Raw genomic sequence first — 449,166 nt, forward strand, 5'->3', positions numbered from 1 at the left:
CGGCCCATCTCTTCCGGCGCGAAGTCGCGCGTGTGGGCGATGCCGACGACGAGGCGTTTCTCGCCGTGCCCCTTTTCGGCATCGACCTGCTCGCGCGTGAACACCGTGAAGTGCGGCGACAGCACACCCTCGGTGCCGCCCGACATCACCAGCGCGACACGCGCGTGCACCGCCTCGGCCGTGCAGCCCAGGTGCGGCGCCAGGAAGTGGCACCAGGCCGTGGCCGCGAAGTCGCGCGTGTGGTCGTTGACGCAGCCGTTGCCTTCGGTCTTGCCCATCACCGCGACGATGCGGCGCGGGTCGATGTCGCCCGTGTCGATCAGCGCCTGCACGCCGCTCAAGTCGCCGGGGCCACGACAGGCGACGACGTGCACGCCGACTTTCTGGCCGCTCATGACGCGCTCCAGTCCACCTCGCCCACCGGCACCGCGGTGCGCGGCACGCCGGGCGGCGTCTCGAGGATGGCGCTGCTGTAGTGCTCGGTGTTGCGCGGCTTCGCCATCGGCATCTTCTGCGCCGTCTTCACCGAGCGGCCCCAGCCCACGGCATCGGTCACCAGCTTGCCGTCGCGCATCACGAAGCGGCCGCGCAGCAGCGTGTGCAGCGGGTAGCCCTTCACGGGGCGACCGTTCCAGGGGGAGATCTTGCTGATGCTCTGCAGCTTGTGCTGCGACAGCACGCCCGCGCGTTCCATGTCGACGAAGGCGATGTCGGCATGCGCGCCCGGGGCGATCACGCCCTTGGGACCGTAGATGCCCCAGGCCTTGGCCGGTGCGACCGCACTCCAGCGCACGTAGTCCATCAGCGAGGCGCGGCCGCGGTTCACCTCGGTGAGCATCAGCGGCATCTGCGTCTCGACGCCAGGGAAGCCGCAGTCGCAGTCCCAGATGCTCTCGCGCGTCTTTTCTTCGGGCGTGTGCGGCGCGTGGTCGGTGGCGATCATGTCGAGCGTGCCGTCCATCAGCGCGTCCCACAGCGGCTGGTTGTGGCGCGCCTCACGGATCGGCGGGTTGAGCCGCATGACGCCGCCGAGCTTCAACATGTGGTCGGTGTTGAGCAGCAGGTACTGCGGGCAGGTTTCTGCCGTCACGTCGACGCCGCGGCGCTTGGCCTCGCGCAGCAGGAAGAGCGAATCGGCCGCGCTGTGGTGCGCGATGTGCACACGCGCGCCGGTCCACTCGGCCAGCGTGAGCACGCGGCCGATGGCCTCGATCTCGGCCACGGCGGGGCGCGCCGCCAGGTGCGCCATCGCGTCGATGCGGCCGGAGCCCTGCATCTTCTTCTGGCGGCGAAACAGGATCGATGAGTTCTCCGCGTGCACCACCGTGCGGATGCCCAGCGGCGCCAGCTTCTCGAAGCCTTCGAGCAGCGCGCCGTCTGTCGGTGCCGGCAGGTTGCCGAAAGTGTTGCCGACGAAGGCCTTGAAGCTGGTCACGCCGGCATCGAGCAGTTCCTCGAGCCGGTCGACGGTGTCGTCCCCCAGCAGGCCGTGGATGCCGAAGTCGCAGTACGAGGCCTCGGCCGCCTTCTGCTTCATGCGCAGCGCCTCGAGGGTGCCGGTGGCCGGGTTGGTGTTGGGCATCTCGAAGACGGTGGTCACGCCGCCCATCGCGGCCGCGGCCGAGCCGGTCTTCCAGGTTTCCTTGTGGGGGTAGCCCGGGTCGCGGAAGTGCACGTGGCTGTCGATGGCGCCGGGCAGCAGGTACAGGCCGTCGGCGCGCATCTCTTCGCGCGCGGGCGGCATGGTGTCGTCGTGACCGACGGCGACGATGTGTTCACCGGCGATTGCCACCGAGGCTTCGATGATCTGGTCCGGCGACACGATGCGCGCGCCGCGGATGACGAGGTCGACTTCTTTCATGCGGCGCTCCTTACAGTGCGGCCCAGCCGCCGTCGACGGGGAGGTCGACACCGGTGATCTGTTTGGAAACTTCGCTCGCCATGAACAGGCAGGCGTTGGCGACATCGGTGTCGGTCGACACGCGCTTGAGCGCGTAGTCGGCGGCGTGGCGCGTCATCGCCTCTTCCAGCGTGATGCCCAGCTTCTCGGCCATGTTGGCGCACACCTTCTCGCGAAAGCGCGGGCCGTCGACCATGCCGGGCGCCACGTTGTTCACGTTGATGTTGTAGGGGCCGGCTTCGAGCGCGAAGCTCTTGGTGATGCCGCGCAGGCCCCACTTCGACGCCGAATAGGCCGTGCGCCCGGCCCGCCCGCGCAGGCCGAAGGTACCGCCCACGTTCACGACCTTGCCGCTGCGGCGCTCGATCATCGACGGCAGCACCGCGTGGATGGTGTTGAAGCAGCCGGTCATGTTGAGCTCAACGATCTCGTTGAACTCGTCGGTCGTGGTTTCCCAGCCGGTCTTGCCGATCGGGCCGGAGCCGCCGGCCACGTTGACCAGCACGTCGATGCGGCCGAAGGCCTTCAGCGCCGCCGCAGCGAGCGCCTCGGTCTGCTCGGACTTCGTGAGGTCGCAGGGCACCACGATGGCTTCGGCACCGAGTGCGCGGGCTTCGGCCGCCACGGGTTCGATGGCGGCGGTGTCACGCCCGGCGAGCACCAGCTTCGCGCCTTCGCGCGCGAAGGCCAGCGTGATCGCGGCGCCCATGCCCTTGGCCGGGCCGGTGATCAGCGTCACCTTGTCTTTGAGTTGTAGGTCCATGGAAAGTCTCTTGTAGGGATGGCGTTGGGGATCAGGGTGCGGCGGTGGTCGAAGGCCGTTCGGCGCGCGCCGGCATGAAGTTGCGGTCAAACACTTCCTTGGTCTCGGGCAGGCGCGGCAGCTGGTTGGCGTCGGCGACGATCGCGATGTTCTTCTTCAGGCGTTCCTCGTCGACGTCGCCCAGGCCGAGGCGGGCGACCTCGGGATGGCTCATGTCGTTCTTGAGCGTGGCGAGCAGCTTCTCCTTCTCGACCTCGCGCTTGAGCAGCGGCTCGCGCTTCATGACGGCGTCCATGCCGACCTCGGGGTTCGCGATGACTTCCTTGACGGCACGGTTGAGCGCCTTCACGAAGCCTTGCACCGCCTTGGGGTTCTCCTTGACGAAGCTGCGCGCGAAGAACACGGTGTTGGAATACAGGTCCATGCCATGGTCGCCGTAGCGGATGAAGCGCAGGTCCTTGGCCGGGTCCAGGCCCATGCCCTTGGCGCTGAAGCTCACGGTGGTCACGTAGCCGAAGCCGGCGTCGATCTGGCCGCGCACCAGCATCTGCTCGCGCAGGTTGGGCGCCATGTTGGTGATGGTCACCTTGCTCGCGTCGATCTTCGCGATCTTGGCGAAGGCGGGGAACAGCTTCAGCGCGCCGTCGTTCGCCGGGCCGCCGATGGTCTTGCCTTCGAGGTCCTTCGGCGTCTTGATGGGGCTGTCGCTCTTCACCACGACCGTGAAGGGCGGCGTGTTGTAGAGCATGTACACGCCCACCGGCGCGTCGGCCGGGCGCTTGGACGCCAGGTCGATCAGCGCGTTCATGTCGCCGAAGCCGGCCTGGTAGGCACCGGCCGCGACCTTGGGGATGGAGGCGGCGGAGCCTTCGCCCTGGTCGATGGTGACATCGAGGCCCTCTTCCTTGAAGTAGCCCTTGTCCTGCGCCAGGAAGAACCAGGCCTGCGCGCCTTCGTACTTCCAGTTGAGCACCATCTTGATCGGCACCTGGGCCGACGCGTTCGTGGCGGCCAGTGCCAGTGCGAGACCGCAGGCCGAGAGCAGCGGGGATGAAAGGAATTTCATGGGTCAGGACTCCTGAGGGTTGGATGGAGAAGAACGAGAGGAAGCGGATGAAGGCAACGCGCGCATCAACGAGGCCGCGCTCGCAACGAAGCCGTGCAGCAGCTCGACGATGTAGAGCACGCCCTTGGTGACATAGGCGGGAGACGGCGTGCTGCACGCGTCCTGCAGCAGCACGCAGTCGTAACCGAGGAAGGCGGCGTCCTGCAGCGTCGAGAACACGCAGCGGTCGGTGTTGATGCCGGCGAAGACCAGCGTGGTGATGCCCTGCTGGCGCAGCACGCTGTCGAGCTCGTTGTCCCAGAAGCCTGAAAGCCGGTGCTTGTGGACCGTGAGGTCGCCGGGCGCGACGGTGAGTTCGTCGATCACCTGCGCACCCCAGCTGCCCTGCACCAGCGAGGGGCCGTGGTCGATGGGTGAGGCCTCGGCGTAGCCCACGCCGTCGGCACTGCGCTTGCCCTTGAAGTGGATGGTCGGCGACAGGTTCGCCCGGTCGGCGCGGATCCCCCAGTTGAGCCACACCAGCGCGCCACCGGCTTGGCGCCAGGCCGGCAGCAACTTCTGCAGCACCGGGATCGGTCGGCGTGCCGCCTTGATGCCCAGACCCTTCTGCGCGAACCAGCCTTCGGGGTCGCAGAAGTCGTTCTGCATGTCGACCACGATCAGCGCCGTGCGGGCCAGGTCGATCTCGACGGGCTGCGGCATGGCGTCGGCGATCGTCAACGGCCGCGGCTTGCGCGCCTTGCGCACGAGGCTGACGCGCGGCGCGGTGGCACCGCCCTGCAGTTGCCAGGCGTTGTGCACCGCCGGGCCGAAGGATGCCGCGATGTCGGGCGTCGTCGGCGCCAACTTGGGGCGTGGGGAGCGCGAAGGAGCTTTCATGCCGAAAGCCACGCACCCGACGTGCCAAACAGTGCGCTGCTTTGACGCTTTATCGCGTCACGACCGTTGCCGAAATGGCACCATTGGCTGCGGCACGATCGTTGCAAGATCCACCCGCATGAACCATCTGCGCCTGCTGCGCTACGTCGACGAAGTGGCCCGCGTGGGCTCGATCCGCCAGGCGGCCGAACGGCTGCACGTCGCACCGTCGGCGGTCAACCGCCGCATCCAGGACATCGAGGAAGAACTCGGCACGCCGATCTTCGAGCGCCTGCCACGCGGCATGCGGCTGACCGCGGCGGGCGAGCTGTTCGTGCGCTACATCCGCGACCGCAGCGCTGAGCTCGACCGCGTGCGCTCCGAGATCGAGGAACTGCAGAGCCTGCGCCGCGGCACGGTCCGGCTGGTGGCCAGCCAGGCACTGGCGCCGCGCTTCCTGCCGGCGGCTATCGCGGCCTTTCGCAAGACCCATCCGCTGGTCGCCTTCGAGGCGCGCATCGGCGACCACGTGCAGGCGGCCGACGCGCTGCGCGGCCTCGAAACCGAACTGGCCATCGTCTTCAACCTCGCGCCCGAGCCGGACCTCGACCGCATGGCCGTGGTCGAGCAGAAGCTGATGGCGGTGATGCACGCGAAGCATCCGCTGGCGCACACACCGGGCCTGCGGCTGCGCCATTGCGCGGACTATCCGGTGGTGCTGCCCAACCGCGACACGGGTGGGCGCCAGTTGCTGGAGCGCTTTCTAGCGCGCAGCTCGATCCGCTTCCAGCCAATGGTGGAGAGCAACAGCTTCGAGTTCCTGCGCGGCTGCCTGGACGACCGCGCGTCGATCTCGTTCCAGATGGCGATCGGTACGGCGCTGGACGACCCGAACATCGTCGCGCGCGAGATCGAGGACCGCGGCTTTCCACGCGGCGAACTGGTGCTCGCGAACCTGCGCGGGCGCCAGTTGCCGGTGATCGCCTATGCGTTTGCCGAGTTCCTGCGCGAGCGCCTCGTGGCGCTCGGCTGAAAGCGACCGATCAGAAGCTGTGGCGAACGCCGAACTCGTAGCCCGTCACGTTGCGGCCGGCCGCGATGGTCGGGCTGGCCAGCGAAGACGACGACACGGTGAGGCCGCGCGTGGCGCGGTCGTCGTTGTCGACGCGTGCGACGGTGGCGTAGAGCTGCGTGCGCTTCGACAGGTTGTAGCCGTAGCCCAGCGCGACGCGGTTCGAGTCCGCATCGGAGATGTCCTTGCGCTTGTACATGCTGTAGGCCGCGCGGATTTCGCCGGCACCCACGGGCACGGTTGCACCGATCTCGTACAGCTCGACCTTGCGGCCGTTGCCGCGTTCCGAAGCGATCAGCAGCATCGGCTTGACGAAGCCGAAGTTGTACGACGCGCCGATGTTGGTGGCGCGGTAATCGATGTCGGCCGTCGTGGTGCCGCCGCGCACCTGGCCATAGCCCAGCGCCACGTTCAGCGGACCGGCGGCGTAGCCAATGCGGAAGCCCGCGCTGTTGCGCAGCGACTCGTTGGTGATGGCCGGGGTGTCGACCTGTTCGCCGAAGGCGTACTGCACCTGGCCGTAGATGCCGCCGAGCGTGGCCGGCAGCAGGTAGTTGATGCTGTTGCTCGCACGCTTGGGCGCGCTGCCTTCGGGCGTACCGGCGGCCGACGTGGCGCTGCCGACGAGGTTGGAACCGTTCACGCCGCCGACGCCGACGTCGCCGAAGGGGTCGAAGGTTTCGATGTTCAGGTACGCCGGCACCTTGTCGCGACCCAGGCGCAGTTCGCCGAAGGCGTTGCTCGACAGGCTCACCGTGGAGCGGCGGTCGAAGGAATAGCCGCTGCTGTTGCCGTTGTCGGCAGCGATGCCGCCTTCGAGCCAGAAGCCGGCCGCGAGACCGCCGCCGAGATCTTCCGTGCCGCGGAAGCCCAGGCGGCTGCTGGACACGCCACCACTGGAGAGGCCGGTCACGCTGTTGCCGCCGCTGGAGATGTGGGCCACGGACGTATCGAGCACACCGAAGAGGGTGACGGTGGACTGGGCGAATGCGCCCGCTGCGGCGGTCAGTGCCGCAACGGCGACGAGTGTCTTTTTCATGGAGTGGATCTCTTCAAGGATGAGGGATCACCGGCGTGACAAGGGCGTGTCGCCCGTCGCTTGCCGGCGGGCTCCGCGTCGATGCGAGGAGCCAGCGCCCATTAGAAAAACACTCTGTGACAAGCCCGGGAAGCCCGCACGCGCCCGTGGGAGATTGCGGGCCTCGATTACCGCGCGATGCTTTGTCCGTTACGACGCGCGAGGTGCATCTGGTGCAGCGTGATCTTGCGCACCTCGGCCTGGCTGGTCTCGATGTGCGCACGCAGCAGCATCGCAGCCTGGTCGCCGCGGTTAGCGCGCACGGCCTTGAGGATCTTCGCGTGCTCGTCGTAGGTGGCGTCGATGCGCGGCTGCTTGGTGAAGTCGAGCCGTCGGATGATGCGGATGCGATCGGTCACGTCGCGGTGCACGCGGGCCATCTCGGCATTGCCGGCCGCGGCCACCAGCGCGCAGTGAAAGTCCTCGTCCCACAGGCCGACCTGCACGGTGTCGCTGCTGCGCTGCGCGGCGGGCACGAGCCAGATGCCGGCCAGCGCATCGAGCATGCCGCGGTCGACATGGCGATCGGTCTCGCACAGGCGGTGCACGGCCGTCGTTTCCAACACCATGCGCAAGTCGTAGAACTGCTCGAACTGGTCGAAGTCGAAGGGCAGCACGCGCCAGCCGCTGCGGAACAGCACTTCGACGAAGCCTTCCTGCTGCAGCCGGAACAAGGCTTGCCGCACCGGCGTGCGCGACACGCCGAGACGCTCGCTGATCTCGTTCTCGGTGAAGCGGTCACCAGGGACCAACTTGAATTCGGAGATGTCGCGCTTGAGCTGCGCGTAGACCTCGTCGGCGCGCGTGCGGAACACGGCAACGTCGGGGTCGAGGGGCGAGGTGGGAGCGAGGACGGACACGGGGTCGATGTTAGCCCTTGAGCGCCGCCAGCAGCTGCGCGCTCGATGTCGTCCAGCCGACGATGGCGCCCTGCGCGCGGATCATCTCGATGGCCGCGGCCTTGAAAGCGGGGAAGTAGCTTTCGGTGCAGTCCTCGAGCAGCAGTCCGTCGTAGCCGCGGTCGTTGGCCTCGCGCATGCTGGTCTGCACGCACACCTCGGTCGTCACGCCGCCAAACAGCAGGTGCGTGATGCCGCGCGCCTGCAGCTTCTCATGCAGGCCGGTGGCGTAGAACATGCCCTTGCCCGGCTTGTCGATGACCCATTCACCGGCGATGGGTGCGAGCGCGTCGATGATCTGGTTGCCCGGCTCGCCCCTGACGAGGATGCGGCCCATCGGGCCTTCGTCGCCGATGCGCAATGTCGGGTTGCCGCGGTTCAACTTGGCAGGTGGGCAGTCCGACAGATCGGGATGGTGCGACTCGCGCGTGTGGACCACCAGGCCACCTGCCTCTCGCCATGTCTCGAGCACGATCTTCGTCGCCGGCACGATGGCTTCGAGCAGCGACACGTCGTTGCCCAGGGTCTCGCCGAAGCCACCAGGCTCGATGAAGTCGCGCTGCATGTCGATGAGGACCAGCGCGGTCTTCTGCAGGTCGAAGTCGTAGGGGAAGGGTTGGGCTTGTTCTATGCGCATGGGATGCCTTCGCCGGCTTGTTCGTTGATGTGCGGGGAGCGTCGGTGGGCGGTCTACCTTTGGGCGGCAGACGTCTCCGGTCCTTCGGACTTCGCTGCTGCTCCTCGCGTCAGGCGGGGTCCGCGCAAACTCGCTGCGCTCAAACACGCGCGGCCCTGATCCGCCTGCCGCTGCGGTGCTCGCCGGAGCCTCAACAGCCGCCCAAAGGCAGACCACCCACCAACGTGGACACGACGGTTGCGCATCTCTTTCCGGCGAGCGCAATCGTCGCGCCCACCAAGCCCGGCCCGCACCGCCTGTCGGGCGCGCACCCAAAAGAAAACGAAAGAGCAAATCAATGATGCCCCCCACCCATATGCGCCCCCAGCTCACGCCGCTCCGCCGTCGCAGCCGCCGTCTCGAACACCACCCGCCCCTCGCTCATCACGACGATGCGATCCGACAGCTCCAATAGTTCATCAAGGTCCTCGCTGATCAGCAGCACCGCCCCACCCTTCTCCCGCACCTGCACGATGCGCGAATGGATCTCCGCAACGGCCGCGAAGTCGAGGCCGAACACCGGGTTGGCGGCGATCAACACGTTGATGTCGCCCGCCAGTTCGCGCGCGAGCACGGCGCGCTGCACGTTGCCGCCCGACAGGCTGCGGATCGGCGCGCCCTCGCCCTGCGTCTTCACGCCGTATTCGGCGATCCACTCGCGCGCGCGGCTGCGCCAGGTCGGAAAGTTCAACCAACCGCCGCGTGACAACGGCGCCTGGTCGAAGTCGCGCAGCGCCATGTTCTCAGCCACGCTCAGGTCACCCACGCAGGCATTGCGCAACGGTTCTTCGGGAAGACTGCGCACCTTCAGCTCGCGGTTCTCGCTGCGGGTCGCGGCGTAGGGCTGGCCCATCACCGTGACCTGGCCCGACAGCCGCGCCCGCTGACCGACCAGCGCCTCGACCAGCTCGCGCTGGCCGTTGCCCGACACACCTGCCACGCCGAGGATTTCGCCCGCCTTCACCGACAGGCTCAGGTCGTGCACGGCCAGCGTGCCGCGATCGCCCATGGCCTGCAGGCGCTTGACGTTCAACGCGACCAGGGCATCGGCCGCCACGGCCTTCAGGGTATGCAGCGCACGGCCGGTCACTGCCGCCGCCACGGGTGCGCCGTCTTCGGCAGGCGCCGGTACGCCCTCGCCCATCATGGCCGCGGCCAGCAGCGCCGGCGTGGTGTCGGCGACCTGGCAGTGGTGCACCGCCTTGCCACGGCGCAGCACCGTCACGCTGTCGGCATAGGCCATCACCTCGCGAAACTTGTGCGTGATGATGAGCACGGTGCACAGGCCGCTCTTGGCGAAGTCGCGCACGTGGCCCAGCACCTCGTCGGCCTCCTGCGGCGTGAGCACCGAGGTCGGCTCGTCGAGGATGAGCAGGCGCGGGCGCAGGTACAACTGCTTGAGCAGTTCGAGCTTCTGCTTCTCGCCGGCCGCGAGCGACGAGGGCATCACGTCGAGGTCGAGGCTGAACGGCGTGGTCGCGAGAAAGGCTTCGAGTTCGGCGCGCGTCTTCCTCCAGTCGATCAGCGCGGGCGTCTTGCCGCCGGCCAGCAGCAGGTTCTCCGCCACCGTCATGCCGGGCGCCAGCGTGAAGTGCTGGTAGACCATGCCGATGCCGAGTGCGCGCGCGACGATCGGGTTGGCGATGTCCTGCTCGCGCCCGTCGATCAGGATGCTGCCCTCCTCCGCGCGCTGGAAGCCGGCGACGCACTTCACCAGCGTGCTCTTGCCCGCGCCGTTTTCGCCGAGCAGCGCGTGCACCGTGCCGGGCTCGACATGCATCGTCACGCTGTCCATTGCGGTGAACGCACCGAAGCGCTTGGTGAGCTGGTAGGTGTCGAGCGCGAGTGCGCCGGTGGCGGCGGGCAAGGCACCGATGGGGGTGGCGACGGCGTTCATGAGGTCGGTCCTTGCAGGAGGCTCAGGCCAGGGCGGCCAGCAGCGCCGCGGAATCGGCATGCGCGCCGAACACGCCGCCCTGCATGGTGATCATCTTGAGCGCGGCGAGGTGGTTGCCGTGGTCGGTGGCTGCCGTGCAGTCCGACAGCAGCAGGCATTCGAAGCCGCGGTCGTTGGCGTCGCGCATGGTCGTGTGCACGCACACGTCGGTCGTGATGCCCGTGAGGATCAGGTTCTCGATGCCGCGCGTGCGCAGGATGAGTTCGAGGTCGGTGGCGTAGAACGAGCCCTTTCCGGGCTTGTCGATCACGACTTCGCCGGGCAGCGGCGCCAGCGCGGGAATGATCTCCCAGCCCGGCTCGCCGCGCACCAGGATGCGCCCGCACGGCCCGTCGTCACCGATTCCCACGCCGTTCGCGCCGATCTGCCGCGAGCGCCAGCGCTTGTTGGCCGGCAGATCGGCCAGGTCGGGCCGGTGGCCTTCGCGCGTGTGGATGATGTGGAAGCCCAACTCGCGCAGGCGCGCCATCGTCTTGCGGATCGGCTCGATCGGCGCTTGCACCAGCGACAGGTCGTAACCCATCACGTCGACATAGCCGCCCTTGCCGCAGAAGTCGGTCTGCATGTCGATGACGACGAGCGCGGTGTTCTCCGGGCGCAGGTCGCCGTTGTAGGGCCATGCATAAGGCTGGGCGGAAACGGTCGTCATTGACCGGTCGCCTTGCGGTGCGAGGAGTCGGGCTGATCCGGAATGTCGGGCACGGTCATCGGCACATGCGGCACCAGCGGATGCGACTCCGGGCCCTTGTACGCGCGCAGCGGCGCGGTGAACCCGCACGAGGTGCCATCGACCACCTTCACCTGGTCGCTCCACGGCAGCTTGTACTGGCCCGACGCCATGTCCTGCATGTAGGTGTACGGAAAGTCCTGCGCACCGCCCTTCACCGCCACGTAGCCGCGGTGATAGAGCTGGTAGATGTTGTTCTCCACGCCCCAGCCCGTGCGCGCCTCGCGCACCAGGTCGGGCCGCAGTTCGCAGGTGACGATCTCGTCGACGCGACCGCCGCCTTCGACCATCACCGTGCCGTCGAAGCTGCAGAACATGCCTTCACCCATCGAGTCGAAGGTGCCGTCGCTGCCGCACATGCACACGCTCGCGGTGTAGGCCAGGTTGCAGAAGGCATTGGCCTGGTTGGTGATCTTCCAGGCGTGGCGGATCGGCGCGGTGTAGCCCGCAGTGCGGATGATGATCTCGGCGCCCTTGTACGCGGCCTCGCGCGCCATCTCGGGCAGCATGCCGTCGTGGCAGATGATGAGCGCGAGCTTGCTGCCGTTGGGGCCATCGCACACCGGGATGCCCAGGTTGCCCGGCTCCCACGGCTCGACCGGCACCCACGGATGCATCTTGCGGTAGTAGAGGCGGATGGCGCCCGTGTCGTCGATGATGAGCCCGCTGTTGTACGGGTAGCCGCCGGGGTTGGCTTCCATGATCGAGAAGCAGCCCCAAATGGTGTTGTCGATGCAGGCTTGGCGGAAGGCCGCGACCTCGGGCCCGTCGAGCGTGCACATGATCTCGGGCGAAATGTCCATCGACAGGCCGTGCAGCGAATACTCCGGGAACACGACCAGGTCCATCGTGCCCTGGTTGCGCCGCGCCTTGCCGACGAGTTCGACGATGCGCTGCGTCTGCGCCGCCAGTTCCTCCGGCGTGCGCACCACCGGCAACTGGCACTGCACCAGGCCGATGACGACGCCGTTCGCCGATTTGTTCAGACCACCGAAACCGCTCATGAAATGTTCCTCAACGTGTGGATGACAACTCGCCCGGGCTGCCGATGGCGACACTGCCCGGCTTGCAGGTGAATACCAGGATGACCAGCGTCAGCACGTAGGGCACGGTGTTGAACAGGTGGTAGCCCCAGCCGACGCCGATCGATTGCAACGCCGGGCCGATGGCACCCGCACCGCCGAAGAGAAAGGCCGCGCCCACACAGCGCAGCGGGCTCCAGCGCGCGAAGATCACCAGCGCCACGGCGATCAGGCCCTGCCCACTGGAGATGCCTTCGTTCCAGCTGCCCGGATAGAACAGCGTGAGCGACGCGCCGCCGAGCCCGGCGATGAAGCCGCCCGCCGTGGTCGCTGCGATGCGGATGCCCGAGACCGAATAGCCGAGCGCCCGCGTCGCGTTCGCCGAATCGCCCGCCATGCGCACCAGCAGGCCGGCACGCGTGCGCGCGAAGCCCCAGTACATGAGGCCCGCCAGCACGATGCCGACGGGCACCAGCGCATTGACCTGCAGCGCCGACTGCACCACCGTGTTGTCGCTCCAGAAGCCGAGCGGGATCGCTGGCAACTGCGGCGCCTGTGGCTGGATCAGCGGCTTGCCCAGGTAAAACGCAAGCCCGGTGCCCAGCAGCATCAGCGCGATGCCGGTGGCCACGTCGTTCACGCGGTCCAGCGAGCACAGCAGGCCGTGCAGCAGCGCGAGCACGGCGCCGGCGACCGCGCCGATCAGCACGCCGAGCCAGGCCGAGTCGGTGAGGTACGCACCGCCGAAGGCCGCCATGGCCGACAGCACCAGCACGCCTTCGAGGCCAAGATTGATGCGCCCCGACTTCTCGGTGAGGCATTCGCCGAGACTCACGAAGAGGAAGGGGGCGCCCACCCGCAATGCGCCGCCGACGATGCCGGCCACCAGCGCGATCCATTGGTCGGCGGTCATGCCGCCTCCTTGGTGAGCTTGGGCTGCACCGCGCGCGGCATGCGGCTCTTCAACAGCGTCTTCCAGTCAATCATGCGCAGCCCCTCGCTCGCCAGGATCAGCACGAAGGCGATGCCCTGCAGCACCAGCACAGATGCATCGGGCAGGCCGAGCCGTCGTTGCAGCAGGCTGCCCGCGGCGCCGAAGCCGCCGAACAGGATGGCCACGGGAATGATCGCGATCGGGTTGTGCCGCGCGATGAACGACACCAGGATGCCCGCGTAGCCGTAGCCCGCGATGAGCGACGCGTTGGCGTTGGTGTGCACCGCCGCCACCTCGACCGCGCCCGCCACGCCGGCGCAGGCACCGCCGACGCCGCAGGCCACCAGGATGAGTTGCGTGGCCGGCAGGCCGACCAGTTGCGCGGTGCGCGGGTTGCCGCCCACCACGCGCACCGAGAAGCCCGATGCGGTCGCGCGCAGCCACAGCCCGAGCCCGACGCACGCCACGATGCCGATCACCAGCCCCCAGTGCACATCCGACCCCGCGATGCCGCCGATGGCCAGCCCTTCGGGCAGCGAGCGCGTCGACGGCTTGTTCAGGCTGGCCGGATCGCGCAGCGGGCCTTCGACCAGGTGCTTGAAGATGCCGATGGCGATGTAGGCCAGCAGCAGGCTGCTGATGGTTTCGTTGATGCCGCGGTACTGCCGCAGCCAGCCCGCCAGCATGATCCACAGTGCCCCCGCCACCGCGCCAGCAATGCAGATGGCCACTGTGCCGACGACGTTGCCGGGCAGCGGCACCACGTAGGGCAGCGCGGCGCAGGCCAGGCCGCCGAGCACCACCGCGCCTTCGCCGCCGATGATGACCAGCCCCGCGCGCGCCGGGATGGCCACGCACAGTGCGGTGAGCATCAGCGGCGCGGCGCGCTGCAGCGTGTTCTGCCACGAGAACCAGTCGCCGAAGGCGCCCTTGAAGAGCGTGACCCACACGTCCACCGGGCTCACGCCGGCGAACCAGACGAGCAGCCCGAACACCCCCAGCGCCGCCGCGATGGCGAAGGCCGGCAGGGCGATTTCCGTCAGCGCGTTGCGCATGGCCGTGTGCTCAGATGGAACCGAGAACGCCTTCGACCAGGTAGTTCATCTTCTCGAGCTCGATGTCGGTCTGCTTGAGCGACTTGCCCGCCGGCACCATGACGGCGCCCTTGTTGTCCTTGATGCCGTTCTTGAAGATGTCGAAGGTGCCCGCGATCATCTGGGCCTTGATGCCGTCGGCCTGCTTCTTCGCGGCGTCGGTCACGGCCGGGCCGTAGGCGGACATCTTCACGTAGCCTTCCTTGAGGCCGCCGCGCAGGAAGTTGGGGTGCGGCTTGCCGGCCTGAGCGGCGTCGATGATGGTCTTGTACGCGGTGAGCCAGTTCCACTCGGCGCCCGTCAGGTAGGCCTGCGGTGCCAGCTTGGCCTGGCTCGCGTGGTAGCCGCAGACCATCTTGCCGCGCTTGGCGGCCGTCTCGACCACGACCTTCGGTCCGTCGACGTGCATCGTGAACACGTCGCAGCCCTGGTCGGCCAGGCTGTTGGTGGCTTCGGCTTCCTTCACGGGCATCGACCAGTCGCCGGTGAAGATCACGCTGCAGGTGATGCCGGGCTTGACCGAGCGCGCCCCGAGCGTGAAGGCGTTGATGTTGCGCAGCACCTGCGGAATGGGCTTGGCCGCGACGAAGGCGATCTTGTTGCTCTTGGTCATGTGCGCGGCGATCACGCCGTTCAAGTACTGGCACTCGTCGATGTAGCCGAAGAAGCTGCCGACGTTCTTCGGGTGCTTGCCTTCGGTCCACATGCCGCCGCAATGCGAGAAGCGCACGTCGGGGTTTTTCGGCGCGAGCGCCAGGATGTGCGGGTCGAAGTAGCCGAAGGACGTGGGGAACAGCAGCTTGGCGCCGTCCTGCGAAATCATGCCGGTCATGGTCTTCTGCACCGCCGCGGTCTCGGGCACGTTCTCTTCCTCGACCACTTTCACGCCGGGCATCTTCTTGATCTCGGCCGCGGCCTGCGCATGCGCCTGGTTGTAGCCATAGTCGTCGCGCGGGCCGACGTAGATCACGCCGACGGTGAGCGGCTTGGCCTGCGCGTTGGCGAGCGCGCTCCAGCCGCCCAGCGTGCCGGCGGCGCCGAGGGCGGCGATGGATTTGAGGGAGTCGCGGCGATTGATCTGGCTCATGGGTGGGCTCCGGTAGGAATGAACGGATGGGTCGTGGAGAAAAAACGAGAGCGGTGCGGCAGGCCTACTCGGCGCGCGCGCCGGTGGCCTTGGCGATGACGGCCCAGCGCTGCGAGTCGGTGCGCACGGCCTCCGACAGTGCCTTGGCCGGCAGGTACTGGATCTCGGCGCCGCGCTGCCACATCTGGCCGCGCAGGCGCGGGTCGGCGGTGGCGGCCTGCACGTCGGCCTCGACCTTGCGCACGACGGCTTCGGGCGTGCCCGCGGGCACGAAGAGGCCATACCACTGGTCGGCCGCGAAGCCCGGGTAGCCGAAGCTCGCGACGGTCGGCACGCCGGGCAGGCGCGTGGTCGGTTTGGCGCCGGTCACGGCCAGCACACGCAGCTTGCCGCCTTCGATCAGCGGCAGGGCCGACACGATGATGTCGAACATCACCTGCGTGCGCCCGGCGATCAGGTCGGGCAAGGCCTGCGCGCTTCCCCGGTAAGGCACGTGCGTGATCTTGAGCTTGGCCTCGGACAGGAACCACTCCGCCGTGAGGTGCGGCAGGGAGCCGCTGCCGTTGGACGCATAGCTCAGTTCGCCCGGGTGCGCCTTGGCATAGGCGACGAGATCGGGGAAGGTCTTGAAGGGCGAGTCGACCGGCACCACGACCACCAGCGGCGAGGTCGCGAAGCCGGCCACCGGCACCAGGTCCTTGATCGGGTCGTAGCCCAGCTTGGGATAGATGTGCGGCGCGATGGTCACGCCGGCCGGGATGCCCATCACCAGCGTGTAGCCATCGGGCGCGCTCTTGGCGCCGGCCTCGGTGCCGATGGTCGAGCCGGCGCCGACGCGGTTCTCGAAGACCACGGACTGCTTCCAGGTGGTCGACAGGGCCGTGCCCATGGCGCGCCCGGCGTAGTCGGTCGCGCCGCCTGCGGGGAACGGGATCACCATCTTCAGGGCGTGGCTCGGGTACGCGGCGGGTTGCGCCACGACGGCGGCGGCCGGCCCCATCAGCGGCGCGAGCGCAGCCGCCTTGAGCACGGCGCGGCGCGACAGTAGGTCGCGCGAGGACGAGGGGCGGGTGGAGGCGGAACGCGTCAAGGTCATCGGCTTGTTCTTTCTTGGATACAAGACGGTGTGCATAAAGCGTGCCTGCGCCGTTGGCTGGCGTACGCCCTCAGCCCAGTGCGGCGACGGGCGCCTGCACGACGCCTGCGGCCTCCAACGCAGCCGCCACGCGCAGCGCCAGGTCTTCACGCCACGGCGCGGCGATCACCTGCACGCCGATCGGCAGGCTGGCATGCGAGCCCCACACCGGAACGGCGCACACCGGCAGGCCGATGCACGAGATCGGTTGCGTGAGCACGCCCATGTTGGGGCGCACCGGCAGGCGCTGGCCGTTGAGCTCGAACCACTCGGCGCCGATGGGCGTCGCGGCACACGGCGTCGATGGGGCCAGCAGGATGTCGAAGCGCTCGAACAGCCTGGCGGCCTGCTCGGCGTAGAGGCGCCGCACGCGCTGCGCACGCGCCACCCAGGCCGCGGGAATCAGCGCGCCCGCGAGGAAGCGGTCGCGCGACAGCGGCTCGAAATCCTGTGGGCGCTGGCGCAGGTCATGCAGATGGAGTGCGGCGCCTTCGGCGTTGGTGATGAGGAAGGCGGCGGCGCGGCCGGCCTCGACCATCGGCAGCTCGCCCGTCTTGCTGGCGCCCAGCGCCTCGGCCACGCGGTCGACCGCGCTCAAGGCCTCGGGCTGGGCGCGCTCGCGGAAGTAGCCGCCGAGCACGCCGATGCGCAGGCCGCGCGTGCCGTGCGACAGCTGCGACACGGTCGGCTCGACCGCACGCTGCGCGCAGCCGGGGTCGTGCGGTGCGTGCGTTTCGGGGCCTTGCATCGCGTCGTACGCCAATGCCAAGTCGCGCACCGAACGCGCGAAGGGCCCGAGGTGGTCGAGGCTCGAGATGAAGGGGTAGGTGCCGGTGCGCGGCAGCCGGCCGAAGGTCGGCTTGAGGCCGAAGATGCCGCACAGCGAGGCCGGCACGCGGATGGAACCGTTGGTGTCGGAACCCAGTGTGAGCGGCACCTGGCCGGCCGCGACGGCCGCGCCCGAACCGCCCGACGAGCCGCCCGCGATGCGCGTCAGGTCGTGCGGGTTGTGGGCCGGGCCGACATGGCTGTTCTCGGTGGTGAAGCCGTAGGCGTACTCGTCCATGTTGAGCGCGCCGACCAGCACCGCACCGGCGCTTTCGAGCCGGCGCACCAGCGCGGCATCGCTGCGCGCGGGTGTGCTGTCGCGCTCGATCTTCGAGCCCGCCAGCGTGGGCAGGCCGGCGATGTCGAACAGGTTCTTCACCGCGAAGGGCACGCCGAGCAGCGGCAGCTCGCGGGTGCGTTGCCCGTTCGACGAGGCCAGCGACGCATCGACCTGGCCGGCACGGCGCAGCGCGCGTTCGCGCACCACGTCGGTGAAAGCGTTGACGCGGCCGTCGGTGGCGCCGATGCGGTCGAGGCTGGCCTGCACCAGCGCGATCGCGCTCACGGTGCCGCTGCGCACCGCTTCAGCCATGGCGGCTGCGTCTTTCAGGAGCAATGCATCCGCGCTCATGCGTCCTTCTCCTTCGCGCTCACCGGCACAAAGGACACCGCCGACTCCGCATGCGGCTCGAGCGGCACGGCGTCGACCACGGCCGCCATCTCGGCGGCCAGCGTGAAGAAGCGCAACACGCCGGGGCGGTAGTCAGGGCGCAGGTTCAGGTCGAGCGCGGCGGCCGCCGCGTCGACATAGGCTTCGGTCTGGGCGGGGGTCATCGCGGCTCCTTCGATGCGCGTGATCAGCGGCGCACTTCGCGCTGGAAGATCTCCAGGCTCAACTTCTTCGTCGCGACGAAGCTGGCCGAGCTGAGCGTCTCCAGCGTGCGCGGACGCGCGTCGTCGTACTTCAGGATCTCGGCGACCTTGGTCGGTCGCTTGGTCAGCAGCAGCACCTCGTCGGCCAGGTATACGGCTTCTTCCAGGTCGTGCGACACCAGCAGCATGGTGGTACCGGTCTGGATGAACACCTCCTGCAGCTTCTCGCGGATGAACAGCGTCATCTCGAAATCGAGCGCCGAGAAGGGCTCGTCGAGGAACAGCACCTCGGGGTTCGGCGCCAGCGCCCGCATGATCGATGCGGTCTGCTGCTGCCCGCCCGACAGCTCGTACGGAAAGCGTTTCAGGTCGAACTTGACATCGAAGGACGCGACCAGTTCTTCCATGCGGCGATCCACCTCGGCCTTCGACCTGCCTTCGAGCTTGAGCGGGTAGGCGATGTTGTCGATGGTGCGCATCCACGGGAACATCGCCTCACGGTAGTTCTGAAAGACGTAGCCGATCTTCGTGTCCTTGAGCGACTTGCCGTCGAACAGGATCTCGCCGCTGTCGATCGGCACCAGCCCCGCGATCATGTTGATCAGCGTCGACTTGCCGCAGCCGTTGGGCCCGAAGACCGAAACGATCTTGTGCTTGGGGATGTCGAGGTCGAAGTTCTCGTACAGCGGCCAGCCGGCGAAGTACTTCGTGAGGCCGCGGATGGTGATGTGCGTGCCGGCCGGGCCGGGCTGGAACGCGGGCTTGGGCACATCGGCGTACACCGGGCCGTTGAGAACTGCGGACATGGCGATTACCTTCCGGACCAGTGAACGATCTTGCGTTCTGCAATGAGGAACAGGATGTTGAGCGCATAGCCCAACGCACCCGCCGCGAGGATGGCCGCGTACATGCTCTTCACGTTGAGCACCTGCTGCGCGTTGATGATGCGGTTGCCCAGGCCCGCGTCGGAGCCGATGAACATCTCGGCCACGATCACGATCACCAGCGCCATCGAGACCGCCGAGCGCAAGCCTACGAACGAGGGCTGCAGGCTTTCCCAGATCAGCACGTCCTTGAAGACCTGCCAGCGCGAGGCGCCCATCACCTTCGCCGCCATCACCCGCTGCTTGCGCGCATTGATGACGCCATAGGCGCTGTTGAAGATCACGATGAGGAAGGCACCGAAGGCCGCGATGGCGACCTTGTTGATGTCCGACACGCCGAAGATCAAGAGGAACAGCGGGATGAGCGCCGACGACGGCGTGGAGCGGAAGAAGTCGATCAGGAACTCGACGCTGCGGTACACGCGCTCGTTGCTGCCCAGCAGCACGCCCAACGGCACGCCGACCACCGCCGCTATCAGGAAGGCCTGCAGCGTGCGCCCCACCGTCACCGCGAAGTCGGTGAGCAGCGGACCGCCGGCCAGGCCGGTGATCAGCGTGCTGACGGTGTCCGCTGGGGCCGGCAGCAGGATCGGCTTGATGAAGCCGAGCCGCACCACCAGGTCCCAGAGGATGAAGAGCACCACCGGCCCGATGAAGGGCAGCAGCTTGTCCCACAGCGGCGGCTTGGGCACCGCCGAGGCGGCGCCGTTCGCGGGCGGCGACCAGGGCTTGGTGGCGGCGCCAGAACTGACGCTGACAGGCGCGACGGAGGTGTCGGCCATGGTTCAGGCCTTGTACAAGAGCGCGTCCACCGGCACCTTCTTCTCGAAGATGCCCTTCTCGGTGAACAGGTCGTAGAACTTCTGGAAGTAGGCGACGTCGCTCGGCTTGAACTCGTTGTAGAGCATGTAGGACGCGAGCGGCACTTCGGCGGTGAGCGCGCCTTCGATGGCGGTATAGCCCTTCATGAACTGGCGGGCCTCGTCGGGCTTCGTGCGCACCAGCTCGACGCCGCGTGCATAGGCCGCGATGTACTTCTTGGTCAGCTCCGGGTTCTTCTTGATGAACTCGGTCGTGAGGCTGGCCGCACCGCCGTGCCATGGGGCCATCGGGTCGCCCAGGATGTACTTGGCGACCACGCCGGCTTCGATGACGCGCGTGGTGCCGTTCATGCGGCCGATGGTGCCGGTCGGCTCCAGCGTGTAGCAGGCATCGACCTGGCCCGCCACCAGCGCGGCCACGTGCTGGCCGATGGGCAGTTCGGTCACGGTGGCGCCGGTGGCGCCGGCGCGCTCGAGCATGGTCTTGCAGAGCGTCACGTTCTGGATCCCGGGGCCCGACGCGACCTTCTTGCCCTTGAGGTCGGCCACGGTCTTGAAGGGGCTGTCCTTGGCGGTGATGAACTCGTCGAGCACGAACTTGGCGTTGCTCGGGTTGGTGCAGAAGATCTTGAAGAGGCCGGGCTGCGCGATCTCGCCGATGGCGAGGTTGGCCGAGCCGGTGCCGTTCGAGCTGCCGTCGGAGCGGCCCGAGAGCATCGCTTCCATCACCTGCTGCGCGCCGGCGAACTTCAGCGGTTCGACGTCGAGGCCGGCCTCCTTGAAGTAGCCCTTGTCGACCGCCGCGAAGAAGGGCAGGCCCGCAGCCACCGGCCAGAAGCCGATGCGAATCTTCGTGGCCTGCGCCAGCACCAGCGAGGGCGCGGCGAGCGCGGCGATGCCGGCGGCACCGGCCTGCAGCACATGGCGGCGCGATGGCGTGGCGGCGACCGCCGCGAAAGACTTGTCTTGAGATCCCATGGGTCCGACTCCTGCGAAGGTTGAAGCGAAAGGTTGATGCGAAAGAAAACCGGGCGAGCTGCGCTCAGGCGAGCGCGGCTTGACGCGAGGCGATGTAGCGGCGCCAGCCGCCGTGGTGCGTGATGTCTTCGGCACCGTCGAGCGCGATCGATTCGCAGACGAAGCCCTGCACGGGGCTGCCGTCGTCCAGCGTCAGCGTGCCGATGCCCAGCGGTGCGGGAATGAGCGCGACGAAGGACCCGTAGGCGGTCGCGGGCATCTCCCACACCTCGACGATGAGCGAGGCCCCGCCGGCCGGCACGCGCACCATGCCGGGCTTGGGCGGCACGGTGCCGGGCAAGGCGTAGAGGCGGTACTGCGGGGCGGTCAGCGTCTCGCGCAGCAGCGTGGCGCCGCGCTCGGTGAGCTGGCCGTTCAGGGGCATGCCCGACAGGTGAGCGCCGACCACGGCGACCTTCACGGTGGCGGCGGGCTTGAGTACCGGCAGCGCGGTGGGTTCCGCCATGCGTGCGCCGGTCGCACCGAGCGTGAGCCCGCTCGCGTGGTGCAGCCGTTGGCCGAGCTCGGCCAGCTGGAAGTCGCTGGCACACGGGCCGATCAGCGTCAGACCGAAAGGCAGACCATCGCTGCGCAGGCAGGTCGGCACCGAGAGCGCCGCGTAGTCGAGCAGGTTGACGAAGTTGGTGTACGCGCCGAGGTGCTGGTTGAGCGCGACCGGGTCGGCCTGCATGGCCTCGATCGTGTAGTGCGTGGGCGAGGTCGGCACCACCAGGAGGTCGATGTCTTTCCACATCGGCGCGGCCTGCTGCGCCAGCGCGCGCAGCCGGGTCTGTGCGTCGACGAAATCGGCGGCGCTGTAGCTTCGGCCCTTGGCCAGGATGCTGCGCACCGGCTCGATCACGTCGTCTTCGTGCGCGTCGAAGAAGGGGCGCACCGCGGCGTAGCGCTCGGCCACCAGTGCACTGTCGTAGAGCAGCGCGGCGGCTTCGGCGAGCGGGGCGTAGTCGATCAGCACGCGCGTGGCGCCCAGTGCTTCGACCTGCGCGAGCGAACGCTCGAAGGCCGCGGCGGAATCGGCATCGCCGAAGAATTCGAGCGTCGATGGCACACCGATGCGCAGGCGCGAGGGCAATGGCGTGGTGATCGGCGTCAGCGCACGCGAATACGGGTCGTACGCGTCGTGCCCCATGGCGACGCTCAGCACGCGCGCCGCGAGTTCGACCGTGCGCGCGAAGATCGACACGCAGTCGACGCTCTGCGCCGCCGGCAGCACGCCGCGGGTGCTGATCAAGCCCTTGCTGGGCTTGAGGCCGACGATGTTGTTGAGCCCCGCGGGCACGCGGCCCGAGCCTGCCGTGTCGGTGCCGAGCGCGAAGTCGACCTCGCCCGTCGCCACCACCCGCGCCGAGCCGGAGCTGGAACCGCCCGACACATAGCGCGCGTCGAAGCTGTTGGGCACCGCGCCGTAGGGCGAGCGCGTGCCGTTCAGCCCGCAGGCGAACTGGTCGAGGTTGGTCTTGCCAACCAGCACCGCACCGGCGTCGAGCAGGCGCTGCACCACCTGGGCGTGGTTCGCCGGCTCGCGGGCGAAAGCCGGGCAGGCCGCAGTGGTCGGCAGGCCGGCCACGTCGATGTTGTCCTTGACCGCAAAGCGCAGCCCGGCCAGCGGGCCATTGGCCGCGCCGCCCGAGGCGGCAATCGGCGGGTCGATCCGCGTGATCCAGGCAGCGGCACCGGGGTCGGCAAATTGCCGGTCATCGGTCGGCTGCGAAGTCCTTGCATGCACCATCATCAAGCATCCTGTCTTGTGTACATGACGAGATGCAAGCGGCGTGCCAACGCCGGCCGGCGCTCAGAGAGCCCCGGCCGGTCGGATTCGGTGCGTCAGGAAAGGAGGGAGGGGCGCAGGCTCAGCCGCGCTTCGCCGCCCGGTACAACCCATCCACCTTGCCGATGTTGGCTTCGAGGATGCGGATGCGGTCGGTGCCGCTGGGGTGCGTCGAGAGGAAGCTCAGCCCGCCCTGGTTCTTCGAGGCGGCGGCCATCTTCTTCCAGAGCGACACCGAGGCGCGCGGGTCGTAGCCGGCCCGGGCCGCGAGTTCGAGGCCGACCAGGTCGGCGTCGGTCTCGTCGCCGCGGCTGAACTTGAGCGACAGCAGTTCCGTGCCGGCGCGCGCCGCCATGTTGCCCATCTCGCCCAGGCCGAGCAGCTGTGCCGTGATCGACAGCGCCGCGCCGGTGCCCGCGCTCTTGGCCAGGCGCGCGCGGGCGTGTTCGCGCAGGGCGTGCGCCATCTCGTGGCCCATCACCATCGCGACCTCGTCGTCGCTGAGCTTGAGCTGGTCGAGGATGCCGGTGTAGAAGGCGATCTTGCCGCCCGGCAGGCAGAAGGCGTTGATCTGCTGGCTGCCAATCAGGTTGACCTGCCATTTCCACTGCGCGGCGCGCGCGTTCCAGGGCCCGACGAAGGGGATGAGGCGCGCGGAGATGGTGCGCAGCCGCTGCAGCTGCGGGTGGCTGTCGGGCGCCAGCGCGCCCTTGGCCTTGGCCTGCTTCAGCAACTCGTCGTACTGCTGCACGCCGGCCTGCTCGATGCTGTCGGCGGGCACCAGGTTGCGCGCGACCGAGGCCTTGCCCACTTCGACCTGCGCCAACGCGGGCGTTACGGCGGCAGCCGCCGCCAAAGCCAGGAAAGTCCGGCGCGCGGGCCAGAGACCGATGGAAGATTCGCAGCGTGTGCACATGCGGGAATAATAAGCAGCCACCCCGATCGCCCGCTCAATGCCCCCATCCTCGGCTGCCGAAGCCTCCCCCCCTGCCCTGACCGAAGCGCCGCTGTCGTGGCGCGACGCACTCAAGGTGTACCTCGAGCCCGCGACGCTGCGCATGCTGGCGCTGGGCTTCTCGGCGGGCCTGCCGCTGCTGCTCGTGCTGGGCACGCTCAGCTTCCGGCTGCGCGAAGCCGGCGTGACGCGCAGCGAGATCGGCTACCTGAGCTGGGTCGGCCTGGTCTACGCCTTCAAGTGGGCGTGGGCACCGCTGGTCGACCGGCTGCCCATCCCGCTGCTCACGCGGCGCATGGGCCGCCGCCGCAGCTGGCTGCTGCTAGCGCAGGCACTGGTGATCGGCGGGCTGGTCGGCATGGCGATGGCCGACCCGCGCGGCGGGCTGGCACCACTGGTGTGGTGCGCGTTGCTGGTGGCCTTCGGCTCTGCCACGCAGGACATCGCGCTGGACGCCTTCCGCATCGAATCGGCCGAAACCCGCAAGCAGGCCGCGCTCGCCGCCGCCTACCAGACGGGCTACCGCCTGGCGATGATCTGGGCCGGCGCCGGCGTGCTGTCGATCGCCGCGTGGACCGAGATCACCGGCGCCGCCGGCTACCAGAACGCCGGCTGGAAGGCCGCCTACCTGGTGATGGCCGCCTCGATGGCGGTCGGCGTGCTCACGGTACTGCTGTCGTCGGAGCCCGCCCAGCGCGTGATGCCCCAGGCGCGCAATGCCGCCGAGTGGCTGAAGAACGTGCTGGTCGAGCCCTTCGCCGACTTCATCCGCCGCTACAAGTGGCAGGCGGTGCTGATCCTGTCGCTGATCGCCATCTACCGCATCAGCGACGTGGTGATGGGCATCATGGCCAACCCCTTCTACGTCGACATGGGCTTCAGCAAGGAAGAGGTCGCGGCGGTCAGCAAGGTGTTCGGCGTGGTGATGACGCTGGTCGGCGCCTTCGTGGGCGGCATCCTGTCGATGCGCTTCGGCGTGATGCGCGTGCTGATGCTGGGCGCGGTGCTCAGCGCCGCCAGCAACCTGCTCTTCGCCTGGCTCGCCGCCCACGGCCACGACATGACGATGCTGGTGCTCGTGGTGTCGGCCGACAACCTGGCCGGCGGCATCGCGTCGGCCGCCTTCATCGCCTACCTGTCGAGCCTGACGAACATCAGCTACTCGGCCACGCAGTACGCGCTGTTCAGCTCGCTGATGCTGCTGCTGCCCAAGTTCCTGGCGGGGTATTCGGGTGTGTTCGTCGATGCCTACGGCTACGTCCCCTTCTTCGTGGGCACGGCGCTGCTGGGCGTCCCGGTGCTGGTGCTGGTGACACTGGCGGCGCGCGGCCAGCGCTAAGCCCCTGCGATTGCGGGGTGCCGGCCGACGTGGTGGCCGGCAGACGGCTGCTAGTCTGTGGCATTGTTCGCGCTTCGCCACTTCTTTCTCACCACCGTGCCGTCCCGCATCCCCCCCCTCCAGATCAGCGCCTACACCGCGACTTCGGCCGTCGGCGTGGGCAAGGCGTCGCTGCTCGACGCCCTCGAAACCTCGCGCAGCGGCCTGCGGGCCAACGACTTCGGCGACATGCCCGCCAGCGGCGCGCGCCTCGCGACCTGGATCGGCCGCGTGGCGGGGGTCGAAGACGTGCAGCTCCCCGAATCGCTGGCCGCCTGGGACTGCCGCAACAACCGGCTGGCCTGGATGGGCCTGCAGGCCGACGGCTTCATGGACGCGGTGGCCACGGCGCGCGCCAAGTACGGGCCGTCGCGCATCGCGGTGATCCTGGGCACCTCGACGTCCAGCATCGGCGAGACCGAGGATTCGTACACGCACCTGACCGCCGACGGCCGGTTCCCGCCCGGGCAGGACCGTCCGCTGGTGCACACGCCGCACTCGCTGGGCATGTTCGTGCAGGCGGCGCTGGGGCTCGAAGGCCCGTCGGAGACGATCTCCACCGCCTGCTCGTCGAGCGGCAAGGTGTTCGCATCGGCCGAGCGGCTGATCCGCCTGGGGCTGATCGATGCGGCCGTGGTCGGCGGCGTCGACACGCTCTGCGGCAGCGTGCTGTACGGCTTCAACTCGCTGGAGCTGGTGTCGCCCAACCCTTGCAAACCCTTCGATGCCACGCGCGACGGCATCAGCCTGGGCGAGGCCGCCGGCTTCGCGCTGGTGGAACGCGCCGCGGCCACCCAAGCCGACGGGCTCTACCTGCTGGGCTACGGCGAGGCAAGCGATGCGCACCACATGTCGACGCCGCACCCGCAGGGCCTGGGCGCCGAGCGCGCGCTCGACGACGCGCTGGCCCGCGCCGGCCTCACGACCGACGCGATCGACTACATCAACATGCACGGCACGGCCAGCACGAAGAACGACGAGGTCGAAGGCGCGCTGGTCACACGGCGCTTCCCCGAAAGCACGCACGCCAGCTCGACCAAGGGCTTCACCGGCCATACGCTCGGTGCCGCCGGCATCGTCGAGGCGGCCATCAGCCTCTTGTCGCTGGAGACCGGCCTGATGCCGGGCACCGTGAACACCACGCAGCTCGACACCGACTGCGGCCCGCAGATCAAGCTCGAGCCCGCGCGCGGCGACGTGAAGGTGGCGCTGTCCAACTCCTTCGGCTTCGGCGGCAACAACTGCTCGCTGGTCTTCGGCAAGGGCGTGCAAGCATGAGCGCCGTCAAGACCCCCACGCTGTACATCGAAGGCCCGGCCTTCTGGGCGCCGACGCTGCCCGGCTGGGACATCGCCCGCGCCGCCTTCACCGGCACCGGCGCGCCGGTCGACCCGCCGGCCAAGCGGCCCGCGCCGCAGGTGCTGGCCCCGGCCGAGCGTCGGCGCGCGCCCGACACCGTGGCGCTGGCGCTCGAGGTGGCGTCCAACGCCATCGCCGCCTCGGGCCGCGATGCGAAAGACCTGCCCTGCATCTTCGCGTCGGCGCACGGCGACCTGGGCATCAACGACTACATGTGCGGTGTGCTGGCCAGCGACCCGACGGTGCTGTCGCCGATCAAGTTCCACAACTCGGTGCACAACGCCGCGGTCGGCTACTGGACGATCGGCGTGGGCTGCATGGCCGCGAGCAATTCGGTCGCGGCCTACGAAACGACCTTTGCGTCGGCGCTGCTCGAAGCCGCGGCGCAGTGCGCGGCCGACGACCAGCCGGTGCTGCTGGTGGGCTACGACATGCCCGCCGTGGGCGCGCTCGCGTCGGTCACGACCAGCCGCGGCCTGCTGGCGGTGGCGCTGGTGATCGCGCCGCAGCGCACCGAGCGCACGGTGGCCGCTTTCGACTGGTCGCTCGTGTCCGGCGCGTCGCACCCGATCGCGCCGCGCTCGGAGGCGGCGCAGGCGCTGTCCACCAACGCGATGGCCGACGCGCTGCCGCTCTTCGAATCGCTCGCCGCAGGCCGCGGCGAGGCGCTGGCGATGCCGCTGTCGGCCCGCCTGTCCCTCCAACTGCAACTCCAATTCACCCAGGGCTGAAGCCGATGACGATCGCCACGACAACGCATGAACAACAGCACGACGTGGTGATCATGGGCGGCGGCCTGGCGGGGCTGACGCTGGCGCTGCAACTCAAGAAGCGCTTCCCCGACATCGACGTGCTGGTGCTCGAACGCCGCGCCCACCCGGTGCCGCACGCGGCCCACAAGGTGGGCGAGTCGTCGGTGGAGATTGGCGCCCACTACTTCGACACGGTGCTGGGCCTGAAGCCGCACATGCACGGCGAACAGCTGCGCAAGTTCGGTTTCCGCTTCTTCTTCAGCGAAGGCCGGCGCGACATCGACCAGGTCACCGAGATCGGCGCCAGCCGCTTTCTGTCGGTGCCGAGCTACCAGATCGACCGCGGCATCTTCGAAAACTTCCTGGGCGAAGAGGCGGCGCGCCGCGGTGTGAAGTTCACCGACCATGCCATGGTGCGGCAGATCGACCTGGCCGAGGACGCACAGGGCCTGCACCGCCTGAGCTGGACGCAGGACGGGCAAACGAACGTCATCGCCGCGCGCTGGGTGGTCGATGCCTGCGGCCGTGCCGGCCTGCTCAAGCGCAAGCTGGGGCTGGCCGAGCCGAACGCGCACGAGGCCAACGCCGTGTGGTTCCGCATCGGCGACCGCATCACGCTCGACGACTGGAGCGACGACCCCGAATGGCGCGCGCGCTGCACGCCGCAGGCGCGCTGGCTGTCGACCAACCACCTGGTCGGCGCGGGCTACTGGGTGTGGCTGATCCCGCTGGCCTCGGGCTCGCATTCGGTGGGCATCGTGGCCGACCCGCGTTACCACGCGCTCGACACCATCGACAGCTTCGACAAGGCGATGGACTGGTTCGCCAAGTACCAGCCGCGCCTGTTCGACGAGCTCGACGGCAAGCGCCACCTGCTGCAGGACTTCGCCTTCTTCAAGAACTTCTCGTACGGCTGCAAGCAGGTGTTCTCGGGGCAGCGCTGGGCGCTGACCGGCGAGGCGGGGCTGTTCCTCGACCCGTTCTATTCGCCGGGCAGCGATTTCATCGCCATCGCCAACACCTACATCACCGATTTGATCGGCCACGACCGCGCCGGCCATTCGGTGGAGGCGCGGGCGCAGCTCTACGACCAGATCTACCACTCGTTCTACGAAAGCACCCTGGCGCTCTATCAGGACCAGTACGGCCTGTTCGGCGACCCCGAGGTGCTGCCCGTGAAGGTCATCTGGGACTACAGCTACTACTGGGGCGTGCTCTCGCAGATGTTCTTCCACGATCGCCTGACCGACCTGGCCCTGCTCGGCAGCCTGAAAGACGAACTACAGCACTGCCAGCGGCTGAACATCGCGGTGCAGGCGCTGCTGCGCGCCTGGTCGGATTCGAGCGAGAAGCGCAACGTGGCGCAGATGCTCGACCACGCCGCGCTGCCCTGGTTCGCCGAACTCAACCGCAGCCTGACCGACACGCTGGACGATGCGCAGTTCAGCGAACGCATCCATGCGTCGGTGGCGCTGCTGCGGCAGCTGGCCCTGGAGATCCATGCGCGTGCGCTGGCCTGCGACCCGGCGCTGGACGACCGCGACCTGAAAGCACTGCTCGCGCAGCACTGGCCTTCGAACGCCGCGGCCGACTGCAGCATGTTGTTCGACACGGTGTCTGGCCGCTCGGCGGAACCCGCTTAGCCGTTACGCCGGCGCTGCCACCGGCGACGACGGGCCGCCAGCGCCCGCCTGTTTACGTTAACTTTACGGAGCCTTCAAGCCGCCTTGGCGGCAACGATCCACCATGGCTGTCATGAGCACTCCCCAGATCCTGATGATCGAAGACGACGCCCGCCTCGCGCAGATGGTGAGCGAGTACCTGACGAAGTCGGGCTTCGGCGTGGCGCACGCGGCCGACGGCCAGGCGGGGCTCGAACAGGTGCAGCAGCACGCGCCCGACCTGGTCATCCTCGACCTGATGCTGCCGGACATCGACGGCCTGGAGGTCTGCCGCCGCATCCGCGCCCTGCCCGGCGCGCTGGCCAAGGTCTCGGTGCTGATGCTCACGGCCAAGGGCGACCCGATGGACCGCATCATCGGCCTGGAGATCGGGGCCGACGACTACCTGCCCAAACCCTTCGAGCCGCGCGAGCTGCTGGCGCGAATCCGTGCCGTGCTGCGCCGCCGCAGCGACAACACCAGCGAGGCGGCGGCCGCGACGATGATGCGCTTCGGCACGCTCGAGATCGACCGCAACGCGCGCACCGTGACCGTCGGCGGCGCGCTGGCTGACCTCACGTCCTACCAGTTCGACCTGCTCGTCGCCATGGCCGAGCGCGCCGGCCGCGTGCTCACGCGCGACCAGATCATGGAAGCCGTGCGCGGCCGCGAACTCGAAGCCTTCGACCGCTCGATCGACGTGCACATGGGCCGCATCCGCGCCGCCATCGAGGCCGACGCCAAGAACCCCAAGCGCATCCTCACCGTGCGCGGCGTGGGTTACGTCTTCGCCAAACAGCAAGACTGAAATGAGCTCCCCCCCGATGCGCCTGCGGCGCCTCCCCCTCGAGGGGGCGCACCCAGCGGCCTGGCGGAGCCAGTTCCGCGGGTGCCCTGGCTTTGGGCTGCGCCGGTTTTCTAGCTTGCGGGTCATGCGCAGCGTGGTGCGAAAACTGAGAGGCGGAGCGGAGCAATGATCCAGCTGTTCACGCGCCATCTCTACGTTCGCATCTGGCTGGCGGTGCTGGCCGGCGTAGCCGTGGTCACGTTCGCGGCCGGCTGGGCTTGGCAGATGGCCGACGAGCAGCGCACCGCACCGCTGCCGCGCGAGGTGGTGCTGCGCGACACGCAGGACCGTGTCATCGGCACCGGGACCTCGCTGCGCACCAGCCGCCCGGGCGAAGCGCTGGAATTCACCATCTCGCTGAAAGACGGTCAGGAATTCCAGATGGAGTTCGGGCCGCGGAAAGACCGCCAGGGCGGCCCGCCGCCCTGGGTGCGCCCCCAGACCGGCTTCTTCTGGCTGCTGGGCCTGGTCGGCCTGGCGACGGCCATCGGCCTGTTCCCGATCGTGCGGCGCCTGACACAGCGCCTGGAGACGCTGCAGCGGGGCGTGCAGCGCTGGGGCGACGGCGACCTGTCGGCCCGTGTGCCCGAGGACGGCCAGGACGAGGTGGCCGACCTGTCGATGCGCTTCAACGCGGCGGCAGCACGCGTCGAGACGCTGGTGCGCTCGCACAAGTCGCTGCTGGCCAACGCCTCGCACGAGCTGCGCTCGCCGCTCACGCGTATCCGCATGGGCCTCGAGCTGATGGGTGAACGGCCGAGCCCGGCCGCGCGCGACGAAATCTCGCGCAACATCGGCGAGCTCGACCAGCTGATCGACGAGATCCTGCTGTCGAGCCGGCTCGACGCCAGCGAGGCCGACGTCGGCACCATCGAGACCGTCGACCTGATTGGCCTGGCCGCGGAAGAGAGCGCGCGCGTCGACGTCGAGCTCGACCTGGCCGAGGGCACCGACAGCGCCCTGCTGCAGGTGCAGGGCGTCTCGCGCCTGCTGCGCCGCGCCATCCGCAACCTGCTGGAGAACGCCCGCCGCTACGGCGCGGGCACGATCGAGCTGCGCCTGGAAGCCGATGCGCACTGGGCGCGCGTCCGCGTCGACGACCGCGGCCCGGGCGTGCCGCCCGCCCTGCGCGAGCGCATCTTCGAGCCCTTCTACCGCCTGCCCGGTGCGAGCGAGCGCGAAGGCGGCGTGGGCCTGGGCCTGGCGCTGGTCAAGTCGATCGCCGAACGGCATGGCGGCAGCGTGCGCTGCGAAGAACGGCCCGGCGGCGGGGCGAGCTTCGTGATCGAGCTACCGCGCGATCTGCACTGACGCGGTCTTTCGCTCACCTTGGATAGCGCCAAGGATCAGCACCGTCATGAACAGCAGGAACATCGTGCCGCTGTTGTGGCCCAGGAAACCCTGGGTCAGCCCAAAGCCGATATACCCGACAGGGACCAACGCACCGATCAGCTGCAGAGGCACGATCGCAGCGGAAGAGGAGGCTGCCGCGCTCGCCTTTCTGGGCCAGAACACCAGCAGCGGTGTCAGATAGAGCGCGAGCAGCGCTGCCAACCCGAGCAGCCCGCGCTTGGCGAACACGTCGAGGAACTCGTTGTGCGCATGCGTGAACTGCAGGATGTAGGGATGCACCTCGCCAGCCTCGACCATGCGCTTCTTCTCGTCCTCGTAGCCCTGCTGCGACCAGCCGAGCAGCGGCTTTTCCAGGCCCATGCGCCAGGCGGCCTTCCAGTGCGCCAGACGCTGACCCACGGAGGATTCGGCATTGCCGGTGGTTTCGTACACCTCGACCTCTTGGCGCGCGCGGTCCAGACGCTCACCCAGCTGCCGTGCCGCCACAGAGATCAGGGTTGCGCCCAGGAGCATTGCGATCAAGCCGGAGATCAGCAGGAATCGACGGTCGAGAAAGCGCGACTTGACCAGCACCATCACCGGCACCAGCAGCGCCAGCGCCAGCCAGCCGCCGCGCGCCTGCGACAGCAACGAACCGAGCAACCCCATGGCCGCCCCGACCGACAACAGAACGGCCCACACGCCTTTGCGCTGCGGCGGCCGCCACATCATCAGGCCGACGATGCTCATCAACCCCAGCAGCAGGCTCAGATCACCGAACTGGATGGCATTGATGGAGCCTTCGGCACGCGGTAGATGCAGCCACACGATCTCGTACACCCCCCGCAGGCCGGCCAGCACGGCACCGCAGGCGATCCCGGCCCACAGCCAGGCCTGACGCGGCGGAAAGCGCAGCAGGAAGAAAAGGCACGGCAACACGAGGAGGAACTTGACCGGCTTGTCGACCGACCGCCAGCCGCCGTCGCTGCGAAGCCCATCGAGCTGCCAGATCGCGGCCATGAACAGAAAGGCGCCCACCAGTTGCCAGGCGGTCCGCAGCTCGACCGGCTTGCCCCACCACTGCGGCGTCGCGGCGAGCGCGACCACCAGCAGGAACACGGCCGCCATCGAGTAGCCGTTGGCCACGCCCACACTCAACGCGGGAAACAGAAAGGCCGCGGCCGAAGCCGCGAGGCGCCAACGTTGCTCACCCTTCATCGGCCCACCTGGGTGCTGAGATGTTCACGGTCGTAGTGCAGCGCTGCATAGCGAAAGAAGGCCTCGAGCGAGACGAAGAAACAGAAGAGGAAGCCGGCGCCACCGCACAGGAAGCCAAGCCGCAGGAAATAGAAGCGCACGAACATCGCCGTGCCGCCGGCCATGCCGCGCAGGACCCCGCCGCGCTTGCCGGCCGCCGCGCGTTTGGCCGCGCCCAGCATCGCGTACTGCGTGAGCTTCTCGAGGCTGCCGCGCACGGTCTGCCAGGAATGGTGCAGCAGCTTGCCGCGCAGCACGTGGCGCGGCGCGTCGGCGAAGGCCGGCAACAGCACCGCCTCTTCGTGCACCGCGCCCTTGAACGAGTCCAGGGTGTCGCGCCGGAACAGCCGCTCAGGCCCGCCGGCGCGGTAGGCCTTCAACTCGTGGCCGTAAGCCACCATGCGCCAGCGCACCCGCCACACGGCGGCCTCGCCCGATGCCACCGCGGCTTCGATGTGGGTACGCAGCTCGGGCGTGATGACTTCATCGGCATCCAGAAAGAAGAGATAGTCACCCGTCGCATGCGCGAGCAGGCGCGTGCGTTGCACGCCGAAGCCCTGCCAATCGGGATACGCCACGACCGTGGCGCCGGCCGCCTGGGCGCGGGCCACGGTGTCGTCGGTGCTGCCGCTGTCGACCACCAGCAACTGGTCGGCGAAGGCGGCGCTGCGCAGGCAGGCGTCGATGCGATGCGCCTCGTTCTTGGCGAGGACGCCGATGGTCAGCGTCGGTCGGGCGCAGGTCGCCTCGGGCACGCGCGCAGGCTCAGTGGCCGTGGCCGACGGTTTCGCCGGCCTTGAGCCGGTACACCGTGCCGCAATACGGGCACTTGGCCTCGCCGCTGCGCGCCACGTCGAGGTAGACCTTCGGGTGGCTGTTCCAGAGCTTCATGTCCGCCTTGGGGTTGGGGCAGAACACACCGCCTTGCGGGTTCAGGTCGGCGGCGAGCAATTCGACGGCTGCTTGGGTCGTGGCCATGATCAGACTTTCGTGAGCCAGTGGGCGTACTTGGGGTTCTTGCCGTTCACGATGTCGAAGAACGCAGACTGGATCTTTTCCGTGACCGGGCCGCGCGAGCCGCCATCACCGCGGTTGCCGATCTCGACGCGGTCGAGTTCGCGGATGGGCGTCACTTCGGCGGCGGTGCCGGTGAAGAAGGCTTCGTCGGCGATGTAGACCTCGTCGCGCGTGATGCGCTTCTGCACGAGTTCGATACCGAGGTCTTTGCAGATGTGCAGGATGGTGTTGCGGGTGATGCCGTTGAGCGCACCGGCCGACAGGTCGGGCGTGTAGACCACGCCGTCCTTCACCACGAACACGTTCTCGCCAGCGCCTTCGGAGACGAAGCCGCTCGCGTCGAGCAGCAGCGCCTCGTCGTAGCCGTCGTCCAGCGCTTCCATGTTGGCGAGGATCGAGTTGGTGTAGTTGCTCACCGCCTTGGCCTGCGTCATCGTGATGTTCACGTGGTGGCGCGTGTAGCTCGAGGTCTTCACGCGGATGCCGCGCCGCATGCCTTCTTCACCGAGGTAGGCGCCCCAGGCCCAGGCCGCGACCATGGCGTGGATCTTGTTGCCGCGCGGGCTCACGCCCAGCTTCTCGGAACCGATCCAGACCAGCGGGCGCAGGTAGCAGCTTTCCAGCTTGTTCTCGCGCACCACCTGCCTTTGCGCCTCGTTGAGCTCGTCCTTGCTGAAGGGCAGCGTCATGCGCAGGATCTTCGCGCTGTTGAACAGGCGGTCGGTGTGCTCCTGCAGGCGGAAGATCGCCGTGCCGTCGACCGTCTTGTACGCACGCACGCCCTCGAACGCGCCGCAGCCGTAGTGCAAGGTGTGCGACAGGACGTGGATCTTGGCATCGCGCCATTCGACCAGCTGGCCATCCATCCAGATCTTGCCGTCACGGTCGTCCAGCGAGGGGGGGAGCACGCTCATGTTGTTTGTCCTTCTGGGGAAAGGGCATCTCCGGGGGGAGATGTCGCAAAAGCTTTCGATTTTACGGCGGCGGGCGCGGGCGGGTTCCCGCGACAATGGCCGGCTTTGCCAATCCGTCCGTAAAGGGATTTCGTGTCCGTATTCAAGAACGTCATCGTCTACCGCATCGAAGGCGGCTGGTCGCCTTCTCTGACCGAGGCCGAAGCCGCGCTCGACAAGTTCCGCTTCGTGCCGTGCACCCCGTCGCAGGAAAAGTCCACCGGCTGGACCGAGCCGCGCGGGCAGGACCACGGCCCGCTGGTCGAATCCGTCGGCGGCCAGTGGGTGCTCGAATTCATGATCGAGGCCAAGACGCTGCCCGGCTCGGTGGTGCGGCGCAAGGTCGACGAACGCTGCGCGCAGATCGAGGCCACCACCGGCCGCAAGCCCGGCAAGAAGGAGCGGCGCGACCTGAAGGAAGACATCACGCAGGAGCTGCTGCCGATGGCCTTCACCCGGCATGCGCGCGTGGCCGTGTGGATCGACCCCCAGGAACACCGGCTGGTGATCAACGCCACCAACGCGGCGCGTGCCGACGAGGTGGTGACCAGCCTGGTGAAGTCGTTCGAGGGCTTCGCCGTGACCCAGGTCAACACCCACATCGAGCCGGCCACCGCCATGTCGGGCTGGCTGTCGAGCCAGGAGCCGCCGGCCGGCTTCACCATCGACCGCGAGTGTGAGCTCAAAGCCACCGACGAATCGAAATCGGTGGTGCGCTACGCCAAGCATGCGCTTGACATCGAGGAGGTCAAGCAGCACATCGCCGCCGGCAAGCGCCCGACGCGCCTGGCCATGACCTGGGAAGACCGTGTGTCCTTCGAGCTGAGCGAGACGATGCAGCTGCGCAAGATCGTGTTCCTCGAGGGCACCGACGACGCGAAGGACGGCAAGAAGGAAGACAACTTCGACGCCGACGTGGCGATCGCCACCGGTGAGCTCGGCGAGTTGATGCCGGCGCTGCTCGACGCACTGGGCGGCGAGGCGGCCTTCACGGCGGCGGTGGCCGATCAGCCGGCCCCGCCTGCTGCGACGGCAGCCTCGGCGACCGCCGACGCCGAAGAAGGCGCCCCGTTCTAGGCTGAAGGCGGCGCGGTGTCGGCTTCGGCCGGCGGCCGCGTCATGGTCCAGCTCTGCAGCTTGCCATTGAGGAACACGGCGTCGACATACGACTGGCCGCCATCGGTCCAGCGGTAGGTCTCGGGCTGCTGCTCCTTCGGCGTCTTGAGTTCGCCGAGCGAGCGCGTCATGGCCACGACGTGCAGCAGCGTGACGTTCGGCTTGAGCTTGGCGTTGAGCATCACCGCGCTTGCCACGTAGCCGATCGGCCGGTCGGCCGCGCGCTTGAGCACCTGCATCGTGCGGGTGAAGTGCAGCAGCAGGAACATCACGATGCCGGTGCAAGCCACGGCGACCCCGCTCCAGCCGAAGCTGCGGTACGACAGGCCGAGCAGCAGCAGGCCGGTCAGCGGAACGAAGACTTTCTGAAGATTCATGGGTGGCATTGTCGCCGTGCCTTGCGCCGCCGCTACTCGCGAACCATGTCGCGCAGCTTGCGGCGAAGGTCGCGCTCGCGCTTCTGCTCGGCGTTCCAGTCCTCCCGGATGGCCAGCGTCACCGACACCGCCATCAGCACCAGCACCAGGGAGAACGGAAGCGCGAAGACGATGGTCGCCGTCTGCACCGCCTGCAGGCCCCCGGCGAGCAGCAGGCTCAGCGCGATGGCCGCTACCAGCACGCCCCAGACGATCTTCACGCGGTTGGGCGGGTTCGGGTTGCCACCGGTGCTCATGGTGCCCAGCACCAGCGTGGCCGAATCGCCCGAGGTCACGAAGAACACGAAGACGAGCAAGGTGGCCACCACCGACATGACGGAGCCCATCGGCATCGCGTCGAACATCACGAACATGGTGGACGACACGTTCGCCGCAACGGCTTCCGCCAGCGGCACCTCGCGGAAGATCTCGAGGTGCAGTGCGGTCCCGCCGAAGACGGCGAACCACACGAAGCCCACCAGGCTCGGCGCGAGCACGGTGCCCACGAGGAACTGCCGCACCGTGCGGCCGCGCGACACGCGCGCGATGAACAGGCCCACGAAGGGCGACCACGCGAGCCACCAGGCCCAGTAGAAGATGGTCCAGTCGCCGACCCACGAGTTCTCGCGGAAGGGCGTCATGCGCAGACTCATCCGGACGAACTCGCTGATGTAGGTGCCCAGCGTGTTGGTGAGGGTGTCGACGATGGCGACCGTGGGGCCGACGCAGAACACGAAGAGCGCCAGCGCGCCGGCCACGCACAGGTTGCCGATCGACAGCCACTTCACGCCACGCTCCACGCCGGTCACGGCCGACGTGATGAACAGCGCCGTGGTGCCCACGATGATGAGCGACTGCGTGAGCGTGCCGATCGGCACGCCGAAGGCGGCGTTCAACCCGCTGTTGATCTGCGTGGCGCCCATGCCCAGCGAAGCCGCCACGCCGAAGGCGGTGGCCACCACCGCCAGCACGTTGAAGGCCGGCGACAGGCGTTGCACGATGCGCCAGGGCAGCGCCTCGGTGGCCGAACTCACCAGCGGCAGCGCCTTGCGGCGGAAGGTGAAGAAGCTGATCGCCAGCCCCACGATGCCGTAGATCGCCCAAGGGTGGAAGCCCCAGTGGAAGAAGGCGTAGCGCATGGCCGCGCCGGCCGCCTCGGGCGTGCCCGCCACGACGCCCGGCGGCGGCTTGACGTAGTGCGACACGGGCTCGGCCACGCCCCAGAAGACCAGCCCGATGCCCATGCCCGCGGCGAACAGCATCGCGAACCAGGCGCCGACGGAGAACTCCGGCTCCTCGTCTTCGTCGCCCAGCTTGAGATCGCCGTAGCGGCTCACGGCCAGGAAGAAGGCCAGCACGACGAGGCCGAGCACGACCCACAGATAGAGCCAACCGAAGGTGCGGGTGACGTCGGACAGCAGCGTGCTGAAGACGCTGTCGAGCGTGCGGGGCGAGACGAGGCCCCAGAGCACGACGGCGGCGATGATGCCGGCGGAAACGATGAGTTGCATCGAACGGATTCTCGACGATGCCGCCGAAGTTCAGTCGAGACGGCGCACGATGTCCAGCGCCTCTTCCACCCGCTCGACCGCATGGATCGTCAGCCCCTCGATCTCCTTGGCGCCCTTCTTCGGCGCATTGGCTTTGGGCACCACGGCCACGCTGAAGCCGAGCTTGGCGGCCTCCTTCAGGCGCTCCTGGCCGCGCGGCGCGGGCCGAACCTCGCCGGCCAGGCCGACTTCGCCAAAGGCGATAAAGCCCTTGGGCAGCGGCTTGCCGCGCAGGCTGGAGGTGATGGCGAGCATCACTGCCAGGTCGGCCGCGGGCTCGGTGATGCGCACGCCCCCGACCGCGTTGACGAACACGTCCTGGTCCATGCAGGCCACGCCGGCATGGCGGTGCAGCACCGCCAGCAGCATCGCGAGGCGGTCGCGGTCGAGGCCCACCGACAGGCGCCGCGGGCTCGGCCCGCCGTTGTCAACCAGCGCCTGGATCTCGACCAGCATCGGCCGCGTGCCTTCGAGCGTGACCATGACCACGCTGCCCGGCACCGGCTCGCTGTGCTGGCTCAGGAAGATCGCGCTGGGATTGCTCACGCCCTTGAGGCCGCGCTCGGTCATGGCGAACACGCCGATCTCGTTGACCGCGCCGAAGCGGTTCTTGATGGCGCGCACCAGGCGGAAGCTCGAATGCGTGTCGCCCTCGAAGTACAGCACCGTGTCGACCATGTGCTCCAGCACGCGCGGGCCGGCCAACGCGCCCTCCTTCGTGACGTGGCCGACCAGCACGATCGCGGTGCCGCTCGCCTTGGCGAAGCGCGTGAGGTGCGCCGCGCATTCGCGCACCTGCGCGACCGAGCCGGGCGCGGAGGTGAGCTGGTCGGAGTACACCGTCTGGATCGAGTCGATGACGGCGATGGCTGGCCGGTGCGCATCGAGCGTGGCGATGATCTTCTCCAGCTGGATCTCGGGCAGCACCTGCACCTGCGAGCGTTCCAGTCCGAGCCGGCGCGAGCGCAGCGCAACCTGCGCACCGCTTTCCTCGCCCGACACGTACAGCGCATTCTGCCCCTGACGCTGCAGCGCATCGACCGCCTGCAACAGCAGCGTCGACTTGCCGATGCCCGGGTCGCCGCCGATCAGCGTCACGCCGCCGGGCACGATGCCGCCGCCGAGCACGCGGTCGAGTTCGTCGATGCCGGTGGGTGTGCGGTCGACGTCGCTCGCCTCGATCTCCGACAGCACCGCCAGGTCGGCCGTGCCGCCGAGCGCGGCGAATTGCGTGCCGAAGCGGTTGTTCGCGGCGCCGCCCGCGGGCTGCGCCACTTGTTCGACGAGCGTGTTCCAGGCGTTGCAGGCGGGGCACTTGCCCAGCCACTTGGCGCTGGTGCCGCCGCACTCGGTGCAGACGTAGTTGGTTTTTTCCTTGGCCATCGCACGAGTGTAGGCAGGGCGCGCCGCCGACCATTCAATAATCCGCGCATTCATCGCAGGCCACCACTGGAGTCCCCCCACCATGCACACCCCCCTCAACACCTTCAAGAAAGCTATGCAGGACGGCCCGGCCCAGATCGGCCTGTGGGTCGGCCTGGCCGACGGCTACGCTGCCGAGCTGCTGGCCGGCGTCGGCTACGACTGGCTGCTGATCGACGGCGAGCATGCGCCCAACGACGTGCGCTCGGTGCTCGCGCAGCTGCAGGCCATCTCGAGCGCCTGGGCCGCGCTGCCGCACCGCACGCAGCCGGTGGTGCGCTTGCCGGTCGGGGAGACGGCGCTGATCAAGCAGTACCTCGACATCGGCGCGCAGACGTTGCTGATCCCGATGGTCGACACCGCCGAGCAGGCCGCGCAACTGGCGCAGGCCATGCGCTACCCGCCCGAGGGCATCCGCGGCATGGGCAGCGCGCTGGCGCGGGCCTCGCGCTGGCAGGCCCACCCGAACTACATCCACGAAGCAAACGCGCAGGCCTGCCTGCTCGTGCAGGCCGAGACGGTCGAGGCGATGAAGAACCTCGATGCCATCGCCGCCACGCCGGGTGTCGACGGCGTCTTCATCGGCCCGGCCGACCTGTCCGCGTCGATGGGCTTCCCGGGCCAGCCGAACCACCCGGACGTGCAGGCCGCCATTGCCGACGGCGTCGCGCGCATCCTCAAGGCCGGCAAGGCGCCGGGCATCCTGGCGACGACCGAGGAGCAGGCGCGCAAGTGGCTCGCCGCCGGTGCGCGCTTCGTGGCGGTGGGCGTCGACACCGTCGTGCTGACAGCGGCGGCCAAGGCGCTGCTCGCGCGCTACAAGCAGGGCGGCCACGAACCCACGGCCAACGGCTACTGAAAAAGCGCCCGAACGTGGCGTAAACGCGGGGGTGCGAGTGCCCCCGCTGCTGGAAAAATGCGGGTTCGGCCCGCGCCGGGCATCGCCGTGCGCGCGCCCCTTTTCAAACTCCGGAGACAGACCCCATGCCATTCACCCGCCGCCACCTGCTGCAGACCACCGGCGCCTCGGCCCTGCTCGCCAGCATCGGCCAGCACGCCTTTGCCCAGGCCCTGCTCGAGACCACCACCATCGTCACCGGCTTCGCGGCCGGCGGGACCTCCGACACCATCTGCCGTCGCCTGGCGCAAAAGCTGAGCCCCGAATTCGCCAAGGCTGCCGTGGTGGAGAACCGCACGGGCGCGGGCGGCCAGATCGCCATCGGCTACATCAAGGGCCGGCCGGCCGACGGCTCGGCCATCCTGCAGACGCCGACCTCGATGCTCACCATCTACCCGCACATCTACAAGAAGCTGGCGTACGACCCGCAGACCGACCTCACGCCGGTCTCGCTGGGCTGCGTGTTCGACTTCGGCTTCGCAGTCGGGCCGTCGGTGCCGGCCAGCGTGAAGAACGTGCCCGAGTTCCTGGCCTGGGCCAAGGCCAACCCGACCGGCGCGAACTTCGGTTCGCCGGCGGCCGGCTCGACGCCCCACTTCATCGGCGCGCTCCTCGGCAAGAGTGGCGGCGTGGAACTGAAGCATGCGGCCTACCGCGGCACGCAGCCAGCCATGCTCGACCTGCTGGGCGGCAACATCTCGGCCGTGTCGGGCCCCATCGGCGACATCGTGCAGCACCTGCCCAGCGGCAAGGTGCGCATCCTGGGCGTGTCGGGGGCCAAGCGCAGCCGCTTCGCGCCGGACGTGCCGACCTACGGCGAGCAGGGCATCGCCAACATGGCGCACAGCGAGTGGTTCGCCTTCTTCCTGCCGGCGAAGGCCTCGCCCGAAGTCGTCGCGCGCCTGAACACGGCCATGAAGAACGCGCTGGCTTCCAAGGACGTGATCGACGGCCTGGGCACCTTCGGGCTGGAAGCCATGTCGTCGACGCCGACGGAACTGGCCGACCTCATCAAGAAGGACACGGCGAAGTGGGGCCCGATCGTCAAGGATGTGGGCTTCACGGCGGAAGGCTAAGGCGCCGCACGCGTGACGTTCTGACGGCGCGCACTCTGGCACCATCGCGGCCATGAACCTCTGCATCTACGGCGCCGGCGCGATCGGCGGATGGATCGGCGCTGCCTTCGCGCAGGCCGACCAGCAACTCAACGTGGTGGCCCGCGGTGCCACGCTCGACGCACTGCGGCGCGACGGGCTCGTACTGCTGCGCGGCGACCAGCGCACGCAGGTGCCCGTCAACGCGGTCGACGACCCGGCCGCGCTCGGCGTGCAGGACGTGGTCGTCATCGCGGTGAAGGCGCCGTCGCTCGCCGCCGTGGCCGCGCGCATCGCGCCGTTGATCGGCCCGGACACCCTCGTGCTCACGGCCATGAACGGCGTGCCGTGGTGGTTCCTCGACGGCGGCTTCGGCGGCGCGCTGGCCGGCACGCGCTTGCAGGCGATCGACCCCGACGGCGCGATCGCAGCGGCCATCCCCGCGCGCCAGGTGGTCGGCGGCGTGGTGCATGCGAGCTGCGCGCTCGACGCGCCCGGCGTGGTGCGCCATCACTTCGGCAACGGGCTGATCCTGGGCACGCCCTCCGGCGAGGCGAGCGAGCGCGTGCACGCACTGGCCGCGCTGCTGGTGCGCGGCGGCATCGAAGCGCGTGTGTCACCGCAGATCCAGAAGGACGTCTGGTACAAGCTCTGGGGCAACATGACCGTCAACCCGATCAGCGCCCTGACGGGCATGACCACCGACCTCATCCTCGCCGACGACGAGGTGCGGGGCTTCATCTCGGCGGTGATGCTCGAAGCCAAGGAGATCGGCGCACGCATCGGCATCCCCATTGCAGAAATGCCCGAGGACCGCCATGCGGTGACACGCAAGCTGGGCGCCTTCAAGACCTCGATGCTGCAGGACGTGGAAGCCGGCCGACCGGTCGAGCTCGACGCCCTGGTGACCGTGGTGCACGAGCTTGGTCAGCGCACCGGCGTGCCGACGCCCTTTACCGCCGCCCTGCTGGGGCTGGCCCGCCTGCGAACACGCCAGCTCGGCCTGTACTGAACGGTCGCAACGCTAGCGGTGTAGCAGCATTCGCACGGCCTGCGGCAGCGAATTGACCTGCGGCATGAAGCGGTCGATGACCGCGCCCAGCAGCACGGCGCACAGCAGCGCCCCGAGCAGCGGCTTCCACGTGAGCTTGACCGCCACCGTGAGCCAGCCTTCGCGTGCCACCCGCACCGCGGCACGTGCCGAGACGTACGAGAACGCAATCTCGACCGCCACCGCGAGCAGCGCGTCCCAGCCGAAGTAGAGCAGCGCCAAGGCCCCGGCTCCCGTCACCAGCGCGATGCCGACGAGGAAGATGGCGAGCACCGGCACAACGATGACCGCCCCCTCGTCGGCACCGGCCGCCGCTTCGAGCGCGCCGCTGGCGATGTCGCCCACCGCGGAGCCATCGGCGGCCTCGGCGCAGGTCGACGGGTTCGACGTGCCGCTGATCACGTCGGGGAGGTCGATGTCGGTGCGCCCCTCGACCAGCCGCTGCGCCCACCAGCGCAGCAGGCCCAGGTAGCCGAGGTAGCCCACGCCGAGCGTCACCGCATAGCGCAACGCCAGCGAGTCGTTGCCGGCGAGCATCTGCAGCGCCGACACGGCCCACATCAGCAGCAGCGTGCAGGTGCCCAGCAAGAGGCCGTGGGTGCGCAGGCTGTGGCGACGGTGCAGGTCGCGCTCGAAAGCGCTCTCCCAGAGCCGCACCGAGCGCCAGTTGGAAAGAACCTTCATCGGCTCGGTGCGCTCAGTCGCCCAGCACCACCGTCACGCGCGGCGCGACCGCGCACATCAGCTCGTAGCCGACGGTGCCCGCGGCGCGCGCGACCTCGTCGATCGGCAGCAACGCGTCGCCGTTCGACGCGTGGCCCCACAGCGTCACCTCGCTGCCGAAGCCGACCGCGCGACCTGCGGCCTTGAGCGGCGTGAGGTCGACGGTGACCATGTCCATGCTGACGCGGCCGACCACGCGCGTGCGCATGCCGTCGACCAGCACCGGCGTGCCCGTGGGCGCGTGGCGCGGGTAGCCGTCGGCATAGCCCACCGCGGCGACGCCGATGGTCATCGGCGCCTCGGCCACGAAGCTGGATCCATAGCCGACGGTCGCGCCGGGTTGCAGGTCCTGCGTGCCGATGATGCGCGTCGACAGCGTCATGCCGGGCTGCAGCTGCCAGTGCGCGCTGTCGTGCTCCGGAAAGTCGGGCACGCCGCCGTAGAGCACGATGCCGGGACGTACCCAGTCGATGCGGGTTTCTGGCGCGTGGCGCAGAACGGCGGCGCTGTTGGCGATCGAGCGTTCGCCCGGCAGGTCCTGCGTGGCGCGGTGGAAGGCGGCCAGTGCATCCGCGATGCCGCGCGGCCCGTCGGCGTCGCTGAAATGCGTCATCAGCGAGATCTCGTCGACCTGCGGCAGCGCGTTGAGCCGGGTCCAGGCGGCGCGGTAGCGCTCGGGTGAAAAGCCCAGGCGGTTCATGCCGGAGTTCATCTTGAGGAAGACACGGTGCGGCACCTGCGTCTTGTGCGCGGCGAGCATGTCGATCTGCGCGTCGCAGTGCACCGCGTGCCAAAGGCCGAGGCGCGAGCAGAGTTCCAGGTCGCGCGCGTCGAACACCCCTTCGAGCAGCAGAATCGGCCCGCGCCAGCCGAGGGCACGCACGCGTTCGGCTTCTGCCAGGTCGAGCAGCGCGAAGCCGTCGGCGCCGCGGAACGCATCGAAGACGCGTTCGATGCCGTGGCCATACGCGTTGGCCTTGACGACGGCCCACACGCGCGACTCGAGCGCCGAGCGCCGCACGCGCTCCAGGTTGTGGCGCAGGGCACCGGCATGGATGGTGGCGAGGATGGGACGGGGCACGGAAACAGGACCTCTCGAACAGGAAGAAAGCCCTGCAAGGATGGGGGATGCCGCCGCAGGGGAAACGCCATTTTGGCACTGCACCCCCATGCTATAACCGCGCATTCGCCACCGGGGCGACGCCTTTCCTACTACCGCACCACCACATCGCCAGCCCCACACTGGCCAGCCAGCCCATCGATGAAGCGCGGTTTCTACACCATCATGTCGGCCCAGTTCTTTTCGTCACTGGCCGACAACGCGCTCTTCGTCGCGGCCGTCGAACTGATGCGGTCTTCCGGCGCCCCCGAATGGCAGCGTGCGGCGCTGGTGCCGATCTTCACGCTCTTCTACGTGGCGCTCGCCCCGCTGGTGGGCGCCTTCGCCGACGCCTACCCCAAGGGACGCGTCATGTTCATCAGCAACTTCATCAAGGTGGTGGGCTGTCTGATGATGCTCTTCGGCTCGCATCCGCTGCTGGCCTATGCCATCGTCGGCCTGGGCGCGGCCGCGTACTCCCCGGCCAAGTACGGCATCCTCACCGAGCTGCTGCCGGCGTCGCAGCTGGTCAAGGCCAACGGCTGGATCGAAGGTCTGACCATCGCGTCGATCATCCTGGGCATCGTGCTGGGCGGCCAGTTGGTGGGCCACGCGATATCGAGCCATCTGCTGGCCTGGGACATGCCCTACATCGACACCGGCATCAACACCCCGCCCGAAGCGGCGATCGGCGCGCTGATCTTCGTCTACATGCTGGCCGCCTGGTTCAACACGCGCATCCCGCACACGGGCGTCGAGATGCGCCCGCTGCGCGCCAACCCGCAGCACAGCTTCGTGCGCAACATGGTCGCGCTGCTGCCCGACTTCTGGCAATGCAACGCCCGCCTGTGGCGCGACAAGCTCGGTCAGATCTCGCTGGCGACCACCACGCTGTTCTGGGGCGCGGGCGGCAACCTGAAGTACATCGTGCTGTCCTGGGCATCGCTGGCGCTGGGCTACAACACGGCGCAGGCGTCGTCGCTGACCGGTGTGGTCGCCATCGGCACGGCCGTCGGCGCGGTGGTGGCGTCGATGAAGATGCGGCTGGACATGGCCACGCGCGTGATCCCCCTGGGCATCGGCATGGGCGTGCTCGTCATCGGCATGAACTTCATCGGCAACATCTGGGTCGCGGTGCCCTTCCTGATCCTGCTGGGCGGGCTGGGCGGCTTCCTGGTGGTGCCCATGAACGCACTGCTGCAGCATCGCGGCCACAACCTGATGGGCGCGGGGCGCTCGATTGCCGTGCAGAACTTCAACGAGCAGGCCTGCATCCTGATCCTCGGCGCGTTCTACAGCGCGTGCACCGGCCTGGGCCTGTCGGCGTACACGGCCATCACCGCCTTCGGCGTGGTGGTCGCGGGCTTCATGTGGATCATCAAGCGCTGGCACGAGAACAACCTGCGCAAGTACCCCGAAGAAGTCGAGCACCTGCTGTCGATCGCGCGCAGCGACAAGCACCACTGATGCATCACTGAGGCGCCGCCGACGGCGTGACCTTCTTCAACCACCGAGGAACGCCCATGGCATCGATCTACGACTTCACCGCGCAGGCCATCGACGGCCACGCCATCTCGCTGGCGGACTACCGTGGACGCGTGCTGCTCATCGTGAACACGGCCAGCCAGTGCGGGTTCACGCCGCAGTTCGCCGGCCTGGAGGAGCTGCACCAGCGCTATGCGGCCGATGGTTTGAGCGTCCTGGGCTTTCCGTCGAACCAGTTCGGTGGACAGGACCCGGGCAGCAACGACGAGATCGGCGCCTTCTGCACCAAGAACTACGGCGTGAGCTTTCAGATGATGCAGAAGGTCGACGTCAAGGGCAGCGAGGCCGCGCCGCTGTACCGATGGCTCGTGCAGGAAAAGCCGGGCTTGCTCGGCAGCGCCGTCATCAAGTGGAACTTCACGAAGTTCCTGATCGGCCGCGACGGGCAGGTGATCAAGCGCTATGCACCGCTCGACACGCCGGCGTCGCTGGCGAAGGACATCGAAGCGGCGCTGCGCGGCTGAGCGCGCCGCGGCCTTCAGCGCAACGGATCGAACACCGTCGTCGGCATGCCGAGCCCGCGGAAGCCACTCACCGGATCGACTTCTGCGGACTGGCCGGGTGCCATCCAGTCGGCCGCCCGCGCCAGCAGCGAACGACGGGCCGCCAACAGCACCGTGTGGCTGCGCGCGATGTGGTACCAGTCGCCGACGTCGTCCAGATCGAGCACGCCGCGCAGCCCCATGCCGACGAGAGCCGACAGCGAGTAGTCTGTCCAGGACGCGTAGCGCGTCCGCGCCGTCTGCCGCAGGCGGTTCAGGGTGCGCCAGGCCGTCTCGCGGGAGACGTAGCCCATCGTGAATCCCAGCCGCAGCAGATAGGCCACCTGCTGCACGTCCCAGGCCACGAGGTGGCAATGCTGGTCACGGATATCGCCCGGCTTCACGATGCCGGCGTGGACCGACAGGAAGACGAGCACATCGCGCAGCGACCGGTACGCCTCTGTATCGATCGGTGTGCCGGCCCGCCAGGCCTCGAAAGCCTCGGCTTCTTCCGCAGAGACCGCACCGAGCGAGCGAAGCCTGTCGTCGATCACCCGCTGGAAGTCACGTGCCGAGCAAACGTTCCAGTACCGTGCGAGGAGTTCGGGGATGCGTCGGCGTGGCAAGGTGCTCGCCAGCTGGTTGAAATTATCGTGCTCGAGGAGGGCCACGTTGGCCCCCAGCAGCAACCCGAACAGCTGGTCTTCCGAGATTTTTTCGGTAGGAACGAACGCGATGCCACGGGCCCAGCTCGCATCGCTCCAGCCCATCCGAACACCGACGATGGTGCACAGAAGCGCGAGCCAGATGGCGAGGGCGGCGATCCAAAAATCCATGCTCATCTCCCTCGGGTTTTCAACAGTTCACGCCGGCCCGTAGCAGCAGCGGGGCCTCGCGACGCGGTGTCGGGGGACATGCAGCGCCGTCACGGGTACACCACCTCTTTCGTGACCGTGACGCATCCGCCCGCAATGCGGATCAGGTAGACGTGGTGGGTCGGGCTGTAGGCAATGACGGCCGTTTGTTCGCCCAGGCGCTCCAGGGGCTGGGTGTAGCGCAGCTCTTCGAGCGCGACGTCCTGGCAGGATTTGCGCCACACGTCGACCTTGTCGTAGCTCAGGTCGCAACCGCCACGCAGCGTCGGCGAGAAGGTCGCACTCACGAGGCTCGTCGCGTCTGCGTCTTTCCGCTCGATCGTCACACCCAGCGTCGCGGCGTCCGGCGCTGCAGGGTGGGTCATGACGACCGCGGCGTGGCTGCCACCGGTGCCGGTCAGCGCCGGCCCGAAGCGGCGGGTAGCGTCGAGGCAGGTCTGCACGCCTGCGCGCCCCGCCAGGCGGGCCACCGTGCCAAGAGCAGATGCGGCGGCGTCTTGCTGTTGGGCGAGCGCCAGCGGCGCGAAGGCCATGCTCGCCACGACGACCGCCAGGCGGGCATCGCCCAGAAGTGCCCGCGCAGCGAGATGGCGCAACACGAAGGAAGGTCGCATGGGAAGGGCCGGTCCGTCTGACGACTCAGAGTACGGCCTGGACGTCCGCGCTCGCCCGTTGCGGCTCGGCCACGACGGATTCCACGCCGACAGTCAGTGCTACAGCAGCACTGGTGTCGGCGTGGAAGTACAGCGTCGGCGTGACAGCAAAGGATGGCCGTGCGCGATCGGGTCGGCGCACTGCGAGGGCGTCTGGATGTTCGATGTCGTCGGTGGTACAGGTCTTGCCCGACGGCTGGGCCGGGATGGCGGGGCGCACTGGCTCGAGGCAGGCTGCGGCGGAAGACCACACGGCGTGATCTTTCCCGCTTCCCCCCGACCCCTGCCGCATCCCGTCCATGGCATGTACCTTCGATGTTCTAAAAAAACCGCGCAACGTCTGAGCGTCTTGGCGCGCGGTAAAACCCCCTGCTGGGTTCGAATGGTGTCGACAAGCGGAGCGCCGCGGTGGCGTTAGCGAGGTTCTGCGAGATTCAGGACGCATTTCGTTCTCAAAGTGCAAACTAATGGGCAACAAAGATTAAAAATGCGCGCCGCGGAAGGTCAGCCACCCGTGCGCCGACAGGTCAGGAGGTCGACTGCACGCTGATGTCGACACGGCGGTTGGGCGCCAGACAGGCGATCAGCGCCTGTCGATTCGCCTGCGCGCACTGGACCTTCGGCGCCGTCTCGCCGACGCCCTGGACCTGGATGCCATGCGCGGGCACGCCGGCCTTCACCAGGAAATCGCGCACCGTGGCCGCACGGGCCAGCGACAGCTGCTGGTTGTAGCGGGGGGAACCCAGCCTGTCGGTGTGGCCGGTGATGTCGATGCGCTCCACGCCCTGGGCGCCACGCAGGCTGGCGGCGAGTGCGTCGAGTTCCTGCCGCCCCTGCGGCAGCAGGTCGCTCGCGGCAGCGCCGTCGAAGGCGAAGAGCGCATCGGCCGACAGCTCGACGCGCTTGGGTGCCGGCCGCGCCGCCACGCGCTCGACGGGCGCAGGCGGTGTCGGTGCCGCGGCGACCTTGAGCACATCGGCGCAATCCGTCGGCAGCCAGTGGAAGCTCTGCGCCACCACGTGCTTGTCGAAGATCGCCTTGTACTGGCAGGTCTTGACGCCAGCCGGCGTGCGGAAGTGAAAGATGTAGTCCCACTCGCGCACGGCGGCCATTCCCTCGCTGAAATGCGGGCGGCCGACGAAGTCGTAGAGCTGGTCTTTGGTCACCCCCGGCGCGATGCGGCGCAGGTTGTCGAGGTTCGGGAAGGTGCCCTCCTTGAACCAGGCGTCTTTCTGCGCCGGGAATACGACCTCGCCGGCAACGCCCTCGTCCGAGATCTGCTTGCTCAGGGGTATCGGCTCGAGTGGGTCCGTTCCGATGGAGCCGCGGCCGGCGCCTGAGCCGCAGACAGCGCCCTCGCCGTTTCCATGCGCCGCCGTTTCCTGATCGAGTGGCTGCTCATCGCCGCACTGCTGCCGCTGGCCCTGCTCTGGGTCAACGACCGCCCCGGACTGGGCGATATCAACCGACTGCTCTACGACCAGGCGCTGCGCACCGACGAACGTGCTGCGCCTGCGTCCGACATCGTGATCATCGGCATCGACGAGCGCAGCATTGCGGCGCTCGGGCCGTGGCCATGGTCGCGCACCCTCCACGCGCGGCTGCTGGAACAACTCGCCCCGCACGCGCCACGCAGCGTGATGTTCAACGTGTTCTTCGACACGCCCGGGCCGCCGGAAGACGACGCCTGGCTGGCAAGAGCGATGACGAAACTGCCCGTCTATCTGCCGATGAATTTCGGCGTCGTCCCCGGCGCCGCGGGCACCCTCTCCACCGCCTCCATCGGGTACAGCGAACCGGTCCCGCTGCTGGCCACGGCGGCCCGCGGTCTGGGCCACGTCAATGTCAACGCCGACAGCGACGACCGCGTGCGCACCTTGTTTCGCTACGAAGGCACCGCCGTGCGCCTGGCACCCTACGCCGGCGTGTTGGTGGCGTCGGGCGCGCGGGACGCGGCACCCGCCGGGCCCGCCTTCGAACCCGACGGCCGATGGACTCGGCTGTCGCGCTTCGGCTTCCGGCTGGCCGGGCCGGCGGGCAGCTATCGCACGGTGTCCTATGTGGACGTGCTCCTGGGCACGGTGCCGGCGGAATCCTTTCGCGGGAAGAATCTGCTGGTGGGCGCCGTGGAAGACTCACGGCTGGACGATCAACTGGCCGTGACGGGCATGGGTGCGCGAAGCGCCGCACTGCCCGGCGTGGAGGTGCACGCCAACGCGCTCGACGCGCTGATGCACGGCCGCACCATCGAGTTTCCCGGCATGCGGGCGGTTTGGCTCTGGATCGCCTTGCCCTCGTGGACGGCGCTGATCCTCTTTCTCGTCCTCGCGCGGCACGCCGCCATCTGCGCCCTGTTGCTCGCTGCGATCACGGCAGGCCTGGGCGTGGTCGCCTTGCAGGAAGGCCGCACCGCGCTGCCCATCGCCACACCGCTCTTCGGCATCGCGCTGGCCTATGTGTTGTGGAGCTGGCGGCGCCTGGCCGCGCTGATGCAGTTCTTCAGGCAGCGGATCGACGCGCTGAACGCCGTGCCGGCCGGCGCCTTCGAGCCGGCGCAGGTCTCCCGCGCCGTGGCCATGGACTCGCTCGAGCAGCGAACGCATTCGCTCGAACGCGCCATTGGACGCCTCGTGACGCTGCAGTCGACGCTCAGCGATAGTCTGGCGGTGATGCCAGTGGCCGTGCTGATCTGCCGCGGCGATGGTCTGATCGGTCAGAGCAACGCCGCTGCGCGTGCGCTGCTGATGCCCTTTGCCCGCGACAGCATCGCGCATGAAGGCCTGAGGGGTCAGAGCAACGCCGCTGCGCGTGCGCTGCTGATGCCCTTTGCCCGCGACAGCATCGCGCATGAAGGCCTGAGCGACACGCTCGCCGGACGCCCGTTTTTCGGCTTGTTGGCGTCTCTGCAGCGTCTGGATCTGATCGACGTCCCGCCGGCGGTGGTGGCGACGTTGCCCTCGGTGTGGCGGGAGGCTGCGACCGGCGAGTACACGACGGAGGCCGGCTCGGTCTTCCGGGCGCAGGCCGTGCGCCTCGGCGAGCACGAACCCGGACCTGCATCGGAGCGCTGGCTCGTCGTGCTGCGCGACCTCACCCGCGAACGCCAGGCCGAACGCGAACGCGCCGCGTTGTTCGCCTTCTTCTCGCACGACCTGCGCGCGCCGCAGGTGTCGATCCTGAGCCTGATCGAACTCCATGCGCCCGGCGACTCGCCCCCCGTCGCTCAGGACTTGAACGCGGCCGTCGCGCGCGAGGCGCAGCGCACGCTCGCCATGGCCGACAGCTTCATGACCATGCTCGAGGCCGACTCCACCGATTACCGCGTCATGGCCGTGTCGATCGCCGGCGTGGCGACGGAAGCGCTCGATGCCGTCTGGGCCTACGCGCAGACGCGTGGGGTCACGCTGCGCGAGCGCCTGCACGACGAAGAAGCCTTCGTGCTGGCCGACGGCGCACTGCTGATGCGTGCGCTGCGCAACCTGCTCGACAACGCCATCCGCCACAGCCCGGCGGGCAGCCAGATCGACGTCTGCATGGCCGCGCTGCCATCGGACGACGGACAGTCGTCGGAGATCCTTCTATCGATCCGCGACGAAGGCGCCGGAATGGACGGCGAAGCGCTGTCGCGGGTGCGGGAAGCAGGTCACCGCCGGACCGGCGGCGGTCGTGCGCACGGCTGGGGGCTCGGCCTTGCCGTGGTCAACACCGTCGTGTCGCGCCACGGCGGCTGGATCGACGTGACGAGCCGCCCAGGCGCCGGCACGCAGTTCATGATCGGGCTGCCGCAGTGCGCACCCGAGGCGACGGCGCCTGTTAGCGCCTAGAAACGGAAGTCGAGCGTCTTCGGTGCGCCACCGACGGTCACGGTCTGGCGCTTGCTCATGCCCTCGGTGCTTGCCTCGACCGTGTAGTTGCCGGCCGGGAGATTCACCAGGCACACCGGGCCGCCTGCGCGGAGGCTGACCGGGGCGCTGCCCGCGCCGGTCACCGTCACCGCCACGTCCGCCAGGTAGGCGCCGTCGGCGCGAGCGAACAGCAACGACAGCGGATGCGACTTCATTGCCGCGCGCATGGCCGTGGACTCGTCCACGCCGATGCCGCCGCAGGCATAGCGAACCGCGCCTTCACTGCGCATCTCGGGGACGGCGCCCTGCGCCTGCACCAGCGTGAGCGCACTGGCCCCGACGCAGGCGAGCGCGACACACGATTGAACGACCAGCAAACGGCGGGGGGACATGCGGAACTCCTCTGACTTGAACATGCGGCGAGCATGCTGCACGCATCGACCTGCGCGCGTCGGCCGATGACGGCGGCTGCTGTCCGATCAGGCCGGCGCCAAGGCCGCATCCAGCAGCTCGACCCAGTGCCGCACCGGCGTCTCGCTGCCGCTCAGCAGGTGCGTGATGCAGCCGATGTTGGCCGACACGATGGTGGTCGGCTGCAGCTGGTTCAGGTGCCCCAGCTTGCGGTCGCGCAGCGGGTAGGCCAGCTCGGGCTGCAGCACCGAATACGTGCCGGCCGAGCCGCAGCACAGGTGCGCCTCACTCCTTGCGACCTGCATGTCGAAACCCAGCGCGCGCAGGTTCACCTCGACGCCGCCGCGCAGTTTCTGGCCGTGCTGCAGCGTGCACGGCGGGTGGTAGGCGATGACGCCCGCCGGCGCCTTGACGCGCGGCTTGAGCGCGGGCACTAGGTCGGGCAGCAGCTCGCTCAGGTCGCGCGTCAGCGCGCTGATGCGTTCGGCCTTCAGCGCATAGGCCGGGTCGTCCTTGAAGAGATGGCCGTAGTCGCGCACCGTGACGCCGCAGCCGGAGGCATTCATGACGATGGCCTCCACGTCGTCGCGCTCGGCGTGCGGCCACCACGCGTCGATGTTGGCGCGCATGTGCGCCTTGCCGCCCTCGTGGTCGTTGAGGTGGAACTTCACCGCGCCGCAGCAGCCGGCTTCCGGCGCGATCACGGTCTGGATGCCCGCGGCGTCCAGCACCCGCGCCGTCGCGCTGTTGATGTTGGGCATCATCGACGGCTGCACGCAGCCCGCGAGCATCAGCACCTTGCGCGCATGGGTGCGCGTCGGCCAGGCGCCGGCGTCCTGCTTCGGCGGCACCTTGGCGCGCAGCTTCTCGGGCAAGAGGCCGCGCACCGACTGGCCGAGCTTCATTGCCGGCGCGAAGAGCGGTGAGGTCAGGCCTTCCTTCAGCAGCCAGCGCGTGGCCGACTCCATCGCCGGGCGCGGCACCTTCTCGTCGACGATCTTGCGGCCGATGTCAACCAGATGGCCGTACTGCACGCCGCTCGGGCAGGTGGTCTCGCAGTTGCGGCAGGTCAGGCAGCGGTCCAGGTGCAGCTGCGTGGCGCGCGTGGGCAGCTGGCCCTCGAGCACCTGCTTCATCAGGTAGATGCGGCCGCGCGGGCCGTCGAGCTCGTCGCCGAGCAGCTGGTAGGTCGGGCAGGTCGCGGTGCAGAAACCGCAGTGAACGCACTTGCGCAGGATGGCTTCGGCCTCGCGGCCCTCTGCCGTGCCCTGGAATTCGGGGGCGAGTTGGGTTTGCATCGTGGGTTGTCTCGTTGTGCGTCGATTGTGAGCGCCCTACGGGCCGGCCGGTGGCGCGCGTCGACCGAAGCGCCGCGCGGCAGAACCGAGCAGCAATTGCAGGTAGACCGAACGCCGCAGGTCCCGCCGGAAAGGCGGCAGCGACAGCGCCAGCAGCAACGCAGCAAGCGGTACCACCCAGACGAAGCCGATGTACTTGAAGCCGGTGGCGCCCACGATGCCGCCGACGATGAACATGCCGATCAGCCCGCCATAGAAGCGCAAGGCCGCGCGGTTGGCGCGCACCCGCTTTTCGGGAGGCGTCAGGCGATGGTTGCGATAGACGAGCCGGCCGAGCTCGAGCCCCAGATCGGTGACGTGGCCGGTCATGTGCGTGGTGCGCATCTTGCCGTGCGACATCGCCGAGCTCAGCCCGTTCTGCAGGCCCATGATGTACGACAGCAGCAGCACCGTGAGCGGCACCGCGAAGGGCGTCGGCCAGGTGAGCGTGATGGCGCCGAGCAGGCCGAAGACCAGCAGCAGCGCGGCCTCGAGCATCAGCGGCAACGCGAAGGCGCTGCGCAGACGGTGGCGCTGGGCCCAGTGCACGATCACGGCCGTGGTGGCCGCACCGACGATGAAGGCCAGCAGCGCACCGAGCGCGCCGAGCAGCAGCGCCACGTTGCCCAGCACCAGCCCGTCGGCCACCTGCGAGGCGAAGCCGGACATGTGCGAGGTGTACATGTGCACCACCAGCAAGCCTCCCGCATTCACCGCACCGGCATTGAAGGCCAGCAGCAGGCCGAAGATGCGGTCGACCGAGGCGGTCCGATGCTGGCCGGTGAGATGGAGCAGGCGGCGCATGGCGGCGGTGCGGGGCTCCGGCTAGCCGAGCGCGGGCTCGGCGCGGTACAGACGGCCGCGGTTGAAGATGCCGGCCGGGTCGAACTCGCGCTGCAGTGCCCGATGAATGCGCGCGAGCGGCGGCGTGAGCGCATCGAAGCGCGGCACCGCCGCATCATGCTGCGCCGCGCGGAACAGCGTGGCGTGGCCGCCTGCCGCTCGCGCCGCCGCACGCAGGCGCTCGCCCTCGCCGTCCGGCGCGAAGCACCAGCGCTGGCCGCCATGCCATTCGACGAGCGGCTGGCTGCCCAGCGCCAGCACCGGCGCGCTCTGCGGCACCGAGAGGCGCCAGAGCTCGTGGCCGGCCGGCGCGTCGGCGAACCACGGCAAGCGCTGGTCGCGGCAGGCGTCCCAGTCGGCCTTGACGTCGCCCTGACGTTCACCGCCCAGGTGCGCACAGGCGGCGTCGACCGCGGCCACCGCGCCGCGCAGGCGCAGGTACAGCACGCCCTCACCTGCCTCTACCCCGGCCTCGGGCACCCAGCAGCTCGCGTTGAGCGGCAGCGGCCGGCCGCCCCAGCCGTTGAGCAGTTCGAGCGCCTCGGCCTCCCCGCATTCGAAGCGCAGCGTGGCCTCGGCCGGCGGCACCGGCAACACCTTGAGGCTCACCTCGGCAATGACGCCCAGCACGCCGAGCGACCCGGCCAGCACGCGCGAGACGTCGTAGCCCGCGACGTTCTTCATCACCTGGCCACCGAAGCTGAGCAGCTCGCCGCGACCGTTGACGAGCGTCGCGCCCAGCACATAGTCGCGCACCGCACCGACGCTGGCCCGCGCCGGCCCCGAGAGGCCCGCGGCGACCATGCCGCCCACGGTCGCACCGTCGGCGAAGTGCGGTGGCTCGAAGGGCAGGCACTGGCCCTTCTCGGCCAGCACGGCTTCGAGTTCGGCCAGCGGCGTGCCGGCCTGCACCGTCACCACCAGCTCGCTCGGCTCGTAGCTCGTGATGCCCGACAGCGCCCGGGTGTCGAGCAGGTCGCCGTCGCACGGCTCGCCGTAGAAGTCCTTGGTGCCGCCGCCCCGGATGCGCAGTGGCGTGCCGGCGGCGGTGGCCGCGCGGATACGCTCCGCGATGGCGTGAAGCTGGGGGTTCATGCGGTCGATGGTACGCCGTGCGCGGGCCCACGCAGGTCGCGCATCAGTCCTCGAAGAAGTTCACCGGCAGGCCGGCCGTCGCCATGCGGGTGCTGAACACGCGGCCGGAATGCGGCAGGCGCGCGCGCTCGGCATCGCTGCGGCCCTTGGCGGCCGTGGTGACGAAGAGCGTGCGCAGGTCGGCGCCGCCGAAGCAGGGCATCGTTGGGCACTGGGCGGGCAGCGCCAGGGTGTCGACCCGCGCGCCCGACGGGTCGAAGCGCAGCAGCTGTGCGCCCTCGAACATCGCTACCCAGTAGTGGCCATCGACCGACAGGGTGGCGCCGTCGGGTCGGCCGTCGTAAGGCAGGCCGGATTCGGGCGTCCAGCCGTCCGGCTTGGCGTCGAATTGCGCGAAGACCCGTTCGCCCGACAGCGTGTTGGCGGTCGCGTCCCAGTCCCACGCCCGGACGGCATGCGACGCCGTGTCGGCCCAGTAGACCGTACGTGCGTCCGTCGAGAAGGCGAGGCCGTTGGCGGTCGTGGCCTCGTTCGCCATCTGCGTGAAGACGGGCGACTGGCCGCCACGGGCGTCGAGGCAGAACAATGCCGCATTGGCGCGGTCCTTCGCTTCGTTGATCGTGCCGGCCCAGAAGCGGCCCTGCACGTCGCACTTGCCGTCGTTGAAGCGCATGGTCCGCGTGTCGTGGTCGGCGCGCACCAGCAACTGCAGCGCGCCTCCCCACTCGCGGGCGCGGTAGATGCCGTCGCGCAGCGCCAGCACCAGGCCGCCGCTGCGCGCCGGCGCCATGCAGCCGGGCTCGCTGGGCAGCGGCCAGCGTTCGATGCGCATCGCGTGGCCCTCACCGCGGGTGCGCAGCACGGTGCGCGCGGGGATGTCCAGCCAGTAGAGCGCCTGTTCGTCCGGATGCCAGAAAGGCGATTCGCCGAGCTGGCAGGCGCTGTCGTCGAGGGGGGTCCAATTCATGGCGTTCATTGTGGCGCGCGCGGGCAAAAAAAAGCCCGCGGTGCCGAAGCACTGCGGGCTGAACATCCAAAGGAGACTCTCGCTGAAAACTCGTTCGTCTATTCATTCTTTCTTTTTCCCCTGCCAGGAACACCGCGGAACTGGCTTCGCCGGGCTGCTGGTGTTGCCCCCTGGAGGGGGAAGGGCCAGGCAATACACAGTGACACGCAGTGCGCCGGGCCCTTCGGGGGTGTTACCTGTTATAGGCGGTTTCGCCGTGAGCGGAGATGTCGAGGCCTTCGCGCTCTTCTTCTTCCGTCACACGCAGGCCCACCGTCAGGTCGGCGATCTTGAAGGCGATGAAGGACACGACGCCCGACCACACGATGGTCAGCAGCACGCCCTTCAATTGGACCCAGACCTGGGCGCCGATGCCGTTGGAGACGACCGATGCCGTGACCCAGTCACCGACCAGGCCGGGGCCACCGAGGGCTTGCGTGTTGAACACGCCGGTCAGCAGCGCGCCGACGATACCGCCGACACCGTGCACGCCGAACACGTCGAGCGAGTCGTCCGCGCCCAGCAGCTTCTTCAGGCCGTTCACGCCCCACAGGCAGGCGAAGCCGGCGATGAAGCCGATGATGATCGCGCCCATCAGGCCGACGTTGCCGGCAGCCGGGGTGATGGCCACGAGGCCGGCGACGGCACCCGATGCGGCACCCAGCATCGACGCCTTGCCGCGCATCATCGCTTCACCGATGCACCAGGCGAGCACCGCAGCGGCGGTGGCCGAGAAGGTGTTCATGAAGGCGAGCACGGCGCTGGTGCCAGCTTCGAGGGCCGAACCGGCGTTGAAGCCGAACCAACCCACCCACAGCAGCGAGGCACCGACCATCGTCAGCGTCAGCGAATGCGGCGTGAAGGCTTCCTTGCCGTAGCCAACGCGCTTGCCGATCACGTAGGCACCGACCAGGCCGGCCACAGCTGCGTTGATGTGCACGACCGTGCCGCCGGCGAAGTCGAGCGCGCCCCACTGCCAGATCAGACCGGCCTTGCTGTTCATCTCGTCCACGACACCGGCTGCGGTGTAGGCGTCCGGGCCCATCCAGAACCAGACCATGTGCGCCAGCGGCGTGTAGCTGAAGGTGAACCAGATGACCATGAACACCAGCACGCCGGAGAACTTGGCGCGTTCGGCGAAGGCACCGACGATCAGGCAGCAGGTGATGCCGGCGAAGGTCGCCTGGAAGGCAGCGAACAGCAGCTCGGGGATGTAGACGCCCTTGCTGAACGTGGCCGCCGGTGCGAAGGTGCCCGCGGCCGCGTCGAACACGCCCTTCATGAAGAGCCGGTCGAAGCCGCCGATGAAGGCATTCCCCTCGGTGAATGCGAGGCTGTAGCCGTAGATGAGCCACAGCACCACGATCATGGAGAAGGTGACCATCACCTGCATCAGCACCGACAGCATGTTCTTGCTGCGGACCAGGCCGCCGTAGAACAGCGCGAGGCCAGGGATGGTCATCATGATGACCAGCAGCGTGGACAGCATCATCCAGCTGGTGTCGCCCTTGTTGAACGACGGAGCGGCAGCGGCAGGCGCGGCAGCTTCCGCAGCGGGTGCAGCAGCAGCGGGTGCGGCGGCCGGTGCGGCAGCAGGCGTCGCGGCCGCAGGCGTCGCGGCGGAAGGCGCAGCGGCCGACGTGGCCCCGGCTTCCTGGGCGTTCGGCGTCGGGGTCTGGGCGAAACCGGTCACGCCGGCAGTGAGCACGCTCAAGCCGAGCGCGAGTGAGACAAGCAGTTTTTTCATGTCGATTGTTCTTTCGTGCCTCGATGCGAGATCAGAGAGCCTCGCGGCCGGTTTCACCGGTGCGGATGCGCACCACTTGTTCCAGGTTGTAGACAAAGATCTTGCCGTCGCCGATCTTGCCGGTGCGGGCCGCGCCCTCGACCGCCTCGATCACCCGCTCGACCAGCTCGTCGGCCACAGCCGCTTCGATCTTGACCTTCGGCAGGAAGTCGACCACGTACTCCGCGCCGCGGTAGAGCTCGGTATGGCCTTTCTGGCGACCGAAGCCCTTGACTTCCGTCACGGTGATCCCCTGGACACCGATCGTCGACAGCGCCTCGCGCACCTCGTCGAGCTTGAATGGTTTGATGATGGCTGTGACCAGCTTCATGGCGTTTCTCCTAGAGATGAAATGGATCGGCGCGGCAACATGGGCCGCGCCTTTGTTCTTTAGAGCGTCTTGCTGAGCGTGACGATGCCGCGGGCCTTGTTCACGAAGCCGTAGAAGTCCTTCTTGTTCGCGCCCTGCACACCGCCGTAGAGCGCCAGGCCGCTGCCGAAGTCGTACGACACGCCCAGCGCGTAGTCGACGTAGTTCGGGATGCCGGGGACGTTGTCTTTGATGCCGCCGTTGAAGCGCGTGTAGCCCACCGCCGCCTTCAGCGTCAGCGAGGGCGCGACTTCCTGCGCGAAGGCCAGGTTCAGGTAGCCGGTGTTGCGGCCCTTGTAGCCGGAGCCCGCGTCCTCGCCGGCCCAGGCGAAGTAATCCTTGGAGATCGTGTGCGAGTACTTCAGGGTCAGCGGGCCGAAGCTGCCGGCGCCGTAGAGCTCGGTGGTGTTGGCGCCCTTGGCACCCGGGTAGATGTAGGTCAGCGCGCCCACGTCCCAGTTCACACCGCCGGCGGCGAACTTGTAGCCGCCGTAGATGTCGCTCTCGATGCTGTTGCCCGACAGCCAGTTGACGCTGGAGTTCCAGTTGCCGACGTACCAGCCGCTCTCGCCGAAGGCGTAGTCGAAGCCGCCCTGAATGGCGGGCTTGACGGCGCGCGTGCGGCCGGTGTCCTGGTCCTGGCCGCGGAACTTGTAATTGCTCGTGAGTGCAACGTTGCCCGTGAGCTGTGCGCTCGCGAACATCGGCAGGGTGGCAAGGGCGACCACGGCCAAGGCCTGGGCAGTTTTACGGTGCATCATCGATTTGGCTCCTGTGCAGGATTTGAGATAGGGGGAAACCTGTCAAAGCAGGGAGCGTGCCAAACTGCTCGCGTTGTGAACGCATCGGCCAGCGCAACGGCCTGTCACGGCTTGAAACGTTGCCAAAATTGTTTCAAACCGTGGGCGCGCACCAATGTGTGCGTTGTCTCGGCGGACATACAAGATTGCACCGATTTGGTGAAAGGGAGAGGAATGAGTCTGTCTTTGGTGCAAAGTCGCGCCCTGCTCGGGCTCGAAGCGGCCGCTGTCACGGTCGAGGTGCATCTGGCCAACGGGCTGCCCAGCTTCACGCTGGTGGGTCTGGCCGATGTGGAAGTCAAGGAAGCCCGCGAGCGCGTCCGTTCGGCGATCCACAACGCGGGGCTGGAATTTCCGAGCAACAAGCGCATCACGGTCAACCTCGCGCCGGCTGACCTTCCCAAGGATTCCGGCCGTTTCGACCTGCCGATCGCCCTGGGCATCCTCGCTGCCAGTGGCCAGATCGACCCCGAACGCCTGGCCGGACACGAGTTTGCAGGTGAGCTCTCACTCTCCGGCCATCTCCGGCCGGTGCGTGGTGCGTTGGCGATGGCGCTCGCGCTCCACACCCGCGGCGTGGCGACGCGGTTGGTGCTGCCGGCCGACAGCGCGCAGGAGGCGGCGCTGGTGCCCGACGCCGTGGTCTATGGCGCGCAGCACCTGCTCGACGTGGTCGGGCAGTTCCTGCACCAGCCGGCTGGCTCACCCGAGGCGCCGCCGGCCGCCGGCTGGACCCGCGTCGCCGCGCGACCCGCCGCACCGCCGGCGCCCTACGCCGACCTCGCTGACGTGAAGGGCCACGCCGGCATCAAGCGCGCGCTGGAAATCGCGGCGGCCGGCCAGCATGGGCTGCTGATGGTGGGCCCGCCGGGCTCGGGCAAGTCGATGCTGGCCCAGCGCTTCGCCGGGTTGCTGCCGCCGATGACGGTCGAGGAAGCGCTGGAGAGCGCCGCCATCGCCAGCCTCGGCGGACGCTTCACGCTGGAGCGCTGGATGGTGCGGCCGACCGCATCGCCGCACCACACGGCCAGCGCCGTGGCGCTGGTCGGGGGCGGATCGCCGCCACGGCCGGGCGAGATTTCGCTGGCGCACCAAGGGGTTCTTTTTTTGGATGAGTTCCCCGAGTTCGCCCGCGCCGCCCTCGAAGCCCTGCGCGAGCCACTGGAGACCGGCACGATCACCATCTCGCGCGCGGCGCGCCGGGCCGAGTTCCCCGCGCGCTTCCAGCTCATCGCGGCCATGAACCCGTGCCCCTGCGGCCACCTCGGCTCCGCCCTCAAGGCCTGCCGCTGCACGCCCGACCAGGTGGCCCGCTACCAGGGCAAGCTGAGCGGCCCGCTGCTCGACCGCATCGACCTGCACGTGGAGGTGCCGGCGATCGCGCCGCGGCAACTGCTCGACGCCGCGCCGGGCGAATCGACCGCCGACATCCGTGCACGCGTCGTCGCGGCCCGCGAACGCGCCATCGCCCGCCAAGGCACGGCGAACCAGGCGCTGGCGGGCGCGGCGATCGACCGCCATGCGGCGCTGGAGCCGGCCGCGCTCGGCTTCCTGCACACCGCCGCCGCGCGGCTGGGCTGGTCGGCACGCAGCACGCACCGGGCCCTGAAGGTGGCGCGCACCATTGCCGACCTGGCGGCCACCGAAACCGTGCAGCAGGTGCACGTGGCCGAGGCGGTGCAGTACCGGCGCGCGCTGCGCTGAAGGGGTCGCGCCGGGTTCCCTGCCACTGTTGGCTTTTCGGCAAACACTGCGTTCGCAAAGCCACCGCGCCTGCAACGACCGGCTGCGCGACCATCGCTCCATGGCCGCGCACAGGGCGCGGCCCCTCCCTCAAACCCAGGAGAACCCATGAGCACCCCCCTCGACCGCAAGATCGCCTTCATCACCGGCGGCAACCGCGGCATCGGCTTCGAAACCGCGCGTCAGCTCGGCGCCCTCGGCATCCTGCCGGTGATCGGCGCCCGCAGCGCCGAAGCCGGCCGCGACGCCGTCGCGCAGCTGCGCGAGGCAGGCATCGAGGCCGAATCGATCGTCTTCGACGTGACCGACGACGCGGACCACCGCCGCGCCTTCGACTTCTTCCAGAAAAGGGCCGGGCGCCTCGACATCCTGGTCAACAACGCCGGCGTGTACCTCGAGGGCGAACCTGGTGGCGCGCCGCGCTACCTGCCCTCGACCGTGCCCGACAAAGTGCTGCGCGGCACCTTCGACGCGAACTTCTTCGCGCCGATCGCCGTGACGCAGGCGCTGCTGCCGCTGCTGCGCCTGGCACCGGCCGGCCGCATCGTCAACCTGTCGAGCATCCTCGGCTCGCTGACGCTGCACAGCGACCCCGCCTCGCCGATCTACGACGCCAAAGTGACCGCCTACAACGCCTCGAAGACGGCACTCAACGCGTACACGGTGCACCTGGCCTATGAACTCAAGGGCAGCAGTACCAAAGTCAATTCGGCCCACCCCGGCTGGGTGCAGACCGCCATGGGCGGCAGCAGCGCGCCGATGAACGTGGTCGACGGTGCCAAGACGAGCGTGCAGCTGGCGACGCTGCCGGCCGACGGCCCCAGCGGCGGCTTCTTCCATCTGGGCGAGCCGCTGCCCTGGTGAGAACGTTCGGGCTCAGAGCAGCCCGCGGTGCGCGAGGTTGCGCATCAGCGCGGTGATGCCGAAGCGCCAGCGGGGCGCCTGGTCGGCGTGCACCACGCGGTTGACCAGCGCGCCGAGTTCAGGCGCCGAGATGCGCACCTGATCGCCCACCACATGGGTGAAGCCCTGGCCGGGGCCGTGGCGGTCTTGCGTCGGCGCGAACATGGTGCCGAGAAAGAGCATCAGCCCGTCGGGGTAGTCGTGGTGCTGGTTGATGGCCTGGCCCACCAGGTCCAACGGATCGCGGCTGATCTTCGCGAGCGAACTCGAACCCTCCATCGTGAAGCCCTCCGGCCCCGTAACCTGCAGGCCGACCGTGATGCGCCGCACGTCGTCGATGCCGAAGCCGGCGTCGAACAGGCGGATGAAGGGGCCGATGGCGCACGAGGCGTTGTTGTCCTTGGCCTTGCCCAAGAGCAGCGCGCTGCGGCCTTCGAAGTCGCGCAGGTTCACGTCGTTGCCCAGCGCCGCGCCGAGCGTCTGGCCGCGGCTGTTGACGGCCAGCACCACCTCCGGCTCGGGGTTGTTCCACACCGAGCCCGAATGGATGCCGACGTCGGCACCCATGCCCACGGCCGCGAGCACCGGCGCCTTGGTGAAGATCTCGGCGTCGGGCCCGATGCCGACCTCCAGGTACTGGGACCACGCGCCCTGCGCGATCAGCACCTCTTTCACGCGCGCCGCCTCGGGCGAGCCGGGCACGATGTCCGCCAAGTTGTCGCCGAGCACCTCGCCGATGGCCTGGCGCGTGGCCTGGGCACGCGACGCATCGCCGCGCGCCTGCTCCTCGATCACACGCTCCAGCAGGCTGGCGACGAAGGTCACGCCGCTGGCCTTCACCGCCTGCAGGTCGCAGGGGGCGAGCAGCCAGGGTCGGGTGCTGTCGCGTGCCGTCTCGTCGCTGTTGGCCAACACCGCGTCGAGCGAGGCGATGCGATGCGCGATGCCGTCCTGCAGCGCGGCGCGCACGGCGGCCGCGGGCGCGTCGCCTTCGAGCAGCTGGCTCATGGTCGGCGCGACGCGCGACAGGTCGTGCAGGTGGTCGCCATGCACCGCCACCAGCACCGGGCCGACGTCCGGCTGCCAGAGGCGGCCGACCAGCGTGGCCTGCGCGGCATCGTGCGGAAGGGAGGAAGAGGCACTGAGGGAGAGGGGCATGGTGTTGTCTCGGCTCTGAAGTTCTGAAGGACGCATCGGCCGCGAAGGCCGTGCGCCGCAACGATAACGCGCCCGGCTGGCGCGTGCGCGCCGGAGGAATTCTGCGGGGCCTGATCTGGCGCAGCACGCCGCGCGCGATCTTGTGCGCACAATCGCAGTCTTCGCGCTCACTCGCGCCCTTGCGGCGCTGCCCGTCCCTATGCTCGGTTTCCTGCCTCCCGTCGTCCGCGGCGTCATCGCCTTCCTGCTGCTCGTCATCAACACCTTGTTCTGGTGCAGCCTGGTCTTCATCCTCGCGCTGGTGAAGCTGGTGCTGCCCTTCGCCGCCGTGCGCCGGGCCATCGACCCGGCGCTCAACGGCGTGGCCACGGCCTGGATCGCCTGCAACAGCGGCTGGATGCGCCTGACCCAGCGCACCAAGTGGGACGTGCAGGGCGTCGACGCCCTGGCTTACCGCGGCTGGTACCTGGTCAACGCCAACCACCAGTCGTGGGTCGACATCTTCGTGCTGCAGCACACCCTGAACCGGCGCATTCCGCTGCTGAAGTTCTTCCTCAAGCAGCAGCTCATCTATGTGCCGGTGATCGGCCTGGCCTGGTGGGCGCTCGACTTCCCCTTCATGGCGCGCCATTCGAAGGCCGACCTGCGCAAGAACCCCGCGCTGCGCGGCCAGGACCGCGAGACGACACGCCGCGCCTGCGAGAAGTTCGCGCTGGTGCCCACCAGCGTGATGAACTTCGCAGAGGGCACCCGCTTCACCGCCGACAAGCACAAGGCGCAGGGCTCGCCCTACCGCCACCTGCTCAAGCCCAAGTCCGGCGCGCTGGCGCTCGCGCTCGAAGCGATGGGCGCCAAGTTCCAGTCGCTGATCGACGTGACCATCGTCTACCCCGAGGGCGTGCCGAGCTTCTGGGACTTTCTCTGCGGCCGCACGACGCGCGTGATCGTTCGTGCGCGCGAAGTGGCGATCCCGACCGACTTCGCGCAGGGCGACTACGTCGCCGACTCGGTGTTCCGCGGCAAATTCCACCGATGGCTGGCGGGCATGTGGGCCGCGAAGGATGCGGAGATCGACGCGTTGATGCCGCAGCACTCCACGCCGTCCGGCGCAGTGACCCCAAAGGCTTGATCAGCGCTTGACCGTGGTTTCGGCCCGCAGCCGCGCCACATCCTTTGCCAGCGTCGGCCAAGGCGCGGCCTGCGGCGCGAAGCGGGTGCGCATGTAGCCGGCGAGCTCGGCGATCTGCACGTCGTCGAGCGCATCGCCGAAGGCCGGCATGAAGCCGATGTCCTTCGTCGCCGGCTCGCGCACGCCGTCGAGGATGGTGCGCAGCAGGTTGTCCGGCCGGTCGCTCGTGAGGTTGGTGTTGAGTGCCAGCGGCGTGTTCACGCCCAGCAGCGTCGGCCCGTCGCCGTCGTGGTGGCAGGCGGCGCAGGCGTTGTCGAACAGGCGCTGCGGCGCGCCGAGCAGCCGGCCCTTGTTGGCAGCGGCCGTCTGCACGGCTTGCGCGGCCAGCGCCTGCGGGTCGGGCACCGTCGGGTTGAAGGACGCGAGGTAGGTGCTCATCGCGCGGATGTCGTCGTCGGGCACCTGCTGCAGTTCGCGCACCACCTCGGCCATCGGTCCGCCAGCGGTGCCATTCGATGGCGCGTGGCCGTGGCGCAGGTAGCCGTAGAGCGCGTCGGCCGTCCATGGCACCGCGGCCTTGGACAGCGCCGTGAGCGCCGGCGCCTCCCAGCCGTCGACCATCGCGCCCGACAGGAAGGCGCTGCCGCCCTGCTCCGCCCCCAGCGCGTTGCGCGGCGTGTGGCAGGCGCCGCAGTGGCCCAGGCCGTTGACCAGGTAGGCGCCGCGGTTCCATTCGGCGCTCTGCGTGGCGACCGGCGTGTAGGGCGTGGGGTCATGGAACAACGCGTTCCAGCCGGCCATCAGCGGGCGCACGTTGAACGGAAATTTCAGATCCGACTTCGGCGTGGCGGACTGCACCGGCGGCAGCGCCATGAAGTACGCGTACAGCGCCTGCAGGTCGTCGTCACTGGTCCTGGCGAAGGCCGTGTATGGGAAGGCCGGGTACAGGTGATGCCCGTCACGCGACACGCCTTCGCGCATCGCGCGCTGGAAGGCGCTGAAGGACCAGCGGCCCAGGCCGGTCTCGGGGTCGGGCGTGAGGTTGGTGGTGTAGATCGTGCCGAAGGGCGTGTCCATTGCACGGCCACCGGCGTTCGGCGTGCCGCCGTCGGCGGTGTGGCAGACGGCGCAGTCGCCCATGGCGGCGAGGACGCGGCCGCGCTCGATGGTGGTGGCGCTGTAGATCGGCGTGGTGAGCGACACGGGCGCGATCGCGGAGCGCCAGCCGAGCACGCCGGTGATGACGCCGATGCCGCCGATCAGCAAGGCACTGGCCGTGGCCCACAGGCCCTTGCGCTTCGGCCAGGGCGCGTCGGCCGGCAGGCGCGACGGCTGCGCGGCCGGTGCTGCGTCGCTGTGCGGCAGATCCAAGCCCGCGCGAATGGCGCTGCCATCGGGCGGCATCAGCAGGTTCAGCGCCGCCCGCACCACTTCCGGCGTGAACGGCGGCTCGCGAAAGCGCACGCCCGTCGCATCGAAGATCGCGTTCGCGATGGCGGCCGTGCCCGGCACCGACGACGACTCGCCCGCGCCCAGCGGCGCCTCGCCCTGCCGCGGCATGTGCATCACCTCGATCACCGGCACCTGGCGGAAGTTGATGATCGGGTAACCGCCCCATTCGCGGTTCGCGACCACGCCGGACGCGGGCCGGCCGGCCATCACCTCACCGGCAGGCGCGCCGCCCGCCTGCTGCGGCGCGAAGCGGACTTCCTCCATCAGCGCGCGGCTGGTGGTCTGGATCACGTTGCCGTGGATCTGGTGCTCGACGCCCGCCGGGTTGACCATCATCCCCGCGTCATGGCCGACCACCACGCGGCGCACGTGCACCTCGCCGGTGGTGCGGTTGACCTCGACGTCGGCCACCCACGCGGCCCAGGCGGCGCCGTAGCCGGGCCACTTGCTGTGCACGTAGCGCGCGTACGCGAAGCCCTGGCCGAAGAGGATGTCACCGCCATCGCCGAGACCGCCATCGGCGTTCTCCTGCGGGCCGGTGCGCATGCGCCAGCCGGCCTTCTGCGCGGTGGCCTGCACCAGTTCGACCGCGCGCTCGTCGTTCAGATGGCGCAGCCGAAACTGCACCGGGTCGACGCCAGCGGCGGTCGCCAGTTCGTCGATGTACGACTCGTGCGCGAACGAGCTCGGCAGCGCCGACACGCCGCGCAGCCACGAGGCGCGCACGATCGGCGCCATGTCGTTGACCTTCACGCGCAGGTTCTCGACCGTGTACGGCGGGCGCGCGGTGCGGTCGCCCATCTCGTAGGCCTGCGCCACCGGCTCGACCGTGCGCGTGAGCAGCAGCGCCAGCGTAGGCGCGCCGTTCGACGGGTACGAGGTCTCGAAGTCGTAGGCGGCGATGCCACCGTCGGCGTCGAGCCCGCCGTTGACGTCCATCAACTGCGCGGCGCCTTTGGGTTCCCACGCGTGTTCCTGGTCGCGCGTGAGCTGCACGCGCACTGGCGCGCCGACCGCACGCGCCAGCAGCGCCGCATCGGCCGCCACGTCGTCGGCGCCGTTGCGGCCGTAGCAGCCGGCGGCCTCCATGCGGACGACGTCGACCTGCACATCCTGCAGGTCCATCAGCTTGGCGAGGTCGGCGCGTAAAACGTGCGGGCTCTGCGAGCCGGCCCACACGCGCAATGGAAAACCGTCGGAAGCGTCGGCCTGCCAATCGGCCAGCGCACACGATGGCCCGATCGACGCATGCATCTGATAGGGCCACACATAGGTGCGCCGCATCGGCTGCGCCGCGCGCGCGATGGCGCCGTCGACATCGCCGTCGTCGACCAGCAGTCGTTGGGTCGACGGGTTGTCGCGCAGCGCCTGCGCCACGTTCGACAGGTCGGGCATGCCGGGCCAGGCCTTCCACGTCACGCGCAGTTCGCGCATCGCCTGCTCGGCGTGCTCTTCGCGCTCGGCCACGATGCCGACGAAGTCGCGCAGCACCACCACGGCGCGGATGCCGGGGATGTGCGCGATGGAGGATTCATCGACCGATTCGAGCGTGTTGCCGATGAAGTCGCCGTGGTCCGCGCCCGCATACGGCGGCCGCACCACGCGGCCGTGCAGCATGCCGGGCACGCGCATGTCGTGCACGAAGACGAGCTCGCCCGCGAGCTTGGCCGGGATGTCGACGCGCGGCTGGCGCGTGCCGACGACACGGTAGTCGGCCGGGTGCTTCAGCGCCGTGTCGTTCGCGAGCGTGAGCACGGTGCGCTGGCCCGCGACCAGTTGCGCGTAGGTCACTTGGCGCGCCACGTCTTCGGCCACGCGCACGATGCCGTGGCGTACCTCGAGCGATGTCACCAGCGCACCGAGCCGTTCGGCCGCACGCTCCAGCAGCCAGGCGCGCGCCTGCGCCGCGGCCAGCCGCAGCGGCTGGGCGTGGATCTGGATCGATGCACTCGCGATGGTGCCGCCCTGGTTGGGCACGCGCGCGGTGTCGCCGAGCATCACGCGGACGCAGGGCATGCCGAGGTCGAGCTCCTCGGCCACGATCTGCATCAGCGCGGTCTGGATGCCGGTGCCCAGGTCGACGTGGCCGTGCAGCGCCGAGGCGCTGCCGTCGTCCCACACCGCCAGCAGGATCTCGTCGCCCTCGGCCGGGTTGCCCGACACCGCGATCGGCTGGCCCGGCGTCGGCGGCGCGGCGGGCGGGGTCGGACGGGTGACGACCAGCACGCCGTCGGCCGAAAGGAACTCGGCGCGCGTGCGCGGCGCGTCGGCGCGGCGCGAATTCGTCATGCGTCGGCCGCCAGCCGTGAGGCCGCCAGCTGCACGGCGCGAACGATCTCGACATGCGTGCCGCAGCGGCACAGGTTGCCGGACAGTTCGGCGCGGATGCGTTCTTCGCTCGGATGCGGTTCGCGCGCCAGCAACGCCGCGGCCTGCATCACCATGCCGTTGAGGCAGTAGCCGCACTGCGCAGCCTGGGCTTCCTCGAACGCGGCCTGCACCGGATGCCAGGCTGCACGCGTGCCCAACGCTTCGAGGGTGGTGATCTCCCGCCCCGCCACGCCGTGCGCCGGGATCACGCAACTGCGTGCCGCGACGCCATCGACCCACACGGTGCAGGCACCGCACTGGCCGAGCCCGCAGCCGTATTTCGGGCCGTTCAGGCCGAGCTCGTTGCGCAGCACATGGAGCAGCGTCGCCTGGCGCGTGGCATCGACGACGACGGCCTGCGCGTTGACGGTCAGCGAGAGTCCGGGCATCTCGGGATCAGAACCTCGCGCCGACGCCGCGCAGCGTCATGCGCTCAGGATGTCCGACGACTGGATGCGCTTCACGCCCTTGGCCGCCATCTGCTTCCAGGCAGCGGCGAGCGAGCCGTTGAGGTCGATGCCGCGCGTGGCGTCCTCGACCACGTAGGCCTCGAAGCCGGCCTTGCGCGCGTCCATGGCGGTCCAGGCGACGCAGAAGTCGGTGGCCAGGCCGGTGACGTACACCGTCTTGATGCCGCGTGCCTTCAGGTAGCCGGCCAGGCCGGTCACCGTCTTGTGGTCGGCTTCCTCGAAGGCCGAATAGCTGTCGACGCCCTTGTTGTAGCCCTTGCGGATGATGAGCTGCGCGGTCGGCAGCTTCAGGTCCTTGTGCAGCGACGCATCGTCGGTGCCCTGCACGCAGTGGTCGGGCCACAGCACCTGCTTGCCGTACTGGAGCGTGGTCGTCTCGAAGGGCTTCTTGCCGGGGTAGGCCGTCGCGAAAGACGCATGGCCCGGCGTGTGCCAGTCCTGCGTGACCACCACGTTCTGGAAGGCGCCGGCCAGCTTGTTGATCACCGGCACCACCTCGGCGCCGCCCTTCACCGGCAGCGTGCCGCCCTCGATGAAGCAGTTCTGCACGTCGACCACGATCAGCGCGGCGTTTGCGGCCGGCTTGCGCTGGCCCGCGGCGAAGAGCTGCGGCGACAGCGCCACGAGCCCGAGGGCCGCGCCGGCGTGAAGGATGGTTCTGCGTTGCATGTGAAGCTCCTGACGAAGTGGGGACGGACGTTGATCAAACACTCAGGTAGGCGCGGCGCACCTCGTCGTTGGCAGCCAGCTCGGCCATCGTCGCCTGGTAGCGGATCTGGCCCTTCTCGAGCACATAGGCCCGATCGGACACCAGCTCGGCGAAGTGCATGTTCTGCTCGCTCAACAAAATGCTCACGCCCTGCGCCTTGAGCTCCAGGATCATGTTGGCCATCTGCTCGACGATCACCGGCGCCACGCCTTCGGACGGCTCGTCGAGCAGCACGAGGTAGGGGTTGCCCATCAGCGTGCGCGCAACCGTCAGCATCTGCTGTTCGCCGCCGCTCATACGGCCGCCGGGCCGATTCGGCATCTCGCCGAGGTTGGGGAAGAGCTTGAACAGTCGCTCGGGCGTCCACAGCGGCGCCTCACTGCCGTCGGCCCAGCGGCGCGGCGGCTGCTTGCCGACCTCCAGGTTCTCCATGACCGTGAGATCGGTGAACACGCGGCGGTCTTCGGGCACGAAGCCCAGGCCCATCTTGGCCGCGTGATGCGGCTCGCTCTTCGAAATGTCCTGACCGAGGAAGCTCACCGCGCCCTTGCGCTTGCTCAGCATGCCGATCAGTGCCTTCAGCGTGGTCGACTTGCCAGCGCCGTTGCGGCCCATCAGCGCGACGACTTCGCCACGGCGCACTTCGAGGTCGACGTCGTAAAGAATCTGCGCGGCGCCGTACCAGGCGCACAGCGACTTGGCGCTCAGCAGTGTCTCGTGCTTGTTCATGGTCATGCGCCCACCGCCGCGTTCACTTCGGCGGCCTTCTCTGCGATCTTCTCGAAGGTCTTGCCACTACCGAAGTACACCTCCTGCACCTTCGGATGGTCGCGGATCTCCAGCGGCTTGCCCTGCGCGATGAGGCGGCCGCGCGCCAGCACGATCATGCGGTCGGCATAAGCGAAGACCACGTCCATGCTGTGCTCGGTGAAGAGCACGGCCATGCCACGCTGGATCACCAGGTCCTTGGTCAGCGCCATGAGCGAATTGCGCTCCTTCGGCGCCATGCCAGCCGTCGGCTCGTCCATCAGCAGCAGCTTGGGTTCGTTGGCCATGGCGATGGCGAGTTCGACCCGCTTCACGTCGCCGTAGGCGAGTTCGCTGCACGGCCGATCGGCCTGGGCCTTCATGCCGACCTGGTCGAGCAGCGCCAGCGCGTCGTCGCGCCGATGGTCGGCCGCGCGGCGCCACATCGAGAACAGCTTGCCGTCGTGCGAGAGCAGCGCCATCTGCACGTTCTCGACAACGGTGAGCGACGCGAAGGTCTCGGCGATCTGGAAGGTGCGGCCCACGCCCAGGCGCCAGATCTCGCGCGGCTTGCGGCCGACGAGCTCTTCGCCGTTGAGCTTGATCGAGCCCTGGTCGGCCTTGAGCTGGCCGTTGACCATGTTGAAGGTGGTCGACTTGCCGGCCCCGTTGGGGCCGATCAGCGCCAGCAGTTCGCCGGGCGCCAGGTCGAAGCTGATGCCGTCGACGGCCTTCACGCCGCCGAAGGACTTGCCCAGGTTGTTGACTTGCAGAAGGGTCATGACGTCTTCACTTCACCGAGCGCCGTCGCACTCTTCTTTTTCGAACTGCCGCGCCAGCGGTCCACCATCAGCTTGATCGAGCCTGCGATGCCCTGCGGGAACAGCAGCACCAGCAGCAGGATGATGGCGCCGAGCATCGCGCGCCAGTAGTCGGTGTTGCGCGCCACGGTGTCGTGCAGCCAGGTGAACGTGACCGCGCCCACGACCGGGCCGGCCAGCGTCTGGATGCCGCCGAGCAGCACCATCACCAGGCCATCGACCGACTTGCCGACCGCCAGCGTCTCGGGCGAGATGCTGCCCTTGGAGAACGCGAAGAGCGAGCCCGCCAGGCCGGCCATGGTGCCGGCCACCACGAAGGCGGCCCACTGCATGCGCTTGACGTCGATGCCGATGGCGTCGGCGCGCAGCACCGAGTCGCGGCCTGCGCGCAGCGCATAGCCGAAGGGCGAGAACAGCACGCGCCGCAGCCACCACACGCCCAGGCCGACGAGCCCCAGCGTGACCCAGTAGTAGGCGCGCTTGTCCGACAGCCATTCGGACGGCCACACGCCGGTCAGCCCGTTGCTGCCGCCGGTGAAGCTGTCCCACTGGTAGGTGACGGCCCAGGTGATCTGCGCGAAGGCCAGCGTGAGCATGGCCAGGTACACGCCCGACAGCCGCACCGCGAACCAGCCGTAGACGAACGCCCCGAGGGCCGCGACGGCCGGCGCGACGACCAGAGCGAGCTCCATCGGCAGGCCCATGGCGCGCACCAGCAGCGCGGCGCCGTAGGCCCCCAGGCCGAAGTACGCCGCATGGCCGAAGGAATGCATGCCGGCCGGCCCCATGATGAAGTGCAGGCTGGCGGCGAACAGCGCCGCGATCAGCAGGTCGATCAGCAGCACGATGGTGTACGGCGAACCAGCCGTGAGGATCGGCATGGCCGCCAGCACCAGCGCGAAAAGCGCGGTGCCGATGACGTAGGCGCGGCTCGGCAGGCGCAGCGGTTCTTCCTGCATGCCGACGTAGCGGCTCGGCGCCTGCGCCCGGCCCATCAGGCCCCACGGGCGCCACACCAGCACGACGGCCATCACCAGGAAGTCGACCACCAGCGTGAGCTTGGAGAACGAGACCGGGATGCCGAACACGTCGACCACGCCCAGCCAGATGCAGATCGCCTTGATCTCGGCAATGAGCAGCGCGGCCACGTACGCACCGGGCAGCGAGCCCATGCCGCCAACCACCACCACCACGAATGCGGCGCCGATGGTGTTGAGGTCCATCTCGAGCGTGGCGGGTTCGCGCGGCAGCTGCAGCGCGCCGCCCAGGCCGGCCAGCAATGCGCCCAGCGCGAACACGGCGGTGAAGAGCCACGCCTGGTTCACGCCCAGCGCGCTGACCATCTCGCGGTCTTGCGTGGCGGCGCGCACGAGCGTGCCGAAGCGGGTGCGGGTGAGCAGCAGCCACACCAGGCCGAGCACGACCGGACCGACCACGATCAGGAACAGGTCGTACGAAGGAAACTGCCGGCCGAGGATCTCGACCGAGCCCTTGAGGCCGGGCGCCCGCGGGCCCAGCAACTCGTCGGGGCCCCAGAGCCACAGCACCGCGTCCTTGATGACGAGTACCAGCGCGAAGGTGGCCAGCAGTTGAAAGAGTTCAGGCGCCTTGTAGATGCGGCGCAGCAGCACCACCTCGATCAGCGCCCCGAAGATGCCCACCGCCACTGCCGCGAGCAGCAGGGCCGGCCAGAAACCCAGGCTGCCGCCCAGCTTCTCGACCAGCGTGTAGGCGATGTAGATGCCCACCATGAAGAACGAGCCATGGGCGAAGTTCACGATGCGGGTCACGCCGAAGATCAGCGACAGACCTGCCGCCACCAGAAACAGCGACGACGCGCTCGCCAGCCCGTTGAGCAGCTGGACGATGAAACCTGAAAAGCTCATGGATCGTTCTGCCTGCTTCTGTCAGTCTGCCGCGCGCGACTTTTTCACGTCGGCGGCGGACGGCTGGTACTTGGCGTCGGCGCCGTCGAGGTAGACGTAGTCGACCATCACGCCCTTGCCGCCCTCGTTCTTGGTGCGGCCCACGAAGGCGCCCATGGTCGACTGGTGGTCTTCGGGGCGGTAGGTGATCTTGCCCAGCGGCGTGTCGACCTGCAGGCCCTTGAAGGCGGCAACCAGCTTGTCGGTGTCGGTGCTCTTGGCCTTGGCAATGCCGGCGGCGGCCGACTTGATCATGCTGTAGCCGACGATCGAGCCCAGGCGCGGGTAGTCGTTGAACTTCGCCTGGTAGGCCTTGAGGAAGGCGTCATGCGCCGGCGTCTTGATGCCGTACCAGGGGTAGCCGGTCACGATCCAGCCATTGGGCGCTTCGTCCTTCAGCGGGTCGAGGTACTCGGGCTCGCCGGTCAGCACGCTCACCACTTCGCGGTCCTTGAACAGGCCGCGGGTGTTGCCTTCGCGCACGAACTTCGACAGGTCGGCACCGAAGAGCACGTTGAAGATCGCGTCGGGCTTGGCGTCGGCCAGGGCCTGCGCCACGCTGCCGGCGTCGACCTTGCCCAGCGGCGTGGCCTGCTCGGCGACGAACTCGACGTCGGGCTGCGCGGCCTTCATCAGCGTCTTGAACGCGGCCACGGCCGACTGGCCGTATTCGTAGTTGGGGTACACGACGGCCCAGCGCTTCTTCTTCAGCTTGACGGCCTCGGGCACCAGCATCGCGGCCTGCATGTAGGTGCCGGGGCGCAGGCGGAAGGTGTACTGATTGCCGCCCTGCCAGGTCATCTTGTCGGTCAGCGGCTCGCCGCCGAGGAAGAAGAATTTCTTCTGCTTGGCGAAGTCGGTCACGGCCAGGCCGGTGTTCGACAGGAAGGTGCCGGCCAGCAGGTCGACCTTCTCGCGCGACACCAGCTCTTCGGCCACGCGCACGGCGTCGCCGGGGTTGGCGTTGTCGTCACGGGTAATGATCTCGAGCTTCTTGCCGTTCACGCCGCCCGCGGCGTTGATCTCTTCGACCGCCAGGTCCATGCCCTTCTTGTAGGGCTCGAGGAAGGCGGGCTGCGCCTTGTAGCTGTTGATCTCGCCGATCTTGATCACGCCCTGCGCATGCGCGGGAACGAGGGCGGTGGCGAGCGTGGCGACGGCGGCCGCGCTGAAGACATGACGCAATGGGTTCATGGGGAAACTCCTGGAGAGGTCGAACAGAGAAAACACAACGCGTTGGGTGCGGTCAGCGCAGACCGTCTTCACCCTTGATTTCGGAATGCTGGAGGCCGCCGATGCGCGGCAGCGGGCGGCCGCTGTCGGTCACGGCCACGGCCACGACGATTTCGTTGGCCCGCGGCGCATCGCTCACGCGGGCCTCGATGGCGTCGAAATGGCTGCGCACGAAGGCGGCGTCCTTGTGGCCCAGCGGCACGTCGATGGCGGTGCCCAGCGTGCCGCGCTTCTTGGCCGACGGCACCAGCGCGGCACCCTTCTCGACCGCCACGCGCAACGGCGCACCGAGCTTCGGATGCAGGATGGCCGCGGCGTGCTCGAGCTCGCCGGCCTCGCCGACGATGGCGGCCTTGCCGTAGCTCTGCGCCTCGCCGGGTGCGATGCCGAGTGCGGCGACGGCCTTCTGGCCGAGCAGCGCGCCCAGCTCTTCGCCGATGGCGATCAGCTCGTCGAGCGATTCGCTATAGCGGCCGGCGTAGGGGTTCTCGATGACGGCGATGGCCACGGCACGGCGCGTGGGCGGCGTGATGTCCTGGCCCATTTCCTTGCGGGTCTCGTCGACCTGGACGATGAGTTTGCGGATGTTGGCGCTCATGGTTGTTCTTTCCTTCGTCTCAGATGTTCTCGGGGCTCAGCGCAGGCCGTCCCACTTGCTGATGTCCTTGGCCAGCAGGCCGCCGACACGGGCGTGCACGCGGTAGCCGGTACTCATCGCGAGGATGAAGACGATCTCGTCGGCGGCCGGTGCACCGGGCACCCGCACCTCGATGGCGTCGAACTGGCCGCGCACGTAGCTGGCGTTGATGTTCGTCAGAGGAACGTCGAGCGCCGCACCAGGTGGCCCGACCTTCTTGGTCGACGGCACGATCGACAGTGCATTGGCCGGCTGGCCCGTTTTCTCTTCGGCCTTGCCGGCCGTGTAGGCGCTGCGGTCGCCCTTCCAGCCGAGCAGCTCGCGCATGGCGTAGCCGCCCGGCACGTGCCACAGCGCGCCGTGTTCCAGCTCGCCGGCGGCGCCGACGATCGCGCCCTTGCCGTAGGTGGCGATCTGGTTCAGCGGCACGTCCATGGCGGCGTGCAGCTTGTGCGCCATGTCGACGCCCACCGGGTCGAGCAGCGCCATCATGGGGAGGATGTCGGGCTCGTAGCGGCCCGCGAAAGGGTTGGTCATCACCACGCCGATGGCGCCACGCACCAACGGCGTTTCGGCGCGGGGGCCGAACTCGTGGTGGATGTGCTCGACATGGGTGAAGACGCGGCGGATATCGATCATGGAATGAAGCTCGCCATTCGTTAAGCAAATACTGAACCAACTGCATCGCGCGGCGTCGCCGCGGTGATGGAGCATAAGGGCTCGACAAGACGCCACTGCCCCTGGCAAACGAGCATCGCAGCCCAGGCGTTTCCGCCCTTCTGCAGGCTGCGCGCACAGGCCACGCCCGCATCGAGTGCACGGCGCACCGTGGCGGGGGCAAGGGGCGGCACGTCGACCGTCACCGGGATGTCGCCGAGGTCGCTGTCGTCCTTGCACTGGCTGGCCGGCAGGCGGCGAATCGCGGCGTCGTCTGCATCGACGGCGTTGGCAATGACGGTGGCCGCCGCGTCGGCCTGTGCGGCCGTGGCGGCGAGCACCGTCACGCTGTCGGCGATGCCGAGCGAGAAGCTGCGGCCGCGCCAGCCGCTGGTGGCGACGCCGCGTACCGGGTCGGCCGCGTCGATAGCGAACTGTCCATCGATCGTGAGCGGACCGGCATCGGCCAGGTCGAACTGCGCGATGTCTGCGAACAGGCCGACACGCGCTGAGCGCCCGGCCGCCAGGTGCAGCGCGATGTCGCCGCCGTTGTTGACCCAGGCGCGCTCGATGCCGGGGCGACGATAGAAGGCAATGATCTCGTCGGCCACCGACCCGGCCACTGCCGCCATCGGCGTGATGAAGGCCGGACGGAACGGCGCGCAGGCGTTCCACATGCGGCGTGCGATCGGGCCTTGCAACCCACAGGTCGCACCGACAGGCTGGCGCAACAGCGGCAGCTCGCCCACCAACTCCGCAAGCAGCGATTCGAAGCGCGCCCACGCTGCCGCATGCGCCGACGACACGGCCGCAACATCGCCCTCGGCCTCGATCACCAGATCGATCGGGCCGTGGTGCAGGTGCCAACGCTGGGCGTCGAGCAGATGGCGTTCGGCGTGCAAGGTTCAGCCCAGCATCGGCGGCTGGCCGAGTGGCCAGGGGTTGGCGTCATCGATGCGCACCCACTGGCGGGTGACCGGTGCGCCGTCGTCCTGCCACGCACCGCGCGCCAGCGCTTCCTGCAACGGGCACACATGGTCGACGTGGCCGCCGAGCGCGGCGTAGTCTTCGAGCCGCATGCTGAATTCGATGGGCGCGACGATGGCCGGCGTGGGCACGGTGCCGAAGCTGTTGTCGGGCATGCGCATGACGTCGACCATCACCGTGATGCCGCCGCCCGGCCACACGTAGGCGGGGGCACCGCCGCAGGTCACGTTGACCAGCGCGCGTTTGATGGCGCGCGTGAGCAGCACCGGGTTCTCGGTGACGCCCGCGCGCAGGCTGCCGCCGGCACCACCGAGGAAGAGCACGGTGCACAGCGAGGGCTCGCAGTTCTCGCCGATGCGGTCGACGATGCGCTTCACCTCTGGCGGCATTGGCTGCTCGACCGGCACCAGCGCGTCGTCGAGCACGTACCACTGCGCATGCTCGCCCGTGGTCGACGTCATCAGCAGGCGCAGGCCAGGCTTGGCCACGCCCTCTTCCCATCCCTCGATGATCGAGAGCGGGTCGGCGATGTCCGTGCCGCCCCAGCCGTTGCCGGGGTTGGCCACCTGAAAGTAGCGCCCGGGTGTCGACTTGCGGCCCAGCATCTTGATGCCCGATTCGGGCATGTCGAGGCAACGCCCCGCCTGGTGCTGCGTGAGCACGCCGGTGATGTGGTCGTCGACCACCACCACCTCGTCGGCCACGCCGGCGAACTGGCGCGCGAAGATGCCCACCGCCGCCGAGCCGCAGCCCACGCGCATGCGCTGTTCTTCCACGCCGTTGACGATGGGCGCGCGGCCGGCCTGGATGACCAGGCTGGAGCCGCCGTCGATGGTGCATTCGGCCGGCTGCTTGTTGCCGAGCTTCTGCATCAGCTCCAGCGCCATGCGGCCTTCCTTCTTGCTGCCGCCGGTCAGGTGGTGCACGCCGCCGAGCGAGAGCATCTGCGAGCCGTATTCGGCCGTGGTGACATGGCCGACCACCTCGCCCTTGTAGCGGACGTTGGCCTGCTCGGCGCCGAGGAAGCGGTCGGTGTCGATCTTCACCTTCAGGCTGCAGTAGCTGAAGATGCCTTCGGTCACGACCGTGACCATGTCGACGCCGCGCACCTTCGAGCCCACGATGAAGGGCGCGGGCTTGTAGTCGGGGTACGTGGTGGACGAGCCGACACCGGTGACGAAGACCTCGTCGGCGTGCAGCAGGTCGCCGTTCCAGTCGGCTTCCGTGCCTTCGGCGGCCGGCTCGGCGCCGTCGCGGGCGAAGGGCACCAGTGCCGGCGACGGGTTGGTCAATTCGCGGCGCAGCAGCACGACGGGGTCGACGCGCACCAGCACGCCGTCGCGGTTGGCATAGCGATCGCAGGCGCCGGTGCGGCCGTCGGAGATCTGGCAGAGCACCGGGCAGGCGTTGCACTCGACCTTGGCGGTGCTCATGCGGTCGTTGCGCGGCGGCGCCTTGCCGAAACCGGCGGCGTCGGGGATCACCGGCACGTCCATGCCCAGCAATCCATCTGTCTTGGTGTGTTCAGTCATCGTGGCGTTCTCTCAGAAAGCGTGCTGCCACCGCGTGCAACAAACATGCCGGTTTCACGCTTGTGCGCAATTTGTCATTTGTGTAGCATCCGCTCCACGTTCATGTGGTGTTCACTACATCAATGGTTGGGAATCTACCGATCCGGCCCGATGTTTGCATGGGTGTTTTCCTGGGCTCACCGGCATGGTGCATACGGTGAACGACAATTGGGCGGCCTCAGCCGGTGTCTGCTTGTCAAGGTCGCCAGCCCCGTTTGCAAGCCTTTGTCGCGCGCCATTTCGTCCACTTTTCATCGAGTCATTCATGAGTGCATTCAGCGAAGAACGCGTCCTCTCGGTCCATCATTGGACCGACCGCCTGTTCACCTTCACCACCACGCGCGACCCGGCACTGCGCTTCTCGAACGGTCACTTCACCATGATCGGCCTCAAGGTGAACGGCAAGCCGCTGCTGCGTGCGTACTCCATCGCCAGCGCCAACTACGAGGAATACCTCGAGTTCCTGAGCATCAAGGTGGACGACGGCCCGCTCACGTCCAAGCTGCAGCACATCCAGGTCGGCGACACCATCATCGTGGGCCGCAAACCCACGGGCACGCTGCTGATCGACTACACGCTGCCGGGCAAGCGCCTGTACCTGTTCGGCACGGGCACCGGCCTCGCACCGTTCATGAGCATCATCCGCGACCCGGAAACGTACGAGAAGTTCGAGAAGGTCATCCTGGTGCATGGCGTGCGCCAGGTCGACGAGCTGGCTTATCACGACCTGGTGACCCAGCATCTGCCCGAGCACGAGTTCCTGGGCGAGACGATCCAGAAGCAGTTGCTGTACTACCCGACGGTGACGCGCGAAGAGTTCCGCAACCGCGGCCGCATCACCGAGCTGGTCGAGAGCGGCAAGCTCACCGACGACCTCGGCCTGCCACCGATCAACGCCGCAGAAGACCGCGTGATGCTGTGCGGCAGCCCCGGCATGCTGGTCGACCTGAAGCACATGCTCGAAGCGCGGGGCTTCAAGGAAGGCAACACGAGCACCCCCGGCGACTTCGTCGTCGAACGCGCCTTCGCTGAGAAATGATGACCCCCCCCGTGCCGCTGCGCGGCTCCCCCCCGGGGGGGCACATCCTGCGGTCTGGCAGAGCCAGTCCCGCGGATGTCGCTGGCATGGTCCAAACACTCCTGCACTGCGCCAAGGCATGACCACCCGCAAGCCCTCCGCCAAGCCCCAGCGCAAGACGGGCGTGCGCGAGGCTGCGGCGCAGGCCACGCGCGATGCGATCCTGAAGGCGGCCACCAAGGTGTTCGCCAAGTACGGCTACGACGGCGGCAGTGTCGAGAAGATCTCGAAGGCCGCGAAGTCGTACGACCGGATGATCTACTACTACTTCGGCAGCAAGGAAGGCCTGTTCATCGCGGTGCTCGAAGGCATCTACCAGCGCATGGACGACGCCGAGGCCGCGCTCGACCTCGACACCACGCGTCCGGTCGATGCGCTCACCGCGGTCATCCGCTTCGTGCTCGGCTACTACCGCAAGAATCCCGAGTTCGTCACGCTGCTCAACACCGAGAACCTTCACAAGGGCCGGCACATCTCGAAGTCGCTGCGGGCGCGCGAGTATTCGTCGCGCGCGGTGTCCATCATCTCGGACATCCTCCAGAACGGTGCGGCACAGGGCCTGTTCCGCACCGACTTGGTGGCGCGTGATGTCTACCTGCTGATCGCAGCCACCGGCTATTTCTACACGGCCAACCGCCATACGCTCACCGCCTTCCTTGGCGAGCCGCTGGAGTTGCCGGCCGCGGTCACGCACTGGGAAGATTTCGTGATCGAAACGCTGCTGCGCACGGTGCGGGCAGACGAACCACCAGACACAACCCACGAGGAAAAAATGACCCCTATCGCTCACGTTCGTTCACGGCCCCCCAAGGGGGCGCAAGCCTCCCTTGGGGCGGCCCGGCGGGAGGCTTGACATGGCAGAAATCGCAGCCGGCGGCAAGTCGGGCAAGGTCGTCATCCAGAACATAGGTCTGCTGCTCTCGGGCGACATCGACCAACCCATCCTCGACGCCGACACCATCGTCGTGGTCGACGGCCTGATCACCGCGGTCGGCAAGTACAAGGACTGCGACGTCGAGGGCGCGAAGACCGTCATCGACTGCAAGAAGACCACCGTCGCACCGGGCCTGATCGACAGCCATGTGCACCCGGTCTTCGGCGACTGGACGCCGCGCCAGAGCCAGTTGGGCTGGATCGACTCGTCGATGAACGGCGGCGTGACCACCATGATCTCCGCAGGCGAAGTGCACCTGCCCGGCCGCCCCAAGGACATCGTCGGCCTGAAGGCGCTGGCCATCACCGCCCAGCGGGCGTACGACAACTTCCGCCCCAGCGGTGTGAAGGTGCTGGCCGGTGCGCCGGTCATCGAAAAGGGCATGGTCGAGAGCGACTTCAAGGAACTCGCCGAGGCCGGCGTGGGCCTGCTCGGCGAAGTGGGCCTGGGCACGGTGAAGGCCGGCTACGAGGCCAAGGAGATGGTGGCGTGGGCGCGCAAATACGGCATCCAGAGCACCATCCACACCGGCGGCCCCTCGGTCCCGGGCTCGGGCTACATCGACAAGGACGTGGTGCTCGAGGCCGATGCCGACGTCATCGGCCACATCAACGGCGGCCACACTTCGCTGCCCGAGGCCCATGTGTGCGAGCTGTGCGAGAAATCGACGCGCGCGATCGAGATCGTGCACAACGGCAATGAGAAGACGGCCATCGCCGCGGCCCGCGCCGCGATCGAGCTGAAGTGCCCGCACCGCGTGATCCTGGGCACCGACGGCCCGGCCGGCTCGGGCGTGCAGCCGCTGGGCATCCTGCGCATGGTGTCGTTCATCTCGGCCTTCGCCAACATCCCGGCCGAGCAGGTGTTCTGCTTCGCGACCGGCAACACGGCGCGCATCCGCAACCTGAACTGCGGCCTGATCGAAGTGGGCCGCGATGCGGACTTCGTCTTCATGGACCGCGCGCAGCATTCGCCGGCCGCCGGCCTGCTCGAGAGCGTCGCGCTGGGCGACATTCCCGGCGTGGGCATGGTGATGATCGACGGCATCGTGCGCAGCGGCCGCAGCCGCAACACGCCACCGGCGACCGAGGTGCCGGTCGTTCTCTGATCCGGCGCTATCGGCCCACGGCGTTCGGCGTCGAATAGTCGTAGCGCGGGCCGGGGCCGGGGGTGACAGGCGGGCCCAGGTCTTGCCCGCCCGTGGTGGTCACGCTGCCGGTGGGCGACGCAGGAGATGTCATCGGCAACGGCTCGCGCGGACCCGGGCCCGAAACGACTGGCGGACCAGCGTCCTGGTAGTTCGGCGCCGAGGTCATGGCGGGCGGGCGCGACGGCTCGACCCATCCACCGTAATCGGCAGGGCGCACTTCGGCGGGCGGCGGCCGCACGCGTTCTCTTGTCGCCGCCTGGCGTTGCGGCGCGGGTCGCTCGCGCGCTTCGGCGTCAGGCCGTGGTGCTGCAGGCGTCACGGTCGATGCGGGCCGGGGAGCACGCGCTGTCGGGGTTGCTGATGGCGGCGGTGCGTCCGTGGTCGCCGCGGCGGCGCGCGGCAGCGCCACAGGCGCTGGCGGGCTGATCGGCGCCGCGCTCTGGGTGGCCGGTGCCACAGGTGCCACCGCCGGCGTGTCAGCGCTGACCTGCCCTGCAGGCAGTTGCGTCGGCGCCTTGCTGCCCGTGAGCATGTACACGCTCCAGGCGATGAAACCGATCATGACGGCGAGACCCGCCATGCAGAACTTGAACCAGAAGCCGCTGTTGCTGGCCTCCGGCAGCGGCATGGGACGCGAATGCACCGTGCGTGGCGCGTCGAAGCGGCTGTCGCCGGGCACAGCACCCGAGGCCGTCACCGGCGGCGGCACCGGGGCCGTCACCGGGGGTGGCAAGGGTGCACGCGTGGGAGCACGCGTCGACGCGATCGAAGGCTCCGCACCGAGCCGCGCGGCACACGCTTCGCAGAAGCGGGCACCTGCGCGGTTGCGTTGGCCGCATTCAGGACAGGCGATGGTCGACGACTTGGGACTGGACATAGCGCTTCACTGTGCATGAAAGCGACGCCCTTGCCTGTCGGCTACCGCCGGGAGCGCGTTTCCACATGTCACCGGCGCTGCCCCTTTTGCTCAGGCCGGCGCGTAGTCGGTCGACGCCGCCAGTTCGGCCCATTCGGCGGTCTCGCGCTGCAGGCCGTCGATGTGGTCGCGGATCACCTGCAGCGTGTCGGTGCCCAGCGGCAGGCGCATCGGCGGCTTCGGCGACTCGACCAGCCGGATCACCGCCTGCGCCAGCTTCACGGGGTCGCCCGGCTGGTGGAGGCTGATGCTGCGCGCAGCGATGCGCACCTGGCCCGACGTGCCTTCGTAGTCGGCGATGAACTTGGGCGACACGGTCAGCGAATTGCCTTCGAGGAACTCGGTGCGGAAGTAGCCCGGCTCGACCGCCGTGACGTGGATGCCCAGCGGGGCCAGTTCCTTGTGCAGCGCCTGGTTGATGCCTTCGACGGCGAACTTGGTCGAGCAGTACAGCCCGAAGCCGGGTCCGGACTGATGGCCGCCCAGCGACGAGAGGTTGAGGACATGGCCGCTGCGGCGCGCGCGCATCGACGGCAGCACGGCACGCGTCACGTTCAAGAGGCCGAACACGTTGGTCTCGTAGAGCTTGCACACCTCGTCGGCCGTGGCTTCCTCCACCGCGCCGAGCAGGCCGAAGCCGGCGTTGTTCACCAGCACATCGATGCGGCCGAAGCGGGCGATGGCCGCCTCGACGGCACGCGCGGCCTGGGCCTCTTCGGTCACGTCGAGCGACACGCCGAGCAGCGCCGGGTGGTCGCCGAAGCGCTTGGCCACGTCGGCGGCGTTGCGGGCGGTCGCCACCACCGCGTCGCCGTTGGCGAGTGCGGCTTCGGCCATGCGGGCGCCGAGGCCGCGGGAGGCGCCGGTGATCATCCAGACGCGCTTGAAGTCGTTCGTTGCAGTCATGTCGGTTCCTTTGAAATCAGGGTGATGAGGGGATGCGGTGAGGGAAATGTAGGTTTTGCATCCGCATCGGAATAGCCCACTTTGGCTCGCTTCATACGCAAGACAATCGTGATAATCCGGCGATGGCCTTCAACGAACTCCGCGCGATCACCACCTTCATCCAGGCGGCGGAGCTGGGCAGCCTGCGCCAGGCCGCCGCCGCGCAGGCGATCACGCCGCAGGCGGCCAGTCAGGCGCTGGCGCAGCTCGAATCACACCTGGGTGTGCGGCTGTTCCACCGCACCACGCGACGACTGAGTCTCACGGAGGAAGGCAGCCAGTTCCTCGAGGCCGCGCAGCCCGGCCTGAACGCGCTGCAGCGCGCGTTGCGCAATGCGCGCCGAGGGCGCGAAGAGATCGCCGGGCCGCTGCGCATCGTGGCGCCGCGCGCGACCATGCTGCAGGTCCTGTGGCCAGTGCTCGAAGCCTTCTGCGCGCGGCATCCGCAAATCGAGCCCGACGTGCAGCTGGACGACCGCGTCGGCAACTGGGTCGAGGAGCGTGTCGACGTGGGCTTCCGCAGCGGCCTCGCGCCGCAGGACGGGCTGATCGCGCGCAAGCTAATGCCGGTGCAGCTCGTGGTGTGCGCCGCGCCGGCCTACATCGCGCGCTTCGGTGCGCCCCAGCGCATCGACGACCTGGCGCAGCACCACTGCAGTTGCTTTCGGCACCCGACCAGCGGCAAGCTGATGCCATGGGAGTTCAAGGTCGACGACCAAATCGTGGCGCGCGACATCGCACCCGCGCTGTGCACCAACGACGTCGACCTGGAAATCCGCGCGGTGCTGGCAGGCCAGGTGATCGGCCAGTTGATCGGTGCCACGGCGGCACCGCTGCTGCGCAGCGGGCACCTGGTGCCGTTGCTGACGCAGCACGTGACGGACCACCTCGGTCTGTACGTCTACTACGGCAGTCGGGTGGCGCAGCCGCTGCGTGTGCGCGCCTTCATCGACCTCGCGGTCGAGATGCTGACGGACAGCGCCGACTTCGTGCTGCAGCCGCACGAGTTGAAGCCGATACCGGCGCGCAAGCGCGCAGTGGTCCGCAGCAAACCGCGCTAGCCGTTCAAACGCGGCCGTCGGCCGGACGCAGCACGTTGCCCTGCAGCGTCACGGGTTTGCCAATGGGCGGCGCGGTGCGCGTTTCGACCGTGCGGAGGCGGCCATCGTCCATGCGTACGCTGACCTGGTAACTGGTCTCGGTGCGGGTGCGCTTCTCGATGGTGTGGCCGGCATAGCCACCGCCCACGGCGCCGATCACCGTGGCCGCCGTGCGTCCGCCGCCATGGCCGATCTGGTTGCCGAGCACGCCGCCCAGCACACCGCCTGCGACGGCACCGACGCCCGTGGGCGGCGCAGCGTGCTGAACGGTGCGCACGGATTCGACCCGGCCGCAGATCGCGCAGACCGGGGCTCGTGCGGGGGCCGGTGCTGCAGCGACGGTGCCATTGCCCGGTGCCGCATTCATTCCGGCGGTCGAAGGTGCGGTCGACGGCGGCTCCGTGCGACTCACGGTGTCCGGCACACGCGCCGGTGCCGGCAAGGCGGCAGAGGGCCGGTCGCCATCTTCAGGGCCGTACAGCGGTTGCGCCGGCGCAGTCGCGCTGGGCGTCCCGCCGTGATCGCTGCTGTGCTGGTAAAGCATCGTGCCGCCGAGCGCTGCGATCACGACAGCCAGTGCGCCAATGGTGCCCCACAGCACCTTGGGCGAGGTCGCGCCGCGCTGGGCTACCGGGCGGCGCTCGGGCAGCGGTTCGATATCGGTAGTGATCGGGTTCTGCATATCTGTCCTTTCGCTGAAACCTCCACGATGTTCCAGCTTAGACAGCGCAGCACCGCCGCGACTCCCGCCGTGGCTGTAAAAACCGTAACCGCGCCGACGGCCTACAGATTCGGTGCCAGAAGGCGCTCGAGCTCGCTCTCCGGCAGCCGACGGCGTGCCGCCTGATCGGCCAGCTGGTCGTGCCCGATCTTCCCGACGTTGAAGTACGTCGAGTCGGGATGGCTCAGGTGGAAGCCGCTCACGCTGGCCGCCGGCGTCATGGCCAGGCTCTCGGTCAGCGTCATGCCGATGTCGGCGCACTGCATCACCTCGAACATCTCGCGCTTCACGCTGTGGTCGGGGCAGGCCGGGTAGCCGGGCGCGGGGCGAATGCCGCGGTACTTCTCGGCAATCATGTCTTCGTTGCTCAAGGCCTCGTCCGCGGCGTAGCCCCACAGGTCGGTGCGCACGCGGTGGTGCAACGATTCGGCGAAGGCTTCGGCCAGCCGGTCGGCCAGTGCCTTGAGCATGATGGCCGAGTAGTCGTCGAGGTCGTCGACGAAGGCCTTCTCCTTCTTCTCGACGCCCAGGCCGGCGGTGACAGCGAACATCCCGACATAGTCCTTCAGCCCGCTGTCCTTCGGCGCCACGAAATCGGACAGGCATCGGCTCGGGCGCATCACGCCGTCGATCACCTGCTTTTCGGTCTGCTGGCGCATGCCGTACCAGGTCATCGCGACCTCGCTGCGCGTCTCGTCGGTGTAGAGCTCGATGTCGTCGTCGTTCACGGTGTTCGCCGGCCAGAAGCCCACGATGCCACTCGCACTGAGCCAGCGGCCTTCGATCAGGCGCTGCAGCATGCGCTTCGCGTCGGCATACACGCGCACGGCCTCGGCGCCCACGACTTCATCTTTCAGGATCGCGGGGAACGGCCCGGCCAGGTCCCAGGTCTGGAAGAACGGGCCCCAGTCGATGTACTTGGCGAGCTCGGTCAGGTCGAAGTTCTTGAACACGCGGCGGCCGATGAACTTGGGCACCGGCGGCGTGTAGTTCGTCCAGTCGATCGGCGTCTTGTTGGCGCGTGCCTTGGCCAGCGGCCACAGCGGCACCTGCTTCTTGTTGGCGTGCTGCAGGCGCACCTTGTCGTAGTCGGCGTTGAGTTCGTCGATGTACTTGGTCGCCTGGTCGCTCAGCAGGCTCTGCGCCACGCTCACGCTGCGCGACGCATCCGGCACGTAAACGACCGGGCCTTCATAGTGCGGCGCGATCTTCACGGCCGTGTGCACGCGGCTGGTGGTGGCGCCGCCGATCATCAGCGGGATCTTCTTGATGCGGAAATGGTCGTCGCGCTGCATTTCGCCGGCCACGTACTGCATCTCTTCCAGGCTCGGCGTGATGAGGCCGGAGAGGCCCACGATGTCGGCGCCCTCGACCTTGGCGCGCGCCAGGATCTCGTGGCAGGGCACCATCACACCCATGTTCACCACTTCGAAGTTGTTGCACTGGAGCACGACGGTGACGATGTTCTTGCCGATGTCGTGCACATCGCCCTTCACCGTCGCGATGATGATCTTGCCCTTGGTGCGCACGTCGCGGCCGGCCGCCTCGTCGCGCAGCTTCTCTTCCTCGATGTAGGGCAGCAGGTGTGCCACGGCCTGCTTCATCACGCGGGCCGACTTCACCACCTGCGGCAGGAACATCTTGCCGGCGCCGAACAGGTCGCCGACCACGTTCATGCCGTCCATCAACGGGCCTTCGATGACATGCAGCGGCCGGCCGCCCTTGGCGAGGATGTCCTGGTAGGCCTCTTCGGTGTCCTCGACGATGAACTCGGTGATGCCGTGCACCAGTGCGTGGCTCAGCCGGTCTCCCACGCTCACCGGCGCCTCGGGCGTGCCGCGCCAGTCGTTGCGCTTGCTCTCGTCCTTGGCGCCGCTCTTGGCGGTCTCGGCCACTTCGACCAGGCGTTCGCCAGCATCGGGGCGGCGGTTCAGGATCACGTCTTCGACGCGCTCGCGCAGCACCGGCTCGAGGTCGTCGTACACGCCGACCATGCCGGCGTTGACGATGCCCATGTCCATGCCGGCCTTGATCGCGTGGTACAGGAAGACGGTGTGGATGGCCTCGCGCACCGGGTCGTTGCCGCGGAAGCTGAAGCTCACGTTCGACACGCCGCCCGACACCTTGGCGCCGGCCAAGTTCTGCTTGATCCAGCGGGTCGCCTCGATGAAGTCGACCGCGTAGTTGTTGTGCTCTTCAATGCCGGTCGCGACCGCGAAGATATTCGGGTCGAAGATGATGTCCTCGGCGGGGAAGCCGATTTCGTCGACCAGGATGCGGTAGGCGCGCTGGCAGATCTCGACCTTGCGCTCGTAGGTGTCGGCCTGGCCCTTCTCGTCGAAGGCCATCACCACAGCGGCGGCACCGTAGCGGCGCAAGAGCTTGGCCTGGTGGCGGAACTGGTCTTCGCCTTCCTTCATGCTGATCGAATTGACGATGCCCTTGCCCTGGATGCAGCGGAGACCCGCCTCGATGACCTCCCACTTCGAGCTGTCGACCATGATCGGCACGCGCGCGATGTCGGGCTCCGACGCGATCAGGTTCAGGAAGCGGACCATCGCGGCCTTGCTGTCGAGCATGGCCTCGTCCATGTTGATGTCGATGACCTGCGCGCCGTTCTCGACCTGCTGGCGCGCCACGGCCAGGGCTTCCTCGAATTGGCCGTTGAGGATCATCCGCGCGAAGGCCTTGGAACCAGTGACGTTGGTGCGTTCGCCGATGTTGACGAACAGCGTGCCCTCGCCGATGCGCACGGGCTCGAGGCCCGACAGCTTCATCGGGGGAACGGACGTGACGGCAGAGGAAGAAGATTCGGACATGGGCTCACCTGGATTCGCGATGGTCAGGTGAGCGTCGTTGCGGGATCAGACCCGAGCCTGGCGGGGGTGCCGCTGCAACGCTCCTCGGGGTCGTCTATTTTAGTGGCCTTTGGTTGAGGTGATGGTTGTCGAGGTGCTTCGGTGTGGTGTAGGGGCGTCGGCGGGCGGCATGCCTTTGGGCGGCAGACGTCTCCGGCCCTTCGGGCTTCGCTGCTGCTCCTCGCGTCAGGCGGGGTCCGCGCAAACTCGCTTCGCTCAGACACGCGCGGCCCTGATCCGCCTGCCCCTGCGGTGCTCGCCGGAGCCTCAACAACCGCCCAAAGACATACCACCCACCGACGTGGACGCAATCGTTGTGCATCTCTCCGGCGAGCGCAGCGATCCCCAAGCCCGGCAGGCGGTGCGGGCCGGGCGATCCCCTGTGCGTCGCTGAGGAGCGCAGCCTTCCGCGGATCAGGGCTCGCGATTGTCTGAGCGCAGCGAGTTCGAGCGAGACCGCGCGAAAGGCGAGCACCGCAAGGCAGCCCGAAGGGCCGGCGCACCGGGGTCGTCCGGCTCGCACCGCCTGCCGGGCGCCCTCACCAACGCCAACGATCAAGCAGAAACCGCGTCCCCCACCCGCACCGTAGAAAACGTAAACGGCGGCAACCCCTTCAACAACCGCTGACCATACGAAGTCCTCACCAGCCGCCTGTCGTAGCAGTACACGGAAGCGCGATCTTCTTCGCTCCGAATCGCCCGCCCCACCCATTGCGCCAATCGAATGGCCGTCGCCGGCACCACCAGCTCGGTGAACGGATCGCGCCCCACCGTGCGCAGCCACTCGGCCCGCGCCTCGCCGACCGGGTCGTCCGGCGGTGCGAAGGGCAGCTTGGCGATGAAGACCGATTCGCAGAGCTTGCCCGGCAGGTCGAGCCCTTCGCCGAAGGACTGCATGCCGAAGACGATCGACGGCAGCCCCTCGGCCACGCGATGGCGGTGGGTGGCCAGCAGTTGCTGGCGCGGCATGGCGGTCTGCAGCAGCACGCGCGGCTTGAGCGCGGCGGGCAGCGCCTCGACCGCCTGGCGCAGCTGGTCGCGCGAGGTGAACAGCACCAGCGCGCCGTGCCGCACGTCCGCCAGGTCGCGCACCAGCGCCTGGACCATCTCGGCGACGTAGCCGGCCGCGTCGCGCGGGTCGGCCCGGGTTTCGACGGCGATCAGCTTGCCCTGCGCGGCGTAGTCGAAGGGGCTGGGCACCTCCAGCGTGGTCGCCGCCTCGTCGCCATGCAGGCCCGACTCGCGCAGGAAGAAATCGAAGTGGCCGCAGCTGGTGAGCGTGGCCGATGTCAGCACCGCGCCGCGCACCTTGGCCCACAGGTGGTGGCGCAGCGTCGCGCCGGGCAGCAGCGGGCTGGCGTGCGCCTGCAGCGTGGCCTGGTCGCCGTCGACCTGCAGCGTGAACCACTTGGCGGCCGGCACCGCGTCGGGCGGGGCTTCGCGCAGCAGCAGCTGGGCGGTGTCGAGCGTCTGCTCCAGCCGCGGGGCGAGCGCGCCGAGCTGGGCGTACATGGTCGACAGCTTGCGCGCCATCGCGGGTTGTTCGCGCATCTCGGTGCGCAGGGCGCTGGCGATCACGCGCAGAGCATCGAGGAAGCCCGACGCGTGGTGCGCCACCCGGCCCAGCGGGCCCTGGAGCGCTTCGGGCAAGGCGCCCAGCGGCAGGCGCGCACGCGCGGGGCCACGGCCGGGCAGGCCCGCCGGGCCGGCGACGTCGGTCTTGAGGCCGTCGCCGTACAGGTCCATCACCAGCCGCTCGGTCTCCTGCAGCGCCTGGCGCATCTGCGCGGCGTGCATCGGCACGTCGGCCACCTCGGTGACCTCGAAGCGCACGCCCACGCGCACCGCGCGCTGCGCGAGGCGCTCGACCCAGCCGTGGCGGCCCAGGTCCATGCGACAGCCGAACTGCGCGAGCGCGGTGGCCGGCAGGTGGTGCGCCTCGTCGAGCACCAGCAGGCAGTTGTCCAACTCGGGCAGCTGGCGATTGCCGATGGAGGCCAGCAACAGGTCGTGGTTGACCACCACCACCTGCGCGCCGACCAGCGTCTTGCGGCGCTCGTAGTAGACGCACTGGTTGAACGACGGGCAGTGCTTGCCGGTGCACGATGCCGCGTCGGCCGCCATGGGGAGCCAGGCATCGGCGGCGGGCGGGGTGTCGCGGGTGTCGCGGTCGCCGTCCCAGGCGCCGCTGGAGAGCGTGTGGGCGATGCCGGTGTAGAACTGGAGGCGAGCCTCCACTTCGTGCGCAGGCCGCGCGGGGTGGGAATTTGCGGCAGCGTCGTCGTCGGCGAAGAGGTCCTCTTCGCCGTCTTCGTCCTCGTCGTCCTGCTCGGCCATCATCCCGGTCAGGCGTTCCAGCTTCTGCTGGCAGACGTAGCGCCCGCGGCCCTTCGCCAAAGCGAAGCGGAAGGGTTCCGGCATCAGCTTGGCGAGCGCCGGCAGGTCCTTGTGGACCAGCTGCTCCTGCAGCGCCACGGTCGCGGTGGAGATCACGACGCGGGTGTTGCGCGCCAGGGCCAGCGCGATGGCGGGCGCGCAGTAGGCGAGCGACTTGCCGACGCCAGTGCCGGCCTGGATCACCGCGATGGCGCGCACCGGCGGGTCGGCCGGGCCGTCACCGTCATCGCTCTCGGTCTTGCCGAGGGTGGCCGCGGCCAGCGTGTCGGCGACTTGCTCGGCCATGCGCCGCTGGCCGTCGCGGCTGCGGAAACCGGCGCTGGACTGGACCACCCCGTCGAACGCCTGCAGGGCGGACGCGGCCCATTCCAAAGAAGACATGCGCCGAGTGTTGCACGGCCGCCCGACACGGGCGGTGCGTCAGGCTGGCTGGGCGGCCCCCGTCGCGGAGGCCGGCAGGCCGAAGATGGCGTCGAAAGCCCAGTTGAAGACGAAGGTGTAGACGAGGAAGAACACCACCAGACCCAGGTCCATCACCAGCGCATCCCACAAGCTCACATCCAGCCACCACGCGAAGGTCGGCACCAGGAAAGCGACGAGGCCGCCCTCGAAGCCGATGGCATGGGCGACGCGGCGCCACACGCTGCGCCCGCGCACCGCCTGGCGCGACTCCCAGCGTTCGAAAAGCCAGTTGAAGCTCAAATTCCACAACACGGCGATCGCGGACGCGATCATCGCCAGCACACCCGAATGCCCCAGCCCCTGGCCCGACATCAGCGCCAGCCCCACGCTCGCTGCGACGATGGCGATGCCTTCGTAAAGCGTGATGTAGACGACGCGGCGCTTGAGCCCTTGCATGGAAATTCCCGGAAAACAGTGAACAGACGTTGGACTTTATGTGTCAATCGCTGATATAAAAAGTCATCTTATTTCAATTCAACTGATAGATCGGGCGCATGGCCTTCTCCACCGACAACCTGCAGGTCTTTCTCGCCGTGCTCGACCACGGCTCGTTCTCCGCGGCCGCGCGCTCGCTGGGGCGCGTGCCCTCGGCCGTGAGCATGGCGATCGCGGGGCTGGAGGCCGAACTCGACCTGCCGCTGTTCGACCGCAGCGGCCGCGAGCCCAAGCCGACCGCCGCCGCCCGCTCGCTGGAGCCGCAGGCGCGCCTGCTGGCGGCCCAGTTCAAGCAACTCGAGGTGCAGGCGCTCGCCCTCACGCAGGGCCTGGAGAACCGGCTGACGCTGGCCATTGCGCCCGAACTGCTGGCAGCCCCCTGGAGCGGGGCGCTCGCAGCGCTGGCGGCCGAATACCCACTGCTCGAGGTCGAAGTGCTCGCCGCACCGCAGGCCGACGCGCTGGCGCTGCTGCACGCCGGCCGCGCGCAGTTGGCGCTGGTGTTCGAACGGCCCAGCCTCGATGGCCGCGAAGGCTTTCAGGAAGTGGCGAGCGACACGATGGTCGCCGTGATGGCGCCGGCGCACCCGGTGCTGGCCGCCGCCGGCGGACGCTTGCGCGAGGAGCATCTGCACAACACGCGGCAGATCGTGGTGGCCGGGCGCGACCTGGCGACCAGCGACCCGCGCTTCGTCTTCGGTCGTCACGTCTGGCGCACCGACAACGCGCTGGCCGCGCTGAGCCTGATCACCGCCGGCCTCGGCTGGGGCTGGCTGCCGCGCGCCTTCGCCAAGCCGCACGTGGCGGCGGGGGCGCTGCTGGAGATCCCGTTCGAGAACCTCAGCAACGGGCTGGATCTGTGGGTCGATGTGGTGTGGTCGCGCGAGCGGCCGCTGGGGCTGGGGGCGCAGCGCTTCGTGGCGCTGATTGCGAAGGACAAGTCGGCGACGGGCGCCAACTGACCGGGTGCGGCCTATTGCCTTTGCTCGCTGCCAGGCGTGAAGCCGTTGCGCGTGTTCTCGCGTCGCGACTGAATGCGCTGCTCGGGCCGGCCGCCATCCTGAGGGCGTTGAAAGTCCGGACGCCCCTGCGGGGGGCGGTGCTCCTGCTGCCGCTGGCGTTGCTGCTGCGCCTGTTGCTGCAGGCGTTGGCGTTCCTGCTGTTGCCGCTGCTGCTCCTGCTGCCGGCGCTGCTGCTCGACCCGCTGCTGCTGTTGCTGCTGCTGACGCCCGCGCTCCTCGTCGCGGCGCCATTCCTGCCGACGGTCATCGCGCCGGTCGCGGTCCGGCCGGTAGTCGTTGCCCACGGCTGGCCGGTACGGGTTCGGCCGCCATTCCGCGCGCGGCGGTGGCGGCCGCTGCCAGTTGTCGCGTGGCGGCGGGGGCCGACCGCCCCAGTAACGGCGGTCGTCGTAGAACGAGCGGTCGCGGTAGTTGTTGCCCCAGTAGTTGCCGATCGCGAAGGTCACCAGCGGGATGCCGATGGCCGCGCCGTAGCTGGCGATCGGCACGCGCCGCTGCTCGTAGGCGTAGTCGACGCTCTGCGCATAGACCCAGCCACGCAGGCCGTCGGGCATCACCACGTCGCACCAGCTGTAGCCGCTGGTGCAGCCCAGCACCTCGAAGGGCTGGCCCGCGCCGATCGTCGCGATCAGCGGATAGTCGCCCGCAGGGCCGGCCCGCAGGTTGACGGTGCTGCGTGCAAAAGCCTGCTGGGCCGAAGCCGCGACCGGCAGGATGAACGTTAGCGCTCCCACGGCGAGCCAGCGTTGAGCGATCTTGTTCATGTGGTCATCCGGTTGCTTGGTGATTTCCACGGTGGCCGGCTTCGGCTGCCTTGTCAATCAGCCACCGCCCCGCACCGGTTCGCCCGCAGGGGCAGCGCTCAGGCCGCTTCGCGGTAGAACGCCGTGCCCTGCAACGTGCGCCCCGCCAGCGGCGTGACGCTCCGGCCGATGGCGGCGATGTGGTCGGGCGTCGTGCCGCAGCAGCCGCCCACGATGTTCACCAGCCCGTCGGCCGCGAATTCGTGCAGCAGGCGCGCCGTGACGTCCGGCGTCTCGTCAAAGCCGGTGTCGCTCATCGGGTTCGGCAGGCCGGCGTTCGGGTAGCAGCTGATGAAGGTGTCTTCCGCCACGCGCGCCAGTTCCTGGATGTACGGCCGCATCAGCGCCGCACCCAGCGCGCAGTTCAGCCCGATGGCCAGCGGCCGCGCGTGGCGCACGCTGTGCCAGAAGGCGGTCACAGTCTGGCCGCTCAGGATGCGGCCCGAGGCGTCGGTCACGGTGCCGCTGATGATGAGCGGCAGACGCTCGCCCGAGGCCTCGAAGTACTCATCGACCGCGAACAGCGCGGCCTTGGCGTTGAGCGTGTCGAAGATGGTCTCGACCAGGATCACGTCGGCGCCGCCTTCGACAAGCGCTTCGGTCTGTTCGTAATACGCCGCGCGCAGCGTCTCGAAGTCGACGTTGCGGGCGCCGGGGTCGTTCACGTCGGGGCTGATGCTGGCCGTCTTGGGCGTCGGGCCGAGGGCGCCGGCGACGAAGCGGGGCTTGTCCGGCGTGCTGTACTTGTCGCAGGCGGCGCGGGCGAGCTTGGCCGACTCGACATTCATCTCGCGCGCCAGGTGGGCCATCTGGTAGTCCTCCTGCGCAACGGTCGTGGCGCCGAAGGTGTTGGTCTCGATCAGGTCGGCGCCGGCCGCAAGATACTTCTCGTGGATGTCGCGGATCACGTCGGGCCGCGTGAGCGACAACAGTTCGTTGTTGCCCTTCACGTCGCGCTGGAAGTCCTTGAAGCGCTCGCCGCGGTACTGTTCTTCCGTCAGCTTGAAGCGCTGGATCATCGTGCCCATGGCGCCGTCGAGCACAGCGATGCGTTGGGCGAGGATGCCAGGCAGGGCCTGGCCGCGGGTGTAGACGATGGGCTTCATAGCCTGCGATTGTAGGAAGTGCGCCAGCGGCGCGGCAGGCCGCATCATTTGCATGAGGTAGGCAGGAAGGTTCTCGACCTGGTGGGCTTCTCCTGTCTCATTGCCAACAAGGAGGGCTTTTCGAAACTTTTCCCAAACTACGACGGGTTTTGGCGAGGACAGTTAGAAGCATACTGAACCATGATCAAGCGGATATTTGGAATCACGATGATAGTTGCGGGGCTTTTTGTTTGCCTATTGGCCTATCACGCCATTGTTCCAGTCGTTGTTGGAGCCAGAATTAAAGCGACAATTATTGCAGTTGAGCGCGTTGAAGCCAAGTACAAGAAAAATGGAGAAAAGAGATATTCTGATCGCCCTGTTTTTCAATTTAATTATTTGGGCGAAACGATCACCGTGAGAGATAACAATAGCGTCAACGACACCGACACAATCAACTCTCAATCTCATATTTATTACAGCGCAAAATATGGGCTCAGTCGCGGTTTTTCTGTGGTTGAAGTCGTCTTGTTGGCCATGACGTTCGGCCTTCTATTTGCGGGAGTGGCAGCTCTATTTAATGCAAATAGAACTGTTTAATCTCCTTTTCTCGCAACGATTTTGTAGCGGCTGAATCTGAAGCAGGGAGCAAGACCGAGACGCCCATTGATAACGCGGGGCCGTACGAGGGCCGGTGGAACGTGGCGTTCATCGGTCGAACAGCTTCCCCGGATTCATCAACCCCATCGGGTCCAGCGCCTGCTTGATCGCACGCATTGCGCCCAGCTCGGCGGGCGTGCGACTGGCGCCGAGGTAGGGCTTCTTGTGCGTGCCGATGCCGTGCTCGGCCGACACGCTGCCGTTGAACACGGCGACCTGGTCGTACACGAGTTGCTCGACGCCATGTTCGTCGCCGCCGACGGTGCTGGCGTCCACGGAAATGTGCAGGTTGCTGTCGCCCACATGGCCGAAGAAGACCGAGACGTTGCCGGGCCAGCGCGCGTCGAGCGCGGCGCGACAGGTGTCGGCGAAGCGGCCGATCTCGGCCATCGGCAGGCTCACGTCGAAGTTGATCGGCGGGTGCATGTTGGCGGGCAGTTCGGCGGTGGCTTCGCGGATCTTCCACAGCGCACGCGCCTGGGCCTGCGACTGCGCGATGACGGCGTCGAGCGCCTCGCCGGCTTCCATCGATTCACCCAGCAGTTCTTCGATCGCCGTGCGCAGTTCGTCTTCGTCGCTGCCGGTCACGTCGACCAGCGCGGCGAACGGATGCGGCGCATCGAAGGGTTCGCGCAGCGACTGCCACTGCAGCGACGCGGCGACGAAGTCGCGCCACATCAGTTCGAAGGCCGCCACCGCGCCGGGGAAGCGCGCCTGCAGCCGGCCGAGCAGCGCCAGCGACTGCTCGAAGCTACCGACCGCGACCAGCACGGTGGCCTTGGCGCGCGGCGCCGGGTGCAGGCGCAACACGGCGCGCGTGATGACGCCGAGCGTGCCCTCGGCGCCGATGAAGAGCTGCTTGAGGTCGTAGCCCGTGTTGTTCTTGATCATCGGCCGCAGCATCGGCAGCACGGTGCCGTCGGCCAGCACCACCTCGAGCCCGAGCGCCTGCTCGCGCATCATCCCGAACTGCAGCACGCCGTTGCCGCCCGCATTGGTCGCGAGGTTGCCGCCGATGTGGCAAGAGCCGCGCGCACCGAGGTCGACGCCGAACTGCAGGCCCTGCGCGGCGGCCGCTTCCTGCACCGCCTGGAGGGTGACACCGGCTTGAACGGTGATGGTCGACGCCGCCCCATCGAGCGACTCGATGGCGGTCATGCGGTCGAGCGACAGCGCGATCGCCCCGGCGACCGGCACCGCCCCGCCGGCCATGCCGGTGAGGCCGCCCTGCGGCACGACCGGCACGCGGAATTCGCTGCATACGCGCAGCACGGCTGCAACCTGGTCGGTGCTGCGCGGCCGCACCAGCGCGACCGGCTGCACCGGGGTGACGCCGCTCCAGTCGGTGCGATGCCGCGGTGGCACGGCATCGCCGGTCTGCACGGCATCGGCGCCGGCCGCGGCGATCAGCGCGTCGATGAAGGCCGCATCAACCACGCGGCGCCTCGACGAATGCGAGCACCGCCTCGATCATCCGTCGCACATGCGGCTGCACGCCGGCCGCCACGTCGGGCAGGTAATCGAAGGGCAGCGCCTCCTGCATGTAGCTCGACTGCGTCATCTCCAGCTGCACGGCGTGCACGTTCTGCGCAGGCTGGCCGTGGTGGCGCGTGATGTAGCCGCCGGTGAAGCGGCCGTTGAGCACGCCGGTGTAGCCGGGCGCGGTCTCGGCGATGCCGAGCAGCGTCTGCGCGAGCGCCGGGTCGCAGCTGGTGCCCTTGCCAGTGCCCAGGTTCAGGTCGGGCAGCTTGCCTTCGAAGAAGCGGGGCAGCACGGAGCGGATCGAGTGCGCGTCCCACAGCGCGGCGATGCCGTGCTGCGCCTGGATACGCGCGAGCTCTTCGGTGAGCTTCGCGTGATACGGCTTCCAGACCGCATCGCGCCGCGCGGCAATCTCGTCGTCTTCCGGGACGTCGCCGGCCTCGTAGATCGGCGTGTTGTCGAAGGTATCGACCGGGCACAGGCCGGTCACGCTCTGGCCCGGATAAAGACTGGCGCCGTCCGGTGGACGGTTGAGGTCGATCACATAGCGCGAGTGCGTGGCGACGAGCACCGACGCGCCGAGTTCGTCGGCAAAGTCGTAGAGCCGCTCGAGGTGCCAGTCGGTGTCGGGCACCTGCCGCGCCTCGGCGGTGAAGCGCGCGGCGAGCGCGGGCGGCACGTGCGTGCCGACGTGCGGCATCGAGATCAACAGGGGCCGCGTGCCCTGGCGAAAGCGGAACGGGGGTTCGGTCGTTTGAAAGGTCATGGGGAGTCCTGAAGCAGTTGGCGGCGCGCGGCGACGAAGCCGGCCGACGCGCTGTCGTGAAGCAGATGGCGACCGCCCTGCACGCGCGGCTGCCCGGCCACCCACACGGCGTCGATCGCGCTGGTGCGGTGGCTGGCGAAGACGTGGGACGACAGCATGTCGGGCGCATCGAGGCCGGCGAGCGCCGGGTGCGCCGCATCGAGCACGGTGAAGTCGGCCTGCTGCCCGACGACCAAGCCACCCACGGCGCGGCCGGACGCCTGCGCGCCGCCCTGCACCGCCGCCAGCGTCATCGCGCTCGCGACGTTCGGTTGCGACGCATCGGCCGCGACGTTGCGCTGGCGCGTGGCGAGGCGCTGGCTGTACTCGAGCATCAGCAGTTCTTCCGCGGCGTTCACGCAGATGTGGCTGTCGGAGCCGACGCCCCACGCGCCACCCGCCGCGCGCCACGCGGGCAGGTCGAAGATGCCGTCGCCGAGGTTCGCCTCGGTGGTCGGGCACAGGCCGGCGACCGCGCCGCTCGCGGCGGCACGGCGGTACTCGTCGGCGTCCATGTGCGTCGCATGCACCAGGCACCAGCGCGCGTCGACCGGTGCGTGGTCGAGCAGCCAGGCGACAGGGCGCTGGCCGCTCCATGTCACGCAGTCGTCGACCTCCTGGGTCTGCTCGGCGATGTGGATGTGCACGGGTGCGGTCGGGTCGATGGCGTCGAGGCCGGCCAACGCGTCGCGCAATGCGTCGGGCGGTACGGCGCGCAGGGAATGCGGTGCGAGGCCGAGGCGTGCGCCTTGGGAATCGCACAGCGGCTTGAGCTTTTCGAGCAGGCGCAGCATCGAATCGGTCGAGCGAATGAAGCGGCGTTGCCCGTCGCTCGGCGGCTTGGCGCCGAAGCCGCTCGTCTGGTACAGCACCGGCAGCAGCGTGAGGCCGATGCCGGCACGCTGCGCCGCACGCATCAGCGCGTGCGCCAGCTCGGCATCGTCGGCATAGGGCCGGCCGTCGCCCTGGTGGTGCACGTAGTGGAATTCGCACACCGACGTGTAGCCCGCCTCCAGCATCTCGACATACAGGCCCAGCGAGATGGCTTCGAGCTGCGCCGGGTCGAGCCGCAGCGCGAAGCGGTACATCAGCGTGCGCCAGCTCCAGAAGCTGTCGCTCGCCTCGCCGCGGTATTCGGTGAGGCCGGCGATGGCGCGCTGGAAGGCGTGGGAATGGAGGTTGGGGGTGCCGGGAATGACGGGCCCTGATGTTGCTGCCGGTGCTGTCGTGTCGGGTTCGACATGGGTCAGTTGGCCTTTGTCGTTCCATTCGAGGCGGACGTTCTTAGCCCAGCCTGTGGGGAGCAGTGCGTGGCTTGCTACGGTGCTTGCTGTCATGCGCTGATCGTTGTGTGCGTAGGGCGTTGGTGGGCGCCGTGGACGCGATCGTGGTGATCTCTCCCCGGCGAGCGCAATCGGCGTGCGCCCACCAAGCCCGGCAGGCGGTGCGGGTCGGGCGGTCCCCTGTGCGCCGCTGAGGAGCGCAGCCTTTCGCGGATCAGGGCTCGCGATTGTCTGAGCGCAGCGAGTTCGAGCGAGACCCCGCGAAAGGCGAGCACCGCAAGGCAGCCCGAAGGGCCGGCGCACCGGGGTCGATCGGCCCGCACCGCCTGCCGGGCGCCCCCCGCAAGCCAAGCGACAACGATCACAGCACCACCCTCCCCTGCCGCACCACAGATCGCACCGGCCGCTGCCCCAACCAATAAGCCAACTCCGCCACTTCTCGCACATCCCACAACACGAAGTTCGCAGGCATGCCAACGCCCAGAACACCATGTGTACCCTGCAAGCCCAGCGCACGCGCCGCATGCACCGTCACCGCATCGACGGCCTCCGGCACCGTCAGCCGGAACAAGGTGCACGCCATGTTCACCATCAGCAGCAGGCTCAGCGCCGGCGAGGTCCCGGGGTTGTGGTCTGTCGACACCGCCATCGGCACACCGGCCGCACGCAGCGCGGCAATCGGCGGCACCGTCGTGTCGCGCAGGGTGTAGAACGCCCCCGGCAACAGCACGGCCACGGTGCCCGCGTCGCGCATCGCGTCGATGCCCGCCTGCGACAGGTGTTCAATGTGGTCGCACGACAGCGCACCGTAGCGAGCAGCCAATGCGGCACCGCCCATGTCCGAGAGCTGCTCGGCATGCAGCTTGACCGGCAGGCTCAGTCGCTTTGCTGCCTGGAAGACGCGCTCGGTCTCTTCCAGCGAGAAGGCGATGCGCTCGCAGAACACGTCGACTGCGTCGACCAGCCCCTCGGCTGCGAGCGCGGGCAGCATCTCGTCGCACACCACGGCGATGTAATCGCTGCTGCGGCCGGCGTACTCCGGCGGCAGCGCGTGGGCGCCAAGGAAGGTGGTGCGCACCGTCACGCCGTAGGCCTCGCCGAGCCGTCGCGCCACACGCAGTTGCTTGCGCTCGTGTTCCAGCGACAGGCCGTAGCCCGACTTGATCTCGATCGCGCAGACACCTTCGGCCAGCAGCGATTCGAGGCGCTTGCCCGCGCTCGCGAACAGTTCGTCTTCGCCCGCCTCGCGCGTGGCGCGCACGCTCGACACGATGCCACCGCCGGCCTTCGCCACTTCTTCGTAGCTCGCACCGGCCAGTCGCATCGCGAATTCGTTCGCGCGCTGGCCACCGTAGACCAGGTGCGTGTGGCAGTCGACCAGGCCCGGCGTGACGAGCGCGTCGCCGCCGTCGTGGCGTGGCAGCGCGTGGAACTCGGCCGGCACGTCGGCCTGCGGCCCCAGCCAGCGGACCATGCCCTGCGTGACCACGATGGCGGCGGCCACCGTCGGCGCGCTGGCCAGGCGCAGGCCGGTCCAGAGGCCGTCGGCCGAAGGGCAGGTGTCGAAAGTTTTCATGGGTCAGATACGCAGGTCGTCAAGGGCGGGTGCAGCGTCGGCGGGCCGCCACTGCACCACCGCCAGGCGGGCGCCGCGGCTGGCGGGCTTGACGGTCCAGGTCTGGGGCTCGTCCGCCCACCAGACACCCTGGCCGTGCTTCAGCGTGCCGCCGCCGACACGCCACTGGCCATCCAGCGCCATCAGCAGGCCGTGCGCGCTGCGCTCCAGCACCGTCAGTTCGGAGATCACGCGCAGGGTGGCATGGCCGCGGGCGCGTCGCACCATCAGGTTGAAGTCGGTCGACAGGCCGCCGAGCAGGTGGCAATCGACCGTCGCCCCACCGTCGAAGGCGAAGGGCTGGTGAGGCGCATCGAGCACATGGTCGAACGTGCTCGACTGCAGGCGCACGCCGTCGCCCTCGAGCAGCATGATCGTGCGGTCCACGCCCGGAAAGACCGAGAACGGGCCACCCATCGCGATGGTTGCGATGCTCACGCGCCAATCGAAGTCGTCCAGGCCGGCACCGGGTGGAAAGCAGACCACCTCTTGCGTCGTGCCGCCGCCGTTCTTCCACGGTGTCACCGCGAGGGCGGAGCGCGAGAAACGCTGCAGGGTCATCGAATCAATCCTCCTTGTCCCAATTTGCGCTCCCAATGTCGCAGCACGAGCGTGACAGCGCCTGTCAACAGGAAGTAAACAAGGGCAATGGCCAGATACACCTCAAGCGAGCGGTACGACACGCTGATGATCTTCTGGCCTTCGTGCATCACGTCGTGGATGGTGAGCAACGATACCAAGGCAGAGTTCTTGATCAACGCAATGAACTCGTTGCCCAGTGGGGGAATCATGCGCGCCACGGCTTGCGGCAACACGATCTGCCGCATGGCCACGGCGGGCGTCATGCCGAGCGACTGCGCCGCCAGCGTCTGGCCGCGGTCGATTGACTGGATGGCGCCGCGCACGATCTCCGACACGTACGCGCCGGAGTACACGCCCAGCCCGAGCACGCCGCACACGAAGGCCGGCAGCAGGATGCCGAAGTGCGGCAGCCCGAAGAACAGGATGAAGAGCTGCACCAACAGCGGCGTGCCGCGGATGACCGCGACGTACGCGGTGCATACGCCGTAGAGCCAGCGGCGCTTCGGGTTCAGGCGGCCGATGCCCACCAGCAGGCCGAGCACGCAGCCCAGCGCCAGCGCGCACGCGGTGATTTCGACCGTGACGAGCGCACCGCGCAGCAGGTTGGGCCAACCGGCCCAGACCGGCGTGAAGTCCAGATCCATCAACGCAGCCGGGTCACTTGGCCGCCGTGTTGCTGAACCACTTCTTCACGATGGCCGCGTAGGTGCCGTCGGCCTTCAGCTTCGCGATGGCGTCGTTCACCGCTTTGGTCAATTCGGGCGTGTCCTTGCGGATCGCCATGCCGTATTCCTCGGTGGTGAGCTGCTCGTCGAGCACCTTCAGGCCGGGGCGGGTGCGCACGTACTGGTAGGCAGCCGGCTTGCCGGTGACGGCCGCGTCGCTGCGACCGATGTCGACCAGGTTGAACATCTCCTGGTTCTTCTCGACTTCCATCAGCTGCACCTGCGGGTACTTCTCTTTCACGTAGCTGACCGACTTGGTGCCAACTTGCACGCTGACCTTCTTGCCGTTCAGGTCAGCCGGCGACTTGATCGTCGTGTTGTCGGCCTTGACCATCGCGACCAGGCCACCGGCGTAGTACGGCACGGTGAAGTCGACGACCTTCTTGCGCTCGTCGGTGATGTAGATGGCCGACACCGCCATGTCGAAGCGCTTGGACATGAGACCGGGGATCAGCCCCTTGAAGTCGATGTCGACCCATTCGACCTTGCGGCCCATGGCCTTGCCGACGGCCTCGACCAGCTCGATGTCGAATCCGGTGCGCTTGTTGTTCTCGACGAACTCCATGGGCGGGAAGGTGGCGTCGGTGCCGACGGTGAGAACGGCTTGGGCATGGGCGATGCCGGTGAAGGCGGCGGCCGATGCGAATGCGGCGATGAGGAGATGACGGCGGATCTGCATGGTGGCTTTCGTTGGGAGATGAGTTACTCGACCATCGGCAGATGAAGCCCTTGCTTCTTCGCCGTGGCGATGGCGATGTCGTAGCCCGCGTCGGCATGGCGCATCACGCCGCTCGCCGGGTCGTTCCACAACACGCGCCCGATGCGTTGCGCAGCAGCATCCGTGCCATCGCACACGATGACCATGCCGGCATGCTGCGAGTAGCCCATGCCGACGCCGCCGCCGTGGTGCAGGCTGACCCAGGTGGCGCCGCCGGCCGTGTTGAGCAGTGCGTTGAGCAACGGCCAGTCGCTGACGGCATCGGTGCCGTCCTTCATGGCTTCGGTCTCGCGGTTGGGGCTGGCGACGGAGCCGGTGTCGAGGTGGTCGCGGCCGATGACGATGGGCGCCTTCAGCTCGCCGTTCTTCACCATCTCGTTGAAGGCCAGGCCGGCCTTGTGGCGCTCGCCCAGGCCCAGCCAACAGATGCGCGCGGGCAGGCCCTGGAAGGCGATGCGCTCTCGCGCCATGTCGAGCCAGCGGTGCGTGTGCTTGTTCTCAGGGAACAGTTCCTTGATCTTCGCGTCGGTCTTGTAGATGTCCTCCGGGTCGCCCGAGAGCGCGACCCAGCGGAACGGGCCCTTGCCTTCGCAGAACAGCGGTCGGATGTACGCAGGCACGAAGCCGGGGAAGTCGAAGGCGTTCTTCACGCCTTCGTCGAACGCAACTTGCCGGATGTTGTTGCCATAGTCGACCGTGGGCACGCCCATGGCCTGGAAGTCGAGCATGGCCTGCACATGCACGACGCAGGACTTCGCGGCGGCCGCGGTGAGCGTGGCGTGCTGCGAGGCGTCCTTCATCGCGGCCTGCCATTGCGGCACCGTCCAGCCCACGGGCAGGTAGCCGTGGATCAGATCGTGCGCGGAGGTCTGGTCGGTCACGAGGTCGGGGCGGATCGCGGTGCCGGCTTTCGCGCGCTTCGCCAGCTCGGGCACGATTTCGGCGGCGTTGCCGAGCAGCGCGATCGACACGGCTTCCTTCTTCGCCGTGTGGTGCGCGATCAACGCCAATGCATCGTCGAGATCCTTCGCCTGCTTGTCGACGTAGCGCGTGCGCAGGCGGAAGTCGATGCTCGACTGATTGCATTCGATCGCCAGAACGCAGGCGCCGGCCAGCACGCCCGCCAGCGGCTGCGCACCGCCCATGCCGCCCAGGCCGGCGGTGAGGATCCACTTGCCTGCGAGATCATTGTTGTAGTGCTGGCGACCGGCTTCCACGAAGGTCTCGAAGGTGCCCTGCACGATGCCCTGTGCGCCGATGTAGATCCAGCTGCCAGCGGTCATCTGGCCGTACATGAAGAGGCCCGCACGGTCGAGCTCGTTGAACTTCTCCCACGTCGCCCACTTGGGCACGAGGTTCGAGTTGGCGATGAGCACGCGTGGTGCGTTGGCGTGCGTCTTGAACACGCCGACCGGCTTGCCCGATTGAATGAGCAGCGACTCGTCGTCTTCCAGCACCTTCAACGACTCAAGGATCTGGTCGTAGCACGCCCAGTTGCGCGCGGCGCGGCCGATGCCGCCGTACACCACCAGGTCCTGCGGGCGCTCGGCGACTTCGGCGTCGAGGTTGTTCTGCAGCATGCGGAACGGCGCTTCGGTGAGCCAGCTCTTGCACGTGAGTTCGCTGCCGCGCGGCGCGCGGATCACGCGGGTCGGGTCGTGGCGCGGGTCGGTGTTGATCTTTTCAGGGGCGTTCATGGCGCATGGGTCCTTTCAATGGCTGGGCAAGATGTTCAGCAGGGCTTCGGGCAGCGCGGCCGCGAGGGCCCAGCGCCGCATGGCCTGGATGTCGGGTGCGAGGTAGCGGTCGCTGACGAGGAAGGCGACCTGGCGTCGGATGGTGTTCAGCTCGGCTTCGACCAGCGGCGAGCTCTTCAGCACCGCGGTCGGGTCACGCTTGAGTTCGATGCCTTGCGCCGCACACATCGCTTCGATGCCGACGACCACGGCCGTGTTGTCGACCATGTCGCCGAGCCGGCGCGCCGCGAAGGTCGCCATCGACACATGGTCTTCCTGGTTGGCCGAGGTGGGCAGGCTGTCGACGCTGGCCGGGTGCGCGAGCGACTTGTTCTCCGACGCCAGCGCCGCGGCCGTCACCTGCGCGATCATGAAGCCGGAGTTGAGCCCACCGTCGCGCACGAGGAAGGGCGGCAGGCCCGACAGGCCGGTGTCGAGGAGCAGCGCGATGCGGCGCTCGGCGATCGCGCCGATCTCGGCAATGGCGAGCGCGAGGATGTCCGCCGCGAAAGCCACAGGCTCGGCGTGGAAGTTGCCGCCGGAGATCACTTCACCGGTGTCTGTGAAGACCAGCGGATTGTCCGAAGCGGCGTTGGCCTCGATGACCAGAACGCGCGCGGCGTGCGTGATGTTGTCCAGGCAGGCGCCCATCACCTGCGGGATGCAGCGCACCGAATATGGGTCCTGCACGCGGCCGCAGTCGGCGTGCGAAGGCACGATGTCGCTGCCGTCGAGCAAGGTGCGCACCGCGGCCGCCACGGCGATCTGGCCCGGCTGGCCGCGTGCGGCATGGATGCGGGCGTCGAAAGGTTTGATCGAGCCTTGAATGGCTTCGAGCGACAGCGCACCCGACATCAGCGCCGCAGCAAAGACGTTCTCGGCACCGAACAGCCCGGCCAGCGCCAGCGCGGTCGACACCTGGGTGCCGTTGAGCAGCGCCAGGCCTTCCTTCGGGCCGAGCACGAAGGGTTCGAGGCCGATGTGGCGCATCGCTTCGGCACCGTTGACGACACGGCCGTCGGCCAGCGTCGCCTCGCCTTCACCGATCAACACGCAGGCCATGTGCGCGAGTGGCGCGAGATCGCCCGAGGCGCCAACCGATCCCTTCGCCGGAATGCGCGGCAGCACGCCGGCATTGAACAGCGCGAGCAGCGCGTCGACCAGTTCGGGCCGCACGCCCGAATGCCCGCGCGCCAGGCTCACGGCCTTGGTGGCCAGCACCAGACGCACCACGGGCGCAGCGAGCGGTTCGCCCGTGCCGACGCTGTGCGAGAGCACCAGGTTGCGCTGCAGCTCCGCCAGATGGTCGTTGCCGATGCGCGTGCTCGCCAGCTTGCCGAAGCCGGTGTTGATGCCGTAGACCACCTCGTCGTTGTCGACGATGCGCTGCACGGTCGCCTGCGAAGCACGCATGCCGGCCGCGGTCGACGGGTCGAGCGACACGGTGACGCCGCCTGCATGGACGGCGCGCAGGAGCGGGAGATCGACGGCGCCCGGCGTAAGGATCCTGGCGGCAGAGGGTGCGTGGTGAAGACCGGTCATGTTGCTTGTCTATACAGGTGGTTCGGTGCGTGCGCGTGGGCGGTCAGCGGTGCGGTGGCTTCAGCCGAAGCTGGGGTTGCCGTCGGGGCGAAAGCGGCTGCCGAGGCGGTAGCGGGAAGCGGGATGCAGACAGCGCACCCAGGTGACGGGCGTGGTGCGCGTCCAGGTGCGACGCGTCAGCAGCAGGCAGGGCTCGGCGGCCGACATGGCGAGTCGCTCGGCCTGCTCGGCGCTGGGCAGCACGGCGTCGACCAGATGTTCGATCTGGTCGAACGGGACGTTGCGCACCAGGTATTCGCTGGGCGGCGTGGCTTCGAAATCCTGGTCGAGGTAGGTCGGCACCACCGCCGGATTCACGTAGCGCTCCTCGAGCTGAACCGGCGTCTCGTTCTCGAGGTGCAGGCACACGCTGTGGAACACCGACTCGCCGACATGCAGGCCGAGCCAGGCCGCCACGTCGGGCGACGCGGCGACGCGTTCGACCGCGAGCATCTGGCACCGGTAGTCGTGCCCGCGCTGGCGGATCTCGCTGGCGATGTTGGCGATCTGCAGCAGCGTCGACTGCGGCTTGTCTTCCGCGACGAAGCTGCCGACGCCCGCCACACGTGTGATGCGGCCCTGCTCGACCAGTTCGCGCAGCGCGCGGTTCACCGTCATGCGGGCCACGCCGAACTGCGCGACCAGCTCATGCTCCGAAGGCAAGCGATGCCCGGCCGGCCAGGTGCCGTCCTGGATCTTGCGAGAGATGAATTCCTTCACCTGCTCGTAGAGCGCGAGGGCCGGCAGATCGCGTTTCATCGGGCGCCGCTTTTCAGTGCTCGGCCGACGCCATCGACTCGGCGCGGATCTCTTCGGTGAGTCGCGCCTTGATCGCCATGAACTCCGGCGACGTCTTGATCGTGTAGTGCCGCGGGTGCGGGAAGTCCACCGCGATCTCGGTCTTGATGCGGCCCGGCCGCGCGCTGAACACCGCCACGCGGTTGGCCATGAAGATGGCCTCGTCGATGTCGTGCGTGACGAACAGCACCGTCTTCTGCGCGGACTCCCAGATGCCGAGCAGCAGCTCCTGCATCAGCACGCGGGTCTGGTTGTCGAGCGCGCCGAAGGGCTCGTCGAGCAGCAGCATCTTGGGGTCGTTGGCAAGCGCGCGGGCGATGGCGGTGCGCTGCTGCATGCCGCCCGAGAGCTGCTTGGGGAAGTGGTTCTCGAAGCCGCGCAGGCCCACCTTGGCGATGAAGAAGTCGCTGCGCTCTTTTTGCTGCGCTTCGCTCATGCCGCGCTCGCGCAGGCCGAAGCGGATGTTCTGTGCGATGGTGAGCCATGGGAACAGCGTGTAGCTCTGGAACACCACGCCGCGGTCGGCGCCCGGGCCTTGGATGCGCTCGCCGTCGAGCAGCACCTGGCCGGTCGTCGGAAAGTCGAGGCCGGCCACGATGCGCAGCAGCGTCGACTTGCCGCAACCCGACGGACCGAGGATGGTGACGAAGTCGTTCTCGCGGACCTCGAAGTCGATCGGCTGAAGCGCCTGCGTGCGCTGGCCCTTCGCGCCCTCAAACACGCGCGACACACCTTGAATGGAAAGCTGGTTGCGCGCCATCAGATCGTGCTCCATGCAAAGAGCTTGCGGTTGAGGGCCTTGAAGGCGAAGTCCGAGACGAGGCCGATGATGCCGATCACGATGATCCCGAAGATGATCTGGCCCGTGTTGAGCAGCGCCTGGCTGTCGGTGATCATGTGGCCGATGCCCGACGACGAGCCGATGAGTTCGGCCACGATCACGTAGGTCCAGGCCCAGCCGAGCACCAGACGCAGGGTCTCGGCGATGCCGGGCGCGGCACCGGGGATGAGCACCCGCTTGACGATGCCGCCGCTGTTGGCGCCCAGGGTGTAGGCCGCCTCGACCAGGTCCTTGCGGGCGCCACCCACGATGACTGCAACCATCAGGATGATCTGGAACACCGAGCCGATGAAGATGACCAGCAGCTTCTGCGTCTCGCCGATGCCGGCCCAGAGAATCAGCAGTGGAATGAAGGCCGACGCCGGCAGGTAGCGGCAGAACGACACGAAGGGCTCGAGGAAGGCTTCGACCGGCTTGTACGCGCCCATCGCGATGCCCAGCGGCACGGCAACGACGGTGGCGAGCACGAAGCCGCCCAGCACCCGCCACACCGTCATGCCGATGTCATGGATGAAGTTGTACTCGGTGAAGAGCAGCCAGGCTTCCTTCACCATCGTGACGGGGCTCGCCAGGAAGGTCGGCGACACGAAGCCGCCGAGGGTGAAGAAAGCCCAGACCGCGACGAACAGCACGAAGAAACCGACGCCGAGCAGCCAGCGCGCGCGCGCGCCGACCGGCTCGAGTGGTGCCATGGGGGCGAGCCAGCTCACTTGATGAAGGAGGCGTCGAAGGTGACGGCCAGGTTCTCGGGCGCCTTGCGGATCACGCCGGCTTCCAGCAGGATCTTTTCGGCGTCCTTCATGAAGGTCGTGAGTTCACCGGCGAAGAACTTCTGGTTGGCCGCCTTGTCCTGCCAGCGCAGGTAGGCCGACGACTTGGCGAACTGCTCGCCGGTCTGCTTGACGGCCGAACCCATGATCTCGTTCGACTTGACGGGGTCGTTCTTGATCATCTCCAGCGCCTCGAAGTACGAGTTGGTCAGGGCCTGCGCCGCCTTGGCGTTGGCCTTGAGCCAGGTCGGCGCGCAGCCGACCGTGTCCATCACCATCGGGTAGTCGAGCGTGGTCGCGAGGATCTTGCCGGCCGCCGGGTTGGCGCGCACGGTCGACAGGTACGGCTCGTAGGTCATCGCTGCGTCGTTCTGGCCGGCGACGAAAGCCTGCGCTGCGGCTTGCGGCGACAGCGTGGTGGTCTTCACGTCCTTGAGCGTCATGCCGTTCTTGTTGAGCATCCAGGCCAGGCCGAAGTACGGCGCCGTGCCCGGCGCGTCCACGCCGATGGTCTTGCCCTTGAGGTCGGCAAAGCTCTTGATGTCGCCGCGCACCGCGATGCCGTCGGCGCCGTAGGACTTGTCCATCTGGAAGATCTGGACGATCGGCACGCCGTTCGCGTTCCAGGCGACATGCGTCTCGACGGTGGTGGCAGCGCACTGGATGGCCTCCGCAGCCAGCGCCAGGTGACGGTCCTTCTGCGGAATCATCTTGATCTCGACGTCCAGGCCGTTCTTCTTGAAGATGCCGGCCTTGTCGGCGAGGGTGAGCGGCGCGAAGCCGGTCCAGCCGGACATGCCGAGCGCGATCTTGGTGTCCTGCGCGGAAGCCGTGGTGGCCATGCCGGCCGCGCACAGACCGGCTGCGAGCAGCGAAGTGACTTTGACAACCATCTTGACCATGGGTACTCCTGGATTCCGTTCGTGATGAAAAGCAAGGCCTGCGGGCGCCGGAGGCGCAGACCCCAGGCGGCGTGAGCCGGATTGTGGCCGCGCGCCCCAACTTGTCTATACAGGGTTATCCCCGCGCTGCTTTCAGGTGCATTCTTCGAATGCCAGTGCACCAAATTGCTGTCTATACAGGTTGCCGTCGCACGACCGATGCGCTGTTGCAAAGCGCGTGCCAGCGGCTGGTGCGGGACGATCGGGGACAATGGCCGCTTGTCCTCCGCCACCCTCCCCCACGCCCTCGAAAACCAGGGCAGCGCCGCGCCCGCCGACATCCTCCACGAGGTCTTCGGCTACGACCAGTTCCGCGGCGCGCAGGCCGCCATCGTCGACCATGTGGTCGGTGGCGGCGACGCGCTGGTGCTGATGCCCACCGGTGGTGGCAAGTCGCTCTGTTACCAGATCCCCGCCATCGCGCGGCAGCGCGCGGGGCATGGCGTGACCATCGTCGTGTCGCCGCTGATCGCGCTGATGCACGACCAGGTCGGCGCGCTGCACGAGGCTGGCGTCGACGCGGCCTTCCTCAATTCCACGCTCGACTGGCAGCAGACGCAGGACGTCGAGCGCCGCATGCTCAGCGGCGAGATCACGCTGCTGTATGCCGCGCCCGAACGGGTGAACACGCCTCGCTTCCTGCAGCAGCTCGACACGCTGAAGGAGCGCGGCAAGCTCAGCCTCTTCGCCATCGACGAGGCGCATTGCGTGAGCCAGTGGGGCCACGACTTCCGCCCCGAGTACCGCGCGCTCACCGTGCTGCACGAGCGCTACGCCGGCGTGCCGCGCATCGCGCTGACCGCCACGGCCGACGACCTGACGCGGGCCGACATCGTCGAGCGCCTTCAGCTCGAAGAAGCGCGCCAGTTCGTCAGCAGCTTCGACCGTCCGAACATCCGCTACACCATCGTCGAGAAGAAGGACGCCACCACGCAACTGCTGCGCTTCATCCAGCGCGAGCACGAAGGCGAGGCGGGCGTCGTGTACTGCCAGTCGCGCAAGCGGGTCGAAGACACCGCCGTCATGCTGCAGGACGCGGGCATCAACGCCCTGCCTTACCACGCGGGCCTGGACGCGGCCGTGCGCCAGCGCCACCAGGACCGCTTCCTGCGCGAGGAAGGCATCGTGATGTGCGCGACCATCGCCTTCGGCATGGGCATCGACAAGCCCGACGTGCGCTTCGTCGGCCACCTCGACATGCCCAAGAACATCGAGGGCTACTACCAGGAGACCGGCCGCGCCGGCCGCGACGGCCTGCCCGCCGACGCCTGGATGACCTACGGCCTGCAGGACGTGGTGAACCAGCGCCGCATGATCGACGAGAGCCCCGCCGGCGAGGAGTTCAAGCAAGTGATGCGCGGCAAGCTCGACGCGCTGCTGTCCCTGGCCGAAGCGAGCGATTGCCGGCGCGTGCGCTTGCTGGGCTACTTCGGCGAGGTCTACGCCGGGCCCGCCGCCGGGCCGCCCCAAGGCGGGCCAGCCCCCTCGGGGGGCAGCGAACCTCGCGCAGCGGGGAGCGTGGGGGCCACATGCGGCAACTGCGACAACTGCCTGAACCCGCCGCAGGTGTGGGACGGCACAGACGCCGCGCGCAAGCTGCTCAGCACCATCTACCGCGTGAACCAGCACAGCGGCATCAGCTTCGGCGCCGGGCACATCATGGACATCCTGCGCGGCAAGGCGACCGAGAAGGTCAAGCAGTTCGGGCATGAAAGCATCAGCACCTTCGGCATCGGTGCGGAGTTCAGCGAGGTGCAGCTGCGCGGCGTGCTGCGCCAATTGATCGCGACCGGCGCGCTGGCCGTCAATTCGGAAGCCTTCAACACGCTCCAGCTCACCGACGGCTCGCGCGCGGTGCTCAAGGGCGAGACCACGGTGCGCCTGCGCGAATCGGTGTCGTCGCCCGCCGATCGCAAGCCGCGGCGCGAACGGGTGGTGCGCGGCGCGCCGTCACCGGCAGCGGCCACGCTGGACGCCGAGGCGCAGAAGCGCTTCGAGGCCCTCAAGGCCTGGCGCGGCGAGGTGGCGCGCGAGCACAACCTCCCCGCCTACGTGATCTTTCACGACGCCACGCTCGCCGCCATCGCCGAGCGCTCGCCCGCCACGCTGGAAGACCTGCAGGGCATCAGCGGCATCGGCACCAAGAAGCTCGAGGCCTATGGAAGCGATGTGCTGCGCGTGTGCAGCTGACCCATCGACGGTACTGAGCTCAGCGCATCAGTTCGACAGATCGACCGGCCGCACGAGGCGGCTGGAACGCAGGGCGCTGCGGTCCAGGTACGGTGCGCCAGCCCCCTCGGTCTTCTGCAGACCGCCAGCCAGGCTCTTCGATGACGGCGTCGCCGGGCAGGTGCCGCTGCTGCGGTACTGCAGGGCAGCCGCCAGCCGCGCTTCGGCCGCGTCACCCAGCGCGTGGTCGAAGTCGTCGGCCACGGTGCAGGTCGGCGCGAGGCCGTCGCCGTAGTCGCCGAAGCCCTGCGCGTTCACGCCCTGGAACTGGATCGCGAAGTAGGTGGTGCCGCAGTTGTCTTGGGGATAGAAACCGTAGGGCTTGCCGCAGGTGGCGCCGCCGATGAGGTCGACCTTGACGCCGATGCCGCGCAGGCCGTTGACCACCGACTCGCTGGCCGAACAGGTGTCGGGGCCGGTGAGCACGGTGACGCGCGGCAGGTTCAAGCGTGGCAGGGCCTGCCCGGCAGCTACGGTCAACCCACGCCCCGTGGCATAGAACGGCAGCGTGGCCTGCGACGCGCTCAGGCCGAACGGGTTCTTCGCATTGAAGACCAGCCGCTCGAAGGCCGCACCCTGGGTGGACGCTGCCGGCGCCACCATCGTGGCCAGCTCACTCGCGACGGCAAGCAGGCCGCCGCCGTTGTAGCGCATGTCCAGCACCAGGTCGGCGATGCCCGCGGCCTGCAACTGGTTCACCGCATCGACCAGTTGGCCCTCGGCCTTCTCCACATGGTCGTTGAACTGCAGGTAGCCGACGTTGCCGGTGGGCGTGGGAATGCTGCGCACCGCCTGCACCGGCGAGCGCAGCACGCTGGCGGATGTGAGATTGGCCGTTGACGTGCTGCCGTCGGCCGCGCGCAGCTGGAAGGCATGGACCTGCCCGTTCGCCGTCGGCGCCAGCGCCGCGTTGAGGCGGTCCAAGTCGGCCTGGCTGCCGGCGTTGACCGCGTCGATGCCGTCGACGGCCAGCAAGGTCATGCCGCGCACCAGGCCAGCCTGCGCCGCCGGCGACCCGGGCTCGGTGTAGGCCACGCGAATCTGCCGCGGCGGCGTGCGGGCGAGGTAGGCGAACTCGACGCCGTAGCCCGATTCGGTGCTCTGCAGGATGGCGCGGTACTGCGCCGTGTCGTAGGTGAAGTGGAACCGGTCTTTGGCGCGGCCCGACGGCGTGAGCACGGGCGTCTTCAGGTCGGCGAAGTACGCGACCGGCGTGGCGTAGGCGGCGGGCTGCAGCGTGGTCGGCACCTCGCTGTACCAGAGGTAGGTTTCGTCGATCCAGCCGCGCACCCAGGTCTTCTCGTCGTCGAGGGTGCCGGTGCTCGACGCGGCGCAACGATCGGCCACGGTGGCCGACGGCACGATCGCCGGGGCGGTGCTGCCATCGGCGGGCGCGGGCGATGCCGTGGCGCCACCGCTGCCGCCTCCCCCACCGCCGCACCCCGCCAGCGCCAACGCCGCAGCTGCGGCCAGGATCGACAGCGCGCGAAGGGGTCGTGCGGGTAGCAAGGGAGCGCGCGTGAAATTACTGGACGAAGCCCATGCCGCGCGATTCGCGGACCTCGGGCTTGATGCGGTGCTCGGCCTCGAGCTGGTCGAGGAACTCCGCCGCGCTGAACTCGGTCGCGAGGATGTCGGTCTGCCGCTTCACCGCCGCGAAGTCGCCGGGGCACAGCTGCGGCAAACGCTGCAGCCGCCGGCGCAGCTCGGGCGTCATGAGCCCGACGTCGCCCGCCAGCGCTTCGGTCACGAACATGCGCTCGCGCTGCGCATCGGTCAGCGGCATGAACTTGATCTTGAAGGTGAAGCGCCGCAGCGCCGCCTGGTCGAGCCGGTCGAGCAGGTTGGTGGTGCACACGAAGATGCCGCCGAAGCGCTCCATGCCCTGCAGCATCTCGTTGACCTCGGTGACCTCGTAGGTGCGCTGGGCGCCGCGACGGTCCTGCAGGAAGCTGTCAGCTTCATCCAGCAGCAGCACCGCCTTCTCGGCCTCGGCTTCCTTGAACATGGCGGCCATGTTCTGTTCGGTCTCGCCCACGTACTTGCTCATCAGGTCGCTCGCCTGCTTGACGATCAGCGGGCGGCCGATGGCCTTGGCGATGTGCTCAGCCAGCGCGGTCTTGCCGGTGCCGGGGGCGCCGTAGAAGCACAGCGTGCCGTGGCCGCGCACGCGCAAGGCTTCGACGATGCGCGGGATCTCGAAACGCGTTTCGACGTTGAGCATGTCGAGGTCGTAGGTGGTGACGGCACGGCGCGCGCCGTGCTGGCGGTCGACCGTGCCCAGCGCGAGGTCGGCGTTCTTCAGCTGCCGCTCGATCAGCCCTTCGACCGAGGCGTCGTCGGTCTTGGCCAGTTGGGCGAAGCGCACCGCGGTGCGGATCTGCGCCGGCGTCAGGCCCTTGCGCTCGGCGAGCTTGGCGGTGAAGGCATCGGACACGGTCACGCCTTCGAGCGTCTTGCGCACCAGTTGCTCGCGCGCGCCGGGCGGTGGCGACTTCAGTTCGAGGTGGTAGGCGAAGCGGCGGCGGAAGGCCGGGTCGATCTGCTCGATGCGGTTGGTGACCCACAGCGTGGGCACGGCGTTCGACTCCAGGATCTGGTTGACCCAGGCCTTGCCGCTCACGCTGCCGCTGGCGGGCGAGGGCATCTGCTCGGCGCGCGACATGAACTGCGCCGCCTCGGTGCTGATGGGCGGGAACACGTCCTCGACCTCGTCGAACAGCAGCGCGGCCTGCGCGCTGCCCTTGAGGAAGACCTGCGCGATCTGCAGCGACCGGTAGCGGTCGCGGCCCGAGAGCGAATTGCCGTCGCGGTCGGCGTACTCGACCTCGAACAGCTCCAGGCCCGCAGCCTGCGCCACCACCTTCGCCAGCTCGGTCTTGCCGGTGCCGGGCGGGCCGTAGAGCAGCACGTTGACGCCGGGCTCCTTGCGCTGCACGGCGGCGCGCAGCAGCGTGATCAGCATCTGCGTGTCGTCCGCGGCGAAGGAGAAATCGTCGACGGTGAGCGCGCTCTTGGCCGACGGCCGGGTGAACACGGCCATCAGCTCGTTGTGGTCGCGGTACTCGCGCATCAGCACCGGCGGCAGCTTCTCGCTGACCTTCATCAGGTCGGCCAGGTCGGTGATGTTGTGCTCGGAGATGAGGTTCTCGACCAGGCCGATGCGTTCGAGCCGCGAGCCCGCGCGCAAGGCCTCGCCCACGTCGCTCGCGCTCACACCGGCCACTTCGGCGATGGCGGCATAGGCCTCGGGGGCGTTGTTGACCTTGAACTCGACCAGCAGCGAACGCAGGTCGCGCTGGTAGCGCGCCAGTGTGCCGTACAGCAGCAGCGCGCGCTCGGCCTTGTTGAGCTGCAGCAGGCCGGCGAGCGCCTCGATGTTCTTCTCGACCAGCGTCGACTGCTTGCGCAGCGCATGCGTGAGCCAGTCGCGCGTGACCGACAGCACCGACAGCAGGTCCTTCGGCTGGTCCTTCACGTACTCGTCGAGGTAGAAGAACAGCGTGCCTTCTTCGTACGGGCCGCGCCAAACGCCATGGCGCTCCAGCAGCGTGCGGCCGTCGAAATGCTCGACGCCCTTCCACACGTCGTTGCCGGCGCAGCGGCGGCCGAGGAATTCGCGCAGGCGCTGCAGCACGGGCATGGGCCAGACGAGATGGCGGCCAGTCAGCGACAGCAGGCCGTTCAGGTCGCGCCGCACATTGAAGCGCGGACCTTGCTTGGCGGCGAGCGTGAGCACGAAGTGCGAACACATCAGTTCGAGCACCGGTGCTTCCTTGAGTCCGGGCGACGGCAGTGCCTGCCCCCGCAAGGGCGCAGCCACTGCATCGACACCGGCACGCTTGACCATTCGACAACCTCTCGTTACGGAAATCTCAGCGCGACCATAGCGCAGAGTTTTGTGTTGTGGAAGACAGCGCATCGGGAAATCTCCCAATGTTGCAAATCCATCCCACAATGCCGGCCATGATCGGAATCCAAGACATCGAACGCGCCGCGGTGCGCCTCCAGGGCCAGCTGCTGGCGACGCCGTGCGTCGAGTCACGCACGCTGTCGGACATCGTCGGCGCCCAGGTCTTCCTCAAATTCGAGAACCTGCAGTTCACCGCCTCGTTCAAGGAGCGCGGCGCCTGCAACAAGCTGGTCGACCTGGCCGAGGCCGGGGTGCGTGGCGTGGTGGCGATGTCCGCAGGCAACCATGCGCAGGGCGTGGCGTACCACGCGCAGCGGCTGGGCATGAAGGCGGTCATCGTGATGCCGCGCTTCACGCCCGGCGTGAAGATCGAGCGCACCCGCAGCTTCGGCGCCGAGGTGGTGCTGCACGGCGACACGCTCGACGCCGCCCGCGCCCACGCCTTCGAGCTGGCCGAGCGCGACGGTCTCACCTTCGTGCATCCCTACGACGACGAAGCGATCATCGCGGGCCAGGGCACCATCGCGCTCGAAATGCTCGCCACCGTGCCGGACCTCGACACGCTGGTGATCGCGGTCGGCGGCGGTGGGCTGATCTCGGGTATGGCCGTGGCCGCGCGGGCGCTCAAGCCCGGCATCGAGATCGTCGGCGTGCAGACGTCGCGCTTCCCGGCGATGGTCAACGCGATCAAGGGCACCCACCATGCGCAGGGCAGTAATTCGATCGCCGAAGGCATCGCCGTGGGCACGCCGGGCGTGTTGACGCAGGAGATCATCAAAGCGCTGATCGACGACATGCTCCTGGTCGACGAGGGCGACATCGAGCAGGCCGTGCTGATGCTGCTCGAGATCGAGAAGACCGTGGTCGAAGGCGCTGGCGCCGTGGGGCTGGCCGCGCTGCTGCGGCACCCCGAGCGCTTTCGCGGCAAGAAGGTCGGGCTGGTTCTCTGCGGCGGCAACATCGACCCGCTGCTGCTCGCGGCCATCATCGAGCGCGGCATGGTGCGGGCGGGCCGGTTGGCCCGGCTGCGCGTGAGCGCCCGCGATGTGCCGGGCATGCTCGCCCGCATCACCACGACGGTCGCCGAAGCGGGCGCCAACATCGACGAGGTGCACCACCAGCGGGCCTTCACCATGCTGGCGGCCCAGAACGTGGAGATCGAGCTGGTGCTGCAGACACGGGGGCGCGAGCACTTGGCCGCCGTGCTGGCCGCGTTGCGTCAGGCGGGCTTCGAGGCGCAAGAACAGCAGTCGCATTGACCCTGGCCCCGGGAAGGCCCTGGGGCGGCGCCGGGGTCGGTTGGCTAAAATGGAGGCAATCTCCGGTTTGAATACAAAGGAACTACTCATGTCCACCCCCACCCCTGTTGAGCCCGGCCACGACGCCCTGGTCGAGAAAGATGCGGTCGAGTCGGTCGTGCACCTGATGCCGATCGTGCTGCCGCTGGTGGGGGGCGTGCTGATGCTGCTCCTAGCCTCCATCGCCATCTACATGGCTTGAGGGCATGAACTGACCTGCTGCGCGACCCGATCTCGCATTTGCGGTCCTCGCCGTACCTGAGTACGGCTGCGGTCCTCGACGCAAGCTCGGGCCGCTCGCGACGGTCATTTCACGCCCTCACCTGCGCCCGAAGCCCGGTCGCCCTCGCTTCCATCGACGCGGCCCAAGAGCCGCACAGAGCGAAAACGTTTTTTCCAACGGCCCTCCCGCCGGCACGAGCCCCGCTCGAAAAGACGATTTTTCAACTCCTGGAGACTTTCGATGAACGCACCCACGATGAAGGGCCTGCCCATTCAGGCGCCGAGCTATGTGAGGAATGCCAAACTGATCGCCTGGGTCGCCGAGATGGCCGCCCTGTGCAAGCCCGAGAGCGTCTACTGGTGCGACGGCAGCACCGAAGAGTACGACCGCCTCTGCCAGCAACTGGTCGACGCCGGCACCTTCAAGAAGCTCAACCCGGCCAAGCGGCCCAACTCCTTCCTGGCGAACTCCGACCCGGTCGACGTGGCCCGGGTCGAAGACCGCACCTACATCTGCTCGGCCAAGAAGGAAGACGCCGGCCCGACCAACAACTGGATGGCGCCCGCCGAGATGCGTGCGACCTTGCAGCCGCTTTTCGACGGTTGCATGAAGGGCCGCACGATGTACGTGGTGCCCTTCTCGATGGGCCCGCTGGGCTCGCCGATCGCGCACGTCGGCATCGAGCTGTCCGACAGCGCGTACGTCGCGGTCAACATGAAGATCATGACCCGCATGGGCCAAGCCGTGTACGACGTGCTGGGCAGCGACGGCGAGTTCGTGCCCTGCGTGCACACCGTCGGCGCACCGCTCGAGGCCGGCCAGAAGGACGTCGCCTGGCCCTGCAACACCACCAAGTACATCGTCCACTACCCGGAAACCCGCGAGATCTGGAGCTACGGTTCGGGCTACGGCGGCAACGCACTGCTGGGCAAGAAGTGCTTCGCGCTGCGCATCGCCTCGACCATGGGGCGTGACGAAGGCTGGCTGGCCGAGCACATGCTGATCCTGGGCGTGACCAACCCCGAAGGCAAGAAGTACCACGTGGCCGCCGCCTTCCCGAGCGCCTGCGGCAAGACCAACTTCTCGATGCTCGTGCCGCCGGCCGGCTTCGAGGGCTGGAAGGTCACGACCATCGGCGACGACATCGCCTGGATCAAGCCGCAGGCCGACGGCTCGCTGCGCGCCATCAACCCCGAAGCGGGCTACTTCGGCGTCGCGCCCGGCACCAACTACACGACCAACCCGAACTGCATGCGCAGCCTGGACAAGGACGTGATCTTCACCAACGTCGCCCTGACCGACGATGGCGACGTCTGGTGGGAAGGCATGGAGCAGGACGCGGAAGGCAAGGCGCTGCCCGCGCACCTCATCGACTGGCAGGGCAAGGACTGGACGCCGGAGAGCGCCAAGGCCGACGGGGTCGGCGGCAAGCTCAAGCCCGCCGCGCACCCGAACGCCCGCTTCACCGTCGCCGCCACCAACAACCCGGCGCTCGACGAGGCCTGGGACGACCCGAAGGGCGTGAAGATCGACGCCTTCATCTTCGGCGGCCGCCGTTCGACCACCGTGCCGCTGGTGACCGAAGCGCGCAGCTGGACCGAAGGTGTCTACATGGCCGCCACGATGGGTTCGGAAACCACCGCTGCGGCCACCGGCCAGGCCGGCGTGGTGCGCCGCGACCCGTTCGCCATGCTGCCCTTCATGGGCTACAACATGAGCGACTACTTCCAGCACTGGCTCGACCTGGGCAAGAAGCTGGAAGGCTCGGGCGCCACGTTGCCGAAGATCTACACGACCAACTGGTTCCGCAAGGGCGCCGACGGCAAGTTCGTCTGGCCGGGCTATGGCGAGAACATGCGCGTGCTCAAGTGGATGATCGACCGCATCGAAGCCAAGGCCTCGGGCACCGAGCATGTCTTCGGCGTGTCACCGCGTTATGAAGACCTCAACTGGACCGGGCTGGACTTCAGCGCCGCCCAGTTCGACACGGTCACCAGCATCGACAAAGCCGCCTGGCAGGCCGAGCTGAAGCTGCACACCGAACTGTTCGAGCAACTGGCACACCATCTGCCGAAGGAACTGCCGGAAACCAAGGCAGCCATCGAGCAGCGCCTCGCGGCCTGAACGCGCGAAGGGCGCCTCGTGCGCCCATGAAGAAAGCCGCCCGAGGGCGGCTTTTTCTTTGCGCTCAGCGCAGGGCTCAGTAGTACTTGCCGAGGTTCACGCGGCGCATGGCTTCGTACAGCGTCGGCACCTTCACATCGGCCGAGCGCTGGGCCATCATGGCGCGAGCCAGCTGGGCCGGCACGGCGGCCGGGGCGCCGGTCACCGCTTCGTGGCGGGTCACGGCGGCCTGGATGTCGTTCATGATGCGCTGGTCGTACTTGGCGTAGGCCAGGAAACGGGCGTCGGCTTGCGCGGCGTCACGGCGGCGGGCGTAGGCGGCCCAGCCGGCGGTGGCACGGACGGCCAGGGTGCGGGCGGTGTCGGCGAAGAAGGCCAGGGCGACAAACGCCACGCCCCACATCACCAGCCAGGCAGCGAGCAGGCCGCCTTCGTTGAGGTTCGACACCAGCTTGTCGGCGACGACGAGCATGGCCGACACGATGGCGGCAAGCAGCAAGGCTGCCAGGCCGCGCGAGCCGTTGAAGCCGCGCGTGCTGCGGAGGTGGTCAAAAACGGCTTCGGCGCGGGCGACGCCCGGATGAGCCGCGGGTTGTTCGACGTGGACAAAGCTGGTCATGAGAATTCCCTCCAAGGGATGAATGGCAAGAAGCCGATGGATCGAATGTTAGGGGTTACCCTAGTGTTCCGCCACTTTATCTTTCTGATGTTTATCATTCACCACGATGATGAACGTCAACTTTCGCACGCTGGATCTCAACCTGCTGCGCGTTTTCGACGAGGTGATGGCCGAGCGCAACCTGACGCGCGCCGCCCGCAACCTGTCGCTGACGCAGCCCGCGGTGAGCAACGCGCTGCGACGGCTGCGCGAGGTGCTGGGCGACGAGCTGGTGCGGCGCTCCGGCGCCGGCGTGGAGCCGACACCCCGCGCACTTGCCTTGTGGCCGACCGTGCGCGACGCCCTGCAGCAACTGCAACACACCCTGGCGCCCAATGAGTTCGATGCCGCCATCGCCGACACCACCTTCGTGCTGGCGATGGCCGATGCCACCGCGGCCGAGCTGATCCCTGGCCTCGTCCAGATCATGCAGGCCGAGGCGCCGGCGATCTCGGTGCGCGTCGTGCCGCTGACCACGCGCGACCCGCGCCAGTTGCTCGAGCGCGAGGAAGCCGACATGGCCATCGGCTACTTCCCCGCCGTGATCGCCGGGCTGACCGCGCGCGGCCAGTCCGGCGCCGCCGTGCCTTTCGAGGCGCAGCGGCTCTATGTCGGCCAATACGTGTGCGTGATGCGGCGTGGGCATCCGCTGGCGGACAAGCCGCTGACGATCGACGACTACTGCGCCGCGCGCCACCTGCTGGTGAGCTTTTCGGGCCGGCCCTACGGCTTCATCGACCAGACGCTGGCCGCGCTGGGGCGGGAGCGCCGCATCGCGGTCACGGTGAATCAGTTCTTCACGGCCGGCCGCGTGGTGGCGAATTCCGACCTGCTCACGGTCCTGCCACGGCATTTCGTGCGGGTGACCGGCATCGACGAACAGCTGGTGCTGAGCGATCTGCCGTTCGACCAGCCGCTGGTCCACGTGGACGCGGTCTGGCACCGGCGGGCGCAGCACGGGCATGCGCACGAATGGTTGCGCGCGGCGCTGGTGCGCTCGGCGGCGGCGGCGTTCGCGCGCTCGCTACTGGGGCAACCTGCCCCGGGGACGGCGATCACGCCGTGACGATGCAAGGGACGGTTCAGCGAACCACGCGCAGCCAGGCGCTGGCGGCGACGCGCAGGTCTTGCGCGTCATGGGCGTCGTGGCCGGCACGGAGGTCGGCGCTCTCCATCAGGAGCGATGCAGGGCTGGAAGGTGCTTCGTCAGCGGTAGAACGAAAGAAACTGGCGAGTTGGGCGAACAGACGGGTCATGGTGTGTGCGCGGCCTGATCCCGCGCTGGTGTTTGGACTAAGCCATAGATTAAGGGTTATCCCTATGCTTTCCACCGCAACCTTATGCGCCTTGCACATAACTACATTCGCCTAGACTGGGCGCAATGAAGCTTCAGCTGCTCTCCGACCTGCACCTGGAGTCGCACCCCCGCCTGCGCATCGCGCCCGCGCCGGGGGCGGATCTGCTGGTGCTGGCCGGCGACGTCGGCTCCTACCAGACCGGCTCCCGGCTGGAAGACACGGATTTCGGCCTCGGCCGTTTCTCCCCCCGGAACGGCTGGCCGACGCCGGTGTTCTATGTGCCCGGCAACCACGAGTACGACGCGACCGACTTCGACACCACCCACGCGCGGCTGCGCACACTGTGCGACGAGCTCGGCATCGTCTGGCTGGAGCGCGAAACCGTGGTGCACGGCGGCGTGCGCTTCGTCGGCACCACGCTGTGGGCCGATTTCGACGCGCTGGTCGCGCCGACCGATGACCTGGGCGAGCGGCTCAAGAAGCGCGGCAAGGCGATGCGCTCGGCCGATTTCTACCTGGCGAAAGCGGCTGCCAGCCGCGGCGGCCACCCATTCATGGCCGCGCAAATCCGAGAGCACGCGCTCACTTGCGAAGCGTGGCTGACCGAAGCGCTCGCCCAGCCCTTCGACGGCACGACCGTCGCCGTGACCCATTTCGCCCCCACCCTGGCCAGCGCCGACCCGCGCTACGGCCTGCGCGCCGGCACCGCCGGGTTCTGCAACAGCCTCGACCACCTGCTCCCCCAAGCCGACTTGTGGCTGCACGGCCACCTGCACTGCGCCTTCGACTACGTGAAGGACGGCTGCCGCGTGATCGCCAACCCGCTCGGCTACGCGTCGAAAGGCGAGCAGGACGGCTTCCGCCCCGACCTGCTGATCGAGGTCGCCTGATGCTCAACGGCCTGTGGCTCGGCTTCTTCATGGTCGCGGCGGTCGCCGGGCTGGCCCGCTGGCTGGTCGGCGGCGACCCGACAGTGTTCGCCGCGATGGTCGAGAGCCTGTTCGCCATGGCGAAGCTGGCGGTCGAGGTGATGGTGCTGCTCTTCGGCACGCTGACGCTGTGGCTCGGCCTGCTGCGCATCGCCGAAGCGGCCGGCCTGGTCGCGTGGCTGGCGCGGCTGCTCGGCCCGCTGTTCCGGCGCCTGATGCCCGAGGTGCCGGCCGGGCACCCGGCGCTCGGCCTGATCACCATGAACTTCGCCGCCAACGCGCTGGGGCTGGACAACGCGGCCACGCCCATCGGCCTGAAGGCCATGCGCGAGCTGCAGACGCTCAACCCGCACCCCACGGCAGCGAGCAACGCGCAGATCCTGTTCCTGGTGCTCAACGCCTCGTCGCTCACGCTGCTGCCGGTGACGATCTTCATGTATCGCGCGCAGCAGGGCGCGGCCGACCCGACGCTGGTGTTTCTGCCGATCTTGCTGGCGACCAGTGCCTCGACGTTGGTCGGCCTGCTGTCGGTGGCGATCGTGCAGCGGCTCAAGCTCTGGGACCCGGTCGTGCTGGCCTACCTGCTGCCCGGCGCGCTGCTGCTCGGCGGCTTCATGGCGCTGCTCGCGACGCTCTCGTCCGCCGCGCTGGCCGCCCTGTCGTCGCTGCTCGGCAACCTCGTGCTTTTCGGCCTCGTGATCGCCTTCCTGCTAATCGGCGCGCTGCGGCGCGTGCCGGTCTACGAACGCTTCATCGAAGGCGCCAAGGAAGGCTTTGACGTCGCGAAGAACCTGCTGCCCTATCTGGTGGCGATGCTCTGCGCCATCGGCGTGCTGCGGGCGTCAGGTGCGCTCGACATCGCGCTCGACGGCATCCGCTGGCTGGTGCTGCAGACCGGCTGGGACACGCGCTTCGTCGACGCGCTGCCCACCGCCCTGGTCAAACCCTTCTCCGGCAGCGCGGCCCGCGCGATGCTGATCGAGACCATGAAGAGCCAGGGCGTCGACAGCTTCCCGTCGCTGGTCGCCGCCACGATCCAGGGCAGCACCGAGACCACCTTCTATGTGCTCGCGGTGTACTTCGGCGCGGTCGGCATCCAGCGGGCGCGGCATGCGGTGGCCTGTGCGCTGGCGGCCGAGTTCGCGGGCGTGGTCGCGGCCATCGCGGTCTGCTACTGGTTCTTTGGATAGCCCACGCGACAGAGCGGGCGCGGCGCATCGGCCAGAATGGGCCTCCGCCTTCTTCGCATCTTCTCCCCGTGAACGTTCCCGTCCAGGCGCAGCCGCCCTCCTTCTCGGCCGACGAATTCCGTCAGGCACTCGGCATGTTCGCCACCGGCGTGACCATCGTCACGGCGCGCGCGGCCGATGGCTCCCTGGTCGGGCTCACCGCCAACTCCTTCAACTCGGTGTCGCTGAATCCCCCGCTGGTGCTGTGGAGCCTGGCGCTGAGCGCGGGCTCGATGCCGACGCTGAGCACCGGTTCGCACTACGCCGTCAACATCCTGTCTGCGAGCCAGAAAGAACTGGCCGAGCGCTTCGCGAAGAAGCGCGACGACCGGTGGCAGGACGTGGTGTTCACCGAAGGCATCGGCGGCGCGCCGGTGCTCGCGGGCGCCGCGGCCAGCTTCGAGTGCTTCAACCGCAGCCGCTACGACGAAGGCGACCACGTGATCTTCGTGGGCGAGGTAGAGCGCTGCACGCACACGCCGGGTGCATCGCCGCTGCTGTTCCACGGCGGGCGCTTCTACACCGAGCATCCGCTCTGAAAGCCGCGCGGCGCGCTACACCAGGCGACGCAGCAGCCGCATCATCCGGTCGAAGCGCGGGCCATAAGGTGGATACAGCAGCTGGCCACCGGCCCATCTCGACTGGGCGAACACCGCCTTCTCGTGCGTGAAGCGCAGGAAGCCCGCTTCGCCGTGCGACGCGCCCCAGCCGCTTTCGCCCACGCCGCCGAAGGGCAGGCGCTCGTGCGCGATGTGCATGAGCGTGTCGTTCACCGTCACGCCGCCGCTCACGGTGCCCTGCAGCACCGCATTGCGCTGCGCGCTGTCGTCGCCGAACCAGTAGAGCGCCAGGGGACGCGGGCGGGCGTTGATGAAGGCGATGGCCTCGGCCGTGGATTCGCAAAGGACGATGGGCAGCACGGGCCCGAAGATCTCCTGTTGCATCAGTGCCATGTCGGGCGTGGCGCCCAGCACCAGGCGCGGCACCACCTGCCGTGTGCCGCTGTCGCCCGAGGGCGGCGCCGCCACGGCATGCACACGCGCACCCCGGGCTTGCGCATCGGCCACCAGCGCCTCGAGGCGCGCGGCATGGCGCTCGCTCACGAGCGCGGCGTAGTCGGGGTTGCCCTCGAAGCGCGGGAACAGGCGGTTGGCCGCCTGCGTGAAGGCCTCGACGAAAGCCGCCTCCATGGTGCGCGGCAGCAGCACGTAGTCGGGCGCGATGCAGGTCTGGCCCGCGTTGAGCAACTTGCCGTGCGCGATCTTCACGGCCGCGTCCTCGACACGGCATGAAGCGTCGAGGATGCAGGGCGACTTGCCGCCCAGTTCGAGCGTGGTCGGTGTCAGGTTGGCGGCCGCCGCTGCGGCTACCTGGCGGCCCACGCTGGTCGAGCCGGTGAAGAACAGATGGTCGAAGGGCAGGCGCGAGAACGCGGCGGCCAGCGCCGCATCGCCGTTGACCACGCAGAACTCGTCGGCCGCGAAGTCGCGCGCCACGCACGCGGCCAGCAGCGCCGAGGTGCGCGGCGTGAGCTCGCTGGGTTTGAGCATCACGCGATTGCCCGCCGCCAGCGCGCTGGCGGTGGGCCCGAGCGACAGCTGCAGCGGGTAGTTCCACGGCGAGATCACGCCCACCACGCCCACCGGTTGGCGCTGCACCCAGCCGCGCGCGGGCAACAGGTAGAGCGGCGTGCGCACGCGCTGCGGACGCGACCAGCGCGCCAGATGGCGCAACGCGTCGGCGATCGTCGCGCGCAGCACCATCAGGTCGGCCACTTCGGTGAGCCGCGCCGAGCGGTTGCCGAAGTCCGCGTCGACCGCCGCCGCCAGCGCAGCGCCGTCGCGTTCGAGCAGTCGCTGCAGGCGCTGCAACCGGTCGCGGCGCAGCGCCAGCGGCACCTCGGCCTGACCGCGGGACGCGGCGCGTTGCGCATCGAACAGGGACTGGAGCGACGAGGTCATGAGCTGAGATGAGATGGATCAGGCGCGGGGCGATGCGGCGTTCGCCGGCACGGCCGCCATGATGCGCTCGGCCAGCGCGGTGATGGTCAGGCTCGGATTGACGCCGGGGTTGGCCGGCATGATCGAGCCGTCGCACACCAGCAGGTTGCGGTAGCCGAAGGCCCGGCCGTCGCGGTCGACCACGCCGGCATCGGCATCGCGTCCGATCACGGCACCGCCGAGGAGGTGCGCCGTCGTCGGGATGTTGAACAAGGCCTCGGTCGTGGTGCTCTGCGCCACACCGCCGGTGTGCGCGGCCAGCCACTGGGCGGCTTCGAAGCCTTCGGCGATGAAGGTGGGGTTGGGCTTTTCCGGGTCCTGCCGCGTCTGCAGCCTGACCTGCCCGCGCCAGTTTTTGTGCGCCACGAAGGACATCGCGTTGTCCAGCGACTGCATCACCAGCAGCAGCACGGTGCGTCGGCCCCAGCAGCGCGGCGACAGCGAGCGCACGAAGCGCCACGGATGGCGCAGCACCTGCCCCAGCAGCTTGAGCGGGCGCGTCAACCGTGTGCCGTCGCCCGTCAAGAGCGTGTGGAAGAGCCGGAGCACATCGCCCTTCTCGCCGTAGGTGACGAACTCGATGTGCGTGTCGGCGCTGACATGGATGCTGGCGCTGATCGACACGTCGCGGTGCACGGGCAGGCGGTCGTCGGGCAGCGTGACGGCGAGGATCGATTCGCTGTTGGTGCGCACCTTCTGACCGAGCCGCGCGCTGAGCTTCGGCAAGCCGCCGACCCACCGGCATTGCGCCAGCAGCCGGTTGCTGCCCAGCGCGCCCGCGGCCACCACCACGCCGCGCGCGCGCAGCACCGACACCGCACGCGCACCGCCGCCGGTCGAGCACCGCAGGTGCACCGCGTAGCCCGTGGCGCCCTCCCCGCCGTCGAGCGGCCGGATGTCGGTGACCTCGGTCTCAGCGCGCACCTGGGCCCCCGCGCGTTCGGCGAACCAGAGGTAGTTCTTGACCAGCGTGTTCTTGGCGCCGACGCGGCAGCCCATCGTGCAGCCGCCGCAGCGCGTGCAGCCGGTGCGCGCCGGGCCTTTGCCGTCGAAGTATGGGTCGGGCACGGTGACACCCTCTTCGCCGAAGAACACGGCGCAGGGCGTGCGGCGGAAGGTGTCGGCCACGCGGAAGTGCGCGCCCATCTCGCGCAGCAGTTGCTGGCCGGCGCTGTCCCAGGGCACGGTCTGCACGCCCAGCATGCGCTCGGCGGTGTCGTAATGCGGCGCCAGCTCGCGCGCCCAATCGCCGTCGGGGGCCAGGTCGGCCCAGCTCTCGTGCGCGAAGAACTCGGGCTTGGCCCGGTACAGCGTGTTGGCGTAGACCAGGCTGCCGCCGCCCACGCCGACGCCGCTGGCAACGAAGATGTCCTTGAAGACCGAGATGCGCGACGGCCCCGTCAGCCCGATGCGCGGCGCCCAGAAGGTGTTGCGCGCGTCCCAGCCATTGACCGCGAAGTCCTCGTCGCGAAAGCGCCGCCCGGTCTCCAGCACCTGCACGCGGTAGCCCTTCTGCGCGAGCCGCAGCGCCGCCACGCTGCCGCCGAAGCCTGAGCCGACGACGATCCAGTCGACGTCGTAGGTTGGCGTGTCCATGTCAGCGGGTGACGATAGGAAAGGTGCCCGGCGCCCGATCGATGAGGCCGAAGAAACTGCGCAGCGCGAGCACGCTGCCATCGATGCGCGTCTCTTTCGAGGTCAGCAGCTCGGCGGCGCCGGCCTGCCCCGTGACGAGGCGCAGGAAGAAGGGCTTGCTCAGGGTGAGCGTGGTGTCGACCGGCCCCTCGAGCGCGCCGCGCCGGTGGTGCAGCACCGCATTCTCGATCCACAGGCCGAAGCGTTCGTTGCTGTCGGGCAGCACGAGGTTGATGCGCAGTGCCACGCCGTCGGCCTTCGGGCCGTTGAGGCCGGCGGCCATGGCTTCGAGGAAACGTTCGGTGGGCGTGTGCTGCAGCATGTCGAGCAGCGCGGTGCGCGTGACGCCGCCCTTCGGCGGGCCGTGACGCAGCTCCTGCGCGCCGCTCAGGTAGAAGTTGCGCCAGGGTGCCGACTCGGCCTGGTAACCCATCTGCTCGAAGCTGCGGGCCTGCAGCTCGCGGGCCGGCTGGTTGCCGGCGTCAGCCAGCACCACGTGCTTGAGCACCTCGGCAGCCCAGCGGTCTTCGCCGCGGTCGTGCGCCTCCTGCGCGGCGGCGATGGCCCGGTCGGCACCGCCGAACAGTCGCACGTAGCGCTGCGCGGCCTCCACCGGCGGCAGGGGGTCGAGGTTGGCCGGGTGGGCATCGAACCAGCCGATGTAGTACTGGTAGACCGCACGCACGTTGTGCTTCACGGTGCCGTAGTAGCCATGCACGCTCAACTGCTGGTCGAGCGACCTCGGGAAGCGCAGCGTCTCGGCGATCTCCGGCGCGGTGAGGCCCGCGTTGATATGGCGCACCGTCTGGTCGTGGATGAAGCGGTAGGCGTCGCGCTGCGCTTTCATGAAGGCCTGGATGTTCTCCTGGCCCCACACCGGCCAGTGGTGCTGGTTGAAGAGCACGTCGGCGCCCTCGACGTGCGCCAGCGCCTGGTCGATGTGGGTCGCCCATCCCATCGCATCGCGCACCTTGGCGCCACGCAGCGTGTAGAGGTTGTGCAGGGTGTGCGACACCATCTCGGCGCCGCCGAAGGCACGCTTCTCGGGCACCGCGAAGATCAGCTCGGCCGGCGCCTCCGCGCCCGGCACGTTGTGGAACACGAAGCGCACGCCGTCGAGCGTGACCGCCTGCGTGGGCTGGTCGATCAGCAGGGTCGGCGGCAGGATGCCGATGCGGCCGAACGACACCGCCTTGCCCAGCCCCGTGTCGACCGCGCCGGTGGCACTGCGCGGCAGCAGGTTGCCGTACATGTAGCCCGCGCGCCGCGCCATTGCCGTGCCGACCAGCAGGTTTTCGCTGGTCGCCTCTTCCATGAAGCCGGCCGGCGCCACCACCGGCACCTGCCGCGCCCGCGCCTCGTCGGCCGGCAGCACACCGAGCGCGCCGCCGAAGTGATCGACGTGGCTGTGGGTGAAGACCACGGCCGACACCGGCTTGTTGCCCAGGTGCTGCCGCGCGAAGGCCATCGCTGCCTCAGCGGTTTCGCGCGAGGTGAGCGTGTCCACCACGATCCAGCCGGTGCGGCCCTCGATCAGCGTGAGGTTGGCCAGGTCGAAGCCACGCAGTTGCCAGATGCCCTCCGTCACCTTGAAGAGGCCGATCTGGTTGTTCAGGAGGGCCTGCCGCCACAGACTGGGGTTGACGGTGGCCGGCGCGGCACCGCGCACGAACTGGAAGGCGTCGAAGTCCCAGATCACGCGCCCATCGGCGGCGCGCACCTGGCCCGAGGGTGCGGCGATGAAGCCGCGGCGCGCGTCCTCGTGACCGGCCGCGTCATATAGCGCGGCGTCGCGCGCCACGGCCGCCTGCCGGGTCTGCGTGGTGGGCGATGCGCCGATGGCGGCGCCGGGCGCGACCGTGGCCGAAGGCGTGGCGGGGGGCGTGCTGCAGGCCGCGGCCGCGAGCGATGCGAGCAGGACCCATGCGGTCTTGAGGAAGGCCATCGTTGTCTCTCTTTCTTGTTCGTGATGGGTGGCGCCCCGCATGGTTTCGACAACACGACTGGAAGTCAAATGCATGAAAATCATCGTTTTGATGACTGGTACGCATCGTGATCGAAACCCGGCACCTTCGTCATTTGCTGGCCCTGGCCGAACACCGCCACTACGCGCGCGCGGCCGACGCGTTGCACCTGACCCAGCCCGCGCTCACGCGCAGCATCCAGGCGCTCGAAGCCTCGCTCGAGGCGCAGCTGTTCGACCGGGGTCGCGGCGAGGTCACGCCCACGGCCATCGGCCACTTGCTGCTCGACTACGCACGCGACTGGGCGCTGGCCGCGCAGGAAATGGTGCGCGACGTGCAGCTGGCCAAGGGTGCCGAGCTGGGCGCCCTGCGCATCGGCGCCGGGCCCTTTGCGGGCGCCTCGCTGGTCGGGGCGGCCGTGGGCCGGTTGAGCCGCCAGCACCCGCAGCTGCGGGTGGAGATCGTGATCGCGCCCTGGCAGGAGCTCCCCGAGCGCCTGCGCGCACGCGACATCGACCTCATGCTGGCCGAGCTGAGCCAGGTGCAGGGACTCGATGCCATCGAGGTCACGGCGCTGAAGCCGCATCCGCCGCTGACGGTGTGCCGCGCCGGCCATCCGCTGACGGCGCTCGCCACGCCCACGCTGGCCGAGCTGCTGGCCTACCCCTGGGCGGGGCCGCAGATGCCGCAGGCGCTGCAGCAGCGCCTGGCGCAGGCCTTGCCGCCGGCGGCGCGCCCACAGGCCGCCAGTGCCCAGCCGCTGCGCATCGTCTGCGACAGCGCCGCGGTGCTCAAGGACGTGCTGCTGCAGTCCGACGCGATCTCGATGATGCCGGCCTTCATGGTGGCGGCGCAGCTGCGCAGCGGCGAGCTGCAGGCCATCGCGGGCCTCGAGCTGGGCAGCGTCGGGCAGTTCGGCATCGCGCGCCTGCGCGGGCGCAGCCGCTCGGCGCCCGAGGGCGCGTTCATCGAGCTGCTCCTGGCACTCGATGCGCAACTGCGCGCGGAAGAAACCGTGCTGATGCAGCAGCTCGCGGCGACCGCGCGCGCGGGCCTCAGCCCCGCGCGCCGTAAGTCGCGTCGAAGCGCGACTGCAGGTAAGCCTGCGTCGTGACAGGCGCGTAGCGCGGCGATTCGCCCTCGGGCACGCACGACGGCATCGCGCTCACCAGCGCATCGGGGTTCGGGTCGACGAACAGCGCGATCGAATAGCGCTGCGCCGCCGGCTTCAAGACGCGGTGCGGCGTCGACACATACACGTCGTTGGTCCAGCGCATCAGGCAGTCACCGATGTTGCAGATGAAGGCGCCGTGCAGTGCCGGCGCATCGAGCCACGCGCCATCGCGCCGCTGCACCTGCAGGCCGGCCACGCCGTCGGTCGCGAGCAGCGTGACGTTGCCGTAGTCGGTGTGCGTGCCGGCGCCTATCTGCCCGGCCGGCACCGCCTGCGCGGGCACCGGGTAGTGCAGCAGGCGCAGCGTGGCGAGCGGGCGGTCGATCTTGTCGGCGAAGAAGTCCTCGGGCAGGGCCAGGTCCAGCGCGAAGGCCCGGTGCAGCCGCGCACCGACCGCGAGCACCGCATCGAAGTAGCGCTGCACCGTGTCGCGGAAGCCCGGCAGTTCGGGCCACACGTTGTCGGGCCGGGTCGCGCCGTCGGTCCAAATCAGGTTGAAGGCTTCCTTGTGGTCCGCCGCGGTCTTCTCGTCGAGCGCCTCGACGCCGAGGCCGACGTAGCCGCGGTTGCTGCCGAGCCGGTCAATCGACATTGCTCGCTTGACCTCGGTGGGCTGCGCGAAGAGACGCGCACTCTCGGCGAAGGTCGCGTCGATCAGCGGCACCGGCACGCCGTGGCCAGTGATGACGAAGAAGCCGACCTCGCGGCAGGCCCGGCCGATTTGCGCGGCGATCGCGCGCCGCGCGGCCGGGTCGCCGGACGCGAGCGGCGCGATGTCGATGAGGGGGATGTCGTGCATGGCTGCATTCTCCGACGCGACCACCGCGCGTGCGGCACGCCGCGCCGCGGCTTACTCGATCTTGATCCCCGCCGCCGCGATGATGCGCGCCAGGTCGCGCCGCTCGTCGGCCAGGAAGGTCGCGAACTGCGCGGGCGTCATCTTCATCGGCTTGAAGCCGGCATCGGCGAGGCGCCGCACCATGTCCGGGTCGGCCAGCACCGCCGTCATCTCGCGAGCGATGCGCTCGACGATCGCGGGGTCGGTCTTCGCCGGCACCAGCAGGCCCTGCCACGATTCGACATCCAGCGTCTTGAACTCCGCCGTCTCCGACAGGCTCGGCACGTCGGGCAGCGTGGCCCAGCGCTGGCGCGAGGTCACGCCGTAGCCGCGGACCTTGCCGTCGCGGATGAAGGCCTGCACCAGCGCCACCGGCAGCACCGCCAGGTCGATCTGCCCGCCAGCCACTTCGGTCAGCACCTGCGGCCCCGACTTGTAGGGCACGTGCACCATGTCCAGCGCGGCCTGCTGCTTGATCATCTCGGCGGTCACGTGCAGGCCGGTGCCCACGCCGTCGGTGCCGAAGTTGATCTTGCCCGGCTGGCTGCGGATGAGCTTGACCAGATCGGCCGTGGTGCGTGCCGGCAGGTCGGGCCGGCCCACCAGCACGAAGGGCGAGGCCGCGACCGGGACGACCGGCGTGAGCTCCTTCAGCGCGTCGTACTTGTAGACGTTGGGCGACACCAGCGGCGCCACGCTGACCGGGCTGTTGACGCCGAAGAGCATCGTGTAGCCGTCGGCTTTTGCGCGGATGACGCGCTGCGTCGCGATGGTGCCGGACGCGCCGACCGTGTTCTCGATCACGATGGTCTGCTTGAGCCGCTCGGCCAGCTTGGGCATGAGGAGGCGTGCGGCCACGTCGACGCTGCCGCCCGGTGAGAACGGCACGACGGCCGTGATGGGCTCGGCAGGCCAGGTCATCGGCTGCGCGAGAGCGGCCAGGGGTGTGGCCAGCAGGAAGGCGAACGCGGTGACGTGCCGGCGCGCGGAAGTCATGGAAAGCGTGGTGTTGGACATGGTGTTGCTCGATGGGAATGCGTGAATCGGGTTCGAGAGACGCGCTTCAGGCACGCAACCAAGGCAGCTGCGCCGCCTGGTAGCGCCAGGTCTGGAACACGCTGTTCAGTCGGCCGGGGCCGGTCTTGCGGGCGGCCGCATCGGGGTATTCGGCGAACCACGGCAGGATGTATTCCCACACGACTTCGCCTTCGGGGTTCACCTCGAACAGCCGGCCGGTGGCCGATTCGGTGACGTGCGTGTTGCCGTTCCACAGCCGCTGCGCGTTGCCCATGAAGGCGGTGAAAAAGGCGTTGACCATCTCGTCGGCGTACGACCAGACGACCTCGCGTGTCTTCGGGTCGATCTCGACAACGCGCGAGAACGGCACGTGGCTGCCCGTGCGGAAGTTGCCGTTGTCGAAGGCCAGGATGTGCCCATTGGGCAGCGCCATCGGCGCATGCTGGTGCGACACCACGTTCGGCGGGATGTGCAGCGTCACGTCGCCACTCGCCTTGTCGACGCCGATGATGCCGGCCGTGGTGCGCAGGCTCATCAGCACGCGGCCTTCGGCGTCGATGTCGAGGCCGTTGACCAGCGGCCAGTGGTAGCGGCCGAAGCCGGGGTGGATCGGGAAGTCTTCCGGCGCGAGGTGCTCCCACGACTTCCATTCCCACACCAGCTCGCCCGCGCGGTTCACTTCGCGGATCACGTCGCCGACCATCGTTTCGTCGGGACCGTGCGCCGTGCCACCCGGCACGCGATCGGCGAAGCCGGCCGGCACCGGCGCGCAGGCCGCGTACAGCAAGTGGCCGTTGGCCAGCCACTTGGCGTCGTGGTGATGGGCCGGGTCTTCGTAGTGCCAGACCACCTCGCCGTCGGGCGTGACCTCGGAGAAATCGCCGCCGTGCCACATCGACCAGGCCGGGTAGAGGTCGGGCGAGTTCGCGTGGTTGCCGTTGTAGCCCATGTGGCCGTTCGGCAGGATCACCGCGTGGCGGCCCGCGCGCAGCGGCATCTTCCACTGGTGGACCACCTCGCCGTCCATGCCGACGAGGTAGACGTGGCCGTCGGCCGTCTGCGGCGCGATCAGCGTGTAGCCGCCGGCCGAGGCCGCCGGGTCATAGGCGATGAGGCCGACGCCGCGGCGGCGTTGGGTGATCTGGTCGACAGTGGTGGTCAAGAGACGCTCCTGATGAAGTGGCGGGCTGCGATGGAGCGGAATCTAGGCGCTTGTTTGCGTCTGGAAAACCTGATTCTTTTGAACGACGCGTTCGCAAATTCCGTACAGTCCGTCAATGGTCGCCATTTCCCAGTCTTTCCGCTGTTTCGACGAGGTCGCGCGGCGTGGCTCCATCCGGAAGGCGGCCGAGTCGCTGCACCTCACCGCCGCCGCGGTGCACCAGCAGATCCTCAACCTCGAGGCGCAGGTCGGCACCCCGCTGTTCGACCGCTTGCCGCGCGGCATGCAGCTGACCAGCGCGGGCGAGATCATGGTGGCAGCGGTGCGCCGCAGCCAGCGCGACTTCGACAGCGCGCTGTCGCGCGTCGAAGACCTGCGCGCGCTGCGGCGCGGCCACATCAGCCTCGCGGTGTCGCACTCGTCAGCCGAGCAGCTGGTGCCCGACGTGATCGAGGTCGCGATGCAGCGCTACCCCGGCGTGACCTACAGCGTGCGCTCGGGCAGCGGCGAGAACATCCTCAAGTGGGTGGCCACCGGCGAGGCCGACATCGGCTTCTGCCTGCGCCGCAAGCCGCCCCCGGGCGTGGAAGAGGTGCGCGGCTTCGCGCAGCAGCTCGGCGTGATCACGTCGCCCGGCCATGCGCTCACCCAGCTGGGTCGCGTGCCACGGCTGCGCGACTGCCTCGACCACCCGCTGATCCTCATGACGCCCGACACCGAGCTGCGCGCGATGGTCGACCAGATCGACCACCGCGAGCACCGCAAGGCGCGGCCGCTGGTCGAAACCAGCTCGGTGGCGATGGTGCGGCGCCTGGTGCGCAGCGGCGTCGGCATCGGCTTCCTGATCCCCGAGAACGTGGTCGAAGACGTGGCCGCCGGCACGCTGGTGTGGCAGGGCCTGGCCGACACCGGCGCCTGGTCGCACGACTGCCTGTACCAGCGCAGCGGCCAGACCACGACAGTCGCGATGGGCATGTTCCTCGAATTTCTGGAAGCGCAGCTCACGGCCATCGCCAAGCGCTTCGAGGGCGCAGGCACGGCGCTGGCGGCGGCGAAGTTCGCGGTCTAGGCGGACGGCTACGATCCCAGGCCGACATCCCGCGCCAGAGACATGACCGACCGCAAGACCCACCTCGACCCCCGCGCCACCACGATCCTCGTGGCCTGCTGCGCCTTCTGGGGCCTGCAGCAGATCCTGATCAAGACGACGGTCGTCGAGGTGCCGCCGATGTGGCAGGCCACCATCCGCATGACGGGTGCGGTCGTGCTGCTGATGCTGTGGTGCCTGGCGCGCGGCGTGAAGCTGTTCGAGCGCGACGGCACGCTGGGGAGCGGCCTGCTGGTGGGCGTGCTCTTCGCGGGCGAATTTCTCTGCATCTACACCGGGCTGCAGTACACGAGCGCGTCGCGGCTCACGGTGTTCCTGTACTGCGCGCCCTTCACCGTGGCGTTGCTGCTGCCGCGCTTCGTGCCGTCCGAAAAGCTGCGCGGGGTGCAGTGGATCGGCCTGGCCCTGGCCTTCGCGGGCGTGGTCTTCGCCTTCAGCGAAAGCTTCACGCACCCGGCCGGCTCGACGCAGCTGCGCGGCGATGCGCTGGCGCTGCTGGCCGGTCTGCTGTGGGGGCTGACCACGCTGGCCCTGCGCACCACCAAGATGGCGACGGCCACCGCCGAGAAGGCGCTCTTCTATCAAATCGCCGTCACCGCGGCGGCTTCGCCCCTGATGTCGCTGCTGCTCGGCGAGCAACGCGGCTGGTCGTACTCGGGCTACGCCTGGTTCTCCATTGCGCTGCAGACCGTCATCGGCGCCTTCGCCACCTACTTGGCGTGGATGTGGCTGGTGCGGCACTACCCGGCCACGCGCATCTCGTCGTTCACCTTTCTCACGCCGCTGTTCGCCCTGGTGTTCGGCGTGGTGCTGCTGAAGGAACCGCTCACGGTGCAGCTCGTGCTGGCGCTGCTGGGGGTGGGCGTGGGGATCCTGCTGGTGAACCGGAAGGCCGGTCGGGTCGCCGCATGAACATCCCCCCAGGCTGAGCGTGCAAATCCAAGAAAATTTCTTCAATTTGCATCCATCGACGTCTCGCATGAATTCCGTTTCCCCCGCCCACCTCGCCACCTGGGCCATCGCTGCACTCGCCACCGCCGCCGTCATCCTGCGGCCCGGTCGCTGGCCGGAGGCGGTGTGGGCCGTGTCCGGCGCGCTGCTGCTGGTGGCCGCGCAACTGCTGCCGTGGCGCGAAGCGCTGCACGCGGTCGGCAAGGGGCTCGACGTGTACCTCTTCCTCGCCGGGATGATGCTGATCTCGGAACTCGCGCGGCGCGAAGGCCTGTTCGACTTTCTCGCGGCGCGGGCGGTGCGCCATGCGCGCGGCTCGGCGCCGCGGCTCTTCTTCGGCGTCTACGCCATCGGCGTGGTGGTGACGGTCTTCATGTCGAACGACGCCACCGCCGTGGTGCTCACCCCGGCCGTGTACGCGGCCGCGAAGAAGGCCGGCGCCAAGCCCCTGCCCTACCTGCTGGCCTGCGCCTTCATCGCCAACGCGGCGAGCTTCGTGCTGCCGATCTCGAACCCGGCCAACCTGGTGATCTTCGGCGCCCACCTGCCGCCGCTGGGGACGTGGATCGCGCAGTTCGCGCTGGCGTCGGTGGCGTCGATCGTCGTCACGTACGCGGTGTTGCGCTGGCTGCAGCGCGATGCGCTGGCTGCACCGATCGCACGCGACATCGAGCAGCCTGTGCTCTCCACCGGTGGCCGTTGGGCGGGCTGGGGCATCGCGATCGTCGCGGTGGTGCTGGTGGTCACGTCGGCGCTCGACGGCCCGCTCGGCGCGATGACGCTGGGCGCCAGCGCGCTGGCCTGCATCGGCGTGCTGCTGCGCGAACGCAGTGCACCCTGGCCGCTGCTGCGTGGCGTGTCGTGGAGCGTGCTGGCGCTGGTCGCCGGCCTCTTCGTGCTGGTCGAGGGGCTGGTGCATTCGGGCTTGATCCCCTTGCTGAGCCACGCGCTGCGCGACGCCGCCAACAGCGCGCCGACCGGCACCGCCATCGGCACCGGCGCGCTCGTCGCCCTGCTGTGCAACCTGATGAACAACCTGCCCGCCGGGCTCATGGCCGGTTCGGTGCTGGCGAGCGCTGATGCGTCGCCGCTCATCCGCAGCGCCGTGGCGATCGGCATCGACCTGGGGCCCAACCTGTCGCTCACCGGCTCGCTCGCCACGCTGCTCTGGCTGGTCGCGATCCGGCGCGAAGGCGAGAACGTGACGGCCTGGCAGTTCCTGCGCGTGGGCGCGCTCGCGATGCCGCTGGCGCTGGCGGCCGCGCTGGGCGCGCTGTACCTGCAGCACCGGCTCTGAGGCGTATGAACACGCTGGTCGACCTGCTCGCGTACCTGCTGATCGGCCTCGCCGTGGCGCCGCTGCTGGTGCTCGGGCTCTACGTGCTGGCCGACCGGCTGGGTCTGTGCATCGCCGAACGCCTGCTCGATGCGCTGCGGCCGCTGCTCACGCTGCAGTGGCTGGGCGGCGGCCTGCTGAACATCGTGGGCGGGCTCGCGATCGGTGCCCTGGGGGCGTGGGCCGTGGTGCACGACGGCGGGCTCGTGGGCTGGGGGGCGGGCGCGCTGCTGGTGCCCTTCGGGCTGTGACGCACGCTGCGGGGCGTGCGCGTGACGAGGGCCTTCATGGCACCGCGGGACCCGCCCTGAACGGTCGCCTCGGCTCCCACAGAATCGAGCCATGCAATTCCAGCCCATCCTCGACCAGATCAATGAAGAGATCCGCCCGCTGCTGGGCCACGCCGGCACCGTGGCCAGCTACATCCCGGCGCTGGCGCGCGTGCCGGCCACGCACTTCGGCATCGCGCTGCGCACCTGCGACGGGCAGGAGGCCTGCGCCGGCGACGCGGCCGTGCCCTTCTCGATCCAGAGCATCTCGAAGCTCTTCACGCTGACGCTCGCCATGCGGCGCATGGGCGACGCGCTGTGGGAGCGCATCGGCCGAGAGCCCTCGGGCAACCCCTTCAACTCGCTGGTGCAGCTGGAGAACGAGCACGGCAAGCCACGCAACCCCTTCATCAATGCCGGCGCCATCGCGGTGGCCGACCGGCTGCTGAGTCAGGGCGATGCGCAGCGCGACATCCTCGCGTTGATGAGCGACCTGGCGGGCGAACCCATCGGCTTCGACGAGGAGGTGGCCGCGTCGGAGGCCGCCACCGGGTACCGCAACCACGCGCTGGCCAATTTCATGAAGAGCTTCGGCAAGATCGACAACGATGTCGCGCCCGTGCTCGACGTGTACTTCCACCAGTGCGCGCTGCGCATGACCTGCCTGCAGCTGGCGCGCGCCGCGGCCTTCCTGAGCCGCGACGGCGCGCACCCGCGCCATGGGCAGCCGGCCATCTGCACCGAACGCCAGACGCGACGCCTCAACGCGCTGATGCTCACCTGCGGCACCTACGACGCGGCCGGCGACGTGGCCTTCTCGATCGGCCTGCCCTGCAAGAGCGGCGTGGGCGGCGGCATCGTGGCGGTCGTGCCCGACCACCTCACGCTGGCCGTGTGGTCGCCCGCACTCGACGCCACAGGCAATTCGCTGCTCGGCCTGAAGGCGCTGGAACTGTTCGTCACGAACACCGGGCTGTCGGTGTTCTGAAGGACGTCGCGGTTCACCAGCCGTCGGACCCCGGCGCACCCTTGAACGGCCCGACCAGCTCGGGCGTGATCCACCCCGCGTAGAAGCGCCCGGGCTGCGGCTGCACCCGGACGCCATCGACACGGCAATCGAGCGGCTGCGGGTAGAAGGCGATGTGGTCGGCCAGCGCCTCGAAGCCGGGCAGCGGCGCCGGGTACCACCAGGCCACCGCGGTCAACGGGTCGCGATCCGGCAACGCGACCGAGTCGTAGCGCGCAGCGCCTTTCCATTCGCAGAACGACTCGCCGGGCGCAGGCGCGATGCATGCCGCATCGACATCGGCGCGCGGCAGGTACCAGGTGGGCGGGCTGGCGGTCTCGAGCACGCGCAGCGCGCGACGGGTGCGTGCGATCTCGACGCCACCGTGCCGCACGACCACCTCGCGCGCATCGGCCTCGACGCGGGGCGGCCGCGGGAAATCCCACACCGACACCTGGCCCGGACCGGGTGCGACGGCGAAGGGCGGTCGCTCGTCGCCGACGTAGCGCCACAGGGAACGCGCCCAGGCGCGGCGCGCGTCGTCGTCACCGGCAGGGGGGGAAGTCATGGGCTCGGCTCCTGTGCAAGACTCGACCCATCATGACCGACATTTCCCCGACCGCCGACGAGCCCGGCATTGAACCGATCCAGACGCCCACGCTGTGGGGCGACGAGCAGTGGACCGCCCGCATCATCAAGAACGAAGACGACGACGGCTGGGCCGTCGCGATGACGCGCCATGGCGACCCGGAGCCCGCACTGGTCGGCCCGTGGACCATGGGCCGCGACAAGAAGAACCCCAAGCCGCTGGACACGCCGGCCTTCCACACGCTGGTGAAGACCGCCAACGAGGTGCTGCGCCGGCACGAGCAGCAGCTGCATGCGCAGCTCAACAAGCATGTGTTCGTGGGCCATGGCACCGAGCGCATCCGCGTGGCGCTGCGCATCGTGCCCGACGAAGACAACCCGCACGGCCTGCTCAGCGCGCAGGACGAATCGGGCACGACGCTCGGCGAGGCGCGCGTGGCGCCGACCTTCAAGCTGACGGCCACCAGCGCCGAGGCCTGGGTCGAGAACGGCTACCCTTCGAAGCCGCGATAGCCGGTGGTCACTCAGGGACTTCCCCGCCGCCGACCCGGAACATCGGCGCGATGATCGCGTCGAACAGGGAACCATCGAACGCCGACGAACCTCGCAAGAAGGCATTGCACACACCATGGGCTCGAACATGCACCTCTTTCCTCTTCCGTCCGTGATGCGCCGCTCGATGCTGGTCGCCGCCGTCGCCGCCCTCGCGGCCTGCACCACGACCACGCCGCTGCCGCCCATGGCACCGCTGCCCACCTACCCGACACCCGCACCGGCCGCCCCCCCGCCGGTTCCGACCCCAGCGCCAACGCCACCCGGCCTGCGCGACATGCCGGGCGCCACCTTCGGCGCACCAGCCGCCGGCCCGGTGATCGGCCGCTTCGACGGCAACATGAACAAGGGCATCGACATCGGCGGACGGATAGGCGACCCGATCCGCGCGGCCCGCGCCGGGCAGGTGGTGCTGGTGAGCAGCGCGCTGCCGGCCTACGGCACCATGGTCATCCTCAAGCACGACAACGACTTCATCACCGCCTATGCGCACATCAGCCGTGCCCTGGTGGCCGAGGGCGACCAGGTGGCGCGCGGCCAGCCGATCGCCGAGATGGGCCAGAGCGGCGCCGACCGCGTGAAGCTGCGCTTCGAGATCCGCAAGGCCGGCGTGGCGGTCGACCCGGAGCCCTACCTCAGCGGCCGGACCCAGTAGCGCTCAGCAGTTCCCCTTCTTGGCCTGTCCGGGCGGGCAGTGGCCGCTGTCGTCGTGGCGGTCGTGGCGGTCATGGCGGCGCTCGGCACGCCGCTCCGCGCGGCGCCAGTCGCCCTCGCGCCAGCGCCACCCGTCGTCGACCCGCACCCAGGCGCCCGGCGCATAGGCGTAGTCGGGGCGCGCGGCCTGGTAGTGGCCGCGCATCCAGCGGTAGTCCCGGCCTGTCCATTGCCAATGACCGGGCACCCACACGTGGCCTGCGCGCAGGCCGGGCATGCGCTCATGGCGCGGCGGCGGCGGCGCCCTGCGCACCACGTCGCCACCGACGTTGATGTTCACGGAAACCTGCGCGGTGGCAGGGAAGGCGGCTGCGGCCAGCACGGCGGCGAGCAGGAGGGTGGTGCTTCTCATGGGTTCCTGACGGTTCGGACAGCCCCCAGCATAGGCCATGGACGAGCACCGCGGTCAGGCGAGCACCGCGGGCCGCCACCCACGACGCCACAGCCCCTGCCAGCATGAAGACGGTCGGTGCTGCAGCAGCTCGACGTCGCCATCGACCGCTTCGAGCACGCAACCGCCGCCTTGTGCCAGTGCATGGCACTGGCCTTCATCCAGCCGGCGCACGGGCGCCACCACGGTGTCGGCCAGCCAGCGCATCGGCTCGCGCAGCACCACCGCGCCGGCCGCCACCTGCAGCATGGTGCCGGCGTCGAAGGCCACATGCGCCGCCTGGCCGCGTTGCAGCCGCAGAGTGTGGGTCGTGGTCATCGTCGAGGTCATCGGGAACTCCTTGAAGCGAGGCCTCGATGCTCCGCCGCGAGGCCGTCTTGCAACAGGCACAGGCGGCGGCGATGCGACCGGAACAGCGGGGCTGCAGCGCCCTCTGTTATGGTCACTTTCCAAGCATCTGCATCTGTTCCACGGCCCGGGCACGGGCCAGCATCGGCCCATGTCCACGACGACGACACCGCCGCTCTACCGTCAGCTCGCGACCCACTACCGGGGCGCGATCGAGGCCGGCGCGCTGCAGCCGGGCACGCGCATACCGTCGCTGCGCAGCCTGATGCGGCTGCACGACATCAGCCTGTCGACCGCGCTGCAGCTGTGCCGCACGCTCGAATCCGACGGCTGGGCCGAGGCACGCGAACGCTCCGGCTACTTCGTTCGGCAGCCGCAGCGCTTGCGCATGGCGCAGATGGACGAGCCGCTGGCCGGCCTGCGCCCCGACCCGGCGCAGTACGTGGGCATCCACGGCCAGGTGTCGGACTTCGTGGCGCGGCGGCGTGCCGCGAAGGTCAAGCTGAACCTCTCGATCGCCCGCGCGGCGCCGCAGTTCTACCCGGCCGAGGAACTGCGCGCCGCCATGACGCGCGCCCTGCGCCTGCGGCCGGACGTCGTCTCCAGCGTGCCGCCGCTGCAGGGCGATCCGCACTTCCGCACGGTGATCGCCCAGCGCGCGGTGGCCGCCGGCATGGCGATCGCACCCGACGACGTGCTGGTCACCAACGGCTGCATCGAGGCACTCAACCTCGCGCTGCGTGCGGTCGCGAAGCCCGGCGACACGATCGCGGTGGAATCGCCCACGTTCTACGGCCTGCTGCAGGTGCTCGAAAGCCTCGGCCTGCGCGCGCTGGAGATCCCGACCAGCCCGCAGACCGGCCTGTCGATCGAGGCGCTCGAGCTCGCCGTGCAGACCTACGGCGACATCCAGGCGCTGGTCGTGGTGCCGCACCTGCAGAACCCGCTGGGCAGCGTGATGCCCGATGCGCACAAGGAACGCCTGGTGACGCTGTGCGACGCCCACGGCATCGCGCTGATCGAGGACGACACCTACACCGAGCTGCTCGACGCCGAAGGCACGCCGCGCGCGCTCAAGTCGTGGGACCGCACCGGCAACGTGCTGCATTGCGCCTCGATGCACAAGATCCTCGCGCCCGGCCTGCGGCTGGGGTGGATCACCGCCGGCCGCTGGCAGGCGCGCGTGGAGATGCTCAAGTACACGCAGACGCGCAACAACGAGATCCTCTCGCAGCTCGGTGCCGGCCAGTTCATGGGCACCGGCGCCTACGACCGCCATCTGCGGCGGCTGCGCACCGCCCTGCGCGGGCAGCGCGAGCGCACGGCCGAGGCCATCGCGACCTACTTCCCCGAGGGCACGCGCATGAACCTGCCGCCGGGCGGGCTGCAGTTGTGGGTCGAGTTGCCGGACGGCTGCTCGTCGGCCGCGCTGTTCGAGGCCGCGCTGCAGGAAGGCATCGCGATCGCGCCGGGCTGGTTGTTCTCGAACAGCGCGCGCAGCGACCGCTTCCTGCGGATCAACTGCGGCTGGCCCTATGACGAAGCGCTCGACGCAGCGCTGCGGCGCCTGGGTGCGTTGGCTCGCAGGACCGGCTGATCAGCGCGCGCTGCGGCGGCGCGAGCGCGCCAGGGCGATCGATTCCGCCACGCCCCACACGAGCGCGCCGGTGAGCACGCGGCACACGTGGAACGCAGTCGTCGGCAGGTGCAGGGCAGCGCGCATGGCAGGCCTCGAAAGTGGTGGAAGAACGCCGCGACCCTACGCGCCGAACATGACGGTTTGATGGCAGGTCGGTGGCTATGCTCAGCGCGGAATCCATCTCGCACCATGCGCCCCGCCAGCCCCTCCGAACTGCCCGAACTCCTCGAATTGCAGGCCCTCGTCGACCTCGCCGGACCGGCGATGGAACGGCGCGTGCTGTGCAGTGTCGACGCCGGCGGCGAGCCCTTCGAGGTGCAGGCCTTCCTGCTCGGCAGCGAACGCAGCGACGTGCCGGCCGTCGGCTTCTTCGGCGGCGTGCACGGGCTCGAACGCATCGGCGCGCAGGTGACCATCGCCTACCTGCGCAACATCGTGACGCGGCTGCAGTGGGACACCACGCTGCAGCGGCAGCTCGAGACGCTGCGCCTGGTCTTCCTGCCCATCGTCAACCCCGGCGGCCTGTGGCTGGGCACGCGTGCCAACCCGCGCGGCGTCGACCTGATGCGCAACGCACCGGTCGATGCGCTCGGCCGCGTGCCCTGGCTGCTCGGCGGGCAGCGCCTGAGCGCAACGCTGCCCTGGTACCGCGGCGCGGAAGGCGGCGCGATGGAGGAAGAAAGCCAGGCCCTGTGCGCGCTGGTCGAGAGCGAACTGCTCAGCCGCCCGTTCAGCATCGCGCTCGACTGCCACTCCGGCTTCGGCCTGGCCGACCGCCTGTGGTTCCCTTATGCGCACACGCCCAAGCCGATGGCGCACCTGCCCGAGATGCACGCGCTGGGCGAGCTGATCGACCTGAACCTGATGCACCACCCCTACGTGCTCGAACCGCAAAGCCATCAGTACACGACGCACGGCGACCTCTGGGACCACCTCTACCTCACCGCGTGCACGCGGCCCGACACGCTCTTCCTGCCGCTCACGCTGGAGATGGGCTCGTGGCTGTGGGTGAAGAAGAACCCGCGCCAGCTCTTCTCGCGGCACGGCATCTTCAACCCCGTGATCGCACACCGGCAGCAGCGCGTGCTGCGGCGCCACCTGTGGTGGATGGACTTCATCACGCGCGCGGCCAGCAGCCACACGCAGTGGGTGCCGGTCGACGAAGCGCGGCGGCGCCACCACGCGCAGGCGCTGGCGCGCTGGTACGAGGCGGCGTGAGCACGATGGCCGACGACCTGCCCTGGGTGCTGCTGCGCGGCCTCACGCGCGAAGCCGGCCACTGGGGGCCGTTACCGGCGATGCTGCGCGAACGCCTGCCCGGCACGCGCATCCTCACGCTCGACCTGCCCGGTGCCGGTGAGCGACACGGGATGCGCAGCCCGACGTCGATCCGCGCGACGATGGAAGACTGCCGCACGCAGTTGCACGCGCTCGGTGTGACGCGCTGCCACCTGCTCGCCATGTCGCTCGGCGCGATGGTCGCGGTCGAGTGGGCGCATCGGCATCCGCAGGATGTGGCCAGCGCCGTCCTGGTCAACACCAGCCTGCGCCCCTTCAGCGCGTGGCACCAGCGCCTGCGGCCGCGCCACTACCCCGCGTTGATCGGCGTGCTGTGGCCATGGCGCGATGCGCATACGCGCGAAGCGGTGGTGCTGCGGCTGACGAGTCGGCGCCGCTTCACCGCGGCGCAGAAGATGGCGGTGGTCGACGACTGGGTCGCGCTGCGCGAACGGCACCCGGTGTCGACGGCGAACGCGCTGCGCCAGTTGCTCGCCGCGGCGCGCTACCGGGCGCCGTTGCCGGCGCCGGGGGTGCCGCTGCTGATCGTCGTCGGTGCATGCGATGGCCTCGTTGACCCGGGGTGTTCGCAACGCTTCGCGCGCGCATGGCAGCTGCCGATCCACACGCACCCCACCGCGGGCCATGACCTTGCGCTGGACGATCCGGCATGGCTGGTGGACGAAGTCATGGCGTGGCGCGAGCTGGTGGCGCCGACCCCGTGATGGCCCGCTCCAGCCCTGGCAGCGCGTGGTCCCGGTACCAGGCCATCATCTGCTGCAGTGCCGCCTGCGCTGGTGCCGACTCCTTGGCGCCGATCAGTTCAGCGGACGCTTGCGCCATCGCCACGATGATGCGTGCGAATTCCGGAACGTAGGGAAGATCGGTGCCGGTGTCGTGGCGCTCGCGGATGATCTGGTAGCGCAGCGATTCCGGAAACGTCCAGGCGCTGATCATGTACTCGAACACGGTTACGCGATTCGACCCGACATCGATGGCGATGTCACGGTGTGCTTCCTCATACCCCATGGCTTCGATCGCCTCGCACGCATCGATGGCCGTGGCCATCATCGAACGGATCACGTCCCAGTCTGTCTTCATGACCACTCCTCTTGCTGACGCTGGCTGAGGGATGTGAGCCCCTGGCTGATCCGCGCAGTCTAAGTGCGGCAGCGGCGCTCAGGCCTGCCGAAACCCCCTCAACGTCTCGATGACCCACTCGGTCGCGCCGTCGAGCGAGGCCTTGCTGCGGTGCGCGATGCCCAGGTGCCGCGTCAGCTTCGGGCTCAGCGGCAGGATCTGCACGCGCTCGCGCCAGGCGTCGTCGGTGCTGGGCGTCAGCGGCAGCATGGCCGCGCCATAACCGGCCGCCACCAGGCTTCGGATGGCGACGTCGTAGTTCAGCTCGATGCGCGCGCGCGGCGCCTGGCCGGCGTTGGCGAACCATTCGACGGCCAGCCGGTACATGTGGGTGGTGGCGTCGTTGAAGATCAGCGGCTGGGCCGCGAGCCAGGCGGGCGTGACGCGCTTGGGCGCCTTCCACTTCGGCGGCACGAAGGCCATCATCGGCTGGCTGCGCCACGCCGTGACCACCAGGTCGCGCAGCGGCGGCTGCGGCATCGCGACCAGCCCGATGTCGAGCGTGCCCTGCGCGAGGCGCGACATCGCCTCGGTGGAGCCGAGGATGCTGACCTCCACGTCGATGCCGGGATGGTTGGCCTGCAGCGTCTCGAGCACCTGCGGCAGCAGGTCGATCACCACGCCGGTCGAGGTGCCCAGCCGCACGCGGCCGATGCGGCCTTCGGCCTGCCGGCGCACTGCGTCGACGGCGTCGTCGGCATCGCGCAACAGGCGCCGGCCGCGCTCGACCAGCGCCGCGCCGGCCGGCGTGAGGGTGACGCTGCGGCTGCCGCGCACCACCAGCTGCGCGCCCAGGCGCGATTCGAGCTCGCTGATGTGCAGGCTGACGGTCGGCTGCGCAAGGTGCAACGCCTGCGCCGCCGCGGAAAAGGTGCCGAGGTCGGCGATGGCCAGCAGCGTGCGCAGCTGGTCGAGGTTCAGTTCACGCATGGAATCGAGCGAAGTTCGATCTATCAGGAAGGCTGATCGATGGCCTCAGAAATCTCAACTTCCACAATAGCACGCGCATGCAGAAGATGGCGGCTCACTTCAGCCAAGGAGCTTTCGATGACCCGCCCGCACGACGCCACCTCCTCCACCCTGCTCGCCTTGCTGCGCCGGTGGCTGGGCCGCGTGCGCGGTACGGACACCGCCTCGGCCGACGCGCTCGGCATGAGCGACCATGAACTCAACGACCTAGGCATCGGCCGCTGCGAAATCCAGGGGTGGTCTCGACGGAACGGTCCGACGGATCGCCCTGGAACCCGTGAATCAGCGTGGACGCACGCGGAGCAACGACAGCACGATGGCCTTGAGCATCTCGGCTTGCGCTTCTTCGCGGACCCCCGGGGCGCGGTCGACCACGTGGCCCTCGGCATGCAGGGTCGATGCCATGTGAAGGTCTGAAGGGCGCGGACCTCGCGTGCGAAGCGGTTCGAAGATCGAACCGCGCCCTGCAACCCGCACGTGCGCGGTGGCGTCGCCCTGCTTTCGCTTCGCGAACGAAAGTCGAACGGCCGTATGGGTACTCATCGGAATCTCTCCTGTGGTTCACTTCGCCGGCATGCACAAGCCTCGACGCCAGCACCTGTCTGAGAGCTATCGGCACGCACCCACCAAGGTTGAAGCCCTTGGAAAGAAGAATGTCAAGCCGGGTGCTCTACGCTGCGCCATGCTCCTCACGACCTCCCTCCTCCTCTTTCTCCATCTGATCGCCGTGACTTTCTGGGTCGGTGGCATGGCGGTGATGCACGTCGCGGTGCGCCCTGCCGCGGCCGCCACGCTCGAACCGCCGCAGCGCCTGCCCTTCATGGCGGCGGCGCTGTCGCGTTTCTTCGTCGGCGTGTCGATCGCGGTCGCGACCACCTTGGTCAGCGGGTTGGGCCTGGTGATGTCGGCCGGCGGCTTCGCACGTGTGCACTGGAGCGTGCACGGCATGTTCACGTTGGGGCTGGTGATGATGGCGTTGTTCCTGCACATCCGCTTCGCGCCCTACGCACGACTGCGGCGCGCCGTCGCGGCACGGGAATGGCCGGTGGCGGCGGCACAGCTGGGCAGCATCCGTACCCTGGTCGGCATCAACCTCGCGCTCGGCGTCGTGGTGTTCGCGCTCGCCATCGTCGGACGCGCCTTCTGAGCCTGCGCGTCAGCGATCGATCATCTGCTGGACTTTGGTCGCCAGCGCCGCCACGTCGAAGGGCTTGGTGATGACCTCCATGCCGTACGCGAGCAGGCCGTTGCCCACCGCAGCGTTTTCCGCGTAACCCGTGATGAACAGCACCTGAAGGCCCGGGCGCGTCACACGGCCGGCGTCGGCCACCTGCCGGCCGTTGAGCCCGCCGGGCAGCCCGACATCGGTGAGCAGCAGGTCGACGCGTTCGTCCGACTGCAGCACGTTCAAGGCCGCGAGGCCGTCGCCGACGGCGATGACGCGGTAGCCGGCCTCCTGCAGCTCCTCGGCGATGAGCTCCCGGATGGTGGCTTCGTCCTCGACGACCAGCACCACCTCGCCATCGGCCCGGTGATCGAAGGCCGGACGTGCGACGACCGCATCGAGCCCCGCCTCGCCGACATGCCGGGGCAGGTAGAGGCACATGGTCGTGCCCTTGCCGAGTTCGGAATAGATGCGCACCTGCCCCCCCGACTGCCGCACGAAGCCGTACACCATCGACAGGCCGAGCCCGGTACCCTGCCCCATCGGCTTGGTCGTGAAGAAGGGGTCGAAGGCGCGCGCCACCACCTCGGGCGACATGCCGGTGCCCGTGTCGGTCACGCAGATCGAGACGTACTGGCCGGGCGACAGCTCGCGCTCGGCCGCGGCGCGGTCGTCGAGCCACTTGTTGGCGGTCTCTATCGTCAGGCGGCCGCCGTTCGGCGTCATCGCGTCGCGTGCGTTGATGCACAGGTTCAGCACGGCGTTCTCGAGCTGCGAGGCATCGACCTTCGTCGCCCAGAGCCCACCGGCGCCGACCACTTCCACGTCGACCGATGGCCCCACCGTGCGGCGCACCATCTCCTCGATGCCGCCGACCAGACGATTGACGTCCGTCGGTTTCGGGTCGAGGGTCTGGCGGCGCGAGAAGGCCAGCAGCCGCTGCGTGAGGGAGGCCGCGCGCCGCACCGAATCCTGCGCCAGACCGATGTAGCGCACGGCGTTGTCGAACTTCTTCGCATGCAGGCGCTTCTCGAGCACCTGCAGGCTGGTGCTCATGCCGCCGAGCAGGTTGTTGAAGTCGTGCGCAATGCCGCCGGTGAGCTGGCCGATGGCTTCCATCTTCTGCGACTGGCGCAGGCGCGCTTCCACTTCCATCAGTTCGTGCGTGCGCTGCAGGACCTTCTGCTCCAGCGTTTCGTTCGCCTCGCGCAGGCGCGCCTCGCTGGCCCGTAGCGCCGCCTCGCTGCGCACGCGCTCGGTGGCGGTGCGCGTGCGGCCGGCCACTTCCCGCAGGAAGGCGACCTCCTCCGGGAGCCACGCGCGCGCGCTGCGGTCGTTGACGAAGAGCATCGCCACCAGCTGCTCCTGCTCGAGAACAGGCAGCTGGACCAGCGAGCGGACGCACAGCGCTTCGATCTCGCCCGCCGATGCGTGGGTACGCGGGTCTTCGCGCACGTCCTCGATGACGACCAGCTGCCCCTGCTTGAGATCGTCGATGAACGAGCCGTCATGCCGCAACGTCAGCACGCCGGAGATCGACGGCACCCCGGCGTCGGTCCAGTCGTGGTCGACCCTCAGTGTTTCGGCGCCGGTATCGATGTCGATCGAGACGTCGCCATAGCCGACGCGGCACACGCCCATCGTGCGGCCGATGATCTCGGCCGCCGCGAAAGCGATCGCCCGGTCGTCGTCCAGGAGCTGGAAACGATCGGTCAGCTGCGCCAGCGCCTCCCGACGCGTCTCGGCCAGCATGCGCTCGGTGACGTCGACGCCTTCGATGAAGATACCCGTCACGGTGCCGGCGGTGTCACGGATGGGCTGCAGGACGACATCGACATGGCGCTCGACGGGCGGCGTCTGCGGGTCGGCCTGCACCGCATAGCGCAGCGCATGTGCCGAGAGGGCTTCGCCGCTTCGGTACACCTGGTCGAGCAGCGCGATGAGACCTTGCGCGGCGGCATCGGGCAGCGCTTCGGCGGCGAGGCGTCCGATCACGGGGCGCTCGCCGACCAGTCGCATGTAGCGCGCGTTCGCAAGCACGAAGCGGTGCGTGGGGCCTTCCACGGTCGCCATGAAGCTGGGCGCCTGCTCGAAAAGCTGCGCCAGGCGCTGCCGCTCACCGAGCAACTGGCGCTCGAGCATCACCTTCTGGGTGGTTTCCGCGAGCAGGGCCATCACGCCGACCGACACGCCGTCCTCGTCGAGCAGCGGCGAGTAGTCGAGGTTGACCCAGAGCGGCTCGAGGACGCCGTGTCGGTCGAGCGCGAACGACTGGTCCTTGTAGCTCAGGGTACCGCCCGCGAGGCAGACCTGCATCACGTGGTCGTTGAAAGCCGTGGCCTCGGGCCAGGCCTCGCGCACAGGCATGCCCAGCAACTGCGGATGACGCGCGCCGGAGAAGGTGGCGTACCCCGCGTTGTAGACCAGGATGCCCTGTGCACCCCACAGCGTGGCGATGGGCACATCGGCGCGCAGCATCGCGCCAATGGCCACGCACCGGCTTGCGGGCCACGAGCCGATCGGCCCGAGCGGCGTGCTCGCCCAATCGAAGGCCGAAATGAGCTCGGCCATTGCGCCGCCGCCCGTCAGGAACGGGTACTTCTGGGTCGTGGCGGGTGGGGCCATGGGCGCGAGCTCCGCGAGGCGGGCGGGGGGTGGCAAACCTACGAAACTACCAGAGCCCCGTGGGCATCCGGGTCGGACGGAGGCGCGACCCGCTCAGACCACACCGGCCGCGCGCAGGGCCGCGATCTGCGCGGCGTCCACACCCCATTCGGCCAGCACCTCGTCGGTGTGCTGCCCGAGTGCCGGCGGCGCGCGGCGCAGCACCGGCGGCGTGGCCGACAGGCGCAGGGGGCTCGCCACGCCGGTGATGGCGGCGATGCCGTCGCCCGCATCGCGCGGCAGCGTCACGGCCAGACCGCGCGCCTTGACCTGTTCGTCGTCGAAGGCCTGCGCGATGGTGTTGATCGGGCCGCAGGGCACGGCCTTGTCCTCGAGCAGCGCGATCCATGCGGCCGTGCTGCGCGTGCGCGTCACGTCCTGCATCAGCGGGATCAGCACCTCGCGGTGCTTCACGCGCAGCGTGTTGGTCGCGAAGCGCTCGTCGGTGGCCCATTGCGGCTGGCCGGCCGCTTCGCAGAAACGCGCGAACTGGCCGTTGTTGCCGATGGCCAGCAGCATCGCGCCGTCCTGCGTGCGGAACTCCTGGTACGGCGCCAGACTGGGATGCGTGTTGCCCTGACGCTGTGGCACGTCGCCGGTGTTGAGAAAGGCGCTGGCCTGGTTCGCCAGGATGGCCATGCCGACGTCGAGCAGCGCCATGTCGATGTGCTGGCCTTCGCCGGTGCGGTGACGCACCTCCAGCGCGGCCAGGATGGCGGTGCTGGCGTACACGCCGGTGAACAGGTCGGTCAGCGCCACGCCCACGCGCAACGGGCCGCCACCGGCTTCCTCGTCGGGCCGGCCGGTGATGCTCATCATGCCGCTGGTGGCCTGGATCATCAGGTCGTAGCCGGCGCGCATCGCATGCGGGCCGTCATGGCCGAATCCGGTCACGCTGCAGTAGATGAGTCGCGGGTTGGCGGCCTTCAGGCTGGCGTAATCGAGCCCGTACTGCGCGAGGCCGCCGGTCTTGAAGTTCTCGACCACCACGTCGCTCTGCGCCGCCATGCGCTGCAGCAGCGCCTGGCCCTCGGGCGTGGCCATGTCGACCGTGACCGAACGCTTGTTGCGGTTGCAGGCGGTGAAGTAGGTCGACTGCGTCGTGTCGTGGCCATCCGCGTCCTTCAGGAATGGCGGGCCCCAGCCGCGCGTGTCGTCGCCGACGCCGGGCCGCTCGATCTTCACGACGTCGGCGCCCAGGTCCGCGAGGATCTGCGTGCACCACGGCCCCGCGAGCACGCGGGACAGGTCGAGCACCTTGAGGCCGGCGAGAGCGCCAGTCGCTTTATCTGTTGTCATCGGCTTGTCCAATGTGCACTTTCCCTTCGCGGGATGCCGCGGAACCGGCTTTGCCGGGCCGCTGGCATCGCCCCCTTGAGGGGGAGTCGAGCTACACGCAGTGAGCGAGGGACGGGGGTGGGTCAGTTGGCGAAGGCGGCGATGCCCGTGATCGCGCGACCCAGGATGAGCGCGTGGATGTCGTGCGTGCCTTCGTAGGTGTTCACCACTTCGAGGTTCACCAGGTGGCGCGCCACGCCGAACTCGTCGCTGATGCCGTTTCCGCCCATCATGTCGCGCGCCAGGCGGGCGATGTCCAACGCCTTGCCGCAGTTGTTGCGCTTCATGATCGAGGTGATCTCGACCGAGGCCGTGCCTTCGTCCTTCATGCGGCCCAGGCGCAGGCTACCCTGAAGGCCCAGCGCGATCTCGGTCTGCATGTCGGCCAGCTTCTTCTGGATCAGCTGGTTGGCGGCGAGCGGGCGGCCGAACTGCTTGCGGTCCATCGTGTACTGGCGGGCGCGGTGCATGCAGTCTTCGGCGGCGCCGAGTGCACCCCACGAGATGCCGTAGCGTGCGCTGTTGAGGCAGGTGAAGGGACCTTTCAGGCCCTGCACTTCGGGGAAGGCGTTCTCTTCGGGGCAGAACACGTTGTCCATGACGATTTCGCCGGTGATGCTGGCGCGCAGGCCGACCTTGCCGTGAATGGCGGGGGCGCTGAGGCCCTTCATGCCCTTCTCGAGCACGAAGCCGCGGATCGGGCCGACCGTGCCGCTCTCGCTGACTTCCTTGGCCCACACGACGAACACGTCGGCGATGGGCGAGTTGCTGATCCACATCTTGGCGCCGCTGATCGCATAGCCGCCGGCGACCTTCTTCGCACGCGTGACCATGCTGCCGGGGTCGGAGCCGTGGTCGGGTTCGGTCAGGCCGAAGCAGCCGATCCATTCGCCGGTGGCGAGCTTGGGCAGGTACTTCTGCTTCTGCGCTTCGGTGCCGAATTCGTTGATCGGCACCATCACCAGCGAGCTTTGCACGCTGGCCATCGAACGGTAGCCCGAGTCGACGCGCTCGACCTCGCGGGCGATCAGGCCGTAGGCCACGTAGTTGAGGCCGGGGCCGCCGTACTGTTCGGGGATCGTCGGGCCCAGCAGGCCGAGTTCGCCCATCTCGCGGAAGATGGCCGGGTCGGTCACGCCGGAGCGGAAGCCTTCCGTCACGCGGGGCAGCAGGCGCTCCTGGCAGTAGGCATTGGCCGCGTCGCGAATCATGCGTTCTTCGTCGGTCAGTTGCTGGTCGAGGAGGAAGGGATCGTCCCAGTGGAATTGCGCTTTGGTGGCCATGTGCTGTCTCCGGAATGAGAGGAATCGGGGGGGTGAAAAGGATCGGACGATCCTAGCCGCCGCGCGCGGACGAGGCAAACGAGCAATACTCAGCCAGATATGAGTTTCGAGAATGTCTGAGGCTTCGCATGCGACGAAAAATCCCCCCCTTGCAGGCACTGGTGTGCTTCGATGCCGCCGCCCGCCACGAGAGCTACACGCGCGCCGCGCAGGAGCTGTCGCTCACGCAGAGCGCCGTGTCGCGGCAGATCGGCGCGCTCGAGGCCTTCCTGGGCGTGGCGCTGTTCCGTCGCACGCGGCACGGCGTGGCGCTGACGCCCAGCGGCACGACGTATGCGCGCCAGACCGCGCTGCGGCTCGAATCGATGGAGCGCGACACGCTCGACGCGATGGCCGACCAGGGCAGCGGCGGCTCGCTCGCGCTGGCGGCGGTGCCCACCTTCGCCACGCGCTGGCTGCTGCCGCGCCTGCCCGGCTTCGCGCAGTTGCAGCCCGAGGCGGTGGTGCACATCGAAACCCGTACCCGCCCCTTCCTCTTCGCCGACGGCGAGTTCGATGCGGCGCTCTATGCCGGCACGCCGGCGCAGGTGGCCAACTGGGCCGGCACCCGCGCGCTGCTGCTGATGCCCGAGGACGTGGTGCCGGTCTGCAGCCCGCGCCTGCTGCCGCGCGGCAAGCCAGTGACGCCCGCCGCCATCGCGCAGATGCCGTTGCTGCAACAGAGCACCCGGCCAGACGGCTGGCGGCAATGGTTCGACGCGCAGCAAGTCGACGCGCCGCGCGCCCGCACCGGGCCGCGCTACGAGCTGTTCTCGATGCTGGCCACTGCCGCGGCGCACGGCCTGGGCGTGGCGCTGATGCCGACCATGCTGGTCGACGACGAGATCGCCCGCGGCGAGCTGGTGGTTGCCTGCGCGCGGCCCCTCTCCGGGCAACGCAACTACTACCTGGTCACGCCGGACCGCGGCGAGCCGCGCCCGCTGGTGAGCGCCTTCGCCGACTGGCTGGGTGGACAGGCGCGCCTGCGTTAGGGTCGAGGCCATGAGCTCCGCACCGACGCCCCCGATCCTCCACATCGACCGCCTGCACTTCGCCTACCCCGGCGACCCGCCGATCGCTACCGATTGGTCGGCCGGCATCGGGGCCGGCGTCACGCTGCTGCACGGCGACACGGGCAGCGGCAAGTCGACGCTGCTGCGCGTGTTGGCCGGCGCCCTGCCCGCCACCGGCGGCCGGCTGACGCTGGCCGGCGCGGCGTTGCCTGGTGCGGCCGAGGCCTACCGGCGGCAGGTTTTCTTCATCGACCCGTCCACCGACGCCTTCGACGCGATGGGCGTGCAGGAATGCGCCGCATCGCTGCGCCGGGCCGACGTGCCTTTCGACGCGGCGCGCTGGCAGGCGCTCGTCGACGGCTTCTCGCTCGGGCCGCATCTGGCGAAGAAGATGTTCATGCTGTCGACGGGCTCGAAGCGCAAGGTCTGGCTGGCCGCCGCACTCGCGTCGCATCAGCCGTTGACGCTGCTCGACGAGCCCACCGGCGGGCTGGACGCCGGCTCGATGCGATGCCTGTGGCGCACGCTCGCCGAGATCGCGCAGGAAGGCGGGCGCGCGGTCATCGTCGCCAGTGGCGAACGCGTCGACAGCGTGCCGCTGGCAGCCACGATCACGCTGCCACTGGTCCGCTGACAGGAGCCGCCCGGTCCACAATGCGTGCAGGCGCGGCGCCAGGCCGCCGCCGATGAATGCCACCTCGAGATGGCGAACGACGAGACACCACCGCATGCCCGCCACTGCGCCCGATCCGCGTCGGCCCGACGCACACCAGCCCGATTCCCGCTACGCCCTGTGGCGCCTGCTCGTCACCCTGCTCATCATGACGGTGGGCAGCAGCGGCATGTACGTGGTGTCGGTCGTCATCCCCGCCGTACAGGCCGAGTTCGGCATCGACCGCGCCCAGGCCTCGCTGCCGTACACGCTGCTGATGATCGGCTTCGGTGTCGGCGGCGTGGTGATGGGCCGGCTGGCCGACCGCTTCGGCGTGATGTGGCCGCTGCTGGGCGGTGCGGTCGCGCTCGGGCTGGGCTATGTCGCGTGCAGCCTGGCGCCGAACATCGTCGTCTTCATCGCGGCGCAGGCGGTGTTGGTGGGGCTGCTCGGCAGCTCGGCCGCGTTCGCGCCGCTGGTGGCCGATACCTCGCTCTGGTTCGTGAAGCGGCGCGGCATCGCGGTGGCGGTCTGCGCCAGCGGCAACTACCTCGCAGGCGCCGTGTGGCCGCCCATCGTGCAGCACTTTGTCGAGACGGTGGGCTGGCGCCAGGCCTACCTGGGCATGGGCGTGTTCTGCGGCGTCACCATGTTCGGGCTGGCGCTGCTCATGCGCCCGCGCCCGCCGGCCGTGGTGATGAACGCCACACCGGTCGCCGGGTCGCCGATCGCGGCCGACACCCTGCGCCCCTTCGGCCTGAGCCTGGGCACCGCGCAAGGGCTGCTGTGCGTGGCCGGCGTCGCCTGCTGCGTCGCGATGGCGATGCCGCAGGTGCACATCGTGGCCTATTGCACCGACCTCGGTTTCGGCGCGGCGCGGGGTGCCCAGATGCTGTCGCTCATGCTGGCCTGCGGCATCGTCAGCCGGCTGGTGTCGGGCGTCATCTGCGACCGCATCGGCGGGCTGCGCACGCTGATGCTGGGTGGGGCGCTGCAATGCGTGGCGCTGCTGCTGTTCCTGCCTTTCGACGGGCTGGTGCCGCTCTTCGTGGTGTCGGCGATGTTCGGCCTGTTCCAGGGCGGCATCGTGCCGTCGTACGCCATCATCGTGCGCGAACACTTCCCGCCCGCCGAGGCCGGCGTGCGCGTCGGCACGGTGCTGATGTGCACGCTGCTCGGCATGGCGCTGGGGGGCTGGATGTCGGGCAAGGTGTTCGACCTGACCGGCAGCTACCACGCGGCCTTCGTCAACGGCATCGCATGGAACTTGTTGAACCTGTCGATTGCGGCGATGCTGCTGTGGCGGGTGCGCGGGCGGCTCACCGGCGCCGCCGTGCGGACGTAGGCCGACACCGCCTTCGGGTCCACCCTCAAAGACAGGGCGCTCGCCGAGGACCACACTGCGGTGCAGACGAACGGTGGAGAGCCCCATGAAGCACTTCTGCATCGCACCCCTGCTCGTGTCCATGCTCGCAATCTGCCCGTGGCTGCAGGCCGCCGCGGCCAGTCCGTCCTCGCCGCTGGGCATGGACCCGGCCCGCATCGAGTACCTGGCCAACGACGCGCCCTTCGTCGTGTTCGACATCGCGCCGCGCAGCCTCGGCGGCGAGCCAACGCCGAGCGGCCAGGGCCACGCCGCGCTCACGTTCATCGCGACCGACCCACTGCGCCAGCTGAGCGTCGCAGTCGCCGCGCTGCCTGACCGCCCCGGCGCCCGCGAGGTCGCGGCGGTGCGCACCACCTGCGGCCCGCAGATCGCCGGCTACCACCGCTGCGCCATCCCCACCGATGTCGCGCTGATCCACCTGGATGGCGACGGCGGCAGCATCGGTCTGCGCATCGAGGCCGACGGGCCGGACGGTGAGCGCAGCGTCGTGTTGATCACGCTGCCGGTGCGGGCGCTGCGCGCTGCGGTGCCGTCCGCCGCGTTGAACGCCGTGGCGCGACGTCAGTAGCTGGCCTTCGCCGCACCGCCGCCCGCCCCGAAGCGCGCGGCCACGGCCTCGACGCCGCGCGCGAGGATCTGCAGGTCCATCGCGACGGCGACGAAGAGCGCGCCGAGGTCCAGGCATTCGCGCGCACGCGCCTCGTCGAGCAGCAGGATGCCCGGCGCCTTGCCGCAGGCACGGATACGGGCGATGGCGCCGTCGATGGCGGCGCGCACTTCCGGGTGCCCGGGGTTGCCCGGGTGGCCCATGCTGGCCGACAGGTCGGCCGGGCCGATGAAGACGCCGTCGATGCCGTCGACGTCCGCGATCTCTTCCAGATGCTCGAGCGCCTCGCGTGTCTCGACCTGCACCAGCAGGCAGAGCTCTTCGTGCGCCTGCTGCACGTAGCCCGGCACGCGGCCGTAGTTGGTGGCGCGCGTGGAGCCGCCCATGCCGCGGATGCCTTCGGGCGCATAGCGCATGGCGCGCACGGCGGCGCGGGCCTCGTCGGCGTTCTGCACGAAGGGCAGCAGCAGCGTCTGCACGCCGATGTCGAGGTAGCGCTTGATGAGCACCGTGTCGTTCCACGCGGGCCGCACGACGGCCGACGAAGGCACCGCGCCCGCCGGCACGGCCGAGGCGGCGGCCTGCAGCTGCTGCAGCATGCGCGGCACGTCGGTGGGCGAATGCTCGGTGTCGAACATGAGCCAGTCGTAGCCGGCACCGGCGACGATCTCCGAGACATAGGGGTCGGGGAGGCTGCACCAGAGCCCGATCTGCGCCCGGCCTTCGGCCAGCGCGCGCTTGAAGTGGTTGACGGGGAGCTGAGACATGCCGGGGACCATAGCCGATCCGGCGCGCCGCGTCAGTCACCGACAAGGCGTCGATATGATGGCGCGCCTCGCCTCCCTTGCCTTCCACCGCCGCCTTTCGGCGTCCTCCACATGCTGCAGAACCTGACCCCCTTCCTCATCCACTGGGCCATCACCGCGCTGTCGCTGTGGATCGCCAGCTACCTGTTCCGCGGCCTGAAGTTCGACACCACCGGCGCGCTCGTGGTGTCGGCCCTGCTGCTGGGCCTGGCCAACGCGGTGGTCAAGCCACTGCTCATCGTGCTCACGCTGCCGCTCACGCTGCTGACCTTCGGGCTCTTCCTGCTCGTCATCAACGCGCTGATGATCCTGCTCGTGTCGGCGCTGGTGCGCGGCTTCAAGGTGTCGGGCTTCTGGACCGCGTTCTTCGCGAGCATCTTCATCTCGCTGCTGAGCATCGCCATCGGCGCGCTCGTCGGCGGCAGCGACCCGGCGACGACGATCCAGATGCCGAGCGGCGGCACCTGGCTGTAGGTTCAGGTCAGGTCGCGCAGGCGGCCGAACCGCAGCCGTGCACCGGGGCCGCCGGCAACGCCTTCGGCATGCGCACCTCGCCGCTGGCGGCATCGAAGCCCACGCTGCGCAGGTGCAGCGCCAGGGCGGCGTCCATGGTCTGCGCGTGCTGGACGAACCACACGGCCAGCTCCCGCGCCATCTGGCGGATCGACTCGTTCTGGCCCTTCAGACCCTGCACCAGCCCTTCGCACATGACCTCCAGCACCACGCGGTGCTGCACGGTGTGGCAGTTGGCCGACGAGAAGCCGGTGCTGCGCATCCAGTCGTCCTCGCGGCCGAAGTGGTCCACCGTGTGGTCGACGAGCGCGCGCCATGCCGGCACCAGATGCGCATCGTCGGCGGTCTCGACGCGGGCCAGCAAGGCGACGAACTCCTGGTGCGTCTCGTCCATCTCGGGCAGTTCGAGCGACAGCGACTCGGACCATTGCAGTACGGCCATGGGGCACTCCTTGGATCGGAAAGCTCCAGGCTATCGAGGTGGGCGCTTTCGGGCCTTGACCTGCCTCAACAGTCGGCTACAACGCAACGGCCGGGGCCTCGGCACGCCGTGACGCCAACGCCACGAACCAGTCGAGGCTCGCCGGGTTGGCCATCGCCTCCTTGTTGACCACCTTCTCGATCGGCTGGCCCAGCAGCAGCTTCTTGATCGGCAGCTCCTGCTTCTTGCCCGACAGCGTGCGCGGGATCTCCGGCACCTCGAAGATGTCGTTGGGGAGGAAGCGCGGCGACAGCGAGGTCTTGATCGCGCCCTCGATCCTGGCACGCATCGCGTCGTCGAGCACGACGCCGGGGCGCAGCACGACGAAGAGCGGCATGTAGCTGTCGCGACCCAGGTACTCGAGGTCGACCACCATCGAGTCGACCACCTCGGGCAGCGCCTCGACCGCGCTGTAGATCTCGCTGGTGCCCATGCGCAGGCCCTGGCGGTTGATGGTGGCGTCGCTGCGGCCGTAGATGATGCAGCCGCCATCCTCGCCGATCTTCAGCCAGTCGCCGTGGCGCCAGACACCGGGGTAGGTGTCGAAGTAGCTCGACAGGTAGCGCGCGTTGCCTTTATCGCCCCAGAAGTAGAGCGGCATCGACGGGATCGGCTGCACGCAGACCAGTTCACCCACCTCGCCGATGACGGGCTTTCCGTCTTCGTTCCACGCTTCCACCGCATGGCCGAGCTGGCGGCACTGCATCTGGCCGGGCACCTCGGGCAGTTCGCGGTGGCCGCCGACGAAAGCGCCGCAGAAGTCGGTGCCGCCAGAGATGTTGCACCACCAGATGTCTTCGGCGCCAGCGGCGCGGAACTGTGCGGTACCCCAGCGCTGCACTTCTTCGGACAACGGCGAGCCGGTGCTGCCCAACGCCCGCACCCGCGACAGATCGCCGCTTGTGGCGGTGCTCACGCCCGCCTTCATGCAGTTCGTGAAGTAGGCCGCGCCGGCGCCGAAGAAGGTGACGCGATGCTTCGCGACGAAGCGCCACAGCACCGCCCAGTCGGGCCGGTCCTTGCTGCCCGCGGGATGCCCGTCGTAGAGCACGATGGTCGCGCCGAAGGCCAGGCCCGCCATCTGGCAGTTCCACATGACCCAGCCGGTGGAGCTGTACCAGTGGAAGCGCTCGCCGAAGTTGTTGGCGCCGTAGCTCGCGCCGATGTCGTTGTGCAGGCCGCAGGCGTACATCGTCATGATGATGCCGCCGTGCCCGTGGACGATGGGCTTGGGCAGGCCGGTGGTGCCGCTCGAATAGACGATCCAGATCGGGTGGTCGAAGGGCAGCCACTCCGGCGCGAACGCAGCCACGTCGGCGCCGTCGCGCGCGATGGCATCGGCCCAGTCGGCCTCGGCGTCGACCTGCTGCGCCGCATACGGCGTGCGCAACAGCAGCAGGGTCTCGACGCTGGGCAAGGCAGCGCGCAGTTCCTGCACGACGGCGCTGCGATCGAGCGGCTTGCCGCCGTAGTGCACGCCATCGGCGGCGATGAGCACCTTGGGCTCGATCTGCCGGAAGCGGTCGGCCACGGCGGCCGTGCCCATGTCGGGCGCGCACACGCTCCACACGGCGCCGATGCTCAGGCAGGCCAGGCAGGCGACGATGGTCTCGGGCACGTTGGGCAGGTAGGCCGCGACGCGGTCGCCGCGCTGCACGCCGAGCGCCTTGAGCGTGAGCGCGACCGAGGCGACCTGGCGGCGCAGTTCGGGCCACGACATCTCGCGCACCTCGCCGCGCTCGTTGTCGCTGACGATGGCCGCCATGCCGGCCGCATGCGCTGCATCGGCATGGCGCAGCACCTCGCGCGCGTAGTTGACCTGCGCACCGGGGAACCACACGGCGCCGGGCATCTTGCGTTCCTGGATGACCGCGCTGTGCGGCGTTGGCGACTGCATGCCGTGGTAGTCCCAGATGCTCTGCCAGAAGCCGTCCAGGTCGGTGGTGGACCAGCGCCAGAGGTCGTCGTAGTGGTCGAAGACGAGGCCGCGCGTGTCGCGCAGCCAATCTTGATAGAGGCAGAGTTGGGGAACGTTGGGAGCGGTCATGTCGCTCCCGAGCTTACGGGGCGCAGGCCTGGGGCAGCCACGGGGAATGTCCCATGAGCCGGCGCGCGCATGTCCCGCGCGCGACCCGTGGGCGCACGTTCAAGGCGCGCGCGGGCCCTTGGGCAGCGGCTTCTTGTCGTCGCCACCGAAGAGGCGCTCGACCTGCTGCCCGATGCGCGCGCCGATGGCGGTGCCCACGCCGGGCAGTACCGCTGTGCCGATGGCCGCGCCGGTGAGCGCAGCGCCGGTGAGCGACAGCGTCGGGTCGTCGAGCGTGCCGCCGACCTTGAGCGGCACACCGACCACGCCGTCGACCAGGTCGACCGCCACCTCGCCGTCGATCGCGCGGTGGTAGATGCGCGCGCTGCCGCTGGCGGTGAGCAGGCCCGAGCGCGCCTTCAGGCCGGTGTAGCTGAAGCGCATGCCGTCGTCGGTGTTCTGTGTGTCGAGGGTGCCGGTGAGTTCGTCCAGGGGGGTGCGGCCACCCCGGCTGGTGCCGGCCGTCTGGATGGCCTTGGCCAAATCGAAACGGGTGAGCGTGGCCGGCTGCACCGAGAAGCGCGTGCGCGTCGTCGCCTGGCGCCAGAGTTCGCCGAGGCTGTCGCCAGCGGCGCGCACCTCGGTCTGACCGCTGGCCTTGCCGGCCACGGGCGTGCGCCGGTCGAAGGTCTGCATCAGCAGCTCGATGTCGACGTTGCGGGGCGCCAGCTGGGCCGTCAGCAGCAGCGAGCCGTCCTTCTGCGTGGCGAGTTCGCTGACGCCGTTCCACGTGCCGCCGCCGATGTCGATCAGCGTGTTCCACCGGTCGGCATCGCCTTCGCGCTCGAGGCGCAGTCGCGCCGGCGGCGTCACGCCGTGGCGGCTGGCCTCGGCGGTGCGCGGGCGCCATTGCGGGTCGAAGTCGATGCGGCCGTCGTAGGCCAGTGCGATGTCGCTGCGGTCGACCCAGGTGAGTTCCGTGAAGCGGACCTGGTCGACCGGTATGGGCGCCAGCGTCCAGTTGCCGCCTGCGGGTGTGGACGCCACCGCTTTGCCGCGAAAGGCACGCACCGATTCGCGCGGCAGCGCGACGCCGTCGACCGAGACGCTGTCGATCTGCACTTCGCGCGAGAGCAGGGGCCGCAGCCGCGGGTTCACTTCCAGCCGGCGGACGCGGATGGGTTCTTGCTGCGCGGTCGCGACGTCTTCCAGCACCAGGCGGGCCACGGGGAACACGGTCCAGTGCAGACGGCCGACCGTCAGGCCGATGCCGGTGCGCTGCTCGAACTCGGCACTCACGCGGGCGGCGAGCTCGGCGTCGCTCGGCACCCACCACGCGACCAGCGCCGCGCCGGCGACGCCCAGGGCAACCAGCCCTGCGGCGCCCCGTACCAGCCATCGACCTGTGCGTGTCATGCTGGGAGCTTAGCCGCGGGGCCGCTCCGGCGTTGTCGGCGGTCGGCCCGAGTTGGGCGCTCGCTATAGTTTTGACCCTTTCTTCCCCCCGGAGTTTTCATGGCCATCTGGCAAAAACCGATCTCGCTCGAATTGCTCGCCGCCTCGAACGAGAAAACCGCCATCGGTCGACTCGGCATCGAGTTCACAGAGATCGGCGACGACTTCCTGCGCGGCCGCGTGCCGGTGGACGAGCGCACGGTGCAGCCCTTCGGCCTGCTGCACGGCGGCGTGTCGGTGGTGCTGGCCGAGACGCTGGGCTCCAGCGGTGCCTACTATTCGTCGCCCGAAGGCCATGGCGCCGTCGGGCTGGACATCAATGCCAACCACCTGCGTTCGGCGCGCAGCGGCTGGGTGACCGGCACCGCGCGACCGGTGCACCGCGGCCGGACCATCCAGGTCTGGCAGATCGACATGGTCAACGACGCCGGCGACCTGACCTGCGTGTCGCGCCTCACGCTGTCGATGCTGCTGCCACGCGGCTGAGCGCCGCGTCACCCCTCTTTCAACAACGAGACATTCCGATGAGCAACCTCTTCCAATGGCGCGAGGTGCAGGCCACCGACGGCGCCGTCGTCGCGCCCGACGAGCGCCTGCCCTGGCCGCAGACCGCGGCGATGGGCGTGCAGCACGTGATCGCCATGTTCGGCGCCACGGTGCTGGCGCCCATCCTGATGGGCTTCAACCCTAACATCGCCATTCTCATGAGCGGCGTGGGCACCCTGCTCTTCTTCTTCATCACCGGCGGGCGGGTGCCGAGCTACCTGGGATCGAGCTTCGCGTTCATCGGGGTGGTGATCGCGGCCAGCGGCTATTCGGGCTCGGGCCCGAACGCCAACCTGGCGGTGGCGCTGGGCGGCATCGTCGCCTGCGGCGTGCTCTACATCGCGATCGGCGCGCTGGTGCAGGCCATCGGCACCGGGTGGATCGAACGCTTCATGCCGCCGGTGGTGACCGGCGCGGTGGTGGCGGTCATCGGGTTGAACCTGGCGAATGTGCCGATCAAGAACATGCAGGCCGGCAACTTCGACGCGTGGATGCAGGCGGTGACCTTTCTGTGCGTCGGCCTGGTGGCGGTGTTCGCGCGCGGCATGGCGCAACGGCTGCTGATCCTGCTCGGGCTGATCCTCGCGACCGTCGTCTATGCACTGCTCACCAACGGTCTGGGCCTGGGCAAGCCGGTGGACCTGAGCGGCATCGCCAACGCGGCCTGGTTCGGCCTGCCGGCCTTCACGGCACCGGTGTTCACCGGCAGCGCGATGCTGCTGATCGCGCCGGTGGCGATCATCCTGGTGGCCGAGAACCTGGGCCACCTCAAGGCCGTGACCGCCATGACCGGCCGCAACCTCGACCCGCTGATCGGCCGTGCCTTCATCGCCGACGGCGTGGCAACCGTGGTGAGCGGCGCCGCCGGCGGCACGGGCGTGACGACCTACGCTGAGAACATCGGCGTGATGGCGGCCACGCGCATCTATTCGACGGCGGTGTTCGTGGTGGCCGCGGTCATCGCACTGGTGCTGGGCTTCTCGCCCAAGTTCGGCGCGCTGATCCAGGCGATCCCGCTGCCGGTGATGGGCGGCGTGAGCATTGTGGTGTTCGGGCTGATCGCGGTGGCCGGCGCGAAGATCTGGGTCGACAACAAGGTCGACTTCTCGCAGAACCGCAACCTGATCGTCGCGGCCATCACGCTGATCATCGGCACCGGCGACTTCACGCTGAAGTTCGGCCAGTTCGCGCTCGGCGGCATCGGCACCGCGACCTTCGGCGCGATCCTGCTGTGGGCGCTGCTGGGGCGGGCGCGCAACGCCTGACTCAGGCGTTGCGCGACGGGGTGCGGCGGGTTGCGGTGAGGCGCGTGAGCCAGCGCCGCAACGGCTGATCGAAGCGCCGATCGAGCACCCAGGCCAGCATGACCAGCGCGGCAGCGAACACCACGCCCGCCAACGGCGCATAGGGCGCCAGCGGCGCGGCCATGGTCCCCTGGAGCCATTCCCCCAGGGGGACATGCAGCACGTAGATCGGGTAGCTCAACAGGCCGAGCATCGAGAACAGTTTGGCCGACGACGCTTCCACGGACGCTTGCGCGCCGAGGTACACGCAGACGGGGAACACGACGAAGACGGCGAAGAGATCCACGGCGCTGCCCAGCCTGGCGAGGTTCGGCAGCAGCAGGAAGGCCACGACCACGGCGCACAACAGCCACGGGCCGGGCGTGCGTCCGCTCTGGACCAGATGCCGGCGTGCCAGGTAGAGCCGGTGCAGCCCGATGCCCAGGAAGATGCCGAACACGGCGCGCAACGCGCCACCGGCCAGCGAGCGCCCGCTCCAGGTGTAGCCGAGGTCGAGGCTGCCGTGGTACAGCGCGATCGCCGCCAGACCGGCACCGCTCGTCAGCAGCACCGCGACCAACACCCGGTGGGTGATCCAGCGATGCGTCAGCGCATACAACAGGTTGACCGCCATCTCGTAGAACAGCGACCAGCCCGGCGGGTTGATCTCGAACAGGCCGTGGCCGGCCTCGGGCATGCGCGACGGCAGGAACAGCATCATCAGCATCAACGAAGGCACCCACACCCCGGGTGACAGCGCGTCCTTCTCGATCAGCATCACGACCCCGAGTGCGGCACCCAACGCATGCAGCGGCCACAGGCGAATCCAGCGGATCAGCATGAAGCGGCCGGCCGACAACCGCCCGTCGCCGAGTGGCTGGGCGTAGGCGTGGCTGATCACAAAGCCGCTCAACACGAAAAAGAGGTCGACCGCGAGGTAGCTGTGATTGTGGGAGAGCGAAGGCGCGCCCCAGTAGGCCTCGGTGTGACGTGTGAGGACCAACAGCGCGGCGAGGCCGCGCAGGCCGTCGAGTACGGTGAACTTTTTGGAAACCATCCCTGAACCTGATTGTCCGGCGCGAGGATGCGCCGCTTGTCTGCGTTTTGCCGCGAGCATAACGTGCCAAAGAGTTGAAACGCGATGCAAGAATCTGTTGCAGAACGCGCCCGTACGCCGCCCGAAGGGCCATGCAGGCCAGGCCCAGCCGTTAGACTTCAACGCTTTTCGGACGACCTTTTCCCATGGCCGATGCTTCCGCCGCGCGCAACAAGGCGGTATTCGAATTCAAGAGCGCCACGCTGCCGCTGGTGGCGGTGATCCTCAAGACGGGGAAGCTGGACGTTCTGGCCGACGCGCTGGACGCGCAGCTGGCCGACTCGCCCGACTTCTTCGAACAGGAGCCGGTGGTGATCGACCTGTCGCAGCTGCAGGACGACGGCGACAGCGACGGCATCGACTTCACGGCCCTGCGTGCCCTGCTGGCGCGCCACCAGACGCAGCCGATCGCGGTGCGTGGCGGCAGCGACGCGCAGCACGCGGCCGCGCGGGCCGCCGGCCTGTCGGTTGCCGAGATGCCGGTTGCCCCGACGCCCACGCCGCGCGCAGCGCCCGCACCGGCCCCGGAAGCGCCGCAGATCGTGCGCGAGGTGCACGTGCCCGCGACCGGCACACTTGTCATCGACAAGCCACTGCGCTCGGGCCAGCAGGTGTATGCCCGCGGCGGCGACGTGATCGTGATGGCGGTCGTGAGCTTCGGCGCCGAGGTGATCGCCGACGGCAACATCCATGTGTATGCGCCGTTGCGCGGCAAGGCGATCGCCGGCGCGCGCGGCAACACCGAAGCCCGCATCTTCACCACCTGCATGGAAGCGCAGCTGGTGGCGATCGCCGGCATCTACCGCACCTCCGAGGTCGCGCTGCCGGCCGACATCGCGGGCAAGGCGGTCCAGATCCATCTGGACGACAAGAAGCTTCTGATGGAGCCGATCCTCTGATCGCCGCTCCGCACCCTGAACAACCGAATAACGAAGAAGGAACGGCAATGGCCAAAATTGTGGTGGTGACCTCGGGCAAGGGCGGCGTCGGCAAGACGACCACGAGCGCCAGCTTCGCGACGGGCCTGGCGCTCGCCGGCAAGAAGACGGCGGTGATCGACTTCGACGTGGGCCTGCGCAACCTCGACCTGATCATGGGCTGCGAACGCCGCGTGGTGTACGACCTGATCAACGTGATCCAGGGCGAGGCCAACCTGAGCCAGGCGCTCATCAAGGACAAGCAGTGCGACAACCTGTTCGTGCTGGCCGCCTCGCAGACGCGCGACAAGGAAGCGCTGACGCAGGAAGGCGTCGAGAAGATCCTCAAGGACCTCGCCGCGATGGACTTCGACTACATCGTCTGCGACTCGCCCGCGGGCATCGAGACCGGCGCGATGATGGCGATGTACTTCGCCGACGAGGCGCTGATCGTGACCAACCCGGAAGTCTCTTCGGTGCGCGACTCCGACCGCATCCTGGGCATGCTCAGCAGCAAGACGAAGCGCGCCAAGGACGGCGGTGATCCGATCAAGGAGCACCTGCTCATCACGCGCTACAACCCGCACCGCGTGGCCGGCGGCCAGATGCTGTCGCTGGAAGACATCCAGGACATCCTGCGCATCAAGCTGATCGGCGTGATCCCGGAATCGGAGACGGTGCTCAACGCGTCCAACCAGGGCGTGCCGGCCATCCATGACAAGGGCACCGACGTGTCCGAGGCGTACAGCGACGTGGTCGCGCGTTTCCTGGGCGAAGAGCGTCCGATGCGTTTCATCGAAGCGGAAAAGCCGGGCTTCTTCAAGCGCATCTTCGGGGGGAAGTAAGCCATGTCCTTCCTCTCCTTCCTGCTCGGCGAAAAGAAGAAGACGGCCAGCGTCGCCAAGGAGCGGCTGCAGATCATCCTCGCCCACGAGCGCTCGAGCCTCAGCGGCAAGAAGCGCCCCGACTACCTGCCCGACCTCCAGCGCGAACTGGTGGCGGTCATCTCGAAGTACGTGTCCATCAACCCGGAGGACATCAAGGTCCACCTGGAACGGCAGGACGACCTCGAGGTGCTCGACATCAAGATCGAACTGCCCGACGCGACGCCCACCCCGGCGCGCTGAGGCGCACGAACGCGAACTTTCGGCTTCGACATCGCGCGAAGCGAGGGGTTTTCCCGGCCTATATCGACACTTCGCCGCCGACCTCGCGGCGGTAGAGTGATGTCGAGAATGGGAGAAGTGCCCGCAACAAGCCGACCCGGAGCGGCAGCGGGCCGATGAACGGGCCAGGACCCTGGAGTTCGCGAATGACAGTCACCTTGAAGCCGATCGACTGGGACCCCCCCAAAGAGATCTCCGGAAGCCGCGCGAGCAAGCGCGAAGGCTTCCTCTGGCCCCACCCGCCCCAGGGCGGTTACCCGGCGGCCAAGCCGCAGACCGAGCCGCTGCCCTGCGAGATCCACAGCCTGAACGACCAGCGCGTGGCCGGGCGCATGACCTTCTTCGTGCCGGAAGAACGGGTGCTGCATGTGCAGCTGCCGCGCGCCCGCACCACCCTGGCGCTGCGCTTCGACCAGATCCGCGCGATCACGCTCACCACGCCGATCGCCCCGCTGAACCCTCCCGTGCTCGACCCGCAATCGGGTGCGCTGCGCCAGCCAGGCCAGAGCCGCTTCAAGCTGCGCTTCACCAGCGGCAGCCAGCTCGCGGGCGAGACGGTCGGCCATGTCGAGAACGGCATTGGCCTCTTCCTCTTCCCGCCGGCGAGCGACGACGGCAGCGTGCAGCGCCTGTTCATCCCGCGCAGCGCGTACGTGAAGTTCGAGCTGGACAACAGCGTCGCCGCGCCGCCGAGCGCCGCCGGCGAGCTGATGCTGTCGCGCGTGGTGACCACGCACGAGCAGCTGCTCGAAGCGATCGAACAGCAGACCCGCATGCCGATGGTGCGCATCGGCGAGGCGCTGATCTCGCTGGGGATGATCAACGCCGAGCAACTGCAGGAAGCGCTGGGGGTGCAGCAGAGCGAACGCCGCGTGCCGCTCGGCGAGTTGCTGGTGCGGCAGAACGCCGTGTCGCGCGCCGACCTGCAGGTCGCGCTGGCCCGCAAGATGGGCTATCCGCTGGTCGACCTCGACACCTTTCCGGCGGAGCCCGAAGCCCTGCGCAAGATCAGCTACAGCGCCGCCCAGCGCCTGCAGGTGATGCCGCTGCTGGTGCGCGACGGCCGCCTGATCGTCGCGCTGGACGACCCGGCCAACCGGCGCAGTGCGGTCGACGAGATCGAGTTCATCGCCCAGATGAAGGCCGTGCCGGTGCTGGCCCAGTGCCGCGACATGGAGCGCATGATGTTCGCCGCCTACGACAAGATCGGCGCGGCGTCGGCCGACGCCCGGCCGGGCAGCGTGGCGATGGCACCCATCGAGTTCGAGCCGGACAACACCAACGAGCTGCTCGAGACCCTGGAGAAGGAAGGCAAGCAGGAACGCGGCGACGACGACACGCCGATCGAGCAGTCGGACAACTCGCTGGTGCGCATGATCAACCGGATGATCCTGGAAGCCCATGGCGCCGGCGTCTCCGACATCCACATCGAGAGCTACCCCGGCCGCGAGAAGATCCGTGTGCGCTTCCGCAAGGACGGGCAACTGCGCACCTACCTCGAGCTGCCGGCCAACTACCGCAACGCGATGATCGCGCGCATCAAGATCATGTGCGACCTCGACATCAGCGAGCGCCGCAAGCCACAGGACGGCAAGATCAACTTCGCCAAGTTCTCGCCGCAGCACCGCATCGAGCTGCGCGTGGCCACCATCCCGACCAACAACGGCCTGGAAGACGTGGTGATGCGGATCCTGGCCTCGGCCAAGCCGATCGCGCTCGACCGGCTCGGCCTGTCGGAGCCGAACCTGGAGCGCCTGCGCGACGCCATCGAGCGGCCCTACGGCATGGTGCTGTGCGTGGGCCCGACCGGCTCGGGCAAGACCACCACGCTGCACTCGGCACTCAGCCACATCAACGTGCCGGAACGCAAGATCTGGACGGCCGAGGACCCGATCGAGATCACCCAGCCCGGCCTGCGCCAGGTGCAGGTGAACCCGCGCATCGACTGGACCTTCGCGAAGGCGCTGCGCGCCTTCCTGCGGGCCGACCCGGACGTGATCATGGTCGGCGAAATCCGCGACGAGGAAACCGCCAAGACCGCGGTCGAGGCGTCGCTCACGGGCCACCTGGTGCTGTCCACGCTGCACACCAACAGCGCCCCCGAGACCGTGACCCGCCTGCTCGACATGGGCATGGACCCCTTCAACTTCGCCGACTCGCTGCTCGGTGTGCTGGCCCAGCGCCTGGTGCGCCGGCTCTGCACGCAGTGCCGTACCAGCCGCGACGCCGAACCGGTCGAGGTCGAGGAGCTGCTGGGCGACTACCTGCACGCCTTCGGCGAGTCCGACCTGCCCGAGTCGCGCGATGATGTGCTGGCGCGCTGGGCATCGCAGCACGGCAAGGACGGCCGGCTGCAGATGCACACCAGCCCCGGCTGCGCCGCCTGCGACCAGACCGGCTTCAAGGGCCGCGCCGGTCTGCACGAGCTGATGATGATCTCGCGCGAGCTGCGCCACCTGATCCAGACCGGCGCACGCGCAGAGGCGCTGCAGGCCACTGCGCTGCGCGAGGGCATGCGCACGCTGCGGCAGGACGGCATCGAGAAGGTGCTGGCGGGCACGACGACCATCGACGAAGTGCGGGCGACCAGCAACGTTTGAGCCGAACGGCCACCGCAACGGATGTAGGGCTGCGCCATATGCGCAGTTTGGGTCACACGGGCGATAGGTGGTGAGCCGTCTCCGCTATGGCGCCTTTTGGGGGAGCTCCGGGCGGCTGCTTTCAGTCAATCCCGGAAGTTCGTCACGACCCTCCAGTTTTCATCATCGGCTACCGGTGTAGATCATCAAATTGATGGCGACATCCGTCTGGGTGAAGGGGATGTCGCCCGCGCCGGCCATGATGCGTCCGACCGCACCGACGACACCAGCCGTAACGCTGCCCTGAAAGCCGAACGGCGAACTGATCGCCGCGACCCAGTCGCCGGGGCTGAGCGCGGCGGCGTCGCCGATCACAGCCTCCAACAAAGCCCTGGCATCGATCTTCAGAAGACCGAAGTCGGTGCGCCTGTCGAGGCCGACCACCGTTGCCGCGAACCGGCGTCCATCGTCCAACCGGACCTGGGCCTCGTCGATGGCGGCCACCACGTGCGCGATCGTGAGAATCAAACCGTTGCTGTCGATGATCACGCCGGAAGCGAGGTCGCGGATGTGGCTGATCCGTGCGCTCGCGGCGAGGGGTCACGCGAGGCGGTCTGCAAATTCGGGATCGGGAGTGATCTCCCGTTCGATGATCTTTGGCCTCTATCGCGCCCGACACGAAGCGTGCTGATATCGACCACCGATCGGCTAAGGCTGGAGACCAGGGACGAGAACACAGGCGTGGACGCCACGGGGGGCCCAGGCGCGGCACTGGCGCCTGCGGCGCCGAATGACGCGGCGCCGATGACGGCACTGCAGATAACCTGGCCGAGATGGGCCGCGAGATGGCGCGCACCTCGATCGATCAGGAGAGCGGCCACGGGTTGAACGCCGCTCAAGTCGAATGCGGCGACAGGGTGACGGGACGCACCACGATATGCGAGTGGGCCTCGCCGCCGATGGCCGTGCCAAACGCCTGCAACTGCGCCGCATAGCTGCCCTCGTCGACTTCGCGCATGGTGACGGCCGCGCTCAGCATCGGCTCACGCCCGAGGAGCGCGCCGACCTCTACCACCGCGTTCGAGGCGCCTCGGCTTCCCATGACCGAGAGGACGGCGACGTTTGGGAGCCGGCTGCCGTGAAGCGCGAGAAAGCTGCGCATGGGGCCGGCCAGACGCAGCATCCAAATCGGCGAAACGAGCACTACGGCATCGAATTGGCCGGGCGGCGGGCCGTCGTAGCGAATCGCGGGGCGCCGTCGAAGAAGCGCGTCCAGGATGCAGCGCAGGCTGCCGAATGCGCCGCGGCGCGCGTGCGTCTCGCGGATCTCGGCGACGGGCCAGCCCTGCTGGCCGCCCAACAGGTCCGCGACCCGACGGGACGTTCCGGTGTAGGAATAGACGACCACCAAGACCTTGTTCATAGTGCGCTCCGCTGTTTGTTGCATCGATGTTCGCAACGACAGGCGCCGCGGCCCGGCGCCGCCACGTTCCAGGGGAAGGTCGGGTTGCCGTTCGCGCGATGAGGGCCTGGGTCACCCCTCAGTGGCTCGCGAAGTTCACCGCGACGCGCTAGCCTCTGGCGAGCGGGGTCTCGCTGTGGCTACAGCGATGCCGGTGCTGCCGCCCGTGGCGAGCGCGACCCGCATGCTTAGGCGTCCACCCGCAGGTCGTTGACCACCACCGAGACACCCGGCGAAGCCCACGCGGCGCCCTGCACGGCATCGCGTTCGGCCCAGGAGTGCACCGTGCCGCGCAGCGTGACCTGCGAGCCATCGACCGCGATCGAGACGTGCTTGGCTTCGCGAGCAGCCTGCCGAGAGAGCGCATCCTGAATGTTCTTCTCGATGTTGGTTGGGCTGACTTTCGGCGTGACCTTCACCATGTTCGACACGCCAGTCACGCCCACCAGGTCTCGCACGGCCCGCTCTGCGGCGCTGCGCTGGTACTCCCATTCGACATCACCCGTGAGCGTGAGCCAGCCCTTCTCGACCATGGGACGGATCTTGTCGTGAGGCACCAACGCGTTCCATTCGAGCGCGCGCTCGGCCGCCATGGCGATGTCGGCATCGGTGCGCTGATTGTCGAACGGCAGCTTCACCGTCAGCTCGATGGCCACCGCCTTGACGCCATGCACGCGCTGCACGGCCCGCTCGATGGCGTACTTCTCGGCATGGCTAGCAAGGTGGCCGGTCAGGGTCACCACGCCGTCCCTGGCAGTCACGCCTACGTCGGAGGTCTTGACTTCGGGGGTCCAATTCAGTTCGGCCTGGACATCGTCGCGCAATTGGATATCGGACTTCATGACAGCTTCCTCGGTGGTTGAATCAAAAGAGGGGCGAGCCCCCCAACCATGGCAGTGGGTTATGGCGCTCGGGGAGGGGTGTCTTGCGTTGGAGCATCTCCGGGGCGCGCCGCGCGCTTCACGGCCTCGATCGTGCGTGCCGACGCGTCCGCGACGGCCTTCGCCGCCGAGCGCATGGCGTTGTCCGCCTTGTTGAGCGCGTCGCGGGTGGCCTGTACCGCTTTCTCCGCATCCTCCTTGCTGGCCTCCGCGGCGCGGCTGACCGCTTCCTCGGACTTGGCAAGCGCCTCCATGGAGGCCTGCGCGGCCTTCTTCGTCTCTTCGTGTGCAGTTTTGGCGGCATCTTTGCTCTCATCGAGCGCCTTGCCCGCCGACGCAGCAGCCTTCTCCTCCAGTCGTCTCGCAGCTTGCGCGGCCTTCCTCGCCGCCAGACGAACACCTTCAGCCAGCGCCCTCGACACCTTGCCGGTGGACTCCTCTCCTTTTTCCGCGGCAGCCCGGGCGGCATCAGTTGCCTTGTGCGCGGCCCTTTCTGTATCCTGAGCTGCCCGTGCAGCAGCGTCCCGTGCTCGCTGCACAGAGCTTTCTGACGGGCTCTGTTGCGCGGGTGGCGACTGATCGGCGGCGAAGGCGAAAGAACTGACGACGAGGGCCGTCAACGCCGCCGTCGTACGGATCGAATGGGCATTCATGGCGTTCCTGCTGGTTGAAGCGAGCACATTGCCGATGAATTCGAGGTGATCTGCATCGGCGTTTCCGCAGAACCTTTCAGGCGACAGGCACCGTGGTTGGCAGGGCCTGTCGCGCGGTGCTCACTGGATCTTCAACAGCTTGTGGGCGATACCTTCCCGCTTGGGTAGCGTGAGGCGCAGAACGCCGTTCTCAAGCTTTGCGACCGCGTTCTTGTCGTCGACTTCGTTGGCCAGCGAGAAGCCGCGCGACACGCTGCCACAGTAGGTCTCGCGAACGATGGAGCGGCCGTGCTTCTTCTCTTCGTCCTTCTTGATCTCGGCGGCAATCGAGACGTAGCTGCCGTCGATCGATACGCGTATATCCTCCTTCTTGGCGCCGGGGATCTCGGCGGTCACGAGATATTCCTTCTCGTTCTCCGTGACGTCGACGCGGATATCGGCTGGCAGATCGGGCTCATCAATCAATTGCATCGGCCGTGCCCAGCGGCGAAGCATTTCCGGAAACAGGCTCTCGATGCGGTCCAGGCGGGACAGTGCGGTGTTCATGCAAGGCGCTCCGTGTATGAGTTGAGGAGCCTTCAATTTAGAGCGATGCTCCGGTGGCCATGTTGCGCACGATCAAGTGAAATGATCTATTTGAGGCCGCGGCGGAAGACCAGAGTGGCTCATCCGTACAGAAATAGCTGAAGCGCTCTGCGCCAGCTGTGTTGATCCGACGCAACTTCTCCGACCACCCGCCGCAGGACCACCTCTCTCATGAAGATCGCATCGCCTGCGCTTTTGAGCGGTGCCTCCGCATCGCCGCCCGCTTGGTTCTCGGAGTTTGAATCCTCGCGGCGACCGCTGCGCCGGCGCTTGACGTGCGTCAACGGTTGGGACGCGCGCCTGCGCGGCTTTTGACAAACATGGACTTGCCTAAAATTTTACTTTCAGAGCGCATCGCGCCATGTCGCGACGGTCATGGCACAGGCGAAGCTCGCCAGCAGCGCGGCTGCCACGCGAAGCGCATAGGTGTGGCCACCGGTGGCCCACGCCACCGCACAACGCGACAGCGAGTTGGCGCCGATTGCCACGAGTGCGCCGCGGACAAATTGCTCGTCGGACAGCGTGCGCGCGGCATGCAGTGACGCCAGCGATACCACGGGCGCATGGGCATCAACCAGCGCCGCCACGGCGATACCAACCTGCAGACCCGCATTGCCGAAGTGCCGCTGTACAGCCCCCACCCCGACGGCCACGACGGCCAGCGCCAAAGCCACAGCGAGCGCCTCCCGAGGTCGCAGCGCGCTTCGCTCGAGTGAAGGCGGCGCAAAAGCAATGGCTGGCTGACGAGAGAGCAGCGGCAGCAGGCCCACAGCAGTAGCCCCTAGCATTCCCGCCAATGCAATGGGCAAAAGTGTGGCAGCGGCCGTCGGCGATAGTGCGGCGCTGAGGGTCAAAGCCAGCACCCAGGTCGCAACCGCCGACAGGCCCGCGGCACTTGCCATCAAGCGGGCATGCAGTGGCTGCAGACGGGCCTGGCGTCCGAACGCCGCCACCGTTGCCGTACTAGATACAAGTCCAGAGACCAGGCCAGCACCAAGAAGACCGGCTCGAACGCCGAGCCAACGCATCGCCGCCTGCCCCGCTGCCTGCGTGGCCATGATGAGCAAGACCATGGCCGCTAGCGGCCGAGGCGAGATGCCGCCCAGCATCTCAATAGAGCCCGATGGGATCAGGGGCAGCGCGATCAGCGCGAGCGCTGCGAGCACAACGCCGTCATTCAGCTCCTGCTCGCTCAGCAGTTCCGTTGCAAACCGGTGAAGCCGGTGGCGTGCTGCCAGCAGGAGCGCCAACGCGGTTCCGCAGGCAGCGCCCAGAGAAGGATTGACTACGCACAGCACTCCGGACAGGTAGGTGGAGAACAGTGCGAGCTCTGTGGTTATGCCCGGGTCGAGGGACCGACTCTTCCAATGAGACAAGGCTGCCAGCGTTGCGGTAAGCACCGCCCCGATGGGAACAAGGCCTGAGCCAGGCAGTAGCTGCGCCATGGCGCCCGCCAGCGAGGCGATGGCAAAGGTCCTCAGGCCGGCGGCTGCACGGCGATCACCATCGCCCTTGCGGCGCTCCCGCTCAATGCCGACGATGAGCCCGACACCAAGCGCCACAGCGAGCCCGACGACCGCTGGTGTCGACGCCGGACGGATGCCGTCGGCGTCAAGGGTGCTCATCCGTCCAACGGCACGCCGCCCCCGAACCTGCACGTCCAACGGTCCCACGCATCTTGTTGCGCCAGCGAAGCGGTGTTCTGCCAGTCCATCCATTGTTTCAATACGTCGCCTTGTGTCTGCAACACCAACGACCAGAAAGCGCATTGCCAGTCCAACACGGCCGGAAGACCGCCGTAGATCTGCGCACGGTCCGATGCCTGATGGGATGCCTCGCTTTTAAATGAATTGAGATTCGAGTGCCCTGCGTCACTGCGGTCTTCGTTCATGAGAATGCTCCTGATCGATTGTGGACATGGCGTAAGGACACACGACCCAGCTCACAGGCGTCAATGAAGGATCATTGGTCGCGCCAGTCGTGCCGCGCAGACGGGGCGACACTCCGAGGTGCATAGCTCTCCGCAGCGAGTAGCCCTGGCCGCGCCAAATCACGCCAGAGTCCTTCATGAGGTGAATGCTCTTCAGTGCGCGCGCCGATTGCTGTTCGGCGCGTCACCCTGCACTGCGTTCAACGCTTTCTCCAGCTGCAGATCGCTGAGCCTATCCAGCATCTTCAATGCTGCGCGCACCAGATGGCTCTTGGTCGTCGTGCGTTGAAACGCCTTCGTTCGCGCCTTCAAGGCGGTGAGCATGTCGAGCTCCACTCGGGGGATGCTGAACTTTTTTCGGGAGATCTTCGCCTGCTTCTTTGTGTAAGCCATGGCTTGCTTCTGGGCCTCGCGTGATGGCGCAGCGACGGTTGAAGTTTTCATGAACGTACTCCGACTGTTGAGGAATTCCGGCCCCACCATGGTGTGTCCAAGCAGGAACGCGCTATTGACATGCATCAATTCCAGCGCGATCGAGTTTGCTCAATGGGCTGGTATCGATGCAACCGCGAGGCAAGCCCCAGTTGAGCGAGCACGGGGACTCTGCCTGCGCTTGCCAGAAAGTACGTTCAATCGCCAGCATGGCGGGCCAGCGTCAAGGTTTTGCCTATTGCCATCTGGCTTGACGCAGCGCAACGCGGCAACGCATCGCCCCCCTAGAGTCGGCGAAGCGATTCTCGGGCGGCGCGCCGGTCGATGAGCGACCATCTAACGTCCGACCGATGCATCGCTGCGCTTGCCGGTGGCCGGTCTCAGGCGCACCACTTGACCCGGCCATAAGGAGAACTCTGTGTACTCAAAGATCCTGGTTCCACTCGACGGTAGCAAAACAGCGCAGCGCGGCTTCGACGAGGCCCTTCGCTTGGCAAGTGCGCTCAAGAGCAGACTTCATCTTTTGCACGTGATCGACGACTTCCCGTCCATGATGGAGATGTCTGGGGTAAGCAGCTTCGAAGCAACTTTGCGAGAGTTGAGGACGTATGGGGAAAAGATGCTCGAAGAGGCCGTCACGCAGGCCTCGAATGTCGGTGTAGCGAGCCAAACGAGCCTTCGCGAGGTGGTGCAAGAGCGCATCGCCAACGTGATCGTCGATGAAGCGGTGAAGGCGGGTTGCGACCTGATCGTGATGGGAACGCACGGGCGCAGAGGCATCAGTCGCGTTGCGCTTGGAAGCGATGCAGAGAATGTGCTTCGAACGAGCCCTCTCCCCGTACTTCTGGTGCGCGGAGCCCGATAGCCTTCGCATCGTGCAATCGGGGCTGCAGCGCAATTGGCACCCAGTGTGCTGTCGACGCTGCACCGCGAATTCCAGCACCGCCGCGATGTACATACAACCGCAGATCACGGCTTCGCCTGTGGGCGTTCTCTCGCTGCGCATCAGGGCGCGCCTACGATGAAATCGTTTTTGCAACGTATCGGACGCACGCATCGCACCGATCGTTTGGATTGCGTAGCCTCACGCGTTGACATGCGCCATTGATCAGTCTCGTCGTCGAGCGCGGCGTCGTGCAGCCGATGGTGCGCACATGCTGGCGAGCGCCCTGCGGGGAGGTCTCGCGATTGAGCGTACCCATGCGCAGGCGGCCTCATGGCACGGTGGGCCATGCGGCCGATGTGCGTCGATTCAACGTGGCGAGACCGACGTGACGCAATTCGTTGTCGAGCGTGGCGTTGAGCTGTCGGGAAACAGGAGCGCTCAGCTGCGCTTTCAGCTCCGGCACGAATGGTGCCGTGGCGTCGTGACGGTTCCCAGCAATGAGAGCGGCGCCTACGCGACCAGGGTGCACATTTGGCAGGGCGTTGCGTCCGATCAACTTTTTTCGTCTGCGCAGCCACCGTGCGATGTGGAAGCGAAGCAAGTCAGCACGTGGGAATTTGAGCCTTATCAAGCGTATGGCGCAGGCGATGGGCAATGCTCTGTAGATTCTCACTCCGGGAGATAGTGCGATGAGCGAAGTCATTCTGGATCCCGCACGCTGGGAATCGGTGGAGGCCGGCGGTGCTGCCTTCATCGAAGGTTGGCTGTCATGCGAAGGCGACAGGGTCCGTGCCGGGCAGGTTATCGGTCGGGCGTTGCTGCTCGAGCAAAACGTGGACATCGAGGCGCCTCACGACGGCGTGCTCGAGGAAATCTGCGTGGCAAGGGGCGACTCTTTCGGTCGTGGCGAGGTGCTGGCTCGGATCGTCAATTTTTGAGCGCTAGCCGATGGGGCCCATCCGTATCGAGGAGGGTGGTGAATGCACGCCTCTGTATTCGCCGTTCCCGCGTCTATGACGCTCGATCAGGCGCTCAAGCGGCGGCGCAACACGCGGGCTTTCCTGCCCGATTGGTTCGCGCTGACGGCACTCGCCGCGCTGTTTTGGCCGTTTCGGCGTCGACCGCGGGCAGTACGGTGGGCGGTCGCGCGCGCGTTGATCGATCGCGTGCGCTGGCGCAGGCGCTTGGACTGCAGCTGGTCCCGCGTACTCACGCTGGCACAGACGGTGTGGCCCCCAAACTGTGATGCGCGGCTCGCTCGCCGTGGCGAAGACCACAACGCTTGTCCGTGTGCGGCGATGGTCAGTAGGGGCGATCGCGAAATCCGATTCGATGCGCCACCCGCGCCAGGGGCACCTCGATCAGCCCAAAGGCTGCCGTGATGCCAGCGATCTCCAGGAACGACGCCCCAGTGACCATGGGAACGCCAGTGGCGGTAACAGCTATTCCGGAATCTGATCGATCTCTAAAGCCCGTCCGCTCGGCTCGATGGCCATGCGTCGCTTTACGAAACTTGAGAGCGCATCGCCCGCCATGGCGACCGTGCCGATCGTGGCGCCGACGCCGGGAGCAAGACCAAGAATCCAGGCGTACAGCATGCAGGCGGCGACGACGCCCCGCACGGTTTTGGACGGCCCGAGCACCGGTCGTCCGTCACGCAGCATGAAGCCCCCATCCAGCGGGCAGGACCATCGCTCGCCCAGCGGCCGTTTGGCAGCGATGGGTGCATTGTTGGCAACCGCGAGCAGCAGGAGCAGCTGAAGTCCGAGCCAGAGATCGTGCATGGCATCAGGACCTTCGCATGGCCGGACCACTGGCGGTCGCGTGCGACACCCACTGTCTTGCGCTCGCTATGCCGATCCGGATGACCTTGCCGTCGTCGAAGCCCTGTTCCAACAGCGCGTTCGCGAGCTTGATGGCCTTCAACCGGGGTTCTGGTGGTAATCCGCGCATCGAAGCGGGATAGCGATCGGGTGTCCAGGGCATCGGATCTCCGGCGTCAGAAGTACCGCGCCGATCTTGATCTCAGAGGGCTAACGGCTGTCGCCTCCGCACTCGCGCGGAGAGGCGCCTGTCCGCTCGCAGTAACCGGCCTGGATCAGTCGATCGCCATCTTCATTCGCCAGCGCCGCGTCGACGCGGCCAGAGCCATGCGGCGGCAATGCGTCCCCAATCGGTCGCAGAGTGTGCATCGAACTCCTCGAGCACCAGGTTCAAAAGCACTGGGTTGAAGAGACCATGACGACCAGGCGTGGGAAAGGAGCAGCGCCGCTCAGCTGGAAGCTGAATCGGTGGCGTGCTCGGAGGTAAGAAAGGCCGGGCTGACGAGTGAGCCCCGGCCGACCATGCGATAGACGTTGGCCTGGCTCATCAACAGCGCCAACAACTGCCCCTGCCCTTGGCAACGCGGAACAAAACCGCCGTCTTGTCGTCGCCAAAATCCATCGAGGCTGAGATACGCATGTACGTACTCATCGAGGTTTGAGGTCGTGGTGGCAGGGCATCTCGTGGACCTTGCCGGCCCTCTCATGCAGCTGCACCCAGGTGCGCCGGCCTTGGACGTAGACGCCTCGGCGCGTGCGCCGGTCGCATGTACGTCATCAGCCAAATGCCCTGATCGCCTGAACGCCTTAGGGTGAGGTAGCCATGAAGGCAACGAAGGCGGCAACCATAGCGGTTGCCACAAAGGCCAAGTTATCGGTGACTTTCCTGTCCTCAATGCACTTCAACAATCTCATCGCCCAGTTCACGTATGTCATGCCGAAGCTTAGGTAAAAAGTGTACAAAACAGTCTTCAGGCTTTTTGTCATCATCATGAAACTGCCAACAAATTGGCAGTTCGACGGAATTCGTCAGGCGCAGAGGCCTGTAGACCCTGCGCATGATGGACATATCGGCACAAGCGTGCCGAGAGCTCAAGAACAGTCGATCGTCGGAAAACATGCGCAGGCCATGATGGCGGCCAGGTGCGACCGGCAGAGATAGTCGCTATTGGCCCCGCGTTCCTCGGAATTCATGACGAACCCGCGGCGTCGGCGTCAGGGGGCGGCCAGGTCCAGAAGGGGCAGGACCACAGCGAGAAAGGCCGCCAGCCGCAGCCCGAGCGCGACGGCGCTCAGCGTGGGGTTGGCATAGCCGCCTGTGGGGAACACAGACGCGCCTGCAACGAACAGATTGTCCACGCCGTGCACTTTGCAGTTGGCGTCGACCACGCCTTGCGTCGGGTCCTCGTGCATCCGCGTGCTGCCCATCGGATGGTGGGATGACATGATCTCGGGCACGGCGGCCGGGTCGAACTTGTACGTGCCCAAACCGGTCTCGCGGGCAAGCTTCGCGAAATGGTGCCGGCTGTGCACGAAGCGCGCCTGGTCGTCTTCGCGCCAGCTGAACTCGTAGCGCACGCGCCGCTGGCCGAACCCGTCGACCGACTCGCCCAGCGAGATCCGGTTGTCGCGGTGCGAGTACTGCTCGATCTGGTTGATCACGTCGATGCGGTCGCCGAACATCTGTGCCTTGTTGGGCACCTGCGACCAGCCGCCGCACTCGAGCGTCGAGATCGCGTCGTGTGCCGTGTAGCGGCGGTACAGGTGCTTGACGATCGCGTACGGGTCGGTCGCCATGGCCACCACCTTGCCACCCAGGGTCGGCGGCGGCGGGAAGCGGGATTCGCCCCGGACCAACGATCGGAAGCTGTTCACCGCCGGCGTCATCAGTGTCGACTCGATCGGCAGCATCAGGAAGGTCATGTTGAGCAGGTTGTGCTGCTGGATGGCCTTTTCCGTGAACCCGAACTTCGCCATGTAGCCGACACCGTCGACGGCGCGCATGTCGTGCATGGTGAGGCGATCGAACACGCCCTTGCTGGAGGGCACGAGGTAGCTCGATTTGTCCTGCGGATGGTCCATCAGATAGCGCCCGACGACGTCGTGCCGGTTGCCCACGCCGGCTGGGTTCCGACTCGTCGACAGCAGGAGCAGCCGGGCGTTCTCGATGGTGCCGCCCGACAGCACGTAGCACCGTGCGCGGACCCGCAGTCGCGACCCGTCGAGGCTTCCGGCGGTCAACCCGACCACATGGCGCTCGTCTTCGGTCACTTCCAGCTCCAACGCGCTGGTGTGCAGCAAAACCTGCGCACGACCTGATTTGGACAGCGCAGCCTTCGACTTCTCGAAGTAGCGATTGGACGGGCCGAACTGAAAAAGACTGGTCTTCAGATCGCCGTCGGTCGAGGTGAAGCCACCGGCCGGCGATGCCGCCTTAGCGATGGCTGTCGCCGCCGGGTCTCCATAGTCGTAGGCCCCAAGTTCGCAATACGCATGCGCCCGCTCGTACCAGGGTGTCATTTCCGGGAAGGTGATCGGCCATCCGCTGTGCGGAACCTCCTCGCGCGCTTCGAAATCGATGGCATCGAAAGGCACATAGCGCACACCCGCGCGCGGTCGATCGAACAGGATTCCCCAGACGTTGGACAGCCCACCGAACTGTCGACGGCGGATCACATACGGGTCGACCATGCCGTCACCGGCCAGTTCGCCGTGATTCAGTGCGTTCACCGCCTCATCGTTCTCGATGCCGCCGCTCTCAACAAGACATACGCTCAGCCCGCGTCCGACCAGGTCTTCCGCGAGAGACACACCGACCGGGCCGGCGCCGACGATGCACACGTCAGCCTCGAACTGGGAGCCGACGCGCACGCGGCGCCCATCGACGAATCCTGGAGGAAGGTGATTCATGGGCGGGGTCCGGTTTTTGGTAATGCCCTAGCAAGTGGGCGGCATCAAAAAACAGTCTAGTCCCCACGTTTCCAAGAGTAAATATTCCAGAAGTAGTGATTCGCTGATTGACTCGAAGCTTGATATTTGTCAATAGGTTCCGAGGATCGCAGCACCGACACGGTTCAGATCAAGATCCGCTCAACCTCGTTCAGTGACACCTGGTCCTGCCGCCAGTCGTAGAGCCCTGTCGTGCGAGCGCTCTCATGGTGCGATAGACGTCCGCCTGGCGAATGGGCAGCGCTGACAACTGCCCTCCCCGCCCCTTGGCCGTCCGGAAAAGAAACGCCTTCTTGTCGTCGCCGAATCCATCGATGCTGAGATACGCACGTACATACTCATCAAGATTGTGGTGGCAGGGCATCTCGTGGACCTTGCCGCCCTTCTCGTGCAGCCGCACCCAGGTGCGCCGGCCCTGGACGTAGACATCCTCGACGCGCATGTCGATCGCTGCGCCCACGCGGGCGAAGGTGGTGGAGCCTTCATACTCAAGACCTGTCTCCTGCTTGTTCGAGATGCCAACCTTTCGCCATGGATAAGTTCTTGCTGCAACAGCAGGTGCTGGAACGGCTCGCCGAAGACCTGCTGCAAGCCGAAAAGGCAGTGCGTGCAGCCCATGAAACGGCGACCCACGAAGAAAACATCGCCGAAAACAAATACGACACCTTGGGGCTCGAAGCCGCCTACCTGGCCACGGGCCAAGCCCGGCGCGCCGAGGCCATCCGCCAAGCGATGGCCAATTGGCGCCAGTTCCGCCCGCGTGCCTACGACGCCAGCACAGGTATTCAGCTCGGGGCGCTGGTCTGCCTCGTCGATTCCGATGACAAGCAGCAACAGCTCTTTCTCGGCCCGGATGGGGGCAGCATGAAGTTGCTCAGCGGCGCTCAGCTCGTTCAGGTCATCAGCAGCGAAGCTCCGTTGGGCAGGGCCATGCTGGGCAAGTGCGAGGGCGATGAGGTGTCGATACAGGTCGCATCAATCCGACAGCACTTTGAGGTGCTGCGGGTTCATTGAACCGCTAGCAAGCTCACGCCCAAGCGGACCGGTGCGACGCACCACCGGTGCGCACCGCGCACCCGCACGGGCCGGCCGAATGATCCACTTTGGACCATCTGGTCAAAACCAGGCGCGCAATGCTCTTCAAGTCCTTGATGCACAAGGAATTTCCAGGATGGCACGAAGCATGCAAAGCGATCTGCATCGCTCCGCAGGCTCGGCCTCGGCCCTCGTCCACTCCTGGAATGGTTCGCCATGAACATCGGCATCTTCATCCCCATCGGCAACAACGGCTGGCTGTTGTCGGAGAACGCACCGCAGTACAAGCCGAGCTTCGCGCTCAACAAGGAGATCACGCTCAAGGCGGAGCACTACGGGCTGGACTTCGTGCTGTCCATGATCAAGCTGCGCGGCTTCGGCGGCAAGACGGAGTTCTGGGACCACAACCTCGAGTCGTTCACGCTCATGGCCGGCCTGGCCGCCGTGACGACCAAGATCAAGCTCTTCGCCACCGCGGCCTCGCTGGTGATGCCACCGGCCATCGTGGCGCGCATGGCGGCGACGATCGACTCGATTTCCAACGGGCGCTTCGGCGTGAACCTGGTCACCGGCTGGCAGCGGCCCGAGTACTCGCAGATGGGGATGTGGCCGGGCGACGAGTTCTTCAGCACCCGCTACGAATACCTGTCGGAGTACGTTCAGGTGCTCCGCGACCTGTGGGGCCGGGGTCAGTCGGACTTCAAGGGCGAGCACTTCCAGATGGAAGACTGCCGCCTGAGCCCGCAGCCACAGGCCGACATGAAGGTGATCTGCGCCGGTGCGAGCGGCGCCGGCATGGACTTCTCCGCCAAGTACGCCGACTACAACTTCTGCTTCGGCAAGGGCGTGAACACGCCCAAGGCCTTCGCGCCGTCCGCCGAGAAGCTGATCGAAGCGACGAAGACGACCGGCCGCCACGTCACGACCTACTTGCTGATGATGGTGATCGCCGACGAGACCGACGAGGCGGCCCGCGCCAAGTGGGAACACTACAAGGCCGGCGCCGACCAGGAAGCGATCGCGTGGCTGGGCGGCCAGGCGGCGGCCGACACCAAGTCGGGCGCCGACACCAACGTGCGCCAGATGGCGGATCCGACCTCCGCCGTGAACATCAACATGGGCACGCTGATCGGCTCCTATGCCAACGTGGCGCGCATGCTCGACGAAGTGGCCGAGGTGCCCGGCACCGAGGGCGTGCTGCTGACCTTCGACGACTTCGTGAAGGGCATCGAGGCCTTCGGTGAACGCATCCAACCGCTGATGAAGAGCCGCGTGAATGTCGACACGCCGGTGCCGTCGCAGGTCGAACCCCAAGCGCTCGCCGCCTGATGGGCCGAAAGGACCGAACGTCGTGACCACCCCCAAGAACACCACCCTCACCTCCACCGTGCCGGTCGGCGTGCCGAACGCGCCCGGCGCGCCCGCACCGCGGGTGCTGCCTGCGCGACCCGAGCCGGTGGCGCTGCACGCGGCCAACTCCGCGCTGATCGTGGTCGACATGCAGAACGCCTATGCCTCCGTGGGCGGCTACGTCGACTCGGCGGGCTTCGACATCTCGGGTGCGCAGGGCACCATCGCCAACATCGTGCGCACCATCGAGGCCGCACGCACCGCGGGCATGCTGGTCATCTTTCTGCAGAACGGCTGGGACGCGCAGTACGTCGATGCGGGCGGCCCGGGCTCGCCCAACTGGTACAAGTCGAACGCGCTCAAGACCATGCGCAACAAGCCCGAGCTGGCCGGCCAGTTCCTCGCCAAGGGCGGCTGGGACTACGAACTCATCGACGCGATGAAGCCGCAAGCCGGCGACATCGTGATCCCCAAGACGCGCTACAGCGGCTTCTTCAACAGCACGCTCGACAGCACGTTGCGCGCCCGCGGCATCCGCAACCTGGTGTTCACCGGCATCGCGACCAACGTGTGCGTGGAGTCGACGCTGCGCGACGCCTTCCACCTCGAGTACTTCGCCGTGATGCTGGAAGACGCGACGCACGAACTCGGCGGCGCCGCGATCCAGCAGGCCACCGTCTACAACGTCGAGACCTTCTTCGGCTGGGTCTCGACCGTGGACGATTTCGTCACCGCACTGACCTGACACGTTTCTTTAGCCCCAGGAGTTTCCATGCCCAAGCAAGCCATCATCCCGCCCGGCACCACCACCCCTATCGCGCCCTTCGTCCCCGGCACGATGGCCGACGGCATCGTCTACGTGTCGGGCACGCTGCCCTTCGACAAGGACAACAACGTGGTCCACGTCGGCGACGCGACGCTGCAGACACGTCATGTGCTGGAGACCATCCAGAGCGTCATCACCACCGCCGGCGGCACGATGGACGACGTGACCTTCAACATGATCATGATCAAGGACTGGGCCGACTACGCGAAGGTCAATGCGGTCTATGCCGAGTACTTCCCGGGCGTGAAGCCGGCGCGCTACTGCATTCAGTGCGGCCTGGTGAAGCCCGACGCGCTGGTCGAGATCGCCTCCATCGCGCACATCGGCAAGCCCTGATGCCGCTCTACCACGAGGTCCACGGTCAGGCGACGCCCGGCGCGCCCAGCCTGCTGCTGTCGTCCGGCCTCGGCGGCTCGGCGAATTTCTGGAAGCCGCAGATCCCGGCACTGGTGGCCGCCGGCTGGCGCGTGGTCGCCTACGACCAGCGCGGCACCGGCCGCAGCCCCGACGCGCTCAAGGCCGACTACGCGATCGCCGACATGGCGCGCGATGTGGTCGAGGTGCTCGACGCGACCGACACCACGCAATGCATCGTCATCGGCCATGCGCTGGGCGGCCTGGTCGGCCTGCAGCTCGCGATCGATGCACCCGCGCGCGTGGCCGGGCTGGTGCTGGTCAATGCGTGGTCCCGGCCCAACCCGCACTCGGCACGCTGCTTCGACGCGAGGCTCGCGTTGCTGAGCGCGGTCGGCCCGCGGGCCTATGTCGAGGCGCAGCCGATCTTCCTGTACCCGGCCGACTGGTGTGCCGCACATGCCGACGCGGTGCAGGCCGAAGTCGACCACGCCTTCGCGCACTTTCCCGGCGAAGCCAACATGCGCGCGCGCATCGGCGCGCTGCGCGCCTTCGATGTCGATGCACGCCTGGCCAGCATCGCCGTGCCGACGCTGGTCGCCGCAGCGATGGACGACGTGCTCGTGCCCTGGACGATGTCGCAGCGCCTGGCCGACGCCCTGCCCCACGCGATACTCGACCGCGTACCGCATGGCGGACACGCCCACAGCGTGACGGACGCGGACACCTTCAACGCCACCCTGCTCGCCTTCCTCGCCAAGACCGGCGCTCACTGATCGCTCCATGACCCAAGCACTCGACACCGCCGCCCTCGCGACCCTGTTCACCGAAGCCCGCAGCCAGAACGGCTGGCTGCCGCAGCCGGTGAGCGACGACCTGCTCCAGCAGGTCTACGACCTCGCCCGCATGGGCCCGACCTCGGTCAACTGCTCGCCGGCCCGCTTCGTCTTCGTGCGCACGCCCGAAGGCAAGGAACGCCTGAAGCCGGCCCTGTCGCCCAGCAACGTCGACAAGACGATGACGGCGCCGGTCACGGTGATCGTGGCCTGGGACACGGCCTTCTACGACAAGCTGCCGACGCTCTTCCCGCATGCCGACGCACGCCCGTGGGTGGCCAGCACCCCCGAGCTGGCGCACGAAACCGCCTTCCGCAACGGCACGCTGCAGGCCGCCTACCTGATGCTCGCCGCCCGCTCGCTGGGGCTGGACGCCGGCCCGATGTCGGGCTTCGACAAGGCCAAGGTCAACGACGCCTTCTTCGGCGGCACCACGTGGACCGTCAACTTCCTCGTCAACCTCGGCCACGGCGACGCGTCGAAGGTGTTCGGCCGCCTGCCGCGGCTGGACTTCGCCGACGCCTGCACGCTCGCCTGAACCAGAACAGCCCCATGCACAAGGCCGACTACCGCAACGCCATGTCGCGCCTGGGCGCGGCCGTCAACATCATCACCACCGACGGCCCGGCCGGGCGCGCGGGCTTCACGGCCTCGGCCGTGTGCAGCGTGACCGACGAGCCCCCCACGCTGCTCATCTGCCTGAACCGCACGGCCTCGGTGTACCCGGCCTTCGAGGTCAACGGCGTGCTGTGCGTGAACGTGCTGGCGCCGGGCCACCAGGAACTCTCCGGCGTGTTCGGCGGCAAGACGCCGATGGACGAACGCTTCGCGGCCGGCCGCTGGCACGAAGGCGTCACCGGCTCGCCGATGCTCGATGGCGCCGCGGTGTCATTCGATTGCCGCGTGGTGCGAAGCACCGCCGTGGGCACGCACGACGTGTTGTTCTGCGAGGTGGCTGCGATCACCCTCGGCGACACGGCCCACGGGTTGGTCTACTTCGACCGGCGCTACCACGGCCTCGTGACGACGGCGGATTAGGGGTCAGTCCGCAGCGATGCCCTGCAGCACGATGCGCTGCACGTTCTCCACCGTCTGCTCGAAGAAGGCCGGATCGTCGAGCGTGCGGCCAGTGATGGCCTGCACCTGCACGCCGAAGTCGGCGTAGTGCTGGGTGGTGGCCCACAGCGCGAAGATCAGGTGGTGCGGGTCGACGGGGCCGAGCTTGCCGGCCGCCACCCACGCGCGGATGACCTCCGACTTGCGTTCGACCAGGTCGCGCAGTTCGCGGCCGAGTTCGTCGCGCAGCAATGGTGCGCCCTGGATCATCTCGAGGCAGAACAGCCTCGATGCATCAGGCCGATCGCGCGAGATCACCAGCTTGCGGCGGATGTAGTCGGCGATGGCCTTGCGCGGGTCCTGTTCCACGCTGAAGCCGCGCAGCGGCTCGAGCCACACGGTGAGCAGGTCGCGCAGCACGCAGACATACAGCTCTTCCTTGTTGGCAAAGTAGTAGAGCAGGTTGCTCTTGGAGACATCGGCGCGCGCGGCCACCTGGTCGATGCTGGTGCCGTGCAGCCCGTAGCGCGAGAACAGACCGAGCGCCGCAGCCAGGATGACGCTGCGCTTGTCCTCGATCTGACGCAGGCGCCGGTTGATCGCGGCCGGCCCGCGCGGGGCCGGTGCCCGCTTGGCCAGCACCCGCTGCGACGGCTTGGCGACTGATTTGGCGACTTTCTTGGGCGGTGGCTTGGTGGTGGGCTTCCCCGCGGTGCTCCCTGTCATCTTTGCCATGTCCTGGTGCTTTCTTGTGCATTGCGCTTCCACGTGCACATCCGCTTGCACGAGCCGTACCCGCCTGGTGCGGCGGGGCGACGGTAACGCATTTGTCCATTTGGTCCAACTGGCATGGACGTTGCGTGCCGTCGAGCTCCACGAACGAAGTACCCGATGCTGACGTCCATTCCCCTCATCGATCTCGGCGGCAACGTCGACCCGCACAGTGCCGCGGCGCAGGCCAGCGCCGCCGCACTGCACGACGCACTGAGCACCCTCGGCTTCGCCTACATCGGCGGCCACACGGTGTCGCCCGCCACGCGCGCCGCGGCCTTCGCGGCGTCGAAGCAGTTCCACGAATCGCCGCTCGAACGCAAACAGTCGCTCGCCATCAATTCGGCGCACCGCGGCTACATGGGCATGGCGACCTCGACCATCGTCACCTCCTCCGTGGCCAAGGTGACCAAGCCCAACATGAGCGAGTCGCTGATGCTGATGCACGAGCTGCCGCCGGACGACCCCGGCCTGCTCGCCGGGCTGCCGATGCAGGGCCCGAACCAGTGGCCGACGTGGCTGCCCGACTTCGAGCCCGCCATGAAACAGTACGTGCGCGAGGTCGACGTGCTGGGCCGCTACATCGTGCGCCTGATCGCGATCAGCCTCGGCCTGCCGGCCACATCGCTCGACCACCACTTCGAGCACCCGACCACCTTCCTGCGCGCGCTGCATTACCCGCCGCAGCCGCCGCAGGACGACGACCAGATGGGCTCGGCGCCGCACACCGACTACGGGATCATCACGCTGCTCGCCCAGGACAACTCGGGCGGCCTGCAGGTGCGCCCGCGCGGCGGCGACTGGATCGAAGCACCGCCAATCGCCAACACCTACGTGCTGAACGTCGGCGACATGCTGGCGCGCTGGACCAACGGCCGCTTCGTGTCGACGCCGCACCGCGTGATCAACCGCTCGGGCGGCGACCGCTATTCGCTGCCCTACTTCCTCGACCCGTCGATGGATGCGCTCATCGAGTGCCTGCCAACCTGTACCGACGCCGAGCACCCGCCCCTCTACCCGCCGGTGCCCTACGGCGAATACCTGATGGAGCGGCTCAACAAGAACTACGACTACCGGCGAGACACGTCGAAGGCCTCGGCCTGACGCCCTTCTTCACTTCTCTTCCTCTTTTCTTCTTCAAGGACACCCATGAAAAACTTCTCCCGCCGCGACTACCTGCAGGCCATGGCCGCTGCCGCGGGCATGTCGGCGCTGGCCATCCCCGGCATTTCCGCCGCTGCACAGAACCTGGTCGTGAACACCTATGGCGGTCGCTGGGAGAAGTTCTGGCGCTCCGACCTGATGCCGATGTTCCAGAAGACGGCCGGCGTCGAGACCACGCTCGACGTGGGCCTGGGCAAGAACTTCGTCGCCAACCTGCGCGCGGCCGGCATCGAGAAGCCGCCCTACAGCATCCTCATGCTCAACGAGAACATCGCGAGCATGGTGCGCGCCGAAGGCTACTTCGAGGCCATCCCCGCGGCCAAGGTGCCGAACCTCGCCAGCGCGTACCCGTTCCTGCGCAACCCCGGCGACAACGGCGTGCGCGCCATCGTGTCGACCATCGGCATCGGCTACCGCAAGGACCTGGTGAAGACGCCGCCGAAGTCGTGGAGCGACCTGTGGAGCAACCCCGAGTTCAAGGGCAAGATCGGCCTCTACCAGATCGGCAACACGGCCGCGATGCTGTTCCTGCTGATGACGGCCAAGCTCTACGGCGGCTCGCAAGACGCGATCGACCGCGCCTTCGTCGAGATCAAGAAGCTGCTGCCCTTCACGCAGGCCGACTGGAGCGGCACGCTGTCGACCATGCTCACGCGCGGCGACGTGACGGTGGCCGTCATCGACTTCCCCGAGATCGTCGCGCTGCAGAAGAAGGGCGTGCCGGTCGAGATGGTGGTGCCCACCGAAGGCGTGCTGGCCTTCGAGCAGTCCTTCAACGTGCTGAAGAACGCACCCGCCAAGGAAGAGGCCTACAAGTACCTCGACTTCATCCTGCGCGCCGACGTGCAGGAGATGATGGCCAAGGAGTTCTTCACCTCGCCGACCAACACCAAGTCGAAGCTCGACACGGCGCTCGCCAAGGACGTGCCGGTGTCCGGCGAAGGCATGAAGAAGATCTTCCAGTTCGACTGGAGCAAGGTCAACCCGCAGGTCGCGCAGATCACCGACCGCTGGAACCGGGAGATGAAGTGAGCGTGGCGACCGACGCGTCGCCCGCCCTCGGGCGACGCACCACGCGCGTGTCGCTCGACGGCCTGCGCAAGACCTTCGCCGGCAGCACCGCGCCGGCCATCGCGCACCTGGACCTGAACACGGTCGAGGGCGAGTTCATCTCGCTGCTGGGGCCCAGCGGTTGCGGCAAGACCACCACGCTGCGCTGCGTGGCGGGCTTCGAGTTTCCCGACCAGGGCCGCGTGCGGCTGAACGACGAGGACATCACCGACCTGCCGCCCGAAAAGCGCGACATCGGCATGGTGTTCCAGAACTACGCGCTGTTCCCGCACCTGACCGTCGCGCGCAACCTGGCCTTCGGGCTGGAGATGCGCGGCGTGGGCAAGGCCGACATGAAGCGCCGCATCAACGAAGTGCTGGCGATGGTGCAGCTCACCGCCATGGCCGAGCGCTACCCGCGCCAGCTCTCGGGCGGCCAGCAGCAGCGCGTGGCGCTGGCGCGGGCGCTCGTCATCGAGCCGCGCCTGCTGCTGCTCGACGAGCCCTTGGCCAACCTCGACGCGGTACTGCGCGAGGACATGCGCGTGTTCATCCGCGAGCTGCAGAAGCGCGTGGGCATCACCACGCTCTACGTCACGCACGACCAGGCCGAGGCGATGGTGATGTCCGACCGCGTGGCCGTGATGCTCGGCGGCCGGCTGCTGCAGTTCGACGTGCCCGAGGCGATCTACCTGCGCCCGCGCAGCATCGAGGTGGCGCGCTTCATCGGCCGCTCGAACCTGATCGAAGGCCGCGTCGAGGGCCTGACCGATGCGGCCGGCCCGTACCCCACGTACCGCATCCGCACGCCGCTCGGCGACGTCCCGGCCTGCTACGACCAGCCGCTCACGAGCGGCCAGGCGGTGCACGTGACGATCCGTCCCGAGGCGATCCGCTTCCAGAACGACGGGCCCTACACCGGCGACGTGCAAGCCACCTACTTCCTGGGAAGCACGGTCGAGCACACGGTGCAGTGCGGAGACAGCCGCGGCCCGCGCCTGCTCGTGCAAACGGCACCGAGCCAGCGCATGGACGCCGGTGTGAACGCCTCCTTCGCCTTCGATCCGGGCCACGCCTGGATCGTCGCGGCCGCATGAGCGCGACGATGACGGGCGCAGCGCCCACCGCGATCGTGACGCGACGTCGCCAACCGCTGGGCCGTCGCGCCTTCTGGCTGATCGTGCCGGCGCTGGTGCTGATCGGCGTCTTCCTGGTGCTGCCCTACCTGAACATCATCAGCATGAGCCTGCGGCCGCCCGCCGTCGGCGCGCCATACGGCCAGGGCTTCACGCTGTCGAACTACGCCGCGCAATTGGGCGACGGCTACGTGCTGGGCGTGCTGGCCGACACACTGCTGCTGGGCCTCACGACCGTGCCGATCTGCCTGCTGCTGGGCTACCCCGTGGCCTTCCACCTTGCACGCACGTCATCGCGCTGGGGCAGCCTGCTCTATGTGCTGGTGCTGTCGCCGCTGCTCGTCGGCGTGGTGGTGCGCAGCTTCGGCTGGCTGATCCTGTTGTCGGGCAACGGCGTGATCAACCGCGCGCTGATCGACATGGGATTGATCGAGACCGGTCTTCAGCTGATGAACAACCGCCTGGGCGTGACCATCGCGCTGGTGCACGTGTTCCTGCCCTTCATGATCCTGCCGCTGGTGGGGGTGATCCAGGCCATCGACCCGACGCTGGAGCGGGCCGCACGCTCGCTCGGCGCCTCTCGGCTCAAGGTGTTCTGGCGGGTCATCCTGCCGCTCTCGTGGCCGGGCATCCAGGCCGGCACCATCCTCGTCTTCGTGCTCACGCTGAGTGCCTACGTCACGCCGGTGATGCTGGGCGGCGCGCAGGTCAAGACGATGTCGGTGCTGGTGGTGCAGAACCTGATCGACAACTTCCAGTGGCCCATGGGCGCAGCGCAGGCGCTGGTGCTAGCCTTCAGCGGCATGGCGGCGGTGCTGGTCTATGCACGCGTGAGCGGCTTCTTCACGAAGGGCATCCAATGAAACGCGCACCGTCTCTGGCCACGCGCGCGGCCGATGGCTTCGGCCTGCTCTACGTGGGCGCGGTCTATGTGTTCCTGCTGCTGCCGATCGTGATCATCGTGCTGATGTCGCTCAACGCGGGGGAGTTCCTGACCTTTCCGCCGCAGGGCATCTCGCTGCGCTGGTTCGGCGCGCTGTTCGTCAACGAAGCCTTCATGCGCGCCATCGGCACGTCGTTGAAGGTCGCGGCCATCGCCACCGTGTGTTCCACGCTGATCGGCGTGGCCGGCGCGCTGTACGTGGTGCGCTATTCGACGCGCTTTCGCGAGAGCCTCCGCATGATGCTGATGCTCCCATTGATGCTGCCGGAGATCCTCACGGCCATCGCGCTGCTGTTCTTTCTCTACGCGAGCGGCATCGGCACCAAGACCATGTTCGGCCTCGTGGTCGGCCATGTGCTGGTGACGCTGCCCTATGTGTTCACCAACGTCGCGTCGACGCTCTACAACCAGGACGCATCGCTGGAGCAAGCCGCGCGCAGCCTGGGCGCCTCGCCGGTTCGCGCGTTCCTGCGCGTGACGCTGCCGCTGATCAAGTCGGGGATCATCACGGGCGCGCTGTTCGCCTTCGTGATTTCCTTCGACCTCTTCAACATGTCGCTGCTGCTCAAGGGCATCGGCATGACGACGCTGCCGCTGCAGCTGTTCGACTACCTGCGCTGGGATTTCGACCCGACGGCCGCGGCGGTGTCGACGGTCAGCATCCTGCTCACGCTGGCGGTCGTGATCGTGATCGATCGCACGGTCGGCCTGCGCTCCTTGCGCTTCGGCTGACCGCGGGCCAAATAGTCCGATCCGCTGTAGCTATCAAAGGTTACAGTGGAATACATCCTCAGCTTGCGAAACGGATCCGCCATGGCATCGACCCAGCAGACGCGCATCGAAGCGAAGGCAGCCGCCGCGGCTGCATCGCGCGAGCGATTGCGGCAGGCCCTGCCCCTCACCGTCGAGCGGCTGAACCATCGCCAGGCGGACCTGATCGACGACCAGGACATCGAGGGCTTCGTGGCCCTCAACTGGCTGGAATGGCACGGCGGCGGCCTGCGGTTGACGATCACTGGACGCAACGTCTGCGCTCAGTTGACCTCCCCCTCTGCTGTCTGAAGCGACGACGAAAAAAGGCGCTGCCCTCGCGGACAGCGCCTTTTTCTCGGTCTGTGCTTACTGCGACGTGATGATCTGCATGATCACACCGGTCGCGATGGCGGCCAGCACGAAGTCCCCGCCCACGCCCACCCACTGGTAGCCGCGCGGCGGCTGCTGCAGGCGGTGACCGCGCCAGTCGTCGACCACGTAGTTGCGGCCCCGGTACTCCTGCGGAACGCGACCGCCGCGCTTCCATTCGGCATGTGGCTGCGGATAGCCCCGACGGTCGAAGTGCCGGCCATCCCGGAAGTCCTGGCGATCACGGCGCGCGTCGCGGCGATCATCGCGTCGGTCGTCCCGTCGATCTCGTTGTTCGTAGCGGTCGTCGTTGCCGCGGTGTCCACGGTCGTCGCCCCGGCGATCCTGCGCGAAGGCGCTGCCGGCCATGCACAGGGCGAGGGCGGCGGCGACAAGGGTCATGCCCCTGGATTTGTTGTTCATCTGAAACTCCTTCTGCGTGGATGGGGGTTCCAGTGTGGTGGCGGTATGTGTCGGCCCGCCACAGCGCAGGTGCGCATCGGGTGAAGGCCGTAAGCGCAGGTATCCGTGGGCGATTCGCCCATGCGCTGGCTCAGCCCGTTTCAGCCAGGTGAAGGCGTGGTGCTCTGTGGACCGATCGGCGGCGGTGCGGGCTGACGTGAGCCCCCGGGCAGCTTGCGGCCGATCGACTCGCCGACGTTGCGAACGGGGCGGCTCGCGCGTTCGGAAACATTCGCGACGCCGCGGCGCGTGGCGTTGTCGGCGCGGGTCACGCCGCGGGCGGCGGCGTCGCTGCCGCGCTCCACGCCGCTCATCACCGGGCCCTTGCGCGGCGGCGGGTTGTCGGTGCGCTGCGCCATGGCGCCGAAAGGCGTGGCGAGTGCCATGCACAGGACGGCAGCCGCGCAGCCGCCGGAGAAGTGGGTTCGGGTCATTCGAGGGCTCCTTGCTTCATTCATCGGTCGCTGCGGAGGCAGAGGCTGGATGCTGCGCCGCGTCTGCCGCCGCGCGCGTCAGACGCTCGCTTTTCCAGTAGACATCATCGCCGCCGTCCACGCGGTTGAGCACGCGCGCCAGCACGAAGAGCAGATCGCTCAGCCGGTTGAGGTACTGGCGCGGCGCGTCGTTGAGCGCCTCGTCGGCACCGAGCGAAACCACGGCACGCTCGGCCCGGCGCGCCACGGTGCGGCAGACATGCGCCTGTGACGCCGCGCGTGTACCGGCCGGTAGGATGAATTCCGCCAGCCGCGGCAAGGTCGCGTTGTGCGTGGCCAGCGCCTCGTCGAGCTGCAGCAGCGCTTCGGCCTTCAGCAACGTGAACCCCGGCATCGACAGCTCACCGCCCAGGTTGAAGAGCTGGTGCTGCACATCGACCAGCAGCTCGCGCACGGCCGCAGTCATGGGCTCGCACAGCAGCAGGCCGATGTGCGAGTTCAGCTCGTCGACGTCGCCCATGGCCTGGACGCGGCGATGGTCCTTGGGTACGCGGCTGTTGTCACCGAGGCCGGTGGTGCCGTCGTCCCCGGTGCGGGTGGCGATCTGGGTGAGGCGATTGCCCATGGCGGAGACTTTCGTGGATGTGGTTCATAGAATGGTAGACCGCCAGGAGACAAACGATGAATGCGCCGACCACCGCCGATCAACTGCTGCCCGAACTTCATCTGCGCGAGGTGCCCTCAGCACTGCTCGACGCGCTCAAGGCCCGCTTCGCCGAGCGCTGCTCGACGGCGCTGGCCGTGCGCACGCAGCACGGCCGCGACGAGTCGTCCTTCGAGGCACCGCCGCCCGCAGCGGTCGTCTTCGCCGAGAGCACGCAGGACGTGGCCGATGCCGTGAAGCTGGCCAGCGACCACGAGGTGCCGGTGATTCCCTTCGGCGTGGGTTCGTCGCTCGAAGGCCATCTGCTGGCGGTGCAGGGCGGCATCAGCGTCGACCTGTCGCGCATGAACCGCGTGCTGTCGATCAACGCCGACGATCTCACGGTGACGGTGCAGCCGGGTGTGACGCGCAAGCAACTCAACGACGAGATCAAGAGCACCGGCCTGTTCTTCCCGATCGACCCCGGTGCCGACGCCTCCATCGGCGGCATGGCGGCCACGCGGGCCAGCGGCACGAACGCGGTGCGCTACGGCACCATGCGCGAGAACGTGCTGGGCCTCGAGGTGGTGACGGCCAGCGGCCAGACGATCCGCACCGGCACGCGTGCGCGCAAGTCCTCGGCCGGCTACGACCTCACGCGGCTGATGGTGGGCAGCGAAGGCACGCTCGGCGTCATCACCGAGATCACGCTGCGCATCTACCCGCTGCCCGAGGCCGTGTCGGCCGCGATCTGCTCCTTCCCGAGCATCGAGGCTGCGGTGCGCACCACCATCGAAACGATCCAGCTCGGCGTGCCCATCGCGCGCGTGGAACTCATCGACAGCAACACCGTGCGCATGGTGAACGCCTATGCCAAGCTCGGCCTGCGCGAGGAGCCGATGTTGCTGATGGAATTCCACGGCTCGCCCGCCGGCGTGAAGGAGCAGGCCGAGACGGTGCAGGAGCTGGCCAGCGGCCACGGCGGCAACGCCTTCGAGTGGGCGACCACGCCGGAAGAACGCACGCGCCTGTGGACGGCGCGGCACAACGCCTACTTCGCGGCAATCCAGTCACGCCCGGGCTGCCGCGCCATCTCGACCGACACCTGCGTGCCGATCTCGCGGCTGGCCGACTGCCTGCTCGAATCGGTGGCCGAGGCCGACGCCAGCGGCATCCCCTACTTCCTCGTCGGCCACGTGGGCGACGGCAACTTCCACTTCGGCTACCTGATCGACCCCGAGGACGCCGAGGAGCGCGCCAAGGCCGAGGTGCTCAACCATGCGCTGGTGTCGCGCGCTATCGCGCTGGAAGGCACCTGCAGCGGCGAGCACGGCATCGGGTTGCACAAGATGGGCTTCCTGGTGGATGAGGCCGGCGTGGGCGCGGTCGACATGATGCGCACCATCAAGCGCGCGCTCGACCCGAAGAACATCATGAATCCGGGCAAGATCTTCACGCTCTAGAAGCGACGCGGGCCTCAACGACAAAGCCCGGCGGCTCTTCGGAGGCGCCGGGCTTTGTCGTTGAGGCCCGCAGGCCGGGACAGTTACTTCTTCTTTTGGGTGGTGGCGCGGCGCGCAGGCGCCTTCGCACCCGGTGCCGAGGTCTGCGACGGCGCGGCGGCGCCGTCCACCCCCAGCCGTCCGCCACCACCCAGGCCCTGGCCTTGCACCGTTTGCGCCTTGTAGTTGCGCAGTGCCACGACCATCTGGTTGAAAGCGTCCATGAAAGCCGCGGTGATCACCTTGCCCTGCGCCGTATTGCTGTAGCCGCCCAGGCCCCCGGCAGCACTGCCACCGAAGATCTGGCCGAAGCCGCCGAAGTCGGTCTTGGAAGCGCTGCCTTCGGACGCCGCCACCTGCACGCCGGAGCGGTTGTCGATCAGCGTCAGCAGGGTGCTGGCTTCCTTGGTCTGCAGGTTGCCGCCAACCGCCGCCAGCACGCCGCTGTAGCGGCCGCCGACCAGGCCGCCGAGCGAGCCACCCATGCCGCCGGCATTGCTGTTGTTGAAGATGATTTCGGGCGACAGGCCGTAGTCCGACGCCACCATCTGGCCGCCGCCGAAGTTGCTGCCCTGGCGCATTTCGCCCGACTGCATCAGCGCGCGCTCGCGCGTCATGGCGTTCATGCCAGCCGCGCCGCGCTCGACCACCACGAAGCAGTTCGATTGCTGGATCAAAAGGCGCAGCAGGTTGGCCGTCGGTGGCAGCTTGTATTCATTGCGCAGGATGGTGTACCAGCCGGCCGACTGGTTCTCGATGAGCGACACGGTGCCCAGGGGCGTCGGGCACTTCTCGAGCGAGCTGTTGGCGTTGGCCGTTGCGTCGCCGGCGGCCGCGCCGGTGGCGACGGTCTTGGCGCCCTGGCTGCCCATCTGCATGTCGGTGGTCTGGCAGGCGGTCAGGAGAAAAGTGGCGGCCACGGCAGCGGCGAGGGGAAGCTTGGCGATCAGCATGGGTCGGGGGCTCGAAAAAGGGTCAAAGGTGAGAAAACGTAACGCCCGCGAGAATAGTCGCAAGCGCGTCGCAGCGCAATTCCCAAATGGCCATCCCGGCCCGACACCGGTTAGGCCGTTCGGCGGATGCGCTCGATCAAGCCGTTGAGGGCGTCCAGCGAGCCGAAGTGGATGGCGAGCTCCCCGCTCTCCTCCACCTTGCCGCCGCGCTTGCTGCGCTTCTTGATGCGCACCTCGACCTCGGCCGTGAGCAGGTCGGCCAGCTCTTCCTCGACGCGCTGCAGATCGCGCGACTTTTCGGCGTTGCTGCCGCGCCGGGGTGACGGCGTCAGGCTGAACTCGGCGGCCAGCTTCTTGACCAGCGCTTCGGTCTCGCGCACCGAGAGATGCTTCGCAGCGATCTGGTTGGCGGCCGTGATCTGGGTGCCACGGTCGAGCGACAGCAGCGCACGGGCGTGGCCCATGTCGAGGTCGCCGGCCATCAGCATGGCTTGCGCCGGCTCGGCCAGGTTGAGCAGGCGCAGCAGGTTGCTGGCTGCGCTGCGCGACCGGCCCACGGCCTGCGCCGCCATTTCGTGAGTGAGCCCAAACTCTGAGACCAGGCGTTGCAGGCCCTGGGCTTCTTCCAGCGGGTTCAGGTCTTCGCGCTGGATGTTCTCGATGAGCGACATCGCGGCGGCGGCCTCGTTCGGCACGTCGCGCACCAGCACCGGCACGCTGTCGAGCCCAGCCAGCTTGGCGGCACGGAAGCGGCGTTCGCCGGCGATGATCTCGAATTCGGCATCTTTGGCGGCGGCCGATTCTGCGTCGAGCCGGCGCACGAGGATGGGCTGCATGATGCCCTGCACCTTGATGCTCTCGGCCAGCTCGTACAGCGCGCCCTCGTCCATGCGGGTGCGGGGCTGGTAGACGCCGGCGACCATCTGGTCGAGCTTCAGGACCGTCGGGTTCGCCGCGGCGGCGCCATCGGCGGGCACACCCGCTTCGCTGCTGCCTGCGTCGCTGCTGCCGTTGTAGGTGGGGCCCAGCAGGGCTTCGAGTCCGCGGCCGAGGCCCTTGGGTTTCTTGGTGGCCATCGAGGTCAGTCTTGGTTGTCGTTCAGGAAGTCGGTCAGAAGCGCCCGGCCTTCGGGCCAGTCGCCCAGCCCGGAGTCGCCGTTGAGGTGGCCGCCGGGTCCGCGGTCGACGAAGCGCGCGCCCCAGTCGGCGGCCATGCCGCGGGCCCGGGATGCCTCGCAGTACGGGTCGTCATTGGCGGCGACCATCAGCGCAGGGAACGGCAATGGTTGCCGCACGATCGGCGCCCAGCCGGGAATCATTTGGCGCAGGTCGTCGCGCTCGAGGTCCCCCGGCGCGACCAGGAACGCGGCGCGCACGCGGCCCGTGTGGCGCGAATGCGCGGCCCAGGCGGCCACCAGGATGCAGCCCAGGCTGTGGGCCACCAGCACGACCGGGCCGGGTGCGGCCAGCACCTCGTCCTCGAGGCGGGCCGACCAGTCGCCACGCTTGGGGCGCATCCAGTCGTGCTGCTCGACGCGGCGGTCGCCATGCACGGCTTCCCAGCGGCTCTGCCAGTGGGTCGCATCGCTGTTCTGCCAGCCGGGCAGCAGCAGCGTTGTGAGGGCGGGTGCGGCGGAGCCGGTCATGGCTGCAGCCCGCCGTCCGCGCTCTGCAGCGTCTCGGGCAGATCGATCGGTGCCGGGGCGGCGGGGGCCGACGGCGCAAAGGCGCTGGCCGGCGGCATCTTTGCGACGAGCTCCTGCGCGAAGGCGACGAAGGCCTGGCTGCCGCGGGCCGACGGATCGAAGATGACGCCCGGCAGCCCGTAGCTGGGCGCCTCGGCCAGCCGCACGTTGCGCGGGATCACGGTGTCGAACACCTTCTCGCCGAAGTGCGCCTTGAGCTGCTCGCTCACCTGCTGCTGCAAGGTAATGCGCGGGTCGAACATCACCCGCAGCAGGCCGATGATCTGCAGGTTCTTGTTGAGGTTGGCGTGCACCTGCTTGATGGTGTTGACCAGGTCGGTGAGCCCTTCGAGCGCGAAGTATTCGCACTGCATCGGCACGATCACGCCGTGCGCGGCGCACAGGCCGTTGAGCGTCAGCAGGCTCAGGCTGGGTGGGCAGTCGATCAGGATGAAGTCGTACTCGGCACCCACGGCCGCCAGGGCGGTGCGCAGGCGCTTCTCGCGGCGGTCCAGGGCCACCATTTCCACCTCGGCGCCGGCCAGCTCTCGGTTGGCGCCGAGCACGTCATAGCCGCAGGCCTCGGCCTTCACCCGCGCTTCGGCGACGGAGGACGACTCCAGCAGCACGTCGTACACCGTCGTTTCCAGCTGGCGCTTGTCGATGCCCGACCCCATGGTGGCGTTGCCTTGCGGGTCCAGATCGATCATCAGCACCCGCTGGCCCACCTTTGCGAGCCCGGCGGCGAGGTTCACGGTGGTGGTGGTCTTGCCGACGCCACCCTTCTGGTTGGCGATACAGAAAATCTTGGCCATCGTCCGGTCTCTTTCAGCGCGACACGGCGAGCTTGACGCCGAAGCCGATGAGGAAAACGCCGGCCAGCTTCTCGAGCGTGGCCGAGATGCGCGGGTTGGCCCGCATGCGTTCGGCCAGGAAATGCGTCAGCAGCGTCGCCGCTAGGCCATAGGCGAAGGTGAGCACCGCGATCGTGAGCGCCATCGCGCCGAAGGTCACTATGCCCTGATGGCGCACCGGATCGACGAACAGTGGGAAGAAGGCCATGTAGAACACGATGGCCTTGGGGTTGAGCAGCGTGATGAAGAAGGCCTGGCGCGCGAAGTGGCGTGGGCGGATGTTGAGGACGGGCGCGGCACCGGGCTTGGCCAACAGCATCCTGAAGCCCAGCCAGGCCAGGTAGGTGGCGCCCAGCCAGCGCACCGCATGGAAGGCAGCCGGGTAGGCGGCCAGCAGTGCGGCCACGCCCGCGACGGCCATCCACATGAGCACCTGATCCCCGGCGATCACGCCCAACGTGGCGGCCAAGCCTCCCCGGATGCCGCCCTTGCCTGTCGAGGTGATCAACGCCAGGTTGCCCGGGCCCGGGATCGCGAGGAACAGAACGATGGCCGCTACAAAAGCGCCGTAATCAGCGATGCCGAACATGGGAGGAGCCTGAAGAAAGGGAGCGTCGAGTCTAAGTCAGCCCCAGCGCGGCGGCGCCCTCTTCCACGCACCAGCATCGCCTCAATGCACCGCTTTTCGGGCCCAGACGATGCAGCGCTCGGCGTCGAGGCCGGGCACCGTGAGTTGTTCCACGTGAAACACATCCACGCCCAACGGCAGTGCAGCCAGTTCATCTGTCGGCACCTTGCCCTTCATGGCGAGCCAGACCCCCTCTTCCGCGAGCAGCTGCATCGAGCCTGCATAGAAATCGGGCAACGAGGCGAAGGCCCTGCTGCTGATGACGTCGTATGTACCCGCCAGGGTTTCGACCCGTGCGTGCAAGCCGCGAAGGTTGGGCAGCCTGAGTTCCGCCGCCACCTGCTGGACGAAGGCCGTCTTCTTGGCCACCGCATCGAGGCAAGTCACATCGACATCGGGCCGCATGATAGCGATCACGACGCCAGGCAAACCGGCACCGGCGCCGACATCCAGTAAGCGCGTCGATACTGACCTTTCACGCTGCAACGGCGCGATGACGGACAGGCTGTCCAGCAGATGGTGCGTCATCACGGTGCCCGGGTCGCGCAGCGCCGTCAGGTTGTAGACCTTGTTCCACTTCAGGATGAGCGCGCCGTAGGCCAACAGCCGCTCGCACTGCCGATCGTCCAAGGCCAAGCCGAGTTGGGCTGCGCCGGCGCGCAGAGTCGCCTCGCCGCTCATTCGGCCGCGGACGCCGTCGCCGTCGCGGTGGTCGATGCATCGGCGTCCTTGGCGAAAGCCCGATGACCGCCCTTGCGCAGATGGACCATCAGCAGCGAGATGGCGGCCGGCGTGACGCCGGAGATGCGCGACGCCAGACCCAGCGTTTCCGGGCGCTGGCGTGCCAGCGTCTGCCGTACCTCGAAACTCAGCGCGGGCACCTGGCCGTAGTCGAAGTCCGCCGGCAGCTTGAGGTTTTCGAAATGCGATGCGCGTTCGACCTCGTCATGCTGCCGGTCGATGTAGCCGGAATACTTGGCGGAGATCTCCACCTGCTCCACCTCGGTCGGGCCGAGCGGCTCCCGTGGAGCGTACTTCCCACCGTCCAGCGACATCAGCGACGCATAGTCGACGTCCGGCCGCCGCAGCAGGTCGCCGAGGTTGTATTCGTGCTCGATCGCCTTGCCCAACACCCGCGCCGATTCAGCGGCCGGCAGGTTGCGGGGGTTCACCCAGGTCGACTTCAGCCGCTGTGTTTCACGTGAAACAGCATCGCGTTTGCGAGAGAAAGCCTCCCAGCGCGCGTCATCGACCAGGCCCAGGCGGCGCCCTGCTTCGGTCAGGCGCATGTCCGCGTTGTCCTCGCGCAGCTGCAGCCGGAATTCGGCACGGCTGGTGAACATGCGGTACGGCTCGGTCACGCCCTTGGTGATGAGGTCGTCGACCAGCACGCCGAGGTACGCCTCGTCGCGGCGCGGCAGCCAGGCGTCTTCGCCCCGGCATTGCAGCGCCGCGTTGATGCCGGCAAACAGGCCCTGGGCCGCCGCCTCTTCATAGCCTGTGGTGCCGTTGATCTGGCCGGCGAAGAACAGGCCCTGGATGGCGCGCGTCTCGAAGCTGCTTGTGAGTTCGCGCGGGTCGAAGTAGTCGTACTCGATCGCGTAGCCGGGCCGCAGGATGTGCGCGTTTTCCAGCCCGGCCATCGACCGCACCAGCTGGTACTGGATGTCGAACGGCAGGCTGGTCGAGATGCCGTTCGGGTAGTACTCGTTCGTCGTCAGGCCTTCGGGCTCCAGGAAGATCTGGTGGCTGTCCTTGTCGGCGAAGCGGTTGATCTTGTCCTCGACACTCGGGCAGTAGCGTGGCCCCACCCCTTCGATCTTCCCGGTGAACATTGGGCTGCGGTCGAAGCCGGAGCGGATGATGTCGTGCGTGCGCGCGTTGGTGTGGGTGACCCAGCAGGCCATCTGCTGCGGGTGCATGTCGGCACGGCCCATGGTGCTGAACACCGGCATCACGTCGGTGGCACCTCCGGGCATGCCGTCGCCCGGCTGCTCGGCGCACTTGGAGAAGTCGATGCTGCGCCCGTCGAGCCGTGGCGGCGTGCCGGTCTTCAACCGGCCCTGCGGCAGCTTCAATTCCTTGAGACGGGCCGACAGGCTGATGGCGGGCGGATCGCCCGCGCGCCCGGCCTGGTAGTTGTCGAGGCCGACGTGGATGCGCCCGTCCAGGAAGGTACCCGCCGTCAGCACCACCGTGCGCGCCCGGAAGCGGATGCCGACTTGCGTCACGGCGCCGACCACGCGATCGCCTTCCACCATCAGGTCGTCGACCGCCTGCTGGAACAGTTGCAGGTTCGGCTGATTCTCCAGCCGGTGGCGGATGGCCGCCTTGTAGAGCACGCGGTCGGCCTGCGCACGCGTCGCGCGCACGGCCGGGCCCTTGCTCGAATTGAGGATGCGGAACTGGATGCCCGCCTCGTCGGTGGCCAGCGCCATCGCGCCACCGAGCGCATCCACCTCTTTCACCAGATGGCCCTTGCCGATTCCACCGATCGACGGGTTGCAGCTCATCTGGCCCAGCGTCTCGATGTTGTGGGTCAGCAGCAGTGTCTTCGCGCCCATGCGGGCGGACGCGAGCGCGGCTTCGGTGCCGGCATGGCCGCCGCCGACGACGATCACGTCGAATTCTTCGGGATACAACATGGTGGATGGCGCACGGGCCCGTGCGCTGCGGAACTCTGCAAGAGAGGGGGCGATGATTTTAAGCGCCAAGCCCCGCCAATGCCGCCTGTGGGGACACCCAGCCGTTCCATCGGCGCCACGTCGCAGCCCTTGCCACGGCGCGCTCCATCGCTATCTTTTTTGTAGCGTCAGTCGAGCGCGGACAGGTCGTGTGCAGCGCTCAGCGCCCGATCGTCCGAGGCGGGCTGCGTCACCGGCACCGGCTTCTCGATGCCGACGATGGTCCCTGTGGGCGCTGGCGTCAATGCGGGCGGCGCGCTCTCGTCCTGGTATTCGCGCACCGTGAGCGTCTTGTTGGTCATGCGGACCGGCCCGAAGATCGTGCAGAAGGCCACGTCCTTGGCGTCGCGGCCGGTGCCCACGCGCACCAGGCGATCGACCGGCGCCATGCGCGTGGGGTCGAACAGCACCCACTGCCCGCCGATCCACGCTTCGAAGACCGCGTGGAAATCCTGGGGCGGCTCGTCGAAGTACACATAGCCGACGACAAGCCGGGCCGGGATGTTCAGCGCGCGGCAGAACGTGATGCCTAGGTGCGCAAAGTCGCGACAGACGCCGGCGCGCTGAACGAAGACATCGCGCGCCGTCGTCGTCGACTCGCTGCTGCCCGGCTCGTAGCGGATGCTCTCGTGGATCCAGTCGACGATGGCCTGCACGCGGCCGATGCCCTGCGACAGGTCGCCGAACAGCTGCTGCGCCGCTCGCGCCATCACGTCGGACTCGCAATAGCGCGACGGCATCAGGTAGTGGAGCAGCTCGTGAGGCACCTGATTGACCGGTACTTCCTGAAGGTCGACCGGCACCTCGACAAAGGAACGCTGCACGCTCGCGGTGTAGCGGATCTTCAATGGCCCGGGCGCCGCGTCGAAGCGGATGAAGCGGTTGCCGCTCCCCTCGTCGCAAAAGGCATGCAGTTCGACGGGCGGCTCCACCACCAGGGTCTCGCGCAGCACCACCTGTGCGCCGGAGCGGACCGCCTCGATGTTGAGCAACAAGTGCGACGGCGCTGCGACCTCGTAGTCGAGGACGGTCTCGATGTGGGAGAAGTGCACCGGTCAGTCGATCGCTTTTCGGACGGCGCCCACACCCAGTGCGGCAAGCACCAGGAACACGACCGTCAACACCAGGAACAGACCGAACAGCACCTTGGCAATGCCGGCGGCACCAGCAGCCACGCCGCCAAAGCCGAGCGCACCGGCGATCAGCGAAACGATCGCGAAAATGATGGCGTACTTCAACATGCGAACTCCTTGTCGGCAGCGACACGCCGCCCGTGAAGGAAGCATAGAAAACTGTTCCAGAGGCCCGGATAGTCGCGCCGCGCAAGGCACCGTAGGACAAAAACGCGGTGCGCACCGGGTGACGGTCAACCCGCTAGGATCGACCTCCGCTCACGTCTTTTCACCCCTCTCCGGAACCTCCCATGAAGCTGTATCACTCGCCCGGTAGCTGCTCGCTCTCGCCCATGATCGCCTGCACGAAGCCGGCATCGCCTTCGAACCGGTGCTCGCCAGCACCAAGAGCCACAAGCTCCAGGACGGCACCGACTACTACGGCATCAACCCGCTCGGCTATGTGCCGATGCTGGAACTCGACGACGGCACGCGCCTGCGCGAAGGCCCGGCGATCGTGCAGTACATCGCCGACCAGGCGCCCCTGAAGAACCTCGCGCCCGCCGCCGGCACGATGCAGCGCTACCGCCTGCAGGAATGGCTCACCTTCATCGGCACCGAACTCCACAAGGGCTTCAGCCCGCTGTTCAACCCGTCGATGCCCGAAGAAGCGAAGACCATCGCCAAGAAACGCCTGAAGTCGCGCTTCGCCTGGCTCGAGAAGGAAGTCGAGGGCAAGGAGTACCTCATGGGCGAGCACTTCAGCGTGGCCGACGGCTACCTGTTCACCGTGCTCAACTGGGCCACCCCGACCGGCGTCGACCTCTCGCCTTACGCCAACCTGCTGGCATGGCACGCACGCGTCGGCGCACGCCCCGCGGTGCAGGCCGCGCAGAAGGCCCAGAGCCAGGCCAAGTAACGCCGCCGCTCAGAGCGCGTCCGGCTGCGCGCGCATGCGCTCGGCCGTCGCGCGGATGGCGGCGACCTCGTCGGCACCGAAGCGCGCGAGGTTCTTGACCATCATCACGGTGCGCGGATTGCGCTCGAGCATCGGCGCGTGGCGCGCCACGAAGTCCCAGTACATCACCGTCATCGGGCAGGCGTTGTCGCCGCTGCGCGCGGTCGGCGTGTAGCGGCAGCTGTCGCAGTAGTTGCTCATGCGGCGGATGTAGGCCCCGCCCGCCGCATACGGCTTGGTCACGAAGCGTGCGCCATCGGCGTACAGCGCCATGCCCAGCGTGTTGGGCGCCTCGACCCACTCCACCGCATCGACATAGACCGACAGGTACCAGGCGTGCACCTGCGCCGGTGCCATGCCGAAGGTGAGCGCGAAGTTGCCGGTCACCATCAGACGCTGGATGTGGTGCGCGTAGCCGGTCGAGAGCGTCTGGCCGATCGCGTTCTTCATGCAGTTCATCTGCACATCGCCGGTCCAGTACCAGTCGGGCAGCGGTGCCGTGTGCTTCAACGCGTTGGCCTCCAGCAGGCCCGGCATGCGCCACCAGTAGACGCCGCGGATGAATTCCCGCCAGCCGAGGATCTGCCGCACGAAGCCCTCGACGGCCTCGATCGGCGCGGCGCCTTCGTCGTAGCGCGCCACCGCCGCATCGATGACCTCGCGCGGATCGAGCAGCTTGAGGTTAAGCGACGACGAGATCAGCGCGTGGAACAGAAACGGCTCGTCCTGCCACATCGCGTCCTGGAAGCGGCCGAAGTCCTGCAGGCGATGCGTGACGAAGTCCGACAGCGCCGCCAGTGCTTGCGCCCGCGTGACCGGCCAGTCGAAGCCGTCGACGCTGCCGTAGTGGTCGCCGAAGTGCTGTTCCACATCGGCGATCGCCGCTTTCGTGATGGCGTCCGGCGCGAACGACGGCGGCCGCGGCAGCAGGCCCGGCCCCTGCCGGCCGAAGCTGCCGCGATTCTCGGCGTCGAAGTTCCACTGCCCACCGACCGGTTCGCCGTCGGGTTGCATCAACACCTGGTGCCGTACCCGCATGCGGCGGTAGAAGGCTTCCATCACCAGGCGCGACTTGCCGCGCGCGTCGTCGATGAAGTCGCGCCGTGCGCACAGGAAGTGCAGGTCGTCGCGCAGGTCGGCCCGCACGCCGGCTGCCTTGCAGGTGCTCAACACCGCTTGTTCGAGCCGCCACTCGCCCGGCTCGACCAGCACCAGAGCCGCTGGCGCATGGCGCGACAGCGCATCGCTCAAGGCGTCGGCGATGGTGTCGAAGGCGTGGCCGCCCAGCGGCAGGTAGTCGAGCGCCCAGCCCTGCGCACGGACGTCTTCGGCGAAGTGCCGCATCGCCGACAGGAACAACGCGCTGCGCATCTTCGTGCTCGGCACGTGCGTCGATTCGGACGGCGCCTCGACCATCAGCACACGGTCGCGCGACGGATCGAAGCCCTCGAAGGCGGCGCTTCGCAGGCTCAGCTGATCGCCGAGCACCAGCACCAGATGTCGCAGTGTCATGCCGCGCATTCTGCGGGCCGTTTTCCTCTCCCCGCCTACACCAAAGTCGACAACCCCGCCGCAGCGCGGATCGGCCGCGCGGCTTACGCTCCACCGGTCCACTCAACTTGCCATCCAACAACAACATGCCAACGCTTTTCGACCCCGTCCAGGCCGGTGACCTGCATCTCGCCAACCGCATCGTCATGGCGCCGTTGACGCGCAACCGTTCGCCCAACGCGATCCCCAAGCCCATCACGGCCACCTACTACGAACAGCGCGCCAGCGCCGGCCTGCTCATCACCGAGGCCACCGCCATCAGCCACCAGGCGCAAGGCTATGCCGACGTGCCGGGCCTGTACGCCACCGAACAACTCGACGGCTGGAAGCGCGTGACCGACGCGGTGCATGCCAAGGGCGGCAAGATCGTGGTGCAGCTGTGGCACGTGGGCCGCATCTCGCACACCGACCTGCAGCCGGACAACGGCAAGCCGGTCGCGCCCTCGGCCATCACGGCCAAGAGCAAGACCGTGTTGATCAAGGACGGCGTTCCCAGCTTCGTCGAGACCTCCGAGCCGCGCGCGCTCGAGGCCGAGGAACTGCCCGGCATCGTGCACGCCTACGCCGTCGCCGCGCGCAACGCCGTGGAAACCGCCGGCTTCGACGGCGTCGAGATGCACGGCGCCAACGGCTACCTGCTCGACCAGTTTCTCAAAAGCGGCAGCAACCAGCGCACCGACGACTACGGCGGCAGCATCGAGAACCGCGCCCGCCTGCTGCTCGAAGCGACGCGTGCGGTGGCCGACGCCATCGGCGGTGGCAAGACCGGCATTCGCCTGTCGCCCGTCACGCCCGCCAACGACGCCTACGACGCCGACCCGCAGCCGCTGTTCGACTACGTCGTGAAGCAACTCGCCACGATGAACCTGGCCTACATCCACGTCATCGAAGGCGCCACCGGCGGCCCGCGCGAGATCGACGATCGCCCCTTCGACTACGAGGCGCTCAAGGCCGCCTACCGCCAGGCTGGCGGCAAGGGCGCCTGGATGGTGAACAACGGCTACGACAAGACGCTGGCCGAGACCGCCGTCAAGGAAGGCGACGACCTCGTGGCCTTCGGCAAGCCCTTCATCGCGAACCCGGACCTGGTTCGCCGCCTGCGCGAGAACGCGCCGCTGAACGAAGTCGACAAGGCGACGATGTACGGCGGCGGCGAGAAGGGCTACACCGACTACCCGACGCTTGGCTGATCGGCCATCGACGCAGAACTGGGCGAGAAAGCGAGGCTCACGCGCAGCCCGCCGCGCGCATCGGCGTCTTCCAGCGTGAGCCGGGCGCCGAGCAGTTGCGCATAGCGCGCAACGATCGACAACCCGAGCCCCGCGCCCTGCCCCAGCCGCTGCCCGTCAGCGCCTTGGGCCCAGCGCTGCATCAGCGCCTGGCGCGATGCGGCGGGGATACCGGGGCCGTCGTCCACCACGCTCAGCACCGTGCCGTCGAGCGCGACGGTGAGCGTGCGACCGCCATAGCGCAGCGCGTTGTCCAGCAGGTTGTCGAGGATGCCCTCGACCAATGCCGCGTTCGCCTGCACCGTCACCGGCCCGGCGCCCAGGCCCTCAGCGCCCAGGTCGACGCCTTGCGCATCGGCCCGCGCCAGATGGCGCATCACCGCTTCTTCGGCCAGCAGGTCCAGCCGCACCGGCGCGCGTTGCAACGCGGTGCGCCCTTCGTCGGCCAGGGCGAGCCCCAGCAACTGATCGACCAGATGACTGGCCCGCGCCTGGCTCGTGGCGATGCGCTTGAGCTGTTCGCGCCACACCGCCGGTTCCTTCTGCGCCAGACCATAGTCCGCCAGCGCGCGGATGCCGGCCAGCGGCGTGCGCAGTTCGTGCGCCACGTTGCCGGCGAATTCGCGCTGTGCGCGCACGCTGTGCGTGACCCGCGCGAACAGGGCATTCATCGCGTCGCCCAGCCGTTCCAGTTCGCGCGAGCTGCGCGCCACCGGCACCGGCGACAGGTCGTTGGCATCGCGACGATCGAGCGTCGCTTCGAGTTCGCCGAGCGGCCGTAGCTCGCGGTTGATCCCACGCCACAGCCAGATCGCCAGCACGGCGAGCAGCAGGATCTGCGGCACGAGCGCGTAGACCAGCAGGCGCTCCACCAGGGCCGAGCGCGCCCGCGTGGTCTGGGCCACCACCACGCGATAGGGGTTGGGCGCGGCATGGTTGAGCACGACCGCCCGCAGGGTCTGGCCGCGGAACACGATGTCGGAGAAACGGTGGTCCACATCGCCCTCGGGCACCGGCGCCGTCAACCCGGCTTCGCCCGCGAGGCGCTGTCCATCCGTCTGCAGCACGGCGAAATGCACCGCCTCGGTCTGGTCGAACAGCACCGCCGTGACTTCACGCGGCGTCAGCAGCAGCTCGATGCCGCCAGCGGTGGCCCGAACGTTGGACGACACGGCATAGGCATCGTCGAGCAGCGTGCGGTCGAAGGCCTGTTCGGTGAAGCTGTTGGCCACGACCAGCGCCACCCCGGTGCCGACCAGCCAGGTGAGTGCCAGCGGCAGCAGCACACCGCGCAAGACGCGTCGCGTGAGCGATGGCGCCGCTGCGCGCACCGCGTCGGTCACGGCGCTTCGGCTTCCAGCAGGTAGCCGATGCCGCGCAGCGTGCGGATGCTCGCGCCGCTGCCGGCCAGCTTCTTGCGCAGGCGCGAGATGAAGGCCTCGAGCGCGTTGTCGCCCAGCGATTCGTCGAAGCTCGAGAGCTTGTCGGACAGCTCACGCTTGCTCACGGTGCGGCCGGGCGGGCTCATCAGCTCCCACAGCACCTCGAATTCGCGGGCCGGCAGCTCGAGCGGCACACCCGCCACGCCGAAGCGCCGCGCCTTGCGGTCCAACCGCAACTGGCCGAGCGTCGAGACATCGTCGGTGCCCTGCGCGCGGCGCACCAGCGCACGCAGCCGCGCCTCGACCTCGGCCAGGTCGAAGGGCTTGCCGAGGTAATCGTCGGCACCGGCGTCGAGGCCCGCGATGCGCTCGTCGGTGCGGTCGCGCGCGGTCAGCACCAGCACCGGCGTGCGGTCGCCGCGGCCACGCGCCTGGCGCAGCGCCTGCAGGCCGCTGGCCAGTCCGCTGGTGGGGCTGGACGTGGCCGGCAGGTTCAGGTCGAGCAGCACGGCATCGAAGCGCTGCACGCACCAGAGGTGGTCGGCATCTTCGACGTTGGTCGCCAGGTCCACGCGGTGGCCGGCATCGTGCAGGCTGCGCAACATCACGTCGTGCAGCACGGCGTCGTCTTCGATCAACAGGATTCGCATGGGAGGGTCGGTGGCCGTGGAGCCGCGTTTCTACACCAGCCCGGCCCGCCTCAACGGCGGCCCTGGGGGTGCCAGCGCCGCAGCAGCAACGCGTTGGCCATCACGCTCACGCTCGACGCCGCCATCGCCGCGCCCGCCACCACCGGGCTGAGCAAACCGAAGGCCGCGAAGGGGATGCCGACGATGTTGTACGCGAAGGCCCAGAACAGGTTCTGCCGGATCTTCGCCACCGTGCGCGCCGACAGGTCGAGCGCATCGGCCACCAGCGACAGGTCGCCACGCATCAGCGTGATGCCGGCGGCTTCCATCGCGACATCGGTGCCGTTGGCCATGGCGATGCCGACATCGGCCGCCGCCAGCGCTGGCGCGTCGTTGGCACCGTCGCCCACCATCGCGACGATGTGACCGCCTTCGCGCAGCGCCGCGACCTGCGACGCCTTGTCGGCCGGCAGCACCTCGGCGCGCACATCGTCGGGTGCGATGCCCACGCGCGCGGCCATGGCCTGCGCGGCATGCACGTTGTCACCGGAGATCATCACCACGCGCAAGCCCCGCGCCTGCAGCGCTGCGACGGCTTCGGCGGCCTGTGGCTTCGGCTCGTCGCTGAAGGCCAGCAGGGCCTTCACCTGCGGCGTGCCATCGGCCGCGAACGCCAGCAATGCCGACACCGTGGCACCGCGCTGCTGCAGGCGCTGCACGGCCGATGCGTCGGGCACCGCAGCGAGTTCCTCGCACCAGCGCAGGCTCGCGATCGCCCAGTCGGCCCCGCCGACAACACCGCGCACGCCACGCCCCGACTCGGACCGAAGCTCGCGCGCCGCATCGACATCGAGCCCGGCCTTGGTGGCTGCATCGAGCACCGCCTTCGCCAGCGGATGCGTGCTGCCGCGTTGCAGGCTCGCCGCGACGGCGAGCAGGTCTTTCGGCGCTTCGGCAACGCTCGGGACCAGTTCGGTCAAGGTGGGTGTGCCCAGCGTCAGCGTGCCGGTCTTGTCGAAGGCCACGGTGTCGACCCGGTGCGCCAGCTCCAGCGAGCGCGCGTCCTTGATCAAGATGCCATGCTTCGCCGCCACGCCCGTGCCGGCCATCACCGCGACCGGCGTGGCCAGCCCCAGCGCGCAAGGGCAGGCGATCACCAGCACCGCGACCGCATGCACGAGTGCGGCTTCGCTGCCCGCGCCGGCCACCAGCCAGCCGACGAGCGTGACCAGTGCGATGCCCAGCACCACCGGCACGAAGACGGCGGCCACCTTGTCGACCAGGCGCTGGATCGGCGCCTTCGCGGCCTGCGCGTCTTCGACAAGCCGGATGATGCGGGCCAGTACGCTTTCGGCACCGACCGCACGCACCTCGACCACCAGCCGGCCCGCGCCATTCACCGAGCCGCCGGTTAGCGCATCGCCCGGCCCCTTGGCCACCGGCAGCGGCTCGCCGGTGAGCATCGACTCGTCGACCTCCGAGCGGCCTTCCAGCACGCGTGCATCCGCAGGCACGCGTTCACCGGCACGCACGGCGAGCCTGTCGCCCTTGAGCACCTCGGCCAGCGGCACGTCGGTCTCCTGGCGCGGGCCGACCAAGTGCGCCACCTCGGGCCGCAGTTGTTGCAGCGCGCGGATGGCCGACGTGGCCTGCCGCTTGGCACGCGCTTCCAGCCACTTGCCCAGCAGCACCAGCGAAATTACGACCGCCGAGGCCTCGAAATAGAGGTGCGGCATGTCGCCGGGTGCAGCACGCCACCAGAGCCACAGCGACAGGCCGAAGGCCGCGCTGGTGCCCAGGGCCACGAGCAAGTCCATGTTGCCGGTGAGCGCGCGCGCCGCATGCCAGCCCGCGCGGTAGAAGCGCGCACCGAGCCAGAACTGCACCGGTGCGGCCAGCAGCAGCTGCCACCACGGCGGCAGCATCGCGTGCACGCCAAAGGGCTGCAACAGCATCGGCGCGAGCAAGGGCGCCGACAGAGCCAAGCCAGCCGCCACGGGCAGAAAGCCTTCCCACGGCGACGCATCGGCCGCGGCCTGTGCGGCTTCGGCGCTGCGGGGTTCGTAGCCGGCGCTGCGTATGGCTCGACGAAGCCGTGCATCGATCGCCGCGTCGTCACTCGCATCGACCATGACGCGGGCACTTTCGGTCGCCAGGTTCACGCTCGCCTCGCGCACGCCGGGCACCTGCTGCAACGCGCGCTCCACGCGGGCCACGCAGGACGCGCAGGTCATGCCGCCGACGGACAGGTCGAGCGTGTGCGGCGAAAGGGTCGGGGTCTGGACATCGTTCATGGGGACGAGCCTAAAGCCTCACATCGTGGCAAGGTCAAGCCATTTTTCTGCTTGACTCTTCCATGGTGTCAAGGTTCACACTGCCAGCCTCTTCCCACCTTTTCCACTTTTCATTCGCAAGGAACAAGACCATGAGCCAGAAATTCGAAGTCGTCGGCATGACCTGCGGCCATTGCGCGAGCGCCGTCCAGAACGCCGTGCAGGCGGTCGACCCCGAAGCGCAAGTGACGGTCGACCTGCCCACCGGCCATGTCGACGTGCTGAGCGAGCAGCCGCGCCAAGACATCGTGGCAGCCATCGAGAACGCCGGCTACAAGGTTCAGTGAGATGACGCCGTCCGCTGGCGCCGGTCCGTGGAACATCGGCGAAGCCGCCCGCCGCTCCGGCGTGTCGGCGCGCATGGTGCGCCACTACGAAGGGCTGGGTCTGCTGCCGGCGGTGGCGCGCACCGAGAGCGGCTACCGGCAGTACAGCGAAGCCGATATCCACACGCTGCGCTTCGTCAAGCGCTCGCGCGACCTCGGCTTCTCAATGGAGGAGATCGCCGAACTGGTCGGCCTCTGGCACAACCGCCGGCGCGCCAGCGCGAGCGTCAAGCGCATCGCGCAGAAGCACCTGGGCGAGCTGGAGCAGCGCATCGCCGACATGCAGGCGATGCGGCGCACGCTGTCGCACCTCGTGCATTGCTGCCATGGCGATGCGCGGCCGGACTGCCCGATCCTGGAAGATCTGGCAGGCGCATCGGCAACCTCCTGACGGGAATCAGGCCCCGCGAACCATCGAGAGGATCTGCGACGGGTTCAACGTGCGCGCCTTCTCCTGGATGGCCGGCAGGTAGCGCGTCTGCAGCCCCTGCCCTTCCTTCGTCACGCTGGCATACGCTTCCTTGAGCATCTGCGTCGACAGCGTGCGGCCACCAGCGTAGTAGCGCTTAGCCACATGGCCCAGTGCATAGGTGGTGGCGAAGCTCATGCCCGAACTCACCGCCTGGTTGCCCAGGCCGCGCAGCAGCCCACCGCCCACCTTGCCCAGCAAGCCGCCCAGCAGCTTGCGGCCGGCCTGCTCGAGGTACTGCGAGGTCAGGCCGACGCCGACGGTGGCGATGAAGTCCTTCACGTGGCCGCTGTCGAGCTCGTAGCCGTGCGCCTTGCCGATGCGGTAGACCAGTTTCATCTGCAGCGGAATGATCGCCATGGTCGACAGCGTCTCGGGCAGCAGCTCGAGGGCGCCGTTGAGGATGGCGGCGTTCAGGATGGCCTGGTCGAGCTCGGCGTTGTCGACGGCGGGCGCCGCACCGGTTGCAGCCGTGGCCACAGCCGCACCGGCAGCGATCGGCACCACGGCCGTCCCGGTCGCCAGCGGTGTCGTCGCGATCGCTTCGGCCTGCTCGGCGAACTGCGCCGCAGCGGGCGCGTCCAGGCCGAGCGAGGTGCGCACATCGGCGAGGAAGTGGCGCTCGGCCTCGGACTGGGCGCCGTCGGCATCGCACACGCACACCGCCATCTCGTAGGCGAGCTGGCGTGATTCGGCACTGGTGAGTGCCTCCCCCACATCAGCCAGCGACACGCGCTTCATCAGCACGTCCTGGTAGAGCGACGGCAGGTGCACCCCATCGGCCTGCGACAGGCCCTCGGCGATGCGCTTGATCTCGTCACGTTCACGGTCGTGCTTGTCGCCATCGACGAAGGCGGCCAGCAGGCTCAAGGTCACGATGGCTCGGGTTTCGGACGGGTTCACAGACGTTCCTTTTCTCAGTAATCGGGTTTCTCGAAGCGATGGCGCCGATGGTGAGGCCGAAGCGCTCGGCCCTGCACCTTCTCCCCACAAACCTTGGGTAACTCTGTGCATAACTCAAGCGGTTTCTTGTAAAGGCTCCGTAACCCATTGTTTTAAAAAGGAAAACAACATTCTGCCTAAAAATTCATCAGTGGATGTCTTTGGTCGCGCCCTCTCCTTTCGCCGATTTTTCGAACCCTGTCAAAGGACAACTCTGGGGAGAGTTTCGGCACAAGCAGGGGGTTGTCCACAGGCCGGTGCCGTGGCGAGAAGTTGTCCCTTTTGGCACGACAGCAGAAAAGCAAGGGTGCGCACATGGGCGGGGGTGCCGCAAGTCCTTGTCACACCGAAGAAATAGTGCCCTGTCCACAGAAAGGCGCGACCCCTATCTACTACTACTAATTTGAATAAGAGAGATAAGAAGAAGATAGGGACGCCGCGCATTTCGCAGAAATCTTTTCCGGGTGTGGCCGTCAGGCCCTGTCCGTCCAGCAATTGGCGTCGCCGTCGAAATGGCCGAATCGGCTCGCTGACGCATCGCTACCATTCCGGCATGAGCGCCCCCGCCCCGGTCCCCAACCCCCGCATCCTCATCGCGGAGGACGAATCCGGCATCGCCGATACCCTGCAGTACGTGTTGCGCAGCGACGGCTTCACACCCGTGTGGTGCGCAACGGCCCAGGAGGCGATCGTTCAGTTCGCGCAGGAACCGCCGGCGCTGGCCATCCTGGACGTCGGGCTGCCCGACCTCAACGGCTTCGAACTCTTCAAGCGGCTGCATGCGCTGCCGGGCGGCGCCGACGTGCCGATGATCTTTTTGACGGCGCGCAGCGATGAGATCGACCGGGTGGTGGGCCTGGAGCTCGGCGCCGACGACTACATTGCCAAACCTTTTTCTCCCCGGGAACTCGTGGCACGGGTCAGGACGGTGCTCAGACGCAGCGTGCGGGCCGCTGCCGCGGTTCCCGTGGCCCCCCCTGCTCCGCCAGCGGCCAGGCCGCCACAGCCCTTCCTGATCGATGGCGAGCGACGACAGATTCGCTACTACGGGCGGGCGCTGGAGCTGTCGCGCTACGAATACGGCCTGTTGTGCCTCTTCGTGCAGCGGCCGGGTCGGGTCTACACCCGCGACGAACTGCTGGAAATGGTGTGGGACGACCCGGGCGAGAGCTTCGACCGCACGGTGGACGCCCACATCAAGACACTGCGCGCCAAGCTGAAGGCGGTGGCGCCCGATGTCGAGCCGATCCGCACGCTGCGCGGCACCGGCTACGCCTTGAACGAAGACCTGCCGACCACGGCGTGATGTAGCGTGACGTGACCAAGCGCTCGCGCATCTTCCTGGGCATCCTGCTGATCTACGCGGCGGGCATCGCCTTCCTGCTGTACCGCGTGGTGGGTGACATCGACCCGCGCTACCGCGAATCGGCCGAAGAATCGCTGGTGGAAAGCTCGCAGCTGATGGCCAGTTTGGTCGAGCAGGACGTGATCGCCGGCGCCATCAACACCGCGCGGCTCGATCCGCTGTTCCGCTCGGTCTATGCGCGCCAGTTCTCTGCGCAGATCTACAACCTGCACAAGAACCGGGTCGAGTTGCGCGTGTACGTGACCGATCGCAGTGGGCGGGTGCTGTTCGACTCGCTCGGCCGTGCGGTCGGCTCGGACTATTCGAAGTGGACCGACGTCAGTCGCTCGCTCGCTGGCCTGTATGGGGCGCGCACCTCGCGCGACGTCGAGGTCGACCCACGCACCTCCGTCATGTACGTGGGCGCACCGATCCGCTGGAACAACGAGATCGTCGGCATGGTCAGCGTCGGCAAGCCGGTGCAGAGCTTCGGCCAGTTCGTCGAGGACGCGCGGGCGCGTACGCTGTGGGTGGGCGTCGGCTCGGCCTTCGCCTTGCTGGTGCTCGCGATCATCGTGTCGGTGTGGCTGGTGCGTCCGTTCGGGTTGATCTCCGACTACGTCGCCTGGGTGCGTGCGCAGAAACGCTTGAGCATCGGACGCATGGCGCGGCGCATGCTCGATGCCTTGCGCGGCGGCTTCAGCGAGATGCGCGATGCGCTCACCGGTCGCAATTACGTCTCGGACTACGTGCAGACCTTCACGCATGAAGTGAAGAGCCCGCTGTCGGCCATTCGCGGTGCGGCCGAGCTGCTGCAGGAACCGTCGATGCCGCAAGCCGAGCGCGAACGCTTTCTCGCCAACATCGCGAGCGAGACGCAGCGCATCCAGGAAATCGTCGACCGCATGATGGAGCTCACCGCGCTCGAGACGCGGCGCGTGCTGCAGCGCACGCAGCCGGTCGCACTGGCCACGCTGCTCGACGACGTGGCTGCCGGTGCGCAGGCAGCAGCTTCCGCACGCGATGTGCGCGTGACGCTCGACCTGCGCGCGCAACCGACGGTCGAGGGCGACCCGTTCCTGCTGCGGCGTGCGGTCAGCAACCTGCTCGACAACGCGATCGACTTCGCCCCGTCGGGCAGCAACGTGGATCTACGGCTCGAGGCCGACGCACGCCATGCACGCATCGTCGTGCGCGACCACGGGCCCGGCATTCCGGACTACGCGCGCGACAAGGTCTTCGAGAAGTTCTATTCGCTCGCCCGCCCGCACAGCAAGCGCAAGAGCACGGGGCTCGGCCTGGCCTTCGTGAAGGAGATCGCTTCGCTGCACCGCGGGCGCATCGACCTGGTCAATGCGCCCGGTGGCGGGGCGCTGGCGACGCTCGCGCTGCCGCTGGCCCCGCGATAGCGTTTCAACGAAACATGTCGAGGATGCTCTTGCGCTCTTCGACGGTCGGCATCGCGCCGATGGCCGGTGCAGCCAGGCCTTCGGCGGCCGGCATCTCGCCGTTCTCCAGTCCCAACGACGCGATGCCGCGCCCCGGCGCGTAGTCGTCGAAGTACCACGTGCCTTCGACCTGCAACACGCCCTCGGGCGGGATCGGGTCCGTCACCGGTACGCCCTGCAGCGCGGTGCGCATGTAGTCGGTCCACACCGGCAGGCTCAGGCTGCCGCCGGTTTCGCCACGCACGCCGAGTCGGCGCGGCGTGTCGTAGCCGATCCAGGCAACGCCGACCATCGTCGGCTGGAAGCCGGCGAACCAGGTGTCGAGCGAATCGTTGGTGGTGCCGGTCTTGCCGTAGAGGTCGTCGCGCTTGAGCGCCTGCCAGGCCTTGGTGCCGGTGCCGCCCTTCATCACGCTGTTGAGCAGCGTGTTCATCACGAAGGCGTTGCGCGCGGGAATGGCGCGCGCGCTTTCGTCCAGCGGAGGCGCCGCGTAGTCGCTCAGCACCTGGTCGCGGTGATCGGTCACGCGCGTGATGAGCCGCGGTGCCACGCGGTAGCCGCCATTGGCGAACACGGCGTAGGCCGACGCCATCTGCATCGGCGTGACCGAACCCGAACCCAGCGCCATCGGCAGCACCGCCGGGTGCTTGTCGCGGTCGAAGCCGAAGTTCGTGATCCAGTCCTGCGCATAGGGCGCACCGATGGACTGCAGCATCCGCACCGACACCATGTTCTTCGACGCCATCAGCGCGCTGCGCAAGGTCATCGGGCCGTCGAAGGTGCCGTCGTAGTTCTTCGGCTCCCACGGCTGGCTGCCGGTGGTCGCGGCGTCGAAGAAGAGCGGCGCGTCGTCGACCACCGTGGCGGGCGTGAAGCCTTTCTCCAACGCGGCCGAATAGATGAAGGGCTTGAAGCTGGAGCCCGGCTGGCGCCACGCTTGCGTCACATGGTTGAACTTGTTCTTCTCGAAATCGAAGCCGCCCACCAGCGCGCGGACCGCGCCGTCGCGCGGGTCGAGCGCCACGAACGCACCTTCGACCTCGGGCAGCTGCGTGATCGTCCAGCTGTCGCGTGCGCCCTTCGCGATGCGGATCACCGCGCCGCGCCGCAGCTTCACGTTGGGGGCGGCCTTGTCGGACAGCGCGACACGTGCGATCTGCAGGCCGGCGCCGGTGAGCTTGATCGGATCGCCGTCGGCCCGCACCACCACCACCTCGCGCGGCGTCGCCGACAGCACCACGGCGGACATCAGGTCGCCGTTGTCGGGCAGATCGCTCAGCACGTCGTCGACGGCCTCGTCGAGCGCCGCAGCGTCGTCGGGCAGGCCCACGAAGCGTTCGGGGCCGCGGTAGGGCTGGCGTTGTTCGTAGTCCATGATGCCGCGCCGCAGCGCGCGGTACGCAGCCGCCTGGTCGGTGGCGATCAATGACGTGTAGACCTTGAAGCCGCGCGTGTAGGCGCTTTCGCCGTACTGCGCCACCATCGTCTGGCGCACCGTCTCGGCGACGTGTTCCGCATGCAGCTGTGTCGGGTCGGCCGGGTCGCGCAAGTGCAAGGTTTCGGCGACCGCCTCGTCGGCTTGCGCCACGGTGATCACGCCGGTCTCTCGCATGCGCTCGATCACGTGCAGTTGCCGTGCGCGCGCGCGGCGCGGGTTGCTCACCGGGTTGCCGGTGCGCGGCGCCTTCGGCAAGCCGGCCAGCATCGCGGCCTCGGCGATGCTGAGGTCCTTCAGCGGCTTGCCGAAATACGCCTCGGAGGCAGCCGCGAAGCCGTAGGACCGGTTGCCCAGGTAGATCTGGTTCATGTAGATCTCGAGGATCTGGTCCTTGCTCAGCTGGCGCTCCAGCCGCAAGGCCAGGAGCGCCTCGTACAGCTTGCGCGAATAGGTCTGTTCCGAACTCAGGTACACGTTGCGCGCCACCTGCTGCGTGATGGTCGACGCGCCCTGACGCGTGCCGTGCTGCAGGTTCGACAGCATGGCGCGTGCGATGCCCTTCGCATCGACGCCGCCATGCTCGTAGAAGCGCGTGTCCTCGACGGCCAGCACCGCGTCCTTGAGCACCTTCGGCACCTGGTCGATCGGCACGAGCTGGCGCCGCTCCTCGCCGAATTCGCCGATCAGCGCGCCGTCTGCGGTGTACACGCGCAGCGGCAGCTTGGGGCGGTAGTCCGACAGGGCCGACACGTCGGGCAGGCGGGTGGAGATCACGGCGACGGCCACGCCGCCGGCACACAGCAGCACGGCGGCCAGGGCCGTGCCGGACAGAAGGCCGATGCGTGCGATGCGGCGCGTGCGCGGTGACAGTCGAGGGAAGCGAATAAAGGAAGGCATAGGGGATCAGGGAACGTTCTAGACGATAGGAGCCGTGACGCCGGGGATCGGTTCCGCAACGGGCGTCGATGGCGCCGAGAGCGCATACCAGTCGACCTTGCGCGTGGCGAGCATCAGCAGGGCCAGCATGCCGAAGACCAGCAGCGCCCCCAGCAGCAGCGCATTGCTTTCCGACGCGAGCAGGCCGTAGAGCGCACCATAAAGCACGGCGACGAACGCCGCGAAAGACAGGCCACGCTTCCAGCCACCCAGGACGGCACTGAAGTACACACCCAGCAACATGACGCTGGCGCCGGCAGCGCTCGCATAGGCCGCGACGAAAGCCATCTTCTCCGACAGCGCGAGCAACAGCAGGAAGAAGAGCGCGATCGACAGGCCCACCAGGCCGTACTGCACCGGGTGCAGGCGCAGTTTGCGGAACAGTTCGAACATGAAGGCAGCCATCAGCACCAGCGCGATGAAGAGTGCGCCGTACTTGCCCGCGCGCGTGGACATCGAATACACGTTGAGCGGTTGGGCCAGCGAGACATCGAAGGTCTGCAGCGGGCCTTCGGCCACGGCCAGTCGGCGGGCCGAAGCCGGCCGTGCAGCATCGATCCGCACCGCAGCGCTGTCGGTCGTCGACGCCGTGGCGGCCGGGTCGAGCAGCCCGGCGCGCACCTGGTCACGCGCCGAGGTCACCAGCGACGAGACGCGCCAACGCGCGTCGAAGCCCTTCGCATCGATGCGGCGTTCCGTGGCGAGAAAGCGTCCGCCGAAGCTGGGATGCGCCCACGGCGACTGCAGGTGCGCGGTGGTCTCGTCGGCGATGGGCACGATCGACAGCGTCTCCTGCCCGACCAGCGCCAGCTTCATGTCGAAGGGCAGCGGCTTGCCGGCCAGCCAGGTGGACAGTGCCGTGCCTTCGAGCGGCGCGTGGATGCCGTTCCCGAAGGCCTGTTCCAGGCCCGGCATGCGCTGGGCGAAGCGCAGCGTCGCGCCGCCGATGCTCAGCGAGGGAGACCCGTCGAGTCCGCGCAGATCGCTCAGGTTGAACACCACGTAGGGCGTGTGGAACTCCAGCTTCGAACCATTGACGCTGCGCGCCACCGTGTCGGGATCGAAACCGCCGAAGCCCCCGTCGAGCGTCGCGTCGAGCGTGTAGAAGGGAATGCGGAAGATGCCGCGGTAGCGCTGCTGCGGTGCCAGCGAACCGTCGATGTTCAGCGTCTCAGGGAACACCAGGTGCACGCCCTCTTCGCTGCGCTGCCCGACGCCGGTGACCTGGCCCTTGCTGTTGCGCTGCGTCTCCATCCAGCGTTCGACGTAGGGCACGGCGAGCACCGGTCCGATCACGGTCTGCGACCCGGTGTAGGTGCTGGCCAGCTCGGCCGCGGCCTCGCGCTGGCTCTCGCCGCGCTCGCGATTGAGCGCGTCGATGCGCTCCAGCGGTATGCACAGCAGCAAGGTCAGCAGCACGAGGCCGAGCACCTTGATGACGATGGAGTTGCGAAGCATCTGAAGCATTGTTGGGGTCCCTGAAGCGAGTGAGCCGTGCGGCGGAGCCCCGATGCTCGCGGGCCTGTTCGAAGGCCCGATGAAGTCGAGCGACGGCTTGGCGCACATCGACTTCACACAGACTTCACACAGCGCGAATTCGCTTCTCATCGGCTTCGCGCGGCGCTTCGACAGTCCTTCCCATGCCTCCGCAGTCCGCGGGGCAACAGGACCACACGAGGACGAACGCCATGCAACACACCACCACACAGCCGGGTCGCTGGAGCCGTTGGCTCTGGGCCGGCACCCTGGCCTTGGCTACTACCGCTTTCATGGCACTCACCGCACGGCCGCTCCACGCGCAGGAAGCCACGGGCCCGCGCCTGAAGACCGAGAGCTCGTACTTCTTCGTGAACGGCGACGAGCCCGGCGTCGATGCGCTGCCGCTGAAGAACACCGCGGTCGACGTGAAGATCTCCGGCGTCATCGCCGACGTGACGGTGACGCAGACCTACCGCAACGAAGGCCAGCGCGCCATCGAGGCGAAGTACGTGTTCCCCGGCTCCACCAAGGCCGCCGTCAGCGGGCTCAACGTGCGGCTGGCCGACCGGCTCATCACCGCACAGATCCGCGAGAAGCAGCAGGCGCGCATCGAATACGACACGGCCAAGAAGGAAGGCAAGACGGCTGCGCTGCTCGAGCAGCACCTGCCCAACGTGTTCCAGATGAACGTCGCGAACATCCTGCCGAACGACGAGGTGAAGGTCGAGCTGCGCTACACCGAGCTGCTGGTGCCGAATGCCGGCAACTACCAGTTCGTGTTCCCGACAGTGGTCGGGCCGCGCTACAACAGCCCCCAATCGGAACAGCGGGATGCGAAGTGGGTGGCGCAACCGGTGTTGCGGGCCGGGGTTCCGTCCACTGCGGGCTTCCAGCTCAAGGTCGCGCTCGACACGCCGATGGGTTTGAAAGAAGTGCGTTCGGCCACGCACGCCATCGACGTGAAGAAGCGCGACGAGGACCGCCATGCCGACGTCGCCCTCACGCCCACGCCGGAGTCCGCTGCCAACCGCGACTTCGTGCTCGACTACCGCCTGGCCGGCGAGAAGATCGAATCGGGCCTGATGCTCTACAAGGGGCAAGGCGACGGCGCAGAGAACTTCTTCCTCGCGATGGTCGAACCGCCGAAGTCGGTGGCGGCCAGCGCGATCTCGCCGCGCGACTACATCTTCGTCGTCGACATCTCCGGCTCGATGCACGGCTTTCCGCTCGACACCGCGAAGACGGTACTGGAGCGCCTGATCGGTGGCCTGCGGCCGAGCGACACCTTCAACGTGCTGCTGTTCTCGGGCAGCAGCAAGATGCTCGCGCCGCAGTCGGTCCCGGCCACGCGGCCCAACATCGAGCAGGCGCTGGCGACCATCCAGAAGTACAGCGGCGGCGGCAGCACGGAGCTGATCCCCGCATTGAAGCGCGTGTACGCCGAACCCAAGGCGCCCAACGTGTCGCGCACGGTGGTGGTGGTGACCGACGGCTACGTCACGGTCGAGCGCGAGGCCTTCGAACTGGTGCGCAAGAACCTGTCGAAGGCCAACCTGTTCGCCTTCGGCATCGGCTCCTCGGTCAACCGTCATCTGATGGAAGGCCTGGCCCGTGCCGGCATGGGCGAGCCCTTCATCATCACCGACCCGATCCAGGCGCCCGAGCAGGCCGCGCGCTTCCGCCGCATGGTCGAGTCGCCGGTGCTGACCAACGTGCGCGCGACCTTCGGCGGCCTCGACGTGTACGACGTCGAGCCGACCGTGCTGCCCGACGTGCTGGGCGAGCGGCCGGTCATCGTCTTCGGCAAGTGGCGCGGTGACGCCAAGGGCCGCGTCGTGATCGAAGGCCAGAGCGCCAGCGGACCGTACCGCCAAGAGATCGCCATCGACGGCCGCACGCCGCAGAACGCCGCCGCGCTGCGCGCGCTGTGGGCACGCCATCGCATCGCGGCGCTGAGCGACCAGGAAGCTTTGGAAGGCGGCGACAGCTTCGCGAAAGCCATCACCGAACTCGGCCTCAAGTACAGCCTGCTGACGCAGTACACCAGCTTCATCGCGGTCGACAAGGTGGTGCGCAACGTCGCGCCGCAGAACGCGGCGAGCGTCGATCAACCCTCGCCACTGCCCAAGGGCGTGAGCGAACTCGCCGTGGGGCAGGCATTGGGCGCGGAGGTGCCGAGCACGCCGGAACCCGAGATGCTCGGTGCGGTGGCCGTGGTGTTGTCGATGCTGGCCATGCTGCGCCGCCGGGCGCGTCGGCAGAACCCGCGGCGCTTCACCGCCTGAGCGCCATCGGGAGTCCTCGACATGAACCTCGCGACCATCGCCTCCGCCCACCCGCGCGTCATCGACGGCGGCATCCGCCTCGACCGCGTGCCCGCCGCCGCCTGGCTGGCCCTGCAGACCGCGGCCCTGTGGCCGACGTGGACCTGGATGGCCCGCCGTGTCGGGGACGGGTCGGACGACCCGCTGGGGCTGCTGGCCATTGCCGCGCTCGTGGCGCTGGTCGCATCGCTGCGTGGCGAACTGCGCGCGGCACCGCGGCTGGGCTGGCTGCTGTTGGCATCGCTCGGAACGTTGGCGGCCACAGCACTGCACGGCGTGTTGCCGCCCTTGCTGTCGGGCCTGGTGGCCGTGCTGGCCTGGGCCTGCGGCCTGCTGGCCTTCCTGCCGCGCCGCGTCGCGGCACTGCCGGTCGCGGGCCTCGCTGTGCTGGCGCTGCCGCTGCTGTCGTCGCTGCAGTTCTATGCGGGCTACCCCTTGCGCGTGCTGACGGCGGAGGCCAGCCGCTGGGTGCTGATGCCGGGCTTCGACGTGTCGCGCGAAGGCAGCACGCTGCTGGTGGACGGTCGCCTGGTCATCGTCGACGCGCCCTGCTCCGGCGTGCAGATGGTGTGGCTGGGTTACTTCACGGCCTGCGCGGTCGCGTTGTGGGCGCGTCGCAGCGACCGCAGTTTCGCGGCGCGTCTGCCGGTCGTCGGGCTGCTGGTGCTGGCCGGCAACGTGGTGCGCAACAGCGTGCTGGTGGCGCTGGAAGGCGCCGGCCAAGCGCCAGCGCCGGGGGTGCATGACGCGCTGGGGCTGCTGGTGTTGGCGGCGGTGTGTACCGGCATCGCCCGGGCGATGGGGCGCGCAACGCCGGCGGATGCGTCGGCGTCGCAGGCTGGGCTGTCGATGCCGTGGCTGGAACGCTGGCTGGCCAACCGCTTCGTCCACCGCATCGCGCACAAGGCGCTGTTCGGTGTCGCCATGGCGGTGTGCGCTTTGGCTTCGGTGGCGCAGGCATGGCAGGCCCCGGCATCGCTGCCCGCGCAGGCCTTCCACGAATGGCCGTCGACCTGGGACGGCGCACCGCTGCGGCCGTTGGCGCTCAGCGAGGTGGAACACCGCTTTGCGCAGCGCTTCCCCGGCGCCATCGCGCGCATGACCGACGGCCAAGGCGTCTTCGTGCTGCGCCATGTTGCATCGCCGACGCGCATGCTCCACCCGGCGGCCGACTGCTACCGCGCGCTGGGCTACCGGGTGACGCAGGTCCGGCTGGAGAACGATGCGCAGCAACGGCTCTGGCGCTGCTTCGCCGCGGTACGCAAGCACGGAGAAACCCTGCGCGTGTGCGAGCGCATCGTCGACGCCGACGGCCGCGCTTTCACCGACACTTCAGCCTGGTACTGGGCTGCTGCGGCCGGGCGATCCCAAGGCCCGTGGCAGGCCGTGACCGTGGCAAGTTCGATGGGAGAACCGTGAGTCATTCGCCGTGAAAAGAGCATTGCGCCTGTTGTCGTTGAGCCTGCTGGCTTTGGTCGTCACCGCCGGCGTCGCGCTCGCGCTGATCGTGAAACTGGTGCTGGCGCCGTCCACCGGCGAGTGGGCGACCGACGTGGGCCCGCCCGCGCTGCGTCTCACGGTCGGCGTGCCGACGACCATCCGCCTGGCGACGTCGTCCTGGTTCGCCCCCCATCTGGCCGGCCGTTCGATCGCCACCGACCACGGCACCCTGCACTTCGACTGGGCCGAGGCCACACAGAGCCTGGCCCTGCGCTGCGGCCCCTGCGCTGTCGACCTTCCCGCGCTGGGTGCGCAGCCGATCCAGGTCGCGCAACTGAGCGCCACCGTGCGCCGCGATGGCCACCTGCTCAATGGGCGCTTCGAGGCCACGCCCGGCGGCGACGCCGAGCCACCGCTGACGGGTCGCTGGAACGGGCGCCTGTCGCAGAAGGGCCTGCAGCTGGCCTTCGACGCCGACGACGCACCGATCGCCCGCTGGTACCAGGTCGTCGCCCCGTCGCTGCCCGAGCTCAAGCAGGCGCGCATCGGCGGCACGCTCGGCCTGCACGCAGAACTCGGCCTGCCAGAAGGCGCGGTCGCGCTGCGTCCGCGCATCGCGGCTTTCACCGTGGAAGGCCTGGGTTCCGAGGCCCTGCTCGGCGCACGCAGCAGCTGCGGCCCCTCGGCCAGGCTGACCGCCGACAGCTGGCTCGCGCGTGCAGTCATCTCCGCCGAAGACCAGCGCTTCTTCCAGCACCCGGGCTACGACCTGGAGGAGCTCGGCGCCGCGCTGGCGGCGAACCAGAAGAGCGGCGGTGTGGAGCGCGGCGGCAGTACGCTGACGCAGCAATTGGCCAAGCTGGCCATCACCGGCTCGGAGCGCAGCGGCGAACGCAAGCTGCGCGAGATGCTCTATGCGGTGGAGATGGAGCAGACGCTGGGCAAGGCGCGCATCCTGCAGCTCTACCTCGACAACGCGCCCTGGGGTGGCACCCTGTGCGGCGCCGAGGCCGCGGCCAGGCGCTACTTCGGGCGCAGCGCCCGTACGCTGGAACCCGCGCAGGCCGCATGGATGGCTGCGATGCTGCACAAGCCATCGGCCGAGTTGTCGCAATGGCAGGCCACCGGCAGCATCGACGCGGCGCGCTTCAAGCGGGTGGCCGAGGGCATCCGCGGCATCAGCCGGGCGCAGCGCGAGGCGCTGCTACGAGGGGTGGCGGCGGCGAAGTTCGTGGCGCCGTCGTGAACGCGTCGCCTGCCGCTCAGCCCAGCCGCGACACGATATAGGCGAGGCTCGTGACGAGCGTGATGTGGATCGCGTACGGCACGCGGTTCTCGGGTTGCGTCCCCATCACGGCGATGGTTCCGAGCACGAGTGTCAGCAGGCCGAGGCCGATCATCGTTTGGAAGTCCATGGGGTGCGCTGCGAGCGGCAGAAGCTGCCGAAAGCCCTGAGGCGGCTGTGGAAAGATGCAGATGGTAACGAGTTCATCTGATCCGAAACTTGCGCACGCATTTGGTGCATGTGCGACTGGCACATGTCTTGCGGAAGCGCCTGCATGGACGTCGCCACACCGCCCCCCGCCGCTGTCGAAGTGATCGCGCTGACCAAGCGCTACGCGGCCGGCACGCCCGCTGCGGTCGACCAGATCGACCTGCGCATCGCCAGCGGCAGCTACTGCTGCCTGCTGGGCCCGTCGGGCTGCGGCAAGAGCACCACCCTGCGCATGATCGCGGGGCACGAGTCGGTCAGCAGCGGCGACATCCTGCTGGACAACCGCAACATCACCGACCTGCCCGCCGCCGCGCGTGGCACGGCCATGATGTTCCAGAGCTTCGCGCTGTTCCCGCACCTCTCGGCGCTCGACAACGTGGCCTTCAGCCTGAAGATGAAGGGCATCGGCAAGGCCGAGCGCCAGAAGCGTGCCGGCGACCTGCTCGAACGGGTGGCGATGGGCCATCTGGCCGAGCGCAAGCCGGGCGAACTCTCTGGCGGCCAACAGCAGCGCGTGGCGCTGGCGCGCGCGCTGATCACCGAGCCGCGCGTGTTGCTGCTCGACGAGCCGCTGTCGGCGCTCGACCCCTTCCTGCGCATCCAGATGCGTGCCGAGCTGCGCCGCTGGCAGAAGGAACTGGGCCTGACCTTCATCCACGTCACGCACTCGCAGGAAGAGGCGATGGCGCTGGCCGACACCATGGTCGTGATGAACCACGGGCTGATCGAGCAGGTCGGCTCGCCGCACCAGGTCTACAACCACCCGTCCAGCGAATTCGTCGCGCGTTTCATGGGCGGCCACAACGTGCTCGACACGCCCGCCGGCCCGATCGCCGTGCGCAACGACCACATGCAGATCGCCCCCGACACGGCCGGCCCCGGCCTTGCCGCGCATGTGACCGATGTCGAATACCAGGGCACCTACGTGCTGCTCGGCCTCGCCCTCGACGGCGTGGCCAAGGACCGCCAGACGGTCTCGGTGCTGCTGGGCGAAGCCGTCTTCCTGGCGCGGCCCTATGCCTCCGGCGACGCGGTGCGCCTGACCTGGGCCGAGGCCGATGCGCGGGTGCTCGGCCCCGGTGCCCAGCGCCCGGCCGACCGCTCGGCCGCCGCCGCGCCGGCCGAGCGAGACGACACCGCAGCCATCGCCGCCTTCGTGGCCTGAATCTGCCAGAGCCCGCGATCCCTTCTTCTCAAACCAGCAACCGGAGACCTTCCATGTCCGAACCCATCGACACGTCCAGCCACGGCCTGCAGCGCCGCACCCTCATCCAAGGCGGCGCCGGCCTGGCCGGCATCCTGGCCAGCGGCATGGCGCCCTTCGTCCATGCGCAGGAGAAGATCGTGCTGCGCTACCTCGGCACCGCGGTGAACCAGGACAAGGCGATCGCCGAGAAGTTCAAGGCCGACACCGGCATCGAGATCCAGTACGTGGCCGTGACCACCGACGACGTGACCAAGCGCGCCGTCACCGCCCCCAACAGCTTCGACCTGATCGACACCGAGTTCTTCTCGCTCAAGAAGATCGTGCCGACCGGCAACCTGAAGGGCATCGACACCAAGAAGATCAAGAACGCCGACAAGATCACGCCGCTGTTCACGCAGGGCATGGTGGCCGGCAAGGCCGTGGGCGACCAGGGCACCGCGCCCAAGAAGGTGATCTACCTCGAAGGCGAGAAGAGCAAGAAGTTTTCGGCCACGCCGACGGAGTACATGTCGCTCATCCCGACCGTCTACAACGCCGACACGCTGGGCATCCGCCCCGACCTGATCAAGCGCCCGATCGAATCGTGGGCCGAGCTGCTCAACCCCGAGTTCAAGGGCAAGGCCGCGATCCTGAACATCCCGTCGATCGGCATCATGGACGCCGCGATGGTGGTGGAGGCCAAGGGCATCCACAAGTACAAGGACAAGGGCAACATGACCAAGGCCGAGATCGACCTGACGATCAAGACCCTCATCGAAGCCAAGAAGGCCGGCCAGTTCCGCGCGCTGTGGAAGGACTTCAACGAGTCGGTCAACCTGATGGCAAGTGGCGAAGTCGTGATCCAGTCGATGTGGTCGCCGGCCGTGACGGCCGTGCGCACCAAGGGCATCGCCTGCAACTTCCAGCCGCTGAAAGAAGGCTACCGCGCATGGGCCGCGGGCTTCGGCCTGCCGGCCACGCTCAGCGGCAAGAAGCTCGACGGCGCCTACGAATTCATCAACTGGTTCCTCGACGGCTGGGCCGGCGCGTACCTCAATCGCCAGGGCTACTACAGCGCCGTGCTCGACACCGCCAAAGCCAAGATGGACGCCTACGAGTGGGCCTACTGGATGGAAGGCAAGGCCGCCTCGCAAGACATCAAGAGCCCGAACGGCGACCTGCTGGCCAAGGCCGGCGCGATTCGCGACGGCGGCAGCTACGAAGCGCGCATGGGCGGCATCGCCTGCTGGAACGCGGTGATGGACGAGAACGAGTACATGGTCAGGAAGTGGAACGAGTTCGTCGCCGCCTGATCCCGTGAGCGCCCCCACCACCAGCGCGCACGCGCCAAGCCCGTCTGTCCATGCCGCCAAGGCCTGGTGGCAGGCGGCGCCGTTCGCGCTGGTGTTCCTGCTGTTCTTCCTGATTCCACTGGCGCTGGTCGCGATGGTCAGCCTGTGGAACTTCAACGAGTACGAGCTGATCCCCGCGATCACGCTGCGCAACTACCTCAGCCTCTTCGAAGGCTGTTCGCAGCTCACCGACAACGGCGACCTGTGCGTGACGCTCAGCACCTACATCAGCACGCTCAAGTTCTGCGTGCTGGTATGGGGCATCACGCTGCTCATCGGCTTCTCGGTCGCGTACTTCCTGGCCTTCCATGTGCGCTCGTCCACGATGCAGACGGTGCTCTTCGTGCTGTGCACCGTGCCCTTCTGGACATCCAACGTGATCCGCATGATCTCGTGGGTGCCGCTGCTGGGCCGCAACGGGCTGGTCAACCAGGGGTTGATGGGCATCGGCCTGGTGAACGAGCCGGTCGAGTGGCTGCTGTTCTCCGACTTCTCGGTGGTGCTCGCCTTCGTGCACCTCTACACGATGTTCATGATCGTGCCGATCTTCAATTCGATGATGCGCATCGACCGTTCGCTGCTCGAAGCCGCCAGCGACTCGGGCGCCACCGGCTGGCAGACGCTGTGGAACGTGATCGTGCCGCTGTCGCGCACCGGCATCCTGATCGGCTCGATCTTCGTCATCACCATCGTCATGGGCGACTTCGTCACCATCGGCGTGATGGGCGGCCAGCAGATCGCCTCCATCGGCAAGATCATCCAGGTGCAGACCTCGTACCTGCAGTTCCCGCTGGCGGCGGCCAACGCGATGATCCTGCTGGCTGTGGTGCTGATGATCATCTGGGGCCTGACGCGGCTCGTCGATATCCGGAAAGAACTATGAGCAACCGTATCGGCGAAAAACGCGCTGCAGGCTTCTGGCCTTTAGCCATCGTCTTCGCGCTCTTCGTGCTGTTCCTCTACGGCCCGATGATCACGATCTTCGTGCTGAGCTTCCAGGGCCCCGAGGGCGGCCTGACCTTCCCGCTGCGGGGCGTGTCGCTGCACTGGTTCTACAAGCTGGCCGAGGGGCTGGGCACGGTCGACATCGGCGCCGCCTTCCGGCGCTCGCTGGCGCTGGGCGCGGTGGTGATGGCCTTCACCGTGGTGCTGTCGGTGCTGGCGGGCCTGGCCTTCCGCAAGAAGCTGGCGGGCAGCAACCTGCTCTTCTTCGTCACCGTGGCCAGCCTGATCATGCCGTCGATCATCATCTCGCTGGGCATCGGCCTGCAGTTCCGGCTGCTCGACACCGGCATCAAGGAAGCACTGACCCTGCTGGGCGCCACGGACATGCTCGAGAACTACGGCACCGCGCTCGGCCTGTTCAGCTCGGCGCTGGGCGCGCACCTGACGTGGACGCTGCCCTTCGGCCTGCTTATCATGTTCGCCGTGTTCAACCGCTTCAATCCGGCCTACGAAGAAGCCGCGCGCGACCTGGGCGCGACGCCGTGGCAGGCTTTCCGCCACGTGGTGCTGCCGCTGATCGGCCCGTCGATCGTCGGCATCGGCATGTTCGGTTTCACGCTCAGCTGGGACGAGATCGCCCGCACCTCGCAGGCCATCGGCGACGTCAACACGCTGCCGCTCGAGCTGCAGGGCCTCACGTCCACCGTGACCACGCCGTCGATCTACGCGCTGGGCACGGTCACCACCATCGTGTCGCTGGGCGTGATGGCGATCGCGCTCGGTGGGGCCTCGTTGCTGCGCCGCCGTTCCACCCGTCGTCGTTGAGGTCCCCCGTGCCGCGCCTGCTCGTCATCAACCCCAACACCTCGACGTCCGTCACGGCGCTGCTGCAGTTGCATGTGCAGAAGGCGCTCGGCCAAGCGGTGGACGTGCAGAGCGTCACGGCCCGCTTCGGCGCGCCGTACATCTCGTCCGAAGCCACCTATGCGGTGGCGAATCATTCGGTCATCGACGCCTGGGCTGCCGCCGTCGCGAAAGACGGTTGCAAGCCCGACGCCGTGCTGATCGGCTGCTTCGGCGACCCGGGCCTCTTCGCGCTGCGCGAAGGCGCCGGCGTGCCGGTGGGTGGGCTGGCCGAAGCGGCCTTCTCGGCGGCTGCGTGGCATGGCCGCTTCGCCATCGTGACCGGCGGCGAGCGCTGGCGCCCGATGCTCTCGCGCCTGGCCGGCGCGCTGGGCCACACGCAGACGCTGGCGGGCATCCACACGGTCGCGCCGACCGGTGCCCAGCTGATGGCCGACCCCGCCGGCGCGCGCCAGTTGCTGGCCGACGCCTGCTGCCAGGCAGCCGAGCGCTTCAAGGCGCAGGCCGTGATCCTCGGCGGCGCCGGGCTGGCCGGTATCGCGGCCGACATCGCCTCGCAGGTGCCGGTGCCGCTGATCGACAGCGTGCAGGCCGGCGCTGAGTGGGCGCTCGATGCCTTGCGCCGCAAGGCCCCCGGTTCGGCCGACGAGCGCTTCGGCGTGGCCTGGCAGAACGTGTCGTGGGAAATGACCGCCCTCGAATGACTCTGCGCTGCCAGCGCGCAGCGGCCTCGACCGACGACAGCGAGGCGCGACCCGTGCCACCATGGCGCCAGACCAAGGAGCACGACGAACCATGAGTACACCCTATATCCCTGAGTCCGACACCCGGGCCGAGCTCGACCAGTGGCGCGGCGCCGCGGTGGTCGACTTCGGCACCAACTGGTGCGGCCACTGCCAGGCCGCACAACCGCTGGTCGACGCCGCGTTCGCGGAGCATCCGGACGTGCGGCATCTCAAGGTCGAAGACGGCAGCGGCCGGCCGCTCGGCCGGTCCTTCCGCGTCAAGCTGTGGCCCACGCTGGTCTTCCTGCGCGACGGCCAGGAGGTGGCGCGACTGGTGCGCCCGACCGACCCGGCGGCCATTCGCGACGCCCTGGCGCGCATCGCAACAACCGCCTGATCCGCTGTCGGCTGCGGCCTACCGCGGCTCAGGCTGTCCCGGGGCAAGCGGCTCGCCGCCTGGCCCCTAGAGTCGCCGACCATGACGGACGTACGAAAAGGCCAGGCCCCGGCCACCCTGGGGCGCGATGCATTCCACCGACGCTTCATCCAGGTGTTCGAGGACCCGGCCTTCGCGGCGGAGAAGCAGGCCCTGGCGCGTCTGGAGGACATCGCCTGGCAGGCCTACGACGAGGGACGCAAGGCGCCGGTCACGCGCCGCGCCGGCGAAGGGTTCGCTGATCCGGACTACGAGATCTCTGTCGAATGGCTGGAAGCCAGTGCGCGACTCCAGCGTGCACAAGCCGCCTGGGGCGCGCCGGGCAAGCCGTCGCGCGTGCTGTTGGTCAACGGCTCGCCAAGGAATGACGGCACCTGCCCCGGCGAGATGTCCAAGACGCACCGGATGGTTCAGCTGGCGAAGGCCGAACTCGAAGCGGCGCAGATCGAGGTGGACGTGCTCGACCTGAGCCGTCTCACCTCGGACTACGACCGGCGGATCCATCCCTGCAAGGCCTGCGTGTCAACCGCGATGCCGCTGTGCCACTGGCCCTGCAGCTGCTACCCCAACCATTCGCTGCGCCAGACCGGTGACTGGATGAACGAGATCTACGAGCAATGGGTGTCCGCGCACGGTGTCATCCTGATGTCGCCCACGCACTGGTACCAGTCGCCCAGCGTGATGAAACTGATGATCGACCGGCTGGTCTGCGCCGACGGCGGCAACCCCGACCCGAGCAGCACCCACGGCAAGAAGCCCGAAGAGGCCAAGGCGCTGGAACTCAAGGGCTGGGACTACCCGAAGCACCTGGAAGGCCGGATCTACGGCGTTGTCGTGCACGGTGACGTCGCCGGCGTCGAAAGCCTGCGGCGCAACCTGAGCGACTGGCTCGACTGGATGGGCCTGATCGACGCCGGCATGCAGGCGCGGCTCGATCGCTACCTCGGCTACTACGAGCCCTATGCGACCAGCCACGAGGCGCTGGACGCCGACGAGAAGCTGCAGGAGGAAGTGCGCAACGTGGCCCGTGCGGTAGGCCGTGGCGTCGCGTCGCTGCGCGCCGGCACGCTCGTCGTGCCCGACCGCGGGCTGAGGCGCCCGCGCGCCAAGTAGTCGGCCGGTTCACGGATCTTTACGCGCGCTCACGGCGCGTTGACCTGCGCGGCAAGCGGCCGAAACATGCGGCCGACACACTTCCCTTCACCTGCTGCCGATCGGCGACAGGCAGGACCCAGGCACCGCAGCCTCGATGAACGATCCCGCGGCAGGCCGGCGTCCTCACACTGAAAGGAAACGCTCTCATGATCTCCGCACGTCAACGCATCCTGTGGGCCAGTCTGCTGGCCTCGGCCACCTTCGCCGCATCGGCCCAGACGCCGCCGCCCTCCAACGTACCGACGGCCATCACCCAGGCCGCCTCGCCGGCCCAGGCCGATCAGCGTGCCCACAAGCCGCACGACGGCAAGGGTTTCGAACGCATGCAGGAGCGCCGCGCCAAGCACTTGGCCGAACTCAAGACCAAGCTGAAGATCGAGGCTTCGCAGGAAGGTGCGTGGTCGAGCTTCACCAGTGCGATGCAGCCACCGGCGAAGGGCGCGCAGCGCTCCGACCGTGCGGCCATGCGCGCCGAGTTCGAGAAGATGACCACGCCGCAGCGCCTGGACCGCATGCAGGCCCGCCAGAGCGAGCGCGCCGCCCGCTTCGCCCAGCGTGCCGACGCGACCCGCGCCTTCTACGCCGCGCTCACGCCGGTGCAGCAGAAGACCTTCGACGCCGAAGGCATGCGCTTCGGCCAACGTGGTGGCCATGGCCGGCACGGCCCGCATCATGGTCCCGACGGCCATCGCCCGGCACCTGCGAAGGGTTGACCGGCTGCCAATGAAAAAGCCCGCGGCAGTGATGCCGCGGGCTTTTTGTCGTGTCGTGACGGCCGACTTACTTGGGCGTGCCGGTCGAATTCTTCGGGTTGGTCGGGACGTCAGGACGCTCGCCGGTCTGGCCGAACTGCGGCTTGGGCTTGATGGCGTCCTGGCGCACTTCGGCGCGGGTCGTGCCACTCATGACCGGCGGCATGGCATTGGGCTGGTTGTTCATGCGCGTGCTGGCTTCGCCACCGGGCGTCGTCGTGTTGGCCTGATTGCGGTTGTTCGCACGGGCCTCGGCCTTCACGGCATCGCGCGACGCCGGCATGCTGCCTTCAGGACGCTGCGTCGGGTTGGGCACACCGGCGCGCGTTTCGGTGCTGGCTTGCCCTTGGCTCGATGGCATCACCGTCGTGGAGGTCTGCGCGAAGGCTGCGCCAGCGCCCAGCAGGGCGGCGAAAGCGAGGGCAGGGGCAATGGCTTTGTTCATGAATGTCTTCCTTGGAGGAGATGAGAGTTGCAGAAGCGATCAGCTTCTTGCCCCTCGCGCACACGCCGTGGAAGCCGTCGTTGCGCGCTGCTGTGGGGCACCGGGGCGTGGGCCTGTAGGACGCGGCAGCGGGCGCGCGAAGACGCTGGTGCGTCCTACAGCGTCGAAGGGGGGCCCGCCCTACAAACGAGGCATGTCCTTTTTCACCCTGCCGCTGCTGTGAGCGACCCCATCCCGCAGCCCGATCAGCGATCGCCCGTGTCGCTCAAGGTCATGACCGTGAACACCCACAAGGGGTTCACGGCGCTCAACCGCAAGTTCATCCTGCCCGAGCTGCGCGAGGCCGTGCGCACGGTGGGTGCCGACGTGGTGTTCTTGCAGGAGGTCCAGGGGACACACGACCGGCATGCGCGCAAGCACAGCAACTGGCCGGAGGCGCCGCACTACGAGTTCCTGGCCGACACCATGTGGCCGCAGTTCGCGTACGGCCGCAATGCGGTGTATCCGAAGGGACACCATGGCAATGCCGTGCTGTCGAAGTTCCCGATCTCCACCTTCACGAACCACGACGTGTCGATCGCGGGACCCGAGAAACGTGGCCTGCTGCATTGCGCGCTGCGGGTGCCGGGCCGTGTGGGCGAGGTGCACGTGATCTGCGCGCACCTCGGTCTGGCCGAATCGCACCGTCAGCAGCAGCTCGAACTGCTCTGCCACATCGTTCGCGACGAGGTGCCCGCGGATGCACCGTTGGTGGTCGCTGGCGACTTCAACGACTGGCGGGGCCGGGCGCACGACATCCTGGCCGAGGGCGCCAACCTGCGTGAAGTCTTCGTGCATGCCAACGGTGCCGCCGCCAAGACCTTCCCGGCGCGCTTCCCGCTGTTGCCGCTGGACCGCATCTATGTGCGCAACGCCGGCGTGCACTCGCCCATCGTGCTGCCGCGCAAGCCCTGGTCGCATCTGTCCGACCATGCACCGCTGGTGGCGGAGATCGAGTTGTGAACGGGCGTGGCTGGCTCAAGGGCAACGCGGTCGAGCTGCTCGAGAACGGGGAGGAGTTCTTCCCGCGCGTGTTCGAAGCGATCGGCGAGGCACAGCGCGAGGTGATCGTCGAGACCTTCATCCTGTTCGACGACAAGGTCGGCCAGGGCCTGCATGCCGCCTTGCGTGCGGCGGCCCAGCGCGGCGTGAAGGTCGACCTGATGATCGATGGCTTCGGCTCGCCCGATCTCTCCGCCGAGTTTTTGTCGGGCCTGACCTCCGTCGGCGTGAAGGTGCGGGTGTTCGACCCAGGTCGCCGCGTCTTCGGTCAGCGGCTCAACGTGTTTCGCCGGATGCATCGAAAGATCGTGGTTGTCGACGGCCAGCGCGCGTTCGTTGGCGGCATCAACTACTCCGCCGATCACCTGATGGACTTCGGGCCGAAGGCCAAGCAGGACTATGCGGTGGAGCTTCGCGGCCCGATCGTCTCCGAGATCCATCGCTTCGTGCTGCACGCCATCGCCGTCGGCGGCAAGGGTGCGAGCTGGTTCCGGCGCCGGCTCAGGGCCGCGCACCATGACGAGGTGAACAACGCCGCCGGCGATGCCGAGGTACTGCTCGTCACGCGCGACAACCGCCGTCACACCAACGATATCGAGCGACGCTACCGCGCGGCGATACGCACGGCGCGCGAGCGCGTCGTGATCGCCAATGCGTACTTCTTCCCCGGCTATCGGCTCATCAAGGCGATGCGCCGTGCCGCGCGCCGCGGCGTCGACGTGCGCCTCATCCTGCAGGGCGAGCCCGACATGCCGATCGTCAAGACGGCGGCCAGCCTGCTCTACCACCACCTGCTGAACGCCGGCGTGAAGGTGTACGAATACGTGGAGCGGCCGCTGCACGGCAAGGTGGCGCTGATGGACGACCAGTGGAGCACGGTCGGGTCGAGCAACCTCGACCCGCTGAGCCTGTCGCTCAACCTCGAGGCCAATGTCATCGTGCGCGACCGCGCATTCAACCAAGTGCTGTCGGAGCGGCTCGAGCACCTGATGACGAACAGCTGCAAGCAGATCCGGGTCGAGGACCTCACCGAGTGGAGCGGCTGGCGGCTGGTGCGCAGCTTCCTGATCTTCCACGTGCTGCGCTGGTACCCCTCGCTCACCGGCTGGCTGCCGCGGCACGCGCCCCGGCTCAAACCGCTCGACCCGCCGCCGGTGCCCGCGGGCGGCGCGACGCACACCGAAACGGCCGCGTGATGGCTGCGGCCCCCGGCGCTGCCGCCAGCGACGCGACGGCGTCCACGACGTCGCCGACCCGGCGGCCCTGGTGGCCGTGGGTCAAGCGCATCGGCACCTGGGTGTTCTTCGCGCTGATCGCGTGGCTGCTGGTGAAGCAGGCGCGCGGCATCGACTGGGACGACGTGCTCGACGCGTTCTCGAAGCTCCCGGCCACCACCCTCGCCATGGCGGCTTGCCTGGCGGCGTCGAGCTTCGTGCTGTACAGCACCTTCGACCTGCTGGGCCGCCGCATGACCGGTCACCCCCTCGGTGCCGCCAAGGTGATGGGCGTGACCTTCGTCAGCTACGCCTTCAATCTCAACCTCGGCTCGCTGGTCGGTGGCGTCGCCTTCCGCTACCGGCTCTATTCGCGGCTGGGCCTGGACAACCCGACCATCACGCGCGTGCTCGGCTTCAGCATGCTCACCAACTGGTTCGGCTACCTGGTGGTGGCCGGCGCGGCCTTCTGCTTCTGGCCCCTGGACCTGCCGGCCGACTGGAAGATCGACAACGGCGGACTGCGCGTGCTCGGTGCCGTGCTGCTGGCGCTGGCCGCGGCCTACCTGGCGCTGTGCGCGTTCGCCAGCGACAAGACCTGGCACATCCGCGGCCATGCGTTTCAGCCGCCACCGCTCCGGATGGCGTTGCTGCAGATGCTCATGTCCTGCGCCAACTGGTGCCTGATGGGCGGCGTGGTGTGGCTGTTGCTGCAGCAGAAGGTGGCCTACCCCGAGGTGCTGGCGGTGCTGCTGGTGGGCGCGGTCGCGGGCGTCATCACGCATGTGCCGGCCGGGCTGGGCGTGCTGGAAGCCGTGTTCGTCGCCCTGCTCTCGCACAAGCTGCCGCAAGGCCAGATCCTCGCCGCGCTGATCGGCTACCGGGCGTTGTACTACCTGCTGCCGCTGGCCGTCGCAACGGTGGGCTACCTGGCGATGGAGCTGCGTGCGCGCAGGGCGGCGACCACCGGCGACTGACGCTGCATCGCCGTACCCGCCCTGTCCCAAGGGTTGTTGGCGAACTGTATATTCGTACAGTGAACACGCAACGCAAGCTCGCCATCCTCGCCGACGCGGCCAAGTACGACGCCTCCTGCGCGTCGAGCGGCACCAGCAAGCGCAACTCGGTGGGCGGGCGTGGCATGGGGTCCACCGAAGGCTCGGGCATCTGCCACAGCTATGCGCCCGACGGCCGCTGCATCTCGCTGTTGAAGATCCTGCTGACCAACTTCTGCCAGTACGACTGTCTCTACTGCGTGAATCGTGTGACCAGCAACGTGCCGCGGGCGCGCTTCACGGTCGACGAGGTGGTGCAACTCACGCTCGACTTCTACCGCCGCAACTGCATCGAAGGCCTGTTCCTCTCCAGCGGCATCATCCAGAGCCCCGACTACACGATGGAGCAGGTGGTCGAGGTGGCGCGGGTGCTGCGCGAGGTGCACGACTTTCGCGGCTACATCCACCTCAAGACCATCCCCGACGCCTCGCCCGAACTGCTGCAGAAGGCCGGCCGCTATGCCGACCGTCTGAGCATCAACGTCGAACTGCCGACGGTGCAGGGCCTCGAAACGCTCGCGCCCGAGAAGGACGGCGCGGCCATCCGGCGTTCGATGGCGCGGCTGCGGGTGCACATCGACGACGCGAAGGACGCCCAGCGCGAGGCGACCCGGACCCACGTGATGTCGATGCCTCAGGCCAATGCGCGCCGCGCGCCGCCACCGGTCTTCGCACCGGCCGGCCAGAGCACGCAGATGATCGTCGGCGCCGACGCCACCGACGACCGCACCATCCTCTCGGCCAGTGCGCAGCTCTACGGGGCCTATCGACTGCGCCGCGTCTACTACTCGGCCTTCAGCCCCATCCCCGATGCCTCGTCGTCGCTGCCGCTCGCCGCGCCGCCGATGGTGCGCGAGCACCGGCTCTACCAGGCCGACTGGCTGATGCGCTTCTACGGCTTCGCGCACGACGAGATCGTGCCGGCCGCCGCCGATGGGTCCACCGCCATGCTGTCGCTCGACGTCGACCCCAAGCTCGCGTGGGCGCTGGCGCATCGCGAGCGCTTCCCGGTCGACCTCGACACGGCACCGCGCGAGATGCTGCTGCGCGTGCCCGGCCTGGGCGTGAAGGCGGTGGAACGCATCCTGATCGCGCGGCGGGTGCGTCGCGTGCGCAGCGACGACCTCGCGCGGCTGCGTGTGCCATTGAAGAAGGTGCTGCCCTTCGTGCAACTGGTCGACCATCGGCCGGGCCGTGCGTTGGATGCCGCCGACTTCGCATCGCGCTTCCGGCCCGCGCCGGTGCAGGCCTCTCTCTTTTCCGCCTGAGCACCTACAAGACAGGCGCACCGCGCGCCCGAGATTGTCTGCATGGCAATGCACACCGTTACGCTCGCGAGCGAAACCGACTGGCCGGGCTTCCGCAGCGAGGCGCGGGCCCTGCTCGCGCGACAGGTTCCACCCGAGCAGGTCGAATGGCACACGCAGGCCAGCGCGGAACTCGACCTTTTCGCTTCGCTCGAGGCGCGTGCGCCCACCATCGGCCACGGCAGTGCATCGGCGGTCGTGCCGCCCGCGTTCGTCCGCTTGTGCGAGACGGTGGTGATGCACCACGACCCGGCGCGCTTCGGCCTGCTGTACCGCCTGCTGTGGCGGCTGGTGCACGAGCCCGGCCTGCGCAGCGACCCCCTCGACGCGGAGCGGGTGCATGCGCAACACATGGCGCAGGCGGTGCGTCGCGAGATGCACAAGATGAAGGCCTTCGTGCGTTTTCGGCCGATTGCGCAGGGCGATGGCCTGCCGCCGTTGCACGTGGCGTGGTTCGACCCCGAGCACCACATCGTCGAAGCGGTGGCGCCCTTCTTCGTGCGCCGCTTCACGCAGATGCATTGGGCCCTCCTGACGCCGCAACGCTCGGCGCGCTGGTTTCCGCCGGACGACGGCGCCGAGAACGCCGGACGCGGCCATCTGGACATCGGGCCCGGCGCGCGACGCGAAGATGCGCCGCCGGCCGATGCGGGCGAGGCGCTGTGGCTCACCTACTACGCGCACATCTTCAATCCGGCGCGCCTGAAGCTCGCGATGATGCAGAAGGAGATGCCCCGGCGCTATTGGCAGAACCTGCCCGAGGCCGCGTTGATCTCGCCGTTGGCGGCCGAAGCGATGGCTCGCAGCGGCCGGATGATCGACGCGCCACCCACCGCGCCGGCACGTCGCATCGTGCCGCTGCAACCCGTGTCGTCGTCGGCGCGGGACGATGACGATGACGCGATGGACCCGGGTGCTGGCGGGTTGGCTGCCGATCCGGCCGAAGCATTGGCCCGGTTGAAGCGCGCCACCGACCGCTGCCGCGAATGCCCGATCGGCGAGCACGCCACGCAGTCGGTCTTCGGCGAAGGGCCGATCGGCGCGGCGTTGATGGTGGTCGGCGAACAGCCCGGTGATCAGGAGGACCTGCGCGGCCGCCCCTTCGTCGGTCCGGCGGGCCAGCTTTTCGACCGCGCCATCGCGGAGCTCGGCTGGCCGCGCGAGGCGCTGTACGTGACCAACGCGGTGAAGCACTTCAAGTTCGAGTTGCGCGGCAAGCGCCGCATCCACAAGACACCGACGCAGCGCGAGGCGGCCGCCTGCCTGCACTGGCTCGAGAGCGAAATGGCGCAGGTGCGTCCGCGCGCCGTGCTGGCGCTGGGCGCGACGGCTGCGCGTTCGGTGCTGGGCCGACCGGTGGCCGTCATGCAGGAGCGCGGGCAATGGCAGCTCGGCCCGCGTGGGGAGCAGGTGCTGGTCGCGCTGCATCCGTCGGCGCTGCTGCGCGGCGACCCGGCGCAGCGTGACGAAGCCTACGCGGCCTGGCTGGAGGATCTGTCCAAGGCCACGTCGCTGGTGCAGGGCGATCTGCACGAGACCGAAGCCCGCTGACGGTACAAATTAACGCTTGGCACGGGAACAGGTAGGACAGTCGCGCCTGAAATGCTGCAGCGCAGCAAATGTGGCGCCATCGGCCTATAGTGACCGTCTCTCCCTGAAAAAAGCGCTCATGTCTTCCTCGTTCACCTCGCGTTTTTTCAATCCTTTCATGCTGTGGACGGATGTCGCACTCAAGACCCAGGAGATGCTCCTGTCGTCCGGTTCCGTGATCCAGATCCGCACCGAGCGCATGGCCAAGGCGGGGCTCGCCCCAAGCGCGGCGGACCTGGCCGAGTTTCAGTTGATGAGCCATGAGAAGCTGGCGGCCGCCAGCGAATCGGGCGCGGCCATCGTCAATCAGCTGCACACCACGAGCTATTCGCTGTTGAACCGCTCGGTGCGCGACTGGCTCAGCGGCGTCACGGCGTTGATGGGCCTGGCCACCAGCGTCACACCGGCGCAGGCGGCGGCGCACAGCCACGAGCTGCTCAGCGCGGGGAATCGCGCGGTGGCCACCGCCACTCAGATGGGCAGCGCCAGCGCGCGCGTGGTGCAGCGCGGCCTCAAGCCGATCCACGCCAAGGCCACCGCGAACGCGCGGCGTCTCGGCCTCCCGCCCAAGGCCTGATCAGCGTGCGACCAGCCGCAGCAGCGTGATCTCCGAGGGCGCGCCAAAGCGCTTCGGCGGGCCCCAGTAGCCGGTGCCCCGGCTGGTGTAGACCCACATGCCCTGCAGGCGATTCAGCCCGGCCACGAACGGCTGCTGCAGCGGCACGAAGAGGTTCCACGGGAAGAACTGGCCGCCGTGCGTGTGGCCGGAAATCTGCAGCTGGAAGCCCGCTTCCAACGCCGCCGGCGCGCTGCGGGGCTGGTGCGCCAGCAGGACCCGCGTGGTCACCGCCTCGGGCGCCCCGGCCAGCGCGGCCTGCGGGTCGCTCGCATGCGAAGCGTCGAAGTGCACGGCGGTGTAGTCGGTCACGCCGGCGAGCAGCAGCGTCATCGCCGCGACCTCCTCATCCGTCTGCGCGCCCTTGGCGCGCCGCGCCGCCAGCAGCACATGCTCGTTGAGCAGCACCGTCAGGCCGAGCCGGCGCAGCTCGGCGATCCACGCGTGCGCGCCGGCGTAGTACTCGTGGTTGCCGGTCACCACGAAGGTGCCGTGGCGTGCGCGCAGGTCGGCCAGCGGCGCGATGTGTTCGCGCAGTTCGGCCACGCTGCCGTCGACCAGGTCGCCGGTGATGGCGACCGCATCGGCGTCCAGACGGTTGACCGCTTCGACGATGCGCTGGATGTAGCCGCGCCGGATGGTCGGCCCGACGTGAAGGTCGCTGAGCTGCGCGATCGTGAAGCCGATCAGGGCCGGCGGCAGCCCGTCGATCGGCACCTCGACCGTCCGCACCCGCGCGGTGCGGCGCGCGTTGAAGAAGCCGATCGCCGTGACGACGGTCGCCAGCAGCGGCACGGCGACGGCGCTCCACGGCTGGACGACCGCCCAGTCGACCCGCGCGCCGGCGACCCACCCGATGCCCCAGGTCAGCGCGAGGCCGGCATCGCGCGCCAGCGTGAGAACGAACATCGACGAGAACCACCCCATGCAGATCAGCCCGAGCCAGCGCCAGGCGTCCGGCAGCGGCGGGCGGGCGCTGCGCAGGCCGACGAAGGGAAGCGGAATGGTCGTGGCCGACACGGCCAGCGCGACCAGCAACAGCAGTGCCGCCGCAGGTGCGAGGGCGAACAGCGCGGGCGACAGGCGCAGCGCGATGTAGACGTGCAGCAGGGCCGTCAGGATGGAAAGGGGGCGAAGCGGCATGCGGAGAGAACGGCGGGGCGGATGAGAGGCGGGCAAGGCGCCCCGCCGCAGGTGCGAGACGCCCAGGACGCATTCAAGCCCTGTGCCAGGAGAAAGGCGCCGGCGCGGTGCCGACGCGGGAGGCGCTTGGACGCGCCCTTTGGTGCGTCAGCGGCGCGCGGCCGAGGCGTCCTGCGTCACCATGGTGCTGCCCGCCAGCGGCGGCACGTCGATGTTCGAGGGCCAGACGAAGCGTGCCCTGACCGGCATGCCGTTGAACACGTTCACCTGCTGGGTCAGGGTGATGCCGCCCAGGGTCGCCTCGACGTCGTACGAGCCGGGCTCGAGACGCGCCAGCATCATCGGGCCGGTGGCGGTGGTTTCCATCACCAGCTTGCCGTTGTACTTGTCGCGCACCAGTACCTGAACCTCGGAGGGCAGTGCGGCGCGTGCGCCCTGCCCCAGCGAGAACTCGAGCGTCGCGGCCCAGCGCGGCGACACCGTCTGCAGGAACTGCGCTTCGGTCTTGTCCGCGCCGCCGCACATGTACTCCACGCCGTCCGCCATGCGGATCGGCGGGTTCGCCGCGGCGTGCGCGGTGACCAAGACGCCCAGGGCCAAGACGGCGGTCGCCACGGTGCGAGCGACGGCGGAGGTGAGGTGAAAAGAGGTCATGCTGTACCGGAATTCCAGTGCGACGGTGCGTCGGGAATTCTTCCCTAGCAACAATCGGGCACAGTACAGCGTTTACGCGTAGATGGCGTGACAACCGCCGCGGGCGCTTCGCGCCTGGCCTCGGTTCAGAGCTGCGTCGCGAGCAGGGACGACAGATGTTCCATCGCCTTCTCGTGCCACGGCCGGGCTTTCCAGGCGGCGTGGGTCAGCCGCGTCGCGCGCTTCAGGTCTTCCTCGAACACGCGCGTCTCCTGCGCGGCGAAGGCCTCGTCGTAGATGTTGAGGTTGGCCTCGTCATTCAGGCGGAACGAGCGGTTGTCGAAATTGGTGGAGCCGACCGACACCAGCAGCCCGTCGACCGTGAACACCTTGCAATGGAACATGGTCGGCTGGTACTCGCTGATCTCGACGCCGGCCTCCAGCAACGGCCCCCAGCTGGCACGCGACGCGCGACGCACCGTCTGCGCGTCGATCAGCGGCCCTGGCGTGATGATCCGCACCCGCACGCCGCGTTTCGTCGCCGCCACCAGCGCCTCGATGGTGAGCGTGTCGGGCACGAAGTACGCGCTCGACAGGTCGATGGTTCGGGTGGACGCCGCGATGGCCAGCAGATACATCAGGTGCATGCTCTCGCTGCCGCCCGTGGGCGAGCTGCTGAACACCTGGGCGCGCCCGCCGCTCTGCGCGCCGTCGGCCACCGCGCGTGCGGCCGCCTCGACGGGCTTCAGCGCCGGAAAGTAACGCTCGCCGTGCAGCACCTCGCCCGAGGTCTTGATCCAGTTGTCCATGAACACCGACTGCATCTGCGCGACCACCGGCCCTTCGACGCGGTAGTGCGAATCGCGCCAGTGGTCCGGGTCCTGCGCGTTGCCGGTCCATTCGGGTGCGATGCCCACGCCGCCGGTGAAGCCGACGCGCCCGTCGACCACCAGCAGCTTGCGGTGCGTGCGGTTGTTCATCCGCGCGATGTCGTACCAGCTCGGCTTGTGGAACTTGCGAATGACCACGCCCGACGCTTCCATCTCCTTGAGGAAGTCCTCGTCGATCTTCGCGCTGCCCACCCAGTCGAGCAGCACATGCACCTTGACGCCGGCACGTGCCCGCTCGCTCAGGGCATCCGCGAAGGCGCGGCCGATGTCGCCCGACCAGTAGATGTAGGTCTCGAAGGTGATGCTCTCGCGCGCGCTTCGGATCGCATCGAGCATGGGCGGGAAGATCTGGTCGCCGTTGTGCAGCGCCTGGAAGCGGTTGCCTTCGGTGATCGGCGGGCCCAGCAGCACGCCCAGCGCGCGCTGGAACTGCGGGTCGTGCAGGGCGTATTCGTGATGGACCTGCTCGTCGACCTTCTTCTCGCCGCCGGTGAAGTTCAGCACCAGGAGGGTGGCGGCGAGGGTCAGCGCGGCCGTCAGCACAATCGTGGTCAGGCGGCTCTTTCGGCTCTTTCGGCTCTTCTTGTCGGTCTGGCGCATGGCTGAAGCAGGGGAATTTTGAAAGGCGCGACGCTAGCACGCAGCGACAGGCCGCCGCGCCATGGCGGCGCTTTCCCTCCTTTGTCTTACACGCGGCCCCGCGTGCGTCGGTAACCGTCACTGGCCGGCAAGCCCAAAACTGCGTCAGGACCAGACCATCGAAGGACACACCGTGGACCGCCCTCTCATCTCTCCCCCCCCCGACCGCGAAGTGGCGGCCCGCGCCGTGTCACTGCATGTCAACGGACACCGCCATGAGCTCGCGCTCGAGCCGTGGGTGACCCTGCTCGATCTGCTGCGGGACCGCCTGAACCTTACAGGCACCAAGAAGGGCTGCGACCACGGCCAGTGCGGCGCCTGCACCGTGCTGGTCGACGGCAAGCGCATCAATGCCTGCCTCACGCTGGCCGTGATGCAGGACGGCCGCGACATCACGACCGTGGAGGGCATCGCCGACGGCGCCGAACTCCACCCGCTGCAGCAGGCCTTCATCGCGCACGACGCGTTCCAGTGCGGCTACTGCACGCCCGGCCAGCTGTGCTCGGCGATGGGCCTGATGAACGAAGGCCAGGCACGCACCGAAGCCGATCTGCGCGAACTGATGAGCGGCAACATCTGCCGCTGCGGCGCCTACCCACAGATCGTGCAGGCGATCGGCGAGGTCATGGGTGTGCCGGTGGGCCAGACCGACGACGGGCGTCGCCGCATCGTGATCGGGACGGTGCCGGCATGAACCCGTTCACCTACGCCGTCCCGGCCGACGCCGACGCCGCGGTCCTCGACGTGGCCGATGGGTCGACCGCCAAGTTCATCGCCGGCGGCACCAACCTGCTCGACCTGATGAAGGAGAACCTGTCGCACCCGATGCGACTGGTCGACATCAGCCGCATCGCGCTCGACGGCATCGAAGAGAGCGACGAGGGCGGGCTGCGCCTGGGCGCGCTGGCGCGCAATGCCGACACGGCCTACCACCCGCTCGTGCGCGAGCGCTACCCGCTGCTGGCGTCCGCCATCCTGGCGGGCGCTTCGCCGCAGATCCGCAACATGGCGACCAACGGCGGCAACCTGCTGCAGCGCACCCGCTGCTACTACTTCTACGACGCCGGCGTGGCCTGCAACAAGCGCGTGCCCGGCAGCGGCTGCCCGGCGATCGGTGGGCTCAACCGCATCCACGCGATCCTGGGTGCGAGCGAGCACTGCATCGCCACGCACCCCTCGGACATGTGCGTGGCGCTGGCTGCGCTCGACGCCACGGTGCAGGTGCAGTCGGTCCGCGGCGTGCGGCACATCCCCTTCGCCGACTTCCATCGCCTTCCCGGCGACCGCCCCGAGGACGACACCACGCTGGACGCCGACGAGCTGATCACGCACATCCATCTGCCGGATGCCGGCCGGTTCGCGGCCCACAGCGCGTACTTGAAGCTGCGCGACCGCGCGTCGTACTCCTTCGCGCTGGTGTCGGTGGCGGCGGCGCTCGACCTGGCTGCCGACGGCACGGTGCGCGAGGTGCGCGTCGCGCTGGGCGGCGTCGCACACAAGCCGTGGCGGCTGCCGCAAGCCGAATCGCTGCTGGTCGGCGCGCCGGCGAACGCCGAGACCTTCGCGCAGGTGGCCGACGCGCTGCTGCGCGACGCGCGCGGCCAGGGCGATAACGATTTCAAGATCCCGCTGGCGCGCCGCGCCATCGTGCGCGCACTGGAAGTCGCCGCGGCGGGCACCGTCACCAATGCGGGCGAAAGCGCCCGTGACCCGAGCGAAGGAACGCGCGCATGACCGATCTCATCGACGCCCTCCACGTGCCTTCGGCCGATGCCGGCACCGGTGCCGTGCAGATCGGCATGCCCGTCTCCCGCGTGGACGGCCGCGCGAAAGTGACCGGCACGGCGCGCTACGCGGCCGAGCACCCGGCCGCCGATCTGGCCTACGGCGTGGTCGTCAACAGCACCATCGCCAAGGGCCGCATCGTCGACTTCGACCTGGCTGCCGCGCGCGCGGTGCCCGGCGTGCTGGATGTGCTCACGCACGACAACCGCCCCAAGATGCGCAGCTTCGGCCTGTTCTACAAGGACATGACCGCCCCCGGCGGCTCGCCCTTCAAGCCGCTGCACGACGACACGATCCTCTACAGCGGCCAGCCGATTGCGCTGGTGGTGGCCGAGACCTTCGAGGCGGCCCGCCATGCCGCCGCGCTGGTCCGCGTGCGGTACGAGGAAGAACCGCACGACACCAACCTGATGGCCAACCTCGAACGCGGTCGCAAGCCCAGCCGCCTGAAGGCCGGCTACTCGCCACCGCCCGACGAGAAGGGCGATGCCGAGAGCGCCTTCGCTGCCGCACCCGTGAAGATCGAGGCCGAGTACTACAGCGGCGTCGAGCACCACAACCCGATGGAGCTGTTCGCGTCCACGGTCATCCGCGGGGCCGACGGCCACCTGACGATCTACGACAAGACGCAGAGTTCGCAGAACAGTCGCTGGTATGTGTCGCATGTGTTCGGCCTGTCGAAGGACAAGGTGACCGTGCGCAACCCTTATGTCGGCGGTGCCTTCGGCTCCGGCCTGCGCCCGCAGCACCAGCTGCCGCTCGCGGTGATGGCGTCGCTGCACCTCGACCGCTCGGTGCGCGTGGTGCTCACGCGCCAGCAGATGTTCACCTTCGGCCACCGCCCCGAGACGCTGCAGCGCGTGAAGCTCGCCGCCGATGCCGACGGCACGCTGCGCGCCATCGTGCACCACGCCATCGCCGAGACCTCGCGCATCGAGGACTACGTCGAAGTGGTGGTGAACTGGTCGGGCCAGCTCTATGCCTGCGACAACATCCTGCTGGGCTACCAGGTGGTCGAGCTCGACCAGCACAGCCCTATCGACATGCGCGCCCCGGGTGCGGCGCACGGTGTGCATGCGCTCGAAGTGGCGATGGACGAACTGTCGTACGCCCTCGGCATGGACCCGCTGGCGCTGCGCCTGAAGAACTATGCCGAGCGCAACCCGATGGACGACCTGCCCTACTCCACCAAGGCGCTGCGCGCCTGCTATGAGCAGGGCGCAGCGCGCTTCGGCTGGGCGCAGCGCCCGCTGCAGCCGCGCACGATGCGCGAAGGCACCGAACTGGTCGGCTGGGGCATGGCGACCGGCACCTGGGACGCGATGCAGATGTTCGCGCGCGCCAGCGCGGTGCTGCATGCCGACGGCCATCTGGTGGTGAGCAGCGCGGCCACCGACATCGGCACAGGCACGTACACCGTCATGGCGCAGATCGCGGCGGCGTCGATGGGCCTGCCGATGGAGAAGGTGCAGTTCCAGCTGGGCGATTCCACGTTGCCGGTGGCACCGATCGAAGGCGGCTCGTCGCATGTGGCGACGGTGGGCTCCGCGGTCGAGGGCGTCTGCGAGAAGCTGCAGAAGCGTCTGCTGAAGATGGCGCTTGCCATGGACGGCTCGCCGCTGGGCAAGGCGAAGTTCGGCGACGTCGAGTTCGCGGACGGCACCGTGCGGCTGCGCGCAAAGCCTTTGCACGCCGTGCAGCTGGTCGACATCCTGGCGGCCTCGAGCGAGGCCCGCATCGAAGAAAAGTACCTGATGCTGCCGCATGTGCTCAAGCAGAAGAAGTACGTGCGCGCCACGCATTCGGCGGTGTTCTGCGAGGTCAAGGTCGACGAGCTGCTCGGCACGGTGCGGGTGACGCGCGTCGTCAGCGCCATCGCGGCCGGCCGCATCATCAACGCCAAGACCGCGCGCAGCCAGGTCACGGGCTCGGTGGTGTGGGGCGTCAGCCAGGCGCTGCACGAAGAGACCCATTCCGACCACCGCCTCGGCCGCTTCATGAACCACAACCTGAGCGAATACCACGTGGCGGTGAACGCCGACATCCACGACATCGATGTCGTGTTCGTCGAAGAGGACGACCGGGTCGTCAGCCGCCTGGGCGCCAAGGGCGTGGGCGAGATCGGCATCGTGGGCGTGGCGGCGGCCATCTCCAACGCGATCTTCCACGCCACCGGCCAGCGCGTGCGCAGCACGCCCATGACACCCGACAAGGTCATGGCGCCGTGAACGCACGCGAGGGGCATGACGGGCGCGACCTGAGCGCCTTCGTGCGGGTGCGCGGTGCGCGCGAGCACAACCTGAAGGACGTGGACGTCGACATCCCGCGCGATGCGCTGGTCGTCTTCACCGGCGTGTCGGGCTCGGGCAAGTCGTCGCTGGCCTTCGGCACCCTCTACGCCGAGGCGCAGCGCCGCTACTTCGAATCGGTCGCGCCGTATGCGCGGCGCTTGATCGACCAGGTCGGCGTGCCCGCGGTCGACGCCATCGATGGCCTGCCGCCGGCCGTGGCGCTTCAGCAGCAGCGCGGCACGCCCGGCACGCGCTCGTCGGTCGGCAGCGTGACGACGTTGTCGAGCCTGTTGCGCATGCTGTATTCGCGGGCCGGCCACTACCCGCCGAGCCAGCCGATGCTGTTCGCGGAAGACTTCTCGCCCAACACCGCGCAGGGCGCTTGCCCCACTTGCCATGGCCTCGGCCATGTGTACGAGGTGACGGAGCAGTCGATGGTGCCCGACGACTCTCTGAGCATTCGCGACCGTGCCATCGCCGCCTGGCCGCCCGCGTGGCAGGGGCAGAACCTGCGCGACATCCTGGTGACGCTGGGCTACGACATCGACACCCCCTGGCGCGACCTGCCGCGCAAGGACCGCGACTGGATCCTCTTCACCGACGAGCAGCCCACGGTGCCGGTGTACGCCGGCTTCACGCCGGCCGAGACCCGCGCGGCGCTGCGTCGCAAGCTGGCGCCGAGCTACCAGGGCACCTTCATGGGCGCGCGCCGCTACGTGCTGCACACCTTCGCCACCACGCAGAGCGCGTTGATGAAGAAGCGCGCCTCACGCTACATGGTCGGCAGCGCGTGCCCGACCTGCGATGGCAAGCGCCTGAAGCCTGAAGCCTTGCGTGTGACCTTCGCCGGCCATGACATCGGGACGCTGGCGCGCTTGCCGCTCGACCGGTTGGCCGAGGTGCTGGCACCCGCAGCGGCTGGCGCGCTGGCGGCCGTCGGCACGTCATCGGTGCGCAGTCGGGATGCGTCGCGCCGCGACGCGGCGCAGCGCGTGGAGGCCGGTGGCTCGGCGCATGCCGCATCGCCCGACGTGCGCCGCACGCCCGAGTTGTCGGAAGAAAAACGCATCGCCGCCCAGCGCATCACGCACGAGGTGCTGGCGCGCGTGGAGACGCTGCGCGCGCTGGGCCTGGGCTACCTGTCGCTGGACCGCAGCGCGCCGACGCTGTCGCCTGGCGAGCTGCAGCGGCTGCGGCTGGCCACGCAGATACGGTCCAACCTCTTCGGCGTCGTCTATGTGCTCGACGAGCCCTCGGCCGGCCTGCACCCCGCCGACGCGGAGGCGCTGCTCGATGCCTTGCATGCGCTCAAGCGCGCCGGCAACTCGCTCTTCGTCGTCGAGCACGACCTCGATGTGATGCGCCAGGCCGACTGGCTGGTCGATGTCGGCCCCGATGCCGGCGAACAGGGCGGCCGGGTGCTGTACAGCGGGCCGCCCGACGGCCTTCGGTCGGTGCGTGCGTCGCACACGGCGCGCTATCTCTTCGCCGACCCGGCCCTTGCCACGGCGCGGCAGCCACGCGCACCCACGGGATGGCTCCGGCTGGAGGGCGTCACGCGCAACAACCTGCACAACCTCGATGCCGACGTCCCGCTGGGCGTGCTGACCGCGGTGACCGGCGTGTCGGGCTCGGGCAAATCCAGCCTGGTGAGCCAGGCGCTGATCGACCTGGTGTCGGCGCATCTGGGCCACGAGCCGCCGGCCGACGAGGACGAGGCCAGCGGTGGCGAGATGCCGGGCGCCGCGCTGGCGTCGACGACGACCGCCGGCCGGCTCGGCGGCGACATCGCGCGCGTGCGCCGCCTGGTGCGTGTCGACCAGAAGCCCATCGGTCGCACGCCGCGCTCCAACCTCGCCACCTACACCGGCCTGTTCGACCCGGTGCGCAAGCTCTTCGCGGCCACGCCCATGGCGCGCAAGCGTCGTTACGACGCCGGTCGCTTCTCCTTCAACGTGGCGAAGGGCCGCTGCCCGACCTGCGAGGGCGAAGGCTTCGTCAGCGTCGAACTGCTCTTCATGCCCAGCGTGTACGCGCCCTGCCCGACCTGCCACGGTGCGCGCTACAACGAGGAAACGCTCGCGGTGCACTGGAACGGCCGCAGCATCGCCGACGTGCTGGGCATGACGGTCGACGAAGCGCACGACTTCTTCGCGGACGAACCGACGGTCCAGCGCCCGCTCGCGCTGCTGCGTCTGATCGGGCTGGGCTACCTGCGCCTGGGCCAGCCCGCCACCGAACTCTCCGGCGGCGAAGCGCAGCGCATCAAGCTGGCCACCGAGCTGCAACGCGCACAGCGCGGCGAGACGCTCTACGTGCTGGATGAACCCACCACCGGCCTGCACCCGTCCGATGTCGACAAGCTGATGGTGCAACTCCATGCGCTGGTCGATGCGGGCCATACCGTCGTCGTGGTCGAGCACGAGATGCGTGTGGTCGCGGGCAGCGACTGGGTGATCGACCTGGGGCCAGGCGCGGGCGACCGTGGCGGGCAACTGGTGGCCTGCGGCACGCCGCAGCAGGTGGCGTCGTCGACAGACAGCCGGACCGCGCCCTACCTTCAGCGCGCGCTCGGTGGTGCGGCAGCGTCCCGGCGGAAGACGACCGTCGCCGCGGCCGCCCGCGCGCGCAGCTGACCGCAGCCGCCGTCGATGTCCTGCCCGGCCGAGTGGCGCAGTTTCGTGAGGATGCCGCGCGCGTGCAGCGTGCGCGCGATCGCCTCGCAGCGCGCCAGCGCAGGTCGGCTGAAGGCCACGCCATCGACGGCGTTGAAAGGGATCATGTTCAGCACGCCGTACTTGCCCGACAGCAACCGGACGATGCCCTCGATCTCGTCGTCGCCGTCGTTGATGCCTTCGAGCAGCGTCCACTGGTACTGGATCGGGTAGCCGGTGACGCGGGCGTAGCGCTCGCCGGCGTCCACCAGTGCCTCGGGCGTCATGGCCGGCGCGCGCGGAAGCAGTTCCCGCCGCAGTTCGGCCCGGGTCGTGTGCAGCGACAGCGCCAGCGCCGGCTTGACGCGCTCCCGATCCAGCCGCTCGAACACGCGTGGGTCGCCGACCGTGGAGAACACCAGGTTCTTGTGGCCGACGTTGCCCACCGTGCCCAGCAGCTCGATGGCCTCCATCACGTTGTCCAGGTTGTGGGCCGGCTCGCCCATGCCCATGAACACGACCTTGCGCACCGGCCGGCGCAACCGCGCGAGCGCGACCTGGGCAATGATTTCGGCACTGCCGACCTGGCGCAGCAGGCCATCGCGGCCCGTCATGCAGAAGCGGCAGCCGACGGCGCAGCCCACCTGCGACGACACGCACAGGCCGCCGCCGGGCAGCAGCACGCTCTCCACCGTCTGCCCATCCGCCAGCGCGACGAGCAGCCGCTCGGCGCCGTCGTCGCCCGGATGCACCGACTGGACGCGGGCGAGCCCGGCCAGCTCGGCCTCGATGGTCGGCAGGGCTGCCATCAGCGACGACGGGAAGAAGCTCGCGGGCAGCCGCCGGCCGCTGTCGCGGGGCAGCGCATGCGACCACAGCCGCAGGATGCGCTGTTCATGGCTGGGGCCCGCGCCGGCCGCGCGCAAGCGCTGCTTGAGTTCAGGGATTCGCACGCGAAGGCTCCTCCGCCTTCTCGCGCAGCACCCCGTTGATCTCCGCGCCGAAGATCAGCGTGGTCGCGCTGATGTAGAGAAAGACCAGCGTGGCGACCACACCCGCGAAGCTGCCGTAGAGCAAGGCCAGCTTGCCAGCGGTGCGCAAGGTGTACGAGAGCGTCGCCGCGGCGCCCACCCACAGCGCCGCGCCCATCAGGGCGCCCGGCATCACGGTGTAGAGGCGCTGGCGGATGTCGGGCAGCCAGCCGTAGAGCAGCGCGTACATCACCGTCAGCACCAGGTAGGCCGAACCGTAGCGCACGCTGTTGCGCAGCCAGAGAGTGTCCTGCCCGACGCCCACGCTCTGCTCGAGCAACGCCCACACGTAGGGCATGACCACCACCGAGCTGAAGACGGCCAGCACGCCCGCGCCCACGATCACCGTGAACAGCGTCGACTTGATGCGTGCCTTCCAGAACGGCAGGCCGCGCTCGATGCCGTAGGCCCGGTTGAGCGCCGAGCGCACGGCCTGCATGCCCGAAGAGGCGGTCCACAGCGTGGCAACCAGGCCGATCGTCAGCAGCGCCTGGTTGCGCTGCGCCAGCACCTGCTGGATGACGGGTTGCATGGCGTCGCGCACCACCTGTGGCGCATAGCCGATCACGCGCTCGACCAGGGCCGCCGCGTCGCCCGGCTGCCCGACGAAGCCCGCCGCTGCCGACAGCAGGATGAGCAGCGGAAACATCGCCAGCACCGACGAGAACGCGAGGCTGCCCGCCTGGTTGGCGCTCTGGTGGAGGATGTAGTTGCGGACGGCCGTCACGACCACGCCGAGCCCGGGTGTGGCCATGACCGTGCGCTGCACGCGCTGCGCGGTGTCGCCGAGCCAGCTCATGGGCGCCGGCCTCCGGCCCCCGGGCCACAGCGAGCCGGCGAGCGCACGAGAGGAAGACGAAACTTGATCGCGGAGGTCATGGGGTCATCATGCATGAGGCTCTGCGGTACGCGCTGGCACTTCCATGCACGTGCGCGAATGTCCGACACGGCAGGCCGAGGGTTGCCGCCCATCATCGCTGCATGGATGAGCAAAAAAACCGCCGTGTCTCCAAGCCCCCGTTCCGGTGGATGCTGGTCTTCCTGCTGGCGCTGGCCGTGGGGATCGTCGCGGCGGTCATGTGGTTCAAGTTCTGGCCGGAGAGCTTGGTGGAGTCGCCGGCGGCGCCCAAGCCGCCGATGCACAACGCGCCGGGCTCGTAGCCCAAAACCCGCTGCGATCGGGACCGCTCGCGGCGGCGGCCCCAAACTGCTCTTGTCTGCGCGCGCTATCCCAGCAGGGTGCGGGCGATCAGCCCCAACTGGATTTCGGCGGCGCCGCCGAAGATGGTGTATGCGCGGCTGTTGCAGTACTCCGGCACCAGCGTCGTGGCTGGGTGCTGCGCATCAGGTGCGGCGCTGCGCCATCGCAGGCTTTCGGCGCCCAGTGCTTCGACGCCGAGCTCGCCGATAGCCTGCTTTAGCCGGCTCGCACGCAGCTTGAGGATGGACGACACAGGGCCGGGGTTGGCACCGGGCGGCAGGCCACCCATCGTCCGAAGTTCGAGCCACTCGAAGGTGTCCAGGTCGGCGACGACCTCGCCGACGCGACGCAACAGGTCGTCCGTTGCATCGCCAGACGCCGGCAGTGCTTCTGCGACTCGCTTGAGCTGCGAGCGAAGGCGAGGGCTGAATATGCCGGCGCCGCGCTCGAACTCCAACAGGTACTTGGCACACTCCCAGCCGGCGTTCTCGTCGCCCACTCGCTCGGACTGGCTGACACGAACACCTTCGAAGTGGACTTCGTTCACCTCGCGGTCGCCGCCGATCGTGGCGATGGGCCGCACGGTGATGCCGGGCAGTGTCATGTCCACGAGCAAGAAGCTGATGCCTTGCTGCCGCTTGCCTTCGTTGCTCGTTCGCACGAGGGCGAACATGCGGTTGGCATGGTGCGCATAGCTGGTCCAGATCTTCGTTCCGTCCAGGACGTAGTCGCCGCCGTCCGAGCGCGCCCGGAGCGTGAGCGACGCCAGGTCCGAGCCGGCATTGGGCTCCGAGAAGCCCTGGCACCAATAGTCCTCGCTGGCTAGGATGCGCGGCAGGTAGAAGCGCTTTTGCGCTTCCGTGCCGTAACGAAGGATGACCGGACCGACCAGGCGCACGCCCATCGGATGGACCAGTGGCGCGCCCGCGAGGGCGCATTCCGTCTCGAAGATGAAGCGCCACAATGCGCTCCAACCCGTGCCCCCCCATTCCGTTGGCCATAGCGGAACCAGCCAGCCTTTGGCCTGAAGTGCTTTCTGCCACGGCATCGAGATCTCGGGTTCGGGGTACATGCCTGTCGTGCGGCGCTGCCCGTCACGCAGTTCGTCGGTCAGGTGGGTCTTCAGGAAAGCGCGGACCTCATCGCGAAAGGCTTTGTCTTCGATGCTGAGTTCGAGATTCATGCGTGGTGATCCAGGATCAGGCGACGAGCGCTTCTCGCAGCGTCTGACTGTGCGCGAAGGCGCCGGTACCGAGTTGAGCGACGCCGAGCGCCCGTGCATGCTGGCCTGCAGCCCCGCATTGCTGCGCGAAGGCCAGCAGCGCCCGGAAAGTGGCTGCGATCGGAAGCTCTTCACACACGCCCATTGCGCCATGAAGCTGCACAGCTTCCTGGGCCACGAAGCGCGCAGAGCGGCCGACCTTGTTCTTCACGAGCGCGGCGAGGTCCGCGCCAGACGCGGGCGATAGCGCGAGCCGCATCGATGCCAGCTCGCAAACGGCCTGTGCTTCTGCACAGTGCACGGCCATCTCCGCCAGGCGGTGCTGCACCACCTGGAACTGAGACAGACTTTGTCCAAACTGCTTGCGCTGCTGGGTGTAGTCGGTGGTCTGCGCGAGCGCTGCTTGCATGGCACCGGTCGCTTCCCATCCAAGCGCGATGATTCCTTCCGCCAGGACCTGGTGCAGCAACGCCTCCGCTTGACCGGATTGATCGTCTCCCAGCAGCACAGCTGCAGTGCCTGCGAAGGTGATGTCGGCGGCCCGGCCACCTGCGAGAGTGTCGTAGGCGTCGAAGCGGATGTTTGGCGCATGCGGGCTCACGAGAAACAACCATGCCGCGCCGTCGACCGTGGCCGAAACGATCCAGGAGGCCGAGCCGACGGCACCGATCACGTGCCGCTTCTCGCCTGTCAGGCGCCAGCCTTGAGCACTTCGCACCGCAGTCGTTTTTCGGCCCTCCCACGGCAGACGATCGCCCGGTTCCGCATGGGCCAGCGAAAGGCGAACTTCGCCGGCCATCAGCCGGGGCAACCACTGCGATTGTTGCGCAGGGGTACCGGCCAAAGCCAGCAGCCGCCCGGCCTGGACAACTGAGGCAAGCCAAGGTTCGACGACGAGATGGCGACCGAAGGCCTGCATCAGAAGTCCGGTCTCGAGCGAGCCCATGCCGAGGCCACCAGCGTCCTCCGGAATGGGCAGGCCGAGCCAGCCCATTTCCGCAAAGGCGGCCCATGTGTCCGGGGACCCGCCATCGCGGTGCACCCCCGCTTCGCGCTGGCGAAAGTCGTACTGGCCGCCGAGCCAGTCCAGCGCGCTCGATGTGATCAGCGACTGCTCGTCCGTGAGCGAGAGTCTCATGTCGGATCTCCGGCGAAGAACGGCTGGGTCATCAGTCCGCCTTGATCTTCGCGCTGCTGATCACCTTGGCCCACTGGTCGATGTCGCGACGCAGGAAGCTGCTGAACTCGGCAGGCGAGTTACCGATGATGTCCAGGCCCCATCCCTTGAAGCGTTCGCGGAGTTCGGGGTCCTTCAGGATATCGGCGGTTTCGCGGTGCAGGCGATCGACGATCGGTTGCGGCGTTCCGGCCGGCGCGACGATGCCCAGCCAGGGCATGGCCTCGTAACCCGGCAGTCCAGATTCGGCCACGGTTGGCAGTTCGGGGATGGAGGGCGAGCGCTTGCCGGTCGTGACGGCGAGCGCACGCAGCTTGCCCGACCTGATGAATGGGCCCGACGATCCCAGTGCATCGAACATCACGCTGACCTGGCCGCCGACCACATCCGTCAACGCCGGACCGCTGCCCTTGTACGGGATGTGGACCATGAAGGTATTGGCCATGCTTTTGAAGAGCTCGCCTTCCAGATGCGTGGAGGTTCCACTGCCGGTGGAGGCGTAGTTGAGCTTGCCGGGGTTGGCCTTGGCGTAGGCGATGAGCTCGGCCACGGACTTCACGGGCAGCTGCTGGTTGACGACCAGCACATGCACGACCGAGGCGACCTGAGTGACCGGCGCGAAGCTCTTGATCGCGTCGTAGCCGACCTTGTCGTACAACAGTGGCGCAGTGCCGAGAGACGACGCGGCGAGCAACAGCGTGTACCCGTCCGCCGGGGCGCGCGCTACCAGGTCGGAGGCGAGGATGGTGCCCGCACCTGGCTTGTTGTCGATGACGACTGGCTGGCCCAGGCGCGGTGACAGCTTCTCGGCCAGCGCGCGCGCCAGGAGGTCGGTCACACCGCCCGGCGGAAACGGAAGCACCATTCGGATCGGCTTGTCAGGGTAGTTCTGAGCCAGGGCTGCTGCCGGTGCGACCAGTGATGCCGCCGTTGCGAGCACGGCAGCGCTCAGGGTTCTCATCAAGAATGTCTTCATGGTTGTCTCCGGTTGTGATTTCTCAGACGGGCGAATGAACGAGTACAAGCGCGTCCAGCGCCACGGCGCCTTGTCCTGCGGCTCGAACCTGCAAAGGGTTGATCTCCAGCGCCAGCGCCTGCTTGCCGAGCGCCGTGGCCGCATCGGACAAAGCGGCGATCCCGGCGCAAGCAGCGTCGACGTCGGCGATGGGTCGTCCGCGGAAGCCATCGAGCAATGGCCAGGCCTTCAGCGAGCGCAGCATGTCGCCCACCATGGCGGTGTCCACCGGCAGCAGGCGATGGCTGGCGTCGCGGTAAAGCTCGGTGAGCACACCACCGAGTCCGACGGTCAGCGCCGGGCCGAAGACCGGATCGTGCGTGACACCGGCGATCAACTCAGTCACGCCGCCGCTTGCCATCGGCTGCACCAGCAAGCCGTCGATGCGCGCTGCCGGGTTGTACGCCTGAGCCGATGCGAGGACATCCGCGCAGGCCAACCTCAGCGACGGCGCGTCGCGGATGTTGAGTTTCACCCCGCCGGCCTCTGTCTTGTGCGCGATGTCCGCGCTCAGGATCTTCAGCGCCACCGGCCAGCCGAGGCGTCCGGCCGCCCGGACTGCGGCCTCCGCATCGCTGCAGACTTCTTCGGGCAGCGAGGGCACACCGTACTGCGCGAGAAGCGCTTTGGTGTCGTGCTCATTGAGCTTCGCGGGCAGTGTCTGCGCGGCATCATGCCGCGGCGGCGTTGCACGCAATGCCGCCCATCGCGCCACGGCCGGTTGGCGTGTCATCCAATGGCAATAGGGTGCGATGGCCCGGGTCGCGCGACCGAGATCGTCGAACACAGGCACGCCAGCGTCGGCCAGTTGCGAGCGGCACTGCGCTGCGCCGGTGTCGATGGCGACCAACAAGCGCGGATAGCGTTTGCAGATCTCGATCAGCGGCTCCGCCATCCGGTCGAGCAGGTAGCCGGGCGCATAGACGATCACGGTGTCCACCGCGTCGGTCTCGGCCAGCGCCGCAAAGATCGTCCGGACGAACTCTGGCTTGTTGACGACGTTGCCGGTCACGTCGATCGGATTCGAGACCATGCCGTAGTCGGGGATGCCTTCTCTCATGGCCTGCTGGACGGAAGCCGGCAATGTGGGAACGTCCAGCCCTGCCAGGATCAGCTTGTCAGCCAGGATGGCCCCGAGCGCCCCAGACATGGTGACGATGGCGACGCGACTGCCGCCCTGTCGATGGCGAAAGCCGCTCAGGTAGGCGAGATCGGCCATCTGCGCGAAATCGGTGCCGCGGATCACGTTGAGTTGCTCGAAACCGGCCTGATACAACGCAAGGTCGCCCGCGAGCGCAGACGTGTGCGAACGAACGGCTTCCGATCCTTTCTCGGTTTCGCCAGCCTTGTAGAGAATCAGCGGCTTGCCCTGTGCGGCAAGCGACAGGGCCGCCTCGATGAAGCGTGGACCGTCGCGCAACTGTTCGACATAGCCGACGACGCAATCCGTCTGCGGGTCCTGCGCGAGAAACGCGAGGTACTCCGCGAACTCGAGCGTGGCCTCGTTGCCGGTGTTGATGAAGTGACTGACCGGCACGCCGAGCCGGCGGATCAATGCGAAGACTGCCGAGCACACATTGCCGCTTTGCGTGAGCACGCTGACGCGGCCTGGCTGCGTCTGCGGCGGTGCGCTGCGAAAGACGGACGCAAAAGCGGTGTGCGCCTGGATGTTCAGGTTCGCGAAGCCCATGCAGTTGGGTCCCGCCACCACCATGCCGCTGCGTTCGACGAAGGCCTCGAGTGTGCGTTGGAGGGCAGCGCCTTCGGCGCCTGCCTCGGCAAATCCCGCGGCATACACGATCGCAGCGGGAATGCCCTTGGCGTGGCAACGCTCGAGCATGGCGGTCACGTCTTCCGCACCGATCGCCAAGACCACGAGATCAGGCACCTCAGGCAGTGACTCGATGTCCGGATAGCAGGCGTAGCCGAACACCTCCTGGTATTTGGGATTGATCGGAAACACCTTGCCCGCGTAGCCGAAGTGCTTCAGCAGGTCGAGGGGCATGCCTCCGATACGACCGGCCTGGTTGCTCGCACCGAGCATCGCGATGGACCGCGGTTGCAGCAACGGCGCGAGCCGATGCGACGGGTTGCGCGCGATCGCCCCGCTCATGCCTTCGCTCCCTTCTGGATGGCATTGGCCAGTCCAGCCTCCTTGGTCTGGCGGTATTCCTCGCTCACATGGCTCAGCTGGTGCACGTCGAAATGCGCCGAAAGCGCTTGCCGCATGCCCTGCACATCGACTGAGCGATTGAGCGACTTCTTCAGGACCTGAAGCGCAAAGGGCGGCGCCTTGGCAATGCGCTGCGCCAGCGCCATCGTCTCTTCGTTCAACCGGTCGTTCGCGGTCACGCGGTTGATCATGCCGAGTGCCTTGGCATCCGCTGCCGTAAGGCGTTCACCAGTGAACAGGAACTCCTTCGCTTGACGCAAGCCCATCACCCAGGGATGGATGAGCACCTCGGTCGCTGCGGCGCCCATCGTATGGGTGACGGGGTCCGAGAAAAAAGCATCTTCCGACGCCACCAGCAGATCGCACATGTTCGCGACCATGAAACCGGCGGCAACGCATGCGCCTTGCACCTGGGCGATCGTGGGCTTCGGAAAGTCCCAGATTCGCATGCAGTAGCTGAAGTAGCGTTGCTCTTCGTACGCCCATCGCTCCTCGACGGTGAACTCCGCACGCTCCGCTTGCGCTTGCTTCAGGTCGTGACCCGCCGAGAAGTGCTCACCCTTGGCCGCTAACACGACCACCCGGGTCGATGGGTCCGTTCGAGCCGCCTCGAAGGCCGCATCGAGCTGGTCCAGCATCTGCTGGCTCTGCGCATTGCGCACCTGGGGACGGTTCAGCCAGATCCTGCGCACAGCGCCGGACTGCTCGATCAGAAGAAGAGGTTCGCTCATCGGATGGTCCTGCATTCGTGGAATGGCCGCGATCATCTGGCTGATATGCTCACAGTGCGATCAGTAAATGAGATGGATCCCATATCATGAGCAAACCTATGGAAACTCCGGGGGCGCAGAACATGCGCCGCTCTCTACAGGTTCTGAGGGCGCTTGGCGCACACCATGAAGAGGGGCTGGCGGTCAGCGAGGTGGTTGCCATCACCGGGCTGGAGCGGTCCACCGCGCATCGCTTGCTGACCTGTCTGGTGGAAGAACAGTTCGCGGAACGCGACGGCACCACACGACGTTATCGGTTGGGTCTTGAAGCGATGCGGTTGGGCTTTGCCTCGCTCAAGCGAGCACCTCTGGTGGCGACGTACCAGCCGGTGCTGCAGCGGCTCGCGCGACTCTCGGAAGACACGGTGTTCCTGCTGGCACGGCAGGGCGACTACACGGTATGTCTGGCCCGCGAAGACGGCGCCTTCCCCGTCAAGATCTTCAGCACCCGTGTTGGCGACATTCGGCCGCTAGGCATCGGTGTCGGTGGTCTTGCGATCCTGGCTGCTGCCGCCGATGAGGACATTGCCCGAGTGAGAAGTCAGCACGCGCCCGCGTTCGATGCAGCCGGATTGACGCCGGTGCAAATGGACAAGGTCATCGCGCGCACCCGACGCACCGGGTTCTCGGAGCTCGTGGACACCGTGACGCAGGGTGTCGGTGGTGTCGGCGCGGTGATCCCGGATCCTGCCGCGCCGTTTGCGGCGATCTCCATCGCAGCCATCAAGCCGCGCATGTCGGCAGCGAGGAGGGCTGAGTTGGGGCAGCTCCTTCTAAAAACCTTCGGAGAGCAACGTTCGGTCGGAGCGGCGCACCTGGACTCCACGCGCTGAACACGGCCTTCGGGGCAAAGCGCTAGCGGCCAATACGGCCATCGCTGGCCAACGCCTTCGTCGTCAAACGTCGATATTCGACGCCCGCAGCGCGTTCTGCTCGATGAATTCGCGACGCGGCTCCACCTCGTCGCCCATCAGCATGGTGAACACGCGGTCGGCTTCGATGGCGTCGTCGATCTGCACGCGCAGCAAACGGCGCACGGTCGGGTCCATCGTGGTTTCCCAGAGCTGCTCGGGGTTCATCTCGCCCAGGCCCTTGTAGCGCTGGCGCGAGGTGGTGCGTTCGGCTTCGCCGATCAGCCACTTCATCGCGATGCGGAAGTCGGAGACCTTCTCTTCCTTCGCGCGCTCGCCTTCGCCGCGCTTCACGATGGCGCCTTCGCCCAGCAGGTCGCGGAAGGTGTTGGCCGCGGTGGCGAGTGCGGCGTAGTCCGCGCCGTGGACGAAGTCCTGCGTGATCACGCTGCTCTTGATGTTGCCGTGGTGGCGGCGGCTGATGCGCAGCACCGGCTTGTCGGTGCGCGTGTCGAACTCGCTCGCCACTTCGGCGGGCACGCCGGTTTCATTGAGTTCGCGCAGCTTGGCCTGCAGCGCGACGGCCGAGGCTTCGGCGGCGGCGGTGGTGTCGAGGTCGAGCGACACGCCGTCGGCGATGGCGCGCAGCGCGGCCGCGTCCATGAACACGCCCAGGCGCGCGATCACGGCTTGCGCCAGTTGGTGCTTGCGCGCCAGCTCGGCCAGCGTGTCGCCGGCCAACGTGGTCGGCGTCGGGCCGCCGGTCTCGATGCTGGCGTTCTGCAAGGCCACCTTCAGCAGGAAGGCGTCGAGCGCCGGGCCGTCCTTGAGGTATTGCTCTTCCTTGCCGACCTTCACCTTGTAGAGCGGCGGCTGCGCGATGTAGATGTGGCCGCGCTCGACCAGCTCCGGCATCTGCCGGTAGAAGAAGGTCAGCAGCAGCGTGCGGATGTGAGCGCCGTCGACGTCGGCGTCGGTCATGATGATGATGCGGTGGTAGCGCAGCTTGGCGACGTTGAAGTCGTCCGCGCCACCGCCGTTCGTCGTGGCGCCGGCGCGGCCGATGCCAGTGCCGAGCGCCGTGATCATCACCAGGATTTCGTTGCTGGTCAGCAGCTTCTCGTAGCGTGCCTTCTCGACGTTCAGGATCTTGCCGCGCAGCGGCAGGATGGCCTGGAACTTCCGGTCGCGGCCCTGCTTGGCGGAGCCGCCGGCGGAGTCGCCCTCCACCAGGTAGACCTCGCACAGCGCCGGGTCCTTCTCCTGGCAGTCGGCCAGCTTGCCGGGCAGGCCCATGCCGTCGAGCACGCCCTTGCGGCGCGTCATCTCGCGGGCCTTGCGTGCGGCTTCGCGGGCACGGGCGGCTTCGACGATCTTGCCGCAGATGATCTTGGCGTCGGCCGGGCGTTCCTGCAGGTAGTCGGTCAGGAGCTTGCCGACGATGTCTTCCACTGGGGCGCGCACTTCGCTGGACACCAGCTTGTCCTTGGTCTGGCTCGAGAACTTGGGCTCGGGCACTTTCACGCTCAGCACGCAGCACAGGCCTTCGCGCATGTCGTCGCCGGTGACTTCGACCTTCGCCTTCTTGGCGAACTCGTTCTCTTCGATGTACTTGTTGATGACGCGGGTCATCGCGGCGCGCAGGCCGGTCAGGTGGGTGCCGCCGTCACGCTGCGGGATGTTGTTGGTGAAGCACAGCACCTGCTCGTTGTAGCCGCTGTTCCACTGCATCGCGACTTCCACGCCGATGTCCGTGCCCGGGATGCCGCCGTAGGTTTCGGCGGGGCGCCGGCCTTCGGCATAGAACACGTTCGGGTGCAGGACGGTCTTGCCCTTGTTGATGAACTCGACAAAGCCCTTCACGCCGCCAGCACCGGAGAAGTCGTCTTCCTTGCCGCTGCGTTCGTCCTTCAGGCGGATGCGCACACCGTTGTTCAGGAAACTCAGCTCGCGCAGGCGCTTGGAGAGGATCTCGTAGTGGAAGTCCGAGTTCTCGATGAAGATCGTGGTGTCGGGCAGAAAGTGCACCTCGGTGCCACGCTTGTCGGTGTCGCCGACGATCTTCATCGGCGAGACCTCGACGCCGTTCACCTTTTCGATGATCCGGTTCTGCACGAAGCCGCGGCTGAACTCGAGTTCGTGGATCTTGCCTTCGCGGCGCACCACCAGGCGCAGCATCACGCTCAGTGCGTTGACGCAGCTCACGCCCACGCCGTGCAGGCCGCCCGAGACCTTGTAGCTGTTCTGGTTGAACTTGCCGCCGGCGTGCAGCTCGGTCAGCGCGATCTCCGCGGCCGAACGCTTGGGCTCGTGCTTGTCGTCCATCTTCACGCCGGTCGGGATGCCGCGGCCGTTGTCGGTGACGGAGATCGAGTTGTCGCTGTGGATGGTGACGACGATGTCGTCGCAGTAGCCGGCCAGCGCCTCGTCGATCGAGTTGTCGACCACCTCGAACACCAGGTGGTGCAGGCCGGTGCCGTCGGAGGTGTCGCCGATGTACATGCCGGGGCGCTTGCGCACGGCTTCCAGGCCTTCGAGGATGGTGATCGAGCCTTCGCCATACGAGGTGTCGGGGGGCGTGATCTCGATCGGGATCGCGCTCTCGATTTCAGGCGTGTAGACCGGCTCGCTGTGCGGTGCTTCCGGCTTGTTTTCTTCGCTCATTGGGGACACATCCTCTCTGGGGAAACGGGTTCGGGGGTCTCTTGAAAGACCCAACCCGCGGCGGCCGCGGGTTGTGGGTGCAAGGGCTCTCGTCGGAAACGCATCAAATGCGCATTGGCATCACGACGTACTTGAAGTGCTCGTTCTCCGGAATCGTCAGCAGCGCGGAGCTGTTGGAGTCGGCCAGGTCGAGCTTGACCATGTCCTGGCTCATGTTCGACAGCGCGTCGATCAGGTAGGTCACGTTGAAGCCGATCTCGATGGCGTCGCCGCCGTAGTCGATGTCGAGTTCGTCCTGGGCTTCTTCCTGCTCGGCGTTGTTCGACGCGATGCGCAGCGTGCCGGGCTCCAGGTTCAGGCGCACGCCCTTGAACTTGTCGCTGGTCAGGATGGCGGTGCGCTGCAGGCTGGCCAGCAGCGTGGCGCGGCCCAGCGTGACGCTGTTCTTGTGGGCCTTCGGGATCACGCGGTTGTAGTCGGGGAACTTGCCCTCGACCAGCTTGGTGACGAACTCCATGCCACCGAAGCTGAACTTCGCCTGGTTGTTGGCGAACTGCATCTCGATGGCGCCTTCGGCGTCGGACAGCAGGCGCTGCATCTCGATCACGGTCTTGCGCGGCAGGATCACTTCCTGGCGCGGTACCTCGACCTCGAGCGTGGCGGACGCGAAGGCCAGGCGGTGGCCGTCGGTGGCCACCAGGCTCAGCTGCTTGCCTTCGGCCACGAACAGGATGCCGTTCAAGTAGTAGCGAATGTCGTGCACGGCCATCGCGAACGACACCTGCTGCAGCAGGTCTTTCAGCGTCTTCTGCGGCACGCTGAAGACCGGGCCGAAGTTGGCGGCTTCCTGCACCAGCGGGAAATCCTCCGCCGGCAGCGACTGCAGCGTGAAGCGGCTCTTGCCGCCCTTGAGCACCAGCTTGGCGGCGCTCGACTCGAGGCTCACCGTCTGGTCGGTCGGCATGGTGCGCAGGATGTCGATCAGCTTGCGCGCGCCGATGGTCGTGGTGAAGTTGCCTTCGTCGCCACCCAGCTCGGCCGTCGTGCGGATCTGGATCTCCAGGTCGCTGGTCGTGAGCTGCAACTGGCCGCCGGTCTTGCGGATCAGCACATTAGCCAGGATCGGCAGCGTGTGGCGCCGCTCCACGATGCCCGCCACCGACTGCAGCGCGGCGAGAACCTTGTCTTGTGTTGCCTTCAGGACGATCATCTTCTACCTCTTCCTCGTTCGTTCGATTCGTTAGTCGTGCAGTGCCGAGATTAGCCGGTGCCGGTGACTAGCCCTTGAGGGTCTGTTCGAGCACATGGAGCTGCTGATTGAGCTCGGTAAGCTGCTGGCGCTCGCCGGAGATCTTGCGCACCGCGTGCAGCACCGTCGTGTGGTCGCGGCCACCGAAGAGCTCGCCGATTTCCGGCAGGCTCTTCTGGGTCAGCTCCTTGGCCAGGTACATCGCAATCTGCCGCGGCCGCGCGATGCTGGCCGGGCGCTTCTTGCTGTACATGTCGGCGACCTTGATCTTGTAGTAGTCGGCCACCGTCTTCTGGATGTTTTCCACCGAGATCTGCCGGTTCTGGATCGACAGCAGGTCGCGCAGCGCCTCGCGCGCCAGGGCGATCGAGATCTCCTTCTGGTTGAAGCGCGAATACGCCAGGATCTTGCGCAGCGCGCCTTCGAGCTCGCGCACGTTCGAGCGCACGTTCTTCGCGACGAAGAAGGCCACCTCTTCGGGCATCTCCGCCGATTCGGCCCGCGCCTTGTTGATCAGGATGGCCACGCGCATCTCGAGCTCGGGCGGCTCGATCGCGACCGTGAGGCCCGAGTCGAAGCGCGACACCAAGCGCTCATGGATGTCGGCCAGGCCCTTGGGGTAGGTGTCGCTGGTCATCACGATGTGCGACTTCTTGGCGAGCAGGGCTTCGAACGCGTTGAAGAATTCTTCTTGCGTGCGGTCCTTGTTGGCGAAGAACTGCACGTCGTCGATCAGCAGCAGGTCGAGCGAGTGGTAGCGCTCCTTGAACTCGTCGAAGGTCTTGCGCTGGTAGGCCTTGACCACATCCGACACGAACTGTTCGGCGTGGATGTAGAGAACTTTGGAATCGGGCCGGTCGGCCAGCAGCCGGTTGCCCACCGCGTGCATCAGGTGGGTCTTGCCCAGACCGACGCCGCCGTAAATGAACAACGGGTTGTACAGATGCCCCGGCATGCCCGACACGTGCATGGCCGCCGCGCGCGCCATGCGGTTGGCCGTGCCCTCGACCAGGGTGTCGAAGGTGAGGCCGGAGTTCAGCCGATTCTTGAAGGTGGCCGAGGCGGCGTCTTCACCCAGACCGGCCACGTCGCGCGGCACATCGGTTTCAGCCATGACGGCCATCGGGGCACTGCGCACGGGCGCTTCCCGCGGAGCAAGCGCTAACTCGACGTGGACCGACTGGCCGTAGATCTTCTCCGCCATGGCGGCGATCTTGCTGGCGTACTGGGCCCGGATCCAGTCGAGCTTGAAGCGGTTCGCGACGAACACGGTCATGCGCGACAGGTCGTCGGTGACCTGGGCGGTCAGCGGCTTGATCCAGGTGTTGAACTGTTGCTCGGACAGCTCCTGCGCGAGTTGATCGACACAGGCCTGCCAGAGGCTGTCACCCGCGCCGTCGTTCGGCATGGGCGGTTTGGAAGGGGGTTCCCTCGGTCATTTTTCTGGTTGTCGTGTTGTGGATAGCTGCCCTTGGAGGGCGACCGGCATTCTAACTTGTCAAAACCTTATCCACACCCGGCTCGAGGGCCGAATTCGCTCCGGGAAGATGCCCTCCCCAGACGCCGGATTTGTGGGTTCTGCAATTGTTTGTGATAATCGCGGGTTTCCCTGAAAACCTCTTGTGTGTTTCGGGGCGTCAACCCTCGCCGGTGCAATCGATCATCGGCGGGCTCCTAGGAAAAGCATCATGAAACGCACTTACCAAGCCTCCAAAGTCCGCCGCGCCCGTACCCACGGCTTCCTGGTCCGCATGAAGACCCGCGGCGGCCGTGCCGTCATCAACGCTCGCCGCGCCAAGGGCCGCAAGCGCCTGGCCGTCTAAGGCCGGATCGACGGCACCCTTGCAGGATTCGCCGCTTCCGCCCGCAGCCCCTCCTGGCGCGCAGCGGGCGGTTCCCATGCAGCGGCTCCAGACCCGCGCGCAGTTCCAGGCCGTCCTCGCAGGCGCCACCGTGGCGCGCACCGCCCACTTCGCATTGCATCGCTGCGCGCTCGACGCGCCGGCGGGTGCCGCGCCGCTTTTCAGCGACGCGGACGCGGTGTGGATCGGCGCCATGGTGCCCAAGCGCTGGGCCCGCCGCGCGGTCACGCGCAATGCCATCAAGCGACAGATCTACACCGTGAGCGCCCTGGCCGACACCTCGCTGCCGACCGCGGCGCACGTGGTGCGTCTGCGTGCGGGTTTCGATCGCACCCAGTTCGTGAGCGCCACGTCGGACAAGCTCAAGGCGGCGGTGCGCACCGAACTGCAGCAACTGCTCGAGCGAGCCCGGGTCTCGCGTTCATGATCCGACGTGCGCTCATCGGCCTCGTCAAGGGCTACCGCTTGCTGCTGAGCCCCTGGCTCGGGCAGTCGTGCCGGTTCGAGCCGACCTGCTCCGTGTATGCCATCGAGGCGCTCGAGCGTCATGGCGCTGCCAAGGGCAGCTATCTCACCCTGCACCGCATCGCGCGCTGCCAGCCCTGGTGCCAGGGCGGCCACGATCCGGTGCCTCCCACGAAGGCCGAGCGCGACGCTTCGCGATCGCTGTTTGCCTTTCTCTCCTCCGACAAGAAGTCTTCTTCATGAACGATATTCGCCGCACCATCCTGCTGGTGATCTTTGGTTTCTCGCTGGTGATGCTGTGGGACCAATGGCAGGTCCACAACGGCAAGCCACCGACCTTCCTGCCCTCGTCCCGACCGGCGGCCAGTGCGCCGGCGACGCCCGCCAGCGGCGCGTCGGCGGCGGTGCCATCCACCGGCACGGCGGGTTCCGCCAGCGTGCCGCCGACGACCTCGGCCGCAGCGGCCGGCGCAGGCGCGGTGCCCGGCGGCGCCACGCCGGTGGCGACGGCCAGCGAGCGCGTGGTCGTCACGACCGACGTGCTCAAGCTGACCTTCGACACCCAGGGCGCCTCGCTGGTGCAGAGCGAATTCATCCAGCACGACGACCTGACGGAGAAGGACAAGCCTTTCGTCCTGCTCGACCAGAGCCCGGCCCGCGTGTACGTCGCGCAGAGCGGCCTGATCGGTGGCACCTTCCCGACGCACAAGACGCCCATGACCTTCACCGGCGACCGCACCCTGAAGGACGGCGCCAACGAGATGGTGTTGCGCTTCGAGTCGGCCGACGTCGGCGGCGTGAAGCTGGTCACCACCTGGACGCTCAAGCGCGGTGCCTACGACATGGCCGTGCGCCACGACGTGATCAACACCGGCACGGCGCCGGTGTCGCCGCAGCTCTACATGCAGATCGTGCGCGACGGCAACAAGCCGCCGGGCGAGTCGTCGTTCTATTCCACCTTCACCGGCCCTGCGGTGTACACCGACGCCAAGAAGTACCAGAAGATCGACTTCTCGGACATCGAGAAGGGCAAGGCCGATTTCGTCAAGGAGTCGCCGAATGGCTACATCGCGATGGTGCAGCACTACTTCGCGAGCGCCTGGCTACTGGCCGACGGCGTGCAGCGCGACCTGTTCGCGCGCAAGGTCGACACCAACTTGTACGCGGTGGGCATGATCACCAACGCGGGCCAGGTTGCGCCGGGCTCGACGAAGTCGATCGACGCGCGCTTCTTCGTCGGCCCGCAGGCCGAAAAGACGCTCGAGGCGGTGGCGCCGGGTCTCGAACTGGTCAAGGACTACGGCATCTTCACCATCATCTCGAAGCCGTTGTACTGGCTGCTCGACAAGCTGCACGGCATCCTGGGCAACTGGGGCTGGGCCATCGTCGCGCTGGTGGTGCTGCTGAAGGCGGCCTTCTACTGGCTCAATGCCAAGGCGTACGCCAGCATGGCCAAGATGAAGGCCATCAACCCGAAGATCATGGAGATGCGCGAGCGCCTGAAGGACAAGCCGCAAGAGATGCAGCAGGAGATGATGCGCATCTACAAGACCGAGAAGGTCAACCCGATGGGCGGCTGCTTCCCCATCGTGATCCAGATCCCGGTGTTCATCGCGCTCTACTGGGTGCTGCTGTCGTCGGTCGAGATGCGCCACGCGCCGTGGATCGGCTGGATTCAGGACCTCTCGGCACCGGACCCCTGGTTCATCCTGCCGGTCATCATGACCGCGACCTCGCTGTTCCAGACCTGGCTCAACCCCACGCCGCCGGACCCGATGCAGGCCAAGCTGATGTGGATCATGCCGCTGGCCTTCAGCGTGATGTTCATCTTCTTCCCGGCCGGCCTGGTGCTGTACTGGATCACGAACAACACGCTGTCGATCGCGCAGCAGTGGTTCATCAACAAGCGCTTGGGCGTCCTGGGCAAGTAGCCCCGGCCCGACGCTGACCTGCCCCGAGGGCCGCGCAAGCGGCCCTTTTCCATGGCAACGATCGCAACTGCGAAACAATAGTCTTCCATGCTCGCCCGCGCCTCCGACCCGATCGTCGCCATCGCGACCGCTTCCGGCCGCGGGGCGGTCGGCATCGTGCGCGTGTCGGGGCGGGATCTCGGCCCGCTGATCGCGGCACTGTGCGGCCGCGCACTCAAGCCGCGCGAAGCGACCTACCTGCCCTTTGTCGACGCCAGCGGCGAGGCCATCGACCGCGGGCTCGCCCTGCATTTCCCGGCACCGCATTCCTTCACGGGTGAAGATGTGCTCGAGCTGCAGGCGCACGGCGGCGCCGTCGTGTTGCAGCTGCTGCTCGCGCGCTGCCTGGAGGCGGCGGCCGAGGTCGACTCGGCCAGCGGCAAGCCGCGGTTGCGCGGCCTGCGCGTGGCCGAGCCGGGCGAATTCAGCCAGCGTGCCTTCCTCAACGGCAAGATCGACCTCGCGCAGGCCGAGGCGATCGCCGACCTGATCGACGCCAGCACCGAGGCCGCGGCCCGCAGCGCCGGGCGTTCGCTGTCGGGCGCCTTCTCCCACGAGGTGCATGGGCTGCGCGATGCACTGGTGCATCTGCGCATGCTGGTCGAGGCGACGCTCGATTTCCCGGAAGAAGACATCGACTTCCTCCAGAAGGCCGACGCCGCCGGCCAGCTCACGGCGCTGCAGGCGCAGCTCACCGCGGTCGGTCTGCGCGCGCGGCAGGGCGCGCTGCTGCGCGAAGGCATCAAGGTCGTGATCGCCGGCCAGCCCAACGCGGGCAAGAGCTCGCTGCTCAACGCGCTCGCCGGCGCCGAGCTGGCCATCGTGAGCGCCGTCGCCGGCACCACGCGCGACGTGGTGTCGCAGACCATCCAGATCCAGGGCGTGCCGCTGCATGTCGCCGATACGGCCGGGCTGCGCGACAGCAGCGACGAGGTCGAGCAGATCGGCGTAGCCCGCGCCTGGGGCCAGATCGACAGCGCCGACGCGGTGCTGTTCCTGCACGACCTGACCCGCACCGGAGACCCGGCCTACACCGCGGCGGACGCCGAAATCCTGCGCACGCTCCAGTCGCGACTGGCGGCGACGGTGCCGGTGCTCGACGTCTGGAACAAACGTGACGCCACATCGGCCGCGGTGCCGGCCGACGGCCTGGCGCTGTCCGCCAGGACGGGCGACGGCATCGAAGCGCTGCGCCAGCGGCTGCTGGAAATCGCCGGGTGGCAGTCGGTGCCCGAAGGCCTGTACCTCGCGCGCGCCCGCCACGTCGATGCGCTGTCGCGCGTGGCGCATCACCTGGCGCAGGCCGATGCACAGCTCGGCGCTCGCACCCCCGCGCTCGACCTGCTCGCCGAAGAGTTGCGTCTGGCGCAGAACGCGCTGAACGAAATCACCGGCGAATTCGGCGCCGACGATCTGTTGGGCGTGATTTTTTCGCGTTTTTGCATAGGAAAGTAGTACACATCCGGACACAAGTGTGTGACATTTGTCTACATTTACGTCTCACCCCGAAACCGAGGACCGGACCCATGTCTTCCGCCATCCAGGCGCTGTGCCGTGCCGTCACGCACAACACCAGTTACGACGCCTTTGCGCCGGCATTGACAGCGCAGCAATGGGAGCTGCTGGGGGAGTACATGCAGGGCTTCGACCTGCCCGCGGGTCATGTGCTGATCAGCCAGGGCGCGATGGATCGCACCTTGTTCTTCATCGAGGCCGGCACGCTCAGCGTGCACCTGACGGGCAGCAAGGGCGAGATGCAGCTGGCCATCCTCAATCCCGGCTCGGTGGTGGGTGAAGGCTCTTTCTTCTCGCGATCGCCGCGCTCGGCCAATGTGGTGGCCATCGGCGCCGCGCGCGTCTGGCGCCTGACGCCGGTGCGCTTCGCCGAGATGTCGAACCGCCAGCCCAACCTCGCGTTGGAGATCGTGATCGCCCTGGGCGGTGTGATCGCCAAGCGCATGGTCGATCGGCTCAAGCGCGTCGCCGTGACCTGAGGGGTGCCATGGCCTTGATCTGTCCGACCTGCCGCACGGAGAACCGTGACGCGGCGAAATTCTGCAAGGGGTGCGGCGGCAAGCTGGTGAGCCTGCCACCGCGCTCGGCCGAGGAAGCCGAAGCGCTCGACGATGCCTGGGGTGCCACCGTGGTGGCGTCGCTGGACGACGACCCGGCGCTGCCTCCGCCGCCTGCGCCATCGCGGGCGTCGCGACCCTCTGCGCTGCATACCGCCTCGTCCGATCCCTCGGCGGCTCGCAGCGCGCGCTCGCATCGTCTCCACCGGGCCCCGCCACGGCGCGACCGCAGTGCGTTCTGGGTGCTGCTGGCCGCGGCCACGATCGTCCTCGCCACGGGCGGGCTGTATGTCTACCGCGGCCAGCACCGCACGCCGTTGCTGACGGTCGTGCAGGAGCAGGGGCCGTCGGCGTCGGGTTCACCGGTGGCGCCCACCGCGACGCCCAAGCCCGCCGCTTCGCCGATCACGGGGCCGGTGACGACCACCGAAGCGGCAGCGCCCGCCACGCCCGCGCCGACGGCCTCGCCGGCGGCGACGACGGCGGCTGTCACCTCGCCCGTCGCCCCGGCCCGCAAGCCGCGCAAGGTGGCGTCGGCGCCGGTGGCTGCTCCGCCGCCGCCCGTGGCTGCGGCGCCCGTGGCACCGGTCGTGCCTGCGCCGGAACCGGTCGCGCCGCCGCCCCCGGCCGATCCGAGCCAGGCCTGCGCCAGCCGTGGCTTCTTCGCCACCTCGCAGTGTCTGGTCGTCCAGTGCGCCAAGCCCGAGTTCAGCGGCCATGCGCGCTGCGAGGCGGTGCGCCAACAGCAGCGCATCGACGAAGAGAAGCGCAACCCGACCAACGCGGCCTGAAGGGCGCGACAGCCGGGCGCGTCAGCCCTTCTGCAGCACGTCGATCGCGATCGCCAGGGCGTCGGGCTTGCCCGACAGCACCAGCGTGTCGCCGTCGTCCAGCACGGTGTCGTCGTCCAGCGTCGCCGCCGTGCCGTTGCGCCGCCGGAGCCCGACGATGCGCACGCCCACCGCATGCAGCGCGAGCTGGCCCAGCGCCCGCCCGACGGCCCGTGCGCCGGGCGTGAGCGTGAAGCTGTTGAGCCGCTCGTGGTCGATCTCGTCGCCCCGGTCGTCGTCGGCCCCGTGGAAGTAGCCGCGCAGCAGGTTGTAGCGGGCGTCGCGCAGGTCCTGCACGATGCGGATCACGCGCCGCATCGGCACGCCGACCAGCGCCAGTGCATGGCTGGCCAGCATCAGCGAGCCCTCGATGGCCTCGGGCACCACCTCGGTCGCGCCGGCGGCCTGCAGCTTTTCGAGGTCGAGGTCGTCCTGCGTGCGCACGATCACCGGCACCTGCGGCGCATGCGAGCGGGTGTTGGCCAGCACCTTGAGCGCACCGGGCACGTCCAGGTAGGTCACGACCACCGCGCTGGCGCGCGCCAGGCCGGCGGCCATCAGGGCCTGCAGGCGCGAGGCGTCGCCGAAGACCACCGAGTCGCCGGCGGCGGCCGCCTGCCGCACGCGGTCGGGGTCGAGGTCGAGCGCCATGTACGGGATGCCTTCGCGCTCCAGGATGCGCGCCAGGTTCTGGCCGCAACGGCCGTAGCCGCAGATGATCACGTGCTGCGCGGTGTTGATGGTCTTGCGCGCGATGTTCGTCATCTGCAGCGATTGCTGCATCCAGTCGCTGGCCACCGTCTTGCGCACGATGGCGTTGCTGTACATGACGATGAAGGGCGTCGCCAGCATCGACAGCACCATCGACGCCAGCACCGGGTTCGCCAGCCAGGGCGGCAGCAGGCTGCGGTCCTGCGCCAGCGTCAGCAGCACGAAGCCGAACTCGCCCGCCTGCGCCAGGTAGAGCCCGGTGCGCAGCGACACGCCGGTGGTCGCGCCCAGGCCGCGCGCCAGCAGCGTGACCAGCCCCAGCTTGAAGGCCAGCGGCAACACCAGCAGCACCGCCACCAGCGCCCAGCGCTCCACCACGATGTGCCAGTCGAGCGACATCCCGATGGTGATGAAGAACAGGCCCAGCAGCACGTCGTGGAAGGGCCGGATGTCGGTCTCCACCTGGTGCTTGTATTCGGTCTCCGACACCAGCATGCCGGCGACGAAGGCGCCCAGCGCCAGGCTCAACCCCGCCAGTTCGGTCAGCCAGGCCAGGCCCAGCGTGACCAGCAGCAGGTTGAGCATGAAGAGCTCTTCGCTGCGCCGCCGTGCCACCAGCGTGAGCCACCAGCGCATCACGCGCGGCCCGCCGTAGAGCAGCACGCCGACCAGGAAGGTGGCCTTGAGCATGGCGAACGACAGCGCCCGGAACAGCGTTTCGGGCGGTGCGCCCAGCGCAGGGATCAGCACCAGCAGCGGCACCACGGCCAAGTCCTGGAACAGCAGCACGCCCATCACGCGTTTGCCGTGCTCGCTCTCCAGTTCGAGCCTTTCCGACATCAGCTTCACGACGATGGCCGTGCTGCTCATCGTCAGCGCGCCCGACAGTGCCAGCGCCGTCTGCCATCCCAGTTGCCAAGCCGGCGGCAGCAGCTGCGCCAGCAGCAGGGCGCCGCCGGTGGCGATGCTCATGGTCAGGATCACCTGCAGCAGCCCCAGGCCGAACACATGCTGGCGCATGGCGCGCAACTTGGGCAGGCTGAACTCCAGCCCGATCACGAACATCAGGAAGACCACGCCGAACTCGCCGAGGTGGCGGATGCTTTCGTCGTTCTGGGCCAGTGCGAAGGCATGCGGCCCGATGAGCACCCCGGCCGACAGGTAGCCCAGCATCGGCGGCAGCTTGAGTGACCGGCACGCCACCACGCCGATCACCGCAGCGAGCAGATACAACAGCGTGAGATCGAGCGAGGACATGCCCGATGCTAGCAAGCGCCATGCGCGGGGCCGGGCCATGGATGCGCCCTCGCCGGCCGGCGCGCGGCCGACCGATAAAATCCGCCGGATGAGTTCCCGCCCCCCCCTGGCCGACAAGGCCGACCCGGAGACGTTGCTGGCGCGGGCCCGCACCACCTTCGACATCGAAGCCGAGGCCGTGCTCGGCCTCAAGTCGCGCATCGGCCCGAGCTTCGTCGAGGCGGTGCACAAGATCCTCGGGGTGCGCGGCCGGGTGGTCGTGATGGGCATGGGCAAGAGCGGCCACGTCGGCCGCAAGATCGCCGCCACTTTGGCGTCGACCGGCACACCCGCGATGTTCGTGCACCCCGCCGAAGCCAGCCACGGCGACCTCGGGATGATCAAGGCGGTCGACTTGGTGCTGGCGATTTCCAACAGCGGCGAGAGCGACGAGCTCGCCGCCATCCTGCCGGTCGTCAAGCGCCAGGGCGTGCCGCTGATCGCGATCACCGGCGGGCGCGACTCGATGCTGGCGCGCCATGCCGACCTGGTGCTCGACAGCGGCGTCGAGAAGGAAGCCTGCCCGCTCAACCTGGCGCCGACGGCCAGCACCACCGCGCAGATGGCGATGGGCGATGCACTGGCCGTCGCGCTGCTCGACGCCCGCGGCTTCGGCGCCGAGGACTTCGCGCGCTCGCACCCGGGCGGCGCGCTCGGGCGCAAGCTGCTCACGCTGGTGAGCGACCTGATGCGCGCGGGCGACGACGTGCCGCGCGTCGCACCCACGGCCACTTTCAGCGACCTGATGCGCGAGATGAGCGCCAAGGGCCTGGGCGCCGCTGCGGTCGTCGATGCCGAAGGCCGCGCCGTCGGCATCTTCACCGACGGCGACCTGCGCCGCCTGATCGAGACCGGCGCCGACCTGCGGGCACTGTCTGCGGCCGACGTCATGCACCGCGCGCCGCGGACGATCCGTGCCGATGCGCTGGGCGTGGAAGCCGCCGAGTTGATGGAGCATCACCGCATCACCAGCGTGCTGGTGGTCGACGCGGACCAGGTGCTGACCGGCGCGCTGAGCATCAACGACCTGATGCGCGCGAAGGTCATCTGATGGCGACACGTTTCCCGACCGAAACCCTGCTGGCGGCGCAGGACATCCGCATCGCCTTCTTCGACATCGACGGCGTGCTCACCGACGGCGGCGTCTTCTTCAGCGAACACGGCGAGACGCTCAAGCGCTTCAGCATCCTCGACGGCTACGGCCTGAAGCTGCTGCGCACCGCGGGCATCGAGCCGGCGGTGATCACCGGGCGCGATTCCAAGCCGCTGCGCGTGCGGCTCGAAGCCCTGGGCATCGTGCATGTGCGCTACGGCACCGAAGACAAGCTGCCCGCCGCCGAAGCCATGCTCGCGCAGCTCGGCTTCACGTGGACGCAGGCCGCCGCCATCGGCGACGATTGGCCCGACCTGCCGGTGCTCTGCCGCGCGGCCTTCTGTGCGGCGCCGCCCAACGCGCACGCCGAGGTGCGGGCCATCGCCCATCACGTCACGACCGCGCGCGGCGGCGAAGGCGCGGCGCGCGAGTTCTGCGACCTGCTGCTGACGGCGGGCGGCCACTACCGACGCCTGCTCGACGCGGCGCGAGGCCCTGCCGCATGAAGCCGATCGGCGCGCTGCTTCGCGACGCGGTCGACCGCATGACGATCTACCTGCCGGTCATCGTGACCGCCCTGCTCGCCCTGGGCACCTACTGGCTGGTGCGCAATGCGCCCAAGCTGATGGAGCCGACCGCCAAGGAAGCGCCGACCCACGAGCCGGACTTCTTCATGCGCAACTTCGTCATCAAGAACTTCTTGCCGACCGGCGCCCTGCGCAGCGAACTCTCGGGCAACGAGGGGCGCCATTACCCGGACAACGACACGCTCGAGGTCGACCAGGTGCGCATCCGCGCGGTATCGCCGGAAGGTCTGGTCACCCGCGCCACGGCCGACCGGGGCCTGTCCAATGGCGACGGCAGCGAGGTGCAACTGTTCGGCAACGCGGTCGTGATCCGTGATGCGGCGACCATCGCATCGGGGCGGGCTGCGCCACGCCTGGAGTTTCGCGGCGACTTTCTGCATGCTTACCTCGACACCGAGCGTGTGACCTCGAACAAGCCGGTCACGCTCATTCGCGGCACCGACCGCTTCACGGCCGACACGCTCGACTACGACAACCTGAGCGGCGTTGCCAACCTGCAGGGCCGGGTGCGCGGCCAACTGATGCCGTCGGCGGTCGCGCCGACGCCGGCACCGCGCGCACCGCGCTGATCCCATGGGAATGGCCAACCCGCGACCCTTGGCCTTTGTCACCGGCGCCTCCAGCGGCATTGGCCAGGCGCTGGCCGGCCGCTTCTACGACGCCGGCTACGACCTCGCGCTGGTCGCGCGGCGCACCGGGGAGATCGCCGCCTGGGTGGCCGCGCGTGGAATCGCCGCTGACCGATGCCGCATCTATGGCGCCGACGTGGCGCAGATCGACGCGATCGCCGAGGTCGGCGCCCGCTGCATCGCCGAGCAGGGGCTGCCCGACGTGGTGATCGCCAATGCCGGCATCAGCGTCGGCATCGACACGGCCGACCGGGGCGACCTCGACGTGCTGGCCCAGACCTTTGCCATCAACAACGTCGGCCTGGCCGCCACCTTTCACCCGTTCGTCGCGGCGATGGCGGCCCGGGGCAGCGGCCGCCTGGTCGGCATCGGCAGCGTCGCCGCCATCCGCGGCCTGCCGGGGCACGGCGCCTACTGCGCCAGCAAGGCGGGCGTCGTCGCCTACTGCGAGAGCCTGCGCGGCGAGATGCGTGCGAGCGGCGTGAGGGTCGTGACGATCTGCCCCGGCTACATCGACACGCCCCTCACGCAGGGCAACCGCTACGGCATGCCCTTCCTGATGCGGGCCGACGATTTCGCCGACCAGGCCTTCCGCACCATCGAAGCCGGCCGCAGCTACCGCGTGATTCCCTGGCAGATGGGCGTGGTCGCCAAGCTGATGCGGCTGTTGCCCAACGCCCTGTTCGACCGCGCCGTGCAAGGGCGAGGCCGCAAGAAGCGGCGCAGCGAAGGCTGAGCGCCGAGGCGTCTGCTGCGGACATGAAAAAGGCTCCTCAAAAGGAGCCTCGTTGCTGAGCGTCGCGGATCAGTAGCCGCTGTTTCCGCCACCGCCATAGCCACCACCACCGCTGCGGCCACCGCCGCCACGCGGACCGGCGCCGTAGGGGCTGCGGAAGCCGCCATCGCCACCACCGCCGCCGCCGCTGCGACCGCCGCCGCCGCCGCCGTAACCGCCGCCACCACCGCTGCGGCCACCACCGCCACCGCCGTAGCCACCACCACCGTTGCCGCCGCCGCCATATCCACCGCCGCCGCTGCCACCACCACCGTAACCACCGCCGCCGCCACCGCCGTAACCGCCACCACCACCGCCGTAGCCACCGCTACGGGGCGGGCGCGCTTCCATGGGGCGAGCTTCGTTGACGACGACGCTGCGGCCACCCAGCGGCTGGCCGTTCATGCCGCTGATGGCGGCCTGTGCCTCGGCATCGCTGCCCATCTCGACGAAGCCGAAGCCTTTCGAGCGGCCAGTGTCACGTTCCATCATGACCTTGGCACTGGTCACCGAGCCGAATTGGCCGAAGGCCTGCTCCAGATCACCGTCGCGCACGGAGTAAGGCAGATTGCCGACGTACAGTTTGTTGCCCATCGAGGGACTCCTCATAAACACATCAAAGAAAGCGATGGAGTCCCGAAAGCAATCATCCCGGCGGATCGCCGAGTCGCGCGAAACTGACCGATCACCCAATTTCCGCCCCGGCAAAATTTGAAGGGAGGCTCGTGCATTATGGGTGAAATATAAAAGTTGCAAGCAGGATTTTCCCCTCGGCGCCGTCGCCGTTTTCAGGCGTGGAAGTCAGTGTCGGCTCACAAGGCACTTGGCGTGCACCCGCTAGAATCGACTCGTCATTGGGGAGTAGCCGCCTTCCATCGCGAGAAGGGTTTGCGTCAACAGACTTGTCCTGCCCCACACAGGACATGGCGCAAACGGTAAGAACTTGGCGAGACCTTTGACCATGCAACTTCGGGATTCGGCCGAAGGGTTGCGTGGTCAATTGCGTCTGCTTCGGCCGAGGAACCCCCACGTCATCATGGAAGCTTTTCTCGTCGCCACCGGCATCGTCGCCCTGGCGGAAATGGGCGACAAGACCCAACTGCTCGCGCTCGTTCTCGCTGCGCGTTTTCGCAAACCCTGGCCGATCGTGCTGGGCATCTTCACGGCCACCATCGTCAACCATGCGCTCGCCGGCGCGGTTGGCGCCTTCGTCACGCAGTGGCTGGGGCCGACGACCCTGCGCTGGCTGCTCGGCGGCGCCTTCATCGCCATGGCGCTGTGGATGCTGATCCCTGACAAGCTCGACGAAGACGACACCGGCACGCGCTCGCACTTCGGCGTCTTCGGCACCACCGTCGTTGCTTTCTTCCTGGCCGAGATGGGTGACAAGACACAGATCGCGACCGTCATGCTGGCGGCGCGCTTCGTGAACGACTACATCGGCGTGGTCGCGGGCACGACCTTCGGGATGATGCTGGCGAACGCACCGGTCGTCTTCCTCGGCGAACGCATCATGCGGCGCGTGCCGATCAAGCTGGTGCACGGCATCTCGGCGGCCATCTTCCTGGTGCTGGGCGCGGTCATCATCCTGGGCTGACGGCGCCGACGCTGCACTTGCGCCGCGGCTATACTTGCCCGGCGCCGATTTGCTACAGCTTGCGGGCGCATAACAAATTCAGCTAAAGACCGTGGCCGAACCCGGCTCGTTTTTTGGCGAGGCCGGGTTTTTCTTCGTCCATGTCTTTCGAAGTCGTTCCACAGTCCATGTCCTTCGCGGGGCCGCTGCCCTTGCGGAGCGGCGCGTCGCTCAGCGGCTATTCGCTCGCCTACGAGACCTACGGCACGCTCAACGCCGACCGCAGCAACGCCGTGCTGGTCTGCCATGCGCTCAACGCGTCGCACCACCTGGCCGGGGTCTATGCCGGGCAGCCGAAGTCCGAAGGCTGGTGGGACAACATGATCGGCCCTGGCAAGCCGCTCGACACCGACCGCTTCTTCGTCATCGGCGTGAACAACCTGGGCTCCTGCTTCGGCTCGACCGGCCCGATGCATGTGAACCCTGCCACCGGTCGCGTCTATGGCGCCGATTTCCCGGTGGTCACCGTTGAAGACTGGGTCGACGCGCAGGCCGGTCTGCTCGATGTGCTGGGCATCCGCACGCTCGCGGCCGTGATGGGCGGCAGCCTCGGCGGCATGCAGGCGCTGTCGTGGACGCTGCAGTACCCCGAGCGCGTGCGCCACGCCGTGGTGGTGGCCAGCGCGCCCAACCTCACGGCCGAGAACATCGCCTTCAACGAAGTGGCGCGCCGCGCCATCGTGACCGACCCGGACTTCCATGGCGGCCACTTCTACGAACAGGGCGTGATCCCCAAGCGCGGCCTGCGCATCGCGCGAATGATCGGCCACATCACGTACTTGAGCGACGACGTGATGAACGAGAAGTTCGGCCGCGAACTGCGCAGCGCGGTCGAAGGCGAACTCGCCGGCACCGCGTATCGGTATTCGACGCAGGACGTGGAGTTCCAGATCGAAAGCTACCTGCGCTACCAGGGCGACAAGTTCAGCGAGTACTTCGACGCGAACACCTACCTGCTGATCACGCGCGCGCTCGACTATTTCGACCCCGCGCGGGAGCACGGCGGCGACCTCACCGAAGCCTTCGCAAAAGCGACCGCGAAGTTCCTGTTGGTGAGCTTCACCACCGACTGGCGCTTCTCGCCGGCGCGCAGCCGCGAGCTGGTCAAGGCGCTGCTCGACAACCGCCGCAGCGTGAGCTACGCGGAGATCGATGCGCCGCACGGCCACGACGCCTTCCTGCTCGACGACGTGCGCTACATGGGCGTGGTCCGTTCGTACTTCGAGCGTGTGGCCGCGGAGTTGCCGGTATGAGCGATCTCGACACCCAGCGCCTCATCGCCCGCTTAGTGCCTGAGGGCGCACGCGTGCTCGACCTCGGCTGCGGCGACGGCGCCCTGCTCGACCTGCTGCAGCGCGAGCGCGGTTGTAGCGGCTACGGCGTGGAGATCGCCGACGGCAACGTGCTCCAGTGCATCCGCCGCGGTGTCGATGTGATCCAGCTGAACCTCGACGAAGGCTTGGCGATGTTCGACGACGCCTCGTTCGACGTCGTGCTGCAGATCGACACGCTGCAGCACCTGCGCAATGCCGAGGTCATGCTGCGCGAGACGGCGCGCGTGGGCCGCATCGGTATCGTCGCCTTCCCCAACTTCGCGCACTGGCCCAACCGCCTGAGCATCGCCCGCGGCCGCATGCCGGTGACGCGCCGCCTGCCCTACCAGTGGTACGACACGCCCAACATCCGCGTCGGCACCTTCAAGGATTTCGAGGTGCTCGCGGGCAAGAACAAGCTGCGTGTGCTCGATGCCTTCGGCGTGCAGGAGGGCCGCGAGGTGCGCTGGCTGCCGAACGCGCGCGCCGGCACCGCCGTCTTCAAGTTGCAGCGCGCCTGAGAGGCTGAGCCCGTGGCCCAGACGCTCGCCGCCGCGGTTCACAGCGAGCTCGTCATCAAGAAGAGCCGCTTCATCGGCTGCGTGCAGCCGGTGGCCGACCGCGAGGCCGCGCTGCGCGTCGTGAACGACTTGCGCGTGGCGCATCCCGGTGCGGCGCACGTTTGCTGGGCCTTGATGGCCGGTGGTCAATCGGCGGCCAACGACGACGGCGAGCCCGGCGGCACCGCCGGCCGGCCGATGCTCGAAGTGCTGCGGCACCAGGATCTCGAAGGCGTGCTCGCGACCGTGGTGCGTTACTTCGGCGGCGTGAAGCTCGGCGCCGGTGGGCTGGTGCGTGCGTACACCGATGCGGTGGCGCAGGCGCTGCTCGGTGCGACCAAGCTGCCGTTGCAACGCCTTCGAACGCTGTCTTGCAGCGTGCCCTACGCGATGGAAGGCATGCTGCGCCGCGAGCTGGCCGCGGCCGGTGCATCGCTGGGGACCGTCGAGCATGGCACGCTGGTTCGCGGCACCTTCCAGGTGGTCGAGGCCGATGCCGCGGCGCTCGTGGCGCGCATCGACGATGCGTCGCAGGGCCGCGCTGTCTGGGTCGACGCGGACGCCTGAGCGCTCAGCCCAGCGCGCGTCCGCAGCAGCGGCAGAAGCGCGCGTCGGCAGCGTGCGCACCCGCACCGCAGTCGGTGCAGCGGCGCGTGTCCGGTGCGGCCTGCAGCGCGTCGGCCAGCACGCCGTGACCACCCGTGAGCGCAGGCGCTGCATCGCGGCCGAAACGTACCATCTCGGCGGAGACGATGCCCGTCGGCACGGCCAGGATGCCCCAGCCCAGCAGCATCATCACCGACGCGATCGCGCGGCCGACGTCGGTCTTGGGCACCAGGTCGCCGAAGCCGACGGTGGTCATGGTCGAGATGGCCCAGTAGATCGCCACGGGAATGCTGGTGAAGCCGTGCTGCGGCCCCTCGACCACGTACATCAGTGTGCCCAGCACCAGCACGACCATCAGCACGAAGCCGACGAACACCATGATCTTGCGGCGGCTCGCGGCCAGCGCGGACACCAGCGTGCGGTACTCGGCCGCGTAGCGCGACATCTTGAAGATGCGGAAGATACGCAGCAGCCGCAGGATGCGCACGTCGATCAGCACCGACAGCTCGGGCATCAGGATGGCGAGATAGGTCGGCAGCAGCGCGAGCAGGTCCACCACGCCATAGAAGCTCATCGCATAACGCATCGGCCGTTTCACGCAGGCGAGGCGCGCGATGTACTCCAGCGTGAAGACGATGGTGAAGAACCACTCGAACAAACCGAAGACCGGGCCCCAGCGCGCGCGGATGGGCTGCACGCTGTCGAGCACCACCACCAGAACGCTCACGAGAATGACCGCGATCAACGCGAGGTCGAACCACCGGCCCGCGCGCGTCTCGGATTCGAAGATGATCGCGTAGAGCTTCAGCCGCCAGCCGTGGTCGGGTTTGCCGAAGCGAACTTCGACCGGCACTTCGTCGGCGATGACCGGACCGGCGGGAGGATGTGGCAACGATTTCTTCTTGGGCATGGATCGGTGAAAGAGCGGCGAAGGCGATGGCATTGTCGTTGTGCACCCTCGAAGCACATCGAAAGTACCCAATGCAGAAGCAAGCGAATGATCTCGTTACCAATCTTTCGGAAAAAAGTGCCAGCATGGTGCGTGGCCTTCTTACGATAGGCCGTTTCCAGAGGAGTAAGTCTTGGCTTCACAGTCCCCCTTCTTCGGCAAGCGTGACCGCGACACCGACAACTTCAATTCCCGCCCCGCGCCGCTCGTCGGCGGTGGCACCAATCTCGCCGGTACACCGGTCACGCCCTCGGCGCTGACGCCCACCACGCCGGCTGCGACGACGGCACCGGTCAAGGAAGGCGGCAGCAAGCTCACCGTCGGCCCGAACATCAAGCTCAAGGGCGTCGAGATCACCGACTGCGACACGCTGGTGGTCGAAGGCCTGGTCGAAGCCACGATGGATTCGCGCGTGATCCAGATCGCCGAGCAGGGCGAGTTCAAGGGCTCGGCCGAGATCGACATCGCCGAGATCCGCGGCGTGTTCGACGGCAACCTCACGGTGCGCGAGAAGCTCGTCATCCACTCGACCGGCAAGGTCACCGGCAAGATTCGCTACGGCAAGATCGTGATCGAGGAGGGCGGCCAGCTCTCCGGCGAGATCACCTTCAGCGCATCGGACTCGAAGAAGCCCGCGCTGCAGGCGGCCTGATCAGGCGCCCAGCTTTGCGATCAAAGCACCCGCCGCGGCGGGTGCTTTTTCTTTGGCGCCGTTGATGAAGAAGACGAACACGTCGCGCGCCTTGGCCGCGACGTCGTCGGCGCCCTCCACGCGCCGCAGATCGTCCGGCGCACCGCCACTGGCCCATTGCTTCGCACGCTCCGCCCAGGCCGCCATCGCCTTGGGCGCATAGCCCGCCTTCAGCTTCGCATCGCTGTTCATCAGGCGCGCATAGGCGAAGTCGGCCGTCAGGTTGGCGAAGGACGGAAACTTGTCCGAGTCGGTGAACACCGTCGCGACGCCGTGGTCGCGTGCGAGCGCGAGGTACTCGGCTGTCATGAAGCTCTCGTGCCGCACGTCCATCACGTGGCGCAGCGCATGGCTGCCTGCCTTCTTCGGCAGCAGCGCGAGGAAGGCGGCGAAGTCCTCCGCATCGAAGACCTTGGTCGGCATGAACTGCCAGACGATCGGGCCCAGCTTGTCCTTCAATTCGGTGATACCGCTGTCGACGAAGCGCGCGATCGATTCGCCCGCACCCGCCAGCAGCTTGCGGTTGGTGGCATAGCGCGTGGCTTTGAGCGAGAACACGAAGCCGTCGGGCGTCTCGTCGTGCCATTTGCGGAAGCTTTCGGGCTTCATCGTGCTGTAGTAGGTGCCGTTGACCTCGATGGCCGTGACCTGCCGGCTCGCATAGTGCAGCTCCTGCTTCTGCGGCAGGTCGGCGGGATAGAAGTTGTCGCGCCAGGGCTCGTAGGTCCAGCCACCGATGCCGACGCGGATGCGGTCGGTCGCCTTGCTGCTGCTCATCGCGCGTTCCTTCATGTCGAGTCGGGATTGGGACTGCGCACTCTACGCGTCGCGCGTGCAGGCGCACAATGCCTTTTCCCCTCGATTCCCTTCAGCGGAGACCCCCGATGAACGCCCCCCTGCACCGCGAAATGCCCGCCGGCGCGCTCGACGCCGAGCGTGCCCTGTCCGACGTCACCACGAAGTGGGACACCGACATCCTGCGCCAGCTCACCGACTACATCGCCATCCCCGCCAAGTCGCCGGGCTTCGACAAGGAATGGTCGGCCAACGGCTACCTCGAGACCGTGCTGCGCAACGCCGCTGCCTGGGTCGAGGCGCAGAAGGTCGAGGGCCTGACGCTCGAGATCGTGCGGCTCCCCGGCCGCACACCGGTGCTGTTCTTCGAAGTGCCGGCGACCGGCACCGACATGGGCGACACGGTGCTGATGTACGGCCACCTCGACAAGCAACCCGAGTTCACCGGCTGGCGCAACGACCTCGGCCCCTGGACGCCCAAGTACGAGAACGGCCTGCTTTACGGCCGCGGCGGCGCTGACGACGGCTATGCGGTGTACGCCAGCGTGGCGGCGCTGCAGGCGCTCAAGGCGCAGGGCGCCGCGCACCCGCGCATCGTCGGCCTGATCGAGACCTGCGAGGAGAGCGGCTCCTACGACTTGCTGCCCTACGTCACCGCGCTGAAAGACCGGCTGGGCGACGTCAGCCTGGTGATCTGCCTCGACTCCGGCGCCGGCAACTACGACCAGCTGTGGCTCACCACGTCGCTGCGCGGCATGGCCGGCGGCATGCTCAAGGTCGAGGTGCTGACCGAAGGCATCCATTCCGGCGACGCGTCGGGCCTGGTGCCGTCGAGCTTCCGCATCATGCGGCAGGTGCTCGACCGCCTCGAAGACAGCGCGACTGGCCGCCTGCTGCCCGCGAGCTTCCATTGCGAGGTGCCGGCCGACCGGCTGGCGCAGGCGCGCGTCACCGCCGGCATCCTCGGCGACGAGCTGTTCAAGCGCTTCCCCTGGGCACACTACGACTGCGGCGGCTCGACGCAATTCGCGCTGCCCACCACCACCGACCCGGTCGAGGCGCTGCTCAACCGCACCTGGAAGCCGACGCTGTCGGTCACCGGCGCCGACGGCTTCCCGGCGCTGAAGGACGCGGGCAACGTGCTGCGCCCGTACACAGCGTTCAAGCTGTCGCTGCGCCTGCCGCCGCTGGTCGATGCCGACCGCGCGGTTCAGGAACTCAAGGCCCTGCTCGAAGACAACGCGCCCTACCAGGCCAAGGTCACCTTCGAGGGTGGCGGTGGCGCCACCGGCTGGAACGCACCGGCCATCACGCCGTGGTTCGAACAGGCGCTCAACGCCGCCTCGCAGGCGCACTTCGGGGCGCCTTGCGGCTACATCGGCCAGGGCGGCACGATCCCGTTGATGAACATGCTCAGCGAAGGCTTCCCGACCGCGCAGATGATGGTCTGCGGCGTGCTCGGCCCCAAGAGCAACGCGCACGGCCCCAACGAGTTCCTGCACGTGCCCTATGCGAAGAAGCTGACGGCGGCGGTGGCCGAGGTGATCGCCGCGCTGCCGGTGGCGCACCGCCAGGCGCAGGCGGAGCCGTTGGCCGCCTGAGTTCGATTGCCAGTCAGGCCGTCGCGGCTGCGCGCCGCGCCACGGCCTGCCGGCGCGCCAGCCACAGCAGCGCCGCGGCGATCATCGCGACCGGCACCAGCGAGCCGATGTTGAGCCACTGCCAGCCCTGCGTCGTGACCAGCACGCCCGAGGCCAGCGAGGTGACCGCCACGGTCGCGAACACGCTGAAGTTCAACGCGCCCTGTGCGCGGTCGCGTTCTTCCGGCGCATAGGTGCCCAGCGACAGCGTCGTGCTGCCGGTGAAGAGGAAGTTCCAGCCCACGCCGAGCAGGAACAGCGCGACCAGGAACTGGTGCAGGTCCACACCCGACAGCGCCACGGCGATGCAGCCGAGCTGCAGCACCAGCCCCACGCCCATCACCGGCAGCGCACCGAAGCGCCGGATCAGGTGGCCGGTGAAGAAGCCTGGCGCGAACATGCCGATCACGTGCCATTCCAGCACGAAGGCCACGTCCGGGAACGGCAGGCTGCAGACCTGCATGGCCAGCGGCGTGGCGGCCATCAGCAGGTTCATGACGCCGAAGCCCAGCGCACCCGAGAGCGCGGCCACCGCGAACACCGGCTGCCGGACGATCTCGCGCAGCGGCCGGCCGCTGTTCGCATGCTGCGTGGTCGGCACGGGCGGGAACTCGATGAAATGCATCACGACCATGGCGAGCAAGGCCACGCAAGCCAGCGCGATGTAGGCGCCGGCGAAGGGCACGGCGAGCACGTCGCGCGTGGCGCTCGCGAGGTTCGGCCCGGCCACCGCGCCGATGAGCCCGCCGGCCATCACGATCGACACGGCCTTCTCGCGGCCCGCGGGCGGCGTGAGTTCGGCGGCGGCGAAGCGGTAGAGGCCGGCGTTGGCGTTGTAGTAGCCGGCGATGACCGTGGCTGCGGTCAGCAGCCAGAAGTTGCGGCTGACCGCCGCCAGTGCGCACAGCAGTGCCGCGGCGAAGGCCACGGCGAGGCCGATCTGGAACGACAGGCGACGGCCATAGCGCTTCTGCGTGCGCGCCACCAGCCCCGTCGAGAGCGCCCCGCCGACCACATAGCCCATCACCGGCAGCGTGGCCATCCAGGCACGCGGCGCCATGCTCAGGCCCACCAGCCCGTTGATGGCGATGAAGGTGACGTTGTTGGTGAGGAAGAGCCCCTGGCAGGCGGCCAGCAGCCAAAGCTTGCGGTTCATGCGGTGCAGCGGGCCGGCGGGCGCCGGGCCCTCACCGCTTCTGCAGCAGACCGCTCAGCGACGACAGCAGCTCGTCGTTGGTGCTGACGCCTTGCTCGGGGATCTGGCCGTTCGGGGTGAGCCGGTCGATCAGCGAAGGCAGCATCGTGGCCAGCATGGGCAACAGCATGCCAGGGCTGATGCCCAGCTTGCCGGCGATGGCGGAGATCGCGTCGCTGCCGAGCACCTCGTTGAGCTGGCCGCCGGACACGGGCGCGTTCTCGCCTTTGCCGATCCACGAGCCGATCACGTCGCCCAGGCCGGCCTGCTCGAACTTCGAGAACAGGCCGCCCAGCCCTTCGGGCCCGCCGTTGTTGCCGAAGAGGCCGCCGAGCGCACCGGCGAGGTCGCCCTGCCCGCCCTGTGAGCCGCCGAGCACCTGACCGAGCATCGAGTCGAGCAATCCCATGACGTGTTCCTTGATGGATGTGTGAACGAAAGGCGTCGATTGTGCGCGCCCGGGCGGGGCCTGAGAACCCGTCGGCCTGTGCCAAAGGCCGCGGGCGTGACTCAATTGGCGGGCAGGCGCTTCGCCAGCAGGGGCGCGCTGACCTGCTGGACGCCCACCAGGCCCAGCACGGTGAGCAGCGAGTTCTGCGCACCGCGCCAGGCTTCGTGCAGATCGATCCATTCGTCCAGAGCGTGGAAGCCGCCGGTCAGCCCGCCGCCGCCGACCACGATGGCCGGGATGCCCAGCGACATCGGCACGTTGGCGTCGGTGCTGCCGCCGCGCAGCAGCGTGCGTAGGCCGACGCTGGCGTTGGCCCGCACGGCGGCCTCGACGATGACGGCGTCGCTCGGCGTGCGGCCACCCGGGCGCTCGCCCACCAGGCGGTGCGTGGCGCGCAGCGTGTCGCTGCGGGCGCGCGCGTTCTCTTCGCGCACCGCGGCGTCGACGGCCTCGAAGATCCGGCGCTCGAGCACCCGCAACTCGTTGGGGGCATCGGAGCGAATGTCGATCACCATCCGGGCCTCCGCCGCGATCACGTTGACGGCGGTGCCACCGCTCGCCGTGCCCACGGTGAAGGTCGTGCGCGGGAAGCTGGGCGTCTTCAGGTCGGCGATCTTCGCGATGGCGCGGCCCATGCCGTGGATCGCGCTGGGCACGCGGCCGAAGGCGCCGAAGCTGTGGCCGCCGGGCCCGCTGAAGACGATCTCGTGGCGGCGGCTCCCGGTGCCGGCCACCAGCACGCTGCCGTCGGGTGCGGGTTCGAGCCCGACCATGCCGTCGATCTCGGGATGCTCCGCAAAGATGCGCTTGATGCCGCGCAGGTTGCCCAGCTCTTCCTCGCCGACCGTCGCTGCGAACAGCAGGTCGCCCTCGGTTTGCACCTTTTGCTCGTTCAGCACCCGCAGCCACGACAGCAGGACGGTGAGGCCGCGCGTGTTGTCCGAGATGCCCGGTGCATAGAGGCGGCCGTCGCGTTCGCGCACGCGCACGTCGGTGCCGGCCGGGAACACCGTGTCGAGGTGCGCCGACACGAGCAGCGTCGGACCTTTGCCGCGGCCCTTGCGCAGGCCGAGTACGTTGCCCTCGCCGTCGATGGTGGCGTTGGTCAGGCCCAGCGCCTTCAGCCGTGCGAGGAAGGCTTCGGCGCGCTTCTGTTCCTTGAAGGGGGGCGCCTCAATCTCGGTGAGCAGCCGCAGGTCGTCAATGGTGTTGAGGTGGTCGTCACGCACGGCGTCCAGCGTGCGCTGCACGACCGGCGCCGCCAGCAGCCGCTTGAAGGCGAGCCGGACCTCCGGGCGCACCGTCCTGTCCGCGATGGATTTCGGTGCAAAGTGTTGGGCTTGCACCGTGCCCGCCAGGCAGAGGCCTGCGAGCAAGGCGGGCACGCGCTGGAAGCGGCGTCGCAGACAGGCCAGCGGCGTGGTGCGCGAAATGCCTGCAGCGCACGCAGCGGCGCTCATGCCCCGCCCAGCAAGGTCAGCGCCGCGAGCGCTGCGGTCTCGGCGCGCAGCACGCGGGGGCCGAGCCGTGCCGGGCGGAAGCCCTGTGCCAGCGCGCGGGCTTCCTCGTCGGCACTGAGACCGCCCTCCGGCCCGCTCAACACCTGCCAGGCGCCGGCGCCCGGCAATTCCATCAGCGGCTGCGTGCCGGGCGCCAGGCTCAGGACGATGCGCTGCACGCCGCCGTCCGCCTGTGGACCGCCGAGCCATTCGGCGTAGGCGCGCACCGGATGGATCTGCGGCACGCGGTTGCGGCCGCACTGCTCGCAGGCGGCGATCGCGATGGCTTCCCAGTGGGCGCGTTTCTTCTCGGCCCGTTCGCCGGCCAGTCGCAGCACGCCGTGGGCGGTCATCAGGGGCTGGATGCTCGCGACGCCGAGCTCGGTCGCCTTCTCGACCAGCCAGTCCATCCGGTCGTTGGCCGGCATGCCGAGCGCGAGGTGCACGGCCTGCGGCGCTTCGCGCTCGACCGCATCGTGCGCGCCGACGTTCACCGTCACCTCGCTGCGGCCCATGCGCTCCACCACCGCGGCGTATTCGCCGCCGCGGCCGTCGAACAGCGTCAGCGCCTCGCCGGGTTGCATGCGCAACACCTGCACATGGCGCGCGGCACCCGGTGGCAGTGCGAGCGCGAGCCCGGCCTGCAGGGGAACGGCGCAGTGGAAGCGCGGCACCTCAGGTCCGGCCGTACGCGAAGCCGACCAGCGGCTGCGTGCCTTCGACCTCGTCGATCACGCGCAGCAGCGGCGTGAGTTCGGTGTAGCGGCTGGCCGTGGCGCGGATGTAGGCGATGAAGCGCGGCGTGTCGGCCAGGTACTTCGGTTTGCCGTCGCGCAGGGTCAGGCGCGCGAAGATGCCCGCGACCTTCAGGTGGCGCTGCAGGCCCATCCATTCGACAGCGCGGTAGAACTCGCCGAAGTCCTCGTGCACCGGCAGCCCGGCCTTGCGCGCCTGCTGCCAGTAGCGCACGGTGATGTCGAGCACGAAGTCCTCGTCCCAGCTCAGGAAGGCGTCGCGCATCAGGCTGGCGATGTCGTAGGTGATGGGGCCGTAGACCGCGTCCTGGAAGTCGAGCACGCCCAGCGGCCCGCCGTCGTCGGCCACCATCAGGTTGCGCGGCATGAAGTCGCGGTGCACGTAGACGCTCGGCGCGGCGAGGTTGTGGGCCACGATGGCCTTGAAGGCGCGCTCCAGGCGTTCCTTGATCACGCCTTCGACCGCAACGCCGCGGTGCTGGGCGATGTACCACTGCGGAAACAGCGCCAGCTCGCGCTCGAGCAGCGCACTGTCGTAAGGCGGCAGCTGGTCGGGCTTGGACGCCAGCTGCCATGCGATCAGCGCGTCAATGGCTTGGCCGTACAGGGGCCGGCTCGCGTCGGCGTTCGCCGGGTCGATCACATCGAGCATCGTGTGGCTGCCCAGGTCGTCGAGCAGCAGGAAGCCGTCGGCGGCGTCCCACTCGAGCACCTGCGGCGCCTTCACGCCGGCTTCTTTCATGCGCTGGGCGATCTCGACGAAGGGCGCGCTGTTCTCCTTGTCGGGCGGCGCATCCATCACGATGCGGGTGCGCGCGCCGTCGGTCGTGTCGATGCGGAAGTAACGGCGGAAGCTGGCGTCGGCCGAGGCCAGCCTGACCGTCTCGGGGACGAGGCGATGCGTCGGCGCAATGCGTTCAAGCCACCGTCCGAAGGCCGCTGCGCGGGCCGGGTCGCTCCAGGCGATGGAAGGGGTGGCGCCGGTGGTCGGGTGCGGGGATGCGGTCATGGATAATCGATTCTACAAATCGCCTCCTCAGGCGCCTGGCGAACATCCCCGTTCGCGGCCCCCTTTCCCTCGACGATCCGTGACGCCCCTGCCCATGTTCCCACCGAAATGCCCGCGTGCCTGGCCTGCCGCGCGCTCGTTGCCTGCCGCGACGGGCGCAGCCGGGCGGAGCGGCGAATGAGCCGGCCGTCGCGCCCGCCGCTGCGGCTCGCCGTGCTGACGCTGGCCCTGTGGCAGGCGCAAGGCGCGTTCGCGCAGGACGCCGCCTGGATCGACACGCCGCTGCAGTTGCGGCGCACCCCGCAACTGGCCGAGACCATCCCGAACAGCGAGCGCGGCCTGCGACCGAGCTTCGTCGACGGCGATCGCATCTCCGGCCGGCCCAATCTGGAAACCGTGGTCGAGGGCAACGCGTCGCTGCGCCGCGGCGACACCGTCATCCGCGCCGACCGCCTCGAGTACTACCAGCCCGACGACCTGGCCAAGGCGCAGGGCAACGTCAGGGTGAACCAGGGCGGCAATGTCTACGAAGGCCCGGAGCTGCAGTTGAAGGTCGAGACCTTCGAAGGCTTCTTCAGCAACGTGCGCTACCAGTTTCTCGCGACGGGCGGCAACGGCGATGCCGAACGCATCGATTTCGTCGACTCGAACATCTCGGTGGCGCGCCAGGCGACTTACACCACCTGCCGGCGCGAAGACTACCCGGGCTGGGTGCCGGCCTGGCTGCTGTCCGCTGCCACGCTCACCACCGACACCGAGGAAAACATCGGCACGGCGACCGACGCGCGCCTGAGCTTCATGGGCGTGAGTTCGCCCGCGCTGCCGTCGATCACCTTCCCGCTCAACAACCAGCGCAAGAGCGGCTTGTTGCCGCCGGTCTTCGGAGTCGACAGCGTCAACGGCATCGAACTGCAGATGCCCTACTACTGGAACATCGCACCGAACCGCGACGCGACGCTGTCACCGACGCTGATGACTAAGCGCGGCATCAATCTGGGCAGCGAATTCCGTTATCTGGAAAACGGCTACAGCGGCGTGGTCCGTGCCGACTACATGCCGTCGGACCAGTTGCGCAACCGCGATCGCTGGGGCCTCTGGACCACGCACAGCCAGAGCTTCGACCCCAAGCCCTTCGGCCTCGATTCGCTCAGCGCGACGCTGCGCATCAACCGGGTGAGCGACAACGACTACTGGCGCGACTTCTCCCGCACGCCCACGCTGAGTTCGCGCCTGCTCGACAGCGAGGCCGCGATCAACTGGAGCAAGGGCGACTGGAGCGGCCAGGTGCGTGCGCTGTCGTACCAGACGCTGCAGTACTCGCTCTCGCCGATCACGCCGCCCTACGACCGCATGCCGCAGCTCACGGCGAACAACACCCAGTACGACTGGAACGGCTTCGACGTCAGCACCCAGCTCGACTACACGCATTTCCGGGCCGACTCGCGTTATGCGCCACAGCTCAACGGGCAACGTCAGCCCGACGGCGAACGGGCCTTCGGCATCGTGCAGGTCAGCCGGCCGTGGATCACGCCGGGCACCTTCGTCATTCCCAAGCTGCAACTCAACGCGACTGCTTACCAGTTCGATGCGCCACTGGCCAGCGGTGCGAGTTCCGCCAGCCGCACCGTGCCGACCTTCAGCGTCGACAGCGGCATGGTGTTCGAGCGCGACGCCAGCCTGTTCGGGCGTTCGTTCCGTCAGACGCTGGAGCCGCGCCTGTTCTACGTGCGCACGCCGTACCGCGACCAGAGTCAGCTGCCGGTGTACGACACGGCGGCCAACGACTTCAACTTCGCGACGATCTACACCGAGAACGCGTTCTCCGGCAACGACCGCATCGCCGACAGCAACGTGCTGACGGCCGGCGTCAGCACCCGCCTGATCGACCCCGACACCGGCAACGAGGCGGCGCGCTTCGGCGTCGCGCAGCGCTTCCGCTTCAGCGACCAGCGCGTCACGCTACCCGGCGTCTCGCCGATCGACGATCGGCTGAGCGACATCCTGCTGGGCGCCCAGATCAACTGGACCTCGAAGTGGACTGCGGACACGACCATCCAGTACAACCCCGACTCGCGCAAGTCGGAGCGCAGCACGCTCACTGCCCGCTACAACCCGGGGCCGTACCGCACCCTCAATGCGGCGTTCCGCTACCAGGCCGACAGCACCCCGCTCGCACAGAACGGCAACAAATCGATCGACATCGGCTGGCAGTGGCCGCTCAACGACCTGTGGGGTGACAAGGGCAAGAACCTCGGCCCGGGCCGGGGTGAAGGTGGTGGCCGTTGGTACGCGGTGGGCCGCATGAACTACAGCCTCAAGGACAGCAAGCTGACCGATGGGGTGATCGGGGTCGAATACGATGGCTGCTGCTGGATCGGCCGTGTGGTGCTGGAACGTCTGTCGACCGGACAGGTCACAGCTAATACGCGGATCATGTTCCAGATCGAGTTCGTCGGCTTCGCGGCCGTCGGATCGAGCCCCATGAGGACGCTGGCGCAGAACATCCAGCGCTACCGTCCGCTGCGTGAGCCCGGCGAAACGCCGAGCCGCTTCACCAATTACGACTGAGCCAAAGCACCCATGAAACTCTTCCGTTCCACCGTCACCGTGGCCTGTCTGGGCGCCCTGGTGGTCGCATCGCTCGCGCAGGCGCAAGGCCTGGGCCTGCGCCCGAGCGGCGGCACCGGCATCACCGACATCATGCGCGGCGGCCCGCGCGTCAACGCGACGGCCCCGAGTGCCGCCACGCCTGCGACGCCGGCGCCCACCGGGCAACGATCGGCCGAGTACATCGTCGCGCTGGTGAATTCCGAGCCGATCACCAACACCGAGGTGCAAAAGCGTGCCGCGCGCATCCTGCAGCAGAACCCCGAAGCGCAGCGCATGCCGCGGCCGGATCTCAATCGCCTGGTGCTGGAGCGGCTCATCTCCGAACGCGCCCAGCTGCAGGTGGCCAAGGAAGCCGGCATCAAGATCGACGACCTGGCCGTCGACCAGGCCGAGCAGCTGGTGGCACGCCAGAACCAGGTGAGCCTGGATGAGCTGTACCGCCGCATCGCCGCCGACGGCATCAGCAAGCAGGAATTCCGCGCCGATCTGCGCGATCAGCTCACGCTGACCCGGGTGCGGGAGCGCGAGGTCAATTCCCGCGTGAAGGTGAGCGACACCGAGGTCGAGCAGTTCCTGCAGGAGCAACGCAGCGGCAACGCGGCGCTGTCGCCAGAACTGAACCTCGCGCACGTGCTGGTGGCCGTTCCGGAGGATGCCAGCGAAGCGCAGATCAAGACGCTGCAGCAGAAAGCCCAGGGCCTGGCCCAGCGTGCGATCGGCGGCGAAGATTTCGCCAAGCTGGCGCGCGAGAACTCCGACTCGCCCGACCGGGCCAGTGGCGGGGTGCTCGGCCTGCGTTCGGCCGACCGTTATCCCCCGCTGTTCGTCGAAGCGACGCAGGCGACGCCGGTCAACGGCATCGTCGGACCGGTGCGTTCGGGTGCCGGCTTCCACGTCATCAAGGTGTTGGCCAAGGGTCGCGCCGGCGCCGCGGAAGGCGTGGTCACACAGACGCAGGTGCGCCACATCCTGCTGCGCAACGACGAGAAGCGCAGCACCGCCCAGGCCATCAAGCAGCTCGCCGAGTTCAAGCAGCGCATCCAGACGGGTGCGGCCGAATTCGCGGGCCTCGCACGCGACAACTCGGAAGACGGCAGCGCCAAGGAAGGCGGCGACCTCGGCTGGGGTCGCCCCGGCCAGTTCGTGCCGGAATTCGAGGAGGCGATGGACCGCCTCGCCCCCGGGCAGGTCAGCGACCCCGTCGTGTCGCGCTTCGGCGTTCACCTGATCCAGGTGCTTGGCCGCCGCGAGGCCACGCTGAGCCAGACCGAGCAGCGCGAAGCCGCACGCGCGGTGCTGCGCGAAAAGAAGATGGACGAGGCCTTCGAGACCTGGGTGCAGGAAACCCGCGGGCGTGCCTACGTCGAGTTGCGCGAGCCGCCGCAGTCGTGATGCGTCGCCCGCACCCGGCCTGATGGCCCAGCACATCGCGCGCAAGCGCTTCGGCCAGCACTTCCTGTCGGACGGCGGGATCATCGACGCGATCGTGCAGGGCATCGCCCCGCAGCCGGGCGACGCCATGGTCGAGATCGGCCCGGGCTTGGCGGCGCTCACGCAGCCGCTGGTCGAGCGGCTGGGCCGGCTCACCGTGATCGAGCTCGACCGCGATCTCGCCAAGCGGCTGCGCGAGCACGGCCAGCTCGACGTGATCGAGTCCGACGTGCTCAAGGTCGATTTCGCCGCGCTGGCCGCCCGGCTCGCGGGCGATCCGCCCAAGCCGCTGCGCGTGGTGGGCAACCTGCCCTACAACATCTCCACGCCCATCCTGTTCCATCTGCTCGGCTACGCGCACCTGATCGCCGATCAGCATTTCATGCTGCAGAAGGAAGTGATCGACCGCATGGTGGCCAAGCCGGCCACGTCAGACTACAGCCGCCTGAGCGTGATGCTGCAGTGGCGCTACGCCATGGAGAACATCCTGTTCGTGCCGCCGGAGAGCTTCGAGCCGCCGCCGCGCGTGGACAGCGCCGTGGTGCGCATGGTGCCGCTCGCGCAGCCGCCGGTGCTCGACGCCGCACGGCTCGGCGAGATCGTGCAAGTCGCCTTCAGCCAGCGCCGAAAGATCCTTCGGCACACGCTGGGGCGATGGCTGGACGAGCACGGCTTTGCCGGCCCCTTCGACGCGCAAAGACGTGCCGAGGAGGTGCCGGTGGCCGAGTACGTGGCGCTGGCGCAGGCCGTTCCGCCAGCGCCGCCGTCGGGCGCCGTCTGAGCGGCGCAAAGAAGAAAGCCCGTCGTGGACGGGCTTTTTTCATCAGGCTGCGGCGAGCCAGTATCCCGCGTTGAAGGGGCTGCTCATGCGCAGCGCCAGCGGTGATACGTCGACCAACTTGTCGGTCGGCATCTTTTCTGCGTTGGGATCGACGGGAGCGATATCGATGCCGGTGACCGGCGCGCTACCCTCTGGAGCCTCGGTCGCCCGTTCTGCTTGGCTGGTGGATGCAGAACGGGCTACAGAAAAGAATAGAAGCACCTGAACGGGATCTTCCGGTCGCCCCAGTAGTCGGAGGCGTCGCGGAAGATGTCGAGCAGCTGTTCGCGGGCTTCCTTGTCGAACTTGGCATTGGCCGGGATCTGCTCGAGCACCACCACGAAACCGGGCTGCGGGCCCGATTTATGCAACGGGTCGGTCATGCAGTCGTACAGCGCGTCGAAGTTCTTGCCGAAGTGGGCCGGGAAGGTGAACTGCTGCGCGATCAGGTCGAGCACATCCTGTTTCGACTGGGCATTGGCCAGGTTCGCATACAGGAAGTGCTGCCCGGACGCGTTCGCGGCATCTTGCAGGTCGTTCACGCGGAAGGCGCGAATCGACTGCACGATGTTGGGTCGCACGGCACGAAGGGATAAGGTCATCTCCGCTGGTCTTTCCATGGTTGTCGTCGTCGTCATTTCTGTCGGGCGCTTTGCGGCGCCGCTCCAATCCAGTTCATCGGTCATGGCGAAATCCGCCTGAAGCTCGCATAGTGATCCGCCGTGTACCAGCACGCATCCGGCGTTGTCGGCCGCTCGCCGCCGCACACGATGCGCCGCGCGCCCCGGTTGCGCGCGCCGGGCGTGTCGACCGTGTATTCGCGGTAGTGCCCGCGACGCGCGGCGGGCAACAGCCGTTCGCGGTTGCCGAACACCGTGCCGTCCTTGTCATGACGAAAGGGGCCACCGTCGAGAATCGCTCGGTAGGTCCGTTGACCTTGCAGCGGAAGTTCGCGCAGCGCGATCGATTCCTGGGTCGGCTGCCGCGCTGCCGTCCGGTCGATGTCTCGTGTGTCCCGGGCGTCCGCTCCGGTTGCCAAGGCCGCCAGCAGCATGCCGGCAGTGGCAAATCGGAACACAGACGACGAGATCGAGGCCATGAATGAACGGTGTCCGACGGGACACCACAGGAAAAGAGCGAAGGGGGCCGAATCAGGGATCAACCTTGGGGTTAACCCGCGAATTCAAGCCCGCCAGTGTGCACCACGGATGCGCAAATAGCAAGCGCCTGCTCATTTATTGAGCAGGCGCCTGGGGGTGGCTCTTCGCCTGTGAAGTTAGCGACCGCTGTCGCCAACGGGCTTAGCGGTCGGCGTTGGCGTCGGCCACGGTCAAAGCCGTCATGTTGACGATGCGGCGGACCGTGGCGCTGGCCGTGAGGATGTGCACAGGTTTGGCCGCGCCCAGCAGCACCGGGCCGATGGCGATGTTGCCGCCGGCGGCCGTCTTGAGCAGGTTGTAGGAAATGTTGGCAGCGTCCAGGTTCGGGAACACCAGCAGGTTGGCGTCGCCGGCCAGCGCGCTGTGGGGCATGACGGCGGCGCGCTGCTTGCCGTCGAGCGCCACGTCGCCGTGCATCTCGCCGTCGACCTCGAGCCATGGCGCCTGGATCCGCAGCAGGTCGAGCACGCGCCGCATCTTGACCGCGCTGGGCTGGTTGCTGCTGCCGAAATTGGAATGCGACAGCAGCGCCGCCTTCGGCTTCAGGCCGAAGCGCATCATTTCCTCGGCCGCCATGGTCGTGATCTCGGCGAGCTCTTCGGGTGTCGGGTCGTAGTTGACGTGCGTGTCGACCAGGAACACCTGGCGGTCGGGCAGCAGCAGCCCGTTCATGCAGGCGTAGATCGGCACGTTCTGCGGCGTGCTGGCACAGCCACCAGGGCGCTTGCCGATCACCTGATCGATGTGATGCAGGTGGATGGCCGTGGTGCCCCAGGTGCCGCAGATGAGGCCGTCGACCTCGCCCTTGTGCAGCAGCATCGAGCCGATCAGCGTCAGGCGGCGGCGCATCTCGATCTTGGCGGTCTGCACCGTGGTGCCCATCCGCTCGGTCATGCGGTGGTAGGTCTGCCAGAAGTCGCGGTAGCGGTGGTCCTGCTCGACGTTGACGATGTCGTAGTCGAGTTCTTCCCGCAGGCGCAGGCCGAACTTCTCGATGCGCTGGGCGATGATGGCCGGGCGGCCGATCAGCGTCGGGCGCGCCAGGCCTTCGTCGACCACGATCTGCACGGCACGCAGCACGCGCTCTTCCTCACCCTCGGCGAACGCCACGCGCTTCTTGGTCGCGCGCTTGGCCGCGTCGAAGATCGGCTTCATCATCGTGCCGGACGCGTAGACGAAGCTCTGCAGCTTGTCGCGGTAGGCGTCGAGGTCGGCGATCGGGCGCGTCGCCACGCCACTCTCTTCGGCCGCCTTCGCCACGGCCGGCGCGATCTTCATCATCAGCCGCGGGTCGAAGGGCTTGGGGATCAGGTACTCAGGGCCGAAGGTCAGCTTCTCGCCAACGTAGGCCGCTGCCACCACCTCGCTCTGCTCGGCCTGCGCCAGCTCGGCGATGGCGCGCACCGCGGCGATCTCCATCTCGTCGGTGATCGTGGTCGCGCCCGAGTCGAGCGCGCCGCGGAAGATGTACGGGAAGCACAGGACGTTGTTGACCTGGTTCGGGTAGTCGGTGCGGCCCGTGGCCATGATGATGTCGCCGCGCACCGCGTGCGCGTCTTCCGGCGAGATCTCGGGGTTCGGGTTGGCCAGCGCGAAGATCACCGGCCGCGCGGCCATCTTGGCGACCATCGCCGGCTTGAGCACGCCACCGGCCGACAGGCCCAGGAACACGTCGGCACCCTCGATGACTTCCGACAGCGTGCGCGCCTGCGTCTTCTGCATGTACTGGCGCTTGTCGTCGTCCATCAGCTCTTCGCGGCCTTCGTAGACCACGCCGGCGAGGTCGGTCACGAAGATGTTCTCGCGCGGCATGCCGACCTTGAGCAGCAGGTTCAGGCAGGCCAGCGCTGCAGCGCCGGCGCCGGAGGTGACCAGCTTGACCTCGGCGATGTTCTTGCCCGCGACCTTCAGGCCGTTGAGCAGCGCCGCCGCCACCGTGATCGCGGTGCCGTGCTGGTCGTCGTGGAACACGGGGATCTTCATCCGCTTGCGCAGCTCGCGCTCGATGTAGAAGCAGTCCGGTGCCTTGATGTCCTCGAGGTTGATGGCGCCGAAGGTCGGCTCCAGCGACGCGATGATCTCGACCAGCTTCTGCGGGTCCTTCTCGTCGATCTCGATGTCGAACACGTCGACGCCGGCGAACTTCTTGAAGAGCACGCCCTTGCCCTCCATCACCGGCTTGGAGGCCAGCGCACCGATGTCGCCCAGGCCGAGCACCGCGGTGCCGTTGGTGATGACGGCCACCAGGTTGCCGCGCGCCGTGTACTTGTAGGCGTTGGCGGGGTCCTTGACGATCTCTTCGCAAGGTGCGGCCACGCCGGGCGAATAGGCCAGGGCCAGGTCGCGCTGGTTGACCATCTGCTTGGTGGCTGCGATGGCGATCTTCCCTGGCACCGGCAGCAGGTGGTACTCCAGTGCGGCGCGGCGCAGCTCGGCGCGCTTGTCTTCAGCGCTGGGTGCGGCAGGGACCGCGGGGCTCAGGGGAGAGAGATCGGACATTGGCAGCGTTCTCCGGCGATCGCTGGCGCGTGGAATGACGCGTCCGCGACACGGTTGTAGGGGGCGCGATTGTAGACCTCGCCCATTGGAGAGACGGCTCGCGCAGGGCCTGCGGCACGTCCGGTCTTGGCAGGCGGCAACGGGAAAACCCGCTCCATGTCGCGCAAGACGCTCCCCAAAATCCGATTGTCCGACAAACGAAATGCGCCGCTGACGAGCGCAAGGAGAGATCGATTGACTGGCAGCATTCGCGCACCCCGCCGCACGGCGGGCAACCCCTCGTCCGCACGGCCCGTGGCGCCCGCCACACGGCTGGCGAGCGTGCTGCCTGCGGACGACGCGGCGATGTTCAGTCGGCTCCGGCTGGAGCCGGCCTACAAGGCCGTCTCCTCGGAAATCGAGCGCAGCATCCTCAGCGGCAGGCTCAAGCCGGGCATGCCGCTGCCGACCGAGCAGAGCCTGGCCGAGCGCTTCGGCGTGCACCGCTCGACGGTGCGCGAAGCGATCCGCCAGGTCGAGCAGGAAGGGCTGGTGCAACGTCGCGAGGGACGTCGACTGTTCGTCACGCTGCCCGGCCTGTACGACCTGGCGCCGCGTGCCGCGCGGCTGCTGCTGTTGCAGCAGACCACCTTCCAGGAGCTGTGGCAGGTGGCGGTCACGCTCGAGCCACTGGCCGCGCGGCTGGCCGCCGAGCAGGCGGAGCCGGCCGACATCGAGGCCCTGGCGCTCAACACCGAACTCACCGCCGAGCTCCAGGCGAACGACACCGACTCCGTCGAGCACAACGCGCGCCTGGTCGAGCTCGACGTCGAGTTCCACGCGCTGGTGGGCCGGGCCAGCCACAACCGCGCGCTGATGCTCGCGCGTGAGCCGATCAGCCTGCTCTACAACCCCACGCTGCTGCAGATCCACCTGCACCTGCCGCAGTCGAAGGCGCGCAATCTCGCGGCGCACCGCGCCATCCTCGCCGCACTGCAACGGCGCGACGCCGATGCCGCCGCCGAGTGGACGCGCAAGCACATGGTCGATTTTCAGAAGGGTTTCGAGATGACGGGGCAGGACATGCGCACGCCCATCACGAAAGCACGGTAGTTCATCCACAACGAAGGAGACAAGAGACATGACATCGAAGCAGCAACAGGTCGGGTCGACACGGGCCGGCGCATGGCGCCGCGGCATGGCGCGTTCCGCCATCGCCCTGGGCGTGGGCGCACTCGCGCTCGGTGCGCAGGCGCAGGAGACCTTCAAGGTCGGCGTGGTGAGTTTTCTCTCGGGCCAGGCGGCGGAAAGCTTCGGCATCCCCGCGGTCAACGGCGCCAAGGCGCTGGTCGAGGCCTTCAACAAGGGCGAGGCGCCCGCGCCCTACAACAAGACCGGCTTCGGCGGCATGAAGATCGAGGCGATCTACGTCGACGAGAACGGCGGCGCGACCAAGCAGGTGCAGGAATTGCGCAACCTCTACGACCGCGAGAAGGTCGATGCCGTGGTCGGCTACGTCGGCTCGGGCGACTGCCTGGCGGTCGCCCCGGTGGCTGAGGAGATGAAGAAGTTCCTCATCCTCTACGACTGCGGCACGCCGCGCATCTTCGAGGACGGCAAGTACAACTACGTGTTCCGCACCGCGTCGCACGCCACCATGGACAACGTCGCGCTGGCCCGCTACATGAAGGCGCGCAACGTCAAGGTCGCCAGCTACAACATGATCAACCAGGACTACGCCTGGGGCCAGGATTCGCGCAAGGACTTCATGCTGTCGATGGCGCAGCTCTATCCCGATGCGAAGGCCGGCGAAGACCTGTTGCCGAAGTTCGGCGCGGGCCAGTACGGCACCGAGATCTCGGCGCTGATGTCCAAGCGTGCCGACGTCACGCACTCCAGCCTGTGGGGCGGCGACCTGCAGGCGTTCATCCTGCAGTCGGGTCCGCGCGGGCTGTTCAAGCGCTCGCAGGTCGTGCTGTCGGCGGCCGACCATGTGCTCACCAACCTCGGCGACAAGATGCCCGACGGCGCCATCCTCGGTGCGCGCGGTGCATACGGCCTGCTGTCGCCCAAGTCGGCACTCAATGACTGGTGGTGGAGCGTCTACCAGAAGGCCCAGAACACCTACCCGGCACAGGCGCCCTACCGCATGGCGCAGGCGCTGTTGGGCCTGAAGCTCGCGGCCGAGAAGGCGATGGCGGCCAACGGCGGCAAGAAGCCGACGTCGGAGCAACTGGCGGCGGCGCTCAAGGGCATGGAATGGGATTCGCCCGGCGGAAAGATCCGCATGACGCTGGGCGACGGCCACCAGGCCACGCAGGAGACCGCCATCGGCAAGACGCGTTACGACGCGGCCAAGAAGATGGTGGTGCTCGACGACATCCAGCGCTTCCCGGCCGAGTGCGTGAATCCTCCGCCGAACGTGAAGTCGGAAGACTGGATCAAGAGCAACTTCGCCGGCGCCAAGTGCTGAGCGCCTGAGCGCCTGAACGCGCCACCGCCCCCGTCGTGCCACCGGTCCGCGCCCCGCGCGGGCCGGTCGGTGCGGCGCCCCCCACCTCCACCGATCCGGGCATGAACACCGCCATCACCATCCTCATCGACGGCCTGAGTTACGCCTCCTGGCTCTTCATCGTCGCGCTCGGGCTCACGCTCGTGTTCGGCGTGCTGAAGATCCTCAACATCGCGCACGGCAGCTTCTATGCGCTGGGTGCGTACGCCGCGGCCAGCTTCGTCGGCTGGTTCGCCACGCTGAAGTTCGCGCCGGAATGGTCGCTGGTGGCGATGCTGTTCGCCGCCGTCGCGGTGGCGGTGCTGGTCGCGCCGCTGACCGAGCGCGGGCTCATGCGCTTCTTCTACGGCCGCGACGAGGTGCTGCTGGTGCTGGTCACCTATGCCCTCTTCTTGATGCTGGAAGACATCACCAAGCTCATCTGGGGCGCCAACCCGTACTACGTGTCGGAGCCGTATGCGCTCTTCGGCAACGTGGAGATCGGCGACCAGGTGTACGTGGGGTACGACTTCATGCTGATGGGCATGGCGGTCGCGGTCGGGCTCGCGGTGTGGTGGGGCCTGAACCGCACGCGCCACGGCAAGATCGTGCTGGCCGTGATCCACAGCGAAGAGGTCGCGGCGAGCATGGGCGTGAACGTGTCGCGTGTGTACATGCTGGCCTTCTCGGTCGGCATCTTTCTGGCGGCCATCGGTGGCGCCTTCACCGCGCCGCTGATCTCGGTGCAGCCGGGCGTGTCGGTCGGCGTGATCATCGTGTCCTTCGCGGTCGTGATCATCGGCGGCCTCGGCAGCATCGAGGGCGCGGCCATCGGCGCGCTCATCGTCGGACTGGCCCGCTCCTTCGCGGTCCACGTCATCCCCGAAGCCGAACTCTTTTCCATCTACATCGTCATGGCACTGGTGCTCATGGTGCGGCCCGAAGGGCTGTTCCAGCGCATCCAGGCGAGAAAGATCTGACCATGCAGAGCATTCCTCTCACTTCGTCGCCACCCGCCGCAGTGCGCCGCTCGCACCGCGCGACGGTGCTGCTCGTCGGCCTCGTCTTCATCGCGGTGCTGATCGCCGCCGGTGCCTTCATGCCCAAGTGGCTGACCTTCCTGCTGACCATGGCGGCGTCGCATGGCCTGGTGTCGCTGGGCATCGTGCTGCTGATGCGCGGGGGTGTGGTGTCCTTCGGCCAGGGTCTCGTTTTCGCGGTCGGCGGCTATGCCGCGGCGCTGGCCTTCAACCAGCTCGGCATCACCGATGCGCTGGGCCTGGCGTTGCTGGGTGGCGTGGCGGCGTTGGTCGTCGCCGCGCCCTTCGCGCCCATGCTGGCGCGCTACCGAGGCATCTTCTTCGCGATGCTCACGCTGGCGCTGTCGATGGTCTGCTACGGCGTGCTGGTGAAGACCAACGCGCTCGGCGGGTCCGACGGCTTCAACATGGGCCGCCCGACGCTGTTCGGCCAGACGCTGCCGGACGCCCGCGTGGGCTACGTGCTCTACGGCGTGACGCTCGGCTTCGCGGGTGTGATGGCGCTGCTGGCGCGCGCCTACTTCGACTCGACCCGCGGGCTGGTCACGCAGGCGGTGCGCGAGAACGAACTGCGCGTCGAATACCTCGGCGGTTCGGTCAAGCAGGCGATGAGCATCAACTACCTGCTGGCCGCCTTCGCCGGTGGTGCGGGCGGCGCGCTCACCGTGATGTCGCTCGGCCACATCGACCCGAACTTCAGCTACTGGACCACCTCGGGCGAATTCGTCTTCGTCGCCATCCTCGCGGGCTGGCAGAGCGTGCTGGCGGTGTTCGTCGCCTCGACGCTGCTGGAGATCGTGCGCTCCTTCTCAAGCCTCTATTTCCCCAACACCTGGCAGCTGTCGCTCGGCCTCTTCCTGCTGCTGATGATCCGCTTTCTGCCGCGCGGCATCGGCTCGCTGTGGGTCGATCGCGTGGCCGCCAAACGTTCGAAGGGAGACCGCGCATGAACGCCGTGATGAAGTCTTTCCCCGGGGTCACGCCGCCGCTCGAGCGCGAGATCCTCTTGCGCGCCAGCGGCATCGAGAAGCGCTTCGGCGCGGTGGTCGCGGCCAGCGGCATCGAGGTGGCGGTGGGTGTCGGCGAGCGCGTCAGCCTGATCGGCAGCAACGGCGCAGGCAAGACCACCTTCGTCAACATGATCACCGGCTACCTCAAGCCCGACACCGGCAGCATCGTGTTCGGCGACCGCGACATCACGCGCCTGGCGCCGCGCGAGATCACGCGGCTGGGCGTGGCGCGGTCCTTCCAGATCCCGCAGTTGTTCCAGGAGCTGTCGGTGCTCGAGAACATGCTGGTCGCCACCGCCTGCCGCGAAAACCGCCTGTCGTTCTGGCAGACCGCGCGGCGCGACGACGCGGTGGCGCGCGCCGATGCGCTGCTGGCGCGCTTCAACCTCGCCGAGCACCGCGAACGCCGTGTGGCCGAGCTGCCTGGCGGCGTGCGCAAGCTGCTCGACATCGCGATGGCCATGACCGGCCAGCCACGCCTGCTGCTGCTCGACGAGCCGACCAGCGGCGTGTCGGCCGAAGAGAAGTTCCCGATGATGGAAATCATCATGACCGCGCTGGGCCAGGAGCCGATGACCGTGCTCTTCGTCGAGCACGACATGGACATCGTCGAGCGCTACGCCGACCGCGTGATTGCCTTCTACAGCGGCCGCATCATCGCGGACGACACCCCCGCCGCCGCGCTCGCCACCGACGACGTGCGCCGCTACGTCACCGGCACCCTTCGCCAGGAGTAAGCGATGCTCGCCATCGAATCGATCCATGTCGCCATCGGCTCCGTGCAGGTGCTGCGCGGCCTCAGCTTGGCCGTCGCGGCCAACAGCATGGCTGGGCTCATCGGACGCAACGGCGCGGGCAAGACCACGCTGCTGCGCTCGGTGATGGGCCACCTCGCGCCCACGCAGGGCCGCATCGTCTTCGACGGGCAGGACCTCGCGCGCCTGCCCAAACACGGGCGCGCGGCAGCGGGCATCGGCTACATGCCGGAAGACCGTGGCCTGGTGCCCGAGCTCACCGTCGAGGAGAACATCCTGGTGCCGCTGTGGGCCACCGGCGCACGCAACGCGAAGGAGCGGCTGGACTTCGTCTACGGCGTGCTGCCCGAACTCGCGGCCATGCGCGAGCGCCGTGCGCTGCTGCTCTCGGGTGGCCAGCAGAAGCTGGTCGCCCTGGGGCGCGCCTTGGGCGTCGGCACGCGGCTGCTGTTGCTCGACGAGCCCTTCGAGGGCGTCGCGCCCGCGTTGTCGATGCGCCTCGGCGAGGTTATCGCGGGCTTGCGCGGCAGTGCGCTGTCGGTGCTGATCGCGCAATCGGACCTGAACCATTCGCGCAAGCTGGTGGATGTCGAATACGTGATCGAACGCGGTGCCAATGTGGCCGCCGACGCCCACGCGAGCGCCGCATGAACTCACACTGGAAGTCCCGGGACATCCCCGGGCTGCGCCACGAGGCGGCCTACGGCGATCGCATCGTGCGCTGCTTCGTCGAGCGGCCGGGCAGCCTGCATGCGCTGCTTGAAAACGCCGTCGCCGCGCATGGCGACAGCGACGCTGTGGTCTGCGGCGACACGCGATGGAGCTACCGGCAACTCGATGCCGAGGTCGCGCGCATCGCCGCGGGGCTGGCGGCGCACGGTGTGCGGGCCGGCGAGCGCGTCGTGCTGTTCATGAGCAACCGGCCCGAGTTCGTCGCCGTGCTGTTCGCGGTGCAGCGCCTGGGTGCCATCGCGGTGCCGATCGGCGAACGCGAGCAGAAGCCCGGCCTCGCGTACATGCTGCAGCAGTGCGGCGCCTGCGCGATCGTGTTCGACGCGGCGCTGGCCGACCGCGTGCCGGCCACCGCCGACGTACCGGCGCTGCAGTTGCGCGTGGTCGCGGCCGGTGCAGCCGAGGGCGCGTTGCCGCTCGATGCGCTGGGCCACGACAACGCGCCAGCCGCCATCGTCGGGGTGAAAGAGCAGGACACCGCGCTCATCCTCTACACGTCAGGCACCACCGGCCGGCCCAAGGGCGCGATGCTCACGCACCTCAACGTCGCGCATTCGGTGCGGCACTACGCGGTGTGCATGGGCGTGCGCACCGGCGACCGCTCTGCGCTGGCGGTGCCGGCCAGCCACGTCACGGGCCTGATCGCGGTGATCGCGGCGATGGTCCACGTCGGCGGCGCCATCGTCATGATTCCTGCGTTCAAGGCGGCGAGCTTTCTGCAAACGATGGCGGCGGAGCGTGTCACGCACACGCTGATGGTACCGGCGATGTACACGCTGTGCCTGATGGACCCGACCTTCGACGGTGCGAAGCTCGCGCACTGGCGGCTGGGCGGCTACGGCGGCGCGCCGATGCCGGTGTCGGCCATCGACACGCTGGCCGAGCGGCTGCCCGGGCTCACGCTGGTCAATGCCTACGGCGCGACGGAAACCACCTCGCCCACCACGATGATGCCGCCGGGCCTCACGCGCGGCCACGCCGACACCGTGGGCGTGCCGCTGCCCTGCGCCGACGTGCGCGTGATGGACGATGAAGGCCGCGAGTTGCCCGCGGGCGAGACCGGCGAGTTGTGGATCGCCGGCCCGATGGTGGTGCCCGGCTACTGGGACAACCCGGAGGCCACGGCCGCGGCCTTCACCGGCGGCTACTGGCATTCGGGCGACCTCGGTTCCGTCGATGCCGAGGGCTTCGTGCGCCTCTTCGACCGCAAGAAGGACATGCTCAACCGCGGCGGCTTCAAGATCTACTCGGTCGAGGTCGAGAACACGCTGATGGCGCTGCCCGGCGTGGTCGAAGCGGCGATCGTCGGCCGGCCGTGCCCGGTGCTGGGCGAGCGGGTGCACGCTTTCATCCACGCGCCCGGCGCGCCGCACGACGACGAGGCGGTGCGCGCCCACTGCCGCGCGCAGCTCACCGATTACAAGGTGCCCGAGACCATCACCTGGGCCGACGCGCCGCTGCCGCGCAACGCCGGCGGCAAGCTGCTGAAACGCGCGCTGCGCGACCAGCTGGGTTGAAGTCGCCGCAGTGTCGTCCGCTGCGCATATGATCCGGACAAATCAACACAACCGATCTGGAGGGACGCCATGGCACTGATGGATTTCATCAAGAAACAGTTCATCGACATCATCCAATGGACCGAGTCCGGCGATGGCACGCTGGCCTGGCGCTTCCCGATGGCGGAGATGGAAATCCAGAACGGGGCCTCGCTCACGGTTCGCGAATCGCAGGTGGCGGTGTTCGTCAACGAAGGCCAGGTGGCCGACGTCTTCGGCCCGGGCATGTACAAGCTGACGACGCAGACGCTGCCCGTCCTTACCTACCTGAAGAACTGGGACAAGCTCTTCGAGTCGCCCTTCAAGAGCGACGTCTACTTCTTCAGCACGCGCCAGCAGGTCGACCAGAAGTGGGGCACGCCCCAGCCGATCACGATCCGCGACAAGGACTTCGGCGCGGTGCGCCTGCGCGCCTTCGGCAACTACAGCTTCCGCATCGGCGATGCGAAACTGTTTCACACGGAAATCTCCGGCACGCGCGACATCTACACGGTGGCCGACCTCGACGGCCAATTGCGCGGCCTGGTGCTGCAGAACATCAGCAACGCCATCGCCTCCAGCGGCGTGCCTTTCCTCGACCTCGCGGCCAACCAGATCGAGTTCGCCAACGCGCTGTCGACGCAGCTGCAGCCCGAGTTCGCGAAGATCGGCATCAAGCTCGAGGCCATCACCGTTCAGAACGTCTCGCTGCCCGAAGAGCTGCAGAAGGTGCTCGACCAGAAGATCGGCATGGGCATGGTCGGCGGCGACATGGGCAAGTTCATGCAGTACCAGACGGCGCAGGCCATCCCGAAGTTCGCCGAAGGCTCGGCCAACGGCGGGGGCGGCATCGCCGGCGACGCGATGGGGCTGGGCGCCGGCGTGGCGCTGGGCCAGGTGCTGGCGCAAAACCTCGCGCAGGGCCTGAACCCGAACGCGGCGGCGACGGCCGCGGTGGCCGCTGCGGCACCCGTGACCGAGATCAGCGCCAATGAGGTGATGGCCACGCTCGAGAAGCTCGGCGACCTCAAGACCAAGGGCATCCTCACCCAGGAAGAGTTCGACGCCAAGAAGGCGGAGTTGCTCAAGAAGCTGGTCTAAGCACCGGCGATGGCTGAGTTACCAGGCGCCCAGCGCGCCTACCGTGCGCCCTGCCCGGGTTGCGGCGCGCCGGTCGAATTCAGGTCCGCGCAATCGGCGTTCGCCGTCTGCCCGTACTGCCAAAGCACTGTCGTCCGTCAGGGCGAAACGCTCGCGCGCATCGGCAAGATGGCGGAGCTGTTCGACGACTTCAGTCCGCTGCAGCTCTTCGCGGCGGGCCGGGTCGACGGCCAGCCCTTCACGCTGGTCGGGCGGCTGCAGTACGCCTACCCGGGCGGCCGCTGGACCGAATGGATCGCCGCGCTCGACGGCGAACGCACCGGCCTGCTGAGCGAGGACAACGGCGCCTTCGTCTTTTCGCTGCCCCACACGCTGGAGCGCGCTGCGCCGCCAGCCGGCGATCTGCGCGTCGGCGCCACCACCGCCTTCAATGGCCAGAGCTACACCGTCGCGTCGAACGAGCAGGTGACGCTGGTGTCGGCGCAGGGCGAGCTGCCGCGGCTGCCCGATCTGGGCAAGCCTTTCGCGGTCGTCGAACTGCGCAGCGACCAGGGCCAGGTGCTCAGCCTCGACTACGACACGCAGCCGCCCGGCGCCTACCTCGGCCGCGCGGTGCGGCTCGAAGACCTGCAACTCACCGGCCTGCGCGACGAATCCACCAAGGACGAGAAGGGCCGCAGCTTCGCCTGCCCGAACTGCGGGGCGCCGGTCACGGTCAACCTGGCTGACAGCAAGAGCATCACCTGCGGCAACTGCAACAGCATCATCGACCTGTCGCAAGGCATCGGCGGCGAACTGAAGCACGCCGAGCAGGACGAGCCGGTGCGCCCGCTGATCGCGCTGGGCAGCGTCGGCTTGTTGCAGGGCGTGAACTGGCAGGTGGTCGGCTTCCAGCACCGCATGGGCGTCGAGCCGGGCGACGACGAGCACTTCGGCTGGAACGAATACCTGCTCTTCAACAAGAAGCGTGGCTTCAGCTTCCTGGTCGATGCCGAGGACGGCTGGAGCATGGTCGCGCCCACCACCGGCGCGCCCAGCATGGCCGAGAGCGGCAAGACCGCGAAGTACCTCGGCAAGAGCTACCAGCAGCAGTACGCGTACAACGCCGAAACCACGTACGTGGCGGGCGAGTTCTACTGGCAGGTCGAGCGTGGGCAGAAGACCTTCAACCGCGACTTCGCCAACGGCAATGCGCTGCTGTCGATGGAGCGCTCGGCCAACGAGCTGACCTGGTCGTCGGGCAACAAGATGGACAGCGCGACGGTGGCCGCGGCCTTCAAGCTCGACGCGAAGAAGGACATGTTCACGCGCGGCGATGCGGCGCCGCTGAGCAGTGGGTCGCGCGTCGGCTGCGGGACAATCATCGTCATCCTGGTCGTGATCTTCATCCTGCTACCGCTCCTTTTGACCACCTGCAGTTCGCGTTGCGACCCGAACACGCAGAACTGTTCGTCGACGCGCAGTTCCGGCGGCTCCTACGGTGGCTACTCCAGCGGCGGTGGTCACAAATGACCGCGGCCCTTTCACACCCCCTTTTCTTCAGGAGCTTCTCATGATGGGAATCGAATGGCTGCGGCCCGCCGCGTTTCTGGGCTCGATGCTCTACGCCATCATCGGCGTACTGATCTTCTGGGTCACCTTCCTGATCATCGACAAGCTCACGCCCTATGACCTGTGGCGGGAGATCATCGAGAAGCAGAACCGCGCGCTCGGCATGGTGGTCGCGGCGATGTGCCTGGGCATCTCGATCATCGTGGCCGCCGCGATCCATTGAGCGAGCCGGCCCCCGCGGCGCGCGGCCCGCAGCCCGTCGAGATCGCCCTCCTCGCCAGCGTCTTCGTCGTGGCCGCCTGCGGGCTGGTCTACGAGCTGAGCGCGGCGGCGCTGAGCTCCTACCTGCTCGGCGATTCGGTGCTGCAGTTCAGCACCATCATCGGCACCTACCTTTTCGCCATGGGCGTGGGCTCGTGGCTCTCGCGCTACTTCGAGCGGCAGTTGCCGGCGCACTTCCTGCGCATCGAGCTGCTGGTCGCGCTCATCGGTGGCGCGCTGCCGGCGCTGCTCTTCCTCGCCAATGCCTACGTGCCCGGCGCCTTCCGCCTGTTGCTCTATGGGCTGGTGGTCGTGGTGGGCACGCTGGTCGGCCTGGAGATTCCGCTGGTCATGCGCATCCTCAAGCGCAACACCGCGCTGAAGGACCTGGTGTCGCAGGTGCTGACCTTCGACTACCTCGGCGCGCTGGCGGTGTCGGTCGCCTTCCCGCTGATCTTCGTGCCGCAGCTCGGCATGATCCGCACCGGCCTGCTGTTCGGCTTCATGAACGCGGCCGTCGCGCTGTGGGCGCTGTGGATGTTCCGGCACGAGCTGCGCCGGCTGGGTGCGCACGTGGCCGCTTGCTTTGCGACGCTCGCAGTGCTGGCCTGCGCTTTCGTCTTCGCCGACCGCATCACGACATTGGCCGAAGACAGGTTCTACCAGGACCACATCGTCTTCAGCGCCACCTCGCCCTACCAGCGCATCGTGGTCACGCGCGGCGGCGCGGGGCATCGGCTGTTCCTCAACGGCAACCTGCAGTTCGCCGAGCGTGACGAGTACCGCTACCACGAGGCGCTGGTGCACCCGGTGATGGCGGCGCACGGCGCGCCGAAGAAGGTGGCGGTGCTGGGCGGCGGCGATGGCATGGCGGTGCGCGAGGTGCTGAAGTACCCGTCGGTCGAGTCGGTCACGCTGGTCGAGCTCGACCCGAACATGACGCGGCTCTTCGCCGAGCACGAGACGCTGTCGGCGCTCAACGGCGGTGCGCTCAAGTCGCCCAAGCTGAAGATCGTCAACACGGATGCGTTCAAGTGGCTGCAGGATGGCAGCGACACGTTCGATGTGATCGTGGTCGATTTCCCGGACCCGACCAACTTCGCCATCGGCAAGCTCTACACCAACTCGTTTTACGCACTGCTCGACAAGCGCCTGGCCGCGAGCGGCTATGCCGTGGTGCAGACCACTTCGCCGCTGATCGCACGCCAGAGCTTTTGGACGGTGGCGACCACGATCGAATCGGTCGGCCTCACGGCCACGCCGTACCACGTGCATGTGCCGAGCTTCGGCGAATGGGGCTTCGTCATCGCGAGCCATCGGCCTTTCCGCCGGCCCGAGGCCCTGCCTGCCGGCTTGCGCTATCTCTCGCTGCCCACGCTGCCGCTGATGTTCGATTTCCCGCTCGACATGGCGCGCGTTCCGGCCGACGTGAACCGGCTGTCGAACCAGACGCTGGTGACCACCTACGAGCGCGAGTGGGGCAAGGTCTCGGGGCACTGACGATGCAGCGCCGCGCATTCATCGGCAGCGCCTTGGGCGCGGGCGCCTTCGCGCTGGCGGGCTGCGAAGCGTCGCGCACCATCGCAGGCGGCTTCACCGGCATCGACGTCACGCGCGGCCATGCGCTGCGCGATGGTGTGCTGCGCGCTGCGACGCCTTCGTCTGTTCAGCGCACGCGCGTGCTGATCGCTGGCGGTGGCGTCGCTGGCCTCGCGGCGGCACGCGCGCTGCGCGCAAAGGGCGTCGACGACTTCGTGCTGCTCGAGTTGGAAGACACGGCCGGCGGCAACAGCCGTGGCGGGATGGTCGAAGGCATCGCCTGCCCGCTCGGCGCGCACTACCTGCCGGTGCCCGGCGACGATGCGCATGAGGTGCAGGATCTGCTCGAAGAACTCGGCCTGCGTCGGCGCGTGGCCGGCCGCTGGGCATACGACGAGCGCCACCTGTGCCACAGCCCGCAGGAGCGGCTCTTCTTCCAGGGCGAATGGCACGACGGCCTGTTGCCGGTGCAGGGCGTCGGCGCCGACACGCTGGCCCAGTACCGCCGCTTCGCGCAGCGCGTCGAGGCGCTGCAGCAGACCCTGCGCTTCGCCATCCCGGCGCTGCGCGCGCCGACGACACCGGCATCGCTCGCGCTCGACGCCATGACCTTTGCGCAATGGCTCGACGCCGAGGGTCTCAGCGACGCGCACCTGCGCTGGTACCTCGAGTACTGTTGCCGCGACGACTATGGCGCCGGCGTTGCGCAGGTGTCGGCCTGGGCCGGCATCCACTATTTCGCGAGCCGACACGGCTTCCATGCGCCGGGTGACGAGAACGCCGACCGCGATGCGGTGCTCGCCTGGCCCGAAGGCAACGGCTGGCTCACACAGCGCCTCGCCGCGCCGCTGGGCGAGCGGCTGCGCACCGGGCAGGTCGTCACGCGCATCGCCGAGACGCGCGACGGCGTCGAGGTCGATGTGTTCGACGTGGCAACGAAGGCGCTGGTGCGCTGGCAGGCCGAGCGCTGCATCGTCGCGCTGCCAGTCTTCATCGCCGCGCGCGTGGTGGAGAACCCGCCGGCGCTGCTTCGCCGCGCTGCGTCAGCGTTGCAGTACGCACCCTGGCTGGTGGCGAACGTGCACCTCGATGCGCCGCTGGCCGACCGGCCGGGCGCCGCGCCGAGCTGGGACAACGTGGTCTACGGCAGCCGCGGCCTGGGGTATGTCGATGCACGCCACCAAACGCTCGACCCGACACCGCGTGCCACCGTGCTGACCTGGTACCGCCCGCTCGGCCCGAGCAGCTTCGACGGCGCCGACGGCCGCCGGCAGCTGCTCGATCATCCCTGGTCCGCCTGGCGCGATGCGCTGCTCGCCGAGCTGTCGGTGCCGCACCCCGACATCGCCGAGCGCGCCACGCGCATCGACATCACGCGCTACGGCCACGCGATGGCCATCCCGACGCCAAGGCTGCGCGCGCAGCTCGGCCACGAGGCCACCGTGGTGGCCGGCCGGCTCGCCTTCGCGCATGCCGACTGGTCGGGCTATTCGATCTTCGAAGAGGCGTTCACGCGCGGACACCTGGCCGGGGTCGCATCGACATGAAGACACTGGTGCTCGGCGGCTACGGCAACTTCGGCGCACGCATCTGCCGTGCGCTGGCGCAGGATGCCGACATCGAGCTGATCGTCGGAGGGCGCGACCTCGATCGGGCCTCCGCCTTTGCGCATTCGCTGGGTGGCACGGCGCGCGGCATGCGCATCGACGTGCAGTCGACGGAGCTGGCGCGGGCGATCCGCGAGGCCGATGCCGAGCTCGTCATCCATACCGCCGGACCGTTCCAGAACCAGGATTACCGCGTGCCGCACGCCGCTGCGGCCGCCGGCGCCCACTACATCGACCTGGCCGATGGCCGGCGTTTCGTCTGCGATTTTCCGACGGCGCTCGACGCCACCTTCCGCGATGCGGGGCGCACCGCAGTCAGCGGCGCCAGCACCGTGCCGGCGCTGTCGTCGGCGGTGGTGGACCACCTCACGGCCGGTTGGCAAGCCATCCGCAGCATCGACATCTGCATCGCACCGGCGCAAGGCGCACCGCGCGGCGAAGCCACGCTGGCCGGCGTGCTCGCCTACTGCGGCGCGCCGATCCGCATCTGGCAGGAGGGCCGATGGGTCGAGCGCCTCGGCTGGGCGCGACCGACGACCGTCGCGTTCGCGCGCATGAAGCCGCGCCGCGGCGCGTTGTGCGACATCCCCGACCTCGAGCTCTTCCCCGCGCGCTACGCCGGCGTGCAGTCGGTGATGTTCCGCGCCGCGCTCGAAGTCGGCTTCACGCAGCATGCCTTCGCCTTCCTGGCGTTCCTGCGCCGCGCGGGCTTGCTGCGTGCACCGCAAAAGCTCGCGCCACTGTTCCACGCCACGGGTGGCGCGTTCGATGCGTTCGGCACCGCGCTCGGCGGCATGGTGGTGCGCGTCGATGGCGTCGATGCCCATGGCACGGCTGCACGACGCGCCTGGCACATCGCCGCCGACGACAACCACGGCCCCGAGATCCCCTGCATGGCCGCCATTCTTCTGGCCCGTCGTATCGCGCGCGGCGAAGCGTTGCCTCTCGGTGCGCGAGCCTGCACCGGTCTGCTCGCCCTGTCGGAATTCGCGCCCGAGTTCGCGCGCTGGGGCATGGTGACCGACGTGGTCGACGAAGGCTCGCGATGACACGCCAAGGTCCCGACGACGACCGCCTCCTGCGCCTCAGCCTCGTCGCCGTCTGGCTGGTGACCGCTGCCGCCAGCCTCCTCGAGTTGAACGGGCAGAGCCGCCAGCTGCTCGCCGATGCCGGCGTGGCGTCGCCCGCCTGGCTGGTGCAGGGGCTGATCGTCGGCGGCGCCGTGGCCGACCTGCTCGTGGGCATCGCGCTGTGGCGATGGCCGGGCCGCGCGAGCTACATCGCAGCCCTGGCGCTGATGGTGGCGATGACGCTCGCGGCGACCGTGCTCCAGCCCGGCCTGTGGCTGCATCCGCTCGGCCCGCTGCTCAAGAACCTGCCCATCGCCGCCGTGCTCTGGCATCTGATTCGACGCGCAACGCCATGAACACCTACCTGATCCTCAAGTGGCTGCACATCCTCTCGAGCGTGCTGATGGTCGGCACCGGCCTGGGCTCGGCCTTCTACATGTTCTTCACCCACCGCAGCGGCAGCGTGCCGGCGCAGGCGGTGGTGAGCCGGCTGGTGGTGCGGGCCGACTGGTGGTTCACCACGCCGACGGTCATCCTGCAGCCGCTCAGCGGTTTCGCGTTGGCGCACATGGCGGGCTGGCCGCTGTCCACGCCGTGGCTTGCGCTGTCGATCGCGTTGTTCGTGCTGACCGGTGCGTGCTGGCTGCCGGTCGTGTGGCTGCAGATCCGCATGGCGGCGATGGCTGCGCAGGCGCTGCGCGATGGCGCGCCGCTGCCGCCGCTCTACGCGCGCTACCAGCGTCGCTGGGAGTGGCTCGGCTACCCGGCCTTCGTGGCGATGATCGGGGTGTTCTATCTGATGGTGAACAAGCCGGCGCTCGCGTTCTGGCCGTTCGCGTAACGGCTCGCGTCAGCCCGACAGCACCCGCGCGAACAGCTCGTTGCGGAAGTGGATGCCCAGCCGTGCGAACGCCCGGTTGCGGTAGGTCTTGACCGTCGGCAGCGCGAGGCCGAGGTCGCTCGCGATGCCGTCCTGCGTCATGCCCTGCAACAGGCGGACGCACACTGCGCGCTCGCGCTCGGTCAGCGCCGGGCACAGGCTGCGCAGGCGCGCTTCCATGTCGTGCGCGCCGACGTCGACCACGGGCGCGCCGTTCGGCTGTGCCAGCGCCATGTGCTTGCGCACTAGCGCCAGCAATGCCGGCGCGAGCGCGCCGAAGCTGTCGAGCGCGGCGTCGCTGAAGGCGCGCTGATGGCCGTGGCGGTAGAAGTTGATGGCAAAGACGCCGCCGTCGTCCTGCGTCTGCGCGACCGATACGCGCTCGGCCATGCCGTGCGCCTCGTAGACCTTGGTGCGGTGTTCGTCCGGCGCCTCGTCGGCCGTCAGGTGGCACAACAGCGGCGCGTGGTCGGTGGCGTTCGACGCCTGCGCAAAGCTGCGGTCGCCGCGGTGCGGGCCGCTCAGGTAGGCGCGCCAGCAGTCGCGCGTGGTGTCGGGCACGCCGCGCGCGGCCGACAGGAACAGCGCGGGCCGCGCGCCGAGCCGGTACACCGACCAGGAGGCGGCGGGCACCAGCTCTTGCAGACCGTCGAGCACGGCCGGGCCGAAGCGCGGGCTGCCGATGTGGCCGATGAGATCGGTCAGCACCTGGGTGCGCCGGTCGCTCGTGGGCGCGGCCTGCCAGCTTCTCATGGCGAGAGGGGCCGGCGGGGCGGTCGAACGGCAAGGGCGGCAAGCATCCTGTCATCTTCCAGGATGACAGACCGCGCGACCACCCGGAATTACGCTATCGGCATGCCCTCGAACCCCGCATCGCCCCTCGTCGCCCCACCCCTGCTCGACCACTTCGCCGCCCTGCGCGTGGAGGTCGGGACGCCGCAGGATGTCGGCGTCACGCCGCGCGGCCGGCGCCGTCTGATCCCGATCACCGGCGGCTCGGCCGAAGGCCATGGCTGGCAGGCGCGCGTCGCGCCCGGTGGCGCCGACTTTCAGTTGATCACCGCCAGCGGCATGACCGACCTGGACGCGCGTTACACGCTCGAGACCGACGCCGGCGACTGGATCTACGTGCAGAACACCGCGCTGCGCTGCGGCGCGCCCGAGGCGATGGCGCGGCTGGCGCGCGGCGAGCCGGTCGACCCGGCCGAAATCTACTTCCGCTGTGCGCCGCGTTTCGAGACGTCGTCGGCCGCGCTTGGATGGATCAACGAGCGGCTCTTCGTCGGCAGCGGCGTGCGTCGGCCGGACCGCGTCGAGATGCAGTTCTTCACGGTCACCTAGCCGGCTCGGCCGGATCGCCTTCCCCCGAAAACAAGGAGACAGACATGAGCAAGTTCCGCATTTCCCGCCGCACGGCGCTGGCCGTGGCCGCTGCATGGGCCGCCTGCGCCGCCCTTCCGGCTTTCGCGCAAGGCAGCAGCTACCCCGACAAGCCGGTGCGCATCATCGTCGGCTTCCCGGCCGGCACCGGGCCCGACATCGTCGCGCGCCTGCTGGCGCAGAAGCTGTCGGAAGGCTGGGGCAACCAGGGCGTGGTGGTCGACAACAAGCCGGGCGCCGGCGGGTTGATCGCCGCCAGCGAGGCGGCCCGCGCCGCACCCGATGGCTACACGCTGATGCTGGCCGAGACGGGCCAAATGAGCATCGCGCCCAGCAGCTACAACCGTCTGCCCTACGACCCGGTGAAGGACTTCGTGCCGGTGAGCCAGGTGGTCACGTCGGACTTCGTGCTGCTGGTCAATCCGCAGAAGGTGCCGTCGAAGAACGTGCGCGAGTTCGTCGACTGGAGCAAGCAGCAGAAGGGCTTGTTCATGGCGACCTTCGGTGCCGGCACGCCGGGCCATTTCGGCGCCTACATGTTCGGCGACGCGATCGGCCAGAAGCCGGAGCCGGTGCACTACCGCAACACGGCCGACGCACTGAGCGGGTTGTACGGCGGCGATGTGTCGGGCGTGTTCGCGACCGTGGGCCTGGCGGCATCGACCGTGAAGTCGGGCAAGCTGGTGGCGCTGGGCAGCACCGGGGCCACGCGCAGCCCGTCGCTGCCCGACGTGCCGACGATCCGGGAACAGGGCTATCCGAACCTGGCGTTCACCGCGTGGTTCGGCATCGTCGCGCCAGCGAAGACACCGCCGGAAGTCGTGCGCAAGCTCAACGCCGACATCGTCAAGGCCGTGCAGTCGGCCGAAGGCGAGCAGAAGCTGCTCGAGGCGGGCTTCCGCGCGACCGGCACCAGCACGGCAGAATTCGCCAAGGTGATCGCCGACGACACCGCTGTCTGGGGCAAGGCCGTCGCGGCGACCGGCTTCAAGGCAGACTGAGCGCGCGCACCCGCGCAGGAACAGGAGACGACAGACCATGAAAGTGACGATCATCGGCGCCGGCATCGGCGGACTCACGCTGGCGCTCGCGCTGCACCGCGAGGGCATCGAGGCGGAGGTCTACGAAGCCTCGGAGAGCATCAAGCCGCTGGGCGTGGGCATCAACCTGCTGCCGCATGCGGTGGCCGAGCTCACGGCGCTGGGCCTGGGCGACGCGCTGGGCGAGATCGGTGTCGAGACCGCCGCGCTGGCCTACTACAACCACTTCGGCCAGCGCATCTGGCACGAACCGCGCGGGCGTGCCGCGGGCTACCCGGTGCCGCAGTACTCGATCCACCGTGGCGCTTTCCAGATGCTGCTGTACGAGACCGCGGTGAAGCGCCTGGGGGCGGGCCGTATCCACACGGGCCAGGTGCTCGAGTCGGTCACGCGCACCGGTTCCGGCCTGATGGACCCACCCGGCCAGCCGGCGGTCTTCACGCTGCGTGACCGCAAGGACGGCACGCTGAGCGAGCTGAGCGCCGACGTGCTGGTGGGCGCCGATGGCATCCACTCGGCGGTGAGGCGGTCCTTCTACCCGACCGGCGATGCACCGCGCTTCTCGCGTCGCCTGCTGTGGCGCGGCGTGACCGAGGCCGCGCCCTACCTCGACGGCCGCACCATGTTCATGGCCGGCCACCAGGACCAGAAGTTCGTCTGCTATCCGATCTCGGAGCCCCTGCGCCGCGAAGGCCGCTCGCTCATCAACTGGATCGCCGAGCTGCGCGTGCCGGGCACCGACGACGACACGCCGCCCAAGAGCGACTGGAACAAGAAGGTCGACAAGTCGGTTTTCGCGGATGCGTTCAAGGACTGGCGCTGGGACTGGATCGACATCCCCTCGGTCATCGACGGGGCCGAGGCCATCTACGAATTCCCGATGGTCGACAAGGACCCGTTGCCCGGCTGGACGCGCGGGCGCGTCACGCTGCTGGGCGATGCGGCGCACCCGATGTACCCGATCGGCTCCAACGGCAGCGCGCAGGCCATCATGGACACGCGCGCCCTCACGCTGGCACTGCTGCAGTTCAAGGACCCGTCGATGGCGCTGCGCGAGTACGAGGCCGACCGCCTGCCGCGCACGGCCGGCATCGTGCTGCGCAACCGCATGAACGGGCCCGAGCAGGTGATGCAGATGGCGCACGAGCGTGCGCCGGAAGGCTTCACCGACATCGAGCAGGTCGTGCCGCACGAGGAACTGGCGGCGGTCGCGCTGCGCTACAAGCAGCTCGCGGGCTTCGACCCGAAGAGCGTGGTGGTGCGCCCGGCCGTTTGACCGGCTCGGCCCGGATGGCGCAAAATGCGCCATTCAGGAGAAGCCATGACCACCGTCAGTCCGTTCTCGTCCGTCAAGCTCTCGGCCGAGCTGGTCGAGAAGGCACGCGATGCCGCACAGCCGATGCGCCGTTCCATCGCCAGCCAGATCGAGTACTGGGCGACGCTCGGTCGCGCCCTCGAGAACGCCGGCCTGTCGGCGCAGGACAGCCGGGCGCTGCTGGCACGCGAGAACGCCGCGCCGTATCCGCTGGCGTCGTCACCGTCGGCCGAACTCGGCGCACTGCACGGCCATGTGCTGGCGCTGGCGCAATCGGGCGCGTTGGCCCAGCGTGCCCAGGCCGCTGTAGCCGAGAACCGCGCCAAGGCGCCCCCGCGTGCCAGCGCCCGCAAAGCGGCCTGAGCCGCGCGGCCCCGGTAGCGCCCGTCCCGTTCTGCACCTGATCGCCGGCCCCAACGGCGCCGGCAAGTCGACGCTCTACCGCTACCTGATCCAGCCGCGCTATCCGCAGTTGGCGTTCGTCAACGCCGACATCCACGAGCGCGAGCACCTGGCGCACATCCGCGGGGCGCTGCAACGTTCCGAGGCGGCCCGCGCCTGGGCCGATGCGCAGCGCGCCGCCTCGTTGCAGGCCGGGCAGGCCTTCGTCACCGAGACGGTGTTCTCGCACCCGTCGAAGCTGCAATTGATCCGCGATGCGCAGGCGCGGGGCTTCGACGTGGCGCTGTACGTCGTGTGCCTCGACGAGCCGCGTCGTTTGCTGGCGCGCGTGCGTGGGCGGGTGCAGGAGGGCGGCCATGCCGTCCCGGCCGACAAGATTCTCGCGCGCTATCCGCGCACCGTCGCCAACCTGCGCGAGGCGGTGCGCCTGGCCGATCTGTCGATGCTGTTCGACGCGGCGGAGGTCGACGCCGGCGGGCCGCATCTGGTCGCCTCGGGCATGCGCGGCAGCGTGCAGTGGCACGGGCCGTGGCAGCCGGCGTGGGCGCGCAGCGTGCTCGGACTCGACTGAAGCGGAACGCGCCCGCCTCGGCCGGTATCAGCCCCGCATCAGCGCCTCGATCTCGTCGGCGTCCACCGGCACGTCGCGCGTGGTCAGCTCGCAGCCGTCGGCGGTGACGATCGCGTCGTCCTCGATGCGGATGCCGATGCCGTGGAACTGTTCGGGCACGCCCTCGCCCGGTCGCACGTAGATGCCGGGTTCGATGGTCAGCACCATGCCCGGATGCAGGATGCGGCTCGGGCGGTTCTTGATGGTCTCGCCGCTCAACGGGTCTTTGCGCTCGCTCACCTCGCCCTGCTGCGTGGGCTCGACGTAGCTGCCGCAGTCGTGCACGTCCATGCCCATCCAGTGGCCGGTGCGGTGCATGTAGAAGGGGAAGTAGGCGCGTTGCTCGATCACGTCCTCGAGGCTGCCGACCTTGTTCGCGTCGAGCAGGCCGACGTCGAGCATGCCTTGCGCGAGCACCTTCACGGCGGCCTCGTGCGGGTCGTTGAAGCGGTTGCCGGCCTTGGTGGCGGCCACCGCGGCATATTGGCTCGCCAGCACGATGTCGTACAGCGCGCGCTGCGGGCCGGTGAACCGGCCGTCCGCCGGGAAGGTGCGGGTGATGTCGCTGGCGTAGCTGTCGAGCTCGCAGCCCGCGTCGATCAGCACCAGTTCGCCGGCGCGCACTGGCGCGGCATCGGCGTGGTAGTGCAGCACGCAGGCGTTGGCGCCCGCGGCGACGATCGACGGGTAGGCCGGGTACTGCGAGCCGCCCATGCGGAATTCGTGCAGCAGCTCGGCGTCGAGGTGGTATTCACGCAGGTCGCGGCCTTCGCGCAGCATGCGGGCCGATGTCTGCATCGCGCGCACGTGGGCGCCGGCGCTGATCTTGCCGGCGCGCCGGATGATGTCGAGTTCGTGCGCGTCCTTCACCAGCCGCATCTCGTCGAGCGGGCCGCACAGGTCGCGCTGCTGGTCGGGGCACATCGCGCCGAAGCGCACGCGCGACCGCACCGACGACAGCCAACCGTCGATGCGCGACTCCAGCCCCTTGTGCGTGGCGAACGGGTACCAGACGGCGGACGTGTTCTCCAGCAGGCGCGGCAGCCGGGTGTCCAGCTCGGCGACCGAGCAGGCGGCGTCGACGCCCAGCGCCTCGGGCGCGGCCTCGGGGCCCAGCCGGTGGCCGTCCCAGATCTCGCGCTCCAGATCCTTCGGCGCACAGAACAGCGTGGCGTGACCCGTGCCCGTGAGCACCAGCCAGGCGTTGGGTTCGGTGAAGCCCGTCAGGTAATAGAAGTAGCTGTCGTGGCGGTAGAGATGGTCGCTGTCGCGGTTGCGTGGCCGCTCGGGCGCGGTCGGAATGACGGCGATGCCACCGGGCCCGATAGTTGCTGCAAGACGATTGCGTCGGGCTATGTAGAAGGAAGTATCCATTGCTGTAACCATGACCACGGGTTTGTAACGACACAGTGTGGCATCTCTGCCGACGAGAGCAAGGAATTGAAAGAAGAGTTCCCGACGGGTGACCAAAAATGTACAAACGCGCCACTGTCTATCAGAGGATTCCTACATTGTTTCAAGTCAATGACTACAAACTCACGATGACGCTCGTAGTTGCAGCGGCGTTGGTGGGGTGCGGCGGCGGCGGCGGAGGCGGCGGCGGTTCGACGGCGTCCGCGGGCTCGACGTCCGGCAGCGCCAGCCTATCCACCACCGTCCAGGCGGACGGGAGCAGCAGCGGCGCAGCCGGCACGACCGGATCGGTCGGTCTCAGCAGCGGCACGGTCTCGCTGCAGAACGACGTCGTCGACACGGGGGGCAAGGTGGTGCCTGCCGCCTACCGCGAGACCGCGCTGCTGATGAGCAAGGCTGCGGGCATCGAGTACCGCTACGGCCCGTCGGCGGCCAGCTACGGCAAGGCCGGCAACAGCGGTGTCCCGACGATGCAGACGCGCGGCGACCAGTCTTACGACCCGATCTCCATCCGCACTCAGGGTGACCGCGGCTGCGCGCCGTCCAGCCAGGGTGGCTTCTGCGGGACCTGGCAGGTCGGCGGTCCGTTGCAGACCGCCTCGGGCGACTACTCGTCGTCGATCGTGCACACGGCCTACGTGGCAGACAACCCGGCGACCCACGTCGGCATGTCGAACCTGCAGGCCCTGAGCATGGCCCACAACACCTTCGCCCAGAAGCCGGAGCCCAGCTGGACGACCGAACTCAGCAACGGGGTCAACGAGATCGCCGCCGTCGGCTACCTGAACAAGGGACTCGACGCGCGCGAACCGGTCGCCGTCGGCCGTTGCTACGGTCGCTCCGGCTGGTGCATGAACAGCCTGATGGTGTTCCAGAACGGGCTGATCGGCACCGCCGGCAGCAACACGGGGTCGAACCGCGCCACGGTGCAGCTGGCATCGGGCAAGGTGCCCACCGCCATCGCGGTCACGGGCAGCAACGAGTTCGCCCTGGTCACCGTGTGGGACACCGTCAACCTGAAGGGCCAGATCGCGGTCATCGCGCTGGCAGGCCTGTGCAATGGCTGCGACCCCGACAACCAGAGCACCTGGTACTACAACTGGGGCGAGTGGAACGGCGTCTATCCCGGGCTGCCCAACCTCGGCAACACGGCGTACATGAAGGTGCTGGGTTATGTCGACCTGCCCGAAGGCATGCGCTCCCCGACGGAGATCTCGGCCTCCACCGGCATGGTGTTCGAGGAATACAACCGGACCTTCGCCGCCGGGACCAACGACATGACGCCCTACCATGCGCTGCCGCTGACGAACCCGACGAACCGCGCAAGCTTCGACTCGGGCGTCAACAGCAACGCCTACGCCAAGACCGGCGTGGCCGTGGTCATCTCCAAGTCGGAAAAACGCGCGGCCTTCATCGACCTGCGTCCGCTGTTCAGCTACTACCGCGACAAGTATTTCCGCGGTTCGCAAAATGACTTCAACGCGATGATCGCCAGCCGCGGTCCCGGCGCCAACCAGTGGCCGTACACCTTCGACGCGGTGGCGTCGCAGAAGCCGACGGTCATCAAGACCGTGGACTTCGACAACCGGCCGACGGCCGTCAACGTGCGCCCGAACGATGGCCCGCGTCGTGCGTTCATCGCCACGCAGGAAGGTCAGTTGCACATCTACGACCTCGGCAACTACCTCAACGCCTCGGGCGGCGGCGCGGCCTCGGAGATCGTGCGCCGGGGCGGTGTGACCGTCGGGCGCAATCCGACCCACATCGCCACCGTGAAGCCGCACGAAACCACCACCGTGTACAAGGAAGGCTTCGGCCGCGAAGTGATCGTCACCTCGCGCGGCGATCGCCGGATCGAATGGGTTCAGTTCGCGCAGGACTTCAACAGCGGCGTGTCGCGTGCGAACCCGCTGACCGACACGCGGCTGGTCGACCCGATCGCCACGGAAGACGCCGAGAACCACGGCACCGAGTCGTACATCCTGTCCGTGGCCGACTACGGCGGCAAGAAGCTGTCCAACTACCGCTACGGGCCGGTGGTCTTCTGGACCAACCAGGGGGGTGGCAGGGCCTGCCAGCCGCCGGGCGGCTGCACGACCAACGGCACCTACGAATTCGGTGGCAGCTACGACCTGCCGGGCCGCCCTTTCCAGGCGGCGGGTTCGAACATCCCTTGACGCTGGCGCGGCGCCGGTCTCAGCGACCGGCGTTCAGCGCGTCCAGCCGTTCGGGTGTGCCCACATCCGTCCACGCGCCCAGGTAGCGTTCCGCGCTCACCTGGGCTTTTTCGATGGCGCGGCGCAACAGCGGCGCCAGCGCGGCCTTCATGCCCTGCGGGTTGCCGGGTGGGATGTCGCCGTTGGGTGGCGCGAAGAAGGCGGCGCGGTAGAGGGCGATCGTCGAGAAGGTCAGGCGTTCGTGCGCGTCGTTCAGTGCCAGGCCGTCGGGCGAGACGCCGAAGTCACCCTGAGGGTTGTGGGCCGGATTCGGCACCAGCCACAGATGGGCGAGGGCACCGCTGGTGACAAAACGTGTCACCGCCGTCTCGGAGAAGACGAAATCCGGCGCATACACGTCGCCCGCCACGACCAAGAACACGTCCGCGAGCATCGGCAGCGCCCGCACGATGCCGCCCGCCGTCTCCAGCGCGCCGCCGAAGTCGCGGCCCTCGTGGGAATAGGCGATCGACGGCAACGCACCGCCGCCCGCACCGAAGCGCGCCTCGATCTGCTCGCCCAGCCAGGCGGTGTTGACCACCACCGACGCGCAACCACCGGCCGCCAGCGCCTCCAGGGGCCACTGCATCAGGGGCTTGCCGCGCACGTCGAGCAGCGGCTTGGGCGTGGCGTCGGTCAACGGGCGCATGCGCTCGCCGCGGCCGGCGGCCAGCACCATGGCGCGCGCGCTGCTCATGCTTTGACCACCGAAGCGCCACCGCGAACGATCTCGTGGCGCTCGACATGCCCCGGTTCGAACAGCGCGAGCAGCGTGTCCAGCAGCGCGCGCGCCTGCGCCGAATGGTCGGCGCCGAAGTTGCACACATAGATGTCGAGCGTGGCGCCGCGCAGCTCCGGCCAGGTGTGGACGCACAGGTGCGATTCGGCCAGCAGCACCGTGGCGGTCACGCCGCCGGGGCCGTCGGGTGTCGCGGGGAAGGTGTGGAACAGCTGGCCGACGGCCTGCAGCCCGGCGGCTTCGACCGCGCGGATGCAGCGCTCGCCCAGCAGGCGCGCATCGGTGAGCCACGGTGCCGCGCAGTGGCAGTCGTGGAGATCGGCGGTGAGGTGCAGCCCTTGCATGGCTCGCGACTCTAGCAGCGCGCCCTCGCGACGCCGGGACTTGTCGCGCATCAGCGAGCCCGCCGGACCCGGCCCGTTAAAATCGCGGGCTCCCCCAATCACACCCCGAAAGCCTTCCCCGATGGCCAACCAAGCCTTGATGGCCAACGCGATCCGCGCGCTGGCGATGGATGCCGTTCAACTCGCCAACTCCGGCCACCCCGGCGCCCCGATGGGCATGGCCGACATGGCCGTGGCGCTGTGGGGCGACCATCTGCGCCACAACCCGGCGAACCCGCACTGGGCAGACCGCGACCGTTTCGTGCTGTCCAACGGCCATGCGTCGATGCTGATCTACGCGGTGCTGCACCTGGCCGGCTACGACCTGTCGGTCGACGACCTCAAGCAGTTCCGCCAGCTCCATAGCAAGACCGCCGGCCACCCCGAAGTGGGCGTGACGCCCGGCATCGAGACCACCACCGGCCCGCTGGGCCAGGGCATCACCAACGCCGTGGGCTTCGCCCTGGCCGAGAAGCTGCTGGCCGCCGAATTCAACCGCCCGGCGCACGCCATCGTCGACCACCACACCTACGCCTTCCTGGGCGACGGCTGCCTGATGGAAGGCATCAGCCACGAAGCGGCCGCGCTGGCCGGCGCCTGGAAGCTGGGCAAGCTGATCGCGCTGTACGACGACAACGGCATCAGCATCGACGGCCCCGTCAAGCCCTGGTTCGTCGACAACACGGCCGAGCGCTTCAAGGCCTACGGCTGGAACGTGATCGGCCCGGTGGACGGCCACGACACCAAGGCCGTGTCGAAGGCCATCGCCGACGCGAAGACCTCCACCGACAAGCCCACGCTGGTCATCTGCAAGACGCAGATCGGCAAGGGCAGCCCGAACCGCGCCAACACCGCCAAGGCCCACGGTGAACCGCTGGGTGCCGACGAGATCGGCCTGACCCGCAGCGCGCTGCAGTGGTCGCACGCGCCCTTCGAACTGCCCGAAGCCGTGTACGCCGAGTGGGACGCCAAGGCCGCCGGCGCCAAGACCGAGGCTGCCTGGAACGAGCGCTTCGCCGCGTATGCCAAGGCCTTCCCCGACCTGGCTGCGGAGTTCACCCGCCGCATGAAGGGCGAGCTGCCCAAGCGCTTCCACCAGACCGCGTTCGATGCCGTGGTGGCCGCCCATTCCAAGGGCGAGACGGTCGCCAGCCGCAAGGCCTCGCAGCTCGCGCTCGAAGCCTTCACCGCCGCGCTGCCCGAGATGATCGGCGGCAGCGCCGACCTCACGGGCTCGAACCTCACCAACACCAAGAGCACGCCCAACCTGCGTTTCGACGACAAGGGCGACGTCGTCCGCAGCGAAGGCAACGAGCAGTTCCCCGACGGCCTGCTGGGCCGCCACATCAATTACGGCGTGCGCGAGTTCGGCATGGCGGCCATCATGAACGGCGTGGCGCTGCATGGCGGCTTCATCCCCTACGGCGGCACCTTCCTCACCTTCAGCGACTACAGCCGCAACGCCATCCGCATGGCCGCGCTGATGAAGCAGCGCGTCATCCACGTGTTCACGCACGACTCCATCGGCCTGGGCGAAGACGGCCCGACGCACCAGTCGATCGAGCACGCCGCGTCGCTGCGCCTGATCCCCAACCTCGACGTCTGGCGTCCGGGCGACACGGCCGAAACCACGGTGGCCTGGGCCGTCGCGCTGCAGAACGCCACGCGCCCGACGGCGCTGCTGCTGTCGCGCCAGAACCTGCCGTACTCGCCCAAGGGCGACCTGAGCGACATCAGCAAGGGCGCCTACGTGCTGGCCGAACCCGAGCGCGTCGGCCTGAAGAACAAGAAGGTCAAGGCGGTCATCATCGCCACCGGCTCCGAAGTGCAGCTGGCGCTGAAGGCGCAGGAGCTGCTGGCCGCCAAGAAGATCGGCGTGCGCGTGGTGTCGATGCCCTCGACCACCACCTTCGACCGCCAGGATGTGGCCTACAAGAAGAGCGTGCTGCCCAAGGGCCTGCCGCGCATCGCCGTCGAGATGGGCGTGACCGACGGCTGGTGGAAGTACGGCGTGTCGGCCGTGGTCGGCATCGACACGTACGGCGAATCGGCGCCTGCGGGCGTGCTGTTCAAGCATTTCGGGTTCACTGCGGAGAACGTGGCGGCCACCGTCGAAGCCGCGCTTTCGCGCTGAGTCTTTTCCTGCACAACGATTTTTCAACCTTTAGGAGCAAATCAGATGGCTATCAAACTCGGTATCAACGGCTTCGGCCGCATCGGTCGCAACGTGCTGCGCGCAGCGGTTCAGAACTTCAAGAATGACATCGAGATCGTCGCCATCAACGACCTGCTCGAGCCCGACTACCTGGCGTACATGCTGCAGTACGACTCGGTGCACGGCCGCTTCAAGGGCGAGGTCTCGGTCGACGGCAACACGCTGATCGTCAACGGCAAGAAGATCCGCCTCACGCAGGAACGCGACCCGTCGGCCCTGAAGTGGGCCGAAGCCGGCGCCGACGTCGTGCTCGAATCCACCGGCCTGTTCCTCACCAAGGAAACCTGCCAGAAGCACATCGACGCAGGCGCCAAGAAGGTCATCATGTCGGCGCCCTGCAAGGACGACACCCCGATGTTCGTCTACGGCGTGAACGACAAGAAGTACGCCGGCGAAGCCATCATCAGCAACGCCAGCTGCACGACCAACGCCCTGGCGCCGCTGGCCAAGGTGCTCAACGACAAGTGGGGCATCAAGCGCGGCCTGATGACCACGGTGCACGCCGCCACGGCGACGCAGAAGACCGTCGACGGCCCGAGCAACAAGGACTGGCGCGGCGGCCGCGGCATCCTGGAGAACATCATCCCTTCGAGCACCGGTGCCGCCAAGGCCGTGGGCGTGGTGATCCCCGAGCTCAACAAGAAGCTCACGGGCATGAGCTTCCGCGTGCCGACCTCCGACGTGTCGGTGGTCGACCTGACAGTCGAGCTGAACAAGGAAGCGACGTACAAGGAAATCTGCGCCGAGATGAAGGCACAGAGCGAAGGCGCGCTCAAGGGCGTGCTGGGCTACACCGAAGACAAGGTGGTCGCCACCGACTTCCGCGGCGACCCGCGCACCTCGATCTTCGATGCCGAAGCCGGCATCGCGCTCGACAGCACCTTCGTCAAGCTGGTGAGCTGGTACGACAACGAATGGGGCTACTCGAACAAGTGCCTCGAGATGGTCAAGGTCGTGTCGAAGTAAGCACGGGCCACCGGTCGATCAGGAACGCGCCTTCGGGCGCGTTTTTCATGGGCGCACGAGATCGGCTAGGCCGGCCGAGATAGGCGATCTCGGCGATTGCGAGCCCGTGCGAAGGTCTCTAGCATCGCGCTTTTTTCAAACGCCATCCCATGACGAAGAGATTCAAGAACGGCCTGCGCCTCGTCGGCATCGCCCTCGCCGCGCTGGTGCTGCTCGCCGCCGCCGCGCTGTGGTTCGGGCTGCACCAGGCCGAGCAGAAGATGCAGCGCAAGGTCGACGTCGCCGTGCAGCCGGTGCCCTTGCGCCCGCTCACCGACACCGCCGCGCTCGACCGGGGGCGCTACCTCTATGCCTCGCGCGGCTGTGTGGACTGCCATGGGGCGAGCGGCGGTGGCCGGATCTTCATCGACGAGCCGAACGGCATGCGCGTGGTCGGCCCGCACATCGGCGCCGGGCCCGGCAGCGCGACCGCGGGCTACCGGCCCGAAGACTGGGTGCGCACGATCCGCCACGGCGTGAGCCCTCGCGGGCGGCCGCTGATGATCATGCCGAGCGAGGACTACAACCGCTTCACCGACGACGACCTCGCATCGCTGGTCACGTACATCCGAAGTCTGCCGCCGATGCCCGGTGCCGCCGCCGTGGTCGACCTGCCGCTGCCGGTACGCGCGCTCTACGGCTTCGGGATGATCCAGGACGCTGCCGCGAAGATCGACCACACCCGCCCGCCGGCCGCGCCGGTGCCCGAGGGCGTGAGCGTGCAGCACGGGGCCTACGTGGCCAACATGTGCCTGGGCTGCCATGGCGCGCAGTTGGCCGGCGGGAAGATCCCCGGCGGGCCGCCCGACTGGCCGGCGGCATCGCGCCTGGCGCCGGGCGAGGGCACGGCGATGGCGCGCTACCCCGACGCCGAATCGATGATGCGGATGTTCAAGACCGGCAAGCGCCCCGACGGCACGCCGGTGCAGGTGATGCCCTTCGAGTCGCTGCGCGAGATCAGCGAGACCGACATGCGCGCGCTGCACCTCTACCTGCGGCAGCTGCCGCCGCCGGCGAGGGGCTGAGCGCGATCAGCCGAAGCTCAGGCGGCTTCGAGCACGTGGATCGTGCGGCTGGCCGTCCAGTCCTTCACCTTGGCGCCGTAGGCCGCCATGTGCGGCGACGCGGCGTGCGCCTGCAACGCGGCCAGACTGGCCCAGCGCTCGATCACGACGAAGGTGTCGTCGCCGACGCTGCCGCGCGACGGCGGCATGCGCGCGGCGTCGACCGTGGCTTCGTAGGCGATGCAGCCGTCTTCGGCGAGCACCGCCGGCACGTTGGCCTGGAAGGCTTCGAGGACCTGGGCGCGCAGGCCGGGCTTGGCGGTGATGAAGGCGAGGACGTGGATCATGGGCGAGGGGCTCCTGTTGGGCTGGTGAATCTAACGCGCGTTCGCGCGTGGAACTGACGCCTATTTGCCAGCACTCCCGGCGCCACCCGCCTCGCCCTTCGCCAGCGCCGCCGCCATGAAGTCGACGAAGGCGCGCACCCGCGTCGACAGCTGGTGGCGCTGCGGGTACACCGCATGGATGTCGGCCTCGGGCGTGCGGTAGCCGGGCAGCACCTGCACCAGCCGGCCGCTGCGCAGGTAGCGCGCGATGTCCCATTCGGCGCGCATCACGATGCCGTGCCCGTCGAGCGCCCAGCTCACCGCGATCTCGCCGTCGTTGGTGGTGAGCGGGCCGCGCGTCTTCACGGCCTGCGTGCGTTGCGTGGCGCCGCGGCCGCTGGTCAGGCGCCAGGTGCCGTAGGCCTCGTCGCCCTGCCGGATGCCGATGCAGGCATGGCGCGCCAGGTCGTTCGGCACCTTGGGCGTGCCGGCGCGCGCCAGGTAGGCCGGCGACGCGCACAGCAGCCGCCGGTTCGACGCGATGCGCCGTGCGATCACGCGCGTATCGGGCGGCACGCCGAAGCGGATGCAGACGTCGAAGGCGTCGTCGGTCAGCGGTGGCGGGTTGACCGACAGCTGCAGTTGCACGTCGACCTCCGGGTAGCGGCGCGCGAAGCGCGAGATCACGGGCGCGACATGGCTGCGGCCGAAACCGAGCGTGGCATTCACCCGCAGCAGACCCTGTGGCTCGCCCTTGGCCTGCCCGAGCAGCTGGGCCATGTCCTCGATCTCGCCGAGGATGCGGCGCGCATGTGCGACGTACAGCTCGCCCTCGGGCGTGAGGCCCATGCGCCGCGTGGTGCGGTTGACCAGCGTCACGCCCAGCCGGGCTTCCATGAGCGCGAGCCGCTTGCTGACCGCCGGCGTGGTCACGCCCATCTCGCGCGCCGCCGCGCTCAGGCTGCCGGCGGCCGCCAGCGTCGAGAAGAAGCCCAGTTCGGCGGGCTGGATGGAGGCGCTCATGGACTTTCCATTGTTGAATTCAGGTTAACGATGGATTCAATTTCGGTGCGAATGCATCGCGTGGGGCGATCCTACAGTGCGTCACCCAGACCACCGCCGCATCGAAGGAAGACACCATGAAGACGTATCGCATCGCCACCATTCCCGGAGACGGCATCGGCAAGGAAGTGATCCCCGCCGGCCGGCAGGTGATGGACGCGCTGGCCGCAGCCGACGGCACGCTGCGCTTCGAGTTCGAGGACTTCGGCTGGGGCGGCGACTGGTTCCGCGCACACGGCGAGATGATGCCGGCCAACGGCCTCGATGCGCTGCGCGACAAGGACGCCATCCTCTTCGGCTCGGCCGGCGACCCGCACATCCCCGACCACATCACGCTGTGGGGCCTGCGCCTGAAGATCTGCCAGGGCTTCGACCAGTACGCCAACGTGCGGCCCACGCGCATCCTGCCGGGCATCGACGGCCCGCTCAAGCGCTGCGGCCCTAAGGACCTCGACTGGGTCATCGTGCGCGAGAACTCCGAGGGCGAATACGCCGGCGTCGGCGGCCGCGTGCACCAGGGCCATCCGATCGAGGCCGCGACCGACGTGAGCATGATGACCCGCGCCGGCGTCGAGCGGATCATGCGCTTCGCCTTCAAGCTGGCGCAGTCGCGGCCCCGCAAGCTGCTCACCGTGGTCACCAAGAGCAACGCGCAGCGCCACGCGATGGTGATGTGGGACGAGATCGCGGTGCAGATCTCGAAAGAATTTCCGGAGGTGACCTGGGACAAGGAACTGGTCGACGCCGCGACCGCGCGCATGGTCAACCGCCCGGCCACGCTCGACACCCTCGTCGCCACCAACCTGCACGCGGACATCCTGAGCGACCTGGCCGCCGCGCTGGCGGGCAGCTTGGGCATCGCGCCCACCGGCAACATCGACCCGGAGCGCCGCTACCCGTCGATGTTCGAGCCCATCCACGGCTCGGCCTTCGACATCATGGGTCAGGGGCTGGCCAACCCGGTCGGCACCTTCTGGTCGGTCGTGATGCTGCTCGAACACCTCGGCGAGCACGCCGCCGCAGCGCGTGTGATGCAGGCGGTCGAACACGCCACCGCCAATCGCACGTTGCACACGCGTGACCTGGGCGGCACCGCCACCACCGACGCCGTGACGCGCGCGGTCTGCGAGCACATCGCCGGCGCACGCAGCGAATGCCGCGCCGCCTGAGCGGCCGCGCCGACGCGGCGCGCGCGAAGAGATTCACCACAAAGACGGAGACAACACCATGCGCATTTCCTTCACGCCCCGGCGTCGGTCCCTGGTGCAGGCGGGCCTGCTCGCCCTCGGCCTGTCGTCCACGCTCGCCATGGCGCAGGCCTGGCCGACACGTTCGATCAGCCTGATCGTGCCGTTCCCCGCGGGCGGCACCACCGACGTGCTGGCGCGCGCGCTGGCCGACAAGCTGTCGCAAAGCCTCGGCCAGCCCGTGGTGGTCGAAAGCCGGCCCGGCGCCGGCGCCACGGTGGGGGCCGACTACGTCGCCAAGGCCAAGCCCGATGGCTACACGCTGCTGATGGGCGCGGTGCACCACACCATCGCCACAAGCGTCTACAAGAAGCTGCCGTACGACTTCCAGAAGGACCTCGCGCCGGTGGCCACCGTGGCGATGGTGCCCAACGTGCTGGTGGTGAACGCCGCACTCACGCCCGCACGCAACGTGACCGAGCTGGTGGCCTTCGCCAAGTCGGCAACGGCCAAGCTGGCCTACGGCTCGAACGGCAACGGCACCGCGCAGCACCTGATCGGCACGCAGTTCCAGGCCACCACCGGCGTCGAACTGCTGCACGTGCCCTACAAGGGCAGCGGCCCGCTGACGACCGACCTGCTCGGTGGCCAGGTCGCGATGTCCTTCGACACCATCACGCCGGTGCTGCAGCACATCCAGGCGGGCAAGCTGCGCGCGCTGGCCGTGACGACCGCGAAGCGCTCGTCGGTGCTGCCCGACGTGCCGACGCTGGAAGAAGCCGGGCTCAAGGGCTTCGACATCGGGACCTGGTTCGGCGTGCTCGCCCCGGCCGCGACGCCGAAGGACGTGGTGGCGCGTTTGAACACCGAGATGGTGAAGATCATCCGCTCGCCCGACTTCGCGCAGCGCATGCAGGCCATCGGCGCCGAGCCGCTCGGCGGCACGCCCGATCAGATGGCCAAGCAGATCGCCGACGAAACGACCAAATTCGCGAAGCTGGTGAAGGACGGCAAGGTCGTGATCGACTGATCGCCGCCGCCAGCGAGGGGTCGGCCCGGCATGGCGTCCGGTTCCGTGTGCAGCCGTTCGCACGCGTGGACATGAAGCCGTCTGCGGGACTTGGCAGAGAGAATGGATGCTGCCCCATGAATTCCCTCGCGCCATGAGCCCCGTCCCCGCCCCGCTGCCCGTGCGCAGCACCTACCGCCATGGCGACCTGCGGCGCGCGCTGCTCGAGGCGGGCATCGCGCTGGCCCGCAGCGGCGGCCCCGAGGCGGTGGTGCTGCGCGAGGTCACGCGCCAGGCGGGCGTGGTGCCCAACGCGGCGTACCGGCACTTCGGCAGCCGGCAGGAGCTGCTGAAGGCGGTGCGCGCGGCGGCGCTGTCGGCGTCGGCCACGGCCATGGAGGCCGAGCTGGCCGCCGTCCCGCCCGGCTTGCCACCGGCCGATGCGGCCCGTGCGGCGCTGCGCGCCATCGGCACCGGCTACCTGCGTTTCGCCCAGGCGGAGAACGGGTTGTTCCGCACGGCCTATGCGGCGTCGGATGACCTGGCCGGCCCCGGTGACCCGGCGCGCGCCGGGCCGAGCGGCAAGAACCCGTTCCAGCTGCTCGGCGAGGCGCTCGACCAGATGGTCGCGGCCGGCGTGATGCCGGCGGCGCGGCGCCCCGGTGCGGAGTTTCTGGCGTGGTCGGCGGTGCATGGGCTGGCGGCGCTGGTGCTCGACGGGCCGCTCGGCCCGGTGGTCGGTCCGCAGATGGAGCAGGTCGGCCAGCGGCTGCTCGACATGGTCGAGCAGGGCCTGTCCGCCTGATTCAGGCGCTGCGCGAAGCGGTCTCGTCGGTCGGCTTCGGCAGGTACACGAAGGCGCCCGCACCCGCCAGCAGCAACGCGGCGATGGTCAGCAGCACGCTCATGAAGGGGTCGGCGCCATGGGCCGATGCCGCCGACGCGACCGCGCCGGTGAACCACTGCATCACCGCCACGCCGAGGAACATCGCCATCGTGAAGACCGCCATCGCGCGGCCGGTCATTGCCGAAGGGTAGGCCGCCTTCACGTCGGCGTACTGCAGCACGATGTAGCCCGAGAGCACGCCGACGGCGATCAGGCCCGCCACGTCGAGCGCCGCGCCGGGGTCGAAGGCCATCACGCCGAAGACGGCAGCCACCGTGAGCGTGAAGCCGACGATCCAGCGTCGCCGCGACGCGCCGGGGTCGAAGCGGCCGAACAGCACCGGCCCGAACATGCCGACCACCGACACCGCGATCGCCACGTTGCCGCTCTGCACCAGCGAGAAGCCGTGCCGCTCGATCAGCAGCGGCCCGAGCCACAGCCCGCGCAGCGAGATGAAGGACGCGTAGGTCACCCACGCCAGCGCCAGGATGCCCCGCGTGTGCGGCAGCGCGAACAGCGCACCGTAGCTGCGCAGCGCGCCGAGGACCGACGGGCGCTGCGACGTGGGCACGGCTACTGGTGCAGGCGGCTCTCGCACCAGCCACAGGATCAGCCACCACGACAGCACCGAGACGCCGCCCAGCGCCCAGAAGCCGGTGCGCCAGGAGGTCGCCTCCACCAGCCACGCGAGCGGCGTGCCGGTCAGCAGCATGCCGAGCGAGCCGACGCCCAGCGTCAGGCCCGACACCGCCGCGAAGCGCTCGGCCGGGAACTGCCGTGCGATGAACACCGTGCACACCAGGAAGGCCGGCGCGCAGCCCACGCCGATCAGCACCTGCCCCGCCACCAGCACCGGGAAGTTCGGTGCCAGCGCCGACACCGCCGCGCCGACGATCGCCAGCGGGAACGCTGCCAGCACCGTTCGGCGCACGCCCTGCAGGTCGATGCCGATGCCCATCAGCAGTTGCAGCGCACCGAAGGCGAAGTGGAAGGCCCCGGCGAACACGCCCAGGGCCTGGGCCGACAGGCCGAATTCGGTCTGCAGCGGCGTGGCCAGGATGGCGGCGACGGTGCGGAAGGCCTGGCTGAGTGCGAAGGCGGTGGTCAGTGCGAGCAGCATCAGCCAGGGCGAGCTGGCGGTGCGGGGGACATGTCTCATCTTTTTTGACGGCCGAGCGTCGAAACCGCGCGGCGCGTGCGTGTGCAACGCCTGCGAGCATGCCCGCAATTCCGGGGCACGTCAGCGCCTGGGCGACTCCGTGTGCGCAGCGGCCGCGCGACCCGCTGCGCACAGGGCGTCCAGGTCGGGGCCGCACAGCCCCGCATGGTCGGCCCGGACCAGCGCGTAGTGGGCCAGCCGCTTCGCTTCGGCGTCGAAGGGCGGGTGCGAGAAGCGCATCACGGAGCCCAGCGCGCGCTGCAAGGCGACACCGACTTCGACCGACGCCGCGCCGTAGCGTGCAACCGGCGTGAACAGGTCGTCGACCATGCCTGCTTCGCGCACGGGCGGCACGCTCACGCGATCGAAGACGACCTCGGGCGCCGTGTCGTCGCGCTGTCGGCACCCGCTCGCCCAGTGGTGCAGCGTCTTCACGCCGGCCGCCAGCACGTCGAGCGCGCTGCCGGGGTCGTTGACCGATGGCGACAGCGCACGCGACGCGATCTCGCCCATCACCACCAGGCCGAAGCGGGGGTCGTGGTCGAAGGTGCGGGTGGCGCCGATCAGCACGGCGTCGCTGATGGCCTTGCGGGACGCGTCGTCCAATGGGCCGTCCGTGCTCGCGATGCGCGTCGCGGGCTCGACGAAGGCGCCGGGCAGCACATGCAGATGGACGACGGCGCCCAGCGTCTCCGCGCGTGCCTGCAGCAGGTCGAGAGACACATGCTGGACGAAACCGGTGGTCGGCGCTTCGACGACATGCGTGCCGCGCTCGTCGGGCTGCTGTGGCCGTCCGCCCAGGTACGGCTTCTGCAGGCGCTGGTCCATCGCCTCGATCGTCGCCGCTTCAACGCGCCGGATGGTCTCGCCGAGCCGGCCCATCACCGAGAGGTAGTCGATCCAACGCAGCAGCACGACGACCACCAGCAGCAGGATGACCAGCGTGAAGCCGAAGAGCACCAGCCGACCGCCGTCGCCGTAGACATGGGCATGCAGCCCGACCAGCGCGATCACGCTGTACAGGAAGGCGCCGATGAAGACCGCCAGCGTGTTCTGGATGGTGCTGTCTTCGATCAGCAGCTGCGATGCACGCGGCGTCGCGCTGTTGGCCACGGCCGCGAACGACGCGACCATGGTGCTGGCCGAGAAGATCGCGACCGTCAGCATGCTGGACGCGAGGATGTTGAGCAGGCTGCCGATCGAGTCGGACCCGAGCTTCAGCGCGATGTCCTGCGGGATGAGCGGGCCGAGCAGCGTCGACGACAGCACCGCCAGCAAGGCGAAGAGCGAGAACAGCGCGCAGCGCACCCACGACCGGCGCCAGACGCGTTGCAGGAGGAAGCGCAGCTTTTCGGACATCGCGCGAGTGTCGGGGGGCGCCCGGGGGAATCGCGCGCGCGGGAATCGCCGCAGCGCGTAGGCGCCCGGCGCGCCGCGGCTAGTCGAGCTTCACGCCGGTGGTCTTCACGACGTCGCGCCACTTGGCGACGTCGGCCTGAATGAGCTTGGCGAAGGCATCGGGCGTGTTGGCCACCGGCTGCGCGCCGAGATCGAGCATCTGCTTGTTGACGTCGGGCTGCTTCACCGCCTCCGCCAGCGCCTGCTGGATCGTGGCGAGCACGCCCGGCGGCGTGCCGGCCGGCGCCAGCAGGCCGAACCAGCCCGACACCTCGTACCCCGGCAGGCCGCTCTCGGCCACGGTCGGGATGTCCGGGGCGCCCGGCCAGCGCTGCGGCGTCGTCACCGCGATGGCGCGCACCTTGCCGCTGCGCACGAAATTGATGGTCGAGGGCAGGTTGTCGAAGCCGATCTGCACCTGCCCGCCCATCAGGTCGGTGAGCATGGGCGCGGCGCCCTTGTACGGCACGTGGACCATGTCGACGCCGGCCATCATCTTCAGCAGCTCGGCGCTCATGTGCGGCGAACCGCCCAGGCTGGTCGAGCCGTAGTTGAGCTTGCCGGGCTGCGCCTTGGCGAGCGCCAGCAGTTCCTGCAGGTTCTTCGCCGGCACGCTCGGGTGCACCGCGATGATGTTGGGGGTGCTCGCCACGATGGTCACCGGCGCGAAGTCCTTCACCGCGTCGTAGGGCAGGTTCTTGTAGACCGCCGAGTTGATGCCGTGCGTGCTGGCCGTGCCCATCAGCAGCGTGTAGCCGTCGGCCGGCGCGCGCGCCACCTCGACCGAGCCGATCGCGCCGTTGGCGCCGGCCTTGTTCTCCACCACGAAGGGCTGCTTGAGGCGCTCGCTGAGCTGCTGCGCGGCCACGCGCGCGATGATGTCGGTGGTGCCGCCGGCCGGGTACGGCACGATGACCCGCACCGGCTTGTTGGGATAGCCCTGCGCCTGTGCGGCGCCGACCGCCGCGACCGAGAGCACCGTGGCTGCGAGCCAGCGAAACGTCGTCTTCATTTTTGTCTCCGTCTTCTTGTGATGAAAAATGATCAGAGCAGATGGCGCCCGTGCAGCTTGTCCGCCAGGGCGTCGGGCACCTCGATCTCGAAGCCCAGCACCGCCGCCGACAGCGCCTTGCCGTAGTTGTCCAGGCACAGGCTGCGCGACACGCCGCCGCCCAGCGCGCCGTGGCAGACGAAGTTCATCGCGTCGATGTTGCGTGCCTCGTAGCGCAGCACCTCGCCGGTGATCGCGCCGCGGTAGAAGGCCTTGAAGCGCTCGGCCGTGAGCTGGTCGCGCAGCAGGTCGTAGAACTCGGGTTCGTAGGCGAAGACCGAGATGTTCGAGGTGTTGCCCTTGTCACCCGAGCGGGCGTGGGCCACGTGTTGAAGAAGTACTTTCATCGGTGCCTCAGCTTTCGAAATACTGGATGGACGCCGGCACCTGCTCGCGCGGCACCAGCGACGACCACACGCCGATCACCTCGCGCGTGCGCTCCTGGTGCGGCACGCGCTTGCCGGTGTGGGCGATGCCCGAGACGGCCATGCCGTCGACCTCGCGGCCGACCTTCGCGGCCTCTTCACGCGTCTTGGTGCGGGCCGCCACGCGCACGGCGATCTCGTAGGGTTCGGGCGCGTCGGTAGGGGTCGCGTCGCCGTGGATCGCGTTGATGCCGAGGAAGTCGACACGCATGTCTTCGGCCTGGAGCTTCACGATCTTGAAGCGCTCTTCCAGCACCTTCTTCGCGAGCTGCGCACGGCGCAACGCGCCGGGGCCGGCGTAGAAGAACATGTCCTCGCCGATGAAGCCCTCGGTGCAGCCGATCGACACCTTGAGCGTGGGCGTGCGCGGCTTGCCCGACAGGCCGGTGACGCGCACGCGGTCGGGGCCGACCTGCTCGAGCTTCGCGGTGGTGAAGTCGACCACCACGTCGGGCGTGATGTAGTTGGCCGGGTCGTGCACCTCGTAGAGCATCTGCTCCTTCACCGTCTGCAGCGTCACGGCGCCGCCGCTGCCGCTCACCTTGGTGATCACGACGTCGCCGTTGGCCTCGACCTCGGCGATCGGGAAGGCGAAGTTCCAGGGCTCGGGCACGTCCTTGAAGCCAGGGTCGGAGAAGTAGCCGCCCGTCACCTGCGCGCCGCATTCCAGCAGATGGCCGATGCCGTTGCCGGCGCCGACGCGGGCATGGTCGAGCGGGTCCCAGCCGAACTCGTACATCATCGGCGCCATGAAGATCGACGGGTCGGCCACGCGGCCGGTTACGACGATCTGCGCGCCGGCCTTGAGCGCCTCGACGATCGGCTCGGCGCCGAGGTAGGCCTCGGCGGAGATGAGCGTGGGTTTGAGCGTGTGCGTGGGCTGGCCGTTCTCCAGGATGGTGTCGGTGAGCTCGAGCACGCGGTCGGTGATCAGGCTGCCGCCGACGGCCGCCACCTTCACGCCGGTGACGCCGATCTCCTGCAGCAGCTCGACGATGCGCTTGGCAGCGGCGGTCGGGTTGATCCAGCCCTGGTTCGACACGATGCGCGTGCCGTTGCGCATGCAGGCGGGCAACACGGCCCGCATGCGGTCGTCGAGGTAGGTGTCGTAGCCGGGGAAGCTCGGGTCGCGCCGGGCCCGCACCTGGGCGGCCGACACGGTGGCTTCGGCCATGGTCTCGAAGCAGAGGTAGTCGAGTTCGCCGCGCTCGGCGTTCAGGGCGGCGGGCTCGACGCGGTCGCCCCACCACGCTGCGCCGGAACCGATCCGGAGGGTCTTGCTCATGTGGTCTTGTCTCCTGTGTGAGCGGACCATTCTGTACAGTGCCCCGGAGCGAGACAACGCACGCCGCAGCACACCGCCTGTGACGCGGCGGCACAGTACAAAGAAACCCGCATGGACAAATTCGGCGAGATGACGGTCTTCCTTCGCGTGGTGGAAGAGGGCAGTTTTTCAGGGGCCGGCCGGCGGCTGCTGCTGTCGCCATCGGCCGTCAGCAAGCTGATCGCGCGGCTCGAGGCGCGGCTCAACGTGCGGCTGTTCGAGCGCATCGCCGGGTCGATCCGGCTGACCGAGGAGGGCGCGAAGTTCCAGCGCGCGAGCCAGCGCGTGGTCGACGCCATGGACGAGGCGGAGAACATCGCCAACGCGGCGGAGTCGGAAGTCTCGGGCACGCTGCACATCCACACGCCGCTGACCACCGCCAAGTATTTGCTCGCGCCGCTGTTGCCCGCGCTCATGGCTCGGCACCCCGCGCTGCGGCTCGAATTCATCATCGGCACCGAGCGCGGCGACTTCGTGAAGCAGGGCATCGACGTGGCCATCCACAGCGGCCGGCCCACCGAGCTCTCGCTGATCGGCAAGCCGCTGATGCCGCGGCCCTGGGTCATCGCGGCAGCGCCGTCCTATCTGCAGCAGCACGGCACGCCGCAGACACCGGACGACCTGCTGCGCCATCGCTGCCTGAACTTCACCATCCGCACGCAGTGGAATGCGTGGACCTTTCGCGAGAGCGATGGCGCGCTCAAGACCATCGACATCCCGAAGCACATCGGCGCCAACCAGGGCGAACTGCTGCGCACGCTGGCGATCGTCGGCCTGGGCGTGGTGCGGCTGGCGGAATTCAACATCGCCGCGGACCTGAAGAGCGGCGCGCTCGTGCCGCTGCTCGCCGACTACCGCGAGACGACCGACGACATGTTGTACGTGCTGTATCCGCGCGGCCGGGTGCTCGCACCGCGCGTGCGCGCGTTCCTGCAATTCCTGGACGAGCACTTCCCGGTGTCGGGCCGCCCGGGCTGAACCGGGCGCCGTTCAGTCGCTCGGCGACGTCACAGGCCGCTCCTCGCGCCCGTCCGGATGCCGCGCGAAGCGGGCCGGGTCGGTGCCGTGCACCGGCGCCTCGTCGGCCCACGGCCAGCCGCCGAACTGGGTGCGGCGGTAGTCGGCCATGGCCTGCTCGATCTCGGCTCGCGTGTTCATCACGAACGGGCCGTACTGCGCCACCGGTTCGGCGATCGGCTGGCCCTGCAGCACCAGGAACTCGCTGACCATGCCATCGCCGTTGACCAACTCGACCGCCTGGTCGGCGCGCAGTTCGATGGCGGCGTGGCTTGTCACGTCGCGACCGCCCACGGTCACTGAGGCGCCCTTGAAGAAGTAGAGGCTGCGCCGCGTGCCCCGGCCCGTGGCGGCGGGCAGCGTCCAGCGGGCGCCGGGGGCCATGCGGATGGTCCAGATGGCGACGTCGGCGTCGTCCTGGGCCGCCCACGAATCGGGTGGCGGCGCGAGCGGTCCGCCGGCCGCGCCAGGGGCGGCGTCGACGGGGCCGATGCGGCCGGCCACGCAGGCCACGTCGGTGCTGCGGCCCGCGTCATCGGTGGCGGTGAAGCGCGGGATGTCTTCGGCCCAGAACATGGTGAAGTGCGGCGCCACCATCTTGTGGCGCGCCGGCAGGTTGAGCCAGATCTGGAACAGCTCCAGCGGGTTCGGCGCGGTCGCGTCGAGCAGCGGGAACATCTCCGAATGCACGATGCCCGCCCCGGCAGTCACCCACTGCACGTCGCCGCCGCCGAAGCGCGCCGCCGCGCCGAGCGAATCGGCGTGGTCGACGAGGCCCTTGCGCACGATGGTCACGGTCTCGAAGCCGCGGTGCGGATGGCCGGGGAAGCCGGGGATCTCTTCGCCGTGGTACATGCTCCAGCCGTCCTTGCGGCTGAAGTCCTGGCCGATGGCGCGGCCTTCGAGCGACACCGCCGGGCCCATCGCGCCGTTGCCGGCCGGGTAAGCGTCGTCGTGGTACGCGCAGAACAGGAACGGGTCGATGGTCTCCCACGGAAAGCCGAGGGGCTTGATCTGGACGATGGGGTCGGTCATGGGGGTCTTCCTTGTTGGCGCCGGCTGCGATGGCGAGCGGCGATCCACCGAATATGGGGCCGGTCGGGTCGGCCGAAAGGCCGGTGCGGAGGACAAGCTGTCCCGCGGGCGGAACGCTAGACGATGCCCGCGATGCGGCCGATGTCCTCGGCACATTTCTGCAGCCGGGGCAGGAGCTCGAACAGGTCGTCGTGTGCCGTGTGCGTACCGCGCAGCGACGCGATGGTGAGCACGGCGCGGGTGCGGCCGTGCGCACGCCCCACCGGCACGCTCAGGTCACGCCCGCCGACGAAGCGCGCGTTCTCGGCGTAGCCCCAGCCGTCGGCGGCCATCTTCGCCAGCATCGCCAGGTAGGCGGTGCGCTCCTCGGCGCTCTTGCGAAGGAACTCCGCGCGGCGCGACAGCAGGTCGTCCCGCTCGGCGTCGGGGGAATTGGCGAGCAGCACCTGGCCGGACAGCGTGTCGACCGCCGAATGCAGCGAGCCGGCCTCCACCGACAGGCGGATGGACGTGGGCGCATCGACCTGCGTGAGCACCAGCACCTGGTCGCGGTGCAGCACGCTCAGGTGGCAGGACTCGCGGATGTGGTCGACCAGCTCGCGCATCGGCGCGGTGGCCGCGCGCAGCAACTGCTCGTGTGGCGAATGGGTGCGGCTCAGCTCGAAGAGCTTCAGGGTGAGCACGTAGCCGCCATTCTCTTCGCGCCGCAGGTAGCCGCGGGCCTCGAGCGCGCTCAGCATGCGGAACAACTCGCTCGGTTCGCGGCCCAGCGCGCGCGCGAGCTGCGCCTGCGTCATGGGCACCGCCTGCGCCGACAGCAGCTCGAGCACGTCGAGCGCCTTCTCGACCGCCGGCACCGAATACTTCGGGCGTCGGTCGGCCTCGGTGTCGTCGGGCTCGGCGGCGGTGGTCTTCATGCGGCGGCAGTTTAGCCCTGCGTGGTGCGCCGCTCGACGATGTGCAGGTGTTCGCACACGAGCACCGTTTCCTGACGCTGGTTGGTCACGGTCACGGTCTCGACGACGATGCCGTGGCCGGCGCGCTTGGGGTGGTCGCGCTTGTCGCTGACCTCGACCTTCGAGTAGACCGTGTCGCCGATGAACACCGGCTTGACGAAGCGCAGGCGGTCGTAGCCGTAGGACATGGCGCGCGGGTTGATCACCGTCGCGGTCAGGCCGATGCCTACGCTGAAGATCAGCGTGCCGTGCGCGATGCGCTGGCCGAAGTCCTGCGTGGCGCACCAGGCCGCGTCCATGTGGTGCGGAAAGAAGTCGCCGGTCTGCCCGGCGTGCAGCACGATGTCGGCCTCGGTGATGGTGCGGCCGGTGGTCGTGCGCACAGTGCCGGGCACATAGTCTTCGAAGAATTGTTCGTGGGTCATGGGTTTGCCGTGGAAGCGGGGGTCGTGGCCGGAAGGCCGAGTTCGCGGGCGATGGCCTCGGTGTCGGCACCCAGGCGCGGCGCGCCCTGGTCGCTGTACAGCCGGCGCCCATCGATGCGGATCGGGCAGCGCGTCGTCTGCATCGTCGCGCCGGTCGCGCTGCGAATGGTCTGCGTCATGCCCAGCGCGGCGAAGGCCGGGTGCGCGGCGAGCTGCGGCCAGCCCAGCACGTCGGCGCACCACACGCCGGCCGGCTCCAGGATGGCGAGCCAGTGCGCGCTGTCCTGCGCCAGCAGGTCGTGCTGCAGCTGGCGCTTGAGCGTGTCGCGGTTTCGGAACCAGCTGCCGCGGTCGGCGGCCAGCGCGGCCAGCGCGTCGCTACCGATGTGCTGCGCGAGCGCGTCCATCGGCGTCATTGCGATGGCCATGAAGCCGTCGCGCGTGCGGTAGATGCCGTACGGGGCGGCGCCATGCACGCTGGCGTGGTTCTCGGCGGTGCGCGCGGGCTGGGTGCCGTCGCCGTTGAGGAAGGCGGTGAAGGGCTCGAACTGCAGGTCGAGCGCAGATTCGAGCAGGCTCACGTCGACGCGCCCTCCGCGCCCGGTCACACCGCGCCGCAGCAGCGCCGCGAGGATGCCCTGCACCAGGTGCGCGCCGGTGATCACATCGATCATCGAGACGCCGGCGGGCACCGGTGGACCGCTGCCGTCGAGCCCCGCGTCGCCGGTGAGCCAGGCCATGCCCGAGAGCGATTGCACCAGCAGGTCCTGCCCCGGCTTGTCGCGCCACGGTCCTTTTTCCCCGTAGCCCGTGACCGCCGCGTAGACGATGCGCGGGTTGAGCGCCAGCACGCTGGCCGCGTCCAGGCCGATGCGCTCCATCACGCCCGGGCGGAAGTTGTGAATCATCACGTCGGCGCGCTCGATCAGCCCCCTGACGCGCGCCAGGTCGGCCGGCGCCTTGAGGTCGGCCGCGAAGCTGCGCTTGCGGCGGTTGATGGTGTGGAAGAGCGCGCTGTCGCCCTCGAAGGTCTGGTCGGCCAGTACGAGCCCGCGGCACAGGTCGCCGCCATCGGGCCGCTCGACCTTGATGACGTCGGCGCCCAGGTCGGCCAGCCGCAGCGCGCACGAGGGGCCGGCCAGGAACTGGCTGAAGTCCAGCACGCGAAGGCCGTCCAGAGGCAGCGGATCCGAAGACATTGATTCAAGCATGAGAAAACCGAGTGTTCATATGGGAACAGACGACGCGCCTTTCCCCGGAAAACCCTAATCGACAAGGCGATTAGCTGCCGTCATCATTTCATATATGAACTAGCAGTTCATATAGGAATTACACCAATGCGCCCCGAGCGCTTCCAGGAGACATCCATGACTTCGCGCCGCACCGTCGTATCGACCCTGTCCACCCTCGCCGCCGGTCTGGCGCTGGCGCTCGGCGCCGTGGCCCCGGCCGCTGCGCAGAGCTACACCCTGCGCTTTTCCACGTCGCAGGTGAACCCCAGCGAACCGGTCGTGAAGGTGATGCATTCCTTCGCCGATCGCGTCAAGGAGCGCTCCGGCGGGCGCCTGACGCTGAACATCTTCACGGGCGACCAGCTCGGCCCGCAGAAGAAGGTCAACGAGATGATCAAGGGCGGCGCCCGCGTGCTGAGCGTCACCGACTACGGGCAGCTGAGCCAGTTCGTGCCTGACCTCGGCATCCTGGCGGGCCCCTACCTCTACGGCAGCCAGGACGAAGCGAAGAAGCTCTTCGCGTCCGACGTCTTCAAGGAGATGTCGGGGCGCCTCGAGCAGCAGGGCATGAAGCTGATCGTGGCCGACGGCCTGTTCGGCGTGCGTCACGTGCTGGGCAGCAAGCCGGTGCGCACGCCCGCCGACATGGCGGGCATGACGCTGCGCGTGCCACCGTCGCCGATCATGCTGGAGACCTTCACCGCCTTGGGTGCACGGCCCACCGCGCTGCCCTGGGGCGAGGTCTACAACGCACTGCAGACCAACGTGGTCGATGCCGCGGAAGCCAACTATGGCTCGCTGGTCGGCTCCAAGCTGTACGAGGTGCGCAAGGTGCTGTCGACCACGGCGCACCAGACGATGTACGTCGCGATGGTCACCAGCACCGATTTCTTCAAGAGCCTGCCGCCCGACCTGCAGGCCGTGCTGCTCGACGAAGGAAAGAAGGCCGGCGCCGAGCTCACGCAACTCACGCTGGCCTCCGACGCCGCCTACGCCGACGAAATGAAGAAGGCCGGCGTGCAGATCGTGACGGACGTCGACAACAAGGCCTTCGCCGAGAAGGCCAAGGTCGCGTACGCCAAGGTGCCGGGGCTCACGCCGGGCATGTATGACAAGGTCCGCGCTGCCATGACGCGCTGAACCCATGAGTGAATCGACACCTGTCTCGCCCGGCCCGCTGCTGAGCCTGCGGCGCGCGGACGAGGCCATCGGCGTGGCCTGCGTGCTGGCCATCGTGCTCTCCATCACCTGGGGCGTGGTCACGCGCTACCTCTTTCCGCAGCCGGCGGCATGGACCTTCGAGGTCGCGGTCATCGCGTTCGGCTGGATGGTCTTCTTCGGCGGCGCCGCCTGCATCCGTTGGCGCATGCACGCCGACGTGGACGCGCTGGTGGCAATGTTCCCGCCGGCCGTGCGGCGCGGCATCTTCATCTTCAACTGGTGGCTGCTGGCCGCGCTGTTCGTCACGCTGACGGCGATGTTCGTCTGGCAGGCGGTCATCGCGCATTCGATCCGCGTGGTCGTCATCGACATCCCGCGCTCGGTGGTCTACGGGCCGATGGCCTTCGCCTCGCTGCTCATGCTGGTGCAGCACCTCCTGCTCAAGCCGTGGGCCACCGGCTGGACATGGCAGCCGTCGTCGGAGATGTCCCTGTGAGTGCGTTCCACCTCTGGCTGCCCGCCGTCCTGATGCTGGTGCTGCTGGCCCTGCAGACGCCGATTACCTGGGCGATGGCCATCGCCGCGCTCGGCTTCTTCGTGCTCAACATCAACGAGATGCCGTTGGCCAACTTCTCGCAGCAGATGGCCGAAGGCACCGAGTCGGTGTCGCTGCTGGCGCTGCCCCTCTTCGTGCTGGCCGGCTGCATCATGAATGCGTCGGGCATCACGCGGCGGCTGCTGAACCTCGCCGAAGTGCTCGTCGGCCACATGACCGGCGCGCTGGCGCAGATGTGCACCGTGCTCGCCACGCTGCTCGGCGGCCTCACGGCCTCGGCCAACGCCGACGCCGCGATGCTGGCCAAGACCATCGGCACGCAGATGGTCGCGCGCGGCTACAGCCCGGCCTTCGCCGCGGTGATCACCTCGTCGGCGGCGATCATCACCGCGCTGATCCCGCCGTCGATCGGGCTCATCATCTACGGCTTCCTGGCCGAGGCCTCGATCGGTCGGCTGTTCGCGGCGGGCATCGTGCCGGGCCTGTTGCTGGCGGTGGCGCTGATGTTCACCACGCATGTGCTTGCCATCAAGCGCAAGTACAAGCCGCAGCGCGCGACACGTGCGACCGGGCGCGAATTCCGGCTGGCGCTGGTCGACGGCCTGTGGGCGCTGTCGATTCCGCTGGTGATCATCCTGGGGACCCGCTACGGCATCTTCACGACCACCGAGTCGGGCGCCATCGTGGTCATCTACGTGCTGCTGGTCGCGATCTTCGGTTACCGCGAAATGAAGTTCCGCCAGCTGCCCGAAGTGCTCGCCGAGTCGGTGCGCGACTCGGCCAGCGTGATGATGATGATCTGCGCCGCCTCGGCCTTCGGCTTCTACCTCTCGTGGGAGCAGGTGCCGCAGGCGATGTCGGGCTGGCTCGCCGGCACCACCCAGGACCCGATCCTGCTGCTGCTGCTGATCAACCTCGTGCTGATCGTGCTGGGCACGGCCATCGAAGGCTCGGCCGCGCTGATCATCCTCACGCCGATGCTGCTGCCGCTGATTGCGGGCGCGCACATCGACAAGGTGCACTTCGGCATCGTGCTCATCACCAACCTCACCATCGCCGGCATCACGCCGCCGGTCGGCGGGCTGATGTACATCTCGTCGCAGACGCTCAAGGTGAGGATGGGCGACTACGCGCGCGAGGTGGTGCCCTACCTCGCCGTGATGATGGTGCTGCTCGTCATCCTGTCGGTCTTTCCGCAGCTCTCGCTGTGGCTGCCCAACCTGCTCTACGGCACCGGCGCCGTCCAGTAGCGCCACATCCCGCACACCGCATGACAACCATCACCCTCAAGGGCATGACGTGGGACCACCCGCGCGGCTACGAACCCCTGGCCGCATGCTCGGCGCTCTGGAAGGCGCGCACCGGCGTCGACATCACCTGGGACCGCCGTTCGCTGCAGGACTTCGAGTCCTTCCCGGTCGACGAACTCGCGCGCCAGTACGACCTGATCGTCATCGACCATCCGCACGTCGGCCAGGTCACGCGCGAGGACTGCCTGCTGCCCTTCGATGAAGCGCGGCTCGCATCGATCGCGAAAGGCACGGTCGGCCGCTCGTATCCGAGTTATCACTGGCAAGGCAAGCAGTGGGCCCTGCCCATCGATGCGGCCACGCAGGTGCTGGCGTGGCGCCCCGACCGTCTGGCCGCGGCGCCGAAGGACTGGACGGCGGTGCTCGAGCTCGCCCGCGCCGGCCGCGTCGCGCTGCCGCTGCGCCCGCCCCATTCGCTCATGTGCCTCTACACGCTGTGCGCGCAACGCGGCGCGCCGGGTCGTGTCGACGGGCCGGAGCTGTTCGATGTCGAGGTGGCGAGCGCGGTCTGCGAGGACCTGCGCGCAGTGATGAAAGTCATCGACCCGCGCTGCCTGGCGATGGACCCGATCGCCGTGTTCGAGGCCATGGCGCTGCCCGATGCGCGCATCGACTGCGTGCCGCTCATCTACGGCTACGTGAACTACGCGTGGCAGGGCTTCCGGCCGGTGCGCCTGGGCTTCGCGGACATACCAGATGTCGAGGGCCACGGCCCGGTAGGCTCGGCGCTCGGCGGCACCGGCATTGCGGTGTCGGCACGCACCGTGCACCCGACGGAGGCGGTCGATTTCGCCGTGTGGGTGGCCGATGCGGAAGCGCAGCGCGGGCCGTTCGCGTCGGCGGGCGGCCAGCCCGGACACGCAGCGGCGTGGGAAGACGATGCCGTCAACCAGACCGCCGGCAATTTCTACCGCGCCACGCGCGCCACGCTCGACGGCGCGTGGGTGCGGCCGCGCCACGATGGCTACATGCCCTTCCAGCATGCGGCCTCGCAACGCCTCAACACCGGCCTGCTGGGCAGCGAACCGGCACGCGACACCGTGCGCGCGCTCAACGCGCTGTTCCGCGAGAGCTTCGCGGCATGACGGCACCGCTCGACGGCCTGCTGGTCCTCGACCTCGCGCAATTCCTGTCGGGGCCGTCGGCGGCGCTGCGGCTGGGTGACCTGGGCGCGCGCGTCATCAAGGTCGAGCGGCCGGGCAGCGGCGACATCTGCCGCACGCTGTACCTCACCGACACCGATGTGGGTGGCGATTCGACGCTGTTCCACGCGATCAATCGCAACAAGGAAAGCCTCGCGATCGACCTGAAGCATCCCGACGACCTTGCGGCGCTCAAGCGGCTGATCGCACGGGCCGATGTGCTGATCCAGAACTTCCGGCCCGGGGTCATCGAGCGGCTGGGCCTGGGCTACGAGGAGGCGAGGGCGATCAACCCGCGGCTCGTCTACGCGGGGGTATCGGGCTATGGCGAGAGCGGCCCGTGGGCCGACATGCCGGGGCAGGATCTGCTGGCGCAGTCGCTCTCGGGCGTGACCTGGCTCAACGGCCACGAGGGCGACGGGCCGGTCCCGCTGGGCCTGTCGATCGCCGACATGCTTGCCGGCCACGTGCTCACCGAAGGCATCCTCGCAGCGCTGGTGCGGCGCGGCATCAGCGGCGAAGGCGCGCATGTGCAGACCAGCCTGCTCGAAGCGCTGGTGGACCTGCAGTTCGAACTGCTCACCACGCACCTCAACGACGGCAACCGGCTGCCCGCGCGTGCGGGCTTTCGCAACGCGAACGCCTACCTCGCCGCGCCCTACGGCATCTACCCGACGCGCGACGGCTATCTCGCGCTCGCGATGATGCCGCTCGCGCAGCTCGCCGCCACCTTGCCGCTGCCGTCCATCGGCGCCTTCACGGCGCAGGAAGCCTTCACGCAGCGCGACGAAATCAAGCGCCTGATCGCCGCTGCACTGTCGCAGCACGACACCGCCCACTGGCTCGAACGCCTGCGGCCGGCCGACGTCTGGTGTGCCGAGGTGCTCGACTGGCCGCGCCTGCTGCAGAGCCAGGCCTTCGGCCTGCTCGACATGCTGCAGACCGTGCAACGCGGCGACGGCACGCCCGTGCGCACCACGCGCGGGCCGGTGCGCATCGACGGCGCGCGCGCACGGAGCGCGCGGGGCGCACCGCGCGTCGGCGAGCACTCCGCACCGATCCGCGCCGAGTTCGGTCTCTGATCTCCTCTTCTCCACTTCCTGCAACCAGCACACCATGAGCCTCGAAGGCAAGACCGTTCTCATCACTGCCGCGGCGCAAGGCATCGGCCGCGCCAGCGTCGAAGCTTTCTCCCGCGCCGGCGCCACCGTGTGGGCCACCGACATCAACGACACCGCGCTGGCCGAACTCGCTGCCTTGCCGGGCGTGCGAACACGCAAGCTCGACGTCCTGCAGGACGCCGCCGTGCAGGCGCTGGTCGCCGAGATCGGCGCAGTCGACGTGCTCTTCAATTGCGCGGGCGTGGTCCATGCGGGCAACATCCTGGAGGCGACCGACAAGGACCTCGACTTTGCATACGACCTGAATGTGAAGGCGATGGTGCGAACGCTGCGCGCGGTGCTGCCGGGCATGCTCGAGCGCAAGGACGGCGCCATCATCAACATGGCGTCGGTCGCCAGCAGCGTCAAGGGCGTGCCCAACCGCTTCGCCTACGGCATGACGAAGGCGGCGGTGATCGGGTTGACGAAGTCGGTCGCCGCCGACTTCGTGGCGCAAGGCATCCGGTGCAACGCCATCTGTCCGGGCACGGTCGACTCCCCGTCCTTGCACGATCGACTCCGGGCACAGGGCGACTACGAAACGGCACGCAAGGCCTTCGTTTCGCGCCAGCCGATCGGCCGCATCGGTCAGCCTGAGGAAATTGCCGATCTGGTGCTCTATCTGGCTCAGGCCAGGTACACGACCGGTCAGACCCACGTGATCGACGGCGGCTGGGCGATCTGACGCGGTGGCGGCTTCGGTGCCGCTATGTGGTCGCTATGCTGGCACCGCATGTCCCTCTTCCGCTTCTCCTTTCGCGCAGCCGCACTGGCGTCCTGCCTGACGGCCGGTATCGCCGCCGCCGACACGGCCTCCACCTGCCTAGCCACCGCCACGCAGCGCCCCGCCTCGCCCCGTGCCATCGCCTTCGCGTTAGCCGCGCAGCAGGAACTGAATGCCTTCGGCGACCAGACGCTCGACGCCGAGGGCCGGCTCGTCGTCGCCGGCAACGCTGAGGCGGAGGACACGCGCAGCGGCATCGGGGCCTCGCCGCCCTGGCAGCGCGTGCTCGGCTACTGGGAGGCGGTCGATCCGCAGGACGGCCTGCTGCCGTCGCAGGTGCGCTTCGGCGCGTGGCGGCCGGCAGACCGGCGGCTGCTGGTGCAGGCCATCGGGCAGGCGTCCGAGGCGCGCTTGCGCGGGCTGGGCATCGGGCCGGACCAGGGGCTGGCGGCGTCGGAGGTGCGTGCGCTGCAGACAGCCGTCAACCGCGTCGCGGTGATCGACACGCCGTGGTCGGCCGCCTTCATCAGCTGGATCGCTCGGCAAGCCGGTCTGGACGAGGGCGAGTTCGTGTTCTCCGAGGCGCATGCCGACTATGCGGGCGCTGCGTGGCAGGCGGGCATGGCCGAAGCGGCGGGCCAGCCGACGCGCTACGCGATGCGCGCCTGCGACATCACGCAGACCCCGCCGCGCGTGGGCGACCTGGTCTGCCAGGCACGCGGCACCCGCGCCGGGCTCGACACCTTCGCGCGCATCGGCGAGGCGCTGGCCGCGCGGCCCACCGGCGGCGCGGCCTTGCCGATGCACTGCGATGCGGTGGTGGCCGTCGACGCGCAGGGCTTCGACGCGGTGGGCGGCAACGTGCTGCAGTCGGTCACGCGGCGCCGACTCGACTTCGCGCCGGGCACGTCGGTGCTCGATGCGAGCTACCTTGCCGAAGGCTGCGCGGCAGGTACGCCCGGCTGCATCGACCGGCACCTGAGCCGACAGCCGTGGTCGCTGATCCTGCAGTGGCGGTGAGATGAACCCCACCCCCGATGCGGCGCACTGCGTGTCGCCGCCTCCCCCTCAAGGGGGCGCACCCGGCGGCCTAGCAGAGCCAGTTCCGCGGGTGCCCTGGCCTCGGCCGTGCCGGTTTCATCGGCTCAGGTGGCGCGCAGAGCCGTGGATCACTGATATGAGCGCAGTGTTCTATCTGTAGAAGGCATCGACCTTGCCCTTGAGCTTGAGCAGCAGCGGCTTGCCCTTGCGGTCGAGCGTCTTGCCGGCCGGCACCTTGATCCAGCCTTCGCTCACGCAGTACTCCTCCACGTCGGCGCGCTCCTTGCCGTTGAAGCGGATGCCGATGTCGTGCTCGAACACGGCGGCGACATGGTGCGGGCTGCGCGGGTCGATGGAGAGGTGGTCGGGCAGGTCGGGGCGGGTGGTGGAATCGTTCATGGGGTCGGGTGGGTTCGAACCCGCCATTTTCTCTGGGAAACTGTGCCTTCCATGCCGCGCGCTTCGCATCGCCCCCTCGACCTCGATTTCGACGCGCCGTCCGAGGTCGTGGCGCGCGCGCTCATCGGCGTCACGCTGCTGGTCGACGGCGTCGGCGGCCGCATCGTCGAGACCGAAGCCTATGACCGCGACGACCCGGCCTCGCACACCTTCGGTGGGCAGACGCCGCGCAACGCAGCGATGTTCGGCCCGTCGGGCCACGCTTACGTCTACCGCTCCTATGGCATCCACTGGTGCCTGAATGTCGTGTGTCGAAAAGCGGGCCACGGCGCCGGCGTGCTGATCCGCGCGATCGAACCCACGATGGGCATCGCGCGCATGCAGGCGCGCCGCGGGCTCGACGACCTGCGCCTGCTGTGTGCCGGCCCGGGCCGCGTGGGGCAGGCGCTCGGCATCGACGGCAGCTTCAACGGCAAGGCGCTCGAGGCACCGCCCTTCGTACTCATCGCGCCCGAGGGCGACCAGCCGGTCGTGCAGGTCGAGGTCGGCCCGCGCATCGGGATCACGAAGGCCGCTGACGTGCCGTGGCGCTTCGGGGAGAAGGGGTCACGGTTTTTGAGCCGGCCGTTCAGGCAGACCTGACGGACCCGTGCCCGCAGGCACCCGGCCTCACTTCTTCGTCAGGTGCCCCAACGGCAACGCATGGCTCGCCTTGACCTCGCCCAGCGAGAAGCTGGTGTGCAGGTCTTTCACGTTGGGCAGGTGCATGAGGCTGTTGAGGGCGAAGCGCGAAAAGGCATCGAGGTCTTGCGCGACCACCTGCAGCTCGAACATGCCGGTGCCGCTGATGTAGTGGCAGGCGATGACTTCGGGCAGCTTGCGGATCGCCTCTTCGATCTTCTTCGTGACCTCGCTGTTGGCGCGCTCGGTGTCCAGGCGCACGAAGGCGAGCACGCCCAGGCCGATCTTGCGGCGGTCGATCTCGGCGTAGTAGCCCTTGATGAAGCCGGACTCCTCCAGCGCCCGCACGCGGCGCCAGCAGGGCGCGGCCGACAGGCCCACGCGCTGGGCCAGTTCGGCATTGGTCAGGCGGCCATCGGTCTGGAGTTCTTTCAGGATGGCGAGGTCGAACTTATCAAGGCTTTCCATGAAGTGCGATTCTAAGAAAGGATCTTTCAGAAACTAGGGTTTCCCTGGCGGTATCTGAAAGCACCTGTCCGACACCCGCCAATACACTTTCAGGCGCATCATGAAGGCACCGCATCCCGTCGGGCGCTCATGCCGCCCCAGCCAGGCCCACAAGGCCCATGCCAACCGGAGATCAGACGATGAACGCCCCCCTGCCCGAGCACATCCGCAAAGCCCTCGAGACGGTCACGCTCGACGACAAATATTCGCTCGATTACGGTCGCGCCTTCATGTCGGGCGTGCAAGCCCTGGTCAAGCTACCCATGCTGCAGCGCCTGCGCGACCAGCAGAACGGCAAGAACACCGCCGGCTTCATCAGTGGCTACCGCGGCTCGCCGCTCGGCGGCTATGACCAGGCGTTGTGGAAGGCGAGCAAGTACCTCAAGGCGCAGAACATCGTGTTCCAGCCGGGCGTGAACGAAGAACTGGCCGCCACCGCGCTGTGGGGCACGCAGCAGCTCGGCTTCTCGCCGCAGGGCACCAACAAGTTCGATGGCGTGTTCGGCATCTGGTACGGCAAGGGGCCGGGCGTGGACCGCTGCTCCGATGTCTTCAAGCACGCCAACATGGCGGGCACCACCGAGTTCGGCGGCGTGATCGCGGTGGCGGGTGATGACCACATCAGCAAGAGCAGCACGGCTGCGCACCAGAGCGACCACATCTTCAAGGCCTGCGGCACGCCGGTGTTCTTCCCGACCAACGTGCAGGAGATCCTCGACCTGGGCATCCACGCCTTCGCGATGAGCCGCTTCTCGGGCGTGTGGTCGGGCATGAAGACGATCCAGGAGATCGTCGAATCCAGCGCCACCGCGATGATCGACCCCGAGCGCGTCGACATCGTCATCCCCACCGATTTCGAGATGCCGCCCGGCGGCCTGCACATCCGCTGGCCCGACCATGCGCTGGAGCAGGAAGCGCGGCTGATGCACTACAAGTGGTACGCCGCACTCGCGTACATCCGCGCCAACAAGCTCAACCACAACGTCATCGAAGGGCCGAACGACCGCTTCGGCATCATGGCCAGCGGCAAGGCCTTCAACGACACGCGTCAGGCGCTGATCGACCTGGGCCTGGACGACGCGGCCTGCCGGCAGATCGGCATCCGGCTGCACAAGGTCGGCGTGGTGTGGCCGCTCGAAGCCCAGCTCACGCGCGACTTCGCCACCGGCCTGCAGGAAATCCTGGTGGTCGAGGAGAAGCGCCAGGTCATCGAATACCAGCTGAAGGAAGAGCTCTACAACTGGCGCTCGGACGTGCGACCCAACGTGGTCGGCAAGTTCGATGAAGGCCTAGGCGCGAGCGACGATGGCTACTCCGGCGGCGAATGGTCGATGCCCAACCCGACCGCGCACACGCTGCTGCGCGCCAACGCCGACCTGAACCCGGCGCTGATCGCCAAGGCCATCGCGCAGCGGCTGCGCAAGACTGGCCTGCTCGACCAGGTCGGCGCCGACATGCGCGCGCGCATCGACGCGCAGCTCGCCATCCTCGAGGCCAAGGAGCGCTCGATGGAGGTCATCAAGCTGGACGGCGTGCAGGGTGCCGACCGCCAGCCCTGGTTCTGCTCGGGCTGCCCGCACAACACCAGCACCGTGGTGCCCGAGGGCTCGCGCGCCATGGGCGGCATCGGTTGCCACTTCATGGCGACCTGGATGGACCGCAGCACCATCGGCTTCACGCAGATGGGCGGCGAGGGCGTGCCGTGGGTGGGGCAGCAGCCCTTCACGACCGACCAGCACATCTTCGCGAACCTGGGCGACGGCACCTACTTCCACAGCGGCCTGCTCGCCATTCGCCAGAGCATCGCGGCGGGCGTGAACATCACCTACAAGATCCTTTACAACGACGCGGTGGCCATGACCGGCGGCCAGCAGGTGGGCGAGCGGCCCGAGGGCCATTCGGTGCTGCAGATCGCGCAGAGCCTGCTGGCCGAAGGAACGATGAAGGTGGTGATCGTCACCGACGAGCCGGAGAAGTACGAGGGCGTGAAGGTGGCCGGCGATCCGGAGGTGAAACACCGCGACCTGCTCGACGACATCCAGCGCGAGTTCCGGGAGATCAAGGGCACCACCGCGATCATCTACGACCAGACCTGCGCCACCGAGAAGCGCCGCCGCCGCAAGCGGGGCACGGCCGTCGACCCGGCCAAGCGCGTCGTCATCAACGAGCTGGTGTGCGAAGGCTGCGGCGACTGCAGCGTGCAGAGCAACTGCCTGAGCGTGGAGCCGCTGGAGACCGAGTTCGGCCGCAAGCGCACCATCAACCAAAGTACCTGCAACAAGGACATGAGCTGCTTGAAGGGCTTCTGCCCGAGCTTCGTCACCGTCGAAGGCGGTGCGCTCAAGAAGAAGTCGAAGGCCAAGGCGAACTCGCCTTTCCAGATGGGCGCGATGCCCGAACCTGTCGTGCGGCAACTGGCCCGCGATCAGGTGTGGGGCATCGTGGTCGCCGGCGTCGGCGGCACGGGCGTGATCACCATCGGCCAGCTGCTCGGCATGGCCGCGCACATCGAAGGCAAGGGCATCGTCACGCAGGACGCGGCCGGCCTCGCGCAGAAGGGCGGCGCGACCTGGAGCCATGCGCTCATCGGCGACACGCAGGAGGCGATTCGCACCACGCGCGTGGGCACTGCCGCGGCCGACCTGATCCTCGCGGCCGACCCGCTGGTGGCGGTCAACGCCGAGACGCTGGCGCGCATGCGCGAAGGGCGCACGCATGTGGCGCTCAACAGCCACAGCACGCCGACGGCGGCCTTCGTGCGCAACGCCAACTGGGTGAACCCGCAGGACGATTGCGCGAACCAGATCGCGCGCATCGTCGGGCTGGATGGCCTCGGCAGCTTCGACGCCGACGCGGCCGCGGTGTCACTGATGGGCGACAGCCTCTACGCCAACCCGATGCTGCTGGGCTACGCCTGGCAGAAGGGCTGGGTGCCGCTGGACTACGCCTCGCTGATGCGCGCGATCGAGCTCAACAACGTCGCCATCGAGAACAACAAGACGGCCTTCGAATGGGGCCGCCGCGCCGCGCACGACCTGGGCGCGGTGCATAAGCTGGTGTCGCCCGGCCAGGTGATCGAATTCAAGAAGCGCGAGACCGTCGACACGCTGGTGGCACGCCGTGCCGAGTTCCTCACCGGCTACCAGAACGCCGCCTACGCCGACCATTACAAGGCCTTCGTCGCCAAGGTGCAGCAGGCCGAGACGGCCGCGGTCGGCAAGACGACGCTCACCGAATCGGTGGCGCGCTACCTGTTCAAGCTGATGGCGTACAAGGACGAGTACGAGGTGGCGCGGTTGCACACCGACCGTTCGTTCCTCGATCGCGTCAACGGCATGTTCGAAGGCGACTTCAAGCTCAACTACCACCTCGCGCCGCCGCTCATCGCGAAGAAGAACAGCCGCGGCCAGCTGCAGAAGCAGAAGTTCGGCCCCGGCATGCTGACCGGCTTCAAGGTGCTGGCCAAGCTCAAGGGCCTGCGCGGCACGGCGCTGGACATCTTCGGCCGCACCGAGGAGCGCCAAACCGAGCGCGCACTGATCGGCGAGTACCGCGCAAGCATCGAGGAAGTGATCGCCGGGCTCAGCGCTGCGAACCATGCGACGGCGGTGGAGATCGCGACGCTGCCGGAGCAGATCCGCGGCTACGGCCACGTGAAGGAGCGCAACCTGGCGGCAGCGCGCACGCGCTGGACCGAGTTGATGGCGAAGTGGCGCAACCCGGCCACGGAGCGCGCGGCCGCCTGAGTGGCTTCCGCTCATGAAAAAAGCGCCTCACGGCGCTTTTTTCATTTCAGCCTTGAGGCGGCGGCGTCTTCAGGGTTTGGTGTCGGCGAAGCTGGGACGCTGCATCAGCTTGTCCTGCAGCTTGGCCAGGTTGGTGTACTGGCTGCGCCAGTCGATGTCCGGGAAGCGGAACTCGATCCAGCCCAACGCACAGCCGACCGCGATGTCCGACAGGCTCAGGTGGATGCCGCTGCAGAAGGGCTTGTCGCCCAGGCCCTTGGCCATGGCGGCGATGCCGCCGGTGATCTTGGCGCGCTGGCGGTCCATCCAGGCTTGGCTGCGTTCACCGTCGGCGCGACCGGCCCAGGTGGCCTCGAGGCGGCACAGCACGCCGGCGTCCATCACGCCGTCGGCCAGCGCTTCCCAGGTCTTGACCTCGGCGCGCTCGCGGCCCTGCTGCGGAATGAGCTTGCCCACCGGCGACAGGGTGTCGAGGTATTCGACGATCACGCGCGAGTCGAACATCGCCTCGCTGCCTTCCATCACCAGGCAGGGCACCTTGCCCAGCGGGTTCGAACTGGCGATGGTGGTGTCGGCGGCCCAGACGTCTTCCTGGACGAACTGATAGTCAAGGCGCTTTTCGGCCATGACGACGCGGACCTTGCGCACGTAGGGGCTGGCGTTGGATCCAATCAGTTTCATTCGGCTTCTCTCTCTTCCCTCGAGGGTCGTTTTTAGCGTTTGGATTCTAGTGCGCCACCTCCGTGAACGGGCTGCGTGCCTGGCACCAGGCGGACAGCTCCCGGGGAATGTGGTGCGTCGCCAACGGGGCCGTGGCGGCCCCGGGGCTCAGTGGGCGCGGCGGCAGGGACGGCGCGGCACAGGCCGACGCCTAAAATTCACCCCATGAGCTTCTCCACCGTTTCCGCCCTTTCCCCCCTCGACGGCCGCTACGCCGCCAAGCTGGCCGCGCTGCGCCCCCTGATGAGCGAACAGGGCTACATGCACCGGCGCGTGCAGGTCGAGGTGGCCTGGTTCATCGCCCTGTCCGACTGCGGCTTCGCCGAATTCAAGCCGCTCACGCCGGGCGCGCGCAAGTACCTGATGGGCCTGGTCGCCAACTTCGCCGAGGCCGATGCGGTCGCGATCAAGGAGATCGAGAAGACCACCAACCATGATGTGAAAGCCGTCGAGTACTGGATCAAGTCGAAGTTCGACGCCCGGCCCGAGCTGCTGGCCGCCGCCGAGTTCGTGCACTTCGCCTGCACCAGCGAAGACATCAACAACACCAGCCACGCGCTGCAGATCCAGGCCGCGCGCGACAAGGTCATGCTGCCGGCGCTCGACGGCCTCGTCGCCAAGCTGCGCGAGATGGCGCATCAGTTCGCGGGCGTGTCGATGCTCTCGCGCACGCACGGCCAGACCGCCAGTCCGACCACCGTCGGCAAGGAGATCGCCAACGTCGCGGTGCGCCTGGCCAAGGCCCGCGAGCGGATCGCCGGCGTGCAGCTGCTGGGCAAGATGAACGGCGCCGTGGGCAACTACAACGCCCACCTGGCCGCCTGGCCCGACTTCGACTGGGAAGGCTTCAGCCGCAAGGTCGTGGAGACGCCGGCACCGCTGGGCCTGGGCCTGACGTTCCAGCCGTACAGCATCCAGATCGAGCCGCACGACTACATGGCCGAGCTGTTCGACGCCGTGGCGCGCGCCGACACCATCCTGATCGACTTCTCGCGCGACATCTGGGGCTACGTGAGCCTGGGCTACTTCAAGCAGCGCCTGAAGAAGGGCGAGATCGGCTCGTCGACCATGCCGCACAAGGTCAACCCGATCGACTTCGAGAATGCCGAAGGCAACCTGGGCCTGGCCAACGCGCTCCTGCGTCACCTGAGCGAGAAGCTGCCTATCAGCCGCTGGCAGCGCGACCTGACCGACAGCACGGTGCTGCGCAACATCGGCGTGGCCTTCGGCTACGCCACGCTGGCGTACGCGAGCCTGATGACCGGCCTGGGCAAGCTCGAGATCAACGAAGAAGCCATCGCCGACGACCTCGACGCCTCGTGGGAAGTGCTGGCCGAGCCGATCCAGACCGTGATGCGCCGCTTCGGCGTGCAGGGCGCCTACGAGCAGCTCAAGGAAGTCACGCGCGGCAAGACCGTGACGGCCGAGGCGCTGCACGGGCTGATCCGCTCGCTGGAGATTCCCGAGGCCGAGAAGGAACGCCTGCTGGCGATGACGCCGGCGAGCTACATCGGCAAGGCCGAGGAGCTGGCACGTCGTGTCTGACGGCGCGCGGACGACCCCAGCGACATCACGATCCTGGTTCACCTGCGCGGCGAGCGTCGCAGCGGCCTTGGCGCTGCTGAGTGGCTGTGATCCGACCACGACGCCTAAGGCCGTCGCCGCGACGGAGGCGGTGGTCGTCGACGCCACGACCGGGTTGCAGTGGCTGCGTTGCGCCGTGGGCCAGACCTGGCAGGACGGCCGCTGCATCGGTGAAGCGCAGGCCTTCACGCTGATGCAGGCTCAGGCGCGCGTCGAAGCGCTCAATGCCGAGCGCCGGGAGGGCATCACCCAATGGCGGCTGCCGACCATCACGGAGTTGGCGGCCTTGCGCAAGTGCGACCAAGGCTCGTGGAGGACACTTTCTCGCTGGACATGGGTCCGGAGCAGCAGCCGGTGGTGCTCAAGCGCTGGTGCGCCGGCGCAAGCACCATACCCACCATCGACGCCACCCGCTTCCCCGGCACGCCGCCCGTCAAGTTCTGGTCGGGTTCCGGCAGCGAGACCCATCAGCACTTCTACGCGGTGGACTTCGGCACGGCCTGGATCGGCATCAACGAAGCGGCCGAGGCCACGCACTCTGTGCGGCCGGTGGCTGACCGGGCTCGCTGATCGACAACCAAAGCTCTCATGGCCCTCAAATCCACCATCTTCAAGGCGAACCTCGCGGTCGCCGACATCGACCACAACTACTACGCCGACCATGCGCTCACGCTGGCTCGGCATCCGAGCGAGAACGACGAGCGGATGATGGTGCGGCTCATCGCGCTGGCGTTGAACGCCTACAAGCTGCAGAGCGTGTGTGACGGCGACGGCGTGCTGGGCTTCGGCGCGGGCCTGTCGAACCCGGACGACCCCGACGTGTCGCTGCGTGACTTCACCGGCCGCACGCGCGTCTGGATCGAGGTCGGCCAGCCGGAAGAGAAGCCGCTGATGAAGGCCTGCGGCAAGGCCGACGAGGTGCTGCTGTATTGCTTCAGCCATGCGGCGGGCATCTGGTGGAAGGGCATCGAGAACAAGCTCGCGCGGCTGCAGAACCTGGCGGTGTGGCGCATTCCGAGCGAGACCTCGCAGGCGGTGGCGGCGCTCGCGCAGCGCAGCATGCAATTGCAGGCGACGGTTCAGGAAGGCACGCTGATGCTGGGCGACGGCAAGAACAGCATCGACATCGAGCTGCAGCGACTCAAGTAGGGCGAGCGTTCAGGCGGTCGGCATCATCGCGCCGCATTGCCAGCACTGCTCGAAGCCGCCTTCGACCAGTTCGCCACAAGCGCAGTGCCAGCGTCGCTGCGGGCGGTGCTGCAGGTCGCGCAGCGCGGTCTGCGCCAGCGCGAACTGCGCATCGTCCTCGATCCAGATCTCGGGCAGGCACTGGTCCGGTGGCAACTGGCCGGCCGCCGCGCCGAGGTATTCGCGCTGCACCGACGCGGTGATGCCGTCCTCGCGCAGCGCATGCACCCAGAGCGTGGCGATCGCGAGGTTGGGGGCTTGGGCCAGGCGACGCATCGCGGCGTTCAGGTCGCGTCGTCGGGCGACGTCGGCGATGTCTGCGGGGAGGGTGCCTCGCGCGCCCGCTCGGCATAGGTGTTGAAGCGCCACGCGCGGTCTTCCATCGTGATGCGGCGCCAGGTCTGGCGCTTTTCGGCAGGCGTCATGGCGGGCCAGTGCTGCACCTCGTCGAAGCTGCGGCCGCAGCCCTTGCACTCGTCGTCGCCCTGGCTGGTCGAGCAGATGGCGATGCACGGCGTGTCGATGGTGGTCTGGTACCAGGCCATCCACGCGGCCCACGCCTTGGCGGGGAAGCCGACCTCGTCGACCTCGTCTTCGTGGTGAAACACCATGAGCGCGTAGACCTCCGCGAGCGCGCGCAATTCGGGCGCCAGGGTGATGCCGTCGGGCGAGGGCTTGAGCGCGCGCCAGTGGTTGATGGCGGCCTCGATGTCGGTGATGTGAATGGCGGCCATGGGTCGGGAGAAACTGCGGAGCGGCATCATAGTGCGGCAAAGTCCCGGGCTCTTTCAAGGTTATGCATCACACCGCGCCCGACAACGCCGCAACCGCGTTTCATTGGGGCTCGAGGGGCTTTGTCCCCTCTTGGGGCTTGGCCCGGTTGCCAGCCTCCGTTGCAGGATGATCTAATCCGCGCACGAAGGGGAGTAGCTCCCGCCCGCGGTCCACCCTGCGGGTATCGCCAGGTCGTCAATACGAAGCACAACACTTCCGGCCTGTCGGGCATCGCCATGCGCGTTGCCGAGCAAGACCTTCGATTTGAACCTGGCAGGTTTGATCGAAGCGTTTGCGCGGCCCGTTGACTCTGGTCTTTCATTCAGCCGCTTCGATCCGATCCGCTCGGCCCCCATCGAAATGCACAGAGGACGCCATGGAAGCTTTTATGACCCCGGAATTCTGGGTCGCGGTCGGTCAGATCATCATGATCGACATTCTCTTGGGCGGCGACAACGCCGTCGTCATCGCGCTGGCCTGCCGCAAGCTGCCGCCGGCCCAACGCACCAAGGGTATCTTGTGGGGGACGGCCGGCGCCATCATCCTGCGCGTCATCCTGATCTTCTTCGCGCTCACGCTGCTGGCCATTCCGTTCCTGAAGATCGTCGGCGCCATCCTGCTGCTGTGGATCGGCGTGAAGCTGCTGGCCCCCGACCATGACGACCCGCACGGCAACATCCAGGGCAGCGACAAGCTGTGGGCCGCCGTCAAGACCGTCATCGTCGCCGACCTGGTGATGAGCGTGGACAACGTGATCGCCATCGCCGGTGCCGCACAGGGCGCCGGTGAAGGTCACCAGATGCCACTCGTGATCTTCGGCCTGCTGGTCAGCATCCCGATCATCGTCTGGGGCAGCCAGCTGGTCATCAAGCTGATGGACCGCTTCCCGTTCATCATCACCCTGGGCGGCATGCTGCTGGGCTGGATCGCCGGCACGATGCTGATCTCCGACCCGGCCGTGGTGCGCCTCGATGCCTGGACCTGGGTTCCGAAGATTCCGCAGACCGACACCATCAAGTACGCCGCCGGCATCGCCGGTGCCCTGCTGGTGCTGGCCATCGGCAAGTGGGTTGCCTCGCGCCGTCCGAAGGCGCACGATGCACCTGCCGTCTGATCTCGCGACCGAAGTCTCTGCCACTCTAACTACCTGAAGGAGCGCATCGTGGAAAAGATCATCCTGTACGTCGACGACGCCGCCTATGCCCGCGAGTTCCTCGCCAAGGCACCGGCCGGCACCGTGAGCGCCGGCGCCAAGCACTGGGTGCTGGTGGCCTGCGCGCCGCGCATGACCCACCGCATCAGCAAATGGGTCAGCCACAGCGCCCGCGAAAACTGGCGCGGCAAGTGGTTCGCCAAGACGCAGGAACAGGTGATGCCGCTGCTGCAGCACCCGGGTGACACGGTCACGCCGGTGCTGGCGCAGGGCTCGCTGACGGATCTCACGCAGCGTCTCAAGCAGGAGCACGGCGCCACGCGCGTCGTCGATGCGCGCCGTCCCAAGCTCGGCGTGGACATGGAACCCGTGTCGCCCGACCAAAAGCCAGCCGGCCACACCGGCTGGGCCCTGCCTGGCGCGACCATGGGCCTGGGCGCCCTGCTGGTGCTGGCCAACGAGCTGGCCGAGTAAGCGTCAGCCCACGGCTTTCGCCAGAGCGGCCGCCTTCGGGCGGCCGTTTTGTTTTCGGCAGGCGGTCAGCACGCTGGGTTATCCTGCCCGCCATGCGACTCCTCCTACGATGGCTTCTCAGCGCGGCGGCCTTGCTCGCCGTCACCTACCTCTACAGCGGCGTGCAGGTCAGCAGCTTCACCTCGGCGCTGATCGCGGCCGCGGTGATCGGGCTGCTCAACATGATCGTGCGACCGGTGCTGGTGGTGCTGACGCTGCCGGTCACCATCGTCACCTTCGGCCTGTTCCTCTTCGTCATCAACGCGCTCATGTTCTGGGCCGCATCGGGGTTGCTCGGCGGCTTCGTCGTGACGGGCTTCGTCGCCGCGCTGATCGGCTCGCTGATCTACTCGCTGTTGCGACTGCTCATCGAGGCCGCGCTGGGCGGCTTCACGAAGCGCTGAGGTTCTCTTCGCGGGCCAACTGACCGAGCGTCTCGTAGACGAAGCGCGGCGGCTGGATCTCCCACCCGAAGCGCTCCCGGATGGTCATCACGGCGCGCATCGCGAGCAGCGAATGGCCGCCCAGGTCGAAGAAGTTGTCGCGCAGGTCGACCGTGTCGATCCCCAGCAGTTCGCACCAGACTTCGGCGATCCCGCGTTCGGCGGGCGTGCTCGGCGCCACGCGAATCGCGCGGGTCGCCGCATGCACTTCCACATGCGGCGCCGGCAGGGCCTGGCGGTCGATCTTGCCATTGGGCAGCAGCGGCAGTGCGTCCAGAGTCACCACGTGCTGCGGCAGCATGTACTCGGGCAGCCGGGTGCGCAGGTGGTCGCGCAGCACGGTCGGGTCGGGCGCCTCGCCGCGCGGCACGACGTAGGCCACCAGCCGCACGTCGTCCTCGCGCTGCGCATGGGTCGCGACGACGGCCTCCGCCACCGCCGCGTGGTCGCGCAAGGCGGCCTCGATCTCGCCCAGCTCGATGCGCAGGCCGCGCAGCTTCACCTGCCGGTCGAGCCGGCCCAGGTGTTCCAGCCAGCCGTCGTGGCGCCAGCGGCCCAGGTCGCCGGTGCGGTAGAAGCGCGCGCCGGGCGCGTGGCTGTCGACATCGGGCGGGAAGCGGTCGGCGGTGAGTTCGTCGCGCTGGTGGTAGCCGAGCGTGACGCCCACCCCGCCGATGCACAGCTCGCCCGGCACGCCGATCGGGCACAGCTGGCCGTCGGCATCGCGCACCTGGATGTCGGTGTTGTCGATGGGCCGGCCGATCGAGATGCCGTCGCGCGGCGCACTGACGCGCCACACGCTCGACCACACGGTGGTTTCGGTCGGCCCGTACATGTTCCAGAGCTCGACGCCGCCGGCCAGCAGCCGCTCGGCCAGTGCTGCCGGCAGCGCCTCGCCACCGACCAGCGCCTTGAGGTGCGGCACATCGTCGGGGCGGCGCCAGCCGGCGTCGAGCAGCATCCGCCAGAGCGTCGGCGTGGCCTGCATGACGGTGGCGCGCTCGCGCGCGATCAGCGCGCGCAGCGCGTGCGGGTCGTGCACCTGCGCCGTATCGGCCAGCACGACGCGCGCGCCCACGGCCAGCGGCAGCAGCAGCTCGAGCACGGCGATGTCGAAGGACAGCGTCGTGACCGCCACCAGCCGATCGTCCGCGGCCAGCCCCGGCGTGTGCGCCATGCTCGCGAGAAAGTTGACCACCGCCCGGTGCGGCACCGCCACGCCCTTGGGCTGGCCGGTCGAGCCCGAGGTGTAGATCATGTAGGCCGCATCGCGCGCTTCGGCGTCCTGCGATACATCGGGCGCCAGCGCTTCGCCCTGGCCCGGTGCCAGGTCGGCGTCGATGTCGAGCGCGAGCACCGGCACGTTGGCCGAGGCGAGCCAATCCGCCGGCACGCCGCGCGTGACGAGCGCCGACAGGCCGGCGTCTTCGGCCATGAAGCGCAGTCGCTCATCCGGAAAGCCCGGGTCGAGCGGCACATAGGCGGCGCCCGACTTGAGCACGCCCAGCAGCGCCACCAGCAGCCCGGCATCGCGCGCGACGCCCAGGCCCACGCGGTGGCCCCGGCCGATGCCGCGGGTGCGCAGCGTGCGCGCGAGGTCGTTGGAACGGGCGTCGAGTTCGGCGAACGACCACGGACGGCCCTGCGCGTCGACCAGCGCAATCGTGTCGTCCCCGACCGCGCGGGCATCGCGCAGGTAGCGATGCACCGTCTGCGCCGCAGGCAACGAGCGCTGCGTGGCGTTCCAGCCCTGGCGCAGAAAGGCCTGCTGCGCGGGCGAGACGATCGGCATGTTCGACAGCGGCTGCGCTGGCGTGGCGAGGAGCCGCTCGAGCAGCGCGAGGTAGTTCTCGAGCATGCGCTCGACCGTGGCGTGCGCATACAGGTCGGCCGAATACTCGAAGTGCACGCGGTGCGTGAACTCGGTGTCGATATGCACCGACAGATCGAACTGCGCGGTGGCCCGGTCGAACGGGAACTCTTCCACCTCCAGGCCCGCATGGTCGAGCCGGCCGAGCGGCGCGTTCAGCACGTTGAAGAGCACCCGCACGAGGCCCTCGGGATGCACCGCGCGGTCGTGGCCCAGCGACTCGACCAGTTCGTCGAAGGGCGCTTCCTGGTGGGCATAGGCTTCGACGGCGGTGGCGCGCACGCGCTGCACCAGCGTGTCGAAGCTCGGGTCGCTGCCGAGGTCGGTGCGCATCACCAACGTGTTGACCAGGGTGCCGACCAGGTGCTCGGCGGCGAAGCGGTGGCGGTTGGCCACCGGCGTGCCCACGGCGATGTCGGTGCTGCGCGCCTGGCGCGCGAGCATCAGCTTGAAGGCCGCCAGCAGCACGACGAAGGGCGTGACCGACACGCGGGCGCCGTAGGCGCGGATGGCCGCGCGCAGGCCGACCGGCAGGGTGGCGGAAGCGCGCGCGCCGCGGAAGCTCGGCCGGGCCGGTCGCGGGAAATCGGTCGGCAGGTCGAGTGGTGCCAGGTGGGCCAGCCGCTGGCGCCAGTAGTCCAGCTGCGGCCGGCGCTGCGCGACCGAGATCGGGCTGCGCTGCCAGGCGGCGTAGTCGGCGTAGGCGACCGGAATGGGGTCGAACGCCGGCGTCCGCCCGGCCTGCCAGGCCGCGTAGACGCCCAGCGCCTCGCGCATGAGCACCGCGAAGGACCAGTTGTCGGCGATGGCATGGTGCATCACCCACAGCAGCACGTGGTCGTTGGCGCCCAGGTGCAGCAGCGTGGCGTGATGCAGCGGCGCGCAGTCGAGCGCGAAGGGTGTGTCCAGTCGCTCGGCCAGCAGCGTGCGCGCCTGCGCCAGGCGGTCGGGGCGTGCGGCCAGGTCGATCTGCTCGATCGGCGCAGGCGCCGACGGCTCGATCACCTGCATCGGCTCGGCACCGTCGAGCACGAGGCGTGTGCGCAGGCTTTCGTGGCGCTCGACCATGAGGTCGAACGCGCGCTGCAGCAGCGGCACGTCGAGCGCACCGCGGATGCGCAGCGAGATCGCGACGTTGTACGCCGTGGAGGCCGGGTCGAACTGCTGAATGACCCACATGCGCCGCTGCGACAGCGACACCGGCAGCGGCACGCCTCGCGCGACGCGCGCCATGGCGACCGGCAGGGGAAGCGCGTCGCCGCCGGGTTCGGCCTGCAGGCGCGTGATGTGGTCGGCCAGCGCCGTCACGCTGGTGTGATCGAACAGCGCGGCCAGCGGCAGCTCGACGCCGAGCTGCTGGCTCACGCGCGACGCCACCTGGGTCATCAGCAGCGAGGTGCCTCCCAGCTCGAAGAAGTTCTCGTGCACGCCGAAGGCGGTGGTGTCGAGCACCTCGCGCCAGATGTCCCAGACCGCCTGCTCGGCGGCATCGCGGGGCATCTCGTGCATCGTCGCCGTGCGCACGTCGTCGTCGGCCGCGTCGATGTTGGGCATGGCCCCTTCCCGGGCGAACAGCGCCTGGACGTCGAGCGTCCCGTCGAGGTAGCGCTGACGGGTGGCGCCTCGCTGGATCTTGCCGCTGGAACTGCGCGGCAGCGAGCCGGAGCGCACCAGCACCACCGCCTCGACCGGCAGACCGTGCGCTTCGCCGATGGCGCGCCGCACGGCCGCCGCGGCGCTCTGAGCGTCGTCGTCGCGGGTGCGGCGTTCGGTCTCGAGCGCCAGCACCAGGGCTTCGCCCTCGGGCGTCTCCACCGAGAAGGCCGCGCCATAGCCCGCGCGCAGGGCCGGGTGGGCGCGCTCGGCGGTCCACTCGAGGTCCTGCGGGTAGTGGTTGCCGCCGTGGACGATCAGCAAATCCTTCAGGCGACCGGTGACGAACAGCTCGCCGTCGTCTGTCAGGAAGCCGAGGTCGCCGGTGCGCAGGTACGGCCCGCTGCCGTCGGGCAGCCGGGCGCCGAAGCCCGCCTCGGACCCTTCAGGCTGGCGCCAGTAGCCATGGCCGATGCTGGGCGAACAGACCCAGATTTCCCCGACCGTCGAGGGGGCCGAAGGCAGCCAGTGGACGGGGTCGACGATGCGCACGGTCGTGTGCGCGAGCGCCTGGCCGCTGCCCACCAGGCGCAGCGGCGCCGCGCCGCGCGCCACCGGCACGACCCGGTCGCGCTGCAACGCCTCGGCATCGAGCGCCAGCACGTGCGGGGGGCGGCCGGCCGCGCCGAGCGTCACGCCCAGCACCGACTCGGCCAGGCCGTAGGCCGGCATGAAGGCCTCGGGGCGCAGACCCGCGGCGCCGAACACATCGAGCACGCGCTCAACGACCTCGGCGCGCAGCGGCTCGGCACCGCAACTGAGCGACACCAGCGACGACAGGTCGCTGGCCAGCGGCGCACTGGCGAGCGCACGCAGGCAGGCCGCGTACGCCGACATCGGCGCGCCGGTGTGTGTGATGCCGAGCGCACCGACCGCCTCGAGCCAGCGCAGCGGCCGGCGCAGAAAGGTCAGCGGCGACATCAGCCAGCTGGTGGCGCCGGCATGGAAAGGGGCCAGCACCCCGCAGACCAGCCCGTAGTCGTGGAAGTGCGGCAGCCAATTCAGCGTGCGGCTCCGGGCGTCGACCCGGCCCGCGGCGTTGAGCGCCCGCACGTTGGCCAGCGCCTGGGCGTGGCCGATGCGCACGCCGCGTGGCGTGTGGGTCGAGCCCGAGGTGTACTGCAGATAGGCCGGCGCGTCGGCGGTGATGAAAGGCAACTCGCCCGGCGCGGCGAGCTCCGTCGCTTCGAGGTCGGCGGTCGAGAGCCACTGCGCGACGGTGAACAACGACGGCTCGAAGGCCTGGCGCGCGCTGTCGAGCAGGTCGGCGGAGGTCCACACCAGCGTGGCCTCGGTGTCCTGCAGGATGCCGCGCAGCCGCGGCGCCGAGCGCAATAGCCGCACCGGGTCGGGCGCGGGCACCGGCACGGCCACGCAGCCGGCGAGCATGCAGGCCCAGAAGGCACGCACGAAGTTGAGGCCGGGCGGCAGGGCCAGCAACACGCGGTCGCCGGGCCGGGCGCGTGTCGCGAGGCGCGCAGCCAGGCGATGGCATTCGACGGAGAGTTCGCCGTAGCTCAGCTGCTCGGCCGGCGACAGGTCGTCCTTCAGGAAGACATACGCCGGCTGGTCGGCATGCCGCGCGCATCGCGCTTCGAAAACAGCGGACAGGGAGTCCGCGAGCACCAGGCCCGCATCGTGATTCATGGGGTCTGCAGATCTCAGCGCAAGGGCGGTTCGGCCTGCTGCTCGCGCAGCAGGGCGTCGACGGCACGCGCCCGGGTATCGATGATGGACGCCTCGTAGTGGTCGACGGCGCCGGTGGCGCCGCGCGCGGCCATGTCTTGCGCGGCCTTGAAGCGATCGCGCGCCGCCGCGTAGTCGAGCACGGCGACGTTCGCTTCGGCGGAGGCGCGCACCGCGCGCAAGGCGTCGTTCTGCGCGCCGTAGACAGCCGCCAGCATCTGCCATGCCCCGGCATCCCGCGGACGGGCCGCGACCCAGTCACGCAGGGGCGCGACGGCGGGTTCCGGGCGGCGCGTGGCGACGGCGGCCTGCGCCGCGAGCAGCATTTCGGCGCGGGTCTTCGCGTTCACGTCGAGCAGGGCGGCCGCTTGCGGTGCGGCACCGGCCGCGAGGTACAGCTCGGCGCTGAGCAAGCGTGCCAGCCGGGCCGAGGCCGGGTCGGTCGCGGCCAGCGCGGTCAGCCGATCGGACAGCGCGCGCGCTGCCCGCGGGTCGCGCAGCTCGTTTGCCGCCAGCGCCGCGGCGGTGAGCATCCCGGCCTGCTGGGCCGGTGAACGTCGCGAGAACTCCATGCCCGAGGCCGCGTCGATCCACTGGCGCAGCAGGTCGACACCGGGGCGCGACAGCACGCGGGCACGCGCTGCGACGATGGCGTGGTCCATCTGCGGCGCCGCGGTGGCGCCGTCGCCGCGAACCGGGGTGCGCGCCTGCATGTCGGAGATGCGTTCGCTGTTGAGCGGGTGGCTGCGCAGGTACGGGTAGGAGCCGTTGTCGTTGAGGCGCGAGGCGTATTGCAGCTTCTCGAACATCGAGGCCGCGCCCTGCGGCGCGAAGCCGGCCTGGGTCATCACGCCGAAGCCGACGCGGTCGGCCTCGCGCTCCATGTCGCGCGAGAAGTTGAGCTGGTTCTGCATCGCCATGGCCTGGCTGCCCATGATCACGGCCTGCCCCGCGTCGCCGCTGCCGCTCTTGGTGGCGGCGATCATGCCGAGCACCAGCGCCGCCAGCATCAGCGGCATGTCGCGGCTCTGCTTGGCCATGAGGCGGGCGATGTGGCGCTGCGTGACGTGCGACAGCTCGTGCCCCAGCACCGTGGCGAGTTCGTCGCGGCTGTCGGTCACGGCGATCAGCCCCAGGTGCACGCCCAGGTAGCCGCCCGGTAGCGCGAAGGCGTTGATGCTGCGGTCGCGGCCCAGCAGCACGGCCCAGGCGAAGCGTTCGTCGAGTTCGGGCGTGAGGTCGCCCCGCACGCGCGCCGCCGCCATCAGCGGGCGCCAGATGGACTGGACGTAGTCGACCAGCACCGGGTCGTCGAGGTAGTCGGGGTCGCGGTAGAGCTCGCGCGCGATCTGGTCGCCCAGCCGGCGCTCGGCCGCGGCGGTCATCTCGCCGCCGTCGCCCAGGCCCGGCAGCAATTGCGCCTGCACGGCCGACGGCATCAGCGCCTGCGACGCGACCAGCACGGCGAGGGCCGCCGCACGCCAGGTGCGGCGAAGGCGAAGGTGGGGGCGACGGGTCGGAGAGCGGTCGGCGGCGGATGGGCTCGGCATGAAATGCATCATCGTCGGAAGGCGTCGGCCTCTTATGATGAAGCCCCATCGGGAACGTTCACCATGAGCAAACTTACCCACTTCGACGCCCAAGGCCAGGCCCACATGGTGGACGTGGCCGCCAAACCCGCGACGCACCGCGTGGCCGTGGCCACCGGCCGCATCGAAATGCAGGCTCACACGCTGGCGCTGATCGAATCGGGCACCGCCAAGAAGGGCGATGTGCTCGGCATCGCGCGCATCGCCGGCATCCAGGCCGCCAAGAAAACCAGCGACCTCATTCCCCTGTGCCACCCGCTCGCGCTCACCCGCGTGGCCGTGGCCTTCGCGCTGTCCGAAGGCGGCGTGCCCCAGGTGGTGTGCACCGCCACCGTCGAGACCGTCGGCCCGACCGGCGTCGAGATGGAAGCCCTGACGGCCGTGCAGGTGGCACTGCTCACCATCTACGACATGTGCAAGGCGGTCGATCGCGGCATGACGATCACGGACGTGCGGGTGTTGGAAAAGCACGGCGGCAAGTCCGGCAGTTACGTCGCCGACTGAGGCGTCGCCGCCGGCCGCACCGCGGCGGGCGTGGCCAGCGTCTGACGGTAGATCGCCTCGATGCGGTCGAGCGCGGATTCGGAATCGAAGCGCCGCACCTGCGACAGGCCCTGGTCGACGGCGAGCTGCCGCTCGAGCGGCGACAGCGCCAGCACCTTCGTGATCACCTCGGCGGCCGCCGCCGTCCACGCCGCATCGGCGGGCGCATTCGCATCGGCCGCCGGCACGTAGAACGCCGCGCTGCCGCCCACTTCGTTCATCGGCGCCGCGTCCGTGGTGATGACCGGGCAGCCCGAAGCCATGGCCTCGGCAATCGGCCAGCCGAAACCCTCGGCGATCGACGGAAAGAGGAAGGCGGTCGCGGTGCCGTAAAGGCCGACTAGCACGTCGTCCTCGACCTTCGACAGAAAGTGCACCTCGCTCGGCGCATGCATGGCCAGCCGCTGGCTGGCCAGCGCGTCCGGCGGCGGCGGGCCGACCATGAGGAGCGGCAGGCCTTCGGGCGTGCTGCGACGCCAGCGGTCGACCATGGCCAGCACGCCCGCGCGGTTCTTGTACCAGGTGTTCACGCCGACATGCAGCAGGAAGCCACGTGACAGGTCGATGCCCAGCTTGCGCCCTAGCGCCACGCGCTCGGCCGTGATGTCCTTGGCCGGCCCGAACTTCGGGTTGACGCCGTTGTAGACCACCTCGATGGCCGGTGCCGGGCCGACGAAGCCGCGCAGGTCCTGCTCGGTCTTCTTCGAGATCGCGATGAAGCGGCGCCCCTGCGCGAAGCCGTTGCGGATGTAGCGCTGGTAGAGCCGGCCGGTGAAGCCCGTCGGGTTGAGCGGCACCCGGCCCAGGGCGGAGTGCTGCGCCAGCAGGTCGTGGCAATGGATGACATGCGCCCGCGATGCCGCCAGCGGCACCCACGGCCCGAGCGAGTGGTCGGTGAAGACGTACAGCGTGTCGGCCGGCTGGCCCGCCATCTGCCGGCGCACCCAGCGCGGGAAGACGGCGAACTGGTCGAGGTAGCCCATCCACTTCTTCAGCCGCGCAGGTACTGGCAGCGCGTAAAAGCCCGGCTGCGGCGCCCAGATGCGCACCGTGTGGCCGCGCGCGGCCATGCCGTCGGCCAGCCACTGCGTGTAGCGCGGCATGCTGGCCGAGCCGAGGAAGGTCGGATGCGCGAAGAGGACGAGGTTCATGCGGCGGCCACCATGGGTTCGTTCTGCACCGCGCGCAGGGCGCGGAGGAGTCGCTGCGCGGCTTCGCCCGCAGAGAAGTGGCGCCGGTAGGCGGCGAAGGCCGCCACGCCGAGCGCCGAGCGTTCGACCGGCGACAGCGCCAGCCAGCGGGTCAGCAGGCGGCTCACGCCGGGGGCGTTGTCCTCGTCGACCAGGCCACCCGGTGCGCACTCGCGCCAGATGTTCACCTGCGGGCTGATCATCACCGGCTTGCCGCAGGCCATCGCCTCGACCACGGCGATGCCGAAGTTCTCCTGGTGGCTGGGCAGCACGAAGGCGTCGCAACCATAGAGCGCACCCCACTTCTCGTCGCCACGCAGCATGCCGGGGAAGTACACGTCGGGGTGCCCGTCGGCCAGGGCGAGCAGCCCGCGGCCGTGCTCGCTCTCCAGGCCCGGCCCGGCGATCACGAGGGCCGGCATGTCGGGCCGCTCGCGCCGCAGCTCGAGGTAGGCGCGCAGCAGCAGGTCGGTGCCCTTCTTCTCGTGCACCCGGCCGAGGAAGAGCAGATACGGCTTCTCGCCCAGTTCGGGGCAGCGCGCTGCGAAGGCCGGCGCCATGGCGGCGGTCAGCGGCGGCGGCGCCTGGATGCCGAGGCCGACGTCGAGTTCGCGCTGGGGGCGGTAGGGCGAGAAGGGCTGGCGCGCCAGGATCATTTCCTGCGCGCAGGTGAAGAGCACGCCGTCGGCGCCGTTGACCGCGCTGCCCTCGAACAGCTTCCAGGCCAGCACGTTGCGCAGCGCCTTCCAGCGGCGCTCCGGCGCGTTCTGGAAATAGGGGTCGAGCATGCCGTGCGGCATCACATAGAAGCGCGGCCCGGCCTCCGGATGCGCCCGCCGCAGCCGCTGCACCGTGCGCCAGGTGCCGGCGTTGTTGTGCAGCCAGAGCCCTTGCGCGATGACGGCGTCGAAACGCGCGATGTTCTCTTCGAGCCACGGCCGCAGCGCGGCGCAATAGGCGTACGGGCCTCTGCCCGGGCCGATGGCGTGGATGAGGAAGTCGTCTTGCCCGAGAAAGCCGGCATCCGGCGCGTCGAAGCTCAGCACTTCGCTGCTGGCGCCGAGCGCCGACAGCGCCGGCACCAGGTTGCGGATGCTCTGCGACAGCCCGCCCCTCACCGGATCCATGCTGGAAATGACGCTCAGAATCTTCATGCGGGCAAACGAGGGGTAGTCAAAAGTTTACATTTTGACCCAATTCGGGAACGACGCGGTTCAATCACCCGGTTCATCGGGCGCTTCGCCTCGGATCCAGCGGGCATATTCCACGGGATAGGCGATCTTGAAGCGTGCGGCCACGGCCAGCGCCTCGTCGTCGCGGTCGAGCAGCGTGGCGCTTTCGACCAATTTGGCGGCCACCCGCGGCTCCGGCGAGAAGTGCAGCACGCGCGTTGCCAGCGCGTTCACCGCCGCGGCGTTGGCGCGCATCACCGGCGTGAGCGACAGCTCCGCGAACTGCACCTGGCCGGCGAACAGCCACGACGCGCGCAGCTTCTCCAGCGTGTGGTCCTCCCAGGGCGGCAGGCGCTCGGCGCGGGCGGCGTAGATCTGGCTGATGCGCAGGTAGTCCCAGCCGGTGTAGGCCACCATGGCCACCATCACCGCGGTGGCGACGCGAACGCCGACCCGGGCGATCGTCGGGCCCTGCCCGGGCGCCGGCCAGAGCAGCCCCAGGCACAGCCCGAACACCAGCTGGAAGGGCCCGTACCACAGCGGGTACTCGAGCAGGCTGTGCAGCACCATCGCGCCGAGCACGCCCCAGGCCATCAGCCGCGTGGGGTCGCGCTCGCGCCAGGGGCGGGCGCCCAGCACCAGCGCCATGAAGACGGCGCACACCGCCGCCGCCACGGGAATGCCCAGTTCCACCGCCAGGTGCAGCGGCAGGTTGTGGGCGTTGTCCAGGATCTCCACGAAGCGCGGCCCGGCGTACAGGTGGCTGAAATGCGCGAAGCTCAGCTCGCCCCAGCCCCAGCCGCCCCACGGGCGCTCTGCGATCAGGTCGAGCACGTTGCGCCACAGCAGCAGGCGGCTGTGGCCTTCGGGCGCGCCGTCGCGCAGGCGGCGCAGCATGTCTTCGACGGCCGGGCCGGCCAGCATCGGCAGCAGGGCCGCGGCGGCGAAGTAGGCCGGCACCAGCGACAGCAGCCAGGCCGGGTGCGGCAGCCGCGGCACCGCGGCGGCCCGTCCGCGCCGCTCGCCCCACGCCAGGCCGGCCGCCGCCACGCTGATACCCGCCCACTGCAGCAGCCCGGTGCGCGAGGTCGACGCGGCGGCCGCCAGCGTCAGCAAGCCCACGCCGACCAACAGCAGCCACCGACCGCGCCGGCCCTCGTCGGGGCGCACGGCATGCAGCCACAAGGCGGCCACCAGCGCCATCGAGATCAGCGTGGCGAACTGGTTGCGCTGGCGCAGGTTGCCGTAGGCCTGGCCGACGTCCGGCGTGGTGGTCAACGGCCCCAGCCAGGCCGCCGCCCCGTAGTACTGCAACAGCCCGAGCACCGCGCTGAGCACGCCCGCGGCGAAGAGCCCCCACGCCAGTGGCGCCGCCACGCCCTCGCGCTTGCCAGGCCCGCGTGCCCACCCCGCGCCCACCGAGGCCGCCACGCCCGCCATCGCCAGCGCCACGCACGCGCCCAGGCTCTGCGACAGGTCTTCCCCCCGCCGCAGCGCGATCGCCCCGCCCAGCAACGCCAGCAGCGCCAGCACGCCCCGCGACGGCAGCGCCCGCGGGCCGAGCGCCCACAACGCGGTCGCGCAAGCCCAGGCGACCAGCAGTTGCCACACGTTGGCGGACGGGCCGGCGACCAGCGGGGAGAGGAAGGGGAAGGCGATCAGCGCCGCCGGGGCGAAGCCTGGTACACCGGCCGAGGGGGTGGCGGGCGAGGCGGCAGGGGAACTCATGGGGAGGATTGTGCCGACCCGGCCGGTGGCTTTTGCGCCCTGCGCGATGGACGGAAGGCGGCATCGGGCGGACAAGCGGTTATCGTCGGGCCCTCGTTCTGGTGACAATTTGTCACCGTTGCCAATTTCAATGCACAAAGGTCATTCAGTGTCCAAAGCCGTACCGCCGAGCGCGCGTGCATCGCAGGGCTTCACGCTCATCGAGGCGATGGTGGTCGTCGCGCTGGTGGCGATCCTGGCCGCATTGGCCGTGCCGTCGTTCACGACGATGATCGCCAACCAGCGGCTGAGTTCGGCAACCCAGGAGCTGCAAACGCTGCTCCAGTTCGCGCGGGCCGAGGCCGTTTACAAGCGCACGCCGAGCACGGTGACAGCCACGGGCCAGAAGTGGGAGGCCAAAGTTGGTGAAAAGGTCCTGCGCGAAACGGTGCTTTCCGGGGCGATCAATGTCGCGCCCGGCTCCGAGGGCGGCGTTGGATTCGATGTGACGGGCGCTGCGCAGCCTGCGGCGGGCACCGCCCCGTACATCTTGACGATTTCCGCGACTCAAGCGACGCGGGTGCAGTGCCTGTATTTGACAGGGCCTGGCCTCATTCGCTCGGATCGGTTGCCTGCGGGGCAAACCTGTTCCTGACGCCTTCGGTCACTCTCAATGCTCATCCCCATGCGTGCACGTCACTCTCCACCACCCGCCCGACAAGGGGGTTTCAGCCTCATCGAGGTGCTTGTCGCCGCGCTGGTGGTCAGCATCGGCCTGCTCGGAGCCGCGGGCATGCACTTGCGCGCGATCGAATACACCGTGGACACCGAGCGGCGACAAATGGCATCGATGGTGGCTGCTGAACTGATGGAAACGATGCGAGGGGATACGACGACTGCCTTGCAGCCCGATGGCGTGCCCAAGACCGATCTGGGGGGTTACAGAAAGGTTGCTGGAGCCGCCCTGCCCGCGGCCGAGAGTGCTGACTGCCAGCCCCTCTCATCGGCGCCCGATAAGCGACTTGGCTGCTGGGGCATGCGCGCCAAGCGCGTCATCCCGGAACTAACCGACGACATCCTGACGAGCTACTTTGCCGTCGGTGTGAACGCGGGCAGCAATGTGATCTCGATCACGGTGGCATGGCCGGTGAAAAAGGGCCAGTGTCTGGACAAGGACGGAAGCGACGATGACACCCATTGCACCTTCACGCTGCAGTCGCGGCTTTGATCCGATGACACGCACACCAGGGCCGGTCGCCGGTCGACGCATCGGGTCGACGCGCGCCGCACAGCGCGGTCTCTCGCTGGTCGAAGTCATGGTGGCCATGGCCATCGGGTTGTTCATCGTTCTGATCGCCACCACCCTCTATGTGAATGGCGCGTCCAACGTCGGTTTCCGAATGGGGCAGAGCGAGAACCTGGGTAACAGCCGTTATGCCCTGGGCGCGCTGGACAACGAGTTCACCAAGGCGGGTTATCGGCGTGATCCGACGCAGCCCATGGACCAGGCCTTTCCTGCCGATGCCACGAAACTCCTTAACGGCTGCCAGTTCACTGTGGGGCAGGCTGCGTACGTCAACGCCGACGGTCATCTGTGCATCCGCTTCCAAGCGCGGGACAACACGGAGAAGGATTGCGTCGGTTCCGCAGCCGGCATCGGCACCCTGGGGGCGTATCAGGCGCCTCCGGCTCCCGCTTTGGGGGCTGGCTTGTTCGTCGAGAAGTATTGGGTCAAGGACGGCGCATTGTTCTGCCAAGCCGGGAACCCGGTGGCAGAGACGCAAGTGGCCGCCGGTGTGCGCGGCATTCTTTTTGAGTATGGCGTGGGCACAGGCACTGACTCCCTGGCCGAGCGCCGCGTCGAGAGCTTCAAGACCACCACCCCCACCGCCAACGAAGCGATCCGCTCGCTGCGCTACGCCGTTTTGTTGGCAAGCACGGCCAACGGGCTCACAGGCGGTATGGAGTCATCCGTCTGCACGCGCTGGACGGAACTGGGTGGTGCCGCCGCCGCCTGCGACACCAGCAAGGGCAAGCTCTACCAGCTCGCCAGCGGCTCCCTCACTCTGCGGAACCTGATGCCATGAGCGCACGACCTTCTTCCATGCGCTCGAGCAGGCCCTCGAAGGCGCGCCAGGGCGGCGCGGCGCTGTTCGTCGCCATGATCATGCTGCTGCTGATGCTGCTCATGGCGGTGGTCGGCATGCGCACCGTCACGCTCGAATCGCGCATCGCCGGCAACATGCTCGAAAGCCAACGCCTGCAAGAGACGGCGGATGGCTCTCTTCGCCAGGGTGAGCGGGTCATTCAGAAATACGGCCTTTCTCTGGCGCAGTGTCCCCCGGATGCGACCACACCCCTGACCGCTGGCAAGCCCTGCTTCATGGGCGAAGCCCGTACCTACGGCCTGAACAGCGATTTCGCGACCAGCGCCGAAGTCACCGGTTTTGCGAGGACCTGGGGCTACTGGTACCCCCGGTACATCGCCACGGAGTGCCCCAAGGGCTCCAGCGCGACAGCCGCGCTGGAGACCGCGAATACCGGCTGCATGGAGTTCTACGAACTCAATGCCCAAGCCACCGCGACCCAAGGCGTCAAGGAATGCGGTCCCGACGCGCTGTGCCTGCGTTCGGCAATCAACCTGTTCATCAAATAACCGAGGAGAGCCGCAATGGTTCGCCCCCCACTTTTCAAACGACTGCCCCGCCGCGCACTGCATGTGGTCGGCTTGTTGGCTGCTTTTGTGGCGCTGCTGGCCGGACAGCATCTCGCCACGGCGCAAGGCAACACGGATTCCGCATTGGCGCAGACGCCGCTGTTCGTGAGCGAGAGCTACCCGCCGCTCAACATGATGGTGATGGCGCGCGACCACAAGCTGTACTACGAGGCTTACAACGATGCCTCGGACCTTGATGGCGATGGCGTGATCGACGTGGGCTACAAGCCCAACCAGATCGATTACTACGGTTACTTCAACAACAACGCGTGCTATTCGTACGCCGACAACGTGTTCTCGCCGACCGCTGCCGCTACGGGAGCCAAGAACAAGCAGTGCGGTGGCACGGCCTGGAGCGGCGACTTCCTGAACTACCTGACCACCTCGCGCATGGATGCTCTGCGCAGGGTGCTCTATGGCGGCACCCGTGTGGAAGACAGCACCAGCCGTACCGTGCTGCAGGGTTCCTATATCCCACGCGATGCGCACAGCTGGGGCAAAGCCTACGACCCGGCGCGCGACTTGGCGATCTACAACATCCGCGACTACGCACCGCTGTCGCAACCCGCTGCAGGCACGCGCCATCTTTTCGCCGTGACCACCACGGCCGAGGCTGACGACGGCGCCATTCCGCGCCTGCGCGTTCTCAACGATTCGAAGTTCCAGATCTGGGAATGGGTGTCCAAAGAACGCCCTGTGGCCCAAGACAAGTGCATCAACAACGACACGTCATGCGCGCAGCCTGCGGGGTCGCTCTACGAGATGCTGACTTCCAGTGCATTCCAGAATCTGACGCTCACGACGTGGAAACGGTCCGGCTCCATGCCCGGCGACGTGACCACCATGAACACGCATTTCGACTTGAACGCAGTCGATGCCAACAAGTGCGGCACCACAACCGTCATTGCGATAGACATCACGGGCGCAGGCAACAACCCCTTCAGTGGCATCAACGGTTGCAGCCAGAACAACTACCTCACTCGAATCCAGGGCCAGCTCTACATTCCTGAAGCAGGCACCTACCGGTTTGCCGTGAATGGGGACGACGCCGTCGATGTCACGATCAACAATGGCACGACATTTGGGTGGTGGGGTGGGCATGGCAACGAGAGTCGCACTCAGACCAGCCTCGATGCGCATTCTTACGACATCTATTTTTCTACGCCAGGCTGGAAGGACGTGACGTTCCGACACGTCGAGGGCACCGGTGACGACAATTGGGGCCTGGCCCTGCGGCTGACACGTCCCGACAGCGCCATCGTCGACCACAAGATCCGCCTGGAAGCCTGCTCAAGCAGCAATGCAGCCCTGCGCGAATCCACGTGTAAGGCATACCCGAACAGCGGCAACGGGACCATCTACAAGCCGACAGGGCTGCTGCACGACTTCGGTGAGAACGAGAAGATGTACTTCGGCCTGCTCACAGGCTCGTACCAGAAGAACATCGCTGGCGGTACGCTGCGCCGCAACATCAGCAAGTTCACGGAAGAAGTGGACTTGCAGACGGGCCAGTTCAAGACCACCGTCAAGGGCATGGTGGCGAACATCGACGGCCAGAGGGCGATTGGCTTTAACGGCGACACCTACAACAACTGCGGCTGGATCACCAATGGGTCGATCAGCGCGATGAACGATCCGTCGAATTGCGCGATGTGGGGCAACCCCATCGGCGAAATGATGTACGAGACGATGCGCTACTTTGCTGGCGCGACGGGTGCGCAGGCCGAATACGCCTACAACAACAACGGCTCCAAGGACAACGCCCTCGGCCTTTCAAAGCCGGATTGGAAGGCGCCCTATCGGCCCATAGCTGAAGGCGGTTACCAGCACTGCGCTCGCCCCGTGATGACGGTGCTGAGCGACATCAACCCGTCTTACGACTTCAAGATGCCCGGCAGTCGCTATCAAAAACTGGCGGCCGGTGTCGACAGCCTCGGCGGCTTCAATGTGTCCGACGAAGTGCAGGCGATCGGCGCGGCCGAGGGCTTGCACGGCAAGAACTTCTTCATCGGCCAATCGACCGAAACCAACGCAGATGCGGCACCCACGGTGAAGCAGGTGAACGACTTTTCATGGGTGCGCGGCCTGTCGCCGCAGGAGCCGAGCAAGGAGGGCACCTACTACTCGGCGGGCGTCTCGCGCTTTGCAGCCAACAATCTCATTTTCGGCAACAGCAGAGGCAAGAGCGGGCTGATGACCTATTCGGTCGCGCTGGCGTCGCCGCTTCCCGAGATTCGCTTGCCCGTCGGGAATGGCCGTTTCGTGACTGTCGCGCCGTTCGCCAAATCCGTGGGCGGCAGCGGCATCGACCCCGCGCGATTCGCGCCGACCGACCAGATCGTGGATTACTACGTCGATCGCATCGCCAACACCGGCACCGTGAAGAACGCGGCGATCAATGGTGGGCGCCCGTACGCGGAATTCCGTATCAACTACGAAGACGTGGAGCAGGGCGCTGACCATGACATGGATGCGATCGTCCGCTACATCGTGGCGCTGCAGGCCGATGGCTCCGTGAAGATCGATCTGGTCTCCGAATACGCGGCGGGTGGCATCACCCAGCACATGGGCTACGTGATTTCAGGCACCACCCAAGACGGCATGTATCTGGACGTCCGCGACAAGGACTCCGGCGCCGCCTCCGGCTACTACGCGCTCAACACGCCGCAAGGTCGGGCGCCGGGCTACTGCGCGGGTAAGTCGGGCGACGCGGAATGCCAGGGCTTGCCGCTGAACGCCAGCCGCACCTTCACGCCCAGCACGTCCGAAGCCTCGGGCAGCTTCCTCAAAGACCCGTTGTGGTACGCCGCCAAGTACGGCATGCCAGGGCGCGCGCCCGCCGACGTCGATGCTGAAAAAGGTCCGGACAATTACTTCCTGGTCACCAACGCCACGACGTTGAAGGAGAAGATGACCAAAGCCTTCAACGACATTCTGCAAAAGAACGACTCGGTGACGGCGGTGGCTGTCACCGTGCCGGAAGGCACCCTCACCGTGGGCGGCGATGTTTTCAGAACCAGCTTCACGGCCGATAAATGGGTGGGCGATCTGATTCGAGACAAACTCACGGAGATCGCCGTGCCGGCCACGCCAGCCACGGAGACCACGCCCGCGACCCCCGCCACCACGCGGCTGAACTCGGTCCGGCAGTGGAGTGCGGCCGAGAAGCTGGCAACCCGCACCGCGGCCCGCAAGATCTATTACGCGGGTGCGGGAAGCGGGACGCCCGCGTTGCGCCCCTTCACCTTCGATGGCATCAGCGGGCAGCCCGATGACGCTGCTTGGCTCACAGCACTCAACATCAACCCCGCGACCAACAGTGCTGATTCGAGGGCGCAAGAGCGCATCGCCTTCCTGCGCGGCGAGAGCGAGACGCTGCGCATTCGCAAGCGGCTGCCCGGCGGACAGCCCATCGTGCTGGGCGACATCGTCAACTCCTCGCCGCTGCGCGTGAGCGGCGCGATGTACCGGGGAACCGCCGCCGAAACGTTGGAGAAGGACGGCAATTACCCCGCTTTCATCCAGGGTCAGATCGGCAAGCCCGCGATGATCTATGTCGGCGCCAACGACGGCATGCTGCACGCCTTCAACGCAGACACCGGGGAAGAGGAGTTCGCCTTCATCCCCAGCGCGGTCCGCAGCAACCTGAACGTGCTCACCGCTTCGAACTACGGTGAGAAGGAAGGCACGCCTCATCGCTATTACGTCGACGGCTCTCCGGTCGCGACCGACGTGTTCTTCGGTGGGGCCTGGCACAAGGTGCTGATCGGCAGCCTGGGCGCTGGCGGCCGTCAGGTATTTGCTCTGGACATCACCGACCCGCTCAACCCCAGCTTGCTGTGGGAGTTCGGCGCCGACCAAGACAGCAACATGGGCAACTCGGTGGCCCAACCCACCATCGCGCGCCTCAACGACCCGTCTTCAACGGTCGTCGGCAAGTGGGTCGCGCTGGTGCCGAGTGGCTACCAGGGCGGCAGCAGCAGCGCGGGCGGCGCCAACCTCTTCGTTTTGGACATCGCGACGGGCGCCAAGATCAAGCGCTTCGATCTGGCTGGCGGTATGGAGCCCGCCGAATTGACGGCATCGCTCCCCTTGGGCAACGGCTTGTCGCGCGCCACAGGCGTGGACGGCAACCGCGACGGCAAGGTCGACCTCGCCTATGCGGGCGACTTGTTGGGCAATGTGTGGCGTTTCGACATGCGCAGCGGCGACAGCGAAGCCTGGACGGCACAGAAGTTCTTCACTGCCAAGGACGCGAGCGGCGTGCGCCAGCCCATCACGGCCGCGCCCTATGTGGTGGAGCACCCGACGGGCAACGGTGACTTGGTCATCGTCGGCACCGGGCGCCTGCTCACGGTGAGCGACAAGAGCAGCACCCAGAAGCAGTCGATCTACGGCATTTGGGAGCGCTACAGCGGCAGCGCTGTGGCGCCTACCCCGCTGCCCACCGCCAACAAGGCGCGCAGCAATCTGCAGGCCCAGACCTTCACGGAGTTGACGGGAAGCCCGGGCAATTTCGGACTGTCGAGCAACACCGTGCAGTGGATGGCGGCCAACGCGACCGGCACGGGCGATGCCGACGTACAGAAATGGGGCTGGTACGTGGACCTGCCGCGCAACGGCGAGAAGATGACCTACGACATGGCCCTTTACGGGCGGGGACTGTTCATCTCTACCGTGAGGACCTCGGACGACCCCTGTGCGGCCGGTTTAAGCGGCACCTTGTACGCGATTGACCCAGGCGCCGGTGGGCAGACCAAGTACGTCGTGTTCGACATCAATGGAGACGGCGCATTCAACGCCGGCGACGCCCTGGCCAATACCACGGTCAGCGGCACGGAGACCGGCGCAGGCCGGCAGACCATCCGGGCGGGGCGCGTGTTCGACCCGAATGCAAACGCTGAGAAACGCGTTAACTCGGGTATCGAGTTCGGACGGCAGAGTTGGCGTCGGCAACCCCCGAATCCGCCTGCTGCGGTGCCGCCTCCTGTGACACCTTAAGCGGAAGCCTATGTCGACGAAACGAGTTCGCTCGAAGGAGAAACCAGTGCGCAAGGATGAAAGGGGCTTCACGCTGATCGAGTTGATGATTGTCGTGGCCGTCATCGCCGTGCTCTCGGCGATTGCTTATCCGTCGTATCAAGAGTACGTGATGCGCTCTCGCCGGGCTGAAGCGCAGAGCCTGCTCAACGAGGCCGCTGCGCGTCAGGAGCGGTGGCGGGCGCAGAACGGCAGCTACATCACCCCCGGCGGTGCCGAGACGGACATCACCAAACTCAAGCTTCCGAACGGCACACAGTCGGAGCACGGCTACTACACGCTGGAGGTTGCAAACGATGCGAGCGGCTATTTGCTCACGGCCAGACGCGCGGGCTCGCAGGCGGCGGATGGCAAATGCGGCAACTTCACATTGAACGCTGCGGGCAAGAAAGACATGGTTGCAGGAACACCTGGCACCGTTGAGCAGTGCTGGCGGTAGAGGGCTTAGCCCCCCGGTTGGGCCAAGCTTTACTGATCGGATTCCGTGCAAGGAGTGACGGCGGCAGTCGGTGCAGCCATGATCAGGGCGACCGAACTTTGCGCCATCGTGCGAAGTGACGCACCCAACGCATCAAGAGCACTTATGGTGCCACGGGAAATCGCGTCGTTTAATCTTCCGAACTAGATTGTTGTGGCAACAATCAACAAATTCTTCCCAAGAATCTTGCCGAATAATCGATCAAGTATTTTGGTGAGAGGAACGGCGTATTTGTCGTAAATCTTAAGTTCTCTTAAAGAGGGTTCGGATCCGGCATTCTTCGTGAATTTAAACATCAAAGAAGCAAAGAATCCGACAGAGTCGCAGTACTCCCAGCGTGAAACTCGAAAGCCTGCTCCTGCAACTTTTGAGATCAGCTCCGAGGCTCGATACCTTCTGCAATGACCGACTGCATCATCCATAGATGTCCACAGTAAAGGGAAGGCCGGCACGAATAGGACTATCGATGAGTTGACGGGCAGCTTGGCTCGAAATTGTCTGAGAACTTCTTCATCGTCTTGAATGTGCTCCAGTACATTTGAGCTGAAGATTCCACTGACATCCAAATCGCATTGCGCCAAAGACGAAAAGACTTTGATTCCCCGCTCCACTGAAGTCTCTGCCAAGTGCGGGTCGATTTCCACCCCTACAACCTCATTGCAAACTTGCCTCTGTATCAAAGCTGCTAGAGTTCCTATTCCGCAACCAAAATCTAGAATTGCATCGGAGTGTCTGATATTGAGGTGGCAGTGTATTTTTGAAGCGATCCAGGAGTTGTAGTTTTTCAGCGCCTCCTCCACGTTGAAAAGTGCGGCCGTGCCCGAATAGACCGGACTATCTTCGCATTGACTTGTAGATTGCTTCTTCAAGGTGACCTCCTTTGATGCTTTGCTTTATCGATGCAGGCCGACTATTTCAAGTAGCGTTGTGCAGGAAGCGGAGGACATACAAGGGACGAAAGCGTCGGGTTTTTGAGCGTGGTGATGAAAGTCGGAAATAGGACCCTGTATCCGGTCATATATACCGCACCGTGATCTGTGTAAAGGCCTGTCGCCGTGTTGAAATAGGATCTAACAAACTCATTGCTGTGATGTATTGTCACCACTCTCTTTGGTGAAAATGTCCCTGGGCATTGGTCCTCGATTGCATTAAACAGGTCATCATGTTGTTTGCTCAGCCGCGCCGACGCCAGCTTTTCGGATTCCGAAAGCGATTTTAACTTGCAGAATGCAAGGCGGAATCCTTCGGCAACGTACGGCACCGTTGAGAAGTTTGATGATTTTCTGTTGAATGCCAGATCTCCAAACGAGCACTGGTCGCTCGAAATCGCAAGCCCATACGGGCCTATTTTATCGTTCAATATCCCCAGGCGATTTTTCGAGATTTCGGCTTCTTTTCCCTTTCCGTATTGGCCTACTGCATACATGATGTACAAGTTGCCCTTGTAATTATCAATCATATGTTGAAGCTGTTTTGGCGTATCGCGCCCGTTGGGCATCGTGTGCATTCCCATGATGGTGGCCATAGAAGAATGCTCGTGGATAGACGGAACTATGGCCGAGAAAGACATTGTGTCGGTTGATATTATTCCTGCGGGATTTCGGATAATTTCTTGCGGAAGCTGAAAGTCGAACCATGTTGTCCCCCAGGTTACGGGCGCCAATCTATCGGTACCGTGATGCAAATTTAGGTAAATTTGTGCGCACAGAACGAGCGTGAGAAAAACGCGGGCCAGCTTGGGAATTGCTAGCGCTGCTGTGGCAAGTGCCAAAATTGGGCCGAGTAGTAGCCAGAGGGGGAATGCGTATCGCCCGATTCGTGAGGTAATCCCCCAGATCACAAAAGAGAACATTGAAAAAGCGCAGACGATCCATATGGCTCTCGACGACGAGCGAGTTGCGGAGTAAATGGCCCCACTCGCCGCGCTTCGCATTGCGCCATGGCTCGGAAGCTTTCGCCAAATATATACGCAGATGAAAAATGCGGTCGAAAATATAAGCGCCAAGGGGCGAATGTCAGGCGACGGGGCTTCAATATAGATCCAGCTTTGGACTTGCAGCATGTCAAAGGGAAGGCGCAGAAGCCCCAAAACTCCACTTCCCAAGAATCTTAGATCTCGAATATTGGTGAGACCAAACTCCTCGGATCGAAATACGCCATTGAAAAATGGAAAAACCGGGCTTCCGAAGTGTTGAATAAGAAGTGCGGACCAATATCCGTGCACAATGGCGAATCCAAGTGCTCCCCCGAGGCTGTACGCTAGGGTAAGCCGCGCCATGTGTGCGGCAGTACTGCGTTGGCCAGACAAGAGGTCGGCTGCTATAACGAGGATAAATGCTAAGCCGAATATGCCGCTTGTTAGCTTGATCCCGATTGCAACGCCAGTGCACAATCCGACTAGGAACAGTTGCCTGGAGCGCTCAGCGTTCGAGGAAAGCAATATTCTGAGCGCTAGCAGAACGAAAATTGAACCGATAGGATCGTTGAATGTTGATCCATTGGCTTGGAGGTAGAGTGGTGCTGAAATTGCCAGCAAGCAAGACAATGCGACCAGTTGGGCCCTCTGAGCCTCATATCTCTCAAGAATTTTGTGCGCAATGCTTCCGATGATTAGAATATTCAAGAAATGGATGGTCGATAGTACCAAGCCAATCAGAATTGCTGGCCAGTCCCAGCGAACCATTAGGTAGAATGGCACATATGCGATTGGGTTCAAGTAAGACTGAATACTGGCCGCAAAATAGTCTTGCGTCCAGCGCGCCCGCAGCAAAAGATCCGGCCCGTAGAAGTGATAGTTGAGCAGATCCCAGTTGTAGTCCTTTCCAGCCAAGAAGCACACTAATGCATTTAATGCGTAAAGCGAAAGCCACTGTGCGCGCTGAATCCATGGATGCATGATGCGGGAGCAGTAAGTTAAAAAGGCCCCGTAGGGCCTTTTTTCAAGTGGGTACTTTGTTTAGGAGTACTTATATTACTGACCGCGGCACGAGCCAGGCAGATACTTGGGGTTCATTGCGGTACCTGAAACGCCCGGGCCGCAGACCCATTTGAAGATGGTTTTGCCGGAGTCGGTGTTGGTCAGCGCTGCGGATGCATCGGAATACGGCGTCATGGAGATCGTCTTGCTGGCGGCATCCTTGAGGTCAGTTGCGGCAGCGGTCGTGATTGTCACAACGCCAGCGTCCGTGGTCGCCACGGAGGCTACATACTTAGTGGGTGCGGTCGAAGATTCACAACCCCATGCGCCAGCGGCCGGCAGGGTTGAACCAACTGCGCTTTGCACCGTCTCGGTGATGCTGGTGCGGCAAGAAGAGCCGGCCAAAATGGCTTCGGTCACCTTGGCGCGGATCGTGTAATCCTGATAAGCCGGCAGCGCCACAGCAGCCAAGATACCGATGATCGCCACGACGATCATCAACTCGATCAGGGTGAAACCCTTTTGCACGTTGCGTGCGATGGAACGACGGTTCATTTCTAACTCCAGGTTGGTTGATGGGCCCGGGACCCTCCCCGGTGCGGTCTACGCACCGCAGCTACCGTGCCAACCGGATGGAATCACCTCAGGCCTTGATCGCCGTGGACTCTGTCACGTTTCGTTTACATGATGTGACAGATCGCGTTGTTTGATGGCGTCATGCCCTGACAAATCCTGTCAGGCCTGCCGAAAGTGTCGATGCCGGCAGACCTCGCAGGTCGCGGACAGACGTCCGGGGCGCGGCTTCGACAGGCTCAGCCCGAACGGTTTGGGGAGGCGATGAGCGGGCGGGTAGACGCCCGAGGCCCTCAGATAGTCAGCACGCTCGCCGTCTGCAGCCAGCGGATGTCGTGCTGCTCTACGCCACGCAGTTGCCAGTCGGCCGTGATGGCGCCGATCTGGCTCATGATTTCCTCGGTTTCGGCGGGCTTGGTGTGGGTGATGTAGATCGGGTACTGGCGGCCGGGGGCGATGTGGGCCAGTTCGTCGACCAGGCTGGCGGGCGACAGGTGCAGGCTGCGCTGGGCCAGGGCCTTTTCGCGGTCGCTGAAGGCGGTTTCGATGACGAGCATGGCCACGTCGAGGGCGTTCACGCGGTCCCAGAAGGGCGGGTTGCGCTCCGTGTCGCCGCTGAAGACCCAGTGCGGGCCCTGGCTTTGCGCGCAGCGCACGGCGTAGCCGCAGGCCGGCACGGTGTGGACGGCGGGCAGCACCTCGATGGCCTTGGCGCGGCGGCTGCCGAGTTGCAGGGTCTGGCCGACGGCGATGTCGTGGAAGCTGACGAAGGGTGCCTCGCGGCTCGGAATGCTCGCGAAGTCGGGCCAGATGACGTTGTTGAAGACGTGGGCGCGCAGGGCCTCGATGGTGGCGCGCAGCGCGTGCACGCGCAGGGGCTGCACGCGGCGCGACGCGATGGCGTCGATCATCAGCGGCAGGGCCGCGATGTGGTCGAGGTGCGAATGGGTGAGCAGCACGTCGTCGATGCTGGCCATCTGCTCGAGCGTGAGGTCGCCGACGCCGGTGCCGGCGTCGACGAGGAGGTCGTCGTCGACCAGAAACGATGTCGTGCGGCAATCTTTGGCGATGGCGCCAGAACAGCCGAGCACACGGACCTGCATTGTGGAAGACCCTCGTTTACTTGGTGTCGAAGCGAATTGCGCCGTCCCAGGCCGGGTCTTTGGGCTGCAATGCCATGGAGGCTAAACGCTTCGCATAAAGCTGGTAAAGAAATTTTTTCGTATCGCCGGCCAGCAGGGGGGCCAACAGCGTCTGCCCTTCCGCCCATTGCTGCGCGCGGTAGGCCGAAAGCACCAACGCCCAGCGTTCGAGCTGGGCCCGCTTGGCCACCCCCACGTCCCCGGCCCGCCCGACCGGCGTGAAGATGGCCACGGCACGGGCCTTGCCGCGAACGTAGACCCGGTCGAGTTCCTGCCAGACATAGGTCGGCACGGCCTTCCGGGTGGTTTCAGCCGCCAGAATCTGCGCGCCGTAGTGGCCGCTGAGGCTTTCGAGCCGTGCCGCCAGGTTCACGGCGTCGCCGACGACTGTGTAGCTGCGGCGCACGGCGGAGCCCATGTCGCCCACGCTCATGACGCCGGTGTTCAGGCCGATGCCCACGCTGATCTGCGGGCCACCTGTTGCGCGGTGGCTGAGGTTGATCTCCTGCACGGCCGCGACCATCTCGATGGCGGCCTGCACGGCCAGGGTGGCATGGTGCGGCGTGTCGACCGGCGCCCCCCAGAAGGCCATGACGCAATCGCCCATGTATTTGTCGACGGTGCCGCGGTGGTGGCTGATGATTTCGGTCAGACGGCTGAACACGGCGTTGAGAAAGGCCTGCAGCTCGGTCGGCGCCATCGTTTCAGACAGCTGCGTGAAGCCGCGCATGTCGCAGAACATCACCGTGAGCTCCTTGCTCTCGGCCCGCATGCTGTAGCGCTCGGGGCGCGCGAGCATCTCGTCGACCAGCTGCGGCGGCACGTAGGTGCCGAAGAGCCGTGCCAGGCTGCGCCGGGCGCGCGCCTCGACGAAGTAGCCCCAGCTCATGTTGAGCAGGAAGGCCATCGCCACCATCATCAGCGCGACCGCCAGGGGCAGCACCAGGCCGAAGCTGGCGAACAGCACGGCGTTCAAGCCGACCACCGCGGTGCCGACGGCCGCGCCGAGCAGCACCGCGCGCGAGGCCGGCAGCATCGACATGCCGAAGGCGAGCGTGAGCCCGGCGACGAGCAGCACCAGCACGTCGTAGCCGGGGGCGTAGTCGGGCACGAAGGGCAGCCGCCCGTCGAGCAGGCCGGAGATGATGTTGGCATGCACTTCCACGCCAGGGAAGGCGGCGCCGACCGGGGTGGCACGCAGGTCTTGCAGGCCGGGCGCCGTCGCGCCGACCAGGACGATCTTTTTCCGGAGCTCGGCGGGCGCGAGTTTGCCGGCCAGCACGTCCGCCGCGGCCACATAGCGGAACGACCCGCCCCGCGCGCCGCCGGGCCCACGGTAGGGCACGAGCAGGCTGGCGCTCTGGTCGACAGGCACGCGCAACGGCGACCCCGCTGTGCCGCCGACCACGATCGCCTCGAGCAGAACGGGCGAATTCTTCAGGGCGTTCTGCGTGAACGCCGGTCGAACCGGCGGCTTGCCGTGCGCCAGGCGATAGACGGCCAGGGCGAGGGATTCGTAGAAGCCCGGCGTGGCCGCGTCGCCGTCGTAGCGCGCGAGCAGGGGCGCGGCGCGCACCACGCCATCTTCGCTGGACTCGATCAGTACATTGATGAAGCCGCTGCTCGGCGCCGCGGCAGCCAGCGGCGCGATGCTGCCGGCGAACCCGTTCCAGCGCCTGGCGTAGGCCTGGCCGCGCGGGAAGGCGTCGGTCGCCAGCACCGGCGCCGGGAGCACGCCTTTGGCATGCGGCGCGGCGGTCTGCGTGAAGTAGTAGCCGAGCGACACGCGCTGGCCCGCCAGCGACCGCGCGAAGGCGGCGTCGTAGTCGAGGCTCGGGGCCAGACGCGCCAGCGCCTCGGCGAAGGCCGGGTTGTCTTTCAGCGCGCCGCTGGCCAGTCCGCGCAGGCTCGGCAGGCCCGAGCTGCCGTCGGGCTCGACGAAGAGCACGTCATAGCCGAGGACCGCGGCCTGCTGCCGGCCCATGAGTTCTTCGGTCAGGCGTGCCAGCGTGTCGCGGCTCCACGGCCACTGGCCGAGCTGCTGAAGGCTCGGGTCATCGATGTCGACGATGACGATGCGGGGGTCGAGCGTGCTCGGCATGGTGAGCCGCAGCCGCGCGTCGTAGATGAAGTTGTCGAAGGGCTCGACGAAGGGGGAGCGCCAGGCGCCCGTCGCATGGGCCAGGGCCATGACCACGGGCACCAGCGTGATGACGATCCGCAGCCAGTGCTGGCGCAGCGCTTTCATGGCGCGCAGCGCCGATCTCGGTGGGGCCGCGCCGCCTCAGGCGTGGATGAATTGCATGCGCGTGCCGCCCAGCTCGAGCACGTCGCCATCCTGCAGCGCGACGGCCTCGTTGCCCAGCAGCTCGCCATTGAGCGTGGTGCCGCCGTCGATCGGGGCGACGACGTAACCGTGCAGCCGCCGCGTGACGGCGGCAACGGCCACACCGGGCTTGCCGATGGTGGTGACGACCTTCTCCAGAGACATTTCACGCCCGGCACCGACGCCCGACAGCACGCGAATGGCCGCTGCAGCGACCGGCCCGCCCAGCGGAGACGAGACGGTGGGTGCGCTCGACAGCGGGATGGGGCCGGACACGACGGGCGGCCCGACGCGGACCGGGCCGCTCGCGACCATGCCCGGCTCGCCGCCGGCCAGGTAGCGGATCTTGTACTTGCCGACCTCGATGACGTCGTTGTTCTCCAGCGCCTGCTTCTTGATGGCGCGGGCATTGACGTAGGTGCCGTTGGTGCTGTTGAGGTCTTCAAGGTAGACGTCGCCGCCGATCATGTGCAGCACGGCATGCTCGCCGCTGATCGCCAGATTGTCGATCACGATGTCGTTGTAGGGCCGCCGACCCAGCGTGGTCCGGTCCTTCGCGAGCGTCACCTCCTTGATGACAACCCCATCGATCGAAACGATCATTTTCGGCATGGCCGACTCCTGAACTGCGTGTTTGTATCAGCGGGCCCTGCGGAATGTCGGATTCCTGGACCTCTCACTCCGGGCTGCTCGGGGCCGATTGTTCACCGACCGCGCGAGCCAGGACGACCGAAATATTGTCCCTGCCGCCATTGTCGTTTGCAGCTGCAACCAAAAGTAGTGCTTTTTGCGATAAGTCGCAATTTTGTAACAGAAGCGTGCAAATCTGCGCGTCGCTCACCATCTCGCTCAGCCCGTCGGAACAGAGCAGGTACAGGTCGCCGATCTTCGCCTCGTGCTCATGCATCTCGAGATCGACCGCCGGCTCGATGCCCATGGCGCGGGTCACGAGGTTGCGGTGCGGCGACTGGGCCGCCTGCGCCGGCGTGATGAGGCCGGCGTCCAGCTGCTCCTGCAGCAGCGAATGGTCGCGGGTCAGCAACTCGAGCTGCCCGGCACGCAGCCGGTAGCAGCGGGAGTCGCCGATGTGGCCGACCACCACACGCTGCGGGCCGAAGGCGCCCAGCACCAGCGTCGTGCCCATGCCCTGGAGTTGCATGTTGGCCACGCCGGCTTCGAGGATCGCGGCATTGGCCTCGTCGGTGCCCGCCTGCAGCGCGCGCTTCATGGCGCGCACATGCGCATCCACGCCCGCGTGCGTGAGCCAGCGCCCGAAGCTCGCCTGCAGCAGCGCGATCGCCATGCCGCTGGCCACCTCGCCGCCGTTGTAGCCACCCATGCCGTCGGCCAGGATGGCCAGGCCGAGCGAGGCGTCGAAGGCGATCGCGTCTTCGTTGTTGGCGCGAACACGACCCGCGTCGGTGAGCGCGGCGAAATCCCATGACCGGATGCTGTCCTCGGCGGACGAAGAAATGGGATCAGGTCGGTTCATGAGGGACTGCGTCAGGGGCGAGGGCGCGGCGCGTCAGTGCGCGGGCTGGTGGGCGGTGCGGCGCCCCAGCCAGCGCCCGACGAACACCACGAAGGCGGCGCCCGCAGCCGCGGCTGCGTAATGGAGCCACGGGTTGGCGGCCAGCACATCGCGCAGGAACACATCGCTCACGATGGTTTCGCCACCGACCCAGCCGATGAGGGCTGCGCCGAGCATCACGATGATGGGGAAACGTTCCATCAGCTTGATCATGAGCGTGCTGCCGAAAATCACCAAGGGAATGCTGATGGCCAGGCCGAGGATGAGCAGCGTCGTGTCGCCCTGTGCCGCGGCCGCCACGGCGATCACGTTGTCCAGGCTCATCACGAGGTCGGCGATCAGGATGGTGCGCACGGCCGCCATCAGGGTGCCGTATTCCTTGCTCTCGCCTTCGCCCTCGTCTTCGTCGCCCAGCAGTTGCAGGCCGATCCACAGCAGCAACAGGCCGCCCACCACCTGCAGGAAGGGCAGGCTCAGGAGCTTGGCGGCCACCACCGTCAGCACGATGCGCAGCACCACGGCCGCGCCCGAGCCGAAGAGCACGGCCTTTTGCTGCTGCGCGGGCGGCAGCGAACGGGCAGCCAAGGCGATCACCACCGCGTTGTCGCCCGAAAGAATGATGTTGATCCAGACAATCTTGACCAGGCCGATCCAGAAGTCAGCGCTTTGAAGCAGTTCCATGTCTCTTTTCCACGTGTTATGTATTGAAAAAGCGCCCGCAATTCAATTGCGAGCGCTCTTCGTTTGTGTGTGGTGCGGGACGCGAGTCTTACAGCTTGGCCTTCAGCAGTTTGGCCAGTTCCGAGAAGTTACGCGTCACGGTGAAGCCCGACTCTTCCATGATGGCGAGCTTGGCATCCGCGGTGTCGGCACCGCCCGAGATCAGCGCGCCGGCGTGGCCCATGCGCTTGCCCGGAGGCGCCGTGACACCGGCGATGAAGCCCACCACCGGCTTCTTCATGTTTTCCTTGCACCAGCGTGCGGCGTCGGCTTCGTCGGGGCCGCCGATTTCGCCGATCATGATGACCGCGTCGGTGTCCGGATCGTCGTTGAATGCCTTCATCACGTCGATGTGCTTCAGGCCGTTGATCGGGTCGCCACCGATGCCCACTGCCGACGATTGGCCGAGGCCGATTTCGGTGAGTTGCGCCACGGCTTCATAGGTCAGCGTGCCCGAGCGCGAGACCACGCCGATGCGGCCCTTGCGGTGGATGTGGCCGGGCATGATGCCGATCTTGATCTCGTCGGGCGTGATCAGGCCGGGGCAGTTCGGGCCAAGCAGCAGCGTCTTCTTGCCGCCGGCGGCTTCCTTGGCCTTCATCTTGTTGCGCACTTCGAGCATGTCCTTGACCGGAATGCCTTCGGTGATGCAGATCGCCATGTACAGGTCGGCTTCGACGGCTTCCCAGATGGCGGCAGCGGCGCCGGCGGGCGGCACGTAGATCACCGACACGGTGGCGCCGGTTTCCTTGGCAGCTTCTTTCACCGAACCGTAGATCGGGATGCCGAAGATCGACTCGCCGGCCTTCTTCGGGTTCACGCCGGCCACGAAGGCGTTCTTGCCGTTCGCGTATTCCTGGCACTTCTCGGTGTGGAATTGACCGGTCTTGCCGGTGATGCCTTGCGTGATGACCTTGGTGTCTTTGTTGATGTAGATCGACATGACTTGTTCCTTACTTGGCGACTGCCGCCACCACTTTTTGGGCCGCGTCGGCCATCGTGTCGGCGCTGATGATCGGCAGGCCCGAATCGGCCAGCAGCTTCTTGCCTTCGACTTCGTTCGTGCCCTTCATGCGCACGACCAGCGGCACGGAGAGGTTCACGGCCTTGCAGGCTGCGATCACGCCGGTGGCGATGGTGTCGCACTTCATGATGCCGCCGAAGATGTTGACCAGAATGCCCTTGACGTTCTTGTTCTTCAACATGATCTTGAAGGCTTCGGTCACCTTCTCGGGGGTTGCACCGCCGCCCACGTCCAGGAAGTTGGCCGGCTCGCCGCCGAACAGCTTGATGGTGTCCATGGTGGCCATGGCCAGGCCGGCGCCGTTCACCAGGCAGCCGATGTTGCCGTCCAGCGAGATGTAGGCGAGGTCGAACTTCGAAGCTTCGACTTCGGCGGCGTCTTCTTCGTCCAGGTCGCGCAGGGCGACGAGTTCGGGGTGGCGGAACAGCGCGTTCGGGTCGAAGTTGAACTTCGCGTCCAGCGCCATCACGTTGCCCTTGCTGTCACGGTTGAGCGGGTTGATCTCGACCAGCGAGGCGTCCGTCTCCATATAGCAGGTGTAGAGCTTCTTGAGGATGTCGACGGTCTGCGCGGTCGAATCGGCCGGCATGCCGATGCCGTCGGCGATTTCCTTGGCTTGCGCGTCGGTCAGGCCCAGCTGCGGATCAGCGAAGACCGTGATGATCTTCTCGGGGGTCGAATGGGCGACCTCTTCGATGTCCATGCCGCCTTCGCTCGACGCGATGAACGCGACCTTCTGGGTCGCGCGGTCGGTCACGGCGGAAATGTAGTATTCCTTGTTGATGTCGGCGCCGTCTTCGATGTACAGGCGGCGGACCTTCTGGCCTTCGGGGCCGGTCTGGTGCGTGACGAGCTGCATGCCGAGGATCTCGCCGGCGAGCTTCTTCACGTCTTCGATGCTTTTGGCGACCTTGACGCCGCCGCCCTTGCCGCGGCCGCCCGCGTGAATCTGGGCCTTGACCACCCACACAGGGCCGCCAAGCTTCTGGGCGGCCTCGACCGCCTCCTGGACCGTGTATGCCGGAATGCCGCGTGGCACGGGCACGCCGAACTTGGCAAGAATTTCCTTGCCTTGGTACTCGTGAATCTTCATGAGGTGTCTCTCGGAACGGAGGTTGAAAACTGGAGAGGGAGGGCTGTTGTTCACGAGCCACGGCGCACCGGAGGGCGGGGGCGGGAACAACAGGCGACTGTATCATGGTGCGCCGCACCAACGGCGAGCGTTCGCCTGCGGTCATCACGTAGTACCCACACTCGGTAACAAACATGGCCAAGGTCTTCATCGACGGCGAAGCCGGCACCACCGGCCTCCAGATTCGCGAGCGGCTCGCGAAGATGCCCCAGATCGAACTCGTCAGCATCGCGCCCGAGTTGCGAAAAGACGCGAACGCCAAGCGCGACCTGATGGCCGGCGTGGACCTCGTCATCTTGTGTCTGCACGACGACGCAGCCATCGAATCGGTCGCGCTCATCGACCAGCTGCCGGGCAAGAAGCCCAAGATCATCGACGCTTCGACCGCGCACCGCACGAACCCCGACTGGGTCTTCGGCTTCCCCGAGCTGGTCGAAGGCCACTGGCAGGCCGTCTCGAAGGCCCAGCGCGTGGGCAACCCCGGCTGCTACGCCACCGGCGCCATCGCCATCGTGCGCCCGCTGGTCGACGCCGGCCTGCTGCCGGCCGACTTTCCCATCGCCCTGCCCTCGGTCAGTGGCTACTCGGGCGGCGGCCGGACCATGATCGAGGCGTACGAAAAAGGCGAGGCACCGCCCTTCGAGACCTATGCGCTGGGCTTGAAGCACAAGCACATCCCCGAGATCATGAAGTTCACCGGGCTGACCCGCCGGCCGATCTTCATCCCCTCGGTGGGCAACTTCAAGCAGGGCATGCTGGTGCAGTTGCCGCTGCACCTCGATGACCTGCCGGGCAAGCCGAAGGCGGGCGACTTGCACGACGTGCTGGCCGCGCACTATGCGCAGAGCAACACGCCGGAAAAGTTCGTCGCGGTGCTGCCGCCCACGCCGGACGGCAAGCTCGAGCCGACGGCGCTGAACGACACCAACCAGCTCGAGCTGCGCGTGTTCCCGAACGAGGACCACCGCCACGCGGTCGTCATCGCCCGGCTCGACAACCTCGGTAAGGGCGCCAGCGGCGCGGCGGTGCAGAACCTGAAGCTGATGCTGGGGCTCTGAGCCCTTCGTCCCGCTTCGTCAGCACCAGCTCACCACACCAGCCAGAGACCGATGCCGAGCAGCGCGGCGTGCGCTGCGATGGTGAGGTAGAGCGGCTGGCGCGAAGGCGTGCCCAGGTCGTTGAGGGTCTCGGCGATGCGGCGGGTGAGCAGCTCGCGCAGCGCCGGGTCGGTCGACTTGTCGGCGCCGGGCGGCGTGGGCTGGTCGGGTGTGTCGGCGCGTGCCTGTTGCCACTCGGCGAGCATTTCGGACAGCGGCAGACGCTTCAGCACGAAGGTGATCACGGCCCGGATCGCCCGCCCTTTTCCCAGCATCGGTGCCACCTGGCTGCAGAGCTGGTCGACCGACAGCCAATCGGCCGTGCGCTTGAGAGCGCCGTGCGTGCGCGGCATCGCTTCGATGCGGCTGGCGATCCCGATGGCGAGCCGCTGCGAGATCGCATCGCCGTGGTCGGCCGTCACCTTCTGCAAGGCCTTGCGGCGACCGTGCGCGACGCCGATCGTCACGTAGAGCGGGATGAAGAACAGCAGCAGCACCGCGATCAGCAGCGACGGTGACGCGATGAGTGCCAACACTGCACCGGCGCCGCCCGCGCGTGCGCCCGGCATGCCTGGTCCGTCGAGCCGGCTCAAATAGAAGAAGAAAGCGCCGCCGCCGAGTACGACGGCGAGCACGATGCCCTGGATGACCGAGCCGGCGAAAGAGGCGCCGGCCTTCAGCCCGGTGCGTCCGATGGACGACGTGGTGGTGAAATTCGATGACATGACGGTCCTCCCTGATTGACCCGGGGCCGCATGCGTGGCGGCCCGATATGGGGCCGGATCATGCCATCCGCCTGCTCGCCTACCGCAGCAGGGCCGACATCGCCGAGCAGCAATTGAGCATTCGTACCGCCGCCTCGACCGAGGGGGCGGCGAAGCGCAGTTCGACCGGCGCGACGCGCTCGAAGGTGGGCCACTGGCAGAACAGGTCGGCCAGCGCCGGGGTCTGGGTGCGCAGCGTCACGCGCAGGGGCGTCGGCCACACGAGCAGTCCGACGGCGCCGCGTGCGGCGAGCGCGTCGGCCACACCCGCACGAATCGCCGCGCACGACTGCGCGGGCGACAGCGAGATGCCGCTGGTCTGGCCCGTCGCGCGCTTGGTCTGCACGAAGGTCGCCTTCGGGAACAGCGGACGCGTCTCTTCGATGAACAGGTCGTCGCCACTCGCCATCAGCACCGGCGCGCCGTACTCGCCCGCGAGCGCGCCGTAAAGGCCGGCTTCGCTCATCGGCTGGCCGTCGAACTCGACGCCTGCGAAGGCGAAGCTGTTGATGGTGTGCGCGAGGATGCCGGCACCCTGCGCGCGTGCGTGGTAGCCGACCATGCAGACGCCGTCCATGCCCAGCTCCACGCCCGCCACCATGCTGAGGTAGCGCGGCTTGCCCTGGATCGCCTGTGCGCGCAGGTCGAGCAGGTCGGGCAGCAGGTTGCGGAAGTCGCCATGCGAATCGTTGACGTAGACCTCGGTCGCACCGCCGTCGAAGGCGCCAGCGATGGCCGCGTTGGCCTCGTCGGTCATCCAGCGGCGGGCGCGCTCGTACTCGCCATTGCCCGCGCGCGTCTGCTGCGGGTGGTAGACGCCGGCCACGCCTTCGATGTCGGTGGAGATCAGGATTTTCATGGGGTTCGTTCGTTTGGAAGCGGCAGCACATAGCGCAGCGCGCGCCGCACATGGCCGTCGCGGCCGGTGACGGTCTCGGCGCGCCACAGCGCATGCAGGATCGCCTGTTCGACGCTGTCGGCCACCGCCTGGAACAGGCCGTCGAGCAGCCCGTCGTGCAGCATCGCGATGGCCGGCATCGGCTCGCCCTGCCGCTGCGGCACGGTATAGGCGGTCGAGAAAGCCAGCGCGATGTCGCCGCTGCCATGACCGAAGACCGAGCCGGTGCGCGCGAGCCCCGCGCCTGCGCGCAACGACAGGCGACGCAGCTGGCGCGCGTCCAGCGGCGCGTCGGTGGCGATGAGGATGATGATCGAACCCTTCTCGGGCTCGGTCGGCACGGTGGGCACCGGTGGACCGATCGCATGCCCCGCGATCACGAGGTTGTCGCGCACGCCGTAGTTGGCCAGCACCAGCGCGCCGACGGTGTGCGCGCCGGCCAGACGCGATGCGCTGCCAATACCGCCCTTCAGCCCGAAGCTGGCCATGCCGCGGCCTGCGCCGACCGAGCCCTGCGCGAAGTCGTCGCTTGCGGCCGACCAGGCCCGCAGGTAGTCAATCTCGGTCACGGCCATGCGCTGGATGTCGTTGAGATAGCCGTCGTTGCACTCGAAGACCAGCGGGTTCACCGTCGGCAGGTCACGGCCGCAGTCGGGGTTGGCCGCCACGCACTGGCGGATCTGCGCTGCCGCCACTGCGGGCACCGCGAAGGTGTTGGTGAGCGCGACGGGCGTTTCGAGCACGCCGAGCTCTTCGACCTGCATCAGCCCCACGCTCTTGCCGAAGCCGTTGAGCACCGTGAAGCCGGCCGGCACGCGCTGCCGATACGGGTCGCCGCCGTGCGGTCGCAGCACGGTGACGCCCGTCTGCACGTCGCCGTCATCGAGCGTTGCGTGGCCGACGGTGACGCCCGCCACGTCGGTGATCGCGTCGCGCGCGCCCGAAGGCAGGCGGCCGATGCGCGGAACCGGGACCGCCATGGCTACAGCCGGTCGATCTTCGGATCGAGCGCGTCGCGCAGACCGTCGCCCAGCAGGTTGAAGGCCAGCACCGTGAAGAAGATCGCGAGCGACGGGAACAGCGCGACGTGCGGCGCGTTGACCATGTCGGCGCGCGCTTCGTTGAGCATCGCGCCCCACTCGGGCGTCGGCGGCTGCGCGCCCAGGCCCAGGAAGGACAGGCTCGCGGCCGTGATGATCGAGGTGCCCAGCCGCATCGTGAAGTACACGACGATGGCAGAGATGGTGCCCGGCAGGATGTGGCGCAGCAGGATGGTCCGGTCGCTCGCGCCGATGCTCTGTGTGGCCTCGATGTAGGTGAGATTCTTCAGCACCAGCGTGTTGCCGCGCACCAGGCGCGCGAAGGCCGGCACGCTGAACACCGACACCGCGATCACCACGTTGATCATCCCGCTGCCGAGGATCGCCACCACGCCCAGCGCCAGCAGCACGCCCGGGAAGGCGAAGAGCACGTCGGAGATGCGCATGACGATGCGGTCCCACCAGCCGCCGTAGTAGCCCGCGAGCAGGCCGAACACGGTGCCGACGATGGCGCCCAGCACCACCGAGAAGAAGCCGGCCGCCAGCGAGATGCGCGTGCCCATCAAGATGCGGCTGAAGATGTCGCGGCCCAGCGGGTCGACGCCGAACCAGTGCATCAGCGACGGGCCCTGGTTGATGCGGTCGTAGTCGAAGAAGTTCTCGGCGTCGTAGGGCGCGATCCAAGGCGCGAGCACCGCGACCAGCACCAGCAGGCCCACGAAGATCAGCGCGCCGAAGGCGACGTGCTGCATGCGGAACTTGCGCCAGAACTCGCGCCAGGGCGTGCGCACCGTGTGGTCGGCAGCGACCGTGGAAGAAGTCGTCATGGTCGGGGCTTCACTTGTAGCGGATGGTCGGGTTGATGAAGCCGTAGAGCACGTCGACCACGAGGTTGATCAGGATGAACTCGAGCGAGAACAGCAGCACGAGCGTCTGGATGATGGGGTAGTCGCGCATCTCGATGGCGTCGACCAGCAGGCGGCCGAGCCCCGGCCAGTTGAAGACGGCCTCGACCACGATCGAGCCGCCGAGCAGGAAGCCGAACTGCAGGCCCATCATGGTCACCACGGGAATCAGCGCATTGCGCAGGCAGTGCTTGAGCACCACCCACTTCTCGCTCACGCCCTTGGCGCGGGCGGTGCGCACGAAGTCTTCCTGGATCACCTCGATGAAGGACGAGCGCGTGAAGCGCGCCATCACGGCCGCGACGGCCGCACCCAGCGTGATCGAGGGCAGGATGTAGTGGCGCCAGGTGTCCGCACCGACGGTAGGCAGCCAGCCCAGTTGCACCGAGAACACCTGCATCAGCAGCATGCCCAGCGCAAAGGCGGGAAATGAGATACCCGAGACCGCCAGCGTCATGCCGATGCGGTCGGGCCATTGGTTCCGATACACGGCCGAGACGATGCCGATGACCATGCCGAAGATCACCGCCCAGACCATGCTGGTGAGGGTGAGCAGCAGCGTCGGCATGAAACGCTCGGCGATCTCGGTCGACACCGGGCGCTTCGAGCGCAGCGAGGTGCCGAAGTCGCCCTGCACGATGTTCACGAAGAAGTTGAGGAACTGCTGCGGCAGGGGCTTGTCGAGCCCCAGGTCCTGGCGCACCAGTTCGACCGTCTCGGGGCTGGCGTCGACGCCCGCGGCGAGCCGCGCCGGGTCGCCCGGCAGCAGGTGGACGAACAGGAACACCAGCACCGCGACGATGAGGAGCGTCGGCAGCAGACCCAGCAGGCGCTTGAGGATGTAGGAAGTCATCGTCGCGGAACTGTGTGGACGCCTTTACTTCAGGTCGACGTCGTCGAAGTTGAAGCTGCCATCGGGAATGACGTAGAAGCCGGCCAGGTTGCGCGCGCGCACCGACAGCAGTTGCTCCGTCACCAGGAAGGCCCAGGGCGCGTCCTTCCAGATGCGTTGCTGCACATCGGCATAGATCTTCGCCTTGGCGGCCGGGTCGGTGGTGACCAGCGCCTTCTTGATGCCGGTGTCGACCTCGTCGTTCTTGTAGTAGGCCGTGTTGAACAGCTTCGGCGGGAACGATTCCGACGACAGCAGCGGACGCAGTGCCCAGTCGGCTTCACCGGTCGACGACGACCAGCCCACGTAGTACATGCGCACCGGCGCGGTGGCCGGGTCTTGCGCGCTCTCGACGCGTTCGACGCGCTGGCCGGCTTCGAGCGCCTGCACCTGCACCTTGATGCCGACCTGGCCCAGCTGCTGCTGCACGAACTGGATCACCTTCTGCGCGGTCGTGTAGTTGTAGGCCGACCACAGCGTGCTCTCGAAGCCGTTGGGGTAGCCGGCTTCCTTCAGCAGTTCCTTCGCCTTGGTCGGGTTGTAGGGCCACGGGCCCAGCTTGACTGCGCCGTCGACGCCCTTGGGCAGCACGCCTTCGGCCGGGATCGCATAGCCGGAGAAGGCCACCTTCGCCAGTGCTTCCTTGTTGATCGCGTAGTTGATCGCTTCGCGCACCTTCGGGTTGTCGAAGGGCTTCTGCTGCGTGTTGAACGAGATGTAGCGCTGGATGATCGACGGCGCGGCCGTCACTTCCAGGCTGGCCTTGCCCTGCAGGTTCTGTGCGGCTTCAGGCGGCATCGGGAAGGCGAAGTGCGCCTCGTTGGTCTGCATCATCGCGGCGCGGGTGTTGTTGTCCACCACCGGGCGCCAGGTGATCGAGTCGACCTTCGGGTAGCCCTTGCGCCAGTAACCGTCGAACTTGGCGACCTTCAGGTAGTCGGTCGACTTCCATTCGACGAACTTGAAGGGGCCGGTGCCCACCGGGTTCTGCGCGATGCCCTTGCTGCCGAACTTGGCCAGCGCGGCCGGCGAGATGATCACGCCCGACGGATGCGCCAAGGTATTGATGAACGGCGAGAAGGGCTCGGTGAGCGTGAACTTCACCGTGGTCGCGTCGACCGCTTCGGTCTTGGCGATGTTCTTGTAGAGGTTGTAGCGTTTGAGCTTGTTCTCGGGATTGGTCACGCGGTCGAAGGTGGCCTTCACCGCTTCGGCGTTGAAGTCGGTGCCGTCGTGGAACTTGACGCCGGTACGCAGCTTCACGGTGTAGATCAGACCGTCCTTGCTGACGGTGTGGCCGGTGGCGAGCACCGGCACCATCTTCATGTCCTTGTCGAAGCCGTAAAGGCCTTGGTAGAAGGACTTGGCCACGGCCTGCGACAGCGTGTCGTTCGCGTCGTACGGGTCGGTCGTCGTGAAGTTCGACTGCACTGCGACCACCACATCCTTGGCGGCATGGGCGGACAGCGCGACGCCGGCCAGGGCCAGCGCGCCTGCGATTCGGGAAAGGCGTTGGGTGTACATGCGAAGACTCCTTTGAAGTCGGTTGGGTGGGGATTGAAAAGGAAAAACTGAAACGGGTCAGACGACCGGATGCCGCGCCACGAAGTGGCCCGGTCCGACCTCGACCAGCGGCTGCACGTCGGGCTCGTAGCCCACCGGGTGCACCGGGCTCGGGATCTCGCCCTTCTGCAGCGTGCGGCCGATGTGGCGGCGCGTCGGGTCGGCCACCGGCACCGCAGCCATCAGGCGCTTGGTGTAGTCGTGCTGCGGGTTCTCGAAGATCGCGCGGCGCGGGCCGATCTCCACGATCTGACCGAGGTACATCACGGCCACGCGATGGCTCACGCGCTCGACCACGGCCATGTCGTGCGAGATGAAGAGAAAGGCCACGCCCAGCTCGCGCTGCAGGTCGAGCAGCAGGTTGACGATCTGCGCCTGGATCGACACGTCCAGCGCCGACACCGACTCGTCGGCCACGACCACCTTGGGGTTGAGCGCCAGCGCGCGCGCGATCGCGATGCGCTGACGTTGCCCACCGGAAAACTCGTGCGGATAACGCTGCGCATGGTCGGCCGGCAGGCCGACCTTCTCGAGCAGCCAGCGCACGCGTGCCTGCGCCTCGTCGCCGCTGGCGATGCCGTGCACCAGCAGCGGCTCCATGATCGAGTAGCCCACCGTCACGCGTGGGTCGAGCGAGGCGAACGGGTCCTGGAAGATGAACTGGATGTCGCGGCGCAGGGCCTGCACGTCCTTCTTCGGCAGCTCGAGGATATTGCGGCCGTTGAACTCGATGGCACCGCGCTGGCTCTCGACCAGGCGCAGCAGCGAGCGGCCGGTGGTCGACTTGCCGCAGCCCGATTCGCCGACCAGCGCCAGCGTCTCGCCGGCGTGCAGGTCGAAGCTCAGCTTCTCCACCGCATGCACGCGGCGCGTGACGCGGCCGAGGATGCCGCTGCGCAGGTCGAAGCGCGTGACCAGGTCCTTCACGCGCAGGATGGGTGGCTGGTCCTGGCGCACGGTGTCCTGCGGCACGGCCGCGGTCGGCGTGGCGTTCTCGTCGACCCGCAGCAGCTCGAACTTGGCCGGCAGGTCGGTGCCACGCATGGCGCCCAACTGCGGCACGGCCGACAACAGCGCACGCGTGTACGGGTGGCGCGGGTCGGCAAACACCCGCTCGGCCGTGTCGGCCTCGACCTTGTCGCCGCGGTACATCACGAGCACGCGGTCGGCCACTTCGGCCACCACGCCCATGTCGTGCGTGATGAAGAGCACGCCCATCTGCATCTCGGTCTGCAGCTCGCGGATGAGCTGGAGGATCTGCGCCTGGATGGTCACGTCGAGAGCGGTGGTGGGCTCATCGGCGATCAGCAGCGACGGCTTGCACGACAGCGCCATCGCGATCATCACGCGCTGGCGCATGCCGCCCGAGAGCTGGTGCGGGAAGCGGTCGAGCACGTTCTTCGCTTCGGGGATGCGCACCAGTTCGAGCATGCGTAGCGCCTCGGCGCGCGCGGCGGTGCGGTCCTTGGCCTGGTGGATCGCGATGGCCTCGGCGATCTGGTCGCCCGCGGTGAACACGGGGTTCAGCGAGGTCATCGGCTCCTGGAAGATCATCGCGATGTCGGCACCGCGGATGCTGCGCATCGACGCGTCGGAGGCGCGCGCCAGGTCGAGCACCTGGCCGTTGCGGCGGCGGAAGGCCATGCGGCCATTGATGATCCGGCCACCGCCGTATTCGACCAGCCGCATGAGCGCGAGCGAGGTCACGGACTTGCCCGACCCCGACTCGCCGACGATGGCCAGCGTCTCGCCACGCTCGACGTGGAAGGACAGGTGGCGCACGGCGTCGACCACGCGCTCCGAAGTCGAGAAGCGAACGTTCAGGTCGTCGACCGCCAGCACCTGGCTGTCTGGCAGCGTGAGCGCGGAAGCGACGGGTGGCGGGGCGGAGAGGACGGCAGACATGGCGACCCGATTCAACGGTGGATGGCAGTGTGGGGCGCTTCGGCGCCGCGGGCATGCGCGCGGTACATGCCCTCGGTGTTGAAGGGGAGGCAGACGTTGCCCAAACGGTCGACGGCGATCAGGCCACCGCGTCCGCCGAGCGGCGGCAGCGACTGCATGACGACCGCGTCGGTGGCCTGCTGCAAGGTCTGGCCGCTGTAGCGCATGCGCGCGCAGACATCGTAGGCCGCGACCACGCGCATGAACATCTCGCCGCTGCCGGTGCATGACACCGCCGCCGTGGCGTCGTCGGCATAGGTGCCGGCGCCGATGAGCGGCGAATCGCCGATGCGGCCGACGCGCTTGTTGGTCATGCCGCCGGTGGACGTGGCGGCGGCCAGGTGGCCGTGCACATCGAGCGCGACAGCGCCGACGGTGCCGAACTTGGTGCCCTCGGCCAGCGGCGCGCCGTCATGGTCGAGCGAGACGCGATCGCCCGCCCGGGCGTGGTGCAGCTGCTGGCGCCGTGCCTCGGTCGAGAAGTAGCTCGGGTCGACCATCTCCAGCCCGTGCTCGCGCGCGAAGGCTTCGGCGCCCGTGCCGGCGAGCAGCACATGCGCGCCGTCTTCCATCACCGCGCGGGCGGCGCGCACCGGGCGGCGGATGTGGCTCACGCCCGCGATGGCGCCGGCACGCAGGTCGGCGCCGTTCATCACCGCGGCATCGAGCTCGTGCGTTTCGTCATGCGTGAAGACCGCGCCGTGGCCGGCGTTGAACAGCGGGCAGTCTTCCAGCATCTCGACGGCCAGGCAGACGGCGTCGAGCGCCGGGGCGCCGCGCAGCAATGCGGCCTGGGCGGCCGCGACGATGGCATGCAGCGCCTCACGGTAGGGCTGGGCGCTGGCGGCGTCGGCCGCCACGGCGGCAATGGTGCCGGCGCCGCCATGGATGGCGATCACGGGGGTGGTGTTCATGGTGTCTCTTTCTTGTGGGCCGCCGCGGCCGCGCGCAGGCCTTGCGCGCCATGCAGCCAGGGCATGACCGACTCCATCACGCTGCCGGCCATCTGGAAGGCGCCCGGCGTGCGCAAGGCGACGGCGCTGGTCAGCGCCTCGATCACGGCCAGCGCACTGGTCTCGCAGTTGGGACGGTAACGGGTTTCGGTCTGCGCATACAGGGCCACATCGGCCAGTGGCGCCAAGGGGGAACTGGGCCGGTCGGTCAGCACGAGCACCCGCACGCCGTGCGCCCGCGCGATGCCGGCCAGCGTGACGGTGTCGGTCAGGTAACGCGGGAAACCGATGGCCACCAGCAGGTCGCGCGAGCTGCCGCGCGCGATCGAGCGGGCGCCGTGGGTCACGCCGCTGGGCGTAGGCAAGAGGCGCAGGTCGGCGCAGTAAGCGTCCAGGCCGTGGTGCAGCAGCCCCGCGAGCCAGGCGCTGGCCCCGAAGCCGGCGATGTAGACGGTGCGGGCGTCGAGGATGTGCTGCACCGCCTGCTCGCAGGCGCCGTAGTCCAGCGTGCGGCGGGTCGCCTCGATGTTGCGGTGGCTTTCTTCCAGCGCCGTGGCGAACACCTCGGCCACGGTCGACGGCTGCGCCAGGTTGCCGCGTAGCTGCTCGACCGGCGCGATCAGCGGCTCGAAGCCCCGCACCAGCTCGGCCCGGAAGCTGGCATAGCCCTCGTAGCCCAGCGCCCGCGCGAAGCGGTTGGCCGTCGCCACCGACACGCCCGCCGCCACCGCCAGTTCGTCGATTGGCAGCGTGGCCACCTGCAGCGGGTGCGTGAGCACATAGTCGGCGACCTGCCGGTGCGAACGCGTCAGGCGCGGGAGTTCCTGCGCGATGCGTTGCGCCACCGTGGTGCTGCTGGCAGGGGAAGAAGACGGGGTCATGCCGGGGCGGATGCACGCTTTGCGGGCATAAAAGTAAATTTCATTACAAATATACCTGCGCAAAGAAAACTTTTGGTCATTTCCGTGCGTGATGCAACTTCCGCGCCCGCAGTCGGGCGCGTCAGGGCGCCCGAAGCGGGGCGTCAACCGAGCATGCTGCCCGTGTCGCGGTAGCGCAGATGCCACGACAGCGCCTTCTCCAGCACATGCGGCGTCTGCCCGCCGCGCGTGGCGATGGCTTCCTCGTAATAGGCGCGCAGCATGTCGCGATAGGGCTGGGCCGTGCAGTTGGCGATGATGAGGTGCGCCCGTTCGCGCGGCGCCAGGCCGCGCAGGTCGGCCAGGCCGACTTCGGTGACGAGGATGTCCACGTCCTGCGGGATATGGTCCACGTGCGAGACCATCGGCACGATGCTCGACACCGCGCCGCCCTTGGCCACCGACTTGGTCGCGAAGATCGACAGGTAAGCGTTGCGCGCGAAGTCGCCCGAGCCGCCGATGCCGTTCATCATGTGCGTGCCCAGCACGTGCGTCGAATTGACGTTGCCGTAGATGTCGGCCTCGAGCGCCGTGTTGAGCGCGATGATGCCGAGCCGGCGGATGATCTCCGGGTGGTTGCTGACCTCCTGCGTGCGCAGCACCAGCCGGCTCTTGTAGGCATCCAGGTGGCCGAAGACCTGCGCGGCGCGCGCCGGCGACAGCGTGATCGACGAGCCCGACGCGAAGTCGAGCTTGCCGGCATCGAACAGGTCGAAGGTGGAGTCCTGCAAGACCTCCGAGTACATGCTCAGGTGCCGGAAGGGGCCGGCGCCCAGCCCCGACATCACGGCATTCGCGACGGTGCCGATGCCCGCCTGCAGCGGCAGCAGCCGCTCGGTGAGCCGGCCCTGCGCGACTTCGCGCTGGAAGAACTCGACCAGATGCCCGGCGATGGCCGCCGTCTCGGCATCCGCGGGCAGCACGTTCGACGTGCTGTCGGCCTTGTCGGTGATGACGATGGCGACGATCTTCTCCGGCGGGATCTCGATCGCGGTGGTGCCGATGCGGTCGTACGGCGTCATGAGTGGCATCGGCTCGCGCTGCGGACGGTGCTTGGGAATGAAGATGTCGTGCAGGCCTTCGAGCGCAGCCGACTGCGTCATGTTGATCTCGACGATCACCTTGTCCGCCAGGATCGCGAAGCTCGCGCTGTTGCCGATGGAGGTGGTCGGCACGATGGCCCCGGTCTCGGTGATGGCCACCGCCTCGATCACGGCGATGTCGATGGGCGGGATCTGCCGGGTGCGCAGCAGCTCGACCGTCTCCGACAGGTGGTGATCGATGAACATCACCTCGCCGCGGTTGATCGCGGCGCGCAGCGTCGGGTCGGCCTGGAAGGGCATGCGGCGCGCGATGGCGCCGGCCTCGGCCAGCGTGCGGTCGATGTCGCTGCCGAGCGAGGCACCCGTCATCAGCGTGATCTTCAGCGGCTCGCGGCGGGCGCGCTCGGCCAGGGCCAGCGGCACGGCCTTGGCGTCGCCAGCGCGCGTGAAGCCGCTCATGCCGACGACCATGCCGTCGCGGATCCAGTCGGCGGCGGCGTCCGCGGTGGTGACGCGGCTCAACAGTTCGGGCAGGCGGATGCGGCTTTCGTAGGACATGGCGGGTTCTCGTGGACGGGACGGCGGGAAGGGGACGTGCGCAAGGCTCATTGCAGCCGGTAGTCGACTGGCCGCAGCGGCGGCGGCGCGGGCGCGCCGACCGCCTCCAGCAGGTCGATGTCCAGCGTGCGACAGATCGCTTCCAACGGCAGGTCGTTGGGCTCGATGCCGAAGGGTTCCTCGATCTCGTCGCCCAGTGCGTCGAGGCCGAAGAAGGTATAGGTAATGATCAGCGTGACGAAGGGCGTCATGAAGCCGATCGAGTCGACCAGCCCGAAGGGCAGCAGGTAGCAGTACAGGTAGGCGGTGCGGTGCAGCAGCAGCGTGTACGAGAAGGGGATGGGCGTGCCGCGGATGCGCTCGCAGGCCGCGGCCGCACCGCTCAGGGCCGACAGCGTGTCGTCGACTGCCACCGCGACACAGGGGTCGATGCGGCGGTCGCGCAACGCCTCTTGCAGGTCGTCGCCCATGCGCAGCATCAGGAAGTGCGGCCGGTTCGAGAATGCGCGCATCGCCTGGCGTTCCGGCTCGCGCAGAAAGCGCTGCACGTCGGCCATCGGATCGGTGCCGCGCAGCTGATGCCGCAGGGCGTGCGCGAAGGCCGCCGCGCGCAGGGTCATGCGCACACGCAGGTCGTCCAGGCCACCCGAACCCGGGCCTTCCAGCCGCGCCGGGCCGTCGCCGTCGATCAGGCTCTGGCACTGCCGCGCCAGGTTGCGGGCGCGCAGCACCACCTCGCCCCAGAGCTTGCGCGCCTCCCAGAAGCGGTCGTAGGCGGCGCTGTTGCGAAAGCCCAGGAAGATGGCCAGCGGCAGGCCGATGAGCGTGAAGGGAACGGTGCCGATCGGGATCTTGAACTGCCCCAGGTGGCCGTGCGCCAGGGTCACGAAGATGGCGACGACGAGGTTGACCAGCAACGCGGGGCCGATGCGCCACAGGATCGAGCCGCGCCAGAGAAGAAACATCTTCAGCCCGGAAGGGCGGTTCCGGACGATCATGGGTGGCGGGGTCGAGGAGGCATGGCGCGGGGCGGCCGCAGCGGTGCTGGGCGGGGGCGGGAGTCGCCATTGTCCTACAAGGCGACGAACGGCGCAGCGGGCCGAGCTCAGACGAACGCGTCGGGCGCCGTGGGGTCCATCCGCAGCACCTTCGCCACGACCGCACCCGAGAAGCCGCGCGCCATCAGGAAGCGCATCTGCCTGGCGCGCTCCTTCGCGTCCTGCGGCGGCACTTCGAAGCGGCGGCGCCAGACCTCGAAGGCGCGCGAGGTTTCACTCGCTTGCAGGCCCGCCACCGCCTCCGCGATGGCCTCGGGCGCGATGCCCTTGTGCTGCAATTCCTGACGCACCCGCAGGGCCCCCATGCGCGGCGCGCGCTGGTGCACCACCGACTGCACCACCCGCGCCTCGCTGATGAAGTCCTTCGCGGCGAGTTCGTCGAGTGCCGCGGCCAGGGTGCCGGGCTCTTCTTCATACTTCGCCAGCTTGCGCTCGAGCTCGGCGCGCGAATGCTCGCGCTGGCTCAAGAGCCGCAGGGCGCGGCCCTTGAGCGAGGGCGCGGCAAATCCCATTTATTCCTTGGCGGCCGCCTTCGCGGCCTTGGCCTCTGCCTTCGCCTTGGCGTCGCTCTCGGCCTTGGCTTCCGCCGAGCCGGCTTCGGCGGCCAGCAGCGGGATGCCCAGCGATTCGCGCACCTTGTTCTCGATCTCGCGCGACAGCGCCGGGTTCTCGCGCAGGAATTCGCGTGCGTTGTCGCGGCCCTGGCCGATCTTCTCGCCGTTGTAGGCGTACCAGGCGCCCGACTTGTCGAGGATCTTGGCGTTCACGCCCATGTCGATGATCTCGCCCTCGCGGCTGATGCCTTCGCCGAACAGGATGTCGAACTCGGCCGTCTTGAAGGGCGGCGACACCTTGTTCTTCACGACCTTCACCTTGGTCTCGTTGCCGATCGCCTCGTCACCCTTCTTGATGGTGCCGATGCGGCGGATGTCCAGGCGCACCGAGGCGTAGAACTTCAGTGCATTGCCGCCGGTGGTGGTTTCGGGCGAGCCGAACATCACGCCGATCTTCATGCGAATCTGGTTGATGAAGATGACCATGCAGTTGGTCTTCTTGATGGTCGCGGTCAGCTTGCGCAGCGCCTGGCTCATGAGGCGGGCCTGCAAGCCGGGCAGCGAGTCGCCCATCTCGCCTTCGATTTCGGCCTTGGGCGTGAGCGCGGCGACCGAGTCGACCACGATCAGGTCGACGGCGCCCGAACGCACCAGCGAGTCGACGATTTCCAGGGCCTGCTCACCCGTGTCGGGCTGGCTGATCAGCAGGTCGGACAGGTTGACGCCCAGCTTCTGGGCGTACTGCACGTCGAGCGCATGTTCGGCGTCGACGAAGGCGCAGGTGCCGGCCTGCTTCTGCATTTCGGCGATGACCTGCAGCGTGAGCGTGGTCTTGCCCGACGATTCCGGGCCGTAGATCTCAATGACCCGGCCGCGCGGCAGACCGCCGACGCCCAGCGCGATGTCCAGGCCGAGCGAGCCGGTCGAGACGACCTGCACGTCTTCCAGCGCCTCGCCCTCGCCCAGCCGCATGATGGTGCCCTTGCCGAACTGCTTTTCGATTTGCGCGAGCGCGGCCTGCAGGGCCTTGGCTTTTTCGCTGCCGGCGACCGAGATGCTGCTGCCCTTGACGAGTGCGTCCATGAGAAAACTCCTTGAATATCAACGGGTTGTGTTGGAAATCATCCCGCTGCTTTTAACCACAGGCCTGGATGCTTGAACAGTAGTGTAGCGATCGGTACTTTGAAGTAAACCCGATTTATGGTCAGTTTGCTTTACCATTTGGCGCCATGGCAGAGCCCCTGTTCCCCACCGATCCCGACGCCTGGCGCCAGACCCACCTGGGACGCCTGCTCGGCCATGCCATGCGCCGCTTCGACGAGCGGGTGCTCGCGCTGATGGCGCACGACGCCGACGTGCCGCTGGCACTGTCGAACCTGGCGGCGCGGGCGCAGGTCAGCGCGGCGCACATCCACATCACGCGGCATCTGTCGCGCGGCGGCTCGCGCCTGACCGAGCTCGCCGAGCGCGCCGGCATGACCAAGCAGGCGATGGGCACGCTGGTCGACCAGTGCGAGGCCTGGGGCCTGGTCACGCGCGAGCCCGACCCGCTGGACGCCCGGGCGCGGCGCGTGCGCTTCACGCCCGACGGGCTCGCCTGGCTGGAGGCCTTCCGCCAAGCCGTGGCGCAGGCCGAAGGCGAGTTCCGTGCGAGCGTGGGCGACGAGGTCGCCACCGTGGTCACCCTGGGCCTGGAGGCCTATGCGGGTTGACGCGGCTAGGCGGGTTAGGGCGGAGCGTCGGCGGACGTTCGTGCGGGTTCACGCGATGGCCTGCGCCAGAACAAGCACAGTCGGCGAGTGCCGCCCCTAGAATCCGCCGCGGAGACGAACAACAAGCGCGACACGCGCACCACAAGCCGGAGGTGGCTCATGCGAATCCTCATTGCAGAAGACGACCAGGTGCTGGCCGACGCCCTGCTGCGCAGCCTGCGCACCTCGGGTGCGGCGGTGGACCGCGTGGCCACCGGCACGCAGGCCGACGCGGCGCTGATGACCAACAGCGAGTTCGACCTGCTGATCCTCGACCTCGGCCTGCCCAACCTGCATGGCCTGGAGATCCTCAAGCGCCTGCGCGCCCGCGGCTCGCAACTGCCGGTGCTGGTGCTCACCGCGGCCGACAGCGTGGAGGAGCGCGTCAAGGGCCTGGACCACGGCGCCGACGACTACATGGCCAAGCCCTTCTCGCTGCAGGAACTCGAAGCGCGGGTGCGCGCCCTCACGCGTCGCGGCATGGGCGGCACCAGCAACGCCATCAAGCACGGCCCGCTGGTCTACGACCAGGCCGGCCGCGTGGCCACCATCGACGGCAAGATGGTCGAACTGTCGGCGCGCGAACTCGGCCTGCTCGAGGTGCTGCTGCAGCGCGCCGGCCGGCTGGTGAGCAAAGACCAGCTGGTCGAGCGGCTCTGCGAATGGGGCGAAGAGGTGAGCATCAACGCCATCGAGGTGTACATCCACCGCCTGCGCAAGAAGATCGAGAAGGGCCCGGTGCGCATCGCCACCGTGCGCGGCCTCGGCTATTGCCTCGAGAAGATCCAACCCTGATTCCCCTTTCCGCGCGATGAAGCTCTTTCAGCGCGCGCAGCGCTCCCTGTTCGGCGAGATCCTCGACTGGATGCTCACGCCGCTGCTGCTGCTGGTGCCGGTGAGCATCGGCGTCACCTGGCTGGTGGCACAGGGGATCGCCAACGCGCCCTTCGACCGCGCGCTGGAAAACAACGTGCAGACGCTCGCGCGGTTGCTGGTGATGGAGGACGGACGCATCCGGTTCGCGCTGCCGCAGCCCGCGCGTGACATCCTGCGCGCCGACGACATGGACGTCGTCTACTACCAGGTGCTCGACGGGCGCGGCCAGTTGCTCAGCGGCGAACGCGACGTGCCGCCCCCGCTGGCCGACGAGCTCACCGCGCCGGGCACGGTCTATCTGCACGACGCGACGATGCGCGGCAAGGCGGTGCGCATCGCGTCGCTGTGGGTGGCCGGCACCGACGACGGTCCGCCGGCGCTGGTGCAGGTGGCTGAAACACGCGCCAAGCAGTCGGTGCTGGCCACCGAAATCATCAAGGGCGTGCTGCTGCCGCAGTTCGCCATCCTGCCGCTGGCGGTGTTGCTGATCTGGCTCGCGCTGGTGCGCGGCATCAAACCGCTGTCGGTGGTGGAGGCGCGCATCCGCGAGCGCCGGCCCGACGACCTGAGCCCGCTCGACGAATCCGCCGTACCGCTGGAGGTGGTGCCGCTGGTGTCGTCGGTCAACGAGCTGCTCAACAAACTGCGCGACTCGATCGCGACCCAGAAGCGCTTTCTGGCGGACGCGGCGCATCAGTTGAAGACGCCGCTGGCCGGGCTGCGCATGCAGGCGGACCTGGCCCAGCGCGAAGGCGCGAACGCCGAGGAACTGAAGCAGTCGCTCAAGCAGATCGGCCTGGCCAGCGTGCGCGCCACGCACACGGTCAACCAGCTGCTCTCGCTGGCGCGCGCCGAAAGCAGCGGCGCCGTCATCGGCTGGCAGAACTGCGACCTGGCGCGGCTGACGATCGAGGTGGTGCGCGAGGCGGTGCCGCGCGCCATCGAGAAGCGCATCGACCTGGGCTACGACGGGGCCGAGGCGGGCGCGGCCGGCGTGGTGCTGCGCGCCAATGCCACGCTGCTCAAGGAGATGGTGCGCAACCTGGTCGACAACGCGCTCAACTACACGCCGTCGGCGCCGGCGCGCTCGGGCATCGTCACGGCACGGGTGCTGGCCGACCCCTTCGGTCGCATCGTGCTGCTGCAGGTGGAAGACAACGGGCCCGGCATCGCCGAGGCCGACCGGGAACTCGTCTTCGAGCCCTTCTACCGCGTGCTGGGCAACGAGGCCGACGGCTCGGGCCTGGGCCTGCCGATCGTGCGGGAGATTGCACGCCAGCACGGCGCCACGGTGCACCTCGAAGATGCCCACCCTGGCGAGCAGCCGCCCGGGACGCGCGTCACCGTGCGTTTCGAGCTCGAGGCCTGAACGCCGCGGGGCGCTCGGGTTGGACTCCCTCTCCCCCTGGGAGAGGGTTGGGGTGAGGGCAACGGCGGGTGCTCAAGGCGCCTTGCGGATCTGTAGCAGCTCGGGCCGCACCTGCTGCTCGACACGGTGCGGTTCGCTCTCACTGAAGCGCGCCGGCTGCAGGCCGAAGACCGAGAGCGCGCCCTGGCTCCACGCGAAGTAGCCCAGGTTGGCCAGCACCAGCACCACTGCGACGACACGCCAACGTGTGTTCATGGCAGAGCCAGGCCGCGCGGCCGCACGCTGACGTCGGAACTGGTGATGCTTTGCAGGCCCGTCGCCGTTTGCACGAGCAGCTCGCCGCCCCAGCCGACGCCTTCGCACAGGCCGGAGGTGCCGTCGCTCAATTGCACCTCGCGCCCGCGCAGGGCGTCGCGCGCGGCGAAGCGTTCGGCGAAGGGCGCGAAGCCGCGCTCGGAAAAAGTCTGCACCGTGGCGACCAGCGGCGGCACCAGGCCATGCAGCAACTCGCCGGGCGTCGCGTCCGGGCGCCATTCGTGGACCCAGGCCGGCGGCATGCGCAAGCCATCGGCCTCGCGCGGGCCGAGGTTCACGCCGATGCCGATCACCACGTAGCGCAGCGACGCGTCGCCCTGCGGCACGGCCGTCTCGATCAGGATGCCGACCAGCTTTCGGTCGTTCACCCACAGATCATTCGGCCATTTCAGGCGCACGCCGGCCGATGCGGTCGGGTCGAGGCTCTCGGCCACGCTCACCCCGACGGCCAGCGACAGGCCCGACCAGTCCTTGGGCGCGAGTGGCAGGCCCAGCGAAAAGGTCAGCGAGGCCGGTTGCGCGGCGTCTTGCGCGCTCTGCCAGGGCCGGCCGAGCCGGCCGCGGCCGGCGGTCTGGCGCTCGGCCACCAGCAGCACCGGCGCATCGGACCCCGCGCGCGCACGGCGCATCAGTTCGGTGTTGGTCGAGTCGATCTCCTCGACCCGCTCGACCGCGAAGCCCGGGCAGTGCGGCGCCACCGCAGCGGCGATCCGGTCGTCGAACGCTGGCCCGGCCATGGCGTGCATCACACCAGGGCCATGGCCTCGATGGCCGGCGTGGGCGACCCGCTCTTGCGCAACTTCTTGCCCGCTTTCTTCTCTGCCTTCTTTTCGGCTTTCTTCTTCTCTTCTTTCTTCTCGGCCTTCTTTTCCGCCTTCTTGGCCTTGGCCTTCTTCTTTTGCTTCTTCGACTTCTTCTTGTCCTCGTCCTTCGGCGCGAGCAGCGTGCCGCGGCAGCTGGCCGAGCCGCACCAGCAGGGGAAGTCGGCCAGCAGTTCCGGCGTGTAGGGCAGGTCGATGACCAGGCCGTAGTCGTAGTTCAGTTCCTGGCCGGCCGGGATGTCGCGCAGCGCCTTGATGAAAATGCGGCCATCGACTTCGTCGGCTTCGCAGTTCGGGTCGCAGGAATGGTTGATCCACTTGGCGGCGTTGCCGTCGACCTTGCCGTCGATCACACGCTTGTCGTCGATGTGGAAGTAGAAGGTGTGGTTCGGCTGGGCCGGGTCGTGCGGATGGCGGCGCAGCGCCTCCTTCCAGCTGATCACCTCGCCCAGATACTCGATGAGCGTTTCGCCCTCGGCGATGTCCTGTGCAGCGAACACGCCCTTGCCATGGACGCCCGATCGACGGGTCTGGATGCGGCGGCCACGAAGCGGAGGGGTTTTTGAAGGCATCGCCGAAGTCTGATAGTTTGAATAGGCACACATGTGCGTGCGCGCGTGTACGCACACGCGAGAGCAGCGAAGTATAGAGAGAGCCCAGATGACAAAGACATTGGTAATTGCAGAAAAGCCGTCGGTGGCGCAGGACATCGTCCGCGCCCTCACGCCCACGGCGGGCAAGTTCGAGAAGCACGATGAATACTTCGAGAGCGAGCAGTACGTCGTGACGAGCGCCGTCGGCCACCTGGTCGAGATCCAGGCGCCGGAAGAATTCGACGTGAAGCGCGGCAAGTGGAGCTTCGCCAACCTGCCCGTCATTCCGCCGCACTTCGACCTGAAGCCGGTCGACAAGACCAAGACGCGCCTGAACGCGGTGGTGAAGCAGGCCAAGCGCAAGGACGTGACCCAGCTCATCAACGCCTGCGACGCGGGCCGCGAGGGCGAGCTGATCTTCCGCTTGATCGAGCAGTACGCGGGCGGCAAGAGCCCATTGAACAAGCCGGTCCGGCGCCTTTGGCTGCAGTCGATGACGCCGCAGGCCATCCGCGATGGCTTCGAGTCGCTGCGCACCGAAGCGCAGATGCAAGGCCTGGCCGACGCCGCGCGCTCGCGCTCCGAAGCCGACTGGCTGGTGGGCATCAACGGCACGCGCGCCATGACGGCCTTCAATTCACGCGACGGCGGTTTCTTCCTCACGACCGTGGGCCGGGTGCAGACGCCCACGCTGTCGGTGGTGGTCGAGCGCGAAGAGAAGATCCGCAAGTTCGTCAGCCGCGACTACTGGGAAATCCACGGCGCCTTCCAGGCCGAGGCCGGCCAGTACCCCGGCAAGTGGTTCGACGCCAACTTCAAGAAGCCGCCGCCCGGCCCCGACGGCGTGGCCGACCCGGAGATGCGCGCGGACCGTGTTTGGAGCGAGCGCGAGGCTGCCGAGGTTGCCGATGCCGCGCGCGGCAAGCCCGCCACCGTCACCGAAGAGAGCAAGCCCACCACCTCGGCCTCGCCGATGCTGTTCGACCTGACCTCGCTGCAGCGCGAGGCCAACGGCCGCTTCGGCTTCAGCGCCAAGACCACGCTGGCGCTGGCCCAGAGCCTGTACGAGCGCCACAAGGCGCTGACCTACCCGCGGACCGACTCGCGCGCGCTGCCAGAGGACTACCTGCCGGTGGTCAAGGACACCATGAAGATGCTGGCCGACAGCGGCATGAAGCATCTCGCGCCCTTCGCCAAGCAGGCGGTCGACGGCAACTACGTCAAGCCGAACAAGCGCATCTTCGACAACGCCAAGGTGTCGGATCACTTCGCCATCATCCCGACGCTGCAGGCGCCCAGCGGCCTGAGCGACGCCGAGCAGAAGCTGTACGACTTCGTGGTGCGCCGCTTCCTCTCGGTGTTCTTCCCGAGCGCCGAGTTCCAGGTGACCACGCGCATCAGCACGGTCGAGACGAACGGCAATAAGTACCCGTTTCGCAGCGACGGCAAGGTGCTGGTCAAGCCGGGCTGGCTCGCCATCTGGGGCAAGGAAGCCGTCAACGACGACGACGAGAAGGACGGCAAGAACCTGGTGGTGGTGAAGCCCGGCGAAACGGTGAAGACCGAATCGGCCGACCTGAAGGCCCTGAAGACCCGACCGCCGGCCCGCTATTCGGAAGCCACGCTGCTCGGCGCCATGGAAGGCGCTGGCAAGACCATCGACGACGACGAACTGCGCGAGGCCATGCAGGAGAAGGGCCTGGGCACGCCCGCCACGCGCGCGGCCACCATCGAAGGCCTGATCGCCGAGAAGTACATGCTGCGCGAAGGCCGCGAGCTCATCCCGACGGCCAAGGCCTTCCAGCTGATGACGCTGCTGCGTGGCCTGGGCGTGGAGGAACTCTCCAAGGCCGAGCTCACCGGCGAGTGGGAATACAAGCTCGCGCAGATGGAGAAGGGCGCGCTCAGCCGCGCCGACTTCATGCGCGAGATTGCCGAGATGACGCAGCACATCGTCAAGAAGGCCAAGGAGTACGACCGCGACACGGTGCCCGGCGACTACGCGACGCTCGCGACGCCCTGCCCCAACTGCGGCGGCGTGGTGAAGGAGAACTACCGGCGTTACACCTGCACCGGCAAGCCCGGCGCGGAGCCTTGCGGCTTCTCCTTCGGCAAGTCGCCGGCCGGCCGCACCTTCGAGGTGGTCGAAGCCGAGCAGCTGCTGGCGACCAAGCACATCGGTCCGCTCGAAGGCTTCCGCTCCAAGGCGGGCTGGCCCTTCACGGCCGAGATCATCCTCAAGTACGACGAAGCGGAGAGCAAGAACTGGAAGCTGGAGTTCGACTTCGGCGACGACGACGCCGACAGCGGCGAGATCGTCGACTTCAGCGCGCAGGACACGCTGGGCCCCTGCCCGATCTGCGGCGCCCCGGTGTTCGAGCACGGCGCCAACTACGTCTGCGAGAAATCGGTGCCGACGAACGCACAACCGACGCCGAGCTGCACCTTCAAGACCGGCAAGGTCATCCTCACGCAGCCGGTGGAGCCCGCGCAGATGGAAAAGCTGCTGGCCACCGGCAAGACCGACCTGCTCGACAAGTTCGTCTCGATGCGCACCCGTCGCGCCTTCAAGGCCTTCCTGGTGTGGAACAAGGACGAGGGCAAGGTGACCTTCGAGTTCGCGCCGCGCGAGGGCGGCAGCAAATTCCCGCCGCGCAAGACCTTCGGCAAGGCCGCACCGGCGAAGAAGGTCGCGGCCAAGAAGACCGCCGCGGCGAAGACGCCTGCCGCCAAGAAGGCCGCGGCACCCAAGGCGCCGCGCAAGCCGGGCGCCGGCCTGAAGCCGAGCGAGGCGCTGGCCGCGGTGATCGGTGCCGACCCGGTAGCGCGCACCGAGGTCATCAAGAAGCTGTGGGACTACATCAAGGCCAACGGCCTGCAGGACGCGACCAACAAGCGCGCCATCAATGCCGACGCCAAGCTCAAGCCCGTCTTCGGCAAGGACCAGGTGACGATGTTCGAGCTGGCCGGCATCGTCGGCAAGCACCTGACAGCCATTGCAACCTGACCGCAGACATTTGAGGAGCCACACGATGCAACGCAGGCAATTTCATGCGCTGACTGGCGGCGCGCTGCTCGGACTGGCGGGTGCCGGCCGAGCCGCCACGTGGCCCGACAAGCCGATCAAGATGGTCGTGCCCTTTCCGCCCGGACAAGCGACGGACATCTTCGCGCGCGCGCTGGCCGAACAACTCGCGCGCCGGCTGGGCCAGCCCGTGGTGGTCGACAATCGCGCGGGCGCCGGCAGCAACATCGGCACCGAAGCCGTCGTGCGTTCGGCGCCCGACGGCTACACGCTGGTGGTGGCCGGCAGCGCCATGGCGGTGAACCAGACGCTCTATGCGAAACCAGGCTTTGATCCACGCAAGGACCTCACCGGCATTTCACTGATCGCCAAGGTGCCGCTGGTGTTTCTCGCTACGCCGGAAAGCGGTATCCGCACCATGGCCGACCTCGCGAAGCGCGCACGCGCCGAGCCCGGCAAGCTCAGCTACGCGAGCGCCGGCATCGGCGGCACACAGCACCTGTCGGGCGAAATGTTCAAGTCAGCGGCGCGGGTCTTCATCACGCACATCCCCTACCGTGGCAGCGGGCCGGCGCAAGCCGACTTTCTGGGCAATCAGGTTCCGCTGATGATCGACTCGGTGACCGCGGCACTGCCGCACATCAAGTCGGGCCGCGCCATCCCTTTGGCGGTGACGTCAGCAACTCGCTCTTCGCAGTTGCCTGAAGTGCCGACCGTGCGCGAGAGCGGCGTGTCCGGTACGGCCGATTTCGAGGCCGTCGGCTGGCTCGGCCTGATGGCGCCGCGTGGTACGCCCGATGCCATCATCGAGCGACTCAACGGTGACGTGGTGGACCTGCTTAAAAGTGAATCGCTGGCGCGCTTCATTCGCGACCGAGGATCGGACCCATCACCTTCCACCGGGCCGGAATTTGATCGTTTCGTGGCGAGCGAGATCACGCGCTGGGGCGCCGCAGTCACGGCCTCAGGCGCCAAACCGGAGTGAACGACTGCATTGGCGGCAGGGTTTAGCTTCGACGCGATTTAGGGCAAAACGCAGTGGCTGCCTATAGTGACTTCAACACCCCGAACGGAGCACTCTTTTGAAATCACTCGTTTCTGCCGTCTTCTTCGCGCTCACGGCGTGCCTCGTCGCCGGCTGCGCATCGAACGGTGGTGCATCGAATTCGGCCGGTACGCCCGTCGGCGGCACCGGCATCCAGATGTTCGGCACCATCGACGCCGGCGTCAGCCGGACCGACACGAAGCGTTAAACGCAGCGTCGAACGTGTGAAGGAACCGTCGCGAGCGCCCCGAGCTTGCGTCGAGGACCGGAGCCGCACTGGCGTGCGGTGAGGACCGCAGATGCGGGATCGGGGTGCGCAGCAGGTTCATTCGCACGTTCAGCGCCGCAGCAGCGCCTGGCGCAGCATGCGCGCCGCGCGGTCGCGGATCTTGCCGGGCGTGCTGTGGTGTGGCCGGTGCGGCTGCACCCGGGCCGCCGCGCAGGCGCCGAGGAAGTCGTTGAGGATGGCCGTGTCGTCCACCGTGCTGATGGTGCCGTCGGCCTTGTGGAACTCGGGGTGCCACTGCGTGGCCGCGATGTAGCCGCGCCCGGCCCGGCCGTTCACGCGCCGGATCGCCTCGGGCACCCGGTCCGGGTAGCTCCAGGCTTCCACCTCGAAGCCCGGTGCCAGGTCCTTGATGCCCTGGTGGTGGATGCTGTTGACCCGCGCGTGCTGCACGCCCGGGTACATGCGCGAGAGCTGCGTGCCCTCCACCATCACGATGTCATGGAAGTTCTGGTCGTAGCTCACCGGGTCGCGATGCCGCAGTGCATGCGGGTGCTGCGTCTCGATGTCCTGGAACAGCGTGCCGCCGAAGGCCACGTTGATCAGCTGCAGGCCGCGGCACACGCCGAAGATGGGCTTCCCGGCCTGTTCGAAGGCTTCGACCAGCGCCAGGTCGTACAGGTCGCGGATGCGGTCGCCAACCCATGCGTCGCGCAGCGGCACCTCGCCATAGCTGCCCGGCCACACGTCGGCGCCGCCGTGCATCACAACCCCATCGAGCCATTCCGCGTAGTGCGACAGCTTGGTGTCGCCGCGCGCCGTCTCGCCGGTCGGGCAGGGCACCATCACGACCATGGCGCCGGCCGACATCAGCCAGTGCGCGATGGACTGCTCGACGTACTGCAGCGTCTTGTTGGTGAAGAGGGACCGCGCCGGGTCGGCGTGCTGGAAGCAGGCGGAAAGGCCGATCTTGAGGCGGCCGGCGACGGTCTGTGGCATATCAGTGGCGCCCGGCCGCCCGAAGGCACTGATGCGCCCCCTCGGGGGGCAGCGATACGCGAAGCGATGAGCGTGGGGGTTTCATCCTAGGAGCGCGGGCGAAGCGGTGAGGGAAAGACAGGCGACCATTGTGGCGCGATGGCCCTCGCGCGGCGAGTCGGACGATGCGCCAAGTATGCTTTCGACCACAAGAGTTCACAGAGACACCCCATGAGGACATCGCGATGAAGACCATCCAGGGCCCGGGCATCTTCTTGGCGCAGTTCGCCGGCGACACCGCCCCCTTCAACTCGCTGGACGCCATCGCCGGCTGGGCCGCGGGGCTCGGCTACAAGGGTGTGCAGATCCCGACCTGGGACGCGCGCCTGTTCGACCTGCAGAAGGCCGCCGAGAGCGAGACCTACTGCGACGAGGTGCGGGGCACGCTGGCGCGCCACGGGCTGCAGATCACCGAGCTGTCGACGCACCTGCAGGGGCAGCTGGTGGCCGTGCACCCGGCCTACGACGCCGGCTTCGACGGCTTCGCGGCGCCTGAAGTGCGGGGCAGCCCGGCGGCGCGGCAGCAGTGGGCCGTGCAACAGCTGATGCTGGCGGCGCGCGCGTCGTCGCGCCTGGGGCTCACCGCGCACGCCACCTTCTCTGGCGCGCTGGCCTGGCCGTACCTCTATTCGTGGCCGCCGCGCCCGCCGGGCCTGATCGACGAGGCCTTCGACGAACTGGCGCGGCGCTGGCTGCCGATCCTCAATGCCTTCGACGACGCCGGCGTCGACATCGCCTACGAGGTCCATCCCGGCGAGGACCTGCACGACGGCGTGAGCTACGAGATGTTCCTCGACCGCGTGGGCCAGCACCCGCGCGCCTGCCTGCTCTACGACCCGAGCCACTTTCTGCTGCAGCAGCTCGACTACCTGGCCTACATCGACCACTACCACGCGCGCATCAAGGCTTTCCATGTGAAGGACGCCGAGTTCAACCCGAGCGGCAAGCAGGGCGTGTACGGCGGCTTCCAGCCGTGGCTGAACCGTGCCGGCCGCTTCCGCTCGCTGGGCGACGGGCAGGTCGACTTCGGCGCGATCTTCTCGAAGATGGCGGCCTACGACTTCCCCGGCTGGGCGGTGCTGGAATGGGAATGCTGCATCAAGCACCCGGAAGACGGCGCCCGCGAAGGCGCGCCCTTCATCGAGCGGCACATCATCCGGGTGGCCGACCGGGCGTTCGACGATTTCGCCGCCGGCGGTGTCGACCAGGCGGCCAACCGGCGCATGCTGGGCCTGGATTGAACCTCGCCAAACCGCGTGAGTCGGGCAAATAACCACAGCAGTTAGCAACACTTGTGCCCGATCGAGTAGAATACGCGGTTCGTTTCGATACCACGACGAAGCACTTTCGTCTTATCGCCGGCTGACTTGGACCCTCTACGGATGTGCCAGGCCCTTCATTCTCAAGCCGGCTCATACAGTGTGTTGGAGCGCCAGACCGGGCGCCCATGATTGCCACCACTGCCTTCGTTCCTGTTGAAGCGAATTCCGCGCTGTCTGCGCCGTGCGCGCCCCTGTCGGGCGCCTCTCCCGGTGCATCTGCGTTCGTTTTCAATTATTTTCAGCGTGTTGCGGTGTCGCGATGCGCCAAGGCTTTCATGGACAACATTCAACACACGGTGGGCAAGTACCTCGTGTCGCCTCTCATCAAGAACCTGGACGACGGCCGCTTCGCAGCCGCCGTGTCGATCCGCTCGGGCCGCGGCAGCGGCATGCACGACCGCGTGATGCGCTTCACCCCGCATTTCGCCAGCCACGCCGCCGCCCTGCGCTACGCCGTCGACGAAGGACTGCACTGGGTGCGCGAACGCACCGCCGTCCGACCGACGCCCGCGACTTGCGCCGCTTGAGCGGCACCCGGTTTCTCATCATCATCACGACAACTTTTCAGAGGTAATCATGGCCAAGGAAGAACTGATCGAAATGAACGGCGCAGTGACCGAAGTGCTGCCCGACTCGCGCTACCGTGTCACGCTGGACAACGGTCACCAGCTGATCGCCTACAGCGGCGGCAAGATGCGCAAGCACCACATCCGCATCCTGGCGGGCGACAAGGTGTCGCTCGAACTCTCGCCCTACGACCTGACCAAGGGCCGGATCACCTTCCGCCACCTGGAACGCCGCGGCCCGCCGCCGGTCAACAGCGGCGCCCAGCGTCGTTGATCGCCGCAGAAGCCCGCCAGTGACAGGTCCCGCCACCGGTTTCGGCACGCTGCCGCTCGCGCCGCAGACGCTCGCCAACCTCACGCAGCTCGGCTACGTGCAGATGACGCCCATCCAGGCGGCCAGTCTGCCGGTGGCGCTGCTCGGCCGCGACCTGATCGCCCAGGCCAAGACGGGCAGCGGCAAGACCGCCGCCTTCGCCTTGGCCCTGCTGGCCAACCTGAACCCGCGCCGCTTCGCCGTGCAGGCGATGGTGCTGTGCCCCACGCGCGAACTCGCCGATCAGGTGACCACCGAAATCCGCCGCCTGGCGCGCGCGGAAGAGAACGTCAAGGTCGTCACGCTCTGCGGCGGCGTCGCCCTGCGCGGCCAGACCGCCAGCCTGGAGCACGGTGCCCACATCGTGGTCGGCACGCCCGGCCGCATCATGGACCACCTCGAGCGTGGCAACCTGAGCCTCGACGCGCTCAACACGCTGGTGCTCGACGAAGCCGACCGCATGCTGGACATGGGCTTCTTCGAGGACATCGTGACGGTCGCGCGGCAGTGCCCGCCCGAGCGCCAGACGCTGCTGTTCTCGGCCACCTACCCCGACGGCATCGCCAAGCTGGCGGCGCAGTTCATGAAGTCGCCGCAGCAGATCACGGTCGCCTCGCAGCACGAGGAAGGCAAGATCGTCCAGCGCTGGTACGAGGTGAAGAACAGTGATCGGCTGCACACCGTGTCGATGCTGCTCGACCACTTCCGCCCGGCCAGCACGCTCGCCTTCTGCAACACCAAGCAGCAGTGTCGCGACCTGGTCGCCGTGCTGCAGGCGCAGGGTTTCAGCGCCATGGCGCTGTTCGGCGAGCTGGAACAGCGCGAGCGCGACCAGGTGCTGGTGCAGTTCTCCAACCGCAGCTGCTCCGTGCTGGTGGCCACCGACGTGGCGGCCCGCGGTCTGGACATCGCCCAGCTCGAAGCCGTGATCAACGTCGACGTGACGCCCGACGCCGAGATCCACATCCACCGTATCGGCCGCACCGGCCGGGCGGATGCCGAAGGCCTGGTGCTCAACCTGGCCAGCATGGACGAGATGGGTTTCGTCGGCAAGATCGAGCAGCTGCAAGGCCGCGAATCCGACTGGCGCCCGCTGACCGAGCTGACGCCCGGCGTCGGCGAGCCGCTGCGCCCGCCGATGTCCACGCTGCAGATCGTCGGCGGCCGCAAGGAGAAGATCCGCGCCGGCGACGTGCTGGGCGCGCTCACCGGCGACGCCGGCTTCGCCAAGGAGCAGGTCGGCAAGATCAACGTCAACGAGTTCTCCACCTACGTGGCGGTCGACCGGCGCATCGCGCGCGAGGCGGCCCACAAACTCTCCACCGGCCGCGTCAAGGGCAAGAGCGTCAAAGTGCGCCTGCTCGACGATGTGGCTTAATTACGCCCTTCGAACTTTCACTCACTGAGCCACCATGCCCAAGAAGATCCGCACCGAGGCAGACCGCATTGCCACTCCCGCCCCCACCCCGCTCGCCGGCTACGCTTTCCCCAAGATGGGTGGCGGCCAGAAGGTGAGCCTGGAACGTGGCACTGCGACCCGCAGCAAGAAGAACCCCGGCAAGCGCCCCAAGAAGGGCGGTTGAAGGCGCGCGGGGGCCACGCTCCCGCACCTTCCCCTTCTTGCTGCTTCCTTGAAGAACGCGCCTTCGGGCGCGTTTTTCATTGGTGCACCGTCTCTGGACCTACCGCTCGGTAGAAGTCGCGGACGCGACCCGACTGCGGGCAAACCTCAGTCGACCCACCACGGACCGTTCCCCACAATGCCTCGCAGGACCGCCGCACCGCACCGTGCGGTGCTGGCTCTTCCTTTGAGGATCGATGTGGAACTCTTCTTCCAGCAATTGCTGAACGGCCTCACGGTCGGCGGCGTCTACAGCCTGGTGGCGCTCGGCCTCACGCTGGTCTACGGCATCCTGCACGTGCCCAACTTCGCGCATGGTGCCTTCTACATGGCGGGTGCCTTCGCGGGCTACTACTTCATGACGAAGCTGGGCCTCAACTACTGGGTCGCCATGGCGGGCGCCGCGGCGGTGGTGGCGGTCATCGCGATGTTGGCCGACCGGCTGGTGTTCCACCCGCTGCGCAACGCCCCCGAGCTGCACGACATGATCGCCGCCATCGGCATCCTGCTGTTTCTGGAAGCCGGTGCGCAGGCGATGTTCGGCGCCGACTTCCACCGCATGCCCACGCCCTACGGCCAGATCGTCGAGGTCTTCGGCCTGACCGCGCCGCTGCAGCGCCTCTTGATCATCGTCGGTGCCTTCTCGCTGATGATCGTGCTGCACCTCTTCCTCACACGCACCGTCACCGGCTCGACCATCGTCGCGATGGCGCAGGACCCCAAGGGCGCTGCGCTGGTGGGCATCGACGCCACCCGCGTGAAGCTGCTGGTGTTCGCGATCTCCGGCGCGCTGGCGGCCATCGCGGCCGTGCTCTATGCGCCGATCAACCTGGTGTACCCGGCGATGGGGCACCTGGTCATCACCAAGGCCTTCGTGATCATCATCCTGGGCGGCATGGGCAGCTTCCCGGGCGCGATCGTCGGCGGGCTGATCATCGGCCTGGCCGAGAGCTTCGGCGGCTTCTACTTCTCGACCGACTACAAGGACATCATCGCCTTCGTCCTGCTGGTGGTGATCCTGTCGTTCCGCCCCCAGGGCCTCTTCACGCCGAAGGGAGCGCGCGCATGAAGCTGCTCGAAGGCAAGACCGGCTGGGCGCTGCTGGCCGCGATCGCGCTGGTGTTCCCGCTGTTCGCGCAGAACAACTACCTGATCTCGGTCGCGACGCAGACCTTCATCATGGCGATCGCCGCGCTGGGGTTGAACCTCATCACCGGCTACACCGGGCAGTTCAACCTGGCGCACGGCGCCTTCATGGCGGTGGGCGCGTACACGGTGGGCATCCTCACGGTCGACCACCAGGTGCCGTTCTGGATCGCGTTCCTGGCGGCGGGCTGCGTGACCGCACTGCTCGGCTACTTCGTCGGCCTGCTGTCGCTGCGCCTGAAGGGCCACTACTTCTCGATCTTCACGCTGTGCGTGAGCTACATCATGTACCTGCTCATCGAGAAGTGGGAAAGCCTCACGCACGGGCCGGTGGGCATCATGGGCATCCCGGCGCCGACGGGCATCGGGCCGCTGCAGTTCGGCACGCCGCTGTCGCAGTACTACCTGGTGCTGGCCTTCCTGGTGCTGGGCATCTGGATCATGGCGCGCATCGTGCGCTCGCTGCTCGGGCGCAGCTTCATGGCGGTGCGCAACAGCGACATGCTGGCCGAGGCGCTGGGCGTCGACCTGATGCGCACCAAGACGCTGTCCTTCGTGCTGTCGGTGGTGTACGCGGGCTTCGCCGGTGCGCTGTATGCAGGCCAGGTGCGCTTCCTCGGCCCCGACCTGGCCAGCGAGGTCGTCACCTTCGACCTGGTGATGTTCATCCTGGTCGGCGGCGTCGGCACGCTGCTGGGGCCGCTGGTCGGCACGTTGCTGGTCACCTACCTCACGCAGAGCCTGCAGTTCCTGCAGGACTACCGCATGGTGGTGTTCGGGCCCGTGCTGATCGCGCTGATCATCTTCCTGCCCGACGGGCTGGTGGGCACCTGGCTCAAGCGGCGTGCGCGGCGCGCCGATGCGGCGCAAGCGGCGCTCAGGCCCGCCGCCGCAGCGTCACCGTCGGTGGCCCCGACGACGCAGGAGGGCCGCTCCCATGCTTGAGATCACCGACCTCACCAAGCAGTTCTTCGGTCTGACGGCCGTCGACCACGTCACGACCCGCTTCGAGCGCGGCCAGGTGAGCGCGATCATCGGCCCCAACGGCGCGGGCAAGACCACCTTCTTCAACCTGGTGGCCGGCACGCACCCGCCGACATCGGGACGCATCGTGTTCAACGGCCAGGACGTGACCGGCATGCGGCCGGACCACGTGGCGCGCCTGGGCATCGCGCGCACCTTCCAGACCACCAATCTGTTCGACAACGCGACCGTGCTCGACAACCTGATCGTCGGCCACCGGCTGCGCACGCACTCGGGCCTGTGGGACGTGCTGATCAACTCCCGCCGCCTGCAGAGCGAAGAGCGCCTGTGCCGCGAGAAGGCGCGCGAGGCGCTCGACTTCGTCGGGCTCTCGCACGTGGCCAACCGCATCGCGGCCGACATCACGCAGGAGGAGCGCAAGCGCGTGGCTTTCGCGCTGGCACTGGCCACCGACCCCGAGCTGCTGTTGCTCGACGAGCCCGCCGGCGGCGTGAACCCGGAAGAGACGGTCGGCCTCGCCGCGCTCATCCGCAAGCTGGTCGACCACGGCAAGACCGTGTGCCTGATCGAGCACAAGATGGACATGATCATGCGGCTGGCCGACAAGATCGTGGTGCTGAACAACGGCGCGAAGATCGCCGAAGGCACGCCCGCCGAAGTTCGGCGCGACCCGCACGTGATCGAGGCCTACCTGGGCACCGACCATCGCGCCGAACAGGGAGCCGAACATGCTGCGGTTTGAGAACGTCGACCTGCACTACGGCAGCTTCCGCGCACTAGAGGGCGTCACGCTGCATGCCGATGCGGGCGAACTGGTGGTGCTGCTGGGCGCCAACGGCGCGGGCAAGACCTCGATCTTCATGGCCGCCAGCGGTATCGAGAAGCCGAGCCGCGGCAGCATCCGCTTCGACAAGCAGGAGCTGGTCGGCATGCGCCCGGCGCAGATCGTGCAGTCGGGCCTGGTGCACTGCCCCGAGGGCCGCAAGCTGTTCCCGCTGATGTCGGTGCGCAAGAACCTGGAGCTCGGCGCCTACGTGCACCGCGGCGACAAGGCCGGCATCCAGCGCTCGATCGACGAGGTGTTCAGCCTGTTCCCCATCCTCGAGGCGAAGCAGCACGATGCCGCCGGCTCGCTTTCGGGCGGCCAGCAGCAGATGGTGGCGATCGGCCGCGCGATGGTGGGCCGCCCCAAGGTGCTGCTGCTCGACGAACCCTCGCTCGGCCTCGCGCCGCTAGTGGTCAAGCAGGTGTTCGAGGTGATCCAGCGCATCCACCGCGCCGGCACCACGGTGCTGCTGGCCGAACAGAACGCCTACTCGGCCCTCGCCATCGCCGACCGCGCCTACGTGATCGAGCGCGGCCGCATCGCGCTCGAAGGCGACCGCGAATCCCTGCTCAACAACGAGGCCGTCAGAGCCGCGTACATCGGCGCTTGAATTCGATTCAGCCGCTTCAGCCATTCATCCACCCCGACCTCCGGAGACAAACCCATGAAGATCGCTTTCGAAACCCGCCGCCGATTCGCCGCCGCGCCCCTCGCCCTCGCGCTGGTGGCCGCCTTCGGCTCCGGTGCCGCCTCGGCCCAGGACACCGTGAAGATCGGCTTCACCGGCCCGCTCTCGGGCGGTGCCGCGCTCTACGGCAAGAACGTGGTCAACGGCATCGAGATGGCCATCAAGGAGATCAACGCGGCCGGGCTGGATGTCGGCGGCAAGAAGGTCAAGCTCGAACTGGTCTCGCTCGATGACAAGTACGCACCGGCTGAAGCCGCCATCAATTCGCGCCGTCTGGTGCAGCAGTACCAGACGCCGGCCGTCTTCGTGCCGCACTCGGGCGGCATCTACGCGATGCAGGCCTTCAACGAGCAGGAGAAGTTCATCGTGATGGCGTACTCGAGCACGCCCAAGATCACCGAGACCGGCAACAAGCTGACCATCCGCATTCCCCCGGTCTTTGCCGGCTACATCGAGCCCTTCACGAAGTACGAAATGGGCAAGTACGGCAAGAAGGTCGGCATGCTGCCGGGCGACCACGAGTACGCGAAGAACTGGAGCGCGCTGTTCGAGCCCGCCTGGAAGCAGGCCGGCGGCACGGTGGTGTCGAACAACCCCATGTCGTACAACCGCTCGGCCGACTTCTACAGCGGTGTGAGCCGCGTGCTGGCCGAGAAGCCCGACGTGCTCTTCGTCGGTGGGCCGTCGGAGCCGACCGCGCTGGTCGTCAAGCAGGCCCGTGAACTTGGCTTCAAGGGCGGCTTCCTCATCATGGACCAGGCCAAGTTCGACGAGATGGCCAAGGTCACCGGCGGGCTGGCCATGCTCGAAGGCTCCATCGGCGTGCTGCCGGTGTCGGACGACGTGCGCATCGGCGCCAAGACCTTCGCCGCCGCCTACCGCAAGGCCTACGGCGACGACAAGTCCCCCACCACCGAGTCTTCGTACAACTACACGCTGACGCACGCCCTGGCCAGCGCGATGAAGATGGCCGGCACCACCACCGACGCCGCGGCCATTCGCGCCAAGATGGGCGACGCCCTGGCCAAGCTGCCCAAGGAAACCAACGCCGGCGACTTCCGCGGCGTGGACGCGACCGGCGGCACGCTGCTCGACCCGCTGGTCGCCACCATCGAGGGCGGCAAGATCAAGCCGGTGAACCTCAGCGACCTGATGAAGTGAGGGCGCTCGCGCTCAGGTGCCGAGGAAGGGCGTGACGTTGCGCATCGCCCGCGCCACGTAGTCGTCCTTTTCTCCGACGGGCGCGACATAGTGGATCGCGCTGCGGGCCTCGTCCACGCCGACGAGCCGCGCGATGACCCAGGCCGCCAGATACTGCGACGCCAGGCAGCCACCCGCCGTCGCCACGTTGCCCCGGGCCACGAAGGGCTGGTTCAGTACACCGACGCCCGCTGCCTCGACCCATGGCCTGGTCGTGAGGTCGGTGCAGGCCGGCACGCCGTCGAGCAGACCGAGCTTCGCCAGCACGAGCGTGCCGGAGCACTGCGCGCCCAGCAGTTGCCGCGCAGGGTCGAACTGCAGTTGCGCCATGAGCGACCCATCGGCCACCACCTCTCGCGTCAGCGCGCCACTGCCGACGATGACAGCATCGGCTTCGCCCGCCTCGCGAAGCGACGCCTGCGCTTCCAGCACCACGCCGTTCATCGAGCGGACTCGCGCCGCCGGACTGGCGATCGAGACGCGCCAGCCGGGCGTCTTCACGCGGTTCAGGATGCCGAGCGCGATCAGCGAGTCGAGTTCGTTGAAGCCTTCGAAGGTGAGGATGGCGATGTGCATCGCGCCGGATCGTAGCCATGCCGATCAATACAATCAAAACATTGTCATGAATACAATCCGCCATGGCAACGGTTCGCTACAAGCAACTGGTCGACGCACTCGTCGTTGACATCCGATCGGGCCGCCTGCCACCGGGCACGCGCCTGCCCACGCACCGCACGCTCGCCGCACGGGAAGGCCTGGCGCTCGTCACGGCCACGCGCATCTATGCCGAACTCGAAGCCATGGGCCTGGTCAGCGGCGAGACCGGGCGCGGCACTTTCGTGCGCGAGAGCGCACTCCCGCGCGGCCAAGGTATCGACCAGCACGCCACGGCAGCGGGCATGGTTGACCTGAACTTCAACTACCCGTCGCTGCCAGGGCAGGCCGAACTGCTGCGCGAAGGCCTGCGCCAGCTGGCGGCGGGCGGCGATCTCGAAGCGCTCCTGCGCTACCAGCCGCATGCCGGCCGCCCGCACGAGCGGGCGAGCGTGGCACGCCATCTCGTGGACCGCGGCCTGACGGTCCATGCCGACCAGGTGCTGATCGTCAATGGCGCCCAGCAGGGCTTGGCCACCACCGTCATGGCGCTGCTGCATCCGGGCGACGTGGTCGCGACCGATGCGCTGACCTACCCCGGCTTCAAGGTGCTCGCGCAAGCGCATCGCCTGGAGCTAGCACCGATTCCAGCGGCCGGGCAGGGCCCCGACCTGGACGCGCTGGAACGCCTTTGCAGCCGCCGACGCGTGCGCGCCGTCTACGCGATGCCCACGCTGCACAACCCGCTCGGCTGGGTGATGAGCGCGAGCCGCCGCCGGCGGCTGGTGGCGATCGCACGCCGGCACGGCCTGCTGATCGTCGAAGACGCGGCCTACGCCTTTCTCGCCGAGGACCCGCCCCCGCCGCTGGCGGCGCTGGCGCCCGAATCGACGGTCTATGTCTCGGGCCTGTCCAAGAGCGTCGCGACCGGCCTGCGCGTCGGCTTCGTCGCGGCACCGAGCGACCGGGTGGCAGCGCTCGAACGCGCGATCCGGGCGACCACCTGGAACACGCCCGGCGTGATGACCGCCATCGCATGCGGCTGGATCGGCGACGGCACGGTCACGCGCCTCGAATCGCAGAAGCGGGAGGACGCCGCGGCGCGGCAGGCGATCGCTGCCGAAGTGTTCGCCGGGCTGCGGGCCGTGCGCCACCCGGCCTCGTACTTCGTTTGGCTCCCGCTGGCGGAAGAGCGGCGCGCCGACCAACTGGCGGCCACGCTCATGCGCGACGGGATCTCCGTGTCGACGGCCGAGCCCTTCGCGACCTCAGCGCAGGTGCCGCACGCGCTGCGCCTGGCACTCGGGTCGGTCGACCTCGCCACGCTTCGCGGTGCGTTGGAAAAGGTGCGGCGCGCGATCGATGCGCAGCCGTGGTGACCCGGCCGACCGGCCGGGCTTCCCGACCCGTCAGCCCAGGCCGCCCACCACCGACGCCACCAGCCACACGTTCGCCACGCTGATCACGCCGAACAGCGACCAAGCCACGGTCTTCAGCACGATGCCGTTGGCGTAGTCGCCCATCAGCGCGCGGTCGCTGGTAAAGCGCAGCAGCGGCCAGATGGCAAAGGGCAGCTGAAAGCTCAACACCACCTGGCTCGCCACCAGCATCTTGCCGATGGCCCCGTCGCCCAGCCACCAGACACCGACGAAGGCCGGCACCAGCGCCAGCGCGCGCGTGATGAGGCGGCGCTGCCAGCACGGGATCTTCAGGTCGAGGAAGCCTTCCATGATGATCTGGCCGGCGATGGTGCCGGTGAAGGTCGAGCTCTGGCCCGAGGCAAGCAGCGCGATGCCGAAGAGCGCGGCGGCGAGCGCACTGCCGACCAGCGGCTCGATCAGGTGGTACGCGTCCTCGATGTCCGCGACCTCGCGGTGCCCGTTCGCGTTGAAGGCGCTGGCCGCCAGCACCATGATCGCGGCGTTGACGAGCAGCGCCAGCGACAGCGACACCACCGCGTCGAGCGTGCAGAAGCGCACCGCCTCGCGCCGCGCGGCCTCCGTCTTCGCCACCAGCCGCGTCTGAACGATCGACGAGTGCAGGTACAGGTTGTGCGGCATCACGGTCGCGCCCACGATGCCGATCGCCAGGTACAGCGCACCGGGCTGCTGCAGCCGCTCGAGGCTGGGCGCGAAACCCATCGCGACGCCGAACCAGTTGGGCTGCGACATGATCAGTTCGACCGCGAAGCAGCCGGCAATGGTGGTCACCAGGCCCAGCACGATCGCCTCCACGCGGCGGAAGCCTGCGCCCTGCAGGCCCAGCACCAGCAGCGTGTCGAAGGCGGTGATCGCGATGCCCACCGGGATCGACACGCCGAAGAGCAGGTGCAACGCCAGCGCGCTGCCCAGCACCTCGGCCAGGTCGCAGGCCACGATGGCGAGTTCGGCGCCCAGCCACAGGCAGCGGTTGACGCGCGGTGAATAGCGCTCGCGGCAGGCGCGTGCCAAGTCCTTCTGCGCCACCAGCCCGAGCCGGACGCACAGCGTCTGCAGCAGCATCGCCGCCAGGCTGGCGAGCAGCACGACGAAGAGCAGGCCGTAGCCGAAGCGGGAACCCGCCTCGATGTCGGTGGCCCAGTTGCCCGGGTCCATGTAGCCGACCGACACCAGGAGGCCGGGCCCGGCGTAGCGCCAGAGCTTCTTGTGGAAGGGCAGCCCAGCGTCGATGCCCACGCTGCCTTTGACTTCGGACGGACAGAACGGCGCGGTGGCGGTACGAGGCAGCGAAAACATGGCGCCCGATGATAGGTGTGGCGTGTCGCGCGGGCGCCACGCGTTGGAGCGATGCGCCCGCGCCACCGGGCCGCGTGCTGCTGTTTCATTGTGTTCGCCGGGGGCGCATGAGCGGCGGCGAAGCGGCGGTAGCGTCCTACGCATAAAGGCAGTCGTTCTGCCTACTTTGAAGTGGGCTTCGGCCGCACCGCGCCGACGCCCCCTCATTTCCAACAGACCCACACCACATCCCATGGCCAAATCACGCACACCTTCGTCGCCCCCGGTCGATCCCGTCGCCGCCAATACCGCCAAGGCGGCTGCCCGCAACACCGACAGCGGGCCCGCCCACCCGGCGCCTCCGGGCGCCGCGCCCGGCGACCTGCCGGCGCAGAAAGCCGCCGACACGCAGGCGCTGGCCGCCGCGATGCCGGCCAACACCAACAAGCCGCTGGAGCACGGCGAAGCGAATGCACTGAAGGCGCCCCAGGGCCTCACGGCCACGCCCCCGTCGCGCCTGCCGGGCGGCAGCACGTTGTCGGAAACCAATGGCTCGGACAAGACCGGCACCGTGGCAGCCGAAGGCGTGAACGCCACCATCGACACGCTCGACCGCGTGCGCGTGGATTCGAGCGGCCAGCGCCTCACGACCAACCAGGGCGTGCCGATCGCCGACAACCAGAACTCGCTGAAGGCCGGTGCCCGCGGCCCGGTGCTTCTGGAAGACTTCATCCTGCGCGAGAAGATCACGCACTTCGACCACGAGCGCATTCCAGAGCGCATCGTGCATGCCCGCGGTTCGGGCGCGCACGGCTTCTTCGAGGCCTACGAGCCGCTGACGAAGTACACCAAGGCCGCGCCCTTCCAGGAGGCCGGCAAGGTCACGCCGGTGTTCGTGCGCTTCTCCACCGTGGCCGGCGAGCGCGGGTCGAAGGACACGGCGCGCGACGTGCGCGGCTTCGCCGTCAAGTTCTACACCGACGAAGGCAACTGGGATTTGGTGGGCAACAACATGCCCGTCTTCTTCATCCAGGACGCGATCAAGTTCCCGGACCTGGTCCATGCCGTGAAGCCCGAACCGCACCACGGCATGCCGCAGGCGGCCTCCGCGCATGACACTTTCTGGGACTTCGCCTCGCTGATGCCCGAGTCGACCCATATGCTGATGTGGCAGATGAGCGACCGCGCCATTCCGCGCAGCTACCGGATGATGCAGGGCTTCGGCGTGCACAGCTTCCGCCTGGTGAACGAAGCCGGCGAGTCGGTCTTCGTCAAGTTCCACTGGCAGCCCAAGCTCGGCACCCATTCGCTGGTGTGGGACGAGGCGGTGAAGATCTCCGGCGCCGACCCGGACTACCACCGCCGCGATCTGTGGGAAGCCATCGATGCGGGCGAGTACCCCGAGTGGGAACTGGGCCTGCAGATCTTCACGGAAGAGCAGGCTGAGAGCTTCAGCTTCGACATCCTCGACTCGACCAAGATCGTGCCGGAGGAACTGGTGCCGGTGCAGATCGTCGGGCGCATGGTGCTCAACCGCAACCCCGACAACTTCTTCGCCGAGACCGAGCAGGTGGCGTTCTGCACCGCGCACGTGGTGCCGGGCATCGACTTCTCGAACGACCCGCTGCTGGCCGGTCGCATCCATTCGTACGTCGACACGCAGATCAGCCGCCTGGGCGGGCCGAACTTCCACGAGCTGCCGATCAATGCCCCGGTCGCCCCGGTGCACAACAACCAGCGCGACGGCATGCACCGCCAGGCCATCCACCGTGGGCGCGTGTCGTACGAGCCGAATTCGCTGGCTGGCGGCTGCCCGTTCCAGACAGGTGCCGCGCAAGGCTTCACCAGCGTGGCACGCCGCATCGACGCCCAGGCATCGAGCGACAAGGTGCGCGCCAAGCCGGAGAAGTTCGCCGACCACTACACGCAAGCCAAGCTCTTCTTCGCGAGCCAGACGCCGGTGGAGCAGGCGCACATCGCCGCGGCCTTCCGCTTCGAGCTGTCGAAGGTCACCGTGCCGGCCGTGCGCCAGCGCATGGTCGCCGGGCTGCTGAACGTGTCGCAGGACCTCGCGGCGAAGGTGGCCGATGGCCTGGGCATGGAACTGCCCGCCCCGCTGCCGCTGGCGCTCGAAACGCCGACGACGCCCGAGGTCGACACCTCGCCAGCGCTGTCGCTGATGGCGCGCACCGGTGACGGCGGCATCCGCTCGCGCAAGATCGCGATCCTGGTCGCCGATGGCGTGGACGGTGCCTCGCTCGCCGCGTTGCAGGCCGCGTTGCTCGACGCCGGCGCCGTGCCCCGCATGGTGGCCGCCAAGCTCGGCACCGTGACCTCGGCCGACGGCCAGAAGGTCGAGCCCGATGCGACCATGGAAAACAGCCCCGGCTTCCTGTTCGACGCGCTGGTGCTGCCCGACGGCCAGGCCGCGGCCGAAGCCCTGGCGGCGGTGGGCCACACGATGGACTTCATCAAGGACCAGTACCGCCACTGCAAGACGATCCTCGCACTCGGTGCGTCGCAGGCCTTGCTGGGCGAGGCGGGCATTCCGCTGACGCTGCTCGACGGCGCCGCCGACCCGGGCCTGATCCTGGCCGATGGTGCCGACATCGCCGGTGCCACGGTCGACTTCATCGCGGCCGTGGGCATGCACCGCCACACGGCCCGCGACACCGACCCGCCGCGCGTCTGAGCGTTCGATCCGCGGCGGCGCGGCGGGCTCCCGCTTCGCCGCCGCGCGTCCGACCGCATCTGTCGGCTTTGACGGTCACGCAGGCGCCACGCCTGCGTGGGACGATGTGCTTCCTTTTCACCTTTGCGAAGAAGCACCCGAATGAAGCTCCAGGCCAACTGCACCATGACCGTCAAGGCGGCAGAGGATTGCCCCGTGATCGCCATGCTCCGGCCCCGCAGCGGCATGGCGCAATGGATGATCAGCGAGCGTTACGAGCTCTCGCCCTGGGTGCGCACCACCGAATACGTCGACAGCTACGGCAACCTGTGCCAGCGCCTCACCATCCCGCAGGGCGAGATGCGCATCGAGGTCGAGATGGTGATGGAAACCGAGGAGCACATCCGCGTGACGCCCGGCGCGCCGGCCACGCCCATCGCGGCGCTGCCCGACGATGCGCTGCTCTACCTGCTGCAGAGTCGCTATTGCCCGTCGGACAAGATGGAGGGCAAGGCGCGCGAGATCGTCGGCGAGGCGCGGCCGGGCTACGACCAGGTCGAGGCCATCCGCGCCTGGATCCACCAGAACATCGAATACCGCTACGGCGTGAGCGACGCCACCACCGATGCGCTCGACACCCTGGGCCACGGCGCCGGCGTGTGCCGCGACTTCTCGCACATCGGCGTGTCGCTGACCCGCGCCTTGAAGATCCCCGCGCGCGTCGTCGTCGGCTACCTGTACGAACTCGATCCGATGGACATGCACGCCTGGTTCGAAGCCTTCATCGACGGCCGCTGGTACACCTTCGATGCCACGCAAAGCACGCCGCGTGGCGGGCGCATCGTGGTGGCCTACGGTCGCGATGCGGCCGACGTGGCCTTCGTGTCGAACTACGGCCCGCTCGAGATGGGCGACATGCACGTGTCGGTGAAGCAGCTCGAACCGTCGCGCTGAGCATTGCAGCGTCGTCCATCGCCCGCTTGGCGATAGGACTTCGCCTCACAACGCGCGCGTGAATGGCCTTTAAGGTCGGTGGAATGCCACAACAATCATCGAACGAGACAGTCCGGCCCATGCTGCCGCCCCTGACCGCCGCCGAAGAAGCGCTGACCCAGCCGCTGGCAGACATTGCCCAGCGACACGGCTTCGGCCGCGCCGCCGTGCAGTCGATGTGGGACGCCATCCGCCGCGGCGACGGTGGCATGGCGCAGTTCAGCCATCCGGAATTCGGCGGCAGCGGCCAGTGGTTGCGCGGCGGAATGATCATGGTGGGCGACATGTTCAACCATGCGATGGCGGCCCGTGTGGGCGCGCTGTGCGACGACCTCTCGGAGCTCTTCGAGATGCATCCGGAATGGTCGGGTGAAGCACCGCGACGCCTGTCGGTGCGCTGGTGGCCCGACGACCTCGGCGACCCGTCGAGCAGCGGCGCACAGAACGGCGTGCGCTACGCCTGGTTTCCGCAGCGGCACCGGCTCGCCGTCGAACGCGAGGGTGCCGTGTCGCTCTATGACACCGAGGACCACCGCATCGGCGGCGTCGCGCAGCAGCAGGGCGGCCGCGGCGAACGGCTCAGCTTCATGAGCGAGCAGGGGCCGATCGACCTGGCCACGCTGCGCCGCGTCGAGAACCCCGACTGAACGCTCACGGCGCGGGCACATCCCACGCCGGCGTGCCTGCCAGCGTGTCGGCGAGAAAGTCCACCATCACGCGCACCTTGGCGCTCAGGTGGCGGCGGCTGGCGTAGATCGCCTGGATGTCGATGTCGGGCATGCGAAAGCCTGGCATCACCTCCACTAGGCGACCGGCGCGCACGTCGTTGCCGATGAGGAAGCTGGGCTGCCAGATCACGCCGGCGCCGGCCAGGGCAGCCGCCCGGGCGGTGTCGCCGTTGTTGGCGCGCATGGCCCATCGCACCTTCACCGAATGCGGGTCGCCGGCGGCGTCGACGAACTGCCATTCGTCGGCCGTCGCGCCGTAGGTGTAGCCCAGGCACACATGCCGCGCGAGGTCCGCCGGCACCTGCGGCATGCCGTGCGCGTCCAGGTAGGCGGGTGAGGCACAGACGATGTTGCGCGAGCGGCTCAGCCGGCGTGCGATGTGGCTGGTGGAGCCGCTGCGCGAGATGCGGATCGCCAGATCGTAGCCCTCTTCCACGATGTCGACGATGCGGTCGATCAGCACGATGTCGAGCTCGACCTCGGGGTACTTCGCCATGAAGCGCGGCCACAGCGGTGCGAGCACCAGGATGCCGAAGCTCAACGGCGCATTGATGCGCAGCCGCCCACGCGGCTGGAGCGACGCCGTGCTGGCCATCGCTTCGGTTTCGGCCACCTCTTCGAGGATCGATTTCGCCCGCTCGTAGAGCGTCTCGCCGCTCTCCGTGAGCGACAGCCGGCGCGAGCTGCGGTTGAGCAGGCGGGTGCCCAGGTGCGCCTCCAGTTCGTTGACGTAGCGCGTCACGTTGGCCGGAGACGTGTCGAGCGCATCGGCCGCCTTGGTGAAGCTGCCGCGCGCCACCACGGTGACGAAGACTTCGAAGGCACGCAGTCGGTCCATGGCCGCTCCAATCATTCATGAAAGCTGAATGAGTAGAGCAGTTTTGGGGCCTTCTTGAAAGCGAAGCTGAATCCTAAATTCACCCCATCGCTTCAACACCCCCGAAAGGACTTTCACCATGACCACCGACACCCTCCCCACCCGCCGCGCGCTGATCGCCGGCGCCGCCGGCCTCGGCGCCGCGCTGACGCTCGGCGGCCCGGCGCACGCCGCGCCGGCCGCCGTCGCTGGCTTCCGCTCGCGCTTCGCCGACGTCAACGGCACGCGCATCCACTACCGCATCGGCGGCAGCGGCCCGGCTGCCGTGCTGTTGCATGGCTATGCCGAAACCGGCCACATGTGGAACCCGCTGATGCCGCTGCTGGCCAAGACCCACACCGTGATCGTTCCCGACCTGCGCGGCGCCGGAGACTCGGCCAAGCCCGAGACCGGCTACGAGAAGAAGAACATGGCCGTCGACATCCATGAACTGGTGACCTCGCTCGGCATCGCCAAGTCCAGCATCGTCGGCCACGACATCGGCCTGATGGTGGCCTACGCGTACGCCGCGCAGTTCCCTGCCGAGACCGAGCGCGTGGTGCTCATGGACGCCTTCCTGCCCGGCATCGGCCCGTGGCAGAACGTCTGGCTGCTGCGCGACCTGTGGCACTTTCATTTCCACGGCACCACGCCGCTGGCGCTGGTGAAGGGGCGCGAGCGCATCTACTTCGAGCACTTCTGGAACGACTTCGCGGCCGACCCGACGCACTCGGTGCCCGAGGCCGACCGCCGCCTCTACGCCAAGGCCTATGCGCAACCGGGCAGCATGCGCGCCGGCTTCGAGTACTTCAAGGCCTTCGAGCGCGACGCGGCCGAGTTCGCCGAACTGGGCAAGACGCCGCTGCCCATGCCGATGCTGGTGCTCTCCGGCGAGAAGGCCGGTGGCAGCTTCCTGATCGAGCAGGGCAGGATGGTCGCGACGAACGTCGAAGGCGTGATCGTCAAGGGCTCGGGCCACTGGCTGATGGAAGAGGCGCCCGAGCAGGTGATCCCCGCGTTGCTCAGCTTCCTCGGCTGAGCTTGGCGGCGCGCCGCTGGCGCTTCTGCCAGCGCGTGACGGCCGCACTCGCGACCGTCGCGACCGTGAGAAGCACCACCTGGCGCACCAGCGTGGCCGAGGCGGTGTGCATGTGGCGCTCGATGCGCCGCTGCATCGATGCGGTCCTGGCCAGACCCGCCGTCGTGGCCCGCGGACGCGTGTCGGTGTGGGGCACCGCGCCGGCGGCCACCGCGGCCGGCGCGGCATCGGTGCCCGCCTCGGCCGCCGCCGCCGTCGCCTGCGTGCTGGCCACGGCCTTCGCACCGGCCACCGAGCCGTGTTCGTCGGCATAGACCTTGGTGAACTCGGCGCCGAGCAGGAAGATCTGCGCGGCGTAGTACACCCACGCCAGCAGCACTACCACCGAGCCCGCGGCGGCGAAGGTCTCGGCCACGCCGCTCTTGCCGAGGTACAGGCCGATCAACGTCTTGCCGACCTCGAACAGCACCGCCGTGACCACCGCGCCCACCCACACGTCGCGCCACGCGATGCTGGCCGTCGGCATCAGCTTGTAGATCATCGCGAAGAGCACGGTGGTGATGCCGACCGAGACGGCCGTGTTCAATGCGAGCAGCAGCAGCTCCGACCCCGGCATCAGCCCACCGGCCCAGCCGCCGAAGGCCGCCACCCCGGCGCTCACCAGCAGCGACACCATCAGCAGAAAGACCAGCCCCAGGATCAGCCCGAAGGACAGCACACGCGCCCGCAGAATGGCCCACACGCCGCTCGGCTTCTCGGCCTCGGGCACATGCCAGATGCGGTCGAGCGAGCTCTGCAGTTCGGCGAAGACCGTGGTCGCGCCGACCAGCAGCACCACGATGCTGATGCCGCCGGCCACCAGCCCCTTGCCCGGCTCGCTGGCGCTCTGGATCATCCCCTGCACCGCGAGCGCGCCGTCGCGGCCGATCAGGCCCTGCAGCTGCGCGACCACCTCGCCCTGCACCGCCTCGCGTCCGAAGATGGCGCCCGCAATCGCAATCACGATCACCAGCAGCGGCGCCAGCGAGAACACGGTGTAGTAAGAGATCGATGCGCCCATGCTGGGCGCGAAGTCGTCGATCCAGGCGTTGACGGCCTTCCGGCAGAGAGAGAAGAGTTGGGAAGGCTTCATGGTGGCGACCATCGCGGGGAGAAGAAGGTGCCACTTTGAAGGCCGCAGCGCGCGGGCCGATGCGCCAAGCGCGGAAGCTGGAGTAGGCGGGCGCCGCGCGCCACGCCCTGGCGCACCTCAGCGCGCCGCGGTGGTCTGCGGTTCGCGCTCCCGCGCCCAGACCACGGGGCCGATGCGCACGATGTCCAAAGGCAGGGTCTTGGGCAGCGTGTCGAGCCACGCGTCGATCTGGTCGAAGGCGACCACGGCACTCACCCGCGTCTCGGCCACCGTGCCGTCCGGCCCGTACCACAGCCGCCGGTCGTAGCGACGAACTTCGTCCATCACCCGCCCGAGCGCCTCGTTCTCGAAGTGCAGCTCGCCGCGGCGCCAGGCCATGGCGCGGGGTGCGGCGGCGCGTTGTACGCCGAAGTGCGTGCGCCGGTCGAAGCGCAGCACGTCCCCGGCGTGCAGCACGGTGGGCGCGTCCAGCGCGGTGCCCACGACCTCGGCCTGGCCGCGTTCGACGGCCACCGCCACGGTGCCGTCGGGGTCGCGTCGCACGGACAGGGCGCCGTCGTGCGCCCGGATCTGGCCGACGCTCGCCTCGATGAGCAACGGGCGCTGGGCCGCGGCGGCGGTGTCGACGTAGATCCCGCCATGCGCCAGCTCGACACGGCGTTCGCGCGCGCCGACATCGATGTCCACCGCCGTGTCGGTGTCGAGCTGCAACTGGCTGCCGTCGGCCAGACGCACGGTGCGGCTTTCGCCGACGCCGGTAACCTCGTCGAACCGTTCGGCCGACCACCACAGGCCGGCCGTCACCACGAGCACGACCGCCGCCGCCATCGCCGGCCGCCCGCCGCGTGTGTGGACCAGCGCCTCGACCTGCGACAGCCCGGGCGAACGCGGCAGGGGAACGGCGGGGGGCTGGTAGTCGTACGCATGCGAGCGCGCGGGGTCGGGCGGCCATGCCAGTCCGCGGCCCCGCGCGGCGGCGTCTTCGCCCACGTCGGCCCACCAGGCCTGTGCCTCGGCGAAGGCCGCCGCATGCGCGGGATGGGCGTCGCACCAGCGCTGGCAGTTGGGCAGCCAGTTCGAGCCGCTGCCGCCGCTGTGGAGCAACGCCACCCAGCGCAGCGCCTCGGCCTGCACAGCGGCCGGGTCGGGCTCTGCGCCGGACGCCGTGCCGCCCGGCGCATCGGGCGTTCGATCGGGGGGCGCTTTTTTCCAGAAAGGGGGCACAGGGTTCATGCAATCTCGACGCGTGTGGACGCTCGGCCAAACGCCGCGCCTGCGCGCGGTGAACCGAGACGGAAATCCCCACAACTGCTCGGCATGCTAGGCCGTTGACGGACGACCGACCTTCGCGTTTCCTCTCGGTTGATGCGCGTTCGCCACGGTCGGACCCATGGTCTGACGCGGTGCTGACAGGTCGGCGCTACCGTTTCTTCCAGAACCGGGGGGCGTCGTTCATCTTGCGCAGTGCGCGGCGGCTTGTCTGTACGCCATCCGCCTGCCGTGCGCTCAGCCACCCGACCGCGAACCAGGCGCGCGGGTCGCTCTCGGCGGCGGCGCGGTACACATCGAGCGCCACCTGCTCGTCGTTGGCGCGGCCCAGCGCGTCCTGCGCCGGGGCGATGCGCTTGAGGTAACGCTCGGCCCGCGCTGCATCGAACAGCGGCGCCACGAATTCCGTCAGGTAGCGCAGTCGCTTGAGGCGTTTGCGCACCGCATGTCGTGCCTCGACGTCGAGCGTGTCGAAGCGCTTGCCGTCCTTGCACGCGCGATGGTGCAGCGCGCCCAGCCGTTCGCGCAGGTGGCGACGGGCATCGGCAGGCGGCATGCCGTCTTCCGGCAGCGGCTGCGCCGCGAAGCCGATGAGGCCGACCAGCGCCGCCTGGAAGCCGGGGCTGCGCACCACGGTGCCGGGCGAGGGCGCATCGGCCGCGTCGTCGGGCAGCACGATCTGCGGCGCGTCGGCCGCCTGCAGACCCGGCGCGACGGTGCCCGTGGCGACTTCTGCGTCGCGGTGCGCACCCAGCGCGCGGAAGGCAGCCACCAGCGGCGCCTCCCAGGCCGCATCGAAGCCGGGGCCGAGCGGCTCGAGCTCGCGCAGCGCGGTCCGCAGGCGGCGGATGCCGACCCGCAGTTGATGGATGTGCTCGGCGTCGTCGCTGCCCGCGGCCACCTCGCTGGCGTTCGGCAGGATCTGCGCGAGGCAGGCCGCCACCACGGCGCGCTGCACGGCCGGGCCCGAGGGAAAGCCGTCGCTCGCGTCAAGGCGCGGCGCCGTCGCCTTCACCGCCGGGCCGCGCGCGGTGCCGGCCAGCAGGCGCTCGCCGCGCTCGGCCTTCGACACCGTGTCGAACCACAGGCGATGCTGCTGCGACCACCGGTAGGCCAGCGCGACCAGGCCCTCGACCTGGCCGCGCACCAGCTCGAGTTCCAGCTCGCAGACGGCGGCCATGCGCGGTGCGCTGCCGTCGGCCGGGTGGGCCGTGATGGTGCCGGTGTCCAGCGCCAGCTCGACCACCGCGCCAGGGGTGCGCAGCTCGCGCGTGAGGCGCCAGATGTCGGTGCCGTAGGTCTCGACGAGCGGCTGGCCCGCGTCGGCCAGCAGCCGCGTCAGCGTGTCGCCCACCGGCGTGCCCGCGTGGCGCTGCACGTCGGGCATCGGCGGTGCGCCGGCGCGGGCGAGGCCGAGGTCGACGTTGTGCTCCAGCCGGTGCAGCGGCCCATCGCCCAGCGCCTTGGCCGTCTGCACCCAGCGCCGGCCTTCCTGGCGCAGCCGCAACACCGCGCCGTGCGCGGCCAGCGTGCCGTCGGCCGTGTCGAAGTAGCGTGCGCGCAGTCGGGTGCGCTTCACCGGCGCGCGGCGCACCGCGGCTTCGAGCGTCTTCAGGCGCTCGGCAGGGATGTGGAACTTGAATTCGATTTCCATGGCGTGTCTCGCTTCCTTGGCAGCGAAGTGTCGTCGCCGCGCGGTGGCCTCACCTTGACCCCGGGCATGATCGCGCCATGTCCGACGAATACCAGATAGATATCCCGCCCTCCTTCTTCGCCGTCTACACCGACCCGGTGCGTCAGCGCCTGCGCGAACCCATCGGCACGGTGCGCGAACGTTACGAGGTCTGCGAGGACCTGGCGACCGCGCTGGTCGAGCAGGCGCGCATCCTGGCGCACGTCGAGGTGCCGTCGGAAGACGAGGTGCTGCAGCGCATCCACGCCGGCCTGCGCTCGGCCGGCTCGGGCGTGTCGACGGACGAGGCGCGCTGGGTGGTGCTGCGGCTGGCCGAGCTGCTGGGGTGGCAGACACCCGAACTCGACGAGGGCTGACGCTCGTCCCGGCGGCGCCGCAGAACCGGCTTTGCCGGGCCGCCCGCGGTAGGGAGGCATCCTTGGTGCGCCAGGCTCAAGTTATCGAGCCAGGCGGGCGAGGGTGGTGACCGTTTCCGACAGTGGGCCGCTGTGGCATCCTCCGGTCGGCCGCATTCGGCCAAAAGCAGCCGATCGCGGCAGGTGAAAACGGACGCTCAACGCTACCAGCTAACCGGCGGGCTGTGCCGACAGAGACCACAATGCAGCCCTCTACCGCCCGTCCGGTTGAGCGCAGGGTTGAGGGTCGCCGCGAGACTGGGAGGCATCATCGAGCGCCTTTAGCAATAGAAGAATTGACGTACTGCTTGCTGTACTTACTCGTTCCCTCTCGTGGGAATATCGCCAATCGACGAACGAGTTAGATAACTCGCCAATGACTGAGTCAAGGGTCACAGCAGTATCGCAATCGAAGTCTTGTGCCACGGTGATCCACGCTTGGTCAAGGCTGTTACGCTCCTGAGCAGGCAAAGTGGCAAGCAATGTCGAAAGTCGGTGGCCTTCCAAGCGGGCTCCTCCGCGGTCGGCGAGTGCCTTCAGGAAAAGTTCGCACGCAAATGATGCGTTCACGACGAACGGCACGATCAGAAGCGGCTCCTTGCGCGGAGCTTCCTTTAGGCAAGTTGCGTAGAGCAGTGTTGCTGTCTGTGTGAAGCACTGGGCAATCTTGCGGGCACGATGATAGTGACCAAGGTATTTGCTGTGCATGTGGAAATCTCGTCGATTGCGCGGACCGTTCACGACGTCTAACGCAATGTGTTTCGCACACCAAGTTCTCCTGTGATCAGCTTGTAGCCGGATTTTCACCCATCGTGCTGTTCAAACATCTAGGTATAGAAATCTGCGAAACCCGGCAAGTTTTAGCTTGGCCAACTATAGCTGGCGAGCAGGCAGGGACCGGGCGCTCAAGAGCAAGTTTCGCGCTGCGATCAAGCTGACTTTTAAATTAACGACCGCTATGACGAACTGGGCCTTCCGTCGCATTCGGGCCCAAAGCGGCTGCACGCCTCACCCAAAGCGGACGGTCAGCAAGCGGAAAGTTCATCAGCTTTGCCACGGAGCGCGCCGGCTCAACTGCTGTGGTGGCGACCGCGCGATCGTCCATCCCAGCTAGTGCGCAAGCTGTTGGTCTATGGTGCGGTACCAGATCAGCATCTGTGCGATTCCCACACTGGCGTCGCGCGCTTGAAGGGAAGCGCCGCAGGTGATTCGGAGGCGGGCAGGTTCAGCAGCGCTCGATGTCGACGGCCGTGTCGTAGTAGGTCGCGCCGCCACCGATGTCGGCCAGGCCGTCGGAGGTGACGGCGTTCGAGTTCTCGCCGTCGGCCGACTTCTTCTGCCACCAGATCGAGGGTGCCACCAGCACGCCGGTGCGCGCCTTGGTGCCCACGCGCGCCACCGCCTCGAAAGCACCGCGGTCATTGAAGATACGCACCCGTGCGCCGTCGGCGATGCCGCGTGCGGCCGCGTCGTCGGCGTGCAGGTCGACCCACGGCTCGCCGACCTCGGCGGCCAGTGAAGGGATCGCCGAGAAGCTCGAGTTGAGGTAGTGCCGCGCGGGCGGCGTGAGCAGCATCAGCGGGTAGCGCGCGGCGAGTGCCGGGTCGGCCAGTGCCGATTCGCGGGGCGGGATGAATTCCGGCACGGCGCTCCAGCCTTGCGCGGCGGCGCTCGCGCTTTCGAACTCGCACTTGCCCGACGGCGTGGGGAAGTGGCCGTCGGCGAAGGGCGCATAGCGCTCCGGCACGTCGAGGCGCCGCCAGCCGTCGCGCTGCAGCTGGTCGAAGTCGAGCGTGGCGTTGACCGGCGACTGCAGGTCATGTGCAGCGCGCGCGATGGCTTCATCGCTCTCTTGCAATTCCGGGTCGTCGAAACCCATGCGCGCGGCCAAGCGACGGAACAGCTCGGCGTTGGAGCACGCCTCGCCCAGCGGCGCGATGGCCTGCTGGTTGAGCATGGTGTAGAGCGTGCCGTAGGGCCGGTGCACGTCGAACTGCTCCAGCTGCGTGGTGGCGGGCAGCACGATGTCGGCGTAGTCGCAGGTGTCGGTGAGGAAGATCTCGTGCACCACCGTGAACAGGTCGGGCCGCAGCATGCCTTGGCGCAGCAGGCCGTTGTTGGGCGCCACCGCCATCGGGTTCGACGCGTAGACGAACAGCGCCTGGATCGGCGGGTCGGTCAGCTCGTTCAGCGCGCGGCCGATCTGCGCCATGTTGATGTGGCGCGGCGGCTTCGCCGGGTCGGGCAACAGCGCACGGCCGTCGAGCGCGGCCAGGTCGACCGCGTGCGCCCCGGCGTTGTCGAGCAGCACGCCGCCCGCGGCCTCGCGCCAGGCGCCGGTGAGCGCCGGCAGGCAGGCGATGGCGCGTACCGCGTTGCCGCCGCCGGCATGGCGCTGCATGCCGAAGTTCATGCGGATGGCGCTGGCACGCTCGGCGCCGTAGAGGCGCGCGAGCTTCACCACGTCGTCGGCATCCAGGCCGGTGATCTCGGCCACGCGCGCTGGCGTGAAGTCCTTCGCGCGTGCGGCGAGCGCGTCGAAGCCCAGCGTGTGCTGCGCGATGTAGTCGTGGTCGAGCAGGTCTTCGTCGATCAACACATGCATCAGGCCGAAGGCGAGCGCGCCGTCGGTGCCGGGGCGCGGCGCGAGGTGCCAGTCGGCCTTCTCGGCGGATTGCGAGCGGAACGGGTCGATCGCGATCACCAGCGCGCCGTTGCGCTTGGCCTCGGCGATGCGCGTCCACAGGTGCAGGTTGGAGGTGATGGGGTTGGTGCCCCACAGCAGGATCAGCTTCGCCTGCGCGAAGTGCGTGATGTCGGTGCCGATCTGCGCACCGATCACCGTGGCGTAGCCCACGCGACCGGCCGTGGCGCACAGCGTGCGTTCGGGCCGCGAGGCGCCCAGCCGGTGGAAGAAGCGACGCGGCATGCCGAAGTTGTGGACGAGCCCCAGCGTGCCCGAGTACGCATACGGAAAGATGCCCTGCGGGTCGACCGCGGCGATGGCTTGGAGCTTGCCGGCGACGATGTCGAGCGCTTCGTCCCACCCGATGCGTTCCCACGTGCCCTGGCCGGGGCCTTTGGCGCCGACGCGGCGCATCGGGTACAGCACGCGGTCGGGGCTGTAGGTGCGCTCCAGGTAGCGCGAGACCTTGGTGCACAGCACGCCCTGCGTGGTCGGGTGCGCCGGGTCGCCGCGCACCTTGGTCGCCACGCCGTCCTTCACCGTGATCAGCATCGCGCAGGTGTCGGGGCAGTCGTGCGGGCAGGCGCCGCGCACGATGCGTTCGGCGGTGATGCCGGTCGCGGCCATGGGCGTCAGGCTGCCGCTAAAAGCATTGCGTCGAGCAGCACGTTGCAACCGGCCGTCAGGTGCTCCGGCTTGGCGTCTTCCACCTCGTTGTGCGAGATGCCGTCCTTGCAGGGCACGAAGATCATGCCCACCGGCAGCTGGCTCGCGACGTACACCGCGTCGTGGCCGGCGCCGCTCACCACGTCCATGCAGCTGTAGCCGCGCGTCTTCGCGCCCTGGCGCACGCCCTCCACCAGATGCGGCGCGAAGGCGGTCGGCGGGAAGTACACGACCTGTTCGATGTCGACCTTGGTGCGGGTGGCGGTGGCCACTTCGGCGCAGGCGGCGCGGATCTCGGCGTCCATCTTCGACAGCGTGGCGTCGTCGATGTTGCGCAGGTCGGCCGTGAACTTCACGCGGCCCGGGATCACGTTGCGCGAGCTCGGGAACACGTCGACCGTGCCCACCGTGCCGCGGCCGTGCGGTGCATGGCGCAACGCGATGGCGACCGTCTCCTGCATGAGCTTCGTGGCGGCCTGCAGCGCATCGCGGCGCAGCGCCATCGGCGTCGGGCCGGCATGGGCTTCCTGGCCGGTCACGGTGATGTCGTACCAGCGCTGGCCGAGCGCGCCGGTCACGGCGCCGATCACGACGTCGGCGTCTTCCAGCACCGGGCCCTGTTCGATGTGCGCTTCGAAGTAGGCGGCGAAGAGCGGTGCGCCGGCCGAGACGGCAGCGGGCGTGTCGCCTGCGTAGCCGATGGCCTTCAACGCGGTCTCGACGCTGATGCCTTCGCGGTCGACCGCGGCCAGCGCGGTCTCGAGCGTGAAGGCCCCGGCGTACACGCCCGAGCCCATCATCACCGGCACGAAGCGCGAGCCTTCCTCGTTGGTCCAGATCGCCATCTCGAGCGGCAGGCGCGTCTGGATGTCGTGGTCGTTCAGCGTGCGGAAGACTTCGAGCACGGCCAGGACGCCGTAGTTGCCGTCGAACTTGCCGCCGGTCGGCTGCGTGTCGATGTGGCTGCCCGACGCGACCGCGGGCGCATTGTTCTCACGGCCCGCGCGGCGCGCGAAGATGTTGCCGATCTGGTCGACACGGATGGTGCAGCCGGCTTCCTTCGCCCAGCCGATGACGCGCTCGCGCCCCTGGCGGTCGAGGTCGGTCAGCGCCAGGCGGGCCACGCCGCCAGCGGGCGTGCCGCCGATCTCGGCGAGGGACATCAGGCTGGCCCAAAGGCGGTCGCCGTTGATCGAAATTGCGGTCATGTCAGGTTCTCCGGATGGACTTGAGGTGCGTCGTTGGGCAGCAGATGGCGCAGCACCGCCGCCGTCGCGGCCGGATAGCCGGGCGACGTGTTGACGATGTGCGGCGCCAGCAGCGCGTTGAGCTTGGGCAGGGCGTGGAAGGGCACGGCCGGGTAGGCGTGGTGCTCCACGTGGAAGGGCATGTTCCACGCGAAGAAATGGACGAAGCGGTTGGTGTAGGTGGTGCGCGTGTTGGCCAGCATGTCGTTGCTGTGCGCGCAGCCGGTGTGCTCGGCCAGCAGGTAGGGGCGCAGGAAGAGCTGGCCGGCCATCAGCGGCACGACCCACAGCCACAGCGCGGCGAGCGAGCCGCTGGCGATGGATGCAGCCACGATCAGCGCGTAGCCCGCCAGATAGGCGCGCGCCTCGCGCACGATCAGTCCGCGCTTGTCTTCCGGCACCCAGGGCACGGTCACGCGGCCGAGCACGCCGTGGCGCCACAGCAGCCGCGCACGGCCGACCCAGATCGGCATGCCGGTCCAATACCAGGCGATGGCGGCACGCGTGCGCGGCAACGGGTTGGCCAGCTCCGGGTCTTTCTCAGGGTCCTGCGTGTGGCGGTGGTGCACCCAGTGGTAGGCGCGGTAGTACTCGTAGGGCAGCACCACCGCGAAACCGGCGAAGTGGCCGAGCGCGTGGTTGAAGGCGCGCGTGCGAAAAGCCGTCTGGTGCGCGGTCTCGTGCACCACGTTGAAGAGGAAGGCGATGAAATAGCCCTGCAGCAGCGTGAGCGGCACCGCCCACACCGTGCCGAGCGCGTGCCACAGCGCGACGCCGCCGAGCGCGATGGCGCCCAGGTGGCCGATGGCGCGGCGCGCGCCGGCGGCGTCGGATCGCACGGCGAGCGCCTTCAGGTCCTGCGCGCTCACGCGGAAGGTGGCGGGCTTGCGCACGGTGCGCGGCGCGGTGGTTTCTGTCATGTTGGCGTTGTCGCTCATGGAGGTCATTCGGCCAGCAGCGCCTTGACGCGCGTCTCGATGAAGGCCCGGTCTTCGGGCTGGTGCAGGGCACTGGGGTTGCCCGCCCGGTGGCCCCACACGGACGAAATAGGGTGTAGATCGCCATGGCGCAGGTGCGGCAGCTCGGCCCGGTTGTCGTCGACCTGGAAGTACAGGTCGTGGTCGCCCGGCATCAGCAGCACGCGGGCGCGGATGGCATTGAGCGCCTTCTTCAGGTCGCCGCCGTACAGATCGTTGGCGCTGATGTCGCCCGTCTGCCAGGTGCGGAACTGCGCCAGCAGGTCGGCCGCATCGCGCCGCGCAAAGTTGGTTTCCCAGGCGCTGACGAGGTAGTCCTCCAGCGACGAGGCGCCGAGTTGGCGCCACATCTCCTCGCGGTAGAAGGTCTGCGACAGCGCCCAGCCCGCGTAGACGCGGCCCATGGCGCGCAGGCCACGCACCGGCCGCTCGGTGAACGCGCCGTCGCGATACGCCGCATCGGCCATCAGCGCGTGCGCCGCGCCTTCGATGAACACGCGGTTGTGCGGCGCGCAGCGCGCGGCGCCGCACACCACGGCGATGCGGTCGACGGCGTCCGGGAACAGCGCCGCCCAGTGGTAGGCCTGCATGGCGCCCATCGACCAGCCGTAGACCAGCGCCAGGCGCTCGATGCCCCACAGCTCGGCCAGCATGCGGCGCTGCACGTGCACCGCGTCGTAGTACGTGACATCGGGGTAGCGCGTGCCGACGTCGGGCCAGGGCGTGTTCGACGGCGAGCTCGACAGCCCGTTGCCGAACAGGTTGGCGATGACGATGAAGTACTTGGCCGGGTCGAGCGCGCCGCCCTCGGCCACCATGTGTTCGATGTCGGTGTGCTGCGCGCTGTACGAGGTCGGGTAGAGGATGACGTTCGATCGCTCGGCATTCAGCGTGCCGAAGGTCTTGTAGACGAGCGACATCTGGCGGAAGGTGCGGCCGGACTGGAGCACCACGTCGCCGGCCTGGAACACACCGGTTTCGGCGCGTGCATCGGCAGCGGGCGTGGCGGTCATGGTCGGTGTCCTTCTTTGGTGCTTCGATCGTGCGGCTGAATAACTATACTCCGCGTACAGCAAAGACGACGCAACATGCATGCCACCCCGCCCCCCGACGCCGCTCCCGCCGCCGCGCCTTGTAGCGACGCCCCCCGGCGCCGCGGTCGCCCGCGCTCCGACGCCGCCACCGCCGCCGTGCTCGACGCCGCCTACCGCCTGAGCGCCACCGAGGGCCTGCGCGGCGCGACCATCCAGGCGATCGCCGCCGAATCCGGCGTGTCGAAGATGACCATCTACAAGTGGTGGGAGGGGCGCCTGCAGCTGCTGATCGACGCCTACATGCGCCAGGCGACGGTGATGCTGCCGCTGTCGGAAACGCTGCCGCCGCCCAAGGCGATCCACGCGCACGTCCAGCAGTACCTGGTGGCGCTGCGCGGCGACCTGGGCCGGGTGCAGCTGGCGGTGCTGGCCGAATGCATGGCCGAGACCGGCAATTCGGAAGTCTTCGTGGCGCGCTACCTCAGCGTGCGCCGCGCCCTGGGCGTGCGCGTGATCCGCCGCGGCCAGCGCGACGGCAGCATCGCGTCGCCGCGGCCCGCCGAGGCGCTGTACGACCAGATCTACGGCACGATCTTCTACCGCTTCCAGTTCGGGCTGAAGGGCCTCGACAAGGGCTTCGTGCAGTCGCTGGTCGACACCGCCTTCGCGGCCTGAGAGCGCCGCCGGCGACCGGCCAAGGGCGCCGGCCTACGTCAACACCCGCCGCCTTCCCGTGGCGGCCGGCGCGGCGGCATACGACAGTGGTGGCCTTCACTCCGGACCGCTCATGTCAGACCCCACCCCCACGTACACGCTCGAAGAAGGCGCCCCCCACCCCCTGGGTGCCACCTACACCGGCCGCGGTGTGAATTTCGCCGTCTTCTCGGCCCACGCGACGAAGGTCCAGGTCTGCCTGTACGACGACGCCGGCACCACCGAGCTGGCCTGCATCACGCTGCCCGAATACACCGACGAGGTCTGGCACGGATTCGTGCCCGGGCTGGAGCCCGGCGCGCGCTACGGCCTGCGGGTGCACGGCCCGTACGAGCCCGAGCAGGGCCATCGCTTCAACCACCACAAGCTGCTGCTCGACCCCTACGCCAAGGCGCACATGGGCGAGCTCAAGTGGGGCCCCGAACTGTTCGGCTACACCGTCGGCCACGCCGACGGCGACCTGAGCTTCGACGAGCGCGACAGCGCGCCGTTCATGCCCAAGTGCGTGGTGGTCGATTCGCGCTTCGAGTGGACGCAGACCGACGCCCCGCGCGTGCCCTGGAACCAGACTGTCTTCTACGAAACGCATGTGCGCGGCTTCACCATGAAGCACCCCAAGGTGCCCGAGCTGTTCCGCGGCACCTTCGCCGGCCTGGCGCTCGACGAGGTAATCGGCCCGATCAAGGAACTGGGCGTGACCAGCGTCGAGCTGCTGCCGGTGCAGATGTTCCTGAACCAGCCTTTCCTCACCGAGAAGGGCCTCACCAACTACTGGGGCTACGACACGATCGGCTTCTTCGCGCTCGACCAGCGCTACATGGACGGCCCGAACATCGACGAGTTCAAGAACATGGTCGACCGCTTCCACGCCCATGGGCTGGAAGTGATCATGGACGTGGTCTACAACCACACACCCGAAGGCAACGAGATGGGCCCGACCATCTCCTTCAAGGGCATCGACAACGCCAGCTACTACCGCCTGCTGCCCGACCAGCCGCGCTACTACATCAACGACACGGGCACCGGCAACACGGTGAACCTGAGCCACCCGCGCGTGCTGCAGATGGTGACCGACAGCCTGCGCTATTGGGTGACGGAGATGCACGTCGACGGCTTCCGCTTCGACCTGGCGACCATCCTGGCGCGCGAGCCGCACGGCTTCGACGAAGGCGGCGGCTTCCTCGACAGCTGCCGGCAGGACCCGGTGCTCTCCAGCGTCAAGCTCGTCGCCGAGCCCTGGGACATCGGCCCGGGCGGCTACCAGGTCGGCGGCTTTCCGCCCGGCTGGGCCGAGTGGAACGACCAGTTCCGCGACACGGTGCGCGCCTTCTGGAAGGGCGACGAGGCGATGGCACCCAAGCTCGCCCAATGCGTGACCGCCAGCGGCGACCGCTTCAACAAGCGTGGCCGCCGCCCATGGGCCAGCGTCAATTTCATCAGTGCGCACGATGGCTTCACGCTGGCCGACACCACCAGCTACAACGAAAAGCACAACGACGCCAACAACGAAGGCAACCGCGACGGCCACGGCGACAACCGCAGCTGGAACTGCGGCGTCGAAGGCCCGACCGACGACCCCGAGGTGCTCGAACTGCGCGCCCGCCAGCAGCGCAACATGCTCGCCACGCTGATGCTGTCGCAGGGCACGCCCATGCTGCTGGCCGGCGACGAGTTCGCGCGCACGCAGCAGGGCAACAACAACGCCTACTGCCAGGACAGCGACATCTCGTGGTTCGATTGGGAGGCCGCCAGCGCACCGGCCGGTCGCAGCCTCACGACCTTCACCCAGCAGCTCACGCACCTGCGCCACACGTTGCCGGTGCTGCGCCGCAACCGCTTCCTCACTGGCCAGTTCAGCGAGACAGCACAGGTGAAGGACTCGACCTGGCTCGCGCCGGACGGCAACGAGATGGACGAGGCGCATTGGACCGACACGCAGACCCGCTGTTTCGGTCTGCTGCTCGAAGGCACGGCCCCCGCGTCGTCGCTGCCGCGGGCGGCGCACGACGACAGCGTGCTGCTCGTGTTCAATGCGTGGGAAGGCGCCATCGACTTCGTGCTGCCGCCGCGTGCCGACGGGAAGGTGTGGACCCGCGTGATCGATACCGCGCTCGACCCGCAGGAAGATGTGGACTTCCAGCCCGGCCACGGCTACACCGTCACGGGCCGGTCGCTGTTGATGTTCACGTCCAAGCCCTGACCTGCCACTGCCCCAGCCCGAGCGTCCATGACCGTTCTCTGCGCCAACTGCCACACCGCCAACCGAGACCGCGCGATGTTCTGCATCGGCTGTGCGGGCAAGCTGCCAGCCTTCGCGGCCACGGGGCCGTCGGCACTGGAGGCGGCCGGCGCGAAGCCGAGGCCGCCAGGCCAAGCCGCCGACGGCGTAGAGCCTCCGACGACGGCACGCGCGCCGGCATCGCACGCACCGCGCGGCCTGATGCTCGCGGTGCTGTTGCTGGGCGCCACCGTGGTGGCCCTGGCGGCATGGATCAGCTTCGGCCCCGAGCGAGCGGCAGCGCCCGGGCTGGCATCCGCCGCCGCACCGCTGCAGACCTTGCCTGCCACACCGGTGGCGGCGCCGGCCCCCGTCACGGTCGCACCGCCGCCCATTCAGATCCCGGTAGAGGCGGCGCTCTCGCCCGGCGAGTCGACCGTGCCCCCGGCGGCATCAACCACGCATGCGCCATCGCTCCCTCCAGTCGTCACGGCGGCGCCATCGGCCGCGGCAGTGCCGGCGCCGCCGACGCCGGCACGCACGTTGAGCACCCGCAGCGCTGGCGACCCGCGTTCAGGCTGCGAGCACCTGTTCTTCGTACTTGCCGCGCGTTGCGAAGCGCAGCATTGCGAGCAGGCGGCCTATGCGCGCCACCCGCGCTGCGAGGTGGTGCGCGAGCAGCGCCGGCGCGACGAGGCGCGGCGCAACCCTGCGGGCGGTTGACAGGCCAGCTCGCTGGTCGCTTGACAGTTGTTGACTGTCGAGCGGCGACCTCCTGCCTATGATGGAAATCAAACAACGTCAGGGAGGACAGCATGAACTCGGGAACGACCTCGGTGGGCAGGGCGCAGCATTCGGAGCCCACTTTCACGCTTTATGGGCGCGTTGCAGCGTCTCCGCTGGGAAGAGCTGGCAGGCCTTACGACAGCTTGCACGTCTCGCTGGTGATCGACGATGCCTACACAGGCATCACCGTCATCGATGGGCAGCCGACCGCGGTCGAGGCCGGCTTGAGCAATGCGCTCAGGATTCGCACCAACCTCTACACAAATTCGCTGCCGGCCAACCCGGTCTTGAAGGTGGCGTTGAATCCACCAGCAGGCATGTCTCGAGATGAATTTGCTCAGGCACTGATGAAGCGTGCAGCCAGCTTCTCCAGTTACGTGTCGCCATACAGCTTTCCAAGCAGGCTCACCGGCAATGCGATGCAGCCGGGCGAATACAACAGCAGTTCATACCTCGCGGCACTCCTCCGGAGTGTCATGGGCTACGTGCCGGACATCGGAAGACCTGGCTTTCAGACGCCGGGATGGGAGAGCCCGATGCCGAGCCACTTTTTCAAGGGCGAAGCAATCCGATGAAAGCGGGCTGGCGTCTCACGTTGAACATCGCCGCCTGGGCACTCGCCATCCCAATTCTCGGAGTCACAGGTTTCGCGCTCAGTCGCTCGATGTCCCGTACTGGGCAAGCCGAACAACTCATCGGCTATGCCATTGAGCTTCTGCTGCTTGTGTGGGCCGCACTGATCTACCGACACTGTGTACCCACGTCACACGTACTCATTCGCCGCACGATCTATCTCGTTGTCTTCGTCGCCGCAATGGTGGTCATCGGTGAAGCCGCCTGGTATGCCGCTGTCCTCTTGAACGCCTTGCTGTTCGGCGTTTAGGCAGTCCTCGAAGGCCGGTCGCAACGTCGCAGCCTGCAAGCGTTTCGTCTCAGGCGCCCGCTTCCTTCACACGCTCTTCGTTGGTCGTGCTGCGGCTGCCCTTGAGGTGCATCTCGACATCGGTCGCGCGATCGCCGACCTTCGCCACGGCGTCCTTCAGCTGGTCCTCGGTCACGGCGAGCTTCTTGGCCCACTCCTTCAACGAGGCATCGGACACGAGGTCGATGCGGTCGGGCTCGGTGCCCTGGGGGGCGATGGCGGAATTGTTGTTGTCTGGCATGTGATGCGTCCTGGTGGGATGGAAGATGCTTCCAAGCTAACCGGCCGCACACCGGTCTGTTGTAGGCGCAGGCGGTCGGCGGGGCGTCCGCCCAGGACGACGCGACGCGTCAGCGCTCAGGGGCGCACATCGATGTCCGACAGCGGTACCGGCTTGCCCACCGCCCACCCCTGGGCGTAGTCGACGCCGATCCGGCGCAGCGCTGACAGGATGGCCGCGTCTTCCACCCATTCGGCGACCGTCTTGAGGCCGCACAGCTTGGCCACGCGATGGATCGACTCCACGATCTCGCGGTTGACGGGGTCCTGGCCCATCGTCTTGACGAAGCTGCCGTCGATCTTCACGAAGTCGACCGGCAGCGAGCGCAGATAGCCGAACGACGACAGGCCCGCGCCGAAGTCGTCCAGCGAAAACAGGCAGCCGCGCTGTCGCAGGCAGGCGATGAAGCGCAAGGCGGCGGGCAGGTCGGCGATGGCCGCGGTCTCGGTGATCTCGAAGCACACGCGTGCCGGATTCAGCGCCCGACCGGCCAACTGGTCGACGACGTAGGCCAGGAAGTCCGCATCCCCGAAGGACTGCCCCGACACGTTGATCGAGACCTGCACCCCCGCGTGCCGATCAAGCCAGTCGAAGGCGTTGAGCACCACCCAGCGGTCGATGTGGCCCATCTGGTGGTAGCGCTCGGCCGCGCTGATGAACGCGCCCGGCGGCACCAGCCGCCCCTCGTCGTCGCGCAGGCGCAGCAGCAGCTCGCCGTGCGGGTGCGCGTCCGGCGCGCCGTCGACCCGCACGATGGGCTGGAAGAACAGCTCGAAGCGGTTCTCGCTCAGGTCCTGGCGGATGCGCGCCACCCAGCCCATCTGTTCACGGCGTCGGCGGATGTCGGCGTCGCCCGCATGCACCGTGTGCACGCGGTTGCGCCCGGCCTCTTTCGCCGCCTGGCAGGCCATGCCGGCGCTGGCGAGCGCGCCGTCGGCCGAGCCGCCGCGCTCCGGGAGCACGGCCAGGCCGACGCTCGCAGTCAGCATGTGCGAGAACTCGCCGCGGTTGAAGCGGAAGTCCTCGATGTGCTGGCGCAGCTTGTCGGCGACCTGGGTGCCCGCATCCACCGTGCACCGGGGCAGCAGCACACCGAACTCGTCGGCGCCGAGCCGCGCCAGCATGTCGGTCTGGCGCAGGTTCTGGCGCAGCAGCTCGGCGATCTCCAGCAGCAGCTCGTCGCCGGTCGTGGCACCGGCGGTGTCGTTGACGATCTTGAATTGGTCCAGGGCGATGTGCAGCAGCAGGTGCGGCTTGTCGGGCGTGCCGCTCGCGTTGCCCAGCTCGAGGTTGACCAGGCGCTCGAACTCGCGACGGTTGAGCAGCCGGGTCAGCAGATCGTGCGTGGCCTCGAACTGCCGCTCCGCGGCGACGGCGCGCCTCTGCGTCACGTCGCGCCACACGTAGACGCCGCCCTCGACCCGATCGGCCTCGTCGCGCAGCGGCGCCGAGGTGCCTTCGAGGTAGCGCTGGGTGCCGTCGGCTCGCACCAGCAGGAAGTCGGAGGAACTCTGGTGCGGCGCATCGTGCTGAAGAACACGCAGGTCGACCAGGCGACGCGAATCGGCCTCGAACACCCGGCCGACCGAGCCCACCGGCGCGCCGATGGCCTGGGCGACAGACAGACCTGTGACGGTTTCGGCGCTGGGGTTGAAGGTGGTGATGCGGCCCTGGTCGTCGGTCGTCATCACCGCATCGGCGATGGAGCGCAGCATCACGCGCAGGCGCTCGTGCTCCACGCGCAAGGCCTTGTGCGACACGGCCAGGGCCTCGGTCGCGGCCTCGGCATCGCGCCGGGC

General features: G+C 68.2%; 424 protein-coding genes, 2 pseudogenes and 2 riboswitches (2 of these 428 only partly in view). Of the genes and pseudogenes, 200 read left to right on the forward strand and 226 right to left on the reverse strand.

Annotated features, from left to right (window positions below; all coding sequences use genetic code 11):
- The 5 genes in view from atzD to ACSFA0_RS00295 are tightly spaced (at most 31 nt apart) and all read right to left on the reverse strand, a layout consistent with a single transcriptional unit that may run on beyond the window.
- A protein-coding gene (gene atzD / locus ACSFA0_RS00275; RefSeq protein ID WP_435448230.1) for a cyanuric acid amidohydrolase crosses the window boundary here: on the reverse strand, positions 1–395 show its 5' portion. The gene continues 727 nt to the left of window position 1, outside the view; the window shows 395 of its 1,122 coding nt (coding positions 1–395); it begins with the start codon at positions 393–395; its stop codon lies off the left edge, out of view.
- Positions 392–1,861, reverse strand: coding sequence for a dihydroorotase (locus ACSFA0_RS00280; RefSeq protein WP_435448231.1), 1,470 nt, complete (start codon positions 1,859–1,861; stop codon positions 392–394). The genes atzD and ACSFA0_RS00280 overlap by 4 nt, the downstream gene beginning before the upstream one ends.
- A 10-nt stretch (positions 1,862–1,871) precedes the next feature.
- Entirely contained in the window at positions 1,872–2,663 is a 792-nt protein-coding gene (locus tag ACSFA0_RS00285) for an SDR family NAD(P)-dependent oxidoreductase (protein ID WP_435448232.1), read from the reverse strand.
- A gap of 31 nt (positions 2,664–2,694) precedes the next feature.
- Positions 2,695–3,729: an ABC transporter substrate-binding protein gene (locus ACSFA0_RS00290; protein ID WP_435448233.1), complete on the reverse strand. Its 1,035-nt coding sequence runs from the start codon at positions 3,727–3,729 to the stop codon at positions 2,695–2,697.
- A gap of 3 nt (positions 3,730–3,732) precedes the next feature.
- Positions 3,733–4,608, reverse strand: coding sequence for a cysteine hydrolase family protein (locus ACSFA0_RS00295; protein ID WP_435448234.1), 876 nt, complete (start codon positions 4,606–4,608; stop codon positions 3,733–3,735).
- A 118-nt stretch (positions 4,609–4,726) separates the two neighbouring features.
- On the opposite strand from ACSFA0_RS00295, the gene ACSFA0_RS00300 reads away from it, so the two are divergent.
- On the forward strand, positions 4,727–5,620 hold the full coding sequence (locus tag ACSFA0_RS00300; RefSeq protein WP_435448235.1) for a LysR family transcriptional regulator: 894 nt from the start codon (positions 4,727–4,729) through the stop codon (positions 5,618–5,620).
- A 10-nt stretch (positions 5,621–5,630) separates the two neighbouring features.
- Here the strand turns inward: ACSFA0_RS00300 and ACSFA0_RS00305 are convergent, their stop codons facing one another.
- From ACSFA0_RS00305 to ACSFA0_RS00385, 17 genes are all read right to left on the reverse strand, one after another.
- Positions 5,631–6,698 (reverse strand): porin, encoded by a 1,068-nt coding sequence (locus ACSFA0_RS00305; protein ID WP_435448236.1) that lies wholly within the window; start codon positions 6,696–6,698, stop codon positions 5,631–5,633.
- A 167-nt stretch (positions 6,699–6,865) separates the two neighbouring features.
- A complete protein-coding gene (locus tag ACSFA0_RS00310; protein WP_435448237.1) occupies positions 6,866–7,597 on the reverse strand; it encodes a GntR family transcriptional regulator in 732 nt (243 codons plus the stop codon).
- A 10-nt stretch (positions 7,598–7,607) separates the two neighbouring features.
- A complete protein-coding gene (locus tag ACSFA0_RS00315; RefSeq protein WP_435448238.1) occupies positions 7,608–8,273 on the reverse strand; it encodes a cysteine hydrolase family protein in 666 nt (221 codons plus the stop codon).
- Between the two features lie 334 nt (positions 8,274–8,607).
- Entirely contained in the window at positions 8,608–10,209 is a 1,602-nt protein-coding gene (locus tag ACSFA0_RS00320) for an ABC transporter ATP-binding protein (RefSeq protein ID WP_435448239.1), read from the reverse strand.
- Between the two features lie 22 nt (positions 10,210–10,231).
- Positions 10,232–10,918 carry a biuret amidohydrolase gene (gene biuH / locus ACSFA0_RS00325; protein WP_435448240.1) on the reverse strand — a complete coding sequence of 229 codons (687 nt, stop codon included), beginning with the start codon at positions 10,916–10,918 and terminating at the stop codon, positions 10,232–10,234.
- Positions 10,915–12,000: a formamidase gene (locus ACSFA0_RS00330; RefSeq protein WP_435448241.1), complete on the reverse strand. Its 1,086-nt coding sequence runs from the start codon at positions 11,998–12,000 to the stop codon at positions 10,915–10,917. Before ACSFA0_RS00330 ends, biuH begins: the two co-directional genes overlap by 4 nt.
- 10 nt (positions 12,001–12,010) lie before the next feature.
- Positions 12,011–12,931 (reverse strand): ABC transporter permease, encoded by a 921-nt coding sequence (locus tag ACSFA0_RS00335; protein WP_435448242.1) that lies wholly within the window; start codon positions 12,929–12,931, stop codon positions 12,011–12,013.
- Positions 12,928–14,007: an ABC transporter permease gene (locus ACSFA0_RS00340; RefSeq protein ID WP_435448243.1), complete on the reverse strand. Its 1,080-nt coding sequence runs from the start codon at positions 14,005–14,007 to the stop codon at positions 12,928–12,930. The genes ACSFA0_RS00335 and ACSFA0_RS00340 overlap by 4 nt, the downstream gene beginning before the upstream one ends.
- A 10-nt stretch (positions 14,008–14,017) precedes the next feature.
- Entirely contained in the window at positions 14,018–15,133 is a 1,116-nt protein-coding gene (locus ACSFA0_RS00345; protein WP_435448244.1) for a BMP family ABC transporter substrate-binding protein, read from the reverse strand.
- A gap of 64 nt (positions 15,134–15,197) precedes the next feature.
- Positions 15,198–16,229, reverse strand: coding sequence for a Bug family tripartite tricarboxylate transporter substrate binding protein (locus ACSFA0_RS00350; protein ID WP_435448245.1), 1,032 nt, complete (start codon positions 16,227–16,229; stop codon positions 15,198–15,200).
- Between the two features lie 70 nt (positions 16,230–16,299).
- Complete coding sequence (locus ACSFA0_RS00355) at positions 16,300–17,727, reverse strand: AtzE family amidohydrolase (RefSeq protein WP_435448246.1); 1,428 nt, start codon at positions 17,725–17,727, stop codon at positions 16,300–16,302.
- Positions 17,724–17,930 carry a DUF4089 domain-containing protein gene (locus ACSFA0_RS00360; RefSeq protein WP_435448248.1) on the reverse strand — a complete coding sequence of 69 codons (207 nt, stop codon included), beginning with the start codon at positions 17,928–17,930 and terminating at the stop codon, positions 17,724–17,726. The genes ACSFA0_RS00355 and ACSFA0_RS00360 overlap by 4 nt, the downstream gene beginning before the upstream one ends.
- A gap of 23 nt (positions 17,931–17,953) precedes the next feature.
- Positions 17,954–18,775, reverse strand: coding sequence for an ABC transporter ATP-binding protein (locus ACSFA0_RS00365; RefSeq protein WP_435448249.1), 822 nt, complete (start codon positions 18,773–18,775; stop codon positions 17,954–17,956).
- A gap of 5 nt (positions 18,776–18,780) precedes the next feature.
- Complete coding sequence (locus tag ACSFA0_RS00370) at positions 18,781–19,635, reverse strand: ABC transporter permease (protein WP_435448250.1); 855 nt, start codon at positions 19,633–19,635, stop codon at positions 18,781–18,783.
- Between the two features lie 3 nt (positions 19,636–19,638).
- Positions 19,639–20,652, reverse strand: coding sequence for an ABC transporter substrate-binding protein (locus ACSFA0_RS00375; RefSeq protein WP_435448251.1), 1,014 nt, complete (start codon positions 20,650–20,652; stop codon positions 19,639–19,641).
- A 64-nt stretch (positions 20,653–20,716) separates the two neighbouring features.
- Positions 20,717–22,444: an allophanate hydrolase gene (gene atzF, locus ACSFA0_RS00380; RefSeq protein WP_435448252.1), complete on the reverse strand. Its 1,728-nt coding sequence runs from the start codon at positions 22,442–22,444 to the stop codon at positions 20,717–20,719.
- A 118-nt stretch (positions 22,445–22,562) separates the two neighbouring features.
- A complete protein-coding gene (locus tag ACSFA0_RS00385; RefSeq protein WP_435448253.1) occupies positions 22,563–23,396 on the reverse strand; it encodes a M48 family metallopeptidase in 834 nt (277 codons plus the stop codon).
- 37 nt (positions 23,397–23,433) lie between these two features.
- Between ACSFA0_RS00385 and ACSFA0_RS00390 the strand changes: the two genes are divergently transcribed.
- The 6 genes from ACSFA0_RS00390 to ACSFA0_RS00415 all read left to right on the forward strand — a co-directional run bounded on the left by ACSFA0_RS00390 (position 23,434) and on the right by ACSFA0_RS00415 (position 30,743).
- Entirely contained in the window at positions 23,434–24,774 is a 1,341-nt protein-coding gene (locus tag ACSFA0_RS00390; RefSeq protein WP_435448254.1) for an AmpG family muropeptide MFS transporter, read from the forward strand.
- 96 nt (positions 24,775–24,870) lie between these two features.
- The gene (locus ACSFA0_RS00395) at positions 24,871–26,091 is read left to right on the forward strand and encodes a beta-ketoacyl-[acyl-carrier-protein] synthase family protein (protein ID WP_435450866.1); all 1,221 of its coding nucleotides are present in this window, start codon (positions 24,871–24,873) and stop codon (positions 26,089–26,091) included.
- Positions 26,088–26,903 carry a beta-ketoacyl synthase chain length factor gene (locus ACSFA0_RS00400; RefSeq protein ID WP_435448255.1) on the forward strand — a complete coding sequence of 272 codons (816 nt, stop codon included), beginning with the start codon at positions 26,088–26,090 and terminating at the stop codon, positions 26,901–26,903. Before ACSFA0_RS00395 ends, ACSFA0_RS00400 begins: the two co-directional genes overlap by 4 nt.
- Before the next feature lie 5 nt (positions 26,904–26,908).
- Positions 26,909–28,567: an NAD(P)/FAD-dependent oxidoreductase gene (locus ACSFA0_RS00405; RefSeq protein ID WP_435448256.1), complete on the forward strand. Its 1,659-nt coding sequence runs from the start codon at positions 26,909–26,911 to the stop codon at positions 28,565–28,567.
- A gap of 103 nt (positions 28,568–28,670) precedes the next feature.
- The gene (locus tag ACSFA0_RS00410) at positions 28,671–29,393 is read left to right on the forward strand and encodes a response regulator (RefSeq protein WP_435448257.1); all 723 of its coding nucleotides are present in this window, start codon (positions 28,671–28,673) and stop codon (positions 29,391–29,393) included.
- Between the two features lie 165 nt (positions 29,394–29,558).
- Positions 29,559–30,743 (forward strand): ATP-binding protein, encoded by a 1,185-nt coding sequence (locus ACSFA0_RS00415; RefSeq protein WP_435448258.1) that lies wholly within the window; start codon positions 29,559–29,561, stop codon positions 30,741–30,743.
- On the opposite strand, the gene ACSFA0_RS00420 is transcribed toward ACSFA0_RS00415, so the two are convergent.
- From ACSFA0_RS00420 to ACSFA0_RS00435, 4 genes are read right to left on the reverse strand one after another with little or no spacing between them, the layout of a single operon-like run.
- On the reverse strand, positions 30,723–31,982 hold the full coding sequence (locus ACSFA0_RS00420; RefSeq protein ID WP_435448259.1) for an O-antigen ligase family protein: 1,260 nt from the start codon (positions 31,980–31,982) through the stop codon (positions 30,723–30,725). The genes ACSFA0_RS00415 and ACSFA0_RS00420 overlap by 21 nt on opposite strands.
- Positions 31,979–32,776, reverse strand: a complete 798-nt coding sequence (locus tag ACSFA0_RS00425) for a glycosyltransferase family 2 protein (protein ID WP_435448260.1) — start codon at positions 32,774–32,776, stop codon at positions 31,979–31,981. The genes ACSFA0_RS00420 and ACSFA0_RS00425 overlap by 4 nt, the downstream gene beginning before the upstream one ends.
- Positions 32,777–32,786: 10 nt before the next feature.
- On the reverse strand, positions 32,787–32,999 hold the full coding sequence (locus ACSFA0_RS00430; protein ID WP_435448261.1) for a zinc-finger domain-containing protein: 213 nt from the start codon (positions 32,997–32,999) through the stop codon (positions 32,787–32,789).
- 2 nt (positions 33,000–33,001) lie between these two features.
- Positions 33,002–33,952: a branched-chain amino acid transaminase gene (locus ACSFA0_RS00435; protein WP_435448262.1), complete on the reverse strand. Its 951-nt coding sequence runs from the start codon at positions 33,950–33,952 to the stop codon at positions 33,002–33,004.
- A gap of 132 nt (positions 33,953–34,084) precedes the next feature.
- Between ACSFA0_RS00435 and ACSFA0_RS00440 the strand changes: the two genes are divergently transcribed.
- Positions 34,085–35,068 (forward strand): recombination-associated protein RdgC, encoded by a 984-nt coding sequence (locus ACSFA0_RS00440; RefSeq protein ID WP_435448263.1) that lies wholly within the window; start codon positions 34,085–34,087, stop codon positions 35,066–35,068.
- Here ACSFA0_RS00440 and ACSFA0_RS00445 read toward each other — a convergent pair.
- The 3 genes from ACSFA0_RS00445 to radA are packed head-to-tail and all read right to left on the reverse strand — an operon-like array spanning position 35,065 to position 38,456.
- On the reverse strand, positions 35,065–35,493 hold the full coding sequence (locus tag ACSFA0_RS00445) for a glycerate kinase (RefSeq protein ID WP_435448264.1): 429 nt from the start codon (positions 35,491–35,493) through the stop codon (positions 35,065–35,067). The two genes, ACSFA0_RS00440 and ACSFA0_RS00445, sit on opposite strands and share 4 nt — an antisense overlap.
- Before the next feature lie 23 nt (positions 35,494–35,516).
- Positions 35,517–37,034, reverse strand: a complete 1,518-nt coding sequence (locus ACSFA0_RS00450; protein WP_435448266.1) for a BCCT family transporter — start codon at positions 37,032–37,034, stop codon at positions 35,517–35,519.
- 30 nt (positions 37,035–37,064) lie between these two features.
- Positions 37,065–38,456, reverse strand: coding sequence for a DNA repair protein RadA (gene radA, locus ACSFA0_RS00455; protein WP_435448267.1), 1,392 nt, complete (start codon positions 38,454–38,456; stop codon positions 37,065–37,067).
- Positions 38,457–38,538: 82 nt separating this feature from the next.
- On the opposite strand from radA, the gene ACSFA0_RS00460 reads away from it, so the two are divergent.
- From ACSFA0_RS00460 to ACSFA0_RS00470, 3 genes are all read left to right on the forward strand, one after another.
- Positions 38,539–39,354, forward strand: coding sequence for an aldolase/citrate lyase family protein (locus tag ACSFA0_RS00460; protein ID WP_435448268.1), 816 nt, complete (start codon positions 38,539–38,541; stop codon positions 39,352–39,354).
- Positions 39,355–39,479: 125 nt separating this feature from the next.
- Positions 39,480–40,469 (forward strand): Bug family tripartite tricarboxylate transporter substrate binding protein, encoded by a 990-nt coding sequence (locus ACSFA0_RS00465; protein ID WP_435448269.1) that lies wholly within the window; start codon positions 39,480–39,482, stop codon positions 40,467–40,469.
- Positions 40,470–40,521: 52 nt separating this feature from the next.
- Positions 40,522–41,499 carry a 2-dehydropantoate 2-reductase gene (locus tag ACSFA0_RS00470; protein ID WP_435448270.1) on the forward strand — a complete coding sequence of 326 codons (978 nt, stop codon included), beginning with the start codon at positions 40,522–40,524 and terminating at the stop codon, positions 41,497–41,499.
- A gap of 12 nt (positions 41,500–41,511) precedes the next feature.
- Here the strand turns inward: ACSFA0_RS00470 and ACSFA0_RS00475 are convergent, their stop codons facing one another.
- Entirely contained in the window at positions 41,512–42,222 is a 711-nt protein-coding gene (locus ACSFA0_RS00475) for a hypothetical protein (RefSeq protein WP_435448271.1), read from the reverse strand.
- 13 nt (positions 42,223–42,235) lie between these two features.
- Positions 42,236–43,342: an alanine racemase gene (gene alr, locus ACSFA0_RS00480; protein ID WP_435448272.1), complete on the reverse strand. Its 1,107-nt coding sequence runs from the start codon at positions 43,340–43,342 to the stop codon at positions 42,236–42,238.
- A 180-nt stretch (positions 43,343–43,522) separates the two neighbouring features.
- Here alr and lplT point away from each other — a divergent pair, with 180 nt between their 5' ends.
- Together lplT and ACSFA0_RS00490 are read left to right on the forward strand one after the other, a co-directional pair.
- Positions 43,523–44,827: a lysophospholipid transporter LplT gene (lplT, locus tag ACSFA0_RS00485; protein ID WP_435448273.1), complete on the forward strand. Its 1,305-nt coding sequence runs from the start codon at positions 43,523–43,525 to the stop codon at positions 44,825–44,827.
- A gap of 56 nt (positions 44,828–44,883) precedes the next feature.
- Positions 44,884–45,369 carry a glutathione peroxidase gene (locus tag ACSFA0_RS00490; RefSeq protein ID WP_435448275.1) on the forward strand — a complete coding sequence of 162 codons (486 nt, stop codon included), beginning with the start codon at positions 44,884–44,886 and terminating at the stop codon, positions 45,367–45,369.
- 14 nt (positions 45,370–45,383) lie between these two features.
- Here ACSFA0_RS00490 and ACSFA0_RS00495 read toward each other — a convergent pair whose 3' ends face one another.
- The 4 genes from ACSFA0_RS00495 to ACSFA0_RS00510 form a co-directional block, all read right to left on the reverse strand.
- Positions 45,384–46,223 carry a DUF1266 domain-containing protein gene (locus tag ACSFA0_RS00495; RefSeq protein WP_435448276.1) on the reverse strand — a complete coding sequence of 280 codons (840 nt, stop codon included), beginning with the start codon at positions 46,221–46,223 and terminating at the stop codon, positions 45,384–45,386.
- 89 nt (positions 46,224–46,312) lie between these two features.
- Positions 46,313–46,876 carry a hypothetical protein gene (locus ACSFA0_RS00500; RefSeq protein WP_435448277.1) on the reverse strand — a complete coding sequence of 188 codons (564 nt, stop codon included), beginning with the start codon at positions 46,874–46,876 and terminating at the stop codon, positions 46,313–46,315.
- Positions 46,877–46,901: 25 nt separating this feature from the next.
- A complete protein-coding gene (locus ACSFA0_RS00505; protein ID WP_435448278.1) occupies positions 46,902–47,168 on the reverse strand; it encodes a hypothetical protein in 267 nt (88 codons plus the stop codon).
- Between the two features lie 274 nt (positions 47,169–47,442).
- Entirely contained in the window at positions 47,443–48,399 is a 957-nt protein-coding gene (locus ACSFA0_RS00510; RefSeq protein WP_435450867.1) for an OmpA family protein, read from the reverse strand.
- Between ACSFA0_RS00510 and ACSFA0_RS00515 the strand changes: the two genes are divergently transcribed.
- Positions 48,283–50,739 carry a CHASE2 domain-containing protein gene (locus tag ACSFA0_RS00515; RefSeq protein WP_435448279.1) on the forward strand — a complete coding sequence of 819 codons (2,457 nt, stop codon included), beginning with the start codon at positions 48,283–48,285 and terminating at the stop codon, positions 50,737–50,739. The genes ACSFA0_RS00510 and ACSFA0_RS00515 overlap by 117 nt on opposite strands.
- Here ACSFA0_RS00515 and ACSFA0_RS00520 read toward each other — a convergent pair.
- The 8 genes from ACSFA0_RS00520 to ACSFA0_RS00555 form a co-directional block, all read right to left on the reverse strand.
- Positions 50,736–51,152, reverse strand: coding sequence for a carboxypeptidase regulatory-like domain-containing protein (locus ACSFA0_RS00520; protein ID WP_435448280.1), 417 nt, complete (start codon positions 51,150–51,152; stop codon positions 50,736–50,738). The two genes, ACSFA0_RS00515 and ACSFA0_RS00520, sit on opposite strands and share 4 nt — an antisense overlap.
- Before the next feature lie 87 nt (positions 51,153–51,239).
- Complete coding sequence (gene glcF / locus ACSFA0_RS00525; RefSeq protein ID WP_435448281.1) at positions 51,240–52,469, reverse strand: glycolate oxidase subunit GlcF; 1,230 nt, start codon at positions 52,467–52,469, stop codon at positions 51,240–51,242.
- Between the two features lie 36 nt (positions 52,470–52,505).
- Positions 52,506–53,312 carry a YoaK family protein gene (locus ACSFA0_RS00530; protein WP_435448282.1) on the reverse strand — a complete coding sequence of 269 codons (807 nt, stop codon included), beginning with the start codon at positions 53,310–53,312 and terminating at the stop codon, positions 52,506–52,508.
- A gap of 21 nt (positions 53,313–53,333) precedes the next feature.
- Complete coding sequence (glcE, locus tag ACSFA0_RS00535) at positions 53,334–54,446, reverse strand: glycolate oxidase subunit GlcE (RefSeq protein ID WP_435448283.1); 1,113 nt, start codon at positions 54,444–54,446, stop codon at positions 53,334–53,336.
- Between the two features lie 43 nt (positions 54,447–54,489).
- On the reverse strand, positions 54,490–55,413 hold the full coding sequence (locus ACSFA0_RS00540; RefSeq protein ID WP_435448284.1) for an SMP-30/gluconolactonase/LRE family protein: 924 nt from the start codon (positions 55,411–55,413) through the stop codon (positions 54,490–54,492).
- A 232-nt stretch (positions 55,414–55,645) separates the two neighbouring features.
- Positions 55,646–57,199 (reverse strand): ammonium transporter, encoded by a 1,554-nt coding sequence (locus ACSFA0_RS00545; protein WP_435448285.1) that lies wholly within the window; start codon positions 57,197–57,199, stop codon positions 55,646–55,648.
- Between the two features lie 31 nt (positions 57,200–57,230).
- Positions 57,231–57,569 carry a P-II family nitrogen regulator gene (glnK, locus tag ACSFA0_RS00550; protein ID WP_140844855.1) on the reverse strand — a complete coding sequence of 113 codons (339 nt, stop codon included), beginning with the start codon at positions 57,567–57,569 and terminating at the stop codon, positions 57,231–57,233.
- Positions 57,570–57,628: 59 nt separating this feature from the next.
- Positions 57,629–58,369, reverse strand: a complete 741-nt coding sequence (locus ACSFA0_RS00555) for a TorF family putative porin (RefSeq protein ID WP_435448286.1) — start codon at positions 58,367–58,369, stop codon at positions 57,629–57,631.
- 213 nt (positions 58,370–58,582) lie between these two features.
- On the opposite strand from ACSFA0_RS00555, the gene ACSFA0_RS00560 reads away from it, so the two are divergent.
- The gene (locus ACSFA0_RS00560) at positions 58,583–60,112 is read left to right on the forward strand and encodes a YifB family Mg chelatase-like AAA ATPase (RefSeq protein WP_435448287.1); all 1,530 of its coding nucleotides are present in this window, start codon (positions 58,583–58,585) and stop codon (positions 60,110–60,112) included.
- 147 nt (positions 60,113–60,259) lie between these two features.
- Positions 60,260–61,015, forward strand: coding sequence for an SDR family oxidoreductase (locus tag ACSFA0_RS00565; protein ID WP_435448288.1), 756 nt, complete (start codon positions 60,260–60,262; stop codon positions 61,013–61,015).
- Between the two features lie 12 nt (positions 61,016–61,027).
- Here ACSFA0_RS00565 and ACSFA0_RS00570 read toward each other — a convergent pair whose 3' ends face one another.
- Entirely contained in the window at positions 61,028–62,212 is a 1,185-nt protein-coding gene (locus ACSFA0_RS00570; protein WP_435448289.1) for a fumarylacetoacetate hydrolase family protein, read from the reverse strand.
- A gap of 199 nt (positions 62,213–62,411) precedes the next feature.
- Here ACSFA0_RS00570 and ACSFA0_RS00575 point away from each other — a divergent pair, with 199 nt between their 5' ends.
- Positions 62,412–63,341 carry an acyltransferase gene (locus ACSFA0_RS00575; protein WP_435448290.1) on the forward strand — a complete coding sequence of 310 codons (930 nt, stop codon included), beginning with the start codon at positions 62,412–62,414 and terminating at the stop codon, positions 63,339–63,341.
- On the opposite strand, the gene ACSFA0_RS00580 is transcribed toward ACSFA0_RS00575, so the two are convergent.
- Genes ACSFA0_RS00580 through ACSFA0_RS00630 form a run of 11 tightly spaced genes read right to left on the reverse strand, consistent with a single transcriptional unit; the run spans position 63,342 to position 76,881 of the window.
- Positions 63,342–67,082: a molybdopterin cofactor-binding domain-containing protein gene (locus tag ACSFA0_RS00580; protein WP_435448291.1), complete on the reverse strand. Its 3,741-nt coding sequence runs from the start codon at positions 67,080–67,082 to the stop codon at positions 63,342–63,344.
- Positions 67,079–67,552 carry a (2Fe-2S)-binding protein gene (locus ACSFA0_RS00585; RefSeq protein WP_435448292.1) on the reverse strand — a complete coding sequence of 158 codons (474 nt, stop codon included), beginning with the start codon at positions 67,550–67,552 and terminating at the stop codon, positions 67,079–67,081. The genes ACSFA0_RS00580 and ACSFA0_RS00585 overlap by 4 nt, the downstream gene beginning before the upstream one ends.
- Positions 67,553–67,588: 36 nt before the next feature.
- Positions 67,589–68,302 carry a bifunctional nicotinamidase/pyrazinamidase gene (pncA, locus tag ACSFA0_RS00590; RefSeq protein ID WP_435448293.1) on the reverse strand — a complete coding sequence of 238 codons (714 nt, stop codon included), beginning with the start codon at positions 68,300–68,302 and terminating at the stop codon, positions 67,589–67,591.
- 34 nt (positions 68,303–68,336) lie between these two features.
- Complete coding sequence (locus ACSFA0_RS00595) at positions 68,337–69,071, reverse strand: ABC transporter ATP-binding protein (protein ID WP_435450868.1); 735 nt, start codon at positions 69,069–69,071, stop codon at positions 68,337–68,339.
- Between the two features lie 2 nt (positions 69,072–69,073).
- Positions 69,074–69,871, reverse strand: a complete 798-nt coding sequence (locus ACSFA0_RS00600; RefSeq protein WP_435448294.1) for an ABC transporter ATP-binding protein — start codon at positions 69,869–69,871, stop codon at positions 69,074–69,076.
- Positions 69,868–71,796 (reverse strand): ABC transporter permease, encoded by a 1,929-nt coding sequence (locus ACSFA0_RS00605; protein ID WP_435448296.1) that lies wholly within the window; start codon positions 71,794–71,796, stop codon positions 69,868–69,870. The genes ACSFA0_RS00600 and ACSFA0_RS00605 overlap by 4 nt, the downstream gene beginning before the upstream one ends.
- A 21-nt stretch (positions 71,797–71,817) precedes the next feature.
- Entirely contained in the window at positions 71,818–73,029 is a 1,212-nt protein-coding gene (locus ACSFA0_RS00610) for an ABC transporter substrate-binding protein (RefSeq protein ID WP_435448297.1), read from the reverse strand.
- Between the two features lie 52 nt (positions 73,030–73,081).
- A complete protein-coding gene (locus ACSFA0_RS00615; RefSeq protein ID WP_435448298.1) occupies positions 73,082–73,666 on the reverse strand; it encodes an amino acid synthesis family protein in 585 nt (194 codons plus the stop codon).
- Positions 73,667–73,702: 36 nt separating this feature from the next.
- Positions 73,703–74,344 (reverse strand): amino acid synthesis family protein, encoded by a 642-nt coding sequence (locus tag ACSFA0_RS00620; protein WP_435448299.1) that lies wholly within the window; start codon positions 74,342–74,344, stop codon positions 73,703–73,705.
- Between the two features lie 20 nt (positions 74,345–74,364).
- A complete protein-coding gene (locus ACSFA0_RS00625) occupies positions 74,365–75,264 on the reverse strand; it encodes a UPF0280 family protein (protein WP_435448300.1) in 900 nt (299 codons plus the stop codon).
- A gap of 3 nt (positions 75,265–75,267) precedes the next feature.
- Positions 75,268–76,881 carry a 6-hydroxynicotinate reductase gene (locus tag ACSFA0_RS00630; protein ID WP_435448301.1) on the reverse strand — a complete coding sequence of 538 codons (1,614 nt, stop codon included), beginning with the start codon at positions 76,879–76,881 and terminating at the stop codon, positions 75,268–75,270.
- 304 nt (positions 76,882–77,185) lie between these two features.
- Here ACSFA0_RS00630 and ACSFA0_RS00635 point away from each other — a divergent pair, with 304 nt between their 5' ends.
- The 3 genes from ACSFA0_RS00635 to ACSFA0_RS00645 all read left to right on the forward strand — a co-directional run bounded on the left by ACSFA0_RS00635 (position 77,186) and on the right by ACSFA0_RS00645 (position 80,040).
- Positions 77,186–77,959, forward strand: coding sequence for a ferredoxin--NADP reductase (locus ACSFA0_RS00635; RefSeq protein WP_435448302.1), 774 nt, complete (start codon positions 77,186–77,188; stop codon positions 77,957–77,959).
- Between the two features lie 118 nt (positions 77,960–78,077).
- Entirely contained in the window at positions 78,078–78,851 is a 774-nt protein-coding gene (locus ACSFA0_RS00640; protein WP_435448303.1) for a TetR/AcrR family transcriptional regulator, read from the forward strand.
- Position 78,852: 1 nt separating this feature from the next.
- The gene (locus tag ACSFA0_RS00645; protein ID WP_435448304.1) at positions 78,853–80,040 is read left to right on the forward strand and encodes an amidohydrolase family protein; all 1,188 of its coding nucleotides are present in this window, start codon (positions 78,853–78,855) and stop codon (positions 80,038–80,040) included.
- 7 nt (positions 80,041–80,047) lie between these two features.
- Here ACSFA0_RS00645 and ACSFA0_RS00650 read toward each other — a convergent pair whose 3' ends face one another.
- Both ACSFA0_RS00650 and ACSFA0_RS00655 read right to left on the reverse strand, forming a co-directional pair.
- A complete protein-coding gene (locus tag ACSFA0_RS00650) occupies positions 80,048–80,959 on the reverse strand; it encodes a DUF7577 domain-containing protein (RefSeq protein WP_435448305.1) in 912 nt (303 codons plus the stop codon).
- Between the two features lie 90 nt (positions 80,960–81,049).
- Positions 81,050–81,904, reverse strand: a complete 855-nt coding sequence (locus ACSFA0_RS00655; protein WP_435448306.1) for an oxidoreductase — start codon at positions 81,902–81,904, stop codon at positions 81,050–81,052.
- A gap of 122 nt (positions 81,905–82,026) precedes the next feature.
- Here ACSFA0_RS00655 and ACSFA0_RS00660 point away from each other — a divergent pair, with 122 nt between their 5' ends.
- Positions 82,027–83,004, forward strand: a complete 978-nt coding sequence (locus ACSFA0_RS00660; protein WP_435448307.1) for a LysR family transcriptional regulator — start codon at positions 82,027–82,029, stop codon at positions 83,002–83,004.
- Between the two features lie 4 nt (positions 83,005–83,008).
- Here ACSFA0_RS00660 and ACSFA0_RS00665 read toward each other — a convergent pair whose 3' ends face one another.
- The 4 genes from ACSFA0_RS00665 to ACSFA0_RS00680 form a co-directional block, all read right to left on the reverse strand.
- Positions 83,009–83,725: an outer membrane lipoprotein gene (locus ACSFA0_RS00665; protein WP_435448308.1), complete on the reverse strand. Its 717-nt coding sequence runs from the start codon at positions 83,723–83,725 to the stop codon at positions 83,009–83,011.
- Positions 83,726–83,826: 101 nt separating this feature from the next.
- Entirely contained in the window at positions 83,827–86,541 is a 2,715-nt protein-coding gene (gene metH / locus ACSFA0_RS00670; RefSeq protein WP_435450869.1) for a methionine synthase, read from the reverse strand.
- A gap of 64 nt (positions 86,542–86,605) precedes the next feature.
- A riboswitch (S-adenosyl-L-homocysteine riboswitch) is annotated at positions 86,606–86,673 on the reverse strand.
- Positions 86,674–87,177: 504 nt separating this feature from the next.
- On the reverse strand, positions 87,178–89,400 hold the full coding sequence (dinG, locus tag ACSFA0_RS00675; RefSeq protein ID WP_435448309.1) for an ATP-dependent DNA helicase DinG: 2,223 nt from the start codon (positions 89,398–89,400) through the stop codon (positions 87,178–87,180).
- Positions 89,401–89,439: 39 nt separating this feature from the next.
- Positions 89,440–89,877, reverse strand: a complete 438-nt coding sequence (locus ACSFA0_RS00680) for a PACE efflux transporter (protein ID WP_435448310.1) — start codon at positions 89,875–89,877, stop codon at positions 89,440–89,442.
- Positions 89,878–89,975: 98 nt separating this feature from the next.
- On the opposite strand from ACSFA0_RS00680, the gene ACSFA0_RS00685 reads away from it, so the two are divergent.
- Complete coding sequence (locus ACSFA0_RS00685; protein ID WP_435448311.1) at positions 89,976–90,878, forward strand: LysR family transcriptional regulator; 903 nt, start codon at positions 89,976–89,978, stop codon at positions 90,876–90,878.
- 11 nt (positions 90,879–90,889) lie between these two features.
- Here ACSFA0_RS00685 and ACSFA0_RS00690 read toward each other — a convergent pair whose 3' ends face one another.
- Positions 90,890–91,702 (reverse strand): SH3 domain-containing protein, encoded by an 813-nt coding sequence (locus ACSFA0_RS00690; RefSeq protein WP_435448312.1) that lies wholly within the window; start codon positions 91,700–91,702, stop codon positions 90,890–90,892.
- A 98-nt stretch (positions 91,703–91,800) separates the two neighbouring features.
- Positions 91,801–92,847: a homocysteine S-methyltransferase family protein gene (locus ACSFA0_RS00695; RefSeq protein ID WP_435448313.1), complete on the reverse strand. Its 1,047-nt coding sequence runs from the start codon at positions 92,845–92,847 to the stop codon at positions 91,801–91,803.
- 180 nt (positions 92,848–93,027) lie between these two features.
- On the opposite strand from ACSFA0_RS00695, the gene ACSFA0_RS00700 reads away from it, so the two are divergent.
- Positions 93,028–93,426, forward strand: a complete 399-nt coding sequence (locus tag ACSFA0_RS00700; protein WP_435448314.1) for a hypothetical protein — start codon at positions 93,028–93,030, stop codon at positions 93,424–93,426.
- A gap of 108 nt (positions 93,427–93,534) precedes the next feature.
- Here the strand turns inward: ACSFA0_RS00700 and ACSFA0_RS00705 are convergent, their stop codons facing one another.
- The 13 genes from ACSFA0_RS00705 to ACSFA0_RS00765 form a co-directional block, all read right to left on the reverse strand.
- Positions 93,535–94,923: an FAD-binding oxidoreductase gene (locus ACSFA0_RS00705; RefSeq protein ID WP_435448315.1), complete on the reverse strand. Its 1,389-nt coding sequence runs from the start codon at positions 94,921–94,923 to the stop codon at positions 93,535–93,537.
- Entirely contained in the window at positions 94,916–95,734 is an 819-nt protein-coding gene (gene hutG / locus ACSFA0_RS00710; protein WP_435448316.1) for an N-formylglutamate deformylase, read from the reverse strand. Before hutG ends, ACSFA0_RS00705 begins: the two co-directional genes overlap by 8 nt.
- The gene (locus ACSFA0_RS00715) at positions 95,731–97,110 is read right to left on the reverse strand and encodes a formimidoylglutamate deiminase (RefSeq protein ID WP_435448317.1); all 1,380 of its coding nucleotides are present in this window, start codon (positions 97,108–97,110) and stop codon (positions 95,731–95,733) included. Before ACSFA0_RS00715 ends, hutG begins: the two co-directional genes overlap by 4 nt.
- A 307-nt stretch (positions 97,111–97,417) precedes the next feature.
- A complete protein-coding gene (gene hutI / locus ACSFA0_RS00720; protein WP_435448318.1) occupies positions 97,418–98,632 on the reverse strand; it encodes an imidazolonepropionase in 1,215 nt (404 codons plus the stop codon).
- A gap of 3 nt (positions 98,633–98,635) precedes the next feature.
- Positions 98,636–99,232 (reverse strand): HutD/Ves family protein, encoded by a 597-nt coding sequence (locus tag ACSFA0_RS00725; protein ID WP_435448319.1) that lies wholly within the window; start codon positions 99,230–99,232, stop codon positions 98,636–98,638.
- Positions 99,229–99,897 carry an amino acid ABC transporter permease gene (locus ACSFA0_RS00730; protein ID WP_435448320.1) on the reverse strand — a complete coding sequence of 223 codons (669 nt, stop codon included), beginning with the start codon at positions 99,895–99,897 and terminating at the stop codon, positions 99,229–99,231. The genes ACSFA0_RS00725 and ACSFA0_RS00730 overlap by 4 nt, the downstream gene beginning before the upstream one ends.
- 13 nt (positions 99,898–99,910) lie before the next feature.
- Positions 99,911–100,657 carry a glutamine ABC transporter substrate-binding protein gene (locus ACSFA0_RS00735; protein WP_435448321.1) on the reverse strand — a complete coding sequence of 249 codons (747 nt, stop codon included), beginning with the start codon at positions 100,655–100,657 and terminating at the stop codon, positions 99,911–99,913.
- A gap of 23 nt (positions 100,658–100,680) precedes the next feature.
- Positions 100,681–102,393, reverse strand: a complete 1,713-nt coding sequence (hutU, locus tag ACSFA0_RS00740; protein ID WP_435448322.1) for a urocanate hydratase — start codon at positions 102,391–102,393, stop codon at positions 100,681–100,683.
- Between the two features lie 15 nt (positions 102,394–102,408).
- Entirely contained in the window at positions 102,409–103,974 is a 1,566-nt protein-coding gene (hutH, locus tag ACSFA0_RS00745; RefSeq protein WP_435448323.1) for a histidine ammonia-lyase, read from the reverse strand.
- Between the two features lie 60 nt (positions 103,975–104,034).
- Positions 104,035–104,772, reverse strand: coding sequence for a histidine utilization repressor (gene hutC / locus ACSFA0_RS00750; RefSeq protein ID WP_435448324.1), 738 nt, complete (start codon positions 104,770–104,772; stop codon positions 104,035–104,037).
- Positions 104,773–104,785: 13 nt separating this feature from the next.
- Positions 104,786–105,586, reverse strand: coding sequence for an ABC transporter ATP-binding protein (locus ACSFA0_RS00755; protein WP_435448325.1), 801 nt, complete (start codon positions 105,584–105,586; stop codon positions 104,786–104,788).
- Complete coding sequence (locus ACSFA0_RS00760) at positions 105,571–106,344, reverse strand: ABC transporter permease (protein ID WP_435448326.1); 774 nt, start codon at positions 106,342–106,344, stop codon at positions 105,571–105,573. Before ACSFA0_RS00760 ends, ACSFA0_RS00755 begins: the two co-directional genes overlap by 16 nt.
- 14 nt (positions 106,345–106,358) lie before the next feature.
- Positions 106,359–107,324: an ABC transporter substrate-binding protein gene (locus ACSFA0_RS00765; RefSeq protein ID WP_435448327.1), complete on the reverse strand. Its 966-nt coding sequence runs from the start codon at positions 107,322–107,324 to the stop codon at positions 106,359–106,361.
- A 258-nt stretch (positions 107,325–107,582) separates the two neighbouring features.
- Between ACSFA0_RS00765 and ACSFA0_RS00770 the strand changes: the two genes are divergently transcribed.
- On the forward strand, positions 107,583–109,553 hold the full coding sequence (locus ACSFA0_RS00770) for a RecQ family ATP-dependent DNA helicase (RefSeq protein ID WP_435448328.1): 1,971 nt from the start codon (positions 107,583–107,585) through the stop codon (positions 109,551–109,553).
- A gap of 27 nt (positions 109,554–109,580) precedes the next feature.
- Here ACSFA0_RS00770 and ACSFA0_RS00775 read toward each other — a convergent pair whose 3' ends face one another.
- Both ACSFA0_RS00775 and ACSFA0_RS00780 read right to left on the reverse strand, forming a co-directional pair.
- Positions 109,581–111,101: a S41 family peptidase gene (locus tag ACSFA0_RS00775; protein WP_435448329.1), complete on the reverse strand. Its 1,521-nt coding sequence runs from the start codon at positions 111,099–111,101 to the stop codon at positions 109,581–109,583.
- Positions 111,102–111,117: 16 nt separating this feature from the next.
- Positions 111,118–113,442 (reverse strand): ATP-binding protein, encoded by a 2,325-nt coding sequence (locus tag ACSFA0_RS00780; RefSeq protein ID WP_435448330.1) that lies wholly within the window; start codon positions 113,440–113,442, stop codon positions 111,118–111,120.
- 116 nt (positions 113,443–113,558) lie between these two features.
- On the opposite strand from ACSFA0_RS00780, the gene ACSFA0_RS00785 reads away from it, so the two are divergent.
- The 3 genes from ACSFA0_RS00785 to ACSFA0_RS00795 all read left to right on the forward strand — a co-directional run bounded on the left by ACSFA0_RS00785 (position 113,559) and on the right by ACSFA0_RS00795 (position 117,150).
- Positions 113,559–114,764, forward strand: a complete 1,206-nt coding sequence (locus ACSFA0_RS00785) for a threonine ammonia-lyase (RefSeq protein WP_435448331.1) — start codon at positions 113,559–113,561, stop codon at positions 114,762–114,764.
- Between the two features lie 88 nt (positions 114,765–114,852).
- A complete protein-coding gene (locus tag ACSFA0_RS00790) occupies positions 114,853–115,005 on the forward strand; it encodes a hypothetical protein (RefSeq protein ID WP_435448332.1) in 153 nt (50 codons plus the stop codon).
- 261 nt (positions 115,006–115,266) lie between these two features.
- The gene (locus ACSFA0_RS00795) at positions 115,267–117,150 is read left to right on the forward strand and encodes a phosphoenolpyruvate carboxykinase (GTP) (RefSeq protein ID WP_435448333.1); all 1,884 of its coding nucleotides are present in this window, start codon (positions 115,267–115,269) and stop codon (positions 117,148–117,150) included.
- A gap of 76 nt (positions 117,151–117,226) precedes the next feature.
- On the opposite strand, the gene ACSFA0_RS00800 is transcribed toward ACSFA0_RS00795, so the two are convergent.
- Positions 117,227–117,769, reverse strand: coding sequence for a hypothetical protein (locus ACSFA0_RS00800; RefSeq protein WP_435448334.1), 543 nt, complete (start codon positions 117,767–117,769; stop codon positions 117,227–117,229).
- A 109-nt stretch (positions 117,770–117,878) separates the two neighbouring features.
- Here ACSFA0_RS00800 and ACSFA0_RS00805 point away from each other — a divergent pair, with 109 nt between their 5' ends.
- Entirely contained in the window at positions 117,879–118,874 is a 996-nt protein-coding gene (locus tag ACSFA0_RS00805) for a LysR family transcriptional regulator (protein ID WP_435450870.1), read from the forward strand.
- 16 nt (positions 118,875–118,890) lie between these two features.
- Here ACSFA0_RS00805 and ACSFA0_RS00810 read toward each other — a convergent pair whose 3' ends face one another.
- Positions 118,891–119,064: a hypothetical protein gene (locus tag ACSFA0_RS00810; RefSeq protein ID WP_435448335.1), complete on the reverse strand. Its 174-nt coding sequence runs from the start codon at positions 119,062–119,064 to the stop codon at positions 118,891–118,893.
- A 125-nt stretch (positions 119,065–119,189) separates the two neighbouring features.
- On the opposite strand from ACSFA0_RS00810, the gene ACSFA0_RS00815 reads away from it, so the two are divergent.
- The 3 genes from ACSFA0_RS00815 to ACSFA0_RS00825 all read left to right on the forward strand — a co-directional run bounded on the left by ACSFA0_RS00815 (position 119,190) and on the right by ACSFA0_RS00825 (position 121,803).
- Complete coding sequence (locus ACSFA0_RS00815; RefSeq protein ID WP_435448336.1) at positions 119,190–119,996, forward strand: metallophosphoesterase; 807 nt, start codon at positions 119,190–119,192, stop codon at positions 119,994–119,996.
- A complete protein-coding gene (locus ACSFA0_RS00820; RefSeq protein WP_435448337.1) occupies positions 119,996–121,225 on the forward strand; it encodes a nucleoside recognition domain-containing protein in 1,230 nt (409 codons plus the stop codon). Before ACSFA0_RS00815 ends, ACSFA0_RS00820 begins: the two co-directional genes overlap by 1 nt.
- Before the next feature lie 134 nt (positions 121,226–121,359).
- A complete protein-coding gene (locus ACSFA0_RS00825; RefSeq protein WP_435450871.1) occupies positions 121,360–121,803 on the forward strand; it encodes a flavin reductase family protein in 444 nt (147 codons plus the stop codon).
- Between the two features lie 15 nt (positions 121,804–121,818).
- Here the strand turns inward: ACSFA0_RS00825 and ACSFA0_RS00830 are convergent, their stop codons facing one another.
- From ACSFA0_RS00830 to ACSFA0_RS00840, 3 genes are read right to left on the reverse strand one after another with little or no spacing between them, the layout of a single operon-like run.
- Positions 121,819–123,225, reverse strand: coding sequence for an aldehyde dehydrogenase family protein (locus ACSFA0_RS00830; protein WP_435448338.1), 1,407 nt, complete (start codon positions 123,223–123,225; stop codon positions 121,819–121,821).
- Positions 123,226–123,243: 18 nt separating this feature from the next.
- Positions 123,244–124,860 (reverse strand): GMC oxidoreductase, encoded by a 1,617-nt coding sequence (locus tag ACSFA0_RS00835; protein WP_435448339.1) that lies wholly within the window; start codon positions 124,858–124,860, stop codon positions 123,244–123,246.
- Between the two features lies 1 nt (position 124,861).
- Positions 124,862–126,844 carry an alkyl/aryl-sulfatase gene (locus ACSFA0_RS00840; protein WP_435448340.1) on the reverse strand — a complete coding sequence of 661 codons (1,983 nt, stop codon included), beginning with the start codon at positions 126,842–126,844 and terminating at the stop codon, positions 124,862–124,864.
- A 107-nt stretch (positions 126,845–126,951) separates the two neighbouring features.
- Between ACSFA0_RS00840 and ACSFA0_RS00845 the strand changes: the two genes are divergently transcribed.
- Positions 126,952–127,977, forward strand: a complete 1,026-nt coding sequence (locus tag ACSFA0_RS00845; protein ID WP_435448341.1) for a LysR family transcriptional regulator — start codon at positions 126,952–126,954, stop codon at positions 127,975–127,977.
- Here the strand turns inward: ACSFA0_RS00845 and ACSFA0_RS00850 are convergent.
- The 3 genes from ACSFA0_RS00850 to ACSFA0_RS00860 all read right to left on the reverse strand — a co-directional run bounded on the left by ACSFA0_RS00850 (position 127,919) and on the right by ACSFA0_RS00860 (position 131,054).
- Positions 127,919–128,836, reverse strand: coding sequence for an isopenicillin N synthase family dioxygenase (locus ACSFA0_RS00850; protein WP_435448342.1), 918 nt, complete (start codon positions 128,834–128,836; stop codon positions 127,919–127,921). The two genes, ACSFA0_RS00845 and ACSFA0_RS00850, sit on opposite strands and share 59 nt — an antisense overlap.
- A 51-nt stretch (positions 128,837–128,887) precedes the next feature.
- On the reverse strand, positions 128,888–129,871 hold the full coding sequence (locus tag ACSFA0_RS00855) for a Bug family tripartite tricarboxylate transporter substrate binding protein (protein ID WP_435448343.1): 984 nt from the start codon (positions 129,869–129,871) through the stop codon (positions 128,888–128,890).
- Between the two features lie 67 nt (positions 129,872–129,938).
- Positions 129,939–131,054, reverse strand: coding sequence for an aryl-sulfate sulfotransferase (locus tag ACSFA0_RS00860; protein WP_435448344.1), 1,116 nt, complete (start codon positions 131,052–131,054; stop codon positions 129,939–129,941).
- 115 nt (positions 131,055–131,169) lie between these two features.
- On the opposite strand from ACSFA0_RS00860, the gene ACSFA0_RS00865 reads away from it, so the two are divergent.
- The 5 genes from ACSFA0_RS00865 to ACSFA0_RS00885 all read left to right on the forward strand — a co-directional run bounded on the left by ACSFA0_RS00865 (position 131,170) and on the right by ACSFA0_RS00885 (position 135,706).
- The gene (locus tag ACSFA0_RS00865) at positions 131,170–132,123 is read left to right on the forward strand and encodes a LysR family transcriptional regulator (RefSeq protein WP_435448345.1); all 954 of its coding nucleotides are present in this window, start codon (positions 131,170–131,172) and stop codon (positions 132,121–132,123) included.
- Positions 132,124–132,165: 42 nt separating this feature from the next.
- Positions 132,166–133,074 (forward strand): DMT family transporter, encoded by a 909-nt coding sequence (locus ACSFA0_RS00870; RefSeq protein ID WP_435448346.1) that lies wholly within the window; start codon positions 132,166–132,168, stop codon positions 133,072–133,074.
- Positions 133,075–133,141: 67 nt separating this feature from the next.
- Positions 133,142–134,410 (forward strand): arsenic transporter, encoded by a 1,269-nt coding sequence (locus ACSFA0_RS00875; RefSeq protein ID WP_435448347.1) that lies wholly within the window; start codon positions 133,142–133,144, stop codon positions 134,408–134,410.
- Between the two features lie 5 nt (positions 134,411–134,415).
- A complete protein-coding gene (locus ACSFA0_RS00880; RefSeq protein WP_435448348.1) occupies positions 134,416–134,700 on the forward strand; it encodes a hypothetical protein in 285 nt (94 codons plus the stop codon).
- Positions 134,701–134,791: 91 nt separating this feature from the next.
- Positions 134,792–135,706, forward strand: a complete 915-nt coding sequence (locus ACSFA0_RS00885) for a glutaminase (protein WP_435448349.1) — start codon at positions 134,792–134,794, stop codon at positions 135,704–135,706.
- A gap of 13 nt (positions 135,707–135,719) precedes the next feature.
- Here the strand turns inward: ACSFA0_RS00885 and ACSFA0_RS00890 are convergent, their stop codons facing one another.
- Positions 135,720–136,292 (reverse strand): DUF427 domain-containing protein, encoded by a 573-nt coding sequence (locus tag ACSFA0_RS00890; RefSeq protein WP_435448350.1) that lies wholly within the window; start codon positions 136,290–136,292, stop codon positions 135,720–135,722.
- A 32-nt stretch (positions 136,293–136,324) separates the two neighbouring features.
- Between ACSFA0_RS00890 and ACSFA0_RS00895 the strand changes: the two genes are divergently transcribed.
- Both ACSFA0_RS00895 and ACSFA0_RS00900 read left to right on the forward strand, forming a co-directional pair.
- Complete coding sequence (locus ACSFA0_RS00895; RefSeq protein ID WP_435448351.1) at positions 136,325–136,825, forward strand: hypothetical protein; 501 nt, start codon at positions 136,325–136,327, stop codon at positions 136,823–136,825.
- A 127-nt stretch (positions 136,826–136,952) separates the two neighbouring features.
- Positions 136,953–137,519 carry a murein hydrolase activator EnvC family protein gene (locus ACSFA0_RS00900; RefSeq protein ID WP_435448352.1) on the forward strand — a complete coding sequence of 189 codons (567 nt, stop codon included), beginning with the start codon at positions 136,953–136,955 and terminating at the stop codon, positions 137,517–137,519.
- A gap of 3 nt (positions 137,520–137,522) precedes the next feature.
- On the opposite strand, the gene ACSFA0_RS00905 is transcribed toward ACSFA0_RS00900, so the two are convergent.
- Together ACSFA0_RS00905 and ACSFA0_RS00910 are read right to left on the reverse strand one after the other, a co-directional pair.
- Complete coding sequence (locus ACSFA0_RS00905; protein WP_435448353.1) at positions 137,523–137,930, reverse strand: hypothetical protein; 408 nt, start codon at positions 137,928–137,930, stop codon at positions 137,523–137,525.
- 54 nt (positions 137,931–137,984) lie between these two features.
- A complete protein-coding gene (locus ACSFA0_RS00910) occupies positions 137,985–138,299 on the reverse strand; it encodes a hypothetical protein (protein ID WP_435448354.1) in 315 nt (104 codons plus the stop codon).
- A 169-nt stretch (positions 138,300–138,468) separates the two neighbouring features.
- Here ACSFA0_RS00910 and ACSFA0_RS00915 point away from each other — a divergent pair, with 169 nt between their 5' ends.
- On the forward strand, positions 138,469–139,914 hold the full coding sequence (locus ACSFA0_RS00915; protein ID WP_435448355.1) for an aminotransferase-like domain-containing protein: 1,446 nt from the start codon (positions 138,469–138,471) through the stop codon (positions 139,912–139,914).
- Here the strand turns inward: ACSFA0_RS00915 and ACSFA0_RS00920 are convergent, their stop codons facing one another.
- Positions 139,915–140,040, reverse strand: a complete 126-nt coding sequence (locus ACSFA0_RS00920; RefSeq protein ID WP_435448356.1) for a hypothetical protein — start codon at positions 140,038–140,040, stop codon at positions 139,915–139,917.
- A gap of 105 nt (positions 140,041–140,145) precedes the next feature.
- On the opposite strand from ACSFA0_RS00920, the gene ACSFA0_RS00925 reads away from it, so the two are divergent.
- Both ACSFA0_RS00925 and ACSFA0_RS00930 read left to right on the forward strand, forming a co-directional pair.
- Positions 140,146–141,174 carry a M14 family zinc carboxypeptidase gene (locus ACSFA0_RS00925; RefSeq protein WP_435448357.1) on the forward strand — a complete coding sequence of 343 codons (1,029 nt, stop codon included), beginning with the start codon at positions 140,146–140,148 and terminating at the stop codon, positions 141,172–141,174.
- Between the two features lie 5 nt (positions 141,175–141,179).
- Positions 141,180–141,959: an alpha/beta fold hydrolase gene (locus tag ACSFA0_RS00930; RefSeq protein ID WP_435450872.1), complete on the forward strand. Its 780-nt coding sequence runs from the start codon at positions 141,180–141,182 to the stop codon at positions 141,957–141,959.
- Here the strand turns inward: ACSFA0_RS00930 and ACSFA0_RS00935 are convergent.
- Positions 141,922–142,335, reverse strand: a complete 414-nt coding sequence (locus ACSFA0_RS00935; RefSeq protein ID WP_435448358.1) for a hypothetical protein — start codon at positions 142,333–142,335, stop codon at positions 141,922–141,924. The two genes, ACSFA0_RS00930 and ACSFA0_RS00935, sit on opposite strands and share 38 nt — an antisense overlap.
- A gap of 78 nt (positions 142,336–142,413) precedes the next feature.
- Positions 142,414–143,304, reverse strand: coding sequence for a LysR family transcriptional regulator (locus tag ACSFA0_RS00940; protein WP_435448359.1), 891 nt, complete (start codon positions 143,302–143,304; stop codon positions 142,414–142,416).
- A gap of 117 nt (positions 143,305–143,421) precedes the next feature.
- Here ACSFA0_RS00940 and ACSFA0_RS00945 point away from each other — a divergent pair, with 117 nt between their 5' ends.
- Positions 143,422–143,760, forward strand: a complete 339-nt coding sequence (locus ACSFA0_RS00945; protein WP_435448360.1) for a DUF1127 domain-containing protein — start codon at positions 143,422–143,424, stop codon at positions 143,758–143,760.
- 265 nt (positions 143,761–144,025) lie between these two features.
- Positions 144,026–144,490, forward strand: a complete 465-nt coding sequence (locus ACSFA0_RS00950) for a CopD family protein (protein ID WP_435448361.1) — start codon at positions 144,026–144,028, stop codon at positions 144,488–144,490.
- Between the two features lie 9 nt (positions 144,491–144,499).
- Here ACSFA0_RS00950 and ACSFA0_RS00955 read toward each other — a convergent pair whose 3' ends face one another.
- From ACSFA0_RS00955 to ACSFA0_RS00965, 3 genes are all read right to left on the reverse strand, one after another.
- Entirely contained in the window at positions 144,500–147,133 is a 2,634-nt protein-coding gene (locus tag ACSFA0_RS00955; protein ID WP_435448362.1) for an ATP-binding protein, read from the reverse strand.
- A 93-nt stretch (positions 147,134–147,226) separates the two neighbouring features.
- A complete protein-coding gene (locus tag ACSFA0_RS00960) occupies positions 147,227–148,471 on the reverse strand; it encodes a CaiB/BaiF CoA transferase family protein (protein WP_435448363.1) in 1,245 nt (414 codons plus the stop codon).
- 122 nt (positions 148,472–148,593) lie between these two features.
- Complete coding sequence (locus tag ACSFA0_RS00965; protein WP_435448364.1) at positions 148,594–149,793, reverse strand: acyl-CoA dehydrogenase; 1,200 nt, start codon at positions 149,791–149,793, stop codon at positions 148,594–148,596.
- Between the two features lie 128 nt (positions 149,794–149,921).
- Between ACSFA0_RS00965 and ACSFA0_RS00970 the strand changes: the two genes are divergently transcribed.
- The 4 genes from ACSFA0_RS00970 to ACSFA0_RS00985 all read left to right on the forward strand — a co-directional run bounded on the left by ACSFA0_RS00970 (position 149,922) and on the right by ACSFA0_RS00985 (position 153,452).
- Positions 149,922–150,824, forward strand: coding sequence for a LysR substrate-binding domain-containing protein (locus tag ACSFA0_RS00970; RefSeq protein ID WP_435448365.1), 903 nt, complete (start codon positions 149,922–149,924; stop codon positions 150,822–150,824).
- Positions 150,825–150,834: 10 nt separating this feature from the next.
- Positions 150,835–151,479, forward strand: coding sequence for an ABC transporter ATP-binding protein (locus ACSFA0_RS00975; protein WP_435448366.1), 645 nt, complete (start codon positions 150,835–150,837; stop codon positions 151,477–151,479).
- Positions 151,480–151,573: 94 nt separating this feature from the next.
- Positions 151,574–152,842: an MFS transporter gene (locus ACSFA0_RS00980; RefSeq protein ID WP_435448367.1), complete on the forward strand. Its 1,269-nt coding sequence runs from the start codon at positions 151,574–151,576 to the stop codon at positions 152,840–152,842.
- An 85-nt stretch (positions 152,843–152,927) separates the two neighbouring features.
- Positions 152,928–153,452 carry a hypothetical protein gene (locus ACSFA0_RS00985; protein WP_435448368.1) on the forward strand — a complete coding sequence of 175 codons (525 nt, stop codon included), beginning with the start codon at positions 152,928–152,930 and terminating at the stop codon, positions 153,450–153,452.
- Here ACSFA0_RS00985 and ACSFA0_RS00990 read toward each other — a convergent pair.
- The gene (locus tag ACSFA0_RS00990) at positions 153,446–154,258 is read right to left on the reverse strand and encodes an aldolase/citrate lyase family protein (protein ID WP_435448369.1); all 813 of its coding nucleotides are present in this window, start codon (positions 154,256–154,258) and stop codon (positions 153,446–153,448) included. The two genes, ACSFA0_RS00985 and ACSFA0_RS00990, sit on opposite strands and share 7 nt — an antisense overlap.
- Before the next feature lie 111 nt (positions 154,259–154,369).
- Here ACSFA0_RS00990 and ACSFA0_RS00995 point away from each other — a divergent pair, with 111 nt between their 5' ends.
- Positions 154,370–154,771, forward strand: coding sequence for a phage holin family protein (locus tag ACSFA0_RS00995; protein WP_435448370.1), 402 nt, complete (start codon positions 154,370–154,372; stop codon positions 154,769–154,771).
- A gap of 7 nt (positions 154,772–154,778) precedes the next feature.
- On the opposite strand, the gene ACSFA0_RS01000 is transcribed toward ACSFA0_RS00995, so the two are convergent.
- The 3 genes from ACSFA0_RS01000 to ACSFA0_RS01010 form a co-directional block, all read right to left on the reverse strand.
- Entirely contained in the window at positions 154,779–155,252 is a 474-nt protein-coding gene (locus ACSFA0_RS01000; protein WP_435448371.1) for a bacteriohemerythrin, read from the reverse strand.
- Between the two features lie 76 nt (positions 155,253–155,328).
- A complete protein-coding gene (locus ACSFA0_RS01005; RefSeq protein WP_435448372.1) occupies positions 155,329–157,338 on the reverse strand; it encodes an acetoacetate--CoA ligase in 2,010 nt (669 codons plus the stop codon).
- Positions 157,339–157,437: 99 nt separating this feature from the next.
- On the reverse strand, positions 157,438–158,733 hold the full coding sequence (locus ACSFA0_RS01010; protein WP_435448373.1) for a hypothetical protein: 1,296 nt from the start codon (positions 158,731–158,733) through the stop codon (positions 157,438–157,440).
- A gap of 99 nt (positions 158,734–158,832) precedes the next feature.
- On the opposite strand from ACSFA0_RS01010, the gene ACSFA0_RS01015 reads away from it, so the two are divergent.
- Together ACSFA0_RS01015 and ACSFA0_RS01020 are read left to right on the forward strand one after the other, a co-directional pair.
- The gene (locus ACSFA0_RS01015) at positions 158,833–159,258 is read left to right on the forward strand and encodes a hotdog fold thioesterase (protein WP_435448374.1); all 426 of its coding nucleotides are present in this window, start codon (positions 158,833–158,835) and stop codon (positions 159,256–159,258) included.
- Between the two features lie 38 nt (positions 159,259–159,296).
- A complete protein-coding gene (locus ACSFA0_RS01020; RefSeq protein ID WP_435448375.1) occupies positions 159,297–160,583 on the forward strand; it encodes a solute carrier family 23 protein in 1,287 nt (428 codons plus the stop codon).
- A 1-nt stretch (position 160,584) separates the two neighbouring features.
- On the opposite strand, the gene ACSFA0_RS01025 is transcribed toward ACSFA0_RS01020, so the two are convergent.
- Positions 160,585–161,658, reverse strand: a complete 1,074-nt coding sequence (locus ACSFA0_RS01025; protein WP_435448376.1) for an acyltransferase family protein — start codon at positions 161,656–161,658, stop codon at positions 160,585–160,587.
- A 185-nt stretch (positions 161,659–161,843) separates the two neighbouring features.
- Here ACSFA0_RS01025 and minC point away from each other — a divergent pair, with 185 nt between their 5' ends.
- The 4 genes from minC (at position 161,844) to ACSFA0_RS01045 (ending at position 166,380) form a co-directional block, all read left to right on the forward strand.
- Positions 161,844–162,596 (forward strand): septum site-determining protein MinC, encoded by a 753-nt coding sequence (minC, locus tag ACSFA0_RS01030; RefSeq protein WP_435448377.1) that lies wholly within the window; start codon positions 161,844–161,846, stop codon positions 162,594–162,596.
- A gap of 47 nt (positions 162,597–162,643) precedes the next feature.
- Positions 162,644–163,459 carry a septum site-determining protein MinD gene (gene minD, locus ACSFA0_RS01035; RefSeq protein WP_435448378.1) on the forward strand — a complete coding sequence of 272 codons (816 nt, stop codon included), beginning with the start codon at positions 162,644–162,646 and terminating at the stop codon, positions 163,457–163,459.
- A gap of 3 nt (positions 163,460–163,462) precedes the next feature.
- On the forward strand, positions 163,463–163,741 hold the full coding sequence (gene minE, locus ACSFA0_RS01040) for a cell division topological specificity factor MinE (protein WP_435448379.1): 279 nt from the start codon (positions 163,463–163,465) through the stop codon (positions 163,739–163,741).
- Positions 163,742–164,490: 749 nt separating this feature from the next.
- A complete protein-coding gene (locus tag ACSFA0_RS01045) occupies positions 164,491–166,380 on the forward strand; it encodes a GspE/PulE family protein (RefSeq protein WP_435450873.1) in 1,890 nt (629 codons plus the stop codon).
- 162 nt (positions 166,381–166,542) lie between these two features.
- On the opposite strand, the gene ACSFA0_RS01050 is transcribed toward ACSFA0_RS01045, so the two are convergent.
- The 5 genes from ACSFA0_RS01050 to ACSFA0_RS01070 all read right to left on the reverse strand — a co-directional run bounded on the left by ACSFA0_RS01050 (position 166,543) and on the right by ACSFA0_RS01070 (position 169,901).
- The gene (locus ACSFA0_RS01050) at positions 166,543–166,908 is read right to left on the reverse strand and encodes a S1C family serine protease (RefSeq protein ID WP_435448380.1); all 366 of its coding nucleotides are present in this window, start codon (positions 166,906–166,908) and stop codon (positions 166,543–166,545) included.
- Positions 166,909–167,254: 346 nt separating this feature from the next.
- Positions 167,255–167,782, reverse strand: coding sequence for a flavodoxin family protein (locus ACSFA0_RS01055; protein WP_435448381.1), 528 nt, complete (start codon positions 167,780–167,782; stop codon positions 167,255–167,257).
- 227 nt (positions 167,783–168,009) lie between these two features.
- Entirely contained in the window at positions 168,010–168,663 is a 654-nt protein-coding gene (locus ACSFA0_RS01060) for a BON domain-containing protein (protein ID WP_435448382.1), read from the reverse strand.
- Between the two features lie 59 nt (positions 168,664–168,722).
- Positions 168,723–169,355 carry a hypothetical protein gene (locus ACSFA0_RS01065; RefSeq protein WP_435448383.1) on the reverse strand — a complete coding sequence of 211 codons (633 nt, stop codon included), beginning with the start codon at positions 169,353–169,355 and terminating at the stop codon, positions 168,723–168,725.
- 120 nt (positions 169,356–169,475) lie between these two features.
- Entirely contained in the window at positions 169,476–169,901 is a 426-nt protein-coding gene (locus ACSFA0_RS01070; RefSeq protein ID WP_435448384.1) for an Hsp20/alpha crystallin family protein, read from the reverse strand.
- A 210-nt stretch (positions 169,902–170,111) separates the two neighbouring features.
- On the opposite strand from ACSFA0_RS01070, the gene ACSFA0_RS01075 reads away from it, so the two are divergent.
- Positions 170,112–170,255 carry a hypothetical protein gene (locus ACSFA0_RS01075; protein ID WP_435448385.1) on the forward strand — a complete coding sequence of 48 codons (144 nt, stop codon included), beginning with the start codon at positions 170,112–170,114 and terminating at the stop codon, positions 170,253–170,255.
- 29 nt (positions 170,256–170,284) lie between these two features.
- Here ACSFA0_RS01075 and ACSFA0_RS01080 read toward each other — a convergent pair whose 3' ends face one another.
- The 3 genes from ACSFA0_RS01080 to ACSFA0_RS01090 all read right to left on the reverse strand — a co-directional run bounded on the left by ACSFA0_RS01080 (position 170,285) and on the right by ACSFA0_RS01090 (position 172,314).
- The gene (locus ACSFA0_RS01080; RefSeq protein ID WP_435448386.1) at positions 170,285–171,565 is read right to left on the reverse strand and encodes an MgtC/SapB family protein; all 1,281 of its coding nucleotides are present in this window, start codon (positions 171,563–171,565) and stop codon (positions 170,285–170,287) included.
- Complete coding sequence (locus ACSFA0_RS01085) at positions 171,562–171,831, reverse strand: hypothetical protein (RefSeq protein ID WP_435448387.1); 270 nt, start codon at positions 171,829–171,831, stop codon at positions 171,562–171,564. The genes ACSFA0_RS01080 and ACSFA0_RS01085 overlap by 4 nt, the downstream gene beginning before the upstream one ends.
- Before the next feature lie 192 nt (positions 171,832–172,023).
- Entirely contained in the window at positions 172,024–172,314 is a 291-nt protein-coding gene (locus ACSFA0_RS01090) for a hypothetical protein (protein WP_435448388.1), read from the reverse strand.
- A 406-nt stretch (positions 172,315–172,720) separates the two neighbouring features.
- Between ACSFA0_RS01090 and ACSFA0_RS01095 the strand changes: the two genes are divergently transcribed.
- Positions 172,721–173,167, forward strand: coding sequence for a universal stress protein (locus ACSFA0_RS01095; protein WP_435448389.1), 447 nt, complete (start codon positions 172,721–172,723; stop codon positions 173,165–173,167).
- 349 nt (positions 173,168–173,516) lie between these two features.
- On the opposite strand, the gene ACSFA0_RS01100 is transcribed toward ACSFA0_RS01095, so the two are convergent.
- Positions 173,517–173,891, reverse strand: a complete 375-nt coding sequence (locus ACSFA0_RS01100; protein WP_435448390.1) for a hypothetical protein — start codon at positions 173,889–173,891, stop codon at positions 173,517–173,519.
- Here ACSFA0_RS01100 and ACSFA0_RS01105 point away from each other — a divergent pair.
- Positions 173,878–174,126 carry a biotin/lipoyl-containing protein gene (locus tag ACSFA0_RS01105; protein WP_435448391.1) on the forward strand — a complete coding sequence of 83 codons (249 nt, stop codon included), beginning with the start codon at positions 173,878–173,880 and terminating at the stop codon, positions 174,124–174,126. The genes ACSFA0_RS01100 and ACSFA0_RS01105 overlap by 14 nt on opposite strands.
- A 504-nt stretch (positions 174,127–174,630) precedes the next feature.
- Here ACSFA0_RS01105 and ACSFA0_RS01110 read toward each other — a convergent pair.
- The 4 genes from ACSFA0_RS01110 to ACSFA0_RS01125 form a co-directional block, all read right to left on the reverse strand.
- Positions 174,631–174,972 (reverse strand): cytidylyltransferase family protein, encoded by a 342-nt coding sequence (locus ACSFA0_RS01110; protein ID WP_435448392.1) that lies wholly within the window; start codon positions 174,970–174,972, stop codon positions 174,631–174,633.
- Between the two features lie 4 nt (positions 174,973–174,976).
- Positions 174,977–175,174, reverse strand: coding sequence for a DUF2188 domain-containing protein (locus ACSFA0_RS01115; RefSeq protein WP_435448393.1), 198 nt, complete (start codon positions 175,172–175,174; stop codon positions 174,977–174,979).
- Between the two features lie 1,052 nt (positions 175,175–176,226).
- On the reverse strand, positions 176,227–177,921 hold the full coding sequence (locus ACSFA0_RS01120) for a GMC oxidoreductase (protein ID WP_435448394.1): 1,695 nt from the start codon (positions 177,919–177,921) through the stop codon (positions 176,227–176,229).
- 190 nt (positions 177,922–178,111) lie between these two features.
- Positions 178,112–178,420 carry a site-specific integrase gene (locus tag ACSFA0_RS01125; RefSeq protein ID WP_435448395.1) on the reverse strand — a complete coding sequence of 103 codons (309 nt, stop codon included), beginning with the start codon at positions 178,418–178,420 and terminating at the stop codon, positions 178,112–178,114.
- Between the two features lie 71 nt (positions 178,421–178,491).
- Here ACSFA0_RS01125 and ACSFA0_RS01130 point away from each other — a divergent pair, with 71 nt between their 5' ends.
- The 7 genes from ACSFA0_RS01130 (at position 178,492) to rutF (ending at position 183,399) form a co-directional block, all read left to right on the forward strand.
- A complete protein-coding gene (locus ACSFA0_RS01130) occupies positions 178,492–178,974 on the forward strand; it encodes a GreA/GreB family elongation factor (protein WP_435448396.1) in 483 nt (160 codons plus the stop codon).
- Between the two features lie 237 nt (positions 178,975–179,211).
- The gene (rutA, locus tag ACSFA0_RS01135) at positions 179,212–180,324 is read left to right on the forward strand and encodes a pyrimidine utilization protein A (protein ID WP_435448397.1); all 1,113 of its coding nucleotides are present in this window, start codon (positions 179,212–179,214) and stop codon (positions 180,322–180,324) included.
- 22 nt (positions 180,325–180,346) lie between these two features.
- Positions 180,347–181,090 carry a pyrimidine utilization protein B gene (gene rutB / locus ACSFA0_RS01140; RefSeq protein ID WP_435448398.1) on the forward strand — a complete coding sequence of 248 codons (744 nt, stop codon included), beginning with the start codon at positions 180,347–180,349 and terminating at the stop codon, positions 181,088–181,090.
- A 27-nt stretch (positions 181,091–181,117) separates the two neighbouring features.
- Positions 181,118–181,507, forward strand: coding sequence for a pyrimidine utilization protein C (gene rutC, locus ACSFA0_RS01145; protein WP_435448399.1), 390 nt, complete (start codon positions 181,118–181,120; stop codon positions 181,505–181,507).
- Positions 181,507–182,301, forward strand: a complete 795-nt coding sequence (gene rutD / locus ACSFA0_RS01150) for a pyrimidine utilization protein D (protein ID WP_435448400.1) — start codon at positions 181,507–181,509, stop codon at positions 182,299–182,301. The genes rutC and rutD overlap by 1 nt, the downstream gene beginning before the upstream one ends.
- A 7-nt stretch (positions 182,302–182,308) precedes the next feature.
- Positions 182,309–182,899 (forward strand): malonic semialdehyde reductase, encoded by a 591-nt coding sequence (locus tag ACSFA0_RS01155; protein ID WP_435448401.1) that lies wholly within the window; start codon positions 182,309–182,311, stop codon positions 182,897–182,899.
- 14 nt (positions 182,900–182,913) lie between these two features.
- Positions 182,914–183,399: an NADH-dependent FMN reductase RutF gene (gene rutF, locus ACSFA0_RS01160; protein ID WP_435448402.1), complete on the forward strand. Its 486-nt coding sequence runs from the start codon at positions 182,914–182,916 to the stop codon at positions 183,397–183,399.
- Between the two features lie 3 nt (positions 183,400–183,402).
- Here rutF and rutR read toward each other — a convergent pair whose 3' ends face one another.
- Entirely contained in the window at positions 183,403–184,152 is a 750-nt protein-coding gene (rutR, locus tag ACSFA0_RS01165; protein ID WP_435448403.1) for an HTH-type transcriptional regulator RutR, read from the reverse strand.
- A gap of 156 nt (positions 184,153–184,308) precedes the next feature.
- Here rutR and ACSFA0_RS01170 point away from each other — a divergent pair, with 156 nt between their 5' ends.
- The 6 genes from ACSFA0_RS01170 (at position 184,309) to ACSFA0_RS01195 (ending at position 189,543) form a co-directional block, all read left to right on the forward strand.
- Positions 184,309–185,292: an isopenicillin N synthase family dioxygenase gene (locus ACSFA0_RS01170; protein ID WP_435448404.1), complete on the forward strand. Its 984-nt coding sequence runs from the start codon at positions 184,309–184,311 to the stop codon at positions 185,290–185,292.
- A gap of 45 nt (positions 185,293–185,337) precedes the next feature.
- Positions 185,338–186,384 (forward strand): ABC transporter substrate-binding protein, encoded by a 1,047-nt coding sequence (locus tag ACSFA0_RS01175; protein ID WP_435448405.1) that lies wholly within the window; start codon positions 185,338–185,340, stop codon positions 186,382–186,384.
- A complete protein-coding gene (locus ACSFA0_RS01180; protein ID WP_435448406.1) occupies positions 186,381–187,499 on the forward strand; it encodes an ABC transporter ATP-binding protein in 1,119 nt (372 codons plus the stop codon). Before ACSFA0_RS01175 ends, ACSFA0_RS01180 begins: the two co-directional genes overlap by 4 nt.
- Complete coding sequence (locus ACSFA0_RS01185) at positions 187,496–188,401, forward strand: ABC transporter permease (protein ID WP_435448407.1); 906 nt, start codon at positions 187,496–187,498, stop codon at positions 188,399–188,401. Before ACSFA0_RS01180 ends, ACSFA0_RS01185 begins: the two co-directional genes overlap by 4 nt.
- Complete coding sequence (locus ACSFA0_RS01190) at positions 188,398–189,213, forward strand: ABC transporter permease (protein WP_435448408.1); 816 nt, start codon at positions 188,398–188,400, stop codon at positions 189,211–189,213. Before ACSFA0_RS01185 ends, ACSFA0_RS01190 begins: the two co-directional genes overlap by 4 nt.
- Before the next feature lie 81 nt (positions 189,214–189,294).
- A complete protein-coding gene (locus ACSFA0_RS01195; protein ID WP_435448409.1) occupies positions 189,295–189,543 on the forward strand; it encodes a hypothetical protein in 249 nt (82 codons plus the stop codon).
- Positions 189,544–189,600: 57 nt separating this feature from the next.
- Here ACSFA0_RS01195 and ACSFA0_RS01200 read toward each other — a convergent pair whose 3' ends face one another.
- The 3 genes from ACSFA0_RS01200 to ACSFA0_RS01210 all read right to left on the reverse strand — a co-directional run bounded on the left by ACSFA0_RS01200 (position 189,601) and on the right by ACSFA0_RS01210 (position 191,124).
- A complete protein-coding gene (locus tag ACSFA0_RS01200) occupies positions 189,601–190,026 on the reverse strand; it encodes an RcnB family protein (RefSeq protein ID WP_435448410.1) in 426 nt (141 codons plus the stop codon).
- 140 nt (positions 190,027–190,166) lie between these two features.
- The gene (locus tag ACSFA0_RS01205) at positions 190,167–190,499 is read right to left on the reverse strand and encodes a hypothetical protein (protein ID WP_435448411.1); all 333 of its coding nucleotides are present in this window, start codon (positions 190,497–190,499) and stop codon (positions 190,167–190,169) included.
- Between the two features lie 16 nt (positions 190,500–190,515).
- Positions 190,516–191,124 carry a cob(I)yrinic acid a,c-diamide adenosyltransferase gene (locus ACSFA0_RS01210; RefSeq protein WP_435448412.1) on the reverse strand — a complete coding sequence of 203 codons (609 nt, stop codon included), beginning with the start codon at positions 191,122–191,124 and terminating at the stop codon, positions 190,516–190,518.
- A gap of 56 nt (positions 191,125–191,180) precedes the next feature.
- On the opposite strand from ACSFA0_RS01210, the gene ACSFA0_RS01215 reads away from it, so the two are divergent.
- On the forward strand, positions 191,181–192,605 hold the full coding sequence (locus ACSFA0_RS01215; RefSeq protein ID WP_435448413.1) for an FAD-binding oxidoreductase: 1,425 nt from the start codon (positions 191,181–191,183) through the stop codon (positions 192,603–192,605).
- 83 nt (positions 192,606–192,688) lie between these two features.
- On the opposite strand, the gene ACSFA0_RS01220 is transcribed toward ACSFA0_RS01215, so the two are convergent.
- The 9 genes from ACSFA0_RS01220 to ACSFA0_RS01260 all read right to left on the reverse strand — a co-directional run bounded on the left by ACSFA0_RS01220 (position 192,689) and on the right by ACSFA0_RS01260 (position 200,688).
- The gene (locus tag ACSFA0_RS01220) at positions 192,689–193,597 is read right to left on the reverse strand and encodes a CsgG/HfaB family protein (RefSeq protein WP_435448414.1); all 909 of its coding nucleotides are present in this window, start codon (positions 193,595–193,597) and stop codon (positions 192,689–192,691) included.
- Between the two features lie 110 nt (positions 193,598–193,707).
- Positions 193,708–194,673: a ParB/RepB/Spo0J family partition protein gene (locus ACSFA0_RS01225; RefSeq protein WP_435448415.1), complete on the reverse strand. Its 966-nt coding sequence runs from the start codon at positions 194,671–194,673 to the stop codon at positions 193,708–193,710.
- Between the two features lie 5 nt (positions 194,674–194,678).
- Positions 194,679–195,242 (reverse strand): RBBP9/YdeN family alpha/beta hydrolase, encoded by a 564-nt coding sequence (locus ACSFA0_RS01230; RefSeq protein WP_435448416.1) that lies wholly within the window; start codon positions 195,240–195,242, stop codon positions 194,679–194,681.
- Positions 195,239–196,096 (reverse strand): ParA family protein, encoded by an 858-nt coding sequence (locus ACSFA0_RS01235; RefSeq protein WP_435448417.1) that lies wholly within the window; start codon positions 196,094–196,096, stop codon positions 195,239–195,241. Before ACSFA0_RS01235 ends, ACSFA0_RS01230 begins: the two co-directional genes overlap by 4 nt.
- Positions 196,097–196,109: 13 nt before the next feature.
- The gene (locus tag ACSFA0_RS01240) at positions 196,110–196,724 is read right to left on the reverse strand and encodes a LysE family transporter (protein WP_435448418.1); all 615 of its coding nucleotides are present in this window, start codon (positions 196,722–196,724) and stop codon (positions 196,110–196,112) included.
- An 81-nt stretch (positions 196,725–196,805) separates the two neighbouring features.
- On the reverse strand, positions 196,806–197,444 hold the full coding sequence (gene rsmG, locus ACSFA0_RS01245) for a 16S rRNA (guanine(527)-N(7))-methyltransferase RsmG (RefSeq protein WP_435448419.1): 639 nt from the start codon (positions 197,442–197,444) through the stop codon (positions 196,806–196,808).
- On the reverse strand, positions 197,441–199,408 hold the full coding sequence (mnmG, locus tag ACSFA0_RS01250) for a tRNA uridine-5-carboxymethylaminomethyl(34) synthesis enzyme MnmG (protein ID WP_435448420.1): 1,968 nt from the start codon (positions 199,406–199,408) through the stop codon (positions 197,441–197,443). Before mnmG ends, rsmG begins: the two co-directional genes overlap by 4 nt.
- A gap of 167 nt (positions 199,409–199,575) precedes the next feature.
- Positions 199,576–200,499: a transglutaminase-like domain-containing protein gene (locus tag ACSFA0_RS01255; protein ID WP_435448421.1), complete on the reverse strand. Its 924-nt coding sequence runs from the start codon at positions 200,497–200,499 to the stop codon at positions 199,576–199,578.
- Positions 200,500–200,502: 3 nt separating this feature from the next.
- On the reverse strand, positions 200,503–200,688 hold the full coding sequence (locus tag ACSFA0_RS01260) for a DUF1328 family protein (protein ID WP_435448422.1): 186 nt from the start codon (positions 200,686–200,688) through the stop codon (positions 200,503–200,505).
- 182 nt (positions 200,689–200,870) lie between these two features.
- Between ACSFA0_RS01260 and gstA the strand changes: the two are divergent.
- Positions 200,871–201,478, forward strand: a pseudogene (gene gstA, locus ACSFA0_RS01265) (glutathione transferase GstA).
- A gap of 9 nt (positions 201,479–201,487) precedes the next feature.
- Here gstA and ACSFA0_RS01270 read toward each other — a convergent pair.
- A complete protein-coding gene (locus tag ACSFA0_RS01270; protein ID WP_435448423.1) occupies positions 201,488–203,029 on the reverse strand; it encodes a cryptochrome/photolyase family protein in 1,542 nt (513 codons plus the stop codon).
- Between the two features lie 125 nt (positions 203,030–203,154).
- Between ACSFA0_RS01270 and ACSFA0_RS01275 the strand changes: the two genes are divergently transcribed.
- Entirely contained in the window at positions 203,155–204,258 is a 1,104-nt protein-coding gene (locus tag ACSFA0_RS01275) for an alkene reductase (RefSeq protein ID WP_435448424.1), read from the forward strand.
- On the opposite strand, the gene ACSFA0_RS01280 is transcribed toward ACSFA0_RS01275, so the two are convergent.
- From ACSFA0_RS01280 to ACSFA0_RS01290, 3 genes are read right to left on the reverse strand one after another with little or no spacing between them, the layout of a single operon-like run.
- Complete coding sequence (locus ACSFA0_RS01280; protein WP_435448425.1) at positions 204,240–205,640, reverse strand: sensor histidine kinase; 1,401 nt, start codon at positions 205,638–205,640, stop codon at positions 204,240–204,242. The genes ACSFA0_RS01275 and ACSFA0_RS01280 overlap by 19 nt on opposite strands.
- Positions 205,637–206,329, reverse strand: coding sequence for a response regulator transcription factor (locus tag ACSFA0_RS01285; RefSeq protein ID WP_435448426.1), 693 nt, complete (start codon positions 206,327–206,329; stop codon positions 205,637–205,639). Before ACSFA0_RS01285 ends, ACSFA0_RS01280 begins: the two co-directional genes overlap by 4 nt.
- A 50-nt stretch (positions 206,330–206,379) precedes the next feature.
- A complete protein-coding gene (locus ACSFA0_RS01290; protein WP_435448427.1) occupies positions 206,380–208,602 on the reverse strand; it encodes a heavy metal translocating P-type ATPase in 2,223 nt (740 codons plus the stop codon).
- Between the two features lie 131 nt (positions 208,603–208,733).
- Between ACSFA0_RS01290 and ACSFA0_RS01295 the strand changes: the two genes are divergently transcribed.
- Both ACSFA0_RS01295 and cueR read left to right on the forward strand, forming a co-directional pair.
- A complete protein-coding gene (locus ACSFA0_RS01295; RefSeq protein WP_435448428.1) occupies positions 208,734–208,928 on the forward strand; it encodes a heavy-metal-associated domain-containing protein in 195 nt (64 codons plus the stop codon).
- A gap of 1 nt (position 208,929) precedes the next feature.
- Positions 208,930–209,358, forward strand: a complete 429-nt coding sequence (gene cueR, locus ACSFA0_RS01300) for a Cu(I)-responsive transcriptional regulator (RefSeq protein WP_435448429.1) — start codon at positions 208,930–208,932, stop codon at positions 209,356–209,358.
- A gap of 6 nt (positions 209,359–209,364) precedes the next feature.
- On the opposite strand, the gene ACSFA0_RS01305 is transcribed toward cueR, so the two are convergent.
- A complete protein-coding gene (locus tag ACSFA0_RS01305; protein ID WP_435448430.1) occupies positions 209,365–210,339 on the reverse strand; it encodes a YcjF family protein in 975 nt (324 codons plus the stop codon).
- Between the two features lie 592 nt (positions 210,340–210,931).
- Between ACSFA0_RS01305 and creB the strand changes: the two genes are divergently transcribed.
- Positions 210,932–211,684, forward strand: a complete 753-nt coding sequence (gene creB, locus ACSFA0_RS01310) for a two-component system response regulator CreB (protein ID WP_435448431.1) — start codon at positions 210,932–210,934, stop codon at positions 211,682–211,684.
- 11 nt (positions 211,685–211,695) lie between these two features.
- On the forward strand, positions 211,696–213,132 hold the full coding sequence (creC, locus tag ACSFA0_RS01315; protein WP_435448432.1) for a two-component system sensor histidine kinase CreC: 1,437 nt from the start codon (positions 211,696–211,698) through the stop codon (positions 213,130–213,132).
- Positions 213,133–213,136: 4 nt separating this feature from the next.
- On the opposite strand, the gene ACSFA0_RS01320 is transcribed toward creC, so the two are convergent.
- Together ACSFA0_RS01320 and creD are read right to left on the reverse strand one after the other, a co-directional pair.
- On the reverse strand, positions 213,137–215,506 hold the full coding sequence (locus ACSFA0_RS01320) for a penicillin-binding protein 1A (RefSeq protein ID WP_435448433.1): 2,370 nt from the start codon (positions 215,504–215,506) through the stop codon (positions 213,137–213,139).
- Positions 215,507–215,524: 18 nt separating this feature from the next.
- Positions 215,525–217,003, reverse strand: a complete 1,479-nt coding sequence (creD, locus tag ACSFA0_RS01325; protein WP_435448434.1) for a cell envelope integrity protein CreD — start codon at positions 217,001–217,003, stop codon at positions 215,525–215,527.
- A 230-nt stretch (positions 217,004–217,233) separates the two neighbouring features.
- On the opposite strand from creD, the gene ACSFA0_RS01330 reads away from it, so the two are divergent.
- From ACSFA0_RS01330 to ACSFA0_RS01340, 3 genes are read left to right on the forward strand one after another with little or no spacing between them, the layout of a single operon-like run.
- On the forward strand, positions 217,234–219,309 hold the full coding sequence (locus tag ACSFA0_RS01330) for a VIT and vWA domain-containing protein (RefSeq protein ID WP_435448435.1): 2,076 nt from the start codon (positions 217,234–217,236) through the stop codon (positions 219,307–219,309).
- A gap of 21 nt (positions 219,310–219,330) precedes the next feature.
- On the forward strand, positions 219,331–220,767 hold the full coding sequence (gene xrtQ, locus ACSFA0_RS01335; RefSeq protein WP_435448436.1) for an exosortase Q: 1,437 nt from the start codon (positions 219,331–219,333) through the stop codon (positions 220,765–220,767).
- 10 nt (positions 220,768–220,777) lie between these two features.
- Positions 220,778–222,034 carry a biosynthetic peptidoglycan transglycosylase gene (locus ACSFA0_RS01340; RefSeq protein ID WP_435448437.1) on the forward strand — a complete coding sequence of 419 codons (1,257 nt, stop codon included), beginning with the start codon at positions 220,778–220,780 and terminating at the stop codon, positions 222,032–222,034.
- A 16-nt stretch (positions 222,035–222,050) separates the two neighbouring features.
- Here ACSFA0_RS01340 and ACSFA0_RS01345 read toward each other — a convergent pair whose 3' ends face one another.
- Positions 222,051–222,203 carry a hypothetical protein gene (locus ACSFA0_RS01345; protein WP_435448438.1) on the reverse strand — a complete coding sequence of 51 codons (153 nt, stop codon included), beginning with the start codon at positions 222,201–222,203 and terminating at the stop codon, positions 222,051–222,053.
- Positions 222,204–222,347: 144 nt separating this feature from the next.
- Between ACSFA0_RS01345 and ACSFA0_RS01350 the strand changes: the two genes are divergently transcribed.
- From ACSFA0_RS01350 to ACSFA0_RS01385, 8 genes are all read left to right on the forward strand, one after another.
- Entirely contained in the window at positions 222,348–223,448 is a 1,101-nt protein-coding gene (locus ACSFA0_RS01350; RefSeq protein WP_435448439.1) for an ABC transporter ATP-binding protein, read from the forward strand.
- A gap of 53 nt (positions 223,449–223,501) precedes the next feature.
- Positions 223,502–224,782: an ABC transporter substrate-binding protein gene (locus ACSFA0_RS01355; RefSeq protein ID WP_435448440.1), complete on the forward strand. Its 1,281-nt coding sequence runs from the start codon at positions 223,502–223,504 to the stop codon at positions 224,780–224,782.
- 4 nt (positions 224,783–224,786) lie between these two features.
- Positions 224,787–225,704 carry an ABC transporter permease gene (locus ACSFA0_RS01360; RefSeq protein ID WP_435448441.1) on the forward strand — a complete coding sequence of 306 codons (918 nt, stop codon included), beginning with the start codon at positions 224,787–224,789 and terminating at the stop codon, positions 225,702–225,704.
- Complete coding sequence (locus ACSFA0_RS01365) at positions 225,701–226,591, forward strand: ABC transporter permease (RefSeq protein WP_435448442.1); 891 nt, start codon at positions 225,701–225,703, stop codon at positions 226,589–226,591. The genes ACSFA0_RS01360 and ACSFA0_RS01365 overlap by 4 nt, the downstream gene beginning before the upstream one ends.
- Positions 226,592–226,599: 8 nt before the next feature.
- Positions 226,600–227,334: an aspartate/glutamate racemase family protein gene (locus ACSFA0_RS01370; RefSeq protein WP_435448443.1), complete on the forward strand. Its 735-nt coding sequence runs from the start codon at positions 226,600–226,602 to the stop codon at positions 227,332–227,334.
- A gap of 91 nt (positions 227,335–227,425) precedes the next feature.
- Positions 227,426–227,752, forward strand: a complete 327-nt coding sequence (locus ACSFA0_RS01375; RefSeq protein WP_435448444.1) for a thioredoxin family protein — start codon at positions 227,426–227,428, stop codon at positions 227,750–227,752.
- Positions 227,753–227,833: 81 nt separating this feature from the next.
- Entirely contained in the window at positions 227,834–228,904 is a 1,071-nt protein-coding gene (locus tag ACSFA0_RS01380) for a flavodoxin family protein (protein ID WP_435448445.1), read from the forward strand.
- Between the two features lie 188 nt (positions 228,905–229,092).
- Entirely contained in the window at positions 229,093–229,659 is a 567-nt protein-coding gene (locus tag ACSFA0_RS01385; protein ID WP_435448446.1) for a Spy/CpxP family protein refolding chaperone, read from the forward strand.
- Positions 229,660–229,726: 67 nt separating this feature from the next.
- On the opposite strand, the gene ACSFA0_RS01390 is transcribed toward ACSFA0_RS01385, so the two are convergent.
- Positions 229,727–230,143 (reverse strand): serine/threonine protein kinase, encoded by a 417-nt coding sequence (locus tag ACSFA0_RS01390; RefSeq protein WP_435448447.1) that lies wholly within the window; start codon positions 230,141–230,143, stop codon positions 229,727–229,729.
- Between the two features lie 273 nt (positions 230,144–230,416).
- Here ACSFA0_RS01390 and ACSFA0_RS01395 point away from each other — a divergent pair, with 273 nt between their 5' ends.
- The 6 genes from ACSFA0_RS01395 (at position 230,417) to ACSFA0_RS01420 (ending at position 236,927) form a co-directional block, all read left to right on the forward strand.
- Entirely contained in the window at positions 230,417–231,145 is a 729-nt protein-coding gene (locus ACSFA0_RS01395; protein WP_435450874.1) for an endonuclease/exonuclease/phosphatase family protein, read from the forward strand.
- The gene (gene clsB, locus ACSFA0_RS01400) at positions 231,142–232,380 is read left to right on the forward strand and encodes a cardiolipin synthase ClsB (RefSeq protein WP_435448448.1); all 1,239 of its coding nucleotides are present in this window, start codon (positions 231,142–231,144) and stop codon (positions 232,378–232,380) included. The genes ACSFA0_RS01395 and clsB overlap by 4 nt, the downstream gene beginning before the upstream one ends.
- Positions 232,380–233,375, forward strand: coding sequence for a lysylphosphatidylglycerol synthase domain-containing protein (locus ACSFA0_RS01405; protein WP_435448449.1), 996 nt, complete (start codon positions 232,380–232,382; stop codon positions 233,373–233,375). The genes clsB and ACSFA0_RS01405 overlap by 1 nt, the downstream gene beginning before the upstream one ends.
- A gap of 59 nt (positions 233,376–233,434) precedes the next feature.
- Positions 233,435–234,721, forward strand: a complete 1,287-nt coding sequence (locus tag ACSFA0_RS01410) for a putative DNA modification/repair radical SAM protein (protein ID WP_435448450.1) — start codon at positions 233,435–233,437, stop codon at positions 234,719–234,721.
- A gap of 42 nt (positions 234,722–234,763) precedes the next feature.
- Complete coding sequence (locus ACSFA0_RS01415; RefSeq protein WP_435448451.1) at positions 234,764–236,311, forward strand: UdgX family uracil-DNA binding protein; 1,548 nt, start codon at positions 234,764–234,766, stop codon at positions 236,309–236,311.
- A gap of 118 nt (positions 236,312–236,429) precedes the next feature.
- Positions 236,430–236,927 carry a polyhydroxyalkanoate granule-associated phasin gene (locus ACSFA0_RS01420; RefSeq protein WP_435448452.1) on the forward strand — a complete coding sequence of 166 codons (498 nt, stop codon included), beginning with the start codon at positions 236,430–236,432 and terminating at the stop codon, positions 236,925–236,927.
- On the opposite strand, the gene ACSFA0_RS01425 is transcribed toward ACSFA0_RS01420, so the two are convergent.
- The 3 genes from ACSFA0_RS01425 to ACSFA0_RS01435 all read right to left on the reverse strand — a co-directional run bounded on the left by ACSFA0_RS01425 (position 236,928) and on the right by ACSFA0_RS01435 (position 240,232).
- The gene (locus ACSFA0_RS01425) at positions 236,928–238,109 is read right to left on the reverse strand and encodes a metallophosphoesterase (protein ID WP_435448453.1); all 1,182 of its coding nucleotides are present in this window, start codon (positions 238,107–238,109) and stop codon (positions 236,928–236,930) included.
- 147 nt (positions 238,110–238,256) lie between these two features.
- Complete coding sequence (locus ACSFA0_RS01430) at positions 238,257–238,763, reverse strand: hypothetical protein (RefSeq protein WP_435448454.1); 507 nt, start codon at positions 238,761–238,763, stop codon at positions 238,257–238,259.
- 125 nt (positions 238,764–238,888) lie between these two features.
- Entirely contained in the window at positions 238,889–240,232 is a 1,344-nt protein-coding gene (locus ACSFA0_RS01435; protein WP_435448455.1) for a phospholipase D-like domain-containing protein, read from the reverse strand.
- Positions 240,233–240,404: 172 nt separating this feature from the next.
- On the opposite strand from ACSFA0_RS01435, the gene ACSFA0_RS01440 reads away from it, so the two are divergent.
- Genes ACSFA0_RS01440 through ACSFA0_RS01455 form a run of 4 tightly spaced genes read left to right on the forward strand, consistent with a single transcriptional unit; the run spans position 240,405 to position 246,983 of the window.
- On the forward strand, positions 240,405–240,965 hold the full coding sequence (locus tag ACSFA0_RS01440) for a (2Fe-2S)-binding protein (protein ID WP_435448456.1): 561 nt from the start codon (positions 240,405–240,407) through the stop codon (positions 240,963–240,965).
- Positions 240,962–242,005, forward strand: coding sequence for an FAD binding domain-containing protein (locus ACSFA0_RS01445; protein ID WP_435448457.1), 1,044 nt, complete (start codon positions 240,962–240,964; stop codon positions 242,003–242,005). Before ACSFA0_RS01440 ends, ACSFA0_RS01445 begins: the two co-directional genes overlap by 4 nt.
- Entirely contained in the window at positions 242,002–244,284 is a 2,283-nt protein-coding gene (locus tag ACSFA0_RS01450) for a xanthine dehydrogenase family protein molybdopterin-binding subunit (RefSeq protein WP_435448458.1), read from the forward strand. Before ACSFA0_RS01445 ends, ACSFA0_RS01450 begins: the two co-directional genes overlap by 4 nt.
- Positions 244,281–246,983, forward strand: a complete 2,703-nt coding sequence (locus ACSFA0_RS01455; protein WP_435448459.1) for an excinuclease ABC subunit UvrA — start codon at positions 244,281–244,283, stop codon at positions 246,981–246,983. The genes ACSFA0_RS01450 and ACSFA0_RS01455 overlap by 4 nt, the downstream gene beginning before the upstream one ends.
- Here the strand turns inward: ACSFA0_RS01455 and ACSFA0_RS01460 are convergent.
- Positions 246,908–247,954 (reverse strand): RNA methyltransferase, encoded by a 1,047-nt coding sequence (locus ACSFA0_RS01460; RefSeq protein WP_435448460.1) that lies wholly within the window; start codon positions 247,952–247,954, stop codon positions 246,908–246,910. The genes ACSFA0_RS01455 and ACSFA0_RS01460 overlap by 76 nt on opposite strands.
- Complete coding sequence (locus ACSFA0_RS01465; RefSeq protein ID WP_435448461.1) at positions 247,941–248,831, reverse strand: YihY/virulence factor BrkB family protein; 891 nt, start codon at positions 248,829–248,831, stop codon at positions 247,941–247,943. Before ACSFA0_RS01465 ends, ACSFA0_RS01460 begins: the two co-directional genes overlap by 14 nt.
- 182 nt (positions 248,832–249,013) lie before the next feature.
- Here ACSFA0_RS01465 and ACSFA0_RS01470 point away from each other — a divergent pair, with 182 nt between their 5' ends.
- On the forward strand, positions 249,014–249,193 hold the full coding sequence (locus ACSFA0_RS01470) for a hypothetical protein (protein WP_435448462.1): 180 nt from the start codon (positions 249,014–249,016) through the stop codon (positions 249,191–249,193).
- A 65-nt stretch (positions 249,194–249,258) separates the two neighbouring features.
- Here ACSFA0_RS01470 and ACSFA0_RS01475 read toward each other — a convergent pair whose 3' ends face one another.
- The 5 genes from ACSFA0_RS01475 to ACSFA0_RS01495 are packed head-to-tail and all read right to left on the reverse strand — an operon-like array spanning position 249,259 to position 255,551.
- Positions 249,259–250,416, reverse strand: coding sequence for an acyl-CoA dehydrogenase family protein (locus tag ACSFA0_RS01475; protein ID WP_435448463.1), 1,158 nt, complete (start codon positions 250,414–250,416; stop codon positions 249,259–249,261).
- A gap of 16 nt (positions 250,417–250,432) precedes the next feature.
- Positions 250,433–251,593 (reverse strand): acyl-CoA dehydrogenase family protein, encoded by a 1,161-nt coding sequence (locus ACSFA0_RS01480; RefSeq protein ID WP_435448464.1) that lies wholly within the window; start codon positions 251,591–251,593, stop codon positions 250,433–250,435.
- 31 nt (positions 251,594–251,624) lie between these two features.
- Positions 251,625–252,608 (reverse strand): tripartite tricarboxylate transporter substrate binding protein, encoded by a 984-nt coding sequence (locus tag ACSFA0_RS01485; RefSeq protein WP_435448465.1) that lies wholly within the window; start codon positions 252,606–252,608, stop codon positions 251,625–251,627.
- Between the two features lie 22 nt (positions 252,609–252,630).
- Positions 252,631–254,760, reverse strand: coding sequence for an acetate--CoA ligase family protein (locus ACSFA0_RS01490; RefSeq protein WP_435448466.1), 2,130 nt, complete (start codon positions 254,758–254,760; stop codon positions 252,631–252,633).
- Complete coding sequence (locus ACSFA0_RS01495) at positions 254,757–255,551, reverse strand: enoyl-CoA hydratase (protein ID WP_435450875.1); 795 nt, start codon at positions 255,549–255,551, stop codon at positions 254,757–254,759. Before ACSFA0_RS01495 ends, ACSFA0_RS01490 begins: the two co-directional genes overlap by 4 nt.
- Positions 255,552–255,637: 86 nt before the next feature.
- Between ACSFA0_RS01495 and ACSFA0_RS01500 the strand changes: the two genes are divergently transcribed.
- Entirely contained in the window at positions 255,638–256,423 is a 786-nt protein-coding gene (locus ACSFA0_RS01500) for an IclR family transcriptional regulator (protein ID WP_435448467.1), read from the forward strand.
- A 63-nt stretch (positions 256,424–256,486) separates the two neighbouring features.
- On the opposite strand, the gene gyrB is transcribed toward ACSFA0_RS01500, so the two are convergent.
- The 3 genes from gyrB to dnaA all read right to left on the reverse strand — a co-directional run bounded on the left by gyrB (position 256,487) and on the right by dnaA (position 261,762).
- On the reverse strand, positions 256,487–259,105 hold the full coding sequence (gene gyrB, locus ACSFA0_RS01505) for a DNA topoisomerase (ATP-hydrolyzing) subunit B (protein WP_435448468.1): 2,619 nt from the start codon (positions 259,103–259,105) through the stop codon (positions 256,487–256,489).
- 103 nt (positions 259,106–259,208) lie between these two features.
- Positions 259,209–260,315 carry a DNA polymerase III subunit beta gene (dnaN, locus tag ACSFA0_RS01510; RefSeq protein ID WP_435448469.1) on the reverse strand — a complete coding sequence of 369 codons (1,107 nt, stop codon included), beginning with the start codon at positions 260,313–260,315 and terminating at the stop codon, positions 259,209–259,211.
- 67 nt (positions 260,316–260,382) lie between these two features.
- Complete coding sequence (gene dnaA / locus ACSFA0_RS01515) at positions 260,383–261,762, reverse strand: chromosomal replication initiator protein DnaA (protein ID WP_435448470.1); 1,380 nt, start codon at positions 261,760–261,762, stop codon at positions 260,383–260,385.
- A 280-nt stretch (positions 261,763–262,042) separates the two neighbouring features.
- Here dnaA and rpmH point away from each other — a divergent pair, with 280 nt between their 5' ends.
- From rpmH to ACSFA0_RS01550, 7 genes are all read left to right on the forward strand, one after another.
- Positions 262,043–262,177, forward strand: coding sequence for a 50S ribosomal protein L34 (gene rpmH / locus ACSFA0_RS01520; protein ID WP_007834827.1), 135 nt, complete (start codon positions 262,043–262,045; stop codon positions 262,175–262,177).
- Positions 262,178–262,253: 76 nt separating this feature from the next.
- Entirely contained in the window at positions 262,254–262,643 is a 390-nt protein-coding gene (locus ACSFA0_RS01525; protein ID WP_435448471.1) for a ribonuclease P protein component, read from the forward strand.
- Entirely contained in the window at positions 262,640–262,924 is a 285-nt protein-coding gene (gene yidD / locus ACSFA0_RS01530; protein ID WP_435448472.1) for a membrane protein insertion efficiency factor YidD, read from the forward strand. Before ACSFA0_RS01525 ends, yidD begins: the two co-directional genes overlap by 4 nt.
- Positions 262,921–264,612: a membrane protein insertase YidC gene (yidC, locus tag ACSFA0_RS01535; RefSeq protein WP_435448473.1), complete on the forward strand. Its 1,692-nt coding sequence runs from the start codon at positions 262,921–262,923 to the stop codon at positions 264,610–264,612. Before yidD ends, yidC begins: the two co-directional genes overlap by 4 nt.
- Positions 264,613–264,699: 87 nt before the next feature.
- Positions 264,700–266,106 carry a tRNA uridine-5-carboxymethylaminomethyl(34) synthesis GTPase MnmE gene (gene mnmE, locus ACSFA0_RS01540; protein WP_435448474.1) on the forward strand — a complete coding sequence of 469 codons (1,407 nt, stop codon included), beginning with the start codon at positions 264,700–264,702 and terminating at the stop codon, positions 266,104–266,106.
- Between the two features lie 71 nt (positions 266,107–266,177).
- Entirely contained in the window at positions 266,178–266,645 is a 468-nt protein-coding gene (locus tag ACSFA0_RS01545) for a Crp/Fnr family transcriptional regulator (protein ID WP_435448475.1), read from the forward strand.
- An 8-nt stretch (positions 266,646–266,653) separates the two neighbouring features.
- On the forward strand, positions 266,654–267,514 hold the full coding sequence (locus ACSFA0_RS01550) for a zinc ribbon domain-containing protein (RefSeq protein ID WP_435448476.1): 861 nt from the start codon (positions 266,654–266,656) through the stop codon (positions 267,512–267,514).
- A 21-nt stretch (positions 267,515–267,535) separates the two neighbouring features.
- Here ACSFA0_RS01550 and ACSFA0_RS01555 read toward each other — a convergent pair whose 3' ends face one another.
- Positions 267,536–269,521, reverse strand: a complete 1,986-nt coding sequence (locus tag ACSFA0_RS01555; protein ID WP_435448477.1) for a monovalent cation:proton antiporter-2 (CPA2) family protein — start codon at positions 269,519–269,521, stop codon at positions 267,536–267,538.
- 88 nt (positions 269,522–269,609) lie between these two features.
- On the opposite strand from ACSFA0_RS01555, the gene ACSFA0_RS01560 reads away from it, so the two are divergent.
- The 4 genes from ACSFA0_RS01560 to ACSFA0_RS01575 are packed head-to-tail and all read left to right on the forward strand — an operon-like array spanning position 269,610 to position 272,605.
- Positions 269,610–270,611 (forward strand): KpsF/GutQ family sugar-phosphate isomerase, encoded by a 1,002-nt coding sequence (locus ACSFA0_RS01560; protein WP_435448478.1) that lies wholly within the window; start codon positions 269,610–269,612, stop codon positions 270,609–270,611.
- Complete coding sequence (locus ACSFA0_RS01565; RefSeq protein WP_435448479.1) at positions 270,611–271,159, forward strand: KdsC family phosphatase; 549 nt, start codon at positions 270,611–270,613, stop codon at positions 271,157–271,159. The genes ACSFA0_RS01560 and ACSFA0_RS01565 overlap by 1 nt, the downstream gene beginning before the upstream one ends.
- The gene (gene lptC / locus ACSFA0_RS01570) at positions 271,156–271,809 is read left to right on the forward strand and encodes an LPS export ABC transporter periplasmic protein LptC (RefSeq protein WP_435448480.1); all 654 of its coding nucleotides are present in this window, start codon (positions 271,156–271,158) and stop codon (positions 271,807–271,809) included. The genes ACSFA0_RS01565 and lptC overlap by 4 nt, the downstream gene beginning before the upstream one ends.
- A gap of 10 nt (positions 271,810–271,819) precedes the next feature.
- A complete protein-coding gene (locus ACSFA0_RS01575; RefSeq protein WP_435448481.1) occupies positions 271,820–272,605 on the forward strand; it encodes an SDR family oxidoreductase in 786 nt (261 codons plus the stop codon).
- A 69-nt stretch (positions 272,606–272,674) separates the two neighbouring features.
- On the opposite strand, the gene ACSFA0_RS01580 is transcribed toward ACSFA0_RS01575, so the two are convergent.
- Complete coding sequence (locus ACSFA0_RS01580; protein ID WP_435448482.1) at positions 272,675–273,238, reverse strand: RNA recognition motif domain-containing protein; 564 nt, start codon at positions 273,236–273,238, stop codon at positions 272,675–272,677.
- Between the two features lie 250 nt (positions 273,239–273,488).
- Positions 273,489–273,669, forward strand: a riboswitch (yybP-ykoY riboswitch).
- 11 nt (positions 273,670–273,680) lie between these two features.
- Between ACSFA0_RS01580 and ACSFA0_RS01585 the strand changes: the two genes are divergently transcribed.
- The 4 genes from ACSFA0_RS01585 to ACSFA0_RS01600 all read left to right on the forward strand — a co-directional run bounded on the left by ACSFA0_RS01585 (position 273,681) and on the right by ACSFA0_RS01600 (position 276,720).
- Entirely contained in the window at positions 273,681–274,241 is a 561-nt protein-coding gene (locus ACSFA0_RS01585) for a TMEM165/GDT1 family protein (protein WP_435448483.1), read from the forward strand.
- A gap of 140 nt (positions 274,242–274,381) precedes the next feature.
- The gene (metX, locus tag ACSFA0_RS01590; RefSeq protein ID WP_435448484.1) at positions 274,382–275,533 is read left to right on the forward strand and encodes a homoserine O-succinyltransferase MetX; all 1,152 of its coding nucleotides are present in this window, start codon (positions 274,382–274,384) and stop codon (positions 275,531–275,533) included.
- Positions 275,530–276,114 carry a methionine biosynthesis protein MetW gene (gene metW, locus ACSFA0_RS01595; protein ID WP_435448485.1) on the forward strand — a complete coding sequence of 195 codons (585 nt, stop codon included), beginning with the start codon at positions 275,530–275,532 and terminating at the stop codon, positions 276,112–276,114. The genes metX and metW overlap by 4 nt, the downstream gene beginning before the upstream one ends.
- A gap of 12 nt (positions 276,115–276,126) precedes the next feature.
- Positions 276,127–276,720 (forward strand): IMPACT family protein, encoded by a 594-nt coding sequence (locus ACSFA0_RS01600; protein WP_435448486.1) that lies wholly within the window; start codon positions 276,127–276,129, stop codon positions 276,718–276,720.
- A 4-nt stretch (positions 276,721–276,724) separates the two neighbouring features.
- On the opposite strand, the gene ACSFA0_RS01605 is transcribed toward ACSFA0_RS01600, so the two are convergent.
- A complete protein-coding gene (locus ACSFA0_RS01605; RefSeq protein ID WP_435448487.1) occupies positions 276,725–277,651 on the reverse strand; it encodes an ion transporter in 927 nt (308 codons plus the stop codon).
- Positions 277,652–277,841: 190 nt separating this feature from the next.
- Between ACSFA0_RS01605 and ACSFA0_RS01610 the strand changes: the two genes are divergently transcribed.
- The gene (locus tag ACSFA0_RS01610) at positions 277,842–278,360 is read left to right on the forward strand and encodes a bactofilin family protein (protein WP_435448488.1); all 519 of its coding nucleotides are present in this window, start codon (positions 277,842–277,844) and stop codon (positions 278,358–278,360) included.
- Here ACSFA0_RS01610 and ACSFA0_RS01615 read toward each other — a convergent pair whose 3' ends face one another.
- On the reverse strand, positions 278,361–279,176 hold the full coding sequence (locus ACSFA0_RS01615; RefSeq protein WP_435448489.1) for a DUF72 domain-containing protein: 816 nt from the start codon (positions 279,174–279,176) through the stop codon (positions 278,361–278,363). It lies immediately after the preceding gene.
- Positions 279,177–279,283: 107 nt separating this feature from the next.
- Between ACSFA0_RS01615 and ACSFA0_RS01620 the strand changes: the two genes are divergently transcribed.
- Positions 279,284–280,795 (forward strand): M20 family metallopeptidase, encoded by a 1,512-nt coding sequence (locus ACSFA0_RS01620; protein ID WP_435448490.1) that lies wholly within the window; start codon positions 279,284–279,286, stop codon positions 280,793–280,795.
- A gap of 13 nt (positions 280,796–280,808) precedes the next feature.
- On the opposite strand, the gene ACSFA0_RS01625 is transcribed toward ACSFA0_RS01620, so the two are convergent.
- Genes ACSFA0_RS01625 through ACSFA0_RS01645 form a run of 5 tightly spaced genes read right to left on the reverse strand, consistent with a single transcriptional unit; the run spans position 280,809 to position 285,743 of the window.
- Positions 280,809–281,990, reverse strand: a complete 1,182-nt coding sequence (locus ACSFA0_RS01625; RefSeq protein WP_435448491.1) for an MFS transporter — start codon at positions 281,988–281,990, stop codon at positions 280,809–280,811.
- A gap of 31 nt (positions 281,991–282,021) precedes the next feature.
- Positions 282,022–282,543: a YidB family protein gene (locus ACSFA0_RS01630; protein WP_435448492.1), complete on the reverse strand. Its 522-nt coding sequence runs from the start codon at positions 282,541–282,543 to the stop codon at positions 282,022–282,024.
- Positions 282,540–283,940, reverse strand: a complete 1,401-nt coding sequence (locus ACSFA0_RS01635) for a M20/M25/M40 family metallo-hydrolase (RefSeq protein WP_435448493.1) — start codon at positions 283,938–283,940, stop codon at positions 282,540–282,542. The genes ACSFA0_RS01630 and ACSFA0_RS01635 overlap by 4 nt, the downstream gene beginning before the upstream one ends.
- Entirely contained in the window at positions 283,937–284,653 is a 717-nt protein-coding gene (locus ACSFA0_RS01640; RefSeq protein WP_435448494.1) for a 16S rRNA (uracil(1498)-N(3))-methyltransferase, read from the reverse strand. Before ACSFA0_RS01640 ends, ACSFA0_RS01635 begins: the two co-directional genes overlap by 4 nt.
- A 1-nt stretch (position 284,654) precedes the next feature.
- Entirely contained in the window at positions 284,655–285,743 is a 1,089-nt protein-coding gene (locus tag ACSFA0_RS01645; protein WP_435448495.1) for an aminoglycoside phosphotransferase family protein, read from the reverse strand.
- Positions 285,744–285,920: 177 nt separating this feature from the next.
- Here ACSFA0_RS01645 and ACSFA0_RS01650 point away from each other — a divergent pair, with 177 nt between their 5' ends.
- Genes ACSFA0_RS01650 through rsmA form a run of 3 tightly spaced genes read left to right on the forward strand, consistent with a single transcriptional unit; the run spans position 285,921 to position 290,565 of the window.
- Positions 285,921–288,311, forward strand: a complete 2,391-nt coding sequence (locus ACSFA0_RS01650; protein ID WP_435448496.1) for an LPS-assembly protein LptD — start codon at positions 285,921–285,923, stop codon at positions 288,309–288,311.
- A gap of 12 nt (positions 288,312–288,323) precedes the next feature.
- Positions 288,324–289,745, forward strand: coding sequence for a peptidylprolyl isomerase (locus ACSFA0_RS01655; RefSeq protein WP_435448497.1), 1,422 nt, complete (start codon positions 288,324–288,326; stop codon positions 289,743–289,745).
- Positions 289,746–289,767: 22 nt separating this feature from the next.
- Positions 289,768–290,565, forward strand: coding sequence for a 16S rRNA (adenine(1518)-N(6)/adenine(1519)-N(6))-dimethyltransferase RsmA (gene rsmA / locus ACSFA0_RS01660; RefSeq protein WP_435448498.1), 798 nt, complete (start codon positions 289,768–289,770; stop codon positions 290,563–290,565).
- Positions 290,566–290,607: 42 nt separating this feature from the next.
- On the opposite strand, the gene ACSFA0_RS01665 is transcribed toward rsmA, so the two are convergent.
- The 4 genes from ACSFA0_RS01665 to ACSFA0_RS01680 all read right to left on the reverse strand — a co-directional run bounded on the left by ACSFA0_RS01665 (position 290,608) and on the right by ACSFA0_RS01680 (position 294,263).
- Positions 290,608–290,826, reverse strand: a complete 219-nt coding sequence (locus tag ACSFA0_RS01665) for a hypothetical protein (RefSeq protein WP_435448499.1) — start codon at positions 290,824–290,826, stop codon at positions 290,608–290,610.
- The gene (locus ACSFA0_RS01670; protein ID WP_435450876.1) at positions 290,805–291,242 is read right to left on the reverse strand and encodes a barstar family protein; all 438 of its coding nucleotides are present in this window, start codon (positions 291,240–291,242) and stop codon (positions 290,805–290,807) included. The genes ACSFA0_RS01665 and ACSFA0_RS01670 overlap by 22 nt, the downstream gene beginning before the upstream one ends.
- A gap of 44 nt (positions 291,243–291,286) precedes the next feature.
- Positions 291,287–291,703, reverse strand: coding sequence for a guanyl-specific ribonuclease (locus ACSFA0_RS01675; RefSeq protein ID WP_435448500.1), 417 nt, complete (start codon positions 291,701–291,703; stop codon positions 291,287–291,289).
- A gap of 202 nt (positions 291,704–291,905) precedes the next feature.
- Entirely contained in the window at positions 291,906–294,263 is a 2,358-nt protein-coding gene (locus ACSFA0_RS01680) for an NADP-dependent malic enzyme (protein ID WP_435448501.1), read from the reverse strand.
- 234 nt (positions 294,264–294,497) lie between these two features.
- Between ACSFA0_RS01680 and ACSFA0_RS01685 the strand changes: the two genes are divergently transcribed.
- The 15 genes from ACSFA0_RS01685 to ACSFA0_RS01755 all read left to right on the forward strand — a co-directional run bounded on the left by ACSFA0_RS01685 (position 294,498) and on the right by ACSFA0_RS01755 (position 309,775).
- Positions 294,498–295,355, forward strand: coding sequence for a FadR/GntR family transcriptional regulator (locus tag ACSFA0_RS01685; protein ID WP_435448502.1), 858 nt, complete (start codon positions 294,498–294,500; stop codon positions 295,353–295,355).
- Positions 295,356–295,383: 28 nt separating this feature from the next.
- Positions 295,384–296,715 (forward strand): ABC transporter substrate-binding protein, encoded by a 1,332-nt coding sequence (locus ACSFA0_RS01690; protein ID WP_435448503.1) that lies wholly within the window; start codon positions 295,384–295,386, stop codon positions 296,713–296,715.
- Positions 296,716–296,816: 101 nt separating this feature from the next.
- A complete protein-coding gene (locus ACSFA0_RS01695) occupies positions 296,817–297,713 on the forward strand; it encodes a branched-chain amino acid ABC transporter permease (RefSeq protein WP_435448504.1) in 897 nt (298 codons plus the stop codon).
- Between the two features lie 2 nt (positions 297,714–297,715).
- Positions 297,716–298,723 (forward strand): branched-chain amino acid ABC transporter permease, encoded by a 1,008-nt coding sequence (locus ACSFA0_RS01700; RefSeq protein WP_435448505.1) that lies wholly within the window; start codon positions 297,716–297,718, stop codon positions 298,721–298,723.
- Positions 298,720–299,520, forward strand: coding sequence for an ABC transporter ATP-binding protein (locus ACSFA0_RS01705; RefSeq protein ID WP_435448506.1), 801 nt, complete (start codon positions 298,720–298,722; stop codon positions 299,518–299,520). The genes ACSFA0_RS01700 and ACSFA0_RS01705 overlap by 4 nt, the downstream gene beginning before the upstream one ends.
- A gap of 3 nt (positions 299,521–299,523) precedes the next feature.
- Entirely contained in the window at positions 299,524–300,189 is a 666-nt protein-coding gene (locus ACSFA0_RS01710) for an ABC transporter ATP-binding protein (RefSeq protein WP_435448507.1), read from the forward strand.
- On the forward strand, positions 300,186–301,787 hold the full coding sequence (locus tag ACSFA0_RS01715; protein WP_435448508.1) for a class I adenylate-forming enzyme family protein: 1,602 nt from the start codon (positions 300,186–300,188) through the stop codon (positions 301,785–301,787). Before ACSFA0_RS01710 ends, ACSFA0_RS01715 begins: the two co-directional genes overlap by 4 nt.
- Before the next feature lie 69 nt (positions 301,788–301,856).
- On the forward strand, positions 301,857–302,906 hold the full coding sequence (locus ACSFA0_RS01720) for an SPFH domain-containing protein (protein WP_435448509.1): 1,050 nt from the start codon (positions 301,857–301,859) through the stop codon (positions 302,904–302,906).
- Between the two features lie 9 nt (positions 302,907–302,915).
- Complete coding sequence (locus ACSFA0_RS01725) at positions 302,916–304,418, forward strand: DUF4178 domain-containing protein (protein ID WP_435448510.1); 1,503 nt, start codon at positions 302,916–302,918, stop codon at positions 304,416–304,418.
- A gap of 40 nt (positions 304,419–304,458) precedes the next feature.
- Positions 304,459–304,680 (forward strand): DUF350 domain-containing protein, encoded by a 222-nt coding sequence (locus ACSFA0_RS01730; RefSeq protein ID WP_435448511.1) that lies wholly within the window; start codon positions 304,459–304,461, stop codon positions 304,678–304,680.
- Positions 304,677–306,218: a polyamine aminopropyltransferase gene (locus ACSFA0_RS01735; RefSeq protein ID WP_435448512.1), complete on the forward strand. Its 1,542-nt coding sequence runs from the start codon at positions 304,677–304,679 to the stop codon at positions 306,216–306,218. Before ACSFA0_RS01730 ends, ACSFA0_RS01735 begins: the two co-directional genes overlap by 4 nt.
- 2 nt (positions 306,219–306,220) lie before the next feature.
- A complete protein-coding gene (locus ACSFA0_RS01740; RefSeq protein ID WP_435448513.1) occupies positions 306,221–307,804 on the forward strand; it encodes an FAD-dependent oxidoreductase in 1,584 nt (527 codons plus the stop codon).
- Positions 307,801–308,913, forward strand: a complete 1,113-nt coding sequence (locus ACSFA0_RS01745; RefSeq protein ID WP_435448514.1) for a saccharopine dehydrogenase family protein — start codon at positions 307,801–307,803, stop codon at positions 308,911–308,913. Before ACSFA0_RS01740 ends, ACSFA0_RS01745 begins: the two co-directional genes overlap by 4 nt.
- Positions 308,910–309,290: a DoxX-like family protein gene (locus ACSFA0_RS01750; RefSeq protein ID WP_435448515.1), complete on the forward strand. Its 381-nt coding sequence runs from the start codon at positions 308,910–308,912 to the stop codon at positions 309,288–309,290. Before ACSFA0_RS01745 ends, ACSFA0_RS01750 begins: the two co-directional genes overlap by 4 nt.
- A complete protein-coding gene (locus ACSFA0_RS01755) occupies positions 309,287–309,775 on the forward strand; it encodes a DUF2269 family protein (protein ID WP_435448516.1) in 489 nt (162 codons plus the stop codon). The genes ACSFA0_RS01750 and ACSFA0_RS01755 overlap by 4 nt, the downstream gene beginning before the upstream one ends.
- Positions 309,776–309,784: 9 nt before the next feature.
- Here ACSFA0_RS01755 and ACSFA0_RS01760 read toward each other — a convergent pair whose 3' ends face one another.
- Positions 309,785–310,567 carry a helix-turn-helix transcriptional regulator gene (locus tag ACSFA0_RS01760; protein WP_435448517.1) on the reverse strand — a complete coding sequence of 261 codons (783 nt, stop codon included), beginning with the start codon at positions 310,565–310,567 and terminating at the stop codon, positions 309,785–309,787.
- Positions 310,568–310,669: 102 nt separating this feature from the next.
- On the opposite strand from ACSFA0_RS01760, the gene ACSFA0_RS01765 reads away from it, so the two are divergent.
- Genes ACSFA0_RS01765 through ACSFA0_RS01785 form a run of 5 tightly spaced genes read left to right on the forward strand, consistent with a single transcriptional unit; the run spans position 310,670 to position 314,522 of the window.
- On the forward strand, positions 310,670–311,155 hold the full coding sequence (locus tag ACSFA0_RS01765) for a DUF3237 domain-containing protein (protein WP_435448518.1): 486 nt from the start codon (positions 310,670–310,672) through the stop codon (positions 311,153–311,155).
- A 44-nt stretch (positions 311,156–311,199) separates the two neighbouring features.
- Positions 311,200–312,195: a Bug family tripartite tricarboxylate transporter substrate binding protein gene (locus ACSFA0_RS01770; RefSeq protein ID WP_435448519.1), complete on the forward strand. Its 996-nt coding sequence runs from the start codon at positions 311,200–311,202 to the stop codon at positions 312,193–312,195.
- Positions 312,196–312,232: 37 nt separating this feature from the next.
- On the forward strand, positions 312,233–313,510 hold the full coding sequence (locus tag ACSFA0_RS01775; protein ID WP_435448520.1) for a flavin-dependent oxidoreductase: 1,278 nt from the start codon (positions 312,233–312,235) through the stop codon (positions 313,508–313,510).
- A gap of 45 nt (positions 313,511–313,555) precedes the next feature.
- A complete protein-coding gene (locus ACSFA0_RS01780; RefSeq protein WP_435448521.1) occupies positions 313,556–313,912 on the forward strand; it encodes a TA system antitoxin ParD family protein in 357 nt (118 codons plus the stop codon).
- The gene (locus tag ACSFA0_RS01785; RefSeq protein WP_435448522.1) at positions 313,887–314,522 is read left to right on the forward strand and encodes an ATPase; all 636 of its coding nucleotides are present in this window, start codon (positions 313,887–313,889) and stop codon (positions 314,520–314,522) included. The genes ACSFA0_RS01780 and ACSFA0_RS01785 overlap by 26 nt, the downstream gene beginning before the upstream one ends.
- Before the next feature lie 27 nt (positions 314,523–314,549).
- On the opposite strand, the gene ACSFA0_RS01790 is transcribed toward ACSFA0_RS01785, so the two are convergent.
- Positions 314,550–315,935, reverse strand: coding sequence for an aminopeptidase P N-terminal domain-containing protein (locus ACSFA0_RS01790; RefSeq protein ID WP_435448523.1), 1,386 nt, complete (start codon positions 315,933–315,935; stop codon positions 314,550–314,552).
- Between the two features lie 167 nt (positions 315,936–316,102).
- Here ACSFA0_RS01790 and ACSFA0_RS01795 point away from each other — a divergent pair, with 167 nt between their 5' ends.
- Positions 316,103–318,151, forward strand: a complete 2,049-nt coding sequence (locus ACSFA0_RS01795) for a hypothetical protein (protein WP_435448524.1) — start codon at positions 316,103–316,105, stop codon at positions 318,149–318,151.
- Between the two features lie 19 nt (positions 318,152–318,170).
- Here the strand turns inward: ACSFA0_RS01795 and ACSFA0_RS01800 are convergent, their stop codons facing one another.
- The gene (locus ACSFA0_RS01800) at positions 318,171–318,869 is read right to left on the reverse strand and encodes a nucleotidyltransferase family protein (RefSeq protein WP_435450877.1); all 699 of its coding nucleotides are present in this window, start codon (positions 318,867–318,869) and stop codon (positions 318,171–318,173) included.
- A 14-nt stretch (positions 318,870–318,883) separates the two neighbouring features.
- Positions 318,884–319,273, reverse strand: coding sequence for an S-adenosylmethionine decarboxylase family protein (locus ACSFA0_RS01805; RefSeq protein WP_435448525.1), 390 nt, complete (start codon positions 319,271–319,273; stop codon positions 318,884–318,886).
- Positions 319,274–319,394: 121 nt separating this feature from the next.
- Here ACSFA0_RS01805 and tkt point away from each other — a divergent pair, with 121 nt between their 5' ends.
- From tkt to ACSFA0_RS01820, 3 genes are all read left to right on the forward strand, one after another.
- Positions 319,395–321,446, forward strand: coding sequence for a transketolase (gene tkt / locus ACSFA0_RS01810; protein WP_435448526.1), 2,052 nt, complete (start codon positions 319,395–319,397; stop codon positions 321,444–321,446).
- 45 nt (positions 321,447–321,491) lie between these two features.
- The gene (gap, locus tag ACSFA0_RS01815) at positions 321,492–322,493 is read left to right on the forward strand and encodes a type I glyceraldehyde-3-phosphate dehydrogenase (protein ID WP_435448527.1); all 1,002 of its coding nucleotides are present in this window, start codon (positions 321,492–321,494) and stop codon (positions 322,491–322,493) included.
- Positions 322,494–322,642: 149 nt separating this feature from the next.
- A complete protein-coding gene (locus tag ACSFA0_RS01820) occupies positions 322,643–323,557 on the forward strand; it encodes a c-type cytochrome (protein WP_435448528.1) in 915 nt (304 codons plus the stop codon).
- Between the two features lie 17 nt (positions 323,558–323,574).
- On the opposite strand, the gene ACSFA0_RS01825 is transcribed toward ACSFA0_RS01820, so the two are convergent.
- On the reverse strand, positions 323,575–323,883 hold the full coding sequence (locus ACSFA0_RS01825; RefSeq protein WP_435448529.1) for a putative quinol monooxygenase: 309 nt from the start codon (positions 323,881–323,883) through the stop codon (positions 323,575–323,577).
- 60 nt (positions 323,884–323,943) lie between these two features.
- Positions 323,944–324,885, reverse strand: a complete 942-nt coding sequence (locus ACSFA0_RS01830) for a LysR substrate-binding domain-containing protein (protein ID WP_435448530.1) — start codon at positions 324,883–324,885, stop codon at positions 323,944–323,946.
- A 116-nt stretch (positions 324,886–325,001) separates the two neighbouring features.
- On the opposite strand from ACSFA0_RS01830, the gene ACSFA0_RS01835 reads away from it, so the two are divergent.
- The 3 genes from ACSFA0_RS01835 (at position 325,002) to ACSFA0_RS01845 (ending at position 327,925) form a co-directional block, all read left to right on the forward strand.
- Positions 325,002–326,093 (forward strand): tartrate dehydrogenase, encoded by a 1,092-nt coding sequence (locus tag ACSFA0_RS01835; protein WP_435448531.1) that lies wholly within the window; start codon positions 325,002–325,004, stop codon positions 326,091–326,093.
- 58 nt (positions 326,094–326,151) lie between these two features.
- Entirely contained in the window at positions 326,152–327,141 is a 990-nt protein-coding gene (locus ACSFA0_RS01840; protein ID WP_435448532.1) for a Bug family tripartite tricarboxylate transporter substrate binding protein, read from the forward strand.
- A gap of 133 nt (positions 327,142–327,274) precedes the next feature.
- On the forward strand, positions 327,275–327,925 hold the full coding sequence (locus ACSFA0_RS01845; protein WP_435448533.1) for a TetR/AcrR family transcriptional regulator: 651 nt from the start codon (positions 327,275–327,277) through the stop codon (positions 327,923–327,925).
- A 1-nt stretch (position 327,926) separates the two neighbouring features.
- Here the strand turns inward: ACSFA0_RS01845 and ACSFA0_RS01850 are convergent, their stop codons facing one another.
- The 5 genes from ACSFA0_RS01850 to ACSFA0_RS01870 all read right to left on the reverse strand — a co-directional run bounded on the left by ACSFA0_RS01850 (position 327,927) and on the right by ACSFA0_RS01870 (position 333,324).
- Positions 327,927–329,165 carry an MFS transporter gene (locus tag ACSFA0_RS01850; RefSeq protein WP_435448534.1) on the reverse strand — a complete coding sequence of 413 codons (1,239 nt, stop codon included), beginning with the start codon at positions 329,163–329,165 and terminating at the stop codon, positions 327,927–327,929.
- 81 nt (positions 329,166–329,246) lie between these two features.
- Positions 329,247–330,524, reverse strand: coding sequence for a DUF2254 domain-containing protein (locus ACSFA0_RS01855; protein ID WP_435448535.1), 1,278 nt, complete (start codon positions 330,522–330,524; stop codon positions 329,247–329,249).
- Between the two features lie 79 nt (positions 330,525–330,603).
- Entirely contained in the window at positions 330,604–331,575 is a 972-nt protein-coding gene (locus ACSFA0_RS01860) for a Bug family tripartite tricarboxylate transporter substrate binding protein (RefSeq protein WP_435448536.1), read from the reverse strand.
- Positions 331,576–331,607: 32 nt separating this feature from the next.
- Entirely contained in the window at positions 331,608–331,961 is a 354-nt protein-coding gene (locus ACSFA0_RS01865) for an AtuA-related protein (protein WP_435448537.1), read from the reverse strand.
- 7 nt (positions 331,962–331,968) lie between these two features.
- Positions 331,969–333,324 carry an acyclic terpene utilization AtuA family protein gene (locus ACSFA0_RS01870; RefSeq protein WP_435448538.1) on the reverse strand — a complete coding sequence of 452 codons (1,356 nt, stop codon included), beginning with the start codon at positions 333,322–333,324 and terminating at the stop codon, positions 331,969–331,971.
- Positions 333,325–333,435: 111 nt separating this feature from the next.
- Here ACSFA0_RS01870 and ACSFA0_RS01875 point away from each other — a divergent pair, with 111 nt between their 5' ends.
- A complete protein-coding gene (locus ACSFA0_RS01875) occupies positions 333,436–334,341 on the forward strand; it encodes a LysR family transcriptional regulator (protein ID WP_435448539.1) in 906 nt (301 codons plus the stop codon).
- Positions 334,342–334,353: 12 nt separating this feature from the next.
- On the opposite strand, the gene ACSFA0_RS01880 is transcribed toward ACSFA0_RS01875, so the two are convergent.
- The 4 genes from ACSFA0_RS01880 to ACSFA0_RS01895 all read right to left on the reverse strand — a co-directional run bounded on the left by ACSFA0_RS01880 (position 334,354) and on the right by ACSFA0_RS01895 (position 337,995).
- Positions 334,354–335,415 carry a pirin family protein gene (locus ACSFA0_RS01880; RefSeq protein ID WP_435448540.1) on the reverse strand — a complete coding sequence of 354 codons (1,062 nt, stop codon included), beginning with the start codon at positions 335,413–335,415 and terminating at the stop codon, positions 334,354–334,356.
- 116 nt (positions 335,416–335,531) lie between these two features.
- Positions 335,532–336,332: an IclR family transcriptional regulator gene (locus tag ACSFA0_RS01885; protein ID WP_435448541.1), complete on the reverse strand. Its 801-nt coding sequence runs from the start codon at positions 336,330–336,332 to the stop codon at positions 335,532–335,534.
- A gap of 11 nt (positions 336,333–336,343) precedes the next feature.
- Positions 336,344–336,796 carry a MaoC family dehydratase gene (locus tag ACSFA0_RS01890; protein WP_435448542.1) on the reverse strand — a complete coding sequence of 151 codons (453 nt, stop codon included), beginning with the start codon at positions 336,794–336,796 and terminating at the stop codon, positions 336,344–336,346.
- The gene (locus ACSFA0_RS01895) at positions 336,793–337,995 is read right to left on the reverse strand and encodes a CaiB/BaiF CoA transferase family protein (RefSeq protein WP_435448543.1); all 1,203 of its coding nucleotides are present in this window, start codon (positions 337,993–337,995) and stop codon (positions 336,793–336,795) included. The genes ACSFA0_RS01890 and ACSFA0_RS01895 overlap by 4 nt, the downstream gene beginning before the upstream one ends.
- A gap of 168 nt (positions 337,996–338,163) precedes the next feature.
- On the opposite strand from ACSFA0_RS01895, the gene ACSFA0_RS01900 reads away from it, so the two are divergent.
- The 7 genes from ACSFA0_RS01900 to ACSFA0_RS01930 are packed head-to-tail and all read left to right on the forward strand — an operon-like array spanning position 338,164 to position 345,101.
- Positions 338,164–339,168, forward strand: coding sequence for a C4-dicarboxylate TRAP transporter substrate-binding protein (locus tag ACSFA0_RS01900; protein WP_435448544.1), 1,005 nt, complete (start codon positions 338,164–338,166; stop codon positions 339,166–339,168).
- A 4-nt stretch (positions 339,169–339,172) separates the two neighbouring features.
- The gene (locus tag ACSFA0_RS01905) at positions 339,173–339,685 is read left to right on the forward strand and encodes a TRAP transporter small permease (RefSeq protein ID WP_435448545.1); all 513 of its coding nucleotides are present in this window, start codon (positions 339,173–339,175) and stop codon (positions 339,683–339,685) included.
- Positions 339,682–340,995: a TRAP transporter large permease gene (locus ACSFA0_RS01910; RefSeq protein WP_435448546.1), complete on the forward strand. Its 1,314-nt coding sequence runs from the start codon at positions 339,682–339,684 to the stop codon at positions 340,993–340,995. The genes ACSFA0_RS01905 and ACSFA0_RS01910 overlap by 4 nt, the downstream gene beginning before the upstream one ends.
- Positions 340,996–341,015: 20 nt before the next feature.
- The gene (locus ACSFA0_RS01915) at positions 341,016–342,140 is read left to right on the forward strand and encodes a carbohydrate ABC transporter substrate-binding protein (protein WP_435448547.1); all 1,125 of its coding nucleotides are present in this window, start codon (positions 341,016–341,018) and stop codon (positions 342,138–342,140) included.
- A complete protein-coding gene (locus tag ACSFA0_RS01920; RefSeq protein WP_435448548.1) occupies positions 342,137–343,279 on the forward strand; it encodes a CaiB/BaiF CoA transferase family protein in 1,143 nt (380 codons plus the stop codon). The genes ACSFA0_RS01915 and ACSFA0_RS01920 overlap by 4 nt, the downstream gene beginning before the upstream one ends.
- Positions 343,280–343,313: 34 nt before the next feature.
- Positions 343,314–344,042 carry an SDR family oxidoreductase gene (locus tag ACSFA0_RS01925; RefSeq protein ID WP_435448549.1) on the forward strand — a complete coding sequence of 243 codons (729 nt, stop codon included), beginning with the start codon at positions 343,314–343,316 and terminating at the stop codon, positions 344,040–344,042.
- A 48-nt stretch (positions 344,043–344,090) separates the two neighbouring features.
- Positions 344,091–345,101, forward strand: a complete 1,011-nt coding sequence (locus ACSFA0_RS01930; RefSeq protein WP_435448550.1) for a DUF2272 domain-containing protein — start codon at positions 344,091–344,093, stop codon at positions 345,099–345,101.
- Positions 345,102–345,272: 171 nt separating this feature from the next.
- Here the strand turns inward: ACSFA0_RS01930 and ACSFA0_RS01935 are convergent, their stop codons facing one another.
- Positions 345,273–345,521: a DUF3297 family protein gene (locus ACSFA0_RS01935; protein ID WP_435448551.1), complete on the reverse strand. Its 249-nt coding sequence runs from the start codon at positions 345,519–345,521 to the stop codon at positions 345,273–345,275.
- A gap of 51 nt (positions 345,522–345,572) precedes the next feature.
- On the opposite strand from ACSFA0_RS01935, the gene ACSFA0_RS01940 reads away from it, so the two are divergent.
- The gene (locus ACSFA0_RS01940) at positions 345,573–346,163 is read left to right on the forward strand and encodes a DNA-3-methyladenine glycosylase (protein WP_435448552.1); all 591 of its coding nucleotides are present in this window, start codon (positions 345,573–345,575) and stop codon (positions 346,161–346,163) included.
- Between the two features lie 27 nt (positions 346,164–346,190).
- Here ACSFA0_RS01940 and ACSFA0_RS01945 read toward each other — a convergent pair whose 3' ends face one another.
- A complete protein-coding gene (locus ACSFA0_RS01945; protein WP_435448553.1) occupies positions 346,191–346,670 on the reverse strand; it encodes an Lrp/AsnC family transcriptional regulator in 480 nt (159 codons plus the stop codon).
- 179 nt (positions 346,671–346,849) lie between these two features.
- Here ACSFA0_RS01945 and ACSFA0_RS01950 point away from each other — a divergent pair, with 179 nt between their 5' ends.
- Positions 346,850–350,455, forward strand: coding sequence for an indolepyruvate ferredoxin oxidoreductase family protein (locus ACSFA0_RS01950; protein WP_435448554.1), 3,606 nt, complete (start codon positions 346,850–346,852; stop codon positions 350,453–350,455).
- 69 nt (positions 350,456–350,524) lie between these two features.
- On the opposite strand, the gene ACSFA0_RS01955 is transcribed toward ACSFA0_RS01950, so the two are convergent.
- Positions 350,525–351,136 carry a glutathione S-transferase N-terminal domain-containing protein gene (locus ACSFA0_RS01955; RefSeq protein WP_435448555.1) on the reverse strand — a complete coding sequence of 204 codons (612 nt, stop codon included), beginning with the start codon at positions 351,134–351,136 and terminating at the stop codon, positions 350,525–350,527.
- A gap of 204 nt (positions 351,137–351,340) precedes the next feature.
- Between ACSFA0_RS01955 and purB the strand changes: the two genes are divergently transcribed.
- From purB to ACSFA0_RS01975, 4 genes and pseudogenes are all read left to right on the forward strand, one after another.
- On the forward strand, positions 351,341–352,720 hold the full coding sequence (gene purB, locus ACSFA0_RS01960) for an adenylosuccinate lyase (RefSeq protein WP_435448556.1): 1,380 nt from the start codon (positions 351,341–351,343) through the stop codon (positions 352,718–352,720).
- A 175-nt stretch (positions 352,721–352,895) separates the two neighbouring features.
- Positions 352,896–353,012 (forward strand): annotated as a pseudogene (locus ACSFA0_RS01965) (hypothetical protein); the annotation flags it as partial.
- Positions 353,013–353,068: 56 nt separating this feature from the next.
- Positions 353,069–353,329: an Lcl C-terminal domain-containing protein gene (locus ACSFA0_RS01970; protein WP_435450982.1), complete on the forward strand. Its 261-nt coding sequence runs from the start codon at positions 353,069–353,071 to the stop codon at positions 353,327–353,329.
- 18 nt (positions 353,330–353,347) lie between these two features.
- Positions 353,348–353,908 carry a YaeQ family protein gene (locus ACSFA0_RS01975; protein WP_435448557.1) on the forward strand — a complete coding sequence of 187 codons (561 nt, stop codon included), beginning with the start codon at positions 353,348–353,350 and terminating at the stop codon, positions 353,906–353,908.
- Between the two features lie 9 nt (positions 353,909–353,917).
- On the opposite strand, the gene ACSFA0_RS01980 is transcribed toward ACSFA0_RS01975, so the two are convergent.
- Together ACSFA0_RS01980 and ACSFA0_RS01985 are read right to left on the reverse strand one after the other, a co-directional pair.
- The gene (locus ACSFA0_RS01980; RefSeq protein WP_435448558.1) at positions 353,918–354,223 is read right to left on the reverse strand and encodes a DUF2007 domain-containing protein; all 306 of its coding nucleotides are present in this window, start codon (positions 354,221–354,223) and stop codon (positions 353,918–353,920) included.
- Between the two features lie 8 nt (positions 354,224–354,231).
- Positions 354,232–354,681 carry a DUF3717 domain-containing protein gene (locus ACSFA0_RS01985; protein ID WP_435448559.1) on the reverse strand — a complete coding sequence of 150 codons (450 nt, stop codon included), beginning with the start codon at positions 354,679–354,681 and terminating at the stop codon, positions 354,232–354,234.
- Positions 354,682–355,097: 416 nt separating this feature from the next.
- Between ACSFA0_RS01985 and ACSFA0_RS01990 the strand changes: the two genes are divergently transcribed.
- From ACSFA0_RS01990 to ACSFA0_RS02000, 3 genes are all read left to right on the forward strand, one after another.
- Positions 355,098–355,835 (forward strand): TerC family protein, encoded by a 738-nt coding sequence (locus ACSFA0_RS01990; protein ID WP_435448560.1) that lies wholly within the window; start codon positions 355,098–355,100, stop codon positions 355,833–355,835.
- A 48-nt stretch (positions 355,836–355,883) separates the two neighbouring features.
- Positions 355,884–356,348 (forward strand): hypothetical protein, encoded by a 465-nt coding sequence (locus ACSFA0_RS01995; protein ID WP_435448561.1) that lies wholly within the window; start codon positions 355,884–355,886, stop codon positions 356,346–356,348.
- Between the two features lie 92 nt (positions 356,349–356,440).
- On the forward strand, positions 356,441–356,791 hold the full coding sequence (locus ACSFA0_RS02000; protein WP_435448562.1) for a phage holin family protein: 351 nt from the start codon (positions 356,441–356,443) through the stop codon (positions 356,789–356,791).
- Here ACSFA0_RS02000 and ACSFA0_RS02005 read toward each other — a convergent pair.
- Positions 356,778–362,000, reverse strand: a complete 5,223-nt coding sequence (locus ACSFA0_RS02005; RefSeq protein ID WP_435448563.1) for an amino acid adenylation domain-containing protein — start codon at positions 361,998–362,000, stop codon at positions 356,778–356,780. The genes ACSFA0_RS02000 and ACSFA0_RS02005 overlap by 14 nt on opposite strands.
- 14 nt (positions 362,001–362,014) lie before the next feature.
- Positions 362,015–363,589, reverse strand: coding sequence for a M48 family metalloprotease (locus tag ACSFA0_RS02010; RefSeq protein WP_435448564.1), 1,575 nt, complete (start codon positions 363,587–363,589; stop codon positions 362,015–362,017).
- A gap of 63 nt (positions 363,590–363,652) precedes the next feature.
- Between ACSFA0_RS02010 and moaC the strand changes: the two genes are divergently transcribed.
- Positions 363,653–364,132, forward strand: a complete 480-nt coding sequence (gene moaC, locus ACSFA0_RS02015) for a cyclic pyranopterin monophosphate synthase MoaC (protein WP_435448565.1) — start codon at positions 363,653–363,655, stop codon at positions 364,130–364,132.
- Here moaC and ACSFA0_RS02020 read toward each other — a convergent pair.
- The 3 genes from ACSFA0_RS02020 to ACSFA0_RS02030 are packed head-to-tail and all read right to left on the reverse strand — an operon-like array spanning position 364,117 to position 368,261.
- Positions 364,117–365,322: a glycosyltransferase gene (locus tag ACSFA0_RS02020; RefSeq protein WP_435448566.1), complete on the reverse strand. Its 1,206-nt coding sequence runs from the start codon at positions 365,320–365,322 to the stop codon at positions 364,117–364,119. The genes moaC and ACSFA0_RS02020 overlap by 16 nt on opposite strands.
- Positions 365,319–366,515, reverse strand: a complete 1,197-nt coding sequence (locus tag ACSFA0_RS02025) for a glycosyltransferase (protein ID WP_435448567.1) — start codon at positions 366,513–366,515, stop codon at positions 365,319–365,321. Before ACSFA0_RS02025 ends, ACSFA0_RS02020 begins: the two co-directional genes overlap by 4 nt.
- Positions 366,516–366,575: 60 nt before the next feature.
- Positions 366,576–368,261, reverse strand: a complete 1,686-nt coding sequence (locus ACSFA0_RS02030; protein WP_435448568.1) for a PglL family O-oligosaccharyltransferase — start codon at positions 368,259–368,261, stop codon at positions 366,576–366,578.
- A 148-nt stretch (positions 368,262–368,409) separates the two neighbouring features.
- Between ACSFA0_RS02030 and ACSFA0_RS02035 the strand changes: the two genes are divergently transcribed.
- The 6 genes from ACSFA0_RS02035 to ACSFA0_RS02060 are packed head-to-tail and all read left to right on the forward strand — an operon-like array spanning position 368,410 to position 376,435.
- The gene (locus ACSFA0_RS02035; RefSeq protein WP_435448569.1) at positions 368,410–368,895 is read left to right on the forward strand and encodes a GspH/FimT family pseudopilin; all 486 of its coding nucleotides are present in this window, start codon (positions 368,410–368,412) and stop codon (positions 368,893–368,895) included.
- Positions 368,896–368,925: 30 nt separating this feature from the next.
- Complete coding sequence (gene pilV, locus ACSFA0_RS02040; RefSeq protein WP_435448570.1) at positions 368,926–369,468, forward strand: type IV pilus modification protein PilV; 543 nt, start codon at positions 368,926–368,928, stop codon at positions 369,466–369,468.
- Positions 369,428–370,327: a prepilin-type N-terminal cleavage/methylation domain-containing protein gene (locus ACSFA0_RS02045; RefSeq protein ID WP_435448571.1), complete on the forward strand. Its 900-nt coding sequence runs from the start codon at positions 369,428–369,430 to the stop codon at positions 370,325–370,327. The genes pilV and ACSFA0_RS02045 overlap by 41 nt, the downstream gene beginning before the upstream one ends.
- On the forward strand, positions 370,324–370,896 hold the full coding sequence (locus tag ACSFA0_RS02050; RefSeq protein ID WP_435448572.1) for a pilus assembly PilX family protein: 573 nt from the start codon (positions 370,324–370,326) through the stop codon (positions 370,894–370,896). Before ACSFA0_RS02045 ends, ACSFA0_RS02050 begins: the two co-directional genes overlap by 4 nt.
- 15 nt (positions 370,897–370,911) lie before the next feature.
- Entirely contained in the window at positions 370,912–375,957 is a 5,046-nt protein-coding gene (locus tag ACSFA0_RS02055; RefSeq protein ID WP_435448573.1) for a PilC/PilY family type IV pilus protein, read from the forward strand.
- Positions 375,958–376,003: 46 nt separating this feature from the next.
- Positions 376,004–376,435, forward strand: a complete 432-nt coding sequence (locus ACSFA0_RS02060; protein ID WP_435448574.1) for a type IV pilin protein — start codon at positions 376,004–376,006, stop codon at positions 376,433–376,435.
- A 182-nt stretch (positions 376,436–376,617) separates the two neighbouring features.
- Here ACSFA0_RS02060 and ACSFA0_RS02065 read toward each other — a convergent pair whose 3' ends face one another.
- From ACSFA0_RS02065 to sucC, 10 genes are all read right to left on the reverse strand, one after another.
- Positions 376,618–377,343: a class I SAM-dependent methyltransferase gene (locus ACSFA0_RS02065; protein WP_435448575.1), complete on the reverse strand. Its 726-nt coding sequence runs from the start codon at positions 377,341–377,343 to the stop codon at positions 376,618–376,620.
- A 41-nt stretch (positions 377,344–377,384) separates the two neighbouring features.
- Complete coding sequence (locus tag ACSFA0_RS02070; protein ID WP_435448576.1) at positions 377,385–379,370, reverse strand: hypothetical protein; 1,986 nt, start codon at positions 379,368–379,370, stop codon at positions 377,385–377,387.
- A gap of 75 nt (positions 379,371–379,445) precedes the next feature.
- The gene (locus ACSFA0_RS02075; protein ID WP_435448577.1) at positions 379,446–379,946 is read right to left on the reverse strand and encodes a pilin; all 501 of its coding nucleotides are present in this window, start codon (positions 379,944–379,946) and stop codon (positions 379,446–379,448) included.
- A gap of 311 nt (positions 379,947–380,257) precedes the next feature.
- Positions 380,258–381,067: a 3',5'-cyclic-nucleotide phosphodiesterase gene (locus ACSFA0_RS02080; protein ID WP_435448578.1), complete on the reverse strand. Its 810-nt coding sequence runs from the start codon at positions 381,065–381,067 to the stop codon at positions 380,258–380,260.
- Positions 381,068–381,083: 16 nt separating this feature from the next.
- Positions 381,084–383,354, reverse strand: coding sequence for a CHASE2 domain-containing protein (locus tag ACSFA0_RS02085; protein WP_435448579.1), 2,271 nt, complete (start codon positions 383,352–383,354; stop codon positions 381,084–381,086).
- A 36-nt stretch (positions 383,355–383,390) separates the two neighbouring features.
- Complete coding sequence (locus tag ACSFA0_RS02090; RefSeq protein ID WP_435448580.1) at positions 383,391–384,044, reverse strand: FHA domain-containing protein; 654 nt, start codon at positions 384,042–384,044, stop codon at positions 383,391–383,393.
- A 64-nt stretch (positions 384,045–384,108) separates the two neighbouring features.
- On the reverse strand, positions 384,109–384,924 hold the full coding sequence (locus ACSFA0_RS02095) for a Stp1/IreP family PP2C-type Ser/Thr phosphatase (protein WP_435448581.1): 816 nt from the start codon (positions 384,922–384,924) through the stop codon (positions 384,109–384,111).
- Between the two features lie 33 nt (positions 384,925–384,957).
- Positions 384,958–385,644: a TerC family protein gene (locus tag ACSFA0_RS02100; RefSeq protein ID WP_435448582.1), complete on the reverse strand. Its 687-nt coding sequence runs from the start codon at positions 385,642–385,644 to the stop codon at positions 384,958–384,960.
- Positions 385,645–385,732: 88 nt separating this feature from the next.
- On the reverse strand, positions 385,733–386,626 hold the full coding sequence (sucD, locus tag ACSFA0_RS02105) for a succinate--CoA ligase subunit alpha (RefSeq protein ID WP_435448583.1): 894 nt from the start codon (positions 386,624–386,626) through the stop codon (positions 385,733–385,735).
- 10 nt (positions 386,627–386,636) lie between these two features.
- Entirely contained in the window at positions 386,637–387,800 is a 1,164-nt protein-coding gene (gene sucC / locus ACSFA0_RS02110) for an ADP-forming succinate--CoA ligase subunit beta (protein ID WP_435448584.1), read from the reverse strand.
- Between the two features lie 173 nt (positions 387,801–387,973).
- Here sucC and argC point away from each other — a divergent pair, with 173 nt between their 5' ends.
- A complete protein-coding gene (gene argC, locus ACSFA0_RS02115; RefSeq protein WP_435448585.1) occupies positions 387,974–388,897 on the forward strand; it encodes an N-acetyl-gamma-glutamyl-phosphate reductase in 924 nt (307 codons plus the stop codon).
- A gap of 29 nt (positions 388,898–388,926) precedes the next feature.
- On the opposite strand, the gene ACSFA0_RS02120 is transcribed toward argC, so the two are convergent.
- The 13 genes from ACSFA0_RS02120 to recA all read right to left on the reverse strand — a co-directional run bounded on the left by ACSFA0_RS02120 (position 388,927) and on the right by recA (position 403,111).
- On the reverse strand, positions 388,927–389,661 hold the full coding sequence (locus ACSFA0_RS02120) for a hypothetical protein (protein WP_435448586.1): 735 nt from the start codon (positions 389,659–389,661) through the stop codon (positions 388,927–388,929).
- 79 nt (positions 389,662–389,740) lie between these two features.
- On the reverse strand, positions 389,741–390,559 hold the full coding sequence (locus ACSFA0_RS02125) for a M55 family metallopeptidase (protein WP_435448587.1): 819 nt from the start codon (positions 390,557–390,559) through the stop codon (positions 389,741–389,743).
- Entirely contained in the window at positions 390,556–391,578 is a 1,023-nt protein-coding gene (locus tag ACSFA0_RS02130; protein WP_435448588.1) for a DmpA family aminopeptidase, read from the reverse strand. Before ACSFA0_RS02130 ends, ACSFA0_RS02125 begins: the two co-directional genes overlap by 4 nt.
- A gap of 2 nt (positions 391,579–391,580) precedes the next feature.
- Positions 391,581–392,465: a glutathione ABC transporter permease GsiD gene (gene gsiD / locus ACSFA0_RS02135; protein WP_435448589.1), complete on the reverse strand. Its 885-nt coding sequence runs from the start codon at positions 392,463–392,465 to the stop codon at positions 391,581–391,583.
- Between the two features lie 10 nt (positions 392,466–392,475).
- Positions 392,476–393,396: a glutathione ABC transporter permease GsiC gene (gene gsiC, locus ACSFA0_RS02140; RefSeq protein WP_435448590.1), complete on the reverse strand. Its 921-nt coding sequence runs from the start codon at positions 393,394–393,396 to the stop codon at positions 392,476–392,478.
- Positions 393,397–393,420: 24 nt separating this feature from the next.
- Positions 393,421–394,959, reverse strand: a complete 1,539-nt coding sequence (gene gsiB, locus ACSFA0_RS02145) for a glutathione ABC transporter substrate-binding protein GsiB (protein WP_435448591.1) — start codon at positions 394,957–394,959, stop codon at positions 393,421–393,423.
- A 57-nt stretch (positions 394,960–395,016) separates the two neighbouring features.
- Positions 395,017–396,903 (reverse strand): dipeptide ABC transporter ATP-binding protein, encoded by a 1,887-nt coding sequence (locus tag ACSFA0_RS02150; protein ID WP_435448592.1) that lies wholly within the window; start codon positions 396,901–396,903, stop codon positions 395,017–395,019.
- Between the two features lie 11 nt (positions 396,904–396,914).
- The gene (locus ACSFA0_RS02155; RefSeq protein WP_435448593.1) at positions 396,915–397,856 is read right to left on the reverse strand and encodes an isoaspartyl peptidase/L-asparaginase family protein; all 942 of its coding nucleotides are present in this window, start codon (positions 397,854–397,856) and stop codon (positions 396,915–396,917) included.
- Positions 397,853–398,776, reverse strand: a complete 924-nt coding sequence (locus ACSFA0_RS02160) for a MurR/RpiR family transcriptional regulator (protein ID WP_435448594.1) — start codon at positions 398,774–398,776, stop codon at positions 397,853–397,855. Before ACSFA0_RS02160 ends, ACSFA0_RS02155 begins: the two co-directional genes overlap by 4 nt.
- A gap of 143 nt (positions 398,777–398,919) precedes the next feature.
- A complete protein-coding gene (locus ACSFA0_RS02165) occupies positions 398,920–400,416 on the reverse strand; it encodes an acetyl-CoA hydrolase/transferase family protein (RefSeq protein WP_435448595.1) in 1,497 nt (498 codons plus the stop codon).
- Positions 400,417–400,463: 47 nt separating this feature from the next.
- Positions 400,464–401,414 carry a bestrophin family protein gene (locus ACSFA0_RS02170; RefSeq protein WP_435448596.1) on the reverse strand — a complete coding sequence of 317 codons (951 nt, stop codon included), beginning with the start codon at positions 401,412–401,414 and terminating at the stop codon, positions 400,464–400,466.
- Between the two features lie 107 nt (positions 401,415–401,521).
- Positions 401,522–401,986 (reverse strand): recombination regulator RecX, encoded by a 465-nt coding sequence (gene recX / locus ACSFA0_RS02175; RefSeq protein WP_435448597.1) that lies wholly within the window; start codon positions 401,984–401,986, stop codon positions 401,522–401,524.
- Complete coding sequence (gene recA / locus ACSFA0_RS02180) at positions 401,987–403,111, reverse strand: recombinase RecA (RefSeq protein ID WP_435448598.1); 1,125 nt, start codon at positions 403,109–403,111, stop codon at positions 401,987–401,989.
- 146 nt (positions 403,112–403,257) lie between these two features.
- Between recA and ACSFA0_RS02185 the strand changes: the two genes are divergently transcribed.
- The 3 genes from ACSFA0_RS02185 (at position 403,258) to ACSFA0_RS02195 (ending at position 406,024) form a co-directional block, all read left to right on the forward strand.
- Positions 403,258–403,740: a MarR family winged helix-turn-helix transcriptional regulator gene (locus ACSFA0_RS02185; protein WP_435448599.1), complete on the forward strand. Its 483-nt coding sequence runs from the start codon at positions 403,258–403,260 to the stop codon at positions 403,738–403,740.
- A gap of 159 nt (positions 403,741–403,899) precedes the next feature.
- Positions 403,900–404,574 (forward strand): response regulator, encoded by a 675-nt coding sequence (locus tag ACSFA0_RS02190; protein ID WP_435448600.1) that lies wholly within the window; start codon positions 403,900–403,902, stop codon positions 404,572–404,574.
- A gap of 16 nt (positions 404,575–404,590) precedes the next feature.
- Positions 404,591–406,024, forward strand: coding sequence for a sensor histidine kinase (locus tag ACSFA0_RS02195; protein WP_435448601.1), 1,434 nt, complete (start codon positions 404,591–404,593; stop codon positions 406,022–406,024).
- Between the two features lie 72 nt (positions 406,025–406,096).
- Here ACSFA0_RS02195 and ACSFA0_RS02200 read toward each other — a convergent pair whose 3' ends face one another.
- From ACSFA0_RS02200 to ACSFA0_RS02210, 3 genes are read right to left on the reverse strand one after another with little or no spacing between them, the layout of a single operon-like run.
- Positions 406,097–406,279 carry a sporulation protein gene (locus ACSFA0_RS02200; protein WP_435448602.1) on the reverse strand — a complete coding sequence of 61 codons (183 nt, stop codon included), beginning with the start codon at positions 406,277–406,279 and terminating at the stop codon, positions 406,097–406,099.
- On the reverse strand, positions 406,276–407,076 hold the full coding sequence (locus tag ACSFA0_RS02205) for a biotin--[acetyl-CoA-carboxylase] ligase (protein ID WP_435448603.1): 801 nt from the start codon (positions 407,074–407,076) through the stop codon (positions 406,276–406,278). The genes ACSFA0_RS02200 and ACSFA0_RS02205 overlap by 4 nt, the downstream gene beginning before the upstream one ends.
- A gap of 8 nt (positions 407,077–407,084) precedes the next feature.
- A complete protein-coding gene (locus ACSFA0_RS02210; RefSeq protein WP_435448604.1) occupies positions 407,085–407,732 on the reverse strand; it encodes an SET domain-containing protein in 648 nt (215 codons plus the stop codon).
- A gap of 88 nt (positions 407,733–407,820) precedes the next feature.
- Between ACSFA0_RS02210 and ACSFA0_RS02215 the strand changes: the two genes are divergently transcribed.
- From ACSFA0_RS02215 to ACSFA0_RS02225, 3 genes are all read left to right on the forward strand, one after another.
- Complete coding sequence (locus tag ACSFA0_RS02215; protein ID WP_435448605.1) at positions 407,821–410,760, forward strand: DNA topoisomerase III; 2,940 nt, start codon at positions 407,821–407,823, stop codon at positions 410,758–410,760.
- A 25-nt stretch (positions 410,761–410,785) separates the two neighbouring features.
- On the forward strand, positions 410,786–411,763 hold the full coding sequence (locus ACSFA0_RS02220; RefSeq protein ID WP_435448606.1) for a tripartite tricarboxylate transporter substrate binding protein: 978 nt from the start codon (positions 410,786–410,788) through the stop codon (positions 411,761–411,763).
- Positions 411,764–411,860: 97 nt separating this feature from the next.
- Complete coding sequence (locus tag ACSFA0_RS02225) at positions 411,861–412,031, forward strand: hypothetical protein (protein WP_435448607.1); 171 nt, start codon at positions 411,861–411,863, stop codon at positions 412,029–412,031.
- A gap of 129 nt (positions 412,032–412,160) precedes the next feature.
- Here the strand turns inward: ACSFA0_RS02225 and ACSFA0_RS02230 are convergent, their stop codons facing one another.
- Positions 412,161–413,048 carry a gamma-glutamyl-gamma-aminobutyrate hydrolase family protein gene (locus ACSFA0_RS02230; RefSeq protein WP_435448608.1) on the reverse strand — a complete coding sequence of 296 codons (888 nt, stop codon included), beginning with the start codon at positions 413,046–413,048 and terminating at the stop codon, positions 412,161–412,163.
- A gap of 224 nt (positions 413,049–413,272) precedes the next feature.
- Here ACSFA0_RS02230 and ACSFA0_RS02235 point away from each other — a divergent pair, with 224 nt between their 5' ends.
- The 10 genes from ACSFA0_RS02235 (at position 413,273) to ACSFA0_RS02280 (ending at position 421,714) form a co-directional block, all read left to right on the forward strand.
- Positions 413,273–414,328 carry a sugar phosphate isomerase/epimerase family protein gene (locus tag ACSFA0_RS02235; protein WP_435448609.1) on the forward strand — a complete coding sequence of 352 codons (1,056 nt, stop codon included), beginning with the start codon at positions 413,273–413,275 and terminating at the stop codon, positions 414,326–414,328.
- A gap of 356 nt (positions 414,329–414,684) precedes the next feature.
- Positions 414,685–414,936, forward strand: coding sequence for a hypothetical protein (locus ACSFA0_RS02240; protein ID WP_435448610.1), 252 nt, complete (start codon positions 414,685–414,687; stop codon positions 414,934–414,936).
- A gap of 49 nt (positions 414,937–414,985) precedes the next feature.
- Positions 414,986–415,249 (forward strand): translation initiation factor IF-1, encoded by a 264-nt coding sequence (gene infA / locus ACSFA0_RS02245; RefSeq protein ID WP_068631262.1) that lies wholly within the window; start codon positions 414,986–414,988, stop codon positions 415,247–415,249.
- Positions 415,250–415,268: 19 nt separating this feature from the next.
- A complete protein-coding gene (dbpA, locus tag ACSFA0_RS02250; RefSeq protein WP_435448611.1) occupies positions 415,269–416,666 on the forward strand; it encodes an ATP-dependent RNA helicase DbpA in 1,398 nt (465 codons plus the stop codon).
- A gap of 34 nt (positions 416,667–416,700) precedes the next feature.
- Positions 416,701–416,871, forward strand: coding sequence for a hypothetical protein (locus ACSFA0_RS02255; RefSeq protein ID WP_435448612.1), 171 nt, complete (start codon positions 416,701–416,703; stop codon positions 416,869–416,871).
- A 237-nt stretch (positions 416,872–417,108) separates the two neighbouring features.
- Complete coding sequence (locus ACSFA0_RS02260) at positions 417,109–417,978, forward strand: branched-chain amino acid ABC transporter permease (RefSeq protein ID WP_435448613.1); 870 nt, start codon at positions 417,109–417,111, stop codon at positions 417,976–417,978.
- Complete coding sequence (locus ACSFA0_RS02265; protein ID WP_435448614.1) at positions 417,975–419,000, forward strand: branched-chain amino acid ABC transporter permease; 1,026 nt, start codon at positions 417,975–417,977, stop codon at positions 418,998–419,000. The genes ACSFA0_RS02260 and ACSFA0_RS02265 overlap by 4 nt, the downstream gene beginning before the upstream one ends.
- Positions 418,993–419,781, forward strand: coding sequence for an ABC transporter ATP-binding protein (locus tag ACSFA0_RS02270; RefSeq protein ID WP_435448615.1), 789 nt, complete (start codon positions 418,993–418,995; stop codon positions 419,779–419,781). Before ACSFA0_RS02265 ends, ACSFA0_RS02270 begins: the two co-directional genes overlap by 8 nt.
- Complete coding sequence (locus ACSFA0_RS02275; RefSeq protein ID WP_435448616.1) at positions 419,768–420,475, forward strand: ABC transporter ATP-binding protein; 708 nt, start codon at positions 419,768–419,770, stop codon at positions 420,473–420,475. The genes ACSFA0_RS02270 and ACSFA0_RS02275 overlap by 14 nt, the downstream gene beginning before the upstream one ends.
- Positions 420,476–420,529: 54 nt before the next feature.
- Positions 420,530–421,714 (forward strand): ABC transporter substrate-binding protein, encoded by a 1,185-nt coding sequence (locus ACSFA0_RS02280; RefSeq protein ID WP_435448617.1) that lies wholly within the window; start codon positions 420,530–420,532, stop codon positions 421,712–421,714.
- 12 nt (positions 421,715–421,726) lie between these two features.
- Here ACSFA0_RS02280 and ACSFA0_RS02285 read toward each other — a convergent pair whose 3' ends face one another.
- Positions 421,727–422,329 carry a DJ-1/PfpI family protein gene (locus ACSFA0_RS02285; RefSeq protein WP_435448618.1) on the reverse strand — a complete coding sequence of 201 codons (603 nt, stop codon included), beginning with the start codon at positions 422,327–422,329 and terminating at the stop codon, positions 421,727–421,729.
- 62 nt (positions 422,330–422,391) lie between these two features.
- On the opposite strand from ACSFA0_RS02285, the gene ACSFA0_RS02290 reads away from it, so the two are divergent.
- Positions 422,392–423,726 carry an aminotransferase-like domain-containing protein gene (locus ACSFA0_RS02290; RefSeq protein ID WP_435448619.1) on the forward strand — a complete coding sequence of 445 codons (1,335 nt, stop codon included), beginning with the start codon at positions 422,392–422,394 and terminating at the stop codon, positions 423,724–423,726.
- Between the two features lie 30 nt (positions 423,727–423,756).
- On the opposite strand, the gene ACSFA0_RS02295 is transcribed toward ACSFA0_RS02290, so the two are convergent.
- Positions 423,757–425,082, reverse strand: coding sequence for an Nramp family divalent metal transporter (locus tag ACSFA0_RS02295; RefSeq protein ID WP_435448620.1), 1,326 nt, complete (start codon positions 425,080–425,082; stop codon positions 423,757–423,759).
- A gap of 232 nt (positions 425,083–425,314) precedes the next feature.
- On the opposite strand from ACSFA0_RS02295, the gene ACSFA0_RS02300 reads away from it, so the two are divergent.
- From ACSFA0_RS02300 to ACSFA0_RS02310, 3 genes are all read left to right on the forward strand, one after another.
- The gene (locus ACSFA0_RS02300; RefSeq protein WP_435448621.1) at positions 425,315–427,753 is read left to right on the forward strand and encodes a catalase; all 2,439 of its coding nucleotides are present in this window, start codon (positions 425,315–425,317) and stop codon (positions 427,751–427,753) included.
- Positions 427,754–427,894: 141 nt separating this feature from the next.
- Positions 427,895–428,686 carry a transglutaminase-like domain-containing protein gene (locus ACSFA0_RS02305; RefSeq protein WP_435448622.1) on the forward strand — a complete coding sequence of 264 codons (792 nt, stop codon included), beginning with the start codon at positions 427,895–427,897 and terminating at the stop codon, positions 428,684–428,686.
- A gap of 119 nt (positions 428,687–428,805) precedes the next feature.
- Positions 428,806–429,372: a hypothetical protein gene (locus tag ACSFA0_RS02310; protein ID WP_435448623.1), complete on the forward strand. Its 567-nt coding sequence runs from the start codon at positions 428,806–428,808 to the stop codon at positions 429,370–429,372.
- A gap of 4 nt (positions 429,373–429,376) precedes the next feature.
- Here ACSFA0_RS02310 and ACSFA0_RS02315 read toward each other — a convergent pair whose 3' ends face one another.
- Complete coding sequence (locus tag ACSFA0_RS02315; RefSeq protein ID WP_435448624.1) at positions 429,377–430,291, reverse strand: LysR family transcriptional regulator; 915 nt, start codon at positions 430,289–430,291, stop codon at positions 429,377–429,379.
- Between the two features lie 118 nt (positions 430,292–430,409).
- Between ACSFA0_RS02315 and ACSFA0_RS02320 the strand changes: the two genes are divergently transcribed.
- Positions 430,410–431,348: an alpha/beta fold hydrolase gene (locus ACSFA0_RS02320; RefSeq protein WP_435448625.1), complete on the forward strand. Its 939-nt coding sequence runs from the start codon at positions 430,410–430,412 to the stop codon at positions 431,346–431,348.
- On the opposite strand, the gene ACSFA0_RS02325 is transcribed toward ACSFA0_RS02320, so the two are convergent.
- The 3 genes from ACSFA0_RS02325 to ACSFA0_RS02335 all read right to left on the reverse strand — a co-directional run bounded on the left by ACSFA0_RS02325 (position 431,332) and on the right by ACSFA0_RS02335 (position 435,403).
- Positions 431,332–432,480, reverse strand: a complete 1,149-nt coding sequence (locus tag ACSFA0_RS02325; RefSeq protein WP_435448626.1) for a YihY/virulence factor BrkB family protein — start codon at positions 432,478–432,480, stop codon at positions 431,332–431,334. The genes ACSFA0_RS02320 and ACSFA0_RS02325 overlap by 17 nt on opposite strands.
- Positions 432,481–432,597: 117 nt before the next feature.
- Positions 432,598–433,713 carry a FecR family protein gene (locus ACSFA0_RS02330; protein WP_435448627.1) on the reverse strand — a complete coding sequence of 372 codons (1,116 nt, stop codon included), beginning with the start codon at positions 433,711–433,713 and terminating at the stop codon, positions 432,598–432,600.
- A 187-nt stretch (positions 433,714–433,900) separates the two neighbouring features.
- The gene (locus ACSFA0_RS02335; protein WP_435448628.1) at positions 433,901–435,403 is read right to left on the reverse strand and encodes a CYTH and CHAD domain-containing protein; all 1,503 of its coding nucleotides are present in this window, start codon (positions 435,401–435,403) and stop codon (positions 433,901–433,903) included.
- Positions 435,404–435,480: 77 nt separating this feature from the next.
- On the opposite strand from ACSFA0_RS02335, the gene ACSFA0_RS02340 reads away from it, so the two are divergent.
- A complete protein-coding gene (locus tag ACSFA0_RS02340; protein WP_435448629.1) occupies positions 435,481–435,798 on the forward strand; it encodes a hypothetical protein in 318 nt (105 codons plus the stop codon).
- Between the two features lie 252 nt (positions 435,799–436,050).
- On the opposite strand, the gene ACSFA0_RS02345 is transcribed toward ACSFA0_RS02340, so the two are convergent.
- The 5 genes from ACSFA0_RS02345 to ACSFA0_RS02365 all read right to left on the reverse strand — a co-directional run bounded on the left by ACSFA0_RS02345 (position 436,051) and on the right by ACSFA0_RS02365 (position 442,426).
- Positions 436,051–436,545: a hypothetical protein gene (locus ACSFA0_RS02345; protein WP_435448630.1), complete on the reverse strand. Its 495-nt coding sequence runs from the start codon at positions 436,543–436,545 to the stop codon at positions 436,051–436,053.
- A gap of 517 nt (positions 436,546–437,062) precedes the next feature.
- Complete coding sequence (locus ACSFA0_RS02350; protein ID WP_435448631.1) at positions 437,063–439,150, reverse strand: molybdopterin-containing oxidoreductase family protein; 2,088 nt, start codon at positions 439,148–439,150, stop codon at positions 437,063–437,065.
- A gap of 5 nt (positions 439,151–439,155) precedes the next feature.
- Positions 439,156–440,397, reverse strand: coding sequence for a Zn-dependent hydrolase (locus tag ACSFA0_RS02355; RefSeq protein WP_435448632.1), 1,242 nt, complete (start codon positions 440,395–440,397; stop codon positions 439,156–439,158).
- Positions 440,394–441,374 (reverse strand): fatty acid desaturase, encoded by a 981-nt coding sequence (locus ACSFA0_RS02360; RefSeq protein WP_435448633.1) that lies wholly within the window; start codon positions 441,372–441,374, stop codon positions 440,394–440,396. Before ACSFA0_RS02360 ends, ACSFA0_RS02355 begins: the two co-directional genes overlap by 4 nt.
- A gap of 5 nt (positions 441,375–441,379) precedes the next feature.
- Positions 441,380–442,426: an alpha/beta fold hydrolase gene (locus ACSFA0_RS02365; protein WP_435448634.1), complete on the reverse strand. Its 1,047-nt coding sequence runs from the start codon at positions 442,424–442,426 to the stop codon at positions 441,380–441,382.
- A gap of 75 nt (positions 442,427–442,501) precedes the next feature.
- Here ACSFA0_RS02365 and ACSFA0_RS02370 point away from each other — a divergent pair, with 75 nt between their 5' ends.
- The 5 genes from ACSFA0_RS02370 (at position 442,502) to ACSFA0_RS02390 (ending at position 447,048) form a co-directional block, all read left to right on the forward strand.
- A complete protein-coding gene (locus ACSFA0_RS02370; protein ID WP_435448635.1) occupies positions 442,502–443,122 on the forward strand; it encodes a TetR/AcrR family transcriptional regulator in 621 nt (206 codons plus the stop codon).
- Positions 443,123–443,234: 112 nt separating this feature from the next.
- Positions 443,235–445,361: a glycogen debranching protein GlgX gene (gene glgX, locus ACSFA0_RS02375; protein WP_435448636.1), complete on the forward strand. Its 2,127-nt coding sequence runs from the start codon at positions 443,235–443,237 to the stop codon at positions 445,359–445,361.
- Positions 445,362–445,388: 27 nt separating this feature from the next.
- On the forward strand, positions 445,389–446,102 hold the full coding sequence (locus tag ACSFA0_RS02380; protein WP_435448637.1) for a hypothetical protein: 714 nt from the start codon (positions 445,389–445,391) through the stop codon (positions 446,100–446,102).
- Positions 446,103–446,194: 92 nt separating this feature from the next.
- Complete coding sequence (locus tag ACSFA0_RS02385) at positions 446,195–446,740, forward strand: hypothetical protein (protein WP_435448638.1); 546 nt, start codon at positions 446,195–446,197, stop codon at positions 446,738–446,740.
- A 20-nt stretch (positions 446,741–446,760) separates the two neighbouring features.
- On the forward strand, positions 446,761–447,048 hold the full coding sequence (locus tag ACSFA0_RS02390; RefSeq protein WP_435448639.1) for a hypothetical protein: 288 nt from the start codon (positions 446,761–446,763) through the stop codon (positions 447,046–447,048).
- Positions 447,049–447,097: 49 nt separating this feature from the next.
- On the opposite strand, the gene ACSFA0_RS02395 is transcribed toward ACSFA0_RS02390, so the two are convergent.
- Together ACSFA0_RS02395 and ACSFA0_RS02400 are read right to left on the reverse strand one after the other, a co-directional pair.
- Positions 447,098–447,328, reverse strand: coding sequence for a DUF3606 domain-containing protein (locus ACSFA0_RS02395; protein WP_435448640.1), 231 nt, complete (start codon positions 447,326–447,328; stop codon positions 447,098–447,100).
- A gap of 116 nt (positions 447,329–447,444) precedes the next feature.
- Positions 447,445–449,166: the 3' portion of a bifunctional diguanylate cyclase/phosphodiesterase gene (locus ACSFA0_RS02400; protein ID WP_435448641.1), read on the reverse strand. The gene runs 396 nt beyond the window's last position; 1,722 of the gene's 2,118 nt are visible here — the last part of the coding sequence; its start codon lies beyond the right edge, outside the window — the gene reads right to left on this strand; the stop codon is at positions 447,445–447,447.

The organism is Variovorax restrictus (assembly GCF_051216715.1).
In the GTDB taxonomy this organism is placed as follows: domain Bacteria; phylum Pseudomonadota; class Gammaproteobacteria; order Burkholderiales; family Burkholderiaceae_C; genus Variovorax.

Coding starts and splice junctions, on each gene's coding strand:
- ACSFA0_RS00280 (WP_435448231.1), bottom strand. CDS start 1,861: ATGAAAGAAGTCGACCTCGTCATCCGCGGCGCGCGCATCGTGTCGCCG.
- ACSFA0_RS00285 (WP_435448232.1), bottom strand. CDS start 2,663: ATGGACCTACAACTCAAAGACAAGGTGACGCTGATCACCGGCCCGGCC.
- ACSFA0_RS00290 (WP_435448233.1), bottom strand. CDS start 3,729: ATGAAATTCCTTTCATCCCCGCTGCTCTCGGCCTGCGGTCTCGCACTG.
- ACSFA0_RS00295 (WP_435448234.1), bottom strand. CDS start 4,608: ATGAAAGCTCCTTCGCGCTCCCCACGCCCCAAGTTGGCGCCGACGACG.
- ACSFA0_RS00300 (WP_435448235.1), top strand. CDS start 4,727: ATGAACCATCTGCGCCTGCTGCGCTACGTCGACGAAGTGGCCCGCGTG.
- ACSFA0_RS00305 (WP_435448236.1), bottom strand. CDS start 6,698: ATGAAAAAGACACTCGTCGCCGTTGCGGCACTGACCGCCGCAGCGGGC.
- ACSFA0_RS00315 (WP_435448238.1), bottom strand. CDS start 8,273: ATGCGCATAGAACAAGCCCAACCCTTCCCCTACGACTTCGACCTGCAG.
- ACSFA0_RS00320 (WP_435448239.1), bottom strand. CDS start 10,209: ATGAACGCCGTCGCCACCCCCATCGGTGCCTTGCCCGCCGCCACCGGC.
- biuH (WP_435448240.1), bottom strand. CDS start 10,918: ATGACGACCGTTTCCGCCCAGCCTTATGCATGGCCCTACAACGGCGAC.
- ACSFA0_RS00330 (WP_435448241.1), bottom strand. CDS start 12,000: ATGAGCGGTTTCGGTGGTCTGAACAAATCGGCGAACGGCGTCGTCATC.
- ACSFA0_RS00335 (WP_435448242.1), bottom strand. CDS start 12,931: ATGACCGCCGACCAATGGATCGCGCTGGTGGCCGGCATCGTCGGCGGC.
- ACSFA0_RS00340 (WP_435448243.1), bottom strand. CDS start 14,007: ATGCGCAACGCGCTGACGGAAATCGCCCTGCCGGCCTTCGCCATCGCG.
- ACSFA0_RS00345 (WP_435448244.1), bottom strand. CDS start 15,133: ATGAGCCAGATCAATCGCCGCGACTCCCTCAAATCCATCGCCGCCCTC.
- ACSFA0_RS00350 (WP_435448245.1), bottom strand. CDS start 16,229: ATGACCTTGACGCGTTCCGCCTCCACCCGCCCCTCGTCCTCGCGCGAC.
- ACSFA0_RS00355 (WP_435448246.1), bottom strand. CDS start 17,727: ATGAGCGCGGATGCATTGCTCCTGAAAGACGCAGCCGCCATGGCTGAA.
- ACSFA0_RS00360 (WP_435448248.1), bottom strand. CDS start 17,930: ATGACCCCCGCCCAGACCGAAGCCTATGTCGACGCGGCGGCCGCCGCG.
- ACSFA0_RS00365 (WP_435448249.1), bottom strand. CDS start 18,775: ATGTCCGCAGTTCTCAACGGCCCGGTGTACGCCGATGTGCCCAAGCCC.
- ACSFA0_RS00370 (WP_435448250.1), bottom strand. CDS start 19,635: ATGGCCGACACCTCCGTCGCGCCTGTCAGCGTCAGTTCTGGCGCCGCC.
- ACSFA0_RS00375 (WP_435448251.1), bottom strand. CDS start 20,652: ATGGGATCTCAAGACAAGTCTTTCGCGGCGGTCGCCGCCACGCCATCG.
- atzF (WP_435448252.1), bottom strand. CDS start 22,444: ATGATGGTGCATGCAAGGACTTCGCAGCCGACCGATGACCGGCAATTT.
- ACSFA0_RS00385 (WP_435448253.1), bottom strand. CDS start 23,396: ATGTGCACACGCTGCGAATCTTCCATCGGTCTCTGGCCCGCGCGCCGG.
- ACSFA0_RS00390 (WP_435448254.1), top strand. CDS start 23,434: ATGCCCCCATCCTCGGCTGCCGAAGCCTCCCCCCCTGCCCTGACCGAA.
- ACSFA0_RS00400 (WP_435448255.1), top strand. CDS start 26,088: ATGAGCGCCGTCAAGACCCCCACGCTGTACATCGAAGGCCCGGCCTTC.
- ACSFA0_RS00405 (WP_435448256.1), top strand. CDS start 26,909: ATGACGATCGCCACGACAACGCATGAACAACAGCACGACGTGGTGATC.
- ACSFA0_RS00410 (WP_435448257.1), top strand. CDS start 28,671: ATGGCTGTCATGAGCACTCCCCAGATCCTGATGATCGAAGACGACGCC.
- ACSFA0_RS00415 (WP_435448258.1), top strand. CDS start 29,559: ATGATCCAGCTGTTCACGCGCCATCTCTACGTTCGCATCTGGCTGGCG.
- ACSFA0_RS00420 (WP_435448259.1), bottom strand. CDS start 31,982: ATGAAGGGTGAGCAACGTTGGCGCCTCGCGGCTTCGGCCGCGGCCTTT.
- ACSFA0_RS00430 (WP_435448261.1), bottom strand. CDS start 32,999: ATGGCCACGACCCAAGCAGCCGTCGAATTGCTCGCCGCCGACCTGAAC.
- ACSFA0_RS00435 (WP_435448262.1), bottom strand. CDS start 33,952: ATGAGCGTGCTCCCCCCCTCGCTGGACGACCGTGACGGCAAGATCTGG.
- ACSFA0_RS00445 (WP_435448264.1), bottom strand. CDS start 35,493: ATGCCACCCATGAATCTTCAGAAAGTCTTCGTTCCGCTGACCGGCCTG.
- ACSFA0_RS00450 (WP_435448266.1), bottom strand. CDS start 37,034: ATGCAACTCATCGTTTCCGCCGGCATCATCGCCGCCGTCGTGCTCTGG.
- radA (WP_435448267.1), bottom strand. CDS start 38,456: ATGGCCAAGGAAAAAACCAACTACGTCTGCACCGAGTGCGGCGGCACC.
- ACSFA0_RS00460 (WP_435448268.1), top strand. CDS start 38,539: ATGCACACCCCCCTCAACACCTTCAAGAAAGCTATGCAGGACGGCCCG.
- ACSFA0_RS00465 (WP_435448269.1), top strand. CDS start 39,480: ATGCCATTCACCCGCCGCCACCTGCTGCAGACCACCGGCGCCTCGGCC.
- ACSFA0_RS00470 (WP_435448270.1), top strand. CDS start 40,522: ATGAACCTCTGCATCTACGGCGCCGGCGCGATCGGCGGATGGATCGGC.
- ACSFA0_RS00475 (WP_435448271.1), bottom strand. CDS start 42,222: ATGAAGGTTCTTTCCAACTGGCGCTCGGTGCGGCTCTGGGAGAGCGCT.
- lplT (WP_435448273.1), top strand. CDS start 43,523: ATGAAGCGCGGTTTCTACACCATCATGTCGGCCCAGTTCTTTTCGTCA.
- ACSFA0_RS00490 (WP_435448275.1), top strand. CDS start 44,884: ATGGCATCGATCTACGACTTCACCGCGCAGGCCATCGACGGCCACGCC.
- ACSFA0_RS00495 (WP_435448276.1), bottom strand. CDS start 46,223: ATGGATTTTTGGATCGCCGCCCTCGCCATCTGGCTCGCGCTTCTGTGC.
- ACSFA0_RS00500 (WP_435448277.1), bottom strand. CDS start 46,876: ATGCGACCTTCCTTCGTGTTGCGCCATCTCGCTGCGCGGGCACTTCTG.
- ACSFA0_RS00515 (WP_435448279.1), top strand. CDS start 48,283: ATGCGCCGCCGTTTCCTGATCGAGTGGCTGCTCATCGCCGCACTGCTG.
- ACSFA0_RS00520 (WP_435448280.1), bottom strand. CDS start 51,152: ATGTCCCCCCGCCGTTTGCTGGTCGTTCAATCGTGTGTCGCGCTCGCC.
- glcF (WP_435448281.1), bottom strand. CDS start 52,469: ATGCAAACCCAACTCGCCCCCGAATTCCAGGGCACGGCAGAGGGCCGC.
- ACSFA0_RS00530 (WP_435448282.1), bottom strand. CDS start 53,312: ATGCGCCGCCTGCTCCATCTCACCGGCCAGCATCGGACCGCCTCGGTC.
- glcE (WP_435448283.1), bottom strand. CDS start 54,446: ATGAACCCCCAGCTTCACGCCATCGCGGAGCGTATCCGCGCGGCCACC.
- ACSFA0_RS00540 (WP_435448284.1), bottom strand. CDS start 55,413: ATGAATTGGACCCCCCTCGACGACAGCGCCTGCCAGCTCGGCGAATCG.
- ACSFA0_RS00545 (WP_435448285.1), bottom strand. CDS start 57,199: ATGAAAAAACTGCTTGTCTCACTCGCGCTCGGCTTGAGCGTGCTCACT.
- glnK (WP_140844855.1), bottom strand. CDS start 57,569: ATGAAGCTGGTCACAGCCATCATCAAACCATTCAAGCTCGACGAGGTG.
- ACSFA0_RS00555 (WP_435448286.1), bottom strand. CDS start 58,369: ATGATGCACCGTAAAACTGCCCAGGCCTTGGCCGTGGTCGCCCTTGCC.
- ACSFA0_RS00560 (WP_435448287.1), top strand. CDS start 58,583: ATGAGTCTGTCTTTGGTGCAAAGTCGCGCCCTGCTCGGGCTCGAAGCG.
- ACSFA0_RS00565 (WP_435448288.1), top strand. CDS start 60,260: ATGAGCACCCCCCTCGACCGCAAGATCGCCTTCATCACCGGCGGCAAC.
- ACSFA0_RS00570 (WP_435448289.1), bottom strand. CDS start 62,212: ATGCCCCTCTCCCTCAGTGCCTCTTCCTCCCTTCCGCACGATGCCGCG.
- ACSFA0_RS00575 (WP_435448290.1), top strand. CDS start 62,412: ATGCTCGGTTTCCTGCCTCCCGTCGTCCGCGGCGTCATCGCCTTCCTG.
- ACSFA0_RS00580 (WP_435448291.1), bottom strand. CDS start 67,082: ATGACGAATTCGCGCCGCGCCGACGCGCCGCGCACGCGCGCCGAGTTC.
- ACSFA0_RS00585 (WP_435448292.1), bottom strand. CDS start 67,552: ATGCCCGGACTCTCGCTGACCGTCAACGCGCAGGCCGTCGTCGTCGAT.
- pncA (WP_435448293.1), bottom strand. CDS start 68,302: ATGCAACGCAGAACCATCCTTCACGCCGGCGCGGCCCTCGGGCTCGTG.
- ACSFA0_RS00595 (WP_435450868.1), bottom strand. CDS start 69,071: ATGAACAAGCACGAGACACTGCTGAGCGCCAAGTCGCTGTGCGCCTGG.
- ACSFA0_RS00600 (WP_435448294.1), bottom strand. CDS start 69,871: ATGACCCTTCTGCAAGTCAACAACCTGGGCAAGTCCTTCGGCGGCGTG.
- ACSFA0_RS00605 (WP_435448296.1), bottom strand. CDS start 71,796: ATGAGCTTTTCAGGTTTCATCGTCCAGCTGCTCAACGGGCTGGCGAGC.
- ACSFA0_RS00610 (WP_435448297.1), bottom strand. CDS start 73,029: ATGAACCCATTGCGTCATGTCTTCAGCGCGGCCGCCGTCGCCACGCTC.
- ACSFA0_RS00615 (WP_435448298.1), bottom strand. CDS start 73,666: ATGAGCGCCAACATCCGCAAACTCATCGTCCAGGTCGACGAGACCCGC.
- ACSFA0_RS00620 (WP_435448299.1), bottom strand. CDS start 74,344: ATGATCGATATCCGCCGCGTCTTCACCCATGTCGAGCACATCCACCAC.
- ACSFA0_RS00630 (WP_435448301.1), bottom strand. CDS start 76,881: ATGACTGAACACACCAAGACAGATGGATTGCTGGGCATGGACGTGCCG.
- ACSFA0_RS00635 (WP_435448302.1), top strand. CDS start 77,186: ATGAGTGCATTCAGCGAAGAACGCGTCCTCTCGGTCCATCATTGGACC.
- ACSFA0_RS00640 (WP_435448303.1), top strand. CDS start 78,078: ATGACCACCCGCAAGCCCTCCGCCAAGCCCCAGCGCAAGACGGGCGTG.
- ACSFA0_RS00645 (WP_435448304.1), top strand. CDS start 78,853: ATGGCAGAAATCGCAGCCGGCGGCAAGTCGGGCAAGGTCGTCATCCAG.
- ACSFA0_RS00650 (WP_435448305.1), bottom strand. CDS start 80,959: ATGTCCAGTCCCAAGTCGTCGACCATCGCCTGTCCTGAATGCGGCCAA.
- ACSFA0_RS00655 (WP_435448306.1), bottom strand. CDS start 81,904: ATGACTGCAACGAACGACTTCAAGCGCGTCTGGATGATCACCGGCGCC.
- ACSFA0_RS00660 (WP_435448307.1), top strand. CDS start 82,027: ATGGCCTTCAACGAACTCCGCGCGATCACCACCTTCATCCAGGCGGCG.
- ACSFA0_RS00665 (WP_435448308.1), bottom strand. CDS start 83,725: ATGCAGAACCCGATCACTACCGATATCGAACCGCTGCCCGAGCGCCGC.
- metH (WP_435450869.1), bottom strand. CDS start 86,541: ATGAAGCTGTCGGGCCTCGAGCCCGTGCGCATCGGCGAGGGCACGCTG.
- dinG (WP_435448309.1), bottom strand. CDS start 89,400: ATGTCTTCTTTGGAATGGGCCGCGTCCGCCCTGCAGGCGTTCGACGGG.
- ACSFA0_RS00680 (WP_435448310.1), bottom strand. CDS start 89,877: ATGCAAGGGCTCAAGCGCCGCGTCGTCTACATCACGCTTTACGAAGGC.
- ACSFA0_RS00685 (WP_435448311.1), top strand. CDS start 89,976: ATGGCCTTCTCCACCGACAACCTGCAGGTCTTTCTCGCCGTGCTCGAC.
- ACSFA0_RS00690 (WP_435448312.1), bottom strand. CDS start 91,702: ATGAACAAGATCGCTCAACGCTGGCTCGCCGTGGGAGCGCTAACGTTC.
- ACSFA0_RS00695 (WP_435448313.1), bottom strand. CDS start 92,847: ATGAAGCCCATCGTCTACACCCGCGGCCAGGCCCTGCCTGGCATCCTC.
- ACSFA0_RS00700 (WP_435448314.1), top strand. CDS start 93,028: ATGATCAAGCGGATATTTGGAATCACGATGATAGTTGCGGGGCTTTTT.
- hutG (WP_435448316.1), bottom strand. CDS start 95,734: ATGACCTTTCAAACGACCGAACCCCCGTTCCGCTTTCGCCAGGGCACG.
- ACSFA0_RS00715 (WP_435448317.1), bottom strand. CDS start 97,110: ATGACAGCAAGCACCGTAGCAAGCCACGCACTGCTCCCCACAGGCTGG.
- hutI (WP_435448318.1), bottom strand. CDS start 98,632: ATGAAAACTTTCGACACCTGCCCTTCGGCCGACGGCCTCTGGACCGGC.
- ACSFA0_RS00725 (WP_435448319.1), bottom strand. CDS start 99,232: ATGACCCTGCAGCGTTTCTCGCGCTCCGCCCTCGCGGTGACACCGTGG.
- ACSFA0_RS00730 (WP_435448320.1), bottom strand. CDS start 99,897: ATGGATCTGGACTTCACGCCGGTCTGGGCCGGTTGGCCCAACCTGCTG.
- ACSFA0_RS00735 (WP_435448321.1), bottom strand. CDS start 100,657: ATGCAGATCCGCCGTCATCTCCTCATCGCCGCATTCGCATCGGCCGCC.
- hutU (WP_435448322.1), bottom strand. CDS start 102,393: ATGAACGCCCCTGAAAAGATCAACACCGACCCGCGCCACGACCCGACC.
- hutH (WP_435448323.1), bottom strand. CDS start 103,974: ATGACCGGTCTTCACCACGCACCCTCTGCCGCCAGGATCCTTACGCCG.
- hutC (WP_435448324.1), bottom strand. CDS start 104,772: ATGAAACGCGATCTGCCGGCCCTCGCGCTCTACGAGCAGGTGAAGGAA.
- ACSFA0_RS00755 (WP_435448325.1), bottom strand. CDS start 105,586: ATGGAGCACGATCTGATGGCGCGCAACCAGCTTTCCATTCAAGGTGTG.
- ACSFA0_RS00760 (WP_435448326.1), bottom strand. CDS start 106,344: ATGGCACCACTCGAGCCGGTCGGCGCGCGCGCGCGCTGGCTGCTCGGC.
- ACSFA0_RS00765 (WP_435448327.1), bottom strand. CDS start 107,324: ATGGTCAAGATGGTTGTCAAAGTCACTTCGCTGCTCGCAGCCGGTCTG.
- ACSFA0_RS00780 (WP_435448330.1), bottom strand. CDS start 113,442: ATGGTCAAGCGTGCCGGTGTCGATGCAGTGGCTGCGCCCTTGCGGGGG.
- ACSFA0_RS00785 (WP_435448331.1), top strand. CDS start 113,559: ATGATCGGAATCCAAGACATCGAACGCGCCGCGGTGCGCCTCCAGGGC.
- ACSFA0_RS00790 (WP_435448332.1), top strand. CDS start 114,853: ATGTCCACCCCCACCCCTGTTGAGCCCGGCCACGACGCCCTGGTCGAG.
- ACSFA0_RS00795 (WP_435448333.1), top strand. CDS start 115,267: ATGAACGCACCCACGATGAAGGGCCTGCCCATTCAGGCGCCGAGCTAT.
- ACSFA0_RS00800 (WP_435448334.1), bottom strand. CDS start 117,769: ATGACCAGCTTTGTCCACGTCGAACAACCCGCGGCTCATCCGGGCGTC.
- ACSFA0_RS00805 (WP_435450870.1), top strand. CDS start 117,879: ATGAACGTCAACTTTCGCACGCTGGATCTCAACCTGCTGCGCGTTTTC.
- ACSFA0_RS00810 (WP_435448335.1), bottom strand. CDS start 119,064: ATGACCCGTCTGTTCGCCCAACTCGCCAGTTTCTTTCGTTCTACCGCT.
- ACSFA0_RS00815 (WP_435448336.1), top strand. CDS start 119,190: ATGAAGCTTCAGCTGCTCTCCGACCTGCACCTGGAGTCGCACCCCCGC.
- ACSFA0_RS00820 (WP_435448337.1), top strand. CDS start 119,996: ATGCTCAACGGCCTGTGGCTCGGCTTCTTCATGGTCGCGGCGGTCGCC.
- ACSFA0_RS00825 (WP_435450871.1), top strand. CDS start 121,360: ATGTTCGCCACCGGCGTGACCATCGTCACGGCGCGCGCGGCCGATGGC.
- ACSFA0_RS00830 (WP_435448338.1), bottom strand. CDS start 123,225: ATGACCTCGTCGCTCCAGTCCCTGTTCGATGCGCAACGCGCCGCGTCC.
- ACSFA0_RS00835 (WP_435448339.1), bottom strand. CDS start 124,860: ATGGACACGCCAACCTACGACGTCGACTGGATCGTCGTCGGCTCAGGC.
- ACSFA0_RS00840 (WP_435448340.1), bottom strand. CDS start 126,844: ATGGCCTTCCTCAAGACCGCATGGGTCCTGCTCGCATCGCTCGCGGCC.
- ACSFA0_RS00850 (WP_435448342.1), bottom strand. CDS start 128,836: ATGCACGACATCCCCCTCATCGACATCGCGCCGCTCGCGTCCGGCGAC.
- ACSFA0_RS00855 (WP_435448343.1), bottom strand. CDS start 129,871: ATGACTTCCGCGCGCCGGCACGTCACCGCGTTCGCCTTCCTGCTGGCC.
- ACSFA0_RS00865 (WP_435448345.1), top strand. CDS start 131,170: ATGGTCGCCATTTCCCAGTCTTTCCGCTGTTTCGACGAGGTCGCGCGG.
- ACSFA0_RS00870 (WP_435448346.1), top strand. CDS start 132,166: ATGACCGACCGCAAGACCCACCTCGACCCCCGCGCCACCACGATCCTC.
- ACSFA0_RS00875 (WP_435448347.1), top strand. CDS start 133,142: ATGAATTCCGTTTCCCCCGCCCACCTCGCCACCTGGGCCATCGCTGCA.
- ACSFA0_RS00880 (WP_435448348.1), top strand. CDS start 134,416: ATGAACACGCTGGTCGACCTGCTCGCGTACCTGCTGATCGGCCTCGCC.
- ACSFA0_RS00885 (WP_435448349.1), top strand. CDS start 134,792: ATGCAATTCCAGCCCATCCTCGACCAGATCAATGAAGAGATCCGCCCG.
- ACSFA0_RS00890 (WP_435448350.1), bottom strand. CDS start 136,292: ATGACTTCCCCCCCTGCCGGTGACGACGACGCGCGCCGCGCCTGGGCG.
- ACSFA0_RS00895 (WP_435448351.1), top strand. CDS start 136,325: ATGACCGACATTTCCCCGACCGCCGACGAGCCCGGCATTGAACCGATC.
- ACSFA0_RS00900 (WP_435448352.1), top strand. CDS start 136,953: ATGCACCTCTTTCCTCTTCCGTCCGTGATGCGCCGCTCGATGCTGGTC.
- ACSFA0_RS00905 (WP_435448353.1), bottom strand. CDS start 137,930: ATGAGAAGCACCACCCTCCTGCTCGCCGCCGTGCTGGCCGCAGCCGCC.
- ACSFA0_RS00910 (WP_435448354.1), bottom strand. CDS start 138,299: ATGACCTCGACGATGACCACGACCCACACTCTGCGGCTGCAACGCGGC.
- ACSFA0_RS00915 (WP_435448355.1), top strand. CDS start 138,469: ATGTCCACGACGACGACACCGCCGCTCTACCGTCAGCTCGCGACCCAC.
- ACSFA0_RS00920 (WP_435448356.1), bottom strand. CDS start 140,040: ATGCGCGCTGCCCTGCACCTGCCGACGACTGCGTTCCACGTGTGCCGC.
- ACSFA0_RS00925 (WP_435448357.1), top strand. CDS start 140,146: ATGCGCCCCGCCAGCCCCTCCGAACTGCCCGAACTCCTCGAATTGCAG.
- ACSFA0_RS00930 (WP_435450872.1), top strand. CDS start 141,180: ATGGCCGACGACCTGCCCTGGGTGCTGCTGCGCGGCCTCACGCGCGAA.
- ACSFA0_RS00935 (WP_435448358.1), bottom strand. CDS start 142,335: ATGAAGACAGACTGGGACGTGATCCGTTCGATGATGGCCACGGCCATC.
- ACSFA0_RS00940 (WP_435448359.1), bottom strand. CDS start 143,304: ATGCGTGAACTGAACCTCGACCAGCTGCGCACGCTGCTGGCCATCGCC.
- ACSFA0_RS00945 (WP_435448360.1), top strand. CDS start 143,422: ATGACCCGCCCGCACGACGCCACCTCCTCCACCCTGCTCGCCTTGCTG.
- ACSFA0_RS00950 (WP_435448361.1), top strand. CDS start 144,026: ATGCTCCTCACGACCTCCCTCCTCCTCTTTCTCCATCTGATCGCCGTG.
- ACSFA0_RS00955 (WP_435448362.1), bottom strand. CDS start 147,133: ATGGCCCCACCCGCCACGACCCAGAAGTACCCGTTCCTGACGGGCGGC.
- ACSFA0_RS00960 (WP_435448363.1), bottom strand. CDS start 148,471: ATGACAACAGATAAAGCGACTGGCGCTCTCGCCGGCCTCAAGGTGCTC.
- ACSFA0_RS00965 (WP_435448364.1), bottom strand. CDS start 149,793: ATGGCCACCAAAGCGCAATTCCACTGGGACGATCCCTTCCTCCTCGAC.
- ACSFA0_RS00970 (WP_435448365.1), top strand. CDS start 149,922: ATGCGACGAAAAATCCCCCCCTTGCAGGCACTGGTGTGCTTCGATGCC.
- ACSFA0_RS00975 (WP_435448366.1), top strand. CDS start 150,835: ATGAGCTCCGCACCGACGCCCCCGATCCTCCACATCGACCGCCTGCAC.
- ACSFA0_RS00980 (WP_435448367.1), top strand. CDS start 151,574: ATGCCCGCCACTGCGCCCGATCCGCGTCGGCCCGACGCACACCAGCCC.
- ACSFA0_RS00985 (WP_435448368.1), top strand. CDS start 152,928: ATGAAGCACTTCTGCATCGCACCCCTGCTCGTGTCCATGCTCGCAATC.
- ACSFA0_RS00990 (WP_435448369.1), bottom strand. CDS start 154,258: ATGTCTCAGCTCCCCGTCAACCACTTCAAGCGCGCGCTGGCCGAAGGC.
- ACSFA0_RS00995 (WP_435448370.1), top strand. CDS start 154,370: ATGCTGCAGAACCTGACCCCCTTCCTCATCCACTGGGCCATCACCGCG.
- ACSFA0_RS01000 (WP_435448371.1), bottom strand. CDS start 155,252: ATGGCCGTACTGCAATGGTCCGAGTCGCTGTCGCTCGAACTGCCCGAG.
- ACSFA0_RS01005 (WP_435448372.1), bottom strand. CDS start 157,338: ATGACCGCTCCCAACGTTCCCCAACTCTGCCTCTATCAAGATTGGCTG.
- ACSFA0_RS01010 (WP_435448373.1), bottom strand. CDS start 158,733: ATGACACGCACAGGTCGATGGCTGGTACGGGGCGCCGCAGGGCTGGTT.
- ACSFA0_RS01015 (WP_435448374.1), top strand. CDS start 158,833: ATGGCCATCTGGCAAAAACCGATCTCGCTCGAATTGCTCGCCGCCTCG.
- ACSFA0_RS01020 (WP_435448375.1), top strand. CDS start 159,297: ATGAGCAACCTCTTCCAATGGCGCGAGGTGCAGGCCACCGACGGCGCC.
- ACSFA0_RS01025 (WP_435448376.1), bottom strand. CDS start 161,658: ATGGTTTCCAAAAAGTTCACCGTACTCGACGGCCTGCGCGGCCTCGCC.
- minC (WP_435448377.1), top strand. CDS start 161,844: ATGGCCGATGCTTCCGCCGCGCGCAACAAGGCGGTATTCGAATTCAAG.
- minD (WP_435448378.1), top strand. CDS start 162,644: ATGGCCAAAATTGTGGTGGTGACCTCGGGCAAGGGCGGCGTCGGCAAG.
- minE (WP_435448379.1), top strand. CDS start 163,463: ATGTCCTTCCTCTCCTTCCTGCTCGGCGAAAAGAAGAAGACGGCCAGC.
- ACSFA0_RS01045 (WP_435450873.1), top strand. CDS start 164,491: ATGCTGTCGCGCGTGGTGACCACGCACGAGCAGCTGCTCGAAGCGATC.
- ACSFA0_RS01055 (WP_435448381.1), bottom strand. CDS start 167,782: ATGAACAAGGTCTTGGTGGTCGTCTATTCCTACACCGGAACGTCCCGT.
- ACSFA0_RS01060 (WP_435448382.1), bottom strand. CDS start 168,663: ATGAAGTCCGATATCCAATTGCGCGACGATGTCCAGGCCGAACTGAAT.
- ACSFA0_RS01065 (WP_435448383.1), bottom strand. CDS start 169,355: ATGAATGCCCATTCGATCCGTACGACGGCGGCGTTGACGGCCCTCGTC.
- ACSFA0_RS01070 (WP_435448384.1), bottom strand. CDS start 169,901: ATGAACACCGCACTGTCCCGCCTGGACCGCATCGAGAGCCTGTTTCCG.
- ACSFA0_RS01075 (WP_435448385.1), top strand. CDS start 170,112: ATGAAGATCGCATCGCCTGCGCTTTTGAGCGGTGCCTCCGCATCGCCG.
- ACSFA0_RS01080 (WP_435448386.1), bottom strand. CDS start 171,565: ATGAGCACCCTTGACGCCGACGGCATCCGTCCGGCGTCGACACCAGCG.
- ACSFA0_RS01085 (WP_435448387.1), bottom strand. CDS start 171,831: ATGAACGAAGACCGCAGTGACGCAGGGCACTCGAATCTCAATTCATTT.
- ACSFA0_RS01090 (WP_435448388.1), bottom strand. CDS start 172,314: ATGAAAACTTCAACCGTCGCTGCGCCATCACGCGAGGCCCAGAAGCAA.
- ACSFA0_RS01105 (WP_435448391.1), top strand. CDS start 173,878: ATGAGCGAAGTCATTCTGGATCCCGCACGCTGGGAATCGGTGGAGGCC.
- ACSFA0_RS01100 (WP_435448390.1), bottom strand. CDS start 173,891: ATGACTTCGCTCATCGCACTATCTCCCGGAGTGAGAATCTACAGAGCA.
- ACSFA0_RS01110 (WP_435448392.1), bottom strand. CDS start 174,972: ATGCACGATCTCTGGCTCGGACTTCAGCTGCTCCTGCTGCTCGCGGTT.
- ACSFA0_RS01115 (WP_435448393.1), bottom strand. CDS start 175,174: ATGCCCTGGACACCCGATCGCTATCCCGCTTCGATGCGCGGATTACCA.
- ACSFA0_RS01120 (WP_435448394.1), bottom strand. CDS start 177,921: ATGAATCACCTTCCTCCAGGATTCGTCGATGGGCGCCGCGTGCGCGTC.
- ACSFA0_RS01130 (WP_435448396.1), top strand. CDS start 178,492: ATGGATAAGTTCTTGCTGCAACAGCAGGTGCTGGAACGGCTCGCCGAA.
- rutA (WP_435448397.1), top strand. CDS start 179,212: ATGAACATCGGCATCTTCATCCCCATCGGCAACAACGGCTGGCTGTTG.
- rutC (WP_435448399.1), top strand. CDS start 181,118: ATGCCCAAGCAAGCCATCATCCCGCCCGGCACCACCACCCCTATCGCG.
- rutD (WP_435448400.1), top strand. CDS start 181,507: ATGCCGCTCTACCACGAGGTCCACGGTCAGGCGACGCCCGGCGCGCCC.
- ACSFA0_RS01155 (WP_435448401.1), top strand. CDS start 182,309: ATGACCCAAGCACTCGACACCGCCGCCCTCGCGACCCTGTTCACCGAA.
- rutF (WP_435448402.1), top strand. CDS start 182,914: ATGCACAAGGCCGACTACCGCAACGCCATGTCGCGCCTGGGCGCGGCC.
- rutR (WP_435448403.1), bottom strand. CDS start 184,152: ATGGCAAAGATGACAGGGAGCACCGCGGGGAAGCCCACCACCAAGCCA.
- ACSFA0_RS01170 (WP_435448404.1), top strand. CDS start 184,309: ATGCTGACGTCCATTCCCCTCATCGATCTCGGCGGCAACGTCGACCCG.
- ACSFA0_RS01175 (WP_435448405.1), top strand. CDS start 185,338: ATGAAAAACTTCTCCCGCCGCGACTACCTGCAGGCCATGGCCGCTGCC.
- ACSFA0_RS01185 (WP_435448407.1), top strand. CDS start 187,496: ATGAGCGCGACGATGACGGGCGCAGCGCCCACCGCGATCGTGACGCGA.
- ACSFA0_RS01190 (WP_435448408.1), top strand. CDS start 188,398: ATGAAACGCGCACCGTCTCTGGCCACGCGCGCGGCCGATGGCTTCGGC.
- ACSFA0_RS01195 (WP_435448409.1), top strand. CDS start 189,295: ATGGCATCGACCCAGCAGACGCGCATCGAAGCGAAGGCAGCCGCCGCG.
- ACSFA0_RS01200 (WP_435448410.1), bottom strand. CDS start 190,026: ATGAACAACAAATCCAGGGGCATGACCCTTGTCGCCGCCGCCCTCGCC.
- ACSFA0_RS01205 (WP_435448411.1), bottom strand. CDS start 190,499: ATGACCCGAACCCACTTCTCCGGCGGCTGCGCGGCTGCCGTCCTGTGC.
- ACSFA0_RS01210 (WP_435448412.1), bottom strand. CDS start 191,124: ATGGGCAATCGCCTCACCCAGATCGCCACCCGCACCGGGGACGACGGC.
- ACSFA0_RS01215 (WP_435448413.1), top strand. CDS start 191,181: ATGAATGCGCCGACCACCGCCGATCAACTGCTGCCCGAACTTCATCTG.
- ACSFA0_RS01220 (WP_435448414.1), bottom strand. CDS start 193,597: ATGCTGATCGCCAAGCTTCCCCTCGCCGCTGCCGTGGCCGCCACTTTT.
- ACSFA0_RS01225 (WP_435448415.1), bottom strand. CDS start 194,673: ATGGCCACCAAGAAACCCAAGGGCCTCGGCCGCGGACTCGAAGCCCTG.
- ACSFA0_RS01230 (WP_435448416.1), bottom strand. CDS start 195,242: ATGACCGGCTCCGCCGCACCCGCCCTCACAACGCTGCTGCTGCCCGGC.
- ACSFA0_RS01235 (WP_435448417.1), bottom strand. CDS start 196,096: ATGGCCAAGATTTTCTGTATCGCCAACCAGAAGGGTGGCGTCGGCAAG.
- ACSFA0_RS01240 (WP_435448418.1), bottom strand. CDS start 196,724: ATGTTCGGCATCGCTGATTACGGCGCTTTTGTAGCGGCCATCGTTCTG.
- rsmG (WP_435448419.1), bottom strand. CDS start 197,444: ATGAGCGGCGAGGCGACTCTGCGCGCCGGCGCAGCCCAACTCGGCTTG.
- mnmG (WP_435448420.1), bottom strand. CDS start 199,408: ATGTTGTATCCCGAAGAATTCGACGTGATCGTCGTCGGCGGCGGCCAT.
- ACSFA0_RS01260 (WP_435448422.1), bottom strand. CDS start 200,688: ATGTTGAAGTACGCCATCATTTTCGCGATCGTTTCGCTGATCGCCGGT.
- ACSFA0_RS01270 (WP_435448423.1), bottom strand. CDS start 203,029: ATGACACTGCGACATCTGGTGCTGGTGCTCGGCGATCAGCTGAGCCTG.
- ACSFA0_RS01275 (WP_435448424.1), top strand. CDS start 203,155: ATGCCAACGCTTTTCGACCCCGTCCAGGCCGGTGACCTGCATCTCGCC.
- ACSFA0_RS01285 (WP_435448426.1), bottom strand. CDS start 206,329: ATGCGAATCCTGTTGATCGAAGACGACGCCGTGCTGCACGACGTGATG.
- ACSFA0_RS01290 (WP_435448427.1), bottom strand. CDS start 208,602: ATGAACGATGTCCAGACCCCGACCCTTTCGCCGCACACGCTCGACCTG.
- ACSFA0_RS01295 (WP_435448428.1), top strand. CDS start 208,734: ATGAGCCAGAAATTCGAAGTCGTCGGCATGACCTGCGGCCATTGCGCG.
- cueR (WP_435448429.1), top strand. CDS start 208,930: ATGACGCCGTCCGCTGGCGCCGGTCCGTGGAACATCGGCGAAGCCGCC.
- creB (WP_435448431.1), top strand. CDS start 210,932: ATGAGCGCCCCCGCCCCGGTCCCCAACCCCCGCATCCTCATCGCGGAG.
- ACSFA0_RS01320 (WP_435448433.1), bottom strand. CDS start 215,506: ATGCCTTCCTTTATTCGCTTCCCTCGACTGTCACCGCGCACGCGCCGC.
- creD (WP_435448434.1), bottom strand. CDS start 217,003: ATGCTTCGCAACTCCATCGTCATCAAGGTGCTCGGCCTCGTGCTGCTG.
- ACSFA0_RS01330 (WP_435448435.1), top strand. CDS start 217,234: ATGCAACACACCACCACACAGCCGGGTCGCTGGAGCCGTTGGCTCTGG.
- xrtQ (WP_435448436.1), top strand. CDS start 219,331: ATGAACCTCGCGACCATCGCCTCCGCCCACCCGCGCGTCATCGACGGC.
- ACSFA0_RS01345 (WP_435448438.1), bottom strand. CDS start 222,203: ATGGACTTCCAAACGATGATCGGCCTCGGCCTGCTGACACTCGTGCTC.
- ACSFA0_RS01350 (WP_435448439.1), top strand. CDS start 222,348: ATGGACGTCGCCACACCGCCCCCCGCCGCTGTCGAAGTGATCGCGCTG.
- ACSFA0_RS01355 (WP_435448440.1), top strand. CDS start 223,502: ATGTCCGAACCCATCGACACGTCCAGCCACGGCCTGCAGCGCCGCACC.
- ACSFA0_RS01365 (WP_435448442.1), top strand. CDS start 225,701: ATGAGCAACCGTATCGGCGAAAAACGCGCTGCAGGCTTCTGGCCTTTA.
- ACSFA0_RS01375 (WP_435448444.1), top strand. CDS start 227,426: ATGAGTACACCCTATATCCCTGAGTCCGACACCCGGGCCGAGCTCGAC.
- ACSFA0_RS01380 (WP_435448445.1), top strand. CDS start 227,834: ATGACGGACGTACGAAAAGGCCAGGCCCCGGCCACCCTGGGGCGCGAT.
- ACSFA0_RS01385 (WP_435448446.1), top strand. CDS start 229,093: ATGATCTCCGCACGTCAACGCATCCTGTGGGCCAGTCTGCTGGCCTCG.
- ACSFA0_RS01390 (WP_435448447.1), bottom strand. CDS start 230,143: ATGAACAAAGCCATTGCCCCTGCCCTCGCTTTCGCCGCCCTGCTGGGC.
- ACSFA0_RS01395 (WP_435450874.1), top strand. CDS start 230,417: ATGACCGTGAACACCCACAAGGGGTTCACGGCGCTCAACCGCAAGTTC.
- ACSFA0_RS01405 (WP_435448449.1), top strand. CDS start 232,380: ATGGCTGCGGCCCCCGGCGCTGCCGCCAGCGACGCGACGGCGTCCACG.
- ACSFA0_RS01415 (WP_435448451.1), top strand. CDS start 234,764: ATGGCAATGCACACCGTTACGCTCGCGAGCGAAACCGACTGGCCGGGC.
- ACSFA0_RS01420 (WP_435448452.1), top strand. CDS start 236,430: ATGTCTTCCTCGTTCACCTCGCGTTTTTTCAATCCTTTCATGCTGTGG.
- ACSFA0_RS01425 (WP_435448453.1), bottom strand. CDS start 238,109: ATGCCGCTTCGCCCCCTTTCCATCCTGACGGCCCTGCTGCACGTCTAC.
- ACSFA0_RS01430 (WP_435448454.1), bottom strand. CDS start 238,763: ATGACCTCTTTTCACCTCACCTCCGCCGTCGCTCGCACCGTGGCGACC.
- ACSFA0_RS01435 (WP_435448455.1), bottom strand. CDS start 240,232: ATGCGCCAGACCGACAAGAAGAGCCGAAAGAGCCGAAAGAGCCGCCTG.
- ACSFA0_RS01445 (WP_435448457.1), top strand. CDS start 240,962: ATGAACCCGTTCACCTACGCCGTCCCGGCCGACGCCGACGCCGCGGTC.
- ACSFA0_RS01450 (WP_435448458.1), top strand. CDS start 242,002: ATGACCGATCTCATCGACGCCCTCCACGTGCCTTCGGCCGATGCCGGC.
- ACSFA0_RS01465 (WP_435448461.1), bottom strand. CDS start 248,831: ATGAGCTGGCTCGGCGACACCGCGCAGCGCGTGCAGCGCACGGTCATG.
- ACSFA0_RS01470 (WP_435448462.1), top strand. CDS start 249,014: ATGGATGAGCAAAAAAACCGCCGTGTCTCCAAGCCCCCGTTCCGGTGG.
- ACSFA0_RS01475 (WP_435448463.1), bottom strand. CDS start 250,416: ATGAATCTCGAACTCAGCATCGAAGACAAAGCCTTTCGCGATGAGGTC.
- ACSFA0_RS01480 (WP_435448464.1), bottom strand. CDS start 251,593: ATGAGACTCTCGCTCACGGACGAGCAGTCGCTGATCACATCGAGCGCG.
- ACSFA0_RS01485 (WP_435448465.1), bottom strand. CDS start 252,608: ATGAAGACATTCTTGATGAGAACCCTGAGCGCTGCCGTGCTCGCAACG.
- ACSFA0_RS01490 (WP_435448466.1), bottom strand. CDS start 254,760: ATGAGCGGGGCGATCGCGCGCAACCCGTCGCATCGGCTCGCGCCGTTG.
- ACSFA0_RS01495 (WP_435450875.1), bottom strand. CDS start 255,551: ATGAGCGAACCTCTTCTTCTGATCGAGCAGTCCGGCGCTGTGCGCAGG.
- ACSFA0_RS01500 (WP_435448467.1), top strand. CDS start 255,638: ATGAGCAAACCTATGGAAACTCCGGGGGCGCAGAACATGCGCCGCTCT.
- gyrB (WP_435448468.1), bottom strand. CDS start 259,105: ATGAGCGAAGAAAACAAGCCGGAAGCACCGCACAGCGAGCCGGTCTAC.
- dnaN (WP_435448469.1), bottom strand. CDS start 260,315: ATGATCGTCCTGAAGGCAACACAAGACAAGGTTCTCGCCGCGCTGCAG.
- dnaA (WP_435448470.1), bottom strand. CDS start 261,762: ATGCCGAACGACGGCGCGGGTGACAGCCTCTGGCAGGCCTGTGTCGAT.
- rpmH (WP_007834827.1), top strand. CDS start 262,043: ATGAAACGCACTTACCAAGCCTCCAAAGTCCGCCGCGCCCGTACCCAC.
- ACSFA0_RS01525 (WP_435448471.1), top strand. CDS start 262,254: ATGCAGCGGCTCCAGACCCGCGCGCAGTTCCAGGCCGTCCTCGCAGGC.
- yidD (WP_435448472.1), top strand. CDS start 262,640: ATGATCCGACGTGCGCTCATCGGCCTCGTCAAGGGCTACCGCTTGCTG.
- yidC (WP_435448473.1), top strand. CDS start 262,921: ATGAACGATATTCGCCGCACCATCCTGCTGGTGATCTTTGGTTTCTCG.
- mnmE (WP_435448474.1), top strand. CDS start 264,700: ATGCTCGCCCGCGCCTCCGACCCGATCGTCGCCATCGCGACCGCTTCC.
- ACSFA0_RS01545 (WP_435448475.1), top strand. CDS start 266,178: ATGTCTTCCGCCATCCAGGCGCTGTGCCGTGCCGTCACGCACAACACC.
- ACSFA0_RS01550 (WP_435448476.1), top strand. CDS start 266,654: ATGGCCTTGATCTGTCCGACCTGCCGCACGGAGAACCGTGACGCGGCG.
- ACSFA0_RS01555 (WP_435448477.1), bottom strand. CDS start 269,521: ATGTCCTCGCTCGATCTCACGCTGTTGTATCTGCTCGCTGCGGTGATC.
- ACSFA0_RS01560 (WP_435448478.1), top strand. CDS start 269,610: ATGAGTTCCCGCCCCCCCCTGGCCGACAAGGCCGACCCGGAGACGTTG.
- ACSFA0_RS01565 (WP_435448479.1), top strand. CDS start 270,611: ATGGCGACACGTTTCCCGACCGAAACCCTGCTGGCGGCGCAGGACATC.
- lptC (WP_435448480.1), top strand. CDS start 271,156: ATGAAGCCGATCGGCGCGCTGCTTCGCGACGCGGTCGACCGCATGACG.
- ACSFA0_RS01575 (WP_435448481.1), top strand. CDS start 271,820: ATGGCCAACCCGCGACCCTTGGCCTTTGTCACCGGCGCCTCCAGCGGC.
- ACSFA0_RS01580 (WP_435448482.1), bottom strand. CDS start 273,238: ATGGGCAACAAACTGTACGTCGGCAATCTGCCTTACTCCGTGCGCGAC.
- ACSFA0_RS01585 (WP_435448483.1), top strand. CDS start 273,681: ATGGAAGCTTTTCTCGTCGCCACCGGCATCGTCGCCCTGGCGGAAATG.
- metX (WP_435448484.1), top strand. CDS start 274,382: ATGTCTTTCGAAGTCGTTCCACAGTCCATGTCCTTCGCGGGGCCGCTG.
- metW (WP_435448485.1), top strand. CDS start 275,530: ATGAGCGATCTCGACACCCAGCGCCTCATCGCCCGCTTAGTGCCTGAG.
- ACSFA0_RS01615 (WP_435448489.1), bottom strand. CDS start 279,176: ATGAGCAGCAGCAAGGCGACCGACCGCATCCGCGTCGGCATCGGTGGC.
- ACSFA0_RS01620 (WP_435448490.1), top strand. CDS start 279,284: ATGAACGCCCCCCTGCACCGCGAAATGCCCGCCGGCGCGCTCGACGCC.
- ACSFA0_RS01625 (WP_435448491.1), bottom strand. CDS start 281,990: ATGAACCGCAAGCTTTGGCTGCTGGCCGCCTGCCAGGGGCTCTTCCTC.
- ACSFA0_RS01635 (WP_435448493.1), bottom strand. CDS start 283,940: ATGAGCGCCGCTGCGTGCGCTGCAGGCATTTCGCGCACCACGCCGCTG.
- ACSFA0_RS01645 (WP_435448495.1), bottom strand. CDS start 285,743: ATGACCGCATCCCCGCACCCGACCACCGGCGCCACCCCTTCCATCGCC.
- ACSFA0_RS01650 (WP_435448496.1), top strand. CDS start 285,921: ATGAGCCGGCCGTCGCGCCCGCCGCTGCGGCTCGCCGTGCTGACGCTG.
- ACSFA0_RS01655 (WP_435448497.1), top strand. CDS start 288,324: ATGAAACTCTTCCGTTCCACCGTCACCGTGGCCTGTCTGGGCGCCCTG.
- rsmA (WP_435448498.1), top strand. CDS start 289,768: ATGGCCCAGCACATCGCGCGCAAGCGCTTCGGCCAGCACTTCCTGTCG.
- ACSFA0_RS01670 (WP_435450876.1), bottom strand. CDS start 291,242: ATGACGACGACGACAACCATGGAAAGACCAGCGGAGATGACCTTATCC.
- ACSFA0_RS01675 (WP_435448500.1), bottom strand. CDS start 291,703: ATGGCCTCGATCTCGTCGTCTGTGTTCCGATTTGCCACTGCCGGCATG.
- ACSFA0_RS01680 (WP_435448501.1), bottom strand. CDS start 294,263: ATGTCCGATCTCTCTCCCCTGAGCCCCGCGGTCCCTGCCGCACCCAGC.
- ACSFA0_RS01690 (WP_435448503.1), top strand. CDS start 295,384: ATGACATCGAAGCAGCAACAGGTCGGGTCGACACGGGCCGGCGCATGG.
- ACSFA0_RS01695 (WP_435448504.1), top strand. CDS start 296,817: ATGAACACCGCCATCACCATCCTCATCGACGGCCTGAGTTACGCCTCC.
- ACSFA0_RS01700 (WP_435448505.1), top strand. CDS start 297,716: ATGCAGAGCATTCCTCTCACTTCGTCGCCACCCGCCGCAGTGCGCCGC.
- ACSFA0_RS01705 (WP_435448506.1), top strand. CDS start 298,720: ATGAACGCCGTGATGAAGTCTTTCCCCGGGGTCACGCCGCCGCTCGAG.
- ACSFA0_RS01710 (WP_435448507.1), top strand. CDS start 299,524: ATGCTCGCCATCGAATCGATCCATGTCGCCATCGGCTCCGTGCAGGTG.
- ACSFA0_RS01715 (WP_435448508.1), top strand. CDS start 300,186: ATGAACTCACACTGGAAGTCCCGGGACATCCCCGGGCTGCGCCACGAG.
- ACSFA0_RS01720 (WP_435448509.1), top strand. CDS start 301,857: ATGGCACTGATGGATTTCATCAAGAAACAGTTCATCGACATCATCCAA.
- ACSFA0_RS01725 (WP_435448510.1), top strand. CDS start 302,916: ATGGCTGAGTTACCAGGCGCCCAGCGCGCCTACCGTGCGCCCTGCCCG.
- ACSFA0_RS01730 (WP_435448511.1), top strand. CDS start 304,459: ATGATGGGAATCGAATGGCTGCGGCCCGCCGCGTTTCTGGGCTCGATG.
- ACSFA0_RS01740 (WP_435448513.1), top strand. CDS start 306,221: ATGCAGCGCCGCGCATTCATCGGCAGCGCCTTGGGCGCGGGCGCCTTC.
- ACSFA0_RS01745 (WP_435448514.1), top strand. CDS start 307,801: ATGAAGACACTGGTGCTCGGCGGCTACGGCAACTTCGGCGCACGCATC.
- ACSFA0_RS01750 (WP_435448515.1), top strand. CDS start 308,910: ATGACACGCCAAGGTCCCGACGACGACCGCCTCCTGCGCCTCAGCCTC.
- ACSFA0_RS01755 (WP_435448516.1), top strand. CDS start 309,287: ATGAACACCTACCTGATCCTCAAGTGGCTGCACATCCTCTCGAGCGTG.
- ACSFA0_RS01760 (WP_435448517.1), bottom strand. CDS start 310,567: ATGAGAAGCTGGCAGGCCGCGCCCACGAGCGACCGGCGCACCCAGGTG.
- ACSFA0_RS01765 (WP_435448518.1), top strand. CDS start 310,670: ATGCCCTCGAACCCCGCATCGCCCCTCGTCGCCCCACCCCTGCTCGAC.
- ACSFA0_RS01770 (WP_435448519.1), top strand. CDS start 311,200: ATGAGCAAGTTCCGCATTTCCCGCCGCACGGCGCTGGCCGTGGCCGCT.
- ACSFA0_RS01775 (WP_435448520.1), top strand. CDS start 312,233: ATGAAAGTGACGATCATCGGCGCCGGCATCGGCGGACTCACGCTGGCG.
- ACSFA0_RS01780 (WP_435448521.1), top strand. CDS start 313,556: ATGACCACCGTCAGTCCGTTCTCGTCCGTCAAGCTCTCGGCCGAGCTG.
- ACSFA0_RS01790 (WP_435448523.1), bottom strand. CDS start 315,935: ATGGATACTTCCTTCTACATAGCCCGACGCAATCGTCTTGCAGCAACT.
- ACSFA0_RS01795 (WP_435448524.1), top strand. CDS start 316,103: ATGACGCTCGTAGTTGCAGCGGCGTTGGTGGGGTGCGGCGGCGGCGGC.
- ACSFA0_RS01800 (WP_435450877.1), bottom strand. CDS start 318,869: ATGGTGCTGGCCGCCGGCCGCGGCGAGCGCATGCGCCCGTTGACCGAC.
- ACSFA0_RS01805 (WP_435448525.1), bottom strand. CDS start 319,273: ATGCAAGGGCTGCACCTCACCGCCGATCTCCACGACTGCCACTGCGCG.
- tkt (WP_435448526.1), top strand. CDS start 319,395: ATGGCCAACCAAGCCTTGATGGCCAACGCGATCCGCGCGCTGGCGATG.
- gap (WP_435448527.1), top strand. CDS start 321,492: ATGGCTATCAAACTCGGTATCAACGGCTTCGGCCGCATCGGTCGCAAC.
- ACSFA0_RS01820 (WP_435448528.1), top strand. CDS start 322,643: ATGACGAAGAGATTCAAGAACGGCCTGCGCCTCGTCGGCATCGCCCTC.
- ACSFA0_RS01825 (WP_435448529.1), bottom strand. CDS start 323,883: ATGATCCACGTCCTCGCCTTCATCACCGCCAAGCCCGGCCTGCGCGCC.
- ACSFA0_RS01830 (WP_435448530.1), bottom strand. CDS start 324,885: ATGAGCGCCTCCATCCAGCCCGCCGAACTGGGCTTCTTCTCGACGCTG.
- ACSFA0_RS01835 (WP_435448531.1), top strand. CDS start 325,002: ATGAAGACGTATCGCATCGCCACCATTCCCGGAGACGGCATCGGCAAG.
- ACSFA0_RS01840 (WP_435448532.1), top strand. CDS start 326,152: ATGCGCATTTCCTTCACGCCCCGGCGTCGGTCCCTGGTGCAGGCGGGC.
- ACSFA0_RS01845 (WP_435448533.1), top strand. CDS start 327,275: ATGAGCCCCGTCCCCGCCCCGCTGCCCGTGCGCAGCACCTACCGCCAT.
- ACSFA0_RS01850 (WP_435448534.1), bottom strand. CDS start 329,165: ATGAGACATGTCCCCCGCACCGCCAGCTCGCCCTGGCTGATGCTGCTC.
- ACSFA0_RS01855 (WP_435448535.1), bottom strand. CDS start 330,524: ATGTCCGAAAAGCTGCGCTTCCTCCTGCAACGCGTCTGGCGCCGGTCG.
- ACSFA0_RS01860 (WP_435448536.1), bottom strand. CDS start 331,575: ATGAAGACGACGTTTCGCTGGCTCGCAGCCACGGTGCTCTCGGTCGCG.
- ACSFA0_RS01865 (WP_435448537.1), bottom strand. CDS start 331,961: ATGAAAGTACTTCTTCAACACGTGGCCCACGCCCGCTCGGGTGACAAG.
- ACSFA0_RS01870 (WP_435448538.1), bottom strand. CDS start 333,324: ATGAGCAAGACCCTCCGGATCGGTTCCGGCGCAGCGTGGTGGGGCGAC.
- ACSFA0_RS01875 (WP_435448539.1), top strand. CDS start 333,436: ATGGACAAATTCGGCGAGATGACGGTCTTCCTTCGCGTGGTGGAAGAG.
- ACSFA0_RS01880 (WP_435448540.1), bottom strand. CDS start 335,415: ATGACCGACCCCATCGTCCAGATCAAGCCCCTCGGCTTTCCGTGGGAG.
- ACSFA0_RS01885 (WP_435448541.1), bottom strand. CDS start 336,332: ATGAAGACCACCGCCGCCGAGCCCGACGACACCGAGGCCGACCGACGC.
- ACSFA0_RS01890 (WP_435448542.1), bottom strand. CDS start 336,796: ATGACCCACGAACAATTCTTCGAAGACTATGTGCCCGGCACTGTGCGC.
- ACSFA0_RS01895 (WP_435448543.1), bottom strand. CDS start 337,995: ATGTCTTCGGATCCGCTGCCTCTGGACGGCCTTCGCGTGCTGGACTTC.
- ACSFA0_RS01900 (WP_435448544.1), top strand. CDS start 338,164: ATGACTTCGCGCCGCACCGTCGTATCGACCCTGTCCACCCTCGCCGCC.
- ACSFA0_RS01905 (WP_435448545.1), top strand. CDS start 339,173: ATGAGTGAATCGACACCTGTCTCGCCCGGCCCGCTGCTGAGCCTGCGG.
- ACSFA0_RS01915 (WP_435448547.1), top strand. CDS start 341,016: ATGACAACCATCACCCTCAAGGGCATGACGTGGGACCACCCGCGCGGC.
- ACSFA0_RS01920 (WP_435448548.1), top strand. CDS start 342,137: ATGACGGCACCGCTCGACGGCCTGCTGGTCCTCGACCTCGCGCAATTC.
- ACSFA0_RS01925 (WP_435448549.1), top strand. CDS start 343,314: ATGAGCCTCGAAGGCAAGACCGTTCTCATCACTGCCGCGGCGCAAGGC.
- ACSFA0_RS01930 (WP_435448550.1), top strand. CDS start 344,091: ATGTCCCTCTTCCGCTTCTCCTTTCGCGCAGCCGCACTGGCGTCCTGC.
- ACSFA0_RS01935 (WP_435448551.1), bottom strand. CDS start 345,521: ATGAACGATTCCACCACCCGCCCCGACCTGCCCGACCACCTCTCCATC.
- ACSFA0_RS01940 (WP_435448552.1), top strand. CDS start 345,573: ATGCCGCGCGCTTCGCATCGCCCCCTCGACCTCGATTTCGACGCGCCG.
- ACSFA0_RS01945 (WP_435448553.1), bottom strand. CDS start 346,670: ATGGAAAGCCTTGATAAGTTCGACCTCGCCATCCTGAAAGAACTCCAG.
- ACSFA0_RS01950 (WP_435448554.1), top strand. CDS start 346,850: ATGAACGCCCCCCTGCCCGAGCACATCCGCAAAGCCCTCGAGACGGTC.
- ACSFA0_RS01955 (WP_435448555.1), bottom strand. CDS start 351,136: ATGAAACTGATTGGATCCAACGCCAGCCCCTACGTGCGCAAGGTCCGC.
- purB (WP_435448556.1), top strand. CDS start 351,341: ATGAGCTTCTCCACCGTTTCCGCCCTTTCCCCCCTCGACGGCCGCTAC.
- ACSFA0_RS01975 (WP_435448557.1), top strand. CDS start 353,348: ATGGCCCTCAAATCCACCATCTTCAAGGCGAACCTCGCGGTCGCCGAC.
- ACSFA0_RS01980 (WP_435448558.1), bottom strand. CDS start 354,223: ATGCGTCGCCTGGCCCAAGCCCCCAACCTCGCGATCGCCACGCTCTGG.
- ACSFA0_RS01985 (WP_435448559.1), bottom strand. CDS start 354,681: ATGGCCGCCATTCACATCACCGACATCGAGGCCGCCATCAACCACTGG.
- ACSFA0_RS01990 (WP_435448560.1), top strand. CDS start 355,098: ATGGAAGCTTTTATGACCCCGGAATTCTGGGTCGCGGTCGGTCAGATC.
- ACSFA0_RS02000 (WP_435448562.1), top strand. CDS start 356,441: ATGCGACTCCTCCTACGATGGCTTCTCAGCGCGGCGGCCTTGCTCGCC.
- ACSFA0_RS02005 (WP_435448563.1), bottom strand. CDS start 362,000: ATGAATCACGATGCGGGCCTGGTGCTCGCGGACTCCCTGTCCGCTGTT.
- ACSFA0_RS02010 (WP_435448564.1), bottom strand. CDS start 363,589: ATGCCGAGCCCATCCGCCGCCGACCGCTCTCCGACCCGTCGCCCCCAC.
- moaC (WP_435448565.1), top strand. CDS start 363,653: ATGAGCAAACTTACCCACTTCGACGCCCAAGGCCAGGCCCACATGGTG.
- ACSFA0_RS02020 (WP_435448566.1), bottom strand. CDS start 365,322: ATGAACCTCGTCCTCTTCGCGCATCCGACCTTCCTCGGCTCGGCCAGC.
- ACSFA0_RS02025 (WP_435448567.1), bottom strand. CDS start 366,515: ATGAAGATTCTGAGCGTCATTTCCAGCATGGATCCGGTGAGGGGCGGG.
- ACSFA0_RS02030 (WP_435448568.1), bottom strand. CDS start 368,261: ATGAGTTCCCCTGCCGCCTCGCCCGCCACCCCCTCGGCCGGTGTACCA.
- pilV (WP_435448570.1), top strand. CDS start 368,926: ATGCGTGCACGTCACTCTCCACCACCCGCCCGACAAGGGGGTTTCAGC.
- ACSFA0_RS02045 (WP_435448571.1), top strand. CDS start 369,428: ATGACACCCATTGCACCTTCACGCTGCAGTCGCGGCTTTGATCCGATG.
- ACSFA0_RS02050 (WP_435448572.1), top strand. CDS start 370,324: ATGAGCGCACGACCTTCTTCCATGCGCTCGAGCAGGCCCTCGAAGGCG.
- ACSFA0_RS02055 (WP_435448573.1), top strand. CDS start 370,912: ATGGTTCGCCCCCCACTTTTCAAACGACTGCCCCGCCGCGCACTGCAT.
- ACSFA0_RS02070 (WP_435448576.1), bottom strand. CDS start 379,370: ATGCATCCATGGATTCAGCGCGCACAGTGGCTTTCGCTTTACGCATTA.
- ACSFA0_RS02075 (WP_435448577.1), bottom strand. CDS start 379,946: ATGAACCGTCGTTCCATCGCACGCAACGTGCAAAAGGGTTTCACCCTG.
- ACSFA0_RS02080 (WP_435448578.1), bottom strand. CDS start 381,067: ATGCAGGTCCGTGTGCTCGGCTGTTCTGGCGCCATCGCCAAAGATTGC.
- ACSFA0_RS02085 (WP_435448579.1), bottom strand. CDS start 383,354: ATGAAAGCGCTGCGCCAGCACTGGCTGCGGATCGTCATCACGCTGGTG.
- ACSFA0_RS02090 (WP_435448580.1), bottom strand. CDS start 384,044: ATGCCGAAAATGATCGTTTCGATCGATGGGGTTGTCATCAAGGAGGTG.
- ACSFA0_RS02095 (WP_435448581.1), bottom strand. CDS start 384,924: ATGAACCGACCTGATCCCATTTCTTCGTCCGCCGAGGACAGCATCCGG.
- ACSFA0_RS02100 (WP_435448582.1), bottom strand. CDS start 385,644: ATGGAACTGCTTCAAAGCGCTGACTTCTGGATCGGCCTGGTCAAGATT.
- sucD (WP_435448583.1), bottom strand. CDS start 386,626: ATGTCGATCTACATCAACAAAGACACCAAGGTCATCACGCAAGGCATC.
- sucC (WP_435448584.1), bottom strand. CDS start 387,800: ATGAAGATTCACGAGTACCAAGGCAAGGAAATTCTTGCCAAGTTCGGC.
- argC (WP_435448585.1), top strand. CDS start 387,974: ATGGCCAAGGTCTTCATCGACGGCGAAGCCGGCACCACCGGCCTCCAG.
- ACSFA0_RS02120 (WP_435448586.1), bottom strand. CDS start 389,661: ATGTCATCGAATTTCACCACCACGTCGTCCATCGGACGCACCGGGCTG.
- ACSFA0_RS02125 (WP_435448587.1), bottom strand. CDS start 390,559: ATGAAAATCCTGATCTCCACCGACATCGAAGGCGTGGCCGGCGTCTAC.
- ACSFA0_RS02130 (WP_435448588.1), bottom strand. CDS start 391,578: ATGGCGGTCCCGGTTCCGCGCATCGGCCGCCTGCCTTCGGGCGCGCGC.
- gsiD (WP_435448589.1), bottom strand. CDS start 392,465: ATGACGACTTCTTCCACGGTCGCTGCCGACCACACGGTGCGCACGCCC.
- gsiC (WP_435448590.1), bottom strand. CDS start 393,396: ATGACTTCCTACATCCTCAAGCGCCTGCTGGGTCTGCTGCCGACGCTC.
- gsiB (WP_435448591.1), bottom strand. CDS start 394,959: ATGTACACCCAACGCCTTTCCCGAATCGCAGGCGCGCTGGCCCTGGCC.
- ACSFA0_RS02150 (WP_435448592.1), bottom strand. CDS start 396,903: ATGTCTGCCGTCCTCTCCGCCCCGCCACCCGTCGCTTCCGCGCTCACG.
- ACSFA0_RS02155 (WP_435448593.1), bottom strand. CDS start 397,856: ATGAACACCACCCCCGTGATCGCCATCCATGGCGGCGCCGGCACCATT.
- ACSFA0_RS02160 (WP_435448594.1), bottom strand. CDS start 398,776: ATGACCCCGTCTTCTTCCCCTGCCAGCAGCACCACGGTGGCGCAACGC.
- ACSFA0_RS02165 (WP_435448595.1), bottom strand. CDS start 400,416: ATGTCCTACGAAAGCCGCATCCGCCTGCCCGAACTGTTGAGCCGCGTC.
- ACSFA0_RS02170 (WP_435448596.1), bottom strand. CDS start 401,414: ATGATCGTCCGGAACCGCCCTTCCGGGCTGAAGATGTTTCTTCTCTGG.
- recX (WP_435448597.1), bottom strand. CDS start 401,986: ATGGGATTTGCCGCGCCCTCGCTCAAGGGCCGCGCCCTGCGGCTCTTG.
- recA (WP_435448598.1), bottom strand. CDS start 403,111: ATGGACGCACTCGTCAAGGGCAGCAGCATCTCGGTCGCCGGCAGCGAA.
- ACSFA0_RS02185 (WP_435448599.1), top strand. CDS start 403,258: ATGGCAGAGCCCCTGTTCCCCACCGATCCCGACGCCTGGCGCCAGACC.
- ACSFA0_RS02190 (WP_435448600.1), top strand. CDS start 403,900: ATGCGAATCCTCATTGCAGAAGACGACCAGGTGCTGGCCGACGCCCTG.
- ACSFA0_RS02195 (WP_435448601.1), top strand. CDS start 404,591: ATGAAGCTCTTTCAGCGCGCGCAGCGCTCCCTGTTCGGCGAGATCCTC.
- ACSFA0_RS02200 (WP_435448602.1), bottom strand. CDS start 406,279: ATGAACACACGTTGGCGTGTCGTCGCAGTGGTGCTGGTGCTGGCCAAC.
- ACSFA0_RS02205 (WP_435448603.1), bottom strand. CDS start 407,076: ATGGCCGGGCCAGCGTTCGACGACCGGATCGCCGCTGCGGTGGCGCCG.
- ACSFA0_RS02210 (WP_435448604.1), bottom strand. CDS start 407,732: ATGCCTTCAAAAACCCCTCCGCTTCGTGGCCGCCGCATCCAGACCCGT.
- ACSFA0_RS02215 (WP_435448605.1), top strand. CDS start 407,821: ATGACAAAGACATTGGTAATTGCAGAAAAGCCGTCGGTGGCGCAGGAC.
- ACSFA0_RS02220 (WP_435448606.1), top strand. CDS start 410,786: ATGCAACGCAGGCAATTTCATGCGCTGACTGGCGGCGCGCTGCTCGGA.
- ACSFA0_RS02230 (WP_435448608.1), bottom strand. CDS start 413,048: ATGCCACAGACCGTCGCCGGCCGCCTCAAGATCGGCCTTTCCGCCTGC.
- ACSFA0_RS02235 (WP_435448609.1), top strand. CDS start 413,273: ATGAAGACCATCCAGGGCCCGGGCATCTTCTTGGCGCAGTTCGCCGGC.
- ACSFA0_RS02240 (WP_435448610.1), top strand. CDS start 414,685: ATGGACAACATTCAACACACGGTGGGCAAGTACCTCGTGTCGCCTCTC.
- infA (WP_068631262.1), top strand. CDS start 414,986: ATGGCCAAGGAAGAACTGATCGAAATGAACGGCGCAGTGACCGAAGTG.
- ACSFA0_RS02255 (WP_435448612.1), top strand. CDS start 416,701: ATGCCCAAGAAGATCCGCACCGAGGCAGACCGCATTGCCACTCCCGCC.
- ACSFA0_RS02265 (WP_435448614.1), top strand. CDS start 417,975: ATGAAGCTGCTCGAAGGCAAGACCGGCTGGGCGCTGCTGGCCGCGATC.
- ACSFA0_RS02270 (WP_435448615.1), top strand. CDS start 418,993: ATGCTTGAGATCACCGACCTCACCAAGCAGTTCTTCGGTCTGACGGCC.
- ACSFA0_RS02275 (WP_435448616.1), top strand. CDS start 419,768: ATGCTGCGGTTTGAGAACGTCGACCTGCACTACGGCAGCTTCCGCGCA.
- ACSFA0_RS02280 (WP_435448617.1), top strand. CDS start 420,530: ATGAAGATCGCTTTCGAAACCCGCCGCCGATTCGCCGCCGCGCCCCTC.
- ACSFA0_RS02285 (WP_435448618.1), bottom strand. CDS start 422,329: ATGCACATCGCCATCCTCACCTTCGAAGGCTTCAACGAACTCGACTCG.
- ACSFA0_RS02290 (WP_435448619.1), top strand. CDS start 422,392: ATGGCAACGGTTCGCTACAAGCAACTGGTCGACGCACTCGTCGTTGAC.
- ACSFA0_RS02295 (WP_435448620.1), bottom strand. CDS start 425,082: ATGTTTTCGCTGCCTCGTACCGCCACCGCGCCGTTCTGTCCGTCCGAA.
- ACSFA0_RS02300 (WP_435448621.1), top strand. CDS start 425,315: ATGGCCAAATCACGCACACCTTCGTCGCCCCCGGTCGATCCCGTCGCC.
- ACSFA0_RS02305 (WP_435448622.1), top strand. CDS start 427,895: ATGAAGCTCCAGGCCAACTGCACCATGACCGTCAAGGCGGCAGAGGAT.
- ACSFA0_RS02310 (WP_435448623.1), top strand. CDS start 428,806: ATGCTGCCGCCCCTGACCGCCGCCGAAGAAGCGCTGACCCAGCCGCTG.
- ACSFA0_RS02315 (WP_435448624.1), bottom strand. CDS start 430,291: ATGGACCGACTGCGTGCCTTCGAAGTCTTCGTCACCGTGGTGGCGCGC.
- ACSFA0_RS02320 (WP_435448625.1), top strand. CDS start 430,410: ATGACCACCGACACCCTCCCCACCCGCCGCGCGCTGATCGCCGGCGCC.
- ACSFA0_RS02325 (WP_435448626.1), bottom strand. CDS start 432,480: ATGAAGCCTTCCCAACTCTTCTCTCTCTGCCGGAAGGCCGTCAACGCC.
- ACSFA0_RS02330 (WP_435448627.1), bottom strand. CDS start 433,713: ATGAACCCTGTGCCCCCTTTCTGGAAAAAAGCGCCCCCCGATCGAACG.
- ACSFA0_RS02335 (WP_435448628.1), bottom strand. CDS start 435,403: ATGGAAATCGAATTCAAGTTCCACATCCCTGCCGAGCGCCTGAAGACG.
- ACSFA0_RS02340 (WP_435448629.1), top strand. CDS start 435,481: ATGTCCGACGAATACCAGATAGATATCCCGCCCTCCTTCTTCGCCGTC.
- ACSFA0_RS02345 (WP_435448630.1), bottom strand. CDS start 436,545: ATGCACAGCAAATACCTTGGTCACTATCATCGTGCCCGCAAGATTGCC.
- ACSFA0_RS02350 (WP_435448631.1), bottom strand. CDS start 439,150: ATGGCCGCGACCGGCATCACCGCCGAACGCATCGTGCGCGGCGCCTGC.
- ACSFA0_RS02355 (WP_435448632.1), bottom strand. CDS start 440,397: ATGACCGCAATTTCGATCAACGGCGACCGCCTTTGGGCCAGCCTGATG.
- ACSFA0_RS02360 (WP_435448633.1), bottom strand. CDS start 441,374: ATGAGCGACAACGCCAACATGACAGAAACCACCGCGCCGCGCACCGTG.
- ACSFA0_RS02365 (WP_435448634.1), bottom strand. CDS start 442,426: ATGACCGCCACGCCCGCTGCCGATGCACGCGCCGAAACCGGTGTGTTC.
- ACSFA0_RS02370 (WP_435448635.1), top strand. CDS start 442,502: ATGCATGCCACCCCGCCCCCCGACGCCGCTCCCGCCGCCGCGCCTTGT.
- glgX (WP_435448636.1), top strand. CDS start 443,235: ATGTCAGACCCCACCCCCACGTACACGCTCGAAGAAGGCGCCCCCCAC.
- ACSFA0_RS02380 (WP_435448637.1), top strand. CDS start 445,389: ATGACCGTTCTCTGCGCCAACTGCCACACCGCCAACCGAGACCGCGCG.
- ACSFA0_RS02385 (WP_435448638.1), top strand. CDS start 446,195: ATGAACTCGGGAACGACCTCGGTGGGCAGGGCGCAGCATTCGGAGCCC.
- ACSFA0_RS02395 (WP_435448640.1), bottom strand. CDS start 447,328: ATGCCAGACAACAACAATTCCGCCATCGCCCCCCAGGGCACCGAGCCC.